The organism is Paenibacillus taichungensis, assembly GCF_050994985.1.
GTDB classification, from domain to species: Bacteria; Bacillota; Bacilli; order Paenibacillales; family Paenibacillaceae; genus Paenibacillus; species Paenibacillus taichungensis.
In genome coordinates this window covers 5247567-5708939 of sequence record NZ_CP194720.1, presented here as the reverse complement: position 1 = coordinate 5708939, position 461373 = coordinate 5247567, and the positions used below count along the sequence as shown (strand labels likewise).

The 461373-nt window shown below is 47.8% G+C and carries 407 protein-coding genes, 17 tRNA genes, 6 rRNA genes, 7 pseudogenes, 7 riboswitches and 1 other annotated feature (1 of these 445 cut by a window edge); of the genes and pseudogenes, 318 read left to right on the top strand and 119 right to left on the bottom strand.

All coding sequences use genetic code 11. The annotated features are described in order from the left end of the window. The 23 genes from rocF to ACR1R9_RS25650 form a co-directional block, all read left to right on the top strand. Positions 1 to 110 carry the 3' portion of an arginase gene (rocF, locus tag ACR1R9_RS25760; protein WP_433922363.1) on the top strand. 859 nt of this gene lie to the left of the window's left edge, so the window shows 110 of its 969 coding nt (coding positions 860-969); the start codon falls outside the window, past its left edge; its stop codon occupies positions 108 to 110. Positions 111 to 807: 697 nt separating this feature from the next. After that, positions 808 to 2359, top strand: a 16S ribosomal RNA gene (locus ACR1R9_RS25755). Between the two features lie 245 nt (positions 2360 to 2604). Then, positions 2605 to 5530: ribosomal RNA gene (locus tag ACR1R9_RS25750) — 23S ribosomal RNA — on the top strand. Positions 5531 to 5611: 81 nt separating this feature from the next. Further along, a 5S ribosomal RNA gene (gene rrf / locus ACR1R9_RS25745) occupies positions 5612 to 5728 on the top strand. The 16S, 23S and 5S rRNA genes sit together here with 17 tRNA genes alongside, the layout of an rRNA operon. A gap of 57 nt (positions 5729 to 5785) precedes the next feature. After that, a tRNA-Ile gene (locus tag ACR1R9_RS25740) sits at positions 5786 to 5862 on the top strand. A gap of 24 nt (positions 5863 to 5886) precedes the next feature. After that, a tRNA-Ala gene (locus ACR1R9_RS25735) sits at positions 5887 to 5962 on the top strand. Position 5963: 1 nt separating this feature from the next. Next, positions 5964 to 6039, top strand: a tRNA-Asn gene (locus ACR1R9_RS25730). Positions 6040 to 6043: 4 nt separating this feature from the next. Further along, positions 6044 to 6135: transfer RNA gene (locus ACR1R9_RS25725), tRNA-Ser, on the top strand. Positions 6136 to 6154: 19 nt separating this feature from the next. Further along, positions 6155 to 6226 (top strand) — tRNA-Glu (locus ACR1R9_RS25720). Positions 6227 to 6233: 7 nt separating this feature from the next. Continuing rightward, positions 6234 to 6309 (top strand) — tRNA-Val (locus ACR1R9_RS25715). A gap of 19 nt (positions 6310 to 6328) precedes the next feature. After that, positions 6329 to 6402 (top strand) — tRNA-Met (locus ACR1R9_RS25710). 27 nt (positions 6403 to 6429) lie between these two features. After that, positions 6430 to 6507 (top strand) — tRNA-Asp (locus ACR1R9_RS25705). Positions 6508 to 6535: 28 nt separating this feature from the next. Beyond that, positions 6536 to 6611: transfer RNA gene (locus tag ACR1R9_RS25700), tRNA-Thr, on the top strand. Between the two features lie 97 nt (positions 6612 to 6708). Beyond that, a tRNA-His gene (locus tag ACR1R9_RS25695) sits at positions 6709 to 6784 on the top strand. An 11-nt stretch (positions 6785 to 6795) separates the two neighbouring features. Further along, positions 6796 to 6870 (top strand) — tRNA-Gln (locus ACR1R9_RS25690). Between the two features lie 9 nt (positions 6871 to 6879). Further along, positions 6880 to 6955, top strand: a tRNA-Lys gene (locus ACR1R9_RS25685). A gap of 9 nt (positions 6956 to 6964) precedes the next feature. Beyond that, positions 6965 to 7051, top strand: a tRNA-Leu gene (locus tag ACR1R9_RS25680). 8 nt (positions 7052 to 7059) lie between these two features. After that, positions 7060 to 7134 (top strand) — tRNA-Gly (locus tag ACR1R9_RS25675). A 6-nt stretch (positions 7135 to 7140) separates the two neighbouring features. Then, positions 7141 to 7217, top strand: a tRNA-Arg gene (locus ACR1R9_RS25670). Positions 7218 to 7233: 16 nt separating this feature from the next. Further along, a tRNA-Pro gene (locus ACR1R9_RS25665) sits at positions 7234 to 7307 on the top strand. 9 nt (positions 7308 to 7316) lie between these two features. Next, positions 7317 to 7387: transfer RNA gene (locus ACR1R9_RS25660), tRNA-Gly, on the top strand. A gap of 87 nt (positions 7388 to 7474) precedes the next feature. Continuing rightward, entirely contained in the window at positions 7475 to 8113 is a 639-nt protein-coding gene (locus ACR1R9_RS25655; RefSeq protein ID WP_433922364.1) for a pentapeptide repeat-containing protein, read from the top strand. A gap of 87 nt (positions 8114 to 8200) precedes the next feature. After that, a complete protein-coding gene (locus ACR1R9_RS25650) occupies positions 8201 to 8806 on the top strand; it encodes a short chain dehydrogenase (RefSeq protein ID WP_076290732.1) in 606 nt (201 codons plus the stop codon). 258 nt (positions 8807 to 9064) lie between these two features. Here ACR1R9_RS25650 and ACR1R9_RS25645 read toward each other — a convergent pair whose 3' ends face one another. Both ACR1R9_RS25645 and ACR1R9_RS25640 read right to left on the bottom strand, forming a co-directional pair. Then, complete coding sequence (locus tag ACR1R9_RS25645) at positions 9065 to 9925, bottom strand: CYTH domain-containing protein (protein ID WP_433922365.1); 861 nt, start codon at positions 9923 to 9925, stop codon at positions 9065 to 9067. A gap of 144 nt (positions 9926 to 10069) precedes the next feature. Beyond that, positions 10070 to 10978 (bottom strand): LysR family transcriptional regulator, encoded by a 909-nt coding sequence (locus ACR1R9_RS25640; RefSeq protein ID WP_433922366.1) that lies wholly within the window; start codon positions 10976 to 10978, stop codon positions 10070 to 10072. 170 nt (positions 10979 to 11148) lie between these two features. Here ACR1R9_RS25640 and ACR1R9_RS25635 point away from each other — a divergent pair, with 170 nt between their 5' ends. The 4 genes from ACR1R9_RS25635 to ACR1R9_RS25620 all read left to right on the top strand — a co-directional run bounded on the left by ACR1R9_RS25635 (position 11149) and on the right by ACR1R9_RS25620 (position 16678). After that, complete coding sequence (locus ACR1R9_RS25635; protein ID WP_099858716.1) at positions 11149 to 12165, top strand: ABC transporter ATP-binding protein; 1017 nt, start codon at positions 11149 to 11151, stop codon at positions 12163 to 12165. A gap of 77 nt (positions 12166 to 12242) precedes the next feature. Further along, positions 12243 to 13319: an ABC transporter substrate-binding protein gene (locus ACR1R9_RS25630; RefSeq protein WP_433923652.1), complete on the top strand. Its 1077-nt coding sequence runs from the start codon at positions 12243 to 12245 to the stop codon at positions 13317 to 13319. A 114-nt stretch (positions 13320 to 13433) separates the two neighbouring features. Next, positions 13434 to 15119: an ABC transporter permease gene (locus ACR1R9_RS25625; RefSeq protein ID WP_433922367.1), complete on the top strand. Its 1686-nt coding sequence runs from the start codon at positions 13434 to 13436 to the stop codon at positions 15117 to 15119. Continuing rightward, positions 15116 to 16678: an MBL fold metallo-hydrolase gene (locus tag ACR1R9_RS25620; protein WP_433922368.1), complete on the top strand. Its 1563-nt coding sequence runs from the start codon at positions 15116 to 15118 to the stop codon at positions 16676 to 16678. The genes ACR1R9_RS25625 and ACR1R9_RS25620 overlap by 4 nt, the downstream gene beginning before the upstream one ends. 170 nt (positions 16679 to 16848) lie before the next feature. Here the strand turns inward: ACR1R9_RS25620 and ACR1R9_RS25615 are convergent, their stop codons facing one another. The 3 genes from ACR1R9_RS25615 to ACR1R9_RS25605 are packed head-to-tail and all read right to left on the bottom strand — an operon-like array spanning position 16849 to position 19712. Further along, positions 16849 to 17403 (bottom strand): GerMN domain-containing protein, encoded by a 555-nt coding sequence (locus ACR1R9_RS25615; RefSeq protein WP_433922369.1) that lies wholly within the window; start codon positions 17401 to 17403, stop codon positions 16849 to 16851. A gap of 41 nt (positions 17404 to 17444) precedes the next feature. Further along, positions 17445 to 18866 carry an N-acetylmuramoyl-L-alanine amidase family protein gene (locus ACR1R9_RS25610; RefSeq protein ID WP_076290728.1) on the bottom strand — a complete coding sequence of 474 codons (1422 nt, stop codon included), beginning with the start codon at positions 18864 to 18866 and terminating at the stop codon, positions 17445 to 17447. Between the two features lie 12 nt (positions 18867 to 18878). Further along, positions 18879 to 19712, bottom strand: a complete 834-nt coding sequence (locus ACR1R9_RS25605) for a hypothetical protein (protein ID WP_433922370.1) — start codon at positions 19710 to 19712, stop codon at positions 18879 to 18881. A 297-nt stretch (positions 19713 to 20009) separates the two neighbouring features. On the opposite strand from ACR1R9_RS25605, the gene ACR1R9_RS25600 reads away from it, so the two are divergent. Further along, positions 20010 to 21239, top strand: coding sequence for an anhydro-N-acetylmuramic acid kinase (locus ACR1R9_RS25600; RefSeq protein WP_433922371.1), 1230 nt, complete (start codon positions 20010 to 20012; stop codon positions 21237 to 21239). Positions 21240 to 21362: 123 nt separating this feature from the next. Beyond that, positions 21363 to 22202, top strand: a complete 840-nt coding sequence (locus tag ACR1R9_RS25595) for a MurR/RpiR family transcriptional regulator (protein ID WP_064642976.1) — start codon at positions 21363 to 21365, stop codon at positions 22200 to 22202. Positions 22203 to 22351: 149 nt separating this feature from the next. On the opposite strand, the gene murQ is transcribed toward ACR1R9_RS25595, so the two are convergent. Together murQ and ACR1R9_RS25585 are read right to left on the bottom strand one after the other, a co-directional pair. After that, positions 22352 to 23257 (bottom strand): N-acetylmuramic acid 6-phosphate etherase, encoded by a 906-nt coding sequence (gene murQ / locus ACR1R9_RS25590; RefSeq protein WP_433922372.1) that lies wholly within the window; start codon positions 23255 to 23257, stop codon positions 22352 to 22354. A 22-nt stretch (positions 23258 to 23279) separates the two neighbouring features. Next, positions 23280 to 24242 carry an N-acetylglucosamine kinase gene (locus ACR1R9_RS25585; RefSeq protein ID WP_433922373.1) on the bottom strand — a complete coding sequence of 321 codons (963 nt, stop codon included), beginning with the start codon at positions 24240 to 24242 and terminating at the stop codon, positions 23280 to 23282. A gap of 361 nt (positions 24243 to 24603) precedes the next feature. Between ACR1R9_RS25585 and ACR1R9_RS25580 the strand changes: the two genes are divergently transcribed. The 7 genes from ACR1R9_RS25580 (at position 24604) to nagZ (ending at position 33012) form a co-directional block, all read left to right on the top strand. Continuing rightward, positions 24604 to 25956: an ABC transporter substrate-binding protein gene (locus ACR1R9_RS25580; protein WP_433922374.1), complete on the top strand. Its 1353-nt coding sequence runs from the start codon at positions 24604 to 24606 to the stop codon at positions 25954 to 25956. A 55-nt stretch (positions 25957 to 26011) separates the two neighbouring features. Next, positions 26012 to 26935 (top strand): carbohydrate ABC transporter permease, encoded by a 924-nt coding sequence (locus ACR1R9_RS25575; RefSeq protein WP_076290722.1) that lies wholly within the window; start codon positions 26012 to 26014, stop codon positions 26933 to 26935. 24 nt (positions 26936 to 26959) lie between these two features. Continuing rightward, the gene (locus tag ACR1R9_RS25570; protein ID WP_433922375.1) at positions 26960 to 27793 is read left to right on the top strand and encodes a carbohydrate ABC transporter permease; all 834 of its coding nucleotides are present in this window, start codon (positions 26960 to 26962) and stop codon (positions 27791 to 27793) included. A gap of 271 nt (positions 27794 to 28064) precedes the next feature. After that, positions 28065 to 29174, top strand: coding sequence for an ABC transporter ATP-binding protein (locus ACR1R9_RS25565; RefSeq protein ID WP_433922376.1), 1110 nt, complete (start codon positions 28065 to 28067; stop codon positions 29172 to 29174). A gap of 206 nt (positions 29175 to 29380) precedes the next feature. Continuing rightward, on the top strand, positions 29381 to 30091 hold the full coding sequence (locus tag ACR1R9_RS25560) for a hypothetical protein (RefSeq protein ID WP_433922377.1): 711 nt from the start codon (positions 29381 to 29383) through the stop codon (positions 30089 to 30091). Further along, positions 30091 to 31257, top strand: coding sequence for an exo-beta-N-acetylmuramidase NamZ family protein (locus tag ACR1R9_RS25555; protein WP_433922378.1), 1167 nt, complete (start codon positions 30091 to 30093; stop codon positions 31255 to 31257). Before ACR1R9_RS25560 ends, ACR1R9_RS25555 begins: the two co-directional genes overlap by 1 nt. Before the next feature lie 69 nt (positions 31258 to 31326). Continuing rightward, positions 31327 to 33012 carry a beta-N-acetylhexosaminidase gene (gene nagZ, locus ACR1R9_RS25550; RefSeq protein WP_433922379.1) on the top strand — a complete coding sequence of 562 codons (1686 nt, stop codon included), beginning with the start codon at positions 31327 to 31329 and terminating at the stop codon, positions 33010 to 33012. Positions 33013 to 33131: 119 nt separating this feature from the next. On the opposite strand, the gene ACR1R9_RS25545 is transcribed toward nagZ, so the two are convergent. Further along, positions 33132 to 34565 (bottom strand): serine hydrolase, encoded by a 1434-nt coding sequence (locus ACR1R9_RS25545; RefSeq protein ID WP_433922380.1) that lies wholly within the window; start codon positions 34563 to 34565, stop codon positions 33132 to 33134. A gap of 231 nt (positions 34566 to 34796) precedes the next feature. Here ACR1R9_RS25545 and ACR1R9_RS25540 point away from each other — a divergent pair, with 231 nt between their 5' ends. The 8 genes and pseudogenes from ACR1R9_RS25540 (at position 34797) to ACR1R9_RS25505 (ending at position 45150) form a co-directional block, all read left to right on the top strand. After that, a complete protein-coding gene (locus ACR1R9_RS25540) occupies positions 34797 to 36770 on the top strand; it encodes a methyl-accepting chemotaxis protein (RefSeq protein ID WP_433922381.1) in 1974 nt (657 codons plus the stop codon). 286 nt (positions 36771 to 37056) lie between these two features. After that, positions 37057 to 37731, top strand: coding sequence for an AzlC family ABC transporter permease (locus ACR1R9_RS25535; protein ID WP_076290761.1), 675 nt, complete (start codon positions 37057 to 37059; stop codon positions 37729 to 37731). Beyond that, positions 37722 to 38051, top strand: coding sequence for an AzlD domain-containing protein (locus ACR1R9_RS25530; RefSeq protein WP_433922382.1), 330 nt, complete (start codon positions 37722 to 37724; stop codon positions 38049 to 38051). The genes ACR1R9_RS25535 and ACR1R9_RS25530 overlap by 10 nt, the downstream gene beginning before the upstream one ends. 92 nt (positions 38052 to 38143) lie before the next feature. Then, a pseudogene (locus ACR1R9_RS25525) lies at positions 38144 to 38946 on the top strand (NAD-dependent epimerase/dehydratase family protein). A gap of 205 nt (positions 38947 to 39151) precedes the next feature. Next, on the top strand, positions 39152 to 39808 hold the full coding sequence (locus ACR1R9_RS25520; RefSeq protein ID WP_433922383.1) for an SGNH/GDSL hydrolase family protein: 657 nt from the start codon (positions 39152 to 39154) through the stop codon (positions 39806 to 39808). A 210-nt stretch (positions 39809 to 40018) separates the two neighbouring features. Continuing rightward, positions 40019 to 42037, top strand: coding sequence for a heparinase II/III domain-containing protein (locus ACR1R9_RS25515; protein ID WP_433948864.1), 2019 nt, complete (start codon positions 40019 to 40021; stop codon positions 42035 to 42037). A 19-nt stretch (positions 42038 to 42056) separates the two neighbouring features. Then, the gene (locus ACR1R9_RS25510; protein WP_433922386.1) at positions 42057 to 44009 is read left to right on the top strand and encodes a glycosyl hydrolase; all 1953 of its coding nucleotides are present in this window, start codon (positions 42057 to 42059) and stop codon (positions 44007 to 44009) included. Between the two features lie 4 nt (positions 44010 to 44013). Continuing rightward, complete coding sequence (locus ACR1R9_RS25505; protein WP_433922387.1) at positions 44014 to 45150, top strand: glycoside hydrolase family 88 protein; 1137 nt, start codon at positions 44014 to 44016, stop codon at positions 45148 to 45150. A 157-nt stretch (positions 45151 to 45307) separates the two neighbouring features. On the opposite strand, the gene ACR1R9_RS25500 is transcribed toward ACR1R9_RS25505, so the two are convergent. Continuing rightward, positions 45308 to 45928, bottom strand: coding sequence for a class I SAM-dependent methyltransferase (locus ACR1R9_RS25500; RefSeq protein WP_076290710.1), 621 nt, complete (start codon positions 45926 to 45928; stop codon positions 45308 to 45310). A gap of 243 nt (positions 45929 to 46171) precedes the next feature. On the opposite strand from ACR1R9_RS25500, the gene ACR1R9_RS25495 reads away from it, so the two are divergent. Next, entirely contained in the window at positions 46172 to 48511 is a 2340-nt protein-coding gene (locus ACR1R9_RS25495; protein ID WP_433956401.1) for an Ig-like domain-containing protein, read from the top strand. Positions 48512 to 48714: 203 nt separating this feature from the next. Here ACR1R9_RS25495 and ACR1R9_RS25490 read toward each other — a convergent pair whose 3' ends face one another. From ACR1R9_RS25490 to ACR1R9_RS25455, 8 genes are all read right to left on the bottom strand, one after another. Then, on the bottom strand, positions 48715 to 49260 hold the full coding sequence (locus ACR1R9_RS25490; RefSeq protein ID WP_053780063.1) for a chromate transporter: 546 nt from the start codon (positions 49258 to 49260) through the stop codon (positions 48715 to 48717). A gap of 3 nt (positions 49261 to 49263) precedes the next feature. Further along, positions 49264 to 49851, bottom strand: coding sequence for a chromate transporter (locus ACR1R9_RS25485; protein WP_063566299.1), 588 nt, complete (start codon positions 49849 to 49851; stop codon positions 49264 to 49266). A gap of 12 nt (positions 49852 to 49863) precedes the next feature. Beyond that, a complete protein-coding gene (locus tag ACR1R9_RS25480) occupies positions 49864 to 50358 on the bottom strand; it encodes an Lrp/AsnC family transcriptional regulator (RefSeq protein WP_064642788.1) in 495 nt (164 codons plus the stop codon). 276 nt (positions 50359 to 50634) lie between these two features. After that, positions 50635 to 51747 carry a PAS domain-containing sensor histidine kinase gene (locus ACR1R9_RS25475; RefSeq protein WP_076290708.1) on the bottom strand — a complete coding sequence of 371 codons (1113 nt, stop codon included), beginning with the start codon at positions 51745 to 51747 and terminating at the stop codon, positions 50635 to 50637. Continuing rightward, entirely contained in the window at positions 51740 to 52390 is a 651-nt protein-coding gene (locus ACR1R9_RS25470) for a response regulator (protein ID WP_053780067.1), read from the bottom strand. The genes ACR1R9_RS25475 and ACR1R9_RS25470 overlap by 8 nt, the downstream gene beginning before the upstream one ends. 120 nt (positions 52391 to 52510) lie before the next feature. Next, positions 52511 to 53458 (bottom strand): ABC transporter substrate-binding protein, encoded by a 948-nt coding sequence (locus ACR1R9_RS25465; RefSeq protein ID WP_433922388.1) that lies wholly within the window; start codon positions 53456 to 53458, stop codon positions 52511 to 52513. A 168-nt stretch (positions 53459 to 53626) separates the two neighbouring features. Further along, positions 53627 to 55237, bottom strand: coding sequence for a helix-turn-helix domain-containing protein (locus ACR1R9_RS25460; RefSeq protein WP_433948866.1), 1611 nt, complete (start codon positions 55235 to 55237; stop codon positions 53627 to 53629). A gap of 216 nt (positions 55238 to 55453) precedes the next feature. Then, positions 55454 to 55885: a GAF domain-containing protein gene (locus tag ACR1R9_RS25455; RefSeq protein WP_326064266.1), complete on the bottom strand. Its 432-nt coding sequence runs from the start codon at positions 55883 to 55885 to the stop codon at positions 55454 to 55456. A gap of 383 nt (positions 55886 to 56268) precedes the next feature. On the opposite strand from ACR1R9_RS25455, the gene ACR1R9_RS25450 reads away from it, so the two are divergent. Together ACR1R9_RS25450 and ACR1R9_RS25445 are read left to right on the top strand one after the other, a co-directional pair. Further along, entirely contained in the window at positions 56269 to 57045 is a 777-nt protein-coding gene (locus ACR1R9_RS25450) for a Crp/Fnr family transcriptional regulator (protein ID WP_246318069.1), read from the top strand. 284 nt (positions 57046 to 57329) lie between these two features. Next, entirely contained in the window at positions 57330 to 58400 is a 1071-nt protein-coding gene (locus tag ACR1R9_RS25445; RefSeq protein WP_433922391.1) for a serine hydrolase domain-containing protein, read from the top strand. 133 nt (positions 58401 to 58533) lie between these two features. Here ACR1R9_RS25445 and ACR1R9_RS25440 read toward each other — a convergent pair whose 3' ends face one another. Together ACR1R9_RS25440 and ACR1R9_RS25435 are read right to left on the bottom strand one after the other, a co-directional pair. Beyond that, the gene (locus ACR1R9_RS25440) at positions 58534 to 59064 is read right to left on the bottom strand and encodes a GNAT family N-acetyltransferase (RefSeq protein ID WP_433922392.1); all 531 of its coding nucleotides are present in this window, start codon (positions 59062 to 59064) and stop codon (positions 58534 to 58536) included. A 319-nt stretch (positions 59065 to 59383) separates the two neighbouring features. Further along, positions 59384 to 59539: a hypothetical protein gene (locus ACR1R9_RS25435; RefSeq protein WP_162842450.1), complete on the bottom strand. Its 156-nt coding sequence runs from the start codon at positions 59537 to 59539 to the stop codon at positions 59384 to 59386. 279 nt (positions 59540 to 59818) lie between these two features. Here ACR1R9_RS25435 and ACR1R9_RS25430 point away from each other — a divergent pair, with 279 nt between their 5' ends. From ACR1R9_RS25430 to ACR1R9_RS25415, 4 genes are all read left to right on the top strand, one after another. Next, positions 59819 to 60100 carry a hypothetical protein gene (locus tag ACR1R9_RS25430; protein WP_145921940.1) on the top strand — a complete coding sequence of 94 codons (282 nt, stop codon included), beginning with the start codon at positions 59819 to 59821 and terminating at the stop codon, positions 60098 to 60100. A 103-nt stretch (positions 60101 to 60203) separates the two neighbouring features. After that, positions 60204 to 61715, top strand: a complete 1512-nt coding sequence (locus ACR1R9_RS25425) for a DUF6359 domain-containing protein (protein ID WP_433923653.1) — start codon at positions 60204 to 60206, stop codon at positions 61713 to 61715. Between the two features lie 144 nt (positions 61716 to 61859). Then, entirely contained in the window at positions 61860 to 62489 is a 630-nt protein-coding gene (gene cdaS / locus ACR1R9_RS25420; protein ID WP_099858713.1) for a sporulation-specific diadenylate cyclase CdaS, read from the top strand. A gap of 196 nt (positions 62490 to 62685) precedes the next feature. Next, the gene (locus tag ACR1R9_RS25415; protein WP_400348532.1) at positions 62686 to 63792 is read left to right on the top strand and encodes a Glu/Leu/Phe/Val family dehydrogenase; all 1107 of its coding nucleotides are present in this window, start codon (positions 62686 to 62688) and stop codon (positions 63790 to 63792) included. Positions 63793 to 64004: 212 nt separating this feature from the next. Here ACR1R9_RS25415 and ACR1R9_RS25410 read toward each other — a convergent pair whose 3' ends face one another. After that, a complete protein-coding gene (locus ACR1R9_RS25410) occupies positions 64005 to 64868 on the bottom strand; it encodes a LysR family transcriptional regulator (protein ID WP_175382073.1) in 864 nt (287 codons plus the stop codon). Positions 64869 to 65050: 182 nt separating this feature from the next. On the opposite strand from ACR1R9_RS25410, the gene ACR1R9_RS25405 reads away from it, so the two are divergent. Continuing rightward, positions 65051 to 66094 (top strand): alkene reductase, encoded by a 1044-nt coding sequence (locus ACR1R9_RS25405; RefSeq protein WP_433922393.1) that lies wholly within the window; start codon positions 65051 to 65053, stop codon positions 66092 to 66094. A 75-nt stretch (positions 66095 to 66169) separates the two neighbouring features. Here the strand turns inward: ACR1R9_RS25405 and ACR1R9_RS25400 are convergent, their stop codons facing one another. After that, the gene (locus ACR1R9_RS25400; RefSeq protein WP_433923654.1) at positions 66170 to 67369 is read right to left on the bottom strand and encodes an MFS transporter; all 1200 of its coding nucleotides are present in this window, start codon (positions 67367 to 67369) and stop codon (positions 66170 to 66172) included. Positions 67370 to 67634: 265 nt separating this feature from the next. Here ACR1R9_RS25400 and ACR1R9_RS25395 point away from each other — a divergent pair, with 265 nt between their 5' ends. After that, complete coding sequence (locus ACR1R9_RS25395; protein WP_433948959.1) at positions 67635 to 68216, top strand: TetR/AcrR family transcriptional regulator; 582 nt, start codon at positions 67635 to 67637, stop codon at positions 68214 to 68216. Positions 68217 to 68314: 98 nt separating this feature from the next. On the opposite strand, the gene ACR1R9_RS25390 is transcribed toward ACR1R9_RS25395, so the two are convergent. Next, on the bottom strand, positions 68315 to 69439 hold the full coding sequence (locus ACR1R9_RS25390) for an LLM class flavin-dependent oxidoreductase (RefSeq protein ID WP_433922394.1): 1125 nt from the start codon (positions 69437 to 69439) through the stop codon (positions 68315 to 68317). Between the two features lie 358 nt (positions 69440 to 69797). Here ACR1R9_RS25390 and ACR1R9_RS25385 point away from each other — a divergent pair, with 358 nt between their 5' ends. The 12 genes from ACR1R9_RS25385 (at position 69798) to ACR1R9_RS25330 (ending at position 82635) form a co-directional block, all read left to right on the top strand. After that, positions 69798 to 71093 carry a transcriptional regulator gene (locus ACR1R9_RS25385; RefSeq protein WP_433922395.1) on the top strand — a complete coding sequence of 432 codons (1296 nt, stop codon included), beginning with the start codon at positions 69798 to 69800 and terminating at the stop codon, positions 71091 to 71093. Between the two features lie 251 nt (positions 71094 to 71344). Next, on the top strand, positions 71345 to 72703 hold the full coding sequence (locus ACR1R9_RS25380) for a transcriptional regulator (protein WP_433948867.1): 1359 nt from the start codon (positions 71345 to 71347) through the stop codon (positions 72701 to 72703). A gap of 290 nt (positions 72704 to 72993) precedes the next feature. Next, positions 72994 to 73242 (top strand): aspartyl-phosphate phosphatase Spo0E family protein, encoded by a 249-nt coding sequence (locus tag ACR1R9_RS25375; RefSeq protein WP_433956400.1) that lies wholly within the window; start codon positions 72994 to 72996, stop codon positions 73240 to 73242. 135 nt (positions 73243 to 73377) lie between these two features. Continuing rightward, entirely contained in the window at positions 73378 to 73887 is a 510-nt protein-coding gene (locus ACR1R9_RS25370; RefSeq protein ID WP_433922398.1) for a hypothetical protein, read from the top strand. Positions 73888 to 74134: 247 nt separating this feature from the next. After that, a complete protein-coding gene (locus tag ACR1R9_RS25365) occupies positions 74135 to 74323 on the top strand; it encodes an aspartyl-phosphate phosphatase Spo0E family protein (protein WP_076290693.1) in 189 nt (62 codons plus the stop codon). Positions 74324 to 74549: 226 nt separating this feature from the next. Then, the gene (locus ACR1R9_RS25360; RefSeq protein WP_433922399.1) at positions 74550 to 76373 is read left to right on the top strand and encodes a cache domain-containing sensor histidine kinase; all 1824 of its coding nucleotides are present in this window, start codon (positions 74550 to 74552) and stop codon (positions 76371 to 76373) included. A gap of 5 nt (positions 76374 to 76378) precedes the next feature. Next, a complete protein-coding gene (locus ACR1R9_RS25355; RefSeq protein WP_076290691.1) occupies positions 76379 to 77146 on the top strand; it encodes a response regulator transcription factor in 768 nt (255 codons plus the stop codon). Between the two features lie 103 nt (positions 77147 to 77249). After that, positions 77250 to 78545 carry an ABC transporter substrate-binding protein gene (locus ACR1R9_RS25350; RefSeq protein ID WP_433922400.1) on the top strand — a complete coding sequence of 432 codons (1296 nt, stop codon included), beginning with the start codon at positions 77250 to 77252 and terminating at the stop codon, positions 78543 to 78545. A 27-nt stretch (positions 78546 to 78572) separates the two neighbouring features. Beyond that, positions 78573 to 79286 (top strand): hypothetical protein, encoded by a 714-nt coding sequence (locus ACR1R9_RS25345; RefSeq protein WP_326064252.1) that lies wholly within the window; start codon positions 78573 to 78575, stop codon positions 79284 to 79286. 204 nt (positions 79287 to 79490) lie between these two features. Beyond that, a complete protein-coding gene (locus tag ACR1R9_RS25340; protein ID WP_079695868.1) occupies positions 79491 to 80405 on the top strand; it encodes a carbohydrate ABC transporter permease in 915 nt (304 codons plus the stop codon). Beyond that, positions 80389 to 81243 (top strand): carbohydrate ABC transporter permease, encoded by an 855-nt coding sequence (locus tag ACR1R9_RS25335; RefSeq protein ID WP_076290688.1) that lies wholly within the window; start codon positions 80389 to 80391, stop codon positions 81241 to 81243. Before ACR1R9_RS25340 ends, ACR1R9_RS25335 begins: the two co-directional genes overlap by 17 nt. Positions 81244 to 81297: 54 nt before the next feature. Continuing rightward, a complete protein-coding gene (locus ACR1R9_RS25330) occupies positions 81298 to 82635 on the top strand; it encodes an FAD-dependent oxidoreductase (protein ID WP_433923655.1) in 1338 nt (445 codons plus the stop codon). Positions 82636 to 83135: 500 nt separating this feature from the next. On the opposite strand, the gene ACR1R9_RS25325 is transcribed toward ACR1R9_RS25330, so the two are convergent. The 4 genes from ACR1R9_RS25325 to ACR1R9_RS25310 form a co-directional block, all read right to left on the bottom strand. After that, positions 83136 to 83786: an amino acid ABC transporter permease gene (locus ACR1R9_RS25325; RefSeq protein WP_076290687.1), complete on the bottom strand. Its 651-nt coding sequence runs from the start codon at positions 83784 to 83786 to the stop codon at positions 83136 to 83138. 52 nt (positions 83787 to 83838) lie between these two features. Continuing rightward, positions 83839 to 84561: an amino acid ABC transporter permease gene (locus ACR1R9_RS25320; RefSeq protein WP_433922401.1), complete on the bottom strand. Its 723-nt coding sequence runs from the start codon at positions 84559 to 84561 to the stop codon at positions 83839 to 83841. Between the two features lie 103 nt (positions 84562 to 84664). Then, entirely contained in the window at positions 84665 to 85498 is an 834-nt protein-coding gene (locus ACR1R9_RS25315) for an ABC transporter substrate-binding protein (RefSeq protein ID WP_433922402.1), read from the bottom strand. A gap of 32 nt (positions 85499 to 85530) precedes the next feature. Continuing rightward, the gene (locus tag ACR1R9_RS25310) at positions 85531 to 86283 is read right to left on the bottom strand and encodes an amino acid ABC transporter ATP-binding protein (protein WP_079695864.1); all 753 of its coding nucleotides are present in this window, start codon (positions 86281 to 86283) and stop codon (positions 85531 to 85533) included. A gap of 437 nt (positions 86284 to 86720) precedes the next feature. On the opposite strand from ACR1R9_RS25310, the gene ACR1R9_RS25305 reads away from it, so the two are divergent. Next, positions 86721 to 88334 (top strand): glycoside hydrolase family 28 protein, encoded by a 1614-nt coding sequence (locus tag ACR1R9_RS25305; protein WP_433922403.1) that lies wholly within the window; start codon positions 86721 to 86723, stop codon positions 88332 to 88334. Between the two features lie 115 nt (positions 88335 to 88449). Here ACR1R9_RS25305 and ACR1R9_RS25300 read toward each other — a convergent pair whose 3' ends face one another. Next, the gene (locus ACR1R9_RS25300; protein WP_076290682.1) at positions 88450 to 89301 is read right to left on the bottom strand and encodes a helix-turn-helix transcriptional regulator; all 852 of its coding nucleotides are present in this window, start codon (positions 89299 to 89301) and stop codon (positions 88450 to 88452) included. Between the two features lie 258 nt (positions 89302 to 89559). On the opposite strand from ACR1R9_RS25300, the gene ACR1R9_RS25295 reads away from it, so the two are divergent. Next, the gene (locus ACR1R9_RS25295) at positions 89560 to 90018 is read left to right on the top strand and encodes a cupin domain-containing protein (protein ID WP_063566267.1); all 459 of its coding nucleotides are present in this window, start codon (positions 89560 to 89562) and stop codon (positions 90016 to 90018) included. 95 nt (positions 90019 to 90113) lie between these two features. Here the strand turns inward: ACR1R9_RS25295 and ACR1R9_RS25290 are convergent, their stop codons facing one another. Next, positions 90114 to 90941: an aldo/keto reductase gene (locus ACR1R9_RS25290; protein ID WP_076290681.1), complete on the bottom strand. Its 828-nt coding sequence runs from the start codon at positions 90939 to 90941 to the stop codon at positions 90114 to 90116. Positions 90942 to 91277: 336 nt separating this feature from the next. On the opposite strand from ACR1R9_RS25290, the gene ACR1R9_RS25285 reads away from it, so the two are divergent. The 5 genes from ACR1R9_RS25285 (at position 91278) to ACR1R9_RS25265 (ending at position 94826) form a co-directional block, all read left to right on the top strand. After that, positions 91278 to 92534: a DUF445 domain-containing protein gene (locus ACR1R9_RS25285; RefSeq protein ID WP_163761634.1), complete on the top strand. Its 1257-nt coding sequence runs from the start codon at positions 91278 to 91280 to the stop codon at positions 92532 to 92534. A 157-nt stretch (positions 92535 to 92691) separates the two neighbouring features. Next, positions 92692 to 92898: a hypothetical protein gene (locus ACR1R9_RS25280; protein ID WP_433948868.1), complete on the top strand. Its 207-nt coding sequence runs from the start codon at positions 92692 to 92694 to the stop codon at positions 92896 to 92898. Next, positions 92885 to 93166, top strand: a complete 282-nt coding sequence (locus ACR1R9_RS25275; RefSeq protein WP_076290678.1) for a hypothetical protein — start codon at positions 92885 to 92887, stop codon at positions 93164 to 93166. Before ACR1R9_RS25280 ends, ACR1R9_RS25275 begins: the two co-directional genes overlap by 14 nt. An 82-nt stretch (positions 93167 to 93248) precedes the next feature. After that, complete coding sequence (locus ACR1R9_RS25270) at positions 93249 to 94499, top strand: lipase family protein (protein WP_433923656.1); 1251 nt, start codon at positions 93249 to 93251, stop codon at positions 94497 to 94499. A 54-nt stretch (positions 94500 to 94553) separates the two neighbouring features. Further along, positions 94554 to 94826 carry a hypothetical protein gene (locus ACR1R9_RS25265; protein WP_076290677.1) on the top strand — a complete coding sequence of 91 codons (273 nt, stop codon included), beginning with the start codon at positions 94554 to 94556 and terminating at the stop codon, positions 94824 to 94826. Positions 94827 to 94999: 173 nt separating this feature from the next. Here ACR1R9_RS25265 and ACR1R9_RS25260 read toward each other — a convergent pair whose 3' ends face one another. The 4 genes from ACR1R9_RS25260 to ACR1R9_RS25245 form a co-directional block, all read right to left on the bottom strand. Further along, entirely contained in the window at positions 95000 to 95767 is a 768-nt protein-coding gene (locus ACR1R9_RS25260; RefSeq protein WP_246318071.1) for a YcnI family copper-binding membrane protein, read from the bottom strand. 276 nt (positions 95768 to 96043) lie between these two features. Beyond that, positions 96044 to 97759: a copper resistance CopC/CopD family protein gene (locus ACR1R9_RS25255; RefSeq protein ID WP_433922404.1), complete on the bottom strand. Its 1716-nt coding sequence runs from the start codon at positions 97757 to 97759 to the stop codon at positions 96044 to 96046. 159 nt (positions 97760 to 97918) lie between these two features. After that, positions 97919 to 98575 carry a response regulator gene (locus ACR1R9_RS25250; protein ID WP_090904095.1) on the bottom strand — a complete coding sequence of 219 codons (657 nt, stop codon included), beginning with the start codon at positions 98573 to 98575 and terminating at the stop codon, positions 97919 to 97921. 1 nt (position 98576) lies between these two features. Further along, positions 98577 to 99407 carry a sensor histidine kinase gene (locus ACR1R9_RS25245; RefSeq protein ID WP_433922405.1) on the bottom strand — a complete coding sequence of 277 codons (831 nt, stop codon included), beginning with the start codon at positions 99405 to 99407 and terminating at the stop codon, positions 98577 to 98579. A gap of 302 nt (positions 99408 to 99709) precedes the next feature. Here ACR1R9_RS25245 and ACR1R9_RS25240 point away from each other — a divergent pair, with 302 nt between their 5' ends. Further along, positions 99710 to 99877 (top strand): hypothetical protein, encoded by a 168-nt coding sequence (locus ACR1R9_RS25240; protein ID WP_162842449.1) that lies wholly within the window; start codon positions 99710 to 99712, stop codon positions 99875 to 99877. Between the two features lie 128 nt (positions 99878 to 100005). Here ACR1R9_RS25240 and ACR1R9_RS25235 read toward each other — a convergent pair whose 3' ends face one another. The 3 genes from ACR1R9_RS25235 to ACR1R9_RS25225 all read right to left on the bottom strand — a co-directional run bounded on the left by ACR1R9_RS25235 (position 100006) and on the right by ACR1R9_RS25225 (position 104407). After that, positions 100006 to 101838 carry a bifunctional diguanylate cyclase/phosphohydrolase gene (locus ACR1R9_RS25235; RefSeq protein WP_099858660.1) on the bottom strand — a complete coding sequence of 611 codons (1833 nt, stop codon included), beginning with the start codon at positions 101836 to 101838 and terminating at the stop codon, positions 100006 to 100008. Positions 101839 to 102092: 254 nt separating this feature from the next. After that, positions 102093 to 102725: a DUF5317 domain-containing protein gene (locus ACR1R9_RS25230; protein WP_076290672.1), complete on the bottom strand. Its 633-nt coding sequence runs from the start codon at positions 102723 to 102725 to the stop codon at positions 102093 to 102095. A gap of 239 nt (positions 102726 to 102964) precedes the next feature. Further along, positions 102965 to 104407, bottom strand: coding sequence for a hypothetical protein (locus ACR1R9_RS25225; protein WP_433922406.1), 1443 nt, complete (start codon positions 104405 to 104407; stop codon positions 102965 to 102967). Positions 104408 to 104684: 277 nt separating this feature from the next. On the opposite strand from ACR1R9_RS25225, the gene ACR1R9_RS25220 reads away from it, so the two are divergent. The 6 genes from ACR1R9_RS25220 to ACR1R9_RS25195 all read left to right on the top strand — a co-directional run bounded on the left by ACR1R9_RS25220 (position 104685) and on the right by ACR1R9_RS25195 (position 110769). Then, on the top strand, positions 104685 to 105716 hold the full coding sequence (locus tag ACR1R9_RS25220; RefSeq protein WP_076290671.1) for a BMP family lipoprotein: 1032 nt from the start codon (positions 104685 to 104687) through the stop codon (positions 105714 to 105716). A gap of 104 nt (positions 105717 to 105820) precedes the next feature. Continuing rightward, positions 105821 to 107320, top strand: a complete 1500-nt coding sequence (locus ACR1R9_RS25215; protein ID WP_076290670.1) for an ABC transporter ATP-binding protein — start codon at positions 105821 to 105823, stop codon at positions 107318 to 107320. Next, positions 107317 to 108384 (top strand): ABC transporter permease, encoded by a 1068-nt coding sequence (locus ACR1R9_RS25210; RefSeq protein WP_024632283.1) that lies wholly within the window; start codon positions 107317 to 107319, stop codon positions 108382 to 108384. The genes ACR1R9_RS25215 and ACR1R9_RS25210 overlap by 4 nt, the downstream gene beginning before the upstream one ends. Beyond that, entirely contained in the window at positions 108368 to 109291 is a 924-nt protein-coding gene (locus tag ACR1R9_RS25205; protein ID WP_076290669.1) for an ABC transporter permease, read from the top strand. Before ACR1R9_RS25210 ends, ACR1R9_RS25205 begins: the two co-directional genes overlap by 17 nt. Positions 109292 to 109337: 46 nt before the next feature. Continuing rightward, on the top strand, positions 109338 to 110009 hold the full coding sequence (locus ACR1R9_RS25200) for a sulfite oxidase-like oxidoreductase (protein WP_076290668.1): 672 nt from the start codon (positions 109338 to 109340) through the stop codon (positions 110007 to 110009). Position 110010: 1 nt separating this feature from the next. Next, entirely contained in the window at positions 110011 to 110769 is a 759-nt protein-coding gene (locus ACR1R9_RS25195) for a nucleoside phosphorylase (RefSeq protein WP_433922407.1), read from the top strand. Positions 110770 to 110953: 184 nt separating this feature from the next. On the opposite strand, the gene ACR1R9_RS25190 is transcribed toward ACR1R9_RS25195, so the two are convergent. After that, entirely contained in the window at positions 110954 to 111841 is an 888-nt protein-coding gene (locus ACR1R9_RS25190) for a LysR family transcriptional regulator (protein WP_076290666.1), read from the bottom strand. Positions 111842 to 112051: 210 nt separating this feature from the next. Between ACR1R9_RS25190 and ACR1R9_RS25185 the strand changes: the two genes are divergently transcribed. From ACR1R9_RS25185 to nfsA, 9 genes are all read left to right on the top strand, one after another. Further along, on the top strand, positions 112052 to 112942 hold the full coding sequence (locus ACR1R9_RS25185) for a DMT family transporter (protein ID WP_076290665.1): 891 nt from the start codon (positions 112052 to 112054) through the stop codon (positions 112940 to 112942). 123 nt (positions 112943 to 113065) lie between these two features. Then, positions 113066 to 113248: a hypothetical protein gene (locus tag ACR1R9_RS25180; protein ID WP_063566250.1), complete on the top strand. Its 183-nt coding sequence runs from the start codon at positions 113066 to 113068 to the stop codon at positions 113246 to 113248. Between the two features lie 206 nt (positions 113249 to 113454). Next, complete coding sequence (locus tag ACR1R9_RS25175) at positions 113455 to 113937, top strand: GNAT family N-acetyltransferase (protein WP_076290664.1); 483 nt, start codon at positions 113455 to 113457, stop codon at positions 113935 to 113937. Between the two features lie 153 nt (positions 113938 to 114090). Continuing rightward, entirely contained in the window at positions 114091 to 114492 is a 402-nt protein-coding gene (locus ACR1R9_RS25170; RefSeq protein WP_076290663.1) for a metal-sensitive transcriptional regulator, read from the top strand. A gap of 48 nt (positions 114493 to 114540) precedes the next feature. Beyond that, complete coding sequence (locus ACR1R9_RS25165) at positions 114541 to 114741, top strand: copper ion binding protein (RefSeq protein WP_053779829.1); 201 nt, start codon at positions 114541 to 114543, stop codon at positions 114739 to 114741. 163 nt (positions 114742 to 114904) lie between these two features. Beyond that, positions 114905 to 117433 carry a heavy metal translocating P-type ATPase gene (locus ACR1R9_RS25160; RefSeq protein ID WP_310854351.1) on the top strand — a complete coding sequence of 843 codons (2529 nt, stop codon included), beginning with the start codon at positions 114905 to 114907 and terminating at the stop codon, positions 117431 to 117433. Between the two features lie 334 nt (positions 117434 to 117767). Continuing rightward, positions 117768 to 118928: a YhgE/Pip domain-containing protein gene (locus ACR1R9_RS25155; RefSeq protein ID WP_433922408.1), complete on the top strand. Its 1161-nt coding sequence runs from the start codon at positions 117768 to 117770 to the stop codon at positions 118926 to 118928. Positions 118929 to 119155: 227 nt separating this feature from the next. Further along, positions 119156 to 119764 carry a TetR family transcriptional regulator gene (locus ACR1R9_RS25150; RefSeq protein WP_433922409.1) on the top strand — a complete coding sequence of 203 codons (609 nt, stop codon included), beginning with the start codon at positions 119156 to 119158 and terminating at the stop codon, positions 119762 to 119764. Next, positions 119748 to 120491, top strand: a complete 744-nt coding sequence (nfsA, locus tag ACR1R9_RS25145) for an oxygen-insensitive NADPH nitroreductase (protein WP_099858655.1) — start codon at positions 119748 to 119750, stop codon at positions 120489 to 120491. The genes ACR1R9_RS25150 and nfsA overlap by 17 nt, the downstream gene beginning before the upstream one ends. 108 nt (positions 120492 to 120599) lie before the next feature. Here nfsA and ACR1R9_RS25140 read toward each other — a convergent pair whose 3' ends face one another. The 7 genes from ACR1R9_RS25140 to ACR1R9_RS25110 all read right to left on the bottom strand — a co-directional run bounded on the left by ACR1R9_RS25140 (position 120600) and on the right by ACR1R9_RS25110 (position 126396). Next, positions 120600 to 121406, bottom strand: a complete 807-nt coding sequence (locus tag ACR1R9_RS25140; protein WP_433922410.1) for a TatD family hydrolase — start codon at positions 121404 to 121406, stop codon at positions 120600 to 120602. A 95-nt stretch (positions 121407 to 121501) separates the two neighbouring features. After that, positions 121502 to 122401 carry an ABC transporter ATP-binding protein gene (locus ACR1R9_RS25135; protein WP_433922411.1) on the bottom strand — a complete coding sequence of 300 codons (900 nt, stop codon included), beginning with the start codon at positions 122399 to 122401 and terminating at the stop codon, positions 121502 to 121504. A 43-nt stretch (positions 122402 to 122444) separates the two neighbouring features. After that, positions 122445 to 123203 carry an ABC transporter permease gene (locus ACR1R9_RS25130; RefSeq protein WP_063566244.1) on the bottom strand — a complete coding sequence of 253 codons (759 nt, stop codon included), beginning with the start codon at positions 123201 to 123203 and terminating at the stop codon, positions 122445 to 122447. Then, on the bottom strand, positions 123203 to 123493 hold the full coding sequence (locus ACR1R9_RS25125) for a thiamine-binding protein (protein WP_024632265.1): 291 nt from the start codon (positions 123491 to 123493) through the stop codon (positions 123203 to 123205). The genes ACR1R9_RS25130 and ACR1R9_RS25125 overlap by 1 nt, the downstream gene beginning before the upstream one ends. 223 nt (positions 123494 to 123716) lie before the next feature. Next, entirely contained in the window at positions 123717 to 124757 is a 1041-nt protein-coding gene (locus ACR1R9_RS25120) for an ABC transporter substrate-binding protein (protein WP_433922412.1), read from the bottom strand. Positions 124758 to 124979: 222 nt separating this feature from the next. Beyond that, a riboswitch (TPP riboswitch) is annotated at positions 124980 to 125092 on the bottom strand. A gap of 145 nt (positions 125093 to 125237) precedes the next feature. After that, on the bottom strand, positions 125238 to 125993 hold the full coding sequence (locus ACR1R9_RS25115) for an NAD-dependent epimerase/dehydratase family protein (protein WP_310854356.1): 756 nt from the start codon (positions 125991 to 125993) through the stop codon (positions 125238 to 125240). 16 nt (positions 125994 to 126009) lie between these two features. Further along, complete coding sequence (locus ACR1R9_RS25110; RefSeq protein ID WP_076290655.1) at positions 126010 to 126396, bottom strand: VOC family protein; 387 nt, start codon at positions 126394 to 126396, stop codon at positions 126010 to 126012. 186 nt (positions 126397 to 126582) lie between these two features. On the opposite strand from ACR1R9_RS25110, the gene ACR1R9_RS25105 reads away from it, so the two are divergent. After that, positions 126583 to 127071 carry a hypothetical protein gene (locus ACR1R9_RS25105; RefSeq protein WP_076290654.1) on the top strand — a complete coding sequence of 163 codons (489 nt, stop codon included), beginning with the start codon at positions 126583 to 126585 and terminating at the stop codon, positions 127069 to 127071. 183 nt (positions 127072 to 127254) lie between these two features. Here the strand turns inward: ACR1R9_RS25105 and ACR1R9_RS25100 are convergent, their stop codons facing one another. Then, positions 127255 to 128490: an MFS transporter gene (locus ACR1R9_RS25100; protein WP_326064237.1), complete on the bottom strand. Its 1236-nt coding sequence runs from the start codon at positions 128488 to 128490 to the stop codon at positions 127255 to 127257. Between the two features lie 381 nt (positions 128491 to 128871). Between ACR1R9_RS25100 and serS the strand changes: the two genes are divergently transcribed. The 32 genes and pseudogenes from serS (at position 128872) to ACR1R9_RS24940 (ending at position 163355) form a co-directional block, all read left to right on the top strand. Continuing rightward, entirely contained in the window at positions 128872 to 130170 is a 1299-nt protein-coding gene (serS, locus tag ACR1R9_RS25095) for a serine--tRNA ligase (RefSeq protein WP_433922413.1), read from the top strand. 216 nt (positions 130171 to 130386) lie between these two features. Further along, entirely contained in the window at positions 130387 to 131034 is a 648-nt protein-coding gene (locus tag ACR1R9_RS25090) for a response regulator transcription factor (protein ID WP_433922414.1), read from the top strand. 117 nt (positions 131035 to 131151) lie between these two features. After that, complete coding sequence (locus ACR1R9_RS25085) at positions 131152 to 132411, top strand: sensor histidine kinase (protein ID WP_433948869.1); 1260 nt, start codon at positions 131152 to 131154, stop codon at positions 132409 to 132411. 171 nt (positions 132412 to 132582) lie between these two features. Then, a complete protein-coding gene (locus ACR1R9_RS25080; RefSeq protein WP_433922416.1) occupies positions 132583 to 133608 on the top strand; it encodes a polysaccharide biosynthesis protein in 1026 nt (341 codons plus the stop codon). Next, positions 133557 to 134663, top strand: coding sequence for an undecaprenyldiphospho-muramoylpentapeptide beta-N-acetylglucosaminyltransferase (locus ACR1R9_RS25075; protein ID WP_310854361.1), 1107 nt, complete (start codon positions 133557 to 133559; stop codon positions 134661 to 134663). Before ACR1R9_RS25080 ends, ACR1R9_RS25075 begins: the two co-directional genes overlap by 52 nt. Before the next feature lie 343 nt (positions 134664 to 135006). Further along, on the top strand, positions 135007 to 136104 hold the full coding sequence (locus tag ACR1R9_RS25070) for an Ig-like domain-containing protein (protein ID WP_240343151.1): 1098 nt from the start codon (positions 135007 to 135009) through the stop codon (positions 136102 to 136104). A 202-nt stretch (positions 136105 to 136306) separates the two neighbouring features. Further along, positions 136307 to 136858, top strand: a complete 552-nt coding sequence (locus tag ACR1R9_RS25065) for a GrpB family protein (protein WP_433922417.1) — start codon at positions 136307 to 136309, stop codon at positions 136856 to 136858. A gap of 3 nt (positions 136859 to 136861) precedes the next feature. Beyond that, positions 136862 to 137263 (top strand): DUF2809 domain-containing protein, encoded by a 402-nt coding sequence (locus ACR1R9_RS25060; protein WP_063566231.1) that lies wholly within the window; start codon positions 136862 to 136864, stop codon positions 137261 to 137263. A gap of 18 nt (positions 137264 to 137281) precedes the next feature. Then, complete coding sequence (locus ACR1R9_RS25055; protein WP_310854362.1) at positions 137282 to 137839, top strand: GNAT family N-acetyltransferase; 558 nt, start codon at positions 137282 to 137284, stop codon at positions 137837 to 137839. Positions 137840 to 137890: 51 nt separating this feature from the next. After that, complete coding sequence (locus tag ACR1R9_RS25050) at positions 137891 to 138220, top strand: DUF952 domain-containing protein (RefSeq protein WP_310854363.1); 330 nt, start codon at positions 137891 to 137893, stop codon at positions 138218 to 138220. 27 nt (positions 138221 to 138247) lie between these two features. Beyond that, a complete protein-coding gene (locus ACR1R9_RS25045; RefSeq protein WP_433922418.1) occupies positions 138248 to 138844 on the top strand; it encodes a DUF1572 family protein in 597 nt (198 codons plus the stop codon). Next, positions 138841 to 139431: a histidine phosphatase family protein gene (locus ACR1R9_RS25040; protein WP_163759103.1), complete on the top strand. Its 591-nt coding sequence runs from the start codon at positions 138841 to 138843 to the stop codon at positions 139429 to 139431. Before ACR1R9_RS25045 ends, ACR1R9_RS25040 begins: the two co-directional genes overlap by 4 nt. Before the next feature lie 3 nt (positions 139432 to 139434). Then, a complete protein-coding gene (locus tag ACR1R9_RS25035) occupies positions 139435 to 140265 on the top strand; it encodes a DUF2785 domain-containing protein (protein ID WP_433922419.1) in 831 nt (276 codons plus the stop codon). 39 nt (positions 140266 to 140304) lie between these two features. Then, complete coding sequence (pxpB, locus tag ACR1R9_RS25030; protein ID WP_099858639.1) at positions 140305 to 141015, top strand: 5-oxoprolinase subunit PxpB; 711 nt, start codon at positions 140305 to 140307, stop codon at positions 141013 to 141015. Further along, a pseudogene (locus ACR1R9_RS25025) lies at positions 141012 to 142046 on the top strand (biotin-dependent carboxyltransferase family protein). The gene pxpB and the pseudogene ACR1R9_RS25025 overlap by 4 nt, the downstream one beginning before the upstream one ends. Continuing rightward, entirely contained in the window at positions 142043 to 142810 is a 768-nt protein-coding gene (locus tag ACR1R9_RS25020; RefSeq protein WP_433922420.1) for a 5-oxoprolinase subunit PxpA, read from the top strand. The pseudogene ACR1R9_RS25025 and the gene ACR1R9_RS25020 overlap by 4 nt, the downstream one beginning before the upstream one ends. A 63-nt stretch (positions 142811 to 142873) precedes the next feature. Further along, positions 142874 to 143332, top strand: a complete 459-nt coding sequence (locus tag ACR1R9_RS25015) for an NUDIX domain-containing protein (RefSeq protein ID WP_433922421.1) — start codon at positions 142874 to 142876, stop codon at positions 143330 to 143332. 400 nt (positions 143333 to 143732) lie between these two features. Next, positions 143733 to 144149, top strand: coding sequence for a pyridoxamine 5'-phosphate oxidase family protein (locus ACR1R9_RS25010; RefSeq protein WP_433922422.1), 417 nt, complete (start codon positions 143733 to 143735; stop codon positions 144147 to 144149). Positions 144150 to 144627: 478 nt separating this feature from the next. Then, positions 144628 to 146886: a bifunctional 2',3'-cyclic-nucleotide 2'-phosphodiesterase/3'-nucleotidase gene (locus tag ACR1R9_RS25005; protein WP_076290636.1), complete on the top strand. Its 2259-nt coding sequence runs from the start codon at positions 144628 to 144630 to the stop codon at positions 146884 to 146886. 213 nt (positions 146887 to 147099) lie between these two features. Continuing rightward, complete coding sequence (locus tag ACR1R9_RS25000) at positions 147100 to 148143, top strand: EAL domain-containing protein (RefSeq protein WP_076290635.1); 1044 nt, start codon at positions 147100 to 147102, stop codon at positions 148141 to 148143. Between the two features lie 219 nt (positions 148144 to 148362). After that, entirely contained in the window at positions 148363 to 150459 is a 2097-nt protein-coding gene (locus ACR1R9_RS24995) for a methyl-accepting chemotaxis protein (protein WP_433922423.1), read from the top strand. 189 nt (positions 150460 to 150648) lie between these two features. After that, on the top strand, positions 150649 to 151941 hold the full coding sequence (locus ACR1R9_RS24990) for an arsenic transporter (RefSeq protein WP_326064218.1): 1293 nt from the start codon (positions 150649 to 150651) through the stop codon (positions 151939 to 151941). Positions 151942 to 152648: 707 nt separating this feature from the next. Then, entirely contained in the window at positions 152649 to 153572 is a 924-nt protein-coding gene (locus ACR1R9_RS24985; RefSeq protein WP_076290633.1) for a phosphate ABC transporter substrate-binding protein, read from the top strand. Positions 153573 to 153714: 142 nt separating this feature from the next. Further along, positions 153715 to 154623 (top strand): phosphate ABC transporter permease subunit PstC, encoded by a 909-nt coding sequence (gene pstC / locus ACR1R9_RS24980; protein WP_099858708.1) that lies wholly within the window; start codon positions 153715 to 153717, stop codon positions 154621 to 154623. A gap of 2 nt (positions 154624 to 154625) precedes the next feature. After that, on the top strand, positions 154626 to 155513 hold the full coding sequence (gene pstA / locus ACR1R9_RS24975) for a phosphate ABC transporter permease PstA (RefSeq protein WP_063566305.1): 888 nt from the start codon (positions 154626 to 154628) through the stop codon (positions 155511 to 155513). 12 nt (positions 155514 to 155525) lie between these two features. Next, entirely contained in the window at positions 155526 to 156281 is a 756-nt protein-coding gene (pstB, locus tag ACR1R9_RS24970) for a phosphate ABC transporter ATP-binding protein PstB (RefSeq protein ID WP_063566217.1), read from the top strand. Between the two features lie 227 nt (positions 156282 to 156508). Continuing rightward, positions 156509 to 157606, top strand: coding sequence for a phosphotransferase enzyme family protein (locus ACR1R9_RS24965; protein ID WP_433922424.1), 1098 nt, complete (start codon positions 156509 to 156511; stop codon positions 157604 to 157606). Positions 157607 to 157635: 29 nt separating this feature from the next. Beyond that, the gene (locus tag ACR1R9_RS24960) at positions 157636 to 158913 is read left to right on the top strand and encodes an MFS transporter (protein WP_326064215.1); all 1278 of its coding nucleotides are present in this window, start codon (positions 157636 to 157638) and stop codon (positions 158911 to 158913) included. Positions 158914 to 159250: 337 nt separating this feature from the next. After that, positions 159251 to 159374: riboswitch (glycine riboswitch) on the top strand. Between the two features lie 4 nt (positions 159375 to 159378). Next, positions 159379 to 159520: riboswitch (glycine riboswitch) on the top strand. Between the two features lie 111 nt (positions 159521 to 159631). Then, positions 159632 to 160321: an L-serine ammonia-lyase, iron-sulfur-dependent subunit beta gene (gene sdaAB, locus ACR1R9_RS24955; protein WP_076290630.1), complete on the top strand. Its 690-nt coding sequence runs from the start codon at positions 159632 to 159634 to the stop codon at positions 160319 to 160321. Further along, on the top strand, positions 160311 to 161255 hold the full coding sequence (sdaAA, locus tag ACR1R9_RS24950; RefSeq protein ID WP_433922425.1) for an L-serine ammonia-lyase, iron-sulfur-dependent, subunit alpha: 945 nt from the start codon (positions 160311 to 160313) through the stop codon (positions 161253 to 161255). The genes sdaAB and sdaAA overlap by 11 nt, the downstream gene beginning before the upstream one ends. A gap of 252 nt (positions 161256 to 161507) precedes the next feature. After that, the gene (locus ACR1R9_RS24945; protein ID WP_433922426.1) at positions 161508 to 162725 is read left to right on the top strand and encodes a YhgE/Pip domain-containing protein; all 1218 of its coding nucleotides are present in this window, start codon (positions 161508 to 161510) and stop codon (positions 162723 to 162725) included. Positions 162726 to 162842: 117 nt separating this feature from the next. Beyond that, entirely contained in the window at positions 162843 to 163355 is a 513-nt protein-coding gene (locus ACR1R9_RS24940) for a helix-turn-helix transcriptional regulator (protein ID WP_433922427.1), read from the top strand. Between the two features lie 149 nt (positions 163356 to 163504). On the opposite strand, the gene ACR1R9_RS24935 is transcribed toward ACR1R9_RS24940, so the two are convergent. After that, positions 163505 to 165259 (bottom strand): alpha-glycosidase, encoded by a 1755-nt coding sequence (locus tag ACR1R9_RS24935; RefSeq protein WP_433922428.1) that lies wholly within the window; start codon positions 165257 to 165259, stop codon positions 163505 to 163507. Positions 165260 to 165476: 217 nt separating this feature from the next. Between ACR1R9_RS24935 and ACR1R9_RS24930 the strand changes: the two genes are divergently transcribed. The 6 genes from ACR1R9_RS24930 to ACR1R9_RS24905 all read left to right on the top strand — a co-directional run bounded on the left by ACR1R9_RS24930 (position 165477) and on the right by ACR1R9_RS24905 (position 173127). Beyond that, on the top strand, positions 165477 to 166160 hold the full coding sequence (locus ACR1R9_RS24930) for a response regulator transcription factor (RefSeq protein WP_433922429.1): 684 nt from the start codon (positions 165477 to 165479) through the stop codon (positions 166158 to 166160). Positions 166161 to 166204: 44 nt separating this feature from the next. After that, a complete protein-coding gene (locus ACR1R9_RS24925; RefSeq protein ID WP_433948870.1) occupies positions 166205 to 167689 on the top strand; it encodes a histidine kinase dimerization/phospho-acceptor domain-containing protein in 1485 nt (494 codons plus the stop codon). 95 nt (positions 167690 to 167784) lie between these two features. Then, the gene (locus tag ACR1R9_RS24920) at positions 167785 to 168699 is read left to right on the top strand and encodes an ABC transporter ATP-binding protein (RefSeq protein ID WP_099858627.1); all 915 of its coding nucleotides are present in this window, start codon (positions 167785 to 167787) and stop codon (positions 168697 to 168699) included. Beyond that, positions 168696 to 169412 (top strand): ABC transporter permease, encoded by a 717-nt coding sequence (locus ACR1R9_RS24915; RefSeq protein ID WP_326064210.1) that lies wholly within the window; start codon positions 168696 to 168698, stop codon positions 169410 to 169412. The genes ACR1R9_RS24920 and ACR1R9_RS24915 overlap by 4 nt, the downstream gene beginning before the upstream one ends. Before the next feature lies 1 nt (position 169413). Continuing rightward, positions 169414 to 170148, top strand: a complete 735-nt coding sequence (locus tag ACR1R9_RS24910; protein ID WP_099858626.1) for an ABC transporter permease — start codon at positions 169414 to 169416, stop codon at positions 170146 to 170148. 270 nt (positions 170149 to 170418) lie between these two features. Continuing rightward, positions 170419 to 173127, top strand: coding sequence for a PAS domain-containing hybrid sensor histidine kinase/response regulator (locus ACR1R9_RS24905; RefSeq protein WP_175382109.1), 2709 nt, complete (start codon positions 170419 to 170421; stop codon positions 173125 to 173127). Positions 173128 to 173267: 140 nt separating this feature from the next. Here the strand turns inward: ACR1R9_RS24905 and ACR1R9_RS24900 are convergent, their stop codons facing one another. Both ACR1R9_RS24900 and ACR1R9_RS24895 read right to left on the bottom strand, forming a co-directional pair. Continuing rightward, entirely contained in the window at positions 173268 to 174221 is a 954-nt protein-coding gene (locus tag ACR1R9_RS24900) for an L-lactate dehydrogenase (RefSeq protein ID WP_064642616.1), read from the bottom strand. A 90-nt stretch (positions 174222 to 174311) separates the two neighbouring features. Continuing rightward, on the bottom strand, positions 174312 to 174461 hold the full coding sequence (locus tag ACR1R9_RS24895; protein ID WP_310854378.1) for a hypothetical protein: 150 nt from the start codon (positions 174459 to 174461) through the stop codon (positions 174312 to 174314). 260 nt (positions 174462 to 174721) lie between these two features. Here ACR1R9_RS24895 and ACR1R9_RS24890 point away from each other — a divergent pair, with 260 nt between their 5' ends. The 4 genes from ACR1R9_RS24890 to ACR1R9_RS24875 all read left to right on the top strand — a co-directional run bounded on the left by ACR1R9_RS24890 (position 174722) and on the right by ACR1R9_RS24875 (position 178767). Next, positions 174722 to 175375 carry a hypothetical protein gene (locus ACR1R9_RS24890; RefSeq protein ID WP_099858625.1) on the top strand — a complete coding sequence of 218 codons (654 nt, stop codon included), beginning with the start codon at positions 174722 to 174724 and terminating at the stop codon, positions 175373 to 175375. Positions 175376 to 175488: 113 nt separating this feature from the next. Beyond that, complete coding sequence (locus ACR1R9_RS24885; protein ID WP_326064207.1) at positions 175489 to 176331, top strand: serine/threonine protein kinase; 843 nt, start codon at positions 175489 to 175491, stop codon at positions 176329 to 176331. A 501-nt stretch (positions 176332 to 176832) separates the two neighbouring features. Then, the gene (gene map / locus ACR1R9_RS24880) at positions 176833 to 177579 is read left to right on the top strand and encodes a type I methionyl aminopeptidase (protein WP_063566201.1); all 747 of its coding nucleotides are present in this window, start codon (positions 176833 to 176835) and stop codon (positions 177577 to 177579) included. A 174-nt stretch (positions 177580 to 177753) separates the two neighbouring features. Next, positions 177754 to 178767, top strand: coding sequence for an NADP-dependent oxidoreductase (locus ACR1R9_RS24875; RefSeq protein ID WP_099858621.1), 1014 nt, complete (start codon positions 177754 to 177756; stop codon positions 178765 to 178767). 102 nt (positions 178768 to 178869) lie between these two features. Here the strand turns inward: ACR1R9_RS24875 and ACR1R9_RS24870 are convergent, their stop codons facing one another. Continuing rightward, positions 178870 to 179355, bottom strand: coding sequence for a CcdC family protein (locus ACR1R9_RS24870; protein WP_175382111.1), 486 nt, complete (start codon positions 179353 to 179355; stop codon positions 178870 to 178872). Positions 179356 to 179663: 308 nt separating this feature from the next. Between ACR1R9_RS24870 and ACR1R9_RS24865 the strand changes: the two genes are divergently transcribed. Continuing rightward, positions 179664 to 179819 (top strand): hypothetical protein, encoded by a 156-nt coding sequence (locus tag ACR1R9_RS24865; RefSeq protein ID WP_433922431.1) that lies wholly within the window; start codon positions 179664 to 179666, stop codon positions 179817 to 179819. Further along, the gene (locus tag ACR1R9_RS24860) at positions 179816 to 180946 is read left to right on the top strand and encodes a hypothetical protein (protein WP_310854380.1); all 1131 of its coding nucleotides are present in this window, start codon (positions 179816 to 179818) and stop codon (positions 180944 to 180946) included. Before ACR1R9_RS24865 ends, ACR1R9_RS24860 begins: the two co-directional genes overlap by 4 nt. 97 nt (positions 180947 to 181043) lie before the next feature. On the opposite strand, the gene ACR1R9_RS24855 is transcribed toward ACR1R9_RS24860, so the two are convergent. The 3 genes and pseudogenes from ACR1R9_RS24855 to ACR1R9_RS24845 form a co-directional block, all read right to left on the bottom strand. Beyond that, complete coding sequence (locus ACR1R9_RS24855) at positions 181044 to 181433, bottom strand: TetR-like C-terminal domain-containing protein (RefSeq protein ID WP_246318088.1); 390 nt, start codon at positions 181431 to 181433, stop codon at positions 181044 to 181046. 51 nt (positions 181434 to 181484) lie between these two features. After that, positions 181485 to 181613 (bottom strand): annotated as a pseudogene (locus ACR1R9_RS24850) (TetR family transcriptional regulator); the annotation flags it as partial. Next, positions 181610 to 182275, bottom strand: coding sequence for an MBL fold metallo-hydrolase (locus tag ACR1R9_RS24845; protein ID WP_433922432.1), 666 nt, complete (start codon positions 182273 to 182275; stop codon positions 181610 to 181612). The pseudogene ACR1R9_RS24850 and the gene ACR1R9_RS24845, both read right to left, overlap by 4 nt. A 495-nt stretch (positions 182276 to 182770) precedes the next feature. Here ACR1R9_RS24845 and ACR1R9_RS24840 point away from each other — a divergent pair, with 495 nt between their 5' ends. Then, positions 182771 to 183235: an Rrf2 family transcriptional regulator gene (locus ACR1R9_RS24840; protein WP_076290611.1), complete on the top strand. Its 465-nt coding sequence runs from the start codon at positions 182771 to 182773 to the stop codon at positions 183233 to 183235. A gap of 248 nt (positions 183236 to 183483) precedes the next feature. Next, the gene (locus ACR1R9_RS24835; RefSeq protein ID WP_076290610.1) at positions 183484 to 184110 is read left to right on the top strand and encodes a nitroreductase family protein; all 627 of its coding nucleotides are present in this window, start codon (positions 183484 to 183486) and stop codon (positions 184108 to 184110) included. Between the two features lie 115 nt (positions 184111 to 184225). On the opposite strand, the gene ACR1R9_RS24830 is transcribed toward ACR1R9_RS24835, so the two are convergent. Further along, a complete protein-coding gene (locus ACR1R9_RS24830; protein WP_076290609.1) occupies positions 184226 to 184909 on the bottom strand; it encodes an S-layer homology domain-containing protein in 684 nt (227 codons plus the stop codon). A gap of 325 nt (positions 184910 to 185234) precedes the next feature. On the opposite strand from ACR1R9_RS24830, the gene ACR1R9_RS24825 reads away from it, so the two are divergent. From ACR1R9_RS24825 to ACR1R9_RS24800, 6 genes are all read left to right on the top strand, one after another. Beyond that, on the top strand, positions 185235 to 186290 hold the full coding sequence (locus tag ACR1R9_RS24825; protein WP_433922433.1) for a lactonase family protein: 1056 nt from the start codon (positions 185235 to 185237) through the stop codon (positions 186288 to 186290). A gap of 248 nt (positions 186291 to 186538) precedes the next feature. Then, on the top strand, positions 186539 to 188413 hold the full coding sequence (locus ACR1R9_RS24820; RefSeq protein WP_175382117.1) for a rhamnogalacturonan lyase: 1875 nt from the start codon (positions 186539 to 186541) through the stop codon (positions 188411 to 188413). Between the two features lie 479 nt (positions 188414 to 188892). Beyond that, positions 188893 to 189972, top strand: coding sequence for a sulfate ABC transporter substrate-binding protein (locus tag ACR1R9_RS24815; protein WP_076290607.1), 1080 nt, complete (start codon positions 188893 to 188895; stop codon positions 189970 to 189972). A gap of 82 nt (positions 189973 to 190054) precedes the next feature. After that, complete coding sequence (cysT, locus tag ACR1R9_RS24810; protein ID WP_063566191.1) at positions 190055 to 190891, top strand: sulfate ABC transporter permease subunit CysT; 837 nt, start codon at positions 190055 to 190057, stop codon at positions 190889 to 190891. A 40-nt stretch (positions 190892 to 190931) separates the two neighbouring features. Beyond that, the gene (cysW, locus tag ACR1R9_RS24805; protein ID WP_310854382.1) at positions 190932 to 191807 is read left to right on the top strand and encodes a sulfate ABC transporter permease subunit CysW; all 876 of its coding nucleotides are present in this window, start codon (positions 190932 to 190934) and stop codon (positions 191805 to 191807) included. 226 nt (positions 191808 to 192033) lie between these two features. Further along, entirely contained in the window at positions 192034 to 192273 is a 240-nt protein-coding gene (locus ACR1R9_RS24800) for a YezD family protein (RefSeq protein ID WP_062322628.1), read from the top strand. A gap of 144 nt (positions 192274 to 192417) precedes the next feature. On the opposite strand, the gene ACR1R9_RS24795 is transcribed toward ACR1R9_RS24800, so the two are convergent. Continuing rightward, complete coding sequence (locus ACR1R9_RS24795; RefSeq protein WP_076290606.1) at positions 192418 to 193338, bottom strand: hypothetical protein; 921 nt, start codon at positions 193336 to 193338, stop codon at positions 192418 to 192420. 216 nt (positions 193339 to 193554) lie between these two features. Here ACR1R9_RS24795 and ACR1R9_RS24790 point away from each other — a divergent pair, with 216 nt between their 5' ends. The 5 genes and pseudogenes from ACR1R9_RS24790 (at position 193555) to ACR1R9_RS24770 (ending at position 198504) form a co-directional block, all read left to right on the top strand. Continuing rightward, positions 193555 to 193968 (top strand): GNAT family N-acetyltransferase, encoded by a 414-nt coding sequence (locus ACR1R9_RS24790; RefSeq protein ID WP_326064199.1) that lies wholly within the window; start codon positions 193555 to 193557, stop codon positions 193966 to 193968. Between the two features lie 218 nt (positions 193969 to 194186). Beyond that, positions 194187 to 194564 (top strand): hypothetical protein, encoded by a 378-nt coding sequence (locus ACR1R9_RS24785; RefSeq protein ID WP_310854384.1) that lies wholly within the window; start codon positions 194187 to 194189, stop codon positions 194562 to 194564. Further along, positions 194545 to 195825 (top strand): MFS transporter, encoded by a 1281-nt coding sequence (locus tag ACR1R9_RS24780; RefSeq protein WP_310854385.1) that lies wholly within the window; start codon positions 194545 to 194547, stop codon positions 195823 to 195825. Before ACR1R9_RS24785 ends, ACR1R9_RS24780 begins: the two co-directional genes overlap by 20 nt. 324 nt (positions 195826 to 196149) lie before the next feature. Beyond that, a complete protein-coding gene (locus ACR1R9_RS24775) occupies positions 196150 to 196782 on the top strand; it encodes an NAD(P)-dependent oxidoreductase (protein WP_076290604.1) in 633 nt (210 codons plus the stop codon). 65 nt (positions 196783 to 196847) lie between these two features. Beyond that, positions 196848 to 198504 (top strand): annotated as a pseudogene (locus ACR1R9_RS24770) (NAD(P)H-hydrate dehydratase). Positions 198505 to 198948: 444 nt separating this feature from the next. On the opposite strand, the gene ACR1R9_RS24765 reads toward ACR1R9_RS24770, so the two are convergent. From ACR1R9_RS24765 to ACR1R9_RS24750, 4 genes are all read right to left on the bottom strand, one after another. Beyond that, the gene (locus tag ACR1R9_RS24765; RefSeq protein ID WP_076290602.1) at positions 198949 to 200601 is read right to left on the bottom strand and encodes a methyl-accepting chemotaxis protein; all 1653 of its coding nucleotides are present in this window, start codon (positions 200599 to 200601) and stop codon (positions 198949 to 198951) included. Positions 200602 to 200628: 27 nt separating this feature from the next. Further along, positions 200629 to 201636: a BMP family ABC transporter substrate-binding protein gene (locus ACR1R9_RS24760; protein WP_083679017.1), complete on the bottom strand. Its 1008-nt coding sequence runs from the start codon at positions 201634 to 201636 to the stop codon at positions 200629 to 200631. Positions 201637 to 202057: 421 nt separating this feature from the next. Beyond that, entirely contained in the window at positions 202058 to 203668 is a 1611-nt protein-coding gene (locus ACR1R9_RS24755) for a gamma-glutamyltransferase family protein (RefSeq protein ID WP_326064195.1), read from the bottom strand. Positions 203669 to 203872: 204 nt separating this feature from the next. Further along, positions 203873 to 204772 carry a glucose 1-dehydrogenase gene (locus ACR1R9_RS24750; protein ID WP_076290600.1) on the bottom strand — a complete coding sequence of 300 codons (900 nt, stop codon included), beginning with the start codon at positions 204770 to 204772 and terminating at the stop codon, positions 203873 to 203875. Positions 204773 to 204940: 168 nt separating this feature from the next. Between ACR1R9_RS24750 and fosB the strand changes: the two genes are divergently transcribed. Both fosB and ACR1R9_RS24740 read left to right on the top strand, forming a co-directional pair. Then, positions 204941 to 205360, top strand: coding sequence for a metallothiol transferase FosB (gene fosB, locus ACR1R9_RS24745; protein ID WP_099858607.1), 420 nt, complete (start codon positions 204941 to 204943; stop codon positions 205358 to 205360). A 129-nt stretch (positions 205361 to 205489) separates the two neighbouring features. Then, positions 205490 to 207301 (top strand): S9 family peptidase, encoded by a 1812-nt coding sequence (locus tag ACR1R9_RS24740; RefSeq protein ID WP_310854391.1) that lies wholly within the window; start codon positions 205490 to 205492, stop codon positions 207299 to 207301. 92 nt (positions 207302 to 207393) lie between these two features. Here the strand turns inward: ACR1R9_RS24740 and ACR1R9_RS24735 are convergent, their stop codons facing one another. The 4 genes from ACR1R9_RS24735 to ACR1R9_RS24720 all read right to left on the bottom strand — a co-directional run bounded on the left by ACR1R9_RS24735 (position 207394) and on the right by ACR1R9_RS24720 (position 213383). Beyond that, a complete protein-coding gene (locus ACR1R9_RS24735) occupies positions 207394 to 208431 on the bottom strand; it encodes a phosphotransferase family protein (RefSeq protein ID WP_433922434.1) in 1038 nt (345 codons plus the stop codon). Positions 208432 to 208448: 17 nt separating this feature from the next. Then, positions 208449 to 209423 carry an SMI1/KNR4 family protein gene (locus ACR1R9_RS24730; protein ID WP_433922435.1) on the bottom strand — a complete coding sequence of 325 codons (975 nt, stop codon included), beginning with the start codon at positions 209421 to 209423 and terminating at the stop codon, positions 208449 to 208451. Positions 209424 to 209630: 207 nt separating this feature from the next. Continuing rightward, complete coding sequence (locus ACR1R9_RS24725; RefSeq protein WP_024632189.1) at positions 209631 to 210662, bottom strand: ribonucleotide-diphosphate reductase subunit beta; 1032 nt, start codon at positions 210660 to 210662, stop codon at positions 209631 to 209633. Positions 210663 to 211049: 387 nt separating this feature from the next. After that, entirely contained in the window at positions 211050 to 213383 is a 2334-nt protein-coding gene (locus ACR1R9_RS24720) for a ribonucleoside-diphosphate reductase subunit alpha (protein WP_163759014.1), read from the bottom strand. A gap of 761 nt (positions 213384 to 214144) precedes the next feature. Here ACR1R9_RS24720 and ACR1R9_RS24715 point away from each other — a divergent pair. From ACR1R9_RS24715 to ACR1R9_RS24675, 9 genes are all read left to right on the top strand, one after another. Then, a complete protein-coding gene (locus ACR1R9_RS24715) occupies positions 214145 to 214471 on the top strand; it encodes an MTH1187 family thiamine-binding protein (protein ID WP_076290594.1) in 327 nt (108 codons plus the stop codon). Positions 214472 to 214682: 211 nt separating this feature from the next. Next, positions 214683 to 215051, top strand: a complete 369-nt coding sequence (locus ACR1R9_RS24710; RefSeq protein ID WP_076290592.1) for a hypothetical protein — start codon at positions 214683 to 214685, stop codon at positions 215049 to 215051. Between the two features lie 25 nt (positions 215052 to 215076). After that, a complete protein-coding gene (locus tag ACR1R9_RS24705) occupies positions 215077 to 216309 on the top strand; it encodes an exo-alpha-sialidase (RefSeq protein WP_433922436.1) in 1233 nt (410 codons plus the stop codon). A gap of 102 nt (positions 216310 to 216411) precedes the next feature. Then, positions 216412 to 216516, top strand: a complete 105-nt coding sequence (locus tag ACR1R9_RS24700) for a hypothetical protein (protein ID WP_017690880.1) — start codon at positions 216412 to 216414, stop codon at positions 216514 to 216516. A 42-nt stretch (positions 216517 to 216558) separates the two neighbouring features. After that, positions 216559 to 216666 (top strand): YjcZ family sporulation protein, encoded by a 108-nt coding sequence (locus ACR1R9_RS24695; protein WP_217504721.1) that lies wholly within the window; start codon positions 216559 to 216561, stop codon positions 216664 to 216666. A 167-nt stretch (positions 216667 to 216833) separates the two neighbouring features. Continuing rightward, on the top strand, positions 216834 to 217142 hold the full coding sequence (locus ACR1R9_RS24690; RefSeq protein ID WP_076290590.1) for a hypothetical protein: 309 nt from the start codon (positions 216834 to 216836) through the stop codon (positions 217140 to 217142). Positions 217143 to 217718: 576 nt separating this feature from the next. Next, positions 217719 to 218315 carry an RNA polymerase sigma factor gene (locus ACR1R9_RS24685; protein WP_433922437.1) on the top strand — a complete coding sequence of 199 codons (597 nt, stop codon included), beginning with the start codon at positions 217719 to 217721 and terminating at the stop codon, positions 218313 to 218315. Further along, complete coding sequence (locus ACR1R9_RS24680) at positions 218312 to 219292, top strand: anti-sigma factor domain-containing protein (RefSeq protein WP_433922438.1); 981 nt, start codon at positions 218312 to 218314, stop codon at positions 219290 to 219292. The genes ACR1R9_RS24685 and ACR1R9_RS24680 overlap by 4 nt, the downstream gene beginning before the upstream one ends. A gap of 243 nt (positions 219293 to 219535) precedes the next feature. Beyond that, complete coding sequence (locus ACR1R9_RS24675) at positions 219536 to 221059, top strand: HD-GYP domain-containing protein (protein ID WP_433922439.1); 1524 nt, start codon at positions 219536 to 219538, stop codon at positions 221057 to 221059. Here ACR1R9_RS24675 and ACR1R9_RS24670 read toward each other — a convergent pair. Beyond that, complete coding sequence (locus tag ACR1R9_RS24670) at positions 221052 to 221705, bottom strand: phosphatase PAP2 family protein (RefSeq protein ID WP_099858816.1); 654 nt, start codon at positions 221703 to 221705, stop codon at positions 221052 to 221054. The two genes, ACR1R9_RS24675 and ACR1R9_RS24670, sit on opposite strands and share 8 nt — an antisense overlap. A gap of 232 nt (positions 221706 to 221937) precedes the next feature. Between ACR1R9_RS24670 and ACR1R9_RS24665 the strand changes: the two genes are divergently transcribed. From ACR1R9_RS24665 to ACR1R9_RS24650, 4 genes are all read left to right on the top strand, one after another. Then, positions 221938 to 223353 (top strand): sensor histidine kinase, encoded by a 1416-nt coding sequence (locus ACR1R9_RS24665; protein ID WP_076290586.1) that lies wholly within the window; start codon positions 221938 to 221940, stop codon positions 223351 to 223353. A gap of 208 nt (positions 223354 to 223561) precedes the next feature. After that, on the top strand, positions 223562 to 224719 hold the full coding sequence (locus ACR1R9_RS24660) for an MFS transporter (RefSeq protein ID WP_256716877.1): 1158 nt from the start codon (positions 223562 to 223564) through the stop codon (positions 224717 to 224719). Between the two features lie 20 nt (positions 224720 to 224739). Further along, on the top strand, positions 224740 to 225420 hold the full coding sequence (locus ACR1R9_RS24655) for an oxidoreductase (protein WP_256716871.1): 681 nt from the start codon (positions 224740 to 224742) through the stop codon (positions 225418 to 225420). A 147-nt stretch (positions 225421 to 225567) separates the two neighbouring features. Beyond that, positions 225568 to 225942, top strand: coding sequence for a RidA family protein (locus ACR1R9_RS24650; RefSeq protein WP_076290583.1), 375 nt, complete (start codon positions 225568 to 225570; stop codon positions 225940 to 225942). Positions 225943 to 226038: 96 nt separating this feature from the next. Here the strand turns inward: ACR1R9_RS24650 and ACR1R9_RS24645 are convergent, their stop codons facing one another. Next, positions 226039 to 226797 carry a tryptophan-rich sensory protein gene (locus ACR1R9_RS24645; protein WP_175382131.1) on the bottom strand — a complete coding sequence of 253 codons (759 nt, stop codon included), beginning with the start codon at positions 226795 to 226797 and terminating at the stop codon, positions 226039 to 226041. Between the two features lie 232 nt (positions 226798 to 227029). Here ACR1R9_RS24645 and ACR1R9_RS24640 point away from each other — a divergent pair, with 232 nt between their 5' ends. Beyond that, a complete protein-coding gene (locus tag ACR1R9_RS24640; protein ID WP_076290743.1) occupies positions 227030 to 227977 on the top strand; it encodes an arsenic resistance protein in 948 nt (315 codons plus the stop codon). A gap of 164 nt (positions 227978 to 228141) precedes the next feature. On the opposite strand, the gene ACR1R9_RS24635 is transcribed toward ACR1R9_RS24640, so the two are convergent. After that, the gene (locus tag ACR1R9_RS24635) at positions 228142 to 229773 is read right to left on the bottom strand and encodes a response regulator transcription factor (protein ID WP_433922440.1); all 1632 of its coding nucleotides are present in this window, start codon (positions 229771 to 229773) and stop codon (positions 228142 to 228144) included. A gap of 5 nt (positions 229774 to 229778) precedes the next feature. Continuing rightward, positions 229779 to 231605: a cache domain-containing sensor histidine kinase gene (locus ACR1R9_RS24630; RefSeq protein WP_099858812.1), complete on the bottom strand. Its 1827-nt coding sequence runs from the start codon at positions 231603 to 231605 to the stop codon at positions 229779 to 229781. A gap of 143 nt (positions 231606 to 231748) precedes the next feature. Between ACR1R9_RS24630 and ACR1R9_RS24625 the strand changes: the two genes are divergently transcribed. From ACR1R9_RS24625 to ACR1R9_RS24520, 22 genes and pseudogenes are all read left to right on the top strand, one after another. Then, positions 231749 to 232630, top strand: a complete 882-nt coding sequence (locus tag ACR1R9_RS24625) for a carbohydrate ABC transporter permease (protein WP_076290579.1) — start codon at positions 231749 to 231751, stop codon at positions 232628 to 232630. Further along, positions 232631 to 233467: a carbohydrate ABC transporter permease gene (locus tag ACR1R9_RS24620; RefSeq protein WP_099858811.1), complete on the top strand. Its 837-nt coding sequence runs from the start codon at positions 232631 to 232633 to the stop codon at positions 233465 to 233467. Positions 233468 to 233587: 120 nt separating this feature from the next. Then, positions 233588 to 234886: an ABC transporter substrate-binding protein gene (locus ACR1R9_RS24615; protein WP_433922441.1), complete on the top strand. Its 1299-nt coding sequence runs from the start codon at positions 233588 to 233590 to the stop codon at positions 234884 to 234886. A 406-nt stretch (positions 234887 to 235292) separates the two neighbouring features. Then, on the top strand, positions 235293 to 235913 hold the full coding sequence (locus tag ACR1R9_RS24610; protein WP_175382136.1) for a TetR/AcrR family transcriptional regulator: 621 nt from the start codon (positions 235293 to 235295) through the stop codon (positions 235911 to 235913). Between the two features lie 77 nt (positions 235914 to 235990). Further along, positions 235991 to 238000: an alpha/beta fold hydrolase gene (locus ACR1R9_RS24605; protein ID WP_433922442.1), complete on the top strand. Its 2010-nt coding sequence runs from the start codon at positions 235991 to 235993 to the stop codon at positions 237998 to 238000. Positions 238001 to 238240: 240 nt separating this feature from the next. Further along, positions 238241 to 239191 carry a DUF1177 domain-containing protein gene (locus tag ACR1R9_RS24600; protein ID WP_433922443.1) on the top strand — a complete coding sequence of 317 codons (951 nt, stop codon included), beginning with the start codon at positions 238241 to 238243 and terminating at the stop codon, positions 239189 to 239191. Positions 239192 to 239287: 96 nt separating this feature from the next. Continuing rightward, positions 239288 to 239959 (top strand): AroM family protein, encoded by a 672-nt coding sequence (locus tag ACR1R9_RS24595; RefSeq protein WP_433922444.1) that lies wholly within the window; start codon positions 239288 to 239290, stop codon positions 239957 to 239959. 19 nt (positions 239960 to 239978) lie between these two features. Continuing rightward, the gene (locus ACR1R9_RS24590) at positions 239979 to 240929 is read left to right on the top strand and encodes an aminopeptidase (RefSeq protein WP_433922445.1); all 951 of its coding nucleotides are present in this window, start codon (positions 239979 to 239981) and stop codon (positions 240927 to 240929) included. 228 nt (positions 240930 to 241157) lie between these two features. After that, a complete protein-coding gene (locus tag ACR1R9_RS24585; protein WP_433922446.1) occupies positions 241158 to 241790 on the top strand; it encodes an aspartate/glutamate racemase family protein in 633 nt (210 codons plus the stop codon). Positions 241791 to 242184: 394 nt separating this feature from the next. Further along, positions 242185 to 243717: a PucR family transcriptional regulator gene (locus ACR1R9_RS24580; protein ID WP_433922447.1), complete on the top strand. Its 1533-nt coding sequence runs from the start codon at positions 242185 to 242187 to the stop codon at positions 243715 to 243717. 312 nt (positions 243718 to 244029) lie between these two features. Then, positions 244030 to 245040 carry an ABC transporter permease gene (locus tag ACR1R9_RS24575; protein WP_433922448.1) on the top strand — a complete coding sequence of 337 codons (1011 nt, stop codon included), beginning with the start codon at positions 244030 to 244032 and terminating at the stop codon, positions 245038 to 245040. A 51-nt stretch (positions 245041 to 245091) separates the two neighbouring features. Beyond that, a complete protein-coding gene (locus ACR1R9_RS24570; RefSeq protein WP_076290741.1) occupies positions 245092 to 245967 on the top strand; it encodes an ABC transporter permease in 876 nt (291 codons plus the stop codon). A 70-nt stretch (positions 245968 to 246037) separates the two neighbouring features. Continuing rightward, on the top strand, positions 246038 to 246166 hold the full coding sequence (locus ACR1R9_RS24565; RefSeq protein ID WP_341143034.1) for a hypothetical protein: 129 nt from the start codon (positions 246038 to 246040) through the stop codon (positions 246164 to 246166). A gap of 65 nt (positions 246167 to 246231) precedes the next feature. After that, entirely contained in the window at positions 246232 to 247815 is a 1584-nt protein-coding gene (locus ACR1R9_RS24560; RefSeq protein WP_076290573.1) for an ABC transporter substrate-binding protein, read from the top strand. 93 nt (positions 247816 to 247908) lie between these two features. Beyond that, positions 247909 to 249246 (top strand): M20 family metallopeptidase, encoded by a 1338-nt coding sequence (locus ACR1R9_RS24555; RefSeq protein WP_433922449.1) that lies wholly within the window; start codon positions 247909 to 247911, stop codon positions 249244 to 249246. A gap of 59 nt (positions 249247 to 249305) precedes the next feature. After that, entirely contained in the window at positions 249306 to 250283 is a 978-nt protein-coding gene (locus tag ACR1R9_RS24550; RefSeq protein WP_095206254.1) for an ABC transporter ATP-binding protein, read from the top strand. Next, entirely contained in the window at positions 250280 to 251242 is a 963-nt protein-coding gene (locus ACR1R9_RS24545) for an ABC transporter ATP-binding protein (protein WP_063567983.1), read from the top strand. Before ACR1R9_RS24550 ends, ACR1R9_RS24545 begins: the two co-directional genes overlap by 4 nt. Positions 251243 to 251498: 256 nt before the next feature. Then, complete coding sequence (locus ACR1R9_RS24540) at positions 251499 to 251948, top strand: chemotaxis protein CheW (protein ID WP_326067385.1); 450 nt, start codon at positions 251499 to 251501, stop codon at positions 251946 to 251948. Between the two features lie 288 nt (positions 251949 to 252236). Beyond that, positions 252237 to 255440, top strand: a complete 3204-nt coding sequence (locus tag ACR1R9_RS24535; RefSeq protein ID WP_433922450.1) for a DEAD/DEAH box helicase — start codon at positions 252237 to 252239, stop codon at positions 255438 to 255440. A 52-nt stretch (positions 255441 to 255492) separates the two neighbouring features. Continuing rightward, entirely contained in the window at positions 255493 to 256311 is an 819-nt protein-coding gene (locus tag ACR1R9_RS24530) for a hypothetical protein (protein ID WP_433922451.1), read from the top strand. Positions 256312 to 256626: 315 nt separating this feature from the next. After that, positions 256627 to 257598, top strand: coding sequence for a M15 family metallopeptidase (locus ACR1R9_RS24525; RefSeq protein ID WP_433922452.1), 972 nt, complete (start codon positions 256627 to 256629; stop codon positions 257596 to 257598). Positions 257599 to 257819: 221 nt separating this feature from the next. Beyond that, positions 257820 to 258061 (top strand): annotated as a pseudogene (locus ACR1R9_RS24520) (hypothetical protein). 163 nt (positions 258062 to 258224) lie between these two features. Here ACR1R9_RS24520 and ACR1R9_RS24515 read toward each other — a convergent pair. Beyond that, entirely contained in the window at positions 258225 to 259286 is a 1062-nt protein-coding gene (locus ACR1R9_RS24515) for a copper amine oxidase N-terminal domain-containing protein (RefSeq protein WP_433922453.1), read from the bottom strand. A 295-nt stretch (positions 259287 to 259581) separates the two neighbouring features. On the opposite strand from ACR1R9_RS24515, the gene ACR1R9_RS24510 reads away from it, so the two are divergent. Both ACR1R9_RS24510 and ACR1R9_RS24505 read left to right on the top strand, forming a co-directional pair. Next, the gene (locus ACR1R9_RS24510; protein WP_072734885.1) at positions 259582 to 260058 is read left to right on the top strand and encodes a GNAT family N-acetyltransferase; all 477 of its coding nucleotides are present in this window, start codon (positions 259582 to 259584) and stop codon (positions 260056 to 260058) included. A gap of 38 nt (positions 260059 to 260096) precedes the next feature. Beyond that, on the top strand, positions 260097 to 261167 hold the full coding sequence (locus ACR1R9_RS24505) for a Gfo/Idh/MocA family protein (RefSeq protein WP_076290562.1): 1071 nt from the start codon (positions 260097 to 260099) through the stop codon (positions 261165 to 261167). A 150-nt stretch (positions 261168 to 261317) separates the two neighbouring features. Here ACR1R9_RS24505 and ACR1R9_RS24500 read toward each other — a convergent pair whose 3' ends face one another. After that, positions 261318 to 261551 carry a hypothetical protein gene (locus ACR1R9_RS24500; RefSeq protein WP_064642526.1) on the bottom strand — a complete coding sequence of 78 codons (234 nt, stop codon included), beginning with the start codon at positions 261549 to 261551 and terminating at the stop codon, positions 261318 to 261320. A gap of 98 nt (positions 261552 to 261649) precedes the next feature. Here ACR1R9_RS24500 and ACR1R9_RS24495 point away from each other — a divergent pair, with 98 nt between their 5' ends. Together ACR1R9_RS24495 and ACR1R9_RS24490 are read left to right on the top strand one after the other, a co-directional pair. Continuing rightward, positions 261650 to 262099 (top strand): hypothetical protein, encoded by a 450-nt coding sequence (locus tag ACR1R9_RS24495; RefSeq protein ID WP_433922454.1) that lies wholly within the window; start codon positions 261650 to 261652, stop codon positions 262097 to 262099. Further along, positions 262089 to 262373 carry a hypothetical protein gene (locus ACR1R9_RS24490; RefSeq protein ID WP_310854412.1) on the top strand — a complete coding sequence of 95 codons (285 nt, stop codon included), beginning with the start codon at positions 262089 to 262091 and terminating at the stop codon, positions 262371 to 262373. Before ACR1R9_RS24495 ends, ACR1R9_RS24490 begins: the two co-directional genes overlap by 11 nt. A 363-nt stretch (positions 262374 to 262736) precedes the next feature. Here the strand turns inward: ACR1R9_RS24490 and ACR1R9_RS24485 are convergent, their stop codons facing one another. From ACR1R9_RS24485 to ACR1R9_RS24470, 4 genes are all read right to left on the bottom strand, one after another. Then, on the bottom strand, positions 262737 to 263777 hold the full coding sequence (locus ACR1R9_RS24485; protein ID WP_433922455.1) for a zinc-binding alcohol dehydrogenase family protein: 1041 nt from the start codon (positions 263775 to 263777) through the stop codon (positions 262737 to 262739). 204 nt (positions 263778 to 263981) lie between these two features. Next, the gene (locus ACR1R9_RS24480) at positions 263982 to 264350 is read right to left on the bottom strand and encodes a hypothetical protein (protein WP_053779723.1); all 369 of its coding nucleotides are present in this window, start codon (positions 264348 to 264350) and stop codon (positions 263982 to 263984) included. Between the two features lie 96 nt (positions 264351 to 264446). Continuing rightward, positions 264447 to 264764, bottom strand: a complete 318-nt coding sequence (locus ACR1R9_RS24475; protein ID WP_433922456.1) for a hypothetical protein — start codon at positions 264762 to 264764, stop codon at positions 264447 to 264449. Positions 264765 to 265118: 354 nt separating this feature from the next. After that, positions 265119 to 267776 carry a UvrD-helicase domain-containing protein gene (locus tag ACR1R9_RS24470; protein WP_433923657.1) on the bottom strand — a complete coding sequence of 886 codons (2658 nt, stop codon included), beginning with the start codon at positions 267774 to 267776 and terminating at the stop codon, positions 265119 to 265121. A 348-nt stretch (positions 267777 to 268124) separates the two neighbouring features. Here ACR1R9_RS24470 and ACR1R9_RS24465 point away from each other — a divergent pair, with 348 nt between their 5' ends. Then, positions 268125 to 268916 carry a zinc ribbon domain-containing protein gene (locus tag ACR1R9_RS24465; RefSeq protein ID WP_076290558.1) on the top strand — a complete coding sequence of 264 codons (792 nt, stop codon included), beginning with the start codon at positions 268125 to 268127 and terminating at the stop codon, positions 268914 to 268916. A gap of 68 nt (positions 268917 to 268984) precedes the next feature. Continuing rightward, positions 268985 to 269776 carry a TrmB family transcriptional regulator gene (locus tag ACR1R9_RS24460; RefSeq protein WP_076290557.1) on the top strand — a complete coding sequence of 264 codons (792 nt, stop codon included), beginning with the start codon at positions 268985 to 268987 and terminating at the stop codon, positions 269774 to 269776. Positions 269777 to 269970: 194 nt separating this feature from the next. On the opposite strand, the gene ACR1R9_RS24455 is transcribed toward ACR1R9_RS24460, so the two are convergent. Further along, positions 269971 to 270654, bottom strand: a complete 684-nt coding sequence (locus ACR1R9_RS24455; RefSeq protein WP_433922457.1) for an NUDIX hydrolase — start codon at positions 270652 to 270654, stop codon at positions 269971 to 269973. 79 nt (positions 270655 to 270733) lie between these two features. Here ACR1R9_RS24455 and ACR1R9_RS24450 point away from each other — a divergent pair, with 79 nt between their 5' ends. Next, complete coding sequence (locus ACR1R9_RS24450; protein WP_076290555.1) at positions 270734 to 271036, top strand: hypothetical protein; 303 nt, start codon at positions 270734 to 270736, stop codon at positions 271034 to 271036. 281 nt (positions 271037 to 271317) lie between these two features. Here ACR1R9_RS24450 and mscL read toward each other — a convergent pair whose 3' ends face one another. Next, positions 271318 to 271812, bottom strand: a complete 495-nt coding sequence (gene mscL / locus ACR1R9_RS24445) for a large conductance mechanosensitive channel protein MscL (protein WP_433922458.1) — start codon at positions 271810 to 271812, stop codon at positions 271318 to 271320. 269 nt (positions 271813 to 272081) lie between these two features. Beyond that, positions 272082 to 272181: riboswitch (purine riboswitch) on the top strand. A 300-nt stretch (positions 272182 to 272481) separates the two neighbouring features. Here mscL and ACR1R9_RS24440 point away from each other — a divergent pair. Continuing rightward, entirely contained in the window at positions 272482 to 273069 is a 588-nt protein-coding gene (locus ACR1R9_RS24440) for a xanthine phosphoribosyltransferase (protein ID WP_433922459.1), read from the top strand. Position 273070: 1 nt separating this feature from the next. Then, positions 273071 to 274432 (top strand): nucleobase:cation symporter-2 family protein, encoded by a 1362-nt coding sequence (locus ACR1R9_RS24435; RefSeq protein ID WP_090810282.1) that lies wholly within the window; start codon positions 273071 to 273073, stop codon positions 274430 to 274432. A 316-nt stretch (positions 274433 to 274748) separates the two neighbouring features. Here ACR1R9_RS24435 and ACR1R9_RS24430 read toward each other — a convergent pair whose 3' ends face one another. Continuing rightward, the gene (locus tag ACR1R9_RS24430) at positions 274749 to 275087 is read right to left on the bottom strand and encodes a DUF4870 domain-containing protein (protein WP_099858792.1); all 339 of its coding nucleotides are present in this window, start codon (positions 275085 to 275087) and stop codon (positions 274749 to 274751) included. A gap of 282 nt (positions 275088 to 275369) precedes the next feature. On the opposite strand from ACR1R9_RS24430, the gene ACR1R9_RS24425 reads away from it, so the two are divergent. The 9 genes from ACR1R9_RS24425 (at position 275370) to ACR1R9_RS24385 (ending at position 284747) form a co-directional block, all read left to right on the top strand. Next, positions 275370 to 276950 (top strand): hypothetical protein, encoded by a 1581-nt coding sequence (locus ACR1R9_RS24425; RefSeq protein WP_326064173.1) that lies wholly within the window; start codon positions 275370 to 275372, stop codon positions 276948 to 276950. A 322-nt stretch (positions 276951 to 277272) separates the two neighbouring features. Next, positions 277273 to 278124, top strand: a complete 852-nt coding sequence (locus ACR1R9_RS24420) for a pentapeptide repeat-containing protein (protein ID WP_433922461.1) — start codon at positions 277273 to 277275, stop codon at positions 278122 to 278124. Further along, positions 278100 to 278597, top strand: coding sequence for an imm11 family protein (locus ACR1R9_RS24415; protein ID WP_433922462.1), 498 nt, complete (start codon positions 278100 to 278102; stop codon positions 278595 to 278597). The genes ACR1R9_RS24420 and ACR1R9_RS24415 overlap by 25 nt, the downstream gene beginning before the upstream one ends. After that, positions 278594 to 279244: a hypothetical protein gene (locus ACR1R9_RS24410; protein ID WP_433922463.1), complete on the top strand. Its 651-nt coding sequence runs from the start codon at positions 278594 to 278596 to the stop codon at positions 279242 to 279244. The genes ACR1R9_RS24415 and ACR1R9_RS24410 overlap by 4 nt, the downstream gene beginning before the upstream one ends. 20 nt (positions 279245 to 279264) lie before the next feature. Then, positions 279265 to 279642, top strand: coding sequence for a DUF4280 domain-containing protein (locus ACR1R9_RS24405; protein ID WP_064642503.1), 378 nt, complete (start codon positions 279265 to 279267; stop codon positions 279640 to 279642). Positions 279643 to 279672: 30 nt separating this feature from the next. Further along, complete coding sequence (locus ACR1R9_RS24400; RefSeq protein WP_433922464.1) at positions 279673 to 282687, top strand: late control protein; 3015 nt, start codon at positions 279673 to 279675, stop codon at positions 282685 to 282687. A 37-nt stretch (positions 282688 to 282724) separates the two neighbouring features. Next, positions 282725 to 283156 (top strand): hypothetical protein, encoded by a 432-nt coding sequence (locus ACR1R9_RS24395; RefSeq protein WP_197521557.1) that lies wholly within the window; start codon positions 282725 to 282727, stop codon positions 283154 to 283156. Positions 283157 to 283215: 59 nt separating this feature from the next. Next, on the top strand, positions 283216 to 283596 hold the full coding sequence (locus ACR1R9_RS24390) for a DUF6985 domain-containing protein (RefSeq protein ID WP_433922465.1): 381 nt from the start codon (positions 283216 to 283218) through the stop codon (positions 283594 to 283596). Positions 283597 to 283916: 320 nt separating this feature from the next. Next, positions 283917 to 284747, top strand: coding sequence for a hypothetical protein (locus ACR1R9_RS24385; RefSeq protein ID WP_433922466.1), 831 nt, complete (start codon positions 283917 to 283919; stop codon positions 284745 to 284747). Between the two features lie 103 nt (positions 284748 to 284850). On the opposite strand, the gene ACR1R9_RS24380 is transcribed toward ACR1R9_RS24385, so the two are convergent. Then, a complete protein-coding gene (locus ACR1R9_RS24380; protein ID WP_113055048.1) occupies positions 284851 to 285132 on the bottom strand; it encodes a transposase in 282 nt (93 codons plus the stop codon). 397 nt (positions 285133 to 285529) lie between these two features. On the opposite strand from ACR1R9_RS24380, the gene ACR1R9_RS24375 reads away from it, so the two are divergent. From ACR1R9_RS24375 to ACR1R9_RS24335, 9 genes are all read left to right on the top strand, one after another. Then, a complete protein-coding gene (locus ACR1R9_RS24375) occupies positions 285530 to 285718 on the top strand; it encodes a hypothetical protein (RefSeq protein ID WP_017690840.1) in 189 nt (62 codons plus the stop codon). 236 nt (positions 285719 to 285954) lie between these two features. Further along, the gene (map, locus tag ACR1R9_RS24370; RefSeq protein WP_099858791.1) at positions 285955 to 286716 is read left to right on the top strand and encodes a type I methionyl aminopeptidase; all 762 of its coding nucleotides are present in this window, start codon (positions 285955 to 285957) and stop codon (positions 286714 to 286716) included. A 579-nt stretch (positions 286717 to 287295) separates the two neighbouring features. After that, positions 287296 to 288348: a cytochrome c oxidase subunit II gene (gene coxB / locus ACR1R9_RS24365; RefSeq protein WP_076290539.1), complete on the top strand. Its 1053-nt coding sequence runs from the start codon at positions 287296 to 287298 to the stop codon at positions 288346 to 288348. 71 nt (positions 288349 to 288419) lie between these two features. Further along, positions 288420 to 290270: a cytochrome c oxidase subunit I gene (ctaD, locus tag ACR1R9_RS24360; RefSeq protein WP_373561767.1), complete on the top strand. Its 1851-nt coding sequence runs from the start codon at positions 288420 to 288422 to the stop codon at positions 290268 to 290270. Further along, positions 290267 to 290893 carry a cytochrome (ubi)quinol oxidase subunit III gene (locus ACR1R9_RS24355; protein ID WP_175382155.1) on the top strand — a complete coding sequence of 209 codons (627 nt, stop codon included), beginning with the start codon at positions 290267 to 290269 and terminating at the stop codon, positions 290891 to 290893. Before ctaD ends, ACR1R9_RS24355 begins: the two co-directional genes overlap by 4 nt. Positions 290894 to 290896: 3 nt before the next feature. Next, on the top strand, positions 290897 to 291217 hold the full coding sequence (locus ACR1R9_RS24350; protein WP_076290536.1) for a cytochrome C oxidase subunit IV family protein: 321 nt from the start codon (positions 290897 to 290899) through the stop codon (positions 291215 to 291217). A 106-nt stretch (positions 291218 to 291323) separates the two neighbouring features. Further along, positions 291324 to 292247 (top strand): cytochrome c oxidase assembly factor CtaG, encoded by a 924-nt coding sequence (gene ctaG / locus ACR1R9_RS24345; RefSeq protein ID WP_163758915.1) that lies wholly within the window; start codon positions 291324 to 291326, stop codon positions 292245 to 292247. Between the two features lie 36 nt (positions 292248 to 292283). Further along, a complete protein-coding gene (locus tag ACR1R9_RS24340) occupies positions 292284 to 292748 on the top strand; it encodes a DUF420 domain-containing protein (protein ID WP_024632131.1) in 465 nt (154 codons plus the stop codon). 111 nt (positions 292749 to 292859) lie between these two features. Beyond that, complete coding sequence (locus ACR1R9_RS24335; RefSeq protein WP_099858788.1) at positions 292860 to 293231, top strand: hypothetical protein; 372 nt, start codon at positions 292860 to 292862, stop codon at positions 293229 to 293231. Positions 293232 to 293337: 106 nt separating this feature from the next. Here the strand turns inward: ACR1R9_RS24335 and ACR1R9_RS24330 are convergent, their stop codons facing one another. Then, positions 293338 to 293670 carry a hypothetical protein gene (locus ACR1R9_RS24330; protein ID WP_433922467.1) on the bottom strand — a complete coding sequence of 111 codons (333 nt, stop codon included), beginning with the start codon at positions 293668 to 293670 and terminating at the stop codon, positions 293338 to 293340. Between the two features lie 230 nt (positions 293671 to 293900). Between ACR1R9_RS24330 and ACR1R9_RS24325 the strand changes: the two genes are divergently transcribed. From ACR1R9_RS24325 to ACR1R9_RS24295, 7 genes are all read left to right on the top strand, one after another. Then, the gene (locus ACR1R9_RS24325; protein ID WP_099858786.1) at positions 293901 to 294641 is read left to right on the top strand and encodes a hypothetical protein; all 741 of its coding nucleotides are present in this window, start codon (positions 293901 to 293903) and stop codon (positions 294639 to 294641) included. Between the two features lie 92 nt (positions 294642 to 294733). Then, entirely contained in the window at positions 294734 to 295123 is a 390-nt protein-coding gene (locus tag ACR1R9_RS24320; protein ID WP_076290740.1) for a GntR family transcriptional regulator, read from the top strand. 15 nt (positions 295124 to 295138) lie between these two features. Then, positions 295139 to 296035 (top strand): ABC transporter ATP-binding protein, encoded by an 897-nt coding sequence (locus ACR1R9_RS24315; RefSeq protein ID WP_310854418.1) that lies wholly within the window; start codon positions 295139 to 295141, stop codon positions 296033 to 296035. Between the two features lie 20 nt (positions 296036 to 296055). Then, complete coding sequence (locus tag ACR1R9_RS24310; RefSeq protein ID WP_024632126.1) at positions 296056 to 296958, top strand: ABC transporter ATP-binding protein; 903 nt, start codon at positions 296056 to 296058, stop codon at positions 296956 to 296958. Further along, positions 296951 to 298246 carry an ABC transporter permease gene (locus ACR1R9_RS24305; protein WP_433922468.1) on the top strand — a complete coding sequence of 432 codons (1296 nt, stop codon included), beginning with the start codon at positions 296951 to 296953 and terminating at the stop codon, positions 298244 to 298246. Before ACR1R9_RS24310 ends, ACR1R9_RS24305 begins: the two co-directional genes overlap by 8 nt. Positions 298247 to 298424: 178 nt before the next feature. Then, complete coding sequence (locus ACR1R9_RS24300) at positions 298425 to 299645, top strand: TraB/GumN family protein (protein WP_433948872.1); 1221 nt, start codon at positions 298425 to 298427, stop codon at positions 299643 to 299645. A gap of 463 nt (positions 299646 to 300108) precedes the next feature. Further along, positions 300109 to 301338 carry a glycosyl hydrolase family 8 gene (locus ACR1R9_RS24295; RefSeq protein WP_433922470.1) on the top strand — a complete coding sequence of 410 codons (1230 nt, stop codon included), beginning with the start codon at positions 300109 to 300111 and terminating at the stop codon, positions 301336 to 301338. 257 nt (positions 301339 to 301595) lie between these two features. On the opposite strand, the gene ACR1R9_RS24290 is transcribed toward ACR1R9_RS24295, so the two are convergent. From ACR1R9_RS24290 to ACR1R9_RS24245, 10 genes are all read right to left on the bottom strand, one after another. Beyond that, positions 301596 to 302921, bottom strand: a complete 1326-nt coding sequence (locus ACR1R9_RS24290) for a 6-phospho-beta-glucosidase (RefSeq protein WP_433922471.1) — start codon at positions 302919 to 302921, stop codon at positions 301596 to 301598. Between the two features lie 54 nt (positions 302922 to 302975). After that, on the bottom strand, positions 302976 to 303968 hold the full coding sequence (locus ACR1R9_RS24285) for an N-acetylglucosamine kinase (protein ID WP_433922472.1): 993 nt from the start codon (positions 303966 to 303968) through the stop codon (positions 302976 to 302978). A gap of 33 nt (positions 303969 to 304001) precedes the next feature. Next, a complete protein-coding gene (locus tag ACR1R9_RS24280; protein ID WP_099858779.1) occupies positions 304002 to 305009 on the bottom strand; it encodes a LacI family DNA-binding transcriptional regulator in 1008 nt (335 codons plus the stop codon). 131 nt (positions 305010 to 305140) lie between these two features. Next, complete coding sequence (locus ACR1R9_RS24275; RefSeq protein WP_076290525.1) at positions 305141 to 306523, bottom strand: ABC transporter substrate-binding protein; 1383 nt, start codon at positions 306521 to 306523, stop codon at positions 305141 to 305143. Positions 306524 to 306577: 54 nt separating this feature from the next. Further along, positions 306578 to 307462, bottom strand: coding sequence for a carbohydrate ABC transporter permease (locus ACR1R9_RS24270; RefSeq protein WP_099858778.1), 885 nt, complete (start codon positions 307460 to 307462; stop codon positions 306578 to 306580). Further along, complete coding sequence (locus ACR1R9_RS24265) at positions 307459 to 308316, bottom strand: carbohydrate ABC transporter permease (RefSeq protein ID WP_433922474.1); 858 nt, start codon at positions 308314 to 308316, stop codon at positions 307459 to 307461. Before ACR1R9_RS24265 ends, ACR1R9_RS24270 begins: the two co-directional genes overlap by 4 nt. 672 nt (positions 308317 to 308988) lie before the next feature. Further along, the gene (locus ACR1R9_RS24260) at positions 308989 to 309723 is read right to left on the bottom strand and encodes an IclR family transcriptional regulator (protein WP_433922475.1); all 735 of its coding nucleotides are present in this window, start codon (positions 309721 to 309723) and stop codon (positions 308989 to 308991) included. A 161-nt stretch (positions 309724 to 309884) separates the two neighbouring features. After that, complete coding sequence (locus ACR1R9_RS24255) at positions 309885 to 310343, bottom strand: heme-binding protein (protein WP_433922476.1); 459 nt, start codon at positions 310341 to 310343, stop codon at positions 309885 to 309887. Then, a complete protein-coding gene (locus ACR1R9_RS24250; protein ID WP_433922477.1) occupies positions 310344 to 311537 on the bottom strand; it encodes an MFS transporter in 1194 nt (397 codons plus the stop codon). 167 nt (positions 311538 to 311704) lie between these two features. Further along, positions 311705 to 311998 carry a putative quinol monooxygenase gene (locus ACR1R9_RS24245; RefSeq protein WP_433922478.1) on the bottom strand — a complete coding sequence of 98 codons (294 nt, stop codon included), beginning with the start codon at positions 311996 to 311998 and terminating at the stop codon, positions 311705 to 311707. A gap of 320 nt (positions 311999 to 312318) precedes the next feature. On the opposite strand from ACR1R9_RS24245, the gene ACR1R9_RS24240 reads away from it, so the two are divergent. Further along, positions 312319 to 312675, top strand: coding sequence for a FlxA-like family protein (locus ACR1R9_RS24240; RefSeq protein ID WP_310854491.1), 357 nt, complete (start codon positions 312319 to 312321; stop codon positions 312673 to 312675). Positions 312676 to 312824: 149 nt separating this feature from the next. On the opposite strand, the gene ACR1R9_RS24235 is transcribed toward ACR1R9_RS24240, so the two are convergent. Further along, positions 312825 to 314180 carry an MATE family efflux transporter gene (locus tag ACR1R9_RS24235; protein ID WP_433922479.1) on the bottom strand — a complete coding sequence of 452 codons (1356 nt, stop codon included), beginning with the start codon at positions 314178 to 314180 and terminating at the stop codon, positions 312825 to 312827. A 167-nt stretch (positions 314181 to 314347) separates the two neighbouring features. Between ACR1R9_RS24235 and ACR1R9_RS24230 the strand changes: the two genes are divergently transcribed. The 8 genes from ACR1R9_RS24230 to ACR1R9_RS24195 all read left to right on the top strand — a co-directional run bounded on the left by ACR1R9_RS24230 (position 314348) and on the right by ACR1R9_RS24195 (position 321691). Then, the gene (locus tag ACR1R9_RS24230; RefSeq protein ID WP_433922480.1) at positions 314348 to 315082 is read left to right on the top strand and encodes a class I SAM-dependent methyltransferase; all 735 of its coding nucleotides are present in this window, start codon (positions 314348 to 314350) and stop codon (positions 315080 to 315082) included. A 174-nt stretch (positions 315083 to 315256) separates the two neighbouring features. Next, the gene (locus ACR1R9_RS24225; RefSeq protein ID WP_433922481.1) at positions 315257 to 315835 is read left to right on the top strand and encodes an RNA polymerase sigma factor; all 579 of its coding nucleotides are present in this window, start codon (positions 315257 to 315259) and stop codon (positions 315833 to 315835) included. Next, complete coding sequence (locus tag ACR1R9_RS24220; protein ID WP_433922482.1) at positions 315832 to 317088, top strand: hypothetical protein; 1257 nt, start codon at positions 315832 to 315834, stop codon at positions 317086 to 317088. The genes ACR1R9_RS24225 and ACR1R9_RS24220 overlap by 4 nt, the downstream gene beginning before the upstream one ends. A gap of 60 nt (positions 317089 to 317148) precedes the next feature. Further along, entirely contained in the window at positions 317149 to 317607 is a 459-nt protein-coding gene (locus ACR1R9_RS24215; protein WP_433922483.1) for a DUF523 domain-containing protein, read from the top strand. 264 nt (positions 317608 to 317871) lie between these two features. After that, on the top strand, positions 317872 to 318549 hold the full coding sequence (locus ACR1R9_RS24210; RefSeq protein ID WP_433922484.1) for an NAD(P)H-dependent oxidoreductase: 678 nt from the start codon (positions 317872 to 317874) through the stop codon (positions 318547 to 318549). Between the two features lie 147 nt (positions 318550 to 318696). Then, the gene (locus ACR1R9_RS24205; protein ID WP_063567799.1) at positions 318697 to 319008 is read left to right on the top strand and encodes an ArsR/SmtB family transcription factor; all 312 of its coding nucleotides are present in this window, start codon (positions 318697 to 318699) and stop codon (positions 319006 to 319008) included. Between the two features lie 164 nt (positions 319009 to 319172). Further along, positions 319173 to 320207: an LLM class flavin-dependent oxidoreductase gene (locus ACR1R9_RS24200; protein WP_099858771.1), complete on the top strand. Its 1035-nt coding sequence runs from the start codon at positions 319173 to 319175 to the stop codon at positions 320205 to 320207. A gap of 323 nt (positions 320208 to 320530) precedes the next feature. Beyond that, the gene (locus ACR1R9_RS24195; protein WP_175382168.1) at positions 320531 to 321691 is read left to right on the top strand and encodes an AI-2E family transporter; all 1161 of its coding nucleotides are present in this window, start codon (positions 320531 to 320533) and stop codon (positions 321689 to 321691) included. A gap of 144 nt (positions 321692 to 321835) precedes the next feature. Here the strand turns inward: ACR1R9_RS24195 and ACR1R9_RS24190 are convergent, their stop codons facing one another. Next, complete coding sequence (locus tag ACR1R9_RS24190; protein WP_076290511.1) at positions 321836 to 322207, bottom strand: ArsR/SmtB family transcription factor; 372 nt, start codon at positions 322205 to 322207, stop codon at positions 321836 to 321838. Positions 322208 to 322470: 263 nt separating this feature from the next. Between ACR1R9_RS24190 and ACR1R9_RS24185 the strand changes: the two genes are divergently transcribed. The 7 genes from ACR1R9_RS24185 (at position 322471) to ACR1R9_RS24155 (ending at position 330535) form a co-directional block, all read left to right on the top strand. Next, positions 322471 to 324852 carry a heavy metal translocating P-type ATPase gene (locus ACR1R9_RS24185; RefSeq protein ID WP_433922485.1) on the top strand — a complete coding sequence of 794 codons (2382 nt, stop codon included), beginning with the start codon at positions 322471 to 322473 and terminating at the stop codon, positions 324850 to 324852. Positions 324853 to 324952: 100 nt separating this feature from the next. Then, positions 324953 to 325312 carry an SdpI family protein gene (locus ACR1R9_RS24180; RefSeq protein WP_163758849.1) on the top strand — a complete coding sequence of 120 codons (360 nt, stop codon included), beginning with the start codon at positions 324953 to 324955 and terminating at the stop codon, positions 325310 to 325312. Positions 325313 to 325558: 246 nt separating this feature from the next. After that, positions 325559 to 325999 carry a MerR family transcriptional regulator gene (locus tag ACR1R9_RS24175; protein WP_076290508.1) on the top strand — a complete coding sequence of 147 codons (441 nt, stop codon included), beginning with the start codon at positions 325559 to 325561 and terminating at the stop codon, positions 325997 to 325999. Positions 326000 to 326175: 176 nt separating this feature from the next. Then, positions 326176 to 327393 carry an MFS transporter gene (locus ACR1R9_RS24170; RefSeq protein ID WP_433922486.1) on the top strand — a complete coding sequence of 406 codons (1218 nt, stop codon included), beginning with the start codon at positions 326176 to 326178 and terminating at the stop codon, positions 327391 to 327393. Between the two features lie 19 nt (positions 327394 to 327412). Further along, entirely contained in the window at positions 327413 to 327835 is a 423-nt protein-coding gene (locus tag ACR1R9_RS24165; protein WP_090904267.1) for a universal stress protein, read from the top strand. Between the two features lie 90 nt (positions 327836 to 327925). After that, entirely contained in the window at positions 327926 to 329350 is a 1425-nt protein-coding gene (locus tag ACR1R9_RS24160; protein ID WP_433922487.1) for an aldehyde dehydrogenase family protein, read from the top strand. 369 nt (positions 329351 to 329719) lie between these two features. Beyond that, a complete protein-coding gene (locus ACR1R9_RS24155; protein WP_076290505.1) occupies positions 329720 to 330535 on the top strand; it encodes a MerR family transcriptional regulator in 816 nt (271 codons plus the stop codon). A gap of 155 nt (positions 330536 to 330690) precedes the next feature. Here ACR1R9_RS24155 and ACR1R9_RS24150 read toward each other — a convergent pair whose 3' ends face one another. Continuing rightward, positions 330691 to 331179, bottom strand: a complete 489-nt coding sequence (locus tag ACR1R9_RS24150; RefSeq protein ID WP_076290504.1) for a GAF domain-containing protein — start codon at positions 331177 to 331179, stop codon at positions 330691 to 330693. A gap of 186 nt (positions 331180 to 331365) precedes the next feature. Here ACR1R9_RS24150 and ACR1R9_RS24145 point away from each other — a divergent pair, with 186 nt between their 5' ends. The 5 genes from ACR1R9_RS24145 to ACR1R9_RS24125 all read left to right on the top strand — a co-directional run bounded on the left by ACR1R9_RS24145 (position 331366) and on the right by ACR1R9_RS24125 (position 334903). Further along, positions 331366 to 331662 (top strand): hypothetical protein, encoded by a 297-nt coding sequence (locus tag ACR1R9_RS24145; protein ID WP_063567811.1) that lies wholly within the window; start codon positions 331366 to 331368, stop codon positions 331660 to 331662. Positions 331663 to 331863: 201 nt separating this feature from the next. Then, on the top strand, positions 331864 to 332436 hold the full coding sequence (locus tag ACR1R9_RS24140) for a GNAT family N-acetyltransferase (protein ID WP_326064139.1): 573 nt from the start codon (positions 331864 to 331866) through the stop codon (positions 332434 to 332436). A gap of 133 nt (positions 332437 to 332569) precedes the next feature. Further along, positions 332570 to 334078 (top strand): MDR family MFS transporter, encoded by a 1509-nt coding sequence (locus ACR1R9_RS24135; protein ID WP_326064186.1) that lies wholly within the window; start codon positions 332570 to 332572, stop codon positions 334076 to 334078. A 119-nt stretch (positions 334079 to 334197) separates the two neighbouring features. Beyond that, on the top strand, positions 334198 to 334686 hold the full coding sequence (locus ACR1R9_RS24130; RefSeq protein WP_433922488.1) for a hypothetical protein: 489 nt from the start codon (positions 334198 to 334200) through the stop codon (positions 334684 to 334686). Between the two features lie 31 nt (positions 334687 to 334717). Continuing rightward, positions 334718 to 334903, top strand: a complete 186-nt coding sequence (locus tag ACR1R9_RS24125) for a hypothetical protein (protein ID WP_180287229.1) — start codon at positions 334718 to 334720, stop codon at positions 334901 to 334903. A gap of 90 nt (positions 334904 to 334993) precedes the next feature. On the opposite strand, the gene ACR1R9_RS24120 is transcribed toward ACR1R9_RS24125, so the two are convergent. Beyond that, positions 334994 to 335455 carry a MarR family winged helix-turn-helix transcriptional regulator gene (locus tag ACR1R9_RS24120; protein ID WP_433922489.1) on the bottom strand — a complete coding sequence of 154 codons (462 nt, stop codon included), beginning with the start codon at positions 335453 to 335455 and terminating at the stop codon, positions 334994 to 334996. Positions 335456 to 335907: 452 nt separating this feature from the next. Here ACR1R9_RS24120 and ACR1R9_RS24115 point away from each other — a divergent pair, with 452 nt between their 5' ends. From ACR1R9_RS24115 to ACR1R9_RS24105, 3 genes are all read left to right on the top strand, one after another. Beyond that, on the top strand, positions 335908 to 336639 hold the full coding sequence (locus ACR1R9_RS24115) for an ABC transporter ATP-binding protein (protein ID WP_076290499.1): 732 nt from the start codon (positions 335908 to 335910) through the stop codon (positions 336637 to 336639). 19 nt (positions 336640 to 336658) lie between these two features. Beyond that, positions 336659 to 337909 carry an ABC transporter permease gene (locus ACR1R9_RS24110; RefSeq protein ID WP_433922490.1) on the top strand — a complete coding sequence of 417 codons (1251 nt, stop codon included), beginning with the start codon at positions 336659 to 336661 and terminating at the stop codon, positions 337907 to 337909. Positions 337910 to 338023: 114 nt separating this feature from the next. Further along, complete coding sequence (locus tag ACR1R9_RS24105; RefSeq protein WP_063567819.1) at positions 338024 to 338407, top strand: hypothetical protein; 384 nt, start codon at positions 338024 to 338026, stop codon at positions 338405 to 338407. Positions 338408 to 338582: 175 nt separating this feature from the next. Here ACR1R9_RS24105 and ACR1R9_RS24100 read toward each other — a convergent pair whose 3' ends face one another. Continuing rightward, on the bottom strand, positions 338583 to 339851 hold the full coding sequence (locus ACR1R9_RS24100) for an NAD(P)/FAD-dependent oxidoreductase (RefSeq protein WP_269053858.1): 1269 nt from the start codon (positions 339849 to 339851) through the stop codon (positions 338583 to 338585). Between the two features lie 169 nt (positions 339852 to 340020). Between ACR1R9_RS24100 and ACR1R9_RS24095 the strand changes: the two genes are divergently transcribed. From ACR1R9_RS24095 to nadE, 3 genes are all read left to right on the top strand, one after another. Further along, on the top strand, positions 340021 to 341742 hold the full coding sequence (locus ACR1R9_RS24095; RefSeq protein ID WP_433922491.1) for a two-component system sensor histidine kinase NtrB: 1722 nt from the start codon (positions 340021 to 340023) through the stop codon (positions 341740 to 341742). A 168-nt stretch (positions 341743 to 341910) separates the two neighbouring features. Beyond that, on the top strand, positions 341911 to 342345 hold the full coding sequence (locus tag ACR1R9_RS24090) for a BrxA/BrxB family bacilliredoxin (protein ID WP_053779648.1): 435 nt from the start codon (positions 341911 to 341913) through the stop codon (positions 342343 to 342345). A 137-nt stretch (positions 342346 to 342482) separates the two neighbouring features. After that, entirely contained in the window at positions 342483 to 343292 is an 810-nt protein-coding gene (nadE, locus tag ACR1R9_RS24085; protein ID WP_076290496.1) for an ammonia-dependent NAD(+) synthetase, read from the top strand. 94 nt (positions 343293 to 343386) lie between these two features. On the opposite strand, the gene ACR1R9_RS24080 is transcribed toward nadE, so the two are convergent. Beyond that, positions 343387 to 344202, bottom strand: a complete 816-nt coding sequence (locus ACR1R9_RS24080) for an alpha/beta hydrolase family protein (RefSeq protein WP_433922492.1) — start codon at positions 344200 to 344202, stop codon at positions 343387 to 343389. Between the two features lie 186 nt (positions 344203 to 344388). On the opposite strand from ACR1R9_RS24080, the gene acpS reads away from it, so the two are divergent. After that, complete coding sequence (gene acpS / locus ACR1R9_RS24075; RefSeq protein ID WP_076290494.1) at positions 344389 to 344805, top strand: holo-ACP synthase; 417 nt, start codon at positions 344389 to 344391, stop codon at positions 344803 to 344805. A gap of 58 nt (positions 344806 to 344863) precedes the next feature. Next, positions 344864 to 346195 carry an A/G-specific adenine glycosylase gene (mutY, locus tag ACR1R9_RS24070; RefSeq protein ID WP_433923658.1) on the top strand — a complete coding sequence of 444 codons (1332 nt, stop codon included), beginning with the start codon at positions 344864 to 344866 and terminating at the stop codon, positions 346193 to 346195. A 116-nt stretch (positions 346196 to 346311) separates the two neighbouring features. Here the strand turns inward: mutY and ACR1R9_RS24065 are convergent, their stop codons facing one another. Further along, entirely contained in the window at positions 346312 to 346923 is a 612-nt protein-coding gene (locus ACR1R9_RS24065) for a superoxide dismutase (RefSeq protein WP_024632995.1), read from the bottom strand. 538 nt (positions 346924 to 347461) lie between these two features. On the opposite strand from ACR1R9_RS24065, the gene ACR1R9_RS24060 reads away from it, so the two are divergent. From ACR1R9_RS24060 to ACR1R9_RS24020, 9 genes are all read left to right on the top strand, one after another. Further along, a complete protein-coding gene (locus ACR1R9_RS24060; protein WP_024632996.1) occupies positions 347462 to 347887 on the top strand; it encodes a GNAT family N-acetyltransferase in 426 nt (141 codons plus the stop codon). Between the two features lie 402 nt (positions 347888 to 348289). Then, complete coding sequence (gene lepB, locus ACR1R9_RS24055) at positions 348290 to 348916, top strand: signal peptidase I (RefSeq protein ID WP_433922493.1); 627 nt, start codon at positions 348290 to 348292, stop codon at positions 348914 to 348916. Between the two features lie 178 nt (positions 348917 to 349094). After that, positions 349095 to 350936: a tRNA epoxyqueuosine(34) reductase QueG gene (gene queG, locus ACR1R9_RS24050; RefSeq protein ID WP_099858753.1), complete on the top strand. Its 1842-nt coding sequence runs from the start codon at positions 349095 to 349097 to the stop codon at positions 350934 to 350936. A gap of 15 nt (positions 350937 to 350951) precedes the next feature. After that, on the top strand, positions 350952 to 351983 hold the full coding sequence (locus tag ACR1R9_RS24045) for an HD-GYP domain-containing protein (protein WP_076290491.1): 1032 nt from the start codon (positions 350952 to 350954) through the stop codon (positions 351981 to 351983). A gap of 223 nt (positions 351984 to 352206) precedes the next feature. Next, the gene (locus ACR1R9_RS24040) at positions 352207 to 352470 is read left to right on the top strand and encodes a YneF family protein (protein ID WP_076290490.1); all 264 of its coding nucleotides are present in this window, start codon (positions 352207 to 352209) and stop codon (positions 352468 to 352470) included. Between the two features lie 79 nt (positions 352471 to 352549). Next, positions 352550 to 353143: a GTP cyclohydrolase I FolE gene (folE, locus tag ACR1R9_RS24035; protein ID WP_076290489.1), complete on the top strand. Its 594-nt coding sequence runs from the start codon at positions 352550 to 352552 to the stop codon at positions 353141 to 353143. A gap of 261 nt (positions 353144 to 353404) precedes the next feature. Continuing rightward, positions 353405 to 354259 (top strand): lipoate--protein ligase family protein, encoded by an 855-nt coding sequence (locus ACR1R9_RS24030; protein ID WP_433922494.1) that lies wholly within the window; start codon positions 353405 to 353407, stop codon positions 354257 to 354259. A gap of 70 nt (positions 354260 to 354329) precedes the next feature. Continuing rightward, positions 354330 to 354554, top strand: coding sequence for a hypothetical protein (locus tag ACR1R9_RS24025; RefSeq protein ID WP_053779639.1), 225 nt, complete (start codon positions 354330 to 354332; stop codon positions 354552 to 354554). Positions 354555 to 354740: 186 nt separating this feature from the next. Next, positions 354741 to 355361, top strand: coding sequence for an S-layer homology domain-containing protein (locus ACR1R9_RS24020; RefSeq protein ID WP_433922495.1), 621 nt, complete (start codon positions 354741 to 354743; stop codon positions 355359 to 355361). 135 nt (positions 355362 to 355496) lie between these two features. Here the strand turns inward: ACR1R9_RS24020 and ACR1R9_RS24015 are convergent, their stop codons facing one another. Both ACR1R9_RS24015 and ACR1R9_RS24010 read right to left on the bottom strand, forming a co-directional pair. Continuing rightward, positions 355497 to 356774: a Fe-Mn family superoxide dismutase gene (locus tag ACR1R9_RS24015; RefSeq protein WP_099858749.1), complete on the bottom strand. Its 1278-nt coding sequence runs from the start codon at positions 356772 to 356774 to the stop codon at positions 355497 to 355499. 197 nt (positions 356775 to 356971) lie between these two features. After that, complete coding sequence (locus tag ACR1R9_RS24010) at positions 356972 to 358000, bottom strand: alpha/beta hydrolase (RefSeq protein WP_076290486.1); 1029 nt, start codon at positions 357998 to 358000, stop codon at positions 356972 to 356974. 358 nt (positions 358001 to 358358) lie between these two features. On the opposite strand from ACR1R9_RS24010, the gene ACR1R9_RS24005 reads away from it, so the two are divergent. Continuing rightward, on the top strand, positions 358359 to 359102 hold the full coding sequence (locus ACR1R9_RS24005; RefSeq protein ID WP_063568040.1) for an IclR family transcriptional regulator: 744 nt from the start codon (positions 358359 to 358361) through the stop codon (positions 359100 to 359102). A gap of 119 nt (positions 359103 to 359221) precedes the next feature. Further along, positions 359222 to 359335, top strand: a riboswitch (TPP riboswitch). A 363-nt stretch (positions 359336 to 359698) separates the two neighbouring features. Continuing rightward, a complete protein-coding gene (gene thiC, locus ACR1R9_RS24000; RefSeq protein WP_433923659.1) occupies positions 359699 to 361483 on the top strand; it encodes a phosphomethylpyrimidine synthase ThiC in 1785 nt (594 codons plus the stop codon). Between the two features lie 116 nt (positions 361484 to 361599). Here thiC and ACR1R9_RS23995 read toward each other — a convergent pair whose 3' ends face one another. From ACR1R9_RS23995 to ACR1R9_RS23975, 5 genes are all read right to left on the bottom strand, one after another. Further along, the gene (locus tag ACR1R9_RS23995) at positions 361600 to 361767 is read right to left on the bottom strand and encodes a hypothetical protein (protein WP_176854678.1); all 168 of its coding nucleotides are present in this window, start codon (positions 361765 to 361767) and stop codon (positions 361600 to 361602) included. A gap of 64 nt (positions 361768 to 361831) precedes the next feature. Further along, positions 361832 to 362524 (bottom strand): hypothetical protein, encoded by a 693-nt coding sequence (locus ACR1R9_RS23990; RefSeq protein ID WP_433922496.1) that lies wholly within the window; start codon positions 362522 to 362524, stop codon positions 361832 to 361834. 202 nt (positions 362525 to 362726) lie between these two features. After that, entirely contained in the window at positions 362727 to 362894 is a 168-nt protein-coding gene (locus ACR1R9_RS23985; RefSeq protein WP_161490662.1) for a hypothetical protein, read from the bottom strand. 544 nt (positions 362895 to 363438) lie between these two features. Further along, entirely contained in the window at positions 363439 to 364257 is an 819-nt protein-coding gene (locus ACR1R9_RS23980) for a zinc ribbon domain-containing protein (protein ID WP_433922497.1), read from the bottom strand. 72 nt (positions 364258 to 364329) lie between these two features. Then, complete coding sequence (locus ACR1R9_RS23975; protein WP_433922498.1) at positions 364330 to 365280, bottom strand: helix-turn-helix transcriptional regulator; 951 nt, start codon at positions 365278 to 365280, stop codon at positions 364330 to 364332. Between the two features lie 83 nt (positions 365281 to 365363). On the opposite strand from ACR1R9_RS23975, the gene ACR1R9_RS23970 reads away from it, so the two are divergent. From ACR1R9_RS23970 to ACR1R9_RS23950, 5 genes and pseudogenes are all read left to right on the top strand, one after another. Next, positions 365364 to 366059, top strand: a complete 696-nt coding sequence (locus ACR1R9_RS23970; RefSeq protein ID WP_076290482.1) for a response regulator transcription factor — start codon at positions 365364 to 365366, stop codon at positions 366057 to 366059. Beyond that, positions 366052 to 367140 carry a HAMP domain-containing sensor histidine kinase gene (locus tag ACR1R9_RS23965; protein ID WP_099858745.1) on the top strand — a complete coding sequence of 363 codons (1089 nt, stop codon included), beginning with the start codon at positions 366052 to 366054 and terminating at the stop codon, positions 367138 to 367140. Before ACR1R9_RS23970 ends, ACR1R9_RS23965 begins: the two co-directional genes overlap by 8 nt. Positions 367141 to 367238: 98 nt before the next feature. Further along, a pseudogene (locus ACR1R9_RS23960) lies at positions 367239 to 367899 on the top strand (M15 family metallopeptidase); the annotation flags it as partial. 231 nt (positions 367900 to 368130) lie between these two features. Beyond that, positions 368131 to 368682 carry a VanZ family protein gene (locus ACR1R9_RS23955; protein ID WP_175382186.1) on the top strand — a complete coding sequence of 184 codons (552 nt, stop codon included), beginning with the start codon at positions 368131 to 368133 and terminating at the stop codon, positions 368680 to 368682. 13 nt (positions 368683 to 368695) lie between these two features. After that, complete coding sequence (locus ACR1R9_RS23950) at positions 368696 to 368911, top strand: hypothetical protein (RefSeq protein ID WP_175382187.1); 216 nt, start codon at positions 368696 to 368698, stop codon at positions 368909 to 368911. A gap of 123 nt (positions 368912 to 369034) precedes the next feature. Here the strand turns inward: ACR1R9_RS23950 and acnA are convergent, their stop codons facing one another. After that, a complete protein-coding gene (gene acnA / locus ACR1R9_RS23945; protein WP_076290477.1) occupies positions 369035 to 371749 on the bottom strand; it encodes an aconitate hydratase AcnA in 2715 nt (904 codons plus the stop codon). Positions 371750 to 372130: 381 nt separating this feature from the next. Here acnA and ACR1R9_RS23940 point away from each other — a divergent pair, with 381 nt between their 5' ends. The 14 genes and pseudogenes from ACR1R9_RS23940 to ACR1R9_RS23875 all read left to right on the top strand — a co-directional run bounded on the left by ACR1R9_RS23940 (position 372131) and on the right by ACR1R9_RS23875 (position 387973). After that, a complete protein-coding gene (locus ACR1R9_RS23940; protein ID WP_373561765.1) occupies positions 372131 to 373129 on the top strand; it encodes an amidase domain-containing protein in 999 nt (332 codons plus the stop codon). Between the two features lie 135 nt (positions 373130 to 373264). Continuing rightward, positions 373265 to 374365 carry a D-alanine--D-alanine ligase gene (locus tag ACR1R9_RS23935; RefSeq protein ID WP_076290475.1) on the top strand — a complete coding sequence of 367 codons (1101 nt, stop codon included), beginning with the start codon at positions 373265 to 373267 and terminating at the stop codon, positions 374363 to 374365. 31 nt (positions 374366 to 374396) lie between these two features. Continuing rightward, the gene (locus ACR1R9_RS23930) at positions 374397 to 374720 is read left to right on the top strand and encodes a hypothetical protein (protein WP_053779624.1); all 324 of its coding nucleotides are present in this window, start codon (positions 374397 to 374399) and stop codon (positions 374718 to 374720) included. Positions 374721 to 374874: 154 nt separating this feature from the next. After that, positions 374875 to 375876: a UV DNA damage repair endonuclease UvsE gene (gene uvsE, locus ACR1R9_RS23925; protein ID WP_099858743.1), complete on the top strand. Its 1002-nt coding sequence runs from the start codon at positions 374875 to 374877 to the stop codon at positions 375874 to 375876. Between the two features lie 107 nt (positions 375877 to 375983). Further along, positions 375984 to 376847, top strand: coding sequence for an inositol monophosphatase family protein (locus ACR1R9_RS23920; RefSeq protein WP_433922499.1), 864 nt, complete (start codon positions 375984 to 375986; stop codon positions 376845 to 376847). A 25-nt stretch (positions 376848 to 376872) separates the two neighbouring features. Next, entirely contained in the window at positions 376873 to 377139 is a 267-nt protein-coding gene (locus tag ACR1R9_RS23915; RefSeq protein ID WP_433922500.1) for a hypothetical protein, read from the top strand. Positions 377140 to 377343: 204 nt separating this feature from the next. Beyond that, on the top strand, positions 377344 to 378660 hold the full coding sequence (locus tag ACR1R9_RS23910; protein WP_433922501.1) for a stalk domain-containing protein: 1317 nt from the start codon (positions 377344 to 377346) through the stop codon (positions 378658 to 378660). 255 nt (positions 378661 to 378915) lie between these two features. Then, complete coding sequence (locus ACR1R9_RS23905; RefSeq protein WP_326064114.1) at positions 378916 to 380703, top strand: cache domain-containing sensor histidine kinase; 1788 nt, start codon at positions 378916 to 378918, stop codon at positions 380701 to 380703. Continuing rightward, a complete protein-coding gene (locus ACR1R9_RS23900; protein WP_433922502.1) occupies positions 380678 to 382231 on the top strand; it encodes a response regulator transcription factor in 1554 nt (517 codons plus the stop codon). Before ACR1R9_RS23905 ends, ACR1R9_RS23900 begins: the two co-directional genes overlap by 26 nt. A 221-nt stretch (positions 382232 to 382452) precedes the next feature. Beyond that, a pseudogene (locus ACR1R9_RS23895) lies at positions 382453 to 383735 on the top strand (ABC transporter substrate-binding protein). Between the two features lie 141 nt (positions 383736 to 383876). Beyond that, positions 383877 to 384779, top strand: coding sequence for a carbohydrate ABC transporter permease (locus ACR1R9_RS23890; RefSeq protein WP_076292266.1), 903 nt, complete (start codon positions 383877 to 383879; stop codon positions 384777 to 384779). 2 nt (positions 384780 to 384781) lie between these two features. Next, complete coding sequence (locus ACR1R9_RS23885) at positions 384782 to 385621, top strand: carbohydrate ABC transporter permease (protein WP_024633028.1); 840 nt, start codon at positions 384782 to 384784, stop codon at positions 385619 to 385621. 101 nt (positions 385622 to 385722) lie between these two features. After that, positions 385723 to 386922, top strand: coding sequence for a rhamnogalacturonan acetylesterase (locus ACR1R9_RS23880; RefSeq protein WP_433923660.1), 1200 nt, complete (start codon positions 385723 to 385725; stop codon positions 386920 to 386922). Between the two features lie 640 nt (positions 386923 to 387562). Further along, positions 387563 to 387973: a sensory rhodopsin transducer gene (locus ACR1R9_RS23875; protein ID WP_433922503.1), complete on the top strand. Its 411-nt coding sequence runs from the start codon at positions 387563 to 387565 to the stop codon at positions 387971 to 387973. 72 nt (positions 387974 to 388045) lie between these two features. Here ACR1R9_RS23875 and ACR1R9_RS23870 read toward each other — a convergent pair whose 3' ends face one another. From ACR1R9_RS23870 to ACR1R9_RS23850, 5 genes are all read right to left on the bottom strand, one after another. Beyond that, positions 388046 to 389191 carry a Ger(x)C family spore germination protein gene (locus ACR1R9_RS23870; protein ID WP_433956399.1) on the bottom strand — a complete coding sequence of 382 codons (1146 nt, stop codon included), beginning with the start codon at positions 389189 to 389191 and terminating at the stop codon, positions 388046 to 388048. Positions 389192 to 389199: 8 nt separating this feature from the next. Next, the gene (locus ACR1R9_RS23865; protein WP_076292215.1) at positions 389200 to 390669 is read right to left on the bottom strand and encodes a spore germination protein; all 1470 of its coding nucleotides are present in this window, start codon (positions 390667 to 390669) and stop codon (positions 389200 to 389202) included. Beyond that, positions 390650 to 391756 carry a GerAB/ArcD/ProY family transporter gene (locus ACR1R9_RS23860; protein WP_099858736.1) on the bottom strand — a complete coding sequence of 369 codons (1107 nt, stop codon included), beginning with the start codon at positions 391754 to 391756 and terminating at the stop codon, positions 390650 to 390652. The genes ACR1R9_RS23865 and ACR1R9_RS23860 overlap by 20 nt, the downstream gene beginning before the upstream one ends. A 69-nt stretch (positions 391757 to 391825) precedes the next feature. Beyond that, a complete protein-coding gene (trpS, locus tag ACR1R9_RS23855) occupies positions 391826 to 392818 on the bottom strand; it encodes a tryptophan--tRNA ligase (protein WP_076292217.1) in 993 nt (330 codons plus the stop codon). A 342-nt stretch (positions 392819 to 393160) separates the two neighbouring features. After that, positions 393161 to 393464, bottom strand: a binding site (T-box leader). Between the two features lie 27 nt (positions 393465 to 393491). Next, the gene (locus ACR1R9_RS23850) at positions 393492 to 394427 is read right to left on the bottom strand and encodes a DMT family transporter (protein ID WP_076292218.1); all 936 of its coding nucleotides are present in this window, start codon (positions 394425 to 394427) and stop codon (positions 393492 to 393494) included. A 177-nt stretch (positions 394428 to 394604) separates the two neighbouring features. Between ACR1R9_RS23850 and ACR1R9_RS23845 the strand changes: the two genes are divergently transcribed. After that, a complete protein-coding gene (locus tag ACR1R9_RS23845; protein ID WP_076292219.1) occupies positions 394605 to 395999 on the top strand; it encodes a PLP-dependent aminotransferase family protein in 1395 nt (464 codons plus the stop codon). A 92-nt stretch (positions 396000 to 396091) separates the two neighbouring features. On the opposite strand, the gene ACR1R9_RS23840 is transcribed toward ACR1R9_RS23845, so the two are convergent. Both ACR1R9_RS23840 and ACR1R9_RS23835 read right to left on the bottom strand, forming a co-directional pair. Then, positions 396092 to 397411, bottom strand: a complete 1320-nt coding sequence (locus ACR1R9_RS23840) for a glutamate-1-semialdehyde 2,1-aminomutase (RefSeq protein WP_090904320.1) — start codon at positions 397409 to 397411, stop codon at positions 396092 to 396094. A gap of 80 nt (positions 397412 to 397491) precedes the next feature. After that, entirely contained in the window at positions 397492 to 398535 is a 1044-nt protein-coding gene (locus ACR1R9_RS23835) for an LCP family protein (RefSeq protein WP_076292221.1), read from the bottom strand. 204 nt (positions 398536 to 398739) lie between these two features. On the opposite strand from ACR1R9_RS23835, the gene ACR1R9_RS23830 reads away from it, so the two are divergent. From ACR1R9_RS23830 to bcp, 4 genes are read left to right on the top strand one after another with little or no spacing between them, the layout of a single operon-like run. Next, positions 398740 to 399786, top strand: a complete 1047-nt coding sequence (locus tag ACR1R9_RS23830) for an ABC transporter ATP-binding protein (protein ID WP_063568167.1) — start codon at positions 398740 to 398742, stop codon at positions 399784 to 399786. A 1-nt stretch (position 399787) separates the two neighbouring features. Beyond that, positions 399788 to 400582, top strand: coding sequence for an ABC transporter permease (locus ACR1R9_RS23825; RefSeq protein WP_076292222.1), 795 nt, complete (start codon positions 399788 to 399790; stop codon positions 400580 to 400582). A gap of 13 nt (positions 400583 to 400595) precedes the next feature. Then, positions 400596 to 401372: an ABC transporter permease gene (locus ACR1R9_RS23820; RefSeq protein ID WP_433923661.1), complete on the top strand. Its 777-nt coding sequence runs from the start codon at positions 400596 to 400598 to the stop codon at positions 401370 to 401372. Positions 401373 to 401418: 46 nt separating this feature from the next. Beyond that, complete coding sequence (gene bcp / locus ACR1R9_RS23815; RefSeq protein WP_099858731.1) at positions 401419 to 401883, top strand: thioredoxin-dependent thiol peroxidase; 465 nt, start codon at positions 401419 to 401421, stop codon at positions 401881 to 401883. Positions 401884 to 401976: 93 nt separating this feature from the next. Here the strand turns inward: bcp and ACR1R9_RS23810 are convergent, their stop codons facing one another. The 5 genes from ACR1R9_RS23810 to ACR1R9_RS23790 are packed head-to-tail and all read right to left on the bottom strand — an operon-like array spanning position 401977 to position 407250. Beyond that, entirely contained in the window at positions 401977 to 403104 is a 1128-nt protein-coding gene (locus ACR1R9_RS23810; protein ID WP_433922506.1) for a GerAB/ArcD/ProY family transporter, read from the bottom strand. 44 nt (positions 403105 to 403148) lie between these two features. Further along, positions 403149 to 404255 carry a GerAB/ArcD/ProY family transporter gene (locus ACR1R9_RS23805; RefSeq protein ID WP_433922507.1) on the bottom strand — a complete coding sequence of 369 codons (1107 nt, stop codon included), beginning with the start codon at positions 404253 to 404255 and terminating at the stop codon, positions 403149 to 403151. A gap of 20 nt (positions 404256 to 404275) precedes the next feature. Beyond that, the gene (locus ACR1R9_RS23800) at positions 404276 to 404512 is read right to left on the bottom strand and encodes a hypothetical protein (RefSeq protein WP_433922508.1); all 237 of its coding nucleotides are present in this window, start codon (positions 404510 to 404512) and stop codon (positions 404276 to 404278) included. Between the two features lie 5 nt (positions 404513 to 404517). Beyond that, positions 404518 to 405720, bottom strand: a complete 1203-nt coding sequence (locus ACR1R9_RS23795; protein ID WP_433922509.1) for a Ger(x)C family spore germination protein — start codon at positions 405718 to 405720, stop codon at positions 404518 to 404520. An 18-nt stretch (positions 405721 to 405738) separates the two neighbouring features. Continuing rightward, positions 405739 to 407250, bottom strand: a complete 1512-nt coding sequence (locus tag ACR1R9_RS23790; protein ID WP_433922510.1) for a spore germination protein — start codon at positions 407248 to 407250, stop codon at positions 405739 to 405741. A gap of 181 nt (positions 407251 to 407431) precedes the next feature. Between ACR1R9_RS23790 and ACR1R9_RS23785 the strand changes: the two genes are divergently transcribed. Then, entirely contained in the window at positions 407432 to 408745 is a 1314-nt protein-coding gene (locus ACR1R9_RS23785; RefSeq protein ID WP_433922511.1) for an MFS transporter, read from the top strand. 142 nt (positions 408746 to 408887) lie between these two features. Here ACR1R9_RS23785 and ACR1R9_RS23780 read toward each other — a convergent pair whose 3' ends face one another. After that, complete coding sequence (locus ACR1R9_RS23780) at positions 408888 to 409532, bottom strand: DedA family protein (protein ID WP_326064101.1); 645 nt, start codon at positions 409530 to 409532, stop codon at positions 408888 to 408890. A gap of 245 nt (positions 409533 to 409777) precedes the next feature. Here ACR1R9_RS23780 and ACR1R9_RS23775 point away from each other — a divergent pair, with 245 nt between their 5' ends. From ACR1R9_RS23775 to rrf (ACR1R9_RS23725), 11 genes are all read left to right on the top strand, one after another. Beyond that, positions 409778 to 411046: a polysaccharide deacetylase family protein gene (locus ACR1R9_RS23775; RefSeq protein ID WP_433922512.1), complete on the top strand. Its 1269-nt coding sequence runs from the start codon at positions 409778 to 409780 to the stop codon at positions 411044 to 411046. Between the two features lie 118 nt (positions 411047 to 411164). Further along, positions 411165 to 412139: an AAA family ATPase gene (locus tag ACR1R9_RS23770; RefSeq protein ID WP_433922513.1), complete on the top strand. Its 975-nt coding sequence runs from the start codon at positions 411165 to 411167 to the stop codon at positions 412137 to 412139. Then, positions 412136 to 413500 carry a DUF58 domain-containing protein gene (locus tag ACR1R9_RS23765; protein ID WP_433922514.1) on the top strand — a complete coding sequence of 455 codons (1365 nt, stop codon included), beginning with the start codon at positions 412136 to 412138 and terminating at the stop codon, positions 413498 to 413500. Before ACR1R9_RS23770 ends, ACR1R9_RS23765 begins: the two co-directional genes overlap by 4 nt. Before the next feature lie 187 nt (positions 413501 to 413687). Further along, positions 413688 to 415850, top strand: a complete 2163-nt coding sequence (locus ACR1R9_RS23760; protein WP_433922515.1) for a transglutaminase TgpA family protein — start codon at positions 413688 to 413690, stop codon at positions 415848 to 415850. Between the two features lie 317 nt (positions 415851 to 416167). Then, positions 416168 to 417706, top strand: coding sequence for a glutamine-hydrolyzing GMP synthase (gene guaA, locus ACR1R9_RS23755; protein WP_076292234.1), 1539 nt, complete (start codon positions 416168 to 416170; stop codon positions 417704 to 417706). Positions 417707 to 417882: 176 nt separating this feature from the next. Then, positions 417883 to 418923 (top strand): hypothetical protein, encoded by a 1041-nt coding sequence (locus tag ACR1R9_RS23750; RefSeq protein WP_433922516.1) that lies wholly within the window; start codon positions 417883 to 417885, stop codon positions 418921 to 418923. Positions 418924 to 419018: 95 nt separating this feature from the next. Further along, positions 419019 to 419270, top strand: coding sequence for a hypothetical protein (locus ACR1R9_RS23745; RefSeq protein WP_433948874.1), 252 nt, complete (start codon positions 419019 to 419021; stop codon positions 419268 to 419270). Between the two features lie 392 nt (positions 419271 to 419662). Further along, a riboswitch (purine riboswitch) is annotated at positions 419663 to 419762 on the top strand. Positions 419763 to 419942: 180 nt separating this feature from the next. Continuing rightward, complete coding sequence (locus ACR1R9_RS23740) at positions 419943 to 421319, top strand: NCS2 family permease (RefSeq protein ID WP_024630796.1); 1377 nt, start codon at positions 419943 to 419945, stop codon at positions 421317 to 421319. A gap of 1002 nt (positions 421320 to 422321) precedes the next feature. Beyond that, positions 422322 to 423873: ribosomal RNA gene (locus ACR1R9_RS23735) — 16S ribosomal RNA — on the top strand. Positions 423874 to 424183: 310 nt separating this feature from the next. Next, a 23S ribosomal RNA gene (locus tag ACR1R9_RS23730) occupies positions 424184 to 427235 on the top strand. 145 nt (positions 427236 to 427380) lie between these two features. Next, a 5S ribosomal RNA gene (gene rrf, locus ACR1R9_RS23725) occupies positions 427381 to 427497 on the top strand. Between the two features lie 195 nt (positions 427498 to 427692). Here the strand turns inward: rrf (ACR1R9_RS23725) and ACR1R9_RS23720 are convergent. After that, positions 427693 to 428247, bottom strand: coding sequence for an NADPH-dependent FMN reductase (locus ACR1R9_RS23720; RefSeq protein ID WP_433922518.1), 555 nt, complete (start codon positions 428245 to 428247; stop codon positions 427693 to 427695). A gap of 300 nt (positions 428248 to 428547) precedes the next feature. On the opposite strand from ACR1R9_RS23720, the gene ACR1R9_RS23715 reads away from it, so the two are divergent. Continuing rightward, positions 428548 to 429543, top strand: coding sequence for a ketoacyl-ACP synthase III (locus ACR1R9_RS23715; RefSeq protein WP_433922519.1), 996 nt, complete (start codon positions 428548 to 428550; stop codon positions 429541 to 429543). Between the two features lie 236 nt (positions 429544 to 429779). Here ACR1R9_RS23715 and ACR1R9_RS23710 read toward each other — a convergent pair whose 3' ends face one another. Beyond that, positions 429780 to 431714, bottom strand: coding sequence for an amidase family protein (locus ACR1R9_RS23710; RefSeq protein ID WP_433922520.1), 1935 nt, complete (start codon positions 431712 to 431714; stop codon positions 429780 to 429782). A 387-nt stretch (positions 431715 to 432101) separates the two neighbouring features. On the opposite strand from ACR1R9_RS23710, the gene ACR1R9_RS23705 reads away from it, so the two are divergent. The 12 genes from ACR1R9_RS23705 (at position 432102) to purF (ending at position 445308) form a co-directional block, all read left to right on the top strand. Further along, positions 432102 to 434231: a DNA topoisomerase III gene (locus tag ACR1R9_RS23705; RefSeq protein WP_433922521.1), complete on the top strand. Its 2130-nt coding sequence runs from the start codon at positions 432102 to 432104 to the stop codon at positions 434229 to 434231. Positions 434232 to 434289: 58 nt separating this feature from the next. Next, the gene (locus ACR1R9_RS23700; RefSeq protein WP_162842470.1) at positions 434290 to 434427 is read left to right on the top strand and encodes a hypothetical protein; all 138 of its coding nucleotides are present in this window, start codon (positions 434290 to 434292) and stop codon (positions 434425 to 434427) included. Positions 434428 to 434556: 129 nt separating this feature from the next. Beyond that, the gene (locus ACR1R9_RS23695; protein ID WP_063568208.1) at positions 434557 to 434820 is read left to right on the top strand and encodes a DUF1294 domain-containing protein; all 264 of its coding nucleotides are present in this window, start codon (positions 434557 to 434559) and stop codon (positions 434818 to 434820) included. Between the two features lie 187 nt (positions 434821 to 435007). Beyond that, on the top strand, positions 435008 to 435442 hold the full coding sequence (locus tag ACR1R9_RS23690) for a universal stress protein (RefSeq protein ID WP_024633549.1): 435 nt from the start codon (positions 435008 to 435010) through the stop codon (positions 435440 to 435442). Between the two features lie 270 nt (positions 435443 to 435712). Continuing rightward, a riboswitch (purine riboswitch) is annotated at positions 435713 to 435814 on the top strand. Between the two features lie 185 nt (positions 435815 to 435999). Next, a complete protein-coding gene (gene purE / locus ACR1R9_RS23685) occupies positions 436000 to 436485 on the top strand; it encodes a 5-(carboxyamino)imidazole ribonucleotide mutase (protein ID WP_063568218.1) in 486 nt (161 codons plus the stop codon). Continuing rightward, positions 436482 to 437684 carry a 5-(carboxyamino)imidazole ribonucleotide synthase gene (gene purK, locus ACR1R9_RS23680; protein WP_433922522.1) on the top strand — a complete coding sequence of 401 codons (1203 nt, stop codon included), beginning with the start codon at positions 436482 to 436484 and terminating at the stop codon, positions 437682 to 437684. The genes purE and purK overlap by 4 nt, the downstream gene beginning before the upstream one ends. Then, positions 437681 to 438979 carry an adenylosuccinate lyase gene (purB, locus tag ACR1R9_RS23675; protein ID WP_063568205.1) on the top strand — a complete coding sequence of 433 codons (1299 nt, stop codon included), beginning with the start codon at positions 437681 to 437683 and terminating at the stop codon, positions 438977 to 438979. The genes purK and purB overlap by 4 nt, the downstream gene beginning before the upstream one ends. Positions 438980 to 439210: 231 nt before the next feature. Continuing rightward, positions 439211 to 440083: a phosphoribosylaminoimidazolesuccinocarboxamide synthase gene (locus ACR1R9_RS23670; RefSeq protein ID WP_076291581.1), complete on the top strand. Its 873-nt coding sequence runs from the start codon at positions 439211 to 439213 to the stop codon at positions 440081 to 440083. A gap of 601 nt (positions 440084 to 440684) precedes the next feature. Next, positions 440685 to 440930 carry a phosphoribosylformylglycinamidine synthase subunit PurS gene (purS, locus tag ACR1R9_RS23665; protein WP_024633544.1) on the top strand — a complete coding sequence of 82 codons (246 nt, stop codon included), beginning with the start codon at positions 440685 to 440687 and terminating at the stop codon, positions 440928 to 440930. A 4-nt stretch (positions 440931 to 440934) separates the two neighbouring features. After that, on the top strand, positions 440935 to 441624 hold the full coding sequence (gene purQ, locus ACR1R9_RS23660; RefSeq protein ID WP_024633543.1) for a phosphoribosylformylglycinamidine synthase subunit PurQ: 690 nt from the start codon (positions 440935 to 440937) through the stop codon (positions 441622 to 441624). Beyond that, positions 441602 to 443845 (top strand): phosphoribosylformylglycinamidine synthase subunit PurL, encoded by a 2244-nt coding sequence (gene purL / locus ACR1R9_RS23655; RefSeq protein WP_175380928.1) that lies wholly within the window; start codon positions 441602 to 441604, stop codon positions 443843 to 443845. The genes purQ and purL overlap by 23 nt, the downstream gene beginning before the upstream one ends. Continuing rightward, positions 443830 to 445308, top strand: a complete 1479-nt coding sequence (gene purF / locus ACR1R9_RS23650) for an amidophosphoribosyltransferase (RefSeq protein WP_076291584.1) — start codon at positions 443830 to 443832, stop codon at positions 445306 to 445308. Before purL ends, purF begins: the two co-directional genes overlap by 16 nt. A gap of 382 nt (positions 445309 to 445690) precedes the next feature. On the opposite strand, the gene ACR1R9_RS23645 is transcribed toward purF, so the two are convergent. After that, the gene (locus ACR1R9_RS23645; RefSeq protein WP_433922523.1) at positions 445691 to 446071 is read right to left on the bottom strand and encodes a hypothetical protein; all 381 of its coding nucleotides are present in this window, start codon (positions 446069 to 446071) and stop codon (positions 445691 to 445693) included. Between ACR1R9_RS23645 and purM the strand changes: the two genes are divergently transcribed. The 8 genes from purM (at position 446059) to ACR1R9_RS23605 (ending at position 456296) form a co-directional block, all read left to right on the top strand. Next, complete coding sequence (purM, locus tag ACR1R9_RS23640; RefSeq protein WP_076291586.1) at positions 446059 to 447099, top strand: phosphoribosylformylglycinamidine cyclo-ligase; 1041 nt, start codon at positions 446059 to 446061, stop codon at positions 447097 to 447099. The two genes, ACR1R9_RS23645 and purM, sit on opposite strands and share 13 nt — an antisense overlap. After that, the gene (gene purN / locus ACR1R9_RS23635) at positions 447099 to 447716 is read left to right on the top strand and encodes a phosphoribosylglycinamide formyltransferase (protein ID WP_433922524.1); all 618 of its coding nucleotides are present in this window, start codon (positions 447099 to 447101) and stop codon (positions 447714 to 447716) included. Before purM ends, purN begins: the two co-directional genes overlap by 1 nt. 340 nt (positions 447717 to 448056) lie before the next feature. Beyond that, the gene (gene purH, locus ACR1R9_RS23630) at positions 448057 to 449604 is read left to right on the top strand and encodes a bifunctional phosphoribosylaminoimidazolecarboxamide formyltransferase/IMP cyclohydrolase (protein WP_076291588.1); all 1548 of its coding nucleotides are present in this window, start codon (positions 448057 to 448059) and stop codon (positions 449602 to 449604) included. Positions 449605 to 449734: 130 nt separating this feature from the next. Continuing rightward, entirely contained in the window at positions 449735 to 451000 is a 1266-nt protein-coding gene (purD, locus tag ACR1R9_RS23625; protein WP_433922525.1) for a phosphoribosylamine--glycine ligase, read from the top strand. 726 nt (positions 451001 to 451726) lie between these two features. Then, entirely contained in the window at positions 451727 to 453064 is a 1338-nt protein-coding gene (locus ACR1R9_RS23620) for a hemolysin family protein (RefSeq protein WP_076291590.1), read from the top strand. 280 nt (positions 453065 to 453344) lie between these two features. Then, positions 453345 to 454427: a hemolysin family protein gene (locus ACR1R9_RS23615; RefSeq protein WP_433922526.1), complete on the top strand. Its 1083-nt coding sequence runs from the start codon at positions 453345 to 453347 to the stop codon at positions 454425 to 454427. Between the two features lie 298 nt (positions 454428 to 454725). Beyond that, positions 454726 to 455676 carry a ring-cleaving dioxygenase gene (locus ACR1R9_RS23610; RefSeq protein WP_433922527.1) on the top strand — a complete coding sequence of 317 codons (951 nt, stop codon included), beginning with the start codon at positions 454726 to 454728 and terminating at the stop codon, positions 455674 to 455676. Positions 455677 to 455690: 14 nt separating this feature from the next. Further along, a complete protein-coding gene (locus ACR1R9_RS23605; RefSeq protein WP_076291682.1) occupies positions 455691 to 456296 on the top strand; it encodes an alpha/beta hydrolase in 606 nt (201 codons plus the stop codon). Between the two features lie 124 nt (positions 456297 to 456420). On the opposite strand, the gene ACR1R9_RS23600 is transcribed toward ACR1R9_RS23605, so the two are convergent. Further along, positions 456421 to 457098 (bottom strand): stalk domain-containing protein, encoded by a 678-nt coding sequence (locus ACR1R9_RS23600; protein ID WP_076291593.1) that lies wholly within the window; start codon positions 457096 to 457098, stop codon positions 456421 to 456423. A 195-nt stretch (positions 457099 to 457293) separates the two neighbouring features. Here ACR1R9_RS23600 and ACR1R9_RS23595 point away from each other — a divergent pair, with 195 nt between their 5' ends. From ACR1R9_RS23595 to ACR1R9_RS23585, 3 genes are all read left to right on the top strand, one after another. Continuing rightward, positions 457294 to 458184 (top strand): alpha/beta fold hydrolase, encoded by an 891-nt coding sequence (locus ACR1R9_RS23595; protein ID WP_076291594.1) that lies wholly within the window; start codon positions 457294 to 457296, stop codon positions 458182 to 458184. 63 nt (positions 458185 to 458247) lie between these two features. Beyond that, entirely contained in the window at positions 458248 to 459540 is a 1293-nt protein-coding gene (gene ilvA / locus ACR1R9_RS23590) for a threonine ammonia-lyase IlvA (RefSeq protein WP_076291595.1), read from the top strand. Then, complete coding sequence (locus tag ACR1R9_RS23585; protein WP_433922528.1) at positions 459540 to 460142, top strand: GNAT family N-acetyltransferase; 603 nt, start codon at positions 459540 to 459542, stop codon at positions 460140 to 460142. Before ilvA ends, ACR1R9_RS23585 begins: the two co-directional genes overlap by 1 nt. A gap of 138 nt (positions 460143 to 460280) precedes the next feature. Here ACR1R9_RS23585 and ACR1R9_RS23580 read toward each other — a convergent pair whose 3' ends face one another. Next, positions 460281 to 461246 (bottom strand): hypothetical protein, encoded by a 966-nt coding sequence (locus ACR1R9_RS23580; protein ID WP_433922529.1) that lies wholly within the window; start codon positions 461244 to 461246, stop codon positions 460281 to 460283. Positions 461247 to 461373: the final 127 nt, after the last annotated feature.

Sequence of the window (461373 nt, the reverse complement as noted above, 5' to 3'; positions counted from 1 at the left end):
TTACGTCGATGGATCTGGTGGAGGTTAACCCGCTGTTTGATCAGAACAGGCATACGGCCCGCCTTGGAGTTGAACTGATTGCTTCATTGCTGGGTAAACGGATCTTATAACGAATGTATTACTATTTCTTGTTCGGATGAATCCATGTTTATATAGAAGATATAGAGGGTATGGTTAAAACATATAATGTAGTGTTATATAAGAGCCAGGGTCAGATTCATCCATACGATCTTCAACTGAGTGAAGATAGGTATGTGTGGCTTCCCTGGCTATAGTTGTTGGATGCACCTCTTGCTCTTGAATGGATGGGGTGTGAAGTGGGCCTTATAGAGTAAGAATGTTTGGTTATGTCTTGCCTCTTGGTTCCTTTAGAAGTGATGGGTATAATTACGAAGGATCTATTATAGAAGAAAGAGATTGAGATTATCTGATGGAGAATGTGGTTCTAAAGTTTTTTTGAAAATAAAACTTGCATTCCAAATCTGTACATGGTATATTCTAATTCCGGCCAAGAAAACACGAGAAACACGGTGCGGCAAGCGAAACAAATAAGCTTCGAAAGAAACTTAAAAAAAGAGCTTGCAAAGTTGGTTCGGATATGATAAGATATAAAAGTTGCTGAGGTGAACAACACGCGGCAATGAAACAAGTTTGATCTTTGAAAACTGAACAACGAGTGAGTAAACATTCTGCTTGCAGAATGAACGCGAAAGTTTGAGACAAGCCTTGGCTTGGATCGACTGGAGCATAAAATGAGATTTTTAATCTCGTCAGTTTCAAAATGAGCTTATCGCTCTTTTCAATACTTTATTGGAGAGTTTGATCCTGGCTCAGGACGAACGCTGGCGGCATGCCTAATACATGCAAGTCGAGCGGACTTGAAGAGAAGCTTGCTTCTCTGATAGTTAGCGGCGGACGGGTGAGTAACACGTAGGCAACCTGCCCTCAAGCTTGGGACAACTACCGGAAACGGTAGCTAATACCGAATAGTTGTTTTCTTCTCCTGAAGAGAACTGGAAAGACGGAGTAATCTGTCACTTGGGGATGGGCCTGCGGCGCATTAGCTAGTTGGTGGGGTAACGGCTCACCAAGGCGACGATGCGTAGCCGACCTGAGAGGGTGATCGGCCACACTGGGACTGAGACACGGCCCAGACTCCTACGGGAGGCAGCAGTAGGGAATCTTCCGCAATGGGCGAAAGCCTGACGGAGCAATGCCGCGTGAGTGATGAAGGTTTTCGGATCGTAAAGCTCTGTTGCCAGGGAAGAACGCTTGGGAGAGTAACTGCTCTCAAGGTGACGGTACCTGAGAAGAAAGCCCCGGCTAACTACGTGCCAGCAGCCGCGGTAATACGTAGGGGGCAAGCGTTGTCCGGAATTATTGGGCGTAAAGCGCGCGCAGGCGGTCATTTAAGTCTGGTGTTTAATCCCGGGGCTCAACCCCGGATCGCACTGGAAACTGGGTGACTTGAGTGCAGAAGAGGAGAGTGGAATTCCACGTGTAGCGGTGAAATGCGTAGATATGTGGAGGAACACCAGTGGCGAAGGCGACTCTCTGGGCTGTAACTGACGCTGAGGCGCGAAAGCGTGGGGAGCAAACAGGATTAGATACCCTGGTAGTCCACGCCGTAAACGATGAGTGCTAGGTGTTAGGGGTTTCGATACCCTTGGTGCCGAAGTTAACACATTAAGCACTCCGCCTGGGGAGTACGGTCGCAAGACTGAAACTCAAAGGAATTGACGGGGACCCGCACAAGCAGTGGAGTATGTGGTTTAATTCGAAGCAACGCGAAGAACCTTACCAGGTCTTGACATCCCTCTGATCGGTACAGAGATGTATCTTTCCTTCGGGACAGAGGAGACAGGTGGTGCATGGTTGTCGTCAGCTCGTGTCGTGAGATGTTGGGTTAAGTCCCGCAACGAGCGCAACCCTTGATCTTAGTTGCCAGCATTTCGGATGGGCACTCTAAGGTGACTGCCGGTGACAAACCGGAGGAAGGTGGGGATGACGTCAAATCATCATGCCCCTTATGACCTGGGCTACACACGTACTACAATGGCCGGTACAACGGGCTGTGAAGCCGCGAGGTGGAACGAATCCTAAAAAGCCGGTCTCAGTTCGGATTGCAGGCTGCAACTCGCCTGCATGAAGTCGGAATTGCTAGTAATCGCGGATCAGCATGCCGCGGTGAATACGTTCCCGGGTCTTGTACACACCGCCCGTCACACCACGAGAGTTTATAACACCCGAAGTCGGTGGGGTAACCGTAAGGAGCCAGCCGCCGAAGGTGGGATAGATGATTGGGGTGAAGTCGTAACAAGGTAGCCGTATCGGAAGGTGCGGCTGGATCACCTCCTTTCTATGGAGAATCGTTTCCCGAGTGGAAACATTCAAATACAAATCTAGCCAGGTCGGCTAGTTACTCACTCGTTGCTCAGTTTTGAGAGCTCAAACTCTCAAACAGCTTGCTTTTGCATGGAGCTTGTTCTTTGAAAACTAGATATCGAAACGAAAATTGCGAATTAGAACATTCCTTTTTAAGCTGAACTTGTGTAAACAAGTTTCAATAAAAACGGTAGATTGCATTTGCTCCTTGGAGCAATTGGTTAAGCTACTAAGAGCACACGGAGGATGCCTAGGCGCTAGGAGCCGATGAAGGACGTGGCGAACAACGAAACTGCCTCGGGGAGCTGTAAGCAAGCTTTGATCCGGGGGTGTCCGAATGGGGAAACCCAGCTGGGGTAATTTCCAGTTACTCACAACTGAATACATAGGTTGTGTAGAGGCATACCAGGGGAACTGAAACATCTAAGTACCTTGAGGAAGAGAAAACAATAGTGATTCCGTCAGTAGCGGCGAGCGAACGCGGAGAAGCCCAAACCAGAGAGCTTGCTCTTTGGGGTTGTGGGACATCTCACATGGAGTTACAAAGGAACCGGTTAAATGAAGAGGTCTGGAAAGGCCCGCCAAAGAAGGTAAAAGCCCTGTACTTGAAAGTTGGTTCTCTCCGAGATGTATCCCGAGTAGTGCGGGGCACGTGAAACCCCGTATGAATCCGGCAGGACCATCTGCCAAGGCTAAATACTTCCTAGCGACCGATAGTGAAGCAGTACCGTGAGGGAAAGGTGAAAAGCACCCCGGAAGGGGAGTGAAATAGAACCTGAAACCGTGTGCTTACAAAAAGTCAGAGCCCGTTTTAGGGGTGATGGCGTGCCTTTTGTAGAATGAACCGGCGAGTTACGTTCCCGTGCAAGGTTAAGGTGAAGAGCCGGAGCCGCAGCGAAAGCGAGTCTGAATAGGGCGATGTAGTACGTGGACGTAGACCCGAAACCGGGTGATCTACCCCTGTCCAGGGTGAAGGTGCGGTAACACGCACTGGAGGCCCGAACCCACGCACGTTGAAAAGTGCGGGGATGAGGTGGGGGTAGCGGAGAAATTCCAATCGAACTCGGAGATAGCTGGTTCTCCCCGAAATAGCTTTAGGGCTAGCCTCGGAAAACAGAGTCGTGGAGGTAGAGCACTGATTGGGTGCGGGGCCCGCAAGGGTTACCAAGCTCAGTCAAACTCCGAATGCCATAGACTTACTTCCGGGAGTCAGACAGTGAGTGCTAAGATCCATTGTCAAAAGGGAAACAGCCCAGACCATCAGCTAAGGTCCCCAAGTGTGTGTTAAGTGGGAAAGGATGTGGAGTTGCACAGACAACCAGGATGTTGGCTTAGAAGCAGCCACCATTGAAAGAGTGCGTAATAGCTCACTGGTCGAGTGACTCTGCGCCGAAAATGTAACGGGGCTAAACACACCACCGAAGCTATGGCTTGATGCTTTGCATCAGGGGTAGGGGAGCGTTGTATAAGGGTTGAAGGTGTACCGTAAGGAGCGCTGGACATTATACAAGTGAGAATGCCGGTATGAGTAACGAAAAGATCAGTGAGAATCTGATCCGCCGAAAGCCTAAGGGTTCCTGAGGAAGGCTCGTCCGCTCAGGGTAAGTCGGGACCTAAGGCGAGGCCGAAAGGCGTAGTCGAAGGACAACAGGTCGAAATTCCTGTACCACCGTAAGCCGTTATGAGCAATGGGGGGACGCAGCAGGGTAGTGACGCGGACTGATGGATGTCCGTCTAAGCAGTGAGGCTGATGTGTAGGCAAATCCGCACATCGTAAGGCTGGGCTGTAATGGGGAGCGAAAATTATAGTAGCGAAGGTCATGATCTCACACTGCCAAGAAAAGCCTCTAGCCAGGTGATGGTGCCCGTACCGCAAACCGACACAGGTAGGCGAGAAGAGAATTCTAAGGCGCGCGGAAGAACTCTCGTTAAGGAACTCGGCAAAATGACCCCGTAACTTCGGGAGAAGGGGTGCCCCGGTAGTGTGAATAGCACGAGGGGGCCGCAGTGAAAAGGCCCAAGCGACTGTTTAGCAAAAACACAGGTCTGTGCGAAGCCGTAAGGCGAAGTATACGGGCTGACGCCTGCCCGGTGCTGGAAGGTTAAGGGGAGCGGTTAGGAGCAATCCGAAGCTGTGAACCGAAGCCCCAGTAAACGGCGGCCGTAACTATAACGGTCCTAAGGTAGCGAAATTCCTTGTCAGGTAAATTCTGACCCGCACGAATGGCGTAACGACTTGGGCGCTGTCTCAACGAGAGATCCGGTGAAATTTTAATACCTGTGAAGATGCAGGTTACCCGCGACAAGACGGAAAGACCCCATGGAGCTTTACTGCAGCTTGATATTGAATTTGGGTACGATCTGTACAGGATAGGTGGGAGCCTTTGAAGCATGAGCGCCAGCTTGTGTGGAGGCACCGTTGGGATACCACCCTGATCGTATCTAGGTTCTAACCTGGTACCGTAATCCGGTGCGGGGACAGTGTCAGGTGGGCAGTTTGACTGGGGCGGTCGCCTCCTAAAGAGTAACGGAGGCGCCCAAAGGTTCCCTCAGAATGGTTGGAAATCATTCGAAGAGTGCAAAGGCATAAGGGAGCTTGACTGCGAGACCTACAAGTCGAGCAGGGACGAAAGTCGGGCTTAGTGATCCGGTGGTACCGCATGGAAGGGCCATCGCTCAACGGATAAAAGCTACCCTGGGGATAACAGGCTTATCTCCCCCAAGAGTCCACATCGACGGGGAGGTTTGGCACCTCGATGTCGGCTCATCGCATCCTGGGGCTGAAGTAGGTCCCAAGGGTTGGGCTGTTCGCCCATTAAAGCGGTACGCGAGCTGGGTTCAGAACGTCGTGAGACAGTTCGGTCCCTATCTGTCGTGGGCGTAGGAAATTTGAGAGGAGCTGTCCTTAGTACGAGAGGACCGGGATGGACGTACCGCTGGTGTACCAGTTGTTCCGCCAGGAGCACCGCTGGGTAGCTATGTACGGAAGGGATAAGCGCTGAAAGCATCTAAGCGTGAAGCCCCCCTCAAGATGAGATTTCCCAGTATGTAAGACCCCTTGAAGACGACGAGGTAGATAGGCTGGGGGTGGAAGTGCAGCAATGCATGGAGCTGACCAGTACTAATCGGTCGAGGGCTTATCCAAATATGCACGTTGTAAATCGCACATTTCGTTTCGGATCTAGTTTTCAGAGAATAAACTCTGAGATGTAAGCTAAGCTATGCGTTTGGTGGCGATGGCGGAGGGGTTCCACACGTACCCATCCCGAACACGACCGTTAAGCCCTCTAGCGCCGATGGTACTTGGACCGCAGGGTCCTGGGAGAGTAGGACGCCGCCAAGCGAATTCCCTTTGGGGTATTTTTTTTGCCCCCCTCGTAAGGAAAAGGGAAATATATTGGGGCCCTTAGCTCAGTTGGTTAGAGCGCACCTCTGATAAGGGTGAGGCCGGTGGTTCGAGTCCACCAGGGCCCACCATATAAGTTTTAAACCACAGTGTATGGGGCCATAGCTCAGCTGGGAGAGCGCCTGCCTTGCAAGCAGGAGGTCAGCGGTTCGATCCCGCTTGGCTCCACCATTCCCTGATAGCTCAGTTGGTAGAGCACTCGACTGTTAATCGAGTTGTCACAGGTTCGAGCCCTGTTCGGGGAGCCATTCAGGAGAGGTGTCCGAGTTGGTCGAAGGAGCACGATTGGAAATCGTGTAGGCGCCAAAAGCGTCTCGAGGGTTCGAATCCCTCTCTCTCCGCCAGATAGAATTTTGTTACTGTGGCCCGTTGGTCAAGGGGTTAAGACACCTCCCTTTCACGGAGGTAACAGGGGTTCGAATCCCCTACGGGTCATATATATGGAGGCTTAGCTCAGCTGGGAGAGCATCTGCCTTACAAGCAGAGGGTCGGGGGTTCGATCCCCTCAGCCTCCACCATATAACTTTTAAATAACGACGCGGGGTGGAGCAGCCCGGTAGCTCGTCGGGCTCATAACCCGAAGGCCGCAGGTTCAAATCCTGCCCCCGCAATTATACTTTCTATCAAGAAAGTGATCTGGAACCGTGGTGTAGTTGGCCTAACATGCCTGCCTGTCACGCAGGAGATCGCGGGTTCGAATCCCGTCGGTTCCGCCATTTTTACTCAAGTAACATTTTACACCGTGCCGGTGTAGCTCAACTGGTAGAGCAACTGACTTGTAATCAGTAGGTTGGGGGTTCAAGTCCTCTCGCCGGCACCATTTATTGCATTTACCTCTGAATTTATAATAGAATGTATATTGTAGTTTCAGATGGGAATACTGAGATACTCTCAGCGAATGTAAGGGATAGCTTATGGCGATCGTGGCGAAGTGGTTAACGCACCGGTTTGTGGATCCGGCATTCGGGGGTTCAATTCCCCTCGATCGCCCCATGTTTTCTTAATGGGGATTAGCCAAGCGGTAAGGCAACGGACTTTGACTCCGTCATGCATAGGTTCAAATCCTATATCCCCAGCCATTTTAGTTTGAGTCATTAGCTCAGTTGGTAGAGCACCTGACTTTTAATCAGGGTGTCGAAGGTTCGAGCCCTTCATGACTCACCATTATATTTTGCGGTCGTGGCGGAATTGGCAGACGCGCACGGTTCAGGTCCGTGTGGGCTAACCCCCGTGGAGGTTCGAGTCCTCTCGACCGCACCATATATTTTGCGGAAGTGGCTCAGCGGTAGAGCATCGCCTTGCCAAGGCGAGGGTCGCGGGTTCGATTCCCGTCTTCCGCTCCAATATTTGCGCCCTTAGCTCAGCTGGATAGAGCGTTTGACTACGAATCAAAAGGCCGGGAGTTCGAATCTCTCAGGGCGCGCCATTATTTTCATAAGTATCGGGATGTAGCTCAGCTTGGTAGAGCACCTGGTTTGGGACCAGGGGGTCGCATGTTCAAATCGTGTCATCCCGATTTTTATATGCGGGTGTAGTTCAATGGTAGAACTTTAGCCTTCCAAGCTAATAGCGTGGGTTCGATTCCCATCACCCGCTTCATGGTAACAACAAAGAGAGCTCTTGCTTATTGCAAGGGCTCTTTTTGATATAGTAAGGTCATATAAGAAAATAGTGGGAGGACTTATGAAAAATAAAATAGAAACGCCAAAGATTCCCCTGCAACTCGAAGACTTATCGTTAACTTTAGAAGCATGGGAGAGTAAAGAAGAAATCAAACATGGACGATTTACCAATATCTCTATTGAGAATCAGAGCGCCAGCCGGGTTTCATTCGATAAAGTGGTCTTTGAGAACGTGATCTTCAGCCAGTCCTCTCTCCCCGAAGTCGAGCTTACTGATGTGATTTTTGATAAATGTGATTTATCCAATATGGACTTTAACGGTTCTTTCCTCCACCGGATAGAATTTAGAAACTGTAAATTGCTTGGTACTAATTTTTCAAATAGCAGGCTCCAAAATGTAAGCTTTCAGGGCTGTGTAGCTGACCTTTCTTTATTTCGATTTTCCAAGTTTAAACAGGTGAAGTACACGGAATGTTCTCTGGTTAGTGGCGATTTCTTTCAAGCTACAGCTCAAAAACTGGAGTTTTCTGAATGCAATATAGATCAAGCTCTTTTGTCTGGGGTTAAGCTTAAGGGAGTGGACCTTAGTGACTGTAGCTTTGAAAGGTTACACGTGGATATTGAGGACCTGGACGGATGCATCATCTCTGATGCTCAGGCCGCCTCTTTTGTTGGATTATTAGGCTTAATTGTGAAGTAAGTTTGATTATGCGAGTGATCTTTGTTTAAATGAAGAGATCAATGAATGTACAATATCATGCTTTCACTGATAAAAAGGAGGCGGATTATGAAAAGGGCTCTGGTTATTGGAGGAAATGGAACATTAGGCAAGGCTGTTGTTGCGAAGCTTCAGGAATATTCCGTTGAGGTCATTACAGCTGGCAGGCAATCCGGGGATTACCATGTAGATATGACCTCGACTGAGAGTATTACATCCCTCTTTGAAACGGTAACTAATATTGATTATGTCATTGTTGCAGCAGGCCAGACCCATTATGCGAAGTTGGAGGAGCTGACTCCTGAGAACAACATGATTAGTGTGCAGGGAAAATTACTCGGTCAAGTGAACATCGTCTTGATTGGGCAGCACTACATCAACGATAAGGGAAGCTTTACGCTGGTCAGTGGCATTATACAGGACCATCCCATTCTGAAAGGCGCATCCAGTGCTATGGTCAACGGTGCAATTGATTCGTTTGCCAAAGCAGCAGCGTATGAGTTGCCCCGAGGTATACGTCTGAATTCGGTTAGTCCTAACCTGTTTGTTGAATCCGCAGAGAAATATAAGGGTGTGTTTATTGGATTTAATCCGGTTCCTGTGGAGCGGGTCGCCAATACATTTATTCAGAGTGCACTTGGGATCGAAACAGCCCAGACCTTTAAAATATATTAACTGTAAGGAATAGTAAATAAAGGAGATCAACAGAATGTTCCTGTTGATCTCCTTTTGTTTTGGATGAAAATGGATGTAGGCTTGAATGGGCAGATAAACCAAGCTTATCATTGTATGTTTAAGCGATACGATATGGGAAGGGGAAAGCCCATGATCCTTTTCGTTTCATTAAGAACATAGACATGCCCATTTTCCCCGTTGCCTTTAAACCGCTAGATACCATACTTAGACATATACGGTATGGGCAGCAACAACTAATTAGTATCTTTCCAAGATGAGCTGAGTTTTCAGGCCATCGGCTGGAATGAGCCAGTTTTTGTTTTCCAGCACTTGCATCAGTTGGGTACGCAGTCCAGAAACAGCTGTAGAATCTGCTGTTTTGAACGAGATCTCAACGATATTCTCTACACCTGTGCCTGCTGCGTTGCGAATTGGCCATACTTCAAGGGTGAGTTCCTGTCCATTCCATGTGCCTTCATAACGTTGGAACGTTACCGGGCCGTAGGCACGGGATGCGGTGAGTTGTTGTTTACCCCAGTTGGAGGCGGACCAATTTTTTAATTTGCCAGGCAGCTTGTCCAATAACATGCTCAAGGCTTCCTGCTGTGATGGAAGTTGTACGCCTGTAGCGTTGGTATCCACCTTTTTAGTGTTGGAAAAGCTCAATGTTTGTTTGCCATATCCCCAGTCAATTTCAGCCTCGTAGTTATCATCTGACGCATCAAATCCCTCATGATTAGCCAGAGTCAACGCCGCATTAACATCACCATTGATGACAGGATAGCGCTTTTTATAAGTCAGTTCATAATTATTCTTGTCATCTTTCTTTCGAAAACGGACATCCCATCCTGCTTGATTCAGATTGAGTGCATTGGTGTCGAAGTACTCTGCGCTAATGTTTCTTGCTGTGGAGTTCAAGCCAAGCGTCTGAATGACTTCACTGCGTGGTGTCCCATCTGTGTTCAATACCAGCTCCGGCTTAGCCAGGAACTTCACTTCATAAGCAGGAACGGCGTTGGCTGCTGCAGAAGCCTCCGGTGCTTCCAGAAACGTCAGTCCACTTCCCAATGTCACGATGCTCAGCATGAATGAGGCGGTTACCTTTTTCCATTTTTTCAAAACCAATCACTCCCTAGGCTGGATTAACGTACAGACCCACTTTATCGTCCGAGTATATGAAAGCGATTAAATAGAAGGACTCGTTGCGTTAACCCTGCATAGATTTGATGAATGCCAAGCGATAGTTTATATGGGATAGCAGGATCATGAATTAAAAAGAGAGAGGCTGTGGCTCATGTCCCGCAGTACTTCCTTGAAGCGGTTGACCTGGACGGAAGGATGACGATCTTTGTTGTGGACGGTATAAATATGCCGCGGAGCCTGCTCCCCTGGAATGGGGAGGACCTTGATCAGTCCATGCTGCTCTTCCCACTGTACAGCCATTCGTGACATGAACGAGATATGACCCCCGAGTAGAACCAACTGCTTGATCGCTTCCAGAGAGTCCATCTCAACGGTGCTTCGCAAACGAATATCATGCTGATCCAGCCATTGGTTCGTTAAACGTCGAGTGCTGGATTCATCCCCATGCAGTGCAAAAGGAACCTGTGCCATATGCTCAGGTTTCAGCAAATCCCTCTGAGCCAAGGCATGCTGTGGTGAGCAGATTAATACCAGATCGTCTTCACACAGCGTTTCTGCTTGCAGTACCGGACCTACAAACGGCTCTGAAGAGATAACACCTAGATCAATCTGGTGACGGATCAGCATTTCGCGGATAACGGGTGAAGGTTTAACCGATAACATAATTCGAATACCGGGGAATTCCTGAGAAAATGTATTCAAAATAGGCGGCAGCAGATACGTTGCAGGTACATAGCTCGCTCCAATGTGCAGGGTGCCCCGATAGAGGCTGTCATATTCCTGTACTACCCGGCGTGCTTCCTGAGTCAGGGCATTGATTTTGACGGAATAGTGTAAAAGGGCTTGTCCAGCCTCGGTGAGAAAAGTCTTTCCACTACGCGATTCGAATAATCGCACCCCCATCTCTTCCTCCAAAGACTTCATATGAAAGGTAACGGTAGGCTGCTTGATGCCGAGAAGCTCGGCCACGCTGGTCATATGATGATGCTTATCAATGAGTTCAACAATTTGCAGTTTAATCAGGTTCAACGAATCCAACACTCCTCTCCGGTAACTTTGAATCACCTTATATAGATTTAATCTATGAAGATCAACAGAATTCATCTAAAAAGTTAATTCCAATTTTACATTTCTAACATACAACTCGCGAAAGCGGACGTTAGACTGAGAACAGTACAAGAAGACAGGCAGGGATGCTTATGAAAATGGAAATTAGGGGAATTCAAAAATCATTCAATCGCACTCCCGCGCTGCTGCCCACGGATTTAACACTCCAGCATGGACAGTTTACGACGCTGCTCGGCCCATCCGGCTGCGGCAAAACGACGTTGCTGCGCATGCTGGCAGGGCTAGAGCAACCGGATGCGGGAGAAATCGTCGCGGATGGCAAGAGTTTTTACTCGGCGACGAAGCGAATAGATGTACCGACACATAAGCGTAATCTGGGCATGGTGTTTCAGGATTTTGCATTATGGCCGCATATGACAGTATACGAAAATGTGGCGTTCGGCCTGAAGGCCGGAAAGCAGAAATCTGATCTGCGCCAGAAGGTGACCGAAGCACTTGGCATGGTTCGCCTGCAAGGCATGGAGGATCGTTATCCTCATCAGCTGTCGGGAGGACAGCAGCAACGGGTTGCTTTTGCCAGAGCGGTAGCAGTAAGACCGGGGATTATTCTGTTCGATGAGCCGCTAAGTGCACTGGATGCTGTGCTGCGGGAAGAGATGCGAATTGAGATGATGTCATTGGTACGGGACATGGGACTGACAGCGTTGTACGTCACCCATGATCAGGTTGAGGCGATGTCGATGTCCGATGAGATTGTGGTGATGGAGAAGGGGCGTATATTGCAAAAGGGGAACCCGGAAACGATCTACGCATCACCAAGCGATCCTTTTGTTGCTTCGTTTATCGGAAAGTCCAATTGGCTTACGCCTAATCAGTCCATGGTGAGACCGGAACATGTCTCCTGGAGCAAAACAGGTCATGACGATCTGTGTTATCAGGCGGTAGTGCTCAGCGTCAGTTATGTAGGAGAGCGTTATGAAATTCGGGTTCAGATGGAGGGGCTGGGTGTATGGACAGCCTATCTAGATCGAAGAGTACGCGTAGGGGAGAAGGTTCAGCTCTATGTAGCCCCGGAGCGGATCTGCCGAATGAACGGACAAGACACTCCGATTGTGAAGCCGAGAGAGTTCATCGCAGCAGCCAACTGATCATGATGAGCATACAGCGTGAGTTTACAGAAACGTGAATACAAATATAATCAGAAACCAAGGGAGATGGAATGAAAATGTTGGGTATGAAAACACGGAAAAGAAGCGCAATGCTGTTATTATCAGCGGTAATGAGCATCAGTTTGTTCGGATGCAGTACAGGTAATTCAACTACCGGGAATGCGGGACAAGCTGCTGGGGAAGGCAGCACGGCTACTGCATCGGCGGAAACAACAAAACCAGCCGGCGGTAAGCTGGTATTGTACAGTGCAGGACCTCAGAAGCTGGCGGATAATATCATCAGCGGATTTACTGCCAAGACGGGTATTGAAGTGGAGATGTTCCAGGGTACGACAGGAAAAATTCTGGCTCGTATGGAAGCTGAAAAATCCAATCCGGTAGCGGACGTGGTTATCCTGGCCTCCTTGCCTTCAGCACAAGCACTGAAAGCGGACGGTCTGACACTCCCATATCCTGATGCGGAGAATGCAGACAAGCTGAACAAGGACTGGTCGGATGCCGACGGAAACTATTTCAGCTCCAGTGCTTCGGCACTCGGAATTGTCTACAATACGAAGCTGGTGTCCACGCCACCAACCAGTTGGGCTGAGCTGGCAACACCTGTCTGGAAGGACGTTGTGAACATTCCTGATCCTACACTGTCCGGTTCCGCGCTGGACTTCATTACGGGATACCTGAGTGTGAATGGAGATAAAGGCTGGGACTTGCTGGACAGCTACAAGGCGAATGGTGTAGCAATGGCAGGAGCGAATCAGGAAGCACTTGACCCGGTCATTACGGGAGCGAAGAGCATCGTAGCAGCTGGTGTAGACTACATGGCGTATTCCTCTAAAGCCAAAGGTGAACCGCTGGACATCGTATATCCAGAGGAAGGGACTGTAATCAGTCCAAGACCGGCAGCGATTCTGAAATCGAGTCAGAATGTTGAGAATGCCAAGGCGTTTATCGACTACCTGTTGTCTGATGAGGCACAAAAGCTTGTTGCAGATGCTTACCTGATTCCGGGTCGTGAAGACATCGAGGCGACTAACCGGGCAAATCTGAAAGATATTCCGCAGCTTAAAGTGGATTGGAACTGGATGAGTGAACACGGAGATGAGACAGCAGCACGGTTCTCCGAGACTTTTAAATAAGATTATGTATCTTCCCGAGCAACTTTGAATAAATGTAACGACTGAATATTGAGAGTAATGGAAAGTAAGCAACACAGAGAGTGTCTTGTGGAAGTCATGTGAGGTGAAATTGTAGTGAAACCTGTTGTAGTAGACAACAACCGTATTTTTCGGAGAGTGGGCGTGATTCTGGCCCTCTTTCTGCTAACGATAAGCATTGGTGTACCGCTCTTGCTGATTTTCTGGCAAAGTGTGTATCCGAATGGGCAATGGGATTGGATGGCTCCGATTCGAACCATTACTGGACAGCATTTATCCGGGGTTCTGCTGAATTCCGTCTGGCTGGGTATCTGCGTGGTAGCTGTAACAACGCTGCTGGCATTGCCACTGGCATGGATGATGGCGAAGACCCGCATGGGTCAGCATCGCTGGGTGGACGTGATCCTGATGATTCCGTTCATGACCCCGCCGTATATCGGCTCCATGGGCTGGATTCTGTTTATGCAAAAAGGGGGATACCTGCAGCAATGGGTGCCTTCCGCTGCGAGCTGGAGTGAGTTGTTCTTCAGCTTCTGGGGCATGGTGCTCATTATGAGCCTGCATCTGTTCCCTTTCCTGTATCTGTTGCTTCGGGATGCAATCATTCGCATTGGAGGCAATCTGGAAGAAGCGGGGGCGGTGCACGGGGGACGTGCGGGATACCGATTCAGACGCATTATTTTGCCACTGCTGTTGTCTTCCTATGGCATGGGGATCATGCTCGTCTTTGTCAAAACGATTGCGGAATTCGGAACACCGGCTACCTTCGGGCGGCGTATCGGTTATTATGTCATGACCTCTGAAATCCACAAGTATATCTCTAGTTGGCCGATTGATTTTGGTAAGGCAACCTCGCTCGCATCGGTGCTGCTGTCGGTCTGTCTGGTGATGTGGTACATGCAGTCTGCCATGAGTCGGAAGTTCACGTACCGTCTGGTAGGGGGCAAGGGGCAGCGATCCAAACGATACTCCCTACGTGGCGGAGCGGGTTGGTTGTGCGGGTTGTATCTCGCGTTGCTGCTGATTCTGTCGGTGGGCATTCCGTATTTCTCCATTATTGCTGCATCGACCATGAAGTTGCGCGGCGCGGGACTGTCCTTCGACAATCTGACGCTGGATCACTACCGGGAATTGCTGTCCTGGGGATCGGTCAGTATGAAAGCAATCGGGAACAGTCTTGGGCTCTCATTAGCAGCTTCGACGGTTGCGGTTATTATCGGTACAGGTTTTGCACTGGCGATTGGTAAATCGTCTTCCTTTATGCAGCGTGTCATTGACCTGTTCAGTCTGCTACCGAATACGGTACCTGGCATTGTCATGGTGGTGGGTCTCATCCTTTTCTGGAATTCACCATGGATGCCGTTCACTCTGTACAACTCGTACGGAATGGTTGTTCTGACGTATGTGGTACTCTTCTTGCCGTACACGGTACAGTATGTCAAATCAAGCTTCACCCAGATCGATGGAACGTTGTTCCAGGCGGGTCAGGTCTTTGGCGGAAGACCGCTATATATTCTGCGGCGCATTCTTCTGCCTCTGATTATCCCCGGCATGTTGGCCGGGTGGATGATGACATTCACCATCGCCACGCGGGAGCTGGTAGGGTCGTTGTTAATTTTGCCTCCATCGATGCAGACATCGGCAACGTATATTTTTGCTCAATTTGAACAAGGTCAGGTTTCATTGGGAATGGCGATGGCCGTGGTTACTGTCGGCATGACGGTACTGATGCTGCTCGGCATTGAAGTTCTGAATTCGAAGAGAAAGTGGAATGCATCATGATCAAACTGAAGGTATGGGGCGGCGCCGGGGAACACGGGCGCTCTGCCTATCTCCTGAGAGGGAGCCGGGTTCAACTTTTGCTGGATTGTGGCGTGAAAAAAGAAGGAGCCGGCGAATATCCGTTGATTGAATCGGAAATCGTTAAGGAGTTAGATGTGGTTTTGTTGTCTCACGCCCATGAGGATCATTCTGTCGCTATTCCATTGCTTTATAAGATGGGGTATCAGGGTGAAGTATGGACGACGCGGGAAACCAGAGAGCAACTGGACACCTACTTCAGAGCTTGGCGAAGAAATATGGAGCGGGCAGGACACACCCTCCCATACGAAGAAGGCGATGAACAACTGATTCGCTACCGATTTTTGGAGGATGAAGCCGAGGGTGGAATCTGGTTTGAAATGGTTCCTGGCGTCTCGGTGGTGTGGGGGCGTAGTGGGCACCTTGCAGGATCGGTATGGTTCGGGCTGGAAATGGAGGATAAGCGCATATTTTATTCCGGTGATTACACTTCCGAATCCATGCTTTTGCAGGAGGATTGTCCAGCGGATACGCTCTGGCAGGCAAAGTTACCACGTAACAGGCGTGGATTCGATACTCCAGTTAGTCAACGTTGGAAAACGGATATACGAACCGCCGTGAATGGTGGGCATGTCTTGACAGGAGAGCCATCCGCGTCGCAGACTCTTCCTTTTGCTGCATCCGAAGGGGGGGGACGGTCTCACGTATCAGCAGGTAGAACGGTGCAGCAAGGGGATGCCTATACCGTATCCAAGGGAGTAGAAGTGATCCATGCATCTTCATCCGGTCTTCTGGATTTGGCGATTATGGATGCTGCCTATGGAACAGATTGCGATACGCAGGCCAACAAGCTGGAACAGCTGGAGCAGGCCATTCATGAGACGATTGCCCGGGGTGGAAAGGTGCTATTGCCTATGCCCTCAGTAGGTCGTGGTCAGGAAATCATGCTGTGGGCACAGCAGCAGTTCCCGGACATTCCGATTGTAGTGGAACAAGGGCTGGTGGACGGTCTGAAGCAGCTATTACGTGCGCCATATTGGCTAAAGGAAGAGGAAGACCACATTCCGGGCTCTGTAAAGGAAGCGATTGGGCGTTTCCTGAGGGGTCATGGATGGGAGATGCCTGTGACAAAGGAAGAGCGAGAGCGGCTACTGCATCAACATGCTGCCTCTTTGTGGTTCATTCCGGACGGGATGATGCAGTCCTCGCTTGCTCGCTGGTACTATAGCCAGTTTGCGGACGATAAACATAATCTGGTACTGCTCACTGGGCATGTCTCTGCTGGCACCTATGCTTACAGGCTGTTGCAGAATCCTGCAACACACGGAGCGTGCGAGGTACGGAAAATTCGTTATAAGGTGCATCAGGGATGGAAGGATGTCGAGAAAATGCTGCATCAGGTTCCTGCAAGGCATACGGTGCTTGTGCATGCGGACCGGGCAGAGACGGATAAACTGAGAGAAGGCTTACTCAGCGAAAAATCGGTCTCGGGGAAAGGGATTTTGCATTCGCTATCTCCTGGAGATGAGCTGTATCTATAAGTTGAATTTGATAAGGATTGGATCTATGTAGGGCGTCCCTGTGGACGTCTTTTTGAATGTGGATTTTTATATAAAAAAAGCATGATGAGAAGTTATGCTTCTCATCATGCATGGGAGAGGATTCAAGGAGAGAATCATCCGGAAATCATCCAATGGCTTTTAAAATTAGATTAGGGCTCGCGCTGAATAGGATGCTCCAGCTCTGAATGGCCCATCAAGCTATCCAGGGCTTCACCGTCCACCAGAATATCGATACTTTCTACTTCATTGTATTGAAACATCGTCTGGGTCAATGCATCCAATGCAAGCAGCTCGCCACTGGTTCCCAATTTGGCCTCATCCGGAATATGAACATCCAAAGTGACTTTGCCCTCGCCGTACTGTAGGGAGAGTAATTCGACTTTTTCCCAGAGGGATACGAGCTCCGAATCGGTATTGTTTTGTAAAGCTTCAAATGTTTTTTTGTATTTCTCGGAATCGTTTTTGTATTCAATTTCCTGCTCTTTTTTCTCAAGTTCCAGTACCTGGGCGTCTGCGAAATACACCTCAACCGCTTGTGTGTTCATTGTGCCCAGATCCACCTTTGTTTCGGATGGGTTTGGTGACTGTCCCCCCTGAACAGCAGGTTCGGCCGATCCGGATTCACTGACTGGCTTCTGAGCACAACCAATGCCAACTATCATTAAGAAGGATAAGACGAGTGCACATCCCAATTTCGTTTTCAATGGATCACATCCTCCAGCATATTTACATTATGTTTTATCATTTAATTTATACCCAGATATTCCTTAATCCCATCTGCTATCGCTTGAGCGGCTTTCATCTGAACAACATCGGACGACATTAGTTCTTCATCTATAACATTACTCAGGAATCCCACTTCCAAAAGTACTGCAGCCATGGTCGTATCTCTGATCACTTCCAAGTTGCCATTTTTCACACCACGGTCTTTGAGTCCCATGGCTTTAACTAAACGTTGATGAATAATATTGGCTAATTCCTTGCTGCTGCTGCGTTGATAGTAGAACGTCTCTGTACCTGTCGCCTGGGGCGAGGACTCTACATTATTGCCATGGATAGATACAAAAACATCTGCGTTTAATTGATTGGCGAGTCGAACACGCTCCGGGCGAGTGGGATAAGTATCACCGTCACGAGTCATCACCAATTCGATATCCGGTTCATTGAGAAGCAGTGCTTGTACTTTGAGAGCCAATGCCAGATTGTATTCTTTCTCGGGTTTGTTGGTAATGCTGGTTGTGCCTGGATCTTTACCCCCATGGCCTGGGTCGATGACAACGACCTTGCGTCCTGAATCGCCTACAGGAGTTACAGGAACTGTGGCGACATTATCTCCTGTAACATTCAGATCAATAATTAGTTTATCGGCAATCAAGTTCTGGCTGTACTGTACATCCTTCACCTGATTCAATTCAACGACAATTCGAACTTGACCAGGGTCTTGTTTAAAAAGAGAATATCTAACTTCCGTTACATTGGGGTATGCGTCCACATCCAATTTGCCATTCATGTTTTGATTCAACGGTTGCGGTAGATCACCAAACACTGCTCCGGGCAGATCCACGACCAAACGATCGGGATTCTTCAAAGTCGTCATCACGGGTTTGGATTCACCATCCATAGACACGACCAGCTGATTGTTGGCAAATTGGATATCGGTAACACGTGTTAGTGCTGCTGGGTTACCGTTTCCTGAACCGTTGCCCGGCTCAACATTGGGCACTTTACTGGTGTCGGTGTTGATTAAGTATACAATCTTCTCCTTGTTGTTCCATTTCACGTTGAGTCCCATTTGTTCACTGACAAATCGAATGGGAACCACCGTGGTGTTATTTAAAATGAGTGGGGCTGTGTTCAAGGTAACTTGCTTGTCAGCAACCATGGCTTGCTTTTGATCAACGGTTAAAGAAATCGTTTTGTCATTTTGCTGGATCTTTACATTACGTGTATTTTGATTCCAATCCACTTTGAATTTCAAATTTTCGGCAACGACACGAATCGGAATCATAACATTCTTATTCACGATGGTCACCTGAACGTCACTTGGGAGGATTAATTCCTCGCCGTCCAAGAAGATTTTCGACGTGCTTGCAGCGGCATTTCCCTGATGAGGGAGTACAACCAGAAAGAACAGACTTAAAAACAGGAGTAAAATCGTTTTCTTCATTATGCACCTCTACTATTTATCATTACTGTATGGATACTTATCCAGCTGGAACCATTCGGCAAACTCATTACGGCTAATTTTCTTAACAGGCTTCACCTTGTTACTCTCTATGCTATACCTATAAAGTATCATTTGATCAGATGGGTACTCACTGATGTAATCCAGTATTTCTCCGTTTTTTTGCCACAGAATCAGATTGGTACTAATATAATTGGTTGCCCTTGGCAGGTATATAAAGCTCTCTTTCTGAACATTGTAGATGGCTAGTGAGCTCTTGGAGGGATCTCCGTAAGAGAAAGCTATCTGATCTTCGTTGGGTGCCCAGTTATAGGTGGCAATCGTTTCTATGTTTTTCTTGCCTGCTTTTTTCAATCGTTCATTTAATTCCGTCATGTCACCTGTTTGAAGGTTAAGCAGCATCAGAGTGTTTCCTGAGCTACGTTTTGCGTGTACAGCAAGCCATGTATTGGAGTTGGATGCAACAACACTTGTGATATCGAGCCAACTGTCCTCCAAATTACTCGTTTCAATTGTATGTTTCTGGCTCCCCTTGGAAACGACAATGGATTGAATTACGTTTTGTTCAAATGTGGGCTTACCTTCCAACTTCAATGTAGTAGCGGTTAAAGTAATATTTCCTCCTTTCCAGATGATTTTGTTGGTACTGTTGCTCTTTTTAAACGGTTTGATGCTTGAATAGATGGAAGGAGTTACAGAAGTCGTATTAACGGAAAGTTGTGAAATTCGTTCTGGTGCAGCTGGTTTGGCACCAACAATGGATGACGATGTAGCCGTCAATCCCCCCAGTAATAGCACAGTCGAAAACCAAATAGCAGCGTTGTTCATCTTGGTATCTCCCTCCGCTGGTGACAGTTTATAACCCTCAACATATCGATTCCAAAATATACCTTCGTTATATAAACGGTAAAATTGTAAAAATGTTTCTTTTTTGATCGTTATTTATCTATTTTTATTCATAGAAAACTTCTTGGGAGCATTCCAGTTTGAGCAAAGACTAGCTAAGGCTGGAATAGTGTAATTAAATTTCATAAAATATTTGACTTGTAAAATTTTATATCATATACTGGGTGAAATTATGGCAGGATGACGTGTTCATCGGGTCTGGCGGGAGGTTGTGAATGGATGGATACAGGCAGCTATCCGATGTGGGAGCAATATCGCTTGAAACGGGAGCATTACATCATTGGACTGATGTCAGGCACGTCCCTCGACGGGACGGATGCGGCATTGGTGCGTATTCTGACAGATGACAGCGGGGCATTGCAAAAGATCGATCTGGTTGACTTCGTCTGCGTACCGTACTCCAATGAATTGAGAGAAGTGCTAATTCGACTATGTTCACCGGAGACGGCACGTGTGGATGAGCTGACGGCTGCACATTTTGGCGTATCGGAGTGGTATGCTCACAGTGTCAAAGAGCTTATTCGATCCTCAGGAATCTCGTCCGGGCAGGTGGATGCGATCAGCATGCACGGACAGACCGTATGGCACGCACCTGTAGCTTCAGCTTTTCCAGGGCCAGCAGGCGAGAGTCTTCCAGTGGTGTCCACGTTACAGATTGGCGAAAGCGCCGTTGTACGTGAACGAACCGGCCTGCCAGTGGTCGGTAATTTGCGGGCACGGGATATGGCGGCAGGCGGGGAAGGCGCTCCACTAACCCCTTATGCCGATGCATTGATGTTCCGCAGTCCGGAGGAAGGACGTCTGGTGCAAAATATCGGCGGTATTGGCAACGTTACGGTGCTGCCATCAGCGTCTTCTAATGAAGGTATTTCGGCTTTTGATACGGGACCTGGCAATATGGTGATGGACGCGATCGTACGCCAGGCGACAGGTGGGCGGCAGCACTATGATCCAAATGGAAGCATCGCCGCACAGGGAAGGTTCAATCAGGATCTGGTAGATCTTTGTTTGGACGATACCTATTTCAAAAGGCTGCCTCCCAAGAGTACCGGTCGTGAAGTGTACGGTGCGGCATATGCAGCACGCTTGATGGAGATGGCTGCTGCGCGTTCCTTATCCCTGGAAGATACGCTGGCTACCGTCACTTGTCTGACCGCGGAGACGATCGTGAGAGCAGTGAAGGATTTTATCCTGCCCAAGGTGCACATATCGGCTATGCTCGCCTGCGGTGGTGGCACTTCCAATGCCACGTTAATGGAGATGATCCGTCAGAGACTCCCGGAAGGTATTCGTTTGGAGCGAACAGTAGACTATGGTATACCGGATGATGCCCGCGAAGCGATTGGATTTGCCCTCCTTGGTCATGAGGCACTTATGGGTAGAGCGAACACGCTCCCGGCAGTAACCGGCGCAAAACACGCCGTCATATCGGGTCACCTGACATTGTAGTGCAGCAAGGCTTTTGAATGAGTTGGTGATGCAAGGACGTTTAATCAATTAGACTCTATTGGAATTATAGGATAAAATGCTTGTACATGAAGGCAGTACGGAAAGGAGGAGCGGATGGAAGGCATGAAAGGTGGACTTGTACGTTTACGCGCATTAATGGATGACTTGACACCGTCGGAACGGAAGATCGGAGCTTACATTCTCGATCATCCCCAAGAGACGGTTCAATCCTCGGTGGCACAGCTGTCTGAACGGAGCGGGGGCAGCCCGGCTGCCATTATCCGTCTCTGCAAGTCACTGGGTGTAACGGGTTTTCAGGAGCTGAAGCTGAAGATTGCCGGAGATTTGCAGACAGGTGAGCAATACCAATATACGGAGATTCGTCCCCAGGACTCCATGGAGAGCATTATTCAGCATGTGTCCGCAAATAATATTCAATCGGTGAAGGATACCGTTCATATTTTGGACCCGCGTCTGGTAGAGCAGGCAGTGGATGTGCTTCATCGGGCGAACCGAATCTTTTTCTACGGGGTGGGGGCCTCCAACCTGATTGCGCTGGATGCACACTACAAGTTCATGCGAATCAATCGCACAAGCTTTTCGTTCGCCGATCCGCATATGCAGATTTCGTCTGCAACGACGCTTCGCGAAGATGATGCGGTTGTATGTATCTCGTATTCAGGGGAGACTTCGAACGTGATTTCCTGTCTGAAGCATGCTCGTGAAGGCGGCGCTGCAACGATTAGCATTACCAAGTGGGGGAGCAATACACTCAGTAGTCTGGCGGATGTACCCCTGATGATTACTTCCACCGAAAGCGATATCCGGAGCGGAGCAACTTCGTCACGCATCGCACAGCTGAACGTGATCGACATTTTGTATCTGGCGATTGCCAGCCGCGACTACAACCAATCGGTGGAATATTTGGAGAAGAGCCGGCAGGCTATTCTGGAGCATAAGTGAAGTAGAGCCATATGAATCCCTTTCTGTTTTTACAGGAGGGGATTTTTTTGACGGATTATAGCGGCTTTTATAATAAAAAAAATTATAAAAAGAGCCCAGACTAATGTCGGGCTCTTCTCTTTCAACCTCTAGAAATACCCTTGTACGGCTCAGGAAGGACCCGCAATGGCGCTGCGGACAAATCCGTCAGCCAGATCAAGTCTTCGCTGAGCTTCCACGGCGTCCACGCCTGCCATTAGCATGACGATTGCTGTTTTTACATGACCGTCTGCACCGGCAAAAGCCTGTTCAATATCCGCTTCGTTCGCTCCGGTTGCCAGATGGATCATGCGTTTGGCCCGATGGACAAGCTTTTCGTTCGAAGGGTTCAGATCGACCATGAAATTACGGTAAACCTTGCCCAGACGAATCATGGCGGTAGTGGTGAGCATGTTCAGAATCATTTTCTGGGCGCTGCCGGCCTTCATACGTGTTGAACCCATAACAACCTCTGGTCCGACAACAGCCTCGATGCTCACATCAGCCAAAAGGGTCATCGGCGTACCTGCGTTGTTACTCAGGCTGATCACAGTAGCTCCAATCTCCTTGGCGTGTCTCATCGCACCCTGTACATACGGCGTCCGGCCACTGGCTGCAATGCCAACCACGACATCGTTTTCGTCTATTCCATGTTCATCAAGGTCTGCGGCTCCCAATTCCTCGCTATCCTCAGCACCTTCAACCGGGTCCTTCACTGCCCGGAATCCTCCTGCAATAATACCCTGCACCATGGAAGGAGGGGTTCCGTAAGTAGGAGGGCATTCCGAAGCGTCAAGTATTCCCAATCGTCCACTGGTACCTGCGCCTACATAAAATAGCCTGCCGCCAGACTGAAAGGCCTCCAAGATCAGGTCCGCCGCTTGGGCAATGACAGGAATCAGGGGCTGAATGAGCTCTGCAATCCGTTGATCTTCCTTATTAATTAGCTCCATAATTTCTGCCGAAGGCAATTCATCTATATGATCCGTTAGTGGATTGGGTTGTTCCGTTAGTAGTGAGTTCAGCATGTGATTCATCCGTATGGCCTCCTTATCTCTTTTAAAATGATTCATTCAGGGAACAGCGTCTTCTTGCCAGTTGTGCTGCACCAATCACTGGAGCAGGGGCATCTTCACGATATACAAAGTCCAACTCTCCATAATATCCCGACAACTTCTGGATAAATGTATTTCGGAAAAGCGCAGCGTATCGAAACAACGATCCGGACAGGACAACCTGAGTGGATGCAAATTCGGGATGACGGGCAATCAGTGCCTTGGCGGTATCCGCCAGTTGTACGGCCTCATCGATGATCAGTGCCCGCGCGGCCTCATCCCCGGATTCAGCTGCTTCTATAGCAAGGCGGGCGATGGATGCTGTCTCGGTTTTGCCCCAATCCGTCTGATACACCCGTGTCTTTAGCTCTGATATATCCCGAAGGTTCAGTTGTTTTAAAAGAAGCGGGGTTAAACGGGTTGGAGGAAGAACACCGTCATAGCTTTGCATAACCACTTGAAGTGCACGCTGCCCAATACGATAGCCGCTCCCCTCATCTCCGAGCAAATGCCCCCAGCCTCCTACGCGATATCGCTCGCCTTCCAGCGTAAATCCGTACACGATGGACCCTGTTCCAGAGATGCATAATACACCGTGAGTATGTCCGAGAGTGGCCATCAGAGCAATCTCTCCTTCGGATACAACCCAGACTGGACAGCCCTCTGATCCCCGTTGATTGCGGCTCTTCATATAGTTAGTTACTGTGTCGGCTATAAGTTGCCGTTCTTGGATCGTATCTACACCTGACATGCCGAGGCATATACCTTCACAATTTGTCGATAAATCACTTTTTAGATTAAATAGCTGTTCCAGCACTCGTTGCAGTTCGGAAAGGGCCTGTTCCAGTGGTACGCTGTGAGGATTAGTGGGACCGCCGCTGAGCCGGGCGAGAATTTCGCCAGATTCAGAAATGATTGCTGCATCAGTATTGGTACCGCCTCCATCTACGCCAACATATACTCGCAAAGTGGCTCACCTCGATTGCTTGAGTTTTCTTTTTACATAGTATAGAGGCATAAAATGAAAAAGTAAAATTAAATTTTATAATAAAAAATAATGTTGAATTTTTATTTCATAGCTCATATAATGAACTCAATCTACAATTTTGGAAGGAATTAATACTGTTAATGTCAACTAAGTTGACGTTAATATTGCATTTAAGAGATTAATCCTGCGTACGTTCAGGTCTAATCCATAAGGGAGGTGCATTTTCCTTACTGCCACGCTCAATAATCTGTTAAGTCGTTTAAGGATGGATCATTTCAAAAGGGGTAGCATGGTTAGGCAATGCTATTATCGGGAGACGACACGCGAAGGAGATGAAGGGATGAAAAAGAAGGGTCTGGTATGGGCAATGTTGTTGATGATGGTCTGGGTTACTGCCTGCGGGAATAGCGGTGGCGCTGCTTCAGATGATCCCAATGCGGAAGATACGGTGACCGTATGGACTTATCCAGTACATGGGACATATGAAGATGAACTGAAGGATCTGATCGTTGATTTCAATAAAGAATACCCGAACATTACCGTGAAGACGGAAATGCTCTCCTGGGCGGAAGGGCCCAAAAAATTCGATGTCGCTCTGAACGCGGGCAACCCGCCGGATCTTTACTTTCATAGTGTAGACGGCACATATGTGAATACGGGATTGGCACTTGAGCTGGACAGCTACTTGACACCTGAGATCAAGGATGACTATCTGCCAGGTACGCTTGAATTAGGTCAGATCCAAGGGAAACAGTACGGACTGCCGTTGTATCAATTCCAATGGGCATGGGGTGGCAACAAACGCATTCTGGAGGAAGCGGGCATTGACTGGAAATCCATTCAGCAAAATGGCTGGACCTGGTCCGAATTCAACGCTGTCGCTGCCAAGCTGACCAAAACGCTGGATGGTGGGGCTAAACAATATGCACTGGTTACCGACGGAACCTCGCTTGATTTCATTGAAATGTTGTCCCGAAACAACGGCATGATTGATGTTCTGGACAAAGCTGGCACGTTCCAATGGAATGATGGGCGCATTCTGGATACGCTCTCTTTTATCAAAAATCTGATGGATCAAGGTTATATGCCGAAGGAAACGGCTGCTCTTGCTCCAGCAAAACGGACGGATATGTTCTACGCGGGGGAAACGGCGATCATCTCCAAAGCGATTCCTTATTATGATGTGATGATTCAGAACCGCAACAAGGATATTGACGACGGCAAGGTACAAGGGGAGAAAATTGATTTTGTCCTGCTGCCTGTACCGCATAATGACGATCAACCTGCGGCAACAACGATGGGCGGCGAAGGGTATGTAGCCTTCAAACAGAAGAAGGACAAAGGTGAGCAGCATGCCAAAAATACGTTCCTGGTCATGGAGGCGCTCAGTGGTGCCAAAGCAGGGAACTCGGCCAATGAACTGGCGCTCCCATTCGTAAGACAATCCCAGGTAGATCTGTTTAAAGGAAAAGAACTTGGTCAACCGGATAATCTGGCTGCTGCGAAAGTCATGGCAGAGAATATCGCTATGCCGGTTGTACTGGAACTGGATATCGACAAAGCATCACAGCAAAAACAATTCAAGGAACAAGTTGTGAAGCCTAACATTCAGGCGCTGTTCTCGGGTGAGAAGACACCGGAGCAGATCGCAGAAGACTTCAAGAACAAAGGCCAGCAGATGTTTGGACAATAACTCGGACCATACAACATAACGCAAAACCACACTGATTAGGAGAGGAGGATTCGCCATGCAGACCGCCCTTGCGCCAAAACCGTCTGTGCCCCGGACTTCCCGGGCTGCCCGGTTTTGGCGAGACTACGGGTGGGCGTATTTGTTTATTTTGGCGCCTGTCCTGCTGTTTCTCATTTTCACACTGTATCCCGTTCTGACGGCTCTCGTGATGAGCTTTCAGAAATACAACATTATGAATTCCACGTGGGTTGGATTGGATAACTACGAGCGTTTGGTGAAGGATGAGACGTTCTGGAAGTCGATTAAAAATACACTCATCTTTACTGTGGGTACGGTACCGGTCAATATTCTCATTACATTTGTACTGTCCTACTTCATCTTCCAGATGAAAAGCAAATGGCAGACGTTCTTCAAAGCAACATTGTACCTGCCTGCGGTAGCATCTGGGGTAACCATCTCCATCGTATGGCTGGCGATCTTTGACCCGACAGATTCGGGACTACTGAACCGCTTCCTCAGCCTGTTCGGCCTTGATCCGGTGATCTGGCTGGGCCAGTCGGGAACTGCACTCTTTTCACTTATTCTGATGAATTGGCTGGGATCGCACGGAGCGGGCATTATTCTGTATCTGGCAGCCATGGGCGGTATTCCGAAATCGCTGTACGAAGCGGCGGATATTGATCATGCCAGCGGCTGGACCCAGTTCAGCAAGATTACATGGCCGCTGCTCAAACCAACGACGCTATATCTGCTCGTGACAGGTGTGATCACGTCTTTCCAGGTGTTCATCTCGGTGTATCTGATGACACAGGGTGGACCGAACTTTGCGACAACAACAATCGCTTATCTGATCTATGAGACGGCATTCAAGTTCTATGAGTTCGGATTGGCTTCTGCGCAGTCGTTCGTACTGGCGATTATCATCATTGTCATCTCCGTCATACAGTTCAAATATTTCTCCAGCGATATTGAGTATTAAGCATCCGGGGGGTGAATGAAATCCATGAAATCAACTCAGAAAAAGACACTGCTTGTCGTTGCATCCATTTTGCTGGTGGTCTGGGCACTGGTGACGGTCATTCCGATGTACTGGATGCTGGTCGGTTCGGTGCAGGATAGTGCGATGTCGGCTTCCTTCAAACCGCAGATGATCCCGGAGCAGCTGTCGTTATCACCATATGAGCGCTTTTTTGCCAAAACCGATGCGTGGCGCTGGCTATTTAACTCGCTGCTTATCGCGGTCATTCTGACCGTAACAAATGTGTTCTTCGCTTCCCTGGCGGGATATGCGTTCGCCAAACTGAAATTTCCGGGAAGTCAGGCGGTATTCTGGACCTTGCTGGGCACGATGATGATTCCGGCACAGGTGACGCTGATTCCCTTGTACATTCTGATGGTCAACGTGTTTGACCTAGGGGATACGTATACGGCCATTATTCTGCCTGCTGCGGTCAGTGTGGGCAACATTTTCTTGATGAAACAGTTCATGTCAACGCTGCCCACATCGCTGATTCATGCGGCACGTATTGATGCATGCAGTGAGTTCGGCATCTTCTGGAAAGTAATCCTGCCGATGGCGAAGCCAGGGATCGCGGTGCTGGCGATTTTCACGTTTGTAGCTTCGTGGAATGAATTTTTCTGGCCATTCCTGATCACTAACTCCAACGAGATGCGCACCATTCAGGTGGGGCTGGCTTCGTTCGTATATGCCGAATCAACGGACTTCGGCGCAATGATGGCAGGAGCAACGATTGGTGCGCTGCCGATGATCATTCTGTTTTTCTCACTGCAACGTTATTTCCTACAGGGTATTACGATCGGTGCAGTAAAAGGTTAATTCCTATATATGTTCAACTAAACATTTACACCATAACGGAGAGGACAGAAATAACCTGAAGAAGCGAAAGCGTTCGCCTAAAAGCTTTCTAAAAGAAAGCTACATCGGAAGCATACGCTATCACCGGATTTCCCCTTTTATAAAGGAATCAAAGAAATCTGGGGATAACAGCGATCGGAAGGTTGTTCTGTCATCGGAGTGCCCGTGTAAATATTCGTTAGTGGAGCTTATATAGTTCAGGACAAGCGACAACGTAAAGGGGGATCTACCTATGGCACGCGTGGAGTTTCGCCAAGTGCGCAAAGAATTCAAAGACGATCATAAAGGAACGTTCACGGCTGTGGCCGGCTCGGACTTTGTTATAGAAGATAAGGAATTCGTGGTTTTTGTGGGTCCTTCGGGCTGTGGCAAGACAACGTCACTGCGGATGATTGCGGGACTGGAAAAACAGACGAGCGGCGATATTGTCATCGGGGAACGGGTCGTGAATGATCTGCATCCGAAGGATCGCGATATCGCGATGGTATTTCAGGATTATGCGCTTTATCCGCACATGACGATACGTGAGAATCTGTCCTTTGGTCTGAAAAATCTCAAGAAGCCAAAATCCTATATTGATGAACAGGTACAGAATGCTGCCTCCATTCTGGGGCTGGAGGCGATGTTGGAGCGCAAACCGCGCGAGCTGTCCGGTGGTCAGCGCCAGCGTGTGGCGGTAGGGCGTGCGATCGTCCGTGATCCTCAGGTGTTTCTGTTCGATGAGCCGCTCTCCAATCTGGATGCAAAGCTGCGGGTGCAGATGCGGGTGGAATTGGGCGAACTGCATAAGCGGCTCGGTGCCACAATTGTATACGTCACGCATGACCAGGTGGAGGCCATGACACTTGGGGAGCGCATCGTGGTAATGAATCATGGAGATATTCAGCAGGTGGCTTCACCGAAAGAATTATATGCGAATCCACGTAATATGTTTGTTGCCGGATTTATCGGTTCCCCGGCGATGAACTTCATTGATGCCCGGATTGAAGGCACGCAGGTTGTCGTGGACGGTGCATCATTCACCTTGCCCGAAGATATACTCGCTCGTCTTCAAAGCCATCAGGGCAAGCCTGTAATTATGGGGCTGCGTCCAGAGCATATTTTTGGTGACGATGTCGCTCCGAATATCCCGACAGATCATATGCTGCAGGCGCCGGTTCAGGTAGTAGAGCATCTGGGTTCCGAAAATCTGGTGTATTTCCATTCGGGTGCCCGTACCGTTACGGCCAAGGTTCACCCGGAAACACATGCTTATGTAGGCATGGACAAAAATTTTGTACTGGACCTGCGTAAGGCGCACTTTTTTGACCCGGAGACGGAACTGGCGATTGGACGGGAGTAAGCAGGGCTGTCCTATAAGCAATGAGCGTGAATTTTTAACGAACCTTACACACGTTATTCGCTCCCATTTGCACCGGTTTGAAATGTAACGAATCACAGAGACGTTAGACAGTCCTTATGAGCGAACTCTTCCTTTTCCAGATTAGTTCTGTCTTCTCCGTTATCGAATACATGTGTGGTCCAACTTATATAGAAGGGAGAATGAAAATGCGTAAGCTGAGTGAAGTGTTGGTCAAGACGGGGGCGGAAATCTATCGGGATATTATTCCGGTGGCCCTGTACAGTGTTGTCAGCTCCATCGTGCTGGTACCCATTCTGATGTTTGCTCCGCTGCCAATCGCGGTTCTGCTTTTGGCCGTGATTTATATGCCAATCCTGTTCGGTGTCAGTTATGCCGTACATCACAGGCTGGAACGCAAGGAACGCCGCAATGGGCTTAAGGATATCTGGAACGGAACGATGAAGGGATTCATCCCGGGAGGAGCAGTCGGTGTGCTTTTTGCGGTGCTCGGCTTCATTCTGTGGTCTACCTGGTGGTATTACGGCGGACGGGGCGGGATTACAGGTACAGCAGTGAGTATGTTCCAAACGTTCTTCGTCCTCATGGCGCTGATGTCGCAGTTCTATACGTGGCAGCTTGTCCTGCAAAAGAATATGGGCATCATTCAGGCAATGGGGGAGAGTGTGAAGCTATTCTTCCGTCATCCGGGATACACGATGGGAGCCTGTTTTCAGGCGCTGTGCCTGACGGCTCTGCTAATGCTGACGGTTGTTGGCTTCGGAGCGCTGTTCGCGGGCATGTTTGCCATCTATCAGCATAAGGTCGCCCTTAATGTGCTTGAACCCGAAGAGGAAGCAGCCACATCTGGCGGCAATGACCACCAACATACGGGGTGGATCAGCCAGGGGAATGTGTGATGAGTGTAAAAACTGGAGTTGATCTTCTGTCGGGAGGATTCTCCCACCCATGGTTAACGGATGCGCGTATTGGAGTGATGACAAACCCTACGGGTATTACGGCCAACTTTGTCTCTACGGTGGATGTTTGTGCCAGCTTGGCAGGTGCCAAGCTTACAGCGCTTTATGCGTGTGAGCACGGGTTGGATGGTGAGCTCCAAGCTGGTGTCCGATTCGGGGATACAGTGCACCCACGTCTGGGCATCCCTGTGTTCAGCCTTTATGGGGAACACAAGAAACCTACGCCTGCGATGCTGGCTGAGGTGGATACGGTGCTGTTTGACATCCAGGATGTGGGCGTCCGTTATTACACATATGCATCAACCTTGTTCCACATGATGGAGGCCTGTGCCGAAGCAGGCAAACGCCTGCTGGTGCTGGACCGTCCCAATCCGCTGGGTGGGGATACGGTAGAAGGTGGCCTGCTAAGCGCGGGGTATGAATCACTCGTTGGTGCTTGGCGTGTTCCTGTCCGCACTGGACTGACAGTAGGTGAATTGGCCCTGTTGGTCAACAGTGAGATGGAGGTGCCCTGTGAGCTGGATGTAATTGCAATGGAAGGATGGCGGCGCTCCATGGAGTTTACGGATTGTGAGCTTCCCTGGATGCTGCCCTCTCCCAATATGCCCACCCTGGACAGTGTGCGGGTGTATGCGGGTACTTGCCTGTTCGAAGGCACCAATGTATCAGAGGGCAGGGGCACGACCCGCCCATTTGAGTGGATTGGAGCACCCTGGATTGAGGGTGAACGACTGGCGGAACGCTTTCGGGAACACAAACTGGAGGGTGTACATGTGCATCCAGTGTACATCTCGCCAACCTTCTCCAAACATGCAGGTGAGCTGTGTGGAGGTGTGAGGATTTTCGTGACAGACAGCAGGGCATTCCGGGCGGTAGATACAGGTCTGGTACTTTTGCATGAACTGGCATCGCTCTATCCGGAGCAATTTCGCTGGTTGGAGCCGCCACAGCCGGGTTCCCGTTATTTTATTGATCTGTTGACCGGAGGCAGGAAAGTCAGGGATGTCATTCATGACCGTGAAGAATTAGTACGCTTGATGGAAGATTGGAACGCAGAGGCAGAGGAGTGGAAGGAACGGCGGAAGCCGTTTTTGCTATACCCATAAAGAGTGAAATTCATCAATAGAATGTCGCGTAATGTACGGATGATGTTTGTCATGGGGAGGAGGCATGGAATGAGTAAGCCAAAAGAGATATACGCGTTGAAGCTGAAACAGATGACCCTGCGTGAGAAAATTGGACAAATGCTGCTTTGCGGCTTTCAGGGCACCGAGGCTGTCGGTGAAGTGGATGCTTTTCTGCGAAAGTATCCCATTGGCGGCGTAATCTATTTTGCGCGCAACGTTGAGACACCCGAGCAGATAGAGCGGCTATCGTCGGAGCTGCAACGGATTGCTATCGATAGCGGTAATGTGCCGCTCTGGATATCCATTGATCAGGAGGGCGGCATGGTGGCGCGGATTACCGAAGGGATCGCCCTGATGCCGGGACAGATGGCGATTGCCGCAGCGGGTTCCATCGAGGATGCATACCAGGCAGCCTATATCAGTGGGGTGGAGCTGAGATCCATGGGAATTAACATGAACTTTGCTCCGGTCCTGGATGTAAACAACAACGCTGCCAATCCGGTAATTGGTGTGCGTTCATTTGGAGAATCACCGGAGACCGTGGCAGCGTACGGGGCCAGCAGCATTGCGGGAGTACAAGATGCTGGCATTTCTGCGACAGCCAAACATTTCCCGGGTCACGGGGATACGGATACCGATTCGCATCTGGATCTCCCGGTCATCACCCATGATCGAGAACGGGTAGAGCATGTGGAGCTGATTCCGTTCCGGGCTGCCATAGCGGCGGGTGTCGATGCGATGATGTCGGCACATATTTATTTTCCGGCTCTGGAACCGGAGCGGCTGCCTGTGACACTATCGCGAACCGTGTTAAGTGGATTGCTTCGTCAGGAGCTAGGGTATGACGGCATGATTGTAACGGACTGTATGGAGATGGACGCGATTGCCGCCAACTATGGCACTGTCGATGCAGCTGTGATGGCGGTAGAGGCAGGCGCAGATCTGGTGTTAATCAGCCACACAGCTCATCTTCAGGCAGGGGCGTTTGAAGCGCTGCTGGCAGCCGTGCAGAGCGGGCGAATCAGCGAGGCTCGCATTGACGAATCTGTAACCCGGTTGCTGAAGTACAAGGCAAAACGAGGCCTGCTGGAGAAGGGAATAAGCACAGGTGAAGATGAAGTGCGCGGTGCGGTGTCGACTTCATTCTCCGCTGAGGTATCAACTGCCCCGGCTTCATTAAAGCGTCAAGAGCGTAACCAACCGGCACACCAAGCCGTGGCTCGACGAATCAGTGAGAACAGCATCACGCTGGTGCGTGATCAACTGAACATGCTGCCTTTGAAGCCGGAACGCACATTGGTCATAACAGTTGCTACATCTGTGACAACGATTGCCGACGAACAGCTGACTCAGGCAGTTACTCTAGGTTCGGCATTGTCGCACTGCGGTCTGGATGTGGTCGAAGTAACAGTCACGCCAGAGGAGGTTGCCATTCGTTCTGCCCGTCTGCTTCAAGCTGCCGAAGAGGATGACGTTCGCCAGATTGTGGTGGGGACGTATAATGCAGGCAGTGCCTCTGGTGATCCGCAGTGCAGATTGATCGGCTGGCTGCAGCAATTGGGCAAGCCACTCGCTGTTGTGGCGCTCCGCAGTCCCTATGATCTGCTTGCGATCCCGGAGGTACAGGTGTATGTGGCAGCGTACGAGAGCAGGCCGCTTGCCATGGATAGCGCCGCTCGGGCGTTAATGGGGCATATTCCTTTTGCCGGGAAACTTCCTGTATCTATAAAGTAGACAGGCGTTAAATGACGAACGAGCGAAAGTATAATCCGGATGATGAAGACCAATATAGCAGAAGGGACGATCCTATAATGGACCGTCCCTTCTGCTATATCTAATGAATAATTACAAAATTATTGCAGATTCAGTGCCTGAGCTGTCTTAGCCTCGACTTCATCCATGAGCGAAGTCATATCCATACCCGCATGATTACCAAGCAGAATAATGGTAACATCGTCAGTTAAATTGCGTGAGAACGCAGTGGCAAAACCACCGCCGCTACCGTTATGGAAGACGGTACGATTCTGATCGTTTTCCTTGAGAATCCAGCCGTAGCCATAATTTTTATCCGAATACGGTTCATACATCTGTTCAATCGTATCCTGGCTCAAAATTTTGTCCGTGTACAGTGCCCGATCCCACTTCAGCAAATCGTCCACAGTGGAGTAGATCGTCCCTGAACCTGATTGTGAAACATAATAAGGGGCAGTCACCCACTGTTTATTCTCCGCAACGAATCCGCTATTTGTATGGACCTTGCGGGAAGCTTCTCCGGAGTTTTTCATGCCGAGCGGCTTCAGAATGGTCTGTTGTACATAATCGGCATAACTCATGCCAGACACCTGTTCAATAACATAGGCCAGCAGAACATAACCACTGTTACTGTACAAATAAGCACTACCCGGTTCAAATTTCAATGTTTTGTGCCGGATTTCCTCTACCGTTTCTTCCAATGAAGTGCCTTCACCCCTGCCAAAGGCGGATGGAAGACCTGAAGTCTGGGATAACAGCATATGGAGCGTGATCTGATCTCCCTTCGGTATACCGGAAATGTACTTGGATATTGGATCTTGCACATCGAGCTTTCCTTTTTCCACCAAGCTGAGAATGGAAGCTGCGGTGAAGGATTTGCTCAGAGAGGCGATTCTGGTCTTCTGATCCGGACGATTCAGCGTCTGTTCATCCGCTAGTCCGTAGCCTTGGCGAAGCAGGACTTTTCCATTGCGGGCAATCAGAGCCATGCCGGGAAAATTAATTTCGCGCAAATAGCTGTCTACACTGGCGACTTGACTATTTAATAGGCTTACTTTGTCCGTCTCAATATTAACACTCATCTGCCCTGAGGCTGTACGTTGTACTTTAATATCCGCCTTGAGTGCATTGGCAAGCGCACGGACAGGTAACATTAGGGTGCCATTAATAGTGCGAGATTGCACACCGGAGGACAGACGAACCTGATTAACCTTGATGAAGTCACTGCCAGCCTGATGAACCAGCTTGTCTCGACCAACGGTAATCGTAGCCGTTTTGGTACGAGCTTCCCACTTCAAGGTGCCATTTACAGAGGTAACCACATCTCGCAATGGAACATACGTTGTACCTTTGTATACAAGGGGGGCGTTTTTCCACGATTGCTCTTGACCATTTACTTCAATGTGAACTGTTTGCGCCTCTTGTGCTGCAGATGCCGTGAAACTGCCTTGACCCATAATGGGGCCTGCACAAAGAATGAGGGCTAACAGAATACGGAACATAGATGAATATAATCTGGTAACAGGTTGTTGCACATGTGACTTGCGTAAGATTCGAATCCTCTCCTTCCAGTCGTTTCATGGATAACCAGCTTATGAGATATTGTAAACGATCTCGAAGAGGGGGTCAAAACGGGGAATGAGCATCATTTTCTATTATCCTAACAAAAATAATGTAATTTCGATTCATTTTAGTATCCATACATAATATTTTTACTACGTTTGTCCGATAAAAAAGGGGTGAAGATGATGATGGGGGATATTTAAATGAAGAAAAGGATTCGCAATTGGTTTACATTAACGGTTAAGAAACGTCTGATCGCTTCGTTGCTCTTGTTCCTGATTGTACCGAGCATTAGCGTGGGATGGTTGTCTTATTTAAAAGCAGCAGACCAGGTCAGAGAAGAAATCATTCATTCTGCACAGGCCAAAACGGAAATGCTCAGTCTGCAGATTACTCAAATGCTGGATATGGAGAAGGATAACGCAGCACAGTTTGCAGCGGGTATTACTTCAACAGATATTATCAATAAATCACCAGCTGTTCAGAGACAAATGGATCGTATGTCCAAAGCTCACAAAGAATTGGGTGTAATAACAGTAGGTGCTGAAGATGGCAGCTGGATGAAATCACCTGATCCCGGAGCGCAGATCTATGATCCACGGGAACGCAGCTGGTATACGATGGGCATGTCACAGGATGAACCAATTATCTCCGACACGTTCCAGTCGGTAACCACAGGTGAATGGGTTGTCACCGCCGCTGCCAAGCTGGCCGATGGTAAAGGGGTAATTGGAGCCAATGTAAGTCTCAATCATTTGAAAGAATCCGTTGATAAGATACATATTGGTGAAAAGGGAAAACTGTATATGTTGGATAACGGCGGGAAGTTCCTGTTCCATTACAATATCGAATCCGGTGTGCAGTCCAATGAGAGCTACATTAATGAGATGTATACAAAAGAACAAGGAACTGTAAAGTACACGTATGATGGACAAGAATTGGAAGCCGTATTCTACACGAATCCCGAAACAGGCTGGAAAATTGTCGGTGAGATGGTTCCTTCTGAAGCAGCGGATGCAGTAAGACCGATCTTGATTCGTGCCTACACTCTAGTAGGGACCTCGTTGATCATTGGTATTATTCTGCTCGTGTTCATTATTCGCAGTATTCATCGTCCATTGTTGCAACTAACGCAAGCGGCATCCAAAGTAAGCGCGGGTGATCTGACAGTTCGTGTAGGTTTACAGCGCCGTGACGAGTTTGGACAACTCGGGGCAAGCTTCGATACCATGACCTCATCGCTTCGTAACGTTCTGGGCGAAGTACATGATACATCGAGCCAGCTAGCAGCATCCTCTGAGGAGCTGATGGCGAGTTCTGAACAGACATCCAGAGCGACGGAACAGGTTGCCGAATTGATGCAGGATGCAGCGTCAGGAACGAACAAACAAAACGCCAGTCTTGCTGCAACAGGTCAACTCGTCGGTGAAATGTCTATAGGGGTCAAAGAAATCTCATCGAGTGCTGAAGACACGGCTCGCATAGCTGTAGAAGCATCTTCCAAGTCCGAAGCGGGTATGGTTACGGTGGAAGAGGCGGTTGCTCATATTCAGAAGGTGAATAATGAGAGTGAGGCCATGGCTGCTGTCATTCAGGATCTTCGAGCGAAAAATGAAGAGATTGTTGAGATTGTGGCCGAGATTACCAACATCGCCAAACAGACCAATATCCTTGCCTTGAACGCATCCATTGAAGCTTCAAGAGCAGGCGAACAAGGTCGAGGCTTTGCTGTCGTGGCCAATGAAGTAAAATCGCTAGCCAACAATTCGGGCAGTGCTGCCGAACGTATTAATGAACTTATGCGTGAGATGCAAGAGAAGACAAATGCGGTACAGTCTACCTTTGCCCTTACAGGAGAAGGCATGATTAAAGGTACGCAAATGATTACGGAGGCGGGAGAGGCCTTCAAAAATATCCGTAGTGCTGTGCAGATGGTTGCTGCACAAGCTGGAGAAGTGTCGGCAGCTTCCCGTCAGATTGATGGAGGCATGAGTCATGTGTCCAAGGAAGTGAACGCCACCATTGAATTATCCAATCAGATTGCTTCAGGAACCGAGGATGGTTCAGCTGCTGCTCAGGAGCAGCTCGCTACAATGGAAGAGGTTGCAGCTTCTTCTGCGGCATTGTCCCGTATGGCTGAAGATCTGCAAAGCATGATTGAGAAATTCAAGTTATAGTTCAATAGCATTTCTCGAAGGAGACTGTGGGGTTGTAAACCCTGCAGTCTTTTTTCTCGTTGGTGTTCTTCGTTAATCAACGTTTTATGAAGACTCGAAACGCATCTGTTCTGTAAAAGTGAATCTGTCTCTCCCTGAATGTCTTATCCTGTGGTATATTTCTAAATTAAAAGTAATCCGCAAGATGTGGATGACATGGAGAGGGGATGAACCGGATTTGGATAAATCCATACCACTGACATCCGGGCCCGCAAATACCGAAGAGGTGTTGGATGATGCTTCATTTATGCAAGGGGTTAAGGACTGTATCCCAACACTGCTTGGATATTTAAGTATTGGGTTTGCAGCGGGTGTCATTGAAATGACGGCAGGCTTAAGTTTGGCGGAAACGGCTCTGCTCAGTCTGATTGTATACGCCGGATCGGCTCAGTTTATTGCCGCAGGCATGCTTGCCTCGAGTGGTTCAGCGACTGCTATCATTTTCACCATATTCTTCGTGAATCTTCGCCATCTGCTGCTGAGTGCAGCCGTATCACCGTACTTTCGTCATCTGACGCCGCTTAAAAATATGTGGATCGGTTCGCTGCTTACCGACGAGTCCTTTGGCGTGGCGATGACGCGAGCGATTGGCCGGAAAACGCTGAGTGAGCGCTGGATGCACGGTCTGAATATTACAGCATATCTGAATTGGTTTGTGGCGAATATGGCGGGGGCGTACTTTGGACGCTGGATAACCAATCCCGAGCGGCTTGGACTTGATTTTGCCCTGCCTGCAATGTTTATTGGTCTGGTAGTGCTTCAACTGATGCAGCGCAAAAATAAAAAATTGCACATCAATGTGGCGATCATCGCCGTGATCTGTGTAATCTTCGCCAGCATGGCTTCGCTTGGCAGCATGAGTGTCATTGTGGCTGCGGTCATTGCGGCAACGATGGGAGTAGTGATGGAACGATGGAAGTAAGATGGGATGTATTCTGGATTATTATGGGCTCGGCTTTGTTAACGTTCATCCCGCGCGTATTGCCGCTCATGCTGTTCAGTAAAATACAGATTCCGATATGGCTATTACGCTGGCTTGAGTATGTACCCGTGGCGGTCATGGCGGCACTGATTGGTCAGGAACTGTTTATGGCGGAAAACCAGTTGGTGCCGATTACACACAATCCAGCTCTGTGGGCAGCACTGCCTACGTTTGCAGTAGCCATCTGGACACGAAGTCTGCTCGGAACCGTACTTGTCGGTATTGTGGCAATGATGATTTTGCGGTACTTGATGGGATAATATACGGGGCCTTTATTGGATCAGGTAAATCCTTCGCTCTAACGGTTAATAATGTTCTATAGGATCGTAATAGAGCGAAGGGAGCTAAATCCATGAGCAACTCGAAGCACAGAATATTGATTACGGGAGCAGCAGGAATCATTGGTCGCAGTCTGCTGGAGGGACTGAGGGGAAAGGGCAAGTATGACATTGTGGCTGCCGATCTTCATGATGATCCTCAAGCAGGCATTGTAGCGATGGATGTGACCGACGGAGAACGACTGAAAGAGCTAATGCAGGGGGTTCAGACGGTGCTGCATATTGCATGGGCCAAGGATGAAGAAGATTTTCTGGGCAAAGTCCTGCCGATCAACGTAACAGGGGCCTACCATGTGTATGAAGCTGCACGGTTGAACGGTGTACAGCGGGTCATTTTTGCGAGTTCAAATCATGCGACAGGGTTTTATCCAACAGGAGAAGATATCGAAGTGGATGATCCATATCGGCCAGACAGTTTCTATGGGCTCAGCAAATGTTATATAGAGCTGCTTGGGCGATATTACGTGGATAAATATGACTTGTCGTCATTCAATATTCGAATAGGCAACTTCTCGGGCGATGCACATCCACACTCTGAGCGTTCCGCACACATTTGGATCTCTCCCAGAGATATGGTCCAGCTTGCCGAGTGCTGCATTGAGGCGGATTCGAGCATGAAGTATGTTAATCTATATGGAACATCAGCGAATACGGACAATTATTATGATATTGGGTATCTGGCACAGAAGATTGGGTACCGGCCGGAGGACGACGCAGCAGAACTATGGGAAGAAGCGAAACGTAAGGGAGCGCCGGATAAGCAGATGAGACGGAATATCAGGGCGGAGGATATGTTGCAAAGGACCCGAAATCCTGAAATCCTGAAATCATGGAATCTTAAAGATCTGAAACGTCTCATAGACGGAGATAACTGCGGGTGACATTGTGGGCAGTACAGCGCGGAGAGTTAACTGATAACTATCGTTCTGAAAACGCTATTTTCTATTGCGCCGGAAAGGGATAAAATGGAGACTAAAGGGTTGATGTTTTCATTTTACATACAGGAAGGAACGGTTCTGATTATGAGTACACATTCATCCGTTATACTTTTTCAGGGAGATTCCATTACAGACGGGGGAAGATCGCGCAATGATGATCCGAATCATTTTCTCGGGCATGGCTATGCGTATCTGATCTCAAGCAAACTGGGTGTGGAACTGGCAGCCAAACAGCCAACGTTCTATAACAGAGGAATTAGCGGGGACCGCGCTTCCGATCTCTATGCACGCTGGAACGAGGATACTTTTAGTTTGAAGCCGGATCTAATCAGCATTCTAATCGGTGTTAATGATGCATGGCGTACCGTGAATGAAGAACCCAGTGGAGTGACGGATCGTCTTGGACGTGCATATCGTCATTTGCTGGAGGAGACACGCGAAGTGATGCCGAATACCGGGCTGGTTTTAATGGAGCCGTTCATTCTTAAAACCGGAGCTACAGTGGAGCGTTGGGACACTTGGCAGGAGCGTATCGGGCAGTATCAAAATCTGGTCCGTGAACTCGCCAGTGAGTTCGGTGCTGTCTGGGTACCTTTGCAGCAAACATTCAACGATGCTCTTGAACAGGCTGACGCAGCCTACTGGTTATGGGATGGTGTGCATCCAACCGCAGCCGGCCATGAGCTGATTGCACGTCAGTGGCTGTCCGTTGTACAGAATTCTCCACTTGCGATTGGTTAATAGAATTAGAAATATCCAGTTTGCGCAGCAAGCTGAATGTAACGAGGAACCTATCGGTTCTTCGTTTTTTTTATATTTGGGGCAGGGATTGTGTGGTTAATTTGGTTGATTATGATGGATAACTCTTCAAATGTACAGCATTATCCGGTAAAATGAAATCGGTTACATATAATGAAGGTTTCGTATTCCATATAGATTAGGGTGAATTCAATGGAAAACACCAATCAAAGTAAGGTCAGCTCCATCTCTATGCCGGATTCTACGGTCATTCAACAGGCAGTACATCAGATGGTACTAGGCAGAAAGAGGAGCCAGCAGGTTCTGCTTGCTTCAACACCCTCAATCTACTCTATCGAGGCCATTGGAAAGGCATTATTGCAACCAGAGCTAGCTTCTTTTTACACAGATCTGAGCAGCTATGGGGAGCGTGCCCTGAACGAAAGCTTGCCTTCGCTGTCATTCGGTCTTTATAGGAAGTTTGGGGATACAGGGGAACGAAAGTTGTATGAGGATGCGTACTTTGAACGCAGGGGACGTCTGGCGGCAATAGCGCTGCTTGCTGTGGATTCAAATGTATCGGGATGGATAGAGACATTGGAAGATATGTTGTGGGATGTATGTGGTGAGTATACATGGTGTTTGCCTGCACATTTGGGTTCGGGGGGAGTGGAACAGGTCAACGATAATATTGATCTGTTTGCCGCGGAGACGGTACATATGCTGGCCGAAATCGTGACGATTCACGCGGAGCGACTGGATCCACGTATCATCCAGCGGATTAGGTCTGAGGCCGAGCGGCGCATCTTCACACCGCTCTATCGGGAACAACGTACCTATCACTGGCAAGATGCAGAGCATAACTGGTCTGCTGTGTGCAGCGGATGTTGTGGCATGGCTGGACTATTACTGCTGGAAGAAGAAGCGATTCTGACGGAATCGGTTGGTCAGACGATTCGTTCCATGCAGGCATTTCTGAGTGGATATGGCATAGATGGCGGCTGTGCAGAAGGCATTGGTTACTGGGTGTATGGGTTCGGCTATTTCGTCTATTATGCCGACATGCTGCGTGAATACAGTGAAGGTAAGTTGGATCTGCTGCTGAGTGATTCGAAAATAGCGGCAATAGCAGCCTTCCCACTACGGGTTCATCTGTCAGGAGGAACCTTCGTGAATTATTCGGATAGTGCGGAGCAGCAAGAGGTTCCTTCGGGTTTGCTCTCACTTCTGGCATCTCGTTTCGGTATACAGGTGGATCTGCCGTTTCATATTCCATTGTTTACCGATGATCCCTGTCATCGTTGGGCTCACCTGCTGCGTAACGTGATGTGGAGCAGTCCGGCAATGTACCTTCAAGAAGTGCGGGCTGTTCCCGCGGAACGAGTGATCATTTTCGAAGATTTGGGCTGGATGATTGGAAAGGGAGAACATGATTCTCCAAGCTCAGATCTTACCAGAGATGAACCTCTAGCTATTGCTTTTTCCGTCAAGGCAGGGCATAACGATGAACCCCATAACCATAATGATCTTGGGCAATTTATGATCCATTGTGGTGGCGAAAACATTCTTTGTGATCCGGGAGCAGGGCTGTACACACAAGCCTATTTTGCTCCGGGTAGAGAGCAGTTGTTTCACATTAGTTCGTCCGGGCATAGCGTGCCCCGGATTGAGGGGAAGGAGCAGAGCTCAGGGCGCGAGGCGCGAGCACAGATTCTTGAGGCGAAGGTTTCGGACGATGACCGTACACTGGATGCCAGCTTGGAACTGACAGCAGCTTATCCTGAAGCAACTTCGCTCGCTTGTTATACACGCCAGCTGCATTGGAGCGTTCCTGTTAATGATGTCGGGAGCGTGGCAGAACTTCGTCTGAAGGATCGATTTCAATGGAAAAACAGAGCGGCGTCTTCATCAGGCACGTTACATTCGGTGGGAGAATTGCAACGGCCGAGTGTGACGGAGCGGTTTATGAGCAGAAAGGTACCTGAGAAGGTACAAGAGGGGCAGATTCAATGGCATGGCGAGAGAGCAACGGTATGTATGACGTACGATGCAAACCAGTGGCAGGCGGATATAGAGATCATTAATACGGTTGATCATGGCAATGTGCCAGTTACATTCTATCGGACATCACTTGAATGGCGAGAGCAGTCGGATAACTCCGGTGCGGGAAGTGATGAAACCGATCTGCTGGAGACGGTGTGTGAGCTGAAGTTCACGATTGAACCAAAGTGAAAGATGGAGGTGAGCATACGTGAGTGAGTATACAGCCGCATCAACGTATCCATGGAAAGATGCACTCGATAAGTACCGTAAATTGGCGGAAGAGGCGGGACCTGCCCCGTCAGATGGTTGGAATCAGGCTCGCAAATTGGCCCTTGTGGAGAGTGTTGTTCGGGCTTATACCCCTTACGAGGATAGTAGCGGCGCCATTATCGATCCGTTCTCGGAGGTCGAGCGATATTATTCCACACCAGCTTATGCAATGGCTGCATCGGTTCTTGTTCAAGCGGGACATATGGACCTGCTTGCTTCGGCCGCATCGGCCCTATCACACAGTATCGATGTTGTTGTGAAGGGTTGTGCACCGGATCATCATCCGGACTTTTTCCCTGTGTTGATGATGAGAGCCTACATCCTGTTGAAGGCGCATATGCCTGAGCAAGCAAAGATCTGGGCAGAGGCTCTTAAGAAGATACAGCCAGAACAAGATTATGTTTTTACAATGAGCAAAATGAACAATCCCAATCGCATGATCAACTGGAACGCCATCATGATCTCCGGAGAATATCTGCGCTTGAGGGAACATCTCGCCAGTGAGGGTAGGGATTGGATGGACCGTTATCTGAATCTGTATCATCTGCCACGATTTACGCCGCTTGGACTATATCAGGACGGTCCGCTGGACCGACCGAATTGTCCATTTTCCTATGATATTGCAACCCGCTATCATCTGGATGTCATGCTTGAAGCGGGATATGACGGGGCCTGCGCTGGTGAGTTAAAGGAACAATTACGTCATGGTGCATTCAGTACCCTGCTTACACTGTCACCGCTGGGGGAGATTCCTCCGCGTGGACGCAGCTCCCAACATCAATGGAATGAAGCGGCAGCAGCCTACGTATGTTCTGCTCATGCAGCACAGGCCTTACAGGCTGGAGATCGGGTGATGGCTGGAGCGTTCGCTCGTGCGGCCAATCGGTGTTTCGAAGCGGTGGAGCGTTGGAAGATGGATGATGGACGTCTGAAAATAGTTCGCAACGAGTATGCACCTGAGGCACGTCATGGCTACGAAATCTATACGAATCATACGGGTTATAATCTGTGGACGGCAGCAGCGCTGGCCCATGCCTGCCTTAGCGATCCTGGTGAAGATGTAACGGAGATATACCTTCCTTCCGAGGTGGGTAACCGTGTATTGCAGGCCGATGGATGGTTTGAAACGATTATCGCCACCGTACCAGGTCAACAAATGATTCTGCATACCGCCATGAATGATCCATATACGGTTCCCGGTCTTGTGCGGGTACAACAGGCGGGATTGCCAGGGCTGATCGGTCCTTCTGCTGCTGGACATGTGCAATCCGGATTCACGGAGTTTGCGGAAGGGGAAGTTGGTCCGCTGAGCTATTGTCCTGTCTGGAAGACGGCAGATGGGAACTGGCACAGTCTTGCCGGGGGTATTCCGTCAGGTGCTGATTATGACCGGGATGCGGGGATTGATCCTGCCGAGGGCGGAGGTTCGATTTTATTTGAAACGTTAGATCAAGAGGTCCGAGATGATTCAGCCTCTCCAGGGGGAGATGACGGGAAGCATCTGGATGAGACCAATGCATTTACAGTGACATGGCTCGGCCCACTAACCGGGCTCGATTCACTGCGTACCAGATATGTACAGCAGGCGGATTTGCTTACTGTAACATATGAATTCGACGGTGAGCTCGAGGCTGTCGGAGCACTCATTCCATTAATGTTCAGTGATGGCCGTGAGCAGGCTGTCATCACTCATTCCAAGCAGGCTGTGCGCAGCGAGTACCGGGGAGCTTATGTGGAATCCACCGTGCTGGATGAAGGAGCCGTCATTCAGCTCAAGCAACAGCCGGTGGCATCCCGCAATGGGCTGCTGAAGGAAGCACGGATGGAAGTGAGCGGCGTGCGAAGTATAACGTTTACGATCAGATTGGGTATCAAATTAGAGGAGGGATAGGTTTATGAATACATCAACATCTGTGAAATGGCTGGAGGAAGCCTGGCGGCAAGGAGCGGCCAAAACGGTTCGCAACGCGCAGCGCATCAAGGATACATTTCCGCACACGGCCCCGCAGGGCATATATGACCGAAATGATCCCGAATGGTGGACCGCCGGCTTCTGGCCGGGGCTGTTATGGCTTGTCTATGGCGAGTCACCGGAAAACGAAGCTGTCGCTTCGTTATCCCGCATTGCCGAAAGTTGTGAGCGGCAATTGGAAGGTTGTCTGCGTGATCCCGAATCGGTGGATCACGATCTCGGGTTCATCTGGCTGCTTAGTGGCGTAGCCAACTACCGCCAGACCGGCAGCGCAGATGGTCGGCGGCGGGGAATGCTCGCCGCCAATCTGCTTGCTGCCCGCTTTAACGTGCGCGGTGAATTCATCCGCGCCTGGAACTTCAGCTCGTCAACCATGGATACGCGCGGCGTAGCCATCATTGACAGCATGATGAACCTGCCGCTGCTCTACTGGGCATCCGAGCAGAGCGGCGACCCGCGCTTCCGCTGCCTGGCGGAAGCGCATGCGGACACCGTGGCGCGCGAATTCGTCCGCGCTGACGGGTCCATCTGCCACGTGGTGGAGTTCGATCCACTCACGGGGCAGAAGCTGCAGGAGCATGGCGGGCAGGGCCATGCGCCAGGTTCCGCCTGGGCGCGGGGTACCGCCTGGGCGTTGCACGGGTTTGCGCTGTCTTTCCGGTATACGGGCGAAGCCCGCTATCTGGAGACAGCGGAGCGGGCGGCCGATTTCTTCCTCGCCATGCTTGGCGAAGAAATCGTGCCGGTGTGGGATTTCCGCGCACCTGCCGAGCATCAGGTGGCGTGGGACTCGTCCGCTTCGGCGATTGCCGCAAGCGGACTGTTGGAGCTGGCGAAGCTGTCGCCGCGCGGCGAGGAATATGCAGCTGCGGCAGAGCGTATCCTTCGCGGGCTGCATGAGAACTACAGCTCCGGTGAGACGGCAGCGGAAGAAGGTCTAATCATGCAGGGCACTGTGCATTATCCAGAGGGTCGTGGCTTAAATGTGCCGATTATATACGGCGATTATTTCTATATGGAGGCGCTGGCGAAGCTGCGTGGGCGTCCGGGTTTATTTTAGAGAAACGAGAATCAGGGAATCAGGAATGTCACATTTCAAGCGGCGAGTATGCGTGAGGGGGGTATGAGTATGCGTCCCACCATACAGCCGTTCGAGTGTGCCTGCCTCCTAGTGGGAAAGGGTATTCCTGTTTTGGAGGCGGAGCACACCCTCGGTATCAGTCTGTTTTATTTTCGATGCCGGGTGTGCGTCTTAAGATGACAAAGTCGGCCGATGATTGGTCGGGATATCGCTGAGGAATAATTTCATGTACTTTGAATTCGGGATAGTCGAACAGATAATCAAAAATATTTCGGTCCTGAATGGTGCTAACCCCTGGATTACCGTTTTCTTTCAAACGTGTGTATAACACAACCCACTCTGACGTAGAGTGCAGAATGTCGTAGAGTGTATTGCGAAAATCCGTTTCATCCGTAATATGATAGAGCACGTCCAGACAGACGGTGAGATCAGCTTGTAGGAAACCGCGATTAATCCACAGACCGGGTGTATATAACATGAAACTCTTGGAGGTATCGTTAGCAAACTTGGAGGCGCATAGACGCACCGACGAGCCGGCTACATCGACACCTAGATACGTATTATAATTCATATATTGCAGTTGATTGCCATCCCCGCATCCAAATTCAATGACGCTGGAAATACCCTCACGCTGAATCAGTCCATTTACCACCTCTGCCTTGAATTCAGCCAATACGCCATACGAACCCCTTCCGGATGTCTCGCCTGAGCTATACGTTTGTTCCCAATATCCTTTGTAGTCAAAAGGCTGACTCATGTTTCTCCCCCGATCATATAAATGAATTCAAAATAGTGACTATACATAGGTTATGCGTAATATTTGCAGGTATGAATCATTTGAAAATCGATAGATCGGATGAATGAATTCCCACGAATTCCCCTGAAAATTCCCTGAAAGTCTAAACATCTGGAAAGAACTTGCCGACATTAAACTAAGGAACAAAATGATAAGAATCGGGGGGAAATGATGTTAAAGCCAAGATTGACCAAGTACATGGTGATGATGCTGGTATTGGTGCTGAGTATTTCCAACGTAGGCTTGGCCGCTGCGGCAGATAAAGAACTGTCCAAAATTGTAGTTTCCAAAAATGAGCTGTCGCTCGAAGTGGGTGATTCCAGTTCGGTTACGGTGACAGGAGTATATACCGATAATACATCGGCTAACGTAACAATCAGTTCTTCATGGAGTAGCAGTGATACTTCGATAGCGACTGTATATAATGGTGCCATTACTGCCAAAAAGGAAGGTACGGCAACCATTACAACTTCGTATCTGTCTCAGAGTCAAACGGTTCAAGTGAATGTAACCAAAAAGGTCAAAGCCCTATCCAAAAACGTACAGTCGCTGGACTTGCGCACAGGGGATAGCAAAGACATTATTTTGACAGCAACTTACAGTGATAATACGACGAATGCAGATGCATCCAAAGTAGCCGAATGGTCATCCGATGACGAGAAAGTGGCAACGGTTGTGAATGGTAAAGTTACTGGACAAAGCGCCGGTACAGCTGTCATCACAGGTAAAGTCGGCAGTCAAAGTGTGACTGTGGATGTTAACGTTGAGGTTGTTAAGCGTGTGGATGTGGACAAGAAGCAGGTCAATCTGCTCTTGAACAAAAGCGAAACTGTAAAATTGACAGCCACCTATCCAGATGGCACAACCAAAGATGTAACGGATCTGGCAGAGTGGACGTCAAGTAATGAAAAAGTAGCAGATGCATTAAAAGGTGAAATTACAGGATACTCCGCAGGTTCTGCTAAGATCACAGCCAAATACGGAACGAAATCCGTATCCATAGATGTGGATGTCGATCTGACAAGCAAACTGAGTGTGGAGAAACAGAGCATTTTCTTCCGTTTGAGTGAGTCCAATAAAACAGCAAATGTAGTCTTGACTGCCTCTTACCCGAGCAGTGCTGATGTGAATGTAACGGATCAAGCAACATGGACATCCAGCAACGAGAAGGTAGCGACGGTATTTAAGGGACAAGTCACTGCGATTGGTGCGGGTTCTACGACAATCAAAGCAACGTATAGCGGCAAAACAGTGGAAATCACTGTGGATGTTGATACGGCAAGATATCTAGATATTGCGGGTGTCGAAGATAAACTGGCTATGAGCGTTACAGGTGATAACAAAACCAAGAAACTGGTAGCCAATGCAGAATATATTGATGCAAGTACAGAAGACGTAACTTCCAAAGCAACATGGACATCCAGCAATGCGGATGTTGTATATGTATCTGGCGGCGAGCTGATCGCTTATAAATCGGGAACAGCAACCATCACTGCGGCATACGGCGGCAAAACCGTTAAATTCACAGTGAATGTAGATGTTCCGGACAAGTATGAAATGGACAAGAAAAAAGGTTCTGTAGCCGTTGGTGGTACATTGTCTGTGAAAGTATTGGCCGTATACGGTGATACATCCAAAGATGTGTCCGAAGATGCGGATTGGAGCAGCAGCAGTGAGAAACTCGCTGAAGTGGACAGCAAAGGTGTCGTGACAGGTATTGCAACAGGTAAAGTAACCATCACAGCCAAAATTGAAGGTAAAACGTTAACTCTGCCTGTTGAAGTAGGCATGGCTAGTGGGCTGGAGGCAGATGTGAACTTTGTGGTGTTGTCCTCCAAGGAAACACAGCAAATCGTACTCACAGCAACGGATGAAGATGGCTTGACCAAAGACGTGTCATCCGATGCAACATGGAAATCAAGCAACTCCCGCGTAGCCGATGTGAAAAAAGGGGTTATCACTGCGAACAGCAGCGGTAAAGCCAATATCACGGCTGAATATGGTTCCAACAAAGTGACCATTCAGGTTGAAGTGGACGTTATTTCACGCATTGAAGCATCCGAACCGGCTCTTTCCCTGAAAACCGGTGATTCCGCTGATCTTACGGTTACTGCATATCTGAGCGATGGCAGTGAGCGTGATGTCACGGACAAAGCGGAATGGAAAACCAATAGCTACAAAGTAGCTCAGGTAACCAAAGGTAAAGTAAAAGCGACAGGTTCAGGTAAAGCAAAAATTACAGCGAAGTACGGCAGCAAGACGGTAACGATTGCAGTCGATGTAGATACACTGAAATATTTGCAAACCGATAAAGTAACCCTGACCATGAAGCCTGGTGACAAAGCAACCCTGGTTGCTACAGCAACGTATGCCGATGGCAGCGAAGCGAACGTATCCAAGCCGGCACTGTGGAAATCTTCCCGTATTGCGACAGCATCGGTGAAAGATGGCATCATTCAGGCTAATGGTAAGGGTAAAGCAACCATTACCGTGACTTATGCAGGTGTGAAAACCAAAGTGACTGTAGTCGTTGAAGCGAAATAATATCTTCAAGTACGAAGATAAAACAAGCAATTCTATGTGCGGTGATGACAGCTTAAATGCTGGCATCACCGTTTTTTTAATGGGAAAAATACAAGAGAACTAGCAATACAAAAAAGAAACGCCCTGAAACATGTGCATATATCCACTTTGGATATAAAAACACATTGTTCCAAGGAGTTCACCGAATCTAAATAATCAATGAATTACATCGTATGAGACAGAACCAGCGCTCCGTATGCAAAAGCAATGACGATGAGGATGGCTGGATGCAGCTTAGTCTTGGTCATGACCCAAAGCGAGATCCCTGCAATGATCAATGTCTGCCAAATGCCGATGGAATTAGTGGATACCTGACCGAATTCCCATGTAAGTAAGATCATAAGTACAGCAATAACCGGTTGTACGAGCAGCGTCATCCCTTTCACCTTTGGTGAAGTACGATGCTTGTTCAGTAAACGAAGCAGCAGAATTAACGCGACAGCCGAAGGTACAACTGTGGCAAAACTGGCGATAAATGCGCCAAACCAGCCAGCTACCTGATAACCGACAAATGCGGCAATTTTGGTCGCAATTGGACCGGGAAGAGCATTGCCGATGGCCAGTACATCACCGAATTGCTCGGTGGTCATCCATTTGTAGTGGTTGACGACTTCCTCCTGCATTAATGGAATGGAGGCAGGGCCGCCCCCGTATCCCAAGATATTGGCTACAAAAAATCCCCAAAACAATTCCCACCATGTCTGAAGCATCGCTTAGGACACCCCCTTGTCGGAATCGCGTTTGGATTTGAAACGCTGGACCACATCCAGATGGAAGACGCCATATCCGAGGAAGACGGCAATCACAATACCGGGGTGAATATCCAGCAGCTGCAGCAGTACAAAGGCAAGGACACCGAACAGGGCGGCAAAGGTTGTACCGAGTCCCTTCCATGCTTTCTTGGCGAATTCGTATGCCATCATGCCGAGCATAACAAAAATGACCGGGCGAACAGCTGCGACCATGCCTGCTACGATTTTCGATTCGCGCAGCGCGTACATGGAACCAAGCAGCGCAATGATGGCGATGCTCGTCGGCAAAATATGGGCCAGGACGGACACAATAGCACCCAGCACGCCCTTCGTTTTATACCCGAGATACGCGGCCATCTTGGTAGCAATGGGACCAGGCAGAGCGTTGGCAATGGCCAAAATCTCGCCAAACTCATCATCGCTCACCCACTTATAGCGGGTAACGGCTTCATAACGGATCAGCGGAATAACCGAGGGGCCACCGCCATATCCCAAAATTCCGGTTCGTACCATCCCAATGACGAGACCGTTGTAATCTTTCCAACTCATGCTGATTTCCTCCTAGAGTCTCATGCCCATTCGGCTTTTATATCGTTTTAACAACAGCTGTGATTCTACCTTGACGATGCCGGGCATCTTGTAGAGCTTCTCCAGCAGGAACTGCTCCATCTCTTCCATATCTGCAAAAATACCATGCATGTGCAGGGTACTCGGGCCTGTCATATGATAGAGGCTGGTTACTGCGGGTTCTTCGTCCAGTTTCGCGGCCACTTCATCCAGAAATAACGGTTCTACATCGACATTGAAAAAGGCAGAGACCTGGAGTCCAACTTTGCCCGGATTGATAACCACGGTGAAGCGTTCAATGATTCCCTTTTCGGATAAAGCATTAATGCGGGCCTGAACGGCCACGCGGGACAAACCGATCTGTGCACCCAGATCGGTGTAGGATATCCGGCTATTTTGGTGAAGGGCGGCAATGATTTTACGATCGATTGCATCCAGATTGTGCATTTGCGGGATTTCTACCCCTTTGGAGGAGCGTTTCTCTGACATGATTGACCATCCTTTTTGTTAACTATATAGAATAAAAAATCTTGATAGGATCTACGTACAATTTGTATGCAGCATTCATATTTTAATGACGAATCGTAATTGGAGTCAATATATTTATTGTAAATGTTGAATTTATCCGATTCAAAGCTTTCATTTTGTCATTTTTACCAATAGAGATGATGAATGGGAGCAGGATACAGGCATGGATCGAAAAAGAGACTGTTCACGGAGCACATCCGTAAACAGTCTTCTATATAAAGTACAGGTTGAAGCGACTTAATGAACAGTTTTGGGTAGACAAAAGGTAACAACAGTTCCTTCGCCAGGCTCTGAAGATACTACAAGTGTACCTCCGGCTCCACGAGCTCGCTCCTCCATGCTAAATAGACCAACGCCGTTACCAGCCGTCGTACTGTTGAACCCTGCGCCTCGGTCCTCTATTCTCACAACGGTTGCCTCTTCCGAATCTTCCACCGTCACATGAGCTTCTGACACATCGGCATACTTGGCTACATTGGTTAACGCCTCCTGGATAATGCGATACATGGCGATCTCCCGGTTCATCTCCAGCCGTTTTCGCAGATTACATTCCAGCTCCACTTCAATCCCGTAGTGCCGGGTATAGTTCTCGATATACGTGCGAATGGCCGGAACGACACCAAGGTCATCCAGTACGGAGGGTCTCAACTCCCATGCCATGCCGCGTACATCCTCCATAATGCCCGTAACTTGTTTTCGCAGTGCTTCCACACCAGAATGCGGTTGGTCGGCCAGCAGACGATCCATCTGAATGACAAGGGAGAAGAGACTCTGTCCAATGCCGTCATGCAGCTCGCGTGAGATGCGACGCCGTTCCTCTTCCTGGATGTTCATGACCTGGGTCATCATCGTCTGTAACTCGGCTTCGACCCGCTTCAACTTGGTTACCTCACTACGAACAGCCAAATACTGATAGGGCTCACCATCGTTATCGAGAAAAGGCACAATGGTTGTATTCACCCAATAATGGCTGCCATCTCTGGCACGGTTACGAATCTCTCCGTTCCACACTCGTCCGGAAGAGATCGTTTCCCACAGGTTTTTCATAAAGTTCTTGCCGTGATAACCCGAATTAATGATCCGATGATCCTGACCGATCAATTCTTCCCGATTATATTGTGAAATTTCGCAGAACTTATCGTTTACATACTGGATTTTTCCTTTGCGGTCCGTGAGGGCTACAATGGACGACTCATCCAGGGCAAACTTCAGATCACTGAGCTGATGCAGGGAGCCTTTCAGTCTGCTGCGGAATTCATTATCTGTAATGTGACTGTCGATTTCCTCTAATAACTGACGCACAGGTTGGTCGGCAAATCCGCTAAGTCTGTTTTTTCGTGTGCTACTCAAAGTTCAGCAACCCCTTTTTCATCGCAAACTTCACCAGTTCCGGTCTGGTTCGAAGGCCGAGCTTCTCCATCAGATTGCTTTTGTGGGATTCGACCGTTTTGACACTAATCACCAGATGTTCAGCGATTTCCTTGTTGGCGTAACCCTTGGCAATCCAGGACAAAATCTCTTTCTCCCGCTCAGATAACGTGTCGTACGGACCGGCGTTCTCCTGCTTCGCTTTGTCCAGGTATTCACTCATCAGCCGCTTGGTCGCACTTGGGTACAGATAGGCGCTACCCTCTGCTACAGAACGAATAGCGGCAAGCAATTCTTCATGCGGCGCACTTTTGAGAATATATCCGGATGCTCCCGCGTGGATAGCGCGGAACAGATATTCTTCATCGTCATGCATGGTCAGGATCAAAATGGAGACATCCGGCATCAATTTCTTCAGTTCAGCAGTAGCGGTCAGACCGTCTTTGCCTGGCGGCATGCTGAAATCCATTAAGACCACATCCGGCTTCAGTTCTTGTGCTTTGGCAATAGCTTCATCGCCATCGGCTGCATCTCCAACAATATGTATATCATTCTTTCCGTCGAGCAGGGCGATCAGCCCGGAGCGTACAACTACATGATCATCGACAACTAATAATTGAATCACATCATTTTCCTCCTGTCCGGTTCCACAGTTCTGTCTTTATCATACCAAAAAAGAAAGCCATTCAGAGGGGAATCTCTGAATAGCTTCTTTTCTCTGTATATGCACAAGAGGAATTAAACTTTAGTTCTCTGTTTTACCGAAACGCTCCTTAATCATGTCTGCAATTTCCTGAACCTGTGCTTCCACGGCAAGTGGATCATAGGGCCAGAAGCGTTCTCCGTCAAGTTTGAACACGCGATTGTTCTTCACGGCGTCCAGGGATGACCAAACCGCTGAGCCCTCATCCAGTGAACCTCCGTTGGACAAATCCAGGAAGATATAGTCACCTGCGTAATCTGCAAGCTTTTCCTCGGATATCGCTACGGTATCTTTATCCTGATCAATGAGCTCTTTCTGTACAATGTCTGGTGCTTTCAGTCCGAGCTGTTGATAGATGGCCTGTCCACCGCGATTGACACCATCACCATTGACGTACCATTCTTTGCCGAACAGACTGAAGTTGGAGAAGGTTGTGCCTTCTTTGACCAGTCCTTGAATGGACTCTTTGGCGGCCTCCACTTTTACTTCGAATTGGGATAACCAATCTTTCGCTTCCTTCTGTTTGTTAATGATTTCACCAAAAGCGGTGATTTCCTCATGAACATTGTCGTATGTTCCGTAAGGGATGATGAGTGTCGGTGCGATTTTACGATATTGCTCATTCAGTTTCTCATCTCCACCTACAGTAATGATCAGGTCAGGCTGAAGTGCCAAAATTTTCTCTACTGATCCGCCGTCAATCCGGCCAATGTCTGCCACGCCCTCAACGAGATCAAGCACATACGGGCTTTCCAGCTCATAATCTGGCGCGCCTACAGGCTTGACGCCAAGTGCCAGAAAATCAGCAAGGTAACCTTGCGTAACGATACGCTTAGGATTCACGGGGATTTCAACATCTCCGTTAACCGTCGATATGACCTGTGTTTCTGCTTCGCTGGTCGCTGGTTGTTCTTCTGTTACGGCAGGTGCGGAGGCTTTATTTTCTGTCGTTTCTTCCGCTTGACCTGAGCAGCCAATAATTCCTATCACAAATAAAAGGATTATGAGCCCGGCCCACCATTTTGATTTAACCCCTGTCATTCTGCTTCTCCCCAATCAATAATGATTATCTTTCTCAATAAAACCTCCTATGTATCGTAGCTTTTGTGTACAAGTATCGTCTATCTCAAAATGTGACCCATTGAGCATGGACAAATGTTACCTGTCCTTAACGCTATTCTCCCGAATCAGGATGTCTACCATAAGTTCAAGTTGCTTCTCCAGAGACAAGGCATCATTACACCAGAATTGTTCCAGTTGCAGAGGGTATATGCGACGATTTCCGTTATTCATAACCTTGCGCCAGCCCGGGCGCTCGCTAAGTTTATCTGCTGAATCGTGATACAGGCCACCTTCATGTGCCGGAAGAACAAGAAACATATGATCTGCTGCATATTCTGTTAATTGGTCTTCTTCAATGTATTGATGATTGTCAGGTTCCAAAACATCACGGAGGATGTTGGGGTGGGGAGTAAGATGAAGTCCATAATACACGTTATAGGCTGCTCTGGCGGTTGCATTCCAGATACAAATGGTGCCGTCTTCCCACAGCTCATACAGACCAACGGTTTCTCCGGGTTTTATAAAATCTTTTATTCGATCAGATTCGGTTCTGGCCCGTGTTGTGTAGTGTTCGATCCAATCTTCAGCTGCCTGTTCTCGTCCTACAATTCGGCCAATCAGACGGACCGTCTCCAGTCGATCCAGTTGGTTCCAAGGGAGAACAATAACCTGGGATATACGTTCAAGTTGTTCAAGCTTGTGTGGCAAGTAGTACAGATAATCTGGTGCGATGATCAAATCAATCGGTTCAGCGCGCAGTAATTCTTCCACGCCATGTTCATCCAGATCAATTACGTCATGCAGCTTATCCCGGATCAATGGAGAAAGGGCCCAGGGAAGAAAGGAGGCCGCAACGGGTTGAACGCCGAGGGCAAGCAGATCCCCTGTATACTGAACCGTTGCAATCCGTCTCGCACGTGGCTGCAATCGATACTCACTTGGGCTGATCCCGGTGGACTGCTTAAACTTGCGGCTTAAATATAAACCGTCAGCATAGCCTACCAGCAAGGCAATTTCATTCAATGTGGCCTGTGTGGATAGGAGGTATTGCTTTGCCTTATCCATCCGAACTCGGGTCAGATGAGCCTGGAAGCTGCGCCCCACCTGTTTTTGAAAAAATCTAGAGAAATAGCTTGCGTTAAATCCGGTCATGCGGGCAATGTCTTCCCGGGTGAGATGATCGCCATAGTGATGATTAATATAGTAAAGAGCATCCCGAATTACACTGTCCACCATTTCTGTGGCAGGTTTCACCGCCAGCCTGAATAACTCAAGCAGCTCACACAGTAGAAAATGGGATCGGGCTTCTTCGGTCTGGATGCTACCTGAACGTTTGTCGATAAGTTCCTGGATAATGGCAAGAATCCGGAACCCTTGTGAACTGGCTCCAGTCTTTGACCCATGTGCAGGCAAGTTCTCTGATGTAAGTTCATAGACACGCTTCTCATGGGACTCTTTCGTTAATCCGTATTCCAGAAAGCCTATATGATATACCGTGAAGGCAGAAGCCGGAGTATGTATAAGCTCCAGGGAGCATGGGGGATAGAGGAAAAGGGTCTGGCCTTTATGTAAAACGCCATGTACCTGCCCATATTGGAAGTTCACCGTGGCTGTACAAGTCACCAGGGAAGGAGATTCTATGGAAATAAATCCGGTATGCTGTGCAGCTTCCCAAGGAATCACACTGGCATTTGTCAGTACAAGCATATCTGTAGCCTCCTAGCCGTATGTTCTATCTTGAACATATCGATGTATGGACTCGATTATATCAATCTGTGAGAGAGACGTCGACGTACACAGAGTAGTGATGGCAAAGTGACTAATTAACGCTTGTCCAACTAAGAATAAACCATAATCAAAAAAAGTCTTGTTACTCCCATTAGGAAATAACAAGACTTTTTAGCGTATTCCAGACAGCTGTCTTTATCCGTACACTTTTGGCTGCAGCTGTATAGCGACCTGTTCGGTCTGACGGACCATCTCCGGTGAGAACGTGCAGGGTAATCTGCTGCCAAGGAGCAATACTGCGCCAGGAACACTTCCTTGCTGGAAAACAGGCACTGCTATGGCACATACCAACCGCTCCGCAAGCATTAACGGGCAACGGCCGGGTGTATGCTCCCCGGTGGATTGTGCATCAGATAGAGCGGTGCGTCCAGTTCGAAGCGCTATGCCAACCAGATCTTGTCCGGGACGCATCTCCATGCGTTTCACCCGTTCGTTGCTGGTGCCGGATGTATACTTCCAGCGCAGCATCGTACCGGACAGACAGGCCAGTCCGCAAAAATCGCTGGAGGTACTCAGGCGCAGGCCGTCGATCATCTCCTGAATGCCAGATGGCAGTTCATCATGCATGAGAGGACACTTCCTTTTTTGGAATCATACCGTACGTTACGGTGTAATCAATATCAATATCGTTAACCTGTGGTCAGGGAAATCTTAAAATAAGGGTATTTCGCTGCTGCTTCTATTGTAGCCCCTTTTTTCCGTATTGTAATTCAGGGAAAACCCCTATTTCCGTTCTGCAATTTGCTGATCCTGTGTATGGACAGGTATTCTGGCCGGGAACAGCAAGGCTTTTTTCGATTGCAGAGTCGTAAAGGCACCTCATAAGTGTGATTTATCTCACAGCAAATTCAGGGAGTTTCTTCGTGAGGTTCAGGTAATCCCCCGATAACCCCCACGCTATATTCGCGGTATGATGGATACATAAGGAAACACCGAGGGGGACGAAGGTAATGGGTACGGTATTTACAGAAAGAACAACCCAGGCGACACAACAAGAACAGACGGAGGCGAGCAAGATGACACGGGAGACAGGTGGAATCCTTTCGTTCGTGACAGCTGAACAATGGGGCTTGATCGAAGCGAAGATGCAGCCGAAACGGGTAAAGTCGGGGTACAGTCTCTTTCTGGAAGGCGATGAAGCTGGATACCTGTACTACATTCGCTCGGGAAGAGTGAAGCTGACCAAGTCGACTGAGGATGGGAAAGAAATCATTTTATCGATTCAGCAAACCGGCGATCTAATTGGAGAGTTTGGCGGCATCGGTGGATTATCCCATAGCTACAGTGCTGAGATGGCAGAAAAAGGGGAGCTGGGGATCATCTCGCTCAGCGACTTGGAAAGTGTGCTCAGCAAACACGGTGACCTTGCCTTGAAATTCCTGCAATGGATGGCGCTCGCTCAGCGTATCACTCAGTCGCGTTTCCGTGACCTCTTGCTCTATGGCAAGGCAGGTGCACTCGCATCGACGCTCATTCGTGCCAGCAACTCGTATGGCAGAATTACGCCGGATGGCATCGTGCTCGACATGAAGCTGAATCATACCGAGTTGTCGGAAATGATTGGTGCCACACGGGAGAGTGTAACGCGTATGTTGGGAGCCTGGAAAGAACAGGGGACGCTGGACACCGTGGATGGAAAGCTGATGATTCGTGACCTGGCAGCCTTGCGCTGCATGTGCGGATGTCCTACATTTCCAAGCTGCCCGGTAGAGTTGTGCCGATTGTAATGAAATCAAGTTGAATTGGGTTGTTTCCTTCCATGGCGATTGGGGTCGTTACGGAGAATTCAAAAAAGCTGATGTCCGATTTAACTCGGGGATCAGCTTTTTTTGGCGTGATATGAGCGGCTTGAAGAAGTGGTATTGAATAAAAAGCTTAGAGGGTTCAGTTAACGGGGCAGGAAATCAAGAATTGGAAACGAATACATAGTTTGGTTTACCCAAAATAGGTTGATCAACGTAATTTCAACATTCGAGTAATAAATGAATCATAAAAAGGAGTAATTTTTACTATGAAGGATATACAAAGTTTAGTTTCAGATTACACAAAAGATAAGAAGCATTTACAGCTTGTTATCGGGATTGTTAGGGAGGGAGATGTTGAATACTATTCTTTTGATAATAATAATAAGAAAAGCATGATTCCTCCTGAGCATAAGTTATTTGAGATCGGCTCCATAACCAAAGTTTTTACATCCATAATTTTATTAGAAATGGAAAAAGAAAAACTGCTATCCTCGGATGACAGTGTTGGTAAGTTTGTGCAAAACGTTGAAAACGATTATTTGAATAAGATTACCTTGAGAAGCCTTGCTACTCATACCTCTGGATTACCTATATTGGCAACCAACCACAATTTGGCTAAAAAAAGATCGAATCCTTATTCAATGTATACCGAGCAAGATTTAACTGCTTTTTTATCTACTGCTGATTACACGGATAGCATTGGTTCGTTTGGATATTCCAATATCGCTGTGGGTTTACTGGGATACATACTATGTAAGGTGTCAGGGAGTACATATGACGAACTGTTAAAAAAATATATAACAAGTCCGTTAAAGATGAATGAGACAGCCGTTATGCTTGATGCAGAAAAGAATAGCAGGTTTTTGAATGGACATGCTTCATCTGGGAAAAGAGTCCCTCATTGGGATCTTTCTATACATGTAGGAGCTGGGGGGATTAAGTCCTCTGTTAGCGATTTGAGTTTATTTGTCCAAGCTAATCTAAATGATGATAATCCGATAGCCTCTACACTACAAAAAAGTCATCTCCCTATATCGATCGGAAATTCAAACCTTTATTTTGGCTGGGGTGAGGATAATCTTCTAGATAAAGGTATCCTCTGGCATAACGGGGGTTCAGCTGGTTTTAATAGTTATCTAGCTTTCAATAAGGAACTCCGTGTAGGAGTTGTATTGCTATCCAATTATTCTTTTTTCTCAAATTCTCTTATGGATCATTATTTTGCTCAAATCATAAAATGGATTACAAAAAAAGAGCCTTCACAAGGAACGATGATAGACTCTACAGGTATAAAAATCTTAGAAGAAATCATGCAGAGAGAAGCGTCATTGAAGTAACGGGAATCGATAGAAGTATTAGCCACCTAATCATTAGGTGGTTTTCTTATATCTAGAGACTCCCATCCAAGATAACTAATCCATGATACAAAAGAGGACGTGTTAACGCCCTCCTGCATTATACCCATGGTATTCACTCACCTGCATATTCCTTTGCAAGAATCGAATATAGACACGAATCATGATATTCCCCTTTGTAAAACCAATGCGCTCGCATCAGACCTTCACGCTGCATACCAATCTTCTGCATAACCTTCTCAGAAGCCTTGTTGTTCGGGCGGCATTTCGCATAAATACGGTGTACGCCAAGTGTATTGAAGCCAAAGCCAAGCATCGCTCGGGCTGCTTCGGCAGCGTACCCTTTTCCCTGATAAACGGGATTGAGCACATAACCGATTTCTGCGTTCGTCTTTTCGATGTGAAGGCCAACACCGCCGATCAGAATGCCCTCCTTTTTCAAGCATATCGCCAGTTCAAAGCCCTCTCGTGGTTGCGTTTGCTGTGAATTCAGCACAAATTCCACATAAGCGCGCGTATCTTCTTCCGTATTAGGTCCCCATGCCGTATGCTGAGTAACTTCTGTCATGGATGTGTAGCTATGTATACTTTCCCAGTCTGTCTCCAGAATATCCCGGATGATGAGTCGTTCGGTCTCCAATTGCATAGCTATTCCCTCCTATATAAAAAGTGAACTAAAGAATAGTTACACTTGCCACTTCGATGACAGAACAACCTTCCGATCGCTGTTATCCCCAGATTTTTTTGATTCCCTTTTTAAAAGGAGAAAATCCGGGGATAAAGGCGTAGCGTATGCTTCCGATGTAGCTTTCTTTCAGAAAGCTTTTAGCTCCGCTTCTTCAGGTTTTTTCTGTCCTCTCCGTTTCTCGTGTAAATGTTTAGTTCAATTATATAGTAAAACAAAAATAGCCCAATAACCGATTCGTGTAAAGAATGGGTTACGAGCTATGTAAGTATAAGGCATGCTATTGTGGTTGTTTACATTCAACTGCGGGATAAGTATAAGCCAGCTTGCGAATAATTTCCTTTTGCCATTTAGTGTCACCCAGGTTGGTTGCCAGGTTCAGAAGATCCAAATAATCGTCAAGCTGCAGATCAGCCTTTTGCAGAGTTGTATTCATTCGATGTTCGTTCCCCTTTATCTATAAAATCGTTAAGTCATGTACAGTAGGCAGAAGACTTGAGACAAGCTCAAGAATGATAATCATTATCACAGTTATATTATCATTATGCAATGAACGATGTCAAAATGCAATGCCAAGGCTCGAATGTACTCAACTTTTTTTCGAAAAAAGGCTCATCCACAGCACATAGGGAACGTACACACCCAGGTATGCAGACGGATAAAGAAACCATCCATTCAACAGGAAATGGTGAATTTCTGTGGTGAACGTTGTCATATGGGCATTCGTAGCGTACACATCTCCGGCAATGACAGTCGCCGCACTATAGAAGCAGAGCAGGGCAAGTACATGGAAAACACGGGTCACCATCCGAGAGCGGAGCGCAACAAATACCATAATAAGTGGAACAATCAGCAGGAGCAGAAGAAAAAGAAACTTCATCATACAGGTCTCCTTTGGGATACTTTTGTTAAACAGTATGGGCAATTGGTGGAATTTCCAAAAGTTTTTTCAAACATTTTACAAAAAGAAAGAGGAATTCAGCATATGAACGATTAAATTAAAGGTGGATAACCCATTATCAGGTAATTACGAGGAGGAGAAGGCAAGTATGAAGAAAGCGATATGGCAGCATTGGATCGGGGCATTCCTGATCTTCATCATGATGGCGACGGCATTGCTTCAACCTGGTTCACAAGGTCCGGTACAGGCCGCTGCAGCACCTATTACGGTATCGCAGGCTATCGCTGCCCAGAGTGGCGGAGCAACGGCAACGGTGGAAGGATATATTGTTGGACATGCCACCGGTTCGCTTACAGCCAAGTTTACATCTCCTTACGCCAATGATTTTAACTTCCTGATTGCAGATTCAGCGACAGAGAAGACTAACGCGAAACTGCTCGACGTGCAGATTCCAGCGTCGTACCGCTCGCAATATGGACTGGCTACCAACCCGAATCTTGTGGGGCAGAAGGTTATCATAACCGGAACACTTGGCGCATATAACAGTTATGCCGGAGTTAAGAATCCTACCTCAATCGCACTCTCCTCTGGAACAACCAATCCTGATCCTGATCCAGGCACAACGCTGCCGGATGGTACAGGGAAGAAAGTATTATTCGATAACACGCATGCTCAGACAGCCGGGGCTGCGGACTGGGTTATTGATGGGGCATTTTCGGACTTTGCGAATGGTTTGCGAAACGCAGGCTTTACCGTGGATCAGCTGGATCGCAGCATCCCGTATACCTTCGGTGAGCAAGCCATCACCTTTAATAAATTGAAAGATTATGATGTCTTCGTTATCGGCGAAGCGAACGTGCCTTTCAAAGCGACAGAGCAAGCTGCGCTGCTGCAATATGTACAGAATGGTGGCAGTGTCTTCTTTATTGCCGACCACTATAACGCAGACCGGAACAAAAACCGCTGGGATTCCTCCGAAGTATTCAACGGCTATCGCCGTGGTGCATTCTTGAATCCAGCCAAAGGCATGTCTTCAGCAGAAGCTGAATCTCCAGCTATGCAAGGCGTGACCAGTTCGGACTGGTTGGCATCCAACTTCGGTATTCGTTTCCGCTACAATGCATTGGGAGATGTTAATGCAACGGATATCGTCGCACCTTCGCAGTCGTTCGGCATTACAACTGGCGTTAGCGCAGTAGCTATGCATGCAGGTTCCACGCTTGCCATTATTGACCCGAACAAAGCCAAAGGTCTGGTGTATGTGCCTAGTGGGGTTTCCAAATGGGGCAACGCGGTAGATCAGGGCGTATACAATGGCGGCGGACGAGCTGAAGGAGCCTATGCGGCGATCGCCAAGATCGGGGCAGGTAAAGCAGCATTTATCGGCGACTCCTCACCTGTTGAGGATGCTACTCCAAAATATCTACGTGAAGAAACAGGTGCTGCCAAAACAACGTATGATGGCTTCAAAGAAGTGAATGACGGTGTATTCCTTGTGAATACAGTGAAATGGCTTGCAGTAAAAGAAAGCTACACAAGTCTGTCTCAGGTGTCTGGACTGACATTGGATACGCCGACAAGTCTGCTTGCAATTGAAGCGCCGGCTTCATCCACCGAGCCGCAAACCGAACCATGGGCTACACCGGCTGCAGGCTACAAATGGTACGATCCTACAACGTTTAAGGCAGGATCGTACGGCAAAGCTCAGTAAGATAAGCAGTAAGAAAATATACGGATAATCAGCCTGTCCGCCACGATTGCGGACAGGCTTTATTTTGCATAAATGCCCGGAGCAGAGGGAAACGTATGGGTAATTATGAATGATGAGTGAGATGCCAAGGTGAGGAGGAAGAACATGATGAATCGGCAAGCAGACTGCGACAGCTCGACCATGAGGCAGAAACTCAAAGGGGACCTCCATCGTGTGGCAGATCGAATGAACCAGACGTTATCCACCTTTGATCATGACAGTGTGTGTCTGCTGGGCCAATTTGCGGAGATTCGGGCCGAGATCAAGCAGATCGAGGTGCTGGCGTCTTCCTTTTATCTGGATTGTTATCTGTCTCCCTTCACGGAGAAATTTGCCGAACTGACTGCCAGTGTACAGCATTTGTCGGATCGCAGATATGGTGCACTCATTGTAATTGAACGGGAAGTGCCGCTTGAACCAATTATCCACTCAGGGGTTGCAGTCGATGCCAGAGTCACGCATGCGTTGCTGGAATCGCTGTTTATACCTGGTGCACCTCTGCATGATGGGGCGGTGCTGATTCGGGGCAATCAGATTGTATCTGCGGGTAATGTATTACCTTTGTCACAGGCCATTGCACATGAACGGAAAATTGGCACACGGCATAGGGCTGCTCTCGGATTAAGTGAGCTGACGGATGCGGTTGTGCTGGTTGTCTCGGAAGAGACAGGTCAAGCTTCATTCGCCGTGGGAGGGGATCTGCATCCCATCAACGTGGTTGAAACCCTGCCATGATTACTGGTCGCTAGATTTTTTACCGATTCCATGCTGGAGTAAATGAACCTTTTTCCCTGTGAAGAGAGAAAGGTCTTTTTGTTACATCGTGATGTGGTTTTGCACAAACTTGATCATCATGGGTACAATAGAGGATGGAAGACGAACTGAAGAAGGCGAATTGATCGCAAAAATGGTTGGAGGAGACGGTTAACACATGAGCTGGTTTGATGCAATGGAACATCACGATTATGAGGAACTGGTACTGTGCCAGGATAGAGCCTCTGGTTTAAAAGCAATTATTGCTATTCACGATACAACACTCGGTCCAGCGTTGGGAGGCACACGGATGTGGACCTATGCTTCGGAGGAAGCTGCCATTGAAGATGCCTTGCGCCTTGCGCGGGGAATGACATATAAACATGCTGTATCCGGACTGAATCTGGGCGGAGGCAAAGCTGTAATTATCGGGGATCCGCGCCGTGACAAAAATGAAGCAATGTTCCGGGCTTTTGGCCGATACATTCAAGGACTGAACGGACGTTATGTCACCGCAGAGGATGTGGGAACGACAGAAGAAGATATGAATCTGATCTATCAGGAAACCGACTATGTCACAGGTATATCGCCAAGCTACGGCTCCTCCGGTAATCCTTCCCCGGCAACAGCCTGGGGTGTATATCGGGGCATGAAGGCTGCGGCGAAGCAAGCATTCGGCACGGATCTGCTGGAAGGCAAAACCGTGGCTGTACAAGGTGTGGGCAACGTGGCGATGCGTCTGTGCAAATATTTGTACGAAGAAGGTGCGCAGCTGATCGTTACCGATATCCATAAGGATTCCGTGAAGCAGGCTGTGGATCAATTCGGTGCAAAGGCGGTGGACCCTGCCGACATTACTGGAGTGGATTGTGATATTTATGCTCCATGTGCATTGGGCGGTACAATTAATGATGATACGTTGAAGCAGCTTAAGGCCAAGGTTGTGGCAGGCTGTGCCAACAACCAGCTGCTGGAGCCGCGTCATGGTGACAAGCTGCATGAAATGGGAATCGTATACGCACCAGACTACGTGATCAATGCAGGTGGCGTAATTAATATTGCGGATGAGCTGAACGGCTATAACGCAGATCGTGCGTGGAGCAAAGTTGGAGAGATCTACAATAATCTGGAGAAAATCTTCGAAACGTCGCGGACCGAAGGCATCGCAACGTATATTGCTGCGGATCGCCTGGCTGAACGCCGCATTGAACTGATGAAAAATACACGCAGCACGTTTCTGCAAAATGGTCATCACGCGCTGAGTTCCCGCAGACTGCGCGGGTAAATTTTAAGGATTCACATTACAATAAAATGTAAAACAGCTACAGGCAGGCATCCCCATGGTGAACTGCACCCCATTTGTTAGAGAGGAGGTGCAGTGCAATGCAATGGATGCCTGCCTTCTCTTTGAGTTTAAAGATTTTCTTGTAAGGCGTTCATCGTATGGCTCGGCTAATATTAAAAATTCTTATAACCCGAGAGCAACGAAATGTTATTTCAAAATGTAATACACTTCTGATTCAGCAGCTTCACAAATCGATCCAGCGCGCTGCTGACGTATCGATCTTCGCCACGGACAAAGGTTGTTGTGGTATGTGTGAATCGTTCGGCCAGATCATATACAGAGAACTCATCCGGTTTCTTGTGAATAACGCTGCAAGGCATAATGGTAAAAGCAACCCCCGACTCCACACAGCTAAGCAGGTTATCCATCGTGCTGACTTCAATTATATTGCGAGCAGACAAACCTTCTTCCTGCAAATATTCCTCCGTAATTTCACGGTATGGGCAGCCTTTTGGGAAAACGACCCACGAAACCTGACACAGGCTTTCGGGTGGTACGTCCATCCGTTTGGAGATGATATGAACCGTGTCTTGCATTTCATATTCCACTTTCAGACCCTCTTTCACACACGCACCACTAATAAAGGCACCGTCGATCTCATACTCCTGTATTTTCTTACGCAGCACTTTGGGTGAAGTGGCATTAACAAGTGAGATGGAGACCTCGGGATAGGTCACCTGGTATTCATTGAGAATTTCCATGAACCGGCTGGATGCTGCCGTCTCCACAATCCCGATTTTTAACGTACCTGAAGGCTCACCGGGATCAGTCATATCCTGCTCCAGATCGTTTAACAGGTCACGGATGCGTGTTGCATACTGGACAAACTGTTCTCCTTTGGAAGTCAGCACCACCCCTTTGGGAAAACGGTTGAACAACTGCACCTGATATTCCTGCTCCAGCTTTTTGATGCGTGTGGTGACGTTGGATTGTGCGTAATTCAATTCTTTGGCGGCCTGTGAGATTTTGCCGGACCGTGCCACTGCGAGAATAATATCGATATCTGAGAGTTCCATGGCTTTGGCCTCCTGAGTTGTAATGAAATGAAGTGTTAGGTATCTCTATGAGAGATACATCTATATATATCAATCATTTTACGATATATATATGCCAGCTTACAATATCGTTATCAAGAGCTTTTACAGCGCATGGAATCATGCAAAACGCTGATATTGGAGAAGGAGTTGTGATGAAAAATATGTCTACATTACTGAGCCCGGTGACGATCAACGAGTGGCATTTGAGAAACAGATTGGTGATGGCACCTCTTACCCGAGGGTTTGCCAGTGATCAGGATGGGACCGCGACGGAAGAGATGGTGGCGTATTATGAGCGACGTGCCCAGGATGGGGTGGGGTTGATCATTACAGAAGGGATTAATCCCTCGCTGGCAGGCAAAGGAACATATGGTATTCCCGGATTATATACGGCTGAACAGACCGACTCATGGAAAAAGGTAACAAATGCCGTCCATAAACACGGAGGGACCATCATCGCTCAGTTGTGGCATGTGGGCAGGCTGTCTCACTCCGATCTGATCGGTACCCTGCCACTGGCACCTTCAAGCATCCCGGCTCAAGGAAGAGTTCATAAATTGCATAAGCCATATCAGATACCTCAAGCCATGAGTGCGCAGGATATCAAGGATAGCATTCAACAATTTCAAACGGCTGCCCGCAATGCGGTACTGGCTGGATTCGACGGAATTGAGCTGCATGCAGCACATGGTTATCTGATCGACCAGTTTATCAATGAGAAGACGAACCACAGAACAGACGAATACGGAGGCGATATCCAGGGACGATTGCGTTTTCTGCAGGAGATCATTATTGCAGTTCAAAAAGAAATCAGCGTGGATCGCATTTCGGTACGATTTTCCGAGAAAAAAGATGATGACCCTTCCTATGTCTGGACAGACAAGACTGGAGTGCTGAATGCCTACCTGAATCTGTTCCGCGAGACAGGCATTACAATCCTACATCCTTCAACAGATCGGTACACCACAGTCTGGGATGGGGAACAAAATTTTCATGAGGCGATTCGCGAGCAGTGGGATGGAATCATCATTGGCGTAGGGGATCTTGAGGCAACAACCGCAGAACAGGCAGTGCAAAATTCGAGCATTGATTTGGCAGCGTTCGGCAGACCGTTTATCGCCAATCCCGATCTGGTGCAAAAATTGCGTTCGGGGCAGCAGTTGGTCGAGTACGATGCCAATGCACATTTGACTGTGTTGGTGTGAATGTAGCAAGAAAAGGGCAGAAGCTGATCCTCAAGATCACTCTGCCCTTTGTTTTGTTTACATATGGAAGGATGGTTACGGGTTACTGACGACGGTAACTTTCTTTTCCGTTAAGTAGTATACGAGTGCCAGTAGAGGCATCAACAGACCAATCAGTGTGGTGAGACTCCAACCTCCATGTGCGTAGGACCAGCTGCCAAGAGATGATCCAATTGCGCCCCCTACAAAAAAGATCGACATAAATATCCCGTTTACGCGTCCTCTTGCTTCGCTCAACGAATAGATAATGCGCTGTCCCAGCACCAAATTACCCGAAACCGCCATATCCAGCGTGATGGCAACGACCACAAGCAAAATAAGGGTAGCGGTAGAGTGACCCTGGAACAGATAGGCAAGCCCAAAAGATGCAGCCGCGATGACCATGGCGAGTCCGGTTAATATACGGGTTAAACCTTTATCCGCCCATCTTCCGGCAATAGGTGCTGCGATGGCACCCCCAACACCAGCCAGTGCAAACCAGGCAATTCCTTGCTGGGACATGCCATACTCATTGGCGAGCTGCAAGGGAACTGTGGTCCAGAACAAGCTGAAAGCGCCAAACAGGCTGGCCTGATAGAGGGCTCGGCGGCGGAGCATGGGAAATGTTTTGAGCAGGGAGCCCAATGACAGAATTAATTGTCCGTACTTCATCGCAGGTTGTGGCTGACGTGCAGGAAGTGCACGTGATAGGAGCAATGTAAGCAATACGATAATGATTGCCGAGAAGACAAAGACCGCTTGCCAGCCGAGCAGGCTTGTAATAAAACTTGCGACTGGCCGAGCCAGCATGATGCCCAGCAGTAGACCACTCATCACGTTGCCGACAACCCGTCCGCGTTGCTCCTCAGAAGTGAGGTAGGTGGCGTAGGGAACCAGAATTTGCGCAACGACTGAACTGATCCCGATGACGAGGGAAGCAGTCAGAAATAATACGGCATGGGAAGAGAAGGCAGCGGCAATCAATGCAACGACTAGAATGATGAGGCAAAAAGTTACCAGTCGCTTATTCTCCAGAATGTCACTGAGCGGAACGATAAACAGCAGGCCAATAACATAACCGATCTGTGTTAACGTCACAATCAGTCCCGCAGCAGCAGAGGAAAGCCCTGTTGTCACGCCGATTGGTCCTATAACCGTCTGTGCATAATACAGGTTTGCCGCAATCAGCCCGCACGCCGCAGCCAAAAGTAAAATCAACCAACTGGAAACTGAATTTGATTTCACATCAGTTTGCATATCCATGAGTATCACCCTCCACATGTTCTCAAATTATTTTTTATTAAAGTGAACTTGTATTGAAATTGTTAATTACTAAACGGTGCGTTTACTAATCGTAAGCATATAATAAACTAAACGTTTAGTATTGTAAATAGGCGTGGGAACTTTTTTTATGTCGAAGTAAGGTAAGAACGAAATTGTTTAATGTATCGGTGTTTTAGTATAATGAACGTATAGTTTTTATGAATTACAGATGCATTGGTTACACCAAGGAGGGCTTATGATGACAGCCAAAAGAGGGCGTCCCCGCAATGTGGAAACCCAGAATGCGATTCTTGCAGCTTCCTATGAATTATTACTGGAACACGGATTCGGAGCGATTACGATCGAAAAAATTGCTGAACGTGCTAAGGTGAGCAAAGCAACGATATATAAATGGTGGCCAAATAAAGGTGCTGTCATTATGGATGGGTACATGTCTGCGGCAAAGGCAAGATTGCCTGTACCGGATACAGGATCGGTATTTGAGGATGTGCGCATTCATGCGAGCAATCTGGTTGTTTTTTTGAGCAGCCGGGAAGGAAAAGTGATCACACAGATTGTCGGAGAGGGACAGTCTGATCCAGGGCTTGCAGCAGAATACCGAACCAGATACATTCAGCCTCGTCGGCGCGAAGCGTGGGGAATTTTTGAAAAAGGTGTAGAACGGGGACAGTTGAAAAAGGATTGTGACATCGGACTGTGCATAGACCTCGTCTATGGAGCGATGTTCTATCGCATGCTGGTGACTGGCGAAGCGATAGATACTGAATTCGTGCAGCGTTCGTTGATCTCCTTGTTTGAGGGTATTAAATCTGGATCATAGAGAAAGACATCTTGGGGGAGGGATAGGGCGATTCTTAAGAATCACCCTGGATACATAAAGGCTTGTGGATGAATGGGGATTGTGTGGAGAACTGAGAACTATACCTGGAAGATCGGTGAGATGGCTGGGGGCCATGAATCGGGAGAAGGCGAAGTGGGAGAAGGAAGAGACTCGTTCAAGAGCGGGGGCTCGTTCCATATGAAACTGGGTATTTCGCGTCGTAACACTGGCGCTACATCCTGGGCAAAGCGTTCTACCTGCTCCAACTGCTCCGCATGGCTGAGTCCATCCACGCTGATACTCAGTACCTGATGTCCATAGGCGGCATGGTAATTGAGGATTTTTTCAATGACCTGCTCTGGACTACCAATCAGTACAGGACCATGCGCAATGTTATCCTCCAGGTCCTTAAAGGGTGACTGGTTGTGCTGCGCAGCGGCCGTAGCATGAAATGCCTCATAATAAGGCGTATAACGACGGATCGCCTCTTCGCGTGTATTCGCGAGGTATAGGCTGCCTGCACCAGAGCCAACCATCGCTCGGTTCGCATCATGACCATAATAATCGAGACGCTCCCGGTAATGGTCAATTAACGCTTTGTATTTTGCCTGCGGGTGGAAGGAATTCGAGCTAAATATCGGTTCGCCATACTTAGCTGCAAGCTCGGTAGAGCGGGTGCTCGATGCGCTTCCATGCCAGATCGGAATGGATTGCTGAAGCGGTCTCGGCTGAGTAGTAACCTCTTGAAGGGGAGGGCGATACGTTCCCTGCCAGGTTACATTCTCTTCAGTCCACAGCCGTTTCAGCAGTTCGTAGCGTTCACCGAGTGAATCCCATTGTTCCTCCTCGCTAATGCCAAACAGGGGATAGTGCCGAGGATCATTGCCTTTCCCGATGATCATCTCCAGCCGTCCGCCCGATAATTGATCCAGCGTGGCATAATCCTCGGCAACCCGTACCGGATCAAGTATACTAAGAACAGTGACCGTTGTTAGCAACCGGATACGTGAAGTCGCAGCAGCGACGGCGGTCAGCACAACGGGAGGTGAGGAAGACAGAAAAGGTGCGCCATGCCGCTCACCGATCCCATATGCATCGAACCCCAGCCGTTCGGCCAGCTTGGCTTGTTCCAAAATGTTGTGAAACTTCTGTTGTGTTGTTAGTGATTCACCAGTTACGGCATTTGGAAGATTCATCATGAGACTAAATAAGGCAAATTTCATCTAACCATCCCCTTGGATTGGATTGGAAAAGCACTGGGTTGTCTAATCCTATGGAAATAGTAGGATATTCAAGCTAAAACTAACTTTACCATGTTGCCATGCATTCTTCTAATGGATTTTTTCTATAAGGCGGATTAAAGCCGCTCAAACTTAGACAAATGGGCAGGAAATTGCCACGATTTTTATTGACCGCTGTAAAATTTAGGATTAAAATTGTGCATATCATATAAATTCAAATTTATGGATTTTCATTGTGGAGGTGGGAGACATGGAACCTACAACTACGATACGCTCCTTTATTGAGGACTACATCAGGAAACAGGGCTATACCCTGCAATACTTTGCCGATATATCGGGTGTGAACGCTGGAACGTTAAGTGCGATCATCAAAGGGACGCGGCCAATCGCCATGGCTCAACTGGATCTGATTACCAAAGGCATGAAGCTGGAAGAAGGTCATTTCTACGAAATTTACGGCGCTGAGTGTTTTGTGGAGTCTGCACCACATTGGAGAAGACTGGAGCCTTTTCTGCAACGTTGCGCCGAGCTGGACAAGCTCGAATGTATCCAGAGGGTAATCCAGCAAGTGACGGATGATCGATCCTATATTTCCGAATTGTTTGAGATGGCAGAAGGCATGCTTGAGCGAGGACAAAAGAAAGCGGCCCGCATGTTATATGAATGCGTTGCGGAGTGTGAGAAGTACCAACACTCGGAACGTCTCGCGTTGTGCCAGTATCGTATTTTCACACTATCTCTCGGTCAGGATCAGCATGAAAATCTCAGGGCAGCCGTTCACTTCGAGCCATATATTAATCGGCTGGATGAAGAGCGGCAACTGGATGCGATCAAGGATCTGGCGAATACATATTTGGCTTTGAGATATTGGGACAAGTTATTTTCCCTTTCTGATGAGTTGGATCAGAAAACGAAAATTTTACAATCGTATACAAAGAAAATAACGGATAAAAGTAATCGATTAACCGCTTATCCCTTATTTGTATATAGAGCATATTCAAATTTACTTAAATCCTCCGCATGTGAGAGGCAAGGAAAATATGCAGAGGCACTACATTATACAGAGATCTATGGAGATCTCATGAAAATTTCTGAACCTGATGAGGAAGATCAGATCTATATTGATAAATTTGCAGGATGGACAGAAGCAAATACCTATCTGTACAGGCTGATGATGGGTGACTTAAATATCTTGCCAGCTTATATTAATTTCATTGAAAATAACGAAACTGAACTTTTGCCAGCAATGATTAATATTTTAGAAGCTGCTAATAAATTCGATAATAATATCGATGACATCCTTTACATGTATAACGCCCGAATTAATTCAGAAATTACTCAATTAAAGGGTTACACTGAACAGGTCAATTCGGATATGTATATCACATTTTTACTTGAGCGGACGATTTATCACCTCAATCGTAAACAATATACTGAGGGATTCAAGCAACTGGTCTATTGTCTGAAAGAATCTGTAAAGCTAAACAATCAAACTGATATTATTCGCTGTGTGGCGTTATATGAAAAATATAGGAATATAGCTACTGCGGATATTGAATATCAGTATAAATTAATAATAATGGAGGTACAGAATTATTATGATAAAAAAGAGAATCCTATATTTAATCTTGCTTAGTTTTATTCTTATAAATGTTGGTCAATTAGGTTCATATAATAATTGGTTTCCTATTGAAACACTTCTTACTGTACATGGTGGTGGAGGATTGTAGTAACCAAGCAATGAGGTTGATATATTTTAAAAGGTTTATTTCCGTAATCGGAAGTAAACCTTTTGTAATTTTGCGCAGATTGACCATTGTAAAATTCAGGATTAAAATTACATTTATTAAGAACTGATGGATCCTTAAGTTAGTTTGGTTGATGGGGGTGGGAGAATTGAAACTTGCACCTACGATACGCACATATATAGAGAATCACATAAGAGAAAGAGGATATAAACTTCAGCAATTCTCAGATGTTACGGGTGTCAACGTTGGCACTTTAAGTGCCATCCTCAAGGGTAGCAGACCTCTAGCTATGAATCAGTTGGATCAAATTACATCTGGTATGGGGTTGGAGAAGGGATACTTCTACGAAATGTACGTTGTGGAATGTTTTGTTGAGGCCGCACCTCATTGGAGGCGTTTGGAACCGTTCCTGTATCGCTGCGCTGAACTTAACAAGCTAGGCTGTATTAAAAAGGTAGTCTATCAGGTAACAGATGATCGATCCTATATTTCAGAACTGTTTGAAATGGCAGAGAATCTGTATTCCAAAGAAATGAATGAAGCGGCGCTTATTTTATATGAATGCGTAGCCGCAGGTGAGAAATATCAGCACTCGGAACGGTTGGCGTTATGCCAGTATCGTATTTTTCTTATTAATATTGGTCATGACCAAAAAGTGAATAGATTAGTTGTTTCAAAATTAGAACCATTTATAGAACGGTTAGATGAAGACTATCAGCTGGATGCAATTAAGGATCTGGCAAATGCATACTGGGGACTTCATGAGTGGGATAGAATGAGAGACTTAGCTTGCCAATTAGAAAAGCAGTCAGATGTGGCCATGAGACAAACTAAAAAGCTTACTAGTAAAACACAGTATCCACTATATGTATATAAAGCTTATTCTAACTTGCTTATTGCGAATTACCATGATTGTTCCGAAAATTATAAAGAAGCTCTTCGATATACTGATATTTATGAGAAAATCGTTGTGACTTACGGAATTAAGGATAATCTCATTGATCGAAAAATTAGATCTTTTGCTAAACTTAATAAATATTTGTATCAAGTAATGATGGGCGTACGAGAAGTTATACCTGATTACATTAATTGTATCGAGAAAGATGAAGCAGAAATTCTTCCTGCTTTGGTTAAAATTCTTCAATCAGCTAACAGGCATCAATATGATGTGGATGATTTATTGGTCAAATTTAAAAAAGAGATTGCTATCCAATTCAATGATACTTATTTAAGAGGGGGGTATACTGAACAAAGTTGGTATTATCGAAGAGTTATACTATTTTATGAGCTATCAGTTTACTACTTTAGAAGACATAGGTACGATTCTGGATCGAAGTCGCTACTTATAAGTTTGGAGTTATCCATTTTTGTTAAAGATGATGCGGCAACATTAAAGTGTATTGATCTTTATGGAGAGTTTAAAAGTCATTTATCTAAAGAAATAGAGAACCAATACAAAACATTAATCAGCTTGCTTAACCCAAATGCGAGTTTGTAAGTATCTTTAGCCTTGGAATTTTGGAATGAAATCAGGAGTGGCTACATAAATCCAACGACTGGGATACACTCTTACATGAATAATTAAATTATGAATTCAAATAAAATGTGTAAATCTGTACGAGGAATATAGAAGACTTACTAATGAAGAAATAAACGTTAAATATCAATAAATATTCAAATAGCCTACTGTTTTTGCAGTAGGCTATTTGAATATTCAATAATCAAGTCGAAAAATGGGAATTAAAGTTTTCTAAACAAATATTTTTACAAAATTCTGCAAAACAACATATGTTTTTGTCAGAACTAAGGGTTTTAAACGGAAAAATGCAGAATTCAAGATGTATTCTAAATTGTTTTAAAAAGGGGTGCATGCTTGTGAGAGAGCCGATAATCTTAAGAGACCAAATAGAGCAAAGTAGACAAGAGCTACGCCGTTTGGTAGAGAGACATGGCATGCATGATGATAAGGTCCTCAAGCAGTCTATGGTACTGGATGAACTGATTAATAAATATACTCGACTAATAGAGAAATACTAATGATAAAAGCTAGTACCCTCTTCTAAAATCCACCTATAGGTGGACCTCTTTATCCACCCGGTTGTGGACGCTAGAGCGGTGTTCTCCCTGCTATGCTTAAAGCATCAAATCAAGCAAATACAGGGGGAACAACGTATGACGACGAGCATGTGGGTTCAGATGATCATCATGTTTGCAGTTTTAGTAATCACTTCAATTGGACGAAAGCCAGTACGTTTTTATCGTTTATTGCTGCCTTTCGTTATTATGGGTTATTATGCAGCCAGATTTCTTAAAGATATGACTTTTACGGGTAACAACGTGCTGTTTTTGTTGGTCGCCGTCATTGTAGGAGCATTCTTCGGAATGATTGTGCTGGGAATAACACGTATGGAATTCGATGCAACGGCAGGTAAGTGGTATACCCGAGTGGGGATAGGTAGTGTGGTCGTTTGGGCGGTGGCATTCCTGCTACGCATTGTGCCGGTGGAATGGATCACGCATCATCCGCAGCAAGCATATCAGTATGCCATTGAGCATCAATTGGATCTTCAGAATATCGGTCCTGCATTTATATTAATGACTGCTTCTATGGTGTTGGTGCGCGTAGCAGGTATTCTAATCCGCTCCAGAGTGAGCAAAGTTCAGCATACGATTGGAACATAATTTATAACGTGTTTCTGTCTTTTGCTTCTGGGTTAAGAGTCTCTATTTCTTCGAGAGTTCGATATGTAGCTGGGTGTGAGGAATACACATCTATATATTGTAGTTGTGACAATTTTCACGGATTAATGCAAAATGTAGTGTTATGAAAGTATTCCTCTGTAAACAAACATTTTATTTTGCAAAGGAATAAAATATGAATTTTTTGGCAATGTATCCTAAAATGTTTTAAAAAGAGGGGGTGCATGCTGTGAGAGAACCGAAGCAGATTAGAGACCAAATCGAACAGAACAGGCATGAGTTAAGTCGTTTGGCGGAATATCATGGCATGCAAGACTACAAAGTCCTTCAACAATCGATGGTATTGGACGAGTTAATTAATGAATATAATCGCTTCAAATATAAAAAACACTTTATGAACAGACAGCCGATTGCATAATGCAGTCGGTTTTTTGATGCAATAGAAGAGTAGTCGACTGTAGCGATACAGTCGGCTTTTTTGTGTTTCCCCGAGAACTGCGCTTCAATCTTGAAATTCCGTACCAATCCCATGGTTGGCAGGATAGCCAACAATCATTAAAACTGGATATGATGACCCCAGTTATATCCAGATTGATCTGTGAAGGGGGATCATACAATGATCGGAGGGGGAGGGATGAACGGAAATGATGGACAAGGTACAGGGTTATTTCGGAAGAAATATGAATCTGCGCACCAAGTTGCTTCTGTTGTTCCTGGCGTTGACCTTGCTGCCGCTGAGCTTGCAGGGAGTAGTGAATTACCTGCATTTCTCGCAGACGATTGATCGCAAGACGGAGCAGTTCACCATTGATATTGTTCGCCAGATTAATACCAATCTGAATAGGCTGCTCAAGGACTTCGAGCGGTTGTCGCTCTTGCCGCTCTACGATCAGATGGTGCTTGGCATTCTGGGCAAATACAACGCTCCGATGGGATCGGGTACATGGGCGAGATCCGATGATTATCTGAAAATGAAGCTCTACACATCCGGTCAGGCGTATGACCGACCTGAAATTCGTGGCATCCATCTGATCAGCAACAGCGGCATTTTGTTCTCCAATCTGGATTCACTGGCAGTGAATCCGGTATGGGACAGCAGGCAGGATGACTGGTTTGCAGAGCTTAACGGCTCGGAAGGGGAATGGCGTCTGCTTCCTCCACACGAACCAAGCTATTACACGGGCAGTCATGAAGAGCCGTATATATCGGTTGCCCGTGAGATACGTGATCCGGGTACACTCCAGCGACTGGGCTATATTCTGATCGACATCCGGCTGGAAGCTTTCGGTCAGCTCCTGTCCAATCTGAATTTTGAGCAAAATGCGAGTCTGATGATTGTCGACAGCAAGCAGCGTCTCTTGTTCGAACGGACCTCTGCTGGAGGCCTATCCGCATACGACAAGCTGTTAAAACATGGCCAGCTTCAAGGCTACGCAGGCAACCAGAAGGTTGTCCTTGATGGGAAGCCCTATCTCTACGTACAGCACCATTCCAGCTATTCAGGACTTTCGGTGATCAGCCTTACGCCTATTGCCGTTATTCAGAAGGAGTCGGGCGAGATGCTCACGTTTACGTTTGGATTCGCTGTGTTATGTATGGCGGCTGTAGCAGTTCTCGCGGTGCTCTTATCCTATCGCATAACGAGGCCGCTAATTCGACTGAAGCACAATATGATTCGGGTGGAGCAGGGAGATTTTAGCCAGCGCGTAGCGTACTTTAGCAATGATGAGTTCGGACAGATTAGCCGGGGTTTTAACCGAATGATGGAAGAGATCAATCGACTGTTCAACGAGGTATTTCTGTTGGGCATTCAAGAGCGAGAGGCGGAGTTGTCAGCATTGCAGAGCCAGATCAATCCCCATTTTATATACAACACATTGGAGTCCATCAACATGATGGCGGTCCGCCAGAAACACGCTGAGGTGTCTGATATGGTGACGGCACTTGGCAAGCTGCTGCGTTATACGATTGATAAGGTGGACCGGAGGGTTCCGCTTCAGGAAGAATTGGCTTTTGTACAATCCTATGTACGCATTCAACAAGTACGTTATGACGGGAAGCTGGAGGTAATCTATAACATCGATGAGGCTGTTACAGAGTGTCTGATTCCCAAGCTTGTATTGCAACCGCTGGTGGAGAACGCTGTCTACCATGGCATCGAAGGGCAGGCGGATGGCGGGGTGATCTGGGTATCTGCATTGAAATTCGATGATGAGCTGCTGATTATTGTGCGTGACAATGGCAAAGGCATGGCTCAGGCGGAGATTGATGAATTAAATGAATCCATTGCTCGGCAGCCTTCCAATGAGGCATTGCGCTGTCATGCGGGGGACAGGCTTGGACTTAACAATATCGCCCAAAGGCTCCGCCTCATGTATGGAGAAGGTGGCAGCCTGAGCGTCGATGGCAGTCCAGGGCAGGGCCTGGCGGTCACGATATCCATTCAACTTCAACCGAAAGGAGAATGAAGCGCATGTATAAAGTATTGCTTGTGGAGGATGAGACGGTCATCCGTCAGGGACTGAGAGAGCTGATTGTACAGGCGGCTCCTCAGTTCGAGATAACAGGTGAAGCTTCGAGCGGAGCCGAGGCACTGGATTTTCTGAGGTGTGAAGTGCCGGATGTGTTAATCACAGATATTCGCATGCGTGAAATGGACGGGCTGACACTCGTATCCAAAGCAAGAGATATGTACCCTGAACTGCTGATGATCATCATTAGCGGGTACGGAGAGTTTGAATATGCACGTAGAGCGATGGAATACGGAGTGTTGAACTATCTGCTGAAGCCGATTGAACGTCATGAACTGGCATTATGCATCCAAAAAATTCAATTGCTGCTGGATCGCAGGTACGGCATTTCAACCCTTCCAGTCACTGAGCCATCTGGGAAAGCAGAGCACTCCGGCCGAGATACGCGGAAGATTATCCGAGATGTGAAGGAGCACATCAAGCAGCACCCCGATGGGGATCTGCGACTTCAGACCATAGCAGCACTGGTTCATCTGAACCCCACCTATCTAAGCCAACTGTTCAAGAACGAAACAGGAACCAATTACTCCGAATACATCGCTGAGGCTCGTATGGAACGGGCCAAGTGGCTGCTGGTTAACACAGGACTCAAAATCTATGATGTTGCAAGGTTATCCGGACATCAGAGTCCTAAACACTTCATGCTGGTATTCAAGCAGCAGGTGGGATGGACAGCAGGGGAATATCGTGACCGATTCAGCATTTCTTGAAATACCATACCATTTCTGTAATTGACGTGATTTATGAGCGGGCGATGTCTTCGTTATACTTTGGTTGCACATGTATACCACTAAGTCCATAAGGGGGATTTTCATGAAAAAAGCAGGACTGATATTGATACTCTTACTCATGATGATTGCTTCAATCGGGTGCACAAGCTCCAATTCCGGAAGTGATCCTGGGCAAGCAGCCGGGGAGAATGGAGAGGTTGAGCTGAAATTCATGATGTGGGGCAATCAGGCACATATGGATGTATACAACAAGCTGATTGATAGCTTCACGCAGGAAAATCCAGGCATCAAGGTGACGATGGAATCCGTTCCTTTCGCAGAATACCAGCAAAAAATTTCGGTGCTTGCCGCTGGCGGCTCTCTCCCAGATATCGCATGGGTATCGGAGCGGATGGTGCCACAGTTCAAATCCAATCATATCCTGGCTGATGTATCCGAGTTCAAGGATGATGCCCAGTTCAAGCTGGATGATTATATACCAAGTACATTGGATTTGTTCCGTGATGGCGATCAGCTGCTGGGGCTGCCTTTTTCCACACCTCCGGTGGTCATGTTCTACAATAAAACGTTGTTCGACAAAGCCGGCCTGACCGACCCCAATACACTTGCCAGCCAAGGACAATGGACATGGGAACAGTTCGAGAATTCTGCCAAGGCGATTACCAGCAAGGAGGCTACCAACCGGATCTATGGCGCCAACTTTTTTCGCGACTGGAAGACCTGGGCAGTGCTCTCCTCGTATTCATGGTCCAATGGCAGTGGTCCGTTCGACGAAGGCATGACGAAGTTCACTTGGAACGATGCCTATGGAGTACAGACTTTTGAACTGCTGGAGCGCATGATGTTCACCGATGAATCGCATCCAAAAGCAGGTGAGCAGGTCAGCTTCGATGCTGGCAATGTAGGCATGTTCTTCGATAACTACAGCTATGTTTCCAAAGCAAGAGAGATTACCGATTTTGAGTGGAGTATCGCTCCCATGCCTTCCGGCTCACAGGGCAGCGTACCGATGCTAGGGCAGGCTGGATATGCCATGTTCAACGACAGCAAACATCCGGAGGAAACCAAGAAGCTGTTGAAGTATTTTGCCAGCGAGCAGGGTATTCAGGCGACGGCCACCTATTTTGTGCCTCCGCGTACCTCTGTGCTGAACTCCGATGCGTTCATTAATCAGCCGAATAATCCGAGCAAGGAGCATATTGTGCAGGCGGTGATTAATGAAATGCCAAAAGCGCGCTTGATTCCCGGTCATATCCGTTGGCAGGATATCGACAATGCGGTGTTGCAGGGATTTGACCGACTGTTCGCCCGTTCAGCGAAACCTGAGGATAATCTGAAGCAAATGCAGGAAGAAATCCAAGGCGTGCTGCAACAATAAATCATTTTATAGAAACAGGAGGTGAGCATGATGGGCAAATTCAAGGAATTGCTTGATCAGAAATCGCTGTCACTTGTGGTCAGCTTACCCGAGAACGATCTATCTTTGGCCCGGGCAGCAATCGAAGAGGGCGCTGATGCACTGAAGGTGCATTATAATGTCGGCCATCGCGCCAGCGGGAATCATTTTGGTCCACTGGACAACTATGCCGAAGTTTTTCAGGCGATCCGTAGCGAGTTTGGAGGCCCGCTTGGGGTCGTACCATCCGGTAGTATAGATGGAGCACGGAGGGAGGACGTGGAGCGTCTCTCCGGGCTGGGTTTTGACTTCTATTCCATCTATGCACATCACTTGCCGTCCTTCATGCTGGATGACCTGGGGCTGGACCGAACGTTTGCGATCAATGACGAATATGAACCTTCCCTTGTATCGTCAGCCGCTCATTACAGATTCACAGCCCTGGAGGCATCCATTGTGCCTGGGAATGAATATGGTACACCGCTAAGCTTTGCGGACGTGCTCAAGTATCGCCGTCTGGTCTTGCAGGCGCAAATTCCGGTATTGGTTCCTTCTCAGCGTAAGCTGGTGCCGGAGGATGTTCGGGTGCTGCACGATACCGGGGTCAAGGCGATCATGCTTGGAGCGGTCGTAACAGGCAGAGCGGAGGAGCAGCTGCGAAGGGCTGTTAACGCCTTCCGTAATGCGGTGGACAATCTGAACCGTTCAGACTATATAAGTTGAACTAAACATTTACAAGAGAACGTAGAGGACAGAAATAACCTGAAGAAACGGAGTGTTCGCCTTTATCCCCGGATTTTCCTCTTTGTAAAATTGAATTAAAAAAATCTGGGGATAACAGCGATCGGAAGGTTGTTCTGTCATTGGAGTGGCAAGTGTAAATATTCGTTTCAAGGGAAGAAATTTGATAAAGGGGAGGGCCTGACTGTGACCCATTCACGCAAGCGTACAGGAAGAGGTCCGCTCGCCAGAGAGGCCCAGATCGCGGGATGGCTGTTTGTATCGCCAATGGTGCTCGGGTTTACCCTGCTGCTGCTGTTTCCCATGGGTTTGGCTCTGTACATGAGCCTGACCGACTGGCCGCTGCTGGGGGATCATCATTTTATTGGACTGGAGAATTACCGGAATGTGATGACAGACGCCATGTTCTGGAAGGTGCTTGCCAATACGGTCTATTTCACTGCGGGGCTTGTGCCGCTTAATATTGTGCTCGCGCTGCTGCTCGCGTTGCTGCTATCCAGAAGTTTGCGCGGCATCGGGATTTTTCGAACAGCTATCTTTGTTCCGGTCATGACCTCGCTGATTGTATGGTCCATCGTATGGAAGCTGATGTATGCCACAGAGTCGGGACTGATCAATCAGCTTCTGTTAATGATTGGCATCAAGGGTCCGGCCTGGCTCTACAATCAGGATCTGGCGATGCCTGCGGTTATTGTGACGAGTGTACTGAAGAATGTGGGTCTGAATATGGTGTTGTTCATTGCAGCCATTCAGCAGGTACCGCGTTCACTTTACGAAGCGGCAACACTGGACGGAGCGGGCAGAAGGGGAACCTTCTTTCACGTCACACTGCCCATGATTACGCCAACGGTGTTTTTAACCATGGTCATGACTGTGATTGGCTCGCTCAAGGTGTTTGGACAGATCTACGTCATGACACAGGGAGGGCCGAGCAACAGCACGAAGGTATTGGTCTATTATATCTGGGAAAAAGCATTCAAATTATTTCAGTTCGGCTACGCCTCTTCGCTTGCGTATGTATTGTTCTTTATCGTGCTAATCCTGACACTGCTGCAATGGCAGCTTCGAAAGAGGTGGGTATTCAATGAAGGCGATGCCTAATCCTTCGATTCGCAAGACAGGCAGTGCCCTGGGGACGTACTTGCTGCTGACACTGATCTCGCTGATCATGCTTGTTCCATTTATCTGGATGATATCGACGTCATTCAAGGAACCTCAAAGCATATTTACCTATCCACCACAGTGGATACCGGATACCTTCCGATTTCAGAACTACATCGATGTTTTTCGATTAATTCCGTTTCATCGTTTTTATTTTAACAGTGTATATATTGCTGCTGTGGTTGTGCTGGGTACGGTGTTCTTTGCATCTCTCGCCGGGTACGCATTTGCCAAAATTCCGTTCAAGGGACGTAATGTGGTATTTCTCATCCTGCTGAGTGCGATGATGATTCCCCATGAGGTGACGGCTATTCCCATGTTTCTGTTCATGCGGCAGCTGGGGTGGATTGATACACATCTTCCGCTGATTTTACTCCCGATCTTTGGGGCGGGCGGCGTGTTTGGCATCTTTGTGATGCGGCAGTTCTTCATTACGGTACCCACCGAGCTGGAAGAAGCGGCGATGATTGACGGCTGCAACCGCTTCCGGATCTATGCTCGTATTATGCTCCCGATTGCCAAGCCCGGTATGGCTACGCTGACGATCTTTACGTTTGTGACGATCTGGAATGAGTTTTTCGATCCGTTGATTTTCATTAACTCGCGAGAACTGATGACGCTGCCGCTTGGGTTATCCTTGTTCACGGATGAAGTGGGTACAGCCTGGCAATATCTGATGAGTGCCACCGTCATGGCGACCCTGCCGCTGCTGATTGTCTTTTTCCTGGCACAACGGCGCTTCATTGAGGGAGTTGCCATGACAGGACTGAAAGAGTAACCCCTGCAATAGAACGGAAGGAGTGATAGCTTGAGTGAACGGATAAGTATGAGCATGAAAAAGGAAGAAGCGGATGTGGTTGTTGTGGGAGGGGGTCCGGCGGGTATAGCGGCAGCCATCGCTGCTGGACGACAAGGTGTTCGAGTAGTACTGGTGGAACGGTACGGATTCGTTGGTGGAATGTCGACTGCCGCCATGGTCTATCCTTGGATGACCTTCCATACGGAGAGTGGTGAGCAGGTGATTCAGGGTATCGCCCAGGAAATCGTTGACCGACTACAGGAGCGCGGCGGCTCTCCGGGGCATCTTCGGGATACGGTTGGATTTGTGCATACGGTTACGCCTTACCATCCGGCGATCTATCAAGTGGTTGCGGCAGAGATGCTGCAGGAAGCAGGTGTGCGATTGTTATTGCACAGCTTCGTGGATGAAGTGGTTATGGTGAATGATCGGGTAGAGGCGGTACGTCTGACGAACAAGTCTGGCCGAATGGAGCTAAGAGCGAACGTATTCGTGGATGCCAGCGGTGATGCGGATGCGGCTTATCTTGCGGGAGCTTCTATTGCAAAGGGGCGAGATGGCGATCACCAGTCACAGCCGATGACCATGAAATTTCGAATGCGTGGTGTGGACCTTGGACGAGTGAAACAATACATGCAGGAGCACCCGGAGGATTTCTATGCTAAAACCCCTTTCTCCGAACTGGACAGTATTCCGTTAACCGGGGTGAGCGGCTTCTATTCCCAATGGAAAAAAGCAGGTGTACCGATTAACCGTGATCAGGTATTGTTTTTTACCGGCCCGGCTGAAGATGAGGTATTGATTAACTGCACCCGGGTGCAGGGGTTGGATGCTACAGATGCAGAAGATCTGACCTCTGCTGAACAGGAAGGCAGGAAGCAGGTGCTGATGATTGCTGAGTTTCTGCAGCGTGACGTGCCTGGATTCGAGCGGGCCTCGATCTCAGCGATAGCGCCACAGATTGGTATCCGTGAATCCAGGCGAATCATCGGGCATTATGCGTTGACCAAGGACGATGTGGTTGCAGGTCGAAAGTTTGATGATGTAATCGCCAGAAGTGGCTATCCGATTGATATTCATGATCCTTCGGGTCAAGGCGTCGTAGCGGCTTTTATAGAAGGAGACGGAGCATACGATATTCCGTACCGCTCTCTGATTTCCCGAAATATTCGCAATTTGCTGGCGGCAGGACGTTGCATCTCCACCACACATGAGGCCCACGCAACGACAAGGCTGACGCCAAGCTGCATGGCTACGGGGCAGGCGGCGGGAACAGCAGCCGCTTTAGCTGTTCAGATGAAGCTAGATCCGTTGGAGCTACCGGTAGCGTTGCTGCAAAAGAAACTACGCCGTAACGGAGCAGCGATCTAGGGGATGAGCTGATTGTGGGCGAATCATTAGTAATGGGAGTGAGTTTTAATTGAATCGCTGGGGCGTAAATTTTAACGAACCTGAGACGTCTAATTTTGGGATATCAGCTGATATGAAAAATGTAACGAATTTCAGTGAAGCTATTTCACTCAAAACACTGAAATAGCAGGTAAAAGCCGGGGTAATCGGAGGAATAGAGCATCTACGATTCGTTAGATTCGAAACGGTCTATAAAATGGTTGAATAAGCTTCTCTCGATTCGTTAGATATGGGTGGGAAGTTCGTGAATTTATGAGCATAATTGTTAGCCCCAAAAAGACTCCAAATCCACTACATACGTGGCTTTGGAGTCTTTGGGACGCTTTCCTTCTTTTTATCAATTCGGTTCTTTCCTTCATATCTATTTCCTTCGTATCTAATCAACCATGAAGCCTAGATTGCTTCAAGTTACTTCATGTTACTTCATGCTTCATATTCTTTCTTGCCTTATTCCTTTCGTATCAAGTCATTCGTGCTTCAAGCCGCCGCGCCACAATGGACAATGTGTAGTTGATGACGAAGTATAATACGGCTGCGAGTAGCAGGGCAGGGATGACGTAATCGAAGCTCTGCCCCCCGAGGATCTGCACATTGTGCATCAGTTCCGGCAGGGAAATGATGATCGCCAGTGAAGTATCCTTCAGCAAAGAGATGAACTGACTCACCATCGGTGGCGACATGCGCCGCAAAGCCTGGGGCATGATGATGCCGCCAAGTGTCTGCATATAGCTTAGGCCGGAGGAACGGGCGGCTTCCACTTGACCACGTTCAATCGATTTGAGTCCGCTGCGGACAATCTCTGCGATCATGGCGCCTTCGAACAGACTTAGTCCAACGACCGTGGACCAGAAGCCAGACATCTTGATTCCGAGCTGGGGAAGTACGATATGAATGAAGAAAATGATCAGCAGCAGCGGCAGATTCCGGATCGTATCCACGATAACGGCCACAATCTGTGACAGTACCGGAATTCGCGTGTATCGAACGGTACCGAGCACGGTGCCGAGAACAAAGCTGAATACAATCGACAACCCTGCCACTTGCAGGGTAATCAGGAATCCGTGCAGCAGGAAACGAAGGTTGGGCCAGGCATAGGCCCCGCTAAAGTCCATGGATCATCGGCCTCCTTCTGTGAGTAGGACAAGGGTTAGAATGAATGTCTGTTTACATGGTGACCTGGCCCGTTGGTTTGGTCTTCTTTGGTTTGCCTTTGGCACGGCTGGCGTCCGCATCACTTTGTCCAAAACGGCGCTCCATATAGTGGACCAGGAAGCTGAGCGGCAAAGTCAGCACCAGGTAGAACAGCGCAACAATGGTGTAGACGCTCAGCGGCAGGAATGTATCCGAGTTGATCAGATCGGCAAAATACATCAGATCCATGCCCGCTACGACCGCAAGGATGGATGAATTTTTGACCAGATTGATAAACTGGTTGCCAATGGACGGCAATACAATCTTGATCGCTTGTGGCAGTATGATCAGGTTCATGGCCTGTACGTAGGATAGACCGGAAGATCTCGCCGCTTCTAACTGCCCGCGAGGGACCGTCTGAATGCCCGCCCGGATCGCTTCGGCAATGAAAGCAGCCGTATAGATGGTCAGACCGAGTGTACCTGAGATGAATCCATCCAATGAAATGCCAAGTGCCGGCAATCCGAGATAGAAGAAAAACACGACAAGCAGCAGCGGGATGTTACGGATAAACTCCACAAAAGCGGTGCCGATCCAGTTGAGTGGTTTGATGGGGGATATCCGAAAGATAGCCATTACTGCACCCAGAATAAAGCTGCCAATCAAGGCCATGATGCTCACTTGGATGGTATTGAGGAACCCTTCCAGGAATCGATCCGAATGTTTGATCAGTATGCTGAAGTCCAATTTGCCCATGTAGGCGAAGCCTCCGTTCTCCAGAGGTAGAAGCGGTGATTGCGGCCTGCTCATGCATCGCATATCACAGGCTAATTCGCCGCTTCACCATCATTAATCGGGGTTACTCTGGCTTGCTGCCCAGCCATTTTTCATGCAACGTATCATATTCACCGCTGTCCTTCAGGTTTTTGAGCAGGCTGTTTACTTCTTCGACGAAGGCTGTATCGCCTTTGCGAATCGCTATGCCGTAAGGTTCGCTCGTGAAATTGCCACCAACCAGCTTGTAGTTGTTATCCGTCTGCTGCATGCCGATCAGAATAATGTTATCGGTCGTCAGAGCTTCGCCTTTACCCGCCTTGAGGGCTGTGAAGGCATCCTGATAGTTATCGAATTCGAGCACCTCGGCATCCGGGGCTTTTTCGCGAATATTTTGCGCAGAAGTCGAGCCTTTGACGGCAAGAACCTTCACACCGTCGAGACTTTCCAGACCGGTAATCGCGCTATCGTTTTTCACAAGCAGGGATTGCCCGGCTTCAAAATAGACATCGCTGAAATCCACTTGTTCCTTGCGTTCATCCGTAATCGTCATCGTTGCGATGATGAGATCAATGTCGCCGTTTTGCAGCATCGGAATGCGCGTTTTGGACGTTACTTCCTTCAGTTCTACTTTCGTTTCGTCTCCAAGAATCTGTTTGGCGAGTGCCTTGGCGATATCAATATCGAATCCTTCGACTTCGCCACTTGCGGGGTCCTTCAAACCGAACAATTTGGTGTCGTATTTCACGCCGGCAATGAGCTTACCGCGCTCTTTAATTTGTTCAATCGTGCCTTTGGCTTCGCTACTCCCACCAGAACCACCGCTGCTGCTACTTTCCTCTCCGGTGCTACAACCGGACAATACAAGGGATAGAATCAAAACAAGCATAAACGACGGCCACTTTAATACATTTTTCATTTGGTAAAGACCCCTTTCAAAATGGATTATTCTCAGTGGTGAATCAGACGACTCAGGAATTGCTTGGCCCGTTCTTCTCTCGGGTTGTCGAAAAATTCAGCGGCGGAGGCTTCTTCCACAATTCGGCCTTCATCCATAAAGATGACTCGGTCTGCGACCTCGCGCGCAAATCCCATCTCATGTGTAACGACGACCATCGTCATCCCATTGTGGGCAAGAGACCTCATAACATCCAGAACTTCCCCGATCATTTCGGGGTCCAGTGCAGAGGTGGGTTCGTCAAAAAGCATGATTTTGGGCTCCATGGCAAGACCTCTTGCGATGGCTACACGCTGCTGTTGTCCACCGGACAACTGGGAAGGATAACTGTCTGCCTTGTCGGCAATGCCTACTCGGGTCAGATACTTCATCGCCGTAGAGGCTGCCTGTGCTTTGGGTTGTTTACGCACCTTCATGGGTGCAAGGGTAATGTTGTCGATGACTTTTTTGTGAGGGTAGAGATTGAAGTGTTGAAATACCATGCCGATGTCACGGCGGAAGAGGTTGATGTCCACCTTTTTCTGATGTAAAGGGACACCACTGACGACAAGTTCACCTTCGGTAATCGTCTCCAGACGATTGATGCAGCGGAGCAGTGTGCTTTTGCCTGAGCCGGAAGGGCCGATAATGACAACGACTTCTCCTTCTTCAATGTGAAGATGAATATCTTTGAGGACATGAAAATGGCCAAAATGTTTCTGGACACCCCTAAATTCAATCAAGAGACCCCATCCTTTCTGCAACATCTGTTTGTAAAAGGAATAATAAGGAATAAATTGAAACTAGTTATTTAATCATACATACTCATCCTGCTAAAGGCAATTGGTTTGTGATAAAACATGACATAAGTAATGGGTTTTATAGGGCCATAGCCAGTAATTATGTTATATATTTGTTATATTGACAGCCTCTTTGTGACGAATCCTGACAGAAAAATGAATCCATTCTCCTAGTTGTTTTACAACCATTGGAATAGATGTATAGAGTATACTGGAAGAGATGTTTACTTTATGACTCTGATCATAAAAACAAATAACATCAAATTCTGAATCGTACATGGCAAAAAAGCTCAACCTTATGCCCTATGGCATTGATATGATGGAGCGAGAATGCGCTTTCCGGTAAGCGATACAATACTAAAAATAGTCCGATCCAATTATAGGTAGAGAGGATGTTCTGAACGATGAATACATATTACTCCCCACTTGGTACAGGAGAAGGTGTTGAATCCGATACGAAGGCTTATGAAGTGAGTTTACCTGTCATCCCTGCACGGGATTTTCAGATTACGGATTATGGTGCGGTAGGGGATGGCTTGACGGATAATACCGAGATGTTCCGACTGGCTATAGCAGCTTGTGCAGAAGCGGGAGGTGGCCGAATTGTCATTCCAGCGGGTGTTTGGTTAACGGGTCCAATTGTTCTCCGCAGTCGAATTGAGCTTCATGTCCAGGCGGGGGCTCTGGTTACGTTCAGCCGTAATTTCGATCAATATCCCCTGATTGCGTCCAGCTTCGAAGGTTGGCAGGCAGTGCGATGTCAGTCGCCCATTGATGGTGAGCAGCTGGAGGATATTGCGATCACGGGTGAGGGGATTTGGGATGGCGGTGGAGAGGCATGGCGTCCGGTAAAACGATCCAAGATGACCGCGTCGCAGTGGAATCGACTGGTCTGTTCGGGTGGTGTAGTGGAGCATGCTGGCGGAGACGAAGCCATCTGGTGGCCATCGACTTCTGCTCTTGAAGGCGGTGCGATTGCGAATCGTCTGCATCTGGAGCAAATGTGTGATGTGGCTGCTTATGAGGAAGTCAGAGACTTCTTGCGTCCTAACATGGTCAGCTTACGTCAATGTAAACGAGTGCTTTTGGACGGCCCGACGTTCCAGAACTCGCCTGCATGGAATCTGCATCCGTGGGCATCCGAGCATGTCACAATTCGTAATGTGAGTGTACGGAATCCTTGGTTTTCCCAGAATGGTGATGGGCTTGACATTGAATCTTGCCGTCATGTCCTTGTGGAGCAGAGTGTATTCGATGTTGGTGATGATGCGATCTGCCTGAAATCCGGCAAGGATGCAGAAGGCCGTGAACTCAGTCTGCCTTCGGAATATATTACGATCCGCAATTGCACTGTGTATCACGGCCATGGCGGTTTTGTCATTGGCAGTGAAATGTCCGGTGGCGTGCGGCATGTCCGGGTCTCGGATTGTACGTTTATTGGAACGGATATTGGGCTTCGCTTCAAAAGCGCGCGTGGGCGCGGCGGGGTCGTTGAGGATATTCAGGTGGAGCGCATTTATATGAAAGATATCATAATGGAAGCTATCTCGTTTTCCTTTTTCTATGCCAATCAGGAGGGTTCCGCTCGTGGTAGCGACTTGGCTCAGGAGGTCAGTGAGGAAACTCCGGTGTTCCGAGATATCCAGATATCGGATGTGGTCTGTGCAGGAGCGGAAACCGCGTTATTGGTGAGTGGACTGCCGGAAATGCCGCTGGATGGTCTGGTCGTTCAGGGATATACGGTGACGGCTCGTAACGGGGTGCAATGCGCCCATGCGAAGCACCTACGAATCGCCGAAATGAACGCACATATTACTGAAGGATCGTTGATTCATTTGCATCAGTGTAAGGGTGCGGAGCTGGAAGCGATTGAGGGAGTGGGTGCGGATGGTCGGCTTCTAATGGTGACAGGACATGAATCGGCAGGGATCGTATGCCGGGAAAGTGATGCAGATACAGAGGGACGCCAAATCTCCGTTGGTCCTGAAGTAAGAAGTGGTGTAATTATCCGCAGGTAAAAAGGGGCCAAACTAGTATACGCTTAGCATATCACCGCGGGCATCTCCTGGCTCGCGGTGTCCTGACAGGTCGTCGCATGACAGACGTCTGGCTTCGACCAGTCGTTTTGAAGATCTATCGATGTTCTTTGCGATAGCGAAGCGGCGTGGTCCCGGTCACCTGTTTAAACGTTTTATTAAAATGGGCTGTATGCTCAAATCCTACCTTCTCCGCAATCAATTGCACCCGTTCCTGAGTGGACAGTAAACGTCTCTGTGCCTCCCGAACCCGGGTAACACGTAAATATTCGCTGAAGCGAAATCCGGTAAAACGGCTGAACATCCGGCTCAAATAGGATGGACTGATATAAAATCGCGCTGCGGCCTCTTCTAATGTGAGGGGCTCGGTATAATGATTGTTCACATAAGTGACGATTTCACTGATCTTATCCTGCATGGGATGATGCGGGACTGGAGAAGATTGCCGAGTATCTTCTTCAACCCGGTGGATCTGAATCAGGATCTGGGCAAGCAGGCTTCTCACCACGATTTCATAATGAGGGCGCCGCTCCCGGCATTCTTGCAGCATCTGCCACAGCATTCGTTCGATCTCGGGCTGTTCCGCATCAGGAAAGTGCAGCAGCCTTGAACGATCGAAGGGAAGTAGACCACATATTCCAAGCTCCATCCCGGTTGCAAAAGAAGGTGAGAATCCGATCAGGATTCGTTCAAAGCCGGGAAGGCTACCTTTGGACGTCGAATGTACATCATGGGGATTGATCAGGATCAAATCACCTTTGCGGGCGGTAAGAAGCTGACCATTCATGGAATAGACGCGTTCTCCTTCAAGCAGATAATACAGTTCGTAAAAAGGGTGTGCATGAGGCTGTGGCATGGCGTTCCCGTCGTGTCTGCTCATGTGTTCAATGGTGAATGAACTCTCGCCAATTCGATATTTGGGTCCAATCCGATCCTCTATAACACTCATAACACGTCTCCCCTCTGCGCCAGCTGATTTACGGTTAATATCCATATCATAACGGAAAATCCAGTTTGTTGTAAACGCTATCATTTGTGTGTGGGTCCGACCAGACGAAATGAATAGAATGCGGGTGGAATGATTTTCGGCAAGCTTAGATATGGTGTAAAGGTGACAAAAGTCTATTCATGTTTTACAGTAGGGGGAGTGAGGCTAACCTCTGGATAGGGGTGTCTCCAATTCGATTTGGAAGGAAGGAAACAGAATATGACGACACATGAATTATCGCCACTCGTTGCTGCATTGAATATGCAGCCACACGTTGAAGGCGGTTGGTATAAGGAAGAATGGAAGGCATCGTATCAAATTCCACAATCCGTACTGCCGGATACATACTCAGGCCCTCGATTCTCGGCAAGTTCGACATACTTCCTGCTGCACTCGCATGAAGTCTCGGAATGGCATACTGTTTTGTCCGATGAGCTCTGGTTGTGGCATAGCGGCAGTCCGGTTGAATTGAAATTGGGCGGCAACGGGGAAAACCCGGAAAATGAAGAAGTGCTTGTGCTGGGGATGGATATTGCTGCGGGGCAATCGCCGCAGGTACTCGTTCCAGCCGGAGTATGGCAAACCGCACGTCCACTGGGTGATGAGCCTGTACTGGTAACGTGTGTTGTAGCTCCAGGTTTCCACTTTGATGATTTCAAACTGGTTTCCAAAGGCTAATATAACCATAAATGAACAAGCAAAATCCCGATCCAGTTGCGTTGCATCCGGATCGGGATTTTTTGATGTTTTCTAGCTTTGATTATATATTGATGTTAAAAGTTAAAGTTGTCCGGATCGGAACCAAAGCGCTTATTCTCGTTCAATTGATTAATGCGTTCGATTTCTTCTGTAGTCAACTCAAAATCGAACAGGTCCGCGTTATCGCGAATGCGCTGTGGTGTAACGGATTTAGGTATGGTCACAATACCATTTTGCAGATCCCAACGAAGAATGACCTGTGCCGGTGACTTGCTGTACTTGGCAGCGATGTCCTGAAGAAGCGGATGCTCCAGTAGGTGTCCCTGACCCAGTGGAGACCAGGCTTCAATCTGGATCTGATGTTTGCTGCAGTACTCCCTTAGCTCCGTTTGGATCAACAGCGGATGCAGTTCCACCTGATTCACTGCAGGTTTAATGGTGGCATCGGTCATCAGGTCCTCCAGATGGTGAATCTGGAAGTTACTCACCCCAATGGCGCGGATGCGTCCTTCCTTATGCAGCTTCTCCAGCGCTCTCCAGGTATCCTTGTACTTGCCTTTGACAGGCCAGTGGATTAGATAGAGATCCAGATATTCCAGTTCGAGTCGTTCCATGCTTGCTTCAAAAGCTGCCAGTGTGGATTCGTAACCTTGGTCCCCGTTCCACACTTTGGTGGTAATGAACAGATCCTCGCGGGCGATTCCAGATTCACGAATACCCTGAGCTACACCCGTTTCGTTGTTATACGCTTTTGCTGTATCGATACTGCGATAACCTGCTTGAATGGCCGTTTTGACGGCATCAACCACTTCTTCTCCATCTTTAACTTTGAATACACCAAAACCCAGCCAAGGCATTTTGACTCCGTTATAAAGTGTCGTTGTGTCCTGCACGTGTTTCATGGTCCGAAATTCCTCCTCTGATTCATTCATTATTCCATTATGTAATTACCCTGTTGACCGCCGGCCAATCCTAAATGGAGGGTCGTCTGTATTGATTATACTAAAACCTTTTTGGTAATGGAAAAGAATACGACCATTTCGATAGGAAAAACCCCTCTTTTATCCTTTTTGGCCAGCCAGAGGTTTGGTTTTGACGCTTACGGGTGATAAGATGAAGTATACGAAATATGGAAAGAGAAGCTTTCCTATGGAATGGATCACATGAAGAACAGAGGAGCACGGGAAAGTTGGGTGTCATTGAACCCGTGTGATTAACGATAAAGGAGTAAGAATACAATGGCTAAACCTAAACAAACCAAAAAAGCAGCAGCCTGGTCTCTCGTTGTTATGGGAGCAGGATTTGCCGCATCATTGCCGTTTCAGGGCGGTGTTGTAGGCAAACTGCTCGTAGGGTCATTTGAAGCGGGGTTGGTAGGTGGACTTGCGGACTGGTTCGCCGTAACAGCGTTGTTCCGTCATCCACTGGGTATTCCCATTCCCCACACGGCATTACTGCCCAAAAATCGGGACAAATTGACCGAAGGCCTTGTCTCCGCAGTGGAAAATAACTTGCTGAACAAAGATAGCATCACCGAGAAAATTGCGGGTTTCAAGGCAGCAGAAATCGTTCTGGATACGATGACAAGGGAGCTTCACAACGATGGAGTCAAGACCATGATCGATACACTCTGCAAACGAATCCTTGCAGGCCTTCCGTTGGAGCAGATTGCTCCACTGGTTGCGGGCGAGATCAAATCACAGGCAGGAGCCTTCGACTTGGGTCCGATTCTGGAACGGGCTTCGATCCAGATGAGTGAGCGTGGATATGATGCCAAAGCACTGGACTACGGTTTGAAGCAGGCAGAAGAATGGCTGGTGAAGCCAGAGACCATTATGTTTTTGGGTGAAAGTGGCTTAAAGGCGATCAGTGGCATCCAGATGAATGGATTAATGCAATTTGCGATGAATGCGTTCATGGGTTATCTGAACGAGGAGCGTCTGGGCAGCATTTTGCAAGGGTATCTGTTTGACCGAGTAGAGGACATGAAGCGAGAGGGCAGCGCTCTTCGTTACAAAGTGCTCGATCTGTTGCGAACCCAGGCTATCCGGCTAGCGATGAGTGAAAGTGTGCAGGATGGAGTCAACGGCTGGAAAAACAACATGCTGGATGGATGGAACGCAGAGGAAACCGTGCTGAACAAACTCATTGAATTGAGGGATAAGGCGCTCGCTGCGATGGAAGATGGTCAGTATGTGGAGACGTTTGCTTTACCTGCGATTGAGCGGGTATTGTCTGATTTGCGGTCAGACGATGCTTTATTGGCAGGATTGAATGCCAAGATTGTGGAAGGTGTAACGACGCTGCTGGAGAAAAACCATTCCAAAATCGGCAACCTCGTGCGCGAAAATGTCGACAAAATGGATAATGCCTCACTGATCTCCTTGATTGAGGATAAAGTAGGGCAGGATCTGCAGTGGATTCGGATTAACGGGGCCGTTACCGGATTTATAATCGGGATTGCACTGACCGCCCTGCGGATGGTATTGGAGTAAATCATTGAAATGGCAAGATTAGGGCCGCTCTCTGGAGCAGGCTCTTTTTCGTCTGGGAAATTTATGAATAGGCAACTGATGCAAAAACAGTTGAATTGGGTAATGTACACCCGAATGCTCTAATGGAATCATTTAGGAACAAAGTTACATAAAAACGATGCCAACAGCCGATGTGATCATGTTGATTTTGTACTATGATGCAGTTAACAGGAGAATAGAGTGGATACAGGAATATATTTTAATGATTAATGAAAAAGAAAAGGTGATTGATAATGAGATTGAAGCGGCGATTCGCAAGTATGTTTTTTTTGATCATACTATCCACTTTTATTTTGGGAGGGTGTCAGAACATGAAGGAAAGTGAAAAACAGGCCTATTTTAAAGAAGCGGAAGCAGAAGCCGTAAAATATCTGAAAAATAAATATGAACTAAATGTAGTCATCACGAATAAAGAGTTGTTACCCGAGATGGCGCTTGATTCTATAGCTATGGAAGGACATGTGGTGGAACATGAAGAGCAAGAGTTTACAATCTCGTACGACTATGAGGATAAAAAGATCAAAAATTTTGGCATGAGTCCGGCAATTAAGGAAGCGATTATAGCTAAGGGATATGATCCGTTTAACAAATAAATCATAATTCAGGATTGATTTTCTTGGAGGTGCAGAGGTTGTGAGTAATTCACCAAAAATTGATGATGAGACATACAACAAGATGTCTGAATTAGCATATGAGAATCTGAAATCAGGTATGGAGTTTGAGAATCTTCCTGGATGGCAAGTTCTTGAAGACACGCATGGAAACAAAAAATCCGGTTTTGATGCGGTGACCTTCTACAATTCGGAGACCAAACAGGCGGTTATCGCATATCGGGGGACGGAGGGAAGTGCTTCGTTGGATCGCAGCGCCCCCGATTATTATGCAGACGCTCAAATCGGTTTGCCTGAGCTTGGCCGAAAGATCGAACAAAGTACGGATTTTACACCGGATTGGTTGGCAAATGGCATTCAGAAGGTAAGAGATGTTACGGGGATCACTACAGTCGAGAATGCTGTGGGAGAACTGGATAAAAAGCTGGATAAAACGTTCAGTCTGGGACCAAACCAGATGTATGAGGCGGAAGACTACGCCAATGATATGCGGAAAAAATACAAGGATCTGGATTTCTCGCTGACAGGGCATTCGCTTGGAGGGGGAAATGCCCAATATGCGGCCGCATACACGGGACTCTCCGCAGTGACCTTCAGCGCGCCTTCTGTGATCTCCAGTCTCACACCAGAGGCGAAGCGAAAGGCTGAAGAGGGTGGGTTTGATAGCCAAATCATTAACTATGGGCATCCCGGAGATTTTGTGACCAGCGGATTTTTTGGTGGATATGATCGTCATGTAGGTTCCATGTATTACATCAATTCCAACTACAAGGATATGAATGATGACATGGGCATGTGGGATAAAATCAGTAACACCTTTGGTGGCGAGGAGTACCACAGTCTGAAGCAGTATGAGTTCGAGAATGGCTATGTTTCCAACGATCTTTACGATCCGGTTACAGGCGAGCACATCGGTTATTCTCCGCGTCAGCCGTCCAATGTCCTGTCTGATCTCGCAGCATTCATGCGGAACTTGGGTGCGCAAGCGGGCAGTCTTGCAAGAGGTATGGCCGCGGCAGCAGGAGCGTCTGGCCTGATTCAGGTAACGCCTGAGGAACTCAAAAGTGTCGCTGCCCGGTGGAAGCAAAATGCACAACAGTGTAATGCAGAGTTGAACATAGTACGGAGCCGGATGGCTCAATACTTGCATTCCAGCCGCAGTCGCAGACTTGAGCCTATCGTCACTCATCTGGATGCGTCTATTAACGAACTGAGCACATGGCATATGAAGCATACGAGTCAGTTCTTGAACTTTATCGAAGAGAAGGCGGAAGCCTTCCGTCAGGCAGATGAGAGTCAAGTCAGTTTTAACTAGAATTTTGCATGAAGGGCCTGGCGATTGGAACTTACATAAAGGGAGGGATCACGAGTGAGCGGACAATTGCTGGTAGAGTTGAATGATCTTCGGATTGCTGAAAAAGAATTGACTCAGTTGCTTGCCCGTCTCCAGGCAGATGAGCAGGAGGCGAGAAGCTTATACAACCGTCTCGACGACTGGAAGGGACAATCGGCTGATTATACAAGGCAGCAGATCGAAGCGTTCTTCGCAGGTCTGTCTGGACGGATACAGTCGATTGAACAACAGAAGAAGAGCTTGCTGCAATACATTGAAATCATGATCCAGACGGATCAGGAACGGTAGAGCAAAGGGCGGTAAGTGACGCTGTTCATCATCAGTGATCGTAAGCATGAGTCTGAAATCGAGTTAGCGTATGTATACAGATAACAAAAAGGAGCCTCGGCACATCGGGATAGACCCCGTTCGCCAAAGGCTCCTTTCTTTTTATGTCTACATACAAGACTGCATGTTAGTTCTTAACGTTTTTTGCGGCGTGTTGCCAGAGCGATACCCAGGAAGGACAGGATCAACGCCAGAATGGATACGATCAGTGTTGCCTGTTGCAGCTTCAATGTGCCGGGGTCTGAATCCGTGTTGTTTGGCTCACCAGTAACGGTGTCGTTCAACGCATCACCCAGTGTGGTATCGTCGTTTGCCTTCGTATCATCACCCGTTGCTTCATCATCATGACCCGCATTGCCGGCTGTACCTGCGCTATCATGACCTCCGCCTGCAGCGGCATTACCTGCAGCAGCAGGATCTTGGCTGATTGCCGTGATACTGTGCGGGTTGCTGTCACTTGGTCCGCCTGTCCATTCCACGATGCTGCCATCGCTATAATACTGGAACGCATCCCAGGCTACTTCCGTTTCGGCATCCGGATTCTGTGCTACAAAGTTGAACTGCTGGAATTGACCAGCCAGAATTCCTTCGTTATCTGCGTCCACTTCCCAAGTAATTGACGTCACTTCATTGGAATCATTTTTTTCAGTAGTGATTTTCCAGCCTGCGAGTGGTTGGTATTGCTTGAATGCAACGCCTTGCGGTACTTTCAGCGTGACTTTGGTGGTAGGCAGCTCTTTTTCGGATGGAATCTTGATGCTATACGTCTGCCATGCACCTGTCTGTGCCACGGTTGGGTTAACGGTAACGTGTGCGCTGGCGAATCCAGCAAACAGCATTAGTGCAGCAGCTCCAGCAGTAAGGCTGGATGTCAGTTTGGAAGTCCATGATGTTTTCTTCAAAATAATTTACCCCTCTCAAATCTTATCATTTATGTTTCGGCCCATTTTCTAAAATAAGTGCCTGATGTGCTGCAAAGTCACCGTTCCGGTTACGAATCGTTCTTTCAATCGCTGTTATTCCCAGATTTTTTTGATTCACTTTATAAGTGAAAATCCGGGAATAAATGCGAACGTTACACTTTTCCAGAATCGATTTCGTCCCCTTCACTACAATTGCAGCTTATTGAGACACTGATTTTAGATTGAGTCGCGTTTCAAATCTGAATCGGTCTATACCTACGGATTAGCAGTGTCGATCTCAAATTCGGTATCCAGCGAATCCAGAGATCGGGTTAGCAGATGCACCTTGATGTTCCAGCGTCCTGGCATGGAGATATATTCTTCTGCCTCGTATACGCCAGTATCATTTTTCGGAATCGTGATCTCATAAATGCCCATATCCATATCCAGGTGGGTCAGTGAAAGTGTGATCTGTTCCAGATCGTTAACTGTAGTGCCGTCCGGTTTCTTCACGTCGACTTTGAACTGATTCTCTCCGGTACGATTTGGGCTTACCTGAAGTGTAATTGTGGTCCCGTCATCCGTAGTCTGTACTTCTTTATAAGGTCCTGCGGCTGCCGGTTGTCCGGGAGACAAGTGTGTCAGCACGGCAGCCAGCGCAAGCACGACGGCTCCAGCAATCAGTTCGGCCTTGAGGGTGCCAGCGAGTCGGTTGCCGCTGCTTGCACGTGCCATTCTGGCATGACGCCCAGCCAATACAAGCATTACAACAAGCAAGACAACTTTAGCGATAAGCACGAGACCATACCCCGTTGTGAACAGGGACGTAAGTATAGGTGCAGGCAAAATGATCAGGCTGCTATATATCCCTGTAGCGACGAGAGCAGCAACAGCACCGATACCCCAAGCTGTAAATCGTCGGATCGCCGTCCAATAGACTTCTCCTCGCACCGTGGAAGGCAGTTTATCCGCGAGCGGAGGTAGACACACAGCCATGGCGGTTAAAGCGCCGATCCAGAAAGCGGCTCCGATCAGATGAATGAAGTCCATTGCAATGGCGAGTGTGCGTTGTTCCGCTGCAGCTGGATGTCCTGTCATCGCATGAGTGAACAACCAGCCAAGAACGAGGATCAGTGATCCGTATGATGACCAGATCCGGATACGCAGCGAGCGATCCCGGTCATATCCGGAGAGGATGGTAACCGCCAGCAACATCACAATGAGTATCTGTACCATCCAGATCTGGCCAAATGACGTCAATTTAAGTGCACTGCCCATCAGTGCCCAGCTGAACTCCCCGATGGAAACGCCTGATTCATACAATGTGTTCAGAGGCAGGCTGATCAGAGCGGCAACAGAAGCGGCGCCATAACTGATCCATAACAACCTATAGCTTCTTGGCACTTCCAGTGGTTCTCTCGCCATGGAAGCAGGCGCAATTCGAAACAGCAGGAAAGCAAGTGTGCCCAGAATCACAGACAACCCCAGATATTGAATCCAGTCGGTCAGCGACAAAATCCATTTTAACGGTCCGCCAACCTGGCCTGAACCTGAGGTTAAATCCGCGAGACCGGCAGGAGCGCCAGATGGTTCCCCAATATGAAACACATAGGCTCCCTGAATGGGGTGGCCATCCGCAGATACAGCCTTCCAATTCACGGCGTAGGTTCCGTTTCCAAGTCCGGTCCGCAGTCCGGTCTCCAGAATATGAGGACGATCCTCATCGACATGCACATTGCCGTCATCTGCTTGTGTTCCGTCAGGTCCGGTGATTTTAATATCAAAGAAGGCCGTCTGCAAAGACTCGTTGAACTCGAGAGTCAGGCGTTCAGGTGCAGTCGCAACCAGTTCATTTTCACCTGGTGAGGCCTGCACGATATAAGCATGGGCCGATGCCCATTGTGGCATAACAAGGCAAAATAATAACATCAGGGCGCCCATCAATGCCCAGTGCCGTTTGCCCAATTTCGTGGTGAACCTACTCAAAATCAAAAAATCATCACCCTTAGGTCTAGAATTGTAAGTCATTCTTTGTTATCCGAGCACAATCTATACCATTATAACTTTGTCCAAAATAACACCGTATGACTACATTGGGCTATAAAAAAACGAAATGATCCATAGAATTGTGACAAAAACATGAATGTGCCGCTATTTACGCAGCTTACGCCCTGCTAGTCCGCTTTCCAATGCATAGCGGGTTAATTGCACACGATTTTCGAGATGCAGTTTCTGTAAAATATTCTTCAGATGATTTTTCACCGTTTGATCCGAAATGCCAAGTTGGTCGGCAATCTCACGATTGGTATAACCCGCAGATACCCATTGCAGGATCTCTAGCTCCCGCGTAGTCAGGGGATTATCGGGTACATCTTCCGTGCGAGGTGCAGGGAACTCCTGAAGGATTCGATAGGCAAGTTCCTTGCTCAAGGGTGCATCATCACTGACGATGGCGCGAAGGTATTCAAGCCAGGTGGAAGGAGCCAGATTTTTGAGCAAATATCCTTGAGCTCCCTGCTTCAGTGCTTCGAACAGGTACGTGACATCATCCGATACAGTGACCATGACGATAATGACATAAGGAAAGCGCAGTTTGATCTGGCGGGTGGCTTCCAGCCCATCCATATCCGGCATCTGCACGTCCATCAAAATAAGATCGGGCATCCATTGCCCGGTAAGCTCCAGTGCTTCCAGCCCAGTCGAAGCGGTACCAATAACCTCAAACAGGCTGTCCTCGGATAAAATACTGCAGATCGCCTCACGCGCATGCGCGTGATCATCGACAACCAATACCCGTACAAGTTCCATATTAAGCATGCCCCTTCCCAATGGTTATTCGTGTGTAACCTGGCCTTGAATCAAGGGCGAAAGACCAGCCCATCTGAACTGCACGTTCCTTCGTAATTCTCAAGCCGTACCGATCCTTCAGATGCAGTGGATCCCCGCTCACACCAACACCGTTATCCTGAACGAAGATCGACCAGACAAAAGGAGTCCCTTCTGCTGTCACTCGAATATCTGTAGCCCGGGCATGTTTACGTACGTTAAGTAGTGCTTCCCGAATGCAGGCGAGCAGCTCTACCTGCTCCTTTGGAGAGAAGAAGGTGCTCTCCAGATTCCATTCCAGACGCGCCGAAGGAACCGTCTCCTCTATAAGTAATTCCACCTGTGACAGCAGGGAGGTTCCTTCCGGTACTGCCACTTGTCCAGGTACGTAGCGGAGCTGGGCGATGGCCTGCCGTACGTAAGCGTTGACCTCATGTACGGTTTTGCGTATTTCCCGAATGTCATTCTCGTGGCCGCTTCCAGCCATACTGCGCTCGGCCTTGTCTGTTTTTACCGACAGGAGAAAAAGAGACTGCGAGATGCCATCGTGAAGCTCACGGGCCAGTTGGTCCCGAGCTTCGAGTGCCACTTTGGAAGCGCGCTCCTGCTCTAGAGCAGCCCTGGCACTTTCCAGCATTTTAAATAAGCGACTTAGCAAGGTGACACTTATGAGGTAAAGGATAAGGGGGGTAAGCCAGTTGCCCGCATCCATGGAAAGGTAGGGCATCAGAAATTGATGACGGATGTATTCCCAGAGTCCCACCGTGAATGTGGGGACCAACAGAATCATCCATTTAATCTGTTTGTATGACATGAATACAGAACTCCTTTGAGATAAGGTCCAATTATATGTATCTGTTTCAAGGGTTGGCACCATTATAACGCATGCTTGCTTCAGACCCTAGTCTGTCTTTCTTCGGAGGAAGTTCGGGTGGATAAGGGAGCATTTAGAAGGATATCTAAGAACAACATGGGGTGAAATTATGTCACGCAGGGTGAGCCTTGATGAATACAGATGAGTGGGGCTGTATCCATTTTCCCTATTGAAGAAGGTCCTCTATACTTATATAGAACACAAATTCATTACAAAAGATGTTAAGGAGTGAACGCAACAACATGAATCAAGAGGTATTGGAACGTCGCAGCGAGTTGCTCAAGAAGAACATTCATCAAATGCTTCTTCAAGACAATCAGCACGGAATCAGTCGTCAGGATAACATGTTTTTGCAGCAGATGATTAAAGAGCTGCATCAGACTTCACACGAAATGAATACCACTCGATAACGCAGAATCTGCACAAGAATGAAATAGTCTGGTGCATGATTCATTCCATGATGAACATGAAAATGGCGCTATCCCCGATTAGGCCGGGGGTAGCGCTTTTGGCTTTGTAAGGGGTAATTCTACGGGTGTTACACAAGTTGTTGCTGCACCGTTCGTTTCTGAATATATCGGATGAACAATTCGGCTAGCTCGGGATCAAACTGAGAACCGGAGCACAGCTGTAGTTCCTTGATTGCTTCGTCCACATTTTTCGTTTCCTGATACGGTCGCTCTGTCGTCATTGCGTCAAAGGAATCAATCACCGTGAGCATCCGGCACAACCTTGGAATCTCACTGCCTTTCAGACCATAAGGGTAGCCTGCCCCGTCATACCGTTCATGATGCAATTCGATATAGGGAATGAGATCGGCAAAACGCTCGTTGGTCATGGCCATCTTTTTGCCCCAAATGACATGTCCCTTGATCGTTTCCCACTCTTCAGCGGTAAGTTTCTCTTTCTTATTCAGGATGGACCACGGAATCTCCAGCTTCCCGATATCATGAATTAGTGCGCCCAGTACAAAATTCCGCTTCTCCACATTATCGAGTTCCAGCAACTCACTTAAATCGAGAGCATACTTATATACGCGTTTGGAATGTTTGAATGTATCCATATCCTTATATCTGAACAAGTTGAGCTGCTGCTCAATGTCGCGCACATCCTGCACCAGATCAATCTCTTGCTCCATACCGTCGTTACTGCCGTGGCGATGCACATTGTTTTTGCCCTGTTTTTTGGCATAATACAGTGCTTTATCCGCCTGATCCACAAGTTGTGACTTGTTGTACATATCGATCTCATAACGAGCAACACCTGCGGAGAACGAGAGACAACCGTGCGGAAAAACTTCCACTCCTTCAAAAGGTGTATCGTTCAGCTGCTTGCGCAGCTTGTTCATGAACGCATAAGCCTCGTCCAGGTCCATACCTGGCATGAGTAAGGTGAACTCTTCTCCGCCGTAACGAAAGGCGGTAACGGGAGTGCCTTCCGTCTTCCGACTGAGGAAATCTCCGAGAAGAGCCAGCAGGCTGTCGCCCTGGAGGTGACCAAAGCGGTCGTTATACTTTTTGAAATCATCAATATCGATGAGACCCAGTGAAAGCGGGGTTCCCTGAGAACGGGCGTTACCAAGCTCGGTTTCCAGCATACTTTCAAAATGGCTGTGGTTAAATAAACCTGTGCGTTGATCCGTATTGGCCTTTTCCTCAATACTTTGATACATCACAAACAGCTGTTTGAACGCATGCGATAGCAAAATGCTAAGACTGAGGTAGAGCAGCAGGCCGAGAACGCCGTTATGCACAACGAGAATAGTCAGCACAAGCGCCAAAATCAGTGTACATAAATAGACGAGCAGCGATTCGGTAACGAACACACGCTTCATCTGCTGTAACGCATCCTTAGTTGAGAAATGAAAAAACAGGCCAAGCGTGATTGTATTGATGATGAAGTAGGCTGCAAGTGCCGCAAAATAGGGCAGCAAGTTATATCCATCCAGTGCTCCCGGAATTCCTCCAGTCCAAGTAAATACATAAGCCGCTCCAGCAATCATAAGGCTATAAATGCTGAAATTGACGATATGTTTCCACCAGGTGAGTTTGCGATCCTTGATTAACAGAATGAGGGAAACCGGCAGCAGTACAGACAGACTGAATGCACCACCAAACATGAAGATACAGGCGAGGTACACGGAAGAGTCCATGGATTGCTGATTGCCTTTGGGCGGAATTTGAAACGTGAAATAATCCAAAATCAGCGCCGCACCGAGCATCGTGTATACCATTACCCATTCGTCAGAGGATAGATGGAGATAAGACCACTTGTTCATATACAGAAAAATACCGATGCCGGTGCAGCTAAGCAAGACGACATACATGCTGCTCCGATCTGCTTTATGGATAAGGTTACGAATAAAGTTCATAAAAATTCTCCTGCTTGGTTTAGTCTGCTCTTGATGTGAATATATCGGCTTGTACTATATTGATGTATAACATAACAAGTTACCTCCCAAAAATCCAGAAAGAAAAAACAGGCCGCTGGCAGCCTGTTTGTCTTGGTTGGCGAAGTATATGTACTAGCCACCCAGCTTGTATCCCGAAGTCAAAGCAACAACGACAGAAGCTACGATGATTGCGTTGATGACGAGACGGGAATATTTAATGCCTTCGAATTTTTTCATGGAAAAGACCTCCCTTCCTTGGAGTCTGTCCGAATCTCTTCAGGCCTGATGGAATTCACTGGCTGCAAAGCTTCTCCGGTTCGATTCACCATCATGTACTGAATAAACAGGAATATGCCAATGTTCATGACCACATCACCAATGCTGATCACTTGAGTCCGTGGATAAGGGCTGGACAGTGGGATGATATCACCTAGGAATGAAAGATGTGTAGAAGCATCCATCATATAGTGCTTCGATACCGCTCCACCTTCGCGCAGCATATCCACATAATAGGGACCAAGAACAGCAGAGGCTTCCACAGAAACTGGCATACGCCCACCGTTCACCGCCATGACGATGAAATTGAGAAATACACCGATCCAGATCAACGTAAAACCTTTGTAATGTCGATTAAGCCACAAAAATGCTAAACCTGTGACATAAACGGCAGCAAACAGGTACCCGTTGATAGATGCAACCCAATCAAGCCTTTCCTGCAAGAAAAAGATGAAGAACTGGGCCAGCAGCAATAGCGGAAAAATCCATCCGCCTCGCAGCTTGAGTGCTGCAAACTGGTGGAGACCATACCGAAATCCTCCCCGGAACAGTCCAACGATCAAGCCAAGCAGAATGCCGTCGTATACCATGATTAACTCCTGTCTTACAGATATGTGTAAACGTGATTGCGTGTTTGTGTACCTATGTTATTCGACCTTTTACTGGTAAATCCTGCAATGGAATATAATTTTTTGAGAAGAAATTTGTAAAAAGATAAATAAAAAACCGTCTCTACGAACCAATGGGTCGAATCCATTGTAAAGTTCGGTAAAGACGGCTTTATATTATGTCAAATTGCGAGCTTTAATGCACCTAGCATATGTTCAGTTTATTCCGATTCCCCGTTGAGATAATTGAAGAACGGGTGGTCAACCCAGAAGGTATAACTGGAGATGTCCGCATCAGGGGCCAGCTTACGGAAACCTTCCTGAATTGCTTTGGAATTCTCTTTAAGGGAGAAGGATTGTGCGTAATAGTTGCCAAGTGATATTTTATTGTTGGCAATGACCGGATATTCCGCGAGAGCAGTCGGTGAATAATAGAGCGGCTGCCACCAGGAAGCATGGATCAAGGCAGAGGTGTCATCGCTATTCTTTTTGGCATACTTCAATATAATGTCGTTGAAACGGGCTTTGTCCGCTGTGTTATTGAACTCGAACTGAATGTCATATTCTTTGGCGTAGGCGATGTAGTTGCCATTCTCGATCTGGGTTACTTTGTAATCCGGTGTTTCTTTGGGCTCTCCCCATTCCTTCAAATAGATGAAGGCAGATGTTTTCGGTTGGAACTGTACGTCAGCATCGATGCCTTCACTACGCAACAGTCCAACTAACTGCACCGCATGTTTAATATCATCATGACCGTAAGTTAAAGTCAGTTCATCGATGAAGTTGGAATCAAAGCGACTATCCTTAAGATTGTAACCTGTGACGAGATCATTCCGCAGAGCTTGATCCACAATGGTTCGAAGCTCCGGTGCTTCTATTAAATCAGCAGTGCGATAGGCAGCGTACAATTTGGAGTAAATGTCAGCGTCGCCGGAACGGCCAATTTCATTTTTATATTTACCCTGACTGGTTAATACCCGTCCAAGCAAAATGTTGGCAAAATCGGAACTCGCTTCGCCACCCTTACGGAGAGCGGGGTAAAGACTTTCAGGAATCAGACCTGTATCAATGGCAGCGGCCAGTTCCTGCGCGGCTTGTCCCTGAACGCGGCTTGAGCTAATGCCCAGTTTCGCAAGTGCCTTTGCTGTTTTATCTTCAGGATATGTATAGGCCAGCTCTTTGAATCCGGCTGCTTTGACTGCGATGAAGACAGCAGCATAAGTGCTCAGTTGGTCATTGGCACGCACTTCCGTACCGGATAGGATGCCGTTGTTATATAAGGAAACGGCAGCTTTATAAGTAGAATCATTCGAGTTCAGATCAGTAAAGGCTGGAGCCTTAACTTCACTGTTACTTGCTTCATCTGTAGCAGGAGCAGCTTGATCGGCTTCAAGAATGGTAGCAATCGCCTTGATGAAGTCACCCTTCGTTAATTGTTTCGGTAATTGGATATTGTATTTGGCTTGCAGGAATTGCGCGTAATCGGCTGCACTCTCGGTATAGACTGAAGGAGCTTGTGCTACCGGTCCTTTAACAGCCTGTGAGGTCGTTTGTCCGGCGGGAGTGGCGGATGCTGCGGATACCGAAGCGGGCAAGCTGAGGCTGCCGAGTGTAACCGGAGCGGCGAGCAGAGCGGCCAGTGTGATCTGGGTGATTTTTTTCAAATGAATAGCCTCCTCAAAATAGGGTTGGAAAATAAATAAGATTGCGTTATAATTCTGACAAATCCTATCTGAATATAATAATTGGATTGACTTTAGCATGGAGCAGCTCTGGATGTCAACGGAAAAAACCTTGGTATAGAGAGGCTTCGGAGGCTCTGCCGAAGGCAAATCAACTATTATATTCCATTTAGTGTATCCGCTCAAAGATTTATTGACAAGGATCGACAGTATCCGCTAGGATTATAAAAAAAGAATAGTGAAAAGGGGAATTTTCAAAATGAAAAGAGGTTTATCGTTCGTCTTATCGATCATCATGTTGGCTATATTGCTGGCGGCTTGTGGAAATTCTGCTTCCAAAGACGAACAATCGGCCCAAGGTGGCGACAGTGAAAAATCACTGCGCATGGCGCTTGTACTTCCTGAAAAAATCGGGGTAAACCCGTTCTTCGTACAGATGGATGAAGGTTTCAAAAAAGCAGGCGAGGAATTCAAGGTAGATACCAAAACAATTGAATCGACTGACCCGGCCGCATTTGAGCAAAACCTGCGTGCTGCAGTTGCTGAGAACTATGATTTGATCATTACAGCGACATTCCAGGCAGAAGATGCATTGAAAAAAGTGGCTGCTGAAAATCCGGACAAGTCCTTTGCTATTGTGGACACAACGGTTGATCTGCCTAACGTTCGTAGCGTTGGTTTCCATGAATATGAAGGAGCGTACCTGCTTGGTGCAGCTGCCGGACTGTCTACGAAAACAGACAAAGTCGGTATGATTGCCGCGATGGACGTTCCATTGATCAAGAAATATACAGAAGGTTTCAAAGCTGGTCTGGAATCAGTTAACCCGAAAGCGGAATTCCTTGTGAACTACGTTGGTGGATTTAACGACCCGGCCAAAGCAAAAGAACTTGCGTTGGTACAATTCGGCAAAGGTGCTGACTTCATCGCTGGAGCATCTGCTGTAGGTGATCTGGGCGTGTTCGAAGCCGCGAAGGAAAAAGGCTTCTATACTTCCGGTCAGGATACAGACCGTACCGTTGAAGATCCGGAACATATTGTATTGTCTCAATTGAAGTCGACCGATACGGTTGCTTATCAGACAGTGAAGGATTTTGTAGAAGGAAACTTCAAAGCAGGCGCTGTGAACTATGGCTTGAAAGAAGATGGCGTAGGCCTGACGTATGTAACACGTGACAGCGAATCTCCATTGAGTGCTTTTGTTGGACAAGAGGTTATCGACAAGGTTAAAGCGATCAAGGATGATATTGTATCTGGCAAAATCGTTGTGAAAGATCCATTGCAACAATAGTATTCTTTGTCCCATAGGACTGAGTGATTGAGTTGATCAGCCGGCTGCCCGATCAGGCAGCCGGTTTTGCTGCTATTTAAGACCGAGAGGAGAGAACGCGAGATATGCTGTTGGAGATGGAGCAGATTACGAAGAAATACGGCGGCTTCACCGCTAACCGGGACATCCGTTTTAATTTGCGAGAAGGAGAGATTCATGCCCTCGTGGGTGAGAACGGCGCTGGTAAGACAACCCTGATGCGTATGTTGTATGGTATGGAGCAACCGACATCAGGCACAATCAAAGTTCGTGGACGCGAGGTAAGCTTCGCAACTCCGTCTCAGGCCATGGCAAGTGGTATCGGCATGGTGCATCAGCATTTCATGCTGTTTCCTTCCTTTACGGTTGCCGAGAACATCGTGATTGGCCGTGAGCCGTCTGCGGCAGGGGTATTTGACCGCAAACAAGCAGCGGCCCAGGTGAATGAATTGGGCAGAACGTATGGTATGCCAGTTGATCCGTGGAAAAAAGTATTCGAATGCCCTCTGGGCATGCAGCAGCGTGTTGAAATTCTCAAGGTGCTGCATCAGGGCGCAGATATCATTATATTGGATGAACCATCAGCAGTACTGACACCGCTGGAAGTGAAAGAACTGCTCGCGAATATGAAATCCCTTGCCAAGTTGGGCAAAACCTTTGTATTGATCACGCACAAGCTGCAGGAAGTCATGGATGTAGCAGACCGGATTACGGTTCTTCGTGATGGTCAGGTGACAGGTACATTGGAAGCAAAAGACACGAATGTAGAGGAACTGTCCCGCCTGATGGTAGGTCGTGAGCTGGTTCGCATGAACAAGCAGCCATCCGTTCCGGGAGAAGCTGTGCTTCAGGTGGAAGCGGTAAATCTGTCAGGAGCAGAGGATCGTTCTGCGCTCAAGGATATCCATTTGCAAGTTCGGAAAGGCGAGGTCGTTGGAATCGCGGGTATTTCCGGAAACGGTCAATCTGAACTGATCCAGATCATTGCGGGACTGCGAAAGGCAGATAGCGGCCGCGTCCTGCTGTCAGGGCAGGATACAACCAATTGGCCAGTGCGGCGCATTCGGGAGCATGGACTTGCCCATATCCCAGAAGACCGTTATATGTGGGGAGCGGCGAAGGATGCGAGCGTTCGTGAAAATGGACTGATGGGCCACCATCACCGGCTTCAATCAAAAGGTATCATTAAAGCGAAGGCAGCACGGAACATGGTGGAGAACTGGATCAAGCAGTTTAGCATCAAAACGGGTTCTGCAGAAACGAAGGCGCAGTTCCTTTCCGGCGGTAACTTGCAGAAGCTGATTGCTGCGCGTGAATTTGCCCAGGATACGCCGTTTCTGATTGCGGCTGAACCTACACGGGGTGTAGACATCGGAGCGATGGAGACCATCCACGCTGAATTGCTGCGCAAACGGAATGAAGGTGCGGGTATTCTGCTCGTTTCCTCGGAATTGTCTGAGATTTTGCAATTATCGGATCGGATCATTGTTATGTATGAAGGCGGAATCGCCGGGGAACTGAAGGCAGATGAAGCAACAGAAGAACAGATCAGCTTGTTGATGGCAGGAGGGAAAGAGCGGATATGAATCGGGTAAAAGAAACACTTCGCGGACTCGTACAGCCGCTGCTCGCCGTATTCATCGGTTTGCTGGCAGGTGCTGTAGCCATTCTGGTCGTTGGCGGGTCCGTGGTGGATACGTATGCGGAGATGTGGAAAGGAGCCTTCGGTAACTTCTACTTCTTCACCAACACATTGGCACGTTCGACGCCCATTATTCTTGCGGGGCTGGGCGTAGCCCTGGCGTTCCGCGCCGGATTTTTCAACATGGGTGCAGAAGGACAGATGGTTCTTGGCGGACTTAGTGCAGCGCTGACGGCGCTCTACCTGCCGGGTCCAGGCTGGTTTGTCTGTATTGCAGCTATTGTGGCGGGAATCATCGCCGGTGGAGTCTGGTCACTGTTTGCAGGCTGGTTGGATGCGCGCTTTGGCATGAATCTGTTGATCACAACGCTGCTGCTCAACTATATTGCAATATATTTTGGAGGATACATGGTATCCTACCCGTTTAAAGACCGCACGGGATCGGCGGCAATGGCTCAGACGCCTATGATTGATCAGAGTGTCTGGCTGCCGAAGCTGTTCCAGGGCATGGGACTGCATGCCGGCTTCATCATTGCTATTGTGGCAGCGATTCTCATCTACTGGTTCACACACAAGACAGTAACCGGTTATGAGATTCGCATGTTGGGAAGCAATCCTTCGTTTGCAACGTATGGCGGTGTGCGCCGTATCCGCATGATGATGCTGTCCATGATCATCAGTGGTGGACTTGCAGGCCTTGCGGGTGCAGGGGAAGTGCTGGGTACACAGTACCGTTTCCTTGATGGGTCGTTGTCATCGGCAAGTTATGCATGGAGCGGCATTATGGCGACTTTGCTTGCCCGGTCGCATCCGCTAGGAACAGCTGTGGCGGCAATCCTGCTTGCAGCGTTGCAGACAGGTGCTATGGGGATGGAACGTAATACGGATGTACCGCTGGAAGTCGGCAGTGTCATCCAAGCGGTATTGACGTTATTTGTATCGGCTCAGATCGGATATTCATTCCTGAAGCGGAGAAAGGAGAAAAAGTCCAATGCAACAACTGTTTGATGCAGCCATGTTTGGCTCTACCTTGCGGATTATGACGCCGATCCTGCTTGCAGCGCTCGGTGGGGCTTTATGCTCTCGTGTCGGTCTGTTCAACGTGGGTCTGGAAGGACTCGTACTGATCGGTGCTTTCTCCGCTATTGTCGGTAACTATCTGTTCGGCAATGTACTATTGGCCGTACTATTCTCGATTGTGATCGTCATGTTGTTCTCAGCGCTATTTGCCTTTATCAGTATTAATCTGAAGGCCAACGCCATTGTGGTCGGGATCTCGCTTAATTTTCTGGCGACAGGACTGACGACTTTTGCGCTTCGTGCGATTTTTGATGTAAAAGGTGCTTACTATGACAAGGATATGGTGGGACTCCCCAAATGGGACATTCCTCTTATTAAGGACATTCCGTGGGTAGGTGATGTCATCTCAGGGCACAGCCCGCTCGTGTATCTCGGGATTATTATCGTAATTGCCTTGCAGTTTTATCTGTTCAAAAGTGTCTCCGGTTTCCGTCTTCGTTCGGTTGGCGAGAATCCGGTAGCGGCACAGAGTATCGGCATCAAGGTGCGCGGTATTCAATATGGTGCAGTTCTGATGTGCGGCGTATTGTGCGCCCTGGCGGGTGCACAGTTATCGCTCGGTCAGGTTACGATGTTTACCGAAGGCATGACCGCAGGTCGCGGCTTCATCGCATTGGTAGCAACGATGCTGGGTCAAGCGAATCCGCTTGGCGTTATGGGGTCCAGTGTGCTGTTCGGGTTCATGGAAGCTCTTAGTATCCGATTGCAGGGCTTTGCGCTACCAACTCACTTTACCATGATGCTGCCGTATATTGTGACACTGGTGGCGATGTTCTTCTTCAAGGACCGTACCTATGCACAAGACGCACTGAAAGCGGGCGGAAGCTCGCGTTAATTCCTGAATGTTATGCTGGAAGCATATAAAGAAGGAGGAATCACGCTTGCATAATAAGGCTGAACGTCTGAAAAAAACGAAAATCCCGGCATCCAAAGCGGGTGCTGAGCACGGAGACCGGCTGCCGCCGGGGCAGGTACTGACCGAGAAATTCCCGATTCTGCATGAAGGTGAAGTGCCGGAATACGACCTTTCCACTTGGGATTTGAAGGTATTCGGTGAAGTTGAAGAGGAGAAGGTATTCTCCTTCGCCGAGCTTCAGGCGATGCCTCAAGTGAACACGGTGAGCGATATTCATTGTGTTACCCGCTGGTCCAAGTTCGACACGCCGTGGGAAGGCATCCGGTTCTCGGATTTTATCAAGCTTCTTGGCGTTAAACCGGAAGCGAAATACGTCATGATCCACGCAGATCATGATTACGAGACAAATGTTCCGCTCGAAGAATTGATGCATGACGATGTATTGCTTGCTTTTAAATTTAACGGTGAGCCGCTCACACCGAAGCACGGTTATCCACTGCGCTTGGTTGTTCCACAACTCTACTTCTGGAAGAGTGCGAAGTGGATACGCGGTCTGGAATTCATGAAAGAAGATCGCAATGGCTTCTGGGAAGTCAATGGTTTCCATCATTTTGCCGATCCGTTCAAGGAGCAGCGCTTCTCTGGTGAAGATATCCCGATTCCAGAAGACGAATGGACGAAGAAGGAGTTTGATTAAGATGTTGATGCCTATTTTGCAAATTCATTCCGAAGATATGCCTGCATATGCCATTGTCTGTGGTGATCCGGCACGTGCGGAGAAAATTTCCCGCAAGCTGGAGCAGGCGAGAGAACTGGCGTTCAGCCGGGAGTATCGCACGTTTGTAGGATTGTATGAAGGTGTACAAATGGCCGTGGTCAGCCATGGCGTAGGATCACCGGGAGCAGCCGTCTGCTTCGAAGAGCTGATCCGGGCAGGGGTAACGACCCTGATTCGTGTAGGTACAGCTGGCTCGTATACAGCGGATTACCCAGCGGGCAGTGTAATCGTCAGCACGGCCGCTGTTCGTACGGACGGGCTGACACGTCAGCTGGTACCGGATGGTTTCCCTGCGGTTGCGGACCTTGGTGTTACGCAAGCGTTAATTGAAGCGACTCGTGAGCATACAAGTGGAGCGAAAGCTACAAGTGCGGGTAAAGTTGGCGTAGGCATTACCGTAACCCTAGATGCTTTCTTCACTGGGGTTGAAGAGATTCCTCACCGCAAGTACAAGCAGGCGGGTGCTCTTGCCGCTGAGATGGAAATTGCCGCGCTTTACATCGTCAGCACACTGCGCGGCGCTCGTGCTGGAGCTATTGTCGCTATCGATGGATTCGCAGATAGCGACCTGGCGGCCGAATATGATCCGCACACAAATGCGGTAGCTGATGCAGTTGAGCGTGAGATCAAAGCGGCACTGCGTGCACTGGCTGCACTCGCTCGTCAGGATCAGGCGTAAAGCTGAGATCATCAGGGCATTTTATAGCACTACTGCTGGTAAAATTGCAAAATAAGCAAATGATGTCCATCTGAGGTGGACAATATAAAGGGCGTCCCATAATGTCATGTTCATGACTTTGGGACGCCCTTTTGAGTTTGAGATAGAAGCGACTGGCGCTAGATTGGAAGGTGCAATCAATTGGTTAGCGTTGTCCGAACAACTGCTGCGCCGTCTCAATAAATAACCGGGATGCGGGAGAAGCATCGACAAGTGAAGGAACAGCAATCTCAATATTGCGGTAGGCTTTCGGCTCTGTGGGAAGTGCTTTGACACCCGGAGGCAGCCAGGATAGAGAGATTGCAGGTAGCATGGCTGTTCCGAGTCCCTGCTCTATCATGCTAAGGCAAGTGTTTACGTTATACACGACAAATCCAAAATGTAATTCTGCATCTGCTCGATTGAACAGATCAACAATCGGTACCTCATAGCCGCCTTTACAAATAATCATGGGGTGTTTGTCCAGCATTTGTACGGGCAGAATTTCCTGATTCGCAAAAGGTTCATCGTCCCGAAACACCGCAAGCATCTCCTCGCTATAGAGTGGAAGCGTCTCATAAGCCACATCTACTGGCTCTTTGTCTGTGGCAATAATGAGAGCTACATCAATAGCGCGTGAGCTTAGCCACTCCTGAATTTCAAGGATGTTTCCCTCGTGCAGTTCAAACTGAATCTGAGGATAGCGGTCCCGAATGGAGCGGATGATTTTCGGCAGCAGATGGGCAGATGACATGGGAAAAGAGCCAATACGAATCGTACCAATCTCCAACCCTTTTTCGGCCGCAACGACCTGCTGTACCTTATCAAATTGCTGTAAAATGCGGCGGAAAATGACCAGAATTCGCTGTCCCACATCCGTAAGCACGATGCCGTTCCTACGATCCCGTATGATTAGAGTGACATCCAGTTCATTCTCCAGCGAAGAGATGGCCCGACTGACTGCGGGCTGTGTCATATTCAGTTCCTGGCCTGCGCGGGTGAAACTTCCCGTCTCTGCAATTTTCACAAATAACTGCAACTGTGAGTTGTTCATAACAAATATGGTATGCTCCTTATGATTAACATGCATTTCAATTATTTCAATCATTATTGTATCATGAAGAAACGGAACGATCAAAGAATGAATGTAAAATGGTTCTGGATCGAATTCCAAATGGTTTGCAGGCACAGAAAGAGCGCAGGATAATGTGTACGGTTGATTAAACTGCGGCTGTAGATGTGTGCCGGATAGGAGAATAAACATATGGCTTTATCACGTGCAAAAGCAGGCTGGGTCCTGGCTTTTCTGGTACTCATGTGGGGAGTAAACTGGCCCCTGACCAAATACGCGTTAAATTTTACACCGCCACTCATATTCGCAGGCATGCGCCTGTTAATTGGGGGTCTGGTGCTAGGGTTGTATGCTTTTCCCCGCTACAAAACGCTACGACTAAAGCAAACCTGGCATATTTATGCCATATCGGCGGTGCTTAATATCATCTTCTTCTACGGCTTTCAGACCGTCGGGCTGACGGAAGTGCCGGCAGGCTTATTTTCATCCATCGTGTTCCTACAGCCTGTGCTGCTCGGAATCGGGGCATGGTTGTGGCTGGGTGAGTCCATGTATGGACTGAAAATTGCCGGATTGGTGCTCGGTTTTGCAGGGGTGGCTACGATCAGTATTGGCGGCATGACAGGCAAAGTATCCCCTGAAGGGGTTATGCTTGGGCTGTTCAGTGCAATTAGCTGGGCGATCGGGACCGTATATATGAAGCGAAATTCAATGAAGGTCGATGGAATCTGGATGACAGCCATTCCTATTTTGATCGGCGGAGTTGTTCTGACGTTGACAGGTACGGTCACAGAGAGCTGGGCTGATGTGCAGTGGGTGCTTCCTTTTATACTGGATACGTTGTTTATTTCGGTGTTTGTTATTGCGATGGGCTGGCTCGCGTTCTTCAAACTGGTCAGCTCCGGCGAAGCCAGCAAAGTAGGATCGTTCACGTTCCTGATTCCGCTGATCGCCTTGTTATGCAGTGTGCTGTTCCTCGGAGAGTCGGTGACGGTCAATCTGATCGCAGGTCTGGTCATGATTATTGCCAGCATCCTGCTTGTGAATGTTAAAGTGAAGGGTAGCAAGGTGGCGAAAATATAAAGTTATGTGGTGAACTTTCTTCAAGTGGTTGATGAACCTTGTATACATTCAGAATGACAATGCAAAAAATGGGTAAGTTATATATAGGAACATCACCATGATTACGAAGAGGAGGACTCCAACATGACACAGAACAATCAACCTCAGGATGAGGCGGCAATTCGCAACAAACTGGATGAAGACGGGGATTCCTTGATGGAGAAAAAGAAAATTTTGAGCGGTGTAGATATTGAGCCGCAAGCGGACGAGTGGTCTGCCAAACCGTCACCTGTAGCATTTGATGAAGGTAAATCATCCAAAGAATAAGAGGAACCAGATATAGCTTAATAAGAAGCGGGTACCGTTAAGGTATCTGCTTTTTTTATAAAATAAGAAAGGATATGCTTTGAGGTATCATCGTTCTGATATTTAAGGGAAATATCCGCTACACGCAGTCTGGGTTCATGAATCACATCGATAGATGTTTATTTATTGTATAATCATGGAAACATTTGTGAGGGGAGAATGTAAAGATGAGTGGAATCAATATTAGACGGGCTGTCATCGGAGATTACACGGGAGTATCTGTATTAATGGATGAGCTTCATCACTTGCATGTAGAGGCCAGGCCAGACGTATACAGAGAGTTACAAACGAGAATGAGTTATAAGGAATATGAACAACTGCTGGAAGCCGATCATCGTTATCTCTATGTTGCGGAATTGCTGGATCGGGGTGAGATTGTTGGATATGCGAGCGCACAGTTGAATGTTATTCAGAATGTGGATTTGTTAAAGGATCGAAAGATGTTATATATCAATGAGATCATCGTTGGCAGCAAACATCGCGGACATGGGACAGGCAAACTGTTGATGCACGAATTAATCGAACTAGGCAAAGAAATACAGGTCGACAGTGTTGAACTGACCGTGTCTACATTTAATATTGGTGCTCAAGCTTTCTATGAGCAACTAGGTCTGGCTGTCCGCAGCAGCAGAATGGAATACATACTATAATAAGCCTCTACGAAGACTAATGGGATGTCTGGCGAGATAGTCAGCTCAAGAAGGATGGAAAACATCCATTTTGAGAAAAAAATAAAACAGACTTGCATACCCCCATGGGGTATGTTACTCTTATAACAGAACGAAAGAAAAGGGGTGTTCGCGATGGAACATCAGAGCCATCCCAAGGAACCTTTGGAGTCATCCGTAACAGAGGTTAGCGAAGTCTCACAGACAGATGATCAGCAAGCCAATTCTTGTCATACGTCAGGCAGTGATGGAAAGCATGTGCGCAAGAGCCATCACTCCCAAGAGATGAAGGGCAACCTGATTTCTCGCTTGAACCGTGTTGAAGGACAGATTCGCGGGATCAAGGGATTGATCGAGAAGGACACCTATTGTGATGATGTGCTGACGCAGATCGCGGCGGCTCAGTCTGCTCTTAATTCAGTAGGCAAGCTATTGCTGGAAGGTCATATGAAGAGCTGTATCGTTGAGCGCATTCAGGCCGGAGAGCATGAGGTTGTGGATGAATTATTGGTAACGGTAAGGAAGTTAATGAAGTAACTATTTTTGAATGAACTCATCATTTATATATCTAAGGAGGAACTACCCATGTCAAATATTACGTTGAACGTTACAGGAATGTCTTGCAATCACTGTGTGAAATCGGTTGAAGAAGCCGTGAAGAATGCAGGAGCGAATGGTCAGGTTGATCTGGCAGCAGGAACTGTCGCAGTTGAATATGACGAGCAAAAAGTCAATGTGGATCAGATCAAGGCAGCCATTGAAGATCAAGGGTATGACGTAGTCTAATCATCGCAGGCTTAAACTGAACTTCCCTTTGCATGGAAAGGAATTCAATAGATCTCTTTTCCAATAAATGAGTTCATTGTTTAAGCCTGATTTTCTGTCTTTTATATACCCCTTGGGGGTATTGGATAGATAAAAATATTTCATAGAGAAAGGAGCTAACAACATGGATAAGTCATCAACAACGGACAACACAACTGCATCAGAACCCGTACCATCACCGGAAACAGCGGGATTACAGACAACACTGCAAATTACAGGGATGACCTGTGCTGCCTGCTCTACCCGGATTGAGAAGGGATTGTCCCGAATGGAAGGGGTCAATCAGGCGAATGTTAACCTCGCTATAGAACAAGCGACGGTATCCTATGATCCGAAGACAACGAACATCAATGCTTTGCGGGATAAAGTGGAAGCACTTGGTTATGGTACAGTAACGGAATCCGTGGATCTGGACATTACAGGCATGACCTGTGCCGCTTGTTCTACCCGAATCGAAAAAGGTCTTTCCCGGTTGCCGGGTGTATCCCGTGCAAACGTGAACCTGGCGCTGGAAACGGGACATGTGGAATTTGCAGCAGGAGTATTGAAGGCAACCGATATTACGGCGAAGATCAAGCAGCTCGGTTATGGTGCGGAATTGCAGCAGACACAGGAAGATACCCAGTCGGTGCGTGAGCGTGAATTACAGCGCAAAAAGTGGAAGTGGATGATCTCCGCCCTGTTATCTTTGCCGCTGCTTTGGGCCATGGTGGGCCACTTCTCATTCACCTCGTGGATCTGGGTACCGGATCTTTTCATGAACCCATGGTTCCAACTGGTGTTGGCAACGCCGGTACAGTTTGTCATCGGATGGCAGTTCTATGTGGGAGCCTATAAAGCACTTCGTAATGGCAGTGCCAATATGGATGTACTGGTTGCTTTGGGTACAAGTGCGGCGTTCTTCTACAGTCTGTATCTGACCCTGACCAGTGGCAATGCAGCTTCGACCATGATGGATCATGGTGGGACGGGAATGGCTACAGCAGCCATGCCAACCGTGGAGCTTTATTATGAGACGAGTGCAATCCTGATTACGTTGATCCTATTGGGAAAATGGTTTGAGGCCGTAGCTAAAGGGCGCTCCTCTCAGGCGATTAAAAGCCTCATCGAACTGGCTCCGCGTGAAGCCAGAGTGATTCGTGATGGACAGGAAGTTATTGTACCGTCGGCATATGTTGCGGTAGGTGATCTTGTTCTGGTAAAACCCGGAGACAGCATTCCTGTGGATGGCATCGTGGAGGAAGGGCAATCTTCTGTCGACGAATCCATGTTAAGCGGAGAGAGCCTGCCCGTGGATAAAAAACCAGGGGATGCCGTTACAGGCGCTACGCTGAACAAAAATGGAGTATTAAGACTGCGTGCGACCCGCGTGGGCTCGGACACGGCGTTATCGCAGATCATTAAAGTGGTTGAACAAGCGCAAGGTTCCAAGGCCCCTATTCAGCGGATTGCCGATGTGATCTCAGGCATCTTTGTTCCAATTGTTGTAGGCATCGCGGTAGTCACGTTCCTAATCTGGTATCTGTTCGCCAGTCCTGGTGACTTTGCTGGTTCGCTGGAGAAGGCGATTGCTGTACTTGTTATTGCCTGTCCTTGTGCGCTTGGACTCGCAACACCAACGTCCATAATGGCTGGATCAGGGCGCGCGGCGGAATATGGTGTGTTGTTCAAAGGCGGCGAACATCTGGAATCGGCACAGCAGATCCAGACCGTTGTACTGGACAAAACAGGCACAGTTACCCAAGGCAAGCCCGTGCTTACGGATGTGGTGACGGCTCCAGAATGGACGGAGGCAGAGCTGCTGCAACGGGTGGGAGCGGCAGAGCAGAGTTCGGAGCATCCTTTGGCTGAGGCGATTGTGGAAGGAATCCGAGGTAAAGGTCTGGAGTTAACCCAATCAGAGCAATTCGAGAACATACCGGGATATGGTGTGCGAGCTCGGGTTAAGGGACAAGAGATCCTGGTCGGGACACGCCGACTGCTTACAGATGCGAAGGTGAATGTCTCCGAGGAAACCATGCAACAGATGAACAACCTTGAAGAACAAGGGCGCACAGCGATGCTGGTCGCGGTGGATGGTCAATGGGCTGGGCTTGTTGCCGTGGCGGACACCATCAAGGATACTTCACGGGAAGCCATTCAGCGGCTTCATGCTATGGGAATCGATGTCATCATGATTACGGGAGATAATGAGCGGACAGCACGCGCTGTAGCAGAGCAAGCCGGAATTAATAAAGTTCTGGCTGAGGTACTGCCAGAGGGCAAAGCGGCAGAAGTGAAAAAACTTCAGGAGAGTGGCCTCAAGGTAGCGATGGTTGGAGATGGTATCAACGATGCTCCGGCCCTTGCTACAGCCGATATCGGTATGGCCATTGGAACCGGAACTGATGTAGCGATGGAAGCAGCGGATATTACGTTAATGCGCGGCGATCTGAACAGTATTGCAGATGCAATTGAGATGAGCCGGCGCACGATGGGCAATATTAAGCAGAACCTGTTCTGGGCACTTGGCTATAACGTGATTGGTATTCCAATTGCAGCAGTGGGCTTCCTGGCTCCTTGGTTAGCAGGTGCGGCCATGGCGTTCAGCTCCGTGTCGGTTGTACTGAATTCGCTGCGTCTGCAACGAATGAAACTTAAAAGCAATGACTGATGTCCATTGAGGGACGTAATTCAACTTTGCATTATACTCAAGAGTAAGCATAGGGTGCGGTACGCTACGGCGGATCGTGCCTTTTTTGTTGATAAAAGGTGTTTGAAATATGTTAAAGGAATGGTCCTTTCCTTGTTAATGGAAGGTGAGCGTGTGAAGTGATGTCCTCTTATGAAATGGAATTCATTGTTTGCGAAACACATCTTTATATTTCTGAACCTTTCAGAAATAGATTGACAATATAGACATATAGACTTAAAATTTAAAACGATCGTTTGATTTAAACAATCGTTTACATCAAATTCGAACTAATTAGTAATGGAGGACATCATTTATGTTGCAGGCTTTACGTATATTGTTGAAAAAACCGCCAGTAATTGTGGGGATCGTGACGGCACTTATGTTCCAAGTGATCTTCAGCGTGATCTGGATGACAGCATATTCCGGAGTGAATGACCGGATGAATGAATTGACGGTTGCCGTTGTCAATGAGGATGGAGAACAGTCCAAAGGGATCGCAGATCGTATGGCTGAGACGCTTCCTTTTCAAACCGTAACGAATCTGAGTGCTGCCGAAGCACTTGACCAGTTAAATCATCGTAAGATTCATATGGTGCTCAATATTCCTGCAGGTTTTAACCAGCTGATTCAGACAGCCGGTTCCACTGCCGAAATCAAGTACACCATCAACGAGGCGAATCCGGTTACGATCAAAAGCATGATGCAAGGTGTATCGCAAAGCGTGACGAACACGATTAACAAGCAAGCAACCGCTCAAGGTGTGCAAGCTGTGTTGACGGCTTCCGGAGCGCCTGCAGATCAGGCAGCTGAAGCTGCTGCCAACCTGACTACACGAGTGGAAGGTACAACCACTTCCATGAATCCGGTTAACGGCATGAACAACCAGATGGTTCCGATGATGATGGTACTCGCTTCTTATGTGGGAGCCATGATTATGGGGATGAATCTGCAGACCGCGATGGGTATGCTGTCTGCTACTCACTCCCGCTGGACATTGTTTGGTGCCAGAGTAGTCATTAATTTGGGGTCTGCTCTTGTGGTTTCTCTGCTGGGATCATCACTGATTGTGTCGCTGGGCGGACAGATCCAGCAAGGATTTATCGCATTCTGGTTGTTCCAGGCGCTGTTCCTCTGCACATTCATGTTCTTCTCCCAGTTCTTCCTGATCTGCTTTGGACCAGCAGGAAGCTTGTTCAACATCATCTCACTGTCGCTGCAACTGGTATCTTCCGGTGCAATGGTGCCACGTGAATTGCTGAACAGTTTCTACAGTGGTATTGGTCAGTATCTGCCAGCCACATATGCTGTTCAAGGTGTTCTGAGCGCTCAACTGGGCGGACCAGGAGTTCAATCCGCTGCTGGCTCGATTGTTATTGTTTTGCTGGTTGCTGTAGCCCTCTCCCTGGTGGTGACGTTGTTGAAAAAACAACGCATGCCAGCTGGGGCACCAAGCCCGGCACAAATGAACAGCTAATATTCCTGTCATCATGGTTGTTCTTCATAGGATATGGCCAAGCACCCCGGTGATTTTCACCGGGGTGCTTGGTTTAATAGTAGGTTGAGGTGGCTAGCTTTGCAGGAACACAGGCGGCACACCTTGCGCTTTGATGCACAAACTTTCATAATGAAACGATAGAGTAGTCTCGCTGCAGCCCGGTGAGCTGGAGCAAATGAATAGAACGGACAAGAGGAGCGGACGGAATGACGGAACCGGAATTGGATATAAAAACGAGGATATTGCTTGCAGCCAAGAAACTTTTTGCACAGAAGGGGTATGACGGGACGAGTGTTCGTCAAATCTGTGATGAGGCGGGTGCGAATGTATCGCTTGTCTCGTATCATTTTGGCGGAAAAGAAAAGGTGTTCGAAGCATTATTTGAGCACTTTTTTCCTGATCATATGATGAATGAGTTGGCTGAAGAGTCCATGTCCTCCCCCGTGGAGGGTATCCGACGAATCATAGGTGAAGTTGTAAAGTTCACAATGACGGACCGGGAGATGAGCGATATTGTGCAGCTTGAAATTACGCTGCGTACCCATCGCACAGATACCGTGTTTCGTTTTTTGGACCCCGTCTGGACCAGAGTGAGAGAACTACTGCAAGAAGGCAAGGAGCAGGGCGTATTTCAGATCGAATCCGTATCTTATGCGATGCTTCAGGTCATGGGTGTAGCTTTGGCGCACAAACGGGCCAAAAACTCACGATTTAGCTTTGACTATCAGGATATGAACACAGATGAGCTGGCTGAGCAGACCATTGAATTCGTACTACGAGGATTGGGAGTGAATAGCAATGAACGAAACCATTGAATTGATGATGAAGCACCGCTCTGTGCGGAAATTCAAGCCAGACCCGGTAAGTAAGGAGCAGCTGGCAGCAATCGTGGCGGCTGGGCAGATGGCTTCCTCTTCAAGTAGTGTGCAGGCCTATACTATAATTGCTGTAACCGAACAGGAGCAGAAGGCCAAAATGGCTGAATTGGCAGGTAATCAGTCTTACGTCAACGAATGCCCTGTGTTTCTTGTATGGTGTGCTGACCTTTATCGCTTGAGTGATGCTGCCAAGCGTTATTTGCCTGAAAAAGAATCCTATGAGGACTCCACTGAAAACTTTATGGTGGCCACAATTGATGTTGCACTCGCATCGCAAAATGCTGCGCTTGCAGCAGAGTCACTAGGTTTCGGAATTGTATATATTGGTGGGCTGCGCAATCGCATTGAGGAAGTTAGCGAAGTATTGGGCTTGCCTGACGGCGTCTATCCAGTATATGGTATGTGCATTGGTGTTGCTGATCAGGAGACGGGTATTCGTCCGCGTCTACCGCTGGAAGCCGTCTTACACCATGGCCGCTATAACGCTGAGCAGACCCTCAAAGGCGTCGAGATCTATGACGAAACGACCGCTGCATACATGAAGGAGCGCACCCAAGGGGAACGTTCTACACCGTGGTCCGAAATGATGGCGAAACGCCTCACTGAACCGGTACGTCTACAGATGAAGCCATTCCTCGAAGGCAAAGGATTCTTGAAACGTTAAGCGTAAATTCAAAAGAAGTCAGTTTGGCGGATGCCGACTGACTTCTTTTTTTGCAAACTGTACCTATTTAGTTAAGGAATCATCATAAGACTGGATGCCAATTCGGACCTAAGGAAGACCGTAGAAGCGTTTCGTATTCTGATAAAAGAGACGCGCTGCCCGCTCCGTTCCCATACCGGTCACTTCACTCCATGCCTGAATAACCTGTCTCGTCATGGCCGGATGCGTCATTCTTCCCTGGAAAGGTCCCTCGAAAGGCCAAGGCCCATCGGTCTCTGCCATAACCTGCTCGGAAGGATACTGGCGCGCTAATTCACGAATTTCCTCTTCGTACACAATATCAGGTGTGAATGAGACGAAGTAACCATTGTCAGCCATTCGCTGGACGGTCCGCTTGGAGCCTTTGAACCAGTGAAAGTGAGCCCGACGATGATGATATTGTTCCAGTAGGTCACAGGCGATATCGGCATCCTCATATACAGCGTGCAGTACAATCGGTTTACCGTGTCGCTTAGCTAGCTGGATAAATCTTTCTAACAGATCGATATAGCCGCTCTGATCAAATTGGTGTCCTGCCTGTTCGGCTTCCTGTCGGTTGTAATAGGGCAATCCAACTTCCCCAATCGCTGTGGCTTGTCCCATATGCTTTTCGATCCAGTCGAAGAACAGATTCTGCTCTGCCTGGGTCGGCAGGGGCTGCTCAGGATGGAACCCAAAGGCTGGATATACGGTACGAGGGTATTGTGTTGCTAGTTCCAGGTTAGTCTGGGCAGATGCCAGATTCATGGAAACGGCGATGACCGCCTCAACCTGTTGGGATGGGAAGGAATGCAGCATCTCACGTTGTTCTTCAGGTGTATATTTGTCCAGGTGAAGATGAGCATCGATCAAGGGTGCAAAAGCGGTTGATTGCATGGATGGACCCCTCCTTTTTGTCTTTTACCAATGATACGCAGCGTAGTTTGTCTTGGATCACCCATTTTAGGGAAAAAATAACTCAAAAACCCGCGCTATTTGGATAGGCGGGTTTTCTGCTGTTCTTCTCTCATCCACTGGGAAATCTGCCGTTTCCGTTCAAGAAAAGCAGAGTCCTCCGTGATCGCTTCGTGACGTGGACGATCAAAGGGAACATCGACTTCGTGAAGTACAGCTGCAGGCCGATTCGATAAAACATAGATACGGTCAGCAAGCAATAATGCTTCCTCGATATTATGCGTGATGAACAGCACCGAGCGGCGGTTCTGTTCCCAGATATCGAGCAGCCAGCGCTGCATGTCGCTACGGGTCAGTGCATCCAGCGCACTAAAAGGCTCGTCCAGCAGCATCAACTCCTGCGGACTGAGCAGGGCGCGCAGAAAGGCAACCCGCTGCTGCATGCCGCCCGATAACATATGCGGATAGGCTTGTTCAAATCCGGCCAGTCCGACACTGCTCAGCCACTTCCGGGCATCTGCAAGAGCTTCTGCTCGGGGTGGTGCGTCCGCAGACACTTCACCTGCAAGCAGCACATTGTCCTCGATGGTACGCCATGGAAATAGTGCAGGCTGCTGTGGCATATAACTAATCTTGCCGCGTTGTCCGGTAACATCCTGGCCATTCATCAGGATTTGGCCCTCCTGAGGTTTCAGTAGACCGCCGATGATGTGAAACAGGGTGCTTTTACCGCAGCCGGAAGGACCGACGATGGCTACGAATTCTCCTTGTCCCACGGTCAGGGACAGGCCATCCAGAACGGGCAATGTGCTGCGTCGCTCTCGGAACGAAGCATTCACGTTCAGAACTTCCAACGCTGGTGATGAATGATGTGCAGGTAAGGACACGGTTTCATACTCAGGACTTCCGCTACTCGTTGGAGTGGTTGCAACTTCATTCGGCGCAGCAGCTACCCGCTCGTTGTGTTCGGGTGTCATCTTGTCATCACTTCCTAACCTTTATATGGTGCATATTTCAAAGTTATCGCTTTTGTGGACGCCAGCGTACGAGCAGCTTTTCCAGTAGCGCAATGAGCAGGAAGAGCAGCAGACTCAATGCCACAATAATCATGATTGCCACGAACAGACGATCCGTCCGATAGGCTGATTTTTGCAGCATCATATAATAACCGATACCCTTATCTGCACCGATCCATTCGGCGATAATCGCACCCATGACGCTGTACGTAGCGGCAATTTTAATACCCGAGAACACCGAGGGCAATGCATGTGGAAGTTCGAGCTTCCAGAAAATTTGGCCGCGTTTTGCACCAGCCATGCGCATATAGTTCATCATGGCCGCATCGGTGCGGGTCAATCCGTCCATGGCAGCTACAGCCACCGGGAAGAAGCAGACCAGAATGATGGTAATTAGTTTGGGCAGCAGCCCAAATCCGAACCAGATCAGCAAGAGCGGAGCAAGCGCAATGGTCGGTATATTTTGACTAAGAATAAGTAATGGATAGAGTGCAGATTTCAAAAATGGAATCAGATGCAGCACCATCGCAATCAGTAATCCCACAAGTGTACCTGCTGCAAACCCAATCAATGTCAGCTGGATTGTTGCCCATGCATGCATGCCAAGTCGCTCGGCCTGGGACGCTGCTTCATGGGCGATGTCTGAAGGCGCAGGCAGCATCCATTTCTCAATATGGAACAGGGAGACAGCTCCCTGCCATATCGCTATAAAGAGAATAACCGCCACAAAGGGCGGCCATACGCTTTTCCAATAGGCATGCATTAGCGATATTTCTCCGTCAGGGTGTCCATGCTGAAGCCGCTTGGGCTATGGGCGATCTTGATCTGTGAGATGATGCTTGGGCTGCCAGCTTCCACGAGAACTTCGTGCATTTTGCGGACAACCTCGAGCAGTTCCTCCAGTTCTCCCTCCATCGTGGTATCCAGTGGATTAACCTGATATTTCAAGCCGGACTGCTGAATAACTTCAATGGCACGATCAACATAAGGATAGGAATTTTCGCCATTTGGCGTTTTGGGAATGACTTGAATGCTAAGTAGTGTGCTTGCCATGAGAGATCACGTTTCCTTTCGAAATGTATAAAATGAACTAATGACTGTTACACTTGCCACTTCGATGACAGAATAACCTTCCAATCGCTGTTATCCCCAGATTTTTTTGATTCCCTTCTCCAAAGGGAAAATCCGGTGATAAAGGCGAACGCTTCGCTTTTTCACGTTATTTCTGTCCTCTTCGTCCTCGTATAAATACTAAGTTCATTTTATATGGATAATTTTATTGGGGTAAGAACTCGTTCGTATACGCCTTGGATACATCTACCTGCTCATCGAGCAGTTTTTTGCTAAACATCCAATCCGTGTAGTTCTGCCATACCTCCTGCTTCTGCTCACCCCAGCGCGGTGCGTCATCCTGATATTTTGGACTCAGCCACTTCTGGCTTGCGAGTACAAGATCCTTATCCAGATCCGGTACAGCCTTGATCAGAATGTTGGCAGCGTCTTCGGGATGTTCAATCGCATATTGATATCCTTCGGAAGTCGCTTTCAAGAACGCTTTAACCAGCTCGGGATCGTTCTGAATCGTCTTTTCATTGGTAACGAGTACCGGTGTGTAGTAGTCCAGAGCTTCGGAATAATCTTTTACATACAGCATGTCGATCGGTTCGCCGCGCAGTTCGGCTTCAATGCCCGTCCATGCGTAGAAAATCCAGGCAAAGTCGATATCGCGTTTCACAGCGGTGAAGAAGTCTGCATCACCCATGCTAATATTTTTTACTTTGGATACATCGGCGCCTTCGCCTTCCATAATGGACTGCATTACAGCTTCTTCCACCGGGGAGCCCCAGCCACCATAGGTTTTGCCTTCAAAATCTTTGGGAGATTTGATGTTCCGATCCACCGGAGCGGCAAATCCGGACGTGTTATGCTGAATGACTGCAGCGATGGACACGAGCGGTACCCCCTGTGTGCGGGCCTGGGTTACACTCTCCTGATAACTTACGCCAAAAGGCACTTCGTTCGAAGCTACCATCGTATCCGCGCCTCCAGCACCTGGCTGTACAATCTCGACATTTAAGCCTTCGGCTTTGTAAAAACCTTGATCTACGGCCGCATACAGGCCGGTATGATTTGTATTTGGTGTCCAGTCCAGCACCACTTTAACGTCCTTGAGGGCTGCGTTGTCACCTTCATTGCTGTTTTCGGTGTTGCTGCTGCCATTTTCTCCTGAAGGTGCAGCTTCTTTGCCGCCACATGCGGCCACAGCCACTAGTAGTACGCACAAGAGCATTAGGCCCATCATTTTACGCCATCTCATCTTCATTTCTCTCCTTCATGTTGTCCGGCCAGTGGCGCGGGGTACTCCTTGGCTTCATATCCAAGCTTCTTGCATAAATCGACAGATTTATACCAGCTATGATCCGGATGACGTCACTTTTTTTAGCTCTCTGGCTATATAAAAGAACATTAAAAAAAGCGCCCCGTTAATCCGGGACGCGTGCAGGCGTTAGAGATGTGGCACTCAGCAAAGAGGCTGGGCCAATTCGATATACTCCGATTCCTACGCTGGCATGATCCAGATCAGGTCTAAGGGTCAGTATCTTGGTGGGATACACTCTCAGCCGGCCTATTCCGACTCCCCTGGGAAACTATGAAGTTACGGGCATTACTAGGTGTAATTATAGGCCAGAGGCCCATGCATGTCCAGTCAGGAACTGGATTGGAGCACGTATGAATGAATCAAAGAGGCCATTATACATGCGTATAACGACCTCTCTAGATGTGTTCTTTTCAATAATTAACGTGGCGAATCATATAAGGAAATCTGACTGAGTGCAAAAGCATCGGATTTCGGGTCATATCCTACCTGTTTCTGAGTGGTTTCCAGATTCAATCGTTTAAACCGATTATTCGAGATTCCATGCAGTATGGTGAAGGGCTCCAGATCTGTAGTTGTAATGGCTTTGAACATCAAATCACACAAGTCAGCCGGACTAATATACGCGCTCATATCCCTTGCCTCCAGCGCGGGTCCATCTGGTTGAAAATCATCATATGCACCTATACGTACTGCTACACTTTGTAAACCTTCGGTATACGCAAAATAGGAAGCGAGCGATTCACCAAAACATTTGCTAACTCCGTACAAATTCCGTGGGCGTGTCGGCATGTCCGGATAGACTTGAGCATCAATGGGATACCCCTCGATCGTCTGTGCACTGCTTGCCAGAATGACTCTCCGCACACCTTGGTCCTTAGCTGCACGGAATACATTAAATGTTCCCTTGATATTAATATCCAACAACGATTCATAGAATCCGGCATGCGGGGAAGGATCTCCCGCCAGATGTACAACCACATCCATGCCTTCGCAAGCGTGCTGACAGGCTTCGGGATCTGTCACATCCAGTGTCATGATCTCATGGCTTGTCCCTTGATACGTATGTAGTCTGTTGATATTCAAATCCGTTAGTCGAAGGTGAAATGCTTCTGACAAGTGTTGGGACAAGTCACGTCCAATTTTTCCGGCTGCGCCGGTAATTAAAATGTTCATAAATCAGCTCCAATTCTTAGCGCTGGAAGAACTCAATCCATTCCTTTTCAGGTCCATAGATGAAGAAATAACGGTAACCGTTAGGCAGTGTAATCATCTCACCATCAATAAATTCGGCCTCAGTTGCCTTAATGCGGTTGTACTCAGAATCAAGGTCATCGACATGGATGGCAAAATGGTGCACCGTACCTTCGGAAGGCAGCTTGTCGCTGTATCCCTGAATCAACTCAATCTCGGTCTCATCGCTTCCGTTGAAGCCGAGAAAGGCGAGCTGAATGACACCGTTGGTATGGGTTACCCGGTCTTTCAATTCAAGACCAACAATCTCCGTATAGAAACGCAGCGTGGTCTCCAGATCACGAACGGCAATGCCGACGTGGTCAATGCGCTTTTGAAAACTCATAATCAAAATCCTCCTTATATGTAGCGAATATTTTCTACCATTTTAAGGGATATCATAGGGCTGTACTACGAGGTTGTCAAATAAGATTTTAATTTGGAAAAATTATAATTGTTCACAGAATGTTCACTTATGAGGAGGGGGTCATTATCTCTATAATTACGAAGGTAAACAGAGAGGATGAGAGATTTGCCAACAACGAAGAAAGAACAGATTATTTTTGGAATGATGATGTGCACAGGGATGGTCGTCGTCATGATGACTTTCAATTTATGGCACAATGGGTTATTGAGCAAGATGTCCGCGCTAGATATACTGCTTCAATTCATATTGTGTTTTATCATTGCGTTCCTGGTGGAGTCCTTCATTGTTGGACCTGTAGCGAGAAAAATTGCATTTTCCTTACCTTTTGACAAATCCAATAAAATTTTGGGCGTGCTCGCTATGTCATTTTTCATGGTAATTGGAATGGTTCTGATCATGTCCTTGTACGGAATGATTTCCGCTTACCTTGCGAATCAGTTAAGTGGAGCATCCGTACTAAATACGTATCTTCATACGATTGCTCGTAATTTCAGCCTGGCGCTTCCTTACCAAATCATTATTCTGGGACCACTCGTTCGATATGTATTTGGTAAATTCATTAAGGATAAAGGGAGTGTAGTCCCTTCAACCTAAATAACGTTAGTTCCGATTTAGAGCATCTGAAAGTATTTCCTGGGCAATCGTCCACTGGTCTAAGATAAAGAAGTAATTGTGCATTTTCAAATCAAAAAAGGCGTCGTAGCATTCACGCTACGACGCCTAACTTTTTACAACTATGATTAATTGAATTTAATTTTATCTTCTGTTCGGTAGATATTACGATGCTGAACTCACGGTATGCCTACGCTGCCATTGATACGCAATCACGCTGATAATCAGCAGACCAACTGCAAAAATGGCAAGCATCCATGCCGACTGGTTAACCTCCAGATGGTCCAGACTCCAGCCTGTAACCAAAGGCAGAATGGCACCACCAACCCCACCTGATGCAATCAGGATGCTGGGCGTCGATTCTTCTGTTCCAGGCAGCATTTTGCTGGCGAAGACGAGGGCAATGGAGAATACGCCCGATAATGCGAGCCCGAGCAACAGAATGATCAGAAATGCCGACCAGATCTGGTTGGTAAAAGGAAAGATCATCAGCAGTACAACTGCTGCAAGGCAACTGTACAGAACGTAGACGCGATATTGGAATTTCTCCGCAATATATCCGGCAAAAAGTCGTCCAACAGACATGGCGATCCAGAAGCAGGTAACACTAAGTGCAGCACCTGCTTCCTTCATGTTCATTTTCTCAATCAGAATGGCTGGCATGAAGTTGGCAAGGCTCATTTCAGTGCCGACATAGAGAAAGAAAAATAAAACAAATAAAGACAGAAGAGCCAAATTACGGCCGTGATAGGTTGAACGAGTAGGTTTAATGTCTGTAGGATTCATTTCATTTGGCAATTCAACAGCGTGAGTGTGTACAGGAGTCTGCTCTGAGCTACGGCGACTCAGCTCGTTGTCCAGCTCACCGAATGAACTTTTGGCCCAGAAGATAAAAGTCATCGCTGCACAGACGGCAACCACGAGGAACGACATGCGCCAGTACCCGGCAGAAATCAGACCGCTTGCAATGAGAGGCATGACCATGGCGCCGATACCAAATAACACTTCAAGTCGGCTCATGGCAACCGCCGTATTATCTTTAATTGCAGCAATAATGATTGTACCGATGACAGCTTCTATCATACCGAATCCGAATCCGGCTGCAGGTGCAATGACGAACATCCAGCCCCAAGGAGGCAGCAGCATATAGGATAACTCTGCGATGCAGAGCAGAGCTGCGGCAATTAATAGACCGCCTCGTTTCCCGAAGCGTTTATTCAACCACGGAGATAACAATACACCACCCAGGAACCCGGCAAATTGGGCAAATATCAGTGTGCCTCCCTGACTATAATCCTTGCCATAATGTTCAAGAGCAACGGGTAGGATGGAGCCGAGAACCACATGGGCAAGTCCGATGAGGAAATAGGATAAGCATCCAATCCAAAGCAATTTTTTCATGAAGAAAAACTCCTTCTAGATATTATGTTATGTAGTAAGTCTGCCATTCAGGAGTATTTCCTAAAAACAAACAATCTCTATCATAACAGGACATGTAAGGGTGTGCACGGATAACTTGCAATGGAGGCTAAAGTTCGTATATACTGAAAAACAACAATTACAGATCGGACCATGCCGTTGAAGAGCATCCAACTCGGAGGCGTTTTCGCCAGGGGAGCGAACCATTCCCCAAGTTAACCGGAACCGCCCGTTATCGCGGACCAAGAGGCTGAACCAGAATATTCTGGTTTGGCAAGTTGGGTGGCACCGCGAGCAGAGCGCTCCTCGTCCCAAGGGATGAGGGCGCTCTTTGTATTTTTACAGCCAAAGGAGACGGTGACCATGTTGGAAATGAAGTGGATTCGGGAGCATGCAGAAGAGGTGCAAGCTGCGGCAGTTGGCAAGAGAATGAATATCAGTATTCGCGAATTGTTGGAACGGGACGAGGAGCGCAGAGCACTTTTACTGGAAACGGAAGAAGGACGTAGAGTACGTAATTCGTTATCTGCAGATATTGGCAGACTGATGCAAGCTGGTGAGCGTGAACAAGCCGAGGGTTTAAGGGAACAGGTGAAACAGCTGAATGGTCAGTTAGAGCAAGTTGAAGCCAAGCTTGCCGTTGTGCAAGAGGAAGTGACAAGGCTGCAATGGTTGGTACCCAATGTTGTATCGCCGGACACGCCAGTGGGTGCATCGGATGAGGATAATGTGGAGCTGAGACGTGTGGGTGAGCTGCCGGTATTCGATTATGAGGCCAAGGATCACGTAGAGCTCGGTGAACGGCATGACCTAATCGACATCCCACGTGGGGTGAAAATCGGCGGAACACGAAGCTATGTGCTCAAAGGAGCAGGGCTGCTCCTGCACCGGGCTGTACAGCAACTTGCGCTTGATCTGCTGCTGAAGCATGGATTTACGCCAATGGAAGTTCCTCTGATGGTGAGGGAGAATACCCTTTTGAACACGGGGTTCTTCCCCACAGGACGGGATCAGGTCTATGAATTAGTGGGCGAGAACAAGTGGCTGGTGGGAACATCGGAAGTGCCGCTGGTTTCGTATTATGCGGATGAGATTGTGGATGTACAGGAGCCAATCAAGCTGGCAGCCACATCGACATGTTTCCGCAGTGAGGTTGGCTCAGGCGGGCGGGATGTACGCGGATTGTACCGGGTGCATCAATTTGCCAAAGTGGAACAAGTCATTATCTGTGCACCGGATGCGAAAGAATCGGAGCGAATGCTACAGGAGATTACGGGACACGCCGAGGAATTACTGCAATTGCTGGAACTGCCTTATCGTGTAGTGGCTGTGTGTACAGGGGATATGTCGCAGAAAACGTACAAACAGTACGATATTGAGACCTGGATGCCAAGCCGCAATGCGTACGGGGAGACACATTCGTCGTCGAATCTGCATGACTTCCAGGCTCGGCGTTCGAATATTCGTTGTCGTGATGCCCAAGGTAAGCTTGCATACTGCCATACGTTGAACAATACGGCTGTGGCTTCGCCACGTATACTGATCCCATTGCTGGAGAATCATCAGCAGGCGGATGGAAGCATTCGTATTCCAGCTGCACTTCAGCCTTATATGGGCGGTGCTGAATATTTGGTTATGCCTCACCAGGATGAAGAGAATTAAACAGATTACCTGTGTGGAGAAGTAAAAAGTGGAACCCTTGTGGGGGTTCCTTTTTGTTTTGCCTGTGATGTTGGGACCAGTGGAGAGTGTTCAGCGCTTTTGTGTTACGGAGGCCGCAGTATAGGATGTGGAAAAGGGAAAAACCAGAAGGGTATGTCACACAGCTGTAACGTACAGATTGTATAGTAGAATCCAGTTTGGAAAGGAGGCGCAGATATGAACCTGCTGCTCGCGGATGATGAGCCGCTGATGCTGCAAATATTAAAAGCCTATTTCGTTAAAGAGGGCTTTCAAGTGTTTTTGGCCGAGGATGGGGAAGCAGCCCTGAATCTCTTTTATAATAATCAAATCGATTTGGCGGTTTTGGATTGGATGATGCCAGGTCGCAGCGGTGTCGAGGTGTGCCGGGAAATCAAGCGTACGAGTCGGGCGAAGGTACTGCTGCTGACAGCCAAAGGGGAATCAGATGATGAGTTTGTTGCCTTGAAGGCCGGGGCGGATGATTATCTGCGCAAGCCGTTTGACTCGCGTATCCTGCTATTGCGTGTAAAGAAGCTGCTGCAACTTTCCTCCAAGATTATTGTGGGAGAACTGACCTTGGATCTGGAAGGCCAGAAGATCTACCGTGGTGGAGTTGATGTAGGGGCAACCCATAAGGAATTCGAATTAATGAAGGTACTGGGAATGAATAAGGGGCAGATTGTAACCCGTAAAATTTTGCTGGATCAGGTGTGGGGTTTCGATTATTTCGGCGAGGAACGCACCGTAGACACTCATATCCGCAGACTGCGTGAGAAAATTGGAGAAGATTCGATCAAAACCTACCGGGGAATGGGCTACTGCCTAGAGGATCAAAATGAGTAAACTGACCCGAAAACTGCTCGTGCGCATTATCGGTGCATTGTGTGTTGTCTTTTTCCTATCCTTTATCGTCAATACGTTTTTCCTGCCTAGCTATTTTTTGTATCAGAAAAGCAGAAGTTGGCCGAGTTAACGACCGAAATCTCTGCTTCAGAACACGGCGTTCCAATATCACAGATTGAGAGCCTTGAAACGCAATACGAGGTCGCTATCGCTTATGCTTCGTTGAAGGATAGTGTGAATGATATTAACGATCAACTGTTATTTCAATATAACCGCAAGGGAATTGCCCTCAGTAAATTTTGGCTGACAGAAGAGAGTATCTCTGCGCTGCGTGAGGGTGCCCGGGTTAATAAATTCTATGATCAAACCAAGTTGAAATCAAGCTTTCTGGTGAACTTTGTGAAGGTGGGGGATACCGTGTTTGCTGTTGGCGAATCCATCTCCCATTCATCGGAGACGATTCGAATTATTAATCAGTTCAATGCGTACATATGGCTCGGCATGCTGCTGTTGCTTATCCTGCTTTCCGTGCTGTATACCGCCCGGATCGTTAAACCGCTCGCAAAACTAAGCGAAACGGCTGAAGCCATTTCCAATTTATCGTTTGCAAAGGTGGATATAAAGACAGGTGATGAGATTGAGTCTTTAGGACGCAGCATCAATGTGATGAGCGACAAATTGCAGCAGGCGCAACATTCTTTGGAAATGAAAAATGCTAACCTGCGAACGTTCATCTCGGACATCTCGCATGAGTTGAAAACACCGCTCTCCCTGATTCGAGTTTATGCCTCTGGCATTCAAGATGGCCTGGATGACGGAACCTATGCTAGGGTAATCCAGCAACAGAGCGAAGAGCTGGCTGGTTTAATTGACCGTCTGTTGGAGTTATCCCGTCTGCAGGCCGAAGTATATGATTTTGAACCTGTTGATCTTCGCCAACTGCTCACGGAGACACTTCATACCTATGAAACCGTATTTCAGCAGCATGGCTTGCATGTGGAAGTGGAGGATCGATGGACTGCCGAGACATGGGTGCTGGCTGATCGACGGAAGCTGGAGTCCGTTCTGCACAATTGGATGACCAACGCGGTGAAATATACAAGCGGTGACCGAATAACCATTACACTTGAACTGAAAGAGGAAGCGGCACATTTCGGTATCGCCAATGAAACGGATAAGGAAGAGCATGAACAGTGGGATCAGGTTTGGGAGCCCTTCTATGTAATGGATAGTTCGCGCAGCAAAAAGTTTAGCGGCACGGGACTGGGCTTGTCTATTGCCCGGACGATTCTGGAGAATCACCATGCCGACTATGGCCTTAGTGTAGCCGATGGAAAAGTTATGTTTTATTTTTCTTTACCTTTAATACAACGTTAATTAAGGATGCCACCATGCAAATGGTGGTGTTTTTTTGTGTGAGAAGCAACCTGAATTAGAGCTTGTTCACGTTGGGAAAAGCCAATTGTTCCCCTGTCATACTGATGTAACACAATTGCCTTAGGATAGGCCTATCACCAAATCAGAACTTAATTCATGGAGGGATATCCGATGTTCAATAAAACCTTTTTAATAACGGGAGGCACAGGCTCATGGGGAGAAGAATTGGTCAAACAATTGCTCGTTCAGGAGCCAAAAGAGATACGTATTTTCTCACGAAATGAATCGCTGCAGGCTCAAATGAGACAAGCCGTCTCTGACCCGAGAGTGAAGTTTGTACTGGGGGATATCAGAGACCGATGGGAGCTTGCAGGTGCCTGCAAGGATGTAGACTATGTCTTTCATCTTGCGGCGCTTAAACATGTTCCGGTCTGCGAGGACCAACCGGATTGTGCGGTTAAAACCAATATTATCGGAACGCAGAACGTCATTGATGCTGCAATCGAGTATGGCGTGCGGAAGGTGGTATATGTCTCTACGGACAAGGCAGCGAATCCTTCCAGTATGTACGGGATGACCAAAGCCATCGGGGAAAAACTGATTTTATTGGCTGACAGTCGTTCCGCTACAAGCTTTGCTTGTGTACGAAGCGGGAATGTTCTTGGATCCACGGGGAGCGTAGTACCGTTATTCAAACGCCAGCTTGAGTTGAAGCAGCCACTTAGCGTTACCGATTCCAGAATGACACGTTTTTTTCTTCCTCTTGGTGACGCCGTGGAAATTCTCCTGTCGGCCATGGAGCAATGTGAGGGCGGTGAGATTATTGTACCCCGAATGCCATCCTGCAAAATAACGGATATCGCACGGGTTTTGGCAGAGGATGCGGGACAAAAGGATGTCCCGATACATTTTATCGGTGCCCGTCCGGGTGAACGGCTTTATGAAACACTGATTTCAGATTGGGAAAACGTTAGGGAAGTGGAAGCGGAGAAGTCCTACTTTGTTGTCACCGCCTCTCCTGCACCCGAATTAACGGATAAAGAGGGTTGTGGGACATCTATTCTTCCTGGCAGAGGATATCATTCGGAGGATGTCATCATGACCAAGGCAGAGGTTCGCGATATGCTGTGGAGAGGGGGATTTCTGTGTTCAAGCGGAGGATCATATTTACAGGAGGCGGCTCCGCCGGTCATGTAACAGCTAATCTCATTCTGATCTCCAGATTGCTTCAGGAGCAATGGGAGATCCATTATATCGGTTCCAAGCATGGCATCGAACGTCAATTAATCGGCAAAATCCCGGCTGTTCACTATCATGCGGTTGCAACAGGCAAGTTGAGAAGGTATTGGGCGTGGGCGAATGTTTCCGATGTATTCAAAATTATACTTGGAGTGCTGCAATCTTATCTGCTCATTTTACGAATTAAACCTCATGTTTGCTTTTCATTAGGGGGATTCGTAGCTGTTCCTGCTGTAGTGGGTGCCAGGTGGAACCGGGTTCCGGTGCTGATTCTGGAGCCGGATCTACATCCGGGTCTGGCCAACAGGCTGTCACGGCGATACGCCCAAATGATGTGTACTACGTTTATGGATACCGCGGCGTTCGCCTCCACGAAAGGTTCAGGAAAGACGATGTACGTGGGACCTGTAATCAGGGAGGAGTTGAAGCTTGGCAGCCGAGCACGGGGGATTCATTTTTGCCGATTTGTCTCCGACAGACCTATTCTGTTGATTATGGGTGGCAGTCAGGGCTCGGAAAAGCTTAATCGTATGGTACTTGAAACACTGCCGGATCTACTCAAGCGTTATCAAATCATTCATATATGTGGTACAGGTAAATTGAACTCATCCTTCCCAAGTTTTGCAGGCTACAAGGCATTTGAATATGTGCATGAAGAACTTGCGGATTTAATGGTTATGGCGGATATGGTCGTGTCACGTGCTGGCTCCAATGCGATCCATGAGTGGTTGTTGCTGCGGAAGCCGATGCTCCTGATTCCCCATGCCAACGGCGGGTCACGTGTTGGACAGACGCTGAACGCGAAGTATTTTCAGGAGCGAGGTTATGCAAGGGTCCTCCAGGAAGAGGAGTTGACTGCTCAGACATTCCTGCGAGATATTAACCTTGTATATATGGAGAGGGATCGTATGGTGGGCCATATGAGGGCGAGTGGAACGGACAACGCCGTTGACAAGGTTCTGCAGCTTATTCGTACAACGGTTTCTTCGGTAGAAAGAGCTGAACATGAGTAAAAGATTTCCCGAGCTGCTGCTGGTCATGTTCTTTTTGCTCATCGTATCCATCCTGATTATTTCAAAACATTTATTGTATTAAACTAGGATTGCAGCCTGTTACAATCCCGTTCTTATTCTGAATAAAGAGGCATTCTTCAGTCACTTCCATATGACTTGAAGAATGCCTCTACTTATTTTGGAATGTAGGGGGAGGGCTGGCTGTAGCAAGTAACAAATGTCGAAAGTTCCTCTTATCCGCGATTCTGCTCCAACCTGATTCATTTTTATGTAATGAGTTTCCGATATAATATAATAGAAGTAAAATATTGGATTACAGGAGATGAAGATTGCAATGAGTGGAATGAAATTAGCAATACGAGGCAGCTTGGCCTTTATTTTAGTATTGGCATTACTGGCTCCTTCGTTTGCCCTAGCAGCCACGGGTGACGTGACATCTATCGAGATTACCAACAGTAGTCCGCAACAGATGAGTGTATCCCAGACAACTACACTTCAAGTGATGGCGGTTATTGAAGGGTTTGATAACAAGCAGGATGTTACGGGAGGCGTCACGTGGTCCACGAGTAACGAAGCTGTTGCCACCATTATTAAAGGCAAAGTGAAGGCTGTGGCAGCAGGAGAAGCAACGATATATGCACAGGTAGATGGCGCCAAAGCGCAATTGGTGGTTAAGGTTCAGGATAAAATTAAAAGCATCAAAGCTTCGCCAAGTTCCTATAATTTTGTCAAAGGTAGTGAAAGTACGCTGCCTAAAGTAAGCATTGTGCGTGCAAACGGCAAGGAAGAAGACGTCACATCCGAGATCGTATGGACGGTATCGAGTGCTTCCGCTGTGCTGGAGAGTGGTAAAATCAAAGGAATCACGCCTGGCAGAGTGCTGTTACAAGGCAAATATGGCTCAGAGACGGTTAAAGTTCCCGTAGCAATCACGGACGAGATTACCAAAGTCGAAGTAACTCCTGCTGTCATGCAGCTGAATATTAAGAAATCGAAAGCGTTGAAGGTAATCGGTACATATGCCAATGGGAAAACGATTAATCTTTCGAAACAGGTAACGTGGACCTCTTCCAACAATAATGTAGCCATCGTCAAGAATGGTACAGTCAAAACACTGACGGAAGGACAAGCCACCTTGACAGGAACTTATCAAAATCAGACAATAAAGGCAGAGGTTACCGTTGTTCCTTTGCTCAAAAAGCTGATCACAGGCCAGAAAACACTCGTCTTATCGCCACAAGCAAGTACAACACTGAGTGTGATGGCGCAGTATGATACAGGCAAAACCACGGTTGTAACGAGCAGTGCCGTGTGGAGCAGCACCAAACCAAGTGTAGCCACAGTAACAGGTGGTAAGATTGTGGCCGTGGGTAAGGGCAAAACATCCATTACCGCCAAATGGGGCAATAAAAAAGTTACTATACCGGTGACGGTAAAATAAAGTTTCAACGAATGAAATATATCAATTGAGGTAAATTCATCATCGTGAACAGAAACAGATGGGGCGTAGATATACGCCCCTTTTAAGTATAAAAAATTGGATGTGATGAAAACTGAATTCTTCAATTATAAGCACGAGCCCATTCGAAGTACCTAGAAGAATACCGATTGAAATTCAGTCCTGCAAAGGAGGGAGCATCTGAATGACAGTTCATATGCAACCGGAAAATTGGCCTAAATGGGCGACAGAATCGGTAGAGATTGTTGAAGCCAACCCTATGTGGGGCCTACAGGCTCAGGAAGAGATTCGCCAGCTCAGAGAACTATTACAGCAACTCAATATTCATCGATTTGAACATATCGGAAGCACGTCAATTCCCGGATTGCCCGCAAAGCCCATTATTGATTTGATGGGAGAGGTGCAGTCGTGGGAGGACATGGACTTGATTGCCACTCAGCTGAATCCGGTAGGCTGGAACTACGTTCCGCCTGAACTGGATGGTCGGGACTATAGACGTTTCTGGGTCAGAGTGAAGGATGGTAAGAGGGCTGTACATCTTCATTTGATGCGCCCAGGCGAGGAACGTTGGGATCGCCAAATCCAGTTCCGGGATGTGCTAAGACAGCGTCCGGATCTGGTAGAGGTTTACGCGGCCTTGAAAGCTAAACTTGCTGATGAGAATAAGGATGACAGAGAAGCGTATACCGCTGCCAAAACGGACTTTATTTTAAAAGTGCTTGATGAAGGCATTTGATCCATGATGAAGGCATTTTTCAAAGAGAGGCTGATTTATTTCATCGCAGTGATCATAACCATGGCGGCAGGACTGGCGTCCAGACGCTTTGGAGAACTTTTACCGAATTTTGTGCATGAGCATTTTGGAGATGCCTTGTGGGCGGCTATGATTTATTTTGGGGTACGCATGGTTTGGATTAATCGCAGCAAAGAGTTGGCGTTAATCGTGAGCCTGATTTTTAGCTGGGCCGTCGAATGTTCGCAAATGATTCAGACCCCTTTGCTGAACGAAGTGCGTTCAACGGTACTGGGTGCGCTTATTTTGGGACGTGGATTTTTGGTAATGGATCTATTGCGGTATGCTGTTGGCATTCTGTGCGTGTATGGGATGGATCGTTATTTCCTGAGAAATAAGAAGGCTTGATAATGGGGAGGGACTTAAGTGAATGTAGATAAGCTTTTTACGGAATCACCCGAGTTTGAGACAGATCGGTTGGTACTGAGACGTCTTACGCTCAACGACCTCGATGATTATTTTAGGTTTGCCTCCGATCCTAAAGTGAGTCAGCAAAGTCTGTGGAACTGTCATGAGACGTTGGATGATTCTGTCCAATATATTCAAAGAGTGTTAGACAATTATGAGAAGAAAACGGTCTATATATGGGCCTTTATTCTGAAGGAAACGGGGAAGTTGATCGGGCGAGGTGGCATTTTTCATCTGAATGAATCCATGCAAAGTGCTGAACTGGGGTACGCGATTGCCAGCAGTTGCTGGGGCAAAGGCCTTGCCGCAGAAGCGATGCAGCCGATTGATGAATACTGTTTTCAAGAACTGGACTGCAATCGGCTGGAGGGGAAATGCAATGCAGGCAACATCGGTTCTGCACGAGTGATGGAGAAGTTGGGCATGTCATATGAAGGTTTGATGCGTAAACAATTGAAGATCAAAGGTGTGTTTACGGATCAAAAATTGTACTCCCGTATCCGGGATGATCTATAATACTTCCAATGACATGCAGGATACATAGAAGAAATTGAAGGAGGCGGAACAATGATCTACAGTATTATTTCCCAAGCGGTATGGGAGCAGGTATCCAAGCAGAGCGTGTATGCACCCGATAGCCTGGAGACGGACGGTTTCATTCATTGTTCCACTAAAGAACAGATTCCATGGGTAGCGGCTCAATTTTATCAAGGGCGTACGGATTTGTTATTGATTGGCATTGATGAGAGGGCCTTGAAGCCGGAACTGGTGTATGAGGACCTGTATGAGTTGAATGAACTGTTTCCACATATCTATGGTGAACTTAATTTGGATGCTGTACGGAAAGTTATTTCCTTTGAACCGAATGATGACGGGACGTTTTCTTTTCCTGAATAAACACATTTTGCGAAGGGTTGTGAACGTGTGGATATGAATCAGGTATTTCTGGATACAGCCGAGAAGCAATTTTTGTATTACAAGCAGCTTGGGGAGAAGGCCATGGAGCAACTGGAATCCGAGCAGTTATTTCAATCCTGGAATGAAGATGCCAACAGCATTGCGGTTATTGTGAAGCATCTATGGGGCAATATGCTGTCCCGTTGGACGGATGTGCTGACAACCGATGGAGAAAAGCCGTGGCGTGAACGTGATGCGGAATTTGTGAATGATATTTCGACCCGGGAAGAGCTGCTCGCCAAATGGGAGGAAGGCTGGAACTGTTTGCTTGGAGCCATTCGTTCTTTTACACCGGAGCAACTGTCTCATATTATATATATTCGCAATGAAGGACATATCGTCATGGAGGCAATCATCCGGCAATTGGCGCATTACCCTTATCATGTGGGGCAGATTATCTATGCAGCCAAAATGCTCAAAGAAACTGCATGGAACAGTCTTTCCATTCCGAGAAATGGTTCGGACCAATATAATGGCGGCAAATTTGCCAAGCCGAAGGCACGAAAACATTTTACAGATGATGAATTACGCATAGAAAAAGGTAAAGGTGAGGAACAGCAATGACACAGATCGCATTGATTCGCCATGGAAGCACGGCGTGGAATAAGGAAAAACGTTCGCAGGGACAAACGGATAATCCGTTGGATCAGGAAGGAAGAGAACAGGCACTATTGCTTGCTGCAAGACTGAGTGAGGAAACGTGGGATGCCATCTATGCAAGTGACCTGGAGCGTGCAAGTGAGACGGCTCGTATCATTGGAGATCGATTGGGAATACAGGAGATTCATTTGGACCCGAGGTTGCGTGAAATGGGCGGTGGGCAGGTGGAGGGTACGACCGAAGCTGAACGTCTAGCCAAATGGGGAGCGGATTGGAACACTCTGGATTTAGGTCGGGAGCTTGCGGATGCAGGTACGATTCGGGGCAGTGCCGCGATAGAAGATATTGTACGTCAGCATCCCAGTGGGAGAGTGATCGTTGTCAGCCATGGTGCCATTCTCCGTAATACACTGCGAGGTTTGGTGCCTGAACTTGATGTGAGCGCAAAGCTGTCCAACACGTCGATCACCCGGATTTCTTGGGAAACGAATTCTTGGCAATGCGAGCTATACAATTGCAGCGTGCATCTGAATTCCTCCAAGGAGTTATGATCGATGGATGCTCTGGCATTAGAACAGAAATTGCGGCAGATTCAGTCGGCTAATTTATCCGCCCATGAAGTAGAACATCCTTACGAATTGGCTCTACATATGATGCAGCATATTGGCAGCCCAGACCCGGTTCTGCGGGATGAACTGATCTATGTTACGTTTGCGACCTGGATTGGACAGGGCGTATTCTCGGAAGAACAGCTCAGTCAGCTATTGCAGATGGCGCTGGATGATCAGCACCTTTTTCATGGTATTGGAGAACAAGGCACGGACAGTGTGTTTACCCGAACCTTCTCTGTGCTGCTCCTGCCTCCAATTCTGAGTATAGATCGTCAGAGGCCTTTTCTGAAAAAGGAAGATATCGAGGTTATTCATCATCGGTTGACCACGTATCTGGAGCATGAAAAAGATGTTCGTGGCTATGCCGATGAAAAGGGCTGGGCGCACGCTCCGGCACACGCGGCAGATGCGGTTGAAGATCTTGCACAGTCACCTTATATGGAGCGGGCAACCTTGCTGGAGCTTTTGCATGCGCTCACTGTGAAAATTACCGAATCAAGTGTAGTCTACATCCATGATGAGGATCAGCGGATTGCTCATGCAGTGGTCACCATCCTTCGTCGCAATCTGCTGGAGCAAAACGATATTTCGTCTTGGTTCGATTCACTGAATCCAAACGACAAGACGGAGGGGAAATCTCTTCTGGAGATCAGCCAGATGAGCTTGAATGTGCGCGTCTTTCTACAGACGCTCTATCTTGCCATACGGACAGAAGAAGCAGAGCCCTTTCCGGCTGTCCGTTCACTTATTTTGCAGGCTTTGGAGAAAAAATAATCAAGGGACTATAAACTTGTGGACAAGGAGGGTGATAGCATGACTGGACTGTCGTATTCATGGACTGAGGATGTGCTGTCTCCTCTGGGCGAAACAGGGGTTATGATTCGTTGTGGGGATACCATATCGGAAGCGGTGCACCGGAGGGTGATGTCGGTATGTGCTTTGCTGGAAAAGAGCCAACCGCAGGGCATCTTGGAGTGGCTACCTTCGTTTGCATCGGTCACACTGTTCTATGATCCGTTGATTTCCCCGTACCACGAGGTATGTGGAATGCTGCTTCATGAGTTGAGCAAGATGGAAGAGGCAACGCTGGGTGAACCCAGAACGATCATTATTCCCGTATGTTATGGTGGTGAACTGGGTCCCGATCTGGAATATGTCGCTACTGAACATGGGCTTACGCCAGATGAGGTCATAGCTATTCACACATCCGGCGATTACCTGGTTCACATGATTGGATTCGCACCGGGTTTTCCTTATCTGGGCGGGTTATCGGATAAGATTGCTACACCCAGACGACCTACACCTCGGCTTCGAGTTGAGGCGGGAACGGTGGGCATTGGTGGCAAACAAACGGGAGTTTATCCGGTGACGACTCCCGGTGGATGGCAATGTATCGGCCGCACACCGCTGGCGCTATTTCGTCCGACGGAAAATCCACCAAGTCTGTTGGCAGCAGGGGATCGAGTTCGTTTTGCATCGATATCACTTCAGGAGTATCTGGAACAAAAGGAGGGCGAACGATGAGTATTGAAGTCATTCGCCCAGGTTTGTTATCCACCGTTCAGGACGAAGGAAGAATGGGATTTCGCCGGTATGGAATTCATCCGGGTGGGGTTATGGATACCTTTGCAGCCAGAGCAGCCAATGCACTGGTTGGGAATTCCCGTGATGCAGCTGTGCTGGAGATGACGATGACGGGACCGGAGCTTCGTTTTCATGACAATCGGCTGATCTCTTTATGTGGTGCCGATCTTACGGCAAGCGTGGATGGTCTGTCTGTTCCAGTATGGCGTCCGGTCGCGTTGCTTGCTGGAAGTGTGCTGAGATTTGGGCGATGCCGTTCCGGTTTGCGGTCTTATCTGGCGATTGCTGGTGGAATCGCAGTACCTGAGATCATGGGCAGTAGAAGCACGGATCTTAAGACAGGGTTTGGTGGGTTTGAAGGCCGTGCCCTGAAAGGGGGAGACAGGTTGTCTGCGGGAGAAGCCTCTCGGGAAGCGCAAGCGGCGTTGCATGGATGGAGTGTAGAAGCCGAGAAGAGCAACCGGCGGATGTATGCACCTGCCTGGTACTTGTCCAGCAGGGAATGGCCAGCATATCATGCTGAACCTGTTATTCGTGTCATGCCGGGCAAAGACAGGGCAGCGTTTAATGAAGATAGCCTGGAATGATTCCATAAAGAACGATATGTGATCTCTCCTCAATCGGATCGGATGGGGTATCGATTGGAGGGTGCAAAGCTGAAGCTGGAACTCGGTCAACCAATGGATCGGCTGTCTGAAGCCGTCACCTATGGTACAGTTCAGGTGCCAGCAGATGGTCAGCCCATCATATTGATGGCCGATCATCAGACCATTGGGGGCTATGCTGTGATTGCACAGGTGGCCCGGGTAGATTTGCCGATACTGGCACAGGCTAGACCAGGGACACGGGTTGCTTTTGAACGGATTACATATGAAGAAGCACAGCAACTATTTATAGAGCAGGAGTTGGAGTGGCGGCTAACCGATCAGTTGATTCGCAGGAGATTGGCAGAAATGGGGGACCATCAATGAACACGGTGGATATCAACTGTGACCTTGGCGAAAGTTATGGGGTGTACCGGATGGAGTCGGATGAGTCGATTCTACCTCTGATCACTTCAGCCAACATCGCTTGTGGGTTTCATGCGGGTGACCCGGCAACGATGCGACAAACGGTGCAGCAAGCATTGGAGCATCAAGTCGCTATAGGCGCCCATCCCGGTCTGCCTGATTTGCAGGGTTTTGGCAGAAGACGTATGGACATTACACCAAGGGAAGCTTATGACATGGTTGTGTATCAAATGGGTGCGCTGGATGCTTTTGTCCGTTCATACGGGGGGCGTATGCATCATGTGAAACCTCATGGAGCCTTGTATAATATGGCTGCTGAAGATGATCGGCTTGCTGAGGGGATCGCTGAGGCGATCTATAAAGTACAACCGGAACTGTATCTCTATGGCCTGGCCGGCAGTGCAATGATAGAAGCAGCGGATCGAATTGGACTGCGCAGCGTCAGTGAAGTTTTTGCAGATCGAACCTACAGCCCGTATGGGAAGCTAACCCCACGCAGTCAGCCAGGAGCTGTCATTCAGCAGACGGAACAAGCTCTTGCTCAAGTGCTGCGTATGGTGAAAGAGGGCATTGTTGTGTCGACGGAAGGTACACCTGTATCCATAAAGGCAGAGACGATTTGCATCCACGGTGACGGAGCTCATGCACTAGCATTTGCTCAAGAGATACGCACGTTGCTTGAATCTGAGGGAGTTAATCTGTTTGCTCCTGGAATTGCTAGATGATTGCTACAGTATTCGAGGGCCAGAGATCGAACTATACGAGTTTGTAAGGAGTGAAAGTAGAGCATGAAACCGATACGTAATTCGGCGAAGGCTGTTATTGTACAGGATGGATGTTTGCTGGTGATCCGGTTGGAGGATCAATATGGTGACGCTTATGTTTTCCCCGGCGGAGGACAAGAGAAAGGCGAAGAGCTCAAGGATGCCGTTGCCCGTGAATGTCTGGAGGAGATTGGACAGGCGGTGACTGTGGGAGAGCTGCTGCATATCCGGGAGTATATCGGAAAAAACCATGAATTTGCCGAGTGGGATGCCGATGTGCACCAGGTTGAATTATATTTTGAATGCAGATTGATTGATCCGAAAGCCACGATCTTCGAAGGCTCCAGTCCTGATGACCATCAGGTAGCTGTAGAATGGATTCCACTTGAAGAGCTGTCCAAGGTTCGCCTATATCCGAAAACAATTGGTGAGTTGTTGCAGAATAAGAATACATCACGCATTTATCTTGGAGATTTGAATTAAAACCGTCACGTTTACGAACGGGTTCATGGATTCACCATAGATGAGGTGGGTACACTATAAGTACAGGCTTATTATACCTAAGGTAAGCTGACAGTACTTATACACAACAATGGAGCGGATAAAAATTAAAGAAGCAAAACCTTCAAAAGTTTAGGCGTTGATAGGTTTCGGTTTGAACTTTAACTTACCCACTCCTTCATTTGAAAGAGCGGTAGACGTAGTGGAGGGAACGGAATCGATTCTGTAGAAGCGGCAGCGTTCGCCTTTATCACCGGATTTTCCCTTGAGAAAAGGGAATCAAAAAATCTGGGGATAACAGCGATCGAAAGAACGATCCGTACCCGTAACGGCCGCCTACTGGGTTCTTCAAATATCCCCCAAATCGAAAGGAGCACTTCCCATGAACCAGACTGAATTGGAACAAAACATTGTAAAAGCATTGGAAAACAACCCTTTTTGCAGTTTCTCCACGGTAGAGAATGGTAAACCGAAATCTCGCTATATGGCGCTTTTCAACGACGGAATGAACATTCATCTGGCGACAAACCGCCGTACGCACAAGGTTGAGGAGCTGGAGAATAATCCGAACGTCAGCCTTTTGTTAGGTTATGAAGCAGGTGGCTCCAAGGAAGTGGTCGAGATTGAAGGAACGTGTGAAGTGACAAAAAATGAAGGTTTGCGCGAACAGGTATGGAATGATGAACTAAAAGCTTGGTTTCACGGCCCGAACGATCCCAATTATGTCATTCTGGACATTACCCCAAATCGGATTGAATACACCGGCAAGGATCATGAGCATCAGGTGTGGGAGCAGTAACTTCGCATATTGAAAATCACCTTTTCTGAGAGGAAGGCCATGCCAACTATTTGGAAAAGTTATAGCTAACCGTGAACGCCAGAAGGCTTCACGGTTTTTTGATATGGGTCGATTCAGCTAATATGGATATAGATGTAAGCCACATGTAATATACGTTTTTAACAGCGTGAGTAAACTATTTTCATCCAAAAACATGCAAAAGATGTCGAAATCACGCATGTTATTGTAAACTGGGGCAGGTATGTGCGGATAACGTAAAAAATAATGCTTTTCAAGGGCTGAACATTGCGTTATGATTTGGAATGTAAACGATACGCACAGATATGAATAGATGTTCATGTGAGATAAACTAACCTGAGATTCTGAACCATACGATCGGAAAATCAGTACGCACAACCCATGAGATCTTTCGCATTTCTGCGCTTATTCGTTTGCCCACTAATGCATGATTCAATGTACATAACCGGGAGGGGTTATTTTGAGAAAGAGTAAAAAAGTATTATCGAGCCTGACTGCCGCTTTGGTTGCATTAAACGTGCTTGCGGTATTTCCGGTACCTGTATCGGCTGCGGACGCTACCAAGGTTAAATTGCGGATCATGGAAACAACGGACATTCACGACAACCTGATTAACTATGACTACTATTCCGACAAAGAGACAGACCAGTATGGTCTGGCGAAGACAGCTACACTGATCAAAAAAGCCCGTGACGAAGCGAAGAATAGCTTGCTGTTCGACAACGGTGACCTGATCCAGGGTAACCCGCTCGGGGATTATGTAGCGAAGATTGATCCACTCAAAAAGGGTGAGACTCACCCTGTATATAAAGCGATGAACCTGCTCGATTATGATGCAGGAAACATCGGTAACCATGAGTTTAACTATGGTTTGGACTTCCTCGACATGACGTTGGAAGGTGCGAATTTCCCTTACATCAATGCCAACGTTTATGTAGATGACGGTGACGACGATGAGACGAATGACAAGAACTACTTTACCCCGTATAAAATTTTAGACAAAAAAGTTACCGACGAGAGTGGCAAAGAGCACACGATCAAGGTGGGTGTCATCGGATTTGTCCCACCACAAGTAATGCAGTGGGACAGCGCTAATCTGGAAGGCAAAGTCATTGCCAAAGACATTATCGCTACTGCGAAAAAATTCATTCCTAAAATGAAGGCTGAAGGTGCCGACATTATTGTAGCTATTCCTCACTCCGGTTTTGAAGATATTCCGCAAACGGATCTGATGGAAAACTCGGTATTGTATCTGAGCCAGGTTGAAGGCATTAATGCCATTCTGTTCGGACATGCCCATAAAGTATTCCCGAGCGCTGATTTTGCCGGTAAAAAAGGTGTAGACCTTGAAAAAGGTACAATCAATGGTGTTCCTTCCGTTGAACCAGGCTTCTGGGGTGACCACCTTGGAATTATCGATCTGGATCTGGAACTGGTAGACGGTAAGTGGAAAGTGGCAGACTCCAAAGTGGAGGCACGCCCTATCTATGACACAGCTAACAAAAAAGCTCTGGTAGATGCTGATCAAGAGATCGTTGACGCTGTTCATGACGAACATGAAGGTACGCTTGAGTATGTGCGTGGCCCAGTCGGCGAAACGACAGCTCCAATCAACAGCTTCTTTGCACTGGTTCAGGATGATCCATCCATCCAGATCGTAACCAATGCACAGAAATGGTATGTCGAAAAACATATGCAAGGAACAGAATACGAAGATATCCCTGTATTGTCTGCAGGAGCTCCGTTCAAAGCAGGCGGACGTTCAGGTGCTTCGTACTACACGAATATCCCTAAAGGCACCATTGCGATTAAAAACGTAGCTGACTTGTACGTGTATCCAAATACGGTACATGCTGTGTTGGTTAATGGCGCTGAGCTGAAAGAATGGTTGGAATGGTCTGCTGGCCAATTTAACCAGATCGATCCGGCAAAAGGTGGACAGCAACAATTGGTCAATATGGACTTCCCAACGTATAACTTCGACGTTATCGATGGTGTTACGTACCAAATTGATGTAACTCAACCAGCGAAATACGATGGTAAAGCAACGATTGTAAATGCATCAGCTAACCGGATTAAAGACTTGAGCTTCAATGGTAAACCGGTTGATCCAGCACAAAAATTCATCGTGGCAACGAATAACTATCGTGCTTCTTCGTCCAAACTGGCTAACCCGGACGGTAAACGTATCGTCTTGGCTGCACCGGATGAGAACCGTCAAGTTATCATTGATTACATCCGTGAGAACAAAACGATTAACCCGACAGCAGACGGCAACTGGTCGCTTGCACCAATTAAGCCTTCGGCAGGTGTAACGGCAGCTGCAATTAACGATCTTGAAGTGGTATTCGCTTCTTCCCCAGATGCCAAAGCGCTGGTTGAAGCGAACCCGGCGATGTCCTTCATCGGTACGAACGATGATGGTTTTGCTGAGTATGGTTTGAAATTGACAGGAGAAGCAACAACGACTCCAGAAACAGGTACGGAGCCAACTCCAACGCCTACGAAGCCAGACCCAACTCCAACTAAACCTACAACCAAACCACAACCTGAGAAACCAGCTGGTGGCAAAGTGGTACATGTAGTGAAAAAAGGAGATAACCTCTACCGCATTGGCTTGAAATACGGTGTGGACTGGCGCAAGCTGGTTTCCGTAAATAAAATTACAAATGTGCACAACCTTAAAGTTGGACAGAAAATCGTAATTCCCGCTTCTTAAGATTATTTAGCGGTAAATGAAGACCGACAGTCATCAGACTGTCGGTCTTTTTCATGCTATGCTGATACGTTAATGCTTCAGTAACCGTCATAGTTGAAGTCACCAAAACAGTAGAGATAAATTTTAAGACCCATGCTATAATATTTACAAACTTTGGGTATATACCAGTAAACATTAATGAGATAGAATCACAAACTGGCAAGGGGGTTCTACATGAATTGCAGTGGCTGCAGTCCAATTCATCCTATAGAGGATCAAGGTACCCTGTATATGCGTCCCATCTCCCCCGCTTTGCTTGAAGCACTGCAAAAGCAGGGAAGACATGTCGAACATTCGGATGAACTCATCTGGATGCATTTTATGAATCTTGAATCTGCACAACATTGTATTGAGGACATTCTCAAGATTGAAGCAACCCTGCCAGAGAAGTTAACGGTCCAGATTACTCCACTGTATGGCCAGGCAGATGCTGATAGCTGGATTAGTCTCTCCATGCAGGCAGCTCGACTCAAACATGCGGATCTGGTCTCCATTATCCTGGAGCATCAATTCAGCAGTCATATGCAGCCGATCGTAGATGCATCGGAGCAGATTATCGGATTTGAATTTTTACTTCGTCCTGCTGAACAGGGTAGACCCTTCAGTGTGTATGAATTATTTGAAGTTGCACGGGATACCGGATTGCATTCTTTTCTGGATCGGACAGCACGTGTTGCTGCTATCGAGACAAGTGCCGTTCTTTTACCGCATGGTGTCAAACGTTTCGTGAATTTCCTGCCTTCCTCTATCTATAACCCCGAATATTGCCTGACACACACATTTGAGACGATTGAACGCCTTTCGCTAGACCCTAAGGATTTTGTGTTTGAAGTGGTGGAAACGGAACAGATTCAGCATATGTCCATCTTGCAGCATATTTTTGAGGTGTATCGTTCTCATGGAATGTCGGTTGCCTTGGATGACGTGGGGGCCGGATTCTCGACGATCGAAGTAATGAATCGGCTGAAGCCGGATTTTGTCAAAATAGATCGGAGCCTCATTGATCATTGTGATCATGATTTGAACAAACAGCAGCAAATTATCGATATTGTTGAGATGTCGCGTCGATTTGGCGGGCGGGTACTTGCTGAAGGCATTGAACGAATCGAGGAATTTGAATTCTGTCGATCCGTGGGTATTGATTTGGCACAAGGGTATTATTTTGGTAAGCCAACCGCATATCCACCACAAGGTCCCTATGGAAAAACCTCTGCGTGAATGCAATAAAATATAGTCGTACCAACAAGTCACTTCGTATGATTGGAGTGGCTTGTTTGACATGCTATGTAAATTTATAAATACGCTCCCTCAGCCGATATATAGGATAGGCCTTTAGATTAGATGGGGGTCTATGTGACACCTTATTTAGTCAGGTTGGAGAGGTCCTACATAAAAAAAGAAAAAGGGCAGATGTATATTTGGAGGGGGAGAAGCAAGATGGCGAACATTCGGGGGAATGAGCAAGAAAAGGCAGCAATCAAGCCAGCCAAGCCAAAAGATAATAAACCGAAGAAGAAAAACAAAAAGAAAAAAGGCTTCGTCTGGAGCATAAGGAACAAATTATTGGTATCCTTCCTGGCGGTACTACTTTTGCCGAGTCTAACCATTGGGATCGTTACGATGCTTATCGCTGATCATACGGTGGAAAACCAGCTGATGGATAGTGCCAAAGAAAGTGTAGACACAACGAATTCAATTATTGGAACACAAGTGGATGCAAAGATCCATGATATCAATTATTTTGCCAGTGTGATTGTGACTGACATGATTAGAGGGCAAGATGAAAGCCCCGAGCTTGAGACGAAATTGAAAGAGTATCTTGGGATGCATCCGGATGCTGTAAATATCTTTGTGGGGACCAAAGAGGGAGTCATGGTTCGTGGCAAGGAATCTGCGGGAAGCTCACAAGGGTCCGCTTATGATCCTCGGGAACGAGAATGGTACAAGCTCGCGATGGAGAAACCGGGTACTCCAGTAGTGTCACCTGTATCCAAGAATACGGACGGCATTGCAGTTGTATTTGTCTCCAAAACGCTTGATGATCAATCCGGTGTAGTAGGTCTCTCCCTGGATCTGACCGAACTGCGTGAGCAGGCTTCGATTAAAGTGGGTAGGGACGGGTACGTCATCATTATGGATGCGGACAAAAATTATATCGTATCTCCAGTCGTGGAAGCTGGTACACAGGAGAAGTCGACTACCTTGGATGCGATGTTCGAGAGCAAGGAAGGCGAATTCAGTTATATCTATAATGGTGATTCAAAGACCATGATTTTCTCTACTAATGAGGAAACCGGGTGGAAAATTGGCGGTACAATGTTCAAGAATGAAATATTAAATGCAAGTAAAGACATTCGTATGGCTACCCTGTTGGTCCTTCTGACGGCAACCTTCCTAACGTTGATATTTATTATCTGGTTTACACGTTCGATGCTGCGTCCGATTAAACGTCTGCAGGAATCCGCCAGATCCGTAAGTAAAGGCGACCTTACGGTAAAATTGGACACAGGGCGCAAAGATGAGGTAGGCGATCTGGCGAAGTACTTTGAACGGATGGTCGACAATCTGCGCATGATGATTCTGGGTGTGCAGGAAACGGCAGAGCAGGTATCTGCCTCTTCACAGGAATTGTCCGCCAGTGCAGATCAAACAACCAAAGCCATTGAGCATTCAACGCTGGCTATTCAGGAACTTGCCGAGGGTGCCGAGCAGCAAGTGAAGAGTGTATCGGATGGATCAGGACAAATGAGCCAAATGGCGGAAGATGTTCGCATGATGTCTGAGCGTGTGCAATCCATTACAACGAATATGCGTCATACATCCGGAGCGGCTTATTCAGGTAATGAGGCTGCAGGTCAGGCAGTAGAGCAGATGAATAGCATTCAGGAAACGGTGGAACAGCTGGCGACGGTGGTTCAGTCATTGAATGCACGGTCCGTTGAGATCGGCAGCATGGTAGATGTGATTGCTACCATCTCCAAGCAGACCAATCTGCTAGCTCTGAATGCTTCCATTGAAGCGGCAAGAGCGGGAGATGCTGGCCGTGGTTTCGCAGTCGTTGCGGGTGAGGTGCGGAAGCTTGCAGAGGAATCGGGGAGCTCCGCTGCGCAGATCGGTGAACTCGTTCATAATATCCGTCAGGATATGGATGCTGCCCTGAAAGCTATGAATTCAGCTCAGACTCGGGTTGGAGACGGGATTCAGGCCGTGAATACGTCTGGGCAATCCTTTGCACAGATTCGGGAGGCTGTAGAGGATGCTGTTCATACGCTGGATGATTTGTCCGAAACAACGAAGCAATTGGAGAGTGGTGCTTCCCATGTTGCCAGAGCAATGAACGATATTTCGATCGTGACTCAAGAATCTGCTGCGAATACGGAATCCGTCTCGGCATCCTCTCAGGAACAGCTGGCATCTGTGGAGGAGATCGCTTCGTCTTCAGCACATCTGAACAGTATGGCGGAGCAATTACAAGGATTGTTGGGTATGTTCAAAATGGTGGAGAACACGCCGAAGGATGAGGATAAGTCCTAAATCATTAGTGATATCTTTTATCGCAGTTTTTATAGAAATTAGAAGGAAATAAAGATAGACATTTCTCCTGCAGCCATGTATAACTATAGCGTCTGGTTTATCCGCAGGAATTGCGGTGTAATCATATCTGGCAGGCCATTCTCATATCATGCTCCAAAACATGATGAATATATCGGCGCAGGAGGCTTTATGACATATGTAGCAATTCTGATTTTTGTACTGACCATCACATTGGTTATCTGGCAACCACGTGGATTAGGTATTGGTTGGTCCGCCATGGGTGGGGCTTTGCTAGCATTGATGTGTGGTGTCGTCAGTCTGAATGACGCCTCTGATGTGGCATCCATTGTATGGAATGCAACGCTCGCTTTTGTCGGCATTATTATGATTTCATTAATACTCGATGAGACAGGTTTCTTCGAATGGGCCGCTCTTCATATGGCAAGGTTGGCAGGAGGAAATGGACTTAGGCTCTTTATCTATTCCATTTTGCTCGGAGCGGCGGTGTCGGCTCTCTTCGCTAATGATGGTGCAGCGCTAATCCTTACCCCGATTGTGCTTGCGATGGTGCGTGCTTTGAAGTTCGATGAGCGCATGGTGCTTGCTTTTGTTATGGCTAGTGGATTTATTGCGGATACAACGTCGTTGCCGCTGGTCGTCAGCAACCTGGTGAATATCGTATCTGCGGATTATTTTGGTATTACATTTGTGGAATATGCGGTGCGGATGATCGTACCCAATCTCTTTTCCATCGTGGCAAGTACAGGGATGTTGTTCTTGTTTTATCGCAAAAGCATCCCGCTTCGCTACGATATCTCTGCAGCACGTGATCCCATGGAAGCTATTCGTGATCCGCGGATGTTCCGCATCGCCTGGTTCATGCTGGTGCTGCTGCTCGTGGCCTATGCTTCCAGTGAGTTTTTGCCGATTCCCGTATCGGTTATCGTAGGTGCCGTAGCTCTTTTGTTCGCTATATTGGCAAGAAAGAGCGAAGCTGTGGATCTGAAACGCGTGATCAAAGAAGCACCATGGTCCATTGTCGTGTTCTCAGTGGGCATGTATATCGTGGTGTATGGGCTGCGTAATGCCGGCTTAACCGATCATTTGAGCCGTTGGCTAGATGCCATCGCAGACCATGGTTTGTTAGCTGCCTCAGTGGGAATGGGCATGATCGCTGCGATATTATCATCCGTAATGAACAATCTGCCCACCGTGTTAATTAACGCACTCGCGATTCAGGGTGCACACACCGAAGGTATTGTGCGTGAGGCGCTGATCTATGCCAATGTGATTGGTTCCGATCTGGGTCCCAAAATGACGCCAATTGGTTCACTTGCCACATTACTGTGGCTGCATGTGCTGTCCCGCAAAGGTGTAAAAATTACTTGGGGATATTATTTCAAGGCAGGCATCATCTTAACCATCCCCACACTATTAATCACCTTGGCCGGATTAGCGTTATGGCTATGGATTCTGGGTTAGTAAAATCGCATTTTACATTCACAATTATGATATGATCTAACTTATTGTAAAAAGCTGCTCTCATACGCTGGTGCTACCTACTAGCTATGAGGCAGTTTTTTTTGTTTCTTCTATAGAAGAAACAAATTCTCTTTCTACATTAAAGCATGTACATAAAGGCCAGCCTTCTATAGAGCTGGCCTTCTTTTTTACCTTCCCCCAGGCTGAGGATTAAAATGCCTGAGACACAACCAGCGCTGACACAGCGCAGGGAACGGAACGATTGTGTAAACGCGAAGCTTATTCTGTGTAAGATTTTAAAACATCGAACGTAGTGGAGGGGACGGAATCGATTCTGAAGAAGCGGGAGCGTTCGCCTTTGTCTCCGAGTTTTAACATTAGACATATCAGATCAAAAAAATTGGAGACAACAGCGATCGGAAGAACGATCCGTACCCGGAACGGCAACCCGAAAGTATTAGCAACTTATTCATTATGTAATAAAAATCTGGACACAATACGGATTGAAACAACGTCCGTTCCCGGAGCTGCCACTTCAGCGCAATTTGTCCCAGATGTATTTCAATCCACAGTAAACATTTTTAACATTGCGTTTACAAAACATTGATTTTGAGATGACATAACGAAACTACAATGAATAAAGAGTTGATGGTGAACAAAAATAAAAGCCAAATCACCGTCACTAAATTGGGGGAGGAAAACAAAACATGTTTAAAAAGTTGCCGTTCATTTTGATGACCTTAACGTTCGTACTAGTTCTCGCAGCATGCGGATCAAAAAATGACGCTGGTACAGAGGGAAGCAATAATTCCGCAGGAGAAACTGCTACTGAACTTAGCGGTAACATTCTGGCTGTTGGTTCAACAGCACTGCAACCTCTGGTAGAGCAAGCTGGACAAAAATTTATGGCAGTTGATGAATATAAGAACGTAACAGTACAAGTGCAAGGCGGCGGTAGTGGTACTGGTTTGACACAAGTATCTGACGGACAAGCTACAATCGGTAACTCTGACGTATTCGCAGAAGAGAAAATCGATGACGCAGCAAAAGTAAGCGAACTGAAAGATCACCAAGTAGCAGTTGTAGCCATTGCTCCAGTAAGCAACAAAGATGCAGGTGTACAAGATTTGACGAAGCAACAACTGATCGATATTTTCTCTGGTAAAATCACAAACTGGAAAGATGTTGGCGGTGCAGATCAAGCGATCGTTATCGTAAACCGTCCTAGCAGCTCCGGTACTCGTGCAACATTCGAAAACTTTGCTCTGGGAACAAAAGTAGAAGATATCCAAGGTTCCATTCAGGAAGATTCCTCTGGTACAGTTAAAAAGCTCGTAGCTGAAACGCCTGGCGCTATTGGTTACCTGGCTCTGTCCTACCTGGATGACAGCCTGCAAGTTTTGAAATACGAAGGTGTAGAAGCAACGGTGGAGAACGTAGAAGCAGGAACTTATCCGGTATGGGCTTACGAGCACATGTACACTAAAGGTGATCCGGATGCAGCAACAAAAGCATTCCTCGACTACATCCTGAGTGACGAAATTCAACAAAACGACGTGACGGAGCTTGGCTACATCCCGGTATCCGGCATGAAAGTAAAACGTGACGCAGCAGGCACTGTGACTCAATAATCTTTGAACTTGCGCATACAGCGAGAGAGGCGGACCCAGGTCCTGCCTCTTTGCGCGGTTTGCTCTGGATTAATCCCATATTTTGCATGAATTCTACTATAGAAGGATGGTTGTTATGGAACAGACCGAAGGGGGAACGGTAATGAACAACAAGTTGAAACCACGCCGGCCCTTGAGAGAGAAGCATTATTGGGAAGAGTGGACGGGACGGATCTATACGTCGATTTGTGTCGTTTTCCTGATCGTTGTCATGTTTTCCATCGTTTATTTTGTAGCGTCCAAAGGCTTGTCGACCTTTTTCCAGAATGGCGTAAGTTTACGCGAATTTTTATCCGGAAAAACGTGGAACCCAACGGGGGAACCCGCTGCCTACGGAGCGTTGCCGTTCATTACCGGTTCATTCATAACAACATTGCTTGCAGCTCTGATTGCAAGTCCACTTAGCTTGTGTGCAGCGCTCTTCATGACCGAGATTGTACCTGGTAAAGGTAAAAAGATATTGCAACCTGCGATTGAGCTGCTGTCCGGTATTCCTTCCGTTGTATACGGGTTTATCGGTCTCAGTGTGATCGTTCCTTTATTGCGCAGCATGTTTGGCGGAGCCGGCGTCGGGATTGCAGCCGGATGTTTGGTTCTGTCTGTTATGATTTTGCCTACCGTAACAAGCATTATGGCAGATGCGCTGTCTGCACTGCCGAAAGGTCTGCGTGAATCCTCCTACGCATTGGGGGCAACTCGCTGGCAAACGATCTACCGTGTCATTATCCCGACCGTTCTTCCAGCTTTGTTGACAGGGATTGTACTCGGTATGGCTCGCGCATTTGGTGAAGCTCTTGCCGTACAGATGGTCATCGGGAATGCACCGCATGTACCGACATCACTGCTCGAATCCGCTTCAACGTTAACGAGTGTAATCACCCTGAGTATGGGTAACACCACCATGGGATCTGTTCATAATAATGCACTGTGGAGTATGGCGCTTGTCCTGCTGGTGATGACCTTTGTCTTCGTCATTCTGGTTCGCCTGCTTGAAAGGAGGAACCGAGTATGAAAATGAAGGCTAAAACGGTAGATAAAGTTGCCACATCCGTTATCGTTGTTCTGGCGCTGTTCATTGTTGTTCTCTTGCTCGGTTTGCTTGGCTTCATTCTTGTACGTGGGATCGGACAGATTAACTGGCACTTCCTGACCAGTGCACCACAGCTGCTCAAAGGTGGAGGCGGGATTGGACCGCAATTATTCAACTCAATATTCCTGCTTGTTCTGACCTTGATTATTACAATTCCGCTCGGATGGGGCGGCGGTATTTATATGGCTGAGTACGCCAAGCCGGGCCGGATCACAAGTTTTATTCGACTCGTTGTCGAAGTGTTATCCTCGTTCCCATCTATCGTTATTGGTTTGTTCGGACTCTTGTTAATTGTTAATACATTTGGTCTTGGATTCTCCTTATTATCGGGTGCCATGGCCTTGGCTATATTCAATCTTCCACTTATGGTGCGGACAACAGAGCAAGCGTTCCGGGCCGTTCCGAAAGAGCAGAAGGAAGCGGGTCTTGCACTCGGGTTGTCCAAATGGAAAATTATTACCTCCATTCTGCTGCCTGTGGCATTGCCAAGCTTGATCACGGGTACGATCCTGGCATCGGGCCGGATCTTCGGTGAAGCAGCAGCCCTAATGTTCACAGCGGGTATGAGTAGTCCACCGCTGGACTTCACGGACTGGAATCCAACAAGTCCAAGGTCGCCGATCAATCCATTGCGTCCGGCAGAGACACTGGCCGTGCACATCTGGAAAGTAAACAGTGAAGGCATTGGCCCGGATTCCAAAGAAGTAGCAGCTGGCGCTTCAGCCGTGCTTGTACTTCTTGTACTGGCGTTCAATCTAAGTGCACGCTGGATCGGTCGGGTGGTTTACCGCCGCATGACAGCTTCGAAATAAGGAGGAACCAACATGGCCATACCTTTTGGTACGGAACAGTTAAGCATATATTATGGGCATTTTCAGGCAGTTAAGCAGATCAGCCTGACTTTTCCCGAAGCCAGTGTAACGGCACTCATTGGACCATCCGGCTGTGGTAAATCCACGTTCCTGCGATCGCTCAACCGAATGAACGACGAGATTGCCGGTTCTCGCACGGAGGGACATATCTGGATGGATGGCAATGATCTGAATGAGCCGGGCACAGATGTAATCAAGCTTCGCCAGAAGATCGGCATGGTTTGGCAGAAGCCGAATCCTTTCCACAAGTCTATCTATAACAATATCGCGTTTGGTCCCCGCTACCGCGGTATCAAGAACAAGAAGGCACTAGATGAAATTGTGGAAAAAAGTTTGCGCCGCGCTGCGCTCTGGGACGAAGTGAAGGACAGACTGAATGAATCTGCCCTGGCCCTTTCGGGTGGACAACAGCAGCGGCTCTGTATCGCCCGCGCGTTGTCGGTTGATCCGCAGATTTTGCTGCTCGATGAGCCGGCATCTGCGCTTGACCCGGTATCTACGGGTAAGGTGGAGGAGTTGATCTCGGAGCTCAAGAAGGAGCTGCGGATCGTGATTGTTACCCATAATATGCAGCAGGCGGCACGCATCTCGGACTATACGGCTTATTTTTATCTGGGAAGCATGATTGAGCACGGAGATACGGAACATATTTTCACCAACCCGGACAATCGTCTGACACAAGAATATATTATGGGACGTTTCGGTTAATTGTTATATTGGATGGAGTATGAGATCGAGATAGATTTATAGAGATAGAAGGAAGCATAACTCCCGGGCGAGGTCGTTCGGGGGTTATGCTTTTTTACATCATTGTACATATGGAATAGTTTGCCAAAACAAAAACAATCATGCTACGATAATTTTAGACACTACCTTTAATTCGATAAGAGAAGGAGATGTGGATTATAACTACTCATAAGATTTCGCATGATACCATGGCAACTGAAATTATCTCGCATTATTCCATAGAAAAGCCTGCAATTTCCTTTATCCGACATAATGAAAATCTAACGTATCAGGTGGTTGATGAATCAACCGGAAAGAAGTATCTATTGCGAATACATAAAGCCGCTTTTGCAAGCATGACGGGAATCCAGCATACACGACCTGCACTTGAAGCGGAGATGAATCTACTTCATGAATTACGGGCTACCAGCCCATTGCGAGTGCAGATACCTGTACGCAATACATTGGATGATTGGGTCACTGTCTGTTTGGACGAAACAGGAGAAGAGATCTGTTGTACCGTTCTGGAATGGATTGAGGGCAGGGATATCAAGCAGGGAGAACATCTGACGACAGCGCAAATTCATGATTTGGGTGTACAGTTGCAGATATTGCACCAATATGGACGACGACCAACGGGAGCTCCTGAGCCACAGGTGGGTTCACTGAAGTCTGAAAGCGGGCAGCAGATGAATGACCGTGAACAGCATGCTGATAAGGCGATCGTCTCAGAGATGTATACCGATAGCGATAACCCTACCTTGAAGCAAACGGAAGTACGACCAGCCTATGGTTCGATCAAAGAGAATCTGGTCATGCTGGAGCAATTGGAGGAAGGCGTTAGACGTGGCATCTTTACTCCTAAGGATTTCGATCTGATTCGTGAGACGTTTGAGAACATTAACAGACAACTCGAAACGTATCCGCACAATGCCGAGACATGGGGAGTAATTCACGGAGATATTACCCGCGGCAATCTGTTAGTTACGGATCAGGGCATTTCCATGATTGATTTTTGTTTATACGGTTATGGCTACTATCTCTTTGATGCCGGAGGTGCGGCTACGATTTTCAATCGGGAGGAACGGGATGTCTTCCTATCGGGTTATACGGAGCAGACAGGACCACTAACGAAGCGTGATATTCGATTAATAGAAGGATTCATGCTGATTTTTACGTTCGGCTATTTTGCATTCCAGATGGAGAATGAGTCCAGGTACGAATGGATGAAAGAGCGAATGCCTCTTATATGCAGCAAATTTTGCAAACCTTATGTACAGAACGAGAGTATTTTCTATGAGTTATAATTTGTGATTTCTAGTGGGTGGGTAGCGCTATGAAGAACATTCGTGCAAAGAGAGTTGCATCGAAGGGGCAGTGTGGTGGCTGGAAGCATGCCGGATTGCTACTTAGCGGAGTGGGGATATCCAATCTGGGTGATTTCATATATATTGTGGCAATTAATCTGATGGTATTGAATATGACACAGTCTCCAGCGGCAGTCGCAGGGTTGTGGATTATCTCGCCGATTGCTTCGGTGTGCACTAAGTTTTGGTCAGGCAGCCTGATTGATCGTTATGATCAGCGGCAGTTGATGATTGGTGCCGATATGCTACGGGCGATGCTGGTGGCGATGCTGCCACTGATGTCCATTCTATGGATGATGTACGCAGTGATGTTTCTGATCAGCATGTCCTCATCTATATTTGTCCCTTCCTCTCAGGTATACATTACCCGGCTGGTACCTGCTGAACGGCGCAAGCGCTTTAATTCCCTACAAGCTTTGATCAGCTCAGGGGCATTTATTACCGGCCCGGCAGTTGCAGGAGTGATGCTGTTATATTTATCTCCGGCAGCAGCCATTTATGCCAATGCGGTTTCCTTTGCTGCTTCTGCGTTGATTCTAATGTTTCTTCCCAAACTGGGCATTGGAGAACAGAATATAGGGACGGGAAGCAGGCTGACCCCTCGGATGATTGCCCAGGATTGGAGAGCTGTACTGAGCTTCAGCCGAAAGTCGGGCTACGTGGTCGGTATATATGCCCTGTTCCAGATTATTCTGGTGGTCGGCATGTCGCTGGATGCTCAGGAAGTGGTGTTTATCCGTCAGGTGATGAACCTGCCTGAATCACAGTACGGAGCATTAATGAGTATCACCGGCATCGGTTATTTGGCAGGTTCCATGCTGGTTTGGATGTTCGCCAAACATTTGCCGGTCCGTCACATGATGGGTGGCGGTGTACTTCTGGTTGCGCTTGGTTATTTCCTGTTCGCCCGTTCATTCTCGTTTGAACTGGCGGCTGTTGCCTTTATTCTGCTCGGTCTGTGCTCCGCACTGGCGAATACCGGCCTGGTTACCTTTTATCAAAATAATATCCCTGTCGATCTGATGGGGCGAATGAGCAGTGTACTTGGACTTGTGTTAAGTGTGCTACAGGTGGCTTCCATTTTGATTGCAGGGGTAATAGCAGAGCAGTTGTCGCTTCGTATGGTATATACAGTTGTATCTGGGGTCATGCTGTTAGCTGCGTTGGGATTGTGGGTGACGAGCATGTTTCCTTCCCGAAGCAGGTATTACGATGAACCGGCGAAGCCCAAGGCGATGGTGGGGTGACAGGCAGAAATACGGCAATTCTAGTACAGAATAAAGGTTGCCTGAATACCCGAACCGTTCAGTGGAACATAACATAAATAGTATTAAACACAGATATTGGCTAATAGAAAATGAACAATGTATGCGCTTTCGAGATGAAACGCATTAACACATTCATGTGATGAAAGTTTACAGTTTGTTCGTTTATCTTGTGTATAAAATGGAAAAAAGCAAATATTCGCAAAGAAATCGTTAAGTTTGTTGACACTGATCTTCCGGTCGATTAATCTTAATGAGAAAGTATTAAAAACTTCAATTATCGTTCTGGTACAAGATCAGAATGGTTCCATACAGCGAATGATAGCGAGCGGGAGAGACCTGGGCATGTCGAGTAAAATGACAGCTGTCGGGCACCGAAGGAGCAAGCTGCTACGCACCCGGCGCAGCGGTTAATCTCTCAGGTAAATGTACCATCGTTGGACGCAACTCTGGAGAGTGCGCGAACTGCGCCACCCAAGGGGTATATGATCAAGCAGCACGGTGTGCAGGGTGACATCACCTGTGAATACAGGGATGCATCGATTCGCCGCGCTGCTTATCATGAAACTCTCAGGTATCGAGGACAGAGAGAGGGCCTAGGGCCTTCTTCTGTCCTTTTCTTATGTCATCATTCAGTAATAAAGGAACATTATGGGTGTACGTCTGGATGAAAATGACGATTATAAATGGAGGGTTTGCGATGCGTTTTAAAGACGTTTTTTCAATTATTGGTCCGTCCATGACAGGTCCATCAAGTTCACATACGGCTGGAGCGGCAAGATTGGGGCGAATTGCCCGTCAGTGGCTGGGATGCACGCCTGAACGCGCTCGATTAACTCTATACGGCTCGTTTGCTGATACGTATCAGGGGCATGGTACGGATCTTGCGTTGATCGGTGGCCTGCTTGATTATGTGACTGATGATCCACGTATACCGGATGCAGAACAATATGCAGAGGAAGCGGGTATGGAGGTAGAGTTTTTCACAAGCGGCCTGCCTGCTCCTCATCCGAATACGGTCAAGATTGAACTATGGCACGGAGACCGCCAATGTTCACTAATCGGTGCTTCCATCGGCGGTGGTAGTGTATCGGTGCATGCATTGAATGATTTTCGTGTACAGATCAGCGGAGAGTTCCCCACACTTGTACTTCGCCATTCGGACAAAGCAGGGGTGCTCGCTTCGGTAACCTCCACCATCAGTTCGTCCGGGGTGAACATCGGGTACATGCAAGTGGATCGGAAAGCCCGGGATGGTGAAGCACTGACAGCGATGGAGATGGATGGTGTGCCGAATCCTGAGATGTTGAACCGTCTGCGGTCGCTGGATCATATGCTGGACATTCGCGTGATTGATTTGAAGAGAGGGGTCGAGCCTGATGCGGTTTAAACATCTACATGAACTGAATACCATCTGTACAGCAGAGTCCAAGACCATTGCCGAGCTGATGATCGAAGAGCAGGTTCAGGAGACGAATATCCCGGAAGTGGATGTTGTGCGGCAGATGTCGGATTACTATCAGGTGATGAAGGAAGCTGTACACAAAGGGCTAACAGAAGATACAACATCACGCAGCGGCTTGACTGGCGGAGACGGCAAAAAAATGGCTGAGTACATTCGTAAAGGCGAGACTTGTTCTGGAGATGCCTCTGCACTGGCCATGGCGTATGCCCTTTGTGTATCGGAAGTGAATGCCTCGATGGGCCGGATTGTAGCCACACCGACAGCTGGCTCCTGCGGCATCATTCCGGGTGTATTTATCAGCTCCCAGGAGCGTTTTGGCTGGAGTGACGAGCATCTGGTGAACGGTCTGTTCTGTGCGGGAGCGATCGGTTATGTCATTGCCAACAACTCATTTATCTCAGGTGCCGAGGGTGGCTGTCAGGCTGAAGTGGGTTCTGCGATCGGTATGGCCGCTGGAGCCATGGTGGAGCTGCGTGGAGGGACGCCGGAGCAAGTGGTTCATGCAGTTGGCCTCGCGTTAAAAAATACACTAGGGCTCATCTGCGATCCTGTCGCAGGCCTCGTGGAAATCCCTTGCATCGTCCGTAACGGACTGGGTGCCGTAACTGCGCTGGCTGCGGCCGACATGGCGCTGGCCGGGGTACGAAGTGCCATTCCTTCTGACGAAGTCATTGATGTCATGCTGGAAGTGGGCAGTGCGATGCCGAGCAGGCACCGTGAAACGGCCCAAGGTGGGCTTGCCCAAACACCGACAGGACGGAAAATGATGGAGAAGCTTGCTAAACCAAAGGCGAAGCGTGCGGAGCCTGAGACTGAAGCTGAGTCTCCTAATGAAAATGAACCGGAAGCCAAGGCATAACGCCTTTGGCCTGAAATCAATTTTAACTTGGTGTGCCTTTTAATATAAAAAAAGGTGATGAGCTCCCATCTTGATACGAAAAGCCGATACGAATTCTTCCTGGTGAAGAAGCGTATCGGCTTTTTTTGCTTTTGCCCACAAAGAAAATAGGTATTGACGTTTATATATCGATTAGATATATTATTAACTGTCATATATCAATACGATATATAGGACGGAGAAAAAGTTATAGAACTTAAGGAGATGGATAACATGAAAAGTGTTTTTAAAACGAGTCTTCTGTTTTTGAAAAATGGAGCTACAGTAGTCGGGTTAATTACAGCCGTATTGTTCCAGGTTTTTTTTAATACCATTTGGCTTAGTGGATATGATCAGGTAAATGCACGGATGAATCAGCTTGCAGTAACTATCGTAAATGAAGATGGCGCTGCAGCGGAGCCAGTGGCAAAGTCTCTTGCAACGGGTCTTCATTTCGAGATTAAACCTTCGTCAACTATGGAAGAAGCCAGACAGATGTTAACGGACCGGGATGTATACATGATTATCGAGATTCCATCCGGTTTCATGCAGCAGGCGGGAGACTTGTCGGGTCCAGTAGCGGTGAAGTATGTGATGAATGAATCCAACGTGGCTACCGTAAAAAGTGTGATGCAAACCGTATCCGCACAAGTCACAGCGACGTTGAACCGTGAAGTACAGCAAAACAGCATTCGGGGAGTGCTGAATCAATCAGGTATGGCTGCCGATCAGGCGAATGCGATGGCAGTGGGGTTATCTTCCCGGGTGGAGGCAGAAGTGGAACGGCTGAATCCAGTTAACAATTTTGCTTTTTCCATGGTGCCAATGTTGATTGTGACAGCTACGTTTACAGGTGCAATGCTGCTTGGCATGAATCTGCAAAAGGTTTCTGGTGAACTCAGTAGCAGGGCAGGAAAATGGGAACGCTTTTGGGCGCGCAATATCATCAATGTTGGTGCTGCATTTATCGTATCGCTCGTTGGAGCAGGGATGATGCATGTTATGGGTGTATCATCAGCAGATGGATGGTGGATATTATGGCTATTTCAGTTGTTGATTACTTTATCTTTTCTATTCGTGGCGCAATTGAGCTTGCTGCTGCTTGGAAATGCTGGAGCGTGGTTAAACAGTGCCTTGTTGCCTCTGCTGATGTTGTCATCAGGAGCAACCATTCCGCGCGATGTCATGCCTGACTTCTATCAACAGATCGGTCATTATCTGCCGGCAACCTACGCGGTGGAGGGCATGATGAATCTGGTGCTTGGCGGAGATGGGATTAGTCATGATGTTCTGCTTCTCGTAGTGATTGGAGCGGCGACGTTGGTTCTGGGAGCGGTGTGCACGTGGATCAAACGCTCAGGTCCTGCACAATCCGGCATACCTTTGGAGTCCAAGTCTGCTGCGACACCTGTCGCTCTGACTGGAAACCTGCCTTCACCTGATCGTGGATAACATGGATAAAGAAAGCATCCTTTTGCCGGATAAGCCAATCCGTGAACGTCTGATGATGTTGAACGTATAAGGGAGGATGTGATACGTTAAGAGCAATTGGAAAGGAGCGGTACACCGATGAACACGCAGCATGTCATCCTCGGAATACTGCACAATCAGCCATGTTCCGGATATGAGATCAAGCAGTACTTTGAACAATATTTTTCATTTTTCTTCGATGCCAGCTTTGGCACCATTTATCCCACACTTGCGAAGATGGAAAAGTCGGGGTTATTGACCAAAGAATCCGTTAGACAGGAAGGGAAACCTGACAAAAATGTGTATACCTTAACCCCGAAAGGGTCTGCGGAGTTCAATACCTATTTGATGAGTCCCTTGGAAGCAGAGGTGTTCCGTTCTGATTTTCTGATGCGTCTGTATTTCGGAGAGCTGGCGGATGAAGATACTGTCGTAGGGTGGGTCCGGTCGGAGCTGAATCGTAAAGAATTGCTGTATGCCGAGCTGCAGCGCCAGATGAGGCAATTTGGCGAACAGATCTCACCTGCACAGCGTTTGTGTATGCAAGTGGGGCTTGTGCAATATGAGGCTACCATCCGATTGCTCAAGGAACAGCTGACCGCGCCACAGTAGCTTTCTATAGTATCCATATCCCTAAATCAATTAACGATCCATTGATAACGCCGAATAAGCGCTATACAGATCAGTAGCGGGTCTGTGAGCGCTTATTCGGCGTTGCTTGCAATACGTTGGAATTGTAAGGATACAATAAAATTAAGAAGCTACGTGATATCTGTACTTAGTACAACATATCCATATGCGGGCAGCTCAACTGCGAGGATTCCCTCTTCCTTGGCTGTACGATAATTCTCGCCAAATAACTCCGTCCATTCCCCGGTACCCGCTTCGAGCTCGACGATAGCTGTTTCTTCCGAACGATTGAACAGGATCAGAATACGCTCCTCCTCATCCTGTCGTTCCATCACAAGCTGGCTTCCGCCTTCACGGGCCTGCAGGAATCGAATGCTGCCTTCTGCACGCAGGGCAGGATGGGCATGGCGAAGTGCAATTAGCTTTTGATAAAAGGTGAACAGCTCGCGATCCTGCTTCGTCTCATCCCACTCCATACATTTCCGACAACCGGGATCATGCTCTCCGTCCAGCCCAATCTCGTCTCCGTAATAGATGCACGGAGTACCCATATAAGTGAATTGGAACAGCGCAGCCAGTTTCATCTTCCGCTGGTCGCCCTCACATAAGGTGAGTAGCCGTGGTGTATCGTGGCTGTCCAGCAGATTGAACGCCACTTCGCTGGCTTGCAACGGATAGCGGGACAGTTGTCGACCGATCGAGTTCGCAAACTGTTCGGCGTGCATGGCATCTTTTACAAAGAAACGATTTACGGCTTCCGTAAATGGATAGTTCATCGAGGCATCGAACTGATCACCTTGCAGCCAGGAGGAGGACTCATTCCATACCTCACCCAAGATATAGGCATCCGGATTCGCAGCCTTCACTACACGGCTGAAGTCGCGCCAGAACGCATTATCCACTTCATCCGCGACATCCAGCCGCCAGCCGTCGGTACCCACTTCCTTGATCCAGTATTCGGCCACCTCTAGCAAATACGCCTTCACCTCCGGATTTTCCGTGTTCAGCTTCGGCATATGAGCTTCGAATCCAAAAGTTTCATACGTAGGAATGCCATCCTTCACGTCCAGCGGGAATTCATGCACATGGAACCAGTCCTTATATTTGGACTTCTCCCCGTTCTTCTGCACATCGACAAACGGCGCAAAGGTCTTACCAGAATGATTGAACACCGCATCCAATAGCACCCGGATTCCGCGTGCATGGCACAGCTCAACAAGCCGTTTAACCGTATCTGCATCACCAAAATGACGATCTACTCGCAGATAATCTTCGGTATCGTATTTGTGATTGGTTGTTGCCTCGAAGATCGGTGTAAAATAAATGGCATTAATGCCTAACTCTTCAAGGTAATCCAGATGGTCGATGACGCCCTGCAGATCACCTCCGAAGAAGTTAAACGGGGTTGGCTCACCACCCCAGGGTTCCACATGTTCTGGATTGAGGTCAGGGTTGCCATTTGCGAATCGTTCAGGGAAGATCTGATAGAAGATCGCATCCTTCACCCATGCAGGCGGTGTAAATACAGCTCCGGGGTGGATATATGGAAACTGGAACATATGACCAGGATCGTCGGGTTCATGCGTTTGGAAATCCGTCTCGGTCATCCAGATCTGTTCTGTGCCGTTTTTCAGCAGGAAGGAATACTTCAGCCGATGATACGGTGGTTTTACTTGCCCCTCATAATAATCGAACATGGAATCGGATGTATATTTGGTTAAAGGAACCAGCTCTTTGGTGCGATCCCAGGCGTATTTGTCGCCAGTCAGGGCATATACCTCGGTGAGATCATTCTTTTTGGCACGCAAACGCAGACGAATGGTATCCTTATCGCAGGCGTAGGCCCAGTTCCGTTTCGGTTGATGAAAGATGGCTTCCAACAGCATAATGAATTTCCTCCCGTCGTATACACATGTATTATGTGAGCAAGTCGCAGCATTCGATGCAGAATTATGCGAAGCGGATGATTAAGGTATAATTTAAAATAAAAGGATATCAATGGCCGTGTGATCATCATTCGTACATTTTATATAAACAAGATACTTCATTATGTTTCAAATATATAATTAACCCAAAGGGTGCAGAAAGGAAACGAATGCGCGCATGAAAACGAAACTGTTATACATTGAAGACGATACGGAAATTGCTACATGGGTTAGGGCCGACTTGGAGGAGCGCGGATATGAAGTGGTATGGCTCGGAAGTGGTGAAGGTGCGGCTGAGGCTGCCGGGGGTTGTTCGTTGGTTATTCTGGATGTCATGCTGCCGGGGCTGGATGGATTTACGGTAGGACAGCGACTCAAAAAGGAACATCCTGAAGTACCCATTGTCATGCTTTCGGCCAGAACGTCCATTGACGATAAGCTGCATGGGCTTGATTTTGCCGATGATTATGTAACCAAGCCATTTCATCCCGATGAACTCGCCGCACGGATTGAAGTCCAGCTTCGAAAAGCAGGAACTGCAATCTCGGCCGATACTGTGGTAAAACTGGACCACTTGTCCATCTACGAGAAGGATCACCGGATCGTGAATGAGGAGACGAGGGAAGAAATTATTTTATCAGGCAAACAGTTTCATATCTTCGCCTACCTGCTCAGGCATATGGGCATGATTCGAACCAAGGAACAGATCTACGAAGCCGTTTGGAACGAGCCTTATCTGGATGGGGACAAGACATTAATGGTACATATTCGGCATCTGCGCGAGAAGCTGGAGCGTGATCCGGCGAACCCAACTATCATTCAAACCGTTCGCGGTGTTGGGTATCGTGTGAAGAAGCCATGAGCAAAAAAGCGACGATGCGCGATCCATCCGATAGGAATAGGGTAGTGAAACGTAGCCTTACAGGCAAACGGAAAATGCGTTTTGGACGGACCCTGATGTCCCGGTATATCCTCTTGATCTTGGCAGCGGTTTTGTTTGTACCGGTCGTTCTCCCCATTACATCCATCATCTATGTGGTGGTGGTGAACAATACAAATAAAGAAAATACGGCACCTTATGGCGATAGCACGAAAATTAGCAACCTGTGGACCCGGGAATCCGAGAAGCTGGATGGGGCGACATCTGAAAAAATCAAACAACGTATGGAACAGCTGCACCGTAAATATCCCAAATCTTCGATGTACCGTGTGGACCAAAACGGTGAAACGGCATTTATTCTCGCTGGAGAGGATGTTGATGTGTCTGAAACCACCGTGGATGGAACAACAATGACAACATTGAAGTGGACGTTGAATCATCAGAGAACAGAGACCCAGATTCCAGCGATATGGAATTCAAACACTACCCTGGAATTTATGAAGCAAGCGTCCTATCGTGATCCGCTAACGGTGGTTTCTTTTGTAGGGGGAGATAGCGAAAACAAGGGACAAGGCTTTATGGTGATTGAGGTTCCGAGGTATCTTTTGCAAAAACCGCAGAACAACTGGCCTATGGAACTTTTGTATTTGGGTGGATTAATGATGATCATCTTCCTCTTATTTATTATCATGTCGATCCTGTTCTTTGCGCGAATTCGCAAGCGGCTCATCCGTCTCCAGACGGCGATGATCACGCCGGGCAAGGAAGGCATTCCACTTCCTGTGGAGATTCGCAGATCGGACGAGATTGGACATCTGGAGGAATCGTTCAACGAAATGGTGCATCAGTTGACAGATAGTCGTCATCGGGAGCGGGAGGAAGAGCAACTTCGCAAACGTCTTGTCGCAGGCTTATCGCATGATTTGCGTACGCCGTTGACTGTCATTCGTGGACATATGCATTCCCTTCACAAAGAACCCCTAAGCACGGCTGCGGATACTTCATTGCGTCGTATGGAAGCCAAGATGGATGACTTGAGCGGACTGATCGATAACATGTTGTCGTACAACCTGCTCACCAGCGGAAAATATACATTGAAGCTGGAACAGAAGGACGTCCTGCGAATTGTCAGAGAAACGGCAGCGGCCTGGTATCCTGTGTGGGAGAAAGAGCAGTTTGAGATTGATATTGATCTGCCGGATGAACCATTGATTTGGCAGGTGGATGAACAGGGATTGCGTCGTGTTCTCGATAACCTGTTCCAGAATGTCATCCGTCATGCAGCGAGTGGAAAATATATTGGCATATCGACAGAACAGATTCATGGGGAGAAGGCTCTTGTTATTCAGGATAGGGGACCAGGATTGCAGGAAGATTCGGATACCAAGGGAACAGGTCTGGGGTTATCTATCGTGGATCTACTGATTCGTGAGATGGGTCTGCGGAAGAGGATGGACAGTTCCGAGAACGGACTGCGGGTGTGCCTCTATAGCGGTGTGGGTGTTGGATAACCAAGGCCCTAACCTTTTTTTAAACTAAACTTAAACTTCAGCCGACTTCAGCTTTAACCTTGGAAGGTTACGATGATATCCGAGGTGATTAAACAGTGACTGACAACATTATTCAAACCGCTAACTTATGGAAAACATACCGGGACCGTGCGGCGGTCCGTGAACTTGATCTGCATATTAAAAAGGGAGATATTTATGGCTTCCTTGGTCCCAACGGCGCTGGCAAAACAACAACTATTCGTATGCTTCTTGGCTTAATTAAGCCAACCAAAGGTGTCATCCGTGTATTCGACAAGGATATCCGCAAGGATCGCATGGACATTCTGCGACGTGTAGGTTCGTTGGTTGAATATCCATCATACTATGGACATCTGAACGCGGTGGAGAATCTGGAAACCTTGCGCCGGATATTAAATGTACCCAAATCGAGGATTGCCGAAGTGCTTTCCATCGTGGATCTGACCCGGGATGCCAAACGTTCCGTAAAAGGTTACTCGCTTGGGATGAAACAGCGTCTGGGGATTGCAAGTGCCTTGTTGGGTCAGCCGGAGCTGCTGATTTTGGACGAGCCGACGAACGGTCTTGATCCAGCAGGCATCCAGGAGATCCGGGAATTAATCAAACGCATGCCGCTGGAACACGGTATCACCGTACTGGTGTCGAGCCATTTGCTGAGTGAAGTGGAACAGATGGCAAGCCGGGTTGGCATTATTCGTGAGGGGAAAATGGTCCTTCAGGATACGATCGCCAATCTGCATAGCCAGACGGGCAGCTCCATTCGACTGACGGTTTCCGAGCCGGAAGAGGCGATGAAGCTGGCAAGAGAGCAGGGACAGTTCGGTCAACGTGAAGGAGCCGCGCTCACGTTCCCGTATATGGATAATAGCGCGATTGCATTGCTAGTTCGCCGATTGGTTGAGCAGGATCACGCGGTCTATCGTGTGGAAGAGCACCGTCAATCTCTAGAAGACTTGTTCATGCGAGTCATCGGTGAGGGGGCAACGGTATGACGGGCCGTGCGTTATCGTCCGATTGGCTCAAAATTCGTGGCAAAGGTATCTGGTTTCTCGTTTTCCTGGCACCCATTGGACTAACAGCGATGCAAGCTTTGAATTTCGGGCTTCGTTTGGACTATCTGAAAGAACAGTATGGGGGTCATCTGTGGGAGAGTTTGCTGGATAATGTGGTTGTTTTTGTACCGCTTGCCTTGATGCTGGGGGCGACGATTCTCAGCTCAATGATCGCAAATGTGGAGCATGAACAGGGTTCGTGGAAGCAGCTGCTGGCGATGCCAATCACAAGACCTGCGGTCTACCTGGCCAAGTTCCTGCTCGCTTGTATGCTGCTCATCATCTCCTGTTTGTTATTAACAGCGGGAATTATTGGTCTGGGACTGGTACTTGGATTCGAGGCTGGTGAGATCCCTTGGATACATGCAATCAAGTTGGGTTTATTGCCGCTGGCTGGCGCACTTCCGGTGTTATCGCTGGAGCTATGGCTGACAATGGTAAACAAAAATCAGGCTCTTCCCGTCACGCTTGGAATTGTACTCGCAGTAATGGGGATGTTCGCACTCAGTATCTCACCGTACTTTCCGCTTGCTTGGGCACAGATGGCTTGGGCCAGCCCAACACCATTCGTGTATGTCGGTTTGGGCGTAGGTTCGGGTCTCTTGATCATGCTGCTGGGGATGGTGCACTTTAGCCGGAAGGATGTGGCCTAAGATGAGTTTTGCAACTACTTATTTTCGAATCCTATCCTCTGAGCGATTAAAAATGGGCAAATCACCTGTCTGGCTTCTGATTCTGCTTAGTCCATTGATCGCACTGCTTATCGGGCTGCTATCCACACCATCAGGTCAATGGAATGTGCTTATGGGCTCAATGGTCTTTCTGCACGGTCTGTTATTGCTGCCCATCCTGACCGGCGTATTTACGTCATTCGTCTGTCGGTTCGAGCATGCGGGTGGAGGATGGAAACAAATGCTGGTGCTGCCGCTCACCCGTACGGGCGTATATGCAGGTAAACTGACCATCGTGATCTTGCTTCTGGCAGGCACGCAATTATTGTTGCTCGGGTCCATCCTGTTGGCGGGTATGATCCAGGGCATGACGGATCCCATCCCATGGGGATTGCTTACAGGTAAGTTGCTGCTGGGGCTATTCGCTTGTGTGCCGCTCGCTGCACTACAAATGTTCGTTTCCTTGGTATGGAGCAGCTTTGCCGCACCGCTGGCATTGAATTTTGCGTTGACCGTACCGAACATTCTGATCGTGAACTCGGCTACATTTGGCCCGTATTACCCTTGGGCGCAACCGATGATTCTAATGACACCGTTTGAAGGTGGAGGTTTCGGAGCTTACAATGTTCCGCTTGGGACTATGCTGGCAGTGGTCGGGGGCAGTGCAGTTCTTTTCATTTTAATCGGAGTGTTATACTTTAGAAAAAAAGAAATTTAATTTTCTCACAAATTGGTTGTGAATAAATTCCTTTTAAGCAAACATAGACCTCAGTTATTGACGGGCTATGTCGCTTAAAGGGGATTTTTTGTCGTTTATACATGGTTTTGGTGAAGAGATTGTAAGCAAATTCGAACTGGAATCTGGTAAAATAAAAAAAGCTGTTTCTAGGAAGGCTTACATGGTTATTCGAGGGTAGGCCCATTTCGCCGGAAATTATATTTTTTGGTTGTTAGATGAAGATATAGGCTGAGAAAAGAGGGGTAAGCCTTGGATATTAATAAAACGGAAACCCTGAAGCGCATTATTTCTGAAGGAAGTTCTTACCAATCATTGTTTTTTAATCACCCAGATGCCATATATGTGATGGACATCCATGGAAATTATATTGATGCCAATCCCTCGATTGAGAGGATTTCAGGGTATACATTTGAAGAACTCCGCAACTTGAATCGAGATAGGATTTGCCCTCCCGAGAGTGAGGAGTCACGTAAAGAGTACATTCGTGAGGTACTGGCTGGACATTCAGTCAGTAAGTCGATCACGTTTTATCATAGAGACGGTTCTCTGAAACAGGCCGAGATTACGTATGTACCCATAACGGAACAAGAAGTTATCGTGGGGATATACGGTATTGCCAGAGACGTAACCGAAATCGTAGAAGTCGAACGTAAATTGCACGAAACGCAAGAGAAATATCAGATGTTGGCTGATCATGCCCAGGATCTAATCACCACAAGTTCGATGGACGGCAAGCTGCTTTATGTTTCTCCTTCCGTCTATTCATTGCTGGGCTATCGTCCGGAAGAGGTAACGGGAAAGTTCCTGAAGGATTACTGTTATCCTGAGGATTACCCTGAACTTCTGGAGATGTCGTCGAGTGGGAATGGCTGCAAGATGCGAGTGCTTCATAAGAAGGGGCACTACATCTGGATGGAAACGTTGGCAAAGCCGGTGGCCGGAGAAGAGGGCAAGAATACTCAGATCGTCAGCGTCAGCCGGGATATTACCCAGCATAAAAATGCAGAAAGACGTCTTAGAGAGAGTCGTCAACGTTATAAATCTCTCTTCGAACATAATCCGGCAGCGGTATACTCGCTGAATCTCGAAGGCAAATATACGGCAGTGAACCGCAATCTGGTCAAAATGCTGGATGTACCTCGAAGCAAATTGATCGGGCAGTCCTTTCTTTCGCATTTGGATAAATGTGAAGTGCACGGCGGGCAAGCATATTTCGAACTGGTGAAGCAGGGGAAACCCCAACATTATGAAACGCGGATCGTGAATTCCAGTGGCCGGAAGGTTGATGTGTCTATCATTAATGTTCCCATCATTGTGGACCAGGAACTCGTGGGTGTGTATGGGATTTTGTCTGATATTACGGAGCGTAAGGATTATACAGAGCAGATCCAGGAGCTTAGCAAACAGCATGCCCTGATTCTTAACTCGGTTACAGAGGGCATCTATGGACTGGACGCAGATGGCATCACCAGGTTTATGAATCCGGCTGCTGCTTCCATGTTCGGCTACGAAGCGGAAGAGTTTGTCGGCAAAAACTCGCATCCTATCATTCATCATTCACGTGCAGACGGCAGCTATTTTCCAAAAAGTGAATGCCCTATTCATATGACGGTGATGGATGGGCAGCGCCGTACAGTGAAGGAGGATGTGTTCTGGCGCAAAGATGGAACCAGCTTTCTGGTGGAATATCAGGTTACACCGATTATCGATGAAGGTCAGATTCGTGGTGCCGTTATCGTGTTCAATGATGTGACTGGTGATCGCGAAATTGTGCGCGCAAAGGAAACTGCTGAACTTGCGGCGCAGGCTAAGTCGGAATTCCTGTCCATGGTCAGTCATGAAATTCGCACACCAATGAATGGCATCGTAGGCATGACTGAATTACTCATTGGAACGGATTTATCAGAGGAACAGCGAGAATACGCCGAGATTATCCGTGAGAGCGGCGATGCACTCTTGAATATCCTGAATGACATCCTTGATTTCAGTAAATTGGAGTCCGGGAAAATGGCTCTGGCCTACGAACCGTTCTCGCTGCGCATCATGTTGGAACAGGTTGCAGAACTTTTCTCGTCTAAGGCGGAGGAGAAGCAGTTGAAGATCCGATATCGTCTCAATCCCGACATTCCTGAGTTTATGGTGGGCGATGCGATGCGTATTCGGCAAATTCTCGTCAATCTGGTGAGCAATGCCTTGAAGTTTACGGATCAGGGGAGCATTGATGTTACCGTGGATATTATTCGCGGCAGCAGACCGGAAGCGAGTGTGCTGGACTTTGCTGTGAAGGATACGGGGATCGGTATTCCAGAAGATAAGCTGGATCAGTTGTTCCAGTCATTCTCTCAACTGCATCCTGTCATTAACCGCAAATATGGCGGGACAGGTCTTGGATTGGTCATCTCGAAGCGGCTCGTAGAGATTATGGGTGGCAGTATCAGTGTAGAGAGTGAAGATGGAAAAGGATCAACCTTCCGCTTCGCCGTGCCTGCTACAAGCGTAGATGCGACTGCAGAGCAATCTGCACGTCAATTCAGCCATGATCGAACTCGCCAGGGGGACAAGGTGGCGATCCGTATTCTCGTTGCCGAGGACCACCCGGTCAACCGAAAGATTTTGACAGAGTATCTGGAGAAGCTTGGTTACCAAGCAGATGTATGTACCAATGGCGTTGAAGCGATTGAAGCCATTTCGCAAAATGCCTATGATATTGTCCTGATGGATCTTCAGATGCCTGTTATGGATGGACTCAAAGCGACAGACCTTGTACATCGATTAATTCCACAGGAGCGTATTCCAGCTATTATAGCGGTAACCGGAAATGCCAAACGTGAAGACAAGGAAGCTTGTTTGGAAATTGGGATGCGTGACTTCATCAGCAAACCAATCATGCTAAGTGAATTAAAGCGGGTATTGCAGCAATGGGGGCCAGCAGATGAACCTCAGCTTGCACCAAGCTGAAACCCGTACTCCCAAGGTGGATAAAAACAAACAAACAAACAAACAAACACAAAAATGCCAATGACACTTCTGAATCAGGAGGTTATTGGCGTTTTTGTGTTTTTAATTATTTTGTTATGGACCGTCTTTGAATGGATAGATCAAACCAGGGTAAGACGATTGATGTTGCCTGACAAAACTTCACAGGAACGCTCGAATTTCTCACGTTCAGATGCATCCAGATTCAATTCGATAATCTCCTGGATCCCATCGCCGCCAATAATGGCTGGAACACCTGCACAGACGTTGCTCTGTCCATACTCGCCATCGAGAATCGCGGAGACAGCAATGATCTTGTGTTCATCGTTGAGAATCGAACGGGTAATATGTGCGAGTGCGTTACCGATTCCGAATTGAGTGGAACCTTTACGGGTGAAAATTTCCCAACCGGCATCTTTTGTTTTGCGAGCGATATCTTCCAGGTCCAGATGTTTGAAGCGTTCCTTATGCTGCTCCATAATGTGCATAATCGGTTTACCTCCGATGGTGACATGGGACCATGCCACGAACTGGGATTCCCCATGTTCCCCTAGAGCATATCCGTGCACGCTGCGTGGATCGATGGAGAAGACTTCGGACAACAGCGTTTTGAGCCGGGAGGAATCAATAGACGTACCTGTACCGATGACTCGTTCACGCGGAAGACCGGACAGCTTCCATACCATATAAGTTACTATGTCAACCGGATTGGCCGCGACGACAAAAATCCCCCGGAATCCGCTATTCATGATGGGAACAACGATATCTTTGGCAATAGACTCCGCTTCTTCCAGAATATCCAGACGAGTCTGCCCTGGCTTCGGATTCGCTCCGGCAGTTAGGACAATGACGTCCATGCTGCCGCAATCTGCATAAGTGCCAGCATATACCTTCGTGCGGTTATGTGTGAAATCCATGCAATGGGAAAAATCCAGCGCCTGTGCAACCGCGCGATCATACGTCCGGTCAACCATCATAATTTCTCTGCATATCGATTGATTAATCATGGAATACGCACAACTTGAACCGACAAGTCCCGCCCCGATCACCGCTACTTTACCTGATTTACCTAACACTGCCGTTCAGCCCCCATTTACATTTGATTTATCCGTTCATAATGATACATATGTTAAGTATAGTCCTTTATTTTATGCGAATAACTGCTTCTACGTTACATAAGATAACACATGGAAAAGCTGTGCAGCAATGATTTCCTCTGTCGCGGGAGCGTATTGGAGCAATGGAGTTAACAAAATTGACATGAATAATTCATCCTCATAAAAAGTGACGGCATTTGCACCAACGAATTTCGACATGACAGCATTCATGCTCATTGTCGGATGAAGGGTTATTTTTACGAATGAGGCAACTGACAAAAGTTCTTATGAATCCGCAGAAACAGAAGAAAAGCGTCAAAGGGATCTGCCAAGAGACTGACGAATACATACCGACAAGCAAATGAAATATGCGTACTTGATCTATGAGACAGGTTGACCCGATCCGATGACAGTTCCAGAAGGGAACGCTGAAGCCACTACCTTGTATCAAAAAGACTTCATTCCGGGAGGGAATAATAATGATTGAAGAAGTGGGAGCAACGACGGAAACGGCCAAGAGCCTGGGCATTGGTGCCAGTACTCTTCGTAAATATGCGGCAGCGCTTGAGGAACAAGGGTATCGATTCGAGCGTTCCGCCAACAAATCCAGATTGTTCAAGTCGGACGATATCGAGTGCATCGAACGACTGATGACAGAACTTAGGGAACATAACTTGCCACTTGCGGATGCTGTGGTGACCGTACTGAATCCAGACGTGCCTGTGATGGTAATGGAGGAGGCCTCAGAGACTGAATGTGCGGCAACAGTGATGCCTGCAATATTTCCTGAGGGACCTGAACCAACAGGAGCATTGAGATCTTATGAAGGTCTGGGACAACTGGTGAGTGAAGTGACTTACGGTGCTGTCGGACAGCAGGATGATCAGGTACAACTGCTGCAGCATCGGGTGGACGAACTGGAGTTAACGCTGCAGCATCTGGCGGATACCCATCTTGCTCTCCAGGAGCAGATGGAGAAGCAGCGTCTTTGGATGAATGAGAAGCTGGAAGAAGAGAGGGACCGTGAACTGGTCACCAATCTGCGCAGCTTTCAGGGAAGAAAACGAAAACCCAAAGGAACATCGCTCCGAATGTTGTTTGGGCTGCTGCCCAAAAAGCACAAAGAAGCCTGAGAACTCGGCCCATGCTCGTCGTGATTTTACACAGATAGCTTGATATAATGAGCCCATACAACAACAAGACTGGCTGCTGATCTGCTCTGCTTAAACGAAAAACAGGAGATCAGATGGCTGGCGTGGGAGGATCTGTGGAGCTGCGACGAAGCTGGCAAAGACTGCTCGGCCTATGGACTGATCGTCCCCGGCGGAAAGGTACAAAGATCGCCGGGCGTTATACGATATATGACTTGCTCGGCATGGGGAGTTATGGACTGACATACCTGTGTACCGATGAACAGACCGGCAAGGATGTGGCGTTAAAAGAATCCAAACCCAGCAAAGGTAGACTCGCTGTACAGTTGCTGGACAGGGAGGCAGATGTGGTGAATCGGATGGATCATCCGGCTATCCCTAAGTTGCTGGACGTGTTCACATACCGGGCGCGCAGTTACATTGTCACCGAGTATATCCTTGGGGAGACACTGGAACAGTGCATATTCGAGCAAGGCTGCAAATATACGGAACAGGATTGTCTGGAGTTGGTAAAACAACTGCTGGCTCCCATTATGCATGTTCATGAGCAGGGATATATTCATGGGGATGTTCGTATTCCAAATGTCATTTTACGTGACGTGCAGGTGCACTTGATTGATTTTGGCCTGGCAAGGCGCATGGGGGAGCCGTTGTTGCCTGAGCTGAAACGACGGATGCATGAATTACCTGAGCCTGAAGATGAACTGGCTGCACCTGACCAGGATTTGCAGGATCTCGGTCATTTTCTTTTGTTCATGCTGTATTCCGCTTACGAGCCAGAGAAGGGCCGCAAACCGGCCAGTTGGCAGGAAGAACTCAAGCTCACGCCGGAAGTTCGCGATATGCTGGAACGACTACTTGGACTTCGTCCAGGCTATGAAGGTGGGGCGCTGGAATTACAGGCGGATATTGACCGTGTGCTGATGAAATTGCGATGAAGAAATAAATAGGGTTGTTTTGCTAACCGTGAAAACGGCTGGCAGAACAACCCTTTTAATACATATACGATGACTTAGCGCCAGTCTAGCTGGAGCTGTATTTCCTGCTTTTATAATAACCGGAGCCGTGGCGGCTATCCCGACGCTTCGCATCCGAAGATGAATAGCGTTGATAGGCACGTTTGCCTGAGGAACTGCTGTGACGTTTATATGAGTGTCTATCCGATGAGCTGTTACGCCTATGATGAGATGAAGATTTAGAATCGAGGAGTTTGCCGATAATCTTTTTGAACATGAAAGTTCATCCTTTCGTCTTCAACCGTTTTAAGCATATACGGGGCTCTGTTGGAGTGGGTTTCGGTTTTTTTAAGGGATTATATTCATTGGACAGGGGCTAGGCGTATAATAGGATGCTCGAGGATTACACGGAATTTTTTATTTTGAGCATTTCGCGTTACAATAGAAGACAGGATGAGATTTTAACGGACAGGAGTAGTTGTAATGATTACGTTGAAGACCAAAGAACAAATCGAACTTATGAAGAAGGCCGGAGAAATTCTTGCCGCATGCCATAGAGAAATCGCTGGAATGATCCGTCCAGGGATCACGACACAGGAAATTGATCAGTTTGCAGAAGCTTTTATGAAGAAAAATGGCGCCACGCCGGAACAAAAGGGATACAACGGGTACCAATATGCGACATGTGCGTCGGTTAATGATGTGATCTGTCATGGATTTCCGGGGAAATATGTACTGCAGGATGGAGACATCGTTACGATTGATATGGTCGTGAATCTGAACGGCTGGCTGGCCGATTCCGCGTGGTCGTATGCGGTGGGCCAGGTGACTCCGGAAGCACAACATCTATTGGACGTTACCAAAACATCTCTCTACAAAGGGATTGAACTGGCTGTGATCGGCAACCGGATCGGTGATATCTCCAATGCGATTCAGACGTATGCGGAAGGTGAAGGTCTATCGGTTGTCCGTGAATTTATCGGTCACGGAATTGGAGAGAAAATGCATGAGGAACCACAGGTGCCTCACTACGGCCCGCCACATCGTGGTCCACGTCTCAAGGAAGGTATGGTTATTACGATTGAGCCGATGCTGAACATTGGTACGTACCGTAGCAAGCTGGACTCGGATGGTTGGACAGCGCGTACTCAGGATGGGAGTCTGTCAGCCCAATATGAGCATACGATTGCCATTACAGCAGATGGTCCTGTCATTCTGACTGCTCAATAATGGCTCCAAATGTCTCCAATGTGATGATATTTGCATATTTCAAGGCGGCCCACGTTTGTGATCCGCCTGTTTCGGTTTAAACTATTTAGAGGCGATACACATAGAGCCGGTGGTGAATGATATCAGCTGACAGAGGGTTAACCCCTGTCCACTGGCAAGAAGGAGGTCATTTTGGTGTCTGAAAATAAACAGATCGTACTTGCGTCTCGTCCCGAAGGTGCCCCATCCAGAGAAGACTTTAAATTCATTGATGCACCGCTTCCTGAACCGGATGCAGGACAAGTCCTGGTACGTACGCTATATTTGTCTGTAGATCCATACATGCGGGGCCGCATGAAAGATACAAAATCCTATGCTCCCCCCTATGCGTTGAATGAAGTGATCAAGGGCGGAACGATTGGGCAGGTGGTGGAGTCTTCGGAACCCAATCTGCGCAAAGGGGATTTGGTATCCGGCATGTGGGGCTGGCAGCAGTATGCAGCCGTAAATACAGGGGATATTTCACTGATTGATACAGAAGAGGCTCCAATTACGGCTTACCTGGGCGCGCTTGGCATGACCGGTTTGACCGCTTATTTTGGCATGGAAGACATCGGTAAGCCAAAGGACGGCGAAACGGTAGTTGTATCGGGAGCAGCCGGAGCGGTAGGTATGATTGCGGGCCAGATCGCCAAGATTGTAGGTGCGCGTGTAATCGGGATTGCAGGTTCTGACGAAAAATGTGCTTATCTGAAAGAAAAACTAGGATTCGATGTGGTGTTAAACTATAAGCACGAAGAGGATATGTCTGCTGCCATTGAACGGGCTTGCCCGGCTGGGGTAGACGTTTATTTCGACAATGTTGGCGGTGAAATCTCCGATGCAGTATTGCGCCATATTAATCGGAATGCACGTATTCCACTCTGTGGACAGATTTCGTCATATAATCTGGAGAAACCTGACATAGGCATGCGCCCGCAGACGTTACTGTTAACGAATACCGCGTTAATGAAAGGCTTTCTGGTGGGTGACTATGCCAAGTCCTTTAAGGAAGGCCGAGCCAAACTAGCTAAATGGATCAAGGAAGGCCACATTCAGTTTGAAGAAAACATTGTGGAAGGTTTTGACCAGACGCCTGAAGCATTTATGGGCCTCTTCTCTGGAGATAACCTGGGCAAACAGCTTGTAAAGGTTGCGGACCCCGAATAGATATAGAATTCCTTGAATATATGCCAGAACAGGAAAAGACACGTTCCGCACGGTGAAGTGCAAAGAACGTGTCTTTTTAGTTGTTAGGATGTTGCGATGAAGCTAAGATTCGGCAGCAACAACTTCCTTATAGTGCTTGTACATATATACCCGCCAGCGTACGATCATACCGAAGGCCAGAAGGAAGAACAATCCACCCGTTTGAGGAATGCTCACATAACGCTGAATGACTTCATGCAGGATTAGACGTATTGCAAGCAATCCAAGCAGAATGAACGCGAAGCTTCGTGAACGGGTGGCAAAAATTTCTTCATTAACTCGTTCAAAGCGAGTACTGCGAATGAGGGGATACGAGAATATAAACCAGCCCACCAACAGCGCGATAAGTGCCCATAGAAGCGGAACATGTGTCTCAGGTACAACAAACATGAGAAAACCCGTACTCATTCCCAACGGAGGAATAAGTATTTTGCGAATGGTTACCGGACGGTGGCTGGCTTTCATTCGAATAAAAATGGCAAGTAGGGCCATGACGAGCATACCCAGAGTTGCACCGATCTGAAGGTAAGACGGACTGATTTGAGCCACGTAAAACTCCCTCTTTCTGGAATAATATGTTATCCGGACATCCGGAATATGATGCGAATTACCGGAATTTTCTGTTTCTATTATATCACAAACGAAGAAAGCCGATAGAATGCTTAGTGTATCATTTACCCGGTTTGTATATAGAGGGTTCATTTGAAAAATTTGTATTATTGTACCCAGTGTGAGGCGGTTTATTCGAGTAAGGGAATTCAGGAAATGAACGAACATGTAGGGTCATAAAAATCGACGGTTACAAGACAGATAACCACGTGGGTCATATAGAGCTTGTCATGCGACTGCACAAACATATGAAACAGATGAAAGGGCGTGGACGTATTATATACATTCCCGATCCGGTCTATGGGTGGATGGGCTACAGAAGGAACGACAGTAATAAGGGAAAGGAGTATTATGCCGATCATAGTTATACCTTGGAACAGAGCAAGGAGGAATACGCTTCATGAATAGAAGTCACAGGCCGCTCACGGGATGGACTTTGGCTTGTCTGACCGTGGTATCAGTGGTCCTGGTTATCCCCTGGATTTTGTGGCAATCACAGGCACCGACACCGCTTAACATCATGATTGTTGACAAAAGTAAACCGGACTTGTCCTATGTAGGGCATAAGGGACTAGTCTGGATTCTGAATCAGCAGAAGATTGTCCAACAGACAGGGGAACATTATACGTATGAAGAGGACTACTACGGATATGATATACAGAACGGAATCTCCCGGATTGAACGGAAATTGCCGGATGAGGTGACCGACACGGACCTGATCTATCTGACGGCGAATCATCATATTTCATCTACAGATACGAATGAACGTATACAAGGCAAAACTTATGAAGGTCTTACGATATATGATGCGCACAAAATTCGTGAAGCTGCAACCAAAGGCGTAACGATTGTCGCTGAGTTTAGCGCCTTGTCGAATTCTGTTTCGAACATGACAAGAGAGCAATTGTATCCGATTCTGGGCATGAAAAGCAGCGGATGGCAGGGGAGATCGGTATCGGATCTGCAGAGCTTGGATGAAGTGCCACAGAAGGTACGAATGAACTATGAGCTTAGGGAGAAAAAGGAGTGGCCCTATCATGGAGCAGGTATTGTACTGATTCATGAGGATGGACGTGTGATTGTACTGAAGCAAGGCCGTGATGTAAAGACCGGTGACATAAAGCTCTCCTTTACACAGGAAGGTGGGAAATGGAGTGGAATTACCCGGGATATCCATTACAGCGAATGGTTTGACATCATTGTGCCTGAGCAACAGGCTACTGTACTGGCCTGGTATAAGACGGATCTAACGGAGAATGGTCAGCAGAAACTGATGGACGCAGGTATTCCGGTGGAATTCGCTGCTCTTATCCGGCATGAGGGATATAATCGGACATATTATATGGCAGGATCCTTCGGAGAGCTGGAGCATTATTCGTTCTGGCGCCGTATTAAAGGGTGGGATGTGGTAAAAACGAGGCTCACACCGGATCAAAAGGGGGTTCCGGATCGGTTTTACTGGAAAGTATATGTACCCGTGATGAAGAAGATTTTGCAGGAAGTCCAGACAGGGCAAGCACCCTGGCAATAGAAAAACCGTTCCTTTGGTAGCGGGACGGTAGGATACATAAGGAGGGCTGCAGATCATCTGCAGCCCTCTTCCATTTGGCATCAAGATATATCAGGTTTTATGAATGAAGATGTCGCAGCCCATTCAGGAAAGCGGCCACGGACAGTTGCAGGCTCTCATCCGGGTCAAAGTTCATACCGAAGCCACCTTTTTCACCCATGGAGGCGAAGCCGTGGCAAAGACTGCGTAAACCGCGAACGGCATGGAGCGTTTCCGCTTCACTTAGCGTATAGGGCTGCAACAGGCGGAGCAGCAGATCTAGGGCAGCTGTACTCTCCACAACGAGCTGCGGTTCCTGACGGTCCGGGGCATGGAAAAAGGCTTCGTATAGCCCTGGATGCTTGCGGACGAAGCCGATATATGCGGCAGCGACCTCCTGAATGGCTTCGTCACCCGAACGGCCGACAGAAGCCTCAGTTAATGCAAGCCTGAGCTGCTGTGCGGACATCAACGCCAATTCCTGGCGAAGCCCGGGAAGACCGTTGATGTGGTTATAAAGCGACGGGGAGCGCACGTCCAGCCGCTGGGCCAGAGCGGCCAGTGTTAGCGAATGGAATCCGTCGCTGTCGGCAAGCTGGGCGGCGGCACTTAACAGAGCGCCGCGATCCAGCCCTTGGCGGGGGCTCACAAATGCCCCCCGGCAGGGCGCAGCCGCTGCTCTGCGTCTGCTGTAGCTGCGCGCATGGCCGCGGCGGGCTGACGCAGCATTCGTCCGTGCCCTACAGCGAGCACGGACGGTTCCAGCTCAGCCAGGCGCTTGGCGCTGGCAAGAGCAAGTTTACGGTTCCACGTCGCCAGCGCGGGGAACGGAAAGAGCGGGCGCAGGCGGCCGGATACGGCGAGGCCACCGTGCAGCTGATACGCGTCGCCAGCGATGAGCACGCGGCTGCGCGTATCCATGAAGGCCATATGGCCCGGCGTATGGCCTGGGGTAGCAATGGCGACCAGGGATCCGATCCGGTCGCCGTCATCGAGCAAGCGATCCGGTCGGGTGCGGATCGCTTTGGGTACACTGCCGCGTACCGGAATCTGCGGCTCGCCGGGAAGCAGGGAGGCGTCTCCGGCCAGCAGCGGGGCATCTCTTCTGGAGATGCAGACCTCGGCTTTAGGCAGCGCATCCTTAAGACCATCCAGTGCACCGACATGGTCGCCATGGGCGTGAGTCAGAATGATTCTGGTAATCGGTTTGCCCAGGGATTGTGCAGTAGACAGAATCCCCTTCAGACTGAATGGCATTCCGGCATCAATAAGGGTAAACCCATCTTTTTCTTCAACAAGATATACGTTCACAGGGAAGAGGCGTGGAAGAAATGAAACTTGGACAACATCATGCTCACGTGTAATTCACATCATTAAATCCTCCTTAAAACTAATGTTGTTAGTAATATAACTAATATAATTAGTTTTTGCAATACCCCATGTTGATTTGCTTAAAAAATAGGATATTTTAAAATCCCAAAACACTTTACAAAAAAAGCGTTTTCAAAATAGGAATAACCGATTATAATAATCTCGTAAGCCCTTTCATATGTCTATCTTATTGGAGCCTTTCGCGAAGCGATAGGCTCACTTTTTTTGTTCTGTTCCCTCAAAACACGGGGGAACTCAACCTTTTTACTAAGCCTATGAAGGGCCTGTATATACTGGTATGACAGGGGATATCGGGTTTTCTAACCCCTAAGTTGAGAGTGTTGACAAACATAACTGTTATTCCTATAATAACAGTTATACTTACCTTGGATTGAATTTTCATCGGTGAACGATATGCCGGGAAGGGAGTAAGTAATGAACAGTGAATTTACCATTGCTGTGCACTGTCTGGTCTTTCTGTCCATGAAGGATGAGTGTATGGCCAATAGTGAAGACTTGTCTCAAAGTGTGGGTACGCATCCAGCCAGAGTACGCAAGGTGCTTAGTGTGCTGCGGAAGCATGGATACCTAACAACCAAGGAAGGTGCTCACGGTGGATATCTGCTCAGCCGTCCGAGTGATGAAATCAAGCTTGGAGAACTGTACAGACTGGTAGCGGGTGGATCACTTGGTCCCAGCTGGTGTTCGGGAGAATCCGGTTCAACATGCGTTGTTTCTTCCAATATGCAGGGTGTGATGGGAAGCATCTACGATGGAGGCGAAGAGGCACTGAGTGCTTATTTTGACCGTATATCCATTGAGGATGTGAAGCATCGTATCGGTAATGGGGAAGAATGTTCTTTGTCTATGGAACCCTTGTCCATGAAGGATAGGTCGTGACAGAACTGATCGTTAACAGCTCTTCATGACCTGGCCTTGGACTGCTGCTGTCAGGCATGGTGGACAGGCTATACAAGGACGTTTGCTCCGGTTGTAAGATCCGTTGATGTTTCAGGCGATTCCGGGCATAACGTGAACACAGATGGAAGCGATCGTCTGCGCTGATGTTATTTTCGGAAGGTGAGTACTCGGTAGAGTTTGGCCTTGCGAACGTAAAAAAATAAAAAAGAACTTGGGGAGTGGAACGCATGTCCAGCATTGAAAACAATGAAACACTTCGCGTGATTAACGAACGTCACGCTGTCAAAAAGTACGAAAGTGGTTTTGTTATGCCTGAAGCGGATCTGAACGCTATTCTGACTGCCGCTTCCGAAGCTCCGTCTTCATGGAACCTGCAACACTGGAAATTCCTCGTGATCGAATCCGAAGCAGACAAAGCCAAGTTGCTGCCAATCGCTTACGGCCAAAGTCAAATCACAGACAGCTCCGTTACGATCGCTGTACTCGGGGATCTGGAAGCGAACCGCAACGCCGTGATTTATGATCAGGCTGTTGAAGCGGGTGCAATCCCGGCTGAAGTTCGTGACGCATTGGTTGGACAGATCAATGGTGCTTACAAAAATCCGCAAATCGCCCGCGATGAAGCGATCCGCAATGCATCGTTTGCTTCACAGAACATTATGCTTGCTGCACGTTCCCTGGGATATGATACTTGCCCAATGGGTGGTTACAACCCGCAACAATTGATCGAAACGTTCAACATCCCTGCGCGTTATTTGCCAACGTTGTTGATCACTGTAGGTAAAGCTGCAGTTCCAGCTCGTCCGTCAGGTCGTTTCCCACTGTCTGAGGTTGTTGTTAAAGGTTCTTTCTAAGACTGATTTTGGATCAGTTATTGCTATAGGTATCAATAGATATAACATAAATAGCCGCATGTCCCCTCTAAAGGGAACATGCGGCTATTTGGTATTTAAATGATGAAGAAGGTCATTATTTCTCTGGTGTTTCCGGGATTTTCGGTGCATTGAAATCTTCCAGATACTCAATTGCGTTATACATCATAACCGCAGCTTCGGCGCGGGTAATCGTTTCCTTCGGATTGAAGTTGCCCTCTCCATCGAGCGTGTTAATCTTCAAGACAAGGGAGCGTTGAACAGCACCTTGAAATTCTGGAGTCAGCTCTTTATCGTCCGTGATATCTACAGGTTTGATGTTAATCATTGGCAAGCCACCTTTGGCTTCAATGCCCTGCATCAAGAAAAGGGTAAACTGTTCACGGGTCAATGCCTTGGAAGGGTCGATATCGTTGGTCATCTTAATACCATTGAACTGGGCACGGACAAAAGCATCACTGTACCATACGCCATCTTTTACGTTGGAAAAGTAGTCACTTGGCAGCGGCTGCTTGATAAAACGAATCGTGTCCAAATTCAGATTCAGACCATCTGCAATGAGCTGTATACCCTGAGCCGTGTTTAGCTCCTGTTCCGGTTTGAACAAGCTATCACTTACGCCTTTGATTAAACCATCCTGATGTAGGGATTCAATCTTATCTGCCCCTGCAATATCTTGAATATCAGTGAATTCCGCTTGAGCGGCATGAATCGGACCAGCGCTCAGAGATAAGGTAAGTAAAGCTCCGGCTGTTAATGTAGCCAATATATTTTTTTTCATATCAGATTCGCCTCACTTTTCCAGGGAGTATCCCTTTGTATAAAAGTTATTTGTCCCTATAGACGACCCTATTCCTCAAAATGTTGCTGTAATTTTCCATTGTTTCTCCACAACATATTCCGTTGGAATATGTACAAAGGGAATGGACTATTGTAAGGCCTTACACTTTGTATTATCTTGAGGGTAGATAACCACTGAAGCAAAAGTCTGTGAATTGGGTAAGTACATAACAGTGGAATCAACTATTCGGGTTACAACTTCTTATAATTGCATGTAATTAGAGTGTGAGATCAATCATTTGAATCAATAAGGAGAGAATGAAACGATGGAACCAACAGTAACGAATGAAGTTTTTTTCTATACAGGTACTTATGCATCAGCAGATCAACCGGGGATTTTTCTATGTGCGTTGAACAAGGAAACAGGCGAGTTGCGGATTGTAAATCATATGGATGGGGTGGATAATCCGTCTTATCTTGCTTTATCTCCGGATGGGAATGGTCTGTACGTGGTAAGTGAGACGGATGAGGGAGAGGTGCTGGTCTATCGCAGGGATGCCGCAACGGGTGAGCTGCACTTGATGGATCGCAAATTGACGAAGGGCGCATCGCCTTGTTATGTATCTGTCACGGAGGATGGCGAGTGGGTGCTGACTTCAAACTACAGCAGCGGCAGTGTGAACGTATTTCCGGTAGGAGATCAAGGCACGCTTGAAGAGATGAGTGCGTTGATTGAGCATACCGGAAGAGGGCAAAATGATGACCGTCAGGAAGGGCCGCACGCCCACTCGATCCAACCAGACCCTTCAGGTCAGTATGCCGTTGTCTGTGATCTGGGTCTGGATCAGATTATTGTGTATCGTCAGGAAGAAGGTCGCCTGGTAACGCATCGTGAGATGAATCAGCCTCCAGGCTCTGGACCGAGACATCTCGTCTTCCACCCAAGCTCGAAATGGGCCTATGTGATTAATGAATTGAGTAACACCGTTACGGCATTCATGTATGATCAACGCAGAGGTGAGTTCACTACGTTGCAGCATATCACCACACTGCCTGAAGGACATTCTGGTGAAGGTACGGGAGCGGATATCCGTGTGTCCCCATGTGGCCGTTTCCTGTATGCTTCCAATCGTGGGGACGACAGCATTGTGCTGTATCACATTGACCAGGAATCCGGTGAGCTGGAGGCTATAGAGTGGACTTCCACTATCGGTCAGACTCCGCGTAACTTCAACCTGCTTCCCGGTGGTATTCTGCTGGTGGCCAATCAGGACAGCAACAACCTGGTTGCTTTTCAGATCAATGGTGAAGATGGACGTCTAACACACAACGGATTCAAGCTGGAGATACCCCGCCCAGTGTGTATTGCTCCGGTAGTATAAGGTGGGATGACACAACATTCTTTGTTACGTTCAAATTCCGATCGAGCTTGTGAGAAAGAAGCATCCAAGTCGAAAGATTCATCTTTCGGCTTTTTTCCTTTTTTTCATACATAAAATTACTAAATTAGACCTATAGATGGAATTATATGTTTAATTTAAAATGAATATATTAAAGCGCTTACATGGATGCGAGAAGGCGCTACCAAGGGCATCGGGCTTACCAATTCGATTGGGGAGGCAATGGCTTTATGGGAAAACGATCGTTATGGAAGCGTACATTGCGGACCGCAGGTGTGTCACTGCTGAGTTCTGCGCTACTGGTTACTTCGCTGGGTCTTGGAGACACGTCGGTCACTCATGCTGCGGGTGCCCGTCAGATGGAGTTTCTGGACCGAGGTGTAGTTGCAGTGAAGACAGGCACAGGTGTGTTCGTTAGCTGGCGGCTTCTGGGTACGGAAGGGTCGAATGTATCGTTTAATGTCTATCGGGATGGAACCAAGGTAAACGCATCGCCCATAACGAACAGCACCAACCTCCAGGATACAAGCGGGACAAGCAGTTCCAAATATACGGTTCGAGCCGTAGTCAGTGGAACCGAACAGGCTGCTTCGACGGCAGCGAGCGTATGGGGCAATAATTATTTGTCTGTACCTCTCAGTGTACCCGCAGGAGGCACAACACCGGATGGTGTAGCCTACACGTACAGTGCCAATGATGCGAGTGCAGGCGATGTGGACGGGGACGGCGAGTATGAACTGATTGTAAAGTGGGACCCGTCCAACTCCAAGGATAATTCCCAAAGCGGCTACACGGGTGAAGTATTTATCGATGCCTACAAATTGAATGGAACGCGCTTATGGCGTATCAGTCTGGGTAAAAATATCCGTGCGGGTGCCCATTACACCCAGTTCATGGTGTACGATCTGGACGGAGACGGCAAGGCGGAAGTGGCGATGAAGACGGCTGATGGTACCAAGGATGGTACGGGCGTAGTCATCGGGGATGCCAGCAAGGATTATCGTAATTCCAGCGGATACGTTCTGTCCGGGCCGGAGTTCCTTACGATTTTCAATGGACAGACCGGCAAAGCACTTTCCACGGTGAACTACGAACCGGCGCGCGGTAATGTGTCCGATTGGGGAGACAACTATGGCAACCGGGTCGATCGGTTCCTTGCTGCGATTGCGTATTTGGATGGAGAGCGGCCAAGTCTGGTCATGGCGCGTGGATACTACACCCGAACCGTTCTGGTGGCGTACAACTGGCGGGATGGACAACTAGCCAAGCAGTGGACGTTTGACTCCAACACGTCAGGTAATTCAGGTTATGCAGGACAGGGCAACCATAATCTGAGCGTTGCGGACGTAGATGGCGATGGCAAAGACGAAATCGTTTACGGAGCGATGGCGGTGGATGATAACGGCAAAGGACTTTACACGACAGGGCTTCATCATGGGGATGCGATGCATCTAAGTGATCTGGACCCCGATCGTGCGGGACTTGAAGTATTCCAGGTGCATGAAACAGCGTCCAATGCCGGAGTGGAATTCCGTGATGCGCGTACAGGTCAGTTGATCTGGGGCATACCTACGACAAAAGATATTGGACGCGGCATGGCAGCCGATATTGATCCACGTTATAAGGGTGCCGAAGTGTGGGCAGATGGTGGTTTGTATACAGCCAAAGGGCAGAAAATTGGGACAACCCTGCCTTCCTCCACGAATTTTGGCATCTGGTGGGACGGTGACCTTCTCCGCGAGTTGTTGGACAGTAACAGGATTGATAAATGGGACTACGCCAATAGCAAAACGGTTAATCTGTTGACCGCATCCGGTGTTTCTTCCAATAATGGAACGAAATCCACACCGAATCTGCAGGCTGACCTGTTTGGCGACTGGAGAGAAGAAGTGGTATGGCGGACCAATGATAGCTCTGCACTGCGCATCTACACAACAACAGCCATTACGGACAAACGGATCTACACCCTGATGCATGATCCGGTATACCGTCTTGGCGTAGCTTGGCAAAATGTAGCCTATAACCAACCGCCACACACGGGCTTTTATTTGGGAGATGGCATGAGCACACCTCCCGTACCGAATATCCGGTACGCAGGCAAATAAGAGGGAAAGGGCATGGACTCATGCCAACCCCAGGAATGATGTTACAGCGAATAAAACTTACCGCTGATAAGGGAACAACGGACTTTGATTCGTTGTTCTTCTTTTTCTGCCATTTACACAGATATTCGGTAGAAATCGGAAAAAAACGTTTGACAGTCATATGTACTGCCCTTATGATACGTATATAACTCACTAAACAGGTAGGAATAATAAAAATGAGCTTGCTCTATTTGCGGGAGCAGTCATTTACAGTCACATGAGAGATCGTAACGTGAACAGAATAACGTTCTCACCGTATAGACGGAGGAACACCGCAGCGCATCATTTCTGGATGAAGCATACACGGCCTTTGGGTCGGCATGACTTTATGAGGGAGAAGTGCGCGGGGGTTCCTCCGTTTTTTGTTTTTTTCGGTGCGTTCCATGCTGTTCAGCCTGCCTGGGGTAATCTTGCAGATCCATTCGGGGGGAGTGTTATCTATGAAAAAGAGAATTCATAAGGGTATTCTGGTTGGTCTGGCATTGGTGTTAACAGGGGTACTGGCGGCATGCGGATCGGATAGCGGTGGCACGAATACGGCAGGAACATCGGGGGGAACGGAAGGTGGCAAAGAAGGGGCAAAAGCGATCGAGCTGCTGAATGTATCCTATGATCCGACACGTGAACTCTATGAGCAATATAACAAGGCGTTTGCGGCGTATTGGCTGAAAGAGAAAGGTCAGGAAGTAACGGTTAAGCAGTCTCATGGTGGGTCAGGTAAACAAAGTCGTTCTGTTATCGATGGGCTGGACGCGGATGTGGTTACTCTGGCATTGGGATACGATATCGATGCTATTGAAGATAAAGGTCTGATCAATGCGGGTTGGCAGGACAAATACGAGCACAACAGCTCCCCGTATACTTCAACGATCGTATTTTTGGTACGCAAAGGCAATCCGAAAGGCATTAAGGACTGGGATGATCTTATCAAGGGAGATACCCAAGTCATTACCCCGAATCCAAAAACGTCCGGCGGGGCACGTTGGAATTATCTGGCGGCGTGGGGATATGCGCTCAAACATAACAACAATGATGAAGAGAAAGCCAAAGCGTTTGTTGCAGAGCTGTTCAAACATGCGCCTGTCCTTGACTCTGGAGCACGTGGGGCGACGACTACGTTTGTAGAGCGCGGTATTGGTGATGTACTGCTTGCATGGGAGAATGAGGCTTTCTTGTCAGTTAAAGAGTTGGGACCGGACAAATTCGATATTGTTGTGCCTTCGGTCAGTATTTTGGCTGAACCACCTGTAGCGATTGTAGATAAAAATGCAGACAAAAAAGGCAGCCGCGAAGTGGCTGATGCCTATCTGAAATATTTGTACAGCGAAGAGGGGCAAACCATTGCTGCCGAGAACTATTACCGTCCAACCCTGGACAGCGTAAAGGAAAAGTTCAAGGATCAGTTCCCGCAGCTTGAGCTGTTCACATTGAACGATGTATTTGGTACATGGCGCGATACCCAGGCCAAGCACTTTAATGACGGCGGTATCTTTGACCAGATTTATGTTCCGGGCAGCTAATGCATCTGACGTCGATGATGTTGCATGACCATGTAAGCGGCCAACCAGTCCGACCGACTGAAGGCAGAGAGGATGAACGTGCATGAGCAAGGTGATGGTGGCCCGGAGTCGCACACTGCCGGGATTCGGATTAACGATGGGTTACAGTGTGCTTTACCTGAGCCTGGTTGTACTTATTCCACTCGCAGCGCTCTTGTTTAACTCGACGGGGCTGACCTGGTCCACACTGATTGAGGTGGCGACCAATCCCCGGGTACTGGCTTCTTTCCAGGTGAGTTTTCTGACTGCAGGTGCAGCCGCCCTGATCGATCTGGTCCTTGGGCTGCTCCTGGCTTGGGTACTTGTCCGGTATGAGTTCCCTGGAAAACGGCTGTTTGATGCCGTCATTGATCTGCCTTTTGCCTTGCCGACAGCAGTGGCGGGGGTTGCCTTAACGGCGCTGTATGCCGGAAATGGCTGGATTGGGCAGTTTGTGGAACCTCTGGGCATCAAGCTGGCCTATTCACAGGCGGGCATTACGCTCGCGCTGATGTTTATTGGGATTCCGTTTGTGGTGCGTACGGTGCAGCCGGTATTGCAGGAATTGGAGACAGAGGTGGAGGAAGCTGCGGCTACACTCGGAGCGGGAAGATGGCGGATATTTCGAAAGATCCTGCTTCCGGATCTGATCCCGCCGCTGCTGACCGGTTTTGCGTTAGCCTTTGCCCGAGGTATTGGCGAGTATGGTTCAGTGGTATTTATCTCAGGCAATATGCCGATGAAAACGGAGATTGCGCCCCTGCTGATCATGGCGAAGCTGGAGCAGTTCGATTATGCAGGAGCTACGGCGGTAGCCTTGCTGCTGCTGCTGGTCTCTTTTGTCCTGCTCTTGATCATTAATTCACTTCAACGCTGGAGCCGCAAGGCAGGCAGAGCTTAGTGAGCAGTGAACCAACCTAAACCAAAAGGAGGTACAGAATATGGCGGGTTCCGTTCCATTAACGCCTGCTTCCCATGTAAGAACCGGGCCGGGGCCAAACCGAGCAACGACGGAAGCACCGTGGGTTAAATGGTTGTTGATCGGGTTGGCAAGTCTGGTGCTGCTCTGGCTGCTCATCTTGCCGCTGGTGATCGTGCTGATGGAGGCGTTAAAACAAGGCTGGGGTGTCTACATCGCCGCGCTTACCGAGCCGGACGCGATGTCGGCATTGAAACTTACGCTGCTGGTTGCCGGAATCACCGTACCGCTCAATACGATATTTGGTGTGGCGGCTGCGTGGGTCATTACTAAGTTCCAATTCAGGGGCAAAGGACTCATGATCACCCTGATCGATCTTCCTTTTTCGATCTCGCCTGTGGTAGGCGGGTTGATCTTTGTCCTCGTCTTTGGGTCGAATGGATGGTTTGGACCTTGGCTGGCCGAGCATGATATCAAAATTATTTTTGCCCTGCCCGGCATTGTCATCGCAACTTTGTTCATTACGTTTCCCTTCGTTGCCAGAGAACTGATTCCGCTAATGGAAGATCAGGGCACGAGGGAAGAAGAAGCGGCGGTTACGCTTGGGGCCTCGGGGTGGCGGATTTTCTGGAATGTGACACTTCCCAACATCAAGTGGGGACTGCTGTATGGCATTATTCTGTGTAATGCGCGGGCGATGGGCGAGTTTGGGGCCGTGTCTGTTGTATCGGGACATATTCGCGGGGAGACTAACACCTTGCCGCTGCATGTCGAGATCCTGTATAACGAATATCAATTCTCCGCTTCGTTTGCCGTCGCCTCCTTGTTGCTGATTTTGGCTCTGGCAACGTTGCTGCTCAAGAGCTGGTTGGGTCATAAAACGATTCCCGAAAAGTGATGTAACACTCCTGTATCCATGCCGATCATCTTGGTTTTGAAGAGGGTTCCGAATGAAAATGAATTTTGTTTAAACTTCATGAAAATTCGGATTGACAGCTACTGGAAGCCCTGCTAATGTATAAACCAAGTATATAGGTTGGATAAGAATGAATTATAAGTCGGGTTGGATGACAGCGCACTTGAGGAATATAGCGGGCAGTAGCCCGAGAAGAGGAGGCGGCTCTATGGCTAAGCCGTTAAAAGTGGATGAGGTATGGATGGATCGAATTGCCGGACAACTGAATGACATGGAGTTTGGCTCATTACACATCGTTGTACACGAAGGCCAGATTGTGCAGATGGAGCGCACCGAACGCAAGCGTTTTGAAAATACGCCCTCCGGCAGCGCCTCCAAATCCGGCAGCACTGCACGAAGCAGCTCACCCCGTTCATTGCGCTCATCGAATGCAAGCGCGAAGGGATAGGCATCATGTAATCCAGGATTGAATTAGGCATAATGCAAAAAATAGTAGAAACCAAAAAGAGAAGCCGCCGATTTTGCGGGCTTCTCTTTTTGGTGTTGAATGAACTGAGTCTGATGATGCAGGCAAACCAAGTTAAAAGAAGGTTTATTTTTCGGAAATGGCTCCAGATGTGCGTGGTTTATAGAGGTTTAGCTCCATATCCAAGTTCTCATCCTCATGTGCTTCTGCACTGCTATTCAATTCCTTATCCGAATCGGTGTGTCCCGCATAGGGGCGATCACTGCGAGAAGGCGTTCCTGTCAGGCTGAAGCCAGAGATGAACAGAATGAGTTGCAATCCTAATGCGTAGGGAGCAGCAGCCAGTCCAATCAGATGAAGTAGGGAGCACATGGCAATTAGCGTAACAAGTGCTCTGGTTACTGTGCCCGATGAACCCTGTCTTGGACTGGACCAGAGCAGATAACCATAGAACACCGTGATGATCAAAGAAACGAAGCGTATCCATGGCAAAGCATTGAACCAGGAATGCCAGAAAGGATACAACAGACCTTGTTGACGAAACACAAAATCAGCGATCAGGTACAGTACAGCCGCGACAGCGGCAGGTTCAGCAGCTGGACGAATGACATTCCAGATTGATTTTCCCCAATGGTCAGGATGTGCGTATCGATTCAATTCATCAGACAATGCTGCACTCTCTCGTTCCAGAGCCCTGTGCATCAATGCGAGACGAGCGGGATCAACATCGATGATACAGCTGCGGATCTGATCCTGAAGCTGTGGAGACAGATGCACTGCGGCTTTGCAGGATAGCATGGCCGTTAATAATTCATGATGTTCATGTTCCGTAAGGGCAATATTCCGATGTTCTTTGGCTGTGAGTTGTCCCAATAGGGTGGTACTTATGTATAATGTATCTCGTATCGCGTGCATTCGTCTGTCACGGCTTCGTCTGACCTCAGTTGCTGACCATATGTAGAGTCCAAGCAGCACAGCGATCATTCCGAGTAGTACCGCCACGAAGCCCGGATATGAGAATAGAGCAAGCATCCAGCGTTGAAGCACAATGGTTCCTCCTTTGCAAAAACTGTAGTGTAGCATGAAACACGGTTCACATAAGCTTTCTCTCACTATTACACAGGAATTGCGTGAATTCAAGCAGGAACAGTAGGAATTTACTGTTATAAGAAGGACCTGAGCACCCAAGCAAAGAAGATGTAACTTCCATGAATTTTAAATTCTGCACATAATCATAGGTTTAATAGGAAAGGAGCATGATCTATGGACCAGATCCACATTGAACATACACCGCCCTCAGCAGCAGAATACCTAGCGTTACGGAAAAGCGCAGGTCTTAGTGAGATGAGCAAGGAGGGGGCGGAGATTGGGCTGCCCAATAGTCTTTTTGCCGTATGTCTGCGTGAAGAAAATGAAATCGTAGGCATGGGCCGGGTCATCGGGGACGGAGGTTGCTTCTTTCAGGTGGTGGATATCGCCGTGCGCCCGGACCAGCAGGGAAGAGGATATGGCAAATTGATCATGAGCGAGATCATGAATTATTTGCGTGCACATGTGCCTGCTCGTGGCTTGGTAAGCCTGTTGGCTGATGTCCCTGCCGATCGTCTGTACGCTCAATTTGGCTTCACCTACACCAGTCCGAAATCGGAAGGTATGTGGTGGAGACAAGGGGAATAGGGCAGGAATAAAGCTGAATTAAGACTAGCTTTGTTCATATGAATTAGTCTACATAACTCTATTCTTAATTCTTGCAGTCCATTATTCAAACCTTTGGTTATCATCCAAAGGTTTTTTTGCTTTACATCCATTTATTTGCAAGTATAATGTAACTTAAATACAATTTACGATTTACAAATTACGATAATCGCATTAATTAAAGAATGGAGGATACGAGTTTGGATAACAACCAGCGGACTCAATTTAATCAAATGGTGGAACGATCCATAGAGCAGGCAAGCAGAAACCTTTCGGGAACCAAGGGGGTTGTCTCCGTGAGATTAAGTCAGGAAGAGATTGATATTATTGATCAACTTGTATTTCTTGAACTGGCAAAGAACCGATCTGATGCAACGGCTATGTTAATCAGAGAAGGGATTCGGACTCATCAATCGTTATTGGACGAGATTCAGGAGTATACGGCAGAGCTTGAGCGAGTAAAGGCCAAAATACAACAGTCCATTCGTAATTCAGGTTTGTTGACACGTCTGCAAAGTGAAATTGGAAGTGAGATTGAGGGGAAAGGAGAAGGAGTGAATGGACCAGACGGAAAATGAAATCCATAACGACAGTTACGGATCGGTTCTGCGCCTTCCATCCTTTTGTGTACTTCTTGCAGGCAGAGTGATATCAGGCGCAGGTCAGATTTTATTTTCCATGGCTACGATGTGGTATATTCTTCAACTGACCGAGTCAGCACTCGCGGCAGCGCTGATCCCTTTGTTGCCATACTTGATCTATGCTTTTTTGGGTATACCACTGGCTACAATTAGTGATCGGTTGCCCAAAAAGCAGCTCTTGATCTGGACAGATATACTTAGAGCGTTCGTGGCCTGTATATTGGCGCTTTTATTCATGAGTGGTCAGATGGTACCGTGGCATATCTATGCTGCCAATCTGCTCATCGCCATTTTTGGATTTTTGTTCAATCCGGCAACTCAGACCGTCATCCCCGCAATACTGCCCGACCCATCGAAGCAGTTGGCACCAGCCAATGCACTTCTAAACGCATCTTCCAAAACAATTGAATTGCTTGGATATGCTGTAGGTGGCATATTGGTAGCGTTCATCTCAGTCCAGTCAATCCTTTTCATCTATGCACTTACCTTTCTGCTATCTGCTCTCTCCATTGTCTTTATTCATATTCCGGTGACCAAAGTGGTCAAACAAAAGGGGATTTCTGGATTCATGAAGGATAGTTTGCAAGGAATTACCTTTTTGTTTTCGCATAAAATACTAGCCAGCTGCATCATTTTTGGTGCAATTATCAACTTTGCTGGTGCACCTCTTCATATTTTCACTCCGATTTTTGCTGATATGGTTCTTCATGCCGGACCACAAGGGTACGGTCTTCTCCAATCGGCCTTTGCTGCTGGCAGTATTGCTGGCTCCTTGCTCAGCGGGAAATATACCAAACGGCTTTCTCTTGCCCGATGGTTCCTGATCAGTTACCTCATCTCAGGTGCAAGTTTGTTACTCATGCCTATGTTTCCTAATCTGTATATCGCCATCGCCTGTTCATTCTTGTTAATGCTGGGGCTTGCCCTCGTAAATGTACCTCTGGTTACCTCTATCCTTCTATCGACACCGGAAGAAAAGAGGGGGCGTGTCATGAACAGTATGGGAGTCTTAATGAGTGGTGTCAGTAATCCGCTTGGGTTATTGCTCGGAGGCTGGTTTATTGAAACGTATAATCCATCCTGGGTGTACATGGGGATAGGTGTATTTGTTATTGTGATGGGGCTGGGGAGCATTTTTGTTAGGCCTTTTCGAGAGGAGCAGGGGCAGCATTCCAAACAGCAAGTGTCATCCATTTAGCCTATGAGCAGATTATCGTCCTTTTTGGAAATAGTACTGTATGGAAGCTGCTATGAAGCTTATTTTGCATAACTGGTGGCGGGTAGGCTGGAACTTCATAATATTAAAGATTTAGATCATGAAGTTTATTCAGAACGGTTCTGGGCTTACTTATTTTAATAAGGCATGTATATGAGAACGGTGAGGTGAGCTAGCTACATGGTTTACAAGTGAGCACAGACGGTTTAAGATGGCGTGAGCCGTTTAAGGTATATAACAATGGGATTAAGTATTAAAATAACGGTAAGTTGACAAGATGATATCTACTGAAAAGAGGGATTTGATATGAAAGTTGCCATTTTTGGAGCAACCGGAGCGATTGGAAAGACGATACTGTGGGAGTTAATGGACCGTGGACATGAGGTAACGGCGATTGTTCGTGATCCTTCGAAGGTGGAGATGGAGCATGAGCGTTTGCGTGTGGTACAGGGGGATTTGCTTAACCCAGACCAGGTTGCCGATTTTACAGCAGGACAGGAAGCTGTTGTGAGTGCCTATGGACCGAAGTTTGGTGCGGAGGAAGAGATGCTGGAAGTTACACGTTCATTAATTGAGGGTGTTCGCCGTGCAAAAGCAGGACGTTTGGTTGTTGTTGGCGGAGCAGGAAGCTTGCTTACGGATTCTGGAGAAATGCTGATGGACACACCAGGATTCCCTGAAGAAGTTAAACCACTGGCGAAGGCTCATGTCGATGCGTATAACCTGATCGAGGCATCGGATATTAACTGGACTTACATGAGTCCTGCGGCTACGATCACAACAGGAAGACGGACAGGCCTATTCCGGGTTGGTATGAATCGTGTGATTACAGATGATCTTGGAGAGAGTTCGATTTCCGTTGGTGATTTTGCAGCGGCATTGGTGGATGAGCTGGACGATCCGCAATTTATTCAATCCCGCTTTACAGTAGGTTATTAAGAGTTGTAGGTAAGCTAGCAATATTTCTGTGAATTTCCGAAGAGACCCCCGGGGAGGGATGCGCGTTGTTTATCGTAACCGTTGAACAGATGAGAGCTGTGGATGAGCATACGATTCACAAGCTTGGCATTCCTGCTGCCAGTTTGATGGAAAATGCAGGAAGATTCATCGCCGAGGAAGTTATCCGGCTGTGCCGGGAAGACGATGCTAACCGCCGTTCGGAGCAGCATGGCTGCTGGAACAAAAACGGAAAGCGGGCGCACACCGGGCCGGGGGACCGGCCTGTTCATGGTGGCGACATCATCGCCGATCCGGCGCTCGTGATGGAGCAGCCCGGCGATCAGCAGTGGTACATGCTGATCGGCAAGGGTAATAATGGCGGCGACGGGCTGGTTGCGGCGCGCCATTTGGTTGAAGCGGGGCTCGGCGTGACTTTGGTTTACGCAGATGCGCCTGATGCGTTGCGGGGCGAAGCCGCAGTGCAGCGGGATGCCGCCGCGCAGCTCGGCATCCCTGCTCTGGTCCACGGGCGCGAAGCCGTGGACTTCGGCCGGTGCACAGGCATCGTAGATGCGCTGCTGGGCACCGGCTCGCGTGGGGCGCCGCGTGGATCATACGCGGCGCTGATTGCGGCGGCGAACGACAGCGGCAAGCCGGTCGTGTCCGCCGATGTGCCAAGTGGGCTGAATGCCGACACCGGAGAGGTATATGAGCCCTGTATTCAAGCCCGGGTGACCGTATGTCTCGCGCTGCTTAAGCGCGGGTTGGTGCAGTACCCGGGCGCATCTGCGGCGGGGCGCATCGTGGTGCGCTCCATCGGCATTCCCGCGCGGCTTGCGCCGGAGCATGGCCCCTCGGTCCGTCTGCTGACGGAAGAGGTGCTGCGCAGTGCGCTGCGCGTGGACACGGGCCGTCTCCGGGCACCGGACGGCCACAAGGGCACCTACGGCCACGTGCTGCTGGCCGCAGGCAGTCTGCCGATGAGCGGCGCAGGCTTGCTCTCGGCCAAAGCCGCGCTGCGCGCTGGCTGCGGGCTCGCCACATGGGCGCTGCCCGCGGCACTGCTGCCGCATGTCATCGGCACCGTGCCCGAGCTCATGCTTGCTGCCGCCGCAGATGGCGACAGCGGCGAGTGGAACGCGGCTTCCGCAGACGCTGTGCTGCGTCTCGCGGAAAGCCGCGACGTGCTCGCGACCGGCCCGGGCCTCGGCCGCTTCAAAGGCGACACAGACTGGCTGCGCCGTCTGTGGCAACATTCGGATCGCCCGCTCGTCATCGACGCGGACGCCCTCAACATGCTGGCAGACGCTGGCCCAACAGGGCCTCGCGACTGGGGCAAACGAAGTGCGGCGACTATCCTGACGCCGCACCCCGGGGAGATGGGCCGACTGCTGGGCATGTCGACCCCCGAAGTGCAGCGTGACCGAATCGAACACGCTGCACGGTACGCCCGCGAGCAGGGCGTGACCCTGGTGCTCAAGGGAGCACGAAACGCCATCCGGCGAGGCGTATATCAACACCACGGGGCACGCCGGCATGGCAACCGGCGGTGCAGGAGACGTATTGACCGGCATCATCGCCGGTCTTCTCGCCCAAGGGCTCAGCGCGGAGCAGGCTGCAGCCTTTGGCGTGTTCCTCCACGGCCAGGCAGGGGAGAGAGCCGCGCTGCTGCGCGGTGATCCGGCATCCCTGCTCGCCGGGGATATCATGGATGCACTATAAATTAAGGGTATGATTGGTGCCGACTCTTGGTACGTACATTCGTTACTTCATAAGCTGCATGCCTCTGCACACAGCACAAAGATATAAACCACTCATAACATAAAGCAAGGGATGTCCCATAGTCATAAACATGACGAGGACATCCCTTTTTAGTGGTATTAACTTTTAACGAATCAAACACACGCTATGAGCTGCATTTTCCATTAATCTGCGCTTTAACGAATCCCAGCGACGTGATTTCACTGACCGGCAGGTTCTGGCCTAAGTTTGTACCAGTATAACGAGAATAACGTGACTGAAGTTCGTTAATCTGTGCATTCAACCCAAATCCTCCAATTCAGGTGTGGTCGATTCGTTAGAATGGATTAGCGCTTCGACCCGAGAAAGGAAGTCCCTTCCAACCTTTGGTACAGCCGCTTCCCTTTATTCTTTTATCATGGTTAACTACAACCGGAACCGTAAAAGTTCCTGATGCATCTCTGCACTGATATCCCGCAGGGTTTTCACCTTAGTGCTTGCTTCGGCGAACGAACGTTGCTGTTCGGCCGTTGAAGCTGTAATTTCCTCACTGCTTGCGGCAGATTGTTCCGTAATGGCACTTATACTTTCAATCGCCTGCTGAACCTGTGCGCTAAGTTCACTGGACTGCTGCATGTCTTCCGTAAGCTGGTTAATGCTTGTGCTGATTCGCTCTACACTGTGACGAATGCCGGAGAAGGATTCACCGGTTTTTCCGGTGGCCTGCTCCTGTTCTGCAAAGAGCTGAATGCTCTGTGTCACAGAGTTTTTCACTTTACCCATAGCTGCTGTGATTTCGCCGACAGCCCCAAAGATATGCTGTACCGATTGCTCCGATTGCTCGGCCAGTTTCTTCACTTCCCCTGCGACGACAGCAAAGCCGCGTCCGGCTTCACCTGCACGTGCCGCTTCGATGGAGGCGTTCAGAGACAGAAGGGTTGTCTGTGTAGCGATGCTTGATACATAAGCAGTCATCGTTGCGATCCGGGAGGCACTCTCCTCCAATTCCTGGACAGTCTTTTCTACCTCAGACATGGCAATCCGGTTTACTTCAGCCAGTCGAAGCTGTTCCTGTACGGCAATGTGTCCCTCCTGCACAGAAGTCAAAACTTCGTTACCATAGATGGCCGATTGTGAAGTTGCCTGAAGGTTGCTTTCAAACATATGCTGCATCTTGTCCACGACCATTACCGTGTCACTTAGATCCTCAGCAATTTTCTGACTGCCGATCGATAGCTCTTCGGTTGTTCTGGATACTTGCTGCACAATGGCCTGCACGGTATCATTACCGCGGTCAATGTCCTGCGCCATCCCATCAACACGGTTTCCTGCGGCACCAATGGATTGAATGATACTGCGTATGTTCCCAGTCATAAGACGGAAGGAGCGGTTTAAGTCATCCAGTTCATCCTTGCCTCGTGTCTCCGGAAGCTGCTGCGTAAGATCGCCGTTCGCAATTTGTCCTGCGGCTTCCTTTAAGGTGCGGATGCGTCTCGCCAATTTGCGTGAAGTGTACATATTGAACAGCAGAACAGCGACAAGCAGGATGATGGCTCCGGCTAGAGCAATCTGCCAGGTCCGCTGAATATCTTGTTCAAGATCTACTGTATATTGGTCATATCGATCCCGGGTCACCTCATCCAGCATATAAATATCATTTTGTATGCCTTTGACCCGTGAGCTGAAACGTTTGGCGTCCGAACTGTTCATGGCTGTGATGGCTTCGGTGGCGCCCGTGTCCAGAGCCGTTAATTTGGTTTGGATCGATTGAATCAGACGAAGCTGTTCATCCGTTTCCAGCAAGCCTTCTGTGAGCTGCTTTACCATGGTTTTACCTTCATTCAGCAAGCGTGCTACATTATCCTGATTGCCAGCTGTCATGGAGAACGAGTACACATCGAGCGCCTGCTCGGTCTGTATCTGGTTAGCGTTCAGCTCCGTGACCTTCAGCATGGCAGGCACCAGATTTTGATTTTTGGCATTCATGTTTAGCAATTGAATAATGATATAGGCTACAAGCAAAAGGCATAACAGCAACGATACTATAGCATTCAATATCAGCTTTCCCTGCAATTTCATAAGCGTGCCTCCATATTAGCAATTGGTTTATTGATCTAGGGTAATTTTGGTTTTGCCGGAAGCGATCTGTGCTTTCAAATCTTCGAATGTTTGCTCTTGTTCGTCCGTGAGTGTGATGTTATGTAGGGCGGTTAAACCTACGCCGTTTTCTGCCAGACCATAGAACATTTCTTTTTCGGGAAATGAATGTTGGTTCTGAATGAACGTATTAATGGCGTTATGAAGAGAGACATCTACATTTTTGAGCATGGAAGTGAGTATTGCTTTTTCTGCTAAAAAGAACTGATCCTGGTCCACGCCAATAGCGTATTTACCCAATCGCTGAATCTCCGAAATTGAGCCTATGCCTGTCAGTCCAGCAGCAACGTAAATGACATCAACACGCTGTTCCTGAATCATCTGCGCCGCGAGCTTTCCTCCAAGATCTGGATTGCCGAAATCCCCAGCGTATACGACATGGACTGTGGCATCCGGATTGGCTGCTTTTACACCTTGCTCAAAACCTTGCTGGAAATCGTGAAGCACCGGAATATCCATTCCACCCAAGAAACCTACATGGTCATCGTTTGTTGCAAAGCCAGCAATGATACCTGCAAGATAGCTGCCTTCTTCTGCTTTGAAGGACATGGAGGTCACATTGGGGAGATCGGAATGTCCGTCAATGATGAGAAAGTGCTGATCGGGATACTTCTGAGCAACCTTCTCCAGATCGGTTTTTATCGTGTCGCTTAGACCAATAATCAGATCAACTTTATCCTTCGCAAATTGCTCAAAAGCTGCTTCGGATGTCAAATCCTTTCCCGGTTCCTTGTAATCAAAAACAATACTGTTCTCGTTTCTTGCCTGTACCAATCCCTCAAAAGATGCGTCACTGAAAGAATGATCACCTAGCCCGACATCCGTAAGAACGATTCCGACTTTGGTTCGCTGATCTGCGGGGGACACCTTATCGGTTGCCGAACATGCTCCCAGCATCAGAACAACCAGAACCATCATCATGGTGAACCCGAATTTGATTTTCCATTGTGTTTTCATGTGCGTATGCCCTCTTTTCTATAAGATGGAGATGACGTGTGAGGTGAGCAATTCCTCTATATGTATATCGGACGGCAGCAGAGTCTCCATAATGGGTAAGGATGAAAATTTACGAAACTCATTGGAATTCCAATGAAACCCATAAATTATACATAGAATTTACATTTGAAGAGGCATGAATTCTATACAGAACCTGTACTACGTCTTGCTGGTCAACGGGAAAAAAGACAAAAAAAGGGTAAAGAAGAGACCGATTAGATCTCTTCTTTACCCTTTCCTTGAAACCAAACGAATGATGAATGACTACATATCATGAATCAATACATTCATATATATGAATAGTTTTCCCGATTCCCGCAGCATATGCAATACTCCTGAGCGTAGGGTTCCCGCTCTCATTCAGCTGCACTTGCAGCGCGTATTACCACGCTGCTACTGAGCCATCTGCCCGGCTTTCCGTGCCGCCGCACAATACGCCGTTGTCCGGGTTGCGCCAGATGATCTGGCCTCGTCCAAACATCGACGGATCGAGGGCGTTCTGTATATCATGCCCTTTGCGGGCAAGTGCTTGTGCAATATGCTGAGGGAATCCGGGCTCAACCAGGATCGTTTTGCCTTTGGTCCACTGCCAGCGCGGAGAATCGAGCGCAGCCTGTGGATTGAGGTGGAAGTCCACCGTATTCATGACGACCTGCACATGACCCTGGGGCTGCATGAAACCGCCCATGACCCCGAATGGTCCGACCGCTTCATCACCGCGTGTAAGGAAACCCGGAATGATTGTATGAAATGTCCGTTTGCCCGGCTCCAGTGCGTTGGCGTGATTGGGATCAAGCGAGAAATTATGTCCCCGGTTTTGCAGGGCAATGCCTGTGCCTGGCACAACCAGCCCTGAGCCGAAGCCCATATAGTTGCTCTGAATGAAGGAAACCATGTTGCCCTCACCATCTGCCGTTGCAAGATACACCGTTCCGCTTGCCCTTGGGTCGCCTGCTTCAGGCGGAAGTGCCATATCACCAATGAGCTTGCGCCGTTCGTCTGCATACGCTTCGGATAATAATTCCTGCACCGTTACGCCCATCTTGCGTTCCTCGGTAATGTATTTCTCCCCATCGGCAAACGCAAGCTTCATGGCTTCCAGCTGCCTGTGGTATGCCAGGACGGATTCCTTTTCTTCAAAATCAAAGCCCTTCAGCAGATTGAGCGCAGCCAGAGCAATCAGCCCCTGACCGTTCGGTGGGATCTCCCACACGTCATATCCGCGATAGGAGACCGAGATCGGATCAACCCATTCAGGCTGGAATGCAGCCAGATCTTCTTTGGTCAGGTAACCTCCGTGTTCTGCCATAAAAGAGTGAATACGCTCCGCGAGTTCGCCTTCATAGAAGTCTCGCGCGTCGCTCTCGCCAATCCGGCGCAGTGTAGACGCATGATCCGGCGAACGCCACATCTCGCCCACGGCCGGAACACGCCCGCCTGGGGCAAACGTCTCAAACCATGCACGCCCTGCTTCCGCATCGCCCTGGCGTGCATATATGTCGGCTGCCCGTGCCCAATGGCGGGCCAGCCCCGGCGCAAGCGGGTAACCTTCTTCCGCGTAGCGGACAGCCGGTTCCAGCGCTTCCGCCAGCGTGAGCCGTCCGAATCGGCGGCTCAGCTCAGCCCAACCCGCCGGTGCGCCAGGCACCGTCACCGGGATGACCCCCAGCTTCGGCATCTCCGAATGGCCTGCCGCTTTGATCGCCTCAATCGATATACCTTGAGGCGCAGGCCCACTGGCATTCAGGCCATGCAGCTTGCCCTCGGTCCAGACGAGGGCAAAGGCATCGCCCCCAATGCCATTAGACGTTGGCTCCAGCACGGTGAGCGCAGCAGCGGTGGCGATAGCGGCATCAATGGCGTTGCCGCCCTTTTTTAACACGTCCAGACCCGCTTGTGCAGCCAAAGGCTGTGAAGTGGCGACCATGCCTTGTTTGGCATAAACGGGCACGCGATAAGACGGATACGGTTGGTAGAGTGGATCGTAGTTCATCAGGTTGTTCAGCTCCTTGTCGCAAGATGTCAGGTTCCGGCTCGCCGGATCAATTACTCCTAACCCTCTTCGGAACAGGTAACGTGATCTCCTGCTGCCAACGCGAAATCAAACCTAACATAACCCGTGAACGGGGATGATACAGTTGCATTCATTTCAGTGCCATTATATCTTTCTCAAAGATTTAAGGTGTTCTCCAGATGACTAGGTCGTTACCATGTCGCCGCCATTGACATGAATGCATTCACCAGTGACATAGGAGGAGTCGCGGGAAGCGAGATAAACGTAGGCAGCCGCAAGTTCATAAGGTTGGCCTGCCCGGCCCATCGGCGTCTCGGTTCCAAATACCTGCACGTCTTCAGCGGAGAAGCTGGATGGAATGAGTGGTGTCCATATGGGTCCCGGAGCCACGCAATTCACCCGGATTCCTTCGGATGCGAGTGATTTGGCGAGTACCCGTGTCAGAGAAACCACAGCCCCTTTGGTGGAGGAGTAATCAATCAGCTGCACGTTACCTTTATAGGCCGTAATGGAAGCTGTATTAATAATGGAAGCACCCTTACACAGATGTGGGAGAGCCGCCTGAATAAGAAAGAAATAGGCAAACACATTCGTCTGGAACGTATGGTACAGCTGTTCTTCCGTAATATCGACAATGCTTGGCTGTACATACTGCACGCCATGATTGTTTACAAGGACATCGATCTTTCCGAAGGTTTCCATGGTCGTACGGATGACAGCCTCGCAGTTTTTCTTCAACCGCAGATCAATCTCGATTAACAGACACCGTTGTCCGAGCTCTTCAATGCGTTCACGTGTCCTTTCGGCGTCGGTCCGTTCATATAGATAAGCGATGGTGATATCTGCACCTTCCTTGGCAAAAGCAATAGCTGCCGCTCTGCCGATTCCACTGTCACCACCGGTAATAATCGCAACCTTGCCTTTCAGCTTGCAGCTGCCAATATAAGCAGGATCTTCGCTGATCGGTTCAGGCACCATCAGGGTTTCCAGACCAGGCTGCTGGTCCTGATGCTGGGGTGGGAAAGCCAGATTTTGTGGCTTGCACACCGTTTTCTCACCGTAAAAAGGATAGACAGGATTCATTCGATTTACATCCTCCTCGCACATTCATTCATACGCCTAAACTATGCATTCGCCCAGAAGAAGGTGCGCAAGGAGGAAGAAGGGCATTTGTTTTTGGTGCAAAATATACCATAATAAGGATGTAGCTATTACAACAGTTCATTAAAATGTGGAGGTGTCAGGAGCCCAATGAATATTCAGGGGATTAATCATCTGTGCTTTTCCGTATCCAATCTGGAACGGTCCATTACCTTTTATGAGCAGGCTCTCGGTGCCCGTATTCAGGTGAAAGGCCGGAAGCTGGCATATTTCGAACTTGCCGGACTATGGATCGCTTTGAATCAGGAAGATGTCATTCGCAACTATACGGAACGAACGTATACACATATTGCATTTACCGTAAAAGAAGATGAATTCGACGAGTCTGTACAGCAGCTGCGAGCAGCCGGGGCTCACATTCTTCCCGGAAGACCACGCGATCCGAAGGATGCATTATCCATTTATTTTACCGATCCCGATGGTCATCTGTTCGAGCTACATACCGGAAATATGAAGCAGAGACTTGACTATTACCGTGAGGATAAACCCCATATGACCTTTTATACGTAATCGAATGAGCTGAAATGGAAAAAAAATGACATATCTATTGTGCAAACAATGGATGTACATATAATATGGACAAATAAACCCTTAATTTACCACTGTTTGATACTTCGTTCATACTCAAGGAGGTTTGTCATGATTCAGTTTCCCAAACCGGATGTGGAACAATATTTCCAGACGTATCGGATTTCCCATTTTGCCGTATCAGCCGACGAGAAACGTTTGTTTTTTGACAGCAATCTGAATGGACAGCCCAATATCTGGGCGATGGATCTGCCGGGTGGCTACCCGTATCCTTTGACGTATTTGAATCAGAGCAGCCAGTTTATCAAACCAGACCCGGAAGGACGTCATATTCTCACGGCGTTTGATCGGGATGGCGATGAGAATTATCATCTGTATGCCCTTCAACCGGAAGGTGGGGTCCCATTTCCTGTTGTGCCGGCAGAGCCCGATGATCGTTGTTATTTCTCCTATTTGTCCGAGGATGGACAGCGTCTTTATTATATGACAAGCAGGGATAACCCGAGCTATCTCAATTCACGCCGAATTAACCTTGAAACGGGAGAGGATGAGCTTCTGCATCAGGGGGAAGAGGTGACAAGCAATCTGGCTGCTGTGAGTCCGGATGAACAAGCCTACGTAATCCTGAATGTATATTCCAATACCTACCAGACAGCATACGTGTACCGGAACGGTGAGTCAGAATCCATTATTCCGGTCTCTGAGCGGCAGAGTCAGGTCTCATATGTTCTGTTTGCAGACCATAATCGGCTGCTGATGATCACCAATGATAACGAGCCGTACACCTATGTGGCTGAATATCGGTTGGATACTCATGAATTTCGTCCGCTGTGCAAAGTGGAGGGAGAAGACGTGGATATCATCCGCTGGCACAAGGATTCCGAGACGTTATACTTCTGGACGTTTACAGGTCCCGAGAATCGGATGTACGCGCTGGACAAAGGCTCTGAGCAGCCTCGACGTGTAGACATGCCGCTCGATACGGTGGAGGATGTGACAGTCACCAAAGCTGGAAATGTGTATATCTTGGGGCGTGGAGCTATCCAGCCGCATAATATCTATCGGTTGATGGCAGGTAATGAGTCCTGGGAACCACTGACTGCGAATCGGGTAACAGGGCTTGATCCGAGCGATCTTGTCTACCCGGATGTCATTCGATATAACTCCTACGATGGACTGGAGATCGAGGCGCTTTTTTTCAAAGCAAAACCGGAACAGGCTAATGGTTACACGGTATTTTGGCCGCATGGCGGGCCACAGGCATCGGAAGCAAAATTCTTTCGTCCGATGTTCCAAATGATGCTGGCTCAGGGCTATCATATTTTTGCTCCGAACTTCCGGGGAAGCACTGGATATGGCGCCGAGTTTGGCAAAATGGTTGAGAGGGATTGGGGTGAGGGCCCAAGGCTAGATTGTGTTGCCGGTATAAACTGGCTGTTTGACGAGGGCATCTCATCACCGGATCGGCTGTTCGTGGTGGGGGGCAGTTACGGCGGGTATATGACCTTGCTGCTGGCAGGACGTCATCCGGAATTATTCCGCGCTGCGGTTGATATTTTTGGACCAAGCAACCTGTTTACCTTCCTGGAATCCGTACCGGAAGACTGGAAACCGATGATGGACAACTGGCTGGGTGATCCGGTCCGTGACCGCGAACGCTTAACGAAGGATTCTCCGATTACGTATCTTGACCAGATGGTGAACCCGATGCTGGTCATTCAAGGTGCCAATGATCCAAGGGTCGTGAAGGCGGAATCCGATCAGATCGTGGCCGCGTTGCAGGGGAAAGGGGTAGACGTGGAATACATCGTTCTGGATGATGAGGGTCATGGCTTCTCCAGAAAAACGAATGAGATTCTCGTTTATCGGCGGATGCTGGAGTTTTTGCAGAAACATCAAGAAGTGCCGATTGCACAACCTTAATTCATAGGATCGTATCCGATTTAAATATATGATAGTTTGAGAAAACCGCCAGGAGTGAGTACATCTCATCCTTCTGGCGGTTTTTTGTTGTGCTAATCCAGCAAAGCAATTACCGAATCCATGTACTGCTCCGCCCAATCTGCAAAAGGCATATCCGCTGCCCAGGTCACTCGGCCTGTTGCTTTGCATTCACCCCATAACAAAATACGCTGATAGAGCAGATGCACCCTAAGACGTGTGGCAAAGTGCTGGTATCGCTCCGTATCCGCTGCGCATACAACCTCCCGGTAACCGTGAAGGAATCGTTTGGCAAGTTCGGGTTGACCTTCGCGTACATACATGGCTGTCATTTTGGTTAGGTCAGCTGTGCCATCTCCAAAATAGGCCGTTGTAAAATCAAACAGACCACTAATCTCCCAGTCCGAAGTAAGGCTATCATCATTCCTCTGAATCACAAAGTTCTCGACCTTAAAATCACCCATCACAAATCCAGGAACAGGCATGGATTGAAATGCAGATTCAGCGTTTTTTAATTGCTCGTCCACCCACTGTGTATCCTCGTCTGTTATCATGGAGTACTTTGCAGCATCTTGCAGCCAGTGATGGATTGTCCCATAGAGCCAGTCCAGATATTTGCCTGCAAAGGGAACGATCTGCTTTGCTACAGGATCATACTCTCCCGCATCAGGGACCTTCCAGCGGTGAAGTTCTGCTAACGACTGGGCAAGCATCGTAGCGATCTTTTCCTGATCCTCCAGTGAAAGTGAAGCCTGTAATGACGGATCATGCAGGTGCATTCCAGGTAATCGGGGCATGATGGCATAGCTCCAGCCCAATATATCGGTATCTTCATGTAATAAATATGGATCAGGTACAGGAATGTTGGTGTGAGTTCTCAGCTGTTCTACAAAGAATTGCTCTTCCTGAAGTTGTCCCGCATATAATGGGTTGCCTTTCAGAATATATTCTCCCTCTGAAGAGCGAATAAGAAGTGTCTGACCCATCACACCCTCATCGGTTCGCTTATAATCCATAAGCGTTCCCAGATTAAAATCATGAAGCGCCTTTTGCAAGGATACTCGCTCAATCTCACCAAGTTTATTGGAGCCAAAATAAATACGGGTTGTCATAAGCCCCTCCTGCGCTCTCAGTCTTCATCCTCTTCGTCAGATAGATCAAACGTATCAGCATCAACCAATCCGCGAATAAAAGCTTCAAAATTAGGCGCCAGATATGTAATCTCATAATCGTCTTCCTGATCCACATGTACCACAGCAGGTTCGCCTTCAGGGCCACAGAATCGATAATCCAGCATCACCACATCATGTCCGGCAGATGGACAATCACAGATCACAATACCGAGCTCAGGATATCCCCAATCTTCAATCATGAAACGACTTCCAAATTCTCCGCCCAGTGTATTGGACTTGTCCCGTGCAATGCCCATAATCCCCGTAATGGCGATATGGTCTTCGGCCCATGAAGTGGCTTCTTTGGTTGGGAAAACGGTGTGTGCGGGGATTCCGCCGTTCTGTGTGTTCATTAAATGGATATAGGAGGCAGGTAATTTGTAGCCTAGCTCCTGTTCCATGGTTTGGATCATCTCCTCGTCAAACGGTGGAGATACATAACTTTCCAACGCATATTCACTCTGTTCCCAGAATGAAACTGGATCGTAGGACCCGGAAGCGGCTCTAAGGTTGTTCAGCCTGCCACTGTGCTCTAACTCCAACAATATCTCTTGATGGCGCTGTCGATCCTGTTGCATTTTTTCTGCTTTGGGCCGTGTCCATTCGAGAAATTCGATAGTCGATTCGTCATGGGGCAAGAGCTCGTTTGCCATCTCAAAAGCTTTGAGTGCTTGCTCATACATTGCCATATGATAATAAGCGTAACCCAACCGGTACTGCCAGAGAGGGTCTCTTGCCCCCTGTTCATGGACGGATAGTAACTGTTGGACAGCCTCACGGTAACGTCCTTCATTGTTATACGCTCTGGAAAGTTGTCCAATTAACTCATAATCCCGCTCGGATTCGGGGATTTGTTGAATACGTTCAATAATGAGACGGAACTGGTCCTGTTCATGCCATTTGTTTAGTTGTTCCAGCAGTTCTCTTTCCATCACTATGCCTCATTTCAATAGGGGAATGTGAACCTTTTTCCATTATATCTTACAAACTTGCAGGATGGATGGGTACAGTATCCTATCCAGTCGTATAGAAAAAACACTCCCACAAGCAGAAAGCCATCAAGACATTTCAATAAGGGGAGTGTTGTGCATTTTTTATTAGATTGCGTTCATTAAATTAAGCTTACTGTATCAATCAACTTACAGATCGTCGAATCCGTTATCGTCGCCGACTTTGCCGTAGTTACGGGATTTGGCTTCGAAGAAGTCTGTTTTCGTAGCATTCAGTGCTTCGTCGGAGAAAGGTTTGATCCAAGGCATGCAGTTTACATCCACGCCTTCGTATGCTTTTTCCATTCCCATCAGACGCAAGCGTTTGTTAGCAATGTACTTGATGTAGTCTTCCAACTCGTTCAGGTCAATCCCGCGTACGTTGCTGAGAGTGTAGTGCGCCCAGTTGGTTTCGAGTTCAACGGCACGGTTGATTGTTTTGTACACATAGTCCATGTTCTCTGGTGTGTTCAGTTCAGGGAAGTCTACCAGCAGCTGTTTGTACACTTCAGCGAAGAAGTAGCAGTGTTGGTTCTCGTCGCGCTGAATATAAGAGATCATTTGGCTGGTTGCCATCATCTTCTGGTCACGGGCCAGGTTGTAGAAGAAGGCAAATGTACTATAGAAGAAGATACCTTCAAGTACCAGATCGGCTACCATGGCTTGGAAGAACGTCTGTGGAGACGGGTTATCCCGGAAGGTTTGGTAGATGTCGGCGATGAACCGGTTACGGTCAAGCAACACCGGATCATGTTTCCAGTATTCAAAGATTTCCTTTTGCTCCCGATCGGATACGATGGAGGACAGGACGTAAGAGTACGATTGGTTGTGTACAACTTCCTGTTGTCCGATGATTGCCGAGATCGCTTCCAGTGAAGAATCCGTGAAATAACGTTTCACGTCACCTACAAACATCGTTTGCATGGAGTCTAACACAGCGAGCAGGGAGATGTTGACTTTGAATGTACGCTGTTCTTCCGGGTCCAATTGGGCAAATTGGGAAGCATCCTTGGACATAGGAATTTCATCCGCGATCCAGTGGTTGAGCAGCAGTACTTTGTACAGTTTGTACATATGAGGCATACGAATATCGTTCCAGTTCAGAATGCCTGAGCATTCCCCTTCAATGATACGGGTAGACTGGTTAGGCGCTTCGGTATTGAAAATTTTCTGCAATTGCATAATCCGTTCACTCCTTGAATGAATTTACACTGTATAACTACGATGACAGAACAACCTTCCGATCGCTGTTATCCCCTGATTTTTTTGATTCCCTCTTTTATAAGGGAAAATCCGGTGATAAAGGCGAAGCGTATGCTTCCGATGCAGCTTTCTTTCAGAAAGCTTTTAGCTCCGCTTCTTCAGCTTTGTTCTGTCCTCTTCGTTATCGTGTAATCATTAATTCTTTTATATATTAGGGTTGTATAATGTGGCATCTATATCAACATCTCATGATGTTGTGATCGTGTTTTGGGCAAAAAAGTACCAGGGCAACGCCATTTTGCATTCAAAACAGGATGCCCTGGTAGTCATCGTAGATCTAGTGAGCTTTCAGCATCACGATAAAACTTAGCTTGCGCAAGAATCGCATTCTTCAATAGTCAATGCCCGACTGCGGACATAATAAGTTGATTTAATGCCGGCTCTCCAGGCGTGCAGATGCAGTTCCAGGAACTCCGTTGCTTTGATATCTGGACGAACATACAAGTTGAAGCTTTGTCCCTGATCGACGTGGCGTTGACGGGCAGCGGCCATATTGATGGAAGCATGTTGGTCCACCATGAACGCTGTTTTGTAATACCAGATCGTTTTTTCGGACAGGTCAGGTGCCGGGTTGGCAATCTTGTATGTCGTTTTCTCTTCATAGGACAACAGTTCATAAAGCGGATCAATGCTGGCTGTTGAACCTGCAATGATGGACGTTGAACCATTTGGTGCAATAGCGAACAACCAAGCGTTACGTACACCGTTTTGCTGTACTTGGGCTTGCAGTTCTTTCCATTGTTCAGTTGTAACGAATTCGCCTACGCGCTCACCTGTAGTGTAATCCCGTTGGTCGAAGTATTTGCCTGTTTGCCAATCGGAGCCTTGGAATTTCGGATAATGTCCTTTTTCCTTGGACAGTTCCATGCTGGCTTTCACGAGCAGATAGTTAATTTTTTCATACAGATTATCGTTATATGTGACTGCTTCTTCCGATTCCCAACGAATGCCTTCGAGGGCAAGCAGGTGATGAAGTCCGAATGTTCCCAGACCAACCGCACGGTATTGACTGTTGGTGTATTGGGCTTGCAGCACTTCAATGTTGTTGATATCGATAACGTTGTCCAGCATACGAACTTGAATCGGTACCAGACGCTCCAATACATCATGAGGCACAGCACGTGCTAAGTGAATGGAGTTCAGGTTGCAGACTACGAAATCGCCCGGCACTTTGGAAATCACGATGCGGGTTTGTCCATCTTTGGTTACGAGCTCTTCCTTTTCAACTACAGTTGCAGATTGGTTCTGCATGATTTCGGTACAAAGGTTGGAAGAGTATACCATGCCGTGTGCACTGTTCGGGTTCGAACGGTTAACCGTATCCCGGTAGAACATGTAAGGCGTACCGGTTTCCAGTTGGGATTTCATAACACGTTTCATGATGTCAATCGCCTGAACCGTGATACGGGACAACAGCGGGTGGTTGACCGCTTCTTCATATTTCTCACGGAACGCGCCTTCGCCTACGGACTCATCATAGAAATCTTCCAGTCCGAGTGGACGACCGTTCTCATCTTTCCAGCCCATCACTTTTTTCGTTTCATGCGGGCAGAACAGGCTCCATTCGCCGCGGCTCGCTACTCGCTCCATGAACAGGTCAGGCAGGCAGATGCCGTGGAATACGTCATGCGCACGCATCCGCTCGTCACCATTGTTCAGCTTCAGGTCGAGGAATGCCAGAATGTCTTTGTGGAAAACGTCCAGATAAACAGCGATCGCACCTTTACGTGTTCCGAGTTGGTCTACGCTGACCGCAGTGTTATTTAGTTGGCGAATCCAAGGGATTACACCAGAACTTGTATTTTTGTGACCCCGGATGTCCGAACCACGAGCTCTGACTTTACCGAGATAAACGCCGATGCCGCCACCCATTTTGCTGAGACGTGCTACATCTGTGTTGGAGTCAAAGATGCCCTCAAGGGAATCATCCACGGTATCGATGAAGCAGCTGGAGAGTTGTCCAGCCACTTTTTTACCCGCATTGGACATTGTAGGTGTAGCTGCTGTCATGTACATGTTGCTCATTGCCCAGTAAGCTTCCTTAACGAGATCCATACGTCTCTCAGCAGGCTCCTGATGCATCAGGTACATCGCGATAACCATGTAACGCTCTTGAGGCAATTCCATGACTTTTCCGTCAAAGTCGTGAGCGAGGTAACGTTCTGCCAGTGTGAGCAAACCGATGTAGTCGAACAACAGATCGTTTCGGTAATCGATGCATTCAGCAAGTTCGTCGATCTGCTCTTTGGTGTAACATTCCAGCAGTTCTTCGCGGTAGATACCTTTCTTCACAAGATCCACTAGAAGGGGGTGGAAAGCACCGTAAGGCTCTTCCGGGTATGATTTGTATCTGCGGTTGGTTGCCGCTTTCTTGTAAAGGGAAGTAAGCAGGGAGCGTGCCGCTGCGAATTTCCAGTTAGGCTCTTCCTTCGTTACCAGTTCCAGAGCGCTCATCATAAAAGCGTTGCTGATCTCGTCTCCGGTAACTTCGTCACGACGGAGCTTGCTGTTTACCCCGCGTACCAGACGTTCCTTGTCGAGCATGTCCAGTCCTTCCAGAATACGATCTGCATATACCGAGATGCGCATATCATCAAAGGCAAGCTGGCGGTTGTTCGGCTTGGTCACAACTTGTGGCATGAATATTCCTCGCTTTCGCATGTTTAAGAGATAAATTGGAGAAATTCTTTATATAAAGAATTGAGTGTCTTCTTACGGTGAGATAAAGATATAAGCTGCATATTATGGACTGAACGGCGGTAGTAGCGAGTCTTGCATCATATTGCACATAGGAGCAGCACTCAGAACATGGTCACATAAAAAGCATTCCCCTTGCCTCGCGGCTGAAAATGCCCATGGATGCCCTGAGTTCCTTGCTGTCTATAATGATTCAAAAAAAGACAGAAAAGGGTGCTTATGTAATCTTTTGTCTATAGCAGACACGCCTGTAATTAGAGGATACCGGTGCAGTCCAAATAGCCCCGTTAACCTCCGAGTCAAGTCTGTTTCGAGAAAGCGATTTACACCTACAGGGACGTGCCTTTAGAGGTGATTTCATCCTGTTTTTCGCGAGATTTCAGAAGATGACTAATAGAAGTGGGGTGATTTAATATTACTACATTTTGTTGCTGTTCTCTTACTGTAACCCAACATATAGTGTTTGTAAACAGGGTCAACACAGTAAAACGTAATTCCGAGTATACCATTTAAGCCAGGATTCCGCAAAGGAAAAGGACTGGAAGATTTGAAGATTTATCAAAAAAAATTTTTGTTTAAATCAGATGACGTTATCACGTCAGTTTGAATTGTGGCTCCTTCAACTGGTAGAATAAAAACAGGCAAAAATCGACTAAAAATGAGCGGCACCGGTATCTTGCGGGGCCCAAGGGAGGCCGAGCGAAATGGCAATAGCAGAAGTGACCGTAATTCCAATTGGCACCGGGACGACCAGCTTGAGCAGTTATGTGGCAGACATGCAGAAAGTATTGGAAAAACAGCGGGGCATTACATATCAGTTGACCTCCATGAGTACCATTATCGAAGGCCCGCTCAATGAAGTATTTACAGCAATTGCGGCCTTGCACGAAGCTCCGTTTCTATCCGGGGCCCAGCGTGTCTCCACTTCTGTCAAGATTGACGATCGTCGTGACAAACCCGACGCTTCCAGTGTGCAGAAGTTGCAATCTGTTCAGGAGAAACTGGCATCCCGTCAGACACGTCCGAATTAGTGGCAGTCCACAGAGAATAAAATAGATTTATAGATTACTGCAAGTTTCCATTGTATGGAGCTTGCAGTTTTTTGCATTTCATTGGATCAACAAGGGCGGATTTTTGTAGGACATACGTGAGTTTTGCCGTGGCATTTATCTGGGGGTTACATATTTTACATTAAACTGACAACCTTTGTCGGCAGATGTATAGAGGAATGGAGGGATTACAATGCCTTACACTACAGGTCTCCTCTTTAACTCTCCTAATGGGAGTGATCGAGCTACTCAATTAATTGTCACCTGTTTGAATGATTCTCTCAATATTCCAGCCAATATCGAGCTTCAGGTCTTTCGCTGGGATACTTCCCAGACAACCCGAATCCCTATTGGTCATGATCTGTTCCAATTGACTCCCCAGGCATCTAGAACGTTGTTATATACGCTAAACACAGCAGATTATTTTGAGGTTCAGAGCGATTATTTCAGTGCAACAAGCACGGTTATTCAGGTATTCAGTTTGGACTCCACCGGAAATATCCTGCAGCGTGTGTTGCAATCGGAGATGGTATGGGTAGACCGATTCACAAATATTCCATAACCCCAATATAACGGAGGTGAATGAAATGCCGGTTGTAAATATTACAGGAGCATTGGGTGGGAACCAGTTTGAACCGTCGATTGCAGTAAATGAATTGTTACCCAATATAATGTGTGTTGTGGCAGTCGATACAAGTACTGGGCCAACACTTACTGGATTATATCGCTCCATTGACGGAGGGCAGACCTGGTCAACGACTACCTTGCCTCAACCTGCGGGTTACGCCGGAGCTGAAGCCCCCACGATTGATTACACATTCCCCAGTACGTTTATTGTAACGGTTCATGTTTTTAATGGGGATAATGACGGGACCATTATTAGTTATACTTCAATGGATGACGGTCTCACATGGGCTCCCCCGGTGTTTGTAAACAGAGGATATGGTCTCATCGTTCACAATGATGAACCGTATATAGCGTGTGATCGAACACCTGGTAGCCCGTATCGTGGTAATGCTTATGTTGGATACACGCCGCTCGCAACAGCGGCATCATCAATCTTTTTGCAAAAGTCTCTGGATCAGGCTGCGACCTGGCAATCGCCAAGCCGGATTTCCAGTCCGAGAGGCTTCCACGATCGGGCGGCAATCGCAATTGGATTTACGGGTGAAGTCTATGCCGGGTATATAACCACGGGTCCAACGAGCCCGTATGCCTTGTTAAGGATATCTTACGACGGAGGTGCGACATTTCAGCCTCCAGTAAATAATCAGTCGACCCTAATTTCTTCGGTGGTACCTGCACCTTCTCCCTTACCTGTACCCAATTATGCGTTCCGTGTTCAAACGAATCTGAGTCTGGGTGCAGATATTTCCAACAGTATCTACAGTGGGACAGTCTATGCAGTCTGGAATGACGCCCGAAATGGATATACGGATGTACTCATGTGTCAATCGCCAGATGGTTTGCTTTGGAGCGAACCGGTAAGTATAACGGGAGCACCTGTAGGATCACAGAATTTCTTTCCTTCGATTTCCGTATCACCATTTACGGGAGTAATCCGCGTCATCTATTATTCCAACCAGATAAATGGATTTTTGTTAGATGTATATGTAGCTGAGTCCTCTAATGGGGGAGCGACATTTACGAACAGAAGACTCACAACGACATCCTTCAATCCGAATGGGAATTCACCTGTACCAACAGTGCTCATTGGTGACTATATCACAGCCTATACACAGTCACCTGATAACTTGGCCGCCGTTTGGATGGCGACAACACAGCCAACAGGAAAACTAGATGTGTATTTTGGTTCATAGTCATACCTCAACTGAAACCTGGCCCATTTTTAACAAGAGCCCGGTCTCCCGAGTGACTTTTGCATATAGTGAACTGTACCTCAAATAAAAGGAGGGTTTTGCATGAGTGGAGTTGTAGGTGGATACGGCGGCGCATGGACATCGACTGGTGCCATTTTGGTTCTCTTCATTTTGTTGGTTATCATTTCCAAAGCATTCCTCATCTAATAGACCCTTAACACCTAAACCATTGGTAAAGGAGGAATCTCCATGAGCGAAGTACTTGGAGGCACAGGATACGGCGGCTGGACATCAACTGGTGCCATCTTGGTTCTGTTCATTCTTCTCGTTATCATCACTAAATCTTTCTGGGTATAATATGTTTGAACTCCGCCGGGTAACCGGTGGGGTTTTTTTTGGTTTGGGGACAAGCTTACAGGAATAGTGAAAACGCCTATTTTGTCAAAGTAGGGCCATAGCCCGGTCCAGAGGTAGGCAAAATACATAGCTTAGGGGTGTAGGCAAATGTTAAGGAGGAATGAACAATGAGCGAAGTAAAACCGAATTCACCGAACGGACAGGGACACGTATACGGACATATGGGAGGGTATGAGCATATGCAAGGATACCAATACACAGGTCATGAAATGCATGGGTACGGATATGGTTGTACAATGCCAACGGGGTATGGCTACGGCTACGCTCATCATCCCAATCATGCTCCAGTGCTGCATGGGTATCACCATGGTTGTGGAACTTCCTATGGACATAGCGGAGGAAGCTGGGGATCCATGGGTACGATTCTTGTACTGTTCATCCTGTTGGTCATCATCTCCAAAACGATGTTTATCTAGATCTTACAATAGCAACTGTATCAGGGAGTTGATCCATACAACTCCGATGAAAGGCGCCGAGATTGTATCGGCGCCTTTTGGCTGTCTGTTCATCTTTTTATTAAAAGTGGACATGGAAAAACACCCGGAACCCAATTCCGGGTGCTTTGTGTATGTTTTCAATCTTCTCAAGAATAAGTGACATCCAAAACAACAAAAGCCCTACCTCTCTTTTGTCCTTGCGGCTCCGATGACCGCGCCAGTGTGAATGGGAACATCTTGTGAAACTCTGTACTACCGGGTTATTGTGATTCAGGTTCTTCAATCTTCATAGGTTAATGTGCATGTTCGCTGCGGTCGCAGCATGAAGAAAATATTCCGGGGTTTAAAGAAGACAGAAAATCATATGAGGTTGTTTAAATACCAACTCTTAGAGTATACCACAGGCTGTAATTTTTTGCAATATAAAGGAAGGTTGAAGCTTTTTTTGAAAACAATTGCGAAAACATTTCAGATTTTTTCTTCAATAAGGTAATCCTCTTCAAATGATTCTGCGTAGGTTATAATAAGAGGGATGACACGGAAAGGGGCCCTCGCATGACTGAACCAATAGAGGACAGCAGGTTAATGCGGCAGATTGCAGAGCGAGATGCTTCCGCACTGGAGCTTTTATATGACCGCTACGAGCGGGCGGTGTATTCTTTTGCTTATCGGATCGTTGGTGATCCAATGACAGCAGAAGAGACTGTCCAGGAATTATTCCTGCGGGTCTGGAACAATGCTGAACGATATGAGGCCTCACAGGGGAAGCTGACCACGTGGATGTTCGCCATTACGCGCAACATTGCAGTGGACATGCTGAGGCGAAAATCCAAAAGCGCAGCTACGACCTCAGTGGAAAACGAAACACTGGCGGCATATGCCGATGAACATACAAATACAGAAGAAGAAATAGAGCGTAAATGGGAAGGCGTCCGAATTAAAGAGGCCTTGTCCCAGTTGAATGGTGACCAGCAACAGGTCATTGAATCGATCTATTATGCAGGCTTAACGCAACAGGAGGTATCCAGCAGATTCGGGATTCCGCTGGGTACGGTAAAGAGCCGTGTCAGGCTTGCGATGCGACAGCTTCAGAGGCTGCTCGCCGATGCTGAAATGCATCCGGACGCGGGAAGGGAGGGCATACATCCATGATAGAACGACATGAGGAATGGTCTGATCTGGCACCGGTGTATGTGCTGGGAGGACTCGAAGCGGAGGAAGTGGCAGCATTTGAAGCGCATTTGGCCAATTGCGAGTCTTGTCGCCAGGAGGTGAGGGAATTGCAGGAAGTAACAGGCTTCCTGCCACTCGCGGCGGAACCCGTTGCACCGCCGCCTGGCATGCGAGCACGTGTGCTGGGCAGCGTGCTCGGACATGCGCAGGAGAGCGCCGGAACGAAGCCGGCGGCTGCTCCTGCGCAGCCTGAAGCACCCGCGGTGCTTCAGGGGGACCTTGCGCCGCAGCATGGAGCGGCGCAGCCCGGGCAAGGCTTGCCGCCGGAGACGGCGGTGCCTGCAGCCCGGGCAGAAGAGGCTGCACAGGCACAGCCGTGGCAGCCTCAAGGGCGCGCGCGTGCGCGCAGCAGCCGCGCCTGGCGCATAGCGAGCGCAGCCCTCGCGGCAGCGGCGCTCGTGCTCGGCATCTACGCCGGGCAGCTGCAAGGCCAGGTCGATTCGCTGAAGCAGCAAGCTGCGGGCTCATCGACGGTGCAAGAGCAGCTTGCTCAGGCGCAGGCACAGAATGCTCAGCTGCAAGAGCAGCTTGCTTCATCCCTGCAGCCTGCACAGGGAATGCAGACAGGCGAAGCCGTTAAGCTTAGTCCTGCAACACAGGACATTGTGGCCCGAGGTCTGGCTACCATCGTTATTGACAGCAAAGGCACTCACCTGGTCGTACAGGCGGAGAACTTGCCTACTTTGGAAGGGAATGAGGCGTTCCAGGTTTGGCTGATCAAGGGCGATACACCTCAGAATGCGGGGACCTTCCTAAGTCATAATGGAACGGGAGCGGTATACTATACGTTAGACTCTGCCAACGATTACGACACGGTCGCCATCACACTTGAACCGGATGCGATGGGTGATGAGCCGCGTGGTACAATGATTCTGGCTGCCAAGATTAAAGGATAAGAAATGTCTTGCCATATCAGGCTGTTTCCTACGGGGAGCAGTCTTTTTTGTATGGTTGTACGCGTACATATAAGTTAAATGAGCGATTCATAGTTCATTCCAGGATGGAGGTTTCCCATCCGTGAAATGAATTAATTTTTTCAGTCCGAGTAACCGATAACAAATAGGAGGCTGTACCCTTAATCTCCCTCTGTCATCATCAATGGGGAGAACTGGTTTGCAGCTAGAGAGTGAGGGGTTAGGGTGGAAGTATACCGTTCATTTATCTTTCGTCTGATGCGAAATTATCTTATCGGTTCATTGGGAGCTGTTTTTGTGGTAGGTACAGTCGTTATGGTGTCTACCTTACAAATACCAAACATTCAATTTGTACGACTCATTATCATTGTGTTGATTTCACTATTGTTTATGCTTGTTGCTGAACTGATGACGCTATGGGCTCAACTTGGCCCCATCCGGCAGTTTTTTGCCGCCGAGCATCATGAAAAGGCCGAATTGACAAAGATGTATGAAAGCATTCACCGATTTCCGGGAAAAACGATCTATCGCATTCTCGGTCCGCATATGCTTGGGTTTTCCTTACCTGCTGCCGGATTGACGATATGGATGATCTCTACAGGATGGCTGGAATTCCCATATGGATACGTCGCAGTTGCAGCTGCGTGCGCCTTATTGATCGCTGTGATGCATGCCCTGATTGAATATTTTCTGACCGTTCGGACCGTTCGACCGTTGCTGCTGGAAGTTCGCCGCAGAGGCAAAGAACAGCATGGCATGGAGCCATCGCTTGGAGGACGTGTCCTGGTGTCCATTCAGCGTAAATTTCAGCTGAGTACAGCGCTAATCGGTTTATTTCCATTATTTCTGTTCTTTCTGGCTACATCGATCCGTCTTCAGTATATGGATAGTGAGTTTGCGAAAGAGTATATTCTGTGGGCAGTTCTTATCGTTGTGTTAGGCGGGGGCTTCGCCCTTGTGGGAAGCTGGCTGCTGATTCGGGATGTTCGCGGACCGGTTGCGGAGCTGACTGAGGAGATGAACCGAATTCAAGAGGGAGATCTGGGCAGAAGAACGCCTGATTTGTACGCGGACGAATTTTCTGCGCTCATCTCTGGATTCAATATGATGATTAATCGGCTGGAAATGAGGCAGGAACGTAATCGGCAGTTGCTGCAAAGTTATTTTTCCACCCTGGCGGCTGCATTGGACGCACGGGACAAATACACGGCCGGTCATTCCATGCGAGTCGCGGAGTATTCCATAATGATTGGTAAGCTGAGTGGCATGAATGAAGAACAAGCCGATCTGTTATACAAGTCAGCACTGCTGCATGATATTGGAAAAATCGGCATACCTGATGAGGTGTTGTTGAAAGATGGGAAACTCACCGATGAGGAATTCGCCATCATTCGCACACATCCTGTTCTTGGGGAGAGTATTTTGTTACAGATTGAACCGATTGATGCGATGGCAGACTTCCTACCGGGTGTAAGGTCTCATCATGAAAGATATGATGGCAAAGGATATCCTGATGGCATAGCAGGCCAAGAGATTCCGCTGTTTGGTCGTATCATTGCCGTGGCTGATGCCTTTGATGCCATGACGTCTGATCGTCCATATCGGAATGGGATGAGTCATGAGAAAGCGCTATCTATTTTGGAAGAAGGAAAAGGGACCCAGTGGGATCCCTATTTTGCAAGTTTGTTTATTGATGAGTGGAGACGGCAACAGCATCTCCAGAAATCGTCGGAGCGAGGGGTCAGCTGATCCCCTCTGTCCACTTCGATTCCTTTCTGCGACGACGGTGCAGCGAGAGCCCGGTGATAATTGTGAAAACGCATTCGCCGAGTACGACCGCACCCAGGGCGTCATAGATTACATGTTGTTTAATCATTAAGGTGGACAATATAATTAATGCTGCACCAGCAGCAACTAACACCTTAACATGTTTGCGAATACTCTGAACGGAGAGAACAGCACGCATAACCAGATAAGAATGAAGGGCATGAATACTTGGAAAACAATTATATGGACGGTCCTGGCCGTAGAGCCATCCAAGGAGAGATGCGCCGAGACCTGTACCTGTTAACTCGGGACGCGGCACCATGGTCTGAAAATTAAAATAGATCAGGTAACAGATCCAGACACAGATGTTCATGGATAACAGGACGCGATAATAAGTGAGCCGATCTTTGGCGCATAAATAAGCCAAGACGCCGAAGACAAACGGATACCAACCCAGATAGGGTATGGACATGGAAGGTACATAAGGGATGATCCGGTCCAACGGGGAATTAAGAACATAGAACCCGCGCTCCGGACTATTCAAAATATCATAGAACATCCCCATGACAGCCAAGGAAAGCATCAAGCTTAACGACAGCCAGTAGGATTTGCTTTTTAATACGTGCACAACACCGTTTCTCCTTTCATCCAGGTTCGCAAGGAACTGGATCACAGCAAATAAAATCGAACAACAATATATTCTACTACGTTCAGCGCACAAATTGAATCCTGATTTGTGTATTTTTGTGCATTTTTTTGACGACGAAGGAATGTCGAAGGTTGAATGGGCATGATATGATAGAGATGTATACGGACTATAGGTTTTCTGTCAATGAATACACGACAACAGGAGTGAGTGAATGCAATTTTCAAAAATGTTCGTATTAAATATGGGGATGCTCATAACCATCGCTTACCTTGCTAGTGTGTTCTATAAATACATCGTAATACGAGCTTCATCACGAGTAAAACAGATATGTTCGTTGTTCGTACTTATTTTTGCAGGCTGGATCAGCACGGTATTTGGATTTCAGCTTAATGATGAAGTTGTCTTTGATCTTCGTTTTGTTCCTTTAATTGTTGCCGTTTTGACGTATAGACAACCCTATAGCGTTATTATCGTGGGTGTTGGGATTGGACTGACCCGGCTAACTTTTGGTATCAATGATGCTACGGTGGCTGCACTGATTAATATGTCCATTTTGGGCGTGGTGTGTGCAGGGTTGAATATATGGATGAGACGCAGTGACTATAGGTTAATTATTAAAGGTGTTATCGTCATATTGATTGTAAATGTGGTCAATAGTGTGAACATAGCTATTGTCGGCGTTATCCCGGCTACATATTTTTTCTCTCATATTATGCCGTATACCCTTCCTGTTGGTATTTTGCTTAGTCTTATTTTTGCATTTATTTTACGAGACTTCCAGAATGAACAAAATCGGATTTTGCTCATCCAGAGTACCAATCGTTTATTGTCTGTGCAAAAAGAAGAATTGCAGAAGGCTCAGATTGTGCTGGAGGATCGTGCCAAGCAGTTGATGATTGCTTCACAGTACAAATCGGAATTTCTGGCGAATATGTCGCATGAACTGCGGACACCGCTGAATAGTGTCATTAACTTTGCTCAGATGATCAGCGAGAACGGAGATACGATGGAACAGGAGGATATCGTACATTTTGCCACAATGATTGAGCATTCTGGTCAGGAGTTGCTAACGTTAATCAATGACATTCTCGATCTGTCCAAAGTGGAAGCGGGCAGACTGGATATCGTCTTGGAGGATATCAGTGTTGCACAACTCACGGAAGATGCCATGGCTCATTTCCAGTTGGTTGCCGAGAAAAAGGGAGTAGAGCTGAAGTTGGACAAGAAGCCAGGGCTACCAGAGACCCTATGGTCTGATCCCCAACGAGTCCAACAGATCTTGCGTAATCTCATGTCCAATGCCATCAAGTTTACACATCAGGGGAAGGTCACACTGACCGTAAGCACCAAGCAAATGAAGAAGTCAGGTATTCTGAGCCAATGGATTGTTTTCTCGGTGCAAGATACGGGAATTGGCATTGCTGAAGACAAACATCAATCCATTTTTGAAGCATTTCAACAGGCGGACGGGTCCATTAGCCGCAAATTTGGGGGAACAGGACTCGGCCTGTCTATCAGTCGGGATTTGGCCAGATTGCTAGACGGATCGATTGAACTTGAAAGCGCTGAGGGCAAGGGCAGTACCTTCTACCTCTATCTCCCGTTGAACCGTGAAAAAATGAGTTGACAACCATCACGCTGTGAGTAGAATTTGGGGTGACAACTAGCATCGACCGGCACTTGAAACCCGGTCTAAGGAGTGTATCCCCATACAGAAGACGGTCAACGTTAACCCTCCTCCGTTTGCAGGCAAACCACGGCGCAAGGGTTCGACACAACGCACGAATTTATCCATTGCAACATGGGAGGGTGTACCGGCAATTATTTTGCAGACGTTGCTGGGAGGCCCATTTTTAACCGGATTTCTGCTGTACCTTGGGGCCGGGTCAAGACATATTGGCTTTGTGCTCGCCATTACGACGTTTGTCAATATCGCTCAGATTGGAGCGGCTTACTGGATGCAGCGCATTCGCAGCCGCAAACGCATGCTTGTATTGTTTGTGGGGATACATCGCATCCTGTGGAGTTCGACGGGACTGATACCGTTCCTGTTCCCCAAGGAGTGGTGGGTAGGCATTTATATTGGTGTGTATACGGTTGCATTCATAGCCAATACCATTGGTGGTATGATCTGGACCTCGTTGATTGGAGATATCGTTCCTGCCAAGGTGAGAGGACGTTATTTCGGGATTCGAAATACGATTCTGAACGCACTTGGAAGCGTATGCTTATTTGCGGGAGGCATCGTTTTGGACCGTTTTCCTGGGGAGATGGGTTTCTTAATCCTGTTCATACCTGTGTGGATCTGCGCCATAGCTAATACGATTATTTATTGCTTTTACCCGGATGTACCTTTTGAACGTTCAACTGAAAAGGTTTTTTGGGGGATGTTCAAGAAGCCGTTTCAGGATCCTTCCTTTCTGAGGGCTGCACTGTTCCTCGCGGCCTGGTTACTGATCCAGACGTTGATCGTTCCGCTATTTTCCTACGTGATGCTTGACCTGCTTAACATTAATTATCAGACTGTATCCATAATTACCGTGGTGCAGACACTCGTTATGATGGCCGGATTCTATATCTGGGGCAATCTGAACGCGAGATTCAGCAACAAAACCTTATTATTTTGGACATTACCGATCATCGCACTCTCCTGTCTGTCATGGGGATTGATGTCGTTTATGCCTGTTTTGATAGCGCTTTTTTTATCCCATATTTTTCTCGGTATTGGTGTGGGTGGATTCAACCAGCTTGCTTTCAACTTCACAATCGGAGATACACCAAAAAGCGAAAGACCGATGTTTGTCGCCGTGTATTCGGCTATGACCGGAGTGACCTCGTTTCTTGGACCGCTGATCGGTGGTTGGTTGTATGAGAGAATGGAAACCTGGCCGGAAGCGATGAATTGGGTTTCCGCCTATGGCTTCCAAGTGGGTGTTGGTGCAGCGATGCTGGTTCTTACGTTTACGCTTGGACGTCGTGTGCTTCTGAAATAGAGATATGTGGAGGGATGTACTTGGAAAATCACGAACGGCAAGCCCTTGTGATTGGAGCTACCGGGCTTGTGGGTGGACTACTGGTACGCAGCTTGCTCCAGAACCCGGCTTATGGCCGGATTCGTGTATTGGTCAGACGACCACTCGAATTGGAACATGCAAAGCTGGAGCAGTATGTCGTGGACTGGGAACAACTTGAAGAGCAAAAAGATATATTTCGCGATGTTGATGACCTATACTGTTGCTTGGGTACAACGATTAAAAAAGCTGGCAGTCAGGAAAACTTCCGCCAAGTGGATTTTCACTACCCCGTAAAAGCCGCCATACTTGCCAAGGAGCATGGGGTATCCCAAATGCTCGTCATTTCTTCCATGGGAGCCGATGCCGAGTCACGTATATTTTATAGTCGGACCAAGGGAGAGATGGAAGAGGCATTATCGGCTATCGGTTTCGTTTCACTGCATATATTCCGTCCGTCGTTAATCCTTGGAGATCGCAAAGAAAAACGGTTGGGTGAGCAATTGGCAGCTCATGCCATGAAGTTTCTGGATCGCTGGATGAAAGGCAGAGTGGATAAATATCGGGCAATCCAGGCTTCAACCATAGCTCGGGCCATGATGAACATTGCACTTGTTCAAACCAGAGGAAATCATGTGTATTCCAATGACGTTATTCACGTGTTGGGATTGGATGAGTCCTGAGAATTCATGGTTTGTCCCTATCGGAATGAGAGGTAAGGATAGCCGTTTCTTGCCTGGGCCGGATCGTGGTATAATAAGCTTCAAAAATGAGTTCGAGGCTTGTCTCCTCGCGGCGGCAGGACAGCGAACATGAAGGAGAACTCATCCATGAAAAAACCAATCTCTACCGATCAGGCGCCAGGCGCCATTGGTCCATACAGCCAAGCCGTTGAAGCAGGTGATTTCATCTATACTTCCGGTCAGCTTGGCCTAAACCCGCAAACAGGAGAGTTCGGAGCCGATGTACAGGAGCAGACTCGTTTGTCCCTGAGCAATGTAAAGGCCATTCTTGAAGCAGCAGGCACGAGTATGGATAAAATCGTGAAAACGACTGTTTTCCTGAAAGACATGAATGATTTTGTTCCGGTGAATGAAGTGTACAGCACGTTCTTCGAACAGCCTTATCCAGCACGCAGCGCGGTTGAAGTCGCTCGTCTGCCGAAGGATGCACTTGTGGAGATCGAGGTTATTGCCCTCAAATAGGGAAGACTGATACTTGCCAAGCAAGGAAAGTTACATAAAAAGCCGATTTCTGGTCAGATGACCGAAATCGGCTTTTTTTTTATGAACAGAGGCGGGTCAATCCCGATCCTGATTACGGGCGAAGAACAGCCATACCGCATAAATGGCTAGCACGATTGCAATGATAATTGCCGTATAATATACGGAGGTAACGTCTTTTTGTTTGAGTGCGATGGCAATGTATGCCCATGTAAAGACAAGTGGGTATACACTATCCCGGTAAGGGAAGCTTACCAGTACAGCCAGCACCAGGCCTACAATTAACATGATGATGGTCCAAGTAGGTTCACTGAGTCCAAAGCCATCCCAGCCGATTTTATATAATAAAACAGCCGCATTGATAATGGTTGCCACGCTAACCCAGCCAAGATATATGCTGAACGGCAGCTTCACGAGCCAGATTTCGGCAGTTGTGGGAAGGGTGATTGCACGCGTTTTTAGATATAACATGATCAGGGACAACAGAAGCAGAACGATGACGACTAAGGCGAGACCGATTTTGAGATTTTGAAAAGCAAAAATCCACGCTACATTAAAGGCACAGCTTGCTAGAAACCAGTAACCGAGGCGGGTAATAGAGTCCCTTTTCCAAGAAGAGGGAACGAACTGATAGATGACAAAGCCAGCGAGCAGCAGATAGATCAGTCCCCATATGGAGAAAGCATAGCCCGAAGGGGTGAGCAATACAGGGTACATATCCGATACTTCCTTGTTGGTTCTGCCTCCAATAGGCAGCGCGTTGGAAAGGTAGTTTACTACGATAACAGCGATGAATCCAATCGCGTTTAACCACTTGTACGGATTGTTACGTGACATTGTGTTTCCTCCTTGGTTTTACAAAAATGAATGAACCACGGGTCAGTCTACAATGAATATACCCAGTTCTTTCGCATTCTAATAAGAAGCCGCAAAAAATTCACAGGATCGTTGTCTGGATACCCTGCGGTTTGCCGCGCTCTTATTCGCTGTAGTACGTCTCAATGTACGCTGGTTGAAGCAGAAATATGTTCACTTTGAAGGAGGAAGAAGGTTGTTTACGAGAGAAACGATGGAGAAACAACAAACATGGTTATATGTCGTTGCCCTATTCGTGGGAGCAGCGATTGGGCTGGGCACTCCTGAATGGGGGGCAGCGCTGCATTATACGGTTTCACCTGTGCTTGCCATTTTGCTATATAGCATGTTTGCACAGATTCCTTTTTTACAGCTCAAAGAATCCTTATCTAACCTGCGATTTATTGGAGCTTTGCTAGTGGCTAATTTTATCGTAGTGCCTGTGGTCGTGTGGTTGTTAACACTGGCGTTTCCGCAACCTCCTGCCGTGCTCATTGGCGTTTATCTGGTACTGCTAACGCCCTGCATTGATTACGTCATTGTTTTTACACAGTTGGGTCGGGGTAATGAGAAACTGATGCTGGCTGCAACGCCAATTCTGTTTGTTATACAAATGGTTTTATTGCCAGTATATTTGTGGCTGTTCATAGGGAAGGAAGCGGCACAGGTCATGCAAGTGGGGCCTTTCGTGGAGGCTTTTCTGTTCCTGATCGTTATTCCGTTGCTGTTGGCTATTCTTACGCAAGTTATGACCAAAGGCAAGACCGGAGGAGAACGGGTGATGAACGCAACCGCCTGGCTGCCTGTACCCATGATGGCTTTGGCCTTGATAGTGGTCGTCGCGTCGCAAATCGGGAAGGTCTACAATGATTTTGCTGTAATTGTGGATGTTCTGCCCATCTATATTATTTTTCTGATTGCTATGCCCCTCATCTCACGAATCATAGTGGCTCTATTCCGATTGGACACAGGCGCAGGCAGGGCCGTTATTTTCAGTGCAGGCACCCGAAATTCGCTTGTTGTTCTGCCATTGGCACTTGCATTGCCGCAAGAGTGGGCCACATTTGCTGCCGCAGTGATTGTAACCCAGACGATCGTTGAGCTGGCGGGAGAATTAATCTATATTCGTATTATTCCTTCCGTCGTACTACGGGATCGCTGATTCCTTTAGAAAAGAAGTCAGGGTGTATCCATTAAGATTCATCCATATATGTAAAAAGGAAAGGGGCTGTTCCCAGAGTCATGAACATGACGGGATGCCCCTTTTATCGTTTAACGAATCGAGCACGTTCTATTAGACGAATTTCCACAGATCCGGCGGCTCAATTAAGCATTTCCGTCAGATAATGTTTTACGGTATTCCCCCGGTGTGATGCCCTCCATTTTTTTGAACACTTTACTGAAATACTTCTCGTCCTGATAGCCGACCATCTCCGAGATTTTTGCAATTCGTAGGGAAGGGTTCTGTAACAGCAGCTTGGCGTTATTGATTCGCAGTTTGCCCAAATACTCGGACCAGTTCAATCCGAACTGCTGTTTGAATTTGCGAGATATATACTCGCGACTCAGATAGAACCGTGCAGCAATCTGCTGCAGAGACAGGTCCTCCTGATAATGAGCATCCATATAACGTGCAATCTCACTCATTGGGTCCGGTGTTGCATGATGATGTGCAGTGAGGGCCTTTCCGGCTGCGAGCAACCGCTGTTCCAGCAGGGAGCGGAGCAAGGGCAGCGATAATAGTCCGTCACGGTCCAAAGGCAACTCGGCGAATGGGATGGATTGTTCATCTATCGCTTCATCTTCATCCTTCGGTGGGGCGCCTGCGGCATCGTCGAGCCAACGGCCAATCATCCATTCCATTTCATCCATCCATTGCTGTATCTGCTCCGCTGTTATGACATCGAGCCGGGTGATGGGATCCATCCATTCTGCAACCGCATTGGACACGCTGGAAGCGCGCCCACTCATAGATGCCAGTCGTAAGGACTCCTCAAAGGTAGATAACCGCAGCCCTTTGTTTCCGTTGGAGGACTCCATTGCATCGTGAATGCACTGTTTCGTTTGCAAGGCATTGCGTCGCCACAACCGAATACTAGCTTCCTGATAGGCTCCCGAGGTTCCGGTAGGATAAAACTCACAGCTGGAGATACCGAAATGAAGACGGCGTTGAATGGTCTGCTCCAAACCATCGTTCACTTTTTCAAGAATGTTTTGAAGTGTCGAGCACTGACCCCAGTATAGGAGAACCACTTCATCCGGCTGATCAAGCTGGCGGAATACGACACCTTCGGCAGGTGGGGATAACATCTCCGCACAAATATTTAGCACAGAGAATACGAGCAAATCAGGCTGGCTGCGATACTTTGCCAAGCATTGAGCATCGAGATGGGAAAGGCTGGTGACTGCCACACTGCAACTGTGGATCTGCTTGGGCAGATTTAATTCATCCCGCAGCCGCTGGAATTGGGTATTGTTGCTTCCGCGTCCAACGACAAGCTCTGTGAGCAGTCTGTCATGATAATGCGGACGCATCTGATTGACCACCATGGATTGTCTTGTGGACTGCACACGAACAGCATCGTCTTCTTTCCAGGCTTCGACTGCTCTAAATAAGGAAGAATTCAGTTCGTCTGCTTCGACTGGTTTGAGCAGGTAGTCCGTACCTCCATATCGAATCGCATGTCTGACCAGTTCAAAATCATCATACCCGCTGATGACCAGTACCTTGCTGTGCGGGGCATGAACAGATATCCATTCAAGCAGAGCCATACCATCCTTGCCAGGCATTCGCATATCGCTGAGTACAATTTGCGGTTGATGAGCCGTAATAGCAGCGACCGCTTCGTGACCATCTGCCGCTTCATACAAGGTATCAATTCCTGCGGCTTCCCATTGACCAAGCAGCTTAATCGCATCGCGGACGTGTTTTTCATCATCGACAATCAAGGCTTTCATGTTGTTCACTCTCCCGCGTATATTTTGACTATGATCTGCACGCCATTCGGTTCAAGATTGCCAATCGTAAGCGTTGCATTGTATCCCGGAGGGGAGTTCAGTTGGAGTCGGCGCATCACATTACGCAGTCCAATCGACTCGGTTTCGTCCGGTTCCTGTGAGGACTCGGAAGATATAGATGCCGGATGCAACCAACGCTGTATTTCGGACAACTTGTCTTCCGGAATGCACGGTCCGTTATTTTCCAGCCGAATCTGAATCCAATCGTCAGACGTTCGCTGACTGGATATTCGTATCCTGCCTTTGCCAGGCCGGACATCCGCTCCATGCTTGAAGTAATTCTCAATCAAAGGCTGCAAGGTCATCCTCGGCATTTCGGCGCGCAGGGTATCTTCGGCAAAATCCAGTTCAACCTCCAGGCGGTCACCGAACCGCTCTTTTTGTAGTTCCAGATAGAGCCGTGCATGCTCGGCTTCTTCGTTCAAAGTGACCCTTGTCTGGTCACGCATGCTATAGCGCAGCATTTTGGATAGGGAAGAGAGCAGCACATATACCCGTTGTCCTTGCTGTTGAAGCGCCAGTGTACCGATGGATTGCAACGTATTATACAGAAAATGGGGATGAATCTGGGCTTGCAACGCTTTGAGCTGATTCGTTTTATTCGCAATTTCAAGGCGATATTCCCGTAAAATCAAGTTGTTCACCGTATCCATCATATCCCGGAAATGACGGGCCAGCACACCGATCTCGTCCCGACTCGTTAAACGGATATCCACATGCAGGCGTCCTGCCTGAATCTGGTTCATATAACGCATTAATTGCTTGAGCGGTCCGGTGATTCGGATCGAGATGAACAGGGTTGCCACAATGACTAATAACAGCGCAGCAATAGCGATCATGGCATTATTCCAAGTTAAAGTGGTGGCACTCGCGTACAGCGTTTCATTTGGAATCTGTTTTACAATGGTCCAGTCTGCAAATTGGCTTCCTAACTGTTGATACACATACATTGAATGATCTTGTTCAAAATGCCCTGCAGCGGTCTGTACTGTCCCTTCACCGGAACGTGCTGAATTCAGCTCAGTCGCTGCTTCCTGCCGTAATGCATCCGTTCCGGTTACTTCCGACTTTCCTTCGAAAATGATCTGGTTCTTATTGTCGATGACATAGATCTGTTCCTTTGCTGGATCATACAGTCTGCTGCAGATCTCGGCAATGGTATCCATATTCAAATCAATGGCGAGCACGCCCAATCGTTCTGTCGATGGCACATCCTTGATCACACGGTGAAGGGTAATCACCGTTCTTGGAGGATCATCCGCTGACGCTGCCTTGAAGCCGTAGGAATGACTAAGGTGCGCCGATTCGACCCAGATATCCGGGCTTTTTTCGTCCGATTTTCCATGAAGTGAGTCAGAGTAGGCCTGTTTGCGTTCTTCCCGCTTCGGGAAAGGATTCGCAATTAATGTCGATTGATTGGCAGCAAAAGAGTGCAGATACAGCTGGAATACATCGGGTACAGCCGAACGTATCGTCTGCAGAGTGGTGTATACCTCGGCAACTGCACGATAGTCGCCAGGGATTTTCGCCAGATTTCGCAGGAAATTCGGATCATTGTACACAGCAAGCGAAGCCCTTGCCACGTTATCCACGTAATTGTTCAGATTGGTAGACGCCTGAAAGATCAGACGTTTGTTCTCCGCCACGGCCTGCTCACGCAGGGCGGTCTTGGTCTGGATAAACGTCATGCTGATGGATGCCAGCAGCGGGATCGTTGTGGCAATGAGCATAAAAGCGATTAGTTTGGTACGAATGCTGTAGTATTTTGACATCGTGACACCCCTTCTGGTTGCAGGTTAAGAAAGGACAATATTTTACACCCAACTGTTCACCAGGGTCGGTGTTTCCCTGTGCGAGAATGGGGTTTAATAGAACAAGAGACCAATTTCATCCATCTATAGAAGGGGAGAACGATATGAAGCATCGCAAATCTTCACAGCTGTTACAGCAGCTTGTGTTCGTGGGTCCCTCCATCGTCTTTTTTATTCTCATTATCGTGGTCCCTTTCCTGCTTGGCATGGTATATTCCTTTACCGACTGGAACGGGGTGTCGGCGAACATTCATTGGGTAGGATTCGACAATTTCAAGCAAATTTTTTCGAATGATCCCAAGTTTCTATCTGCGTTTTGGTTTACGGTGCGCTTCACCGTGGTTGGTGTAATTTTGACCAATGTTATCGGTTTTTTTCTGGCGTATTTCCTGACCAAGCCGCTCAAGACGAGAAACTTTCTGCGCACGATCTTTTTTATGCCTAACGTGATCGGTGGATTGTTGCTCGGCTTTATCTGGCAGTTCATATTTGTGAAAGGGTTTTCAGCAGTAGGCGACGTAACAGGTTGGTCCTTCTTCAACCTCCCTTGGTTGGGAGACGAGCCAACGGCCTTCTGGGGTATCGTCATTGTATTTGTTTGGCAGACCGCAGGGTATCTGATGGTCATCTACATCTCGTCCTTGACCAACGTATCACCTGATCTGCTGGAAGCTGCCGAAATTGATGGTGCCAGCCGCTGGCAGGTACTGCGCAGCATTATTTTCCCGCTCATTATGCCGGGAGTCACAATCTGTCTGTTCCTTGCAATCTCCTGGTCATTCAAAATGTTTGATCTCAATCTGTCGCTGACTAAAGGCGGACCGTTTGGATCAACAGAATCGGTAGCACTGAATATTTACAATGAGGCTTTTGTGAATAATCGGTACGGCATCGGTACAGCCAAAGCACTTGTGTTCTTCGTAATCGTTGCCATTATCACCATGATTCAGGTACGTGTGACGAAGAGCAAGGAGGTGGAGGCATAGATGGAAACGTCAAAAAATTACCGCTTCAGTACCATTGTAACTGAGATTGTTATGGTGCTCATTGGATTATTGTTCCTGGTTCCGTTTTACTTCCTGTTTGTCAATTCGGTCAAAACATTCGGTGACCTGCTTACCAATTCGGCCGCATGGCCGGAGGTGTTCCAATGGGGCAACTATGCAAACGCCTGGGAGAAAATCAAATTTCCTTCAGCGCTGATGAACTCGCTTATCGTCACCGTAGTCAGCAATCTGCTGCTCGTGTTGATCAGCTCCATGGCCGCCTACCGAATGGTACGCAGCGATACGCTCTTCAACCGGATTTTGTTCGGCGTGTTCATTGCCGCCATGGTGATTCCGTTTCAGTCTATCATGATTCCACTCGTTACCGTAACCAGTAATCTTGGACTGATCGACAGTCTCTTCGGACTCATAATCTGTTATCTCGGTTTTGGCGCACCGATGTCCATCTTCCTGTTCCACGGATTCGTCAAATCGGTTCCGCTCGAAATTGAAGAGGCAGCTCGGGTGGATGGAAGCTCCGCTTACGGCGTGTTCTTCCGGATTGTATTCCCACTCATGAAGCCGATGTATGTTACCGTCATCATCCTGAATACACTCTGGATCTGGAATGACTATCTGCTGCCATCCCTGATTCTGCAAAGCTCCAATTTGCGTACAATTCCGATTGCGACCTTTGCGCTCTTCGGACAATATACGAAGCAATGGGATCTTGCCCTGCCTGCACTGGTGCTTGGCATCATGCCAATTATCATCTTCTTCCTGCTGATGCAGAAATACATCATTCAGGGAATTACCGCGGGATCTGTTAAAGGGTAAGTGCGGGGTAGGAGCCGCTCCGGAATCATGTGCGCTTTCGGTCGCTGCTGCTCCTTGGTGGCCCGAATAAAAAATGCAACGAAGCTGTTATACTGAAACTACTATAGGGAGAGTGTATGTATGAAAAGAATGACCAAGTTGACGTTGCTTATGCTGATTGCTTTTTCTGTAATGCTTGCGGGTTGTGGCAACGGAGATAAGAGTGGAAGTCCTGTCAACACAGACACCCAAGGTGGCGGAGAGGCTGCTGCAGGCGACAAAACGATTAAAATATTCCAGTACAAAGTCGAAATTGCGGAAGCGTTTAACCGTCTCAAAGCGGAATATGAGTCCTCCCATCCAGGAATTAAGCTGGACATTCAGACCGTGGGCGGCGGCAGTGACTACGGCGCTGCATTGAAAGCCAAGTTCGCTGCTGGCGAGCAACCGGACATTTTCAACGTTGGTGGTTATCGTGAGCTGGACACATGGCTCGAATACCTGGAAAATCTGTCAGGTGAAGCGTGGGCAAAAGATGTGCTTGATGTTGCCAAAGAGCCGATGACCAAAGACGGCAAACTGTATGGACAGCCGCTGGCACTGGAAGGCTATGGTTTCATTTATAACAAAGATCTTTTCCAAAAAGCAGGCATCACCGAAATTCCGACGACACTGGAACAATTGGATCAGGCTGCACAGAAACTTCAAGCCGCAGGCATTACCCCGTTCTCCAATGGATATCAGGAATGGTGGGTGCTCGGCAATCATAACGTAAACGTAGCATTTGCGAATCAGGCAGATCCGGTGAAATTTATTCAAGGTCTTAACGAAGGTACGGAGAAAATCCCTGGCAATCAGGTGTTTACGGACTGGATGAACCTGCTCGACTTGACGCTGAAATACAGCAACAAAAACCCGCTCACAACCGACTACAACACTCAGGTAACCCTGTTTGCAAGTGGGGAAGCAGCGATGATGCAGCAAGGGAACTGGACACAAGTACAAATTGATGGAATCGATCCTAATCTGAATCTGGGCATTCTGCCGATGCCAATCACGAATGAACCGAACGACAAATTGTTTGTTGGCGTACCGAACTACTGGGTAGTGAACAAGAATTCGCAAGTGAAACCGGAAGCAAAAGAGTTTCTGGAATGGCTCGTGACATCCGATACCGGAAAACAGTATATGACCAAAGAATTCAAGTTTATCCCGGCGTTCAGTTCCATTCAGGCATCTGAAGAGGATCTGGGTGACCTCGCAACCGATATCATGAAGTACAGCCAAGAAAACAAAGCGTTAAGCTGGAACTTCAACCGTTTCCCTGAAGGTGTTCCACAAGAATTTGGTAGCACGATTCAGGCATATGTGGCAGGCAAATCGGACAAAAAAGCCCTGCTTGATGCATTGCAGCAAAACTGGGATAGTCTGAAAAAATAATTACTCGGAATAGCTATCCGTATAAGTAAAATAGTGCTGTCTCATCCTTAAATGGTTATCCACATACTAGTATCCACAGGCTAATGGAGCCATCCGCACATGATTTGGATGAGTAGTCAACTCAAATAGGTCAACCAGAATACTATTCTGGTTGACCTATTTTTAGTTTTGGGCCTATTTTATCAAAGATCGGAAGAATAACATGAGATACTACTTCTGGAATGTGGATAACCCCATCATATTTAGAGGCCCAATGATATATTTAACACAGAGTTAATACTATATGTGGATATCCTGTGAGTACAGTGTTCTAAATGTGGACAAGTCCGAGAAAATTGGGGCAAAGATCATCTTTTGTTAGCCACATAACTTGTGTTTGTTTAATTAGTACTGTATAGTTCTATTTATGACAAATCAAAAATCGATCTCAGGTTCTGTGAAATCCAAAAGTTCCAATCCGGTTAATCGGACCAAGGCAGTCGAAGTGGCTGCTCAGTTATTTTTGCGTCAGGGATACAGCTATGTCAGCATGGATGAGGTCGTGCGGGCAAGCGGGGTATCCAAATCGAATATCTATTACCATTTCAAAAACAAGGAGGAATTGCTCCAGGCTGTGGTGCAGTACTGGATTGCCCAGTATGAATCGGAGCTCTACTTGCTGCTCAGTCAGCGTGAACGAGAGGTCACAGAACGGATCTATTCGTTCATGGCGTTACTGTCCGCAGGCATGGAAGGGCGCGATTATAAAGGAAGTTGTCCGTTTATTACATTGTATATGCAGACACCTGCCAGCGCACCCGAAGTGAAAGAAAACATAGCCCGTTTCTTTCGTGAGCTGCAGCCGATGATGGAAAAGCTGTTGCAGCAAGGGGTGGATCGTGGCGAATTTCGTAAAGGGATTGAGCCGGGACCGGCTGCTGCATTATTTATCGCTGCATTCGAGGGTTCGCTTGTACTCGCGGAGACTGCACGTGATATAGGGATTATTGAACAATCAGCACGTACCTTTTGTCAGATGCTTCGGTAACGAAGCTCTTTTTTTGAATAAAAATAGTACTATATAGTACTAAAATGAATAATACTAAAAAGGGAGAGAGATTAGAAATGAGTATACATAATTCATCATCATCATTAAACGCAGAACGTGAGACTGACCCCAATCCAGCTAAGAACAACATGGCGACTGAATCAACCACTATTTTGATGACGGGCAGTACCGGATTTATAGGCAAAGAGGCAATAAAACAACTTGGGAACAGTGAAGCGCAGTTATTACTGCTTGTACGCTCGGAATCCAAAGCGAGGATGGTTCTGAATGCATATGGAGTATCGGATTTCAGCCGAATAACGTATATTCAGGGGGATTTGTCAGCTCCAGGCCTCGGTCTAACCAAAGCTGATCGTGAACGTGCTCTTCAGGCCAATATCATAATTCATGCAGGTGGGACGATGGATGTCACATTGCAACCGAAGGTGGCAGAACAGATTTTTATGAATGGAGCAAGAGGCATGGCCGAACTGGCGGAAGATATCCAGCGCACACACGGATTAAGACATTTTATCCACGTGGTTGGTTTTATGAGTCCGTATGGGAGGAAGGATTCTCCGTCCATATCATCACTCAATGAAGGTGTTGGGGATAAGTCGAGCGGGAAGAATTCATTGATTAGTAAAGTGTTCCATTCGGAAAGTGCATATGAACATATGAAATTCGAAGCGGACCGCTATATTCGACAGCATGCTGAGCAGCATTCGTATGTCTTATCTGTTGTTAACCCAAGTACAATCGTGGGTCCATATCCTACAGGGGCAACCGAACAAACGGGCGGAATTGGCATGATGATACAGGCGATGAGAAAACGTAGAATGCCGGTGATTCCTGGTGGTCTACAGCACTGGCTACCCCTTGTATCCAATGATGTGGTTGCACAGACCCTTGTTTTTCTGACTCGGGACAGCAATCCGTCTGGCGGCACATATCCCTTGTTGTCCAGAAAAGCGGACAGTCCGGATATGAAGGAACTGATTCGTTTACTGGCGGCTGAGTTGGATGTATCTGCACCTCGATGGTCAGTGCCCCTGCCCATGATTCATGCAGCGATGAAGGCTGGTGGCTCAAAGATCAGCGGGATACCGCCTGAATCAATCGCGTTTATTACCAAACAGGAGTTTGAAGTTCAGCAAACGGAACGATTGTTTCAGCGAATGGACCAAAAGTTGCCTGAAGTTAGCGAATTATTATCTTACGTGACAGCCGATTTGGATTATCGTTTCAGCTATCCTTCACAGGAGGATCTGCCTAAGAGCTGGACTCGGACACGTAAGGGCAGTCTTGCGGTGCTGGTCCATGAGGGTCAAGGGGAGCCCTGGGTGATAGTTCATGGTTTGATGAGCAGTGCTGACGATATGATCCCGCTGGGAGAAGCGTTATGGAGTATGACGGGAAACCCGATATGGCTTGTGGATCTAGCCGGATTTGGGCGTTCTCCGGTTCATCGGAATAAGGCAAAAGGGGCGGCCTTCAAAGGGCAGGTCGAAGCGGTGCGAAGTGTGCTGGATGAGATACAAGGGCCAGTCAAATTGATAGGACATTCCATTGGGGCAGCGATAGTCGCTGGGGTCATGCAGGGGAGTGGACGTGAAGATATCCAGCTTGCCATGCTACAACCTGTATGGGGGACTCCGAAGGCCGGAATGCAGCGACTGATATCAAGGTTTCCGAGAAGAATGTTGCAAGGACTGTTATCTCGGATGACTCCACAGCAAGTGGCTGGACAGTTAAAAAGAGCAGAAGCTTCGGAGATCGATCCAACCCTGCTAGGAGGCTATGCGAGGAGAGCCTCTTCTGGTTTGAAGTCTCCCCGCATTGCAGGAGCGAATGCTGATTTGCTCCACTGGATACAGTCTCATTCAAACGATAAAGTGTCACAGACAAGTGCAGATGCGCAGCGCACACTCATGGTGTGGGGGACGAACGATAAGGGATACTCGCGCCCCGAAAATATCCATTCATCCGTTCAACGTTTGGAACTTCCCTATGGGCATCAATTCCCACTGTTTCATGCAGGAGAAACAGCTTCGCTGCTTGTGGAATGGCAAATGAAGAGAAGGTAAGTGAAAAAACAAAGTATGCGTTCCAAGAAATATACAATATTCAGTGTACTCGATAATAAAATGTTAAATTATATTACACATACAGTTAGATAAACGGAATGAAAGCGTTATTTTCACTCCCATTTATACTTGTCGCACAATAAAACGATGCTCATTTTGGCAAGGCAGTACATTGTGACCCTCTTCTGAACTGCGATAGACTTGATCTCAAGATCAACAGCTAAGAGGAGGATGTGTACGATGCCACTTCAAAAAACGTTATTGGCACTGGACGCGCTGGACAGCGCTTATGTAAATGGTGAAAGTGTAAAGCAACTATTTGTTCAATATCCACAGGTTTCCGTTGAAGTACTGACCGTACAAGGGGAAAAGGGAAGCACGGATTTTGTTAAAATCATCATCACTGGTACAAACGGCAAGTTGTCAGGAGGGCAGGCTCCGACCATGGGGATTGTCGGACGACTGGGTGGAATTGGCGCCCGTCCAACACGTATCGGACTCGTTTCGGATGCCGATGGCGCCGTCGCTGCTGTTGCAGCAGGACTGAAACTCGCCGATATGCAGACCAAGGGTGATTCGCTCAAAGGTGATGTCATTGTGACTACGCATATCTGTCCAGATGCCCCGACTCTTTCGCATGAACCGGTTGATTTTATGGACTCTCCGGTCGACATTTTACAGATGAACGAACATGAGGTTCTGCCTGAGATGGAAGCTATTTTGTCCATCGATACTACCAAAGGAAACCGGGTGATTAACCATAAAGGCATCGCCATTTCGCCAACGGTGAAAGAGGGATATATTTTACGGGTGAGCGATGATTTGCTCCGAATTATGGAGATGACCACAGGGCAGCTGCCTGTGACCTTCCCAATTACAACGCAGGATATTACGCCATACGGCAATGACTTATACCATATCAATTCTATTTTACAGCCAGCTGTGGCTACACATGCACCTGTTGTAGGCGTAGCAGTAACTGCTCAATCCGCAGTTCCGGGATGCGGCACAGGAGCGAGCCATGAGGTTGATATTGCAAGCGCAGTTCGTTTGGTCGTGGAGACAGCCAAGGAATTCACGAATGGCACCTGTTCTTTCTACAATGTGGAGGAATATAACCTGATTACTCGTCTGTATGGATCAATGAAAGTGCTTCAAACCCCAGGGATCCAGGCAGCTCCGTCTGCATAGTTTAGTCGAGAAGGTCACGGTTGAAGCGGCAGATGGAAACACTGCTGTGCACATACGTGGCTTCTACAGCCGATCTGATATGTAGGAGGCAATAAGATGACCAAGCAGCTTGGCATGATTACGATTGGACAAGCTCCGCGAACTGATGTTGCGCCTGTCATAGAGAAGTATCTAGAGGGACGAGCGGAACTCCTTCAGGTCGGGGTGTTGGACGGACTGTCGGCAACTCAGATCGCTGCGCTGGCCCCGGAACCGGGTGAATATGTGTTGACTTCCCGTCTGCAGGATGGCAGTGCCGCTATCGTATCCCGTGAAAAAATCAGACCGCTGCTGAATCAAAAGATTCGTGAATTCGAAGCCATAGGTGTTCCCAATATTCTGCTGCTGTGCACAGGTTCCTTTCCGGGTCTGCGTTCAGCCAAGGTGCACCTTATTGAGCCTGATCGCATTATTCCGCCAGCCGTACAGGCGATGGCCGATGGCCGCCGTCTGGGGCTTATCGGACCATTGCCAGAGCAAGCGGGACAGCTTGATTTGAAGTTTTCCTCCCTGGTCCAGCCTGCGTTTGCCGCTGCTTCTCCTTATATATCCGGCGAGTCTGAGTTCCGGCAGGCGACGGAATCATTAAAGGGGCGTGTTGAACTCATTTTACTGGATTGCATGGGGTATGATGAGCGCCACCGTCAATGGGTTGCCAATGCCAGCGCAGGAATCCCGGTCATTTTGTCGAATGCTCTAATGGGTAAACTAGTAGCGGAAATGGTCTGACACAGGAGGAGACGAACAAATGAATCAGCAACGAATTGACGTCAGTAAAAATGTTTTGGTGGAATGCCTTGGACTTCGCAGTGGTGAGACACTGGCTGTCGTAGCGGATGATGCCAAGAGAGAACTGGCCGAATCCATATATGAGGCAGGCAAGGCATTGGGAGCAGATGCGGTACTAATGGTGATGAAGGAACGAAGCAAATCTGGTGAGGAGCCGCCTGCACCGATTGCCGAAGCGATGAAGTGTGCAGATGTCGCGGTATGCGTAACGCGTTATTCACTAACCCATACGCAGGCTCGTAAACAAGCGGCCGCTGCTGGAACCAGGGTAGCCACGATGCCTGGCATGACGGATGATATGTTCATGAATGGTGCGATTACCGCAGAATATCCCAAAGTGAAGGCTTTGACAGATAAGGTTACAGCCATGCTGAGTGCAGGGAGAAATGTCCGTATCGAGAAAGATGGACACCAGCTGTCGTTCTCGATTCAGGGACGTAACGGCGTGCCGAGCACAGGTATGTACCTCAATCCAGGTGAGTCCGGCAATTTGCCTTCCGGTGAAGCTTACATCGCCCCCGTTGAAGGTATTGGAGAAGGTGAAATCCTGGTGGATGGCTCAATTGCAGGAATAGGTGCGATCGGTGAACCTGTTCTATTGACGGTTAGAGAGGGCCGCCTTGTTACGGCAACTGGCGCTGAAGGAGACAAGCTGTTATCCATGCTGGGCGAAGGTGATGGTCGAATTCTTGGCGAGTTCGGCATTGGTACCAATGACAAGGCTCGAATTACAGGTGTTGTTCTGGAGGATGAGAAAGTTTACGGTACCATTCATGTTGCTTTTGGAAGTAATAATACCTTTGGTGGCACAGTTGCAGCAGGTGTTCATATTGATGCCGTTGTGCAGAAGCCGGATGTGTACATTGATGATGTGTTGATTATGCGTCAGGGAGAATTGCTCGATCAATAATGAGCAGGAGATTCAGGGATAACCTTGTGGATCAAAAAAAAAGTGAATGAGAGCGTATGCACAACATATCCACAGTGGGGACCAATGCGTAAATTACGCGGTAGTTTTAGGGACAAATACACAACATATTCACAATATATAAAGAGATATCCACATAACTGGGGGTAACTATCAACAGTTTGTGGGTAACATATGCACAAGATATCCACAGCCTGGGGAGGAATGCTGATGTTGGGTCTTATCAGAGTGATTACGCTTCATCATGAAGAAGATATCCACAGACACGGGGCACTGATTGAAGGACGTTATGGCATTCAGGTTCGGAGTCGCTGCATTTCCGATCAACCGCTGGGGGTATATGATCAGGCCACAGAGCTTGAATCGATTCCCAAAATTGTAGATCTGGCACGAAAACTCGAACAGGAAGGCTGTACCTCTATCGGTATCAGTTGTGCAGCCGATCCGGCTCTTGCAGAAATGCGCGCCGCAGTTCACATCCCAGTCTATGGAGCAGGATCATGTGCTGCTCATCTTGCACTCACATCAGCGGCGCGTGTAGGTGTATTGACCATCCTAGAGGAGGTGCCTCATCTGATTCGAGGAATACTAGGTGATGCCTATATTGGGATGGAGCGTCCAGAAGGTGTGGTAACTACGCTGGATCTCAACACACCACAGGGGCGAATCGCGGCTATGGAAGCCGCCAGAAGACTGAAGGCGGAGGGCGCCGAGTCCATCGTTCTTGCGTGTACCGGTTTTGCAACGATGGGTTTCGCCGTGGAAGTGGAAAAAGAACTGCATATCCGGGCGCTTGACCCGATCTATTCATTAGGGGCAGCTGTGTCTGCGTTGAATGTCTGATCTACGGAATGCCGGATGTGGGTATTGGATGATTTTATATTTGGGTTAATTTGATTTTGACGCCGATGCAGTGTGTATAACTGTACCGGCGTTATTTGCGTTGGATAAGGTTATCGGACTCTTGGAATAGCATGGCGTTGATCTGCAAGGAGTGTGGGGATAACTTTTCTGATTTTCTAATGTGAAGCGATAAAGTAATAAATTTATTTTTTGTGTTATGAACTGCTACTAACAACGAATTATGATTACTTTATTTTATGAAATTAAATTATAACTTACGGATATCACAGAAATTCCCGTTTTTTTTGATCAGATAGTCTGGTAAACTATCCAAAAAAATTAGATACAGTATGCAAAAATGATTTGCAAATCTGGCTCAGGGTGGTCGATAGGCTTGAAAACGACAGGTATAACATTGAAAGAACTGTTGAATATTCCTATACTCAGCAAGGCCAAAGTCATTAGTGGGCACCAAGGATTGGATCGGGTTGTACGGTTCGTGGATATTATGGAGGTGCCGGATCTGCAAGGATGGTTGCGAGAAGGCATGCTTATGCTGACGACAGCCTATTCGATTCGTGATAATCCCGGCTTGCTCGGAGAACTAATCTATACCCTTAATGAAGCGGGGGCGGCTGCTCTGGCTATCAAGCCTGCGCGTTTTCTCAAAGAAATCCCGAAGGAAGCCGTTGCAGCCAGTAATAACTGCGGTCTGCCCATCATTGAAATTCCTCCGGAAATACCCTACATGGATATTACGCAACCTGTTATGGAACTGGTGCTGGATCGACAGGCCGCACTTCTCCGCAGGTCAGAGGAAGTATATCGGACACTGATGACCATGGTACTTGAAAACAGTGGAATTCAGGCGGTGGGGGACAATGTGGCCGAGCTGCTTCAGGCACCTGTGGGTGTTATCGACAATGCTGGTCAGATGATTGTGTCCTCACCGCCGGATTATGACTGGAAAGAAGCTGTGGACCCACTCGTATGGGAGATAAATCTGGATCGGCGGAAGGTTGCCCGATTGCTGGTGGACAAGGACTCCCTGGATGAAATGGAACAAGTCGGCATTGAGCAAGCCAAATTAGTATTATCCCTGGAATTGATGAGAAACAAGGTGGCGGAAGATACCGAATTGCGTCTTCGGGGCAATTTCATTGACGAACTGCTGACACCGCCTCTGCTGTTGCCACATGAAGCCGAATCGAGAGGCCGCAAGCTTGGCATGAACCCAGAGCATTTATGGGAAGTAGCTGTGATGGAAGGGGAGACTGCTCCTGATGAAGATCTATTGACTGAATTACTTGGTCAGGAGGCCAGAAAACGGAGGGTAGCGCCTCATATTGAGTTTCGGACAAACAGGGCGGTGCTCTTTTTGCCAACCCCGGAGTCTCGGGATGCGGCATGGATGGATGACGTTCAATCCTGGTCTGATACCATTGGACTATGGCTCGAAGATCCGGCCAACAAGCTTGGACAATTCAGGACAGGCGTGGGCACTCAGGTTCCACTTTGGAATATGCATCAAAGCTATGGTGAGGCCAGAAATGCCCTGCTGGTATCCTCACGCTTGTCGGGTGGGCGTACAACCCGGTTTGAGGATGTGGAGGTATATCATTTGCTTAGCGAAACGGCGGATGATCCGGGTTTTGCGGCATTGTTTGAGCGGAAACTGGGGAAATTGCGTGCTTATGATGATGAACACGGTGGGGATCTGCTGCGTACGTTTTTTTATTATCTGGAGAGCCGTGGCAGCCTGATCGAGACAGCAAACCGCCTCTATATTCATCGGAATTCTGTGAAATACCGACTGGAGCGAATACGGGACATTACGGGCTTCGACCTGAATCATCCGCGTGAACAATTTGTCTGTCATCTGTGTCTTGTGTATTACTACATGAAGCAGGATAAACAAGAGGTGTAGGACCTGCCAATCGGACAATTGTTTTTACAGCAATACCAACAATGAACTTTATGGTAGATATAGGTCGAAAAATAGCGAACTATGTCTTATGGTGTAATTTAACATGACATTAATAGGAGACATTAGTGCACAATCGACAAACGGTTGTGCTTTTTTTTAGCTAAAAGGGACGTAGTTCGACGCTCGGATTCTAGGTAAAATAAGCACAATTACAAAGAAGAGACGGATAAACAGATAAGTTTTCAAGACTGAGCCGTCCACAGAGAACCGTAAAACAGCAAGTGAGACATCAGAGTTAAAGGGGTTGATCGATTGTTTGCTTACGCGCTCCGAAGGCTGCTGCAGATGATTCCGGCGCTGATCGGCATTGTGGTGATTACTTTCATCCTATCCCGCGTTCTTCCGGGAGATCCCGCCATTGTCATGGCTGGCGAACAGGCCACGGATGATGTCATCGCCAAAATCCGAATGGACATGGGATTGGACAAGCCATTATTTGTACAGTTTTTTAGTTACGTGGGACAGTTGCTCCAAGGGAATCTGGGATTTGCCTACCATACCGGTCATACGGTGCTAAGTGACTTCGCTACCCGCTTTCCGGCAACCATCGAGCTGACATTGGCCAGTGTGATTATAGCCATCTGTGTTGCAATTCCGGTAGGCATTATCGCTGCAACTCGAAAAGAGTCCTTTATCGACCACATCTCCAGGGTGTTCTCACTGATTGGAGCATGTGTACCGATTTTCTGGTTGGGACTGCTATTTATTTACATCTTCTATTCCATCCTCGGCTGGGCACCAGCTCCAATGGGACGCATCAGCGGAGACCTCAATCCACCGACGCATATTACCGGATTGTACGTGGTAGACAGTCTGATGACCGGAGATATGGTTGCACTCAAAAGCAGTCTTGCTCATTTACTGCTTCCGGCCATCTGCCTGAGCACAGGGACAATGGCGATTGTAGCGCGTATGACAAGGTCCAGCATGCTGGAAGTCATCGGACAGGATTATGTACGTACCGCACGAGCCAAGGGCTTGAGCGAAACCGCGGTCGTCGGCAAACACTCCCTGATCAATGCTCTGATTCCCACGTTGACCGTTCTTGGCCTGCAGTTTGGCGGATTACTCGGTGGTGCGGTAATCACGGAAACTATCTTTTCCTGGCCTGGCGTCGGCGGTTATGTGACAGATTCGATTCTGGCTGCCGATTATGCACCAATTCAGGCATTCACACTGGTAAGTGCCATTCTGTTCAGCTTTATAAATCTGGCGGTGGATCTGGTCTATGGATTGATTGATCCACGAATCCGTTATGAATAGGGTCGCCGCGAAAGGAGGAGTACCGCTGTGAGTACTGCCGCACCGACTTCCATGGGAACCAAACCTGCACCAGCGGTTGTTCCCAAACCCAAAACCTTTCTGAGACTGTTGCTCCGCAATCGGCTCGCTGCAATTGGTCTAGCCTTTATCGTGATGTGGACTATCATCGCAGCTATTGCCCCCTGGATTGCCCCTTATGATCCGTACGTGACGAATACGGCTGTGAAGCTGGAATCCCCATCAGGTGGTCACTGGTTCGGTACCGATAACTATGGTCGTGACATTCTGAGTCGTGTTCTGTATGGAGCCAGAATCAGCATCTGGACAGGCTTGATTGCCGTCAGTATCTCGTTTGTCATCGGGGTTCCGCTGGGCGGAATCGCTGCTTACTACGGCGGACGTACTGGCAATATCATCATGCGGGTGATGGATGTATTGCTTGCATTTCCCTCGCTGGTACTCTCCATGGCAATTGCAGCTTCCATCGGCAACGGACTGACAAGTGCCATGATTGCTGTAGGGATTGTGGGTATTCCCGAATTTGCCAGATTAATGTATGGGCAGACCGTATCCCTGCGCGAAAAGGAGTACGTGGAGGCCAGCAGAGCCATTGGAGTGAGGGACAGAGTGATTCTGTTTCGCCACATCTTGCCGAATGCTTTGGCACCGCTGTTGGTACAAGCCACGCTTGGTATGGGCTTTGCCATCCTGACGGCATCCAGTTTGAGCTTTCTCGGTCTTGGCGTCAAACCGCCTACAGCCGAGTGGGGAGCCATGATCTCTGAAGGTCGGGAGTATATCATTTCCGGACAATGGTGGCTCGTGACATTCCCTGGACTGGCTATAGCCACATCCATTCTTGGCTTTAACCTGCTCGGAGATGGTTTCCGTGATGTACTGGACCCAAGGTTGCGTTCGGGAAAATAGGGGTGGGTTACCATCTGCCTCTACAGAACCGATTCATAGATAGCTGGCTGGGGGAACCGATTTGCGGGGAATGCCTTGGAATAATGGCATGCAAGGTTCCATCACCGTCAGTAGGCAGATTGAAAGCTGCTGCGGTTGGTATCAGGAATATGAGTTAGTTACATTCCGGGGTATTGGCCCACACATTCACTTTGTCTAATAAAAGCTGCAACGTTTTACAGTATCGCATCATAAGACTGGTTCAAAAAGGGGAGGAAACTAATAATGAAAAAGCTCAAATGGTTTTCTGCAATGATTGCTCTTACCGTTGTTCTCGGTGGCTGTGCCAGCAATGCCAATCAGCAGCCTGCGGCATCCGGCTCAGGAGGGGAAACAAAACCTGCGCCAACACTGACGGTTGCTTACTCTGAGGGTGGAACTACGATGGACCCGGCGGAGGCGAATGACCTGACCTCGGATACATTGGTACTGGCAACCTATGACCAGTTGGTAACCTATGGTGTCAAAACGGTAGATGGTGCTGATGTAGCCAACACGGAGGATATTCAGCCGATGCTCGCCGAGAGCTGGGAAGTGTCTGCTGACAATACAACGTATACATTCAAAATCAAAAGCGGTCTGAAATTCCAAAGTGGAAATCCGGTCAATGCGGATGCGGTTGTGTACTCTTTTGACCGTGTGGCGAAGTCCAGCTCCGGCAGCTTTCTATACGGAATGGCCGACATCAAGAGCGTGACCGCCAAGGACGACTCCACCGTTGAGATCGTACTGAATAAAGCAAACCACATGTTCACCCAGATCATTGCCATGTATACCTTCTCCATTGTGGACCAGAAGCTCGTCGAGGAAAAAGGTGACGATTATCTGAAAACAAATGCTGCGGGATCAGGCCCGTTTACACTTGAAAAATGGGACCCGGCCAGTGAAGCGGTCTTCCAGGCCAACAACGACTACTGGCAGGGAGCACCGAAACTTAGCAAAGTCACGCTGAAATTCACGAAGGAAGCCTCCAACCGTGTGCTGCTGCTCAACAAAAGTGACGTGGACATGGCGATCGAGATTCCTCCAAAAGATGTTGCAGCTTTGCAGGAGAATAGTAATTTGACCATCAAGTCGAATGCGAGTAATCGCATTTTGTTCTTCGCGATGAACAACAATGTCAAACCGTTTGATAATGAAAAAGTGCGTCAGGCCATCAACTATGCGATTCCTTATGACCAATTGATCAACGATGTCATGTATGGTCAGGCCAAAGAGATGAAGAGTGCTGTAGCGAGCAACACACCAGGTTTTACGGATGCAGGCTATGTGTACGAGTACAATCTGGACAAAGCCAAGGAATTGTTGAAAGAAGCAGGGTATGCGGAAGGGTTCAGCTTTGACTTTACCCTCGGTTCGGGCTTTGACGATTGGGAATATGATGCGGTTCTGATTCAAGCAGAACTGGCCAAGATCGGTGTCAAAATGAACATTAACAAAGTTGCTCGTGCGCAGTTCCTGGAACAGCAAAAAGACGGGAATTTAGTCTCTTACATTTCCAAATGGACTTCTTTTGTTAACGATCCTGGATACCATCTGGGCTTCCTGCTCTATGGTGAAGGCTCTTCCAACTACATTCATTACAACAATGCGGAAGTTAACAAACTGTGGGAAGAAGCAGGCGCCGAACCGGATCAGTCGAAACGCAACGAGCTATACATGAAGGCGCAGGAGATTATTACGACAGAAGCGCCATGGGCGTATCTATACGAATACAACCGGGTTGTCGGCATGAATAACAAGGTCAGCGGATACGTGTATTACCCGGATGAAGTTCTGCGTTTCTACCCACTTAGCAAGGAGCAGTAAAAACGGACGATTTGGGGGACAGGCAGTCATGCCTGTCTTCTGACAATTCGTACTGACCACAATACAGCCCATATTGAGAGGAGCCTGAACAGGATGGATTGGAAAAGGAAGGTACTTGATGCAATCGAGGAAGGCCAGAATGAATTACTGGAGCTCTGTTCACAACTGATTCGTTTTCCGACGGAGAACCCTCCAGGGGATTCGCGTGAGATTAGTGCTTTTATTATCGAATATCTGCATCAGGCCGGAATCGACACCAAAGTACATGCGGCAACGGAAACGATGTTTAACCTGATCTCCACGTTGAATGGAGAAGGGACGGACAAGTCAGACAAACATCTGATTTTATGTGGTCATACCGACGTTGTGCCAGCCGGTGATCTTTCCCGTTGGGATTTTGATCCGTTCTGCGGTGAAATAAAGGACGGATATATGCTTGGACGCGGGGCATCTGACATGAAAGGTGGGCTTGCGGGCCTGATCTTTGCAACGGTTATTCTGGCAAAGTTGAATGTGCCTTTGCGCGGAGATCTGTCGCTGATGATTGTTCCGGATGAAGAGACAGGCGGTGACCTGGGGGTACCATGGGTTCTGGAGCGTGGACTTGCAACCGGAACTGCCGCGGTAATTGCAGAGCCATCCAGCCCGCAGCATCCAACCATTGGACAAAAGGGGAGCTGCTGGTTTGAGTTTACGGTGGAAGGTACACCGGGTCATGGCAGTCTTCAACCCATTGTAGGCGATAATGCGATTGTGAAGGCAGCCAAAGGCATTGAAGCATTGCAGCGTCTATGGGACATCAAGCCGGACATCCCGGAAGAGGTGAAGGATATTATCCGCATCTCGCAGGAATATGCGCGTGATCGGGAGAAGGCGGGTCTGGCCTATCAGGTGTTCGACCATGTAACAGTGAATATCGGTTCAATTCAGGGTGGAACCAAGGTGAATGTGGTAGCGGATCGCTGCACTGTTCAGGTGGACTCCCGCGTTCCATTTGGTGTGGATTACCGCGATGTATTGGACCGTGCTCGCTCGCTTCTGCTTGAAGCAGGAATAGAATCAGAGCTGAAGCCGTTCGGCTTCCAGGGCAATGCCAACTGGACTCCAGCGCATGAACCAATCGTGAGCCAATTGGTGGAGAGTATCAGCGAAGTCAGTGGTGAAGAGGCGTACGGTGTGCTGCAATGGGCATCCAGCGATGCCCGCCACTTCCGTAATCATCAGATTCCGGTATTGCAATATGGTCCGGCAGAGCTGTCCACGATTCACAATTTTAACGAAAAAGCACCCGTATGGCAGATTATCCAGTGTGCCAAAGTGTACGCGTTGAGCGCGCTTAAATATTTGGGCGTGGAAGGTATGGAAGATGAGACGTCATTAAAGAATTCGAATGGTGCGGCTTCCGAAGAAGCCACGACGTCCAAGCGTTAATTTTTTTAGAAGGAGCAAAGCTAAAGGTTCAGAACGTAAAGGCATGGGAGGGGAACAACATGACTGAACTGCTCGAAGTTTCGGATTTGCGGACAGAGTTCATTACGGATGCAGGTGTGATACGCGCCGTGGACGGGATCAGCCTTTCCATACGGCAGGGTGAAACGCTGGGTATTGTCGGAGAATCGGGATGCGGGAAAAGTATTACATCATTATCAATCATGCAGTTGCTCCCCAAAAAGATCGGCCGCGTGGCGTCAGGTGAAGTCCGTTTCCAAGGGAAAGACATGCTTAAGTTGTCCGGGCGTGAAATTCGCCGAATTCGGGGTAACCGAATGGCCATGATTTTTCAGGAGCCGATGACCTCACTCAATCCGGTATTCAAAATCGGCAAACAAATCTCGGAAGCGGCACGATACCATCTGAAGCTGGGCAAAAAAGAGGCTTGGACACGGTCGGTTGATATGCTTCGCAAAGTCGGCATTCCCCGTCCTGACAAAATTGCAGAACAATACCCGCACCAGCTCTCAGGTGGCATGCGCCAGCGGGTGATGATCGCCATGGCGATGGTATGCAGTCCGCAGCTGCTCATTGCAGATGAACCAACAACAGCCCTGGATGTGACCATCCAGGCACAGATTCTGGACTTGATGCGTGACCTCCAGCGGACGGAGAATATGGCAATCATGATGATCACTCATGATCTTGGTGTTGTAGCTGAGATGTGTGATCGCGTCATGGTGATGTATGCCGGGCAAGTGGTGGAAGAGACGGATGTCAAAACCCTTTTTGCCGATCCCAAGCATCCATATACTCGCGGTCTTTTGGCTTCGCTGCCACAGCTTGCGGGTGATCAGGATCGTCTTCAATCCATTCCAGGTCAGGTACCGAATCCCGCCCATATGCCGTCCGGCTGTCGCTTTGCTCCTCGTTGCCCGGTGAAGGAAGCACGGTGCGAGACGATACAACCCGAATTACTGGAGACAGCACCAAGTCATAGCTGTCGCTGTCTGCTGCAACAGGAGGGGATTATATGAGTGCGATATTGGAAGTCAGAAACCTCAAGAAGCATTATCCTATCCGCAAGGGCCTGTTTTCCAAACAGGTCGGTGCCGTCAAAGCCGTCGATGGTGTAACGCTGTCTGTGGAGCGCGGGGAAACACTCGCTGTGGTTGGAGAGTCCGGTTGCGGAAAATCCACCACGGGGCGTGCCATCCTGCGTCTGATTGAGCCGACGGATGGCGAGGTGTTCTTCGAAGGAAAGGATGTACGGAAGCTTCCGCCAGAAGAGCTTCGCCGTTTCCGTACGGATATGCAGATGGTGTTCCAGGACCCATACGCCTCACTGGATCCGCGCTGGACGGTACAGCGCACACTGGAGGAGCCGCTGCTCACCCACCATAATCTGAAAAAAAACGAGTTGAAAAGCCGAATCGAAGAGCTGATGGAAGTGGTCGGATTATCCCCCTATCAGGCACATCGCTTTCCGCACGAGTTCTCGGGTGGACAACGGCAACGGATCGGGATAGCCCGTGCTCTCGCTTTGAATCCCAAATTCATTGTGTGTGACGAGCCCGTGTCAGCGCTGGATGTGTCCATTCAGGCTCAGGTGCTGAACTTGATGCAGGATCTGCAGGAACAATTCGGACTGACGTATATGTTCATCTCTCATGACCTGTCTGTCGTTAAGTTCATCAGTGATCGTGTGGCTGTCATGTATCTGGGCAAAGTGGTCGAGCTTGCGCCCACTTCCGAACTGTTTACCGAAGCACTGCATCCATATACCAAAGCATTGATGTCCGCTGTTCCGGTTCCTGATCCGAATGTGCAAAAGGAACGAATCGTCCTGGGCGGCGATGTGCCCAATCCGGAAAATCCACCTTCCGGCTGCACGTTTCATACTCGTTGTCCGTATGTGAAGGACGAATGCCGCTCTGTTATCCCGGAGCTGCGGGAGATTTCACCAGGACGCCAGGTGGCATGCCATTTGTATTAGAAGTGATCATTTGAGCTGAAAAATACGTTTAGAAAATGCAAACAAACCTCCAGTTTACTGGGGTTCTGTTTGCGTTTTTCTTTTTTTATCTTCTCTTCTGCCATTATTTCTGACGATAGTATCTCCATATTAAGAAATGGGTAAAAATTTTTCTCCCGTCAACCGATATAAACACAGAGAATGCAACATGAAATGTAATTATTCATGATCAAGATGACTATAAAAAGCTTCTATTGAAATTGAAAACAAGAAGGGTATGAAAACATCTATGGATGAGGAAGTTCAAATTCAATACATTAATTTCTCGGTCGGAAATCAGATTTGTGCGCTTCGAATTGATGAAGTTCATGAAATTATTAAAATGCTCCCGGTAACCACCGTTCCTTTTGGCAGTCCTGAGATTAAGGGTTTCACGCCCTTGTACGGCAAAGTGGTCTCTGTTGTGAGTGTACGCGTCCTGCTCGGCTTGCCTGACGAGGAGACTACACCTTCCACGCGTATCATTGTTGTGCCTTATCACGACGATTATGTACCGCTCGTCGTCGATTCCGTGGATTCCGTGGTGATGTATGATCGGTTTGAAGAGCCTACGGAAGAATATCGTCGTTACACAACGGGAATATTCAAGGAAATCGCACACAATGACGATCATGAAGCTGGCATTCTTAATTTGGATGTATTGCTCGGTAATTTAACCAAATCGTAGTAAACGCACGCTGAAATGTTATATACAAAGCACATATCCGCTTGCTTATGATAATGCTCCTTACCCCTTCGTGGGGGTTAGGGGCATTTTTTATTGTGATCACCCTATCCTTGAATGCAATGAAGCGGTGTGTTTCACCTTTTAACAGGCATACATAATATAGTATGAAGTGGTTTGAAGATGGTTTTTCGAAGTAATGTAGCACTTTTTATCCGTAAAAGTTTTTAAATCCGAGCATTTTCGTATATGATGGAGAGTAACAATGCGAAGGGATGACGGGAGACTGTAATGATGCAATCGCTGTATGGAGTATGGCTTGGTGACGTATTTTTTTGTTTTTCCGGTGAAACATCGGAACCACGTGTGGATGCGTGGAGCCACGTGGTACGGAAGCTGAATTTTGGCGACGGGGGTCGTCTGTTTCAGCCTGCCGCTCTGCGCCTTGCGGAGCTTCGTTGGCCCAATCCGATGCGTAATGCCGCGGAAGCGAAGGGTACGAAGCGACGTCAATTGCTCGGACGGACGTTGGAAGGGCTCGCAATCTCGCCAAAAGATACATTCAAGCTGCTGCTCCATTGGGACGACAGTATATTGAATGCGGCAGGAATTAAGGCCGGAGAAGAGATTCGATACTGGGTAAAAGCAGCACAGTTTACACAGGAACTGCTGCTGCGCGGAGAATTTGCTCCGTCCGCTGAGTTTGCGGCCAAGACGGGGGCGCGTCGTCGCACCGGACAGGAAACGTTGACAGGCGTATGGCGTCCACGTCTGTTGCAGGAAGCAGATGTAGAACGATTCCGGGAGTTGGCGGAATCTATGCCGCCGATCGGATTGTCTGCTCCCGGAGCATACGCATCTTCTGAACCGGAATCACGGGAGGAAGCGGGAGCGGCCGTATTATTTTCATTTATGAGCGGAATGATCCATGCGGTTGTTACGGGTGAGATGGAAAGCATGGACAGTGAGCTGTCTCGTTACCGCACGCCATTTCGGCGTGGGTCTTCTCCGGTAGCAGAGCTGTGGTGGAATAGTCTGATCTCGATGTTCCGCCCGGTGACGGTGCAGGGACCTACGGAGGAAATGGCAGAACTCATTGGAACACTGCAAGAAGCTGGCGGTACTGCGAAACCCGTGGTAGGCAGTGAAGAAACGGCTCCCACGGAAGGTGAGTTGAAACTGGTACTGCGGCTGGAACCGCCCCTTGGTGATCATGAATCATTGTGGGGGATTACCTTCTGGGCAGACAGTGTGCAGGAATCTGGCCTGAGATTGCCTGCACGCACGATCTGGGCTCATCCGGAACGAGATCTGGACCGAGGCAAAGTACGTTATATTTCAGCTGCAGAACAGCTCCTGATGGCGCTGGGGCATGCATCAGAACTGGCACCGGAGCTGGAAACGGCGCTTCTTCATGCACGACCGGAAGGAATGAAACTGGAACAGCAAGCCTTTTTCGAATTTTTGACCTACGCTGTGCCTCGTCTGCAGAAGGCGGGCGTAACCGTGTTAATGCCTTCCCGCTGGAGCCGTGCAGGGAAACGCCGCGCTGGACTACGTCTGCAGATGCTCAATCGGGGAATAGAAAGACCGGTTGGGGCCCCGTCTTCACTGGGTATGGAGCAGCTGGTTGCCTTTAAGGCAGAACCGATGCTGGACGGCAAACCGGTTACGGCGGAGGAGCTGGCTGCGCTTGCAGAAGCAACGGTACCTTATGTGATGTTCCGTGGCGAATGGATTGAAGTGGATACAAAAGAGATTCGTCAGGTACTGCGTTATATGAAAAAAGAAGAAGAACAATATATGCCACTCTCCGAATGGCTGCATCTGGCAGCTGAAGAAGGCGAAGATACCGCTTGGAAGGGGCTTTCCGTCTTTGGTGCGGAATCCGAGGGGCTGCTGTCCTTTTTGCTCGACGGACAGGTGCTCCGCAGTATTGAGCCTCGGCAGGTTCCGGGAGAGCTGCATGGTGAGTTGAGACCCTATCAAGAGCGGGGGTACCAATGGTTATCCGCCATGCGTGAGCTTGGTTTCGGAGTATGTCTTGCCGATGATATGGGGCTGGGGAAAACGATACAGGTTATTACCTGCCTGCTGGACTTGAAACATGAGGAACAGCAAGCTGCCGCGGAGGAAGCACGTGAGCACGAAGCGTTTATGAGGATGGAAGAAGAGTCTGCGAACGGTGAACAGCCGCACGTGCATGATGCGCATCTGCCTGCACTTATTGTGTGCCCTACCTCGCTGCTTGGGAACTGGCAGCGTGAGCTGAAGCGGTTTGCCCCGAATCTGTCGTTATATATTCATCATGGCGGACAACGGTTGCACGGCAATGCCTTCCAGTCAGAAGCACAGTCCCATGATATTGTGCTGACGACCTATCATCTGGCTGGCCGGGATGGCCCGGATCTGGCTTCGTTGCACTGGTCTACCGTTGTGCTGGATGAGGCGCAATATATTAAAAATTACCGCACAAAGCAAGCGCAAAGCGTCATGCGTCTGTCTACGCCGCATCGCATTGCGATGACGGGTACGCCAGTGGAGAATCGACTAAGCGAGCTGTGGTCCATTTTCCAATTCCTTAATCCGGGGTATCTGGGTACGGCTTCTTCATTCCGCCAGCGCTATACCGGACTGGGCCCATCCGAAGAAAATGCAGCTTCTTTGCGTGAGCTTCATCGGCTTGTATCGCCCTTTATGCTGCGCAGACTGAAAAGTGATCCGGATATCCGCAAGGATCTGCCGGAGAAGCTGGAACTGAAATCCTATTGTTCCCTGACACCAGAGCAGACCGTTCTGTATCAGCGGGTGGTGGATGATCTGATGGGCGGATTGGATGGACGAAACGGTATCGCCCGTAAAGGAATTGTGTTGTCATCACTGACCAAGCTGAAGCAAATCTGTGATCATCCGGTGCTGGCGGACAGCAGCCGGAAGGAACATGGTAAAGCTGAGGCATCCGGCAAAATGGAACGTTTGCTGGAATTGGTGGATGCGATCCGTGACAATGGGGAGTCTGCGCTGATTTTCACTCAGTATGTGGCGATGGGAGAACTGCTCGTATCCAGGCTTACACAGCGGTATGAGGAAGAACCGTATTTCCTGCATGGTGGTGTTTCGAAGTCACAAAGGGATGATATGGTGGAAACCTTCCAAAAAGGGGAGGGCCCATCCTTGTTCGTCCTGTCTCTTCGTGCCGGGGGTGTAGGCCTGAATCTGACGCGTGCCAGTCATGTCGTTCACTACGATCGGTGGTGGAATCCTGCGGTGGAGAATCAGGCAACAGACCGGGTATTCCGAATTGGGCAGAATCGAAACGTACAGGTGCATAAGCTGATCTGTCAGGGTACCCTGGAGGAACGGATTGATGAGCTGATTGAGAGTAAAAAGGCGCTTTCTGAGCAGGTGGTCGGTTCCGGTGAGAACTGGTTGACCGAGATGTCGGATGATGAGCTGCGCGGTCTGATCTCGCTTCAGGGCGAGACATGGCTGTAGGTTGCGAGATAAATAGTACATGCAAAATATAGTGACAGGAAGGGGGATTGATGTGAGCGAAAAATGGAATGTAGAGCTGCATATGTCCCCCGGTGGATGGAAAGCAGAAGTAAGTGCGGCTGCTAATGCAGACAAAGAGGCATTAGCAGCCGCAGGCAAGACCGAATCAGCCGAAGGCTTGTTCACGGTAACAGGCACGCTGCATCAGCTCAGTGAAGCTGAACGCGAGACTGTGCTGGCACAGCTGCGCAAGCGTCCGCTGGCGCTGTACGCGCTGCTGCGCGGCGGCCCTGCCCCGGCGGAGCTCGACGGGCTGCTGCCGCAGCATGCGCGAAGCGAGGCCGTGCCGGGCACAGCCGCTGGCAGCTCGCTGAGCGCTGGCGGCACAGCGGCGTGCACCTGCGGCCGCCCGGGCTGCGCGCATGCCTCGGCCGCTGAGCGCGCCGTTGCCGCGCGCTTCGCGGCCGAGCCGCTGTTGCAGCTGGCGCACGCCGGCCTGCCGCGCGAAGCGCTGCTCGCCGGCGTGCTGGGATCATGGGCGGAGGAACTCGCCCATGATCCCAGCGGCCCCGGCCGCGCAGCCGAAACGGCCGGCCGCCCGCAGGCGCGGGGTGGCGAAGGCGGCGCAGCCGTCGGCGAGTGGATCGCCGAGGCAGCCGCGGACGGCGCCATGCACCAGCCGGGGCCTGGTTTTGGCGCCGTGAAGGTGCGGCTGGCGCAGCCGGGGAAACCCCCGGCAACGCCAGAACTGGCGGCGCTGCTGCCAGGCGTGCCTGCCACCGCAGGGCTGGCATTGATCCGCGAGCGCGTAGCTGCGCGTATGTGGCAGGCTGTCCAAAAGAAGAAGAAGGACAGCCCGGCGACCAAATGAGGCACCATTCGGAGCGGGGGAGATCTTAGATCATCCCCCGCTTGTTTGTGATGTGCCTCGGCGAATTTCTTTTATCCAACATGGATATATACATTTCTAATTCGCTTCTAAGGCGTTGAACCTGGAATAGGGCTCTAAAAGTCCAAAAAACGACCGTACAAGCTGTACACCCGGCATATCTTTAGAGTGACCTCCTCTCAAGGAGGTCTTTACCGGTGGAGCTTCGTTGCAATTTAAGGTATACTGTCGCAGGGGAAGACAAGCCCTGATGCACGAATACTGCAATCATTATTACTATGCGATAGGAGTTTTTACATGAAATTACGTACAGGACGACAGCGCCAAGTTGCGGTTATGCTGTCCTCACTTATGATATGCGGAGCTTTGTTATCCGCTTGCCAGGACGGTTCGGGCTCAGAGGAGAACCAGAATCTGAACGCAGCAGGAAGCGCACAACAAGAGTCGGACGGTACCACGGTTCATTTGACTGAGGATACTGGCAAGGATGGCAACAACACAGGTGGGGATGACAGCTCATCTTCGGACAATAACAATGAAGGTACGGACAGTGGTTCTGGCAATGCTTCATCTGGGGGAGAGGGTTCTTCTGACGCAGGCAATGGAGCCACAGCAGAGGATCCCCTGATGGAGAAACGCAGCATTAGCGCGCTGCAAACGACGATTGATGCACAAGCGGTAGTGACCAATTCAGAAGCGATGACCGTGATCGTTAACAAACAGCGCAGCTTGCCAGAAGGATACGAGCCGGATGATCTGGTGGAGCCTAACGTACCGTTTTCCTTCGACGGGCCGCATGAAAAGCGCCATATGCGCAAGGAAGCTGCCGAGGCGTTGGAGAAGCTGTTTGCCGGTGCCAAAGCGGACGACATTGAGCTTCGTGCGGTATCTGGATATCGTTCTTATCAGCGTCAGGTTTCGATCTATAACAACAATGTCAAAACCAAAGGTAAAGAATACACGGATCGTGTAAGCTCTGTGCCAGGCCACAGTGAACATCAGACCGGACTAGCGATTGACGTTTCCAGTCCAAGTGTAGGCAATGCCATAGAAGAGGTATTTGGCACATCGAAAGAAGGCCAGTGGTTGGCTGAGCATGCAGCAGAATATGGGTTCATCATCCGTTATCCACAAGGTGAGGAAGCGATAACCGGTTATGTGTACGAGCCATGGCATATTCGTTATGTCGGCACTGATCTGGCTCCTGATGTTGTGAAAAGTGGACTGACACTTGAAGAATACTTTGATGAGGCTAATATCAAGCTGTAAGCCTGGTGCTTCCTCTTTTGATTGAGGACTAGGATCTCAATCTCAAAAAACCTCTGAATGATTCCCCTTGTCCAAGGCATGGGAGATCACTCAGGGGTTTTATTGGTTTGAGCTAAATTCAGTTATATCCTATTTGATTTGCTTGTTCAGCAGGTCGGCAGACTGATATAATTCATGTTTAATCAGGAGTTCAAATCACATGTAAAGCGAGGGAAAGCAGAATGAACAGACAGCAGGTGTTTACCGGTTCTCCATGGGAGCCGCTTGTAGGATATTGCCGTGCCATTCGTGTTGGCAACCGAATTGAGGTTGCGGGTACTACGGCCAATTTTTTGGCCAGATCCAGCCTGTCGCCACGATGGTGGAGGTTAGTGCACTCATTGATCCTTTGCTAATGGTGGAGATTGAGGCAGAAGCGATTGTTGAAGCACAAGCTGAGGTTGATGCCGAAATAACGGAATAGAGCTGTTATATACATATAGACAAAATGCAGTATCGAGAAATAACCTTACCCCAACCTCCATGAAGGAGGAAGCGTGGGATAAGGTTATTTCTGCATTAATATAGTGAGATCTAGCTCTACTGACCTCTACGCATAAATAAGGCTAGCCTTATTTTCTGGCAGTTTATTTTGCTTCAGGTTGATCGGCCGGTGTTTCAATTACTACTTTCCAAGCCGTTCCGATTGGAGGCAAGCTGCGAGTCAGGACCGGGCTATAGAAACCAATCACTTTGGCACCTTTGGTTAGTTCCTCTGGTTTGATCGTTTCCCCTTGATGATTCACCAGTTCTGTATCTTTGCTAATGTTAAGGATAACATGGTCAGGTGCTGTCTCTGTCAGACGGGAGCCGGAGATCTCGATCTGAGTACCATTATTTTCTATTGTTTTTACATTTTCAATCGTGCCTGCTGTACCCAAAACTTCTTTAGGTTGTGCTTCGGATTCCGAAGCAGCAGTATCCAGTACAGTGACTTTGTAAGTCGGTGTTTGCGGCGGTAAACTGAGGGTTGCAATCTCAGAATGCTCAGCTTCCACGTTCATGCCAATGGTCAGATCAGTAAGCTTGATATCCTTGCCATCCGCGGATTTGAAAGCGGTATCCTCACCAACATTAAGTACGATACCATCTGTACCTGCACCGCCGATATGGATGGATTGATACTTGCCTTCGCTGTTAATTCCCGTAATGACCCCACGCTCAGTAACGGTTTTCACTTCCTCTTCACTGGAGATGGTTACTTGGTTACCTGTTGTATTCACTTGTGCGTGCAGTACTTTATCTGCAAAAGAAGCGGGTACAAACAGTGTGCCATTTGTGATCTCAGGCGCTGTTCCCAGCTTAAGCAGCATTTTATTAACTGAATACTGGTCTTTGCCTGTGGTAACGATTGTCCAGAGGGTACCCTTTGTCAGCTCAGCAGATTTGTTTTCCTTGTTCCATTTCAGTTCAATGCCAAGAGCTTCTGTGAGATCACGCAGTGCGATCATGGGTTCTTGACCATCCTTGTTCCAATAACCGTCAGTCATCGGTGCACCGTTCACAGATACTTTTACGGCTTCAGTTCCTTTGCTATCGGCTGATACGGAAGTTGAATTGACGGGCTGAATGCTGTCCAGGTTTGCTGCGTATGCGGCTCCCCCGCCCAGGGCCAAGGACAGGACCATCAGGGCGCTAACTTTTTTCATGTTGTTGTTCATCGTTGATTTCATCCCTTCTCATCTTGGTTATGACGCGGTAAACTCCTATTAAGGCCACGTTCCAAACTTATAGACGGGACAACTTCGTCCAGTGTTGCACTTTGAGGTAAATAATGTGAGAAGCATGTTAGTCTATTATTTGAAAAACAGACCACATTGCCGGTTATAAGAAGCAGGATGCGGTTAAGGATCAATGAGTGGAGAACGTGTGATTCAGACTTTGAATTAACCCTGGATTACATGGGGGTGTGGTACGTCCAAATATGAGGAGGGGGGCAATCATATGAGTGATATGTTGGTTGCGCTTTACCATTTGCCAGAGCAAGAGAGTGGACTGAAAAAGTTGGAGGAGTCCTCCATTGTTATCCGAAGAGCCATCGCACCAGAGAAGCAGGTTGTGCTGGATTGGGTGAGATCCCATTTTAGCCAGCCCTGGGTGGATGAGTGTGATGTAGCTTTTGCACGTCAACCCGTGACTTGTTATATAGCGCTTGAGCATGGGAAAATGATTGGTTTCGCTTGTTATGAAGCAACGTGTCGTAATTTCTTTGGTCCAACGGGTGTTGGTCAGGAGGCACGGGGCAAAGGTGTCGGCACAGCGCTGTTGTTGGCCTGTATGCATGCCATGAAGACAGATGGTTACGCTTACGCGATTATTGGATCGGCGGGACCTGTGGATTTCTATGCTCAGACCCTGGGGGCCGTGAAGATCGAAAATTCAACACCAGGGATTTACAAAGGCATGCTCCGGGCAGACTAGACGATATTCATGTTCTGGAAAAGGAAGGGAGGAAGAAGATGACCACAAGCAAAATGCTGCATATCGGCATGATTGGCACAGGCTCCATTTCGGATCTTCATATGAGGTGTTATGCCAAGAACGAGAATGCCGTTATTTACGCCATCTGTGACTTGAACGAACAGCGTGCAGCCGCGGCTGCAGAGAAGTATGATGCACAATCCGTGTACACCGATTATCGCGAGATGCTGAAGGATCCGCATGTGGATGCCGTTAGTATCTGTACGTGGAATAATACGCATGCCGAGTTTGCTATCGCTGCCCTTGAGGCAGGTAAACATGTGCTGCTGGAAAAACCGGTAGCAACCAATGTGGAAGATGCGCTGAGGATTGAAGAGGCTGTGAAGAAAAGCGGATGTACTTTTGTCGTGGGCTTTGTGCGTCGTTATGACAACAATATGCAGATGATGCGCAGTTTCATTGATGCGGGTGAGTTTGGTGAGTTGTACTATGCCAAGGCTTCTATCCTGCGTCGCTTGGGAAATCCCGGAGGCTGGTTTGCGGACAAAAACCGTTCTGGCGGTGGCCCGCTCATTGATCTTGGCGTACATATTATCGACCAATGCTGGTATCTGATGGGCAAACCGAAACCTGTTTCGGTGAGTGGAAATACGTATCGTAAACTGGGCAATCGTGCCCATATCGAGCATCTTTCTTTTTACAAAGCCGCAGATTACAGTTCTGCTGTCAACAATGTGGAGGATATGGCGAATGCGCTGATCCGCTTCGAGAATGGGGCTTCTTTGGCGGTAGATGTGAGCTTTACCCTGCATGCACGTGGGGAAGAATCTTCAGTCAGATTGTACGGTGAGCGTGGTGGAATTGAGCTGGAGCCGCAAACACTAATCGTCACTGAGAAACACAATACGATCTTGAACATTGAACCTCAGACAGACTATAAAGGCCTCGATATTCACGGTGCCTTCCAAAATCAGATTGATCACTTTGTAGATTGTTGTATAAATGGTACAGAGCCCATCAGTCCCATTGCGGATGGTGTGGCTTCGACTCGGATGCTGAGCGGAATCTACGAGTCAGCCGAAAAGGGTCAGGAGATTCGTCTGGACTGAAAAATTTAGATCCGTGTCTTTCGTGAAATAGTTGTTACACTTAAAATGTTCTGGTAGAAATCGATCTACCAGAACATTTTTTAAAATAGTAGCTTGGACTAATTTACAATATTCATTTCTCTGCAACTGGACTGGAATTACATAGCGCGTTTAGTCATTTTTTTTACTCGAAAAACCAATAACGCAAAAGATTAATCCTAAGAATACAAAAAATGGAATGAAGAGATTACTGAAAAATCCAGGGTATAACACTGTTAAATCAACAGAGATACCCTCTTTGCCAATACTTGTAATGTAGGTAGAGAAATAGGCAACCACACGTTCAAGAGTATATAAAAATCCTCCTAAAGATAAAAGTAATATGCCTGCAGTTCGGAAATTCATTTAAATACCTCCTTTATTTGAATTATTTTACAAATATATATTATATTTTTCCTTTATTATGGATTATGTACCAAATTATAAACGAAAAGAGGGAATATATGTTGTCTATTAGGAAAAAAATTTTTATACCAGTTGTTGCAGCTTCATTATGTTTGGGTAGTTCTTTATCGTCCATAGCAATGGCCCAATCTATTGAGGATACGGTTGCTCCAGTTTCTAGTAATATTGAAAAGGTTATTGATGGAAAGAACTTTTCCATCTCACCCAATGTAGTTGGAAAAATAACCGATGAGGAATTGAAAGCTATTTCTCAGCAAGCTAATGGAACAGGGGATATCATCATTTCAAATGTTATTGAAGATACAAATCAAATCTCTCCTTTTTCACAAAACACTGTCTCTCCAAGTGCATGGTATGATACTCACATTATTTGGGATATTACTAAACAAGTAACTCAAAGAGATACTCCCTTAGCTGCTCAACAGATAACAAGCGTTGGCCAGTCTCAAGAAAGAAACTATAAATACCACATACAAGTTGAGTGCTAATGTCTCTGCTAGTGTAACGATTCCATCTAGTTTAAAAACCTCAATCGAAGCTGGGTTGGCTAGTGAAATTACCCAAAGCATAAATACTAAATATTCAGGACCGAAAGTTGGTAGCGGTATTGTTTCTTATGTTTTTTGGATAACGCCATTCGTAAATCGCGGAACATGGAATGCAACAGGAAAAGGTAATTTCTCTGGTGACATTTCTGGGCCCTATTCTGGATCGTGGCAAGAACCTAATAAATTCGTAGAATGGACACAAGCAATTAAATAATTCAGCGAATTAAGAAAGAGGCTGTCTCAAAAGTCCTTAGAAACTATCGGTGAATAATAGTTACCATGGGTACTTGCAAAAAAGCCGAAGCAGAGGTTCATCCTGCTTCGGTCCTTTTGCATTTTTCCGTCATTGCGGTATTTTTAAGCAGATTGTGGGCAAGGCAAAGCCACTCGACCTCCAAGCTTACTTTTGCAAGCTGCAAAGCAGGATTCTCTGGAATACCCGGTTGTTTTTGATTTGTCAAAATAAGCTTTCAGGCTCCGCATAAGCCGAATCGAAAGGATATACCTTCCTCGCTGCGCAGGGGACAACACCCTTTGGTTAATTTATTGATCATGATCAGACGAAACGGATGTACATTTACTTTTCAAACCCTTCTAACACGATTTTGCCAATTGCAGTGCCTGATTTGCTCTTTCGGTAAGCTTCCAGCAGATTAGCCGCATTAATTGGTTCAATCCGCTCTGCCATCGTTGTATGAATCTTGCCCGCATCCACTAGATCTGCGATTTCATTAAGTAGAAGATGTTGTTCAATCATATCATCTGTCTGGAACATTGGACGGGTGAACATCATTTCCCAAACGAGCGTTACGCTTTTTGAGAATAACTTTTGAAGTTCGGGTGGTTTTTCGAAGGGCAAAATGGAGCAAATTTTCCCCTGAGGCAAAATAACTTCTGCCATCTCATCCATATGCTCATCTATATGATTTAGCACGAAAATATAATGTACACCAGCGAGTCCGAGACCTTTAAGTTGTGGTCCAAATGGTTGACGATGGTTGATCACATGGTCTGCTCCGTTTGATTTTACCCAAGAGACTGATTCGGGACGAGAGGCAGTTGCTATAACTTTAAGTCCAGCGAGCTTGGCTAATTGAGTAGCAATCGATCCGACGCCTCCCGCTGCCCCGATAATAAGCATGTTTTTACCCTCGTTATCCGATGCATTCCTGGAAATGCCCAAGCGTTCATAAAAAGCTTCTCCTGCCGTAAGGCTTGTCAGAGGTAAAGCTGCCGCCTGGGCGAAATCCAGATTTTTCGGCTTTCTGCCGACAATTCGTTCATCCACTAAATGAAACTCGCTGTGTCCGCCTGGTCGCATATTGCTCCCCGCATAATACACTTCGTCACCAACGTTGAACAAATTGCAATCGGAGCCGATGTCCACTACTATTCCCGCTACATCACGACCAGGCACGGTCAGGGATAAATCGTCCGGATGTTTGGAAAGATGAGATCTCCAATCCGTCGGATTAACAGATACAGCCTTCACCGCAACGAGTAAATCCTTTCCTGTAGGTTGGGGTTTCTCAACTTCTACCTCCTGAAATGGTGGTATGTCCGTCTCTAGCCCAGGTTCGTAATATCCGAACGCTTTCATCATGATTGGACTTCCCATCGCTATAGTTATCCTCCTCGCAGAAATAAGTTATACATAAAATATATAGTATAATATTAAAAATAAACAGTAGTATCATTTTTGGTTTATAGTATCAATAATGATACTAATGGGACCGAATTGTAAAAAAATAAAGACTCCCGTTACTCCTGAAACAGGTCATTGGCCTGGATTCATCGGAGTGGAAGTCTTTATGATAAGGGTTCATTTATTCAGCGGTGAGTTCTCATACCCCGGATCATCATAATCCGTATCTTGCAGCCGTGAAAGTACATTCATGCTCTCAATCGCCTGCCGGGTATCCGAAGTGCCATGATCGTAAAGAAACGTGTACAGCAATGTCATGCCATCTGAGAATTGTTCTGTTGCTTCGTCATGATCCGCCGATTTGTAGGGTACCGGAGCTCGTTGCAATGTATAGGCATCTTCATCCTCCAGCACTTTCATCAGGTCTTTTAGCCGATTTAGCTGTTCATCGTCCACCATGACTTCAAAGGGTGTTGATTCGTTCTTGGTCTGTTCAATGAGATTATGGGTTACCGATACATAGTAATGCTTTTTGCCGTCCTGCATAATCCAACCTCCATTCTAAAATGGAAAAAAGACGCTTCTACTGTTAATAAACAGCAGGAAGCGTCCTGAAACGAATGGCAATCGTTCATCTTCGTCTTACTCATCAAGGTGCTCGGTTACAACCGACCATCCATTGCCTCTTCCATCTAAACGACCTTGCTCAAAAAAATCAATTCCATTAACTGTGATACTCACTGCAACCATTTCCGGTTCATTTTCTACGGGATCTACAACAATAAATCCTTTGTTCAATAAATATGTGATCGTTCTCTGTCTCTCTATGTGTGCATCCGGATAGAATCTTTTTTTGGGGACGATACAAGCTGGATTTTTTGTAAACCATATCGTATACAGTTCTTGTAATATGTCGAATCTTTCTTGTATCCGCTCTTTAATCACAGCTTCCAGTTCCATAACTCACCTCTTCTAATTTGAGCAAAGGAGCTATCTCGAAAGGGATGCTCCTCTCGCTCCAAGCGTTAACGAACCTACCGCATACTAAAAGGCTAATTCTCAAAGATTACATATTTTAACGAACTCCAGTGACCTTATTTATGCATCAAAAGGCTTTAGGACCTAGAACTGGCCAAAATAGATGAAATAAGGTCTCTGTGATTCGTTACACCTCAGCTCTAAGCAAATGGAAGCAAATAGCGTGTGCTAGTTTTGTTAGGCAAAAAACAAGAGCTGCCAACCTGCCTACACTCATGACTTACGGGACAGCTCTTTCTCTGAACGTCATATAATGTGCATTGGTATACTTGCTTGTTACCTTCCGAACCGCCCAGTTACGGGAACCTTCCGGGTGCTGGCCTCCATGGTGCCTGAACAAAGCGGACAGGGCGGAGGACCAGAGGTCGCCTTTTTGGATGACTTGGCAGAAGCACCATCCGGTTTCTGGCGCAGCCATGCTTTGCAGGTGGAAGAACTGCACTTCCAGATTGCTACGGTCTCTGTACGTTCTGCACCTGAAGAGTGCAACCCCGAGCTGCTGGAGGACGAAGCGGTCTGACTTATACCCGTGGTGCTGAACGCCGTGTGATTGCGAATTACCCCGCTGCCGCGCCGTTCACTGAGACGATCCTCGTCTCGTTCATCGAGTACTTCAAAATCACGCCGATCACTTTGACGGATTGCGCTGCGCTGATCTGCACCACGCTGAACTGGACTCACTGCATCCCGTCCCTGCGGCCGTGAACCTGAACGGGCGTATGCTGCATTTCCATTTCTACTCTCATTGCCGTTAGCTTTACCATTCGTGTTCCCGTTACCCTTCCAGTTGCTGCTACCGCTTCCATATGACGCGTGATTACCAGTCGGTCCATCCTCGCGTTTTTTGCGTTTATCTGGTACCTCCATGCCGAAGGCCTCCAGTAAAAAGCGGGAGACGTCTGCTGGCTTACCGTGATGACTGGCGGGAGAAGTGACGTATAAGTACTGTTTGGCTCGTGTGATTGCGACATAGGCGAGTCGTCGCTCCTCTTCCAGAGCCATGTCCAGTTCGGCATCTGTCTGCTGCACCGTAAGAGCAGCCTTCTGGTCTTCGGGGATATCCTGCCGCAGTGCCGTGCTGTGAGGTACAATTCCTTCGCTGGCGCCGATCCAGTATACACATGGGAATTCAAGTCCCTTGGCCCGGTGAATCGTCATTAGTTGGACTGCATCGCTGTCCTGTGAACGGCGCAGTGATTCCATCTCGCGGTGTCTGCGGGAGAGTTCATCGGCAAATTGGATGAACTCTTCAACGGTTTCGAATTTTTTGGCGGCAGCTTCGAATTCGTCCAGTGTCTCCAGCATCGTTTCCTTATAATGGGTAAAGATGCTTGGATCACCGCTTTCCATATATTTGTCGTAAAACTGGCGGCGCATCTCCTGGATCGCGATCACCGGTTTCAGCTTCGTCAGTGATTTGATCAGCTTGATGCGTTCCTTGACCTGCTCCTGTTGAAAAGGCTTTAGCTTGTCCCATTTGGCCAGATGAATGAGCGGATATTTCTTCGCTTGCTGCTCTTCACTGCGTTGAATCCACTCCAGTCCGGCATCGCGGGAAACATAGAGAGGCCCAAGCGCACTCGGCAGAGCATCTACAGCACGTGGATTCAGGGACAACCGCATATGATCCATTAAAGGTCGAATCAATGACTGGTCATAGAAGACCGGGGAAGCACCATGTTGTACAAACGGCACATCTTTCAACACAAGCTGCTCAAATATAGCCCGACTGCTACTGGCTGTCCGATGCAGGATCGCAATATCCCGATACGTATGAAGACCTTCCTCGACTTGCTGACACAACTGATTAACAACCCAAGCTGCTTCTTCCTCGGCATTGGAGGGGGTTGCGAACCGGGGCGCATCTCCACGATGTCCGGCTGCGCGCAGCCGCTTGTCACGTCTTCGTTTGTTCCGGGCGACCAATTCACTGCCCAGTCCCAGGATACGCGCATCGCTGCGGTAGTTGATATCCAGCGTCACGATGCGTGCACCGGGGTAAACTTTATCGAATTCCAAAATGGATTCCTGCCGTGCCCCATTAAACGTATAGATCGTCTGGTCATCGTCTCCCACAACCATCAGGTTGCGGTGGGCGGCAGCCAGTTTTTGTACAATTTCATATTGCAGACTGTTCGTATCCTGGAACTCATCGACCATGATGTACTGAAAACGCTGCTGAAGCGGACCCAGTACAGCAGGATCACGAAGCAGAGCGGCAGCTCGCAGCAAAATATCATCAAAATCCATTTTGTTGCGATCCCGCTTCCAGGCTTCATAACCAAGGAGAACACGTTTGGCATCTCGTTCCTCCTGTGATTTTTCGGGAAGATCGCTCGTCTCTGAGCCTTGCATTTTCCAAGCGGACAACATAGCCAACAGACTCTCAGGCTGAAAAGCCTCACTCATGCCATTCTGACGCAGGAGCATCTTGAGCACGGTATGCTGCGCACGGGACTCACCAAAAATCTCCTCCTGCACGCCGTAATGACGCAGCAGCGTCAACGCGAACGAGTGGAATGTACGGGCCTGCACCGCTCGTGCGGCTGCGGGACGAATGCCAGGCAGCGATGCGATGCGGTCTTTCATCTCAGTGGCAGCTTTGTTCGTGAACGTCACCAGCAGTATGCTTCCCGCGTGAGCACCCCTAACCTCCATCAGGTAGCCGGCTCGTGCAGCCAGTACAGTTGTTTTGCCGCAGCCAGCTCCTGCGAGAGTCAACAGGGGGCCTTTGCCGTGGCGTACCGCTGAGATCTGGGGTCCGTTCAGACGGATGCCCACCTCTTCCAGAGAGCGGAAATAAGGAGCATCCCGTTCATCGCTGGCAACGAGCTGCCTACTGGTCTCCAGCGGAGCTGAAGGGGATTGGGGCAGGGATGCTGCCGGGGTAACCCCGAGCGGACGGGGGTAAAACGTTGAGTTCGGACTTAACATCATTCATCCACCTCTATATGCATTCAGGGATAGGACTATCCCGGCTTAAAAGTAATTCATTTGCCCTTTTCACAATCGCATTGTAAATTGGTATGATAGGGATAACCGCCCAAGTAGGCGGATCAGTAGGGCCAAAGCTTCATTATACCCGAACGTATGGTCCTGACGAAAGCCCCCGAATTCATCCAGCATCGGCAGAAAACGGGCATTCACGCGAGATTTCGCAACTTTTTGGCATGATATCGTATAAGTTATATACTATAAAAAAATCAAATGAAAATGAGTTTTGGAACAAATGGGTGTTGAATCAAAAGGTTCAACTTCTGACGGGACAGAGGAGGAGATGTCATGAAACTGCTTCAGCGGATTAAGAACGGAGCAAACAAAGCAACAGAGCGTGCCCAGCACGCCGTTGAAATCGGAAAAATAAATAATCAGATTGTGGGCTTGCAGCAGGAACAGGAAGTCCATTTTACAGATATGGGTCGTATCTTCTATGAAGGTTATCGCGCACAGGACATGACGCGTGCCGAAAAAGAGATGGTGGATCTATCAGGGCTGTGCGATGAATTGCAGGATGAGATCGATGGACTGCGCAACAAGATTGCACAACTCAAAAATGAGCGCTTATGCGAGTGTGGACACGTCGCTTCACTGGATGCCAACTTCTGTCCGAAATGCGGACGCAAGTTGGGTGAATTCAAACCCGCAGCAGCATCTGTAGGGGCGACAAACCCTGCGAGACAGGAAGCAGCCGTGGCCCAAAGCCCGGAGCGACCAATCTATGATGCACCAGTTGAAGAGGAACTGGAGGAAGCTGAGCCGTATCACACGGTAATTCCGTCCATTGCGGACCTGGAGACCGAATCCGAGTATAACAGTACGGAATTTACCCAAGAGGAAAAGGAAGCATTCGATGCCGAGTGGGAACGCCGTCGGGATGAAGAAATGCAACGGGAGCGCGAGCGCCAGCAGGAGCTGGATGAGCGCATTCGGTACTGGAAAGAAAATAATCCGATCGTGAACACGGTGGACGTACAGACTGAAGTGCCACGCGAAATGGTGAATTGTCAGATTTGTGCAGCAGAGCTGCCTAAAGGTTCGAAATGGTGCCCACGCTGCGGAGCAGAACAGATCTGATGCAGTAGACGCGCTGCCGAATCATTGTGTGGCAGCGCTGGTTGCTTACAGCATGGGGGGACGGGAATATGGACCAACTGCTGCATCATTTGCGTCATCTGGGGTTTACCGAGATGGAATCTAAAATAATGGTGGAACTCGCTCGTCAAGGCTCGGCCTCGGGATATGAGGTTGCGAAAAGGCTGGGTGTGTCCCGTTCCAATGTATATGCCACCCTGCAACGGTTGGAACAGCGGGGATTCCTGCGTTGCAGCGCAGGCGAGCCTGCGAAATACAGTGTCTTGAAGCCTGAGGAAATGACAAGCATGATCTCCGGTCAGATGCGTGCATCTCTTGAATATGTGCAGAGCAGTATGCCGCAGCATGAGCCGGAGAAGCCGGTCTTTTACAACATTGAAGGCGACAAAAATGTATTTGAGAATCTAAGCCGTGAACTGGCTGAGGCCAAACATGAGATTGTGGTGGACGTGTGGCGTGAGGAAGCGGAGTTGTTGCGTGCCGACTTGCAGCGTGCCGAAGACCGAGGCGTGCGCCTGTTATGGTCATGTGATGGTGGAGAGGGTATTATGGATCAGCCCGCTCCTTGGCCTGGTTTGCCTTCATACGGGGCAGGTAATGGCCGAAAGTTCTCTTTAGTGGTAGATCGTCGTTGGTGTATGTTAGGGATGCGCGGGGAGTCTTGCGCCACTCAAGCGATGGTAACAGAACATCCGGTCATGACCGGACTGCTGCTGAATCATTTTGCTCAGGAATTGGTGTTGTATGAACTGGAGCAGGACATGGGAGAGGAACTGGAGTCACGATACGGACCTCGATACCAAAACCTCTCGGCACGTTATTGGTCCGTACCTTCAGAGTGAGTATGAACTCCAAAATACATGCTTAAAGGAAGCAGGCGTTGCCATGAGGCAGACGCCTCTTCATGCTAGTTAACAGAAGCAGTGATGTTCATCACAGCAAATGTTCCCTGTTGAGCTAATGTAATAGGGTATGAATTCATGCTATTTTTGAGAAAATGAAGCTATGAACGTAACTTTATCATAGGCAAAATTGGTTAGTTTTTGGGCAAGTGAACTAACGCTTCAAGTACATCGATATAATATTCCGTACCGTGTGGCACGAACTCGGCTGCTCTAATCTCACGCAAATGACGTGCTTGAACGGGAAGAGGAACAGAGTTACTATATGCCTGATCCACCTGATCGGACGCTGACTGCACGGCTTGAACTCCTGCGGCTTGAATTACATGGGTTTCGCCACGGAACAAGGCAATCAGGTCATCCAAGGGTACTTCGTATAGGCTGTCGACTTCGCTTGCCTGCAAGGTATAGGCTTCGAGAGACTGGTTCAAGCACAGTCCAAAGACAGAGCTGAATTCCCGATCGATAAAAGGTACACCGCGAACCTGCCCTTCAAGTTGCTGTCTTGCCGTCAACAGGTAGGTCAGCGTTTCAAAAGGCGCTTGAACGCCCAGTTCTTCCTCAAGCTCACGACTGGCTTCATGCAGCTGTTCTCCGGCTGTGAGATGCCCTGCTGCGGTAATGTCGTAACATCCGGGGAAGGTATCCTTGATATCCCGTCTTCGCTGAAATAGAACCAACCGCTGTGAACCTTCGTCCCGCACGATCCAGCAGTGGAATGAACGGTGCCAGAATCCCTCGGCATGGACCACGCTGCGCAGCTCTGTACCTATCCAATTTTGCTGATCGTCGTAAATGTCGAAACGTTCTGGGGTCATGATACGTATCTCCTTATATAGCAAGTTTTAAAGTTCAAAATTTCACAAAGTGTGTTTTAAACGAAAGGGGAACCATCTTATGGAATGCATTGTACACTTTCAGGTCATTTATCCGCAACCTCAGGAACGTAAAAGTCTTAGAGGTCTTATATTTGTTGGACAGGGTCAGGAACCGGCGAATAGCCAGCTAACAACGATGTTTAAGGATATGGGATTCAACGTACGTCTGGAAGACGAGAGTCAATTGTTGTTTAAACCTGTGGATGCGTCGATGAATTTTGATTATATCCGGGTAACAGAGCTCGATACCGGGGAAGAGGTTTATAAGGAAGATCGGGATTTGAAGTCGATTTTGGAGCACTTGTTGCCGCGTCGATTCTAGTTTGTAAGCATAGTGAGCGTAAGATAATAATGACAGTAGAGCAACATACCTGCTTGTGAGATAAAGAAAGGCCCCACCTTTACGGTGAGACCTTTCATGTGGGAGCCGATTTGATTCCACCCGCCCCGTGCGGGATTGTAACAACACGGATGAAGAAGTATTGCTGACAGATCAAGCAGGAGTTTTTTTACATAAAGCTTTAATAAAAATGTACCTCTACTGACCTCTATATAGAGTTTGGGTACACTTTAAATTCTGATGAACTTGAAGCATGGAATCGATTAAGCTGTTGCGCCGTTACCTTCTGCTTCCAGCTCTGAAGTACAGTGCGAACAGCGAGTAGCCGCAGCCGGAATTTCGGACAGACAGTATTTGCAAGCCTTGGTCGTTTTTTGCGGCTCGGGCTTTTTGTGTTCTTTGCTTTTGATGTAATTGATACCCTTCACCAGCATGAAAATACAGAAAGCGACGATGAGAAAATCAATCATCACGTTGATGAACTGCCCATATGCAATCACCGTAGCGCCAGCCTCATTGGCTTGAGCGAGTGTTGTGATCTCCTGTCCGCTGGCAGTACGCATATCCCGATCCAGATTAATGATTTTTTGACTGAAATCAATGCCTCCAAGCAGTTTACCTACAGGTGGCATGATAATGTCATTCACGAGGGACGTGACAATTTTACCAAAAGCAGCCCCGATAATGACACCGACTGCCAAATCGATGACGTTGCCACGTACAGCAAATTCTTTAAATTCCTTTAATACGTCTTTCATGTCTGCAAATCTCCTTTACCCAATAAATTCATAATACAGGCGGCGTTTCCATCGATTCTCCGTTCGGACACGCGCTTCCGTTCTCATATTGTACATAAAAAAACCGCAGCAATCATCCCTTTAATGCAAATTAAGACAAGTTTCCGCAACTTCCATGAAAATACTTCTTTATTTCACGCCGCCGATTCGGTATACTTCTAACATTATCAGTTCGCTCATACTTTTACATTCAGGTTCGCGATCATACATTGTAACGAATCATGGAGCTCTAAAAATTTAATATGCCGACTCGTATATGTGCAGGAATAGGCCTGCATGTTTCTACCCGATCACCGGAATGATCGGACTACGGGAAAGATCCTGCAACGTTGTTAAGGTATGGAGAGAGATGATTCTCGGGCAGTGTGTCTGAAAAAGGATGTTCAGGTAGCTTCATATCCCTTCTTGAATAGGGAGTTTGAGGTTTGCTCTAGTTATCCTGTTATCATGCTCTTCCACTTCATTATACTTGCAGTATCCATACGGCTTGTCCACATATGTACAAGTCCGTCTTTTCCCGTCTCCGGTTCTTCCGCAGCGTGTAAAAAGGCGGGCTTTTTGTTTTTTTACAGCGGGGATCGAGGTCATGCAGGCTTCTGTACGGGAAGGCACACAGGGGGAAGAATTACGATGCAATTGTTAAAAGAAAAGGTAATACAGGAAGGCATTGTCCTGTCCGAGCAGGTACTCAAAGTGGATTCATTCCTGAACCACCAGATGGACCCGGTTCTGATGAAGGAAGTCGGTAAGGAGTTCATCCGCCGTTTTGAAGGGGAGAACATTACACGTGTACTGACGATTGAATCCTCAGGGATCGCACCAGGCATCATGACTGCGCTGGAACTCAACGTGCCGCTTATTTTTGCACGGAAGCAGAAGTCACTTACACTTACGGAAGACATTCTGGTTGAGAAAGTGTACTCCTTTACGAAGCAGGAGACCAATGAAATTACAGTTGCGAAGAAGTTCATGCAGCCTGGTGACCGTGTACTGATCATTGATGATTTTCTGGCCAATGGCGAGGCAGCATTTGGTCTGGCCCGCATTGTGGAGCAAGTAGGTGCTGAAGTGGTTGGTATTGGCATCGTGATTGAAAAGGCGTTCCAACCAGGAGGCCGCTTGCTGAAAGAAGCAGGATACCGTGTGGAATCACTGGTTCGCATTGGGGCGTTGTCAGACGGGAAAGTTACGTTTGCGGACGAGGAGGTCACGATCTAATATGGCACGCGAACGTATTTTTCAGCGGCATCGGCATCCGATCAAAACGTTCTCGCTAGGTCTCCAGCACGTGCTGGCGATGTATGCAGGAGCTGTCGTTGTACCAATTATTGTAAGCAAGGCCCTTGGTTTTACAACGGAGCAGTTGACCTATCTGATTGCGATTGACCTGCTCGCCTGTGGTGTGGCAACACTGCTTCAGGTATGGGGCAATCGTTTCTTCGGAGTGGGGCTGCCCGTCATGCTTGGCTGTGCATTCCAGGCTGTATCACCGATGATTTTAATTGGGATGAAGAGCGGTGTGTCTGCCATTTATGGTGCGATCATTGCTTCAGGGATATTCGTTGTATTGTTCTCGGGCATTTTTGGCAAATTGATACGACTCTTTCCGCCAGTCGTCACTGGATCAGTAGTAACCATTATTGGTCTGACCCTGATTCCGGTTGCGTTCAACGATCTCGGCGGCGGTCAGGGTGCAGAGGACTTTGGCAGTGGGGTTCATCTTCTGCTCGGATTCGGCGTATTGGTGTTCATCATTCTGATGACACGGTTCACGACAGGATTCGTTCGTTCCATCTCGGTGCTGATCGGCCTTCTCGTGGGCACAGTGGCAGCAGGGCTTATGGGTGAAGTGAACTTTGCGCCAATTCGTGAAGCAAGCTGGTTCCATGTCGTGCAGCCGTTCTACTTTGGTACGCCGACATTTGAGATTGTACCGATTCTGACCATGATTCTGGTGGCGATTGTCAGCGTAGCTGAATCCACTGGTGTATTTATGGCTCTTGGCAAAATTTTGGATAAAGATCTGTCTTCCAAAGATCTGGCCCGTGGCTATCGTGCAGAAGGTTTGGCGATTGTGCTGGGTGGTATCTTCAACTCATTCCCTTACACGACCTATTCACAAAACGTAGGGCTTGTACAGATGACTCGTGTCAAAACGCGTGATGTTATCGTTGTAGCGGGTGGACTACTTGTGGTCATCGGCTTTGTACCGAAGATTGCTGCATTGGCACAGCTTGTTCCAGGTTCTGTTCTTGGCGGGGCCATGGTTGCTTTGTTCGGTATGGTAGTATCGTCTGGTATTCGTATTCTGGGCAGCCAGGTTGATCTGAACCGTCATGAGAACCTGTTCATCATCGCCTGCTCTGTAGGCATGGGGCTGGGAGTAACGGTTGTGCCTCAATTGTTTGCAGGTGCGCCGGACTGGGCACAGATTATGCTCGGTAACGGAATCATTGCCGGTAGTTTTACTGCAATTTTCATGAATTTGCTCTTTAATGGTCTGGGTACTCAAGCAACGGCTGCCAAAATGGCTGAACGTCAGGCGGATGTGATCCTTGGAGATAACGGCAAGTCGGCGTAAAAAGTAAAGATCTTAAATCGTCGTTGTTATTACCCGACGCCTTCAACATGTATATTATGTTAACTTTAAATTCCTTATGGAATGAATAATAAATGTTGTGAATAAAAAAGTTAAACGGCCTGAACTATTCAGGGGATGAATCATCTATCCTGTGAATCGTTATTGAAGGCATAATAAATGAAACACCGGAGACCTTGCTCGTTAGAGAGCAAGGTCTCCGGTGTTTTTTCTTTTTTTTTGCCGAAAACAAGATGGATTATTATGTAGACTCACGGGGTGAATTACTTTGGGAGGAAGCCGATAGACACGTTACATACTACAGATGCCGCATCTGTTTCTCTGCAAAGTCTCCGACCCACGGCAGCTTAAGCCATTTGCCTTGCAGACTGGTCACCACCATGAGAAGCCAGACCACCACACCAAGCAGGGACAACAGTGATGCCAGCAATGGCCCAAACAGTGGGAGAAATGCACACAACACATGACCGACCATAATGAGGCCAAATACCGTAACGGATTGAAGGGCATGAAACAGAACGAATCGGCTGCGTTTTTCTACAGCCAGAAAGATGATTCCACCTACAAAAGTGAACAGATAACAGAGCATGCCGGCAATATTTTCATCCAGACCGCTTGATGATTTCATGGGGGACATTCGGTCCAGCCTCCTTTGTCCTTTTTAACTAGGTTATGAGAGAGGTGGACAGAACTGAACCGGTTTGATTAAGGAATGTTCCAGATGGACAAAGAAAATGTAACACTCAATATAGGTAAACACCACGTAAGACTATAGATTCATTTGAAAATAGAAGTGCGTATATACACATCCAATTTGAGACTTTCTACATATTCAAAATATTCCATAAAATTCCGAATTATATAAATACAATTATAAAGGGGAACCATTGATTCATTTGAGATACAAGGAGGCTTATTCATGAATATATCCGCAACAACATATGGTCAGGTTCGGGTAACACCTTACGAAATCGTTCGTCTTCAAACCCTTGAAGTGAATAAAACGATGAACGGACATGCACGAATGAGAATGACGGCAGTGATACCGGAAGCTCGAAAAGACAGCTATGTGCAAGCAACAACATCCCAAACCGATATTAAAGTGAAAATTACCGATGACGAAGGACATGAGAAGGTGTTCTTCTCCGGTGTGGTGCTGCATGTGAAAGTGAACGTCATTAATGATGTACATACACTAATGGTTGACGCTGTATCCCATACCTACTTATTGGATGTAAAGCTGCATAAGCGTTCCTTCCAAAATCCCAATCTGTCCTACAAGAATTTGGTGCGCAAGATTATTTCTCCCTATGAAGGTTCAGATGTCATTGATTTTGCTACAGATGGCCGTAAAATCGGAGATTTTGTGATGCAGTATGAGGAAACAGATTGGCAATTTATCAAAAGGATGGCTTCGCATTTCTACACTGGAGTTGTTCCGGATACATCTTCAGGAAAACCCAAGTTTTATTTTGGCTTACCCGAAGGCCAGTATAAGGGTGAATTGCAAGCATCCCATTACACAGCAACCAAACGAATTGCCGACTATCGATCTGCCAAGGAAAACAAGGTACCGGGTGTCAAAGATCCGGATTATATCGTATACGAAGCGGACAGCAGGCAATGGTTCGAAGTAGGGAATGAAGTAGAGTTTAAATCCAAAAAGTGGATTGTAGGTGAGGCGAAGACCCGATTCATCGATAGTTTGCTAAATCATACATATTCCTTATTTCCAGCGGAGGGGCTTCGTTATAAGAAGAGTTACAATACTTCCATTATTGGCGCTTCCATTCAGGCTTCGGTTCTTCAAGTCAAGGGGGACAAAGTTCGTGCGAAGCTCGATATGGATGAGCAGCAGGACGAGAGCACAGCCTATTTCTTTCCCTATTCAACGATTTATGCTTCCGAGAACAATACGGGCTGGTATTGCATGCCTGAAGTGAATGATAGCATCCGTATTTATTTTCCAAGCAAAAAAGAGGAAGACGGCATTGCCATAAGCTCTGTAAAAAGGCAAGATCCTGAGATTGTACCGGCTGCACCGAAGCAGGCTTCAACCGTATCACCAGCGATTGGAAAGGGTGGTGCTTCTGGACAGTCTGGGGGAAGTCCAAGTGGGAGCAATCGTAATAGTTCAGGCACGGCTGGAGGTGGAGGGACATCAAGCACGGGCGGCAGAGTAGCCCCGCCCCCGGTGCCGGAAGACCGAATGGGAAATCCAGACATCAAGACATTCCGAACCAAGTATGGGAAAGAGATCATGCTGGCTCCAGATAAAATTGTGATCTCGGCGGGTGGAATGTATATCACGGTCAGTGACGAGAATGGCATCGAGATTGTAAGCGATCAGAATGTCAGCATTACAGCGGGTCAGGATGTCGTCATGTCCGGACAAACGATTCGGATCGCAGGCGAGAAGGTTGAGTTAACCGGAAAGGGCAATACCATCACTTTGGAAGAAGAGTTGAAGATGCACGGGGCAGAGATCAAGATGAATTAGCCAAGAGTGGTAGAAAGGAAGAGAAATGAACAAAGCGGAAGCGATTGCACATTTACAGCAGGAAATATTGGAACCCGCACTTCAGGAACATCTCTCAACACTTAGGGTGTACATCATGCAACATCAGAACTCGTTAATCCAATCGTTCCTAGAGTCTATGCGGCAACTCTGTGTAAAAGCAGAATGGGCCCAACAGGAACTCGGGAAAGAACCAATCTCAATCCTTCATTGTTCCATGTTGAGAACATCTATATTGGAAAGGAGTTACACCTACTTATTGGAAGCTTACTCTGATCAATGGTATTGGGATGAGATAGAGTGTATGCACACATATGATGCGACGTGGGCATTCCAGTCGTTATCTTCGTTAGAAGAGCTTCTTCATATCGAAATGAGACGTTATGGAGGTGTACTTAATGCTTCTGACGTGGAACGAATGATATTGCATTCCGTGGGTCGATTCAATGCCTACGTCATTGCGCTTGCACGTCTGGCCGTTCCTCATGTTGTGAATTTGAAAGAGATGGAACACATCGACCGTGCAGATCAGTTTCAGATCAGGGTAGGTGAATATAAGGACTGGAGTGAACCCGTGTATATCAGGGACTATGGGTATAGGGACACGCAGAATATCCGCAAGAAATTATCAGTAGCGGAAGGGCTGGAATGTGCTTATGGAGACTATACGTCACTATCTTTGGCAGAGGGCTTATACGACCACGTTGATATCAGATATTCCGATTTCAGTCATGCCGATCTGAACAAGAGTAACTTAAGAGGTGTTGTGATGATTGGGACCAAATGGGAACAGAGTGATCTGAGTGGAGCTGACCTCAGAGGGGCGTTACTTATGGATGCTGTGTTCCGGGAATGCAGTCTGCGTGGAGCCAACCTGTCTGATGTCAGTGACGGAGCAAGTATGGAATTCCAGGAAGGTGTTCTTGGTCTTCAGGGAATCTGTTTTGCCGGAGCCAATCTGGAAGGCGCCGACCTCAGGGGAGCACAGTTATTCCATGCTGATTTTCAGGGGGCTAGGCTGAGTCAGGCACAGATATGGATTCATGACCGTGAACGGTATACACATGTTTTGAATAAAGAGCAGATTGAATCGATACGCTGGGTTGTATCCCATGAGGAAGAGGAGGAGCTATGGTCCCACGATTTTATGAACTGACCGAAGATCATCGGATATTGAATCCATTCAGGCCTCCTCTACTAAAAGCCAGTTTGGATGAGTTGCCCATTTCATCTGTCATGATGATTGAACGCAGACTGAATGAAGAGCCGACCGATTGGATAAGTAGGCCTTCATATTTTGTTAGTGATCGCATGAAGCGGCTGTTGGAAATGGTCGATGAAGCACTGATATTCAAATCCGTCACCTTCATCGATCATGGTAGCGGGGAGCAGTTGAGCTACTGGGTGAGTCATATCCCTGCTGTGCTGGCTTCGTCTGACCATAGCCTGTTTTATCCGAATGGTTCAATACAGCAGCTTGTATTGCAGGGTGAGGCGGTTAAAGATCAACGCATATTTACATTGGAGGGTGTAAGAGGGAGTGGTGTAATCGTGCGTTTTGATGTAGCAGAGAGCATGCTTCGCAGAGGGTTAAGTGGCTTTGTTTTACGAAAGGTGGATCTGGAATGAACCGATATGGTGATGAGATGCTGCTGAAAATGGATCGGGATTTGCGTTTGGCAAAGCGCATTCAGGAAGCTGAAGCGGCAAGTGGGGAGCTGATGACGCAGGAAGAGGTTACTTACGGAGTGCGCCAGGGTCTGATCGAGACCGAAGCAGATATCATCACGTTGAACAATTACCAAATCTGGGAGGGGATAATAACCCTTCCTTTACCGGATCATCTGGTCCAGGTTCCCCGAGGCAAACTACAGGAGGGCAGAAACAGCCATGGACGAGATGAGGTCATGTGGATTGATGAGCAAAAGGGTATCAGCTTAAGCCTATCTAGATCATCTCATCCATTGCACGTCAGCCAGATTGAGGGAATGGGCAGGATCATCACAGATCAGATGCGAATGCTCAAAAAGGATGCGCAATGGTTACATGAGGAGACGGCACAAGGAGATAGCCTGATTGTCTTCTATGGAGAATCCATTCAGCCCTCAACCTTGGGGATGGCTTACGATATTGTGATCGTTACATCGGTAAAAGGAAGAGCGGTCACAGGGAATGTCCGTTTTCCGGTTGAACAGCTTCATCTATGGCGACTTCTAACAAGGGCGATATTCATATGTGCCCGGATGAGTGAAAACGGAAATGGACCAATCCATTAATTAACATAGGGGGGACTAGAATGCTGCTACCCATGCTGTTCAAAGCGTTGATGTCAGGAGGTTTCGGTGGTGAATTTACCTATGTGGTCAGAGGTGCCGAGATTTCCTGTAGTCAGGGATCAGATCCGGGTGTGCTGAACCTGCCTCTTTCCCACGGCATCTATATCAAGGAACAGCCTGTATTAAACATTGCGGACGTGATTCCATTGGCTAACGTTGGACGATGCGGGTTTTGCAAAATGGACGGAGCATTGTGTGAACCGGATACGTTCTTCAACAAATGGAGCCAGGGCAAGGAGGACGTGCTGGTGGAAGGTGAGGCCGCTCTGCTCAGTCGATCAGAACTGATATGTCGAAAAGGCGGGATTATCAAGATTGAGGTCGATGGCCAGTTGTAAGATGCAGAAGGATAAGAAAGGGGGAACACTGTGCAGACCTCGGAAAAATCAACGCTAACCTATGGGGATATCCATGTCCATTGGCCGTATGGCAAGATACGCCTGGATAAGCTGGAATTGATCCAGCAAGCAGGGGCACATGGTCGGTTATCCTTCAGTGGATGGGTAGATGAAGAATGGGAAGAAACCATTATCCAGAAAGCTGGGAGTCACGATCGAGTCGGATTCATCCAGATAGATGAATCCGGAAGGGAGTTACCCCTGTTCAAGGGACAACTCCATGAGATCAAAGTCGAAGCCACCAGGGGGATCGTATATGTGATGGCTGTAGTCATCTCACATACCTATGAACTGGATGCCTTACAGAGAACGAAATCCTATCAGAACGAGAATCTACGTTATTTGGACATTGTTAATCGTGTTATGAAGGGTTATCCTGAAGGAGACTATATTGATTTTGCCTTTGATGAGACAAAGACGGGCGCTTTTATTATGCAGTATCAGGAGACCGATTGGAGCTTTCTGAAACGGCTCGCTTCTCATCTGGGAGCAGATCTGGTGCCGGATGTGACTGCACACAAGCCCAGGTTCTGGATTGGTTATCCAGAAGGCAGAGGGGCATTTGAGCTGAAAGACATCCCTTTCGAGAAGAATCGTAATATTGAGCGTTTTTTACATACCGAAGCCCAAGGGAAACATGCGGTAACCGAGGAGGAGTATACAACGTATACCTTCGACCTGGGGCAGGAGCTTCAATTGGGGGATGAAGTATCCTCTGATGGTCGTATCTACAACATAACCTCTCGCCAGGCGATGCTTGAACGGAGCTTGCTACAGTGGAAATATACATGTGCATTGCCAGCATCGCATCCACTGCCCAGACAGCTTCAAACGATGATCACTGGTGCTGCTATCGAAGGGAAAATCATTGATGTGAAACGTAACCAGGTGAAGGTTCATCTGGATATGGATGAGGGTCAGCAGGCTGGGGAGGCACGCTGGTTCCCGTATGCCGCGGAAGGCAGCCAAGTATGGTACATGATGCCCGAACCCGGCGCGAAGGTGAAACTGTATTTCCCAAGTGCAGAAGAAGACGAAGCCATGGTGATGCAGTCGGTTCGTCAGGAACCGACGGAAGCGGGACATGTGGAGAAGAGCGGCAAAGTGATGCAAGACCCGGGTGTAAAGTCTTTCGGTAACCCGCAGGGGAAATCGTTCACCCTTGGCGACAGCGAACTTGTCATGAACGCCCAAGAGGGCGCCTTGTATATCTCGATGGCTGCGGGTAACGGGGTTACATTGAACAGCACAACCCACGTGCAGATCCAATGCAGGGGTGACCTGAACATCAGCGGAGCTAGCATCAGTCTTGAGGGTACAGAAGGTCTGTATATTCAGACGATGACAGATCATGTGGAACTTGTAGAAGAGGTTAATGGAAAGAGTGAGAATGTAGTCCTGGAAGCCGAGATCCATCGTTCCTTTGACATGATTCAGTCTGCGTTCGACCAGAGTCTGGCCAGTATGGGAGAGAGCGCGCTGAAGGAAGCGCGGCTGAAACGAAACTGGGAAGCACGTGAAAAGGGCAAATTGGACGGTGTGATCGAAGAGGGGAAAAGCCTGCTCAGTATGGTCGGTGATGTGGCTGACCTTGCATTTACAGGGATCGTCGGGGGTGACAATGCCCAGGGATTATACAGCTGGGTAAAGGGAAAAGAAGTAGGGTCATTAACGGAGCGGAATGCCACGGTACAAGGAACGATTACGGGCGTAAATAACGTCATTGATTATACAGGAGACTTGGTCACGGGTCAGAAATCAGGGAAAGAGATCTGGCAGGATGTATCCAGTGCGGGAGAAGCGTATGCCAAGCCGTTCATGGACCTGAAAGGCGAAGACTACCGTACCATGCTGACCCTGACGGAACAGGAGAGCCACGACGCAGGGTTAAACGATGTTGGTGCTACGATGCGAGTCGTGGATACAGCGGGGGCCATATTTGGCGGGGCATCCTTGGTCAAAAATGGCGTCAAGGTGCTCAAGGGTGGTGGTAAGAAGTCTGGCCATGCAGATGGAGATGGAGCCAAGGGCGGCGTTCCGCATGGTCATGGAGATGGGCCAGATGGAACCCCAGGTGGTGCTATGAAGGATGGCAAGCTCAAGACCAATGCAGCATTAATGCCTTCATCTCTCGCAGAACTGGGAGAACGAATCAACCAGGCTATGGGTAAAATGACCGCAGGCGCAGCAGCCAGTGTTCCATGGCGAGTTCAGCGGGTGAGGCTGAGCAACGGCCAGACCGTGCCTATGATTGTGAAGAATGACAGTCATAGATTCTCGGATACAGGTGGGAATCATGGGAAAGGCAGTGATTCTGGGAGTTCGAAGGGATCGCCGAGCACATCTCATGTGGATTCGAGAGAGAGTAGTTCGCCATCGAAAGGAACCGTTTCTAAAGAATCGTCTAAGACGTCTCCAAACGTTACGCCGGTTAAGCCGAAGGATGCATCTAAACCTAAAGATGCTCCGTCATCGAAAGATGGAACTAAGGCAAGGGATGGGAAAACTGAGGGGACGGGTGAAATTCCAAAGATTAAACTTACCGAACCTTCTTTACCAAAGGATAGCAAACCTAAAGGGAATTACGGAGAAGGAGATTCTCATGGAATAAAGAAACAAAATGAAACTGCCGATGTATTGGCTGATAATGGATATGATATTAAGATGTTAGATGAAATTGATGGTGGAAATGGTCATGGAATTGCAGAAGGTTCAAATCCAGATTTTCTAATCGAAGGAAATGTATTTGATTGTTATGCACCAAAACCAGATGGAAAAGTACAAAGTATAATTAAAGAAATAGCAGGAAAGACGAAGAAACAGTCTGAAAGAATTGTTTTGAACTTAGACAACTTTCCAAATGAAAAAGTTATTGAAATTATCGAAACAATTTTAAGAAAAGCAAATCCGAATGGAGATTTAAAAAGACTAGAAGAATTAATTCTAGTGAAGGATGGAAAGATTACAAGAGTATTTGGAGGTTAGAAGTGAGATGGACTGTACGTTATTCTTAGTCTCAAATTTGGATGAGGAAGCACTTAAAAGAACAATTTATGACATAGTATGCGATACAGTTGAAGATAAAGTAACTAACTACGAAGATTTTTCTCGTCTTAGTTGTAAATACTTCACACTTGATATTGAAACAGAAGATATTATTAGTATTGATTTTTTAAGAGAAGAATATGCGATGGGAATTAATGTGGAAATTGGAATTCAATTATTTGGGAAATTGTTTGAAGAAGGATTAGAAGTGTTGTTTAAAATTTTCGGTAATATTTTAATGTCTTTCAATCCTGACATGGTGTTTGTGGAAAATGGTACAGATCAAATATTCAGAAAAGAGAATACTACTGTAATCATAAATACAAAGCTAGATCAATACCAGAAAAAGTATCTATCAAATAAGATAATTACTTTACTACGATTTCCTTATATTTTTCAGGAGATATAATCATTTAGGTGGAGTTGGAGAACATAAAATTAAAGAGAAGCTATTAGGAGAGTGATGGCATGGCTAACCTTAACCATGAATTATTCGGTATTCGGTGGAGTTTCTTACGATTTATATTGGAACGGACAACAGAAAATAAAATATTTGGAAAAGAGAAAGTCATAATTTTAAGTATTGATGGAAATGAAGAAGGCGAATTTCACGATGTTCAAAAAGAAGCATATACCAATCTTGATGAAAATATGGACGATGTTATAACTAAAGTAGAAGAGGATATTTTTGACTATTATCAAGAAGTTTACATGGATTATAGTGAAATTGTGGGAGAGCATGAATCTGAATCTGACAAGTTTGCACCAATCATTGAAAATAAAGAAGAGTTAGGTCACTTAGTTGAACCAACTCAATTGATTATCAGAAGAGTAAGGAATGCCTTTTAATTGTACTTGGAAAATAGTACATGGGCTTGCTGTGAAATTGAGCATGAAGAAATAGTTGAGGTAGGCTTCCAAGATATAGTTCTATAGTAGTCTGAAATGCATACCCAGTGTCGAATGATTGAACTTTTCAACTCGTTAAATAGAGTCGATTGCATTCAACTAAAATACTTGCTTTATAGCACTCCGGGTCTGACAACGATACAACCAACAACACCACAATGCGAGGAAGCCATCCGTATTGTGGTTTTTTCCCTTGTCTAAACTCCCACCAGTTTCAAATTTCGAGCGACCGATTCCAAGAGGGCGCCTTATATATCTCGATGGCTGCGGGTAACGGGGTTACATTGAACAGCACAACCCACGTGCAGATCCAATGCAGGGGTGACCTGAACATCAGCGGAGCTAGCATCAGTCTTGAGGGTACAGAAGGTCTGTATATTCAGACGATGACAGATCATGTGGAACTTGTAGAAGAGGTTAATGGAAAGAGTGAGAATGTAGTCCTGGAAGCCGAGATCCATCGTTCCTTTGACATGATTCAGTCTGCGTTCGACCAGAGTCTGGCCAGTATGGGAGAGAGCGCGCTGAAGGAAGCGCGGCTGAAACGAAACTGGGAAGCACGTGAAAAGGGCAAATTGGACGGTGTGATCGAAGAGGGGAAAAGCCTGCTCCGTATGGTCGGTGTTGTGGCTATAGGCGGTATCTATGTATTGTTAATCAAAAGCATGCGGAATGAGATGCAGCGAGTATTCTACATCGCAGATAATGAAGCATCGGAGACAACTGGCAGTGAGGCAGTGTTATCTCTATTATTGAAGGCCGAGATGGAAGGCCTCTTTGCACAAACGGCTGAACAGGTTGCGGAATATCAATATAACAAAGAGCTGTATGAGGAGTTTAGAAAACGGATTTCTGCCGTTCCAACTCAGGAAATTCTTCGTATTCAGCGGGTACAGGAAATGAATGATACTCAAAACCGTACCTACCATCCTCCAATGAAGAATCGCATCGAATTGATACGTGAGCACGGGGCGATGATTCCTGCGTATCGGCCCGATGCTGCTAAAGAACGAAGAATCAATGAGGAGTTTCGACAGCTGGAACAGCGTTCCCAGAAAATTCTTCTTAACGATCTAAGGGATGCAAGTTAACCCTCTGTATTCTCAATTGCATATAGTATAGAAAACAGGGCAGCACCAACCAATAATTGGTATGATGCGCCCTAGTTTTAAAGTGATTTATTGCGTTTAGAACTTAACGGTCGCCACGCTGAAAGTGTCTTCGTGGATGTGTGGTCTTGCCAATCTTATCGGTGTCATTCTCTTTAGGAACCAAGCGCTCGTCAGTACGACCTTCGTGATGGTTGTCAAAAGCGAATTCTGTCAGTTCCCATTCTGTCTTGCCCAGAACGGGATCGGCCGGGAAGTGTTGTCCCCGATGTAGATGTTCTTCTTGTCCAGCCTCATTGGTGTATATTCCGTCCACTTCCACCTTTTCATGTGAAAGGGGCAGCATTTCTTTATCTTTCTCAGCCATGAAACAACGCCTCCTTAGATCCCAGTAATTTAACTGTATGGGTTGTCCGTGATAATATCCCCCGAATAGTACAGTGTTATGCTGGATATATTAATTCCGTATAGAAGCAACGTTTTTATAACATATGATTCGGAATTAAACTTTTTGGGCATAAAAACCGTTATAAATATTAGGTAAAATCGTCAAGTCGTAAGATACTTCCGAATATGCTACAATAAGATTATGATTCATTCCGAATCATATCGGGTATTTATAGTGTCAGGTACTTGCTTAAGCAAGGGTTCCCGACCTAAAGCTTGCTTTGAGCCGCGCACACAACTTCATGGATGGCATTTAAGACTTATTCGGCATTCTCTAAACGGAGCATTCACTTTCAACGTTTTGGGAGGGAATTACAATGGCAACGAAAGGTCACAATGAGGTCAAAGAAAGTTTGAGGGAAATGACTCGGATTTTCCGTCCTAAAGATCCAAAAAAATTCGTGAAGGAGTACGTGAGAAAATACCGGATTACGGGTGGATACGAGGAAGAATTGACTTCTGTGGTTGAGCATGAGCTTGTCAAGATGGATTCTTCCGTGTCCTGAAACACACACAACTCTGATTATACTGTTCCGATATGAATAGAACCGTCTCCCGGGCGTTAAGCTCCGGCAGACGGTTTTTTTTGTTTAGAAAATTGTATATATATATTTTTCCAAAGATGAACCAGCTCGTCCAAAAAATAAACTCAATAAGCTGTTAAGCTTTCCCTCTACTTTTGGGGGCTTTGTTTCGATCCTACTGCATATACATGGAAGTACAGATATGGCAGGAAGGATGAATGCAGGTGGACCCTATTTTAAAAACAAAAGAAGAGATTGGCTACATGCGGGAAGCGGGGCGAATCCTGCGAAGCTGTCACGAGCATATTGAAAAGTGGCTGGCCCCCGGTGTAACAACAGGAGATATTGATGAACGGGTGGAGGCTCTTCTAGCTGAAAGAGGAGCTACACCTGAGCAAAAAGGGTACAAAGGTTATCCTTACGCTACATGCGCTTCAGTTAATGAGGTGGTTTGCCACGGCTTCCCTAATGACCGGAAACTGGCCGAAGGGGATGTGGTGACTATTGATATGGTGGTAAACAAAGACGGCTGGCTTGCCGATTCTGCATGGACGTATGGGATCGGTGAACAACGCAGGTCCATACGCAAACTAATGAATCGAACCGAAAGGGCGCTTCATAAGGCGATAGCACAGGCTGTGCCAGGAAATACGCTGGGGGATATCGGTAACGCGATTGAACGGACAGCAAGGCTGTATCGCTACGGGATTGTGAAGCCTCTGATTGGCCATGGGATCGGTCAATACATCCATGAACCCCCGAACGTCCTCCCTTATGGGAAACGCAGGACGGGCATGATGCTGACAGAAGGCATGGTCATCACCATTGAACCCATATTTACAAAAGGCAGTTCAGGGGCGGTTGTATGGGATGAGGATGGCTGGACGGTGAGAACAGTGGATGGAAGCTGGGGCGTCCAGTATGAGCATACGATTGCAATCACAAGTGATGGTCCTCTTATACTAACTGACGGTACTTAGACGCTGTATCTATGGAAAGCTGGTAAGAAAGTTGGTTAATGGTGGCCGGGATGTTCAATAGGTCAGGCTCCATGCCGTTTGGTTCTAAAAGGGAGCGGTATGGGGCTTTACTACGGCTTCCAGTAGTTGTAAAAGAGACAACCTACTGCATGCTTTTCTTTTTTGCATAATACTGCATGTTTTCAATGTGAGAAATATCGGCAAAAAAATCAATTTCATCACCGAAATTTGGCAAAAATTTTCAAAAGTAGAGAGTAATATTTTTAACTGAAATCGGTTACAAATCAAGTTGTGGTGCGGTTTTTTACATATAGTGAACAATTTGTGAACATGTGTCCAAAGATTGACAAAATCATACCCTCAACTTATATTTAATAAGTGATTGAACCATATAGAATGAATTGGAAGAATGCGCAGACATGCCCTTAGCAGGAAATGACGGGAGTGGTGGAAGCGTTATTTTTGTAAGCATTCTGTATGTCGGACAGGATTACGTGTATCGTGCTGAAATGAACTGATTTGAGTTTTTTCGGGCGACAACGGCAATCTACGAAAATGTTAAAAAAGTGGGGTAGATCAATGATGAAACAGTGGCAGGTTGCAAAGCGAATTCTCCCCTTGCTGGCGGTGTTCTCTTTGCTGCTATCCGCATGCGGGCGGGAAGACTTGTCGGTAATGAAACCTCAGGGTCCTGTGGCGCAAGGCCAATATGATCTGATGAAGCTGTCCATTACGATTATGATCGTAGTGCTCATCATTGTATTTGCTATTGCTGCGTATGTGTTGATCCGGTTTCGCAGACGAGCCGGGCAGAATGAAGTGCCCGAACAGGTTGAAGGTAATTTCAAGCTGGAAGTAATATGGACAGCCATTCCGTTGTTGCTTGTTATCGTTCTGGCAGTACCGACGGTAAAAACGATTTTTGCCCAAGGCGAAGATCTGTCCAACGACAAAAATGCAATTCAGGTCAAAGTCACCTCGCATCAGTACTGGTGGGAATTCACTTATCCTCAATATGACGTAACCACCGCTCAAGATCTCATCATCCCGACCGGAAAGAAAATCGCATTCGAATTGAAAACCGCTGACGTGCTTCACTCCTTCTGGGTGCCGTCACTTGCGGGTAAAATGGACACAAACCCGGATGGAACGCTTAACAAGTTCAGCTTCTCGGCGCCAAATGAAGGCGTTTACCGAGGGAAATGTGCTGAATTATGCGGCAGGTCACATGCCTTCATGGAATTCAAGGTAAAAGCGGTCAGCCAGGAATCCTTTGACAAATGGGTCAATGAAATGAAAGCTCCGGCGGTACTTCCGGAAGATACCCAATTGGCTGAGAAGTTCAAAACGAACTGCCTTTCTTGCCATGCAGTTGGGGATCAAGGCGGGCCAGTTGCGCCTAACCTTACAGGTATCGGTGGCAAGCAATCCGTGGCAGGTATTCTGCTGAACCAGGGCGAAGGCCAGGAAGACGGTAATCCGGTGCTGGACAACATGAAAGAATGGCTCCATGATCCACAATCCGTGAAGCCAGGCAATACGATGCCTAATCCGAAAGACCTTGGACTCACAGATGAAGAAATCGACGGAATTGCCGAATATTTGGCCAACTACAAATTGGACTATGAATAGAACAGCAAGGACGAAGAAGGGGGTACACAACCTTGGCTCATGCTCATAGCGTCAAGCGGTACAGGGGCTTGATGGATTGGATTACCACCGTCGATCACAAAAAAATCGCCGTGCTCTACTTAATTGCAGGTGGATTTTTCTTTGGAATCGGCGGCATTGAAGCCATTTTGATTCGGATTCAGCTCATGAAACCGATGAATGATTTTGTGTCGGCGCAGGTCTTCAACGAATTGATTACGATGCACGGAACAACAATGATATTCCTTGGTGTCATGCCTATTATTTTTGCCGTTATGAATGCCGTTGTGCCTTTGCAGATTGGGGCACGGGACGTTGCTTTCCCTTTTGTTAACGCGCTTGGTTTCTGGACGTTCCTGTTTGGCGGACTGCTCTTGAACCTGAGCTGGTTGATGGGAGGGGCACCGGATGCCGGCTGGACTTCGTATACGCCACTATCTGGCAGCGAGTACAGTGGCACGCACGGTGTGGACTTCTACACGATAGGTCTCCAGATCGCCGGTCTAGGGACACTCATCGGGGGCATTAACTTTCTCGCCACCATCATTACGATGCGTGCGCCGGGAATGTCCTATATGCGGATGCCGATGTTTACCTGGACCACATTTATTACATCAGCCATCATTCTTTTTGCATTCCCTGCCATTACGGTAGGACTTGTACTGTTAACGTTTGACCGTATACTGGGGGCGAATTTCTTCGATGTTGCAGGTGGCGGTAACCCGGTACTCTGGCAGCATATCTTCTGGATCTTCGGGCACCCTGAAGTATACATTCTCATTTTGCCGGCATTTGGTATTATCTCAGAGGTTATTCCAACCTTTGCACGTAAAAGATTGTTCGGTTACAGCTCCATGGTATTTGCAACCATCCTGATTGCCTTTCTGGGATTCATGGTATGGGCGCATCACATGTTTACGACAGGTCTGGGGACAGTCGCCAATGCATTGTTCTCGATCTCAACCATGCTGATTGCTGTACCAACAGGGATCAAAATATTTAACTGGCTCTTTACGATGTGGGGCGGACAGATCCGTTTTACGGCAGCAAACCTGTTTGCTGTCGGATTCGTTCCAACCTTCGTTATGGGCGGGGTAACGGGTGTCATGCTGGCCTCTGCGCCTGCGGATTTCCAGTTCCATGATACGTACTTTGTTGTAGCTCACTTCCATTACGTTATCGTTGGTGGATTGGTGCTAGGTTTGTTCTCGGGGCTACATTACTGGTGGCCGAAGATGTTCGGTCGTGTCCTGAGCGAAACGCTCGGAAAATGGACGTTCTGGACGTTCATGATCGGTTTCCAACTAACGTTCTTTGTACAGCATTTCCTTGGTTTGATGGGGATGCAGCGCCGGATCGTTACATATTTGCCGAATCAGGATTTCGACCTGCTCAACCTGGTCAGCTCCGTTGGTGCATTCCTGATGGGTGTTGGGGTTATCATGTTCCTCGTGAACATCGTGATCACAACGAGAAAACCAGCAGACGCACCGAATGATCCGTGGGAAGATGGCCGTACGTTGGAATGGTCGATTCCTTCTCCGCCGCCGGAATACAACTTTAAGCAGACGCCTCTGGTACGTGGAATCGATGCATATTGGAAGGAAAAGATGGCAGGACATACGGAGATGACACCGGCTGAACCTGTAGGTTCGATCCATATGCCGTCAGCGACGCCGCTACCGTTTGTTATGTCTGTCGGTATATTCATTGCAGGACTTGGTCTCATGTTCAGCAAAGATGATTTTGGCAATGCGTTTATGAACGGATTGTTCAACAATTATATTGTGGTCATTATTGGCCTTCTGATTACATTTGGTGCGATGGCACTGCGGTCACTCTACGATGACCATGGCTGGCATATTGAACCGGAGGATCAGGATGAGAAGGGGGTTAGAACATGACAACTTCACATGCCGAACCGGCAAACGGCAAATTGCCGCATGAGCCGGAGAAAGCAACGTTGGAAGGACGCAACAAGCTTATTGGCTTCTGGTTGTTCCTTGGCGGCGAGACCGTATTGTTCGGAACCCTCTTCGCAACCTTTTTGGCCCTCCGCGGCCAAACGAATGACGGACCGACGGCGAATGAATTGTTTCATCTGCCACTCGTGGCTGCCGCAACCTTTATTCTCTTGGTCAGCAGTTTGACAAGTGTATTCGCTATTCAGGCTATGCACCGTGGGAAACGTAACGCTCTTGCATTATGGTTGGGAATAACCGTTCTGCTGGGTCTCGGATTTCTCTGTATTGAAATTTATGAGTTCTATGAATATGTGGTGCATAAAGAATTCGGGATGACCACAAGTGCATTCAGCTCAGCGTTCTATACACTGGTTGGGTTCCACGGAGCGCACGTTGCATTTGGTATTATGTGGATCGGGCTCATTATTGGGCAACTGTTCAGAAAAGGATTAACGGTCGTAACTGCACCTAAAGTATACGTCTCCGCAATGTACTGGCACTTTATTGACGTGGTCTGGGTGTTTATCTTTACGGTCGTGTACCTGCTCGGAAAGGTGGGGTAACACATGTCGGTACAGGATAAGAGTGATCAGCAGCCTGTGAAGCATCGTCACCGGGCGGAAGGTCCACAGAAACACGTCGTTGTTTTTATCTTCTCGATCGTCCTGACGCTAATTGCGTTCGCGGCTGCTGCCGCGGGAGGAGTTAATACGACCTTTACCATTATTATATTGGTGGTTATGGCGATCCTGCAGGTGTTTGTACAGCTCGGTTACTGGATGCACTTGAAGGATAAAGGGCATTTGATGCCGATTCTGTTCATGTGCTTCGGATTTTTCGTAGCTTTTACGTGCATCATTATGGCACTCTATTGGGTTTGGTGGTAAAAGAGATGGCGGCGGCGCAGTGTCGCCGTCTTTTCCCCTTTTAGGCGAACCAATCCGTCAATGGATTTAGGCAACAACCAAATCAGGTCACGGGGAGGTCTCCCGTATGCTCGGGTTGCAATATTTTAGTTTCAACGATTTATGGAGTCCACTTATTCTGGCGTTGTTCCTGCTCATTGCCGCAGCTTACCTGGTGCTCGTTGGTCCTTTCAGTGAGCGGATCAAGGGGGCAGATCAGGCCACGGCTGCACAGAAAATGATGTTTATCACAGGGCTTACGGTGTTGTATCTTGCACAAGCGGGGCCATTCAATCTGCTGGGGCATGTGATGTTCAGCTTCCATATGGTGAGTATGGCTCTGTCCTATCTGGTAGCGCCACCGTTACTGATGAAGGGATTGCCCCTTTGGGTATGGCGTGGGATCATCCGGTGGCTGCCGACACGGCAGTTATCTTTTTTGGCGCATCCAATCGTGGCGGCTGTGCTGTTTAACGGATTGTTCTCGTTATATCATCTACCCGTGGTACATGATTACGTGATGTTAAATTTTACGGTTCATCGTTTGTATTACATTGTACTTTTTATTACTTCCATGCTGATGTGGTGGACGCTGCTCAATCCGTTGCCGGAAGGTAGACAAGCTTCGGGATTGTCCAAGATTGGATTTATTTTTCTGAACATGGTGCTTCTGACACCAGCTTGTGGACTGATTATTTTTGCCTCCGAACCGTTGTATGCGACCTACAGCAATCCTGCCGTATGGGCTGAGGCAATGCGGTATTGTGTATCTGGCGATTCTACGGCATTGCTGCGTTCGTTCGGTGGACCGGCGTTCTTCAACTTCCTATCTTCTGCCAAGGAGGATCAGCAGGTGGGCGGTATTTTGATGAAATTCATACAGGAAGGCATCTTTGTTTCCATGCTCGCGTATGTCTTTTTCCAATGGTACCGCAAGGAAAAACGGGAAGATGATGATGATCCTTACCCTGTAGAGAAAACGGGAGGACCGCTTAATCCTGCAGCGAAATAACACAAGTTTTGTTTGGACAAGAGGGGGAAACACACGATGGATATGTATTTTCTGCTACCCACGATCAGTACTTCTTTCATTGTGATTAGCGCGGTGCTGGTTGGAATTGGCTGGGTGCTAATTATCCGTGGCAAACGGGAGGCGCACCAAACCGCGATGATTGCAGGGGCCATTGCTGCCCTTCTGTTCTTTGTCATTTATATGTCTCGTACCATCTTTGTCGGGAATACGGCTTGGGGTGGGGACCCGGAGATGGAGATTTTCTATCGAATATTTCTGATCTTTCATATTATCCTTGCCACGGTGGCAGCGGTCTTCGGCATTTCCACTTTGGTGCTTGGGTTCAAAAAGAAATTCAAGACACATCGCCGCTGGGGAAGATTTACGTCCATGATCTGGTTTAGCAGTGCTATCACAGGCGTTATTGTATACGTTCTGTTGTACCTGCTGTATCCTGGTGGGCACACACGCCCGGTATGGGAAGTCATCCTGGGTGTTTAATGTGATGAATTGAATTCTTTGAAAATATGAAAATGGATGTATCCACCCGTGGATTCGTCCAAGCTTCCTCTCGCATTCATTCATAGAATGAGATCGAGAGGGGGAAAACAAATGAAAAAAACAGTCCATGTCAGTCAAACGTATCCACGTCTCACGGTGTATTCAGAAGAAGATTATCGCGAAAGAAGCAGAGTATATCGTGGTAACACGGGTCTCCGTAATCTGGATAACATTCTGGGTGGGGTAGAGAGCCTGCGTTTCTTCTCGACAAGCTCGAATGCAACGCTGGTTGTGTTTACGAGACCTAACTTTCAAGGCGGATTCCGCGTCTTTCGCGGGAACACCAACTTGAGAGATTTGGATGATCTGATTCGTGGCAATGATGTGGAATCTTTGATTTCCACCAATCAACGGCTTACTTTGGCCGAAATTCGTGCGATTCGCAGTAATCGCAGCCTGCCAAGTGGCTACAACCTCGTTTAAGGATTAAACCTCTTCAGTATTCAGGTGCCGGAAAAAAGAAAGAGCTGTTTCGAATTGTGTTCGCACAATATCGGATACAGCTCTTTTTTTGATTTGAGGAGTCATCTTAATCTCCACCGCCGCCGCTGTCGCCACCACCACTATCTCCACCACTGTCGTTGCTGCTTCCGCTATCATTGCTGTGATGATGATTAGATTCCGAAAAAGAATCACCATCATGATGCTTATGATCGTGTGTGTGTTTGGAATGTTGAGTATTGGAGTCATCATTGGTGGTAATGACCGGGTACGCCGGAGATGAGTCGGTGTAACCGTTGGTACGCCGCACACGATGTCTGCCTTTTTTGGCAGAATGTCGTTTGGGTTCGTCGCGAACAATGAGCCAGATGACCACGATAAGGAAGAGGAGCACAAACCCGATCTCAACTAGCCAATCCATAGGTGAATCAATCCTTTCTATCTATCTCTGCAGTATCTCTATAAGTGGAACGAATGATTTTACAATGAATCATTGTATGTTCAGAATCAAGTTTTATTTTATCGTAACACTGACCTGAATCCCATCCATTCTTCCTGATTCAGGAAAATAAGGGGTTGACGGGAATAGGAAGTGGTCTATATACTGTGTATAATGATATATACAGTAGATACAGTGAGCAAGGAGTTCCAATGACAGATGGAAAGGCAGGCAATGATATGAGCGCATGGAAGCAGGCGTGGTGGTTGACCCGCAGTGAGATGAAAAAGGATAAGCTCCAATGGCTGTGGACTGCAATTTTTATGATATACACGGGTGGCATGAGTGGTGTGATGTTATTAGGACAACAGAAGACCGATTTCATTAATCCTGTTGTAGATACTTTCTTTTTGATCATGGTGCCATTTCAGGGATTCGTGTTCAGCAGACGATCTTTCCGTTACATACAGGAGGATTCCTATACACAGATGTTGGCCTACTATCGCAGACTTCCTATTCCAAACGAGACAGTGATGTGGTCGAGACTTCAGCAGTCTCTGATGGCGTTTACGTATAATGGTATCTTTTTCTATGGATCACTGTACGTTGTCGGGCTGCAAGAGGAAGGGTTCCGGTGGGATCAGTACCTGGCCTTTGGTATAACTTGTACAGGTTACGGACTTCTCATGACAGGTTTATATATTTACGGAGAGTTTTTGCACAGTGGTAAAAAATATTTGCTTCTCAGTTCGCTGTTCTTGCCGCTTACAATCATCATATCCTTGCTGATTCGAACGTCGGGCCGTTACGGTTTTTCGATTGTAATTGATATGAGTAAATCATGGGGGCTGCTCTCCCCGATTATGTGGGTGGCTTTGGTGGCTGGCATAGCAGGATTATGGCTTTTCAGTCGGTTGACGCTGAAGAAACTTTCCACTCGGGATTTGAGTTAACGGTATGAGGGATGAACGCAAAAATGAATATAGGATGAAACCGGCACGAACAGGTAACAGACTGGAGTGTACCGGAGGGCGAGGTGCAAGATGTGAAAATACCCATTCAAATTAATGAAAATAGCGCTGAACCTTTATACCACCAAATTGAAAATCAGTTAAGATCGTTAATTGTTACGGGTCAGTTGGGGGAGGGAACACATTTGCCGTCCATTCGCGAATTCGCCGGATCACTGAATTGCAGTGTTATAACGGTTAGACGGGTCTATCAGGATCTGGAGAATGAAGGTCTGCTTCGTACGAAGCAGGGGACAGGTACATTTGTGGCCCAGGTAGAAGCTGGCGACAGAGAACATTATCGATTGAAGGCCGCGCAGGAAGCAATGCAGGCAGCGGTGCAGTCCGGAAAATCGGTAGGATGTACGGAAGAAGAACTGGAGAGTCTGTTCCGGGAAGTCCTGAGGGCTGTTTACTCGAATTGAGGGAGTGATTCATACATGGAACCCATCGCAGTTCAGTTGAGCGGCGTATCCAAAATGCGAAAACGCAGAGTTATTGGCCCGATCGATCTGACCATCCCGGAAGGGTATGTAGTTGCTATTCTCGGTCATAACGGTTCAGGTAAAAGCACACTTCTTAACATGCTACAACAAGTGGTACTGCCTGATGCAGGGCAGATTATATGGTTTGGGAAGGAACATGAGGGGCCTCTTCCCATTGAACTGAGACAACAGATCGGTTTTGTGGCTGACAACGCTGGGCTCGAAGAGAACCGGATTACTGCACAGGAAGCAGCTGATTTTCGGGCCTACTGGTACCCGCGTTGGGATATGAAGTTGTTCAACCAACTGATTCACGATATGGAAGTACCTGTTGATGTGAAGCTGAACAAGATGTCCAAGGGAGAACGACGGAAATTCGAAATCGCAGCTGCAATCGCAGCTCGCCCAAAACTATTGCTTTTGGATGAGCCTTCATCCGGACTGGACCCCTTTGCCTGGAAAGTGATGGTCGAGCAGTTCCGTACCTTCATGGCTGAGGGCGACACCACGATTCTGATTGCCACACATATTGCGGATGAAGTCAAAAGGCTCGCAGATTACATCGTATTGATGCACCGTGGTCAGTCCCTGGGGATGGCCGAGAAAGATATGGTGCTCGATCAGTGGAAAGAAGTCTGGTATGAAGGAGATTTACGACCAGAGAGTATCCCTGGGGTTGTGGAATCTTCTTCTGAAGAGAGAGGACTGGTTCGCGTCATAACAACCCGGGTCAGCGAAGCGCAGGAAAGGCTGGAGCTGGCAAATAACCGGGTATTGAAGATCCGTAACTTGGAATTGGATGAAGTCTTGGCATTCTGGATTGCCGGGTATGCACCCGTACAGTGGAAATAACCGAAGGGAGACGATAAATGATGAACCGATTGGAATTGAAGCAGGTAGTTAAGCAATACGCAGACAAAACGGCAGTTAATGGTGTGACGCTTAATGTGAAAGAAGGGGAGATTTACGGTCTGCTCGGAGCCAACGGTGCTGGTAAAACAACAACGATGCGTATGGTGCTTGGGCTGATCCACCCGGATGGCGGAAATATCCAGTACAACGGCAAACCTTATAGCACAGAATTGCAGCAGATTATGGGATATCTACCAGAAGAGCGCGGTTTGTACCCAAAGGTAAAGGTTAGTGAACAGATCAACTATCTGGCCCGTCTGCGCGGCATGAATGGAAAGGATGCGGATCAGAGCCTGAAGTACTGGTTGGACCGATTCGAAGTGCCGGAGTATTACGACAAAAAGATTGAGGAACTATCCAAAGGGAATCAGCAAAAGATGGGCTTTATTGCCGCAGTGGTCCACAGACCGCAAATTCTCATTTTGGATGAAGCCTTCAGCGGACTCGATCCGGTCAACGTGGAATTGCTGAAATCCACGGTGAAGGAGTTGCGTGACGAAGGCACAGCCATTTTGTTCTCGACACACCGTATGGAGCACGTTGAAGAATTATGTCGTCAGATAACAATTCTGCATCGCTCCAATACCGTTGTGCAAGGAGAGATTAAAGAGATCAAGAGCCGTTATCCACGTGAGCATGTATTCCTGAGCACCACAGGTAATGTGGGCGGTCTGGAACAGTTGCCGGGTGTGAAAAAGGTAGAGCAAAATGAGCGTGGATACCTGATCCATATTGGTCAGATGGAAGCAGCTCAGGAAATTCTGAGAGCAGCCATGGCTCAGACGACCGTTGAACATTTTGAAATCAAGGAACCAACGCTTAACCAAATCTTTATTCGTGAGGTAGGTGAGTCGAATGAATAAAATGGGGACAATTATCGGATTTACGTTCAAAAACAAAGTAAAAACGAAGTCTTTCATGGTAACGACTATTGTACTTGCACTTTTAATTACGATTGGACTCAATATTCCATATTTCATTACCTTATTTAATGGTGGTCCCATCGGTGGAGGCTCGAGCACGAATCCGGTGAATATCGGTCTGCTGAGCACGGGACAAACGGAGGTAGCTGAGAAGCTGGAGACATACTCCTCCGCACAAGGTAACCAGACGTATCGTTTTGTTAACGACGCGAGTAAAGATGAAGCGGCCCTCAAAGCCGATGTGGAGTCGGAGGTTTTGGATGGGTACCTGAAGTTTGAACCTGTTGCGGGGCAAGATTTCCCACAGCCGGTCTTATATTCAAGCGATGATATCTCCCCGCAGGTTATAGCACCTATTGAAGCTGCACTGCAAATTGTAAAGCTGGATGTGGTAGTGAAGGATACACTCACGGCGGAGCAAAAACAGCTCATCAGTACGCCAGTAAAACTGACAGAACAAAGCCTTGATTCTGGCCAAAGCGGAGCTGCTGCGGAGTCGGAAGGTACCATGAGTGGCATCAACTACATTGTGGTATACCTGCTGATTATCCTGTTGTTCACATCAACGATGATGACAGGTAATATGATTGCTTCCGAGATTACGGCCGAGAAGAGCTCGCGTATTATGGAGATTTTGATTACGAGTGTTTCCCCGCTCAGTCAGATGTTTGGTAAAATCATCGGTATTTTCATGGTAGGTTTGCTGCAAATCGGTATTTTCGGTGCAGTAGTTGCTGGAAATATGCTGTTACCGCATAACCGCGATGTATTGAGTGATTTCAACATGAACCTGGGTGATGTGAACGTCGCAGTCATTGTATATGGACTCATCTTCTACATTCTTGGTTACTTCCTGTATGCGGTGATGTTCGCGGCCATTGGTTCGATGGTGAGTCGGACAGAAGAACTGGGTCAGGCCGTATTGCCGATTACAATGTTGTCCCTGGTTTCCTTCTATATTGCAATTTTCAGTATTGCTACACCGAACATCCTGTTGTTGAAAGTAGCAAGCTTCATTCCGTTCACATCGCCAACGGCAATTCTGGTACGGATTGGGGCAGGCGTTGCGCCAACCTGGCAGATCTGGACGTCCCTGGCCATTCTCGTGGTATCGATTATGATCTTCGGCTGGCTCGCAGCGAAAATCTATCGTACAGGTGTGCTGATGTATGGTAAACGCCCAACGTTCAAGGAATTGTTTAAAGCGATGAAGGCGTATAAGATCTGATCCAAGTTTACAAAACGCTTTGTGCTTGATGCTTTGCCTGTAGTGTTTTGATGTGTCAGTAAAATAATTTAATTGGAGCAGGTGCTGCACTCAAGAAAGTCGGTGTGGCACCCATCTCTAACTTCTCTTCTAGTGAACATATCTTTTCATTATTTCATTCTTAAGGAGAATACATGATATGAAAAACTGGAAACGCATGCTCTTATCCCTAACTATATCGGTCGGTTTGCTCGCATCCGCAGTACCGGCTATGGCCTCTCCGCAAGAGACATCGGTAAAGGTGAATGACGAAACGGTTGAATACACGACGGGTGCACCGATTAACAATAAAGGAACAACACTTGTTCCGCTTCGTTCCACGCTGGATGCGATGGACGTGAAACTGACGACAGCAACAGATGATACGATTACAGCCGTCGTTAACGGCAAAACGATTACTTTGAAGAGCAAGCTTACACGCATTAATGGCGTAACCTATGCGCCGATTCGCATTGTCGGGGATGCAACTGGTTATGAGGTCCGTTGGGATGCTGCTACACGCACAGTGCTGCTGGTTTCCAAAGGTGGCGAAACAGAAACTGTTCAAACCGGTGGACGTGGCTACATGTGGGAAGTCGAAAGCAACGGCAACACCGTGTACCTGGTAGGTTCTATGCATATTGCGGATGAAAGCTTTTATCCATTGCGTAAGGAGTTTGAAGAAGCTTTTGCCGAGGCGGATTACCTGGGCGTAGAGATCGATATCAGCAAAGCGGCTGAAGAAGCGCAGCAGAAGATTGTTCTGGATCTGGGCTCGTATCAGGATGGCACAACACTGAAAGATCACATTTCCAGCGAGACGTATACTCAACTGGGCAATATTTTGAAGCAAAGTGGATTGGATCCGAATGCACTGGATACCTTTAAGCCCTGGGTAGTAGAGAGCACATTAGCCAGTCTCAAGTCTATGAAAGCGGGCTATGAAGCTTCTGCGGGGGTTGATCTGTACTTCATACAGAAGGCAATTGAGCGCAAACTTCCGGTGATCGAGTTGGAATCCTATGAATCTCAATTGGGAATGTTCAATGACTTCTCTAAGGAGCTGCAAGAGAAAACATTGAAAGCAACTTTGGACAATTTCGATGTGTTGGATGACAGCGTGAATCAAATGGCCGAAATGTGGAAGACAGGGAATGACGAACAACTGCTGGAGCTGACGAACAGCTTCTCTGATGATGAAGAATACAACAAAGCAATGCTGATCGACCGTAATGTGGGAATGGCTGATAAGATCGATGGTTACCTGAAAAACGGCAAGGGTGAAGAGTACTTCATCGTGGTTGGCGCAGCGCACTACTTGGGCGATCATGGGGTCGTGAAGTTGCTGAAAGATAAAGGATATACAGTGATACGAAAATAAAAGAATCAAAGCCCTTTTATGGGAGCCTGGTATTCTTCTCACATGGTAGACAATAGTGAAAAAAGAGATCGTATAAAAATCCCCTCAAGCACTGGAAGCTTGAGGGGATTTTTGTATGCCTGCGAAGAAGCAAGTAGTCATCCATACGTGAGTGAATGAAGGCTTGATATTAATTAGGGTAAGAAACCCCCGTGCATTGATTTCCGTTTTTTTACTGGCAAATGTCGAATCAGGACTTTAGATTCAATCTCAGAAATATCTATTTACAAATATTAGAAGAGCAATTAAAATAAATGTAAGCGTTTTAAAAGTTAAAGCGCTTTAACTTTTAGGTGGAGGTGATTGTGTCTCGCAAGGCCAATAATGAATCATGGTTTTTTCCTCAAGATGCTGCATTGAATTTTCGGCTTAAAGGTTATGTCATGGATCAAGACCCATTTGGACCTAAAAGGAGCGTAAATTTATGAGAAAAAATAGGAGATTTTCGGTTAGCAGCAAGGCTGTTATGATGTGTTGTCTCGCTTTTCTTCTGGTTCCAGCGGGCTTTGCTTTCGCAGCTCCAAACAAGCCGTTCCCGCAGCACACGACATATACCAGCGGCTCGATCAAGCCTAATCATGTTACGCAAAGTGCGATGGACAGCTCCGTTAAAGCGAAATGGGACAGCTGGAAATCAGCTTATCTGAAAACGGCGGGCACGGGCAAATATTATGTGAAATATCAGTCCAACGGGGATACTGTATCTGAGGCACATGGGTACGGAATGCTGGCAACGGTTCTAATGGCCGGTTATGACGGCAATGCACAGGCCTATTTCGACGGACTTTATCAATATTATAAAGCTCATCCGAGCGCCAACAATTCGAAACTGATGGCTTGGAAACAAAACAGCAGCTTCCAGAACATTGAAGGTGCTGACTCGGCCACGGATGGAGACATGGACATTGCTTATTCGCTCCTGCTTGCGGACAAGCAGTGGGGTAGCAGCGGCAGTATCAACTATCTTCAGGCCGGCAAGGACATCATCAATGCCATCATGCAAAGTGACGTGAATCAGTCCCAATGGACGCTGCGTCTTGGCGATTGGGCAACGGACAACACCTTCAAAAATGCTACCCGTCCATCGGACTTTATGCTGAATCACTTGAAGGCGTTCCAGACAGCAACGGGTGATGCCAAATGGGCGAACGTGATCGACAAAACCTATACCATTATCAACTCCTTATACAACGGGTACAGCTCATCAACCGGATTGCTTCCAGACTTCATCGTTCTGTCTGGCTCGACATACAAGCCTGCTTCAGCCAATTTTCTAGAAGGGGCGAACGATGGCAGCTACGATTACAACTCATGTCGTACGCCTTGGCGGATTGCAACGGATTACCTGATGACTGGTGACAGCCGGGCACTCAATCAGCTCAATCAAATGAATAGCTGGATCTCAGCCAAAGTAAGCGGTAACCCTAGCAACGTAAAGGATGGTTATAAACTCAACGGCACGGTTACAGGTTCTGGCGGCAGCGGGGCGTTCTATGCACCGTTTGGTGTCAGCGCTATGACCTCGTCCGTGAATCAAAACTGGCTGAATTCCGTCTGGACCAAAACGGCCAGCAGCTCCAATGAAGGCTACTATGAAGACAGCATCAAGCTGTTCTCCCTGATCGTGATGTCCGGCAACTGGTGGACATACTAAGCAACTCATCATCCGTTGGTTGCTCATATGCAAGTAGGCAGGGAGAGTTGCTCCCTGCCTGCTTTTTAATATGGATGGAGCTAGCTAGGAGAATGATTTAATGATTGATTTGAGCAAGCGATATAGATAGGAAAATGCCTAGAAACGACAAACCGCCATATCTCAGGAAATCCTGTTATATGGCGGTTTCGTTTAATGTGAAAGTACGTCGATAGACGTTTTTCTTATGGTATCAGGACGAATGGATGATAGCCGAATTATGCATTAGCTGCAGATTCAGTAAAGAACTGCGGTAAATATTCCTTGTTGGCTTCGAGCATTTCATCCAGCATCTGAATCGCCACTTCGACCGAAGGGACCAAAGGATGATGGGCCAATGCCTGTATGGCCAATCCACGATCGCCGGTCACGGCAGCATCGATGGCGAGGCGCTCATAGGTTTTAACCGCATGGATCAGTCCAACTGCCATTGGAGGAACCTTGGTTAGCGGAAGGGGCAGTGGACCGGTTTTGGTGACCACGCAGTTGACTTCAATACTGGCATCGTTTGGCAGGAAATCAATGATACCTTGGTTGGCTACGTTCAACGTCTGAATGTCATTCGTTCCGTTGTACAGTGAGCGCATCAGGTTTACGGCTGCTTCGGAATAGAAGGCGCCACCCCGCTGTTCCAACTGTTTCGGTTTATCTTTCAGGTCCGGGTCATTGTAAAGCTCGAACAGTTCTTCTTCGACGCGTTTAACCACTTCCGCACGGTTACCACCTGTTTGTAAGGATTCCAACTGCTCTTCAAGCATGGCATCGGTCATATAGAAGTATTTTAAATAGTAGGAAGGTAGGGCATGCAGGGATTGCAGGAATTCCGGATTCCACTCCCGTGCAGGTACGTTCTTCGCGCTGTAACCGGCTGTATCAGCCAGCATGTCATCCAGTTTGTCTTCTCCGTTCACATCAATACGCGTAATCCAGTGGAGATGGTTCAGGCCAACAAACTCGGCATAGATGCGGTCCGCTTCTACGCCGTATTTGGCTGAGGTTTGCTTGATTAGGCCGATTGGTGCATTACAGAGACCAATGCTTTTAACGTTGGAGTACTTCAGAATGGCTTCCGTGACCATACCCGCCGGATTCGTAAAGTTCAGAAGCCAGGCATTAGGAGCGAGTTCTTCAATATCACGACAGATATCAAGCAGGACCGGAATCGTCCGCAGCGCCTTCATCATGCCTCCGGGTCCGGTGGTTTCCTGTCCGATCACACCGTATTTCAGGGGGATGGATTCATCGCGGCCACGGGCGTCAAGCATGCCGACACGCATTTGAGTGCTGACGAAGTCCGCACCCTTGATGGCTTCGCGGCGGTCGAACGTCAAATGTACTTCAATCGGCAGACCCGATTTCTCCACCATACGTTTGGCCAAGTTGCCGACAATATTTAGTTTGCGTTCTCCCGGCTCAATATCTACCAACCACAGCTCTCGTACAGGAAGCTCGGCATGATGGAGGATGAACCCCTCAACAAGCTCCGGAGTATAGGAAGATCCACCACCGATTACCGCTATTTTTAGCCCTTGTTCATATGCCATTTTGCACACTCCAGTCTTTTAAGAATTTATTATGATGACAGTGTTTATAGACGTTTATCTTGTTGTTTGCTTAATATGTTCGAAGTCACGGAAGGCCCTCATTTTGTCATATACATCCTGGCTTACCGCATGTCCGGCCGCATCCATAGCAGACCATAAGGCACCGACAACAGGCTCGGTTGCCAAAGTTACAATGGTCGCATTCGGAGCGACGGTTGCAACAGTCTGTTCAATTTTACTGTGAATCCATCCACGATCTCCCCTTGTTAGCAGACTTCCTGCTAGTATAACGTCAAAGGCGTCCTTTTCCATTCCAAGTTTATGAATCACCGCAGCCGCTGATTTGCCAAGCTCTACGCCTTGACGGTTCAGGATTTCCAGAGCTACAGCATCGTCCTCTGCGGCGGCTTCAAACAGCAGCTTCGCTGCATGGACAGGCACATGCTTGCCATGATCCTGAAAGTCATCGAACATGTCGCTGACACTGTTATACCCAAGAAAGTTCAACAGCAGGGGAGTCAGGAGCGTTGGCCGCTCACGGCCGTCCCAAGAACGGATGACAGAGCGGAACACCTCAATATTGAGGGAACCGCCACCGCCGAAATCGCCATACATATAATCAAAACCACCGACCTGCACATGTTCTCCTGCCGGATTACGGCCTGCAGAGTTGGTGCCTGTGCCGCAGATCAGTGCGACCCCGTAAGGTCGGTTCGTGCCTGCGCGCAGGCTGATCATGGTGTCACAGTTAATCGAGTAATTCTGGGTGAATCCGATTCCCTGAACTAGAGGGTGCAGGATTCGGTAATCTACTTCCCGATCTGCTCCTGCAAGTCCGAAATAGGTGTGCGAGATTTCATGAATCCGAAGTCCTGCCTCGTTCAGAGCTCTTTCTGCAGCTTCCCGTATGCTTTGTGCGGCCAAGGCGTGGTCAATCTGGTGATTGCCGTTGCCGCCCACGCCTTTGCCAAGCACATTGCCGAAGTCATCGGTCAGCAGGGCGTATGTTTTTGTTCCTCCCCCATCGATTCCCAAGTAGTAAGCCAATGGTCGTCACTCCTATATATAAGGTTATATTTTTTATCCGGTCGTACCTTTTGTTGGTGATCCAGTAGATTCTCGCACGATGAGTTCAGGATCGATCCTTACATTAGCCCCGCGTTTCATCGTACCGTCCATGCGTTTCAGCAGCATATCGGCAGCGGCAACCCCAATGCGGTCGGCAGGCTGCCGGACCGTTGTCAGATGGGGGTGCAATTTGGATGAAATATACTGATCGTCATAGCCGACGATAGCTACCTGTTCAGGCACCTTGATGCCTTCTTCCATGAGGGCGTTCACGACCCCAAGCGCGATATGGTCATCGCCCGCGAACACCGCGGAAGGAAGGCGTCCCTCGCGCAGCCATTTGCGGCAGATGTCATAACCAAAATCGATTTCGAAATCGCCCGTAGTCATTTCAAACGGAGCCAGATTTTTTTCCTTTAGTGCCTGCAGGAAACCGCTGCGACGCTCTCTCGTACTGCGGAACATGTTTTGTCCGCTTAAGTGCGCGATGGAGGTATGGCCGAGATCAAGCAGATGCTTCGTAGCGGCATAGCCACCTTTGTAGTTGTCGATCGTTACCGAAAAAGTATCATTCTCCGGCTTTTGATTGTCGATGAGGACATAAGGAATATTGCGCCGCTTCAGTTCCACGATGTAGTTATCCTCTTCCATCGGCGAGAGCAGAATAAGTCCGTCTACCCGGTCCTCCTGGATCAGGTAATGGGTTTCATCGGAGCCGATGCCGGTAGAGACCGAAACGGCAAGAAAATAGCCGTGAAGTGCAAGCACTTCGTTCAGCTCTTTAACGACGGTATCAAAGAAGGAATCCTGAAGAGTGGTCATGATCAAGCCGACGATTCCTGTCTTACCGCGGGCTAAACTCCGCGCAGCAGCGTTGGGATGGTAATCGAGCTCCTTGATAGCCTCCAGAACCTTTTGCCTATTTTTCTCTCGTACGGATTCGGCACCGTTTAAGACGCGAGAGACCGTTACGACGGAGAGCCCTGATTTCTTTGCAACATCAAATATACTAACCTTCATTGTTTATTCTCCTTGCGGCAGATTTTCCGTACTTTATATTGACTTAACATTAGTATACATGTACGGAGGCTTAGCCGCGAAGCTAATTTGATAGATGCACCGCCCCTTGCGGGACGGCACAATGTTTAGCGTTAACGTTTGATAATTTCCATGACCTTTTTCTGAATCGTCGGCATTACTTCTTCAACGGTACTGTGTCCGGTATCAATCGGCTGCATCTCGTTGATGAACATGTCGTTGATCTGAGAATAGTGGGTGATCAGGTGGTTGTAGGATTCAAATCCGTATTCCACAGCGCCCTCGTAAACCTTCTTCACATCTGCCGCATCAATGCCGTCAAAATGCTTGTAATAGGTTTCGGCTGCCTTCGTATTTACAGGAGGGTTACCACCGCTCAGGTCGATGGATTTTTCCTGAATTTCGTCGCTGACGAGATACTTGATCCATTCAAAAGCTTCCTTCGGATGTTTGGAGCCCTTCAGAATCAAGAGTGGATCGACGAAAAGCACGCTGCGGACCTTGTCATTGCCGCCGGCAGGCACTGCGGCTACGCCAACCTTGAAAGGGAAGTCATTGGAGCCCGCAAGGCTCCATGAGCCGCTGACGGTCATACCGACCTTGCCGGTTACGAATGCATCGCCGTTTTGGCCCGCTACGCTTTTGCTCCATTCCGTAGTCGGAGACACTTTATCTTTTAAGATCAGGTTGAACAGCTTGTTATAGGCTGCGATGACTTCAGGCGAATCGAAATGAGTCTCAGATGGTACGCCGCCGTTGGTCCAGGTATCCTGGGAGTAGGGTTCGGCTCCGAAATAGAGCGGGCGCATATCGCGCTCGGACCATGTGAAGTCAACGCCATATTGAGTTTTGGCAATATCATTGGATACATGCGTCATTTTCTTCGCGTCTTCGACCATTTTGTCAAACGTCCAGCTCTTGTCCTCGTAATCGCTTGGAGGGTAAGGAACATTGGCAGCGTCGAACATGTCTTTGTTGTAGAGCATCAGAGAGACGTACATGTTGACCGGAATACCGTAGACTTGGTCTTTGACGGTGTAGATTTTCATAAGATCATCCGGGATGTTGTAGTCGGACGCTTTAAATCCGTCTTCCTTAATAATGTCGTTCATGTCGAGCAGCATGTCTTTGTTGTAATACTCTGCAAAACCGCCGTATCCATAATGGCTTGTGACGTCAGGCGATTTGCCCCCGGCAATCAGTGTTTGGAGTTTACTGTCGAATTGCTCGTAAGGAGCTTTCTCGACTTTTACCTTAATATTTGGATGTTGGGCTTCAAAATCCGGAACGAGCTTTTCGATAAAGGTGCGATCCTCGGAATCGATGGTGTAGTGCGTTATGGTTACTTGCCCACCTGAGTTAGCGCTATCGCCATCGTTACCAGGTACGACATCTCCTGCTGATTTACCGCCACTACAGCCGGACAATGCCAATACGACGAGCATGCTGGTCGCAAGCAAAAGTGTAAAAGACTTTTTGATCCTTATCGTTTTCATGAACTACAGTCCCCCATATATTCAAGTTTTTTTGCCGCCCGTGCGACGGAGTCTTTACTTGATGCCTGTAAGTACAATTCCTTCTACAAACCGCTTCTGGGCTATCGCAAACAGAGTCACGATCGGCAGCATGGCGAGCACGGAGGCAACCATGAGCAGATGCCACGGCGGAATTCGGAAACGCGAAGATGTGAAGGAAGACATACCGACCGGAAGCGTAAACTTATCCGATGAGCTTAAATAGAGTACAGGTGTCAAAAGATCGTTCCAGCTGTAGATGAAGGCAAAGATCGCAACGGTTGCAAGTGCCGGACCGGATAGAGGCAAAGCGATCTGTCGCCACATCCGGAACTCGCTGCAGCCATCGATGCGTCCGGCGTCAAACAGCTCATCCGGCAGCGTGGAGAAGAACTGTCGCAGCAAAAAGATGTTGTATGCCGAACCGAAAAACGCAGGGACAATCAGCGGCAGGAAAGTATCGATCCAGTTCAGCTTGGAAAAGAGAATGAACTGTGGGATCATAATCGCCGGATATGGAAGCATCATGGTGCTGAGCATGAGCATGAACCAGAGGTTACTGCCTTTGCCCCGATATCTGGCGAAACCATAGCCTGCAAGAGCCGACGAAAACAGGGTGCCCACAACGGTCAAAATGCCGATAATGAGACTGTTCATATACATTTGACCGAAGTTAAGCGTGTCGAAAATTTCTCTGTAGTTACTCCACTGCCAGGACTCCGGCAGAAAGGTCGGAGGAAACGTCAGCAGTTCCTTCTTCGATTTCAGTGAGGTCGAGACCATGAAAAACAAAGGGAGGAGCATGAGAAAGGTGGTGACCACCAGGGCAATGAAGCTGGCAATGCTAACCGGGTCGATTTTGCGCCGGCGTTTATTCACAGAAGGTGAAGCCCCTGGTCCGGCAGTCGGAATCGTACTCATTTGCGTCCGCCTCCTTCATAGTGAACATAACGGTTCGAGAGTTTAATAATGAGCGCCGTAAACGCCATGACGACGATCAGCAGCACCCAAGCGAGTGCCGAGGAGTAGCCTGCCCTGTATTCCTTGAAGGCGCTGGTGTACAGGTTGTAAACATAGAACCAGGTCGAGTAGTTTGGACCCCCTTGGGTCATTACATAAGCCTGTGTAAATACCTGGAAGGAATCAATGACGCCCATAATCAGCTGGAACAAAAGTACCGGTGAAATCATGGGAAGCGTCACGTTCAGGAAAATGCGGAAGCGTCCCGCACCGTCAAGCCTGGCGGCTTCCACGAGGCTTGAAGGAACGCCCTGAAGTCCCGCAAGGAACAAAATCATGCCTGAGCCCACCGTCCAGAAGGACATAATCATCAGAGCGTAAAGCGCATAATCGGGGCTCATGAGCCAGGCTGGGCCGCTAATGCCGAACCAGGACAGCACGTAATTGAACAGACCGATCGATGGGTTGAAAATCCAGTACCATAGCAAGGACATGGCGACGCCGGATACCATGCTCGGAAAATACATGGCCGTGCGGAAAAATCCGCGGAACGGTATTTTCGCATTGAGCAGGAGAGCAAATCCAAGTGCCAGCAGCAGCTGGATCGGTACACTGATAAAGGTGTAGCGCACCGTTACGACAACAGATTTCCAAAACAGGTCATTTTGAAACATTTCTGTGTAATTCGCGAGTCCGACATATTTCGGCGGGTGGATAATGTCATAGTCCGTGAAGCTGTAATAAAGGGATGACAGAATCGGATACAAGGCAAACACGAAGAAACCGATAAGCCATGGAGAGATGAAGAGGTACATGTAAAATGTCTGCCGCCGGCTTTCGCGATGGGTCACATAAACACCAACCTTTCTAAATGATATAAAGTTATAACGCTTTAACTTTCAGAGTTAAGTTCCCCCGTAATAAAAAGGTTTCATATGATGTTATGTAGTTGAAAGTTAAAGTGCTTTAACTTTATTATCCGGACTGATGAGATTATCATAGTGGATGGTTTCTCAATTATCAACCCTTTTTTTGGATGTTTGTAAGCGCTACCTTCGTTGATGCTTCGTAAGTTCTGTCAAAACGCCTCGCAAAAGGCTGATATAGATAGGTTTGGGTGGATATTCCAGCCATCCGAAATTCACAAAATTTCTTGGAAGAAATTTTCACGAAAGGACTGTATTTTTAGGCCAAGTGCACTTGGAAGTCCGAATTGGCATTCGTATCATACGCTTCGACTCCGGTCAAGACGAAGCGAAGTGGATTCCCTAACGCGTCAGTTACCGCATGATAGAATTCGTTCTTCTACTCAAAGAACTATGCTAATCGTCGCTAAGCTCTTGGGAGCACAGCGTCGATATATATACCCCTCTTTGATGACATTTTTCATTTGAACCTAAAAAGTTTACTCGACACGCAGTCCAGGTTACGTACTCTAGGGGACTACAATTATCACAATTTGGGCTGTATTTTAGCAGGTGAGCGGGTCAAAGTAGACCGGTAATTTGTGCACTGCATTCCTTCAATTTTTTACTTAACGCACGGTCTCTCTTTCGACTTAATCGCGCGGCAGGGCCGGATATAGCCAATGCTGCAATCACTTTACCATTATAAAATATTGGAGCAGCAACGCAGCGTAAACCCACTTCTGTTTCTTCATCATCAACGGCGTATCCTTGTTGACGGATTACGTTTAGATGCTCTTTTAATAGATGGTTGTCGTCAAAGGTATGCTTTGTTGCTTTGTGCTGGGTAAGATGTGTAAGCATTTTTTTTAGTTGTTCATCACTTAGGTACGCTAGGATAACTTTCCCAAAGGCACTTAGATGGGCATAAGCTGAATCACCTACACGTGTATGGCTACGGATGGCATGATTGCCCTCCACCACTTGGACTGTCATGACTTTCATTCCATCTAAAACTCCGATATAGGCAGTTTCGCCAAGATCCTGTGCTAATTGATGCAGGGATGGAACAACTAACCAATGAAGTCGAGTGTTAGCAGACGATGAATAGTGTCCCTTTAATTCAGAAGCTTTGTACGTGTGACCATCTTTTTGAATAAATCCTGTCATTTCCAGCGTATATAGCAGACGGAAAGTTGTAGACTTGTTAAGGTTAAACCGATGCATGATCTCAGTCAGTCTCATGGGTGTACCTTGTTGCAACGCGTCTAGAATGAGTAGTCCTTTTTTTAGGGTTGCAACCTCATATTGATCCATTGATTCACCTCTAAGCGGGAAATTATTATAATTGAATTATTGACATATAAACTGATTACATTCTTTATGCTGACCTCATTACAAGTGAAAAAGAGAGGGAAGAGCTTTACGCCCAAACCCTCTCAGGTATATTTAAGTGGTTATGACCATAACCATGACACTTATTCTCCTTTTAAAAATAGGCGAATGCCCTCAACTGCGTAAGCATGATCCAACTCACCGGTTAATCCGCCAACCGTTACAGATCCGACTACGCCAACACCCTTGACACGGATGGGAATAGAACCGCCAACCGCTTGATATTCTGCAGTGGAAAGCAGGGAGTGTTCTGCATGAGAAGCACCGCTTTGGATAAAGCGCTGGTCGATGTAGGCAGAACTGCGGTTATAGTGATCGACAATCCGTTTTTTTCGAAATAACCATACGTAGTTTTCCTCCGAAGTACCATCCATGAGATGTGTAAACACGGGAACTCGGTTACGTTCAATATGCACGGCCACCGCTACGTTGTTTTCTTGAGCATACTGCACAATCTGGTTACCAATGACAAGAGCATCTTGATGGCTAAAACTTGTAAATTCCAATTCTTCCTCTAATAGTTCTAGTGATTTCAAATCCATTTATCCTCTCTCCTCAACAAAAAGATTCTGTTTCTTATCCATTCTGTAGTTTATAGCTGCCAGTAAAAAGGCGAAACCTGCCATAATTGCACCAATCCAAGCCGTGTCCATCATATGCAAGTGGTCTACTGCAAGCCCACCCAATGTTGAACCAGCAGCGATTCCGATATTAAATGCAGAGATGTTTAATGCAGAAGCGACATCCTTAGCAGAAGGTACCAGCTTTTCTGCGAGCATTAGAATGTAAGCCTGTACGCCGGAAGACATCATAAAAGCGAAGAAACCCATTAATATGAGGGACAAAATGGTGAGCGTCTTGTTGGGCAATAACCATATTTGGAGCAGCAGAGCAATGCCCTGAAACAGAAATACGAAACGAAGTGCCTTTACAGGATGTCCATTTGCTAATTTCCCCCCAATAATATTCCCAATGGCTATAGCAACACCGTAAATCAGCAGTAGCCATGAAATAGACGAAGATGAGTAGCCGCTAATCTCTTCAAGGATAGGAGAGATATACGTAAATAAGGCGAAGGTTCCGCCGAAACCTAGAATCGTCATTAACAAGGCAGTGATGATCCGGGGATTAACAATCAAACTTCCAACATCACTTAAGGTCGGTGAGTGCATTGAACGTGGGACCTTTTCTACTGCCACAAGACTGACCACCAAGGCTATCAGCCCTAAAACTGCGACCACGGCGAATGACATTCGCCAACCAAATTCCTGCCCGATATAGGTTCCAAGGGGAACACCCAAAATGGTAGCGACGGTTAACCCAGTGAACATAATGGAGATGGCGGTGCCTTTCTTGTTAGCAGGCACCATATCTGCGGCCACTGTAGCTGCAACAGCGAAAAATACACCATGTGCAATAGCTGTAATTATCCTAGATAAAAGCAAAAGGAAATAGGTGGAAGATATTGCTGCTAGAGCATTCCCTAAAGTGAAGACGACCATGAGGAACATCAGGTATCCCTTTTTAGGCAATCTCCCGGTAATAACTACGACGATTGGGGTTCCGATAGCAAGGGCCACTGCATACCCTGACACAAGGGTCCCAGCTTGCGTTACCGATATGCCAAGATCGGTGGCTACCTCTTGCAGAATACCGACAATAACAAATTCTGTCGTTCCAATAGCAAAAGCACTTATTGCAAGTGACATTAGTGCTATAAAAATCTTTGAATTCATACGTTCACCTCCTTATGTAGGCCAATATTAAGTGAGAACTTAATTGAGTTCAAATAAAGAAAAAAAGTTTCTATAAAAGAAACTTTTCTCGGTGGATACAATAATAATACCAATTGGAGAATCGATTGATCTTTACATAAACGATAACAACGTACTTCGCTTTGATCTTATGTCTCAATGTTATCCAAATGATACACGTCCATGGTGTCAATTATGGTTTCTATATTTTTTCGGTATGTTTGGTAATGCTCGGTATTCACATGTGCGACTATGGCATTTTCGTCAGCCCAAGACTCATAAAAAACATATGTGCCTTCTTTTTCAAGCGATTTATGCAGCTTGTACTGTATACAACCTTTCTCTGCACGAGACGGTTCAATAAGTTTGATCAATTCATCGCGTAGCCGTTCCTCTTGCCCAGGTTTTGCTTTTAGAATCGCACAAATGGTAATGACATTCATAAAATACACCTCTTAATAAAAATTTTGTTGATCTCTTGTTGATAAAACCTAAACAATAATTGAGTAACGATATTACTGTGTCTCTAAGCCGATATTTTTTCTGTACAGTGATTCTCCAAAGGGGTTAGAAGAAAGATCTGTTACTGAAATATGAAAAAAATGCATGCAGCATGGCCTATCATAGGTGAATCATAGGAGATTTTCAAAAAATGTTAGAAAGTTTCTAATAAAGAACCCATTCAGCAACCTTTCAGTTGATTTTAACGTTCCTTTCGTCTGGATTGGGTATAGTGGAACCAAGAAAGAGGAGGAGATCAACGATGAATATTTCTTCAGCATCAAGTTCTACGACATCCTACATATCCACATCTTCATCGAGTTCGAACAGCACAAGCGAGTTGGAGAAACAAAAGACGAAGCTTGAGGCCGAATTGGAGAAAGTGCAATCCAGCAAGGACGATGATAAAACCAAGGAGACCAAAACGAAGCAGCTGCAGCAGCAAATCAAGCAAATCGAAGCTCAAATCTCGCAGCAAAGCTCCCAGAGCAGCGGGGCAACCGCCACCAAAGAAGCACCGCCAGCCAAACCGCCAACCAATGGCATACAAGCAGCGTCCCCGCAAGAAATTGCAAATGCAACGACGGACAGCAACGGTCGTTTTGATATACGGGTATAAGAGGGAATACAGAACTTAATACAAAACTTAATATAAAATGTATTAAACGAACGAGCTAATCGATAAGTTATAGCTGATTAGCTTAACCAAAAAGCCCTGCCTGATCTCTATAGATCAAGCAGGGCTTTTGGTTTTTACATGTACATGCTTTATTCAAGCGTTAAACTGTTTATCCGTTCAGAGATGGATCTTTTTTTATAGTACATGCCGATAGTCACCAGAACCACCATCTCGGATAGCGGAACGGCAAGCCATACGCCAGTAACACCTAAGAATGAAGGGAGGATAGCAATCAATACTACCATAATAATCATCTCGCGTGCAGCTGTAATCCAAATGGCCATTTTAGCATTTTCGACAGATTGGAAGTACGTACTCATGACAAAGTTAATACCCATGAACAAGTATGCAAAAGTAAATATTCGCAGACCGTACACGGCGTTATCCGTCACGCTGGCACTGAAGTTCCCGAAGATTTGCACAAAATAAGGTGCGCCTAGTTGTACAACGAGTAACAGCAGGACCCCACATGCCAGAGCCGTTCTGGAGGCTAAACGAATGGTCTGTTTTTCCTGATCCATCTGTTTGGCTCCGTGATAATAACTGACCAAAGGTTGGGCAGCGGAGGCCAGACCGAGGAATGCCAGGAGAACAACACCATGAATATAGTTCAAGACTGTAAAGGATGCTACGCCATCCGTGCCCGCAATCCGATCCAGTGAAATGTTGTGAGAGATGGAGAAGACGGACATGCCCAGTTCAGCCAGGAAGCTGGGGAAACCAATGAGTACAATGGAAGCCAGCAGTTTGGAATTCCATTTGAAGCGGGTGAATTTAAGATTATTATTTTTCCTGAAAAAGTGAGTTAGCAACACAAGAAGCGCCAGAGATGCCGATACAATTGTACCAATCGCGACGCCACGAACGCCCCATTCCAGCACGTATAACGTTATATAGTTGAGCACAATATTGGCTACCGCAAACGTAATCTGAGCATACATGGATGTATTGGGATTTCCGTCGTTACGAACAAAAATCGTGAGTGCATTCTCAATGGTGAAGACAAAACCGAACAACAGCATAATGTTCATATAGTCCGCAGCAAACGGGAATGTTTCAGTATTGGCACCAAGGGCAAAGACAAGCTTATCTCTGAAAGTATATGCCGTATATCCAATAACCATTGTAATCAGCAAAATGATCGTAATGGATTTGGTGAAGAGTTGTCTCGCTGTCGTGAGATCCTTCTTACCCATATAAGTGGAATACAAGGTTGCCCCGCCCATTCCAATCCATAGCGACATGGCTACAAAAAGCGTATAGACAGGAGAAGCAATTCCGATTCCGGCTAGCGCTGTAGAACCTAGTTTGTGTCCAACCATAATGCCATCGATAATAAAGTTGAAAGCGATAACGAGCATCCCTAATATGGAAGGCACGAGGTAGCTTACAAATGCCTTACCTACAGATTGCCTTTCTAATGGGTGCGTCCAATTTGTGTTCATGATGACCTCCGTTAGTATACTGAATGTTCGTTCTATATGCTATTATACTGAACGTTCGTTCTGTATAATAACATGCCGAGAATTTGGTTGGCAACTTTTCCAAAAGATGACCGTTTATATGGTAGAGTTAATAGAGCAACTTTTTTGATACGGGAGGGAATCTCTTTATGAAGCAAAACAAATACGATGAAGCCGAGTTTTTCGGCAATTACAGTCAGATGGCCCGATCAACCCAAGGGCTGGATGCTGCTGGCGAGTGGCATGAACTGCAAACGATGCTGCCTGAATTAAAGGGTAAAAACGTACTGGATCTGGGATGCGGCTTTGGTTGGCACTGTCGATATGCACGTGAACAACAGGCGAGTTCTGTGGTTGGCGTGGATTTATCTGAAAATATGTTGCAACGTGCACGCGAGATGACGGATGATCCTCATATCGAGTACCAGCGTATGGCGATTGAGGATATTGATTTTGCACACGGACAATTTGATGTGGTGATCAGCTCACTGGCTTTGCACTATATCGAGCGTCTTGATCAGGTATACGCCAAAATCAATGCATGTCTCGTCCAAGGAGGTACGTTTGTCTTGTCTGCGGAACATCCCATCTTCACGGCACGAGCGGAGCAGGACTGGCATTATGGACCTCAGGGTGAAATACTGCATTGGCCTTTGGATCATTATCAAGAGGAAGGGCAGCGGGTAGCGAACTTTCTGAACCAAGACGTGGTGAAATATCATCGGACAGTGGCGACACATCTGAATGAATTGATTCAAGCTGGTTTTGTCATTCAACAGGTAGCCGAGTCCAAACCATCTCCTGAAATGATGGAGCAGGTTCTCGGTATGCGAGACGAGAATCGTCGACCGATGTTTCTGATGATTGCCGCGGTTAAAGCTTGAGCAGCAGCTTCGGCATCAAAATGAAGTTTATAGGTTTTATACTCGATAGACCAGCGCGTTCAGTACATCTGGACCTTGCTGGTTTAATTTATTTTGCAGGAGAAGGGTAAGAAATAAACCGATTGGGAACTAAACCCGATTGGATGCAGTCTTATTAAGTGAGGTGAACATCAGTTGGAATATCAATATCTGGCACACGCTCAGACGATCGACAATTACACACTTAGCAGCATGATGGATGAGTACGGGAACGACGTATGGAACTACGCGTACTTTCTGACCAAAAGTACCGAGCAGGCGGATGAATTATCACAAGAGGTGTTTATCCGGGCGTATTCCGGTATCGCCCATTTTCGAGGAGAATGCTCATTGAAGACATGGCTGCTGACCATTACTAGGAACACGACATTTACATACCGGAAGTCCAGATTTTTTCGCAGCAGCTTATGGGGAGAGACACTGCCAATCCACACGGAACAGAGGAATGCGAGCATGGGTGAGATGAAGCCTGAAAAATTTGTTCACCCTTCTGCCGAAGCCGAGGCGATCAGCAGGGAGCACGTTCATGAAATCTGGGACATCATCATGGCTCTGCCGGATAAATTCCGGGAATTACTTTTGCTGCATCTGAAGTATGAGCTTACGACGAGTGAAATTGCGGAAATGCTGGGCATCAGCGCGGGAACGGTCAAATCGAGACTGTCCCGGGCGAGGGCCAAAGTACGGAAACAGTGGGAGGAGTGGAGCGAATGAAACATAAGGACGACGAATGGGGAAAAGTAGTCAGACAGGAGCCGTTTGCGGCGTCTCCTTTTACCGAGGAGCATAAGCAGAACGTACTTCGCCAGGTAGCCTGGCTCAAATCGGGATCTGCACAGGAAATGAGTAATGCTGGGGTTAAGTCTGTCGAGCAAAAAAAACTGCCCAATCCACACAGACGTCGTTTTCGCTCCCGCAGAGCCGTTATGGCGTACACGACGATTGCAGCCGTGGCAGCGGCGGTCATTCTCTGGAACGGACAAATTGTGGAGCCTGTGATTGAAACAGTGTATCCCACAGCAGCGCTGCAATATACGGATGATGCAGGCATGAGCCTGCTCACAGACAAGATGAAAAAGAATGTAGCTGTAACGATGCGAGACTATCTTGGCAAACAATTACGTATAACCAAAGTGCAGGACCTTCCTGTTTCTGGAAGAGTATATGTCGAGGCTGGAAAAGAAGGTGACGAAGAATATGCGTTGATCTGGCTTGATGCGGCAACAGGCAATCTACGTGAGGTACAGATGAGACGGGAGATGGCAGCTAATGAGCTGGAGCATCGTTATTTGCGTCAAGTACCGTCACTGCTTCAGAATATTGGTGGGGACCCTGCGCTCAAACCAGTATCAGCCAAGCGATATGTGGGAATGAAGCAGGGTGAATTGGAACCGAAATCGTATACTACTCTAATGTTAGAGAATGAAAAAAGCTATGGAGAGATTATTTGGTTGCAGGATGAAGCGATCTCTGTTTCCGGTGATCTCGATCTTAAACAAGTTTCTCAAACTGCTTTGGCGTATGCAGAGGATTCCATTGAGGCGTTATCTGGCAAAACTGCTCTCGATCTGAGGAGCATACACCGGACAAAAGATGATGAGAATGGTGAGGATACAATTACTTTTAATTTTGGAGATTATTATTTTGTACAAACAACTGAAGGCAAGTCTGGCTTAAGTTATTCCGTTATAGATGCGAAGTATTATGGAAAAGAAATAAATAATTTGGAAGAAATGGAGGCTTATCATAAGGAACTCTTTGAAATGAAAGAATCTATCCTTAGGGAAAAGGCAGCACCAATAATCAAGAAAATATTTAAAGTTGATCTTCAAGCATATAAACTCCATCGAAATACCGAAACCCCGGGAATCGTTACATTTGAACTGGAATCGACAGGGGATGTTTTTCAAGTTCGATATAATGAGGATGCTCGTATTACGATGATCACAAGGGATGCCAACCTCTAAGACTTGATTCTATATGGTACAATCAATTTAATAGATGATTGGAGCATAAGGAGCATAACGATGAAATATTTGGTGAGTTCATGTCTAGCTGGCGTAGCCTGCCGTTACAACGGAACAGCGAGTCTGGATGCAAAGATTCAGGAGCTTGTGGAGCAGGAACAGGCAAAGATGGTCTGTCCGGAGCTGCTTGGAGGATTTTCCACCCCGCGGGAGCCAGCTGAAATTATCGGCGGCACGGGTAAGGATGTGCTGACAGGTACAGCCAAGGTCATTGAGAAGAGTGGCAAGGACGTCACGGATCTGTACATTAAAGGGGCCTATCAGACACTTGAATGGGCGCAAAAACTGGATGTCACCTGTGTAGTGCTCAAAGAATTCAGTCCTTCCTGCGGTACACAGATGATCTACGATGGGAATTTTGCCAACCACAAAGTCGTGGGCGAAGGGGTTACGTCTGCTTTGCTGCGGCAAGAGGGATTTACGGTTATCTCGGAAAATGAGTTCATGGAACAGCTCTAAATTGTTGTAATTTTAATTATCTCTGACATGAATCACAGGTAAGTCGCCTTGGAGAGTAGCAGGTCCATGGCGACTTGTTTTTTGTTATAATAGGGCACCATTAATCACTGAAAACCTTGTTAGATAACAATAGTTACTTTTATGAACTAAGAAACATTATTGTGCGTACTTTTATATTTTGATTATAAACTCTAAAATAATACTCAGGTATTCAGGTTCAGACCATAAATATGAACATAAACAAGAAAAGGATGTGCAGATCATATGGAATCCTCGGCAAAAGCCATTTCGAAAGAAAACATCTTGAACGCTTACTATTTTCGGCATGCAACCAAACAGTTTGATGCTTCACGTATCATTTCGCCAGAAGATTTTGAGTTTATTCTGGAAACGGGACGGTTGTCACCAAGCTCAATTGGTTTGGAACCATGGAAATTTCTGATTGTGCAGAACCCGGACTTCCGCAAGCGTCTGTCCGAAGTTTCTTCCGGGGCTCAGAAACAATTGGCGAAGGCCAGCCATTTTATTGTTATTTTGGCGCGGTCTGATGCGAGTTATAACTCGCCTTACGCGGAATATATGCTGAAAGAAATCAAGGGCATGCCGGATGACGTATTTGAGCTGACCCGTGAAGCTTACGGCAAATTTCAAAAGAACCAACGAATGCTTGAGAACCCGCGAACTTTATTTGACTGGGCGTCCAAACAGACCTACATCGCTCTCGGTAATATGATGACTGCGGCAGCGCTGATTGGTATCGATTCCTGCCCAATTGAAGGGTTTAGATATGAAGACGTACATCGTATTCTGGAAGAGGAAGGCCTGTTAGAGGATGGACTATGGGATGTATCCGTCATGGCAGCCTTTGGTTATAGGGCGGAAGATCCTCCACGTGAGAAATCCCGTCAGCCTTTGGATAAAATCACGCAGTGGATTGATTAAGCTTATCAGTCCATGCTCAAACAAGTAAAAGAAACGGTCAGCACCAAGTTCTAAACGTATACACATGTATTTATTGGCAGGCCGGTTCGTTCGTCGAATCGGTCTGTTTGGTTTGCAAAATGAAAGAAAGGCGGTATAATCTTACCCATGGAACCTATACTCATATTCAAAGCATTATCCAACGAGACACGTCGACAGATTCTGTTGTGGCTCAAAAACCCGGAGCAACACTTTCCACCGCTGGAGTTATCCCAGCATCCGGATGCTGGAAAGAGCGGCATATGTGTTGGAACGATTCAGGTGAAGGCCGGACTGGCTCAATCCGTCATATCCAGCTATCTGCTGACCATGCTCAAAGCCGGGTTGCTGATCTCCGAACGTAGGGGACAGTGGACGTATTATCGCCGCAACGAAGAAACCATTCGTCAATTTGCCGAGTACGTACAGCACGAGCTATAAGCCGGACGCCGAGACGGAAGCAAGAATGCAGGTGCAGGCGGGTATTCCGTCCGGATGTAAACGGCTAGAGGAGCAGCTCTGCCACATCATTTTTTTGTGCTTTTACATCTATATATCTGGATATACAAAAATAAAAATATAATCACAGAGGAGAACTTTCTATTATGTCTACCGACAACACAGCTTCATCCCATAAAAAACATATTAACGACGTTAAATTATCCATTCTGGATTTGGCTCCTGTCGTAGTAGGTGCAACACCTGCGGATGCGCTTCGCAACAGTCTGGATCTTGCTCAGCACGCAGAGCGTTGGGGATATCACCGTTACTGGGTAGCGGAACACCACAACATGCCAGGTATCGCTTCTTCCGCGACCTCGGTTGTCATTGGTTACCTTGCAGGTGGAACGAAGACCATTCGTCTCGGATCAGGCGGAATCATGTTGCCTAACCATGCGCCGCTTGTTATAGCCGAGCAATTTGGTACACTGGAATCTCTGTATCCAGGCCGTATTGACCTTGGGCTGGGCCGTGCACCGGGGAGTGACCGACGTACGTCTCTTGCTTTGCGTAAAGACCTGAACAGTGGTGAAGATTTCCCTGAATTGCTGGCTGAGCTTAGAGCATTCTTCGATGCTTCTGCTACATCGTACCATGCACCTGTTCGCGCTGTACCGGGTGAAGGATTGAACATCCCGATTTACCTGCTCGGCTCCAGTGATTTCAGTGCTCGTCTCGCCGGACAGCTGGGATTGCCGTTTGCTTTTGCCAGCCATTTCTCACCGGATTACACCCGGATTGCACTTGAAACGTATCGGAGCAGCTTCCAGCCATCCGATCACTTGAAGGAGCCCCATGTTATTGTGGGTGTAAATGCTGTCGTGGCGGATACCGACGAAGAAGCTGCATGGCTTGGTACAACGATGCAGCAGCAGTTCCTGAACATTATTCGTGGCACAACCGGGTTGGTGCAGCCACCAGCCGATATGGAAGGCAAATGGACGGATCGTGAGAAAGCTGGTGTAGAGCAGACCCTGAAAGCAGCAGTGAACGGTTCTCCGGAAACCGTGCGTGGTCAACTGGAATCATTTATTGCTCAGACCCAAGCGGATGAGCTGATTATTACGTCGATGATCTATGATCATCAGGCACGCTTACACTCGTATGAGCTGATCGCTCAACTTGCGGGAAAAGCATAAATAAAAAAGCAAAGCAAAAATGCAGCAGCGGACGTGAACTTAAGGCTCGAATGTTGCTGAGATATTAACGGTTTGTCTCTTCGGAGGCGAGCCGTTTTTTGGTAGGGATATTTTTCAAAGGAGACGTATGGGGCATAAGGTTCTTTTTAGGGTAAAATGAACTTACTGGTCTAATTTGAAACGGTTAAACAGCGCCATACGTATAAACTCAGTGTGTTATACATATGTTGGCTTGTACAAGCAACTTTATGCGCAGTCAAGAAACATGCAGGTTTACAGCTTATGCTTTTGATAAAGGATACATAAGAGAGGAAGACACGCCTATGGAGCAACCTGAGCAACCCCGCATTTGGCCGGATCGGTTTAAACGATTTTTTTTGAATAATAAGTTTGTCCTTTTTCTGTTAATTCTGCTGCTGGTAGGACTGAACGTGATGGTTCTTACCAAAGTATCCTTTGTTTTGCACCCGCTCGCGGTGCTGATCAAGACGATTGTGCTTCCGATTATTCTGTCGGGTATTCTCTATTACCTGCTGAATCCAATTGTGGATGTTATGGAAAAGTGGAAGATTAAGCGCGGCTGGTCCATTTTGATCTTATATCTCGCTATCGGGGGGATTCTGACAGTCGTTGTGCTGGCGGTCATTCCGGTCGTACGTAACCAGATTGTGGGGCTGATTGAAAATTTCCCAACGTACAGTGAGACGGTCAAACAGCAGTTTGAGCAGCTTACGGGCAGCAAGCTGTTCGGTCAGTTCCAAGAGACAGTGAATTTGAATTCTCAGGACTGGTGGGGCACGATTTCCCAGAAAGCCACTGAAATTTTGAACTCGACCTGGAACAAATTGGGCGGATTCCTCGGAGCGTTCACCGAGACGGTGCTGTCCATTGTAACGGTTCCTTTTATTCTGTTCTATCTGTTGAAAGACGGCAAGAAGCTTCCGTCCAAAATTCTGTCTTTCCTGCCAATCAAGAGCCGTACAGGTGCAATGCATGTGCTGGAAGATATCAATCACCAGATCAGTTCGTTCATTCGTGGACAGATTATCGTCAGCTTCTGCATCGGCATTCTGCTCTACATCGGTTATATGATTATTGGTCTGGATTATGCGCTGATTCTTGCGATTATCGCATCTTTCACGAGTGTTGTACCGTACCTGGGACCTGCAATCGCGATCACGCCTGCGTTGATTGTGGCTCTGGTGACTTCCCCGGTGATGCTGCTGAAGATGGTAGCGGTGTGGACAATCGTGCAATTAATTGAGGGTAAATTCATCTCACCTCAGATTATGGGCAAAACGCTCAAGATTCACCCCATCACGATTATCTTTGTCATTCTGACCTCAGGTAATCTGTTCGGTGTAGTGGGCATTCTGTTAGCCGTTCCAGGATACGCGGTGTTGAAAGTGTGTGTGTCGCATATCTTCAACTGGTTCAAGGAAAGATCCGGCCTGTATGATCCGAAGAATAACAATCTACTGTAACTGGAGCGAGCATATCCGTACAGTAGCTAGATCCCTGAATTAACCTCTTTTTTTCAAAACGGTGCCCTTATACAACAGAACCCCCGTCCATCGGCTAATAACCGAGAGACGGGGGTTCTGTTGTGTGAACAGGCAGGCTAATGCCTAGCTATGTTTAATATGCTGGAGCGTCTGCAGGAAGATCTGCTCAATGTGTGCATCATCCAGAGAATAATACACGGTCTTGCCTTCTTTGCGCCGCTTGACAATCCGCATGTTGCGGAGTGACCGCAGCTGGTGCGAAATGGCCGACTGTCCCATATCAAGCAGCACTGTCAGATCGTGCACACATAATTCCTTCTGTAACAGCGCATCAATAATACGAAGCCGTGTCGGGTCGCTGAAAGCCTTGAACCAATCAGCCATCTCGGAAGAGGTCTCGCGATCCATGAGAGAAGCACGAATGGTCTGCACGTCAGCCTCTGTTCCAGAGCAGGCCGCGTCGCATTCGGCTGGAGCTTTAACCGGTTGTTCCATTTCCTATCACCACCTATATTAACTCAACCTTTGATTTGATCAAATGTTCTTCGATAAGCCTATTATATCCAAAAAACGTCTAAAGCGAAATGATTACTATTAGCATATTCTGTATGAAAAATCAACTCGAATTGTTGACACTCATGTTTAAGCGTGCATATAATAGGGTTAACAAAACATATGAATGGTTGCTCATATATTGATTTAAAATCAAAAAAATTACGGATAACTTTGTTTTACGTACTGCAAAGGGGAGAGTTCACATGGGAACCGGACAGGAACAGGTGAAAAGGGAACTGCTGCTGGATGGATTGGATTGCGCGAACTGCGCATTGAAGATTGAGAATGGCGTCAAAAAAATTAAAGGCATTACCGATTGCTCGGTCAATTTTGTGACCAAAACCTTATCCATGCACACCACATCCGATATGGATGAGCAGGTCGTGGAAGAAGCGAAGCGCAAAGTGCTTCGGCTGGAGCCGCATATTCGTATTTCGGAAAAAGGTAAATCATCGCAAGGTAACCGCGGTGATGCTGATTCAATAAACCCCACTAAGGATCATGTGTACGCCCATGCAGGTAGCGGGGCTCACGCGCATGAGCATACGCCGAGTGGTCACGATCATGCTGGTCACTCCCATGACCATTATCATGCACATGATCACGGTCATCATCACGGAGCCCAAGATCACACGCATGATCATGGAAGCCATGCCAGACATGATCACGGTCATGCAGACAGTCACGATCATGATGCGCATGCCGGACACTCACATGAACATGGCGCTGGGCAGACGAAGGTGCTGCTGGCACGTCTGGCGGCTGGATCTGTTCTGGTGGCAGCCGCGATCTGGTCTCCGCTGGAAGGATGGGCACAGCTTGCACTTTATGTTGTCGCTTATCTGATCGCAGGGGGAGATATCGTTCTCCAGGCGATCAAAAATATAATTCGAGGTCAGGTATTCGATGAATACTTCCTGATATCTGTCGCTACTATCGGTGCTTTTGCCATTGGCCAATATCCCGAAGGTGTTGCGGTTATGCTCTTCTATCAGCTCGGTGAGCTGTTTCAGGGGCTGGCGGTTAATCGCTCAAGGAAGTCGATCCAGTCGCTGATGGATATTCGCCCGGACTATGCCAATATGCTGATTGGTGCGGGAGAAGAGACCAAGCGAGTGTCGCCGGACGAGGTACGTATTGGAGATCGAATCGTGGTTAAAGCGGGTGAGCGAGTACCCCTGGACGGAATCGTTAAGGCAGGTCGTTCCATGGTGGATACTTCGGCTCTGACAGGTGAGTCCGTTCCGCGTGAATTAGAACCCGGTAGTGATGTACTGAGTGGATTTGTGAACAAAAACGGAATGTTAACTATTGAAGTAACAAAAACTTTTGGTGAATCCACAGTATCCAAAATTCTAGACCTGGTGCAGAATGCGAGTAGCCGCAAAGCCAAAACGGAACATTTTATTAGCAAATTTGCTCGTTATTATACGCCGGTTGTCGTCATTCTTGCCGCTTTGATTGCGCTCGTTCCGCCACTGGTGCTCAGTGGTGCGACATTTGCCGATTGGATCTATCGTGCACTGGTCTTCCTCGTGATCTCTTGTCCGTGTGCGCTGGTCGTTTCTATTCCGCTTGGTTTTTTCGGAGGCATCGGAGCTGCATCACGTAACGGGATTCTCATCAAAGGAAGTAACTACCTTGAAGCATTGAACGATGTTAAAGTTGTTGTTTTTGATAAAACAGGTACACTAACCAAAGGTGTTTTCAAAGTAACAGCTATTCGCCCTGAAGGTGGGCGTAACGAAGATGAATTGATGGAGCTTGCCGCAATTGCCGAGGCCGATTCCAATCATCCGATTGCTGAATCCATTCGCGCAGCCTGGGCAAAGGATATCCGGACTCAGGGTGTGGATGATTACGATGAGGTTGCGGGGCATGGCATCAAGGTCAGTGTGGATGGACGTGAAGTGCTTGCGGGTAACGCCAAATTAATGGAACAGGCAGGTATATCCTACACGACTCCACAAACCGTAGGCACAGTGGTGCACGTTGCCGAATCGGGTTCGTATGTCGGTCACCTGATCATTGCCGATGAGGTGAAGGATGACGCAGCGGCAGCCATTCAGGCACTCAAGAAGCTCGGTATTCGCAAAACAGTGATGCTGACCGGCGATGCCAAGGCTGTTGGTGAAGCTGTAGGGCGTGAGCTGGGTGTCGATGAAGTATACGCTGAGCTGCTGCCACAGCATAAAGTCGAACAGTTGGAGCGTCTCGAAGCTGCCAAATCGCCGAAGGAGAAAATGGTGTTTGTCGGTGATGGCATTAACGATACACCTGTGCTCGCGCGTGCCGATGTAGGTGTAGCGATGGGGGGACTCGGTTCGGATGCTGCGATTGAGGCAGCAGACGTTGTCATCATGACGGATGAACCATCCAGACTGGCAAGTGCAATCCGGATTGCAAAACGGACACGAACCATTGTCTGGCAAAATATCGGTTTTGCGTTGGGTGTCAAAGCGATCTTCCTGCTGCTGGGTGTGTTCGGAATTGCCACCATGTGGGAAGCGGTATTCTCTGATGTAGGGGTGACCGTACTGGCTGTCCTGAACGCCATGCGTGTACTGCGGGTGAAGGACATCTAAGTTTTACGAAACGATCCGGACGGCTCTTCGTATATACGTAGAGCCGTTTTTTTGTTTTAATATCTGTGGTGTATTTTTAATGGAGTTAGGGGAGAACATTGTGGCAGGAGCAGTAGTTGGGATTATATGCGGAGTGTGCTATTTCATTCTGGGATTAATGGTGTACAAAAAGCCGCCGAAAAGGATTAACGGCATATATGGTTATCGTACTCCGCGAGCAATGAGTCATCCCGAGTTATGGGAAGAAGCGCAACGTTATAGCGCCAATCTGATGATGCAGTTTGGTGTGATTATTACGGTATTCGGCATAATCGGTTTTTGGCTTACGGATGTACGAGCTTTGGTTCTAAGTCTTGTGGCTACAGGATTCTATACATTCAGGCTGTTTACCAGAGTCGAAGGCCGTTTGAAGCAAATGCAGCGTGTCCAGCAACAGGAGCAGAAGGAGCAAGGCGCTTAGGGGCACAATGTGAAATTGCACCTGAACGAAGATCCGCGAGAGCGGATCTTTTTTGCATATTATAGAGGCTGAGGGCAATCAAAAACTGCGTTTAACAACGTATTGTAAAAATTAAAACTGCAATAATTTATTCTTGTTTGAGCCATACTACATATTCAAGTCCAAAATCTAACGTTGACGTTAACGTTAATAATATATATAATTATGTACATAACATTATAGACATATGAAAGTGAGGTGAAGGAAATGAGTTTATATAAAATCGATGACGTAGCCAAGGAATGTGGTTTGACCAAGCGTACCATTCGGTATTACGAAGAGATCGGTGTTATGCCTTCACCTCAGCGGACGGACGGTGGCACACGATTATACACTCGGGAAGATATCGATTATCTCAAAAAGGTGGTTCGGGCGAAGGAGGTTCTTGGTTTCTCGCTTCAGGAGCTACATACCTATGTGGCAACGGCGGATGCGCTGAACGAACAGCGTTTTGACTACCAGCAGACCACTGAAGTGAGAGAACGGATCGAAAAACTCACCAAGATGGAAACGACATTGAATGACCAGCTGCAATTGATCGAGCAGAAACTTCAGAGCATTCACGCCGTTCAGGAGGAACTTGAGGAATTACGTGAACGGGTTCAGAACGGCATTCGACGATTAGAAGGGCACGAGAATGACACATAACTGATGAATGCATCGAATTATGCAAAAATGCTAAATTAGTATTCCACGATAAGCACCGGGAGATCCGGTGTCATTTGTGCCGTTTTCTTTCCTATATTTCTGAAAATAAAGATGATATTTCATTGTTTTTCACAATTTGTTTCACAACATAAATCATGAACCAGGAGGAATTATGTATGAAAAGAGAACCCTCATTACCTGACGAATTGCCGTCATCCCGTGGAGGTCTGTTATCCCAGCCTAGAGCGGTATGGGCAGTAGCCTTTGCCTGTATCATCTCCTTTATGGGACTAGGTTTGGTTGATCCAATTTTGCCTGCGATTGCAGATCAGCTGCATGCTTCCAAAAGCCAGGTATCTTTATTGTTTACAAGTTATAACGCGGTTACCGGGGTAGCCATGCTGATTACAGGTGTTGTATCCAGCCGGATTGGTGTGAAGTGGACACTGCTCAGCGGGATTTTGCTGATCATTGTTTTCTCTTTCCTCGGCGGGACCTCTGACACTGTAGGTGCGCTCGTCGGTTACCGTGGTGGTTGGGGGCTAGGGAATGCCCTGTTCATCGCAACTGCATTATCCGCTATTGTAGGACTATCCACTTCAGGGACAGCCAAAGCGATTATTTTATACGAAGCAGCGCTTGGTCTGGGGATTGCCGTAGGTCCATTGCTTGGTGGTGAACTGGGTTCCATCTCATGGCGCGGCCCGTTCTATGGTGTAGCTGTTCTGATGGCGATTGCTTTTATCAGTATCACGTTTATGCTGCCTAAGATGGCCAAACCGAAAACGCGTAGTTCCTTGTCCGATCCGTTCAAGGCTCTGGGTTATCCTTCACTGAAAACATTGGCGATTACGGCCTTTCTGTATAACTTTGGATTCTTTACCTTGATGGCTTATTCGCCTTATGTCATGAATCTGGATGAGCACGGACTCGGTTATGTATTCTTTGGTTGGGGTTTGATGCTGGCAATTACGTCTGTATTTGTTGCACCAAGATTGCAACGTCGATTCGGATCGGTTCCTTCCATGAGCGTTATGCTGACCCTGTTCGCCATTGATTTGCTGGTAATGGCTGTAGGTACGGTAATGGGATCATCCACAACGGTTATTGTGTCCGTTATCGTTGCCGGGATTTTCCTCGGGATCAACAACACATTAATTACGACTGCAGTTATGGAAGCTGCTCCAGTGGAACGTTCTGTGGCATCGGCTGCATATAGCTTTGTCCGGTTCCTTGGAGGTGCGCTGGCACCTTGGCTTGCTGGTAAATTGTCCGAGTGGTTCCTGCCGGAGACACCGTTTTATTTTGGCGCATTGATGGTTCTGATCGGGGTCGTTGTGCTTCTGGTACGCCGCAGACATCTGCGCGATATCGATGCTGCCATTACGCATTAATGAACAGGAGGAATGGAATATGCTGAAACGAATATTGGTTGCTGTCGATGGGTCGGTTCATGCACACAAAGGTCTGGAGCAAGCTGTTGTTCTGGCAGAAAGTCTGAAACAACCGGCTTCTTTGATTATCGTACATGTTAATCCTTCGATCTCGCTAAATGAGCCCGCACTGGGTGTGGATCTGGAAGCACGGATCGCAGAAGAAGGACAGCATATTATACAACCTGTTAATGAATTGTTAGCCGCTCGTTCTGTTCATTATGAAACTTTGCTGATTGCTGGTGATCCCGTGAATGAGATCTGCCGTGTAGCAAAGGATAGAGACTGTGATCTCATTGTGATGGGGACGGCCGGGAAAAGCATGCTCGCTGAAATCGTCGTGGGCAGTGTCAGCCACGGCGTCTTGAAACATGCAGGTTGTCCGGTAATGACTGTAAAATAGTGGTATGACTTTCTTGTGTTGATGATGCTAAAGTGGTGTATAAATAGGTATGGGATAACGCTGTGTTAAACATGAATGGAGGATACAACAATGAAAAAACAACATCTGTTCATCGGGGGTAAGCCCACCGAATCAGTAGACTATATAGCACTCCAGGCACCGTACTCGAAAGAAACACTGGCAGACGTATCCTCGGCGACAGCGGAGGAAGTGGAAGCCGCGATTGCCGCAGCAGTTCAGGCAGGCAAAGAGATGCGCAGAATGCCTGCCCATCAGCGTGCAGACATCCTTTACAAGCTGTCCACCCTGCTGGAAGAACGGAAGGAAGAAGCAGCACGGATCATTGCGCTGGAGGCAGCGAAGCCGATTACTGCGGCGCTCGCCGAGGTTGATCGTACGGTGGAAACGTATCGTTTCGCCGCAGAAGAAGCCAAGCGGCTCACCGGAGAGACAGTTCCTATGGATGCAGCCAAAGGCGGCGAAGGACGCGTAGGCTACACGATGCGGCAGCCTTTGGGTGTTATTGGAGCCATTACGCCGTTTAATTTTCCGATGAACCTGGTGGCTCATAAAGTAGGACCGGCGCTGGCAGCAGGTAATACGATTGTGTTGAAACCTGCGGAGCAGACACCGTTGTCTTCGTATTATATTGCCAATTTGCTTCAGGAAGCGGGATTACCGGATGGCGCATTGAATGTGGTGAGCGGTGACGGCAAAACGATCGGTGATGTACTTGTAGAGCATCCTGACGTGGCCCATATTACGTTTACAGGCAGCCCTGCTGTAGGTACCAGCATTCGCAGCAAAGCCGGACTGAAACGCGTAACATTGGAGCTGGGGTCCAATGCAGCCGTCATTATAGATGCGGATGCCAATTTGGATAAGGTGGTACCGAGATGTGTGACCGGGGCTTTTACTTACCAAGGTCAGGTATGTATTTCACTGCAGCGAATCTATGTGCATAGCGCGATTGCGGATGAGTTCATTCGTCGTTTTGCAGAAGCAGCCCAAAAAGTCGTAGTTGGAGACCCGTTGAATCCGGAAACTGTTGTGTCTGCGCTCATCACATCCAAAGATGTACAGCGTACGCTGGACTGGATCGATGAAGCGAAGCAGGCAGGCGCTGAGGTGGCAACAGGCGGCGAAGCCGAGGGAGGCGTATTACGTCCAACCGTGCTTGTTAACGTTCCGCGTGATGCCAAGGTGTCTTGTCAGGAGGTCTTTGCCCCGATCGTTGTCATTAATACGGTAGAATCGGTTGAAGAAGGCATTGAGCATGTGAATGATTCAGTCTATGGGCTTCAGGCGGGTGTGTTCACCAATGATATTCATACTGCATTGCATGCAGCGGACCACATTGAAGCAGGAGGCGTAATGATTAACGATATTCCCACTTTCCGTGTGGATCATATGCCTTATGGTGGTGTGAAGCAGAGCGGGATGGGACGTGAAGGTGTTAAATATGCTGTAGAGGAAATGACGGAATTGAAGTTTGTCATGTTTAATAAGAACTAATTATTTCACTCCTAAGACGAGCGGATATTCGAGATAAAATAGACAAGATGATCCTGTGCCCGATTTAGGGGGTGCGGGATTTTTTTCTTTTTTACATTCAGCCCTTACCGTAAAAAAATACATAGCCTTTCTTTATTAACCTAGGGTTCACATCTGATGAGAAGGGTATAAATACTTATCATACCGCAAATCTACCAATTAGATGCCGTTCATATCACCGAAGCATTGTGTATCCATCCAGAGAAATGAACGGATTACTGGGGTACAGAATTGTTGGAAGTCTTATAATATCTCACTTAAATTTAAATAAAATGCAGTATGAACAAGCCTGAACCTTGGAGTTACAGGCCAGACAGGAGGTGTATTCAAATGGCATATTCCATGGTTGATCTATCCGGGATGTCCGGTGTAAGTCTGAGTGAATTGGGACAGTACGCGGAGACAGGTCTGCTGAATCCAGCCTTCGTAGGTCAAGATGAAGATATCTACTACGAGAAGCCAGAGCTGCTGAGACTACAGCAGATACTCTTCTGTAAAGAAGTAGGCATGGAGGAGGAAGAGATCGGCCCCATGCTCAGGGACACTCCCCGGGACATGATTCGTATTATGCAGCAGCATCGGATCGAGATGCTTGAGAAGGCACTTCATTTGCATGGAATGATTCAGACACTGGACAAAACCATCTCCTACTTACGTGGTGAGCAGGAACTGGATGAATATGAACTTTACGCCGGGTTTTCTAGTAAGGGGCGTCACCAGCTTCTGAATGAACCGATTTCTGACCATGCGTCAAAGAATGACTATTCTGAACAGTTGAAGACAGAGGACAGTCAGAAGTACAACGCCAATTCACCGGAGCAATCCACAATGCCTGATGGTCAGGCGATGAAGTCGAAGGAAGATTTTCTTGATTCACAGGCGAAGATTGACCGGATTCACTTGGACTTGCAGGGCGCTATTGAGGAAGGGTTAGAACCCGGCAGCACGGAAGTACAGCAGATTATTGGCAGACATCTCGATTGGATCAAGGACTATTACACCCCAACAGCAGAGATTTACCGGGATCTGGGCAATCTGTACGTCGAGCACAAAAATTTTCGCCAGATGTATGATGGCTACCACCCCAAGCTGGCCGAGTTTTTGCGAGACGGGATGATGATTAAAGCGGAACAGGATTTATCCTAGATGCATAAAGTATCTTGGGCGAGCAGAACATGGGTGTGAAGAAAAATAATCATAACAAAGAGCGCAGGCCCTCTAGGAGGAGTGCGCTCTTTGTTATTGCATATCATCGTAAGGCCGATGAACTCTGCATCGGCTTAAGACGGTACTTCAGGCAGTTAGGATAATTCCAGCTGCTCTGTAATCAGGCTTACCGCCTTTTCTAGGAAGATGCGGTCTTCATCGTCAAAACGGTTTTTGAGCGGGCTATCAATGTCGAGAACCCCGTACAATTCGCCGTTTTTGATAATGGGTACAACGATCTCACTGTTCGATGCGGCATCACAGGCGATATGGCCTGGAAAGGCATGAACATCTTCAACGACCATCGTACGTCGTTCCGCAGCAGAAGTGCCGCATACACCGCGTCCAAGTGGAATACGGATGCAGGCAGGCAGTCCCTGGAATGGACCGAGTACAAGTTCTTTTCCATCATACAGATAGAATCCGACCCAATTGGTGTCGGTCATAAATACATTGAGCAACGCCGCAGCGTTTGCCAGATTGGCAATAGCGCTAGGTTCATCGCGGATCAGAGCACTTAACTGTCCCAGGACGGCGGTTTGCTGCTCGCTTCGTGTTCCTTCATAAGAAACAGCTTGAAACATGATGAATCACCCTCCCGAGCAAAAATGGTACTTATTTTCAAGATAGTGCAGAGCCTGCGGTTAGTCAAGCGGAGGATTTCGGAAAGGGCAGGTCAGGCATGAATATTCCTCCTGTTTCTCATCTTCCTGGGTGGGGTAAATACTTAGCAACCACGGCGGGCTACAACCCGGGAAGGAGCTTGGCTTATGCATGCAGAGGTACAGAATCTTTTTGTACGAATTCATCTTCTATATTTAGCTCAAAATCAGGATTTAACTGTTAGCGACGCATTGCCTCTATTGGAAGAACGGGGGTATCGCGTTGGAGAACGGGAGATCAAGCAGGAGCTTGAGCATCTGACACAGGAAAACTTCCTGACCGCCCATGGAGATCAATGGAGCCTTACCGGGACTGGCATTGAGGAGTTTAAGGAAATCATAGCCGTGTTCGGCCGGGTTAGTGAGGAATTGCTGGGGACAGGCAAGAAGACGTCTACAGCCTGAACTTAAATTTGGATAAGGTATGTATCCCGAAATAGGATGCAAACTTGAGTTGATCCATATGTACAACAAGACCGGGAGCGGAAGTGGCCCGGTTTTTTGACGTGATCATGATGACTGAACAGTTGCCATTCGGTGCAGGTTATGGTTAGATGGCTATTGAATATGAGGTCTGTGGGATAGATCGGATCGGAGTGTCTTTTCATGTATAAATGCAAAGGGAGAATTCCCGAACTAGAGACAGGGCGGCTGCGACTGCGCAAAATGCGCCGCCGGGATGCGGCCCAGATGTTCACTTGCTGGTCCGACCGGGAAGTGACCCGTTATATGAATTTGGCGCCCATGATCGGGACAAGTGAGGCTGCGGATATGATTGGGCTGTTAAATCATATGGCAGGAGAAGAGGAGGCGATTCGCTGGGGTATTGAACTCAAGGAAACGGGCCTGCTCATCGGAAGTTGTGGATATAACACTTGGCAACTTGAAGGCGCATTCCGTGGTGAGATCGGTTATGAACTGGGGCGCGACTACTGGCGTCACGGTTATATGACGGAAGCATTTTCGGTTATGTTACCGTTTGGGTATGAGACGATGGGTCTCAATCGGATTGAGGCGCTGGTTGATCCGCGCAATCTCGCTTCGGGAGAGTTTTTGACGAACCGCGGTTTCACGCGGGAAGGCCTGCTGCGTCAAGTTCAACATACGTCTACCGGATATAAGGATATGGTGATGTATTCCCTGTTGTACGATGAGTTTTTACGTAAGAGAGATAAATAAAGAGAGAATGGAAAAAATCTGGGGATAACAGCGATCGAAAGGTTGTTCTGGTTCTTAGTGGGCTGTGTAAATCAATGTTCCAATTATATAGAGAATTGAAGAGAGAAGGGTTTGTGTGAATACAACCGGAGGTTTGAACCGCAGTTTCATCCTGGCGGGATTGCTGCTGGCGACTTTTTTGTCTGCAATTGAAGGTACAGTCATTGGTCCGGCAGGGCCAACCATTGTCAGTGAGCTGGGAAGTGTGCAGCTGTTGAGCTGGATTTTCACTGCTTATCTGTTAACGATGGCTGTGAGCACGCCGATTTTCGGCAAAATCAGTGATCTATACGGAAGAAAGCCAGTATTCCTTATTGGCTGTGCCTTATTTTTACTAGGCTCGCTTCTGTGCTGCCTTTCGCAGAACATGGAGCAATTGATTATTTTTCGTGCGATTCAAGGGATTGGCGCAGGTGCGGTTGTGCCTGTTACGTTTACGATTATTGGTGACATCTACCGCCTTGAAGAACGGGGCAAAATACAGGGATGGATCAGCTCCGTGTGGGGCATTTCATCTCTGGCCGGACCGCTGCTTGGCGGGTATTTCGTAGACAATCTGGGCTGGCAGTGGATCTTTGGGTTCAATTTGCCGTTCGGACTGCTGGCGATGTGGTTTGTGTTCCGTTATTTGAAGGAAGAAATGTCTCCGCGTACCGCGAAAATTGACTATATGGGTGCGTTGACTTTTACCGTTGGGATCACAGCGTTGCTCTTTGTATTGTCCGCGGGTGGACAGTATTATGCATGGAGTTCTCCTATTATTGTGGGACTGAGTATTGTGGCTATTTTGTTTATGATTTTATTTTTTGTGGTGGAAAAAAGAGCCCAGGCCCCGATGGTACCTCTCCATCTATTCCGTATTCGGGACATCCGGGTGGCGAATATCGCCGGACTACTGACCAGTACCCTGATGATTGGCCTAACCAGTTATTTGCCACTATGGGTGCAGGGGGTTCGGGGCGGTAACGCGACTGAATCGGGATTACTGCTTGCACCGATGTCTGTTGGCTGGCTGATTGGTAGTGTACTTGCTGGCCGTCTGTTAATGAAAATCGGATCACGCTTAACAGCTGTGATTGGATTAACCGGGATTGCCATCGGGTCGGGTGGACTCTTCTTGGTTGGTGGAACATCACCCCAAGCCGTACTGTTTATTTTGACATTTATTTACGGACTCGGCTTCGGATTTGCTTTTACCATCTTCACGATCATTTCACAGTCATCTGTTGGGTATAAAGAACGTGGATCTTCCACGGCGTTACATACCTTTATGCGTACGCTTGGACAAACCATTGGTGCAGCAGCCTTCGGAACATGGTTGAACTACCGGATATCAACGTTGTCGAGCGAACAGCATCTGGCAGAGGCGGGGATCTCGGATGGGGACCTGAATCAACTGCTTGCTCCGCATACGGAAGCTGCTCTGTCGGATGACAAATGGGCTCTACTGCGTAACGTGTTGGAAGGAAGTTTGCATTCCTTGTTTGTCATCATGTTTGTTATTGCCATTATCTCATGGGTGACGACACTGGCTTTGCGCAAACGGCTAATCGTTCCCGAAGATGCAGATGCTCCGCCGCAAGCACAGGCTTCAGGGAATTAAACGAAGTGAAAAGAGTAATCATTGGATTAAAGCAGCTGTTTCTCAGCTGCTTTTTTTGTTATTATTTTCTAAAAGTAATTATCTATAATTTACAATAATGGAATGGGAGGCGAGTGAAGATGAGCAGGCAATCACTGCAATCGTTCTGGTTAATATCCTTTACAATCAAGCTGCTGGCAGTCCTTATGACCTGCATTTCGCTTTCCATCGTTGTCGGACTCATGAAATATGTTCCCTTGGCAGAACGAGCGGAACATACATATTACTATCCCTTCTGGTATACATTGATCATAAGCATTCTTATCAACTTGGCTCTTCTTCTATTTTTGACCCTGCCTCTATCATTATTTGTGGATAATGTGCTTGCTTCTCTGAAAATGAACAGACCTATATCCAAGGTGATAAGTGCAATCGTAGCTTATTTTCTTCTTGGTGTAGGTAGTGCGCTGTTGTTCTCCATCTTTGTGTACAGAATGCATGCCTTTCAGAATGCTGGCCCTTATCAATACGTGGTAACAACAACGTTTGTTTTTTTACTGTGGCAATCAGGTCTGGGATGGATCTTGAATAAATTTCGTAAGCAGAAGCAGCAGACCAGCACAGGATAATATAGATATCTCATTTAGAGTAGGGGTGAGGATGATGTTTCCCAATAATCTGAATTCGTCCAAGGAAGATGAAGCCAAAAGAAAGTACGAAGAGACTCAGAGGGAGATTGAGGGTCACAGCCGCTCAGGTCTGTCCAGCTACATTGTCGATTTGCTGATTGCAGGTGGATTGGTTGTCGCTGTCCTCACGGTGTTGATGTGGATTCTGTACCTTTGATTAGATTAATAAACAAATTCGAATAACCGGTACCGCCTATTAAGGCGAACCGGTTATTTTTAGTTTGGATCAGGTGATATGGCGCTGCCCTTAGCCGTTTGCGGATAAACGATCCGCACCGAGTGCAAGCCTTTCCAACAGCTCAGAGAGCAATGTCTTATCATCTTCGCTCAGACCGCTGACAGCACGATCTATTTTGTGTGCGTAGCCTGGATAGATCTCATCCATCGTACGCTGGCCTTCTTTGGTCAATTCTACGAAAATGATGCGTCTGTCCTGCGGACAGTGTTTTCGATGTAAAAGTCCCTTTTGCTCCAGCTTGTCAATGACATAAGTGACATTCCCGCTCTGCAGCAGAAGCTGTGCACCGACTTGTTGAATAGGCTGTGCTCCTTTCATATATAACACTTCGAGCACCCCGTAAGCGGTGGGGTTGAAGCCATGCACTTTGCTTCCGGATACAGCGTGTTCATTCACGCTCTTAAATGTCTGGGCCAAGGTGCGGTACAGATGAAGAGAACGTTCGGTTCCGATTTCCTGTAATTCCAGCATACTGATCCCGCCTTTTCAGATTTATTGGAGTTGATGAATTTACATTTGACGATTCAGAGGTTCGCCATATTTCTATTGTAAGCATCTGTTTGCACGAAAAACATGCGATATGTCACAAGATTTGCATTTTTAGCAATTAAAATTTAATCATTTTTCGTCTATATAAATTGAACTAAACATTTACACGAGAACGGAGAGGACAGAAATAACCTGAAGAAGCGGAGCGTTCGCCTTTATCCTCGGATTTTCTCCTTTAAAAAGAGAATAAAAAAATCTGGGGATAACAGCGATTGGAAGGTTGTTCTGGCATCGGAGTGGTAAGTGTAAAATAATCTTTGTTCCATTTAATATAGAAAAGAAAAGCTCAAAATGATCAAACAATTCCTCACGAACTCGATTACAATATCATTAAAGAACCGAACAAGCACCTGACAGGACAGGGAGTGAATGATATGGAAATCGAAAACGAAGATACAGGCGCACAGGAGTCCATATTGGACGTACATATTACGGAAGCAGGATATGAGGCGGGGCAATCCACGATTAGGAACATCCGATTACACGTGGCGCCAGGGGAACTGGTGGGTATTATCGGACCGAATGGGGCTGGCAAAAGCACGACCATCAAAACATTACTTGGTCTGCTTGAACATGCAAAGTATGAAGTAACCATTGGGGGAGACGGACGTTATGCCTATATCCCGGAACAACCTGTTTTTTACGAATACATGACCCTGTGGGAACATCTCGATCTGGCAGCGGCTGCCTATGAGATGGAGGAAGAGGTCTTTGTTGCCAGGGCGGAGGAGATGTTGGTTCGTTTCGGCATGGACCACGTTCGTAATGATCTTCCGGCTAGTTTCTCCAAGGGGATGCGGCAGAAAATGATGCTGATGATCGGCTTCCTGTCCTCGCCAGATGTATATATTGTGGACGAGCCTTTCATCGGACTGGACCCACGCGCAACCAAGGATTTTCTGAAGTTGTTGGACGATGAGCGCCGCCGTGGTGCGGGTGTTCTTATGTCAACGCATGTACTGGATACCGCTGAGCGAATCTGTGATCGGTTTATACTCATTCAATCCGGGCGCTCAGCTGCCGAAGGAACACTGGACGAAATCCGAGCAGCCGCAGATTTGCCGGACGCCTCGTTGTTTGATTGTTTTGACACACTGACATCCTAACCGGGAAGGGGGGAGGAAGATGGAGACCTCTCGAGCATACACGCCACTTGGTTTATATAGACGCAGACGCAAGGAGCACTTCAATGAACAGTTAAAAAACCTGAAACTGGTAGTAGATTGGACGGTATGGGTATACCTGCTTATTCCGGGTCTGCTGTATTTCAGCGGATGGTACGTGAGTTTATGGTCCAAACCACTGCCCTCATGGGCGACCGGATTAACGCTGCCTACACTGACAGGACTGATCGACGTCATTATGCTTACAGGTGGAATTCTTATATTTGTAGAGGAAGCGGATGTGTTATTCCTGAAGTCGCGGTCGCTGTGGATGCGTACATTGATGAAACAAGGGATCTACCGGGCTTGCTTGCAGCATTTGGGTAAAATGATTGCAATTACGGCGTTGACTTCACCACTATGGTCCCGTGTGTATGACATGTCATTTATCCATATCGCACTAATAGCGATTTGGTTTGGCGCAGTAGCTTCATTCCAGGTCATTGTACTTCATATGACGAAAGTACGTTATACCGGATGGAGACGCTGGATTCGCATGATCCCTTTAGCAGTTGCCATGGGCATTATCACGATTGGAGTAACATCCTGGATGCATGGACACATCTGGACACTGCTTGCAGGTATTGTGGCCGCAATCCTTCTTCTGATTTTGGTTGGCCGATTGAGGCTGGAGATGAAGGGAACCTTTGAGGGCGATGTGCGTGAAGATTTACGAGAAAGGCTAAAGTTCACGGCCCTTTTACTGAGTCGATCTGTAACCAAACCGAAAGCACCACGCACCCGGACGATCATATTCCGCAAGCAGCGCAAGTTGCTGCGGCATCGAACGATCTCTAATCGGACAGCTGAGACGGCATTCAAAGCATTTTTTCGTAACTCCTCGACCATGAAATTGTACTTGCAGCTTGGCGGCCTTTCGATTGCTGCCGTTGCTTTACCACCTTTCCCGGTCAATGTAATCGTGTGTGGCTTGTTGGTCATCATGTTGAGCGTACTTTTCTATCGTTCCTGGGAGGTATTTGCAACCTCGGAGTACGTTCAGCTTGTATCCTATGATTCCGAGGCGTTAAATCTTGCAGGTGTGACCATGGTACGGATGTTGTTTGTTCCGCTAGGGATTCTAATGGGATTTTCACTGGGAGCAGCCTGGCTAGGCTGGCTGGAAGGTATCGTTACGGCTGCGGCTGTCGTAGCATTCGGACTGTTCGTCCTATCTATAACAGGCTGGATTCGTTACATCCGATCCGCTTAGTTGATATTCTTCCTTGTTCAGTAGCATATCAGATGAAGTAACTGACCATGCTATAGGAGACGGGTCTTACGATTTTGAAAGTAAGGGATCGGCTCTCGCAAGGAGGAAAAAATCATGTTGGATGATAGTGAACTTCAGGTACATTTTGCAGACAATGCAGCGTTGCTCGCGGCGCAGGCAACTTTGGAGGAACTTGGGTATAAGCCATACCAGTCAGGGCCGCTTGAATTGTACATTCCTACAGATCGACAGGATACGCTATCTGCTGTGGAAATCGTACAGTCACACGGAGGAAGTGCGGTGTTTCTCTCCGAAACAGATGGATTGGATCAGTTTCAGAATATTTCCATTCCGGCTCATCTCGTGAATGAAGATTGGAATGAAGGTTATGCGAGCGGAACCCAGGGGGGCAATCCCGAACAGGAGATGTCTAACCGGGATGAAGATCCGACATTCGATGATTCAGTGGATGGTTTCTCGGGCAGTGTGAAGGCGTAAATACAACAGGGGCAACGATGCTGCTTGCCTTGTTGGTGACAGTGATTCTGGATTGCATACACCTCAAAAAAACCTCGATACCCCGCCGATAGCGGGATGTCGAGGTTTTTTCATGCTCTTAATAAACTTACGTGATGTGGCCCCTAACTCTGTCCATCAACATCCTATGTTCAAGTCATGAGCGAGCGTTTTTATACTCTGCAGCATGCATGCCAGCCGTGTACCCCGTTGAGAAGGCAGCGGTAATATTATAGCCTCCCGTGTAGCCGTGAATATCCAAAACTTCACCGCAAAAGAATAGTCCCGGCAGCAGCTTGGATTCCATTGTTTTGGGGTATATTTCCTTTAAGTGGATTCCCCCACCAGTCACAAAGGCTTCTTTGAGAGAACGAGTTCCGTCTACGCGGAAGGTGAAATCTTTCATTAACCCCACTAATGCACTTAACATGCCTTTGGGGAAATGGTGAAATGTGAGGTCTTCGCTGATCTCTGCACGCTTCATCATCAATGGAATCATGCGCTCAGGAACCCATGTTTTGAGTATGTTTTTGACGGCCTTTCGGGATTCCTGCTCCAGCACCTGCTGAACCTGTGCTTCCAGAGCACCGGGGGACAGATCGGGGAACAGATCAATACTCATCGTGACCTGAGGGTTCCCAGATTTCATTTGCACCTTGCGAATGAACTGGCTGCAACGAAGCGCGATCGGTCCTGATACGCCGAAATGGGTGAAGATCATATCTCCGCGATGGGAGATAACCGATTTGCCTTTGGCATCTAGAACAGATAACCCGACATCCCGCAAGGACAAGCCTTGCAGTTCTTTGGATTGAATCCAGCTCTCACCAGACACAATCGGCACTTCCGTCGGATACAGCTCTGTAATCGTATGTCCAGCCGCTTCAGCCCAAGGGTAGCCATCCCCGGTTGATCCGGTTTGAGGGACTGATTTACCCCCGGTAGCGATAATAACTGAGCGTGCAAGTACCGTTGTACCAGAAGCCAGCTTTACGCCCTGCACGTGTTGACCATTCTGAATTAATTCCTTAACCGGCTGTTTGGTGCGAATCTCTACCCCAAGGGAAACAATTTTGCCTACCAACGCATCAACGACCGTTTTGGCTTTATCGGTTACCGGGAACATTCTCCCGTTATCTTCCTCTTTCAGGGCAATACCGAGATTTTCAAAAAAACGCATGATTCCCTGATTGTCCAGATTCTGAAATGAACTATATAAAAAGCGTCCATTGCCCGGAATATGCCGGATTAGTTCATCCGTCTCCTTGGCATTGGTCACATTGCAGCGACCGCCGCCAGAGATCCCGAGTTTACGGCCGAGCTGATCTCCTTTATCCAGCAGAAGCACTGAGGCTCCATGCTCAGCAGCGGCAACACAGGCCATGAGGCCCGCAGATCCACCGCCAATTACAATGACATCATACATGCATTATTACCCTCTTTTTTCATTGATTTTGTCTGTTTTCCGAAAACCCTGTCTACTCCTGCCTGTTTATGAAACAATACAAATGTATTAGCAGTTCTATTATGCAGTCTTAAGGGATATATTGTAATATACTGTCGCCTATGTTTTAATCAGAAATACATGAGGGAATGTGCAGGCAGAGGAGGGAGATGGCATTGTGGTTGCGTTGAAGGACATTCTTTTACAAATACTGCTTGCAGGAGCTGCGGTATTCCTGATTCCATTATTGCACTTGGGGCTCTCCAAGCAAGCGGTCGCCAAGGCAGGATATCATAGGATGGTACAGACCAGTTTTGCCGCGACCAGTGTGGTGAGCATGTTGCTATGTCTGCTTTTTGCCCACTATGGGAGTCCGGTGTCAGTTCCCATCTCCTTGGGCATTGTGCCCCTGACGCTAGTCATATTGTATTGCAGGCCTCGCATTGGTCTAACGCTGTCTCTTCTCCAGATACTCTTCTATTTTCTCTTTGCGCATCCCTATAATCTGTACGGATTTCTACTTCAAACGGGCATCCTTCTCTATCCTATTGTATGGTTGTCAGCCAAACGATTCAAGCATTATACACGTTCACGCAAAATGGCAACAGTTATCGCCTTAATAACGGCAGAGCTGGTTGTGTCCAGTGTACTGTATATTCCATTGATGGAAAGCCAGCCAACATTCTCAATAGTACAGTGGGTATTGCTAGCGCTGGGATATACCATCGGTGCAGTTCTTGCTGGAAGTCTTAGTATGCTCTGGATTGAACAGATGCAACATCACCGGGGGCTTGAGCAGCATTTGTCTGAAGTTCATCATAGATACATAGCCGAAACGGAAAAGCTTAACCAAATTCTGAATGCTGTTCCTTTATCCATCGCAACCGTAGATAAGGAAGGGACCGTGCAGTTCGTCAATGATACGATGGAGCAAACGGCGCGGGATCAACTGCCCTGCACAACCACACCGGATTTGATTGGGCAACCTGCGAGTCAGTTTGTCGAACAAGCCCAGGCAGACAAGATGGAGAGCAGTATTCGTAAAGCCATTGTTCATGGAGAAGTGAGTGGACTTACGGTGCGTTACGGTTCAAACGTGTTCCAATCCCGGACCGTTCCCATCTACGCGTATTCAGCAGAACTGCCAAGAGAGGCTATCGGAGCCATGTTGATCATTCAGGATATTACTGAGCTTGAAATGCTGCGAAGCGAGCTCGATAATGTGGATCGCCTCAGTCTTGTCGGCCAAATGGCTGCAAGTATTACCCATGAAGTACGGAATCCGATGGCGGTTGTGCGTGGTTTTCTTCAATTAATGCAGGAAAAGAGTCCAGAGTCCCTGGATCACTATTACCGGATCGTTCTGGAAGAGCTTGATCGGGCGAATAGCATTATTAATGATTTTCTGTCATTGGCTCAGAATCGAATTGCCGAGAAAGAAGAATCCCAGCTGCATGATATCATCCATGAACTAAGTCCTTTGTTATGGGCGGATGCAAATTTGCGAGGTCAGAGTATTGAATTTATGCTGGCTCACAATGTGCCGAAGCTGCATCTGAATTCAAAGGAAATCAAACAAGTGGTACTTAATCTGGCTCGTAACGGGATGGAAGCCATGAATGAAAAAGGGGTACTTACACTTGAGACCCGGTTGGTGGATGACACCGTGGAGCTGTGTGTGCGAGATACAGGCCCAGGAATACCTAGAGTGAAGCAGGAGAAGCTGTTCGAACCTTTTTTTACGACCAAGGCCAAAGGAACCGGACTGGGATTATCCATGTGTCTGAGTATTGTTGAACGGCATAACGGAACCATTACCGTCGAATCGGAGGAAGGGCAGGGTACAACTTTCAAGGTTGCATTTCAACGCTGAACTTTAAGCATGTTTTGCCAAGGAATGAGACATAATATTGAAGGAGAAGCCTTTCCGCAGGCGGTGTTTGAACCTTGCTTTCATTGATTAGGGATGTATAATAGGAATAGCACAAAAGCATTTAATTTTTTAAATAATAGAACTCACATGTTTAAGGAGTGAAACCGAATGTCTATGTCATTTGATCAATACATGAAAGATATGGTTCAACCGATGCGGGATGATCTGACTCGTTTGGGAATTCAGGAGTTGCGTACTCCAGAAGAAGTTGAAGCAAGTTTGCCGGATGCTAAAGGAACCGCTCTGGTTGTCATTAACTCGGTTTGCGGATGTGCCGCAGGTCAATGCCGTCCAGGTGTATCCCAAGCACTTCAACATGATATTACACCAGACCACCTGTACACAGTATTTGCTGGTCAGGACAAAGAAGCTACAGCAAAAGCACGTGAATACTTTGCACCGTATCCTCCATCTTCACCTTCCATCGCTCTGATGAAAGACGGAGAACTCGTTCACTTTATTGAGCGTCATCAAGTGGAAGACCGTTCTGCGGAGGAAATTGCGGCTGAGCTCACAAGTGTGTTTGACCGTTACTGCCGTTAATTAGCTCAAGCAACGCCCCGCCTTTCGGATGACCGATGCCGGGGCGTTTCATTTTGAGCAAATAGGGTTATTGAACCATTCGGACCTTTCAAAATGGACATCAAATTTCATTAATTTAGAAACGGGGTGTGTGAACGATGAGTTTGCAACAACAGATCATCGCTGAATTGAAGGTTAAACCAAGCATTAATGAAGAAGAGGAAGTGCGCAAGCGCGTTGACTTTCTTAAAACCTATGTGAAAAATGCCAATTCCAAAGGATTGTTAATTGCAATCAGTGGCGGGATTGACAGTGCTGTAGCAACGGCGCTTTGCAAAAAAGCAACGGACGAGCTTACAGCAGAAGAGAATAAGGAATACAAAACGCTGGGTGTATTCCAGCCTTACGGTGAGCAATCGGACATTGACCATAGCTATGCCGTGGCCAAAGCTTATGACCTGAAGCATGTCGTAGAAACCAACATCGAAGATGCAGTTAACGAAATCGCACTGGAAGTGGAGCAAGGTTTCAAATCCATGGGCAGCCCGCGTCATATGACTCACCAAGGCAAAGGGAACGTGAAAGCGAGAACCCGTATGGTGATGCAATATGCTCTGTCCTTTGAGGAAAACCTGTTGGTTGTCGGAACAGACCATGCCTCTGAAGCCATCACGGGCTTTTACACCAAATGGGGCGACGGAGCCGTGGATATTACACCACTGAGCACCCTGAACAAACGTCAAGTGCGTCAGCTGGCTGCGTATTTGAACGTGCCACAGGCCATTTTGGACAAGGCTCCATCAGCAGGACTCTGGGAAGGCCAGACCGATGAAGATGAACTGGGCATTTCGTACGAAGCGAACAGTGACTATCTGGAAGGCAAACAGATTGATCCGGCTGCACAAGAGCGTCTTGAAGCATTCTACACACGTACCCATCACAAACGTAATGCCATTCCTGGCATCTAATATGGATTGCAAGCATGCCATGATATGGACAATGCAAGCATCTGAACAGCAAAGAGTCACTGCATAAGGCAGCGACTCTTTTTGTTATGCAAGATTAGTTAATCCAAGTTGCGATCTGACGAAGTGTTTCTGCGATCGCCTGCTCAAGCTGCGGCGTCGATTCCTTGAATGGATGCACAGTGTTAAAAGTATGATTTCCGCCGGGAATCTGGTGCCACGGGATATCCGGGCGAGCCTGAACCAGTGCGGCCGAGCCGTTACGCAGCCGTGTGCCGTCCTCTGTCCCCTGAATAAGTGCCACACGCAGAGGGGAAGAAGCCAAACGATCAATGATGGCGTAACGATCCTTATGCTTGTCCAGATCTTCCAGAATGGACACGTCCAGAGGCATCTGCTGGCCGGTTCGCCCGTTCGTGACATGGCTGCGGCCCTGTGTGCGCATTTCTTCTTTTTGTTCAGGGGTAAAGAGATCCAAGTTGGTTACACCGTTCCAGGAGAGTACGCCTGCAATCTGTTCGGGATGATCCAGTGCGTACACCAGGCTTACGCCTGCACCGCGGCTATGTCCAAGTAGAAATACCGGCAGTTCGCTAAATTCTGGCTGTGTGAACACATAATCAAGCAGTGTTGCCAAGTCGGCAAGCTCTCGGCTGTACGTATTGATTGCAAACTTTTCAAGTTCAGAAAATTGCTCCAGATCTACTCCAACTCCGTTGTGAGAGAAATTGAAGGTCAGGACGTGATAGTTCTCGCTTAGCTGGGATGCAGTGTAGGGGAACATGCCCCAGTCTTTGAAGCCTTTGTAACCGTGAGCCAGGATAATGATTCCTTGAGCGGGTTGCCGTGCGGTGAATATATTTCCGCGAATGATGGCATCTCCGCCAACAGGCTGTTCAAATGCTGTGGACATATCTTATTCCTCCTAAAGTTTCATCTATTTCTGATTCATATTTTAACATAAATGGTAATGTGGACGAAGGTGCTCGCATCCGTGCGCGCCTCCTGCTACAATAGAATACGTGTTCGGATAAGTTACGGATCAGATGACCGAATGGAGATCGTTTACAGCATAAAAGGTTAAGCGGGTGAAGCGTTGATGATATATGGCATTGGAAACGACGTGCTTGAGATTGGGCGTATGCGCAGGCTGTTGTCAGGTCAACACGCCGAAGCGTTTATGAAGCGGATTTTAACGCATGCAGAGCGAGAGATTGCGGATCATCGGGGCAAACGGATGGTAGAGTTTGTATCCGGTCGATTCGCAGCAAAGGAAGCGGTGTCCAAGGCGTTTGGCTGCGGCATTGGAAGCATGATGAGTTTTACCGACATTGAAGTGCTGCCTGACGCGAAAGGGCGTCCCGTTGCCACACTTTCTGCTGAAGCATGGGAACGACTGCAGCTGCCGTACGGCAAACAGTATGATATTCATTTGAGTATTACGCACCAGACGGAGCTGGCTGCGGCCTTTGCTATAGTAGAGCAGATGGGGAAGACGGTACCCGGATCTGAATAGTAACAATGTGGGAGAACGTGTGAAGAACGTAAGCATGGTAACAGGAGAGGACGGGAATATGGGTTTATTGGAACAGAAACGACATTTCAGCGTGAATTTGCTGGATTGGTATATGGTCAACAGACGGGATTTGCCGTGGCGTCGCCACAACAATCCTTATTTTACGTGGGTATCGGAAATTATGCTTCAACAGACTCGGGTGGATACGGTGATTCCGTATTTCAATCGTTTTATCGGGAATTTTCCGACCGTACAGGCTCTGGCTGAAGCACCGGAAGAAGAGGTCTTGAAAAATTGGGAGGGACTCGGATATTATTCGCGTGCCCGCAATCTTCAGGCGGCTGCCAGACAAGTCATGGAGCTGCACGGTGGGGAGATGCCTCAGGACAAGCAAGCGGTCTTTGCGTTAAAAGGGGTGGGCCCGTATACAGCCGGGGCCATTCTCAGCATTGCCTTCAACCAGCCGCAGCCAGCGGTGGATGGCAATGTGATGCGGGTTCTGTCCCGATACTTCCTCATTGATGAGGACATTATGAAGGGCAGCACCCGGGTGTTGATGGAAGAGCTCGCAGGAGAGCTCATTCCGGAAGGGCGTGCGCGTGATTTCAATCAGGCGCTGATGGAACTTGGCGCGCTGGTGTGCACGCCCAAAGCGCCGCACTGCCTGACTTGCCCGGTCATGGAGCAATGTTCCGGCCGCATTGCCGGACGGGAGCTCACGCTGCCGGTCAAGACCAAGGCGAAGCCGCCGCGCCCTGAGCAGCGGCTGGTCGCCATTGTGGAAGGCCGCGGTGCTCATCGCGGCCGTGTACTTGTGCGCCAGCGCCCAGCAACGGGCCTATTGGCCCGCATGTGGGAGCTGCCGCATGTGCTGGCGGCGCCCGCCACAGCCGGCAAGAAGGCGGGGCCGCTGGCAGATGAGCCGGCCATGGCTTTGCTTGCCGGCAGTCTGTGGGCGGAAGGCTTCGCTGCCCGCCCGGAAGGGCTGGCTACCCATGCGGAGCATGTGTTCAGCCACATTGTCTGGAGCCTGCAGGTGTACAAGTGCACTGAGCAGGACCAGAGTAACGAGCTTCCGCTAATCGCTGCGGAAGCCAGAGCCGCCTACGATGCACAGGCAGCTGCCAAGGAAACCACTGCTCCAGCCCAAGCATCGGAGCCGGGCATCATCGATGCAGCCAATATCTCAGGCTCATTTGATGAGCAGGGGGAGCCGTTGTCGGCAATTGCCGCAAGTGACCCGGCGCATGATGTAATGAGTGGTAAAGGCGATGGCCTAATCTATCGCTGGATTGGTCCGGAAGATATGGACAAAATGGCATTCCCCAACATTTTTCTGAAGCTCATCAGCAGTTATTTTGCAGGAGCATATGACGATGTTAGTGAGTAATGGGTGCCTGCCATACCAATATTAAATCAACCAACGTGCAACAAACAAAAGTACACAAAAAAGAGCCTGATCCGGTCGCTTTGACCGAATCGGGCTCTTTAATTATGCTGGCAGTCTTATTTCGCTGCAGCGTAACGTTTGTTTACTTCATCCCAGTTGATTACATTCCAGAAAGCACCGATGTAGTCAGGGCGTTTGTTTTGATATTTCAGGTAGTAAGCGTGCTCCCATACATCCAGACCCAAAACCGGAGTCAGACCTTCGAAGAGAGGGCTGTCTTGGTTAGGTGTGCTAGTGATGGACAATTTTCCATCTTTACCAACTACGAGCCAAGCCCAACCAGAACCGAAACGAGTTGTAGCTGCTTTAGCGAAATCTTCTTTGAATTTGTCAAAGCCACCCAGTTCGCTATCGATTGCTGCTGCGATGTCGCCAGTTGGAGCGCCGCCGCCGTTAGGTCCGATGATTTCCCAGAACAGGCTGTGGTTAGCATGTCCGCCACCATTGTTGCGAACGGCTGTGCGGATACCTTCAGGTACGCTGTCAAGGTTAGCAATCAGATCTTCCAAGCTTTTACCTTGCAGTTCAGGAGCGCTTTCCAGTGCTGCGTTCAAGTTCGTTACGTAAGTATTGTGATGGCGATCGTGGTGAATTTCCATCGTTTGCGCATCAATATGTGGTTCCAGTGCGTCGTTAGCGTAAGGAAGTGCTGGTAATTGAAAAGTCATAATGAAATACCTCCTGAGATTTTTGAATTTTTGTTAAGGTCAGCATTTTGCATAATTCAATTCGAATCGCTTCCGGTACAAGTTCTAGACGAATAGGTTCACTTCGATCTATATCTTGCTGAGTGAAAGTCGCTCACAGGATTTATGCAAATTGCTCAGGTACCTATGTAATAATACCCTTGTCACTAATATTAAACCGCATTCGGGCTAATTAAGCAACATTTTTGTTTATTAAGTCCCCCCCAGACGTTAATCCATTCATGGGTCAGAGATAACAAACATATTTTACCCATAATGAAACTATTTATGTGATTTTAGGGCTTTGAATAGAGGAGAAATTTAATATTCGGATGTAAACGGTTACAATTAAGCGCTTTCAAAAGAAAATGCGTGTTTTATGGCGTAAAGTATGGTTTAATTGACGGAGAAGCGGTATTTTCTCGTTTTTTGTCATTATATGAACATTGGGTTTTTGGTAAAAAGGGGAGCCCCTTTTTGTAAAACCTCATCTAAGCTAACGAAAAGGGAGATTTAAGACATGCACGTTCGTTCCTTTCAGTTGAGTGATGCAAGCCAGATGACAGAGCTTCTCCAGGTTGCACTATCGGAAGAATGTTATGAGAACACGATGGGCCCGTTTGCCCGTCAATTGTCATGGGATTCTGACCTGATCATGGTTGCGGAAGAAGAGGGAGACCTCGTCGGCGCTTTGATCGGTACGATTGACCACAACCAGGGATGCATCTATCGTATTGCGGTCCATCCAGACTATCGTCGCCGCGGAGTCGGCAAAAAACTTGTCGAGGCCATGGAACAAAGGTTCCAGCAGCGTAAAGTCAGTCAAATATGGGTGGCGGGTGATGAGCACAACAAAGTAGCCATGCCTCTTTATGAAGCAATGGGTTACGGTGCCAATCAGATTATGAGCGCTTTCCAGAAACTCAGTATTTTGTCCAAAGCTTAGTTTGCAGGGTTAAAAAAGAAATATAACAGATTTTCATTTCATATTAGGCGTATCTTTCAACGTGTAACAACGTGAGGGATATGCCTTTCTATTTATATGGGTGCTATTCACCGATTATTCCCCTTTTTTCGCCACTTCTGAACGCCATTCCATTTAAATTAATCCCTGGTTCAACTGTTTTAATCTCGTTGTTATTCACCCTTCAAGTTGTATTGGTGCTCATAACCAATTGTTTCACTCTTGCAAATGAAGTAGAATTGAAAGGATTATGATCACTCAATTTTGGTAATATCAGAACATATAAACGCGGAACGCCAGCTTCCTGATATTTTTAAGAAAAACTTTCACTATATACAATCTGTCTTCCTTGAAAGTATGTCGATCGACGTTTTTTTTCACAAAATGGATAAACGAGGTGTCTCTTTGAACTCCAATAATCTTTCAACGGAGCATGTAGCTTCCAAGGAACGAAATGGTCCGGGAGTGCCTGATCCACCGGGGAAATCCTGGGGTGCAGAGCTTTGGGACTGGGTGAAAACCATAGTGATTGCTTTTGTAATCATGATGCTGTTGAACCTGTTTGTATTCAATCTTTCGATGGTCAAAGGTCAATCGATGCAGCCGACGCTGGTTGAGCGGGATCGTCTGTTTGTAAATAAAATTGTATATGATTTTGGGACACCGTCCCGATCAGATGTTATTGTGCTTCGTGATCCAAGCGAAGGTGTGGAGAAAAAAGATTTTCTGGTCAAACGGATTGTGGGACTTCCTGGAGACACAGTTGAAGTAAGGGACCATCATTTATTCGTGAATGGGGAGCAGCAAGCCGAAACGTACACGGATACGGAGGTTCAGGACCCTGATTTTGGACCGATTACGCTGGAAGCGGATCATTACTTTGTAATGGGAGATAATCGTCATGAAGGCAAGAGCAAGGATAGCCGTGTGTTTGGCAGCATTACTTCCAGTGAAATTGTAGGCAGGGCGGAGTTTATTTTTTGGCCGTTCTCAGAAATTAAAAAATTGTAAAATGTTAGCAGGACAAGGACAACAACTTCACGCTGCATTTTGCGTTAAACGATATAGACTCGGTTTCTTTTTAGCTCCGGTATGTCCGACTTGTATATCGAAATCAGCGCCTGTCCTCCCACCTGAGGCGGGCGTTCACTATTTGCGGAATTAGCGTGGAAGAAGAGAGGGAATAGATATGACGAGTGTACAGACCGGAGCAGCAAAGGCAGCAGCTGTATGGGAGAAGTTAAAACAAGAGATTAAGGCAGCAGCTCCCGAGATGGGTATTGATGATATAGGATTTGCTTCGGCAGAACCATTCGTGACCTTGAAGTCCATTCTGGAGCAACATCGGGCGAAAGGATTCGAGTCCGGATTTGAGGAGCCTGATATTGAGAAAAGGATACGTCCAGAGTTGAAAGATGGCGAGCCTGCTTCGCTCATTGCGATTGCCGTGGCTTATCCATCGAAGATGGTTAATCCGCCGAAGTCGGAGCCGGGTGCATACCGTGGTATTCTGGCTCGTTCCGCCTGGGGTCAGGATTATCACCAAGTCCTGCGTGCAGCAATGGACAAGCTGGTTCATTTTATACGTGAACGCGTACCTGAAGCCATGATTGAAAGTATGGTAGACACGGGGGCGTTGGTGGACCGTGCTGTTTCCCAGCGTGCGGGGATTGGATTCAGTGCCAAGAACTGTGCCATTATATCGCCCAAATTCGGTTCATGGATCTTTCTCGGCGAACTGGTCACGAATATCCCGTTTCAGCCAGACAACCCGGTGACCGAGGATTGTGGTGAATGTACGAAGTGTATTGATGCCTGTCCAACTGGAGCACTGGTCGGGCCGGGACAACTGAATGCACAGCGCTGCATTTCGTTTGTGACCCAAACGAAAGGCTTCGTGGATGAAGAGTTTATGCTCAAAATTGGCAACCGTCTGTACGGTTGTGATACCTGTCAGATTGTTTGCCCGAAGAATCGGGGTAAAAACTGGGACCACCATCCTGAGTTTCATCCCGATCCGGAGATTGTAAAACCTTTGCTGATACCGTTGCTAGACATCGGTAACCGTGAATTCAAAGAGCGCTTCGGCCAAAGTTCCGCCGCTTGGCGGGGCAAGAAGCCAATTCAGCGCAACGCCGTAATTGCCCTTGGCAATTTCAAAGACAAAACCGCTGTACCGAAACTAACGGAGGTACTGAAGCGTGATCCGCGTCCCGAGCTGCGGGGAACTGCAGCTTGGGCGCTGAGCAGAATTGGAGGAGAAGACGCAATGAGAGCCATTGGGGAAGCTGCCGCTAACGAACAAGATGGGAACGTGCTAAGCATGCTGCAGAAGGCCAAGGAACGACTGAGTTCGTCCGAGACCTTACCCGATAAGCCTCAGGCAGAGCCAAAGAGCAACGATAAGCCTGAGGATCAGAAGGAACAGAATAAGACACCCGAACAGGAAAATGGGCAGACGACAGAGCCTGCCAAACCAGAAGCTGCAGCATGGAAACCATCAGCCGTAACAGGTCTGCATGGTACGCCGGTATATTACGATGAGGTGCTAACGCCGATCGGTACACTTACGCTCTGTGCGACGGATAAAGGCCTGTGTCACATTGATTTTGGTGCATTCCATGTGCGCGAGGCGCATTTGCAACAATGGGCTCGTACATGGATTGGCGAATATCGATATGAGAAAAATGAAGAGAAGCTGAGCGAAGCTGCACAACAGTTGAAGCAGTATTTTGCAGGAGAACGAAAAGCGTTTGATCTGAAGCTCGATTTGTTTGGAACACCATTCCAGCTACAAGTATGGCAAGTCCTGTCCGATATATCTTATGGAGAGGCCTCAACACACCAACAGGTTGCGGAAATCATCGGCAGACCCAAAGCTGTTCGCGCAGTTCTGGATGCTATTAGTAAAAATCCGATTCCGATTATTATTCCCTGTCACCGCATCAGCGGTAAAGACGGAACCCTGGTGGGTTATGTAGGCGGGCTGCAAACCAAAGAGCAATTGCTCAACTTGGAGCAGCAATCGTAAGAGCGGGGGACGTTCATGAAGTATGTTAACGTGGAGAGCGTGGAGGCGGGGGAGCTTCTGGGCAAAACCATATATTCCGGCAACGGCACGGTGTTGCTGTCTGCCGGAGTCCAGCTCACCGTATTTATGGTTAATACGCTGAAGCGTATTGGCGTGACCATGCTGTACATCCAGGATGAAGCGTATAAAGATGTGGATACAGAAGACATTCTGGATGAAGCCACGAAAAAGGCAGTAATTAATGAAATGAGTGTTACGCTCGATTCTATCCGTTCCGGGAAAGACTGGAGCCCGAAGAAGGTCGCCATCAGCATAGATAAATTGTTGAACGATGTTCTGAACGGGCGTGAACTGCTTGTTCAGCTCACAGACATTCGGACCAAAGATAACGCACAGTATGTTCACGCCATGAATGTATGTTTGCTTTCTTCTGTCATTGGTCTGAATCTGGGGCTTAACTATGTGCAGCTCAAGGATCTGGCCGTCGGAGCTCTATTGCATGACATCGGCAAAGTGGGGGAGCCACCTGGCAGCGGTTCAGCAGCAAACTCATCCCTGCATCACACGTGGAAAGGGTTCGAGTTGATCAAGTCCAAACGGGAGTTTAATCTGCTTGTGGCACATACGGCTCTGCAGCATCATGAGCATGTGGATGGTACGGGACTACCGAGGGGCATTCAGGGAAAAGACATTCATCTTTTCGCTAAAATCGTCAGTGCAGCTAACACGTATGATAATCTGATCAATGGCCTTTCGGGTAGAATTATGCTGCCACATGAAGCCTGTGAAGAGATGATGGCGATGTCTGGCACGAAGCTGGATCGTGACATTCTGATCGAATTCAACCGGAGTGTGTCCGTTTATCCGAATGGAACAGCAGTTCGATTGTCTACCAAAGAGACCGGAGTCATTGTGCGTCAGCACCGGGGTCTGCCTGGTAGGCCGGTCATTCGGGTGGCACGTGGCAGTACACGTTATGATCTGGATGTGATTGAAGTGGATCTGGCTCAGCATACAACCGTTTTCATAGAGGCGGTACTGATGTAACTTATACGGATGCTCCTGAGAGATTTACTGAATGTTTTCGATCTGTTTTCTGGATGTTAAATTCAGCGTATAGCTGGAAAATCCGTTTGCTCAAGGCGTGCGGAAATGCTATGATAACTTTCAGGAAATCCGGTGCGTGTCATGTTTGCATCGTGAGCGTATAACATCATGTGCTGACACGGATCATCAGGCTTTTTAGATTGCATACAGAGGTGTCTAAGAGATGGAAATAGCAATACCGATTATTACATTGATTGTTGGTCTGGTCGGAGGATTTTTCATTGGGGTATACTACTTGCGGAAACAGCTTGAGAAAATGCAAAGCGATCCCGACATGCTCCAGAAGATGGCGAAGCAAATGGGTTATAACCTGAACGGCAAGCAAATGCAGCGCGCCCAGCAGATGATGAAGAACCAGCAGCCAGGCGCGAAGATGCCTCAGCCGCAACAACATCCTGCGCGTAAAAACTCGGGCCGCCGAAAATAATAGCTGTGAGCGAGCATTATGCATAATGCTGAAGTGAATAGCTGCTTACAGTATGTGGTTCGAAAGGAGGCGTTCGGCAGTGGCTGGCGTTAAAGATTATTTGAATTCAAAAGTATCCGACAATCGGGAGAAGATCGAGTATCACATTGAACAGATCTTGCAATTGATCGGTGAGGATAGTACGCGGGAAGGGCTGCTGGAAACGCCTGCACGCGTAACCCGGATGTATGAAGAGATTTTTGGCGGGTATGAAGTGGACCCGCGCGATGTACTTGGTGTGACGTTTGACGAGAATCATGAAGAACTGGTCATTGTGAAGGACATTGTCTATTACAGCCAATGTGAACACCATATGGCGCCTTTCTTCGGCAAGGTGCACATTGGATATGTACCGAGCGGCAAAATTGTGGGATTGAGCAAAATGGCCCGTCTGGTGGAGGCAGTTACCCGCCGCCTGCAGGTTCAAGAGCGCATTACCTCACAGATTGCCGATATTCTGACTGAGGCGGTAGAGCCGAACGGTGTCATGGTTGTCGTGGAAGGCGAGCACTTGTGCATGTGTTCCCGCGGCGTGAAGAAGCCGGGCAGTAAGACGGTTACATCTGCTGTACGTGGTTCTTTCCGTGACAATCCGGCACAGCGCGCTGAGTTCCTGTCGCTGGTAAAAGATTAAAAGTTCGGGCTCATTCCACACGTTGGACAAGCCAGAAGCGTTGAATCCTTCGGCACCATCATGTTGTTTCCATTTCATTCGGCATTTTGCTGAATCTGAAATGGCAGTATAGATGCTTGTGCCAATGGAAGCTTTCTTAAATAAGCCGTGTTCCCTGGGGAACCGGCTTATTTATATATTATTTTTGCATTCATGAGGATACATAAGGGTCATGTAACTATTTCAATTCATCCAGATTAGTTTAGTCGGAGGCTATCTTATATGAGTGTACCGTCCAATTCAGATCAACCCGGATCGCCGGGAGCAAAGCAGCAGATGCAGCTGGATCATTCATTGCCTCTGCAAATTTGGGAGACACCGCTGCTGCGGCACGGGAGCAGTGTGCTTGAAGCATTTGCTTGGGAAGAAGTCATGTGCCGCCGGGTGGGAGAGAGCCAATTGCCCGTTGCTCATATATGGCGGCATCCAGATGCCTTTGTAGCAGGATTGCGGGATCGGAGGCTACCACAGGCGGTAGAAGCGATGGAACGCATTAGAAGTCAGGGAACAGCGGTCTGCGTTCGTCCATCCGGTGGTGCAGCAGTTCCCCTGAATCCAGGGGTGGTTAACGTATCTTTAATTTTGCCTAACCCTGGACGCGCCATCAATATTCACGATGATTTTCGGGAGATGGCCTCACTGATTGCAGAATCGCTAACACCTTGGTCAAGTCAGGCACGTACGGGGGAGATCGAAGGCGCCTTCTGTCCTGGCGATTATGATGTCAGTGTGGGTGGACTGAAATTCTGTGGTATTGCCCAGCGCAGACAGGCCAAGGCTTATATCATTACGGCCTTTATCATCGTGGAAGGACAAGGGGACCAATTGGCAGCCGACGTGCGTAAGTTCTATCAGGATGCAGCAGACGGTGCCAGTGAAGGATATCCGGATGTTCGGCCCGGAACGATGGCGAGTTTGCAGGAACTGGCAGGTGTCCCTTCTGCTGCGGCGTATACAGCCTCGCTGGTACGTACACTGCGTCAGCGTTTTCCCCTGGCGCAGACGAGCCGTGTGTTGAGCGTGGATCGGGAAGCCGTTAGACGGACGGCTGAGCAGATGAAACTGCGTTACGATTAGGTTCAGAAGCTTGGACTTGGAATTGGGTAATAGAGATGATATGATGTGATTTCGGAAGGAGAGTGTCTACATGGAAACTTTAAGATATACGTACTTATATGAGGTCATTTCAACAGGCGAAAAGTCTGAATTTAGCCAAATGGCTACAAGCAAGGAAGAAGCAGCTGCCCTGATCGTTGCGCGTATCGCTGATCTTGAATTTACAGGTGAAGAAGATATCAAGCTGGGCGATCTGATCGCAATTAGCAAACAGGTTGGCGACAACTATGTTGCCTGTGAGGGTTGCGCTTCCTAAGGTAAACGCTCTGCATAGTGGGCCTCAAATGATAAGCAAGTCTCTAGTATAGGGGCTTGCTTTTTTGTATCTGTATTTGGATTATTCGATTCAGGTGTGCCTCGCTGAACAATAAATGAACGGGAAAATATGTTCATTTGAAGGTGGTTTTGCGAAAATGCGAGAAAAGGCATATTTTCACGAAAAATGCCGATAAATGTTAGTACTTTCTCCATTGTTAAGGTCAAAGACTGGACAGACAACACATTAAAAGCACAACCTTATATTCAGGGGTACACGGATGGCCGTTTCCGACCAGAGCGTAATGTAACTCGTGCGGAAATGGCAACATTAATCACGCGTATTCTGGGAACATCTGCTCTTGAGGGAAGTCATGAATTTACAGATGTAACATCCAGCCACTGGGCACAGGCGTCTATATCAGCAGCAGCCCAATCCGGTTCTGTTAAAGGTTATACAGATGGCAGCTTTAAGCCGGATCAAGCGATTACCCGCGCGGAAATGGCTGTCGTGTTACAGCCGTTATTAACATCTGATCAGATGACTACTGCGCCGACAGCATTTAACGATATGAACGAGCATTGGGCGCAACAAGCAGTAGAACAATTAAGTTCGGCGGGAGTAGTTACCGGATACAAGGATGGAATGTTCCGTCCAAGTCAGCCGATAACCCGCGCTGAAGCTGTTACAATGCTGAATAAGCTGATCGGTCTTCAAGCTGAAACGAATGCGGCAGGACATTGGTCGGATGTACCTGCCACACATTGGGCTTATGAAGCGATTGAGGCAGCTTCTATCCGCAAGTAAATAGTTGTATTCAAACTCAAAGAGATATCTTTCAGTCATTCGGCTGGAGATATCTCTTTTTTTACATCAACATATAGCACCATGGATTCAATGCGCTCCAGAGTACTCCCCGATGCTATGCTTAGCCCGAGAATCCTAATAAGGCGGCCATAACAGCTTGCGTGCAGTTTCATAACGTTCCGCCACAGCTGGCCAGTACACAACCTTCCACCAGTCCTCGATATATTTTTTGCGTTCATTCTGGTGTTTCAGATAGTAGGCATGCTCCCATACATCAAGCGGCAGGAGAGGCACAATGTCGGACTGAGATAAATTCTGGTGTTTCTCCGCTTGTAAAATTTCCAATCTATGCGCCCGCGGGCTCCATACCAGCATGGCCCATCCGCTGCCTTCTACTTTGTTGGCGGCTTCGGTAAATTGATTCTTGAACGCTTCATAGCTGCCAAAATCCCGCTTGATCTGCTCTGCGAGCATACCGGAAGGCTTGCCTCCGCCTTTAGGGTTCATGATCGTCCAGAAGATCGTATGCAGGTAGTGGCCTGCGCCATTAAATGCGAGTTCGCGTTCCCAATGTTTGACGAGTTCAAAATTATTCTTTTTCCGCGATTCTGCCAGCTTTTTCTCCGCGGTGTTCAGTCCGTCCACGTAGGATTGATGGTGCTTGTCATGGTGTATGCGCATCGTCATCTCGTCAATATGTGGTTCCAGCGCATTGTAGGCGTAGGGTAGGGGTGGCAGTGTGTGCCCTCCAATAGGCACGGGTTTCTCCTTGACCGGCGCAGCTGTAGAGTTGGTTGTGTCCTCTGCATTTGCATCGGGAGACTGTACAGTCGCTGAAGATTGTGCCTGTAACGCTGGAGTGGAGTTATTGATTTTTCCCGCAACATTGGACGATTCTTCTACAGCTTCACGATAGGGCTGTTCGGAAACGGGCGTTGAAGCAACTTGTACTTGTACGTTGGGATCAGACACCAAATCTCGCAAAGCTCCAGATTGTTTCAGCGTTTCAAGTACCCCCAGGAAATACTCGGATTCACGTATAAAATGCAGAATAACCACTTTGGCAATCGGCACTTGCTGAACAGCAGTACTTTGCTCCAGTAGGACGTACAACTGTCTAATGAACTCTCGCGATTGTGTGCAGGCAGCCGCTACGAGTTGTTCAATGCAGCGGATGATGTAAGGAGCAGGCGGCTGGGTTCCAGGCAGTATTTGCTTCAACAGCTGATTCGCGACTCGTTCGCTATTCTCAAAGATCGCTTCCCATTCCGCAAGCCATTTAACATAAGAGGGTTCAAGATCAGGGACCAAGGCACGAATGACAATCGTATGTTCCTTCTCTTGCTCTTTCCAGAAACGGACTTCTTCGAGTATCCGCAGAGGAAGCAGATGCCCATATCCATACCAATTCATAAGCGGTAAACCTCCGTTCAGATGAATTTGAATTCAGATCCAGCAAAAGAAATGAATTTTGTTTCCCCGGTTCGCTCAATTTTGTAATGTACAAGGTAGAGCTGTCTTTAATTACATCCCAAAAGTATATTCTTCAGGTATGTTGTCCTATGTACACAAAAAAAGAGCCCCCTAGGGGCTCTTGAATTATCGGATTTTCACGATTCTCCGGTATTGGTATTTTCCACATCATCGCTGCTCGTCTTCGTCACATGACTCAGGAATGTGGAGACACGGCGCAGATATTCCTTCGGATGCTCCCGGAAGATCAGCTCATGATGCGCACCGTCCACAATCCATTCATCGGAATTTGAATTGGTTTGGTTGCCGGCAAGCAGCTCAGCAATCGGGTAAGGAGCTTTCTCATCCTCGGTACCATGGATGAAGAAAATCGGGAAAGGATAATCTTCTTTTTTCACTTCTTGATACGGAATCTGCTGCAATCCGGTCCCGTTCAGAATAGGGAACAGCAGGTTCATAATCTCCAGCGTAGGCTGACGCGGAAGATCAATCTGATTATGGATGTTGTGATAAAGCGTATCCGGCTCAAGCAGGAACGTGCTGTCCAGAATCATAGCATCCACATCTTTGGTAATCAGCCCAGTTTGCAGGGCTGTACCTGCACCCATGGAGAATCCCCATACGACAAGCTCCTGAGCTCCGCGCTGCTTCGCAAACTGGATAGCACCAAGCAGCTGCTGGGACTCGGCTTTGCCGCCTGTAGCGACAGCTTTGTTCACCTGTGAAGCGAAACCGTAATCGAACATCACCACATTGAAGCCAAGTTGATGAGCATAATGGGCCAGGTCATACATCGGTACCCAGGTTTCTTCACGATTCGCACCATATCCATGGCTGAATATGATGGTTTTGTTTGCATTATCATCAGCCGGAATATACCAACCCTGCATCGTTCGACTGCCGTCTGCTGCCGGAAACGTGATGTCTTGATACTTCATGTTCTTCGCCTGCATGGGATTGGAGAATACAGGCGCTACAGTTGGATTGGATAATACCCAAGCAATATAACCGTGTAGTGCAATGAAACAAAAGAGCAGAAAAAATACAACGGAGAGCAACAACGCCACGACAATATGTTTGAACCGGATCAGCCTCGGTGATAACGAAGAAGGCAGATCTGACACTTTCGTTTGCAGCGGGGCTTCGCTCTGGGATGTCGGATACATGATTGCCCCTCCTTTAAAAATCAAATGAAGATAACAACGAGACGAACAGAGCGGATAAATGATTTTTCTGACTACTTATGAAGCAAAATCTTAATTTAATATATCTTTATCGTATGTTCCAATATAGTCAAAGTCAATTGATTGAGGCCATTTGTTACGCAATTGTTATATAGTTCTGAAGATATATGGGTAACATTTCCTTAGGGTGCAAAATGCAGGGGATTCTAATTTATAAAAAGAAAATATTTACAAATATCCCTATTCCAAATGGCGCTTTTTGGTTTACAGATGAGACCGTTTCTCATATAATTTATGTAACCAAGTTTCATGTGATGAAACATGAGGAGGGCAACTTGCCATGGAAGACCGAAAGTTAACCGTCCGGGCTGTAGAACGGGCGCTGGATATATTATTGTGTTTTACAACCCGCAGTGATCTGGGACTCACGGAAATTGCCAGCCAGATCGGTCTGCACAAGAGTACAGTCCATCGTCTGATGGCTACTTTGGAGGACAAAGGGTTCGTAATCCGGGATGCTGCAACTGAGAAGTATCGACTCGGCATACGCATCTGGGAACTGTCTGCCCATATGTCTCGCAGCGATGATCCTGCCATTTTGCTCCTTCCTGCGATGGAGCGGCTGAGAGATCGACTGGGCGAAACCGTGAGTTTATATCTGCGTGATGGCAGTGAGCGGATTCGAATTCAAGCCGTGCAGAGTGATCAGGCGATTCGTCGTGTAGCTCCGGTGGGCGTCAGACTTCCGTTATCAGTGGGAGCATCCAGCAAAGTGCTGATGGCTTTTGCCACCGAAGAGGACCGCGAAGATCTGATGAATGGACCGGAATGGCCGGTATTTATCGATCCCAAAGTATATTTGGCACAGATGAAAGACATTCTGGAATACGGCTACGCAACAAGTTATGAGGAACGTGAACCGGGAGCCGCAGCAGTATCTGTACCCATAATGGATCGGAAAGGCAACATCGCTGCTGCCCTGTCGGTATCCGGGCCTGTTAGCCGTCTCTCGCAAGAAACGTTGCATGAATACGCACCTGTGTTGAAGGAAGCTGCTACGCAGATGGGGCTTATGCTATCCTGATCTTATTTTCTGGAATTTAAAGGTTGTTTTTATGATTCGGTTGCGCTACTCTGTAATGGATGGCCCAACAGGGTCAGCATAAATGAATATGAATCTGCGGCCTAGATGCTGCAACTTGTTAACGTTACTGGGGGAGTCCGAATTGTCCGGACTGAGACGGAATCGCATGAGATTCCGGACCCTTTGCACCTGATCTGGATCATACCAGCGTAGGGAAGTAATCGGCGATACGATCACGAACACCATATAATTTAACCTATAGATAGGCTCCACTAAGGAGTCTCTATAAGGTGTGTTATTGGTGATGGAGATAAGCCGGTTCCCTTGGGAACCGGCTTTTTTTATACAGTAAACAGGCGAAAGCTGGTGTCAGAGCTGCTTTTGGATAAAGAGCTGGGAGCATTGGCGAGCATTGGGTTCCGATATCTTTTGCCTCGTATGTCTGTATTACTTGAATTGTATGTCTCTATTTTGTGTTGTAGGGTCGCTCTTTCTTTTTCTATGTTGTGGATGGTTTGGAGCCGTGTGCAAGTATTTCAATCCAGGCAAACACTAATGAGGAGGAGACAAGAGCGATGAGTACAGGAAACCGAACGATGGGACAGGACAAGCAGGATCAGCAGTTGGCAAAGGAAAAAGGTACGGCAGGACGGGTTCAGCCCTTCCCGGGCAGCCGCAAAGTTTACATTCATGGCTCACGACCTGACATTGCAGTACCGGAGCGTGAAATTGCCCTTCATGACACCAATACTCCTCAAGGAGTGGAGTATAACGAACCGCTGCGTGTCTACGATACGAGCGGACCGATGACCGACCCCGGATTTCATGCCGATATCCGGGCAGGGCTGCCAGCACTGCGTACCCGCTGGATTACGGAGCGTGAAGATGTTGAAGCCTACCAGGGACGAACGGTAAAACCGGAGGATAACGGATTGAAACCAGGAGGGAAGCGAACTGGAGCCGAGAAGTATCCAGGCTTGCGTGGTAAACCATTGCGGGCACAGGCAGGGCGCTGCGTGACCCAGATGCATTATGCACGGCAGGGACTGATCACGCCGGAGATGGAGTTCGCCGCCATTCGTGAGGGTGTGGAACCGGAATTTGTGCGGCAGGAGCTGGCGAGTGGCAGGGCCATCCTGCCGTCGAACATCAATCACCCGGAGAGTGAGCCAATGCTGATCGGGCGTCATTTTCATGTGAAGATCAATGCGAACATCGGAAACTCTGCGGTATCCTCCTCCATCGAGGAAGAGGTGGAGAAGATGACTTGGGCCGTACGCTGGGGATCGGATACGGTGATGGATCTTTCCACAGGCAAGGACATTCATACGACCCGCGAATGGATTATCCGCAATTCACCTGTACCGATTGGAACAGTACCGCTCTATCAGGCGCTGGAGAAGGTCAATGGAGAAGCTGAAGCCCTGACCTGGGAGTTGTATCGTGACACGCTCATTGAGCAGGCAGAGCAGGGTGTGGACTACTTTACGATCCATGCAGGCGTGCTGCTCCGATATATTCCGCTCACCGCCAAGCGTATGACAGGCATTGTGTCACGGGGCGGGTCCATCATGGCAGCATGGTGCCTTGCACATCATGAGGAGAATTTTCTGTATACCCATTTTGAAGAAATCTGCGAGATTATGAAAAAGTATGACGTGGCGTTCTCGCTCGGAGACGGACTTCGCCCAGGAAGCATCTACGATGCCAATGATGAAGCTCAGATGGCGGAACTGGCTACGCTTGGAGAACTAACACAAATCGCCTGGAAGCATGATGTGCAGGTGATGATTGAAGGTCCAGGGCATGTGCCGATGCACAAGATCAAGGAGAATGTCGATCTGCAAATGGAGATATGTAAAGAGGCGCCGTTCTATACGCTGGGACCGCTGACGACCGATATTGCACCAGGATATGACCATATTACCTCGGCAATTGGAGCAGCAATGATTGGTTGGTTTGGTACCTCCATGCTCTGTTATGTTACGCCAAAAGAACATCTGGGCCTGCCCAATAAGGATGATGTTCGGGAAGGTGTTATCGCCTACAAGATCGCTGCTCATGCCGCTGATCTGGCGAAAGGTCACCCGCGTGCCCAGCGGCGGGACGATGCGCTGTCCAAAGCACGCTTTGAATTCCGCTGGAGGGATCAGTTCAACCTATCGCTGGATCCGGAACGTGCGCTATCCTACCACGATGAGACGTTGCCGGCGGAAGGGGCCAAGGAAGCCCATTTCTGCTCCATGTGTGGGCCGAAATTTTGCAGCATGCGCATTACGCAGGATATTCGTGCTTTTGCCGCAGATAAAGGTTTGTCCGAAAATGAGGCCGTGGCAGCGGGTATGCAGGAAAAGGCTGAGGAATACCGGACACGCTCTTAGGCGTAGTTACAGCGTAATCTGGGCAGCCTGACATAGCGAAAAGCTGTTCTTCTCCGTGATTGAGGAGAGGAACAGCTTTTTTCTGATTTCTTGTATGTGTACAATCATCTGAACATTCAGTTCTCATCAGTATGGGTTTCTTGATTTTTCTTGTTCCACATTTTATATAAAATCCCGGCAATAACAAATAACAGTGCATCACTGAGTTTGAGATTACTTCCATGTAAAAATGCCGAACAGGCAAATCCAACTACAAATAATATAACAACATAAAGAAAACGCACGCTTATTCCTCCCGTCAATTGTAGATGTAGATGGTTTGAATGGCTTACGTCTCGGATTCAAAGTCTAACGCCGCTTCAAGCTCAACTTCTTCTCCAAATACGATGCAAGCCTTGCCAGCGGGCTATAGATCGTTATGCCTGTGTCTGTTGTGACCCGTACTGCTGCGGGAGCCATCGACAGTTGAGCTGCGACTACCGTGTTATCCAGGAACTGCTCAGCAAGTTGTTGTAACCCGGTGCTCACTGCTGCAAGATAACCTTCCTTATCGCCTCGCATAATTAACTCGAATGTGCCCGGGATCAGTACTGCTTCAGTCTTTATGGTCACGGCCTCGTGTCGCTGCTCATCTTCATCATCTTGCTGCAAAGCCAGATTCACCCGCGCCATCGTTCCCTCAATCGTTGCGGGGTTGGTAAACGCTAGAATGTACTCGCCAGGATTCTGCTGCATTTCCTGAAGTAAGGGATCATCAATACCAACCACGGGTACGGGAACATGTTGTACCTCCTGCTCAAGTACGGCTGCAAACAGGGTACAGGTGACAAGGATGGCGTCGGCATGACAATGTGCGATCCATTGCAGCGTTTGTGATACTTTCTCATGTATAACTGCTTCGGTGAAATCAGCATCATGTTTGAGGCGATCCAGCCCCGGATCGACATAATGTACAAGTTCAACCTCATAAGGAGCGAGCGCTTCTTCAATCAGTGAAATGTTGGAATAGTGAGCGTGAAAACAGCCAATGGTCATCATCATACTTGCCCCCTGAAATGGATTATGTCTCATATAAGTTCCGCAGATATTTAACCCATTATAGGGATGTGACAATAGACTGTACATATTTAAAATACGGAGGTAGCAACATTTATCGTGAAAACGCGAATAACCGTTCATCCACAACTTCGCAGAGGAACGGTGCAAACCACGTAAGCGATTCTCAATTCGCACGTCATTTCATTTATCGCATAGAAGGGGCAGCATTCTTTTTAGCCATTTTTTGTTGCAAAATTTCATGAAAGGATAGACCTTGAGTGTTCTCATTCTCCTTTTTGGGAGCAGTGGTCGCCGTGTTGCGCGGATATTGATGGTGGTACGGGATCATTTGCTGAATAGGCATGCGGATCATCTTGGTTCCTCCTTTAATGCATTTTTGAATATGCATATGTGATTATTAATAGGTTATGTATTTCGACGGGTTATCGTCTCTGTTACGCAAATAGGTATATGTGACTTGTTAGACGAATCAAGCAACTTTAAGGTGTAATTCCAATTGGATTGTAGTGATTTTACCCCGTATTCAGGAGATGTAAACGTTTTTAAGTAAATTCAGGAGAAAAGGACCGCATATGTGAGGTTTCGTATGGGAGGATAGAAGCGGTTGTTAAGTGAATAGACCCAGTTTTGGGAATGCCAATTGTGTCGAAATTAAGACATATTGTCTGGTTGTATAGGTACGGTGCAAGCTAGCTAACTTGGTACCATGGTCGGTTGTCGGGTGCATATTAGGGCATTTTTCGATGGATAGACAAAGGTGAAACGCCAAAAAGCCGTCAGGAAAACCTGACAGCCTAACAGCATTTTGTATAAATCCGGGAGCGGTATTCCATTACTGGGATATAGATCGAAACGGTGAAATTGGAATTAAGAAATGACCATAATCACTTTTTTTCTTATTTTTCTTGGCGAACAGCGATATACAAGTCCACTTGTACGTTCTCAGGATCGAGGCTTCGTTCATCATACAATTCGAAATCTCCGGTAAACGTACGCTCCCCCTGATTGTTCCAGGCCCACACCGCACCCCAGGCCTCACCTACGACCTCGCCCATCGGGCCCTTTCTGGAGGTGAACACCGCATATGTTGCAGACGGCAGGTCAACGGAACTCACTCCCTCAGGCAACGCTTCATCCAGACCCACCTCATGACCCACCAGTATAGTGTATTCTCCATTTATGCCATCTGTATAATTAGCGTAACAGCCATAGCGGTTCGCTTCAGGGGCAGGCTGATGATCTGAGGCGAAGTAGCTGTTCCAGAGTCCCTGAATACAGCCTTTGCCACTCATCTCAACGGCATTGGTTGTTCTGGCGGACACACCTGCAAGGCGCTTTCCTGGCAATGTGACGTACCGAATGGGCTTTGTGGAAAGCCGATTGTCGCGAGTTTTTTGATTAAATTCAACGGAATCATCCGAATTTTCTGCCCCAAATGTCACGTTCCGTTCTGAGCCGGAGGTATTCCATCTTTTCAAAAAAGGAAGCTGGTTACGCAGCATCGCCCTTGCTGATTCCTCGTCCATACCTTCCTGATTCAAGATGGCAGTGCACATTTCAATCATGCCCTCCAGCGTAATATCGGGCTGCTCGAACTTGCCTTCTTTATAACAATAGATACAGTATTCGCGGGTTGTAGTACCATCCGTTTCTGTTCCGAATTGAGCAGGGGTAGTAAGTGGCATTCCGCAGCTTTGGCATACTGTGACGTTCATGATCAATTCCTCCTCGTTATGTACAACTTGAATATAGTAGAAGTATAACGTGAGGAACTGGACACCTGTCTGTCAGGTTAGGGGTGGGGCTTTATAATGTTGTACAATTTGTTCAGCAATTCTAAGAATCTCTTCCCGAATATGCAGAGGCTCCAGCACTTCGACATCCGCGCCAAATCCAAGAATGAACCCATACAACCAGTTGTCCTCCGGGAATGCGACTTGGCTCATATAATACCCCTCACCATCAGAAACGACGTTCTCTATGCCAAACCATTCCTCTGCGATGTGACGGATACGAGCATGGAATCTCAGGCTCAGGGCCACTTTATTATCTGGAGTTGCCCATTCTTGCTGCCAGGGCCTGTCCTGCAGGTTGATCGGCTTGCGTTCGAAGCTTCCTTGGGCAAGGACGACATCTCGCATGCGGACTAGCTTGAACATGCGGAAATTGTTGCGTTCGTGACAGAACGCATAGAGATACCAGGAATGCTTTTTGAGCACAAGGGTATGCGGATCGGTCGTTCTATGAGTTTGAGTACCTTCTGCACTACAATAGGTAAACGTAATGGGCCGCAGTTGATCCATGCCCTTTTCAATGAGTTGAAGTTTCATTTGCAGTTCTTCGGGATGGGTCCACATCGAATAATCTACAATGAAGCGGCTGGTATTGGCCTGGAAATCCTCATTTTTGGCTTCAGGCACGATACTGCTGAGTTTCTCCATTAACAGATCCCGTGCTACATTCGTATGGGAGGTGGAGACACTGCGCAGCGCAGTGACAATAGAGGCCAGATCCTTGTCGGTCAGTACGTTTCGATCAAGCCGGTAGCCCTCTGCCAGGCCAATACCACCGCTTGCGCCCTGATAGGTGACGACAGGGATACCTGCCTGGCCCAGCGTGTCTATATCTCGGTAGATAGTACGGATGGATACTTCAAACGTATCAGCTAGATCCTTTGCCTGTACCCGGCCACGATTGATTAACAGCACAACAATGGCTAATAAACGGTCGAGTTTCATATATTGGATTCCCTTCAATCATTTATAAGTTGGATTCAGATATGTTATATTGTTGAGCATCACATATAGGAGTGGAATAAGCAATGAAGCGTATTACGATTTTGATCGCAGATGATGAAGTTGAGATCGCTGATCTGGTTGCATTGCACTTGCAAAAAGAAGGTTATCACATCATCAAGGCATTTGATGGGAAAGCGGCGGTCCAAGCCGTTCAGACACAAGCAATAGATTTGGCCATCTTGGATATTATGATGCCTGGTATGGACGGATATGAGGTAACCCGCAAAATTCGGGAGCAGTATCACCTGCCTATCATTTTTCTAAGCGCCAAAACCTCGGATATGGACAAAATCACCGGGCTCGTGCTGGGCGCAGACGATTACATGACGAAACCATTTAACCCGATGGAGCTGGTTGCGCGGGTCAATTCCCAGCTGCGTCGTTCACTTCAATTCAGCCAGTCTGTACCGATTCAGCGCTCCATTCTGGAGAAAGGCGGGCTCATTATTTCGCCAGATCAACATAGTGTCACTCTTTATGGCAAGCCAGTAGAGTTAACACCGAAGGAGTTTGACATTTTGTATCTGCTCGCAAGTCATCCCAAACAGGTGTTCAGTGCGGAGAGCATTTTTGAACAAGTGTGGGGAGAGGCTTATTATGAGAGCGGCAATACCGTGATGGTTCATATTCGGACCCTTCGCAAGAAACTAGGCGAAGATGTGGGCAAGAACAAGTTTATCAAAACGATCTGGGGTGTGGGGTACACGTTTAATGAATAAACGCAGAAGTTTTCGAACGACCATGATTCTGTTGCTTGGTTTAAGCATGTTGGCATCTGGTGCGATTACCTTTGGAGTATATAAAGTGATGCAATACTATTACACTGGTGTGCGTGCGGAAGATCAGTTAGCGGAATATCGTCACTTTATGAGAAGTATAGGAGATATTTACTTTTTCCTCATCTTGTTTATACCGCTTGCCATCCTGTTTTTCTTCTGGTTTACCAAGCCGTATGTTACCTACTTCAAAAATATCTCCACAGGTATCCGGCAACTCGCAAATGGTGATTTCCAGCACCGTGTGCAAATTTCGACGAAGGACGAGCTGGGCGCGATTGCTGAGGATATCAATCTGGCGAGCCTGAAACTGAGGGAAGCGGTAGAACGGGGAGATTTTGCGGAGAGCAGCAAGGACCAACTGGTTGTAAACCTGGCGCATGATTTACGTACCCCGCTAACATCAGTATTGGGTTATCTGGATCTGTTGATGAAGGATGATCAGCTGACGGAGGAGCAGGTCAGACATTTTACAGCGATTGCTTTTGCCAAATCCCAGCGTCTTGAGAAACTAATCGATGATTTGTTTGAGATTACACGGATGAATTATGGTATGTTGTCGATTGAAAAAAAGAAACTTGATCTTAGTGAACTGCTAAGGCAGATGAACGAAGAGCTGTACCCTGTTTTTGAAAAGAACCACCTGGTCACCCGACTGCATATCGATTCCGAGTTAACCATTTTCGGCGATGGTGAGGTGCTTGCCCGCGTGTTTGAGAACCTGTTGATCAATGCAGCGCGTCATGGTACAGATGGTCTTTATGTGGATATCCATGGGCACCGTGATGCAGGACAGGTTATCATTCAGGTCATGAACTATGGGGGACATATTCATCCGGATGATCTGCCTCATATTTTTGATATGTACTATACCGGAGATCGTGCACGGACACCTCAGGAAGGTGGAACAGGTCTGGGGCTATTTATCGCCAAAAATATTGTGGAGCAGCATGATGGGTCTATTTCGGTCCAAAGTGATATCGTACGGACCGTATTTGAAGTGCGGTTGCCAGCACTAGAATGAAGTAAAAGACTGAATTTAAGAAAAACTTTAGAATTGCCCTGCTTTTTTTTAACTAGTTTTCTCTATCCTTGAATGACGAGGTAAAGGAGGAGCATGGAATGAAAAAGTGGGGATTTTTGATTTGTATCATTGTACTGGGATATATCTTTTCCAAGTCACCCGCCCTGTTTGAACAGAAGGAAGAGGCGAATCTGGAAGTTCAGGATACGGGTGAAATTCGTGCAGGCTATACCAAAACAATTCATGTGGATATGCAGAATCAAGTACATAAAGGGAATTTATTGCTCGTCAATTCGGAGTATCCCGTTCATGCGGAGGGAATTAGAACCGATATTGTCAATCTGGCTGAACAACATGAACTAATCCGGGGATACGGATTGCTGGATCAGAATATTATGTTGTCAAAGTACGTAGCGCAAGCGTTCCAGAAGATGGTTGAAGCTGCTGGGAAAGATGACGTACGATACTTCATTATTAGCAGTGGCTATCGGGACTTTACGAAACAGGAGCAACTGTATGAGGAAAAGGGATCGGACTATGCGCTTCCCGCGGGACATAGTGAACATAACCTGGGCTTGTCCATGGATATTGGCTCCACGCTGGCTGCTATGAGTGAAGCACCAGAAGGAGCCTGGCTTGAAAAGAATGCATGGAAATTCGGATTCATCTTGCGTTACCCGAAGGATAAAGTAGACATCACCGGCATCCAATTCGAACCATGGCATTTCCGCTATGTGGGATTGCCGCACAGCGCCATTATGTATCATAATCATCTGGTATTGGAGCAATATTTGGAGCTGCTGCAGCAGAAAAAGAGCATTTCCGCTGAAGTCGGGGGCGAGCATTATTTTATACGTTATTACGATGCATCCAAAGATGAGACCATTAATATACCTGAGCATGGTCAATATGAGATATCGGGAGACAACATGAAGGGAGTTGTCGTGACGGTGGAGGAATAAACAACAAGAAATACGTGGAGGTTCATATATGAAACCAAAAGAGTTCAACATGAAGGTGATCTGGGTCGCGGCATTGATCGTCTATCTGTATCTGCTAACCAAGCTGATATTATTCAAGGGACACACGGTGGATTGGAACATTGTGAGGGTTCAACTTATGGCGATCGCGCAGCAGCCGGATCTGATTCATACGCGAACTGTTAATCTGACGCCATTTCAGGAAATCTCGAGAGACTGGCATAGCCTGTCGTTACATCGTCCAGGTACCGCAATTCATTTGTTAGGCAATGTCATGGCCTTTATCCCACTGGGTATTTTCATTCCAGTGCTGATGGGGAACAAGCTGTTGTCAGGGGCCAAAGTACTCGTACTTTCCTTGCTCTTAAGTTTTGTTTTTGAAGCGACACAGCTATTGACGGGCATGGGCATATTCGACGTGGATGATCTTATGTTGAACACTGTTGGTGGAATGGTTGGTTATGTCCTATATACCATGCTTATCGGTCTGAAACGTATGATTGTGGGAGGAACAGCAAGCACTGCGAAAAAAGAGTATAATTCCAATCAGAGTCGGGTGTAAGGAGGGAAAGTATTTGATGATTTTCTTGGTTGTTCTAATGATTGGCACAGGAATGGTGTTTATCGTTCGTCCACGTTATGTTACTCATTCTTCGTCAGAGGATGGAACCAACAACAATCAAATTACCTTCAGATGGATTGGGTACACACTGATCATAATGTCCTGTCTGTTTGTGGTCATGGCCATACTGCAATCCCTGGATCAAGCATCTCATTACATTGGACATTAAAAGAAAGTGTAGAGGCGTTACATAGCCTTTGGTATATTAATAAAAAAAGCTCCCCGTCACCGTGCAGAGCGCACGTGGCGGGGAGCTTTCTGTATAACTTAATTGCATTAAATATCAATGCGATTAAGATTTTTTCATCATTTGACGCAATACGGTTTGCAGGATACCACCGTTATGGTAGTAGTCCACATCAACCATGCTGTCCAGACGAGCGATAACAGGGAAGTCGAACTTGGTGCCGTCCTCACGAGTTACGGTAACCGTCAGTTCTTGTCCTGGTTTCACATCATTGCTCAGACCTGTGATGTCATACGTTTCACGTCCATTCAGACCGAGGCTGGACCAGCCATGACCTTCCTGGAATTGCAATGGCATTACGCCCATGCCCACCAGGTTACTGCGGTGAATACGCTCGAAGCTTTCTGCGATAACGGCTTTGACGCCAAGCAGGAATGTTCCTTTTGCCGCCCAGTCACGCGAGCTTCCTGTACCATATTCTTTACCAGCGATAACGATCAGGTTCTGTCCTTCGTCCTGATACTTCATGGAAGCATCGTAGATGGACATTTCTTCGTCTGTTGGCAGGTATTTCGTAATACCACCCTCAGTACCTGGAGCCACTTGGTTACGAATACGAATGTTTGCAAACGTACCACGCATCATAACTTCATGGTTACCACGACGGGAGCCGTAAGAGTTGAAGTCTTTGCGTTCTACGCCATGTTCTTTCAGGTACAGCCCAGCTGGACTGGATGGTGCGATATTACCCGCTGGCGAGATGTGATCCGTTGTTACGGAGTCAGCAAGCAATGCCATAACACGTGCGGAACGAATATCTGCGATATCAGTCAACTTGTCGCCAAGCTCCTGGAAGAATGGTGGATTCTGAATGTACGTGGAGTTTGGATCCCACTCATACAATTCGCCTTCCGGTACAGGAATCGTATTCCAACGTTCGTTAGCTGTAAATACGTTCTCGTATTTGTTGCGGAACATCTGTGCATTCAGCGAGCTAGCGATGGTATCCTTGATTTCCTCGGAGCTAGGCCAGAGGTCTTTCAGGAATACAGGTTCGTTGTTGGTATCATAACCGATTGGATCGGTTGCAAAATCAATATTAACGGTACCCGCCAGAGCATACGCCACAACGAGTGGCGGAGAAGCCAGATAGTTGGCTTTGACCTGCGCGTGCACACGACCTTCAAAGTTACGGTTACCGGACAATACAGCCGCTACGGTCATATCATTCTCGGCGATTGCTTCGCTTACCTCGTCTGGCAGTGGGCCAGAGTTACCGATGCAAGTTGCGCAACCATACCCGGCAACGTTGAATCCGAGTTTGTCGAGATATTCAATCAGACCTGCTTTTTCCAGATACTCGGTAACAACGAGGGAACCTGGAGTCAAGCTGCTTTTCACGTAGCCAGGTTTAGTCAGACCACGTTCAACAGCTTTTTTCGCAAGCAGACCCGCTCCGACCATAACGCTAGGGTTGGATGTGTTAGTGCAGCTAGTGATTGCCGCGATAACGACAGCACCAGCACTCAGTTCGCTAGTTGAACCGTTAGGGTGTTTCACAGGCACTTTCTCAGCGATTTTCTCGTCGCTCAGACCATATCCACCTTTGTCGATCGGCGTGCGGATAATGCTATTGAATCCTTCTTTCATTTGAGTCAGCTCGATGCGATCCTGTGGACGTTTTGGTCCGGCAAGACTTGGAACAACGGATGCCAGATCCAGTTCGATCACGTCTGTAAACTCAGGATCAACCGTATCCGCAGTACGGAACATGTTTTGAGCTTTGTAATAAGCTTCAACCAGATCCACCTGTTCGTCGGTACGGCCGGTATTACGCATATAGTTCAGTGTTTCACTATCAACAGGGAAGAAACCAATTGTTGCGCCGTACTCTGGAGCCATGTTGGCTACCGTTGCGCGGTCAGCCAGGCTGATGTTGCCAAGACCCGGTCCGTAGAACTCGACAAATTTACCGACAACGCCTTTTTTACGCAGCATTTGGGTAACTGTGAGTGCCAGATCCGTTGCCGTTGCGCCTTCGCTCAGGCTGCCTGTCAATTTGAAACCGATAACGTCCGGTGTAACAAAATAAAGCGGTTGGCCCAGCATACCTGCTTCAGCCTCGATCCCGCCAACACCCCAACCAACAACGCCGAGTCCGTTGATCATGGTGGTGTGGGAGTCCGTTCCTACGAGGGAATCCGGGAATACAACAGTTTCGCCATCAATGGTTTTGGTTGCAGCCACGGAAGCCAGGTACTCCAGGTTAACTTGGTGAACAATCCCTGTGGATGGTGGAACTGCACGGAAGTTATTGAATGCCGTTTGTGCCCAGCGCAAGAAACGGTAACGCTCTTCGTTACGCTCGAACTCAACCTTGATGTTGTAGTCGAGTGCATCGTTCGTTCCGAATGCATCAACCATAACGGAGTGGTCGATAACGAGATCGACAGGTACGAGTGGGTTGATCTGTTTTGGATCGCCGCCTGCTTTTTTCACGGTATCGCGCATTGCAGCAAGGTCAACGACCACGGGTACACCGGTGAAATCCTGCAGAACGATACGTGCAGGAATAAATGGAATTTCTTTGTTATTGTCACGGCCTTCTGCCCAGCCGGTCAGTTGTTTTACATGTTCTTCAGTAATAGCACGTCCGTCGAATTGACGAATAGCTGCTTCGAGCAGCACTTTAATGGAGAAAGGAAGCTTGGAAAGGTCGCCGTAGCCGCCTTCCTGAAGAGCATCTAAACTGTAGTAGCGATAAGACTTGCCTCCGACCTCAAGACTGCGGGCCGCGGAGAAATGATTCTTGGCTGACATACATGTACCTCCTTAAAATGTGTCGGTGAGATGAAGAAAACGTTCATTTAGGTGAAGAACAGGCCTTCATCGTTCCGTGTCCTTGTTCGATGGTTTCATTAGGTGAAACGTAATTTCATAATCGTAACTTTAGTTTTAAGTATAACGTTTTCAGCTCCGTACGTAAAGGGCTTTTTGCCTGTCCAGCCAAGCTATTGAGAGATTGAATGCGTTCTCAATTAATGGGAACGGACGCGATCTCTTCCGTACGAATTATCCCCCATAATAAGGCTTCAAAACAGAACCAGACACATACAACCGAAATTCTCTCATATAAATAAAAAAGAGTTTTCATGCAATGGATCATTCCGGACAGAACTCATGCCAAAGGGGGACACAGGCTTGGAACGCGAATGGAAGAGCGCCTTATATACCTACGTGAACCAGTATAATCGCTGTGAGATCGACTACCGCCCACAGACAAGCGAACGGATTGTCACCGATCCGGAATTTGTGATGGAACGGGGAGAGCGGATGGCCAGACTGGACCAATGGTACCGCAAGCGGCGGGCCGTGCCTCTTCGCAGTGAGACCAGCGCCAAGCTTGTGCGGACACTTATGGATGGGGCAGATGAATCGATTGTCGATGTACAATTGTACAGCAGGCTGTTCTATGAGAAGAATGGTTTGACCCATCGGGAAGACCGGATTGAACGGGAACGCCTGACCTTTCTTAGGCAAGGTGGAGTTTGGACCATTGCACGTGTAGAACGTGAAGTGCCGGAGCGTCGTCCGGTAGGAGAGGGCCGTCCTTTTCAACAAGCCGATTTTGTACAGGCGATGAATCGGCCGCTGCTTAACCGAGAAGTATTGGGACAGGGGAGGAGATCGAGGCAGCAGCTGTACCGCAGAGATCTGGCTGTCGCCTACGCGGACCGGTGGTGGAATGCGGGAAACCCGGCATTTGAGGAATTCGAAGTAGATTGCACCAATTATGTGTCCCAATGTCTCTTTGCAGGGGAAGCACCCATCCACTATACTGGTAAAAGAGAAGCAGGATGGTGGTACAAAGGCTATGTGAATGGCTCTGAAATGTGGAGTTACAGTTGGGCCGTGTCCAATAGTTTGGAGCGTTATTTATCCGGCAGCAGCTGGGGATTGTCAGCAACCGAAGTGGATCGTCCAGAGCAGTTAATGCTGGGAGATGTAATCCTTTACGACTGGGACGGGGACGGCAGGTTTCAGCACAGTACCGTTGTGACCGCTTTTGATGCGGGAGGTATGCCGCTTGTGAACGCACATACAGTCAGCAGTCGCCACCGTTTTTGGGATTACCGGGATTCTTACGCTTGGAACGAGCGGACGGTGTACCGGCTTTTTCACATTGCAGATGAGTTTTGATGGTCAAAGATTTTACGGGATTCGGTGACGTGGACATCCGGTTCCGTGTAAAATAAGTCTAGATAACAGAATAAAAAGTGGTGCTGAACATGACAGACATGGCAGTATCATTGCACAGATAATCGGAGGTTACGCATGAGTATGGATAAATTAACAGTAGGCGTCGTTTACGGCGGAAAGTCAGGCGAGCATGAGGTGTCGCTGCAAACGGCGTTTGCTGTAACGAACGCATTTGATTATGAGAAGTATGAACTGGTTCCGTTTTATATCTCCAAGCAGGGGACGTGGAAAAAAGGATCCGTCATGCACGCGCCATTCGCGCAGATTGAAGATTTGAAGCTGGAGCAGGCGGCGGGCGGAACTCAGGAAGCGCTGAACGCGCTGTTCGGCCGTTTATATGGCGGAGAAGAGGCGATGGACGTCATGTTCCCACTGCTGCACGGTACGTTTGGTGAGGATGGCACGATTCAAGGGATGTTCGAGATGGCGGATATGCCTTATGTTGGCGCAGGTGTACTCGCTTCGGCAGGCGGCATGGACAAAGTGGTCATGAAGAAACTGTTCGCGCAGGCCGGAATCGACCAATGTGCCTTTACGTATTTTAACGCAACTCAATGGAAGCAGACCGAACATGAAATGATCTTGCAGGTGGAAGATCAACTGGGCTATCCGTGTTTCATTAAACCGGCCAATCTCGGTTCCAGCGTAGGGATCTCGAAGGCGCGTAACCGGGATGAACTGAAGAAAGCCGTTGAGTTCGCTCTCCGATACGATACAAAGGTAGTCATTGAGGAGTTTGTAGAGGCACGAGAAGTTGAAGTCAGTGTGCTCGGTAATGACGAACCGATGGCTTCCGTACCAGGAGAAATCGTATCTTCCGGTGAATATTATGACTATGCAGCCAAATACATCGATGGTCAGTCTCAGATGCTGATCCCTGCTCCGCTAGACCCGGAAGCCGCAGATCGCATCCGCGAGGCCGCATTGCAGGCATTCCGTGCGATTGAAGGCAATGGTATTTCCCGTGCAGACTTCTTCATTCGCAAATCGGATGGGGCATTGCTTATTAATGAAGTAAACACCATGCCTGGTTTCACACCATACAGCATGTACCCGCTCTTATGGCGTGAGACGGGCGTATCGTATGCCGAACTGCTGGATCGTATGATTGAGCTGGCTTTGGAACGCTACAACCGCAAGCAGGCGCTGAACTACGAGAACGGCGTACACGCGTAGCCTAAGGACGACATTATAAGGAGGGGTATGAATGGGATTTCAGACCGAATTCAATTCCGTGTGCAAGTTCAAGAATGAACAAGAGCTGTTCGAGTTGCTTGAATACGGCCGTGGCAAAATGGTAAAACAAGGTTTTCGCGTATTTCCTACCGGACAGAAAGTCATTGCTTACACACCGGATAACGTGGCCGTAGCCATCGTAAAAATCGTAGTCTCCATTGCTGAGATTAACTTCCAGGGTCAAGAAGTGACCGAAGTGGAGATGCAATTGATCCGTAAACTGAACGAGGAAGAATCACGCATTCAGACTGCTCTCGCGGACGAGATGTTCTTTGGTGAACAGGCTCAGGGGTAGTTTGTTACATGTGTACCCGAACGAATGGACGGATTTGTCCAAACACGATTATGGTCACTCTTTTAGGGTAAAACTTGGTTATATAAAGTGAAGGGAAGACTGCCGGCTTCATATGCCGGGAAGGAATCCCGCCCTAATAGAGAGGAAGAAATTCATGCTCGTACGTTTTGGCTATGTGGCAATGTCTGTGCTTGTGGAGAATGCTTCACCTTCCCGGACGATGACTATGTCCAGCTTTAAGAAAATTGATGATAGGGAAGCGGCAATTCGCAAGCTTGAACGGATTGCGGCCGAGAATTTGCATAATACATTACGCTTGCTCAGACACAACAAAGGAAGCCATATTCATGTATATCGTTTCTCTTCCAAATTAATTCCGCTGGCAACGCATGAGGATCTCAGTGATTGGGACCCGTTTCCCGCACTTAAGCAGGATTTTGCCGCGATTGGCGATTTTGTGAAGGAGAACGAGATGCGTGTGTCTTTCCACCCGGATCATTTTACGGTCCTCAGTACGCCTCGGGAGGAAGTGCTGCGGAACTCCATGCGCGACCTTCGTCATCATGTACGTATGCTGGATGCCATGGGGCTGAATGCTACTGCCAAGAACAATATACATATTGGTGGTGCATACGGGGACAAGCCTAGTGCAGCGCTACGTTTTGAAGAAAATTTTCTAAAGCTGGATCGGGATATTCAGGAACGGCTGACGCTCGAAAATGATGACAAAACGTTCAATGCTCCCGAGACCCTTGCGGTATGTCAACGTATGGGGCTGCCCATGGTGCTGGATATCCACCATCAATGGGTGAACAATGAAGGCGAACAGCCGTGGGATCTTTGGCCGGATATATTGAAGACGTGGGAGTCCCCGCTTGCTCAAGCGGATTCACCGGCAGACAAGCCGTTACCGCCCAAAATTCACGTCTCCAGTCCAAAGAGTGAGAAGGACCTGCGAGGACATGCGGATGGGGTTGAGGTGGAACCATTGCTCGCTTTTTTACGTCATATTGCAGCAGATACGCCTGCCCTTGATGTGATGATTGAGGCCAAACGCAAGGATGAAGCTCTGGTGCAGTTGATGCAGAAACTAGCATTCTATCACGAAGAGGGTGTGGAGTGGGTGGACGAGTCAACGGTTATCATTCATCCGTAGCGCCAAAAGGGGCCTGGGCAACGAGAAACTTTACGACCCTCGGGGCGTATACTTTTAACAAGTATTTTAATTTTTCGTAGATTGATATAGAAAGTAGAGTGAACGCTTTGAATGAGAAGGAAAAAACACCTTATGTCGTGACAAGCAAAAGCTATACTGCCGTCGCCATTAATGCAGCTTCCAAAGCTGGAGAGTGGATCAAGAGCCGTCTCGGAACTGTGGGAGAGCCCGGAACCAAGTATTCGCCGCAGGATCTCGTTACTGAAGTCGATAAAGGTGCGGAACAGATGATCCGACGCCTGATTCTGACGCATTTTCCCCATCATGCCATTCTGGGTGAAGAAGGCGTGGAACCGGGACCGGAAGCATCAGCGAAGGCACTGAAAGAAGCTGAGGAAGAAGAGTTTCTCTGGATTGTGGACCCGGTGGACGGAACGACGAACTTTGTACACGGTTTTCCGTTCTATTCGGTATCCATCGCTTTGGCCCATAACGGTGAGGTGATTGTAGGGGTAATCTACGATCCTTCCCGTGACGAGATGTTTGTTGCGGAAAAAGGAAAAGGCGCTTACGTGCACGGAAACCGGATGCTTGTATCGGGTGAACAGGAACTGGCACAGAGCCTGATCGCGGTTGGTTTCCCAGCGGATACAACCTACGCGTTGCCGATCAATATGGCCGCTGTTCAGGCGCTTGCACCGCAAGTACGCAGTCTGCGTGCGGGTGGTTCTGCTGCCCTGCATTTGGCATATGTTGCAGCGGGGCGCCTCAGCGCTTATACCGAAGTTGGTTTGAAGCCATGGGATATCGCCGCAGGTGCACTGCTGGTTGAGGAATCCGGCGGCAAGGTTACCGATACCGTGGGAGCGCCTTACCAACTGTCCGTGAGTCATGTGGTTGCCAGCAATGGCAAGATTCATGATGCACTGACAGATGTGCTGAAGAAAGCAAACGCAACAGGTTTGGAGTAAAAATTTACTGAAGGAGCGAACAACAATGGATGAATCCAAAGAACTGGAACGACGTTTGAGTGATATGCTGACTGAAGGGGACATGGAGGAGTCCGGCGATGCTGACAAACGTGAACGTCAGCTGATTCCTCCCAAGTACGAGGTTCGCATTCAGACAGAACGGGATCCGATTGTTGAAGAAACGTTGAAGTACCGGGACATGGCACGTGAGGTGGATGATCGCTACGATCATTACCTAGAGCGTTCTGCCGGGAACAAACCGGATACCGACCCGAATAAATCAAAGTCTTAACGAGTGGACATCTTGCTTATACTCAACGGATAACAGACTTGCCAAATTTGGGAGTCTGTTTTTCGTGCGGGTAGGGGTGCAGACGACAACACCCCTTTAATAATGTTAGAATAGAGTTACACGAACTTCTGTCATCGAAGTGAAGAGTGTAATATGTAATTATATTTTATTATATAGATACGAGAAAAAAGGAGTGTTCTAAGAATGAAGCGTAGACGCATATGGAGAAGTACCGCCGCGGGATTAACGGCAAGTATGCTGGCAGGGATGCTGATTTTGGCATCATCCGCACAGTCTGCTCATGCTGCAGATAGCAATACGTTACCAGCGGGAAGCGTAACATCATCGTTGCCTTTACAGAAAGATGCGGTAGCGGTAACCAAGGATTTCCGCCTCGTCACATTGGGGGATTCCATCACTGTAGGGTATGAGCCGAACCTGAAAGAACTGCCATACGGTTATGTAGAACGGTTGCAGGAACAAGGTCTGCTTCACGGACGTACTCAGGTGGACAACTATGGTATTGCCGGATTGAAGAGCAGTGGTTTGAAAAACTTTGCAGATGCGATTAAAGAAGGGAAAGCGCTCACTTCCGAAGCTATTCAGCCGAGCCTTCCTGATCCAAGAGCGGCACAAGTTGGAGCCAATATTGCTGTCATCCGGGAGAGTGTAGCTGGAGCTAATCTCGTTGCCATCACAATTGGCGGGAACGATGTATCCGAGTTGCTCGGTTCAGCAGATAAGTTGAGTGATGCAGAACTGGAAGCCAAAGTGAAGGAATTGCTATCTTCTTATACAGCCAATGTTAGCGCAGTTATCAATGATATTTATGAGATTAATCCTAATGCCAAAATCGTAATCGCAGACCAGTACCAACCCATGCCTGAAGTAGCTGGCAAAGCGCTCTATGCGAAACTGATGGAAGCTTCCCAAGGGTTTACTGCGACCATTGATGGAATTGCGACTGAATTTTCCGCTAAAGGGATTGATGTAAAAGTCGCTCATGTCGCCAAGGAGTTTGTTGGCGGTGAAGGCACGATGACTCATATGATTAAAGACCGCGATTTCCACCCGAATCAGTTCGGATATGAAGCGATTGCCCAAGTGTTCGCAGAAACAATCTGGGGCGATTACACCAAACTGACGGCTCCTGCTGCAGGCCAACCGATGAATATCATCGTCAGTGGTAAAACGCTGAATACACCGTACAAACCAATTAACCGCAATGGTAAGAACTTTGTGGCGATCCAGGATATCGTGAATGCCGTGGGCGCAACCACGGTATGGGATAACAAAACCTCAACCGCAACGATTACATACGGAGATCGGAAGGTTGCTGTTAAGATTGGTGCAACGGCTGTTCAGGTGAATGGTGCATCTGTAGCCGTGGATACACCCGCATTCCTGAGCAAGGTGGGTACAGAATCCAAAACGTATGTACCTCTCGCCATGGTAGCCGAGGGTCTTGGCTTTGATGTCCAGTATGTAGCCAAGTTAAAAACGGTATTTGTAAATCCATAACAATAAGTAGTACTTTTATACACTATTTAGCATGATATCGAACAGCCAGATTCCTTGATCCTTTCAGGGAAACTGGCTGTTTTTGCGTCTGTTTTCATGCAAGTACAAAGAGACACACCTTCGAAAATGACCTAAAATGTTGCATAAATATGACTTGTCATCTGACCATGGATGTGTAAATATGAAAATAACTTACAGTAGATCGAAAACAGTTTCGAATGACAGCACCCTTCGCGAGCCAAAGGAGCGCTTTGGATGAGTAGAATTAAAAACGCTTTCACGAAATTACCAATTCATCATAAAACCATTCTCCTCATTGGACTACTGATGATGATCAGCTTCACATTCTATGTATCTGTCTTGGGGTATGTGTTCGGTATTTATGACCGACAAATCTATGAGAAATCTTCACAGGTACTTAATATGTCTTCGGTGGGCATCGAGAACCAACTGCGTGAGATCTCTAATCTATCCTTCAAGGTTATGTCTGACGAGCCTCTTCAGCAATATCTACTTCAGTTGGATAAGGCTGAATCAGGATATGAGAAAAATGGCTTGCGCAAAAAAATTACCAACAGACTGGTGGCATATGCAGGTTCAGAGAAATACGTCTATTCCATGATCTTTATCGATAATGATAATAATATTATGGCAGCTGGAAACCGTGAAGGGATCTCCGAGAAGAAGCAAAAAGAATTGGTTGCTTTGGGACAGCAATATTCAGGCTCCAATGCCTGGTACACAGGCGGGGACCAACAAGCCAGATTACTGTCGGTTAGACAGGTAAAGTCTTTTACCGGTGGAGCATTCACGCTGGAGAAGCTGGGTACTCTGGTTATTCGTGTACGACTGGATCGAATTGTTCAGGATCAGATGCAGCACCCGGCAGAGGATTCACAGCTATTAATTACAGATGGCCGGGAAGTAATCTACCCAACAGAGTCGACGGTCAGTAAATCTGAAATTGAGTCTGAGCTAAAGCGCACTCAGCCTTATGGGATAGCCATGTTTGAGCAGGGAAGAAATTTCGTCGCCCGTGCGAATTCTCCGTATACCAATTGGGTGTATCTGTACATGACGCCCTTTGACCAAATGTTTAAGCAGATCCAGTTTGTCAAACAGCTGGTGACTGTTATTTTTATCATGATATTCCTGGCGGCGCTTATATTTGGAGCCAAGTTTTCTAGCAGCATTACACAGCCCATCGCCCAGTTGATCAAGAAGATGCGCAATATTGAAAAAGGCGATCTGGATAAGCTGGAGGAAGCAGCGCTGGGCAATGTCCCAGCATCTTCGCAGAACGAGGTGGGGTTGCTGCATCGCACGTTCAAGATGATGGTACAGCGTATACGCGAACTCATTGACGAGAATTATGCGAAGCAACTCGTGATCCGAGAGACCGAATTGAAAGCGCTTCAGGCTCAGATTAATCCACATTTTCTATATAACACACTGGAATCAATCAACTGGCTTGCCAAAGTGCAGAAGCAGCATCAAATCTCCGAAATGGTTGAGGCTCTCGGATTTCTGCTGCGAAGCTCAGTGAACATGTCCGAGAAGTGGATTACTTTGGAAAGGGAACTGGATATTGTCCGCAGTTATGTGACGATCCAGCACACGCGATTCGAGGAAAGACTTGATTTTGACATGGATATTGCGCCTGAAGTGGGCACTGCACGCATTCCGAAGTTAACCCTGCAGCCATTGGTAGAGAACGCCATTCATTATGCATTGGAGCCAAGCATAGAACCTTGCCGTATTCGGATTCGGGCGAGAGCAGACGGAGACAACGTTGTAATTGAGGTGGAGGACGATGGTCCGGGTATGACTCCCGAATTTCTGGAGCAATTGCAAGAGGGACGCGTACAGACGAGGGGACAGGGGATCGGACTGTCGAACATCAAAGAACGGATCAGATTGACCTTCGGCGAAGAAGGCGAAATGATCATGAGCAGCAATCCCGGATCAGGGACCGTAGTATCGATCAGAATACCTTGGATTAGAGAGGACGATGACGATGTACAAAGTGATGCTCGTAGATGATGAACGTGTCATTCTGGAGGGGATTTCGCAAGTCGTGGATTGGGCTGCAGCGGGAACGGAACTGGTGGATACCGCGAGAAACGGAATTGAAGCACTGGATAAAATCGGTCATTCCAAACCGGATATTATCATTACAGATATTTCAATGCCTGGCCTGGATGGTCTTGGACTCATTGAAAAAGCTTCCGAAGCTTATCCTGGACTTCGCTTTATCATGTTGTCTGGCTACAAAGAGTTCGAATACGCTCGCCGGGCCATGCAATATGGAGTGAAACATTATCTGCTCAAACCGTGTAACGAGAACCAGATTCACGATGCCTTGTCCGAGTTGCTTCAAGAACACCAGGATGCCCAGGTAAAGGAACATGTCGCCGGAGAGATGAAACAGCGGCTGCAGCGAGTGCTACCACATGTCAAGGAGCAGTTCCTGCTGGAGTTTATGACGAACCAAACCTATGGTCCGGTTGATTTGGAGTATTATCAGGAGCTGTTTGATCTGGAGCTAGAGGATAACGAAGTTCGGCTGCTGCTGTTCCGGATTGCGGATGAACATGATTATAGTCATCTATTTGCAATCAAAAACATTGCCAGTGATCTACTGCTCCATGTTCTGTTAAGCACTACCATTGAAGGCAAACTGTTAATTTTATTGGGGGATTATGCCGATCCGGTTGGTCTGAAGGAGAGCATTGAGGAAGTGCGGGCTGCTTTCACCAGATTATATAAATTGGAAGTTACGGCTGCCCTAAGCGAAGCAGATCGAATGATTCAGTCCCGGCGTTTGTTCCGTGAGGCACTGCAATGCCTGAACCACCGCTTCTTTATCGGCGAAGGCAAGCTGATTACCAAAAGTGATCTGGAGCTGGCCGGGGAATGTGATGGGGTACATGTTGAACAAGACGCAGAGCAGCTCTGTCAGTTGATTAAGTCAGGCAATACGGAAGAAGCTGCAGCTGAAGTGGATCGCCTGTTCGAGCTTTTGTCCGGTCAGCAGCTTGAGATTGGGATTACTCGTTCGTATGTGGTTCAGTTGTACTCCGCAATGATTCATGTCTGTCCTCCCGAGGAGGCGACGGAATTTACCCAGCGTATGGCAGAACTGCCCCATATCGACACATTGTCTGGCTTAAAATCCTTTGTCGCCAGCAGCGCAGCCCGGTTAACCTCCGGTTACTACAAAAATCATATTAGCCGTCAGTCTTCTGCCGTAGAGAAGATGATGGATATTGTGGATCGCCACTATGGCGAAGCTGATCTCTCTCTTAATGGGGTTGCCCATCAGATGTTATATATGAATCCGGATTATCTCGGCAAGATATTCAAAAAAGTGACGGGAGAAAACTTCTCCAATTATGTGAATCGTTTACGCATTGAGCGTGCCTGCGACCATATTCGCAGAGGTGGAGATGTGAAGGTTTTTGAGCTTGCCGAATTGTTTGGCTTTGGGGGGAACTCACAATATTTTAGTCAGGTGTTCAAGAAGTGGACCGGCATGACACCTACCGAATTCCGCAGAACTGGCTTATAACAATTGACTGACGATCATCTATTCGATATATGAGGGGGACTAACAGTGCCGATAGAGGTGCAGTTGTCCTCCTCTGTTTTTTGAACCAACAAGACGGTTTTGTGTATTCAACTCTGGTCCGACATTTGCGAAAATGACAATATAAAGTTCGTGAAAGCGTTATCAGAAAGTGGAAGATAACTCGTTCACACAACCATTTCAACATAAAAGGGGAGATTGGCATGGTGAAAAAGGCGATATTCCTGATGATGGCGGCATTGCTGGTATTAACAACGGCATGCAGCAGCAGCGGAGGATCGGGCGAATCATCTGGGGATGGTTCGGTAACACTTCGTATCGCATGGTGGGGATCGGATGCACGTCACGAATATACACAGAAGGTCATTGACTTGTACAAAGAGAAAAACCCGAACGTCAAAATTGATGTGGAATACGCTTCATTCGATGACTACTGGAAAAAGCTCGCTCCACAAGCTGCAGCGAACCAACTGCCGGACATTGTTCAGATGGATATTTCCTACATCAGCCAATATGCACAGAATGGACAGCTCGAAGATCTGTCCCCGTACCTCGGAAACCAGATTAAAGTGGACGATGTATCCGAGAACGTTATCAGCACAGGCGTTATCAACAGCAAACAATATGGAGTACCTGCCGGTGTTAACGTACTGGGTTTCCAGTATGATCCGGCTCTGCTCAAAAAAGCGGGTGTGGATGCCATTCCCGAAAATATGACTTGGGAATCGTATGAAGAGCTTGGCAAACAAACGGCTGCCAAAGGACTCTTTTGGACGGGGGCGTAGCGCCGGATATCTTCTTCCACTATTTCTTGCGTACCAAAGGATTGTCCCTCTACAATGCTGAAGGAACGGGGCTTGGATATGATGACGACAAACTATTCGTTGAGTTCTTCGGACTCATGCGCCGGATGATCGAGCAGGGTGCAGCGCCTTCCCCGGATCTGGCTAACCAGACGAAAGGTATCATCGAGGAATCCGATTTGGTCAAGGAAAAAGGAGTTGGTATTTGGCAATGGTCCAACCAATTCGTAGCCGTACAACAGGTTGCCAATCGTCCACTGGAATTCGCTCCTATGCCTGGACCTGATATGGAAAAAGGACTTTACATGCAACCAAGTATGTACTGGGCTGTTACTTCGAATTCAAAAGTGAAGGAAGAAGCGGCCAAATTCATCGATTTCTGGGTGAACGATGTGGAAGCTAACAAACTGATCAAAGGCGAGCGCGGTGTGCCGATCTCGGGCAAAATCAAGGAGGCTATCGCTCCTGAGCTGAGTGATGCAACGAAACAGGTATTTGAATTCGTAGCGTCCATGGAGCCTAAGGCCTCCCCAATGAGCCCGCCTCCACCAGTTGGTTCACCTGAAGTAATCGCATCTCTTGCGGATGTCGTAGAGGAACTGAACTTTGGTAAGGTTACACCGGAACAAGCAGCAGCGACATTCCGCAAAAATGCCGAGGCGGTTCTTGCCAACAATAAATAACAGTTGAATGATCGCTTGCTCATCCCAATACCGGGATGGACGGGAACAGGGCTACTCGCATAACGCGAGGGCCTTTCCCCGTCCAGTAGCCCGAAGTAAGGCTGTGGTAAGCAAGCAGATCAATAAAGGAGGTTCGTTCCGTTGAGGCAATATTCGTCGTTGCGCAGAAACTTAACCGGGTATGCTTTTATTAGTCCTTTCATCATCGGTTTTCTGGGCTTTACGCTGATTCCGATGTTTGTATCCCTATACATGTCGTTTACGAGTTATAACCTGTTCACCTCTCCGCGGTGGATTGGGCTGGACAACTACACCAAAATGTTCTTTGATGATCCGAAGTACTGGAATTCGGTTAAAGTAACGTTCCTGTATGTGTTTATTGGTGTCCCTCTAAGGCTGGTTTTCGCGCTTTTCGTAGCCATGATCCTGAATACGGGATCCCGTATGGTCGGAACGTATCGTACCTTGTACTACCTACCGTCCATTATCGGTGGTAGTGTGGCCGTGTCGATTATGTGGCGTAACCTTTTCAGTAATGAGGGTGTCATCAACAGTGCATTAACAGCAATCGGAATCGGACCTATCAGCTGGTTTGGTGACCCGAATGCGTCTCTGGTTATGCTGATTTCGCTGTCTGTTTGGCAGTTTGGATCTTCCATGCTTATTTTCCTCGCCGGTCTGAAAAATATCTCTCCCGAGATGTACGAAGCAGCAGGTGTGGATGGTGCCAACCCGGTACGCAAATTTTTTGGTATCACCTTACCGCTACTCAGTCCAATCATTCTGTTCAACCTGATTATGCAAACGATCGGTGCATTTATGACCTTTGTACCTGCATATATCATCTCTAAAGGCGAGGGTGGTCCAATGGACGGTACGATGCTTTACTCGCTGTATCTGTTCCGTCAGGCGTTTATGTTTAACAACATGGGTTATGCTTCGGCCATGGCCTGGATCATGCTTATTATGATCGGTATACTCACAGTCGCGGTGTTCCTGACATCCAAGTTCTGGGTGTTTTATGAATCCGAAGGAGGGAAGTAACGATGGTTTGGAGAAATGTGAAATGGCCCATCTATCACCTGTTCGTTGCAGCTTTGGCCCTCCTGATGCTTTATCCCGTTCTATGGATGCTTTTCAGCTCATTCAAAGAAAGTCGTACTATCTTCGTAACTGCCGAGTCCTTGTTCCCTACGGAATGGATCTGGAGTAACTATGCGGATGGCTGGAAAGGCGCAGGCGGAAGACCGTTTATGGATTACATCACCAACTCACTTGTTATTGTGGTCATCTCTACGATTGGTGCCGTGTTATCCTCATCGCTGATCGCCTTTGGTTTTGCCAGACTCAACTTCAAAGGACGTAACTTTTGGTTCTCTCTGATGATGTTGACTCTGATGTTGCCGCATGACGTTGTACTTGTACCCCAATATATTATCTTCACGAAGCTTGGCTGGTTGAATACCATTCTGCCGATCGTTGTACCTACGTTCTTCGGGATGCCATTCTTTATCTTCCTGATGGTTCAGTTCATTCGTACAATTCCGAAAGAGTTGGATGAGGCGGCTACCATTGATGGATGTAACAAGTTCAGACTGTATGTACAGATTATTATGCCGCTCATCAAGTCATCACTCGCAACGGCTGCGATCTTCTCCTTCTACTGGAGATGGGAGGATCTGCTCGGTCCAGTATTGTATCTGAACTCGCCGGATAAATATACGGTCTCCATGGCGCTGAAAATGTTCCTGGACAGTGAGTCTGCCTCCAATTGGGGAGCGATGTTCGCGATGTCCATTGTGAGTCTCGTACCTGTTGTAGCCGTGTTCTTTATTTTCCAGAAACAAATTGTACAGGGCATGAGCACCAGTGGACTGAAAGGATAAACGGTATTCATTCTGGATCCAAACCTGGATTAGCATGTTGAACAAGGAGGTTGTTCTTATTGAATAAGGCCCAGGGTAGTCAGGCCGTTGCCACGGAGGTAATGGTAGAGGGCGGTAAAGAGGCCGTTACCCATTGGAAGTTCAATTTTGGACCGGACTCTGGCAGTACAGGTGAGATTGATGGTTATTTGAAAGTAACTGCCAGCACCGCATATGAAAAACAGGGGGGATACGGTTTTGAATCCGGCTCCCTTGTGTATGAGAAGCAACGGATAAGTGAAGACGAAGTATCGGATACCAGTCAGACTAACAACGGCAAACAAGGGCAGGCCAATGTGTCTGCCCGATTGCGTTCAAGCTTTTGTATTCCACTCAAGGCATCTTTCATCATTGAAGTTCCCGATGGAACCTATCAGGTTTTGTTAACTGCAGGGGATGACTTGGCGGAGACGATCACCCGAGTCAAAGCCGGAGAGGGAAGATTGATGCTGCCAACCATACGTACACTTCCTGGGCAATGTGCAGAGGTTCGATTCTCGGTTGTGGTTCGTGGCGGGAAGCTCCGACTATCCTTCTCCGGTCCTGCACCACGGATTAATGCATTGGAGATCACGCTTGCCAATCAAACGATGACAGTATTTCTCGCTGGTGATTCTACAGTGACAGATCAGCCGGAAAGTGGATATCCATACTGTGGCTGGGGGCAGCTGTTACCCGCACAGTTCAAACATGATGTTGCTGTGGATAATCATGCCCAGTCTGGACGCAGTTCCCGAAGCTTTATCAATGAAGGCAGATTGGATGCCATTCTGGAGAAGATGAAACCGGAAGATTTTCTGTTTATTCAATTTGGACATAACGATGAGAAGCCGGACCCTGACCGGGGAACGGAGCCTTTCACAACATATAAGGAATATCTGAAAAAGTATATCGATGCCGCCCGCGAAGCTAAGGCTCATCCGGTGCTCGTGACACCCGTGCATCGGCGCTATTTCGCTGATGACGGAACATTGACCGACACCCATGGCGATTATATCGTCGCCGTGCGTGAGCTGGCACAAGAGGAAGGGGTACCGCTGATTGATCTGGCTGAGCGAAGCCGCATTCTGTTCGAGCAAGCGGGCATTGAAGGCAGCAAGGAGGACTTCATGTGGGTGCTGCCGGGTGAGTATGTAAACTTCCCAGCAGGCGTGGAGGATAACACGCATTTTCAGGAGCGCGGTGCCCGTCGCCTCGCCATGCAGGTAGCGGAAGCCATCCGCGAGCTGCGCCTGCAGCCGCTGCAAATGTATTTGAGGTGAGGGAGCAAAGGAGGAGGGCGGAATCGGAGCAGAGGGAGCGAAGCGTCCGCCTTTGGAGCGGGATTTCCCCTGCTGAGGGGAAATGAAAAAGAAATCCCGAGCCAACAGCGGCCCACAGCCCGATCCGCCCACCGCAGCGCCTGCACGCGAGTTAGCCTTGCTTTTATTCAGCGAGTTAACGAAGTAACGAGCAAGGATGCTTTTTAAGTTGCCCAGCGAGCATAGCGAAGGCAATAAGCCTTTAAAAAGCCAGGGCGAGCGTTGCAGCGGAGGAGGGCGGAATCGGAGCAGAGGGAGCGAAGCGTCCGCCTTTGGAGCGGGATTTCCCCTGCTGAAGTGGAAATGAGAAGAAATCCCGAGCCAACAGCGGCCCACAGCCCGATTCGCCCGCCGAAGCGTCTGCCTCGCGAGCCTCCCGTGCGTTTAACTAATTATTGCATTAGCAAAGGAGGAGGGCGGAATCGGAGCAGAGGGAGCGAAGCGTCCGCCTTTGGAGCGGGATTTTTCCTGCTGAGGGGGGAATGAGGAAGAAATCCCGAACCAACAGCGGCCCACAGCCCGATCCGCCCACCGCAGCGCCTGCCCCGGGAGCCTCCCGTGCGTTTAACTAATTATTGCATTAGCAAAGGAGGAATTATTAATGGCACAGGATCAGACAAACACTTCAGCACATAAAATATCTTCCACTGCGACAGGTCACACCTACTGGGTGATCCCCGATGGTTATATTCCACCGGACAGCTCGGGCTCGCTTGAGAGCCATGAGAGCATCTGTGTATTAAATACAGGCACAGTGGATGCACAGCTGCAAATAACGATTTACTTTGAAGACAGGGAACCGCTCGAAGATATCGTTGCTGAGGTTCCTGCGCGGAGAACAAAGCATATCCGGACAGCTTCGCTGAGATCGGGTGAACAACTTATCCCTCCGGGAGTACCCTATGCCATTACCGTCGCCAGCAATGTTCCTGTTATCGTACAGTACAGTCGTTTGGATACCACTCAGCCTGAACTGGCACTCATGAGTGTTATGGCGTTTCCACTGGGATAACATGTGAATTATAAAATGAAAAGACGATAAGTAACCTTGCATGGACTGCAGGCTACTTATCGTCTTTTTGCGTTACTCATCGTATTTATACGTACTGGCATTGAGGATTTTCACATGAACCTCCACCTTACCGAGTTTAAACCCCTCCAGTGGATTAGTCCTTTTATATACCGCTTGTCTCCATAAAGGGAGATCATGACGATATAGATGTTCCACAAAACCGTAGGAATCAACTTTGCGTGATTTGGTTTTTTCAAACGTATTGCGGATTTCGGACTCAATCTGTTTCTCCGCTGCCTTTTCCATGACATGGGGAGAACGATGAGAGTCATGATCCTCGATGATGGCGCCTTTAACCGAAGTAATCAAGTCAAATGTAACACCGTTTCCTTCTTTCCTCGCCTTAATCTTTGTCTTTGGGTTATTAAGCCTAAGCGTCAGCTCCGGCATTTTGCTCCCGTTGCTGTATACGTACAATGGATATTGATAGACGCGGTCATAATTCACGAATCGTGCGCCATCAGCGTCCTTACCCGTAACCCTGCCTTGATTTTTACCGTTTGAAATGACGTAAAACCCATCCATTCTAATCAGCGGGGGTGTTTCATCCCCGTTATACCAGGTCTGGTTCTGATTGGTAATGGACGGCAAAAGAATAACGGAAGCAGGCTCCCGAAATCCGTCAAGGAGCTGATGTAGCCGGATGGGTTCATAACCGGAATGTTGCTTGTACAGCTTCATAGGTTCAAACAGCTCGATCGTCTGGGCGGATTGGTTCAGCAGGGCAGAGGGAGAGAGTACATCTGTAATGTTATGCTCTGTACCGTAGAGCCAAGGGGTATATCTCAGTTGGCCTGAATGCAACAGTGTATTGAAGACATCCTCCAGTCGTCCATTCAACACATTTTTGGATAAAACAATCGCTTTTACATGGGTCCACAGCGTTTGTTGCTGAGAAGTTTGATATAGATCATCAATAGCCATACTCAGCGTAGAACCCTCACCCCGTCCGATCCAGATATCACTTGCTTGCCTTGAAGTTGGCCCTTCCTGTTTGGCAATACTGGAGAAATCAATGAGCTGAGCGTAAGCAACGTATTGGTTGTCTACATAATCTATTCCTACAGCCGTGATAAAGTTAATGCTCTGAACCTCTTTTGAATCCCAGCACCCGGTCAACAGGATAAAGCAGCTTATAAGCAAGCTAACCTTAGCCATCCATCTTGTCACGAGCGTTTCCTCCGGCGAGTGGAATCCTGGGTATGGAGTACGGCTGGGCGTTTGGTTCGTTTCATGGAAGGGGGCATGGAGACGGCTTGGGTGAAGTCGCCGGGTATATAAGGAGAGACGGGTGACAGGTATGAGACACCATAACACTCCAAGGATACGAGGTGCACCAGCAGACCAAGCAGTCCAATCATGAAACCGAATAACCCAAGAATGGAAGAAATGACTAGCATCCCAATCCGGACTTGAGCAGTAGCCCCACTGAGCACGGTATTCACCAGAATATAACTGGAGATCACCGAGATAGCGACCGTGACTATGATTGTGGGAGAAGTAATTCCTGCTCGAATAGCTGCATCTCCAATAATAAGTCCACCTACGACGCTGACGGTTTGTCCCAAGGCACGTGGGAGTCGGCGGCCAGCTTCATTAAATAGCTCGAACATAAATATCATTAAAAATGCTTCCAGCGTTACTGGCATGGGTAGACCCATCCGCGTGCCTGAAATGGTTGCCAGCAGGGGCAAGGGGATCTGCTCCACATTGAAACTGGTCAGGCCAATATAAAAGGCAGGAAAGAAACAAGCAATCAATAATCCGGAAATGCGCAAAATTCGCTCAAAAGTAACGATGAAAAAGGGGGTACTCTCGTCTTCCGGCGATTTTAGCTGATTAAACAGAGTGGTTGGAGCGATAATGGCTACCGGTGAACCTTCAATGAGAACCACAAATCGCCCATTTAAAAGAGAGTCCACGACATAATCGGGTCGCTCCGTATTATCCGTGAGTGGGAAGATACTGCGAATTCCCCCCATAATTGCACGTTCCATAATAGAGGTACCAAGAATGCCATCGATTTCAATTTGGTCGAGATTCTTGCGTGCTTCTTTCAGAATATCCGGGTTAATGATGTCTTTGACATACAACAGACCAATAGAGGTCTGGGTACGACCACCTTTAACATATTTCTCATAACACATGGAAGAGGTTTTCATTCGTTTGCGAATGAGGCCGATATTTACGGACAGCTCTTCAGTAAATCCGTCCCGAGGTCCTTTAATTGATGACTCGATTGCTGACTCCTCAGGGTTTCTTCCTGGTATACTCGCGATATCTAGACTGCAGGACTGATCACCATTTCCGAAAATAAGCAGTAATTGTCCGCTAAAAATCAGCAGATTTAAATTCTCTGTATCTGTAAGATCTTCTATTGGATTCAAGGTTAATCCCAATTCTTTGGGGTGTGCTTCTTCTATGAACAGAGAATGCTGTTCCAGCCGTGGGATAATAAACTGGTTGATTTGTTTACCGTCCACCAAACCATCGCAATAGAGCATAATTACCGACATATCGGTTTCATCTTTGGCTGGAAAGGTCTGAATAACAACATCTGCGCAGGGATCAAACTGCTCTTCGAAAGAGGCAAGCAGTGTTTCATGGGACGTGGTGTCAATCGTTTGGTGCTCCATGATGTTTCCTCCTCTGATGGCGTGAACTGATGTATGCAACTGCTGTTGCAACTACCGCTAGTCCGCTCAGATACATGAGATTGAACGGGAATATGTACTGGACAAGCAGCTTTTCGAATGTCATATCATCCAGAGGATACAGCATGGAAAGAATAAATAAAACGCCAAGAGTGGCACAACATATGATCCTTCTGGAGGCGCTCTTAATATTCCAAATTTCTACTACAATATACATGGCCAGACTAATCCGGGTGAAAGAACCGGCGAGCCATTGGTAAATGGAAAAGAAATCAGTCTGGGCAATATATTTGCCCAAGGAGGCAATTCGCCATTCTTCAAAGGCCGGATAACGCATTTTGGCAGCTTCGAAAGGGTCGAATTCCACGATTGCCCCAATAAGTGGGCCAAGGGTTAGACCAAGAATAATTGATGCGAGCATCAGGTATTGCCATACACGTATCCGCTTGGAGAGGTGGGGCTGCAAGTACCAGATGAACAGCAACTCAAACATGCCTGAAAGGCTGTAGACTGTGCCATGAAATACGGGATGCCAGCCATGTTCAAGCACAGGCAACAGACGACTGTAATCCTTGTATTGTGTATTAACGATAGCGACATAGAAGCCAAGCAACACAACCAAAGGCAGGATCAAGCCTGCTGTAAATGCCAGAGAGCGTACTCCTTTATAGGCCGCATAGGCACAGAGAGACATCAGGGCAATGCTTGTAACCAATATTGGCGTCTCCGTCAGATAATTGGTTTTGGCCCAAGTGGTGGTATCATGCAGAGTGAAGTAGATCACGGACAGAAAAAAGAGGCTGTTTCCCACCCGAAACAGCATGCCAAGAGGCTTGCCAAGATGGGAAGTCAGCCATTCATGCAGGGTTTGGTGCTGGAGAAAACGAGAAACATACGCAAGCATTAGAGTGAATATAAGATAAGGTCCTGCAGACAACAGAACGGATATCCATGCATCCCTTTTGGCTGAAGACAAAAGGGCAGGGATGATCAGGACGTGGCTGATCAGGCCGACAGATAACATCATTAACATCATGGCTTGCAAAAAAGAAGGCTGTGTTGGTTTCATGCTGAGGGGACCTCTTTTCCCAATATACTGTTCTCAGCAGTGTTAACGTGAACAAGCCTTCTCATACCGTCAGTCGAAATAACGTATTCCCATCGCTTCACGAACCTCTAGCATTGTCTCACGTGCAGCTTGACGGGCCTGACGTGTACCTTCCACGAGGATTTCTTTCACTTCATGCCCACGGTGTTCATAGTAATTTCGCCGTTCACGGAAAGGGGAGAGCAGTTCGTTAATTGCAGTACCTGCAATCTTTTTGCAATCCTTGCAACCAATGGTGCCGTTACTACAGTTCGCATGAATCTCAGCAGCCTCATCCTTTCGAAACAGCTGGTGATAGGCAAACACCGGACAAATATCTGGATGTCCCGGATCAGAACGATGAATGCGTGCAGGGTCAGTTTTCGCCTTGGACAGCTTGGCATATACATCATCAGGATGAGCATTCAACGAGATGGCGTTGCCCATACTTTTGCTCATTTTGCCCACGCCATCCAGTCCGCCCAGCCGTTCTCCGGTCAGAATACGTGGTTCAGGCAGAACTGGGGAATATAATTCATTGAACCTCCGTACCAGTTTCCGCGCTGTTTCGATATGTGGGATCTGGTCTTCTCCCGCTGGAACAAGGGTTGCTTTGCAGAACGCAATATCCGCAGCTTGGCTGACGGGATATCCAAGAAATCCGTAATAGAGATCCTTATAACCACGGTCACGCGCCTCGTTTTTTATCGTAGGATTATGCCGAAGACTGTTCACCGTGACAAACATGGAGAAAATGACAGTTAGCTCGGCAATTTCCGGAATCATCGACTGGATGAACAGAGTGGCTTTATTGGGATCGATACCTACGGCAAGATAATCAAGTGTCACTTGATGCACGCTGTCTGCAATCAGCCCCGGTTGGTCATAGTGGGTCGTGAGCGCCTGTACATCAGCCAGTAAAATATACGTTTTGTACTCATCCTGCAATTGCACCCGACTGCGCAGGCTGCCCACGTAATGGCCGAGATGAAGCTGTCCGGTTGTTCGGTCGCCGGTTAAAATAATGTCTTTGTTCTTGTTCATGGTTTATTCTCCTTTGATGTTGTGATTTTGCGATCCATAATTGCTGACGCCACCAGCCGTCTTCCACGACCATCACCTCCTTTCAGCCTGCATCTTTCTCAGTCGAACTAAAGATTATTTACACTTGTCACTTCGATGACAGAACAACCTTCCGATCGCTGTTATCCCCTGATTTTTTGATACACTTTTACAAAGGTGAAATCTGGGGATAAAGGCGAACACTCCGCTTCTTCAGGTTATTTCTGTCCTCTCCGTTCTTGTGTAAATGTTGAGTTGTACTAATAAAGAAATTAAATCAAAAAAAGCCTCGTCCTTCATCCTGTTTCCCAGACGGGAACAGAATAGAAGGACGAAGCTTATGCTTCGCGGTGCCACCTTAATTGGCCGCTGGTTGCGGCCCACTTGAGGGATACGGATAAATATATGCGGAAAGCTCACATATGCCTTATCGATATCCTGTCCATGGATAACGGCTGAACATGCCGCCTTGCCTACTGACGATCCGCGCTCCTGAGTACAGGTGGCAGAACGGGTTCAACTCGGAACTCCGAAGCCCATTTCCACATGACCGATACACCTGCTCACACCATCCGCCGGCTCTCTGAGGTATCCTGTCCTGTGTACTTCTCTTCATCATTGTTGATAACGTCCGTTTACAATTTTTCACATTGTATCATGCTTTATCTGGATTGACCAGCCCACGTTTTCTTCCGCTCATATTGGTGCCAAGTACACCAGCGATGATCAGCAGGGCTCCAACAAAGTGGTATCCATACACTGGTTCATGCAATATCCAGGCTCCGCCAGCAATCGAAATGAGCGTGGACAAATTACTGAATACACTCATTTTGGAAGCTTCCAGATGAGTCAGGGCATAACTCGCCAGCAGCGTGGAGAACATGGTGGAGAGGACGGCCAGATAGGCCAGTGCTCCTAGGTAAGATGCATCTCCGAGTGGCTTCACATAATCCACCATGGTTCCGCTCGACGCGTGACGAATCAGGGAAGCTGCGTTGAAGACGATAAATCCAACCATCAGGGTCACCCAGGTCAATTCCATCGGTTTATATTTCTGCGCCAAGGGTCTTGCCAATACACCATAACCTGCAAAACACACTGTGGAGAGCAGCAATAAAGCAATACCTTTAAAATTGCCTGCCGACATCCCGCTTCCTTTCATCAAGAAAATAAAGATCACACCCGCCACGGACAACAGTAGAAACAGTTTTTGCAAAAGGGATGTACGTTCTTTTAGAAAGATAGAGGCCAACACAAGTGTGAAAACGGGGGCCATCGCCTGGATAATCCCTGCTTCCGATGAGTTGGACGAGACTAACCCGAATGCCTGAAAGGCAAAAAACAAAACAGGAGAGAGCAGCCCGAGCGGAATGATACGCCACAGATCACGAAGGGTTAGCTTGATCTTGATCCATCCAAAAATAACAGGAATGCTGACTACAAGTAACGACAAGGCAAAACGGTGTGCCAATACATCAATTGGATGTGCGACACTTACCGTCATTTTAACGAATAAAAAGGATAAACCAATAATGGCTGCATATAAAACAGCTGCTACATATGCATATGTTCTAGTCTGGCTATTGTTCATAGGGTTTCCTCCAATAATACGGTTTTTCTTTATTACTTCAACGGCGCATATGTTGCTGCGTACGCTGTCTGACCTTATTCAATATACTGCCAGACCAATAGTGGTACAATAGACAAAAACGTATACTGTACCGGTACACTTAAAGTAATGCTGAAGTCGGAGGAGAGGCAGAATCCAATGAGAAAGTACGAAATTATTGCTGAATCACTTAAGCAATGGATTCAGGACCAATTGCGCCAGCAGAACAGTGGACAATGGCAGGATAAAGGCATCAAACTGCCGGCTGTGCGTGTTCTGGCTGAGCAATATCAATGTAGCGTAAGTACAGCCATACGCGCGTACGAGTGGCTGGAAGAACGCCATCTGGTCTACGCGGTGCCTCAGTCCGGATATTATGCGGTACAGAATGGAGCCGAAGTGGAGGATGGGGAATGGCAGGGTCCAATGGATTTTGCCTCCGCAGCTCCTGATCCGCGAGTATTCCCTTATTCCGATTTTCGCCATTGTGTGGATCAGGCTATGGAGAAGAAACAGGCGGATTTGTTTTTGTATGGAACTGAGAGAGGCTTACCTTCATTAATTGATCTGCTGCAGAAGCAATTCGCCGATTATCAGGTGTTTGCCCGGAATGAGCAGTTCTTTATTACGTCAGGGGTGCAGCAGGCCCTTGCTGTGCTGGCGCTAATGCCTTTTCCGAATGGGAAAAAGCAGGTGATGCTGGAACTGCCGGGTTATCATAATATGCCTTCGCTTCTACAAGGTCTGAATGTACCGATTGCTGGGGTCAGACGCTCTCTGGGTGGCCTAGATTGGGACACGCTCGAACGACAGTTTCGCGAAGAAGACATCAAATTTTTTTATGTTATGCCGCGTTTTCACAACCCGATTGGGACTTCCCTGACGTCAGCTGAGAAGAAAAAATTGATCAGGTTGGCGCAGCGTTATGATGTCTATCTGGTAGAGGATGATTTCTTGGCTGATCTGGAAGAGAACACGAAGCAGGACCCGTTATGGTCATATGATACGGAAGGGCGAGTCATTTATCTGAAAAGTTACTCCAAAATCCTGTTTCCCGGCCTGCGGATTGGCGTGGCTATTTTGCCTGCAAGTCTTACTGCATCGTTTAGTAAATACAAAAAAATGCTCGACATTGACACCGCGGTACTATCCCAGGCAGCACTTGAGGTCTATATCCGTAACGGGATGTTTGCCCACCATGGCAAAGTCATCCGCAGCCGCTATGCTGCCCGGATGAACAAATTGTATCAACAACTTAACGCCTTCCCAGACTTCGGCCCATTTGCGAATGCACCGCGTACTGGAGGGGAGCATACGGTTCTGCCGCTGCCTAAGGATATGCCGCTCAGGGTCTTGCTGTCCCGGTTGGACCAACGGGGAGTCATTGCCGATACAACAGAACGATATTATCCGGAAGGCGCACAGGAAATATATCAGGATAAAATGCTGCGGTTAAATATATCCAATGTTCCAAAGCAGCGGATCAAGGAAGGGCTGCGGATTATCCGTGAGGAAATAGTGAAACTGCAAAAGGCGTCCACACAAGCGGATTAATCGCTTGTGGGACGCCTTATTTCATGTGAATGTGATTAATTTCAGTAACATGCTATGCTGCGACGTGTGAATTGTTCTTGTTAGATAACGGTCTACGCCTGAGCCATAGCTTTGAAGGAAGCTTCTGCGGCTTCGAGTGTTTCCGCAACATCCTTGTCCGTATGTGCAGTAGTCAGGAACCAGGCTTCATATTTGGAAGGAGCCAGATTAATGCCACGATTCAGCATATGACGGAAGAAGGAAGCGAACTGTTCACCGTCGGTATCCTGGGCTTGATCATAGTTCGTAATCGGGTGGTCACAGAAGTGGGTGGAAAATGCACCACGAATTCGGTTAATGGTTAATGCAATGCCATGACGATCTGCAGAAGCCTGAAGGCCTGTTGTCAGATCAATCGCAAGACGTTCCATCTCCGCATATACACCTTCGCCTTGCAGGACTTCCAGACAAGCGATACCCGCAGAGATAGACGCAGGATTACCAGCCATTGTTCCGGCTTGATAGGCAGGGCCGAGTGGAGCAACCTGCTCCATAACCTGTTTACGACCGCCGTAAGCACCGATTGGCAGACCGCCGCCGATAATTTTACCAAGTGCAGTCAGATCCGGTTCGATCTCCGCATGATTGTCCAGTCCAGCGTAAGTCTGTGTAGAGCCATAGTGGAAACGGAAGGCTGTAATGACCTCATCGTAAATGACGAGCGAGCCGTTGTCCCGAGTCATGGCACAGAGTCCTTCCAGGAAGCCAGGTTCTGGCATAACCATACCGAAGTTGCCGACAATCGGTTCAACCATGACTGCGGCGACATCATCGCCCCAACGCTCCAGAGCTGCTTTCAGGCTGTCCAGATCGTTGAAAGGTACCGTGATGACTTCGTGCGCAATGCTCGTTGGAATGCCTGCACTGTCGGGAATACCCAGCGTGGAAGGCCCCGAACCTGCTGCCACAAGGACCAAGTCAGAGTGACCGTGGTAACATCCAGCAAATTTTACAATTTTATTACGTTTGGTGTAGGCGCGGGCAACCCGGATGGTAGTCATGACTGCTTCTGTACCGGAGTTTACAAAACGAACCTTGTCCATTGAAGGAATGGCTTCTTTCAGCATTTTAGCGAGCTTGATCTCAAGTTCCGTAGGCGTACCGTACAGCACACCATTTGCTGCTGCCTCGGTAATCGCCTGGGTAATATGAGGGTGAGCATGTCCTGTAACAATCGGGCCGTAGGCCGCGAGATAATCGATATATCGGTTGTCGTCGACATCCCAGAAGTGCGCTCCTTGCGCCTTTTTCATAAAGACAGGTGCACCGCCACCCACTGCTTTGAATGAACGGGAGGGGCTGTTGACACCTCCGACAATATGTTGAAGTGCTTCTTCGTATAAAAGCTCGGAACGGGAACGTGATGGATTCATAAGATAACTTCCTTTCATATTAGATAAACAAAACACAGCGAGAGGGCAGCATATGGGCTGCCCTCTTCGTGTGCACTTCATTATTGTGCAGGTTGCTTGGAATCTTGTTCGTCACCACTTGCCGTTTTGTCTTCGGCTCCGGTAGTACTGTCTTCTTCTTGAACAGGAGGGTGAATGATATCTTGAATATATTGCTTGAGTTTTTCCTCATTGGTTACCGACAGCACTTCAGCTCCGCCTGGGGTACGTTCTTCCTTGAGCATTTTCATTGGCGGAATTTGCTCGCTACCGTTCATGCTACTCTGATATCCAAGTCCGCCCAGCTTCCACATGTCGGAGAGGGTCAGATTGGTATCTACATAAGGATTTACTTCTTCCAGAATGGAAGGTAGTTTGGCAATCGTTGTTGTTGACTGCATTTTCGCTGCTACTGCTTTCAGGAATTCGCGCTGCCGTTCGGAACGGGCATAATCCGACATGGCATCATGACGGAAACGAACGTACATGAGAGCTGTGTTGCCATCCAAATGCTGGTAGCCTTTTTTCAAATCAATATCGTACTCATTATTGTCCGCTTTACTTGTATAGTGCATGTCCTTCTCTACGTCAAAATCCACACCGCCAACGGCATCCACCAATTTGATGAATCCTTGGAAATCGGTATACACATAATACTGTACAGGGATACCCAAGAGGTCTCCGGCAGCTTTCATTGCCACGTTGGGACCATGGGTAATAGCAGTATTGATGCGTTCCTTGCCATACCCGTCAATGTTGACGTATGTGTCGCGCAGAATGGAGAATAGATTGATTTTTTTGGTGAGTGGGTCTAGCGAAACGACCATCATGCTGTCAGAACGAGGAACTTCCCCCTTCTCCAGCCCGCGGGCATCAACACCCATAACGAGAATATTTACCGTTTCGGTGCCTTCCCATTTCGGAGGATCCGGTGTACTTACTTTTTCAACATTTTCGATACCGGCAAACGGCGATTCATCGCCTTCCTTTTGCAAGCCATTCAACTGATTGAGAATAGAACCGAAATAAAATGCCGCAGCGCCTCCAACAATCAGCACGAAGGCGGCAAGAGAAATCCATATGGTTCTCTTCGTCTTTCTGGTCATGCTAGCTCTCCTTTGTATTCAAAATAAATGAAGATGAGTCCAATTTGATCTAGCCTAGGCTTTCCGTACACGACATATCTGTGAGATGCAACAGAGGACGCGGCCTCAGACTATTTTTTAAAGCTTGCTGAATTTTGACTGATACTATTATAATTTCTTTTTGGGCTACAAGCAATTTCAACAAAATCCAAGTGAGGTATAATCATGCTGGCGATTGATGTCAAAGATTTACGCAAGTCGTTTAGCGTCCAGAAAAGTCGAGGAGGACTTAAGGGCGCATTCCAGGATCTGTTTGCACGTCAATACCAGGAGGTCTTGGCTGTAAATGATATTTCATTTCAAATTCCGCAAGGCGAAATATGCGGATATATTGGGGAGAACGGTGCCGGTAAATCAACAACGATTAAGATGTTGACCGGCATTTTGGTGCCTACATCAGGGCAAATATCGGTTGGTGGATATGTTCCGTATCAGGAACGTGAGAAGTTTGTACAGAATATTGGTGTCGTTTTTGGTCAACGCAGCCAACTCTGGTGGGATATCGGTGTCATTGAGTCCTTCCATCTGTTGCGCAAGGTGTATCGAGTAGGTGAGGTCGATTTCCGCAAACGTCTAGATGAATTGGTTGAGCGGTTACAGCTTCAGGATCTGCTGAACCGTCCGGTACGCAAGCTCAGTCTTGGACAGCGTATGCGCTGTGAGCTGGTTGCTGCGCTGCTCCATAATCCGGATATTGTGTTTCTGGATGAGCCAACCATAGGTCTGGATATTGTTGTGAAGTCGGAAATCCGCGAATTCCTGAAAGACATGAATAAGGAACACGGGACAACCATTTTGCTGACAACCCACGATCTGCAGGACATCGAAGCTTTATGTTCAAGAGTTATTATGCTCGATGCGGGCAATATCATCTATGATGGCGGGTTGGATCATCTAAAATCCCAGTGGGGTAAAGAACGGGAAATCCGGTTCAAATTTGGTACGGCTCACCCCATGGAACAAATGCTGGAATGGACAGCTGCTCTTCCTGTTCGCTGGACGGTGGAGAACGAACTGTCCGCTTCGGTCTGGATTCCACTTGAACTCAACGTATCGGATGTGCTAGGACGTGTCGTTGGACAGGCAGATATTACCGATATTCAGATTATTGAGATTAACACGGATGAGATCGTGCGCAGTATTTACCAATCCGGTTCAGCCGAGCGTCCCGAGATTGTGGGAGCAAAGAATGAAGCGGTGGGTGTATCCTAACATGAATAGTGCATTTTTTGATTTTATGCGCATCCGGTTCCTGACGATGCTTGCATACCGGGTGAATTATTATTCCGGCATTTTGATATATACGCTGAATATCGGCGTGTATTACTTTACGTGGCAAGCCATTTACGGCAGTAGTGGTGAATTGGGTGGTTTTACGGCAGCTCAGATGACGACATATGTGGCTGTATCGTGGATGGCGCGTGCGTTTTATTTTAACAACCTGGACCGGGAAATAGCTGCAGACATTCGGGATGGCTCCATTGCCATTCAATTCATAAGACCGATCAACTATGTCATGGTCAAAATGATGCAGGGGCTGGGCGAAGGTATTTTCCGTTTCCTGCTGCTCATGATTCCTGGAATGCTCATTGCCATTCTGTTGTTTCCGGTTGAACTGCCTACGGCGCCGTCCGCGTGGGTTGGCTTTCTGGTTATGCTGTTCTTCAGTTTTCTCATTAACTCCCAGATTAATGTCATTACGGGACTGGCCGCATTTTTTGTGGAAAACAATGAAGGTATGATGCGCATGAAACGCGTTGTGGTTGATCTGTTTTCAGGTCTGATCATTCCAATCAGCCTCTATCCGGGCTGGATGTCTTCAGTAATGAAAGTATTGCCTTTTCAGGCCATTACGTATCTGCCCGGTTCGGTTTTCACCGGAAGAGTGGAAGGCACAGGCATCTGGAGCGTACTCGGTATTCAGGTGTTCTGGTTTGTCATACTGCTCATTCCAATGATGCTGATCTGGCGTCAGGCGCGCAAGCGTCTGTTCGTGCAAGGAGGATAACAGAGTGTACTATATGGGTCTGATCTGGGAATATTTAAAAAATTATATGAAAACACGTCTCACGTACCGCGCCGACTTTTGGGTCGAAATCCTTTCGGATTTGCTGTTCCAGGCGACCAATCTGATTTTTATCTTTGTGGTTTTCCGACATACGGATAATTTGGGCGGCTGGAGTGAGAGTGAAGTCCTTTTTGTTTATGGATATTTTATGGTGCCTTACGGCATTTTCAGTTGTTTTATCAATCTGTGGGGGTTCAGTGAACGGTATATTGTCAAAGGCGAGATGGATCGCATATTAACACGACCTGCGCATAACCTGTTCCAAATTTTACTCGAAAATGTGGACCCGCCTGCACTCGTTGGTTCGTTTATCGGTCTGATCATTATGGTCATCAGTGGTGCAGAGATGGGACTTGTGCTGGAGTGGTGGCATATTCCGGCCCTCATTATTCTTACACTTAGCTCAGTGCTAATCTATGCAGGAATCTATATCACTTTGACGTCGTTGTCTTTCTATTCGGACGCGCCTACAGGCATCCTGCCATTAATGTACAACATTCAGGGATATGGACGTTATCCCGTAACCATCTATAACCGTGCGATTCAGGTCCTGTTAACGTGGGTCATTCCATTTGCCTTCGTTGGCATTTATCCGGCAGCCCTGTTCCTGGAACGATCCGAGATGCATCGTATGGCGATGCTAACACCTGCGATGGGATTGGTGTTTGGCTCTATCGGCCTTCTGCTATGGAATTATGGCGTGAAGAAATATCGCGGAGCAGGATCATAACAGAAGTCCGTTATGAAGGGATAGACGAGATAAAGGAGGAAATGAGATGACATTAACCGAAGGCAAGCTGGCACCAGACTTTGAACTTCCGTCCAGTACGGGAGAGACGGTGAAGCTCTCGAATTATCGCGGACAGCGGGTGTTGATTTATTTTTACCCGAAGGATATGACCTCTTCCTGTACACAGCAGGCGTGCGATTTCCGTGATCGTCATGAGGAGTTTAAGGGGTTAAATACAGTTATTCTGGGGATTAGTATTGATCCGATGAAGCAACACGACAAATTCATAGCCAAATACGGCTTGCCATTCATCCTGTTATCCGACGAAGAACATAAGGTTGCCGAGCAATACGGCGTATGGCAGCTCAAAAAGATGTATGGCAAGGAATACATGGGGATGGTACGCTCCACATTTCTCATTGATGAAGAGGGTGTACTTCTGAAGTCGTGGTTGAAAGTGCGGGTTAAAGGCCATATTGAAGCAGCACTTGAGGCTGTACAGCAACTTTAGGAAGTTAACTCGTCTGTTCTCTACACATCGAAAATATGTTTACTTCATAAATAAAGGCTGTGATCGCGGTTTATACCGTGAATCACAGCCTTTTTATGTGGGCAAGCGTTCTGGAGGGGGCTGATTTTTCCGGTTCTTTCCAAAGCGAATGCGATGAACAAGTAAAAGCAGCAAAGGAATAATAAAACTGCAAGTCATGTCCCAATCCACCCATGCAGGCATGATGGTTTCGATATAAAAAATGACATTGGGGGAGATCAGGATGGCTAATGCAAACATGAGCAAGGATGAAGGGAGAATGAGTGGTTTGTATGTTTTTAACTGGAACAGCTGAGCTAGACCGATAACAAAAGCGAACATGTACAGCAGACTTTTGAAATAGGTCGCAATTAACCAGGCAGTAGCCATGAAGGCTTCAATACGCTCAAAGAAGTTACCGATATTAATTTTTTGAGACAGGGTATACGAAATAAAAATGTTATGTTGGGTTAGGAAAGGGCCCACAACCATAAGGGAAAACAATAACAGTATACACAGGAGCAGACCTCCGCAGAAAGTGGCAAGCAACAGGTCTCGTTTAAGGTGCGGCCCTGACACTACATAAGGAAGAATCATCGTAAGCACGAGCAACTCCCCGAAGGATGTAAATGCTCCACGTACAACGGTTTCAATTAAATGAACCCGGCTGATGTTAAAGATAGGCTGCAGATGTGAAACTTTTATGTTGGGCAGCAACCCCACGAACAGGAGTGCCATGAAGACAACAACAATAGGGGTCAATAGTTCACTGGTTGCTCCCATGGTTTGCAATCCTTTCATTAGGCCCCAGATCAGTGAACACATGAGCATAATCAAAATGACACGGATGGGGGTCTCGAGGTAGATTTGAGTCGTCATAAAGTCTCCAACTTCGCGGATACAAATGGCAGCGCCTATTGCAAAATAGAATAGGTAACCAATAGACAAGACCGATCCAATCCATGTACCAAGCAATTTCTTGCAAATTTCTATTAAAGATAGTTCAGGGGAGGTTTGTTGTAGTTTGTACAAAATCCAAATGATAAATAGACCGATGGGCTGACTGAGGAATGAGCATATCCATGCATCCTGTTTACCCAAGGTAGTGACCAACGATGGATAGATCAAAATCATATCCCCAACCATGACAAGAAAGGTAAGCAAGGTGAATTGCCTAATGGTAATTTTATCTTTAATTATCATGGTCTCCAGTCTCCTTACTGACATAGTAGAACTTCAGCATTTCCTTATCCCGAAGGTTTGTTTTTCCAGCGCATTTTGAACATGTGCACCAACAGTAACAGTCCCGGCAAAATAATGCTCAATGTGGTGTCCCAATCTACCCAATATGGGACGACCGTAATGACGATGAAGGTCAAATTGGGCGAAACCAGATTGGCAAGGCCGAATATAAACAATGATGCAGGCAGGATGAGTATCCGATACTGCTTGAGCTTAAATAGTTCGGCGCATCCGACGATAAATGCGTACATATACACCATCGCTTTAACATACGTGGAGATCAGCCAGGAAGAGGCCATGATGGCTTCAATACGCTCAAAGAAACCACCGATGTTTATCTTCTGAGATAAAACAAAGGAAGCATAGATGTTGTGCTGTGTAAGGAAAGCACCTAGAACAAGCAGAGAGATGGTAACCAATATAGCCAGCAACAAGTTGCCAAGTCCTGCCGCCATAAGAACATCCCGAGTTCGGTGAGCCTGTTTTAGCGTGTAGGGAATAATCATCATAATGGGGACCAGTTCACCTACGGGATATATGATACTTATGAGAATACCCTGCAGGATGGGAACAACGCCAGTATCTGTAGCAGGCTTTAAATTGCTGGGATCAATCTGAGGTAGTAGACAGAATGCAAGCACGAGAATAAACACGATAAGGATAGGCATCAGCAATTCACTGCTTCTCCCCATCGTCTCCAGACCATGATATAACCCCCAGCCAACTGTAATAACAAACATCAGAATGATGACTCGAATCGGGGTGTACTGAAAGATTTGGGAAGTTAGGAAATCTCCGACCTCTCGGGTGTGCGTAGAGGCACCTATTACAAAAAAGAATAGGTAAAATGCGGATACAAGACTGCCTGGCCAAAATCCCAGAATGCTCCGTGAAATCTGTATCAGATTTTCCTCCGGATACAGACTACACAGCTTTAAAAACATGAGCGTGAGGGCCATTCCCAACGGAACCCCGACAAGAGCGCATATCCAGGCATCTTGTTTGGCATAGGATGTGATGACCGAGGGATAGATGAGCATCATATCCCCGACCACCATCATAAAAATGAGGATGGACAATTGTCTTGTTCCGATGCGACCCTGTTCAAGCATAATGTCCCCTCCTTTTTTCCTTAAGTTCCAGTCAAGTGTGCCAGAAATTGATTTACAGGTTCATAGATCCATATGATGAGATAAAGTGGGCTTGGGATTTCCCACAGGTTGGCCGCAAAGACACTGAGAATGGTAGCCAAGAGCAGTAAGACACTGTAAACAGCTAATTCTTTCCATTCCTTGCTACGTATGAGCCCCGGCAGATCTAACCACCCAATGAGCCCTGCGGTCACAATGACACTAAGTGTAATTAACACCTGTCTCACTCCCTAATTTGATCTTTGAACGAATCATCCAGTGTACCTACACGTTTGATTTGAACATTGACATCGTAATGAACATCCAGATTTTCCAAATAACTATCCCAATCTTTCTCCACCTTTTTGAAGAACTTTGGATCAGCATGGTAGACCTCTTGCCCGAATCCGAAAATATCAACGTGAAACTTGCGCTGTACCGATTTGATGGATTTTTGCATCAGTTCTACAAGCCGTTCCTCACTGTCCTGTTCCAATTCCTTGAGTACTTTCATCGAACCGATTTTGATTCCACATTCAACGGCACCTATGGAAGATACATTTTTGATTTTAATATTGATTAAAGGGTGATCTGCTACGACTTTTGCTTTCCGTTTGGTCGTTGTACGAAGTGTTTTGAAGGTCACATATCCTTCTTTTCGGCAGGGAAGATGGCTGATGGTGGATACCACATTGTTTCGAATGTAGTTATATCCCTTGGATTCATCCTCGGTTAGCCACCCAATCAGCTTGTCTCCCTTGAATACAGACAGTCCTGTTGAGTTGAGGCTAGCAGGAGCCTTAATGGTCGCAATGTTAGCTTGACTTCCACTTTTCTCAGGTTGACCAACAACCTCCACTCCGGTAATTACAGGCTGTATTCCAGGAGCCAAAAGGTATTCCATTAACTGATCCCCAGTTACGGTTGTTGTGGGTGACCAAGTCTTGGTGGATACATCCAATGAATTGAACATCTTCTCCGCAGGTAAATTTTCAAGTGGTGTCAGCACATCTAGCACCTTGGAAGCTGTTGTATTTCGTGCAACCATGACGTAATAGTCAGGACGAACCGTAGGCTCGCGCATTAATGCTTCTGTGATATCATAAATGCCCACTTTGCGAGCATACTCTTCGCCAATGACCATCACGCGGATATGTGCCATGAATATACGACGTGGGCTAGATTCCGTTAACTTTTGAATGGCTTCAAACAAGGTAGGCGCAGAAGCCTGATACTGAGTCACAGGCGTTCCTTTACCTCCTCCTGACTTGGAGGATACTTCATTGGGAACAACCACTTGAGCACTAACCTTAATCATATCGCCATCCTTGTCTACACCAAGACCCAGCATGATGCCAAGCTCATTGAGTTCCTGTCGATCCCAGCATCCGGTAAGGAGAGGGAGCAGAACGGCAAAAGATAGAATCAATTGTAGGCATTTGTTCATACACGTTCTCCTTACCGATTATCGCTTCGTTTTTTTGTTAGCTTGTCTGGTTTCGTTCGCAGTTCCGGTAGAGAGCGGACGGGTTTTCATCCGGGTCCAAGGCACGCGGAATATGGTATCTTTGAGATCCTTCCCGATGTAAGGTGCGAACGGGGACATATAAGACACACCAAAAGATCTTAAACTGCATAGATGGGTTACTGTAATCAGTAGAACCATCAGAATTCCGTAGAAACCAAAGGCAGCAGCCAGAATCATCAGGACAAATCGCAGAATCCGCACAGAAATGGAGAGTCCATTTTCCGGAATAACATAACTGGATATCGCTGTAATGGATACGATAATAACCATGGCAGCCGATACAACGCCAGCATCTACTGCGGCCTGACCAATAACAAGGGTACCCACAATGGAAACAGCCTGACCGACCGTTTTCGGAATCCGTATGCCAGCTTCCCGCAAAATTTCATAGGTCAATTCCATTAAGATGGCTTCAATAAATGCCGGGAATGGAACGCCTTCACGCTGCGCTGCCAAACTGATAAGCAGGTTGGTAGGCAGCATCTCTTGATGAAAGGTTGTAATGGCAATATAGAAGGATGGAGCGAGCAGCGCAATAAAGAAGGCTAAGTACCGAATCATTCGAATTAATGAGCTAATATCAGCCCGTTGGTAGTAGTCTTCGGGAGACTGAAAGAAATGAACAAACAGGGCTGGGACAAGCAGTACGAATGGAGTGCCGTCTATAATGATCGCTACCCGACCTTCGAGCAGTGCAGCACATACGGTGTCTGGTCGCTCGCTGTTATAGACCGTAGGGAAGATCGTACCTGTTTTGTCTTGCACAAGCTCTTCGATATATCCGCTTTCTAGAATAGCGTCAATATCAATCTCATCAAGTCTGCGCCGCAGTTCTTGAACAACCTCTTGATCGACGATATGCTCCAGATATAACACGGCAACTCTGGTATTAGAGACTCGCCCAATCTCCCTTTCTTCAATCCAAAGATGAGGGTCTCGAATTCGTTTGCGTATTAACCCTGTATTCGTACGCAAGTTTTCATTAAAGCCCTCCATGGGACCGCGAACAACCGTCTGGGAGATCGGTTCACCGACGGCACGATCCTCCCAACCTGCTGCTGCAATTTTCAGGCCCTGATTGGAGCCTTCTAGAAGTACAACGGCAAAGCCCGCCAAAAGGGCGTCAAGAACGTCTTTTATCTCATCGATCAATATCACGTTGCTGGCTGCCAGCACGTCATTCTGAAGATAAATCAGATGCTCATTATCTGCCGAAAATTCAGGTATCTCTCGGGTTTGTAACAAGGATTCCAGGATGGAATGGTTAATAATCTGCACATCCACCATTCCATCGATGTACAACATGACAGAAGGCCATTTGTGCAGACATTGCAGTGGACGAACCATCAAGTCTTTGCTATTCCCCATCACTTTTTTGCAGTAGTCTACATTTTCCGTAAGATTCGGAGATATTCTCTGATCCTGACTGCTCTGCGCTGCTGTACTCATTCCTTCACCCCTTATTCACCCTATATTTGCAAATTAGTATGACCTGGATGAATCAGGATTATCACAAAAGCGTTATTGAATATCCCACAAAATAAAAAAAGAACATTGTCAATCCTTTTAAATTAGAATATCATCTAATTAGATTTATATCTAATTTATTTATTTGAAAAGAGGATTCGTGATGTTGTTTAGATCTTCCGTTCTGACCCTGCTACAAAAAGAATCGGAATACCGCAAGTTCTTTATCGCGGGATTAGTGAACGGCATAGGTGACCGTTTCTGTCAGGTAGCCATGCTTTCGTTAATTCTCAGCACAACAGGATCTGGACTTGCTGTAGGACTGGCCCTTGGTCTGCGTGTGCTTCCATTTCTGTTGCTTGCTCCTGCAGGCGGCTTGTTAACCATGCGTTTCTCACGGCGGAAGATTATGCTGTTTACCAATTTGATAAGGGTGCCTCTTGCTATGAGCTATTTACTCGTAGATAGTGCAGATGATTTGTGGATCCTATATACCGCGAGTACTTTACTAGCCTGTGCTGAGGCTCTCTATGCGCCGGTCCGCAAATCAGGTATTCCACTGCTTGTACAGCCGGAACATTTGCTCAAAATTAACGGACTTGAACAGGTAATGAATGGTACGGTGCTGATCGTAGGTGCCTTTCTTGGGGGAATCACCTCATCAGTCATGGGGCCGCAGGCTGCGTTTATAACTAATGCGGTGTGCTTTTTGTTGGCTGCTGTTTTGATCCGAAAAGTCTCGTTTCCATCCAGAATGGGTACGGAATCAAATGAGATATCACTTGAAAGTATGGAGAGATCAGCCACAGCAGCTTCTGGTAAATCTTCAGTGATTACTCGTACCAAAGGTGCAGATCATGTTCCTTCGGTGATATGGAGGCTGGTTCGATCCTCTGTAGCATTACAGATCATCATCCTATTCGAGTTATGGGTCCCTGTCATCAACGGGATTGATAATGTATTGATCAGTGTTTATGCAATTGAAGTATTTTCCCTTGGGGATTGGGGTGTAGGTCTGTTCTATGCGGCGCTTGGGACAGGGCTGGTATTAAGCAACTGGTACTCTCGTTATTTTCAGCATTGGCTGCTTCCGGGAGTAGTCCTGTGTCTACTTGTGGAAGGGGGATTACTTATGCTGCTTAGTGTGGTGACTCTGCCAGTGATCGCAGTGCTGATTTATATTCTGCTGGCCCTTATGTCAGGAATAGGCAATGCTTGTCTGGATACATTGCTGATGAATGAAACACCTGAGAAATACCGAGGGCTCATCTATGGCTTGGTGACGGCTTGCAGTAGTACCATGCTGGGGTTATCCATGTTTGGTGCGGGTTTGTTATTAGAAGTGGTGGAGCCACGGAAGCTTGGTTTTGCAGGCGGATTGGGTTTTGCGGCCATTGCTGTTTTGCTTACAACCTATGGATGGTTAAGGGCGCGTGAGGTTTTTAACATTAGACGTATAAGCAAAAGAAGAACATAAAAAAGGAGCCGCGATATGCAGCTCCTTGCTATTATCAGAAACAGAAAATATAACCTGAGGTTCCACAGGGACAAAAATCTCTGAGCTAAATGTGTCTGAATCCAACCATTGATATCATCGACTAATATGTGAGTGCTGTCGTTTATTTTTGTCTTTGCCGAATAGCGGCAGGTTTGCGCAACGATCGAGCTGCCCACGCTTTTCGATAACGGTACAGTACGGCTGCAATCAGCAGCAGTCCGATCCCCGCCACGATGTAAGGTGCATATTGATGAACAAGCTGAAACACAGCGTTCCATTGCGGTCCAAATATTTTGCCAATGCCTAGGAACAGCATGACCCAGAACAGTGCGCCTGAATAGGCATAGAGAGCGAATTTACGAAAGGGAACAGCGGCTATACCCGCGAAATATCCGGTGAAATGTCTCACTCCCGGAATGAAATAACCGATGAAGATCAGGGCATTACCGTACTTAGCAAACCACTTTTGCGTTTTATCCAGCTTGTCCTGTTTCATCAGAAACCATTTGCCATATCGTGTAATGAACGGTAGACCTGCTTTGGCCCCAATAAAATAAGTGATCGTCATGCCAATCGTCGTTCCCAGAAAAGCAAGGATGGCAAGTATTCCAAAGTCCAGATGACCCTTGTAGGACAGAAATCCTGCATAAGCCATAGTCGTTTCTCCCGGGAAGGGAAGGGCGATGAATTCCAGCAATAAACCAAAAAACAAAACGCTGTATCCGTAGGATCCAAACAGATGCTGGACCTTCTCAAGCAATTCCAATAGACTTCACTCTCCTGCAGACAGGGTGGGAGGAGATGTTTACTCTCCAAGGAGTTTTGTTCACGATCCTACCTGTCCATTATGCTACCTAATCCGAAGCCAAGAATCAATCGCGAGCCATCCCAAATTGTGAAAAATTATAAAACAAAATCGCGTCTTTTTTCAGTGCGTCCTCCATATAATTCTAACAAATCTGCTGAAGTCTATCAGCAAATTCACTAGAGACGTTGGAGGTCGATTCGTACATGTTAACGCCAATACATACATTATTATCTGGAAAATGGTCTGTACTAATACTTCGCATAGTTGTACTGCTGTGTGTATTCGCTGCATCTGCAGGCACAACTTACGCTTCCTCTGTATCGGGGTCTGATGCACCTGCCCCTAAAGAAGAGAATCCTCAAGATAAGGTAGTCTATTTGAGTTTTGACGATGGACCGGGTAACCATACCCGTGAAGTATTGGATATTTTGCGCAAGGAACAGGTTTTGGCTACATTTTTTGTGCTTGGAGAGCAGGCAGAACGTTATCCTGAGATGATCCGTGCGGTTGTGGAAGATGGACATGCTTTGGGCAATCATACGTTTAATCATAATTATGAACAGCTATATAGTGATTTCAAAGTGTTCTGGAAGCAGATCAAACAGACAGAGGCAGTCGTAGAGCGAATTACCGGATTTAGACCGAATCTGGTCCGGGCACCGGGCGGTACCTACGGACATTTTGATAAGAGTTATTTTGATCTGCTGAAATTGGGCGGGTACACCGTTATGGACTGGAACGTAGACAGTGGTGATTCCAAACGGAAGGGTGTTCCAGCCAAAGAAATCTTACGCAATGCGACCAAGGTGCCTGCCGGAGCACGTTCGGTCATTGTATTGATGCATGATGGAGGCGCTCATGCCGAGACGGTAAAAGCACTACCTGGCATTATCAAGTATTACAGCGATCAGGGATTTCGTTTTGACACGATGAAGGCCTCGGATGAGCCTGTTCAATTCCGAACCGATTCCAATGGTAAATACAAGTCTCGCAAAGCCCCGAGTAAGGAATGGATCGCAGAAAATGTACAAGAGAACAGCAACCTGTGGTTGGCCGGCAAGGAACTGAAGGTGGAAATTGGATTGGCAGCAGCCACATTGAAGCCAGGAGAATTTCGCGTGGAAGATCAGCGGATCATGGTGCCTTTGCGGACCTTTATGAAAAAGTTCGGTGGTAGCGCTCGTTGGAATGCAGAGACCCGAACAGCCACAGCCGTATGGAAAGATCGAACCATCCATGCAGACAGTGTCAGCGGAGATCTGACAACGAAACGTTCAGACCAGTTGAATGACAGAACAACAGAGGGAGTCGTGCAGAGTCAGGGGGGAACGATCTGGGTTCCGCTGCGTGAATTGATGGAGCATATGGGAGTAACCGTTGATTCACTAAAGGCGAATGAAAAGGAATGGATGGTTAAAGCCAGCGTTCCTCTAGCAGCAGCTAACAGCATGTATTTGGATAAATTGATCTGAATAAAGTCGTTCGTACAGGACTATTCTCTCTACTTCCGGGCAACACTGAATCATAGATTAGTATGGTTCAGGAATGCCGATGGATGGAAGGAGATTAGAAGATATGTCTTATATCCGAATGGAACATGAACATGCTGTAGAATTGCTGAATAGAGTTATGAAGCGAGTTGAAAGTGTGATCATTGGCAAAAAACAAGAGATTCGTTATGTGTTAACTGCAATGCTGAGTGGAGGTCATGTACTTCTGGAAGATGTACCGGGTACCGGCAAAACGATGCTGGTTCGCGCCGTCGCTTCTGCACTGGATTGCTCCATGGGACGAATTCAGTTCACGTCGGATGTGATGCCGGCAGATGTGACGGGCACGTCGATGTATCATCCGCATACGGGAGAATTTAAGTTTCGATCAGGACCCGTCATGTCCAATATTGTGCTGGCCGATGAAATCAATCGCGCTTCCCCCCGCACTCAGTCAGCACTTCTGGAAGCGATGGAGGAACGGCGCGTTACGGTGGATGGCACAACCTATGCTTTGCCGCGCCCATTCTTTTTGCTGGCGACGCAGAATCCGTTGCAGTTTGAGGGCACTTATCGTTTGCCTGAAGCGCAGCTGGATCGTTTTATCATGAAGATTGGACTGGGGTATCCTGATCCGGAGCAGGAAGTCGAACTGTTAACCCGGATGCAAAGCAGAGAACTGCTTGATGAACTTCGCCCTGTCATGCTTGCTGAAGAAGTCGTAGCCATGCAGCGTGAAGTAAAACATGTACATGTGGACTCTGTTGTCAAACAGTATCTGGTTGCTGTTGCCGTTGCCTCCAGAACTCACCCTGCGGTAAGACTGGGTATCAGCCCGCGCGGAACATTGGCCTGGATGGCCGCTGCACAATCGTTTGCTTACCTGCAAGGACGCAGTTATGTCATTCCCGATGATGTGAAAGAGATGGCTGTGCCTGTCCTATCCCATCGCGTTCAATTGAAATCCCAGAACAGAGCGGAAATCTGGGCACAGGCGCAGGTGATTCAGGAAGCTCTGTCATCGGTTCCTGTACCTGTACAGATGGCGGCACAGGGAAGGGGACGGCGTCAATGACTGCGCTGGGTCAACGGATGTTGGGTGCTATCCTGGTCATAGTTTTTGCCTCTTTGTATGTATGGCATGGCGGCAAGGCCGCGCTTTTTCTATCCATTATGGCAGCCTTGATGCTCGCAAGCGCACTGATTATCCATTTTTTTGGACCGCGCAATATTAACATTCGGCGGCAAATGCATGCGAATCGGGTTGTGGCAGGCGAAAGAACGCGAGTGGCCGTGGAACTGAAATTCGACTGCCCGATTCCACTGTTATGGATCATTCTGTGTGAGAATACACCTGCTGGTGTACACCGTAAGTTACTATTTCCGGGAACCCGTCGCCAGTTTACGTATCAATATGAATTATCGGGTTTGCGCAGAGGTGTATACAGATGGGAATCAAGCAGATTGTACTGGGGTGATGTTTTCGGATGGAATACGGTCTCCGCAGAGACTGTGAATCATACCTCGCTCATTGTTGTTCCCCAAGCAGCGGAATGGGGTGAGAATAATCCCGGAGAATACTCGGCAGTGGGAGAAGATACACTGTCTGAGCGAAGAAGTAGTCAAGGGAATCGCAGTCCTGAGTTCCGGGAATATCAGCAAGGAGACCCGCTGGGGCGTGTTCATTGGAAAAGCACAGCCAAAACGGGTCGACTTCAGACATTTTTGCCTGAAACCTCTGATTCTGTCTCGCTGGGTATACTGGTGTATGAAGGCGCATCCGGTTATGAAGTGCGGCAGTCAGAGAAGAGAGATACGCCCGCTTTTGAACGTGTAGTCCGTGCAGCTGCCCGTTGGATTCATACCGCTGAACGTGACAATATTCCTTATCAACTGTGGACGGAAGGTGGTGGGTCAGGATCTGCTCATCAGGAGATATGGCAGCAAGAACTCCTGCACTCGCCTGAAAATCATGCGCTGGACAAGCTGGCTCAGGCGCGAATTTCCGCGCCTCAAGCTGTATCTCCATCGCTTCGTACAGAGATGTTGGATAGAATGGCGATCGGCTCACGAATTGTGATCCTCACTGGCAAAATGGATGACGCTTTGGTGGAGTGGGTAATGTGTGCAATCAGGTTGGGATACAGGGTAGAGGTCCAGTTAACGGAGTTCATGGCCGGAGAAGGTTCATCATCTATATCGCGAGCGGAATCACTCAGCAGCCATATGGCTCAGAAGCGAGGACATCATGTTGATGCGGCAGATACCACTGTAGCTGTAGCAACAGCACAGTCCATTGCAACAGATCAAACTATTCGTGACATGGACAATGAAAGTGTGGAACAACTTCGTCAAAGTGGAGTACAGATCCATTGGATTACAGACGGCTCTTTACCTTCAATGAGAAAGGCGGAGGTAACGGATGTGGGAGCATAATGGAAACTCTCAAGCGAATTCCACTGTGGCTGACCGGAGGCACACCGCAAGTTTGGGGTTAGAGTCTGTGCATTCCATATATAAAGCTGAAACCAGGACATCTGGAGTAGATTTGAAGAGTCCCGGCTACAGTTCGGAGCCTCTCCTTTACAGAATCGGTCTTTCTGCCATTTTGCTTATATTGTCCATGGAGTGGATTTATCCGGTTACGTCAACGGGTCAGCAGGGCAGTGAACGATTCTTATCCGTGATGGCAGGATTAACGGGGGCCTTGCTGCTCGCGGGGTTACTTCGTACGGGTTGGATCACGGGAATACTGATTAGACTCTTCATTGCTCTAGCCGCATTATGTTGCATGTATGGAGGTAATGACCTTGCTGGATGGGCAGTTACCTATCCGACAACTCTTTCTACCGACATGGGCAGTTTCATGAGTACGTGGCGTTTTCACTCGATTAGTGTGGAGACAAGAGGTCTGCTCATGATGTGCGGTTGGAGCATGCTGATGGCTTCCGTGCAGTCACTGGTACTGCTGCGACGAAGTGTGATGCTTTTTGGGAGTGCAACATTGGTCTATCTACTGCTGCTTGAATCCTTTGCCGGGTTGGATGTATATGCTTCCGTGATACGTTCTGTGTTGTGGATTCTACTCATTCAGGCCATGTTACAGTTGCTTCGCCTTAACGGCGGGGTCACCACACCGATCTTTAAGCATAGTCCTTATGGCCGTTGGTCTGCGGTAACGCTTGCGGTGTCGACAGGCATGGTACTTTTCTCAGCAATCCCTGGTCAGCTTGCCACTATTCCTCCACCGGAACGTATTTCACTTGAGCAGATGGGTGAGCGTTTGGCCCGCTGGGCAGGCTATACACAGCACGGAAGTATTCCTGCAACAACTGCCGTCACAGGATACAGTACAGCGGATGCACCAATGGGCGCACCTTTGGTGCAGGGAGACACGATTTTTTTTACGGCAAAAAGTCCGGAAGTTACGTATTGGCGGGGCGAGACCCGTTCATATTATAACGGAAGCACCTGGAGTGATCCTGTGCAGAGCTTTGAGACGACAAGTCCATCCGGATTGGTGCGTACCGACGGTTGGGAGTACCCAGCCTATTGGCAACGTATTCGTCAAACGGTAACGATGAAGCGAGAGTGGAGAGGACCCAATCCCCTCTTCACAGGTGGAATGCCACTCAATCTGTCGTTCCAGGATAAGAATAGTGATAATCAGAAGAATAGACGTTTACTGCTATCAAATGAAGACTCCGCAACGTTATGGCTCGCGGCTAATTATGACAATCAAACTGTCAAAAGTTATACGGCAGATGTCATGATTCCCGTGGCAACACCTGAACAACTTCGCCTTCTGGGAAAGATGTCCAACATGAAAGATCCGGCGGCAATTCGCAGAACGTATCTGCAGCTACCAACTACGCTTCCAGGACGCGTGCAGGCTCTTGCCAAGGATATCATTCAGGGGAGTGAGACCCGTTATGATGCCGTGCAGGCTGTAAAAACATACCTTGCCGACCACGCCGAATATACGCTGGATACCCGTATGCCGCCACGCGGAACTGATTTTGTAGATGATTTTCTATTCGTTACACGGCAGGGATACTGCAATCATTTCTCGACAGCTATGATTGTGCTGCTACGTGCAGAGGGCATTCCGGCACGTTGGGTTAAGGGATTCGGACCAGGGGAAGCCGATGCGGACGTCTCGGGGCAATACATTGTGACCCAGGGAGATGCACACTCCTGGGTAGAAGTGTATTTTCCAGGCGCGGGCTGGATGCCGTTCGAGGCTACGCCAGGCTTCACCATGACGCAGGGTGAAGGCCAAGACGCCGCTGCGCTCAGCGGGCAGCAGCCCGTTGCCGTAACCCCGCCGCAGACGGACGGCGGGGTGGCTCACGCGGGCGCATGGCTGCTCGCCCGCGCTCGGGCCATTGCCGCGCACCCATGGCTCGCGGCAGCCCTTGCGGCAGCGGCGCTGCTGTGCGCCGCCGGGGCCATCCGCATGCGGCGGCTTCGCCCCGCGCTGCGGCTAAGGCTGCTGCTGGCGTGGCCGCGCAGCAGCTTTCCGGACCGCGAGCGGCTGCTCAGCGCCGCCGCTCCGGTCTGGGCCGCGCTCGCGCGCCGTTACGGCCCGCGGCCGCCGGGAATGACGCTGCGTGAATATGCAGCGTCTCCCGCCGTGGCCGCAGGCACGGACGGCGCGGACATCGCGCGGTTCGCAGCCGACTGGGAACGGCTGCTGTACGGGCCGGACCGTCCGCTGCGCGCGGACAGTCTGGACTTCCTGCGCCGGGCACTTCATCTGGCCCGGCGCATGCAGGCGCTGTAACACGAAGTACAGCGCAGCGCTAAACATAGGACGCCTTTCTCGCCCCTAAAGCGAACGAGGCGTCTTTCCACGATCATACACTATGAGACTCCGTGCGGAAGATCTCTTTTATGCTGAAAATAGTGCCTCAACCCTTTTCTTATATTTCCGATCGGGAAATATATAGAATAGAGGCGAGAATATTCGACCGAATACCTTAATCTCAGGCGTTGAAAATGCCATGTTTTGAGATGTCGAAAAAAGGAGTTTCGCCTTTCCTTGACGGTATGTTTTGTCGTTGCGTATAATTAGTTTCATTAATTGAGGGAGGCTCGGTAATGAATAAGCAAAATGAAATAGTGGTTGTCCTTGACTTTGGGGGCCAATACAACCAGTTAATCGCCAGAAGAATCCGGGATCTGGGCGTATACAGCGAGCTTTTGCCGTATAACACACCGGCGGAGAAAATCGCAGAATTATCACCAAAGGGAATCGTGTTCTCGGGTGGACCATCTAGCGTTTACGCAGAAAATGCACCACACGTAGATCCGGCCGTTTATGATCTGGGATTGCCAATCTTCGGAATTTGTTATGGAATGCAGCTTATGGCGCAACAGCTTGATGGCAAAGTGGAGCGTTCTGAGAAGCGTGAGTACGGTAAAGCGGATATTGAGTTTGCACCAGGTGCTGCTCTCGCAAAAGGTATCGAAGGTGAACATACGGTATGGATGAGTCATGGTGACCACGTGGTTGCTCTTCCTGCTGGATTCAAACTGGATGCAGGCACGGAAAGTGCGCCAATCGCAGCAATGAGTAACGATGAGCGCAAATTGTATGCTGTTCAGTTCCATCCAGAAGTACGCCACTCTGTTCGCGGTAATGAAATGATCAAGAACTTCCTGTACGAAATCTGTGGTTGTGAAGGCAACTGGAGCATGGAGACGTTCATCGAAGATACGATCAAAGATATTCGTGAAAAAGTGGGCGACGGTAAAGTATTGTGCGCACTTAGCGGCGGTGTAGATTCTTCCGTTGTGGCTGCATTGCTTCACAAAGCCATCGGTGACCAACTGACATGTATGTTTATCGACCATGGTCTGCTGCGCAAAGGCGAAGCGGAGAGCGTAATGGAGACGTTCGTCGGCAAATTCGACATGAAAGTTGTCAAAATCGATGCACAAGAGCGTTTCCTGTCCAAACTGGCAGGCGTGGATGATCCGGAACAAAAACGTAAAATCATCGGTAACGAGTTTATTTACGTATTTGACGAAGAATCCAAGCAGTTTGATGATTTTGAATTCCTGGCGCAAGGTACACTGTACACGGATATCGTGGAAAGTGGCACAGCGACAGCTCAAACCATCAAATCCCACCACAATGTGGGCGGATTGCCTGAGGACATGAACTTCAAGCTGATCGAACCACTGAGTGCCTTGTTCAAAGACGAAGTGCGTAAAGTCGGCGAAGAGTGCGGTCTGCCAGAAGCAATCGTATGGCGTCAGCCGTTCCCAGGTCCGGGTCTTGCGATCCGTGTGCTTGGCGAAGTAACGGAGGACAAGCTCAAAATCGTTCGTGATTCGGACTACATCCTGCGCGAGGAGATTGCCAAAGCCGGTCTTGATCGTGAAATTTGGCAATACTTTACAGCCTTGCCTAACATGAAGAGTGTTGGGGTTATGGGTGACGCGCGTACGTATTCCTACACTGTAGGTATCCGTGCTGTAACATCCATCGACGGTATGACAGCTGACTGGGCGCGTATCCCTTGGGACGTATTGGAGAAAATCTCCGTGCGGATCGTTAACGAAGTGGACAACGTAAACCGTATCGTGTATGACGTAACTTCCAAACCACCAGCAACGATTGAGTGGGAATAGAAGTTATCTATACAGATTTAATAACAAGAGATCGGAGTTTCCGTCAAAGGAGCTTCGGTCTCTTTTTTTTAATTTTGTGTTTGCACCAGACGTTATTTATACTTTGATTTATGATAATGATGGACCATCCAATAGATTAACGAGGAAGAACACTCTGCAAGGAGGAACTATAGCGGATGAAGGAAAGAATCGAACTCAACCCAGGATGGACTCATGAAGAGGTTGCTGCACTTACGGCTCATCCTGAACTAAAGATTGTTCAATACAGCGAACACAATATCCCGGATGTAAACCTGATGCAGATATTGAATGAGGAGCTGTTTGCCAACAGACCCGATGTTACTTTTCGTATATATGGTTTTCATTCGCAATCTGGCGACTTGTCTGTTCTAACATATATGAACCATGTAGAAAAGCTTGTGATTGATTGTAACAGACGCATTAATGGAATTGAGGGCATAGGCGAATTGCTAAGGCTAAAAGAGTTTGCTTTTGACGTATTTGAAGCGGAGTCTCTTGATGTATTGGCGCTTTTACCTACCACTTTACAGCAGCTCCGCATCGGTAAAACCAAAACGAAGAAAACGGATTTGTCCGTACTTAACCGCTTTACTGAGCTTGAAACGCTGAGTGTGAATGGTCATACAACTAACATCGAAACGATCGGAACGTTGTCATCACTCCGGTCCCTCTATATTTCGGGAATGCCATTAAAGGAATTGGGATACTTAAAAGATGTAACGGATTTGAGCGAACTTCATCTCAGTTTTGGTGGAGCAGAGAATCTGGATAGCCTTGCGGAATTGAAATCCTTGCAATTGTTGAAGCTCCTAAGGGTGAAAGGACTATCAGATCTATCCGTATTGCCTGAACTGAAGGGGTTGCGCTTATTAGGGATAGAGGACCAGCCGCATCTAACGAGTCTGCCTTCTCTTGAAAATCTGACTGAATTACAGCGTGTTTTCCTGAACAATGTGAATGTAGAGAGTATCGATTGGGCAAAGACTTCCAAAAGCCTGAAAGAGCTCGCTCTTCTGCAAATGAAACATCTTACCGCCGAAGATATCGAATCTTTGATTCATCATAAATGTTTGGAAAGAATGATCGTTCATTTGAAAAGTGCCAAACAGCAAAAAGTGGCGCAGCAGGCGATAATGGCAGCAGGCATGTGGGATGAGAGCGGATGGTGGTATAACGATGAATCTCTGAATATTTAATTCCTTTTTTAGGTTCGTTTCAGATTGTTTTCATGTGGGGCTTGTACACTAAGTACAGAATACGGCTATGTGGCAACGAAAGGAGAATTGAATGTATGCGTAAAACCGACAATATGAGCAAATGGAAGATGGGCATTGGAAGTGCGTTTCTGATGGTGATGCTGGCAGGATGCGGCTCGGGTATGCAGGACTTGGCTCTTGGTGCGGGAGAATCTTCATTTGTGAATTTAGAGGCAGCAGATTCGTCTTCCGATCAAGCCCAGAATCAGGAGTTGTCTGAGGGATCTTCCGATAATATAGGTCAGGAACAACAGCAGGCACAGGACGCGCATCAGACAGAGATTTAGCATAATGATAGGACTTACCATGTAAAAAATGAATTAGTAACCGTGGCAGCCTGCTCTCTATACCTAAGCTTTTTGAATATTCAAATACATGATCCTCATCACATAACCATTTTCTCGGTAACGATAACCCATGAAGCTACCGCAATCAAAGTGTGCGTGCCACCTTTGATTGCGGTAGCTTTTTGATTTGGTGCAGAAGGGAATCACCCTTTGACATGATCAACATATACTCGAAAAACTCACCGGAAACCTCAGTATTATTTGGGTTGTAAACCGCTGAACTGGTTCATTTTGTTAAATAATACGAACGATTTATATGATGAGTGACAATAACATTCGTTTTTCTCATTGACAAACTAGAGGTAACCCTCCTAAAATAGTGATTGGAAACACACAAATAGCGCATAATACTTCGTATAATCCCGGGGATTGGCCTGGGAGTCTCTACGAGATCACCCTAATGATCTGGCTACGAAGAGGAGAAGGCTGAGCACATGAATTCTACATGGTTGCGTCGGGCATGACATCACGCACATTAGAATTTTTTTTGTTCTCCGTAATTGGCACAGTGCCACTCCTCATCAGCTAAAACCCTGGGTGATGCATTCATCTTCAGGGGTATTTGTCGTTTTCAATAAGGCTTCAACATCTCTAAGGAGGAATTAGTGAATTATGGATCGTTTCTTTAAACTAAAAGAAAACGGAACGAACGTTAGAACGGAGATTGTTGCGGGTCTTACTACCTTTATGACAATGGCGTACATTCTTTTCGTAAACACGTTGTTCTTGGGATCGGCCGGAGCCGGTATGTCGGACAATGCAGTATTTTTTGCAACAGCCGTAGGTGCCGGTTTGATGACCATCATTATGGGATTGTTCGTTAACATTCCGATCGCCCTTGCACCAGGTATGGGTTTGAACGCGTACTTCATGACCGTGGTTCTGAGTTCCAACGGTGCGATTTCCTGGCAGGCAGCTCTCGGAGCCGTATTTATCTCAGGTATCGTGTTTATTATTTTGACAGTGACCAAAATTCGTCAAATGCTGCTCGTTGCAGTTCCAGACTCATTAAAAATGGCAATCACAGTTGGTATTGGTCTCTTTATTACCATTGTAGGTTTCAAACTGGCCAATCTGGTGGCTGTAACAGTTAATGTTGCACCTGATGCAGATCTGAGCCAACCGATTCCGGGCAGCAGCTTTAATCTGTCTTTGGGTAATTTCATCACGCATCATGATGCGTTACTGGCTCTGATTGGACTGCTCATTATTGCTGTACTGATGGTTATGCGCGTCAAAGGTGCATTGCTAATCGGTATCATTGCCACAACGTTGATTGGTATCCCGATGGGCGTTACGAATCTCAGCGGCTTGTCCGGTGCAAGCTGGCTCCCTAACTTCAGCGATCTGGCAGTTGGACAACTGGATTTGAAAGGTGCCATTAGTCTTGGATTGTTTGAAATCATCTTCATCTTCACCTTTGTTGAGTTGTTTGACACATTTGGAACGATGGTGGGTACAGCAACACGAATGGGGATTATGAAGGACAAGAAAAAAGGCGAGAAAACAATTGGTAAAGCAATGCTCGTCGATGCAGTGGGTGTAAGTGCAGGGGCTGCACTGGGTACAAGTACAATTACCGCTTTTGTTGAAAGTGCCTCTGGCGTTGAAGCTGGTGGACGTACAGGTCTGACCTCTGTAACGACAGGTATCCTGTTCATCCTGGCTTTGTTTATAGCTCCGCTGGCATTGGTTGTTCCGTCCGCAGCAACAGCTCCAGCATTGATTATCGTGGGTGTTTTGATGATGAGTCAGGTTCGCAGCATTGAGTGGGATGACTTCCTGCAAGCTTTCCCGGCGTTTCTTACTATTGTATTGATGCCTTTCACTGGAGGAATTGCAAACGGGATTTCCGCAGGGATTGTATCCTATGTAATTCTGGCCGTATTCAGCAATCTGGTTACGGAGCGCAAAGTGAAGATCCACTGGCTTATGTGGATATTGGCTATCATTGTTATATGCCGGTATGTATTTATCGGTGGAGAATAAAAGTTTGACTGAATGAATTGGGTCAGAGACTTATAATGTATTTCTTATTTATACAAATGAAAGAAGCGGAAGCCTTGGTACTTTAACGGGGCTTTCGCTTTTTTGTTTCTTATATATGTAGCATGAGCTTTTAAAAGAAGGGACAGGAGACTCTTTGAAATGTTCTACAAGGGATATTCTTAATCTGTGGGAGATCGAAATTGACTTTCTTCTATAATATATAGAAGGAACATAGTGTTTGAAGCGACGGAAGAAGCGGGCACAGATAATTGATTAACAGAATACTCGCTAGGAAAAGAAGTGATTTATGCTTCATTCGCGTGCTCTGTTGCAGAAGACGCCAATAAAATGATGCGTGAGTTGGTAGGAAACATAACGTTGGTTTCTTTGATGTAAGCGGCTCGGATGGTGAGATCATCAGGCCCTAATGTGTATATTAGAATAGCAAACTTGAAAAACATCACGATGAGGATTACATGAAACTGGTGTAATGTGAGAGAGTTGCTATTCTCCCGAGTTTGGAAAGGGAGTTGTTGCTGCAGGATGAGTATCGTATAAGAAATAATACTGGTAGGGAGGAAGAAGAGGAGCGCCCATAGATAAAATTAAAAATAAATCTTGCATTCCAAATCTGTACATGGTATATTCTTATTCCGGCCAAGAAAACACGAGAAACACGGTGCGGCAAGCGAATGAAATAAGCTTCGAAAGAAACTTAAAAAAATGCTTGCAAAGTTGGTTCGGAAATGATATTATATAAGAGTTGCTGAAGAGAACGACGGCAGTAACGAAAATGAGTTTGATCTTTGAAAACTGAACAACGAGTGAGTAACGATCTTGCTTGCAAGATCGACGCTGAGAAATCGGTACAAGCCTTCGGGCTGTATGGTTTCGAAGCATAAATGAGATTTTTAATCTCGTCAGTTTCAAAATGAGCTTATCGCTCTTTTCAATACCACCGATGATTTTCATAGCGTCTAACGATGCTTCTGAAATTCATCTTTATTGGAGAGTTTGATCCTGGCTCAGGACGAACGCTGGCGGCATGCCTAATACATGCAAGTCGAGCGGACTTGAAGAGAAGCTTGCTTCTCGGATAGTTAGCGGCGGACGGGTGAGTAACACGTAGGCAACCTGCCCTCAAGTTTGGGACAACTACCGGAAACGGTAGCTAATACCGAATAATTGTTTTCTTCGCCTGAAGAGAACTGGAAAGACGGAGCAATCTGTCACTTGGGGATGGGCCTGCGGCGCATTAGCTAGTTGGTGGGGTAACGGCTCACCAAGGCGACGATGCGTAGCCGACCTGAGAGGGTGATCGGCCACACTGGGACTGAGACACGGCCCAGACTCCTACGGGAGGCAGCAGTAGGGAATCTTCCGCAATGGGCGAAAGCCTGACGGAGCAATGCCGCGTGAGTGATGAAGGTTTTCGGATCGTAAAGCTCTGTTGCCAGGGAAGAACGCTTGGGAGAGTAACTGCTCTCAAGGTGACGGTACCTGAGAAGAAAGCCCCGGCTAACTACGTGCCAGCAGCCGCGGTAATACGTAGGGGGCAAGCGTTGTCCGGAATTATTGGGCGTAAAGCGCGCGCAGGCGGTCATTTAAGTCTGGTGTTTAATCCCGGGGCTCAACCCCGGATCGCACTGGAAACTGGGTGACTTGAGTGCAGAAGAGGAGAGTGGAATTCCACGTGTAGCGGTGAAATGCGTAGATATGTGGAGGAACACCAGTGGCGAAGGCGACTCTCTGGGCTGTAACTGACGCTGAGGCGCGAAAGCGTGGGGAGCAAACAGGATTAGATACCCTGGTAGTCCACGCCGTAAACGATGAGTGCTAGGTGTTAGGGGTTTCGATACCCTTGGTGCCGAAGTTAACACATTAAGCACTCCGCCTGGGGAGTACGGTCGCAAGACTGAAACTCAAAGGAATTGACGGGGACCCGCACAAGCAGTGGAGTATGTGGTTTAATTCGAAGCAACGCGAAGAACCTTACCAGGTCTTGACATCCCTCTGACCGGTACAGAGATGTACCTTTCCTTCGGGACAGAGGAGACAGGTGGTGCATGGTTGTCGTCAGCTCGTGTCGTGAGATGTTGGGTTAAGTCCCGCAACGAGCGCAACCCTTGATCTTAGTTGCCAGCACTTCGGGTGGGCACTCTAAGGTGACTGCCGGTGACAAACCGGAGGAAGGTGGGGATGACGTCAAATCATCATGCCCCTTATGACCTGGGCTACACACGTACTACAATGGCCGGTACAACGGGCTGTGAAGCCGCGAGGTGGAACGAATCCTAAAAAGCCGGTCTCAGTTCGGATTGCAGGCTGCAACTCGCCTGCATGAAGTCGGAATTGCTAGTAATCGCGGATCAGCATGCCGCGGTGAATACGTTCCCGGGTCTTGTACACACCGCCCGTCACACCACGAGAGTTTATAACACCCGAAGTCGGTGGGGTAACCGCAAGGAGCCAGCCGCCGAAGGTGGGATAGATGATTGGGGTGAAGTCGTAACAAGGTAGCCGTATCGGAAGGTGCGGCTGGATCACCTCCTTTCTATGGAGAATCGTTTCCTGTAACGGAAACATTCAAATATGCAGCTTAGCTGCAAAACTTACTCACTCGTTGCTCAGTTTTGAGAGCTCAAACTCTCAAACAGCTTGCTTTTGCATGGAGCTTGTTCTTTGAAAACTAGATATCGAAACGAAATTTTGCGATTTAGAACATTCCTTTTTAAGCTGAACTTGTGTTAAAACAAGTTTCAATAAATAGTGAAGACTGCATTGCGATGGTATCGAATGAGAGCGACTTTTGGCTTTGCGTAAGCAAAACAAGGGAAGCGAGCAGTCGAAACCGGAGCAATTATGGTTAAGCTACTAAGAGCACACGGAGGATGCCTAGGCGCTAGGAGCCGATGAAGGACGTGGCGAACAACGAAACTGCCTCGGGGAGCTGTAAGCAAGCTTTGATCCGGGGGTGTCCGAATGGGGAAACCCAGCTGGGGTAATTTCCAGTTACTCACAACTGAATACATAGGTTGTGTAGAGGCATACCAGGGGAACTGAAACATCTAAGTACCCTGAGGAAGAGAAAACAATAGTGATTCCGTCAGTAGCGGCGAGCGAACGCGGAGAAGCCCAAACCAGAGAGCTTGCTCTCTGGGGTTGTGGGACATCTCACATGGAGTTACAAAGGAGCCGGTTAAACGAAGAGGTCTGGAAAGGCCCGCCAAAGAAGGTAAAAGCCCTGTAGTTGAAAGTTGGCTCTCTCCGAGATGTATCCCGAGTAGTGCGGGGCACGTGAAACCCCGTATGAATCCGGCAGGACCATCTGCCAAGGCTAAATACTTCCTAGCGACCGATAGTGAAGCAGTACCGTGAGGGAAAGGTGAAAAGCACCCCGGAAGGGGAGTGAAATAGAACCTGAAACCGTGTGCTTACAAAAAGTCAGAGCCCGTTTTAGGGGTGATGGCGTGCCTTTTGTAGAATGAACCGGCGAGTTACGTTCCCGTGCAAGGTTAAGGTGAAGAGCCGGAGCCGCAGCGAAAGCGAGTCTGAATAGGGCGATGTAGTACGTGGACGTAGACCCGAAACCGGGTGATCTACCCCTGTCCAGGGTGAAGGTGCGGTAACACGCACTGGAGGCCCGAACCCACGCACGTTGAAAAGTGCGGGGATGAGGTGGGGGTAGCGGAGAAATTCCAATCGAACTCGGAGATAGCTGGTTCTCCCCGAAATAGCTTTAGGGCTAGCCTCGGAAAACAGAGTCGTGGAGGTAGAGCACTGATTGGGTGCGGGGCCCGCAAGGGTTACCAAGCTCAGTCAAACTCCGAATGCCATAGACTTACTTCCGGGAGTCAGACAGTGAGTGCTAAGATCCATTGTCAAAAGGGAAACAGCCCAGACCATCAGCTAAGGTCCCCAAGTGTGTGTTAAGTGGGAAAGGATGTGGAGTTGCACAGACAACCAGGATGTTGGCTTAGAAGCAGCCACCATTGAAAGAGTGCGTAATAGCTCACTGGTCGAGTGACTCTGCGCCGAAAATGTAACGGGGCTAAACACACCACCGAAGCTATGGCTTGGATCGACTTCACTGCTTCTTTGAGGCGGTGTTTACCACAAGGACATTTTTGTCAGACAAGAATCAATAATCTTGGATGACCCAATGTTTCTCAGGGGATAAACACAGGACTTCGAAGCTGGAGTGAAGTCGATCCAGGGGTAGGGGAGCGTTGTATAAGGGTTGAAGGTGTACCGTAAGGAGCGCTGGACATTATACAAGTGAGAATGCCGGTATGAGTAACGAAAAGATCAGTGAGAATCTGATCCGCCGAAAGCCTAAGGGTTCCTGAGGAAGGCTCGTCCGCTCAGGGTAAGTCGGGACCTAAGGCGAGGCCGAAAGGCGTAGTCGAAGGACAACAGGTCGAAATTCCTGTACCACCGTAAGCCGTTATGAGCAATGGGGGGACGCAGCAGGGTAGTGACGCGGACTGATGGATGTCCGTCTAAGCAGTGAGGCTGATGTGTAGGCAAATCCGCACATCGTTAAGGCTGGGCTGTAATGGGGAGCGAAAATTATAGTAGCGAAGGTCATGATCTCACACTGCCAAGAAAAGCCTCTAGCCAGGTGATGGTGCCCGTACCGCAAACCGACACAGGTAGGCGAGAAGAGAATTCTAAGGCGCGCGGAAGAACTCTCGTTAAGGAACTCGGCAAAATGACCCCGTAACTTCGGGAGAAGGGGTGCCCCGGTAGTGTGAATAGCACGAGGGGGCCGCAGTGAAAAGGCCCAAGCGACTGTTTAGCAAAAACACAGGTCTGTGCGAAGCCGTAAGGCGAAGTATACGGGCTGACGCCTGCCCGGTGCTGGAAGGTTAAGGGGAGCGGTTAGGGAGTAATCCCGAAGCTGTGAACCGAAGCCCCAGTAAACGGCGGCCGTAACTATAACGGTCCTAAGGTAGCGAAATTCCTTGTCAGGTAAATTCTGACCCGCACGAATGGCGTAACGACTTGGGCGCTGTCTCAACGAGAGATCCGGTGAAATTTTAATACCTGTGAAGATGCAGGTTACCCGCGACAAGACGGAAAGACCCCATGGAGCTTTACTGCAGCTTGATATTGAATTTGGGTACGATCTGTACAGGATAGGTGGGAGCCTTTGAAGCAGGAGCGCCAGCTTCTGTGGAGGCACCGTTGGGATACCACCCTGATCGTATCTAGGTTCTAACCTGGTACCGTAATCCGGTGCGGGGACAGTGTCAGGTGGGCAGTTTGACTGGGGCGGTCGCCTCCTAAAGAGTAACGGAGGCGCCCAAAGGTTCCCTCAGAATGGTTGGAAATCATTCGAAGAGTGCAAAGGCATAAGGGAGCTTGACTGCGAGACCTACAAGTCGAGCAGGGACGAAAGTCGGGCTTAGTGATCCGGTGGTACCGCATGGAAGGGCCATCGCTCAACGGATAAAAGCTACCCTGGGGATAACAGGCTTATCTCCCCCAAGAGTCCACATCGACGGGGAGGTTTGGCACCTCGATGTCGGCTCATCGCATCCTGGGGCTGAAGTAGGTCCCAAGGGTTGGGCTGTTCGCCCATTAAAGCGGTACGCGAGCTGGGTTCAGAACGTCGTGAGACAGTTCGGTCCCTATCTGTCGTGGGCGTAGGAAATTTGAGAGGAGCTGTCCTTAGTACGAGAGGACCGGGATGGACGTACCGCTGGTGTACCAGTTGTTCCGCCAGGAGCACCGCTGGGTAGCTATGTACGGAAGGGATAAGCGCTGAAAGCATCTAAGCGTGAAGCCCCCCTCAAGATGAGATTTCCCAGTATGTAAGACCCCTTGAAGACGACGAGGTAGATAGGCTGGGGGTGGAAGTGCAGCAATGCATGGAGCTGACCAGTACTAATCGGTCGAGGGCTTATCCAAGATATGCAGGTTTTAATCGCGAATTTCGTTTCGGATCTAGTTTTCAGAGAATAAACTCTGAAATGAAAATCGGTACATCACGGAATGTGTGTATGATTTTCAGTTCCATATCTGATTTTAAGAAGCTATGCTTCGACAAATCGCGTTTGGTGGCGATGGCGGAGGGGTTCCACACGTACCCATCCCGAACACGACCGTTAAGCCCTCTAGCGCCGATGGTACTTGGACCGCAGGGTCCTGGGAGAGTAGGACGCCGCCAAGCAAAGAACCACTGCCGATGTTATTCGGTGGTGGTTTTTATTTGTTTTATACGAAGTATCTAATAAATATCTAATATAGACTGTAACAGCCCAGTGAAAATCCAGGGCTGTTTTTTTATTTCAATTTATGTGAATGTGCTAAATATTTTTTAGAATGTTCATTTCTTTATGGTCAGTTTAATTTAAGCAGACTCTGTCTATTCATTCATTTGGTTGCATGCATCTGCTAGTCTTAAAAGCGAGTTCTCCAATGCATGCTGGGTCTCTGAATCAATGATGACTCCTTGTTTATTCATCTTCAATGTAATATAAGGAATGGTTAGAGAGGCTTCATTTAAGACTTTGGCATTAATCATGTTTAACGTCAGTAATAGTGAAGCGTGGGCTTTGTCACCGCCCATGGGGCTTGGAGAAGCAGCGATGGCAACGGTAGGTTTATTAAGCCATTCTCCAGAAGATACAACCCAATCTAATGCGTTTTTTAAAACCCCAGGAACTCCATTTCCGTACTCCGGCGTGCAGATCAGAACTCCATCCGACTCCTTCAGTTGGGCTCTCAAATTCTGCACGGATGCTGGACCCTCCTCGACATCGAGGTCAGGGTTAAAATGCGGTAGATCATTTAATTCATCATATACTCCAAACTTAAGGGTAGGAGGAGCCAGCTTAATCATGGCGTGCAATAGTAACGTATTGGAGGACTGATTGCGCAGACTTCCGGAAATCGCAAGGATATTAAATTCTTTTTTCATAGGTATACATCATCTCTATTCTTTAGTAATGGTTGGCAATCTGTTTATTTTCCTCCTGATGGAATGGATTGTCTATAGAAAACGCATTTTATTAAGGCATTCTTCATGTTACTCAGAGGATATCCACAATTCTTCATCCAAAATGCATGCGATATCTTGCATGACTCAGGGTAAAGGGTGAAGAGATCACTTAAAAAAAACAACTGACGAATGAAGTATAATAAATATTTTAAATATATTAGTACCAAGTACTAATACTTAGTGCTATAATGATAAAAAACAAACGAGGTGACTACCGGTATGAATCAATCAATGTCAACCATTACCGCAATGGGTACGTATGTACCGGATCGAATATTAAGCAATGCTGATTTGGAGAAGCTGGTCGACACGAGTGATGAATGGATTGTACAGCGTACAGGGATGAGAGAACGGCGAATTGCAGCAGATGATCAATTTGTATCTGACCTGGCTACCAAGGCTGTAGAAGATATGATGCATCGTTATAATGTTAGCGTAGAAGATGTGGATATGATTTTGGTTGCTACCAGCACACCTGAATATTCATTTCCCAGCACTGCATCCCGAGTACAGGCGAATCTCAAGATTCCACATACAGGAGTGCTTGATTTGAATGCGGCATGTGCAGGTTTTACGTATGGATTGCAGTTGGCCGACAGTCTGGTAACTAGTGGCATGTATCATAAAGTATTGGTTATTGGAGCAGAGACGTTGTCCAAGATTACCGATTATACAGACCGTACGACATGTGTATTGTTCGGCGACGGGGCAGGAGCGTTTTTGGTAGAAAGAGCTGCTGGGAAAGGCGATTTTGTGGCGGCCATCTCAGGTACGAGTGGAGAAGGAGGTATTCATCTCTATAAGAGTGGTCTTTCTTCTGAGATGAATGGCGTACCTTTGCAGGGTGAGGGATGCCTTGTCCAGAATGGCAGAGAGATCTATAAGTGGGCAGTACGCACGATTCCAGAACAATTGAGTGGACTTATAGCCAAAGCAGAGATGAAACCCCAAGAGATTGATTGGTTTGTACCCCATAGTGCGAATCTAAGAATGATTGAAGCGGTTTGTGAACGCGGTCCTATTCCGCTGGAACGGACTTTAACAAGTGTGGAATACCGAGGAAATACCTCCGCGGCTTCCATTCCTCTTGCTCTACAGCTTGCAGTAGACGAAGGAAAATTAAAGAACGGGCATCAAATAGCCCTGTTTGGTTTTGGAGGCGGACTGACCTACGCAGGTCTTGTGCTTAGATGGAGCGTACCTGATACCAATTAAAGAACCGAATATAACTCTCTACTCATACTTGAATTGAGATACCAAAAAGTACACCCCTTTTCATGAACGCATGAAGTGGGTGTACTTTTTTGGTTAGCAGAAAGATTGAAGACAAGTTGTATAACTCGATAGCAATTAGCACGGTATTTGATACCATTTAATCACTATGGAACCAGATATTTAGCCTTAATGCTTATGATATTTTAATCGTAGTTTAAATTAATTCTATTAACGATTTATGGCGTGAGCTTTGGTGCTTGGCGGTGATGAGTCCCTTGCTCATAGCTGTAAGCCAGCTTGATCAAGGTTCCTTCATCAAAGGCGCGGCCCAGGAATTCCATACCTACTGGCAGACCTTCAGTTGTAAATCCAGCAGGTACGGTAATTGCCGGGAAGCCTGAGAATGGACTCAATCGGTTGTTACCACCGGAATTTTGTCCTTCGCCAATAACACCAGCGGCTTGCGTGGACGTAGGATAGATGATGGCATCCAGGTTGTTGTCCGCCATAACTTTCAGCAAGGACTCACGCGTGATTTGGGTACGTTTCAGTACGATGTCCTTATATTCGGTAGTCTCCAATGTTTCCCGCGCATCACGAGTCTTCATCGACTGTTCTTGTGATTTGTCGAACTGTCCGGAAGCAATAATCTCGGACAAGCTGTGATAAGGGGCTGCGTCACCAAGAGACTCCAGATAGTCATTAAGTTGGAATTTGAACTCGTATCCACTCAAGCTTGGGTATTTGTTGATTTCCGCCAGGTTTGGAATGCTGATCGGGACTGCCGTAGCTCCCAGTGTTTTGAGTTCTTCTACAGCGTTGTTAATCACGTCAGCGACGGCTTTTTCCTCAGCTTTGGTGCTTGGGATGAGTTCGGTGGCCACACCGATCCGTGCACCTTTCAGACCGTTTACATCCAGGAAGTCTGTATAGCTGGAAGGGATTTTGCCTACAGCATAAGCTGTAGCGACATCGTTTTTGTCATAACCGGCTGTAGCATCCAGCATAATTGCGGCATCACTTACGGTACGAGCCATAGGGCCACCGACATCCTGTGTCAATGCGAGAGGGATGATTCCTTCACGGCTGGACAGTCCGATCGTTGGACGAATGCCGACAAGGCTGTTGAAGCTGGAAGGGATGCGGATTGATCCGCCAGTGTCAGTACCCATGCCTGCGGCTGCAAAGTTTGAGGCAATGGCGGCACCTGTACCGCCACTTGACCCGCCTGGATAGTGATCCAAGGCATAAGGATTCAGTGTTTGTCCACCCAGCGAGCTGGACGTGGTAATGCCGAATGCGAATTCATGCAGATTGGTTTTGCCCAAAATAATGGCCCCGGCTGCTTTGAGCTTCTTCACTTGTTCAGCATCGTGAGCAGGTACAGAATCTTTCAGACAGATACAGCCTGCGGTTGTAGGCATATCGTTGGTATCGAAGTTGTCTTTAACTAAAACGGGAATACCATGTAAAGGTCCACGGGCGCCTTGAGCTGCACGTTCTTGATCCAAAGTTTCAGCGATTTTGAGGGCATCCGGGTTCAATGTAAGGACTGCATTAATGCTCACACCCTGATCATCGTATTTTTCAATGCGATCCAGGTACTTCTGAACGAGTTCTTTGGATGTCAGCTTTCCTTGCGTCATGGCAGCCTGGAGATCCGTAATGGTGGCTTCCTCCAGAACAAATGGTTTTATGTAGTTATAAATGCGGTCTTTCAATATGGCGACATCATTTTGGGTAAGCACTGCATTAGGAAGGAAGAGGGCGTCGGTATAACCTTTCATCAACCCTGCGGTGTTCAGCGCACCAACGGCACCGGCAAAGCTCGCCTGATCCGGAACATCCTTGAACGATTCTGGAGTAGACTCCAGCTTCAGCCAGGTTTGCAAAGCTAAAGCAGCATCTTTACGCTGTACTGTTGTGCCGGAAAGCTTGTCCATGGAAAAAGGAACACCTGCAAGTGTAGCCGCTTCTTCCATAGCTTGGACAAATGCTGCTGCAGTGACAGGAGCCTTACCAGCGGTTACGGCTGCAACCGTAGTTTTGCTCGAAGGCGTTGCTGTTGCAGCTGAGGCTGAGGGAACCGTTCCTCCCCATGTTGTGGCAACAACTGCTCCGGCCAGTAACAAGGCCCCACTTTTTTTCAATACAGATCCATGATAAGTCATGCATCCACGCTCCCTTCCTGTGTGTCAATGATGTGTGTTAGCGAATCTGATATAGTTGCTTTTGTCACATTCTAAATAGATGTAAGGTATTCTTACAACACTCATATTTATCCGAAAAAACGTATACATACTATATTATCGCAATAGATTCTATCGAATGCTCCTAATTCCATGCACAGAAGAAAATTGTCGAAGAATATTGTGTTAACTAATGTGACATTTAAATCACAAGATAGACGTTTTATGAGGGGAATCGTTATTTGTGAAGCCAAAGCAAACCCATACCATGAAATGATATAATGAAAAGATAGAAGCAGAAGAATTCTTTTAATCAACCAATAGAAGCATTGAGAGTCATAGGTTTTATCAAAGAAAGGAAGATATGGAGTGAAAACATTAGTACTCGCAGAAAAACCATCTGTGGCACGTGAAATAGCCAGAGTGATGGGGGCGCGTGATAAACATAAAAGTTATATGGAAGGCCCAAAATATATCGTGACCTGGGCGCTTGGACATCTTGTTGGTTTGGCTGAACCAGAGGATTATGACAAAAAGTATGCAACGTGGAATCTGGAGGATCTGCCGATTCTGCCCGATCGTACCAAGCTGAAGGTACTTAAAGAGACAAACCATCAATACAAAGCGGTACAGCAGCTGATGAAACGTCAGGATGTTGGTGAATTGGTCATTGCAACGGATGCAGCACGTGAGGGTGAATTGCTGGCTCGTTGGATTATGCAAATGGCCCAGTGGAAAAAGCCGTTCAAGCGGCTGTGGATATCATCTCAGACCGACAAGGCAATCAAGGATGGATTTGCATCACTCAAGCCAGGCAGCCAGTTTGATCGTCTCTATGAATCGGCACGTTGCCGGGCAGAGGCGGATTGGATGATTGGTCTTAACGTGACTCGTGCATTGACGGTTCGATTTAATGCACAATTGTCAGCTGGACGGGTACAGACCCCTACACTTGGCATGATTATGGACAGGGAAAATGAGATCAATGGTTTCCGCTCGCAGGAGTATGAGACGTTAACGGCCGATCTGGGAGGGTTTCAGGCGGTATGGCGCGCCGCAGGTGGTGATTCACGCATCTTCAATCCGCAAGAGACACAAGAATTGAAGAAACGAATAGAGGGACGCAAGGGCACGATTGCCCAAATGAAAAAAAGCGAAAAAGTTGAGCCGCATCCGCTGGCTTATGACCTGACGGAATTACAAAGGGACGCTAACCGGAAATACGGTTTCTCCGCCAAGCAAACATCGAATGTTCTGCAGCGCCTTTATGAACAGCACAAGCTCGTAACCTACCCACGTACAGACAGCCGTTACCTGACATCGGATATGACGGGAACGCTGAAAGAACGACTGGATAGTGTTGCGATTGGCCCCTATGCGTCTTTGGCTCGTCCGTTGTTGCGTAAAAATCTGAATATCACCAAACGTATCGTGGATGACAGCAAGGTAACCGATCACCACGCGATCATTCCAACAGAACAGACGGTTCTCCTCAATCAGCTGAATCCAGAGGAACGTAAGTTATACGATCTGATCGTACGCCGTTTTATCAGCTTGTTCTATCCGGCTGCGAAGTACGACTCTGTTGCGATTACTGTTCAGGTGGGTAACGATTCCTTCCATGTGAAAGGCACAACGGTGAAAGAAAGCGGTTGGCGGGAAGTGTACGGCGGAGATTATAGCGATGAGGATGATGATCGTGTTGACGATTCTTCGGACCATGAGCGTGCGCTTTTGCCAGACGTTCAGCAAGGTCAGTCCGTGACGGTTCAACGTTGTCATATCAAAAGTGGACGGACGATGCCGCCCAAACGGTATACCGAGGCAGCTTGGCTTTCCCAAATGGAGAAGTATGGACTGGGTACTCCGGCTACCCGTGCGGATATTATCGAGAAGCTGGTAAGTTCCGACACCATCGATCGTCAAGGAAACAGCATGCATCCAACGGGAAAAGGAAAACAGTTAATTGAACTGGCTGCTCCTCAGCTGCGTACACCGGATTTAACAGCCCGCTGGGAAGCTGAACTTGAGCGCATTGCTCGTGGGCAAGGGAAGCCAGAGCCTTTCCTGGAAAGCATTCGTTCAATGGCGAAAGAGCTTGTGTCTACGGTAAAAGGAAGCAAAGCGGAGTATAAGCCGCATAATGTATCGAATAGTCACTGCCCGGATTGTAATGCACGCTTGCTTGAGAAGAAGGGTAAACGTGGCAAGTTCCTCGTATGTCCAACAGAGGATTGCGGATATCGTCGTTCGGCTGAAAAACGATTATCCAACCGTCGCTGTGCACAGTGTCACAAAAAGATGGAAATTAAAGAGGGTAAGGCAGGTTTATACGTGCAATGTCTGCCTTGCGGCATAACGGAAACATTGGATAAAGACAAACAGCATGTGAACAAACGTGATCAGCAAAAGCTGGTCAAACAATATGCGAAACAGGAGTCGATCGGCTCCAATCTGGGAGAACTGTTGAAGGCAGCCATGGAGAAAAAGGGAGAGTAAGACTGTCGTATAAGATTCTCCTTTTTCAGGCAACGTAAGCCTAGGAGGTGATACGTAGATGCCACATAACAAACCAGAAAAGATTCATAACCAACAGAACAAAGACAGCATTCAGGAAGAGAGTATCTCTGTACGTCCCGAAAAGGCAGCAAAAAGAGCACCAAACCTGAATGGTATTCCTAAACAGGAGTCATAGGTTCGGTATTCGGGATTCATTGCTTCTAAATATCTTTGCGGTTCCCTTCTCGCGTTGATCATGTTCCTTCAGAGGACTATAATGGAGGTACAGGGAGATGTCCCGGGACAGGGGGACCGCTAGAATTATATGCAAACTGGATTGATACTGTGGTTTTTATTTATCAACGTAGTAGGTTACCTGGTCATGTCAGATGACAAGAAACGCGCTCAGCGCCGTCGAGACCGTACACCCGAACGAACGCTGTTTCTGCTGGCCTTTATTGGTGGGGCATTGGGGGTATGGATTGCAATGTATCGTAAACGTCACAAGACCAAACATCCCAGTTTTACGATCGGCATTCCGTTGTTGTTATTCCTAAATGCGGTAATCTATGGGTATTTCCTGCAATAAGGTAAGGATTGAATGGTTAGGATCTGCTGTACTCCAGGTGAATGACTAGAATGATTATGTAAAATGTTTCTTATAAATGGTTCATTTAGACCTGGGGACGTTTAAGGAGTTACATGGTTCTTGTATTTTATGTCAGACCGAAGCTGGCTTCGAATGTTCTACATATAAAGGAAGGGACGGGATTTACATGTTATTCTCCAAAATATTAGTAGCATATGATGGTTCGAAAGCTTCAAATAAAGCACTTGATCGTGCGATTGAGTTAGCCAAAGTTTCTCCGGGTGCTGTTTTGGATGTTATCCATGCCTTTGACTTTCCACGTGTATTCATCGGGGAAGGACTGGCACCTTTGCCACCTTCATTGAATAATGACTACTATAATCTGGCGGTGCAAACAACGGATGAAGCGAAAGAGCGGATTCAGGCTGCTGGCGTTACAGCGAACGTGGATCTGATTCAAGGAGCTGCTGCCGAGGTTCTCCTCGATTATGCCAAAGAAAACGGATCGGACATTATTATTATTGGTAGTCGTGGTCTTGGTGGAATCCGGGAATTTGTCTTGGGCAGCGTCAGTCACAACGTAGTTCAGCATGCTCAGGTTCCGGTACTTATCGTGAAATAATTATAGAATGTGTGTATACACATAATAGAGAAAAGCCGGCTGTCTTCGATAGGTTGAAGAGGGGTCGGCTTTCTTTTTTGGAATAAAAGGGTTGCTGTATCTTCGAATGATCGGTTATTTCCGAACATTACATTTGTCAATATGTTAAATGTTCGTCTTTAAGTTGACATTAGCTGTAGGGGATTGTTAGAATGTTAGATGTGTCGATCAGTTATATATAAGGTCGAGTAGGTTCGAAAGATGTGGAATCTTCAATATTAATGAATTAATTTGTTGAAATAGATATTTGCTCGTATAACGCCGGGAATAGGGCCCGGAAGTATCTACCCGGGAACCGTAAATTTCCGGACTACGAGGAGATACGGCTGAGAGACGCATGAAATCAGATGCGGACAGCAAGCCTGCCTTTGGCATGCCCAAATGCGGGATACGTATTTCTTGGAGTCCGGTGTCCGGAGAAAATGTGATGTTTTCGCGGGTAGCGGATTTTTTCATTTCACAATAACGAGATGCAACAGGATGAAACCAAAACGCTCAGACGGGAGTTGGATGTATTCATGTCAGTACAGGTAGCTGTAATTATGGGCAGTAAGTCGGATTGGGAAACGATGAAGTATGCTTGTGAGGTGCTGGACGAGCTGGAGATTGGGTATGAAAAAAAGGTCGTATCTGCGCATCGCACACCAGATTTGATGTTTGAATATGCGGAGCAAGCGATTGACCGTGGATTCAAGGTCATCATTGCAGGTGCGGGCGGGGCGGCACATCTGCCCGGTATGGTCGCTTCCAAAACGATGCTTCCGGTCATTGGAGTTCCCGTGCAATCCAAGGCACTAAATGGTCTCGATTCCTTGCTGTCCATTGTTCAGATGCCTGGCGGCATTCCCGTTGCAACGGTCGCGATTGGCAAGGCAGGTGCAACGAATGCCGGATTGCTTGCGGCTCAGATCATCGGTGCTTTTGACCAGGATGTCCAGCGTCGCAGCGAAGCCCGCAGAGAGCGAATCAAACAAGAAGTGCTCGAAAGCAGTGACGAAATATGACGAATACAAAAATTCAATCCGGATCAGCAGGCGAAGCAGAACGTGTCTTGCTCCCAGGAAAAACAACCATCGGTGTTCTTGGAGGTGGGCAGCTTGGACGGATGCTGACACTTGCCGGAACAGCGATGGGTTATCGGTTCGTTACACTTGATCCGGCAGCAGATGCTCCTTGTGGACAAATTGCCGATCAGATTGAAGCGGGATATGACGATGAAAAAGCTGCACTCGACCTGGCTCGGCAATGTGATGTAATCACTTATGAGTTCGAGAATGTAGATGCAGATGTTGCTTCTCTCCTAGAACGGGAATCCTATGTACCGCAAGGAAGTGCGTTATTGTACACAACCCAGCATCGTTTGCGTGAAAAACGAGCCATTGAGGCGGCTGGTGTACGTGTAGCTCCTTACCGGGAAATTACAAGCAAGGACACCATGAAGGCAGCAGTGAGTGAACTGGGTGTTCCTTGTGTACTGAAGACGGTGACCGGCGGATACGACGGCAAGGGGCAACGAGTTATTCGCGAAACCAATCAGGCGGTAGCTGCTTATGAAGAACTCGCAGCTACCGGTGCGGAACTGGTATTGGAGCAATTTATCAAGTTTGACTGCGAAATTTCAGTCGTTGTTGCACGCAGCACGAATGGAGAAATTAAGACGTTCCCGCCTGCGGAGAACATTCATGTGAACAACATTTTGCATGCTTCGATTGTACCCGCAAGAGTGGCGACTGAAATACAGATTGAGGCGCAGAAGTTGGCAGCAGCAGTGGCTCAATCCATACAAGCCGTTGGATTGCTCGCAGTGGAGTTGTTTGTTGCGGCAGATGGAAGACTGTATGTGAATGAGTTGGCACCTAGGCCGCATAATTCCGGCCACTATACGATGGAGGCCTGTGCCACATCACAATTTGAACAGCATATTCGTGCGATTTGCGGATTGCCGCTTGGAGATACTTCATTATTGAGCCCGGTTGTTATGGTCAATGTGCTTGGAGAACATCTGGAAGGTATAATTGCCAGAACGGGTCAGGCTGACGCGGAAGCGTTGGAACTCGGTGTGATTCCTAAGCTTCATATATATGGTAAATCCGAAGCGAAGATAGGACGGAAAATGGGGCATGTCAATCTGCTCTGTCAGGATGTCGAAGAAGGATTACAATGGATTGAACAAACTAATCTTTGGAGGAATACAAATTTATGATCGAACGTTATAGCAGACCCGAAATGAGAGCTATTTGGACTGAGGAGAACAAATTCAAGTCATGGCTGGAAGTTGAAATTTGTGCATGTGAAGCTTGGGCAGAGCTTGGCGTCATTCCTAAGGAAGAAGCAGCATTGCTTCGTCAGAACGCTTCTTTTGACATCGACCGCATTTACGAGATTGAACAGGAAACACGTCATGACGTTATTGCTTTCACACGTACGGTATCGGAAAGTCTGGGAGCAGAGCGGAAATGGGTGCACTACGGACTGACTTCCACGGATGTCGTTGATACGGCTCTCGGATATGTACTCCGTCAGGCAAACGAAATCTTGGAACGTGATATCGTGAACTTTATCGAAATTTTACGTGACAAAGCGAAGACTTATCAGCACACGCCAATGATGGGACGTACACATGGGGTGCATGCGGAGCCAACGACATTTGGTCTGAAAATGGCACTCTGGCATGAAGAAATGAAACGGAATCTGGAGCGTTTCCGCCACGCGGCAGACAACGTACAGTACGGTAAAATCTCTGGAGCAGTTGGCACATACGCGAACATCGATCCATTTGTTGAAGAGTTTGTCTGCGAGAAGTTGGGTACGAAGCCTGCACCAATCTCAACTCAAACGCTGCAACGTGACCGTCATGCAGAATACATGGCTACACTGGCATTGATCGCAACATCTTTGGACAAGTTCGCTACAGAAGTACGTGCGCTGCAAAAGAGTGAGTTCCGTGAAGTGGAAGAAGCATTTGCGAAAGGTCAAAAGGGATCTTCTGCAATGCCGCACAAACGTAACCCAATCGGCAGTGAAAATATTTCCGGTCTGTCCCGCGTCATTCGTGGACATATGGTATCGGCATACGAGAACGTGACACTGTGGCATGAGCGTGATATCTCGCACTCTTCCGTAGAGCGTATCATTCTGCCGGATGCAACGATGCTGCTGAACTACATGCTGAACCGTTTTGGTAACATCGTGAAGAACTTGACGGTATTCCCTGAAAATATGAAACGTAATATGGAGCGTACCTTCGGTGTACCATTCTCCGGTCGCGTAATGACGAAGCTGATCGACAAAGGTTTCAGCCGCGAGCAGGCGTACGATACTGTTCAACCACGTGCGATGCAAGCATGGGAAGAACAACGCCAGTTCCAGGATATCGTGAAATCCACACCGGAAATCACGGAAGTGCTGAGCGAAGAGGAAATCGCAGATGCGTTCAACCCATCATGGCACCTGAAGCACGTAGACACCATCTTCAAAAAGCTTGGTTTGAACGACTAATTACTACTTAAATATAGGTTGATTATGTGATCACGCTTGGAACGAAGAAGGCAGAAAAAACCTGGAGAAGCGAAGCGCTCGCCTTTATTCCCGGATTTTCACTTTGGAAAAGTGGAATCAAAAAAATTCGGGAATAACAGCGATCGAAAGGTTGTTCTGCATTCGGAGTGGTTAGCGAGATTAGGGAAATGGAACTTATATTTTACATCTCCTGAAAGAAGGTGAGCCTCCATGGCGCTGTCCACTGCGGCAGATCTCGTTAAAGCTCCTTTGTTATATAAGGGAAAAGTACGTGAGTTGTACGATCTGGGTGAACATTTTCTCATCGTGGTTACGGACCGGATTTCGGCATTTGACTATGTGCTGGACCCAGCCGTTCCCGAAAAGGGCAATGTGCTTAATAAACTGAGCAGCTTCTGGTTTGAACTGACGGGCGACATGATGGATAACCACGTGGTGCATACGGATGTAAACCAATTGGGCGATATCATTACTGATTCTGGACTGCTCAAAGACCGCATCATGGTGACCCGCAAAGCCGAGCGCATTGATATTGAATGTGTGGTGCGTGGATACATTACCGGTGGTGGATGGAGACAATATGAGAAAAGCGGAGAGGTCAACGGCATCAAGCTGCCGGATGGACTTCGCAAAAACGCCAAGCTCGACGTTCCCATCTTCACCCCAGCAGCTAAAAACGATGTCGGTCATGACGAAGACATTTCGATGGATCGAATGAAAGAAATTGTGGGAGATACTCTCGCGATTGAGCTTCAGGAAAAGAGCCTGCGTCTCTACGAATTCGCTCGCGACTATTGCGATCAGCGGGGCATCATTCTCGCAGACTGCAAATTCGAGTTCGGCATGGTCGATGGCAAAGTCATTCTGATCGATGAAATCTTCACGCCAGACGCTTCTCGCTTCTGGGCCCAGGAGAATTATGCACTCGATATCGAGATCGACAGCATGGATAAAGAGCCAGTGCGCACCTATCTGTTAGGCAGTGATTGGGACAAGAATAGCAAACCTGACCCGCTGCCACAAGAGGTAGTGGAGGCCACAACCGCAAGATACGTCGATATTTATAATCGTCTAACGAAATAATAGGTTGTAACGTTTGGAGTGGGCTACAGGAAAGTTTGAATAGGCTAACGTTTGAGTGTAGGCTACGGGAAAGTTTGGCTTACGATCGCTGTTGCCCCCGGAATGTTTTGATTGGAATCCTTTTTTCAAAAGGAAACATTCCGGTTGCAAAGGCGAACGCTTACGCTTCTCCAGCTCAAATCTTTCCCTCCGCCAGTGTCAAACTGGGGGATGAGGCAATTAAGAGCGATGGCTTCCCACAGGTAGGGAAGCCTGAAAAGATTACGAGAATTAAATTCATTAATTACTAAAGTAACTTAAAAACCATTCACTGGTTTCACGTAATGGTCAGTCCCGACCATTACACACCGTGCAACGTAAAAGGTTTTGGCCTTTAAAAAACGTCGCATGGACTAGCGGAGGGGCGGAATTGTTCTTAAAGGAGCGATAGCGTTCGCCTTTGTCCCCGGGTTTTGACCGCAGAGCGGTTCAAAACAATCAAAAAAACCTGGGGACAACAGCGACCGGAAGAACAATCCGCCCCGGAGCAAGCTCCCAAGTCACTTTTTTTAACAGCGTAAAGCATTTATCCCGTTCATTACTGAGGAGGAACATAAGGATCATGATCAAAGCAACCGTCTATGTCACTATTAAGCAAAGCGTTCTCGACCCGCAAGGAGTAGCTGTTCAAGGTGCCCTGCACTCGATGGGATTCAATGAAGTGGAAAGTGTACGGATTGGTAAAGTCATGGAACTGACTCTGGATACAACAGACCGTGCGGAAGCGGAGAAACGATTGACAGTAATGTGTGAGAAGCTGCTGGCTAACACCGTTGTTGAAGATTACCGCTACGAATTGGAGGGTTAATCCCATGAAATTTGCAGTTCTTGTGTTTCCTGGCTCCAACTGCGACATTGACTGTTACAAAGCAGTAGAAGATGCGATTGGACAAGAGGTTGATTATGTATGGCACACGGCTACAGATCTATCGGCTTATGATTGTATTCTAGTTCCAGGTGGTTTCTCTTATGGAGACTATCTGCGCTGCGGAGCGATCTCCCGTTTTGCACCCGTAATGAACGAGGTAGCTAAGGCTGCTGAACAAGGTAAATATATTCTGGGCATTTGCAACGGATTCCAGATCTTGACTGAAGCAGGATTGCTTCCTGGTGCTTTGATCCGCAATATGTCGCTGAAATTCCGTTGTCACGATACGGTGTTGAAAGTAGCGAATGCAGATACTCCATTTACACGTGACTATGCACCTGGGGAAGAGATTGTTATTCCGATTGCTCACGGTGAAGGAAACTATTACTGTGACGAGGAAACGCTCGCGAGTTTGCAGGCTAATAACCAGATCGTCTTTACGTATGGCAGCAACCCGAACGGATCCCTGGGTGATATCGCGGGAATCTGTAATGAGGGTGGAAACGTGGTTGGTATGATGCCACATCCAGAGCGCGCGGTGGACTCACTGCTGGGTTCGGAAGACGGCAAACGTATGTTTACATCTATTTTGAAAGCATGGAGGGATCGGCATGACGCAGCAGCTATCCGCTAAGGAACCGACGGCAGAACAGGTCGCAGAACATAAACTTTACGCACAAATGGGCGTGTCTGACAGCGAGTATGAGCTGATCTGTGAGTTCATGGGGCGCAAGCCGAACTACACGGAAATTGGTGTTTTCAGTGTAATGTGGTCCGAGCACTGTGCTTATAAAAACTCCAAGCCATTGCTGCGTCGATTCCCTACAAGTGGACCACGTGTCCTGATGGGGCCGGGTGAAGGCGCCGGAATCGTGGATATCGGTGATAACCAGGCCGTTGTATTCAAAATTGAAAGCCATAACCATCCTTCCGCGGTTGAGCCTTACCAAGGTGCTGCAACAGGTGTGGGCGGAATTATCCGTGATATTTTCTCCATGGGCGCAAGACCGGTTGCATTGCTGAACTCCCTTCGTTTTGGCAAGCTGGAGAGCGATCGCGTTAAATATTTGTTCGAACATGTTGTAGCAGGTATTGCAGGATACGGGAACTGTATCGGTATTCCTACCGTTGCTGGTGAAGTGATGTTTGATGAGAGCTACGAAGGCAATCCGCTGGTTAACGCGATGTGTGTGGGACTGATTGATCATGACAAGATCCAGCGCGGTGTAGCTAAAGGTGTGGGGAACCCAGTGTATTATGTTGGGCCACCAACAGGCCGGGATGGTATTCATGGAGCAACCTTTGCATCGGTTGAACTGACGGAAGAATCCGAGTCCCAACGGACAGCGGTTCAGGTTGGTGATCCGTTTATGGAGAAACTGGTGATGGAATCCTGTCTGGAATTGATCGACACGGGAATCGTGCTGGGAATTCAAGATATGGGTGCCGCTGGTCTGACATGTTCGAGTGCAGAGATGGCGAGTAAAGCAGGTAATGGTCTGGAACTGTATCTGGATCAGGTGCCACAGCGTGAAGAAGGCATGACACCTTACGAGATGATGTTGTCCGAGTCCCAAGAACGGATGTTGTTCGTCGTTGAGCCGAAGGATGAGGCGCAGGCGATGGAAATCTTTGAACGTTGGGGCGTAATCTGTGCCAAAGTCGGTAAAGTAACGGATGATGGTCGTCTGAAATTGATTCACCACGGCGAAGTGGTTGGAGACATGCCGGTAACAGCACTGGTTGACGAGTGCCCTGTGTATGACAAACCTTCTTCTGTACCTGCCTACTACGAGCAAAGTGCTTCCATCGACACGCTTCGTTACGACGAAGTGTCGGATCTCGGCGGAGCTTTGAAACAAGTGTTGGCTTCACCAACAGTAGCAAGTAAAAAATGGGTTTATGATCAATATGACTACATGGTGCGTACAAGCACTGCCGTTCGTCCTGGTTCGGATGCAGCCGTAGTTACGATTCGTGGTACACGCAAAGGTCTCGCGATGACAACGGACTGTAATGGACGTTATGTTTACCTTGATCCTGAAGTAGGTGGACGGATTGCAGTCAGCGAAGCTGCCCGTAATATTGTATGTTCCGGTGCAGAGCCACTCGCGATTACGGACAACCTGAACTTCGGTAACCCGGAGAAGCCGGATATTTTCTGGCAAATGGAGAAAGCGGTAGACGGTATGGCGGAAGCTTGTCGTGTCCTGGATACGCCGGTCATCGGTGGTAACGTAAGTCTGTATAACGAAAACGCCAAAGGCTCCATCTATCCAACGCCAGTTGTCGGTATGGTAGGTCTCGTTCATGATACGGATCATATCACGACACAAGCATTCAAATCCGAAGGTGATGTTATCATCCTCCTCGGTGACACAAAAGCTGAACTGGGTGGCAGCGAGCTGCAATATGCGGTTCATGGTCAGACGGAAGGTCGTCCGCCAGAATTGAATTTGCAAACGGAAAAAGCGTTGCTCAGCACGGTGTTGGAAGCTATTCAATCCGGTCTCGTTCGCTCTGCACATGACTTGTCTGAAGGCGGCTTGGCTGTTGCCCTCGCAGAGTCTTGTATCAGCGGTAACGTAGGAGCACAGGTGAATGTGGAGACTGCATTACGTGCAGATCACGCCCTGTTCAGTGAGAGCCAATCCCGTATCTTGTTGTCGGCTACGCCAGAGCAAGCGGGTAAACTTGAAGCATTTGTACGTGAGCGCGGTGTACCTGTAGCTGTGATTGGACGTGTAGAAGGAAGTAACCTGACGATTGAATTGAACGGAACATCAGCCGTGAGCGAACCTGTAGGAGGTTTGGCTCAGGTCTGGGAGGATGCGATTCCATGTCTCATGAACTGACGACAGGACCGTTGTGGACAGGCGATTATTATAATGAAGGGTCCGGCAAGGAAGGACTCGACAAATTGAAGGAAGAATGCGGCGTGTTCGGGGTGTTCAGACACCCTGACGCAGCTTCGCTCTCCTATTATGGACTGCATGCGCTGCAACATCGGGGCGAAGAAAGTGCAGGCATGTGTGTGAGTGATGGCAGCCAGTTTAACTATCATCGCGGCATGGGTCTGGTGAAGGAAGTCTTCACTAAAGACCTGATGCAGACGTTGACCGGGGATATTTCGATTGGACATGTCCGTTATTCAACAAGTGGTGACAGTAAGCTGACGAACGCACAGCCATTAGTATTCAAATACCGTGATGGCGATTTGGCAGTAGCAACCAACGGAAACATTGTTAATGCACCAACTATTCGGCGTGAGCTGGAGCAGAGCGGATCTATTTTTCAAACGACTAGTGATACCGAAGTTATTGCCCATCTAATCGCGAGATCCTCCAAAGGATTGGTAGAAGCCGCGAAGGATGCGTTCCAGCGTATTGTGGGTGGATATGCATTTCTGATCATGACCAACGACAAATTGCTGGTTGCTTCTGATCCCCATGGTCTGCGTCCGCTCACAATGGGTAAATTGGGAGATGCGTATCTGTTCGCATCCGAGACATGTGCATTGGAGACGATTGGTGCAGAGTTGATTCGTGACATTGAACCGGGTGAACTGTTGGTGCTGGATGCGGATGGTCTTCACGAGGACCGCTTCGATCATCACAAACACCGCAAGGCACTGTGCGCGATGGAGTATATCTACTTTGCCCGTCCGGACAGTGACATGAATGGTGCAAACCAGCACGCTGCGCGTAAACGGATGGGCAGCCGGATGGCGATTGAGTCGTTTGTCGATGCAGATCTGGTAACAGGCGTACCGGACTCTAGTATTTCCGCGGCAATCGGCTACGCCGAGCAGACAGGGATTCCGTATGAGATGGGTATGATCAAAAACAAATACACCGGACGTACGTTTATCCAGCCAAGCCAGGAACTGCGGGAACAAGGCGTGAAGATGAAACTGAGTGCTGTGCGCCGTGTGGTAGAAGGCAAACGCGTGGTCATGATTGACGACTCCATCGTACGGGGAACCACTTCCCGCCGAATAGTGAACATGTTGCGTGATGCCGGAGCAACAGAGGTGCATGTACGCATTACATCACCACCGTTCAAAAACCCGTGCTTTTACGGCATCGATACGCCTGACAGTCGGGAGTTGATTGCATCTCAGCTGTCGGTGGAAGAAATTTGCCGTGAAATCAACGCGGACTCCTTGTCGTTCCTCAGCCCCGATGGGCTGATTACGTCGATTCAGGGAGATAATCAGGATGACTACAAAGGCGGGCTTTGCCTCGCATGTTTTGATAATGATTACCCAACCCGCCTCGACTTCGGCGGCGAAGAGAAATTCGGCTGTAGCTGTTAGCCCTCAAGCCCCGCCTTGCGGAGCAAAAGGGGCCCGGGCAGCCAAGCGAAGCAGCTGCCTCGGGGCGCAGCCCGGCCCTTAGCCCCGCCTTGCGGAGCAACAGGGGCTCAGGCAGCCAAGCGAAGCAGCTGCCCCCGGGCGCAGCCCGAGCCCTTAGCCCCGCCTTGCGGAGCAACAGGGGCTCAGGCAGCCAAGCGAAGCAGCTGCCCCCGGGCAAAGCCCTAGCCCATAAGCCCCGCCTTGCGGAGCAATAGGGGCCCGGGCAGCCAGGCGAAGCAGCTGCCCTCCGGGCGAAGCCCGAGCCCTTAAGCCCCGCCTTGCGGAGCAACAGGGGCACGGGCAGCGGTGCCAAGCAGCTGCCCTCCGGGCGAAGCCCGAGCCCTTAAGCCCCGTCTTGCGGAGCAACAGGGGCACGGGCAGCCAGGCGAAGCAGCTGCCCTCCGGGCATAGCCCGAGAGCCCTTAAGCCCCGCCTTGCGGAGCAACAGGGGCCTGGGCAGCGGTGCGAAGCAGCTGCCCCCGCGGGCTTGCCCCGCAGCGCAGCCGAGCGGGGTTCGCCGACCGGTGGCCTGCGGCCAACGGAATCGGCGAACAACCACGCGAGCACACGAACGAACCAACCATAGCAAGATCATACCAGCCACCCCTGCACCGCTAGTTTGGCGGGTGTCCAGAGGGCCTGCCAAGGTCCTTTGGGGTCCTCCCGGGCGGGAGGATTTAGGAGGGGCGAAAAATAAGGAGCTGATTCCACTTGTCCGAAGCATACAAAAACGCCGGCGTCGATATCGCGGCAGGCAACGAAGCGGTTGAACGGATGAAAAAACACGTGAAGCGTACCTTCCGTCCGGAAGTGATGACAGATCTGGGAGGCTTTGGCGCCCTGTTCGGTTTGAACAAAGATAAATATGATGAGCCGGTGCTTGTATCCGGTACAGACGGTGTAGGAACCAAGCTGAAAATCGCATTTGCCATGGACCGTCATGATACCATCGGAATCGACGCGGTAGCCATGTGTGTGAACGACATTGTGGTACAGGGCGCAGAGCCGCTGTTCTTCCTCGACTATCTGGCTTGTGACAAAGTCATCCCGGAGAAAATCGAAGCCATCGTTGCGGGAATCGCAGAAGGATGTCATCAGTCGGGCTGTGCTCTGATCGGTGGCGAAACGGCCGAAATGCCGGGTATGTACAGTGAAGGTGAATACGATATTGCCGGATTTACCGTAGGTATCGTGGACAAAGCGAAAATCATTAACGGTACAACGATTGCTCCTGGCGATACGGTCATCGGACTTGCATCCAGCGGTGTGCATAGTAACGGATTCTCCTTGGTACGCAAACTTTTGTTAGAACAAGCCGGATTGGACTTGCAGGATGAAGTCGCTGAACTGGGTGGAAAACTGGGTGACGCACTGCTGGAACCAACGAAAATCTATGTAAAACCACTCCTGTCCCTGCTTGAAAAGGTAAAAGTAAAAGGCATGGCCCACATTACTGGTGGTGGCTTCATCGAGAACATCCCGCGTATGCTGCCAAGCAGCGTGAATGTAGATATTGATTATGGTTCTTGGCCGATTCTTCCAATCTTCAGCCTGCTGCAAGAAAAAGGATCTGTCTCAAACCGCGACATGTTCACCACGTTTAATATGGGGATCGGACTTGTCCTGGTCGTGAACGAAGCAGATGCAGGTGAAGCATTGGAACAATTGAAAGCATCCGGTGAAGAAGCGTACATCATTGGACGTGTGACCGAAGGAGATGCGCGAGTAACCTTCACGGGAGCGGATGTTTAATGGCGAACTACCGTATTGCTGTATTTGCCTCTGGTGAAGGGTCGAACTTTCAGGCATTGGTTGATGCAGCACGGAACGGAGGACTGGAGGCATCGATAGATCTGCTGGTATGTGACAAACCGGCTGCACGTGTGGTGCAGCGGGCACAGGATGCAGGTGTGGAATGCCATCTGTTTACTCCCAAAAATTATGATTCCCGCGAAGCCTACGAGGCTGAGATCGTGGAAGTGCTTGAATCCAGAAACATTGACCTGGTTGTTCTTGCCGGATACATGAGATTGTTGACTTCAGTAGTCGTGGATCGCTATGCAGGACGACTGATTAACATTCATCCGTCCTTGTTGCCAGCGTTTGCAGGCAAAGATGCCATAGGGCAGGCACTGGAATATGGCGTTAAAATCACCGGTGTTACCGTCCACTTTGTGGATGGGGGCATGGATACAGGGCCGATTATTGCCCAGCATCCGGTTTCCATTTTGCCAGAGGACACGGCTGAATCCGTCAGTCGGTCCATCCATGCTGCCGAACAGCAGCTGTACCCTGAGGTTGTATCCTGGTTTGCTCAGGGAGGGGTTCAACTCGAAGGTCGACAAGTTACGGTACGGAAACCGGTTTGATATAAGTTGGAATCTTTTACACGTTAATGGAGAGGCCAGAAATAAGCTGTAGAAGCGAAGCGCTCGCCTAAAAGCTTTCTGAAAGAAAGCTGCATCGGAAGCATATGCTTCGCTTTTATCACCGGATTTTCCCTTTAAGAAAAGGGAATCAAAAAATCTGGGAATAGCAGCGATCGAAAGATTATTCTGGACTCGTAGTGTTTTAGTGTAAACTCATTCGTTCAACTTATATAACAGAAGTCGAAAATTGGTACGCATTTTGTGATATTTCTCGGGAAATAAATCGGTTGTGTTTCGCCATGAAACGCGAAGCCATGGGACATTAAAGGAGGAGCATATTGTGAGTATCAAAAGAGCGCTGGTCAGCGTATGGGATAAAACAGGCATCGTGGACTTTTGCCGCGAGCTGTCGCAAATGGGTGTGGAGATTATTTCGACAGGAGGTACAAGCAGTCTGTTGTCGAAGGAAGGCGTACCTGTAATCGGAATTTCGGATGTGACCGGATTCCCGGAGATTATGGACGGACGTGTTAAAACATTGCATCCGGCAGTGCATGGTGGTTTATTGGCTGTACGTGACAGCGAAGAGCACAAGCGCCAGATGGAAGAGAATGGACTGGATTATATCGACCTCGTTGTTGTAAACCTGTATCCGTTCCAGGACACCATCGCCAAACCGGACGTAACGTATGAGGACGCAATCGAGAACATCGATATTGGTGGTCCAACCATGCTTCGTTCTGCTGCCAAAAACCATGCTTATGTTAGTGTCGTTGTAGACACAGCAGATTATGGCAAGGTGCTTGAAGAGGTTCGCAGCAATGGGGACACCACACTCGAGACACGCAAACGGCTTGCGGCAAAAGTGTTCCGCCATACAGCGGCATACGATGCAGTTATTTCCGATTATCTCTCCAACCTGAACGGTGATCCACTGCCAGAGCGTCTGACGGTTACTTACGAAAAACTCCAGGATTTGCGCTACGGCGAAAATCCACATCAGCAGGCGGCATTCTATCGCAAACCGCTGGCAGCCCAAGATACGTTGACAACAGCCGAGCAATTGCATGGCAAAGAGTTGTCCTACAATAATATCAACGATGCGAACGCAGCATTGCAGATTGTGAAAGAATTTGAAGAACCGGCAGTTGTGGCGGTTAAACATATGAATCCTTGCGGCGTGGGTATTGGCGAAAGCATCTACGAAGCTTATGGAAAAGCTTATGCGGCTGATCCAACTTCTATCTTTGGTGGAATCGTGGCAGCCAACCGCATTATCGATAGCGATACAGCAGCTAAACTGAGTGAGATTTTCCTGGAAATCGTACTGGCTCCTGATTTTACACAAGAGGCACTCGACATCCTGACCAAAAAGAAAAATATTCGTTTGCTCAAAACGGGTGAACTGAACGCTGCCCGCAATCGGGAAAGTAACTTCGTAGTAACCTCCATCGACGGCGGCATGATCGTGCAACAAAGCGATGTGCATTCCATTGAAGCGAGCGAGCTCAAGGTAGTTACAGATCGTGCACCATCCGAAGAAGAACTGAAACAGCTGTTGTTTGGCTGGAAAGTGGTTAAGCACGTGAAATCCAATGCAATCGTGCTTGCAGCAAACGACATGACTGTAGGTGTAGGCGCAGGGCAAATGAACCGTGTGGGCGCAGCCAAGATTGCTATTGAACAAGCTGGAGAACTAGCCAAGGGAGCCATTCTGGCATCCGATGCGTTCTTCCCAATGGGCGATACACTGGAACTTGCAGCGAAAGCTGGAGTTACAGCCGTTATTCAACCAGGTGGTTCGATCAAGGACGAAGAGTCTATCAAAGTAGCGAATGAATATGGTATTGCCATGGTGTTCACAGGTGTTCGTCACTTCAAACACTAGAACGAAAAAGGTTTAATAAGGGGTGTCGCCTGTCATGCTTATGACTTATGGTACACCCCTTCTTTTTTAAGCTATTTCAATACGTAATAGTATAACAAAACCAGTTATGCACGGAGGGGGAACAACGCTAATGGATATTCTGGTAGTGGGCGGCGGTGGCCGGGAACACGCAATCATATGGGCACTAGCGAAAAGTCCGAAGGCAGGCAAGATTCATTGTGCTCCGGGAAATGCAGGCATTGCACAGCTTGCCGAGTGTCATCCGATTGCGGTAAATGATTTCGATAAACTGACGGCACTTGCCGTTGAGCTTAACGTGGGATTGGTTGTTATTGGGCCAGACGATCCGCTCGCAGATGGCATTGTAGACGCTTTTGATAAAACAGGCATTCCGGTATTTGGACCACGCCGCAATGCAGCAGAGATTGAAGGCAGCAAAACGTTTATGAAAGACTTACTGCACAAATACAATATTCCGACTGCAGCCTATGAGAAGTTCGACAATTACGAGCAAGCGCAGGCTTATCTGAATGAGCAGGCCATTCCTGTGGTAATCAAGGCCGATGGGCTGGCAGCTGGAAAAGGTGTTACCGTAGCCTATTCCCGTGATGAGGCTGACCAGGCACTCCGCAGCATTATGGTGGACAAAGTATTTGGTGAAGCAGGAGCCAAAGTCATTATCGAAGAATTCCTGGCAGGTCAGGAAATGTCGATTTTGGCGTTTGTCGATGGGGAGACCGTTCGTCCGATGGCTGCTGCACAGGATCACAAACCGGTATTCGACAATGATCAGGGGCCAAACACGGGCGGAATGGGTACATACTCGCCATTGCCACATATCCCGGCTTCGATTATTGAAGAAGCGGTAGAGACGATTATCAAACCAACAGCCAAAGCGATGGTATCCGAAGGGCGCCCGTTCCAAGGTGTATTGTTTGCCGGGCTGATGATTTCGCCAGATGGTAAACCCAAAACGATTGAGTTCAACGCTCGTTTCGGTGATCCTGAGACTCAGGTCGTATTGCCGCGTCTGAAGAGTGATCTATTCGACATTTTCTGGGCAACTGTGCACGGGAAATTGGCGGATATCGAGATTGAGTGGAGCGACGAAGCCGCTGTATGTGTGGTGCTTGCATCTGGAGGCTATCCTGGTCCGTATGCAAAAGGTGTAGTTATTGAAGGACTGGATCAAGTCGACGAAGCAGTGGTATTCCATGCTGGAACGGCACGTAATGATTCTGGAGAATGGGTCACCAATGGTGGACGGATTCTAGGCGTTGTGGGTCTTGGTTCTGATATTGCCGAAGCCAGAAACAAAGCCTACGCTCAAGCGGAACGTATTCATTTTGACGGTAAACATCAACGTTCTGATATTGCTGCCAAAGCGTTGGTATAACTAATTCTAATTCATTGTAACTTGATAAAGTGAAACCAAAGGGCCCGTAAAGATGTACACCGAAAAAGGTGTTTGCATCCTGCGGGCCCTTTTCAACGTATACATCATTATCGTTTCATTGCTGGACTTGTCATGGTCCGGATAAGGCAAAGAAGAATGGTTGTACTTAAAGGCCTGTAGTAGGTTTAATCGACTAAAGTAAAGGGTACCATTTCTATAAACTGTTCTATACTAATTATGTGAACCATATCACATAAAATAAAACTGTAGATCGAGAAAGACCACATACATAAAAGTTTATTTTGTGAACTCATTTTATAATCTATATTCCAAACCATAACGTGCAACTGGATGGTTTGGCGTAGAACATGTTATACTTTTCTGAAACAGGAATGAACAAGAGGGGAGGTGGATATCTATTGGGAAGGCGATATTGTAAACTGTCCAAATGGAGAATTTTGGTGGAGTAAATCGAGAAACAATGACAGCATGAGGGGGAACCCTGTTTTTAGTGAAGTAGTTTCTATAAGTGATTGACTTCATCCTGAATTCCTGTTTTGCAATTTTACAAGGTCAAAGTACAACCTATACACAATTTATCATTTATCGATTTCATATAAGGCATACGTCATATTGAACGTCAATCAGCTGTTGAATGGTTAACCAAGTTAACCGATGACGCTGTAACTATCTCTGGAGGTGAATCCCTGAGAATCGGGGAAATCATTGGACATAATCACCATATTAAATATTGTATTACTCATTATCTTGATTGCGTTGACCGCATTTTTCGTTGCATCTGAGTTCGCTGTGGTTAAGATTCGTACATCAAGAGTGGATCAACTGGTTGCCGAGGGGAATAAAAAAGCCATATTGGCCAAAAAAGTAGTCTCGGACCTCGATTATTATCTGTCAGCCTGCCAGCTCGGTATTACCGTAACTGCCCTTGGATTGGGGGCGCTCGGTAAGCCAACCGTTGAAAGGTTGTTATACCCGGTATTTAATTATCTGGACGTTTCAGCTTCCATATCGGCGGTTGCTTCCTATGCGATTGCCTTTATCCTAGTCACGTTCCTGCACGTGGTGGTTGGGGAGATGGCTCCCAAAACGATGGCGATTCAATTTTCGGAAAAATTGACGCTGTTGCTCTCGCCGCCGCTATATTGGTTCGGAAAAATTATGTATCCTTTCATTTGGGCGTTGAATGGTGCATCCCGGGTAATTCTTCGGACATTTGGCGTGAAGCCTGCCGGACATGAACAGGCCTACTCGGAGGATGAGATCAAAATCATCATGAACCAGAGTTATGAAGGAGACGAGAACAACAAGACCAAGCTTTCATATCTGGAAAACGTATTCGTGTTCGATGAGCGTGATGCCAAAGATATCATGGTTCCGAGGACAGAGCTTGTGACACTGAATCAGAATATGACTTATGACGATATCATTCCGATATTGGATGAGCATAATTATTCACGTTATCCCGTTATCGAGGATGGGGATAAGGACCGAATTGTTGGTGTAGTGAACGTGAAAAAGATTTTGCCTGACATGGTCGCCCTTAGGGAGCACCAACTTATCGATTTTGTTCGGGAAATTCCGTTCGTTTCTGAAGTTACAAGTATCCAGGATGCCATGATCAAGATGCAGCAGGAACGCGTGCACATGGCTGTGGTGGTGGATGAGTACGGAGGTACTTCGGGAATCATTACAATGGAGGATATTCTGGAAGAGCTTGTCGGCGAGATTCGGGATGAGTTCGATGCTGATGAAGTTGCTGACATTCAGATAACCGGAGAGAACCAATATCTCATTAACGGCCGGGTGCTGCTGGATGAGTTGGAGAGACAGTTTGGGCTTGTATTTGAAGGTAATGAAGAAATGGATACCGTGGCCGGATGGATTCAGTTCCAGAAGGGTGTCGGTGTGGAACAAGGCGATACGGTAGAACACGGTGATTATGTCTGGACCGTTGTGGACGCAGAAAATTTTCACATTAAGCAGGTTCTGCTTGAACGTGTAAACGGTGCTCAGGTCGAGGAATCTGCCAGTGACCTGGCGTGATGTTGGTTCGATCATGACTGTAATCTAGGGTATGACTGCCCATTTGGCTACTGCGCTCAGAATTTTAATGTTTTGGCAACGTAGCAGTGTAGGGGACGGGATCAATTCTGAAGAAGCGTAGCGTTCGCGTTTGCAAACCAATTTTATACCTTTGAAAACAACAATCAGGGAAATTTGGAGGCAATGGCGATCAGAAGAACGAGCCGTCACCGGAACGTCACTCGTGCAACCTTAATATAAATTTTACTTGGAGGTGAATCCCTCATATTGAGGGAAATCATTGGACGGAATAATAGCCTTAAATTTATTTTTAGTAGCCGTATTTATAGGACTGACCGCCTTTTTCGTTGGAGCGGAATTTGCAATTCTGAAAGTACGGATGTCCCGAATAGATCAGCTGATCTTGGAAGGGAACAAAAAAGCGGTGTTGGCCAAAAAAGTGGCTCACAATCTGGATTATTATCTATCTGCGTGTCAATTGGGTATCACGATCACAGCACTGGTATTGGGTGCGTTGGGTGAACCCACTGTTGAGGAAATGCTTCATCCGCTGTTTGAGCGACTAGAAGTCCCAGCGGCATTGTCTACGGTACTTTCGTACGGGATTGCCCTGGCAATCATCACGTTCCTGCATGTCGTTATCGGTGAATTGGCACCGAAAACACTGGCGATCCAGTTTGCAGAGAAGATGACACTATTGCTCGCACCACCGCTGTACTGGTTTGGTAAGATCATGAATCCGTTCATCTACGCGCTGAATGGGGCTGCCCGTCTATTACTTGGTATTTTTGGTATAAAACCCGCCGGTCACGATACGGTTCACTCCGAAGAGGAATTGAAGCTGATTATGGCGCAGAGTTATGAGAGTGGAGAAATTAATCAGACAGAGCTGGACTATCTCAAAAACATTTTTGCTTTTGATGAACGTTTGCTTCAGGAGATTATGATCCGCAAAGAAAAAATCGTCACGCTGGACAAAGAAATGCCGCTGGAACGTATGATCGAGGTTCTAAAGCAGCATGAATATACACGTTTCCCGGTGATCGAAAAAGGAAATCAGGATCAATTCATTGGATTTATCCATACAAAGGAAATGCTTACGAGTGTTGCCGCAGGCCGGGAGTTCAACATGGATACGTTTGTACACGACATGTTGAAATTTTCTGAGTTATCGCCAATTAAGGATGTCTTGGTCCAGATGCAGCAAAGTCGTTCCCATATCGCAACAGTTCATAATGAAGATGGGGAAACAGTTGGTCTGGTTACGATGGAGGATATTCTTGAAGAAATTGTTGGAGATATTAAGGACGAGTATGATGGCAAAGATCTGGTTCAACCTCCTAAGCGATTAAAATTAACCTAAAACGTAATGCGAGATTGTAAGAATTGATGTTGTGCGGCGGAAATAAAATAGGATTGAAGGAAGACAGGTTTCCGAGTGATCGGGACCTGTTTTTTGTCCATTTCGGTATACTCTCAGACGGCATTAGCAGGTTAAAGCCCAGTAATATCTTAACTTTAAAACAAAAGCTTGCTTATTTAGTCCTAATGGATTAATATAAATTTAAAGAATCTTAATTTAAAGATAAATAACAAAAAGCGATGCATAACGAAATTCTAAATATAACAATGAACCAAATAAAACCAAGGGAGTGGAGATTATGTTCAGAACTTCAGGAATCCATCACGTTACGGCTTTTGTAGATGATGCACAGAAAAATGTTGATTTTTACGCAGGTGTATTGGCACTGAGACTGGTGAAAAAAACGATTAACTTTGATGCACCGGATGTGTACCATCTGTATTATGGCAATGAGGACGGTGCACCGGGCACCATCATCACCTTCTTCCCTCAACAAAATGCCAGAAGAGGTGTCATCGGTGCAGGACAGACGGGCGTAACCGTATATGCGATTCCGGTGGGCAGTCTGCCATTCTGGAAAGAACGTCTGACCTCTTTCGATATTCCATTTGAAAATAAAACAAGATTTGGCGAGCAGTACATTCGCTTCTTCGATAAAGGCGGTCTGTTGCTCGAATTGGTCGAGCGAAAAGGAGGCCAGCCAAGCCAGTGGGCATTCAACGGTGTACCGTCGGAACATGCCATCAAAGGTTTTGGTGGAGCTGTATTATTCAGCCATGTACCTGACAAAACAACGGAAGTGCTGACAACGATGCTCGGTCTGGAACAGGTAGGGGAAGAGGGTGGAATCATTCGTCTGCAGGCGAGCGGTGATATCGGTCAACTGATCGACATTCAATCAACTGGAATCCAGCGGGGAATTGGCGGAGCAGGTACGGTTCACCATATCGCATGGCGTGCAAAAGATTATGTCGAGCATGAACAAATGCAGCAGGAGCTCCAAAAAGCCGGTTATCATCCAACTTCGGTCATTGACCGTCAGTACTTCAACGCTGTGTATTTCCGGGAACCGGGAGGTATACTGTTTGAACTGGCTACTGATCCTCCAGGATTTGCACGGGATGAACCACAGGAAAGCATGGGTCAAAAGCTGATGTTGCCTGAATGGTATGAACCACAGCGTGAGCAGATTGAACAGCTGCTGCCACCTATTCAAGTACGTGAATGGAAAGGAGAGTCCAAATCATGACTACTACCAATACAATGAAACATATTTATAAAGCAGGTTCTCAGCCAGATGCACCCACCCTTTTGTTGCTGCACGGCACAGGTGGAACGGAGAACGATCTGGTAGGTCTGGCCGAGATGATTGCCCCAGGAGCAGGTATTCTGGGGGTGCGTGGTAATGTATCCGAAAATGGAATGCCCCGTTTCTTCCGCCGTTTGGCGGAAGGGGTGTTTGACGAAGAGGATCTCATTGCACGGACAGCGGAATTGGGTTCTTTTGTGGATGCAGCTGCTGTGGAGTATGGCTTTGATCGTGCCAATGTCTTCGCACTGGGCTACTCCAACGGAGCAAATATCGCAGCAAGTCTGATCTTCCACCAGGCTGACGTATTTAAAGGAGCGATTCTGCACCATCCGATGGTACCGCTTCGCGGTTTGGAATTGCCAGACCTGAAGGGGCTGCCTGTATTCATCGGCGCAGGAGAGAACGATCCAATTGTGCCGAAACGAGAAACGGATGAACTCGCTTCATTGCTTAGTGGAGCAGGTGCAGTCGTGCATATGCACTGGGAACGTCAGGGGCATCAGTTGACTCGTACCGAGGTGGAGGCTGCTGTGGTTTGGTTTAAGACTCAGGCTTGAGTCGAAGTGACTGTATGCAGAGGTAATATGTTATTGATAGCAAAAGAACACCGTTAACCGTACAGGTAATGGTGTTCTTTTTTATTGCTATAGTCTATACAAACTTAGATGTATCATTGATAATTTATTTGTAGCTACCAGTTACAAAAACGGACTGTGAATCAAATCCTATATTTGGTAGATCAGCAGTAAATTTAAGTTTTTTAACTCCTCCGATATCAAACGAAGCCGTTTGTTTTCCGCTAGAAGCATTTATTTCGAACTCTTTAAGAAGGGTATCTCCATCGAATACTTTTAGACTAACGGTATTATTCATTTTAACGGGAAATACAGAAAGTTCTATCGTTTGATATTTCCCTTCTGGAATTAAAGTGAATTCTTGACTTAAAAAAACTTCTTTGATAACTACTCCAGATTGATAATCTTTGTCTTGAACTGTAAATTGTTTGTCTTTTGTTACGAAGGAATCATGCTTCACTTCAATTTTTTCGGAAGTAATAGGTGTTGTATCTGTTTTCTCACCAAGCATAAGGGTCTGGCTACTGTTGTTATAATCTACGGCGACCCCAAGTGCTTCACCTACAGATCGAACAGGTAGATATGTCGTATTGTTATATGTAATTGCTGCTAGTTTTTTACCATTCTGATCTACTGGACTCCATGTTTTACCTGAAATGCTGTAGTTAATTCCCCAGTTAAGATTGGCAGTAATTTTCTCCAAGATAGGCGCGGCTCCTGCTCCGATAGCCATACCACCGAGAAGTGTAAAACTTGATAAAGCGATAATAAACTTTTTCTTCACAAATTATTCCTCCTAAAGTAAATATATGATTTCAATGTAATTATATTACTTTAGACATGGTGTGACAATGATTTTGTTGGTCTTAAAGACCTATGCCTTGTCCTAAAGTGTGGAATAATCTATAATCAAGTAATTGATAATCATTTTCAATTAGATTCGGTTTGTTATGACTATGCGTGTAATCAGGAGGGGAAGATGAAGCCTAACCATAGCTCACATTCTTTTGGTTCAAGTGCATTTATTCAGACCCGGGATGGTCGCAAACTACATTATATGTCCAGAGGAACAGGCGATCTGACCGTTGTATTTGAGTCCGGTATGGGCTTCTCACGATCGACTTGGGGGCTGGTAGCACCTGCTGTTGCTGAACATGCACGGGCTGTCGTGTACGATAGGTCGGGGACAGGGCGAAGTGAAGTCGATTCGTCTGCGCGCAATCTCCGTAGAATAGCAGAAGACCTGGACGATCTGCTGACTGCATTGGGGTCTGGTCCGTTCATATTGGTAGGGCACAGTTGGGGAGGCCCGATTGTACGAGCGGCTGCGGCCTCAAACCTATCAAGATTAAGGGGAATCATCCTGGTTGATCCTTCAGACGAGCATTGCCAATTGTACTTTTCCAAAGCAGCCAAATTCAATTTTGGCTTAAACAGTCTCCTAATTCCACTCATGGCACGTACAGGATTGTACAGATTATTAGGCAGCAGACCTGGAAGTGTACAGCCTGACGATGTTGTCAGGGATCACCGTTCCGAGGATTTCACTGTACGGGCGGCTAAGACAATGGTTGCAGAGTCGAACCCTTTTCTGACTGACTTGGCTTCCTTGCTGATTACTCCTCTCGATCTTGGTGATCTGGAGGTTAGCATTATATCAGGCACGAAAACAGGCATGGGAGAACGTAAAATAAGACCTGCTATTATCGAGGCACATCGCCGGACTGTGAGTACTTTAACGAATGCAAAATGGATCGGAGCCGATCGATCCAGCCATATGGTCATGTTTACAGATCCACAGGTCATTGTTGATGAAATATTGCGAATGGTAATTGATGCGAGCTCAGGCGCAAGAACAGAACAAAAGTGATACAATAAAAAGAAAAAGCAATGCTTGCATTGCCAACCAAGATAAGCGGAGTGTGGATAAGAGATGAAACCAGTGGAACAAGAACCAACGGGAACTGCCAATTCCGGCCGTACCGGTGTTGGCATGGAAGATATCGTGCGCGCACATCATGTACTGCGTGAAGTCATTGTAAGAACGCCATTGCAGCGGGATGCTGTATTGTCGGCCAAATATAACTGTAATGTGTATCTTAAACGGGAAGACCTACAGGTAGTCCGTTCGTTTAAAATTCGTGGAGCATACAACATGATTCGTAGTCTGACTCCAGCTGAACTGGAGAAAGGCATTGTCTGCGCGAGCGCGGGTAACCATGCGCAGGGAGTTGCTTTTTCCTGTAATGCGCTTAGCATCCACGGCAAAATCTTCATGCCGAGCACAACTCCAAACCAGAAGGTGAAACAGGTCCGTCGATTTGGTGGAGATAATGTTGAAGTGGTGCTGACAGGTGATACGTATGACGATGCTTATGAAGAAGCTATGCGTGCGTGTAATGAACAGGGCATGACGTTTATCCATCCGTTCGATCAACCGAAGATCATTGCAGGTAATGGTACCGTGGCGATGGAAATCATGGAGAGTTTGGATGAAAAAGCGGATTATGTTTTCGTAACTATTGGTGGCGGCGGTCTGGCTGCTGGTGTTGGAACTTACATGAAGACGGTTAGCCCGGAAACCCGCATTATTGGCGTAGAACCACTTGGCGCGGCTTCCATGAGTGAGGCGATGTTCCGCAAGCAGGTTGTGACGTTGGATGATATTGATAAATTCGTGGATGGTGCTGCGGTAAAACGCGTCGGTGATCTGACCTTCGACATCTGTAGCGGCACGTTGGATGACATCCTGAAGGTGCCTGAAGGCAAAGCCTGCACCACCATTTTGGAGCTATATAATGAAAATGCGATTGTTGTGGAGCCTGCCGGTTCTCTGGCGGTTGCTGCACTCGAGCAGTATCGCGAACAAATTGCGGGCAAGACGGTTGTCTGTGTGATTAGCGGCGGCAACAATGATATCGATCGGATGCAGGAAATCAAAGAACGTTCGTTGATCTACGAAGGTTTGAAATATTATTTCATGGTCAATTTCCCACAACGTGCGGGAGCTTTGCGTGAATTCCTTGTGGAAGTATTGGGACCCAATGACGACATTGCCCGTTTTGAATATACGAAGAAGCATGATAAGGAAAATGGACCTGCCTTGGTGGGCATCGAGTTGATGTACAAGGAAGACTACCAGCCGCTGATTGAACGTATGAATCGTAAAGGTCTCGCGTATACCGAACTGAACAAAAATCTCAATCTGTTCAACATGTTAATCTGATGAATCAATCCAATGTGAAGTCGGACCGTAGTGAGGCGCAGCCTCTGTTGAGACCTGCTCGCATAGAAGATGCGGCACAAGTCATTCCTCTGCTTTATCAGGCGATTGGTGATATTGCCTATGCTCTGGCGGGTGAAGGTGAGCATGAGAAAGCGATGCAGATATTGCAGCAATTTTACGTGCAGGAAGACAATCGGATCAGTTATCGCAATATAACGGTAATGGAGCAGAACGAACAGGTCGCTGGAATACTGGTGGCATATGATGGCGGTGAAGCAGATCGTCTGGATCAGCCGATTCTGGATCGGCCTGGTCGGAGTACAGATGAGAAATATACGTTGGTCAAAGAAACCCGTCCCGGGGAGTATTATCTGGATACTCTATCCGTAAGCGAAGCGTATCAGGGGCAGGGTATCGGCAAGGCATTGATGGCTGCTTTTGAGCAGCAGGGTAGGGAACTGGGACACTCCCAGGTATCCCTCATTGTTGAACGTGACAATGGGCGGGCCTTGATGTTGTACGAACGCCAAGGTTATATCAAGGATGAAGTGATTGTCATTGCTGGACATGAGTATAACCATATGGTCAAGCCAATTTTGTAGTTCTTGCATCTGAACCGGCCTGGTATAGGAGATTCAATTCATCGATAGAACCACAAAGAAAACCGACATGGGAGCGAATCCTATGTCGGTTTTCTTTGTGTTCTTTAAGTGCTTTAGGTGATTAATATCATGAATTATTTAATAGCCGGCATACGCCCCGGTCGGAACATTCTGTTCCAGCCATTTCTCCACCACAGCTGTTTTCTCATATCTCGCTTCCTTAACGACATCCATAAAGGCACCCAGCTTGGTGAGGAATTCACTATCGACGGATGCAAGACGCTGTAAGACGCCGTTGTATCCTCTTTGGGCGTTCGCAACCATTTTGTTCGTGTCATAATCAAACAGCGGTGTATTGTTCAGCCCATAAAAGGTATACAGCGTATAACTGTTCAACAGATCTTGCACCTGCTTGGCACGATTCGATTTCGGATGCAGCTCCAGGAATCTTTCCTGGCTGAGTGCCCGAAGGAGAATTTCCTGATAGCCAATGACCAGAGCACCGTCATCCGCTGGCAAGTTTTTCGTTTCCTTCGTCATGATCATGATGTAGCTTGAGATATCTTCTGTAATATCAGAGGTATATTTCACGAGTGCCGCATAATTCATAATGGGATAGAGGGAGCCTTCGAGCATGACGAGGCGATAACCGCTGTCACGGGCTTCTTTTAACAGTACACGCAGATCGGAGTCCTGGGTACGCCCCATGAGTTTGGTGAAGCTGTCGTTCGTTTGGTATGCCTTGAGCATCTTGTCCTGAATGTTAGGAACGAGCAAGCGGTCCGTCATGGAGGTTAGAGCCTTCAGGCGTGCATTCTCCAATTGAAGCACCATCAGGGTAGCGTGATGCTTTGTTACTTTTTTGATATTGGATTCCAGAAAGGTGTCAGCGGCGGGTAAGCCGTTCTTTTTTTTGAGCATGGACTGAAATGTTTTATATATGGCGGTTGAACTGCTGGTGGTTACTTTGGTATCCGGGCTTGAAGGTGCGGCAGTAGCAGCTCCAGATGTAGCTGCGGTTCCTGTAAAAATTGCAGCAAGGGTAAGGACTGTGATATAGAATCGTACCCCTTTGCGTTGTCCAGATAAATACGATGATGTCATCTGTGTGAACCTCCCGTAATTTTAAAAATAATAGGTTGTTATTCACTATACCTTAAACGAATTTAGGAAGGATGTTGTTGCGGAATAATGACAAATTCTTCTGTTATTTTTAACCTTTGGAGGGTAG

Coding starts and splice junctions, on each gene's coding strand:
- ACR1R9_RS24480 (WP_053779723.1), bottom strand. CDS start 264,350: ATGCAGGACGGCAAAAAGCATTACTATGTATCGGTAACCCATAATCTC.
- ACR1R9_RS24515 (WP_433922453.1), bottom strand. CDS start 259,286: ATGAAAAAAGTTAGCGCCCTGATGGTCCTGTCCTTGGCCCTGGGCGGG.
- ACR1R9_RS24525 (WP_433922452.1), top strand. CDS start 256,627: ATGAAATTACGTACAGGACGACAGCGCCAAGTTGCGGTTATGCTGTCC.
- ACR1R9_RS23930 (WP_053779624.1), top strand. CDS start 374,397: ATGGGATTTCAGACCGAATTCAATTCCGTGTGCAAGTTCAAGAATGAA.
- nfsA (WP_099858655.1), top strand. CDS start 119,748: ATGAACGAAACCATTGAATTGATGATGAAGCACCGCTCTGTGCGGAAA.
- ACR1R9_RS24620 (WP_099858811.1), top strand. CDS start 232,631: ATGGAAACGTCAAAAAATTACCGCTTCAGTACCATTGTAACTGAGATT.
- uvsE (WP_099858743.1), top strand. CDS start 374,875: ATGCTCGTACGTTTTGGCTATGTGGCAATGTCTGTGCTTGTGGAGAAT.
- ACR1R9_RS24325 (WP_099858786.1), top strand. CDS start 293,901: ATGACAGATGGAAAGGCAGGCAATGATATGAGCGCATGGAAGCAGGCG.
- ACR1R9_RS25290 (WP_076290681.1), bottom strand. CDS start 90,941: ATGAAACACGTGCAGGACACAACGACACTTTATAACGGAGTCAAAATG.
- ACR1R9_RS25195 (WP_433922407.1), top strand. CDS start 110,011: ATGTTGATGCCTATTTTGCAAATTCATTCCGAAGATATGCCTGCATAT.
- ACR1R9_RS24495 (WP_433922454.1), top strand. CDS start 261,650: ATGTTGTCTATTAGGAAAAAAATTTTTATACCAGTTGTTGCAGCTTCA.
- ACR1R9_RS24165 (WP_090904267.1), top strand. CDS start 327,413: ATGCTGAAACGAATATTGGTTGCTGTCGATGGGTCGGTTCATGCACAC.
- ACR1R9_RS25600 (WP_433922371.1), top strand. CDS start 20,010: ATGGATACAGGCAGCTATCCGATGTGGGAGCAATATCGCTTGAAACGG.
- cysT (WP_063566191.1), top strand. CDS start 190,055: ATGAGCAAGGTGATGGTGGCCCGGAGTCGCACACTGCCGGGATTCGGA.
- ACR1R9_RS24420 (WP_433922461.1), top strand. CDS start 277,273: ATGCACACATATGATGCGACGTGGGCATTCCAGTCGTTATCTTCGTTA.
- ACR1R9_RS24475 (WP_433922456.1), bottom strand. CDS start 264,764: ATGGAACTGGAAGCTGTGATTAAAGAGCGGATACAAGAAAGATTCGAC.
- purB (WP_063568205.1), top strand. CDS start 437,681: ATGATCGAACGTTATAGCAGACCCGAAATGAGAGCTATTTGGACTGAG.
- ACR1R9_RS24390 (WP_433922465.1), top strand. CDS start 283,216: ATGGCTAACCTTAACCATGAATTATTCGGTATTCGGTGGAGTTTCTTA.
- ACR1R9_RS25305 (WP_433922403.1), top strand. CDS start 86,721: ATGAATACATATTACTCCCCACTTGGTACAGGAGAAGGTGTTGAATCC.
- ACR1R9_RS24105 (WP_063567819.1), top strand. CDS start 338,024: ATGTTGGATGATAGTGAACTTCAGGTACATTTTGCAGACAATGCAGCG.
- ACR1R9_RS25445 (WP_433922391.1), top strand. CDS start 57,330: ATGAAGGATATACAAAGTTTAGTTTCAGATTACACAAAAGATAAGAAG.
- ACR1R9_RS24820 (WP_175382117.1), top strand. CDS start 186,539: ATGGGAAAACGATCGTTATGGAAGCGTACATTGCGGACCGCAGGTGTG.
- ACR1R9_RS24020 (WP_433922495.1), top strand. CDS start 354,741: ATGCCGATAAATGTTAGTACTTTCTCCATTGTTAAGGTCAAAGACTGG.
- ACR1R9_RS23775 (WP_433922512.1), top strand. CDS start 409,778: ATGTTAACGCCAATACATACATTATTATCTGGAAAATGGTCTGTACTA.
- ACR1R9_RS24350 (WP_076290536.1), top strand. CDS start 290,897: ATGTCGGTACAGGATAAGAGTGATCAGCAGCCTGTGAAGCATCGTCAC.
- fosB (WP_099858607.1), top strand. CDS start 204,941: ATGAATATTCAGGGGATTAATCATCTGTGCTTTTCCGTATCCAATCTG.
- trpS (WP_076292217.1), bottom strand. CDS start 392,818: ATGAACAAGAACAAAGACATTATTTTAACCGGCGACCGAACAACCGGA.
- ACR1R9_RS25535 (WP_076290761.1), top strand. CDS start 37,057: ATGCAAGGGGTTAAGGACTGTATCCCAACACTGCTTGGATATTTAAGT.
- ACR1R9_RS25160 (WP_310854351.1), top strand. CDS start 114,905: ATGGATAAGTCATCAACAACGGACAACACAACTGCATCAGAACCCGTA.
- ACR1R9_RS24645 (WP_175382131.1), bottom strand. CDS start 226,797: ATGTCACGTAACAATCCGTACAAGTGGTTAAACGCGATTGGATTCATC.
- ACR1R9_RS24885 (WP_326064207.1), top strand. CDS start 175,489: ATGGCTGGCGTGGGAGGATCTGTGGAGCTGCGACGAAGCTGGCAAAGA.
- ACR1R9_RS23860 (WP_099858736.1), bottom strand. CDS start 391,756: ATGAAACCAACACAGCCTTCTTTTTTGCAAGCCATGATGTTAATGATG.
- ACR1R9_RS23595 (WP_076291594.1), top strand. CDS start 457,294: ATGAAGCCTAACCATAGCTCACATTCTTTTGGTTCAAGTGCATTTATT.
- ACR1R9_RS25150 (WP_433922409.1), top strand. CDS start 119,156: ATGACGGAACCGGAATTGGATATAAAAACGAGGATATTGCTTGCAGCC.
- ACR1R9_RS24150 (WP_076290504.1), bottom strand. CDS start 331,179: ATGTTTCAAGCTGTTTCTTATGAAGGAACACGAAGCGAGCAGCAAACC.
- ACR1R9_RS25040 (WP_163759103.1), top strand. CDS start 138,841: ATGACACAGATCGCATTGATTCGCCATGGAAGCACGGCGTGGAATAAG.
- ACR1R9_RS24220 (WP_433922482.1), top strand. CDS start 315,832: ATGAAACATAAGGACGACGAATGGGGAAAAGTAGTCAGACAGGAGCCG.
- map (WP_063566201.1), top strand. CDS start 176,833: ATGATTACGTTGAAGACCAAAGAACAAATCGAACTTATGAAGAAGGCC.
- ACR1R9_RS24210 (WP_433922484.1), top strand. CDS start 317,872: ATGGAATCCTCGGCAAAAGCCATTTCGAAAGAAAACATCTTGAACGCT.
- ACR1R9_RS24730 (WP_433922435.1), bottom strand. CDS start 209,423: ATGGAAAGAGAACTGCTGGAACAACTAAACAAATGGCATGAACAGGAC.
- ACR1R9_RS25280 (WP_433948868.1), top strand. CDS start 92,692: ATGCCAACAGCCGATGTGATCATGTTGATTTTGTACTATGATGCAGTT.
- pxpB (WP_099858639.1), top strand. CDS start 140,305: ATGACTGGACTGTCGTATTCATGGACTGAGGATGTGCTGTCTCCTCTG.
- ACR1R9_RS25395 (WP_433948959.1), top strand. CDS start 67,635: ATGACAGCCAAAAGAGGGCGTCCCCGCAATGTGGAAACCCAGAATGCG.
- ACR1R9_RS25560 (WP_433922377.1), top strand. CDS start 29,381: ATGCGTAAGCTGAGTGAAGTGTTGGTCAAGACGGGGGCGGAAATCTAT.
- bcp (WP_099858731.1), top strand. CDS start 401,419: ATGACATTAACCGAAGGCAAGCTGGCACCAGACTTTGAACTTCCGTCC.
- ctaD (WP_373561767.1), top strand. CDS start 288,420: ATGGATTGGATTACCACCGTCGATCACAAAAAAATCGCCGTGCTCTAC.
- ACR1R9_RS24790 (WP_326064199.1), top strand. CDS start 193,555: ATGGACCAGATCCACATTGAACATACACCGCCCTCAGCAGCAGAATAC.
- ACR1R9_RS23910 (WP_433922501.1), top strand. CDS start 377,344: ATGAAGCGTAGACGCATATGGAGAAGTACCGCCGCGGGATTAACGGCA.
- ACR1R9_RS24125 (WP_180287229.1), top strand. CDS start 334,718: ATGATGTTTCCCAATAATCTGAATTCGTCCAAGGAAGATGAAGCCAAA.
- ACR1R9_RS23865 (WP_076292215.1), bottom strand. CDS start 390,669: ATGGAGCACCAAACGATTGACACCACGTCCCATGAAACACTGCTTGCC.
- ACR1R9_RS24600 (WP_433922443.1), top strand. CDS start 238,241: ATGCCACTTCAAAAAACGTTATTGGCACTGGACGCGCTGGACAGCGCT.
- ACR1R9_RS25580 (WP_433922374.1), top strand. CDS start 24,604: ATGAAAAAGAAGGGTCTGGTATGGGCAATGTTGTTGATGATGGTCTGG.
- ACR1R9_RS23880 (WP_433923660.1), top strand. CDS start 385,723: ATGGTAGAGGGCGGTAAAGAGGCCGTTACCCATTGGAAGTTCAATTTT.
- ACR1R9_RS23835 (WP_076292221.1), bottom strand. CDS start 398,535: ATGACCAGAAAGACGAAGAGAACCATATGGATTTCTCTTGCCGCCTTC.
- ACR1R9_RS25575 (WP_076290722.1), top strand. CDS start 26,012: ATGCAGACCGCCCTTGCGCCAAAACCGTCTGTGCCCCGGACTTCCCGG.
- ACR1R9_RS24740 (WP_310854391.1), top strand. CDS start 205,490: ATGATTCAGTTTCCCAAACCGGATGTGGAACAATATTTCCAGACGTAT.
- ACR1R9_RS23885 (WP_024633028.1), top strand. CDS start 384,782: ATGGTTTGGAGAAATGTGAAATGGCCCATCTATCACCTGTTCGTTGCA.
- ACR1R9_RS24965 (WP_433922424.1), top strand. CDS start 156,509: ATGGCAACTGAAATTATCTCGCATTATTCCATAGAAAAGCCTGCAATT.
- ACR1R9_RS23760 (WP_433922515.1), top strand. CDS start 413,688: ATGGAGTGGATTTATCCGGTTACGTCAACGGGTCAGCAGGGCAGTGAA.
- ACR1R9_RS23785 (WP_433922511.1), top strand. CDS start 407,432: ATGTTGTTTAGATCTTCCGTTCTGACCCTGCTACAAAAAGAATCGGAA.
- ACR1R9_RS23825 (WP_076292222.1), top strand. CDS start 399,788: ATGAATAGTGCATTTTTTGATTTTATGCGCATCCGGTTCCTGACGATG.
- ACR1R9_RS25315 (WP_433922402.1), bottom strand. CDS start 85,498: ATGAAAAATGTATTAAAGTGGCCGTCGTTTATGCTTGTTTTGATTCTA.
- ACR1R9_RS25530 (WP_433922382.1), top strand. CDS start 37,722: ATGGAAGTAAGATGGGATGTATTCTGGATTATTATGGGCTCGGCTTTG.
- ACR1R9_RS24315 (WP_310854418.1), top strand. CDS start 295,139: ATGGAACCCATCGCAGTTCAGTTGAGCGGCGTATCCAAAATGCGAAAA.
- ACR1R9_RS24470 (WP_433923657.1), bottom strand. CDS start 267,776: ATGTTAAGTCCGAACTCAACGTTTTACCCCCGTCCGCTCGGGGTTACC.
- ACR1R9_RS25100 (WP_326064237.1), bottom strand. CDS start 128,490: ATGAAAAAATTGCTTTGGATTGGATGCTTATCCTATTTCCTCATCGGA.
- ACR1R9_RS24985 (WP_076290633.1), top strand. CDS start 152,649: ATGTTTAAAAAGTTGCCGTTCATTTTGATGACCTTAACGTTCGTACTA.
- ACR1R9_RS23975 (WP_433922498.1), bottom strand. CDS start 365,280: ATGAAACTCGACCGTTTATTAGCCATTGTTGTGCTGTTAATCAATCGT.
- cysW (WP_310854382.1), top strand. CDS start 190,932: ATGGCGGGTTCCGTTCCATTAACGCCTGCTTCCCATGTAAGAACCGGG.
- ACR1R9_RS24015 (WP_099858749.1), bottom strand. CDS start 356,774: ATGAATTGGTATGGATATGGGCATCTGCTTCCTCTGCGGATACTCGAA.
- purD (WP_433922525.1), top strand. CDS start 449,735: ATGGATATTCTGGTAGTGGGCGGCGGTGGCCGGGAACACGCAATCATA.
- ACR1R9_RS25350 (WP_433922400.1), top strand. CDS start 77,250: ATGAAAAAAGCAGGACTGATATTGATACTCTTACTCATGATGATTGCT.
- ACR1R9_RS24455 (WP_433922457.1), bottom strand. CDS start 270,654: ATGACCCCAGAACGTTTCGACATTTACGACGATCAGCAAAATTGGATA.
- ACR1R9_RS25125 (WP_024632265.1), bottom strand. CDS start 123,493: ATGGCAAGCACACTACTTAGCATTCAAGTCATTCCCAAAACGCCAAAT.
- ACR1R9_RS24005 (WP_063568040.1), top strand. CDS start 358,359: ATGGAAGACCGAAAGTTAACCGTCCGGGCTGTAGAACGGGCGCTGGAT.
- ACR1R9_RS24255 (WP_433922476.1), bottom strand. CDS start 310,343: ATGGATTTGAAATCACTAGAACTATTAGAGGAAGAATTGGAATTTACA.
- ACR1R9_RS23970 (WP_076290482.1), top strand. CDS start 365,364: ATGAAGCGTATTACGATTTTGATCGCAGATGATGAAGTTGAGATCGCT.
- ACR1R9_RS25415 (WP_400348532.1), top strand. CDS start 62,686: ATGAGCTGGTTTGATGCAATGGAACATCACGATTATGAGGAACTGGTA.
- ACR1R9_RS24650 (WP_076290583.1), top strand. CDS start 225,568: ATGAAAAAACCAATCTCTACCGATCAGGCGCCAGGCGCCATTGGTCCA.
- ACR1R9_RS24235 (WP_433922479.1), bottom strand. CDS start 314,180: ATGAACACAAATTGGACGCACCCATTAGAAAGGCAATCTGTAGGTAAG.
- ACR1R9_RS25505 (WP_433922387.1), top strand. CDS start 44,014: ATGAATACATCAACATCTGTGAAATGGCTGGAGGAAGCCTGGCGGCAA.
- ACR1R9_RS24060 (WP_024632996.1), top strand. CDS start 347,462: ATGCACGTTCGTTCCTTTCAGTTGAGTGATGCAAGCCAGATGACAGAG.
- ACR1R9_RS23645 (WP_433922523.1), bottom strand. CDS start 446,071: ATGCTTCGGACAAGTGGAATCAGCTCCTTATTTTTCGCCCCTCCTAAA.
- ACR1R9_RS23695 (WP_063568208.1), top strand. CDS start 434,557: ATGCAAACTGGATTGATACTGTGGTTTTTATTTATCAACGTAGTAGGT.
- acnA (WP_076290477.1), bottom strand. CDS start 371,749: ATGTCAGCCAAGAATCATTTCTCCGCGGCCCGCAGTCTTGAGGTCGGA.
- ACR1R9_RS24090 (WP_053779648.1), top strand. CDS start 341,911: ATGTCTATGTCATTTGATCAATACATGAAAGATATGGTTCAACCGATG.
- ACR1R9_RS25175 (WP_076290664.1), top strand. CDS start 113,455: ATGAGTGGAATCAATATTAGACGGGCTGTCATCGGAGATTACACGGGA.
- ACR1R9_RS24145 (WP_063567811.1), top strand. CDS start 331,366: ATGCATGCAGAGGTACAGAATCTTTTTGTACGAATTCATCTTCTATAT.
- mutY (WP_433923658.1), top strand. CDS start 344,864: ATGGGTTTATTGGAACAGAAACGACATTTCAGCGTGAATTTGCTGGAT.
- ACR1R9_RS25035 (WP_433922419.1), top strand. CDS start 139,435: ATGGATGCTCTGGCATTAGAACAGAAATTGCGGCAGATTCAGTCGGCT.
- ACR1R9_RS24800 (WP_062322628.1), top strand. CDS start 192,034: ATGGCTAAGCCGTTAAAAGTGGATGAGGTATGGATGGATCGAATTGCC.
- ACR1R9_RS25495 (WP_433956401.1), top strand. CDS start 46,172: ATGATGCTGGTATTGGTGCTGAGTATTTCCAACGTAGGCTTGGCCGCT.
- nadE (WP_076290496.1), top strand. CDS start 342,483: ATGAGTTTGCAACAACAGATCATCGCTGAATTGAAGGTTAAACCAAGC.
- ACR1R9_RS24585 (WP_433922446.1), top strand. CDS start 241,158: ATGTTGGGTCTTATCAGAGTGATTACGCTTCATCATGAAGAAGATATC.
- ACR1R9_RS24120 (WP_433922489.1), bottom strand. CDS start 335,455: ATGCTGGAATTACAGGAAATCGGAACCGAACGTTCTCTTCATCTGTAC.
- ACR1R9_RS25390 (WP_433922394.1), bottom strand. CDS start 69,439: ATGAAATTTGCCTTATTTAGTCTCATGATGAATCTTCCAAATGCCGTA.
- ACR1R9_RS23965 (WP_099858745.1), top strand. CDS start 366,052: ATGAATAAACGCAGAAGTTTTCGAACGACCATGATTCTGTTGCTTGGT.
- ACR1R9_RS23875 (WP_433922503.1), top strand. CDS start 387,563: ATGGCACAGGATCAGACAAACACTTCAGCACATAAAATATCTTCCACT.
- pstB (WP_063566217.1), top strand. CDS start 155,526: ATGGCCATACCTTTTGGTACGGAACAGTTAAGCATATATTATGGGCAT.
- ACR1R9_RS24240 (WP_310854491.1), top strand. CDS start 312,319: ATGAATATTTCTTCAGCATCAAGTTCTACGACATCCTACATATCCACA.
- sdaAB (WP_076290630.1), top strand. CDS start 159,632: ATGCGTTTTAAAGACGTTTTTTCAATTATTGGTCCGTCCATGACAGGT.
- ACR1R9_RS25405 (WP_433922393.1), top strand. CDS start 65,051: ATGTCTACATTACTGAGCCCGGTGACGATCAACGAGTGGCATTTGAGA.
- ACR1R9_RS25065 (WP_433922417.1), top strand. CDS start 136,307: ATGACAGTTCATATGCAACCGGAAAATTGGCCTAAATGGGCGACAGAA.
- ACR1R9_RS23690 (WP_024633549.1), top strand. CDS start 435,008: ATGTTATTCTCCAAAATATTAGTAGCATATGATGGTTCGAAAGCTTCA.
- ACR1R9_RS24435 (WP_090810282.1), top strand. CDS start 273,071: ATGGCACGCGAACGTATTTTTCAGCGGCATCGGCATCCGATCAAAACG.
- ACR1R9_RS24200 (WP_099858771.1), top strand. CDS start 319,173: ATGTCTACCGACAACACAGCTTCATCCCATAAAAAACATATTAACGAC.
- ACR1R9_RS23770 (WP_433922513.1), top strand. CDS start 411,165: ATGGAACATGAACATGCTGTAGAATTGCTGAATAGAGTTATGAAGCGA.
- ACR1R9_RS25410 (WP_175382073.1), bottom strand. CDS start 64,868: ATGGAACTCTCAGATATCGATATTATTCTCGCAGTGGCACGGTCCGGC.
- ACR1R9_RS23935 (WP_076290475.1), top strand. CDS start 373,265: ATGAGTATGGATAAATTAACAGTAGGCGTCGTTTACGGCGGAAAGTCA.
- ACR1R9_RS25345 (WP_326064252.1), top strand. CDS start 78,573: ATGATGGGCAAATTCAAGGAATTGCTTGATCAGAAATCGCTGTCACTT.
- ACR1R9_RS24835 (WP_076290610.1), top strand. CDS start 183,484: ATGTCCAGCATTGAAAACAATGAAACACTTCGCGTGATTAACGAACGT.
- lepB (WP_433922493.1), top strand. CDS start 348,290: ATGGATAAACGAGGTGTCTCTTTGAACTCCAATAATCTTTCAACGGAG.
- ACR1R9_RS24380 (WP_113055048.1), bottom strand. CDS start 285,132: ATGGCTGAGAAAGATAAAGAAATGCTGCCCCTTTCACATGAAAAGGTG.
- ACR1R9_RS24260 (WP_433922475.1), bottom strand. CDS start 309,723: ATGGATCAATATGAGGTTGCAACCCTAAAAAAAGGACTACTCATTCTA.
- ACR1R9_RS24310 (WP_024632126.1), top strand. CDS start 296,056: ATGAACCGATTGGAATTGAAGCAGGTAGTTAAGCAATACGCAGACAAA.
- ACR1R9_RS25245 (WP_433922405.1), bottom strand. CDS start 99,407: ATGTCATACAAACAGATTAAATGGATGATTCTGTTGGTCCCCACATTC.
- ACR1R9_RS24990 (WP_326064218.1), top strand. CDS start 150,649: ATGACATATGTAGCAATTCTGATTTTTGTACTGACCATCACATTGGTT.
- ACR1R9_RS24430 (WP_099858792.1), bottom strand. CDS start 275,087: ATGTCCCCCATGAAATCATCAAGCGGTCTGGATGAAAATATTGCCGGC.
- ACR1R9_RS24690 (WP_076290590.1), top strand. CDS start 216,834: ATGAGCGAAGTAAAACCGAATTCACCGAACGGACAGGGACACGTATAC.
- ACR1R9_RS23980 (WP_433922497.1), bottom strand. CDS start 364,257: ATGAACGTCACAGTATGCCAAAGCTGCGGAATGCCACTTACTACCCCT.
- ACR1R9_RS24450 (WP_076290555.1), top strand. CDS start 270,734: ATGGAATGCATTGTACACTTTCAGGTCATTTATCCGCAACCTCAGGAA.
- ACR1R9_RS25215 (WP_076290670.1), top strand. CDS start 105,821: ATGCTGTTGGAGATGGAGCAGATTACGAAGAAATACGGCGGCTTCACC.
- pstA (WP_063566305.1), top strand. CDS start 154,626: ATGAAGGCTAAAACGGTAGATAAAGTTGCCACATCCGTTATCGTTGTT.
- ACR1R9_RS23585 (WP_433922528.1), top strand. CDS start 459,540: ATGAATCAATCCAATGTGAAGTCGGACCGTAGTGAGGCGCAGCCTCTG.
- ACR1R9_RS24630 (WP_099858812.1), bottom strand. CDS start 231,605: ATGTCAAAATACTACAGCATTCGTACCAAACTAATCGCTTTTATGCTC.
- ACR1R9_RS24605 (WP_433922442.1), top strand. CDS start 235,991: ATGAGTATACATAATTCATCATCATCATTAAACGCAGAACGTGAGACT.
- ACR1R9_RS24330 (WP_433922467.1), bottom strand. CDS start 293,670: ATGGATTGGCTAGTTGAGATCGGGTTTGTGCTCCTCTTCCTTATCGTG.
- ctaG (WP_163758915.1), top strand. CDS start 291,324: ATGCTCGGGTTGCAATATTTTAGTTTCAACGATTTATGGAGTCCACTT.
- ACR1R9_RS24275 (WP_076290525.1), bottom strand. CDS start 306,523: ATGAAAACGATAAGGATCAAAAAGTCTTTTACACTTTTGCTTGCGACC.
- ACR1R9_RS24560 (WP_076290573.1), top strand. CDS start 246,232: ATGAAAAAGCTCAAATGGTTTTCTGCAATGATTGCTCTTACCGTTGTT.
- ACR1R9_RS24010 (WP_076290486.1), bottom strand. CDS start 358,000: ATGTATCCGACATCCCAGAGCGAAGCCCCGCTGCAAACGAAAGTGTCA.
- ACR1R9_RS23750 (WP_433922516.1), top strand. CDS start 417,883: ATGAAGGAAAGAATCGAACTCAACCCAGGATGGACTCATGAAGAGGTT.
- ACR1R9_RS25330 (WP_433923655.1), top strand. CDS start 81,298: ATGAAAAAGGAAGAAGCGGATGTGGTTGTTGTGGGAGGGGGTCCGGCG.
- ACR1R9_RS24425 (WP_326064173.1), top strand. CDS start 275,370: ATGAATATATCCGCAACAACATATGGTCAGGTTCGGGTAACACCTTAC.
- ACR1R9_RS25180 (WP_063566250.1), top strand. CDS start 113,066: ATGACACAGAACAATCAACCTCAGGATGAGGCGGCAATTCGCAACAAA.
- ACR1R9_RS24170 (WP_433922486.1), top strand. CDS start 326,176: ATGAAAAGAGAACCCTCATTACCTGACGAATTGCCGTCATCCCGTGGA.
- ACR1R9_RS24110 (WP_433922490.1), top strand. CDS start 336,659: ATGGAGACCTCTCGAGCATACACGCCACTTGGTTTATATAGACGCAGA.
- ACR1R9_RS25360 (WP_433922399.1), top strand. CDS start 74,550: ATGATGGACAAGGTACAGGGTTATTTCGGAAGAAATATGAATCTGCGC.
- ACR1R9_RS25375 (WP_433956400.1), top strand. CDS start 72,994: ATGTTTTTGTCAGAACTAAGGGTTTTAAACGGAAAAATGCAGAATTCA.
- ACR1R9_RS25000 (WP_076290635.1), top strand. CDS start 147,100: ATGAATTGCAGTGGCTGCAGTCCAATTCATCCTATAGAGGATCAAGGT.
- ACR1R9_RS23985 (WP_161490662.1), bottom strand. CDS start 362,894: ATGATCCGCATGCCTATTCAGCAAATGATCCCGTACCACCATCAATAT.
- ACR1R9_RS24140 (WP_326064139.1), top strand. CDS start 331,864: ATGTATAAATGCAAAGGGAGAATTCCCGAACTAGAGACAGGGCGGCTG.
- ACR1R9_RS25370 (WP_433922398.1), top strand. CDS start 73,378: ATGACGACGAGCATGTGGGTTCAGATGATCATCATGTTTGCAGTTTTA.
- pstC (WP_099858708.1), top strand. CDS start 153,715: ATGAACAACAAGTTGAAACCACGCCGGCCCTTGAGAGAGAAGCATTAT.
- purL (WP_175380928.1), top strand. CDS start 441,602: ATGACGCAGCAGCTATCCGCTAAGGAACCGACGGCAGAACAGGTCGCA.
- ACR1R9_RS24780 (WP_310854385.1), top strand. CDS start 194,545: ATGGACCAGACGGAAAATGAAATCCATAACGACAGTTACGGATCGGTT.
- cdaS (WP_099858713.1), top strand. CDS start 61,860: ATGATGAATCGGCAAGCAGACTGCGACAGCTCGACCATGAGGCAGAAA.
- ACR1R9_RS24765 (WP_076290602.1), bottom strand. CDS start 200,601: ATGAAATTGCAGGGAAAGCTGATATTGAATGCTATAGTATCGTTGCTG.
- ACR1R9_RS24410 (WP_433922463.1), top strand. CDS start 278,594: ATGAACCGATATGGTGATGAGATGCTGCTGAAAATGGATCGGGATTTG.
- ACR1R9_RS25425 (WP_433923653.1), top strand. CDS start 60,204: ATGATGGCGACGGCATTGCTTCAACCTGGTTCACAAGGTCCGGTACAG.
- ACR1R9_RS24615 (WP_433922441.1), top strand. CDS start 233,588: ATGAAAAGAATGACCAAGTTGACGTTGCTTATGCTGATTGCTTTTTCT.
- ACR1R9_RS25610 (WP_076290728.1), bottom strand. CDS start 18,866: ATGAAGAAAACGATTTTACTCCTGTTTTTAAGTCTGTTCTTTCTGGTT.
- purS (WP_024633544.1), top strand. CDS start 440,685: ATGATCAAAGCAACCGTCTATGTCACTATTAAGCAAAGCGTTCTCGAC.
- ACR1R9_RS25435 (WP_162842450.1), bottom strand. CDS start 59,539: ATGAATACAACTCTGCAAAAGGCTGATCTGCAGCTTGACGATTATTTG.
- ACR1R9_RS23820 (WP_433923661.1), top strand. CDS start 400,596: ATGGGTCTGATCTGGGAATATTTAAAAAATTATATGAAAACACGTCTC.
- ACR1R9_RS24735 (WP_433922434.1), bottom strand. CDS start 208,431: ATGACAACCCGTATTTATTTTGGCTCCAATAAACTTGGTGAGATTGAG.
- ACR1R9_RS24305 (WP_433922468.1), top strand. CDS start 296,951: ATGAATAAAATGGGGACAATTATCGGATTTACGTTCAAAAACAAAGTA.
- ACR1R9_RS25650 (WP_076290732.1), top strand. CDS start 8,201: ATGAAAAGGGCTCTGGTTATTGGAGGAAATGGAACATTAGGCAAGGCT.
- ACR1R9_RS24700 (WP_017690880.1), top strand. CDS start 216,412: ATGAGTGGAGTTGTAGGTGGATACGGCGGCGCATGGACATCGACTGGT.
- ACR1R9_RS24855 (WP_246318088.1), bottom strand. CDS start 181,433: ATGTCCGCACAGCAGCTCAGGCTTGCATTAACTGAGGCTTCTGTCGGC.
- ACR1R9_RS24565 (WP_341143034.1), top strand. CDS start 246,038: ATGCCTTGGAATAATGGCATGCAAGGTTCCATCACCGTCAGTAGGCAG.
- ACR1R9_RS25295 (WP_063566267.1), top strand. CDS start 89,560: ATGACGACACATGAATTATCGCCACTCGTTGCTGCATTGAATATGCAG.
- ACR1R9_RS24750 (WP_076290600.1), bottom strand. CDS start 204,772: ATGAATCCTGTCTATCCTTTTTACGGTGAGAAAACGGTGTGCAAGCCA.
- ACR1R9_RS24725 (WP_024632189.1), bottom strand. CDS start 210,662: ATGCAATTGCAGAAAATTTTCAATACCGAAGCGCCTAACCAGTCTACC.
- ACR1R9_RS24895 (WP_310854378.1), bottom strand. CDS start 174,461: ATGTCGAAATTCGTTGGTGCAAATGCCGTCACTTTTTATGAGGATGAA.
- ACR1R9_RS25355 (WP_076290691.1), top strand. CDS start 76,379: ATGTATAAAGTATTGCTTGTGGAGGATGAGACGGTCATCCGTCAGGGA.
- ACR1R9_RS25520 (WP_433922383.1), top strand. CDS start 39,152: ATGAGTACACATTCATCCGTTATACTTTTTCAGGGAGATTCCATTACA.
- queG (WP_099858753.1), top strand. CDS start 349,095: ATGACGAGTGTACAGACCGGAGCAGCAAAGGCAGCAGCTGTATGGGAG.
- ACR1R9_RS23740 (WP_024630796.1), top strand. CDS start 419,943: ATGGATCGTTTCTTTAAACTAAAAGAAAACGGAACGAACGTTAGAACG.
- thiC (WP_433923659.1), top strand. CDS start 359,699: ATGGGACAGGACAAGCAGGATCAGCAGTTGGCAAAGGAAAAAGGTACG.
- ACR1R9_RS24665 (WP_076290586.1), top strand. CDS start 221,938: ATGCAATTTTCAAAAATGTTCGTATTAAATATGGGGATGCTCATAACC.
- nagZ (WP_433922379.1), top strand. CDS start 31,327: ATGAGTAAGCCAAAAGAGATATACGCGTTGAAGCTGAAACAGATGACC.
- ACR1R9_RS24465 (WP_076290558.1), top strand. CDS start 268,125: ATGAAACTGCTTCAGCGGATTAAGAACGGAGCAAACAAAGCAACAGAG.
- ACR1R9_RS23850 (WP_076292218.1), bottom strand. CDS start 394,427: ATGAACAATAGCCAGACTAGAACATATGCATATGTAGCAGCTGTTTTA.
- ACR1R9_RS24640 (WP_076290743.1), top strand. CDS start 227,030: ATGGAGAAACAACAAACATGGTTATATGTCGTTGCCCTATTCGTGGGA.
- ACR1R9_RS24270 (WP_099858778.1), bottom strand. CDS start 307,462: ATGAGTACGATTCCGACTGCCGGACCAGGGGCTTCACCTTCTGTGAAT.
- purN (WP_433922524.1), top strand. CDS start 447,099: ATGGCGAACTACCGTATTGCTGTATTTGCCTCTGGTGAAGGGTCGAAC.
- ACR1R9_RS25130 (WP_063566244.1), bottom strand. CDS start 123,203: ATGCATGCCTATTGGAAAAGCGTATGGCCGCCCTTTGTGGCGGTTATT.
- ACR1R9_RS23810 (WP_433922506.1), bottom strand. CDS start 403,104: ATGATAATTAAAGATAAAATTACCATTAGGCAATTCACCTTGCTTACC.
- ACR1R9_RS24680 (WP_433922438.1), top strand. CDS start 218,312: ATGATAGAACGACATGAGGAATGGTCTGATCTGGCACCGGTGTATGTG.
- ACR1R9_RS23805 (WP_433922507.1), bottom strand. CDS start 404,255: ATGCTTGAACAGGGTCGCATCGGAACAAGACAATTGTCCATCCTCATT.
- ACR1R9_RS24385 (WP_433922466.1), top strand. CDS start 283,917: ATGGCTGCGGGTAACGGGGTTACATTGAACAGCACAACCCACGTGCAG.
- ACR1R9_RS23990 (WP_433922496.1), bottom strand. CDS start 362,524: ATGATGATGACCATTGGCTGTTTTCACGCTCACTATTCCAACATTTCA.
- ACR1R9_RS24115 (WP_076290499.1), top strand. CDS start 335,908: ATGGAAATCGAAAACGAAGATACAGGCGCACAGGAGTCCATATTGGAC.
- ACR1R9_RS25090 (WP_433922414.1), top strand. CDS start 130,387: ATGAACCTGCTGCTCGCGGATGATGAGCCGCTGATGCTGCAAATATTA.
- acpS (WP_076290494.1), top strand. CDS start 344,389: ATGATATATGGCATTGGAAACGACGTGCTTGAGATTGGGCGTATGCGC.
- ACR1R9_RS23720 (WP_433922518.1), bottom strand. CDS start 428,247: ATGAAAAAAGAATTTAATATCCTTGCGATTTCCGGAAGTCTGCGCAAT.
- ACR1R9_RS25235 (WP_099858660.1), bottom strand. CDS start 101,838: ATGAACTTTATTCGTAACCTTATCCATAAAGCAGATCGGAGCAGCATG.
- ACR1R9_RS25080 (WP_433922416.1), top strand. CDS start 132,583: ATGTTCAATAAAACCTTTTTAATAACGGGAGGCACAGGCTCATGGGGA.
- ACR1R9_RS23840 (WP_090904320.1), bottom strand. CDS start 397,411: ATGAATCCATCACGTTCCCGTTCCGAGCTTTTATACGAAGAAGCACTT.
- ACR1R9_RS24710 (WP_076290592.1), top strand. CDS start 214,683: ATGCCTTACACTACAGGTCTCCTCTTTAACTCTCCTAATGGGAGTGAT.
- ACR1R9_RS25135 (WP_433922411.1), bottom strand. CDS start 122,401: ATGACACCCGAACACAACGAGCGGGTAGCTGCTGCGCCGAATGAAGTT.
- ACR1R9_RS25285 (WP_163761634.1), top strand. CDS start 91,278: ATGGCTAAACCTAAACAAACCAAAAAAGCAGCAGCCTGGTCTCTCGTT.
- ACR1R9_RS25220 (WP_076290671.1), top strand. CDS start 104,685: ATGAAAAGAGGTTTATCGTTCGTCTTATCGATCATCATGTTGGCTATA.
- ilvA (WP_076291595.1), top strand. CDS start 458,248: ATGAAACCAGTGGAACAAGAACCAACGGGAACTGCCAATTCCGGCCGT.
- ACR1R9_RS24250 (WP_433922477.1), bottom strand. CDS start 311,537: ATGAATTCAAAGATTTTTATAGCACTAATGTCACTTGCAATAAGTGCT.
- ACR1R9_RS23765 (WP_433922514.1), top strand. CDS start 412,136: ATGACTGCGCTGGGTCAACGGATGTTGGGTGCTATCCTGGTCATAGTT.
- ACR1R9_RS25210 (WP_024632283.1), top strand. CDS start 107,317: ATGAATCGGGTAAAAGAAACACTTCGCGGACTCGTACAGCCGCTGCTC.
- ACR1R9_RS24040 (WP_076290490.1), top strand. CDS start 352,207: ATGGAAATAGCAATACCGATTATTACATTGATTGTTGGTCTGGTCGGA.
- ACR1R9_RS25020 (WP_433922420.1), top strand. CDS start 142,043: ATGAACACGGTGGATATCAACTGTGACCTTGGCGAAAGTTATGGGGTG.
- ACR1R9_RS25555 (WP_433922378.1), top strand. CDS start 30,091: ATGAGTGTAAAAACTGGAGTTGATCTTCTGTCGGGAGGATTCTCCCAC.
- ACR1R9_RS24685 (WP_433922437.1), top strand. CDS start 217,719: ATGACTGAACCAATAGAGGACAGCAGGTTAATGCGGCAGATTGCAGAG.
- ACR1R9_RS25185 (WP_076290665.1), top strand. CDS start 112,052: ATGGCTTTATCACGTGCAAAAGCAGGCTGGGTCCTGGCTTTTCTGGTA.
- ACR1R9_RS25070 (WP_240343151.1), top strand. CDS start 135,007: ATGAAATTAGCAATACGAGGCAGCTTGGCCTTTATTTTAGTATTGGCA.
- ACR1R9_RS23670 (WP_076291581.1), top strand. CDS start 439,211: ATGGCGCTGTCCACTGCGGCAGATCTCGTTAAAGCTCCTTTGTTATAT.
- ACR1R9_RS25010 (WP_433922422.1), top strand. CDS start 143,733: ATGAACCAGACTGAATTGGAACAAAACATTGTAAAAGCATTGGAAAAC.
- ACR1R9_RS25015 (WP_433922421.1), top strand. CDS start 142,874: ATGAAACCGATACGTAATTCGGCGAAGGCTGTTATTGTACAGGATGGA.
- ACR1R9_RS24705 (WP_433922436.1), top strand. CDS start 215,077: ATGCCGGTTGTAAATATTACAGGAGCATTGGGTGGGAACCAGTTTGAA.
- ACR1R9_RS24245 (WP_433922478.1), bottom strand. CDS start 311,998: ATGAATGTCATTACCATTTGTGCGATTCTAAAAGCAAAACCTGGGCAA.
- ACR1R9_RS24025 (WP_053779639.1), top strand. CDS start 354,330: ATGGAAACTTTAAGATATACGTACTTATATGAGGTCATTTCAACAGGC.
- ACR1R9_RS25325 (WP_076290687.1), bottom strand. CDS start 83,786: ATGGACTTTAGCGGGGCCTATGCCTGGCCCAACCTTCGTTTCCTGCTG.
- ACR1R9_RS24100 (WP_269053858.1), bottom strand. CDS start 339,851: ATGTATGATGTCATTGTAATTGGCGGTGGATCTGCGGGCCTCATGGCC.
- ACR1R9_RS23845 (WP_076292219.1), top strand. CDS start 394,605: ATGAGAAAGTACGAAATTATTGCTGAATCACTTAAGCAATGGATTCAG.
- ACR1R9_RS25240 (WP_162842449.1), top strand. CDS start 99,710: ATGAATCAAGAGGTATTGGAACGTCGCAGCGAGTTGCTCAAGAAGAAC.
- ACR1R9_RS24205 (WP_063567799.1), top strand. CDS start 318,697: ATGGAACCTATACTCATATTCAAAGCATTATCCAACGAGACACGTCGA.
- murQ (WP_433922372.1), bottom strand. CDS start 23,257: ATGAATCACATGCTGAACTCACTACTAACGGAACAACCCAATCCACTA.
- ACR1R9_RS24340 (WP_024632131.1), top strand. CDS start 292,284: ATGGATATGTATTTTCTGCTACCCACGATCAGTACTTCTTTCATTGTG.
- ACR1R9_RS25310 (WP_079695864.1), bottom strand. CDS start 86,283: ATGTTGCAGAAAGGATGGGGTCTCTTGATTGAATTTAGGGGTGTCCAG.
- ACR1R9_RS25490 (WP_053780063.1), bottom strand. CDS start 49,260: ATGCTTCAGACATGGTGGGAATTGTTTTGGGGATTTTTTGTAGCCAAT.
- ACR1R9_RS23795 (WP_433922509.1), bottom strand. CDS start 405,720: ATGAACAAATGCCTACAATTGATTCTATCTTTTGCCGTTCTGCTCCCT.
- ACR1R9_RS25430 (WP_145921940.1), top strand. CDS start 59,819: ATGGGCATTCGTAGCGTACACATCTCCGGCAATGACAGTCGCCGCACT.
- ACR1R9_RS25050 (WP_310854363.1), top strand. CDS start 137,891: ATGATCTACAGTATTATTTCCCAAGCGGTATGGGAGCAGGTATCCAAG.
- ACR1R9_RS24945 (WP_433922426.1), top strand. CDS start 161,508: ATGAAAAGTGTTTTTAAAACGAGTCTTCTGTTTTTGAAAAATGGAGCT.
- ACR1R9_RS24570 (WP_076290741.1), top strand. CDS start 245,092: ATGGGAACCAAACCTGCACCAGCGGTTGTTCCCAAACCCAAAACCTTT.
- ACR1R9_RS24280 (WP_099858779.1), bottom strand. CDS start 305,009: ATGAAGGTTAGTATATTTGATGTTGCAAAGAAATCAGGGCTCTCCGTC.
- ACR1R9_RS24815 (WP_076290607.1), top strand. CDS start 188,893: ATGAAAAAGAGAATTCATAAGGGTATTCTGGTTGGTCTGGCATTGGTG.
- ACR1R9_RS25140 (WP_433922410.1), bottom strand. CDS start 121,406: ATGCAATCAACCGCTTTTGCACCCTTGATCGATGCTCATCTTCACCTG.
- ACR1R9_RS24595 (WP_433922444.1), top strand. CDS start 239,288: ATGACCAAGCAGCTTGGCATGATTACGATTGGACAAGCTCCGCGAACT.
- ACR1R9_RS24300 (WP_433948872.1), top strand. CDS start 298,425: ATGAAAAACTGGAAACGCATGCTCTTATCCCTAACTATATCGGTCGGT.
- ACR1R9_RS24830 (WP_076290609.1), bottom strand. CDS start 184,909: ATGAAAAAAAATATATTGGCTACATTAACAGCCGGAGCTTTACTTACC.
- ACR1R9_RS23700 (WP_162842470.1), top strand. CDS start 434,290: ATGCCACATAACAAACCAGAAAAGATTCATAACCAACAGAACAAAGAC.
- ACR1R9_RS24505 (WP_076290562.1), top strand. CDS start 260,097: ATGACCACAAGCAAAATGCTGCATATCGGCATGATTGGCACAGGCTCC.
- ACR1R9_RS24890 (WP_099858625.1), top strand. CDS start 174,722: ATGATTGAAGAAGTGGGAGCAACGACGGAAACGGCCAAGAGCCTGGGC.
- ACR1R9_RS23870 (WP_433956399.1), bottom strand. CDS start 389,191: ATGGCTAAGGTTAGCTTGCTTATAAGCTGCTTTATCCTGTTGACCGGG.
- ACR1R9_RS23955 (WP_175382186.1), top strand. CDS start 368,131: ATGAAACCAAAAGAGTTCAACATGAAGGTGATCTGGGTCGCGGCATTG.
- ACR1R9_RS25605 (WP_433922370.1), bottom strand. CDS start 19,712: ATGAACAACGCTGCTATTTGGTTTTCGACTGTGCTATTACTGGGGGGA.
- ACR1R9_RS24230 (WP_433922480.1), top strand. CDS start 314,348: ATGAAGCAAAACAAATACGATGAAGCCGAGTTTTTCGGCAATTACAGT.
- ACR1R9_RS23830 (WP_063568167.1), top strand. CDS start 398,740: ATGCTGGCGATTGATGTCAAAGATTTACGCAAGTCGTTTAGCGTCCAG.
- purE (WP_063568218.1), top strand. CDS start 436,000: ATGTCAGTACAGGTAGCTGTAATTATGGGCAGTAAGTCGGATTGGGAA.
- ACR1R9_RS25455 (WP_326064266.1), bottom strand. CDS start 55,885: ATGCATGATGAACTGCCATCTGGCATTCAGGAGATGATCGACGGCCTG.
- purQ (WP_024633543.1), top strand. CDS start 440,935: ATGAAATTTGCAGTTCTTGTGTTTCCTGGCTCCAACTGCGACATTGAC.
- ACR1R9_RS25170 (WP_076290663.1), top strand. CDS start 114,091: ATGGAACATCAGAGCCATCCCAAGGAACCTTTGGAGTCATCCGTAACA.
- ACR1R9_RS24355 (WP_175382155.1), top strand. CDS start 290,267: ATGACAACTTCACATGCCGAACCGGCAAACGGCAAATTGCCGCATGAG.
- ACR1R9_RS24625 (WP_076290579.1), top strand. CDS start 231,749: ATGAAGCATCGCAAATCTTCACAGCTGTTACAGCAGCTTGTGTTCGTG.
- ACR1R9_RS24295 (WP_433922470.1), top strand. CDS start 300,109: ATGAGAAAAAATAGGAGATTTTCGGTTAGCAGCAAGGCTGTTATGATG.
- ACR1R9_RS24825 (WP_433922433.1), top strand. CDS start 185,235: ATGGAACCAACAGTAACGAATGAAGTTTTTTTCTATACAGGTACTTAT.
- ACR1R9_RS24045 (WP_076290491.1), top strand. CDS start 350,952: ATGAAGTATGTTAACGTGGAGAGCGTGGAGGCGGGGGAGCTTCTGGGC.
- ACR1R9_RS25450 (WP_246318069.1), top strand. CDS start 56,269: ATGGGTACGGTATTTACAGAAAGAACAACCCAGGCGACACAACAAGAA.
- ACR1R9_RS23605 (WP_076291682.1), top strand. CDS start 455,691: ATGAAACATATTTATAAAGCAGGTTCTCAGCCAGATGCACCCACCCTT.
- ACR1R9_RS24775 (WP_076290604.1), top strand. CDS start 196,150: ATGAAAGTTGCCATTTTTGGAGCAACCGGAGCGATTGGAAAGACGATA.
- ACR1R9_RS23900 (WP_433922502.1), top strand. CDS start 380,678: ATGTACAAAGTGATGCTCGTAGATGATGAACGTGTCATTCTGGAGGGG.
- ACR1R9_RS24065 (WP_024632995.1), bottom strand. CDS start 346,923: ATGACTTTTCAATTACCAGCACTTCCTTACGCTAACGACGCACTGGAA.
- ACR1R9_RS24535 (WP_433922450.1), top strand. CDS start 252,237: ATGATGCAATCGCTGTATGGAGTATGGCTTGGTGACGTATTTTTTTGT.
- ACR1R9_RS24555 (WP_433922449.1), top strand. CDS start 247,909: ATGGATTGGAAAAGGAAGGTACTTGATGCAATCGAGGAAGGCCAGAAT.
- ACR1R9_RS23610 (WP_433922527.1), top strand. CDS start 454,726: ATGTTCAGAACTTCAGGAATCCATCACGTTACGGCTTTTGTAGATGAT.
- ACR1R9_RS25320 (WP_433922401.1), bottom strand. CDS start 84,561: ATGGGCAAATTGGACTTCAGCATACTGATCAAACATTCGGATCGATTC.
- ACR1R9_RS25205 (WP_076290669.1), top strand. CDS start 108,368: ATGCAACAACTGTTTGATGCAGCCATGTTTGGCTCTACCTTGCGGATT.
- ACR1R9_RS24865 (WP_433922431.1), top strand. CDS start 179,664: ATGAAACAGATGAAAGGGCGTGGACGTATTATATACATTCCCGATCCG.
- ACR1R9_RS25120 (WP_433922412.1), bottom strand. CDS start 124,757: ATGAGATGGCGTAAAATGATGGGCCTAATGCTCTTGTGCGTACTACTA.
- ACR1R9_RS24510 (WP_072734885.1), top strand. CDS start 259,582: ATGAGTGATATGTTGGTTGCGCTTTACCATTTGCCAGAGCAAGAGAGT.
- ACR1R9_RS23915 (WP_433922500.1), top strand. CDS start 376,873: ATGGATGAATCCAAAGAACTGGAACGACGTTTGAGTGATATGCTGACT.
- ACR1R9_RS25540 (WP_433922381.1), top strand. CDS start 34,797: ATGAAGAAAAGGATTCGCAATTGGTTTACATTAACGGTTAAGAAACGT.
- ACR1R9_RS25485 (WP_063566299.1), bottom strand. CDS start 49,851: ATGAGTTGGAAAGATTACAACGGTCTCGTCATTGGGATGGTACGAACC.
- ACR1R9_RS23710 (WP_433922520.1), bottom strand. CDS start 431,714: ATGACTTATCATGGATCTGTATTGAAAAAAAGTGGGGCCTTGTTACTG.
- ACR1R9_RS25655 (WP_433922364.1), top strand. CDS start 7,475: ATGAAAAATAAAATAGAAACGCCAAAGATTCCCCTGCAACTCGAAGAC.
- ACR1R9_RS24960 (WP_326064215.1), top strand. CDS start 157,636: ATGAAGAACATTCGTGCAAAGAGAGTTGCATCGAAGGGGCAGTGTGGT.
- ACR1R9_RS24155 (WP_076290505.1), top strand. CDS start 329,720: ATGGCATATTCCATGGTTGATCTATCCGGGATGTCCGGTGTAAGTCTG.
- ACR1R9_RS25570 (WP_433922375.1), top strand. CDS start 26,960: ATGAAATCAACTCAGAAAAAGACACTGCTTGTCGTTGCATCCATTTTG.
- ACR1R9_RS24545 (WP_063567983.1), top strand. CDS start 250,280: ATGAGTGCGATATTGGAAGTCAGAAACCTCAAGAAGCATTATCCTATC.
- ACR1R9_RS24030 (WP_433922494.1), top strand. CDS start 353,405: ATGAGTGTACCGTCCAATTCAGATCAACCCGGATCGCCGGGAGCAAAG.
- ACR1R9_RS24930 (WP_433922429.1), top strand. CDS start 165,477: ATGAAAACGAAACTGTTATACATTGAAGACGATACGGAAATTGCTACA.
- ACR1R9_RS23580 (WP_433922529.1), bottom strand. CDS start 461,246: ATGACATCATCGTATTTATCTGGACAACGCAAAGGGGTACGATTCTAT.
- ACR1R9_RS24080 (WP_433922492.1), bottom strand. CDS start 344,202: ATGTCCACAGCATTTGAACAGCCTGTTGGCGGAGATGCCATCATTCGC.
- mscL (WP_433922458.1), bottom strand. CDS start 271,812: ATGAAAGACGTATTAAAGGAATTTAAAGAATTTGCTGTACGTGGCAAC.
- ACR1R9_RS24610 (WP_175382136.1), top strand. CDS start 235,293: ATGACAAATCAAAAATCGATCTCAGGTTCTGTGAAATCCAAAAGTTCC.
- ACR1R9_RS25155 (WP_433922408.1), top strand. CDS start 117,768: ATGTTGCAGGCTTTACGTATATTGTTGAAAAAACCGCCAGTAATTGTG.
- ACR1R9_RS24635 (WP_433922440.1), bottom strand. CDS start 229,773: ATGAAAGCCTTGATTGTCGATGATGAAAAACACGTCCGCGATGCGATT.
- ACR1R9_RS24375 (WP_017690840.1), top strand. CDS start 285,530: ATGGCAACGAAAGGTCACAATGAGGTCAAAGAAAGTTTGAGGGAAATG.
- ACR1R9_RS24720 (WP_163759014.1), bottom strand. CDS start 213,383: ATGCCACAAGTTGTGACCAAGCCGAACAACCGCCAGCTTGCCTTTGAT.
- ACR1R9_RS25440 (WP_433922392.1), bottom strand. CDS start 59,064: ATGCAATTGGAGACCGAACGACTCATCATCCGGGATATTCTGGAGACA.
- ACR1R9_RS25250 (WP_090904095.1), bottom strand. CDS start 98,575: ATGGAACTTGTACGGGTATTGGTTGTCGATGATCACGCGCATGCGCGT.
- ACR1R9_RS24130 (WP_433922488.1), top strand. CDS start 334,198: ATGAGCAGGCAATCACTGCAATCGTTCTGGTTAATATCCTTTACAATC.
- ACR1R9_RS24590 (WP_433922445.1), top strand. CDS start 239,979: ATGAATCAGCAACGAATTGACGTCAGTAAAAATGTTTTGGTGGAATGC.
- ACR1R9_RS24915 (WP_326064210.1), top strand. CDS start 168,696: ATGACGGGCCGTGCGTTATCGTCCGATTGGCTCAAAATTCGTGGCAAA.
- ACR1R9_RS23790 (WP_433922510.1), bottom strand. CDS start 407,250: ATGAGTACAGCAGCGCAGAGCAGTCAGGATCAGAGAATATCTCCGAAT.
- ACR1R9_RS25115 (WP_310854356.1), bottom strand. CDS start 125,993: ATGAACATTTTAATTACCGGCGCAGCCGGAAAAATTGGACGTGACTTG.
- ACR1R9_RS24910 (WP_099858626.1), top strand. CDS start 169,414: ATGAGTTTTGCAACTACTTATTTTCGAATCCTATCCTCTGAGCGATTA.
- ACR1R9_RS24500 (WP_064642526.1), bottom strand. CDS start 261,551: ATGAATTTCCGAACTGCAGGCATATTACTTTTATCTTTAGGAGGATTT.
- ACR1R9_RS24195 (WP_175382168.1), top strand. CDS start 320,531: ATGGAGCAACCTGAGCAACCCCGCATTTGGCCGGATCGGTTTAAACGA.
- purF (WP_076291584.1), top strand. CDS start 443,830: ATGTCTCATGAACTGACGACAGGACCGTTGTGGACAGGCGATTATTAT.
- ACR1R9_RS24415 (WP_433922462.1), top strand. CDS start 278,100: ATGGTCCCACGATTTTATGAACTGACCGAAGATCATCGGATATTGAAT.
- ACR1R9_RS25620 (WP_433922368.1), top strand. CDS start 15,116: ATGATCAAACTGAAGGTATGGGGCGGCGCCGGGGAACACGGGCGCTCT.
- sdaAA (WP_433922425.1), top strand. CDS start 160,311: ATGCGGTTTAAACATCTACATGAACTGAATACCATCTGTACAGCAGAG.
- ACR1R9_RS24860 (WP_310854380.1), top strand. CDS start 179,816: ATGAATAGAAGTCACAGGCCGCTCACGGGATGGACTTTGGCTTGTCTG.
- ACR1R9_RS24715 (WP_076290594.1), top strand. CDS start 214,145: ATGGCAATAGCAGAAGTGACCGTAATTCCAATTGGCACCGGGACGACC.
- ACR1R9_RS24405 (WP_064642503.1), top strand. CDS start 279,265: ATGCTGCTACCCATGCTGTTCAAAGCGTTGATGTCAGGAGGTTTCGGT.
- ACR1R9_RS25460 (WP_433948866.1), bottom strand. CDS start 55,237: ATGCTTGTACTGACAAATGCCAGTGTGATTCCTTGGGAAGCTGCACAG.
- ACR1R9_RS24290 (WP_433922471.1), bottom strand. CDS start 302,921: ATGGCATATGAACAAGGGCTAAAAATAGCGGTAATCGGTGGTGGATCT.
- ACR1R9_RS24440 (WP_433922459.1), top strand. CDS start 272,482: ATGCAATTGTTAAAAGAAAAGGTAATACAGGAAGGCATTGTCCTGTCC.
- ACR1R9_RS25060 (WP_063566231.1), top strand. CDS start 136,862: ATGATGAAGGCATTTTTCAAAGAGAGGCTGATTTATTTCATCGCAGTG.
- ACR1R9_RS23715 (WP_433922519.1), top strand. CDS start 428,548: ATGAATCAATCAATGTCAACCATTACCGCAATGGGTACGTATGTACCG.
- ACR1R9_RS24550 (WP_095206254.1), top strand. CDS start 249,306: ATGACTGAACTGCTCGAAGTTTCGGATTTGCGGACAGAGTTCATTACG.
- ACR1R9_RS25335 (WP_076290688.1), top strand. CDS start 80,389: ATGAAGGCGATGCCTAATCCTTCGATTCGCAAGACAGGCAGTGCCCTG.
- ACR1R9_RS25275 (WP_076290678.1), top strand. CDS start 92,885: ATGAAGGAAAGTGAAAAACAGGCCTATTTTAAAGAAGCGGAAGCAGAA.
- ACR1R9_RS24190 (WP_076290511.1), bottom strand. CDS start 322,207: ATGGAACAACCGGTTAAAGCTCCAGCCGAATGCGACGCGGCCTGCTCT.
- ACR1R9_RS25630 (WP_433923652.1), top strand. CDS start 12,243: ATGTTGGGTATGAAAACACGGAAAAGAAGCGCAATGCTGTTATTATCA.
- ACR1R9_RS24940 (WP_433922427.1), top strand. CDS start 162,843: ATGAACACGCAGCATGTCATCCTCGGAATACTGCACAATCAGCCATGT.
- ACR1R9_RS25515 (WP_433948864.1), top strand. CDS start 40,019: ATGGAAAACACCAATCAAAGTAAGGTCAGCTCCATCTCTATGCCGGAT.
- ACR1R9_RS24215 (WP_433922483.1), top strand. CDS start 317,149: ATGAAATATTTGGTGAGTTCATGTCTAGCTGGCGTAGCCTGCCGTTAC.
- ACR1R9_RS25565 (WP_433922376.1), top strand. CDS start 28,065: ATGGCACGCGTGGAGTTTCGCCAAGTGCGCAAAGAATTCAAAGACGAT.
- ACR1R9_RS24335 (WP_099858788.1), top strand. CDS start 292,860: ATGAAAAAAACAGTCCATGTCAGTCAAACGTATCCACGTCTCACGGTG.
- coxB (WP_076290539.1), top strand. CDS start 287,296: ATGATGAAACAGTGGCAGGTTGCAAAGCGAATTCTCCCCTTGCTGGCG.
- map (WP_099858791.1), top strand. CDS start 285,955: ATGCAGGTGGACCCTATTTTAAAAACAAAAGAAGAGATTGGCTACATG.
- ACR1R9_RS24460 (WP_076290557.1), top strand. CDS start 268,985: ATGGACCAACTGCTGCATCATTTGCGTCATCTGGGGTTTACCGAGATG.
- ACR1R9_RS24755 (WP_326064195.1), bottom strand. CDS start 203,668: ATGAACTACGATCCACTCTACCAACCGTATCCGTCTTATCGCGTGCCC.
- ACR1R9_RS25270 (WP_433923656.1), top strand. CDS start 93,249: ATGTCTGAATTAGCATATGAGAATCTGAAATCAGGTATGGAGTTTGAG.
- ACR1R9_RS25595 (WP_064642976.1), top strand. CDS start 21,363: ATGAAAGGTGGACTTGTACGTTTACGCGCATTAATGGATGACTTGACA.
- ACR1R9_RS24175 (WP_076290508.1), top strand. CDS start 325,559: ATGAGTTTATATAAAATCGATGACGTAGCCAAGGAATGTGGTTTGACC.
- ACR1R9_RS24185 (WP_433922485.1), top strand. CDS start 322,471: ATGGGAACCGGACAGGAACAGGTGAAAAGGGAACTGCTGCTGGATGGA.
- ACR1R9_RS25230 (WP_076290672.1), bottom strand. CDS start 102,725: ATGGTATACGACGGCATTCTGCTTGGCTTGATCGTTGGACTGTTCCGG.
- ACR1R9_RS25500 (WP_076290710.1), bottom strand. CDS start 45,928: ATGAGTCAGCCTTTTGACTACAAAGGATATTGGGAACAAACGTATAGC.
- ACR1R9_RS24695 (WP_217504721.1), top strand. CDS start 216,559: ATGAGCGAAGTACTTGGAGGCACAGGATACGGCGGCTGGACATCAACT.
- ACR1R9_RS23745 (WP_433948874.1), top strand. CDS start 419,019: ATGCGTAAAACCGACAATATGAGCAAATGGAAGATGGGCATTGGAAGT.
- ACR1R9_RS23905 (WP_326064114.1), top strand. CDS start 378,916: ATGAGTAGAATTAAAAACGCTTTCACGAAATTACCAATTCATCATAAA.
- purK (WP_433922522.1), top strand. CDS start 436,482: ATGACGAATACAAAAATTCAATCCGGATCAGCAGGCGAAGCAGAACGT.
- ACR1R9_RS25635 (WP_099858716.1), top strand. CDS start 11,149: ATGAAAATGGAAATTAGGGGAATTCAAAAATCATTCAATCGCACTCCC.
- ACR1R9_RS25190 (WP_076290666.1), bottom strand. CDS start 111,841: ATGAACAACTCACAGTTGCAGTTATTTGTGAAAATTGCAGAGACGGGA.
- ACR1R9_RS24995 (WP_433922423.1), top strand. CDS start 148,363: ATGGCGAACATTCGGGGGAATGAGCAAGAAAAGGCAGCAATCAAGCCA.
- ACR1R9_RS24935 (WP_433922428.1), bottom strand. CDS start 165,259: ATGCTGTTGGAAGCCATCTTTCATCAACCGAAACGGAACTGGGCCTAC.
- ACR1R9_RS24265 (WP_433922474.1), bottom strand. CDS start 308,316: ATGTACCTCTTCATCTCTCCATGGCTTATCGGTTTCTTCGTGTTTGCC.
- ACR1R9_RS24760 (WP_083679017.1), bottom strand. CDS start 201,636: ATGAAAACACAATGGAAAATCAAATTCGGGTTCACCATGATGATGGTT.
- ACR1R9_RS25110 (WP_076290655.1), bottom strand. CDS start 126,396: ATGAGTTTTCAAAAGCGCATTGACCACGTCGGCATTGCCGTTCGTGAT.
- ACR1R9_RS24840 (WP_076290611.1), top strand. CDS start 182,771: ATGAACAGTGAATTTACCATTGCTGTGCACTGTCTGGTCTTTCTGTCC.
- ACR1R9_RS25480 (WP_064642788.1), bottom strand. CDS start 50,358: ATGTCAGAGAAACGCTCCTCCAAAGGGGTAGAAATCCCGCAAATGCAC.
- ACR1R9_RS25165 (WP_053779829.1), top strand. CDS start 114,541: ATGTCAAATATTACGTTGAACGTTACAGGAATGTCTTGCAATCACTGT.
- ACR1R9_RS24540 (WP_326067385.1), top strand. CDS start 251,499: ATGAAAACATCTATGGATGAGGAAGTTCAAATTCAATACATTAATTTC.
- serS (WP_433922413.1), top strand. CDS start 128,872: ATGTTGGAAATGAAGTGGATTCGGGAGCATGCAGAAGAGGTGCAAGCT.
- ACR1R9_RS24485 (WP_433922455.1), bottom strand. CDS start 263,777: ATGGGAAGTCCAATCATGATGAAAGCGTTCGGATATTACGAACCTGGG.
- guaA (WP_076292234.1), top strand. CDS start 416,168: ATGAATAAGCAAAATGAAATAGTGGTTGTCCTTGACTTTGGGGGCCAA.
- ACR1R9_RS25400 (WP_433923654.1), bottom strand. CDS start 67,369: ATGCAAACTGATGTGAAATCAAATTCAGTTTCCAGTTGGTTGATTTTA.
- ACR1R9_RS24160 (WP_433922487.1), top strand. CDS start 327,926: ATGAAAAAACAACATCTGTTCATCGGGGGTAAGCCCACCGAATCAGTA.
- ACR1R9_RS25300 (WP_076290682.1), bottom strand. CDS start 89,301: ATGAGTGTTATAGAGGATCGGATTGGACCCAAATATCGAATTGGCGAG.